Annotated in this window: 419 protein-coding genes, 7 tRNA genes, 3 rRNA genes and 6 pseudogenes (2 of these 435 cut by a window edge); 151 read left to right on the top strand and 284 right to left on the bottom strand. The window is 63.3% G+C overall.

Annotation, left to right across the window (positions count from 1 at the left end; all coding sequences use genetic code 11):
- Both rpsI and rplM read right to left on the bottom strand, forming a co-directional pair.
- A protein-coding gene (gene rpsI, locus HCR84_RS04110; RefSeq protein WP_166984138.1) for a 30S ribosomal protein S9 crosses the window boundary here: on the bottom strand, positions 1-453 show its 5' portion. It extends 33 nt beyond the left edge of the window; only the first 453 of its 486 coding nucleotides appear in the window; the start codon lies at positions 451-453; its stop codon lies beyond the left edge, outside the window.
- A 29-nt stretch (positions 454-482) separates the two neighbouring features.
- Positions 483-929 (bottom strand): 50S ribosomal protein L13, encoded by a 447-nt coding sequence (gene rplM, locus HCR84_RS04105; protein ID WP_166984139.1) that lies wholly within the window; start codon positions 927-929, stop codon positions 483-485.
- 227 nt (positions 930-1,156) lie between these two features.
- Between rplM and HCR84_RS04100 the strand changes: the two genes are divergently transcribed.
- On the top strand, positions 1,157-1,867 hold the full coding sequence (locus HCR84_RS04100) for a GH25 family lysozyme (protein WP_166984140.1): 711 nt from the start codon (positions 1,157-1,159) through the stop codon (positions 1,865-1,867).
- Between the two features lie 157 nt (positions 1,868-2,024).
- Positions 2,025-3,518, top strand: a complete 1,494-nt coding sequence (locus HCR84_RS04095; protein ID WP_166984141.1) for an HNH endonuclease signature motif containing protein — start codon at positions 2,025-2,027, stop codon at positions 3,516-3,518.
- A gap of 90 nt (positions 3,519-3,608) precedes the next feature.
- Here HCR84_RS04095 and truA read toward each other — a convergent pair whose 3' ends face one another.
- The 3 genes from truA to HCR84_RS04080 form a co-directional block, all read right to left on the bottom strand.
- A complete protein-coding gene (gene truA / locus HCR84_RS04090; RefSeq protein ID WP_166984142.1) occupies positions 3,609-4,490 on the bottom strand; it encodes a tRNA pseudouridine(38-40) synthase TruA in 882 nt (293 codons plus the stop codon).
- A 5-nt stretch (positions 4,491-4,495) separates the two neighbouring features.
- On the bottom strand, positions 4,496-7,048 hold the full coding sequence (locus tag HCR84_RS04085; protein WP_166984143.1) for a phosphoenolpyruvate synthase: 2,553 nt from the start codon (positions 7,046-7,048) through the stop codon (positions 4,496-4,498).
- A 136-nt stretch (positions 7,049-7,184) separates the two neighbouring features.
- The gene (locus HCR84_RS04080; protein WP_208322113.1) at positions 7,185-8,036 is read right to left on the bottom strand and encodes a phosphotransferase family protein; all 852 of its coding nucleotides are present in this window, start codon (positions 8,034-8,036) and stop codon (positions 7,185-7,187) included.
- A 74-nt stretch (positions 8,037-8,110) separates the two neighbouring features.
- Here HCR84_RS04080 and HCR84_RS04075 point away from each other — a divergent pair, with 74 nt between their 5' ends.
- Positions 8,111-9,979 carry an acyltransferase family protein gene (locus HCR84_RS04075; RefSeq protein ID WP_166984144.1) on the top strand — a complete coding sequence of 623 codons (1,869 nt, stop codon included), beginning with the start codon at positions 8,111-8,113 and terminating at the stop codon, positions 9,977-9,979.
- Positions 9,980-9,994: 15 nt separating this feature from the next.
- Here HCR84_RS04075 and HCR84_RS04070 read toward each other — a convergent pair whose 3' ends face one another.
- From HCR84_RS04070 to HCR84_RS04000, 15 genes are all read right to left on the bottom strand, one after another.
- Complete coding sequence (locus HCR84_RS04070; RefSeq protein WP_166984145.1) at positions 9,995-11,035, bottom strand: GNAT family N-acetyltransferase; 1,041 nt, start codon at positions 11,033-11,035, stop codon at positions 9,995-9,997.
- A gap of 22 nt (positions 11,036-11,057) precedes the next feature.
- The gene (locus HCR84_RS04065) at positions 11,058-13,091 is read right to left on the bottom strand and encodes an alpha/beta hydrolase family protein (RefSeq protein ID WP_166984146.1); all 2,034 of its coding nucleotides are present in this window, start codon (positions 13,089-13,091) and stop codon (positions 11,058-11,060) included.
- Positions 13,092-13,154: 63 nt separating this feature from the next.
- Positions 13,155-14,660 carry an HNH endonuclease signature motif containing protein gene (locus tag HCR84_RS04060; protein WP_195706687.1) on the bottom strand — a complete coding sequence of 502 codons (1,506 nt, stop codon included), beginning with the start codon at positions 14,658-14,660 and terminating at the stop codon, positions 13,155-13,157.
- Positions 14,661-14,840: 180 nt separating this feature from the next.
- A complete protein-coding gene (rplQ, locus tag HCR84_RS04055; protein WP_166984508.1) occupies positions 14,841-15,422 on the bottom strand; it encodes a 50S ribosomal protein L17 in 582 nt (193 codons plus the stop codon).
- Positions 15,423-15,468: 46 nt separating this feature from the next.
- Complete coding sequence (locus tag HCR84_RS04050) at positions 15,469-16,458, bottom strand: DNA-directed RNA polymerase subunit alpha (RefSeq protein WP_166984507.1); 990 nt, start codon at positions 16,456-16,458, stop codon at positions 15,469-15,471.
- A gap of 119 nt (positions 16,459-16,577) precedes the next feature.
- The gene (rpsK, locus tag HCR84_RS04045) at positions 16,578-16,976 is read right to left on the bottom strand and encodes a 30S ribosomal protein S11 (RefSeq protein ID WP_166984506.1); all 399 of its coding nucleotides are present in this window, start codon (positions 16,974-16,976) and stop codon (positions 16,578-16,580) included.
- Between the two features lie 35 nt (positions 16,977-17,011).
- Positions 17,012-17,386, bottom strand: a complete 375-nt coding sequence (gene rpsM, locus HCR84_RS04040; protein ID WP_166984505.1) for a 30S ribosomal protein S13 — start codon at positions 17,384-17,386, stop codon at positions 17,012-17,014.
- A 153-nt stretch (positions 17,387-17,539) separates the two neighbouring features.
- Positions 17,540-17,656, bottom strand: a complete 117-nt coding sequence (gene rpmJ / locus HCR84_RS04035; RefSeq protein WP_098409041.1) for a 50S ribosomal protein L36 — start codon at positions 17,654-17,656, stop codon at positions 17,540-17,542.
- An 84-nt stretch (positions 17,657-17,740) separates the two neighbouring features.
- Positions 17,741-17,962, bottom strand: coding sequence for a translation initiation factor IF-1 (infA, locus tag HCR84_RS04030; RefSeq protein WP_166984504.1), 222 nt, complete (start codon positions 17,960-17,962; stop codon positions 17,741-17,743).
- Between the two features lie 136 nt (positions 17,963-18,098).
- Positions 18,099-19,244 carry a mannitol-1-phosphate 5-dehydrogenase gene (locus HCR84_RS04025; protein WP_166984503.1) on the bottom strand — a complete coding sequence of 382 codons (1,146 nt, stop codon included), beginning with the start codon at positions 19,242-19,244 and terminating at the stop codon, positions 18,099-18,101.
- Positions 19,241-19,681, bottom strand: a complete 441-nt coding sequence (locus HCR84_RS04020; RefSeq protein ID WP_166984502.1) for a PTS mannitol transporter subunit IIA — start codon at positions 19,679-19,681, stop codon at positions 19,241-19,243. Before HCR84_RS04020 ends, HCR84_RS04025 begins: the two co-directional genes overlap by 4 nt.
- Complete coding sequence (locus tag HCR84_RS04015; RefSeq protein ID WP_166984501.1) at positions 19,678-21,228, bottom strand: PTS mannitol transporter subunit IIBC; 1,551 nt, start codon at positions 21,226-21,228, stop codon at positions 19,678-19,680. Before HCR84_RS04015 ends, HCR84_RS04020 begins: the two co-directional genes overlap by 4 nt.
- 5 nt (positions 21,229-21,233) lie before the next feature.
- Positions 21,234-22,901: a phosphoenolpyruvate--protein phosphotransferase gene (ptsP, locus tag HCR84_RS04010; protein WP_166984500.1), complete on the bottom strand. Its 1,668-nt coding sequence runs from the start codon at positions 22,899-22,901 to the stop codon at positions 21,234-21,236.
- 42 nt (positions 22,902-22,943) lie between these two features.
- Positions 22,944-23,210: an HPr family phosphocarrier protein gene (locus HCR84_RS04005; RefSeq protein ID WP_166984499.1), complete on the bottom strand. Its 267-nt coding sequence runs from the start codon at positions 23,208-23,210 to the stop codon at positions 22,944-22,946.
- A gap of 76 nt (positions 23,211-23,286) precedes the next feature.
- Entirely contained in the window at positions 23,287-23,598 is a 312-nt protein-coding gene (locus HCR84_RS04000; RefSeq protein ID WP_166984498.1) for a PTS sugar transporter subunit IIB, read from the bottom strand.
- A gap of 141 nt (positions 23,599-23,739) precedes the next feature.
- Between HCR84_RS04000 and HCR84_RS03995 the strand changes: the two genes are divergently transcribed.
- Positions 23,740-25,653, top strand: a complete 1,914-nt coding sequence (locus tag HCR84_RS03995; protein ID WP_166984497.1) for a BglG family transcription antiterminator — start codon at positions 23,740-23,742, stop codon at positions 25,651-25,653.
- Between the two features lie 24 nt (positions 25,654-25,677).
- Here HCR84_RS03995 and HCR84_RS03990 read toward each other — a convergent pair whose 3' ends face one another.
- The 31 genes and pseudogenes from HCR84_RS03990 to HCR84_RS03840 form a co-directional block, all read right to left on the bottom strand.
- Positions 25,678-26,553, bottom strand: coding sequence for an aminodeoxychorismate lyase (locus HCR84_RS03990; RefSeq protein WP_166984496.1), 876 nt, complete (start codon positions 26,551-26,553; stop codon positions 25,678-25,680).
- Positions 26,554-26,577: 24 nt separating this feature from the next.
- Positions 26,578-27,429 (bottom strand): type I methionyl aminopeptidase, encoded by an 852-nt coding sequence (gene map / locus HCR84_RS03985; RefSeq protein WP_434063551.1) that lies wholly within the window; start codon positions 27,427-27,429, stop codon positions 26,578-26,580.
- Positions 27,426-28,037 carry an adenylate kinase gene (locus HCR84_RS03980; protein ID WP_195706686.1) on the bottom strand — a complete coding sequence of 204 codons (612 nt, stop codon included), beginning with the start codon at positions 28,035-28,037 and terminating at the stop codon, positions 27,426-27,428. Before HCR84_RS03980 ends, map begins: the two co-directional genes overlap by 4 nt.
- Positions 28,034-29,356 (bottom strand): preprotein translocase subunit SecY, encoded by a 1,323-nt coding sequence (gene secY / locus HCR84_RS03975; RefSeq protein ID WP_166984510.1) that lies wholly within the window; start codon positions 29,354-29,356, stop codon positions 28,034-28,036. Before secY ends, HCR84_RS03980 begins: the two co-directional genes overlap by 4 nt.
- A 162-nt stretch (positions 29,357-29,518) precedes the next feature.
- Complete coding sequence (gene rplO, locus HCR84_RS03970) at positions 29,519-30,106, bottom strand: 50S ribosomal protein L15 (protein WP_166984495.1); 588 nt, start codon at positions 30,104-30,106, stop codon at positions 29,519-29,521.
- Positions 30,106-30,291, bottom strand: coding sequence for a 50S ribosomal protein L30 (rpmD, locus tag HCR84_RS03965; RefSeq protein WP_166984494.1), 186 nt, complete (start codon positions 30,289-30,291; stop codon positions 30,106-30,108). Before rpmD ends, rplO begins: the two co-directional genes overlap by 1 nt.
- Positions 30,291-31,061 (bottom strand): 30S ribosomal protein S5, encoded by a 771-nt coding sequence (gene rpsE / locus HCR84_RS03960; RefSeq protein WP_166984493.1) that lies wholly within the window; start codon positions 31,059-31,061, stop codon positions 30,291-30,293. Before rpsE ends, rpmD begins: the two co-directional genes overlap by 1 nt.
- Positions 31,058-31,417 (bottom strand): 50S ribosomal protein L18, encoded by a 360-nt coding sequence (gene rplR, locus HCR84_RS03955; RefSeq protein WP_166984492.1) that lies wholly within the window; start codon positions 31,415-31,417, stop codon positions 31,058-31,060. Before rplR ends, rpsE begins: the two co-directional genes overlap by 4 nt.
- A 2-nt stretch (positions 31,418-31,419) precedes the next feature.
- Complete coding sequence (rplF, locus tag HCR84_RS03950) at positions 31,420-31,956, bottom strand: 50S ribosomal protein L6 (protein ID WP_166984491.1); 537 nt, start codon at positions 31,954-31,956, stop codon at positions 31,420-31,422.
- 6 nt (positions 31,957-31,962) lie between these two features.
- Positions 31,963-32,361: a 30S ribosomal protein S8 gene (gene rpsH, locus HCR84_RS03945; RefSeq protein WP_166984490.1), complete on the bottom strand. Its 399-nt coding sequence runs from the start codon at positions 32,359-32,361 to the stop codon at positions 31,963-31,965.
- A gap of 101 nt (positions 32,362-32,462) precedes the next feature.
- Entirely contained in the window at positions 32,463-33,053 is a 591-nt protein-coding gene (rplE, locus tag HCR84_RS03940) for a 50S ribosomal protein L5 (protein ID WP_166984489.1), read from the bottom strand.
- Positions 33,053-33,418 (bottom strand): 50S ribosomal protein L24, encoded by a 366-nt coding sequence (rplX, locus tag HCR84_RS03935; protein WP_166984488.1) that lies wholly within the window; start codon positions 33,416-33,418, stop codon positions 33,053-33,055. The genes rplE and rplX overlap by 1 nt, the downstream gene beginning before the upstream one ends.
- A gap of 2 nt (positions 33,419-33,420) precedes the next feature.
- On the bottom strand, positions 33,421-33,789 hold the full coding sequence (rplN, locus tag HCR84_RS03930; protein WP_166984487.1) for a 50S ribosomal protein L14: 369 nt from the start codon (positions 33,787-33,789) through the stop codon (positions 33,421-33,423).
- Between the two features lie 32 nt (positions 33,790-33,821).
- Positions 33,822-34,121 carry a 30S ribosomal protein S17 gene (gene rpsQ / locus HCR84_RS03925; protein WP_166984486.1) on the bottom strand — a complete coding sequence of 100 codons (300 nt, stop codon included), beginning with the start codon at positions 34,119-34,121 and terminating at the stop codon, positions 33,822-33,824.
- A gap of 2 nt (positions 34,122-34,123) precedes the next feature.
- A complete protein-coding gene (gene rpmC, locus HCR84_RS03920) occupies positions 34,124-34,444 on the bottom strand; it encodes a 50S ribosomal protein L29 (RefSeq protein WP_166984485.1) in 321 nt (106 codons plus the stop codon).
- Positions 34,444-34,863, bottom strand: a complete 420-nt coding sequence (gene rplP / locus HCR84_RS03915) for a 50S ribosomal protein L16 (protein WP_098409060.1) — start codon at positions 34,861-34,863, stop codon at positions 34,444-34,446. The genes rpmC and rplP overlap by 1 nt, the downstream gene beginning before the upstream one ends.
- Before the next feature lie 2 nt (positions 34,864-34,865).
- On the bottom strand, positions 34,866-35,618 hold the full coding sequence (gene rpsC, locus HCR84_RS03910; RefSeq protein ID WP_166984484.1) for a 30S ribosomal protein S3: 753 nt from the start codon (positions 35,616-35,618) through the stop codon (positions 34,866-34,868).
- On the bottom strand, positions 35,618-36,010 hold the full coding sequence (gene rplV / locus HCR84_RS03905; protein ID WP_166984483.1) for a 50S ribosomal protein L22: 393 nt from the start codon (positions 36,008-36,010) through the stop codon (positions 35,618-35,620). The genes rpsC and rplV overlap by 1 nt, the downstream gene beginning before the upstream one ends.
- 26 nt (positions 36,011-36,036) lie before the next feature.
- Complete coding sequence (gene rpsS / locus HCR84_RS03900; RefSeq protein ID WP_166984482.1) at positions 36,037-36,318, bottom strand: 30S ribosomal protein S19; 282 nt, start codon at positions 36,316-36,318, stop codon at positions 36,037-36,039.
- 12 nt (positions 36,319-36,330) lie between these two features.
- Positions 36,331-37,170 carry a 50S ribosomal protein L2 gene (gene rplB / locus HCR84_RS03895; protein ID WP_166984481.1) on the bottom strand — a complete coding sequence of 280 codons (840 nt, stop codon included), beginning with the start codon at positions 37,168-37,170 and terminating at the stop codon, positions 36,331-36,333.
- Between the two features lie 17 nt (positions 37,171-37,187).
- Positions 37,188-37,487 carry a 50S ribosomal protein L23 gene (rplW, locus tag HCR84_RS03890; protein ID WP_166984480.1) on the bottom strand — a complete coding sequence of 100 codons (300 nt, stop codon included), beginning with the start codon at positions 37,485-37,487 and terminating at the stop codon, positions 37,188-37,190.
- A complete protein-coding gene (gene rplD / locus HCR84_RS03885) occupies positions 37,484-38,173 on the bottom strand; it encodes a 50S ribosomal protein L4 (protein ID WP_166984479.1) in 690 nt (229 codons plus the stop codon). The genes rplW and rplD overlap by 4 nt, the downstream gene beginning before the upstream one ends.
- Positions 38,174-38,177: 4 nt before the next feature.
- On the bottom strand, positions 38,178-38,834 hold the full coding sequence (gene rplC, locus HCR84_RS03880; protein WP_166984478.1) for a 50S ribosomal protein L3: 657 nt from the start codon (positions 38,832-38,834) through the stop codon (positions 38,178-38,180).
- Positions 38,835-38,842: 8 nt separating this feature from the next.
- Positions 38,843-39,151 (bottom strand): 30S ribosomal protein S10, encoded by a 309-nt coding sequence (gene rpsJ, locus HCR84_RS03875; RefSeq protein WP_098409068.1) that lies wholly within the window; start codon positions 39,149-39,151, stop codon positions 38,843-38,845.
- A gap of 459 nt (positions 39,152-39,610) precedes the next feature.
- A complete protein-coding gene (locus HCR84_RS03870; protein ID WP_166984477.1) occupies positions 39,611-39,817 on the bottom strand; it encodes an antitoxin in 207 nt (68 codons plus the stop codon).
- A gap of 136 nt (positions 39,818-39,953) precedes the next feature.
- A complete protein-coding gene (tuf, locus tag HCR84_RS03865; RefSeq protein WP_166984476.1) occupies positions 39,954-41,147 on the bottom strand; it encodes an elongation factor Tu in 1,194 nt (397 codons plus the stop codon).
- Positions 41,148-41,288: 141 nt separating this feature from the next.
- Entirely contained in the window at positions 41,289-43,403 is a 2,115-nt protein-coding gene (fusA, locus tag HCR84_RS03860) for an elongation factor G (RefSeq protein WP_166984475.1), read from the bottom strand.
- An 84-nt stretch (positions 43,404-43,487) separates the two neighbouring features.
- Positions 43,488-43,958: a 30S ribosomal protein S7 gene (gene rpsG, locus HCR84_RS03855; protein ID WP_166984474.1), complete on the bottom strand. Its 471-nt coding sequence runs from the start codon at positions 43,956-43,958 to the stop codon at positions 43,488-43,490.
- A complete protein-coding gene (rpsL, locus tag HCR84_RS03850; protein ID WP_166984473.1) occupies positions 43,958-44,332 on the bottom strand; it encodes a 30S ribosomal protein S12 in 375 nt (124 codons plus the stop codon). The genes rpsG and rpsL overlap by 1 nt, the downstream gene beginning before the upstream one ends.
- Positions 44,333-44,875: 543 nt before the next feature.
- Positions 44,876-45,887: pseudogene (locus tag HCR84_RS03845) on the bottom strand (transposase family protein); the annotation flags it as partial.
- A 172-nt stretch (positions 45,888-46,059) separates the two neighbouring features.
- Complete coding sequence (locus HCR84_RS03840; protein WP_166984472.1) at positions 46,060-46,911, bottom strand: AraC-like ligand-binding domain-containing protein; 852 nt, start codon at positions 46,909-46,911, stop codon at positions 46,060-46,062.
- 459 nt (positions 46,912-47,370) lie between these two features.
- Here HCR84_RS03840 and HCR84_RS03835 point away from each other — a divergent pair, with 459 nt between their 5' ends.
- Complete coding sequence (locus HCR84_RS03835; RefSeq protein WP_195706685.1) at positions 47,371-50,388, top strand: DUF7927 domain-containing protein; 3,018 nt, start codon at positions 47,371-47,373, stop codon at positions 50,386-50,388.
- 119 nt (positions 50,389-50,507) lie between these two features.
- Here the strand turns inward: HCR84_RS03835 and HCR84_RS17600 are convergent.
- From HCR84_RS17600 to HCR84_RS03755, 16 genes and pseudogenes are all read right to left on the bottom strand, one after another.
- Positions 50,508-51,129, bottom strand: a pseudogene (locus HCR84_RS17600) (IS1380 family transposase); the annotation flags it as partial.
- A 123-nt stretch (positions 51,130-51,252) separates the two neighbouring features.
- On the bottom strand, positions 51,253-52,641 hold the full coding sequence (locus HCR84_RS03825) for a zinc ribbon domain-containing protein (RefSeq protein WP_195706683.1): 1,389 nt from the start codon (positions 52,639-52,641) through the stop codon (positions 51,253-51,255).
- A gap of 82 nt (positions 52,642-52,723) precedes the next feature.
- Positions 52,724-53,362 carry a spermidine/putrescine ABC transporter substrate-binding protein gene (locus tag HCR84_RS03820; protein ID WP_166984470.1) on the bottom strand — a complete coding sequence of 213 codons (639 nt, stop codon included), beginning with the start codon at positions 53,360-53,362 and terminating at the stop codon, positions 52,724-52,726.
- 28 nt (positions 53,363-53,390) lie between these two features.
- Positions 53,391-53,903 (bottom strand): DUF6121 family protein, encoded by a 513-nt coding sequence (locus HCR84_RS03815; protein ID WP_166984469.1) that lies wholly within the window; start codon positions 53,901-53,903, stop codon positions 53,391-53,393.
- A complete protein-coding gene (locus HCR84_RS03810; RefSeq protein WP_166984468.1) occupies positions 53,890-54,465 on the bottom strand; it encodes an FHA domain-containing protein in 576 nt (191 codons plus the stop codon). Before HCR84_RS03810 ends, HCR84_RS03815 begins: the two co-directional genes overlap by 14 nt.
- Positions 54,455-56,896: a transglutaminase TgpA family protein gene (locus HCR84_RS03805; protein WP_166984467.1), complete on the bottom strand. Its 2,442-nt coding sequence runs from the start codon at positions 56,894-56,896 to the stop codon at positions 54,455-54,457. Before HCR84_RS03805 ends, HCR84_RS03810 begins: the two co-directional genes overlap by 11 nt.
- Positions 56,893-58,179 carry a DUF58 domain-containing protein gene (locus tag HCR84_RS03800; protein WP_166984466.1) on the bottom strand — a complete coding sequence of 429 codons (1,287 nt, stop codon included), beginning with the start codon at positions 58,177-58,179 and terminating at the stop codon, positions 56,893-56,895. The genes HCR84_RS03805 and HCR84_RS03800 overlap by 4 nt, the downstream gene beginning before the upstream one ends.
- On the bottom strand, positions 58,176-59,144 hold the full coding sequence (locus tag HCR84_RS03795) for an AAA family ATPase (RefSeq protein WP_195706682.1): 969 nt from the start codon (positions 59,142-59,144) through the stop codon (positions 58,176-58,178). The genes HCR84_RS03800 and HCR84_RS03795 overlap by 4 nt, the downstream gene beginning before the upstream one ends.
- A gap of 37 nt (positions 59,145-59,181) precedes the next feature.
- On the bottom strand, positions 59,182-64,455 hold the full coding sequence (locus HCR84_RS03790) for an Ig-like domain-containing protein (RefSeq protein WP_166984465.1): 5,274 nt from the start codon (positions 64,453-64,455) through the stop codon (positions 59,182-59,184).
- A gap of 104 nt (positions 64,456-64,559) precedes the next feature.
- Complete coding sequence (locus HCR84_RS03785; protein ID WP_235940779.1) at positions 64,560-65,288, bottom strand: hypothetical protein; 729 nt, start codon at positions 65,286-65,288, stop codon at positions 64,560-64,562.
- A complete protein-coding gene (locus tag HCR84_RS03780; RefSeq protein ID WP_166984463.1) occupies positions 65,276-66,886 on the bottom strand; it encodes a serine/threonine-protein kinase in 1,611 nt (536 codons plus the stop codon). The genes HCR84_RS03785 and HCR84_RS03780 overlap by 13 nt, the downstream gene beginning before the upstream one ends.
- Position 66,887: 1 nt before the next feature.
- A complete protein-coding gene (locus HCR84_RS03775; RefSeq protein ID WP_166984462.1) occupies positions 66,888-68,174 on the bottom strand; it encodes an FHA domain-containing protein in 1,287 nt (428 codons plus the stop codon).
- Positions 68,175-68,181: 7 nt separating this feature from the next.
- Positions 68,182-69,015, bottom strand: coding sequence for a PP2C family protein-serine/threonine phosphatase (locus tag HCR84_RS03770; RefSeq protein WP_166984461.1), 834 nt, complete (start codon positions 69,013-69,015; stop codon positions 68,182-68,184).
- Positions 69,016-69,186: 171 nt separating this feature from the next.
- A 5S ribosomal RNA gene (gene rrf, locus HCR84_RS03765) occupies positions 69,187-69,303 on the bottom strand.
- A gap of 96 nt (positions 69,304-69,399) precedes the next feature.
- Positions 69,400-72,541: ribosomal RNA gene (locus HCR84_RS03760) — 23S ribosomal RNA — on the bottom strand.
- 439 nt (positions 72,542-72,980) lie between these two features.
- Positions 72,981-74,512, bottom strand: a 16S ribosomal RNA gene (locus tag HCR84_RS03755).
- The 16S, 23S and 5S rRNA genes sit together here, the layout of an rRNA operon.
- A 600-nt stretch (positions 74,513-75,112) precedes the next feature.
- Here HCR84_RS03755 and HCR84_RS03750 point away from each other — a divergent pair.
- Positions 75,113-75,997, top strand: coding sequence for an EamA family transporter (locus HCR84_RS03750; RefSeq protein ID WP_166984445.1), 885 nt, complete (start codon positions 75,113-75,115; stop codon positions 75,995-75,997).
- Here the strand turns inward: HCR84_RS03750 and HCR84_RS03745 are convergent, their stop codons facing one another.
- The 8 genes from HCR84_RS03745 to HCR84_RS03710 form a co-directional block, all read right to left on the bottom strand.
- Positions 75,998-77,053, bottom strand: a complete 1,056-nt coding sequence (locus tag HCR84_RS03745; RefSeq protein WP_166984444.1) for a hypothetical protein — start codon at positions 77,051-77,053, stop codon at positions 75,998-76,000.
- A gap of 101 nt (positions 77,054-77,154) precedes the next feature.
- Positions 77,155-77,814, bottom strand: a complete 660-nt coding sequence (locus HCR84_RS03740) for a hypothetical protein (RefSeq protein ID WP_166984443.1) — start codon at positions 77,812-77,814, stop codon at positions 77,155-77,157.
- A 156-nt stretch (positions 77,815-77,970) separates the two neighbouring features.
- A complete protein-coding gene (locus tag HCR84_RS03735; RefSeq protein ID WP_166984442.1) occupies positions 77,971-81,852 on the bottom strand; it encodes a DNA-directed RNA polymerase subunit beta' in 3,882 nt (1,293 codons plus the stop codon).
- A gap of 44 nt (positions 81,853-81,896) precedes the next feature.
- On the bottom strand, positions 81,897-85,388 hold the full coding sequence (gene rpoB / locus HCR84_RS03730) for a DNA-directed RNA polymerase subunit beta (RefSeq protein WP_166984441.1): 3,492 nt from the start codon (positions 85,386-85,388) through the stop codon (positions 81,897-81,899).
- 230 nt (positions 85,389-85,618) lie between these two features.
- On the bottom strand, positions 85,619-86,599 hold the full coding sequence (locus tag HCR84_RS03725) for a hypothetical protein (RefSeq protein ID WP_166984440.1): 981 nt from the start codon (positions 86,597-86,599) through the stop codon (positions 85,619-85,621).
- Between the two features lie 216 nt (positions 86,600-86,815).
- Positions 86,816-87,676, bottom strand: a complete 861-nt coding sequence (locus HCR84_RS03720) for a 5-oxoprolinase subunit C family protein (protein ID WP_166984439.1) — start codon at positions 87,674-87,676, stop codon at positions 86,816-86,818.
- Complete coding sequence (locus HCR84_RS03715) at positions 87,673-88,299, bottom strand: 5-oxoprolinase subunit B family protein (protein ID WP_218043613.1); 627 nt, start codon at positions 88,297-88,299, stop codon at positions 87,673-87,675. The genes HCR84_RS03720 and HCR84_RS03715 overlap by 4 nt, the downstream gene beginning before the upstream one ends.
- The gene (locus HCR84_RS03710; RefSeq protein WP_166984459.1) at positions 88,296-89,042 is read right to left on the bottom strand and encodes a 5-oxoprolinase subunit PxpA; all 747 of its coding nucleotides are present in this window, start codon (positions 89,040-89,042) and stop codon (positions 88,296-88,298) included. Before HCR84_RS03710 ends, HCR84_RS03715 begins: the two co-directional genes overlap by 4 nt.
- Before the next feature lie 63 nt (positions 89,043-89,105).
- Between HCR84_RS03710 and HCR84_RS03705 the strand changes: the two genes are divergently transcribed.
- The 4 genes from HCR84_RS03705 to HCR84_RS03690 all read left to right on the top strand — a co-directional run bounded on the left by HCR84_RS03705 (position 89,106) and on the right by HCR84_RS03690 (position 92,206).
- Complete coding sequence (locus HCR84_RS03705) at positions 89,106-89,957, top strand: spermidine synthase (protein ID WP_166984438.1); 852 nt, start codon at positions 89,106-89,108, stop codon at positions 89,955-89,957.
- Between the two features lie 2 nt (positions 89,958-89,959).
- Entirely contained in the window at positions 89,960-91,087 is a 1,128-nt protein-coding gene (locus tag HCR84_RS03700; RefSeq protein ID WP_166984437.1) for a PQQ-dependent sugar dehydrogenase, read from the top strand.
- A gap of 75 nt (positions 91,088-91,162) precedes the next feature.
- Positions 91,163-91,663 carry a tetratricopeptide repeat protein gene (locus HCR84_RS03695; RefSeq protein WP_244972561.1) on the top strand — a complete coding sequence of 167 codons (501 nt, stop codon included), beginning with the start codon at positions 91,163-91,165 and terminating at the stop codon, positions 91,661-91,663.
- Between the two features lie 51 nt (positions 91,664-91,714).
- Positions 91,715-92,206: a SprT-like domain-containing protein gene (locus tag HCR84_RS03690; RefSeq protein WP_166984436.1), complete on the top strand. Its 492-nt coding sequence runs from the start codon at positions 91,715-91,717 to the stop codon at positions 92,204-92,206.
- Here the strand turns inward: HCR84_RS03690 and HCR84_RS03685 are convergent, their stop codons facing one another.
- From HCR84_RS03685 to HCR84_RS03670, 4 genes are all read right to left on the bottom strand, one after another.
- Complete coding sequence (locus HCR84_RS03685; RefSeq protein ID WP_166984435.1) at positions 92,207-93,427, bottom strand: ROK family protein; 1,221 nt, start codon at positions 93,425-93,427, stop codon at positions 92,207-92,209. It lies immediately after the preceding gene.
- 47 nt (positions 93,428-93,474) lie between these two features.
- The gene (gene mmsB / locus HCR84_RS03680; protein WP_166984434.1) at positions 93,475-94,695 is read right to left on the bottom strand and encodes a multiple monosaccharide ABC transporter permease; all 1,221 of its coding nucleotides are present in this window, start codon (positions 94,693-94,695) and stop codon (positions 93,475-93,477) included.
- Positions 94,696-94,699: 4 nt separating this feature from the next.
- Positions 94,700-96,232 carry a multiple monosaccharide ABC transporter ATP-binding protein gene (mmsA, locus tag HCR84_RS03675; RefSeq protein ID WP_166984433.1) on the bottom strand — a complete coding sequence of 511 codons (1,533 nt, stop codon included), beginning with the start codon at positions 96,230-96,232 and terminating at the stop codon, positions 94,700-94,702.
- A gap of 69 nt (positions 96,233-96,301) precedes the next feature.
- Positions 96,302-97,411: a substrate-binding domain-containing protein gene (locus tag HCR84_RS03670; protein WP_166984432.1), complete on the bottom strand. Its 1,110-nt coding sequence runs from the start codon at positions 97,409-97,411 to the stop codon at positions 96,302-96,304.
- A gap of 270 nt (positions 97,412-97,681) precedes the next feature.
- On the opposite strand from HCR84_RS03670, the gene HCR84_RS03665 reads away from it, so the two are divergent.
- From HCR84_RS03665 to HCR84_RS03635, 7 genes are all read left to right on the top strand, one after another.
- On the top strand, positions 97,682-98,212 hold the full coding sequence (locus HCR84_RS03665) for a DUF1697 domain-containing protein (protein ID WP_166984431.1): 531 nt from the start codon (positions 97,682-97,684) through the stop codon (positions 98,210-98,212).
- A 93-nt stretch (positions 98,213-98,305) separates the two neighbouring features.
- Positions 98,306-99,499, top strand: a complete 1,194-nt coding sequence (xylA, locus tag HCR84_RS03660) for a xylose isomerase (RefSeq protein ID WP_166984430.1) — start codon at positions 98,306-98,308, stop codon at positions 99,497-99,499.
- 87 nt (positions 99,500-99,586) lie between these two features.
- Positions 99,587-100,981, top strand: coding sequence for a xylulokinase (gene xylB / locus HCR84_RS03655; protein WP_166984429.1), 1,395 nt, complete (start codon positions 99,587-99,589; stop codon positions 100,979-100,981).
- A gap of 59 nt (positions 100,982-101,040) precedes the next feature.
- Positions 101,041-102,078, top strand: a complete 1,038-nt coding sequence (locus HCR84_RS03650) for a LacI family DNA-binding transcriptional regulator (RefSeq protein WP_166984428.1) — start codon at positions 101,041-101,043, stop codon at positions 102,076-102,078.
- Between the two features lie 136 nt (positions 102,079-102,214).
- Positions 102,215-103,492 carry an ABC transporter substrate-binding protein gene (locus HCR84_RS03645; RefSeq protein ID WP_166984427.1) on the top strand — a complete coding sequence of 426 codons (1,278 nt, stop codon included), beginning with the start codon at positions 102,215-102,217 and terminating at the stop codon, positions 103,490-103,492.
- 72 nt (positions 103,493-103,564) lie between these two features.
- A complete protein-coding gene (locus HCR84_RS03640) occupies positions 103,565-104,455 on the top strand; it encodes a carbohydrate ABC transporter permease (RefSeq protein WP_166984426.1) in 891 nt (296 codons plus the stop codon).
- Positions 104,452-105,384: a carbohydrate ABC transporter permease gene (locus HCR84_RS03635; protein ID WP_166984425.1), complete on the top strand. Its 933-nt coding sequence runs from the start codon at positions 104,452-104,454 to the stop codon at positions 105,382-105,384. The genes HCR84_RS03640 and HCR84_RS03635 overlap by 4 nt, the downstream gene beginning before the upstream one ends.
- Before the next feature lie 71 nt (positions 105,385-105,455).
- Here HCR84_RS03635 and HCR84_RS03630 read toward each other — a convergent pair whose 3' ends face one another.
- The 5 genes from HCR84_RS03630 to HCR84_RS03610 all read right to left on the bottom strand — a co-directional run bounded on the left by HCR84_RS03630 (position 105,456) and on the right by HCR84_RS03610 (position 110,573).
- Entirely contained in the window at positions 105,456-106,247 is a 792-nt protein-coding gene (locus tag HCR84_RS03630; protein WP_235940940.1) for a carbohydrate ABC transporter permease, read from the bottom strand.
- Between the two features lie 113 nt (positions 106,248-106,360).
- Positions 106,361-107,332 (bottom strand): carbohydrate ABC transporter permease, encoded by a 972-nt coding sequence (locus HCR84_RS03625; protein ID WP_166984457.1) that lies wholly within the window; start codon positions 107,330-107,332, stop codon positions 106,361-106,363.
- Between the two features lie 41 nt (positions 107,333-107,373).
- Positions 107,374-108,789, bottom strand: coding sequence for an N-acetylglucosamine/diacetylchitobiose ABC transporter substrate-binding protein (gene ngcE, locus HCR84_RS03620; protein WP_166984423.1), 1,416 nt, complete (start codon positions 108,787-108,789; stop codon positions 107,374-107,376).
- Between the two features lie 81 nt (positions 108,790-108,870).
- Positions 108,871-109,626: a sugar isomerase domain-containing protein gene (locus tag HCR84_RS03615; RefSeq protein WP_166984422.1), complete on the bottom strand. Its 756-nt coding sequence runs from the start codon at positions 109,624-109,626 to the stop codon at positions 108,871-108,873.
- A complete protein-coding gene (locus tag HCR84_RS03610; protein WP_166984421.1) occupies positions 109,623-110,573 on the bottom strand; it encodes a MurR/RpiR family transcriptional regulator in 951 nt (316 codons plus the stop codon). The genes HCR84_RS03615 and HCR84_RS03610 overlap by 4 nt, the downstream gene beginning before the upstream one ends.
- Before the next feature lie 101 nt (positions 110,574-110,674).
- On the opposite strand from HCR84_RS03610, the gene HCR84_RS03605 reads away from it, so the two are divergent.
- Both HCR84_RS03605 and HCR84_RS03600 read left to right on the top strand, forming a co-directional pair.
- Positions 110,675-111,649, top strand: a complete 975-nt coding sequence (locus HCR84_RS03605) for an N-acetylglucosamine kinase (RefSeq protein WP_166984420.1) — start codon at positions 110,675-110,677, stop codon at positions 111,647-111,649.
- 231 nt (positions 111,650-111,880) lie between these two features.
- On the top strand, positions 111,881-112,912 hold the full coding sequence (locus HCR84_RS03600) for a LacI family DNA-binding transcriptional regulator (protein ID WP_166984419.1): 1,032 nt from the start codon (positions 111,881-111,883) through the stop codon (positions 112,910-112,912).
- A 1-nt stretch (position 112,913) separates the two neighbouring features.
- On the opposite strand, the gene HCR84_RS03595 is transcribed toward HCR84_RS03600, so the two are convergent.
- Entirely contained in the window at positions 112,914-113,720 is an 807-nt protein-coding gene (locus HCR84_RS03595; RefSeq protein WP_166984418.1) for a hypothetical protein, read from the bottom strand.
- 140 nt (positions 113,721-113,860) lie between these two features.
- Between HCR84_RS03595 and HCR84_RS03590 the strand changes: the two genes are divergently transcribed.
- The 4 genes from HCR84_RS03590 (at position 113,861) to HCR84_RS03575 (ending at position 117,963) form a co-directional block, all read left to right on the top strand.
- Positions 113,861-115,009 (top strand): Gfo/Idh/MocA family protein, encoded by a 1,149-nt coding sequence (locus tag HCR84_RS03590; protein WP_166984417.1) that lies wholly within the window; start codon positions 113,861-113,863, stop codon positions 115,007-115,009.
- A gap of 7 nt (positions 115,010-115,016) precedes the next feature.
- Entirely contained in the window at positions 115,017-116,177 is a 1,161-nt protein-coding gene (locus tag HCR84_RS03585) for a dihydrodipicolinate synthase family protein (protein ID WP_166984416.1), read from the top strand.
- Positions 116,174-117,031, top strand: a complete 858-nt coding sequence (locus HCR84_RS03580; protein WP_166984415.1) for a sugar phosphate isomerase/epimerase family protein — start codon at positions 116,174-116,176, stop codon at positions 117,029-117,031. The genes HCR84_RS03585 and HCR84_RS03580 overlap by 4 nt, the downstream gene beginning before the upstream one ends.
- A gap of 146 nt (positions 117,032-117,177) precedes the next feature.
- Entirely contained in the window at positions 117,178-117,963 is a 786-nt protein-coding gene (locus HCR84_RS03575) for a sugar phosphate isomerase/epimerase family protein (protein WP_166984414.1), read from the top strand.
- A gap of 14 nt (positions 117,964-117,977) precedes the next feature.
- On the opposite strand, the gene metE is transcribed toward HCR84_RS03575, so the two are convergent.
- Complete coding sequence (gene metE, locus HCR84_RS03570; protein WP_166984413.1) at positions 117,978-120,335, bottom strand: 5-methyltetrahydropteroyltriglutamate--homocysteine S-methyltransferase; 2,358 nt, start codon at positions 120,333-120,335, stop codon at positions 117,978-117,980.
- Positions 120,336-120,606: 271 nt separating this feature from the next.
- Between metE and HCR84_RS03565 the strand changes: the two genes are divergently transcribed.
- The gene (locus HCR84_RS03565; RefSeq protein WP_166984412.1) at positions 120,607-122,022 is read left to right on the top strand and encodes a L,D-transpeptidase family protein; all 1,416 of its coding nucleotides are present in this window, start codon (positions 120,607-120,609) and stop codon (positions 122,020-122,022) included.
- A 12-nt stretch (positions 122,023-122,034) separates the two neighbouring features.
- On the opposite strand, the gene HCR84_RS03560 is transcribed toward HCR84_RS03565, so the two are convergent.
- The 10 genes from HCR84_RS03560 to HCR84_RS03515 all read right to left on the bottom strand — a co-directional run bounded on the left by HCR84_RS03560 (position 122,035) and on the right by HCR84_RS03515 (position 133,213).
- Positions 122,035-123,054, bottom strand: coding sequence for a LacI family DNA-binding transcriptional regulator (locus HCR84_RS03560; RefSeq protein WP_166984411.1), 1,020 nt, complete (start codon positions 123,052-123,054; stop codon positions 122,035-122,037).
- A gap of 144 nt (positions 123,055-123,198) precedes the next feature.
- The gene (gene yjfF, locus HCR84_RS03555) at positions 123,199-124,230 is read right to left on the bottom strand and encodes a galactofuranose ABC transporter, permease protein YjfF (RefSeq protein WP_235940926.1); all 1,032 of its coding nucleotides are present in this window, start codon (positions 124,228-124,230) and stop codon (positions 123,199-123,201) included.
- Complete coding sequence (locus HCR84_RS03550) at positions 124,227-125,255, bottom strand: ABC transporter permease (protein WP_166984455.1); 1,029 nt, start codon at positions 125,253-125,255, stop codon at positions 124,227-124,229. The genes yjfF and HCR84_RS03550 overlap by 4 nt, the downstream gene beginning before the upstream one ends.
- 5 nt (positions 125,256-125,260) lie before the next feature.
- Entirely contained in the window at positions 125,261-126,802 is a 1,542-nt protein-coding gene (locus HCR84_RS03545; RefSeq protein WP_208322175.1) for a sugar ABC transporter ATP-binding protein, read from the bottom strand.
- A 64-nt stretch (positions 126,803-126,866) separates the two neighbouring features.
- Complete coding sequence (locus tag HCR84_RS03540) at positions 126,867-127,853, bottom strand: ABC transporter substrate-binding protein (RefSeq protein ID WP_166984410.1); 987 nt, start codon at positions 127,851-127,853, stop codon at positions 126,867-126,869.
- 210 nt (positions 127,854-128,063) lie between these two features.
- Positions 128,064-129,353 (bottom strand): sugar ABC transporter ATP-binding protein, encoded by a 1,290-nt coding sequence (locus HCR84_RS03535; RefSeq protein WP_166984409.1) that lies wholly within the window; start codon positions 129,351-129,353, stop codon positions 128,064-128,066.
- Complete coding sequence (locus HCR84_RS03530; RefSeq protein WP_166984408.1) at positions 129,350-130,363, bottom strand: LacI family DNA-binding transcriptional regulator; 1,014 nt, start codon at positions 130,361-130,363, stop codon at positions 129,350-129,352. Before HCR84_RS03530 ends, HCR84_RS03535 begins: the two co-directional genes overlap by 4 nt.
- A gap of 110 nt (positions 130,364-130,473) precedes the next feature.
- Positions 130,474-131,295, bottom strand: a complete 822-nt coding sequence (locus HCR84_RS03525) for an ABC transporter ATP-binding protein (protein WP_235940925.1) — start codon at positions 131,293-131,295, stop codon at positions 130,474-130,476.
- Between the two features lie 2 nt (positions 131,296-131,297).
- Entirely contained in the window at positions 131,298-132,326 is a 1,029-nt protein-coding gene (locus tag HCR84_RS03520; RefSeq protein WP_166984407.1) for an ABC transporter substrate-binding protein, read from the bottom strand.
- Between the two features lie 29 nt (positions 132,327-132,355).
- A complete protein-coding gene (locus tag HCR84_RS03515) occupies positions 132,356-133,213 on the bottom strand; it encodes an ABC transporter permease (protein WP_166984406.1) in 858 nt (285 codons plus the stop codon).
- Between the two features lie 141 nt (positions 133,214-133,354).
- Between HCR84_RS03515 and HCR84_RS03510 the strand changes: the two genes are divergently transcribed.
- Together HCR84_RS03510 and HCR84_RS03505 are read left to right on the top strand one after the other, a co-directional pair.
- Complete coding sequence (locus tag HCR84_RS03510) at positions 133,355-133,810, top strand: MarR family winged helix-turn-helix transcriptional regulator (protein ID WP_166984405.1); 456 nt, start codon at positions 133,355-133,357, stop codon at positions 133,808-133,810.
- The gene (locus tag HCR84_RS03505; protein WP_166984404.1) at positions 133,807-134,439 is read left to right on the top strand and encodes a hypothetical protein; all 633 of its coding nucleotides are present in this window, start codon (positions 133,807-133,809) and stop codon (positions 134,437-134,439) included. Before HCR84_RS03510 ends, HCR84_RS03505 begins: the two co-directional genes overlap by 4 nt.
- On the opposite strand, the gene HCR84_RS03500 is transcribed toward HCR84_RS03505, so the two are convergent.
- The gene (locus HCR84_RS03500) at positions 134,415-135,818 is read right to left on the bottom strand and encodes an MFS transporter (RefSeq protein WP_166984403.1); all 1,404 of its coding nucleotides are present in this window, start codon (positions 135,816-135,818) and stop codon (positions 134,415-134,417) included. The genes HCR84_RS03505 and HCR84_RS03500 overlap by 25 nt on opposite strands.
- A gap of 55 nt (positions 135,819-135,873) precedes the next feature.
- Here HCR84_RS03500 and soxR point away from each other — a divergent pair, with 55 nt between their 5' ends.
- Positions 135,874-136,347: a redox-sensitive transcriptional activator SoxR gene (gene soxR / locus HCR84_RS03495; protein ID WP_166984402.1), complete on the top strand. Its 474-nt coding sequence runs from the start codon at positions 135,874-135,876 to the stop codon at positions 136,345-136,347.
- Between the two features lie 99 nt (positions 136,348-136,446).
- Here the strand turns inward: soxR and HCR84_RS03490 are convergent, their stop codons facing one another.
- The 6 genes from HCR84_RS03490 to HCR84_RS03465 all read right to left on the bottom strand — a co-directional run bounded on the left by HCR84_RS03490 (position 136,447) and on the right by HCR84_RS03465 (position 144,427).
- Complete coding sequence (locus HCR84_RS03490; protein WP_166984401.1) at positions 136,447-137,610, bottom strand: cystathionine gamma-synthase; 1,164 nt, start codon at positions 137,608-137,610, stop codon at positions 136,447-136,449.
- Positions 137,611-137,658: 48 nt separating this feature from the next.
- A complete protein-coding gene (locus HCR84_RS03485) occupies positions 137,659-139,029 on the bottom strand; it encodes a cystathionine beta-synthase (protein WP_166984400.1) in 1,371 nt (456 codons plus the stop codon).
- A 75-nt stretch (positions 139,030-139,104) separates the two neighbouring features.
- Positions 139,105-140,979, bottom strand: a complete 1,875-nt coding sequence (locus HCR84_RS03480; RefSeq protein ID WP_218043629.1) for an ABC transporter ATP-binding protein — start codon at positions 140,977-140,979, stop codon at positions 139,105-139,107.
- Between the two features lie 74 nt (positions 140,980-141,053).
- Positions 141,054-142,034, bottom strand: coding sequence for a carbohydrate ABC transporter permease (locus HCR84_RS03475; protein ID WP_166984398.1), 981 nt, complete (start codon positions 142,032-142,034; stop codon positions 141,054-141,056).
- The gene (locus tag HCR84_RS03470; protein WP_166984397.1) at positions 142,031-143,002 is read right to left on the bottom strand and encodes a carbohydrate ABC transporter permease; all 972 of its coding nucleotides are present in this window, start codon (positions 143,000-143,002) and stop codon (positions 142,031-142,033) included. The genes HCR84_RS03475 and HCR84_RS03470 overlap by 4 nt, the downstream gene beginning before the upstream one ends.
- A gap of 75 nt (positions 143,003-143,077) precedes the next feature.
- Entirely contained in the window at positions 143,078-144,427 is a 1,350-nt protein-coding gene (locus HCR84_RS03465) for an ABC transporter substrate-binding protein (protein WP_166984396.1), read from the bottom strand.
- Between the two features lie 298 nt (positions 144,428-144,725).
- On the opposite strand from HCR84_RS03465, the gene HCR84_RS03460 reads away from it, so the two are divergent.
- Positions 144,726-145,736, top strand: coding sequence for a LacI family DNA-binding transcriptional regulator (locus HCR84_RS03460; RefSeq protein WP_166984395.1), 1,011 nt, complete (start codon positions 144,726-144,728; stop codon positions 145,734-145,736).
- Positions 145,737-145,740: 4 nt separating this feature from the next.
- On the opposite strand, the gene HCR84_RS03455 is transcribed toward HCR84_RS03460, so the two are convergent.
- The 4 genes from HCR84_RS03455 to rplJ all read right to left on the bottom strand — a co-directional run bounded on the left by HCR84_RS03455 (position 145,741) and on the right by rplJ (position 148,549).
- Positions 145,741-146,985, bottom strand: coding sequence for an MFS transporter (locus tag HCR84_RS03455; protein ID WP_434063550.1), 1,245 nt, complete (start codon positions 146,983-146,985; stop codon positions 145,741-145,743).
- 15 nt (positions 146,986-147,000) lie between these two features.
- On the bottom strand, positions 147,001-147,468 hold the full coding sequence (locus HCR84_RS03450; protein ID WP_166984394.1) for a MarR family winged helix-turn-helix transcriptional regulator: 468 nt from the start codon (positions 147,466-147,468) through the stop codon (positions 147,001-147,003).
- Positions 147,469-147,596: 128 nt separating this feature from the next.
- Positions 147,597-147,986, bottom strand: a complete 390-nt coding sequence (gene rplL / locus HCR84_RS03445; protein WP_166984393.1) for a 50S ribosomal protein L7/L12 — start codon at positions 147,984-147,986, stop codon at positions 147,597-147,599.
- 47 nt (positions 147,987-148,033) lie between these two features.
- Positions 148,034-148,549 (bottom strand): 50S ribosomal protein L10, encoded by a 516-nt coding sequence (rplJ, locus tag HCR84_RS03440; RefSeq protein ID WP_166984392.1) that lies wholly within the window; start codon positions 148,547-148,549, stop codon positions 148,034-148,036.
- A 462-nt stretch (positions 148,550-149,011) separates the two neighbouring features.
- Here rplJ and HCR84_RS03435 point away from each other — a divergent pair, with 462 nt between their 5' ends.
- The 3 genes from HCR84_RS03435 to xdhC are packed head-to-tail and all read left to right on the top strand — an operon-like array spanning position 149,012 to position 153,611.
- The gene (locus HCR84_RS03435) at positions 149,012-150,445 is read left to right on the top strand and encodes a xanthine dehydrogenase small subunit (protein ID WP_166984391.1); all 1,434 of its coding nucleotides are present in this window, start codon (positions 149,012-149,014) and stop codon (positions 150,443-150,445) included.
- The gene (xdhB, locus tag HCR84_RS03430) at positions 150,442-152,823 is read left to right on the top strand and encodes a xanthine dehydrogenase molybdopterin binding subunit (protein ID WP_166984390.1); all 2,382 of its coding nucleotides are present in this window, start codon (positions 150,442-150,444) and stop codon (positions 152,821-152,823) included. The genes HCR84_RS03435 and xdhB overlap by 4 nt, the downstream gene beginning before the upstream one ends.
- Positions 152,823-153,611, top strand: coding sequence for a xanthine dehydrogenase accessory protein XdhC (gene xdhC / locus HCR84_RS03425; protein ID WP_166984389.1), 789 nt, complete (start codon positions 152,823-152,825; stop codon positions 153,609-153,611). The genes xdhB and xdhC overlap by 1 nt, the downstream gene beginning before the upstream one ends.
- Before the next feature lie 88 nt (positions 153,612-153,699).
- On the opposite strand, the gene HCR84_RS03420 is transcribed toward xdhC, so the two are convergent.
- The 5 genes from HCR84_RS03420 to HCR84_RS03400 are packed head-to-tail and all read right to left on the bottom strand — an operon-like array spanning position 153,700 to position 158,549.
- Entirely contained in the window at positions 153,700-155,187 is a 1,488-nt protein-coding gene (locus tag HCR84_RS03420; protein ID WP_166984388.1) for an amidohydrolase family protein, read from the bottom strand.
- Between the two features lie 41 nt (positions 155,188-155,228).
- Entirely contained in the window at positions 155,229-155,603 is a 375-nt protein-coding gene (locus HCR84_RS03415) for a hypothetical protein (protein WP_166984387.1), read from the bottom strand.
- Positions 155,600-156,463: a DODA-type extradiol aromatic ring-opening family dioxygenase gene (locus HCR84_RS03410; protein WP_166984386.1), complete on the bottom strand. Its 864-nt coding sequence runs from the start codon at positions 156,461-156,463 to the stop codon at positions 155,600-155,602. The genes HCR84_RS03415 and HCR84_RS03410 overlap by 4 nt, the downstream gene beginning before the upstream one ends.
- Positions 156,464-156,499: 36 nt before the next feature.
- On the bottom strand, positions 156,500-157,303 hold the full coding sequence (locus HCR84_RS03405) for a citryl-CoA lyase (protein ID WP_166984385.1): 804 nt from the start codon (positions 157,301-157,303) through the stop codon (positions 156,500-156,502).
- Positions 157,296-158,549, bottom strand: coding sequence for a CaiB/BaiF CoA transferase family protein (locus HCR84_RS03400; RefSeq protein ID WP_244972560.1), 1,254 nt, complete (start codon positions 158,547-158,549; stop codon positions 157,296-157,298). The genes HCR84_RS03405 and HCR84_RS03400 overlap by 8 nt, the downstream gene beginning before the upstream one ends.
- A gap of 134 nt (positions 158,550-158,683) precedes the next feature.
- Between HCR84_RS03400 and HCR84_RS03395 the strand changes: the two genes are divergently transcribed.
- Positions 158,684-159,481, top strand: coding sequence for an IclR family transcriptional regulator domain-containing protein (locus HCR84_RS03395; RefSeq protein ID WP_166984384.1), 798 nt, complete (start codon positions 158,684-158,686; stop codon positions 159,479-159,481).
- A complete protein-coding gene (locus HCR84_RS03390) occupies positions 159,481-160,029 on the top strand; it encodes an NADPH-dependent FMN reductase (RefSeq protein ID WP_166984383.1) in 549 nt (182 codons plus the stop codon). The genes HCR84_RS03395 and HCR84_RS03390 overlap by 1 nt, the downstream gene beginning before the upstream one ends.
- Before the next feature lie 347 nt (positions 160,030-160,376).
- Here HCR84_RS03390 and HCR84_RS03385 read toward each other — a convergent pair whose 3' ends face one another.
- The gene (locus HCR84_RS03385; RefSeq protein ID WP_166984382.1) at positions 160,377-161,855 is read right to left on the bottom strand and encodes an NCS2 family permease; all 1,479 of its coding nucleotides are present in this window, start codon (positions 161,853-161,855) and stop codon (positions 160,377-160,379) included.
- Between the two features lie 11 nt (positions 161,856-161,866).
- Complete coding sequence (locus tag HCR84_RS03380; protein ID WP_166984381.1) at positions 161,867-162,364, bottom strand: nucleoside deaminase; 498 nt, start codon at positions 162,362-162,364, stop codon at positions 161,867-161,869.
- 250 nt (positions 162,365-162,614) lie between these two features.
- Here HCR84_RS03380 and moaA point away from each other — a divergent pair, with 250 nt between their 5' ends.
- Positions 162,615-163,736, top strand: a complete 1,122-nt coding sequence (gene moaA, locus HCR84_RS03375; RefSeq protein ID WP_276511801.1) for a GTP 3',8-cyclase MoaA — start codon at positions 162,615-162,617, stop codon at positions 163,734-163,736.
- A 30-nt stretch (positions 163,737-163,766) separates the two neighbouring features.
- Here the strand turns inward: moaA and HCR84_RS03370 are convergent, their stop codons facing one another.
- The 3 genes from HCR84_RS03370 to HCR84_RS03360 all read right to left on the bottom strand — a co-directional run bounded on the left by HCR84_RS03370 (position 163,767) and on the right by HCR84_RS03360 (position 167,601).
- A complete protein-coding gene (locus HCR84_RS03370; RefSeq protein WP_166984380.1) occupies positions 163,767-165,266 on the bottom strand; it encodes a nucleobase:cation symporter-2 family protein in 1,500 nt (499 codons plus the stop codon).
- 132 nt (positions 165,267-165,398) lie between these two features.
- Complete coding sequence (locus HCR84_RS03365; protein WP_166984379.1) at positions 165,399-166,856, bottom strand: sensor histidine kinase; 1,458 nt, start codon at positions 166,854-166,856, stop codon at positions 165,399-165,401.
- 1 nt (position 166,857) lies between these two features.
- Entirely contained in the window at positions 166,858-167,601 is a 744-nt protein-coding gene (locus HCR84_RS03360; protein ID WP_166984378.1) for a response regulator transcription factor, read from the bottom strand.
- A gap of 247 nt (positions 167,602-167,848) precedes the next feature.
- Between HCR84_RS03360 and HCR84_RS03355 the strand changes: the two genes are divergently transcribed.
- The gene (locus HCR84_RS03355; RefSeq protein ID WP_166984377.1) at positions 167,849-169,510 is read left to right on the top strand and encodes an MDR family MFS transporter; all 1,662 of its coding nucleotides are present in this window, start codon (positions 167,849-167,851) and stop codon (positions 169,508-169,510) included.
- A gap of 10 nt (positions 169,511-169,520) precedes the next feature.
- Positions 169,521-170,012, top strand: coding sequence for a MarR family winged helix-turn-helix transcriptional regulator (locus tag HCR84_RS03350; protein ID WP_166984376.1), 492 nt, complete (start codon positions 169,521-169,523; stop codon positions 170,010-170,012).
- Here HCR84_RS03350 and HCR84_RS03345 read toward each other — a convergent pair.
- The 5 genes from HCR84_RS03345 to HCR84_RS03325 all read right to left on the bottom strand — a co-directional run bounded on the left by HCR84_RS03345 (position 169,963) and on the right by HCR84_RS03325 (position 175,043).
- Positions 169,963-170,901, bottom strand: coding sequence for a Pr6Pr family membrane protein (locus HCR84_RS03345; protein WP_166984375.1), 939 nt, complete (start codon positions 170,899-170,901; stop codon positions 169,963-169,965). The two genes, HCR84_RS03350 and HCR84_RS03345, sit on opposite strands and share 50 nt — an antisense overlap.
- A 72-nt stretch (positions 170,902-170,973) precedes the next feature.
- Complete coding sequence (locus HCR84_RS03340) at positions 170,974-171,990, bottom strand: sugar phosphate isomerase/epimerase family protein (protein ID WP_166984374.1); 1,017 nt, start codon at positions 171,988-171,990, stop codon at positions 170,974-170,976.
- Positions 171,991-172,120: 130 nt separating this feature from the next.
- Positions 172,121-173,200 (bottom strand): Gfo/Idh/MocA family protein, encoded by a 1,080-nt coding sequence (locus tag HCR84_RS03335; RefSeq protein WP_166984373.1) that lies wholly within the window; start codon positions 173,198-173,200, stop codon positions 172,121-172,123.
- Entirely contained in the window at positions 173,197-174,294 is a 1,098-nt protein-coding gene (locus HCR84_RS03330; protein WP_166984372.1) for a Gfo/Idh/MocA family protein, read from the bottom strand. Before HCR84_RS03330 ends, HCR84_RS03335 begins: the two co-directional genes overlap by 4 nt.
- A complete protein-coding gene (locus HCR84_RS03325; RefSeq protein WP_235940923.1) occupies positions 174,291-175,043 on the bottom strand; it encodes a sugar phosphate isomerase/epimerase family protein in 753 nt (250 codons plus the stop codon). The genes HCR84_RS03330 and HCR84_RS03325 overlap by 4 nt, the downstream gene beginning before the upstream one ends.
- A gap of 121 nt (positions 175,044-175,164) precedes the next feature.
- Here HCR84_RS03325 and HCR84_RS03320 point away from each other — a divergent pair, with 121 nt between their 5' ends.
- The 6 genes from HCR84_RS03320 (at position 175,165) to HCR84_RS03295 (ending at position 180,972) form a co-directional block, all read left to right on the top strand.
- A complete protein-coding gene (locus HCR84_RS03320) occupies positions 175,165-176,349 on the top strand; it encodes an ROK family transcriptional regulator (protein ID WP_166984371.1) in 1,185 nt (394 codons plus the stop codon).
- Positions 176,346-177,473 carry a Gfo/Idh/MocA family protein gene (locus HCR84_RS03315; RefSeq protein WP_166984370.1) on the top strand — a complete coding sequence of 376 codons (1,128 nt, stop codon included), beginning with the start codon at positions 176,346-176,348 and terminating at the stop codon, positions 177,471-177,473. Before HCR84_RS03320 ends, HCR84_RS03315 begins: the two co-directional genes overlap by 4 nt.
- Positions 177,474-178,232 (top strand): ThuA domain-containing protein, encoded by a 759-nt coding sequence (locus HCR84_RS03310; RefSeq protein ID WP_166984369.1) that lies wholly within the window; start codon positions 177,474-177,476, stop codon positions 178,230-178,232.
- Between the two features lie 53 nt (positions 178,233-178,285).
- Positions 178,286-179,308, top strand: coding sequence for a diaminopimelate dehydrogenase (locus HCR84_RS03305; protein ID WP_195706681.1), 1,023 nt, complete (start codon positions 178,286-178,288; stop codon positions 179,306-179,308).
- Between the two features lie 67 nt (positions 179,309-179,375).
- Positions 179,376-179,966: a YqaJ viral recombinase family protein gene (locus HCR84_RS03300; protein WP_166984368.1), complete on the top strand. Its 591-nt coding sequence runs from the start codon at positions 179,376-179,378 to the stop codon at positions 179,964-179,966.
- Between the two features lie 28 nt (positions 179,967-179,994).
- Positions 179,995-180,972, top strand: coding sequence for an NADP-dependent oxidoreductase (locus tag HCR84_RS03295; RefSeq protein WP_244972559.1), 978 nt, complete (start codon positions 179,995-179,997; stop codon positions 180,970-180,972).
- Positions 180,973-180,977: 5 nt separating this feature from the next.
- Here HCR84_RS03295 and HCR84_RS03290 read toward each other — a convergent pair whose 3' ends face one another.
- The 9 genes from HCR84_RS03290 to hisD form a co-directional block, all read right to left on the bottom strand.
- A complete protein-coding gene (locus HCR84_RS03290) occupies positions 180,978-181,511 on the bottom strand; it encodes a GNAT family N-acetyltransferase (protein ID WP_235940921.1) in 534 nt (177 codons plus the stop codon).
- Positions 181,512-181,614: 103 nt separating this feature from the next.
- On the bottom strand, positions 181,615-182,304 hold the full coding sequence (gene rplA / locus HCR84_RS03285) for a 50S ribosomal protein L1 (protein ID WP_166984367.1): 690 nt from the start codon (positions 182,302-182,304) through the stop codon (positions 181,615-181,617).
- Between the two features lie 70 nt (positions 182,305-182,374).
- A complete protein-coding gene (gene rplK / locus HCR84_RS03280; RefSeq protein WP_166984366.1) occupies positions 182,375-182,803 on the bottom strand; it encodes a 50S ribosomal protein L11 in 429 nt (142 codons plus the stop codon).
- A gap of 111 nt (positions 182,804-182,914) precedes the next feature.
- A complete protein-coding gene (gene nusG / locus HCR84_RS03275) occupies positions 182,915-183,799 on the bottom strand; it encodes a transcription termination/antitermination protein NusG (protein WP_166984365.1) in 885 nt (294 codons plus the stop codon).
- 73 nt (positions 183,800-183,872) lie between these two features.
- Positions 183,873-184,148, bottom strand: a complete 276-nt coding sequence (gene secE / locus HCR84_RS03270; RefSeq protein ID WP_166984364.1) for a preprotein translocase subunit SecE — start codon at positions 184,146-184,148, stop codon at positions 183,873-183,875.
- 42 nt (positions 184,149-184,190) lie between these two features.
- Positions 184,191-184,263 (bottom strand) — tRNA-Trp (locus tag HCR84_RS03265).
- Between the two features lie 248 nt (positions 184,264-184,511).
- Complete coding sequence (locus HCR84_RS03260) at positions 184,512-185,222, bottom strand: SDR family NAD(P)-dependent oxidoreductase (RefSeq protein WP_218043612.1); 711 nt, start codon at positions 185,220-185,222, stop codon at positions 184,512-184,514.
- A gap of 56 nt (positions 185,223-185,278) precedes the next feature.
- Positions 185,279-186,247 carry a cyclase family protein gene (locus HCR84_RS03255; protein WP_166984362.1) on the bottom strand — a complete coding sequence of 323 codons (969 nt, stop codon included), beginning with the start codon at positions 186,245-186,247 and terminating at the stop codon, positions 185,279-185,281.
- Positions 186,248-186,279: 32 nt separating this feature from the next.
- Positions 186,280-187,614: a histidinol dehydrogenase gene (gene hisD, locus HCR84_RS03250; RefSeq protein ID WP_244972558.1), complete on the bottom strand. Its 1,335-nt coding sequence runs from the start codon at positions 187,612-187,614 to the stop codon at positions 186,280-186,282.
- 128 nt (positions 187,615-187,742) lie between these two features.
- On the opposite strand from hisD, the gene HCR84_RS03245 reads away from it, so the two are divergent.
- Positions 187,743-188,723, top strand: a complete 981-nt coding sequence (locus HCR84_RS03245) for a LacI family DNA-binding transcriptional regulator (protein WP_166984360.1) — start codon at positions 187,743-187,745, stop codon at positions 188,721-188,723.
- Between the two features lie 173 nt (positions 188,724-188,896).
- Here the strand turns inward: HCR84_RS03245 and HCR84_RS03240 are convergent.
- Positions 188,897-189,643 (bottom strand): annotated as a pseudogene (locus HCR84_RS03240) (ATP-binding protein).
- A 330-nt stretch (positions 189,644-189,973) separates the two neighbouring features.
- Here HCR84_RS03240 and HCR84_RS03235 point away from each other — a divergent pair.
- Positions 189,974-190,516, top strand: a pseudogene (locus HCR84_RS03235) (transposase); the annotation flags it as partial.
- Between the two features lie 9 nt (positions 190,517-190,525).
- On the opposite strand, the gene HCR84_RS03230 reads toward HCR84_RS03235, so the two are convergent.
- Positions 190,526-191,551 (bottom strand): IS30 family transposase, encoded by a 1,026-nt coding sequence (locus HCR84_RS03230; RefSeq protein ID WP_218043567.1) that lies wholly within the window; start codon positions 191,549-191,551, stop codon positions 190,526-190,528.
- 199 nt (positions 191,552-191,750) lie between these two features.
- On the opposite strand from HCR84_RS03230, the pseudogene HCR84_RS03225 reads away from it, so the two are divergent.
- Together HCR84_RS03225 and HCR84_RS17595 are read left to right on the top strand one after the other, a co-directional pair.
- Positions 191,751-192,499: pseudogene (locus HCR84_RS03225) on the top strand (IS256 family transposase); the annotation flags it as partial.
- An 81-nt stretch (positions 192,500-192,580) separates the two neighbouring features.
- Positions 192,581-192,808, top strand: a pseudogene (locus tag HCR84_RS17595) (IS982 family transposase); the annotation flags it as partial.
- A 251-nt stretch (positions 192,809-193,059) separates the two neighbouring features.
- On the opposite strand, the gene HCR84_RS03220 reads toward HCR84_RS17595, so the two are convergent.
- From HCR84_RS03220 to HCR84_RS17725, 5 genes are all read right to left on the bottom strand, one after another.
- Positions 193,060-193,770 (bottom strand): nuclear transport factor 2-like protein, encoded by a 711-nt coding sequence (locus HCR84_RS03220; protein ID WP_244972557.1) that lies wholly within the window; start codon positions 193,768-193,770, stop codon positions 193,060-193,062.
- 366 nt (positions 193,771-194,136) lie between these two features.
- A complete protein-coding gene (locus HCR84_RS03215; protein ID WP_244972632.1) occupies positions 194,137-194,877 on the bottom strand; it encodes an ABC transporter permease in 741 nt (246 codons plus the stop codon).
- A 185-nt stretch (positions 194,878-195,062) separates the two neighbouring features.
- Entirely contained in the window at positions 195,063-195,887 is an 825-nt protein-coding gene (locus HCR84_RS03210; RefSeq protein ID WP_166982165.1) for an ABC transporter ATP-binding protein, read from the bottom strand.
- A 71-nt stretch (positions 195,888-195,958) separates the two neighbouring features.
- A complete protein-coding gene (locus HCR84_RS03205) occupies positions 195,959-196,873 on the bottom strand; it encodes an ABC transporter substrate-binding protein (RefSeq protein WP_166982167.1) in 915 nt (304 codons plus the stop codon).
- A 420-nt stretch (positions 196,874-197,293) separates the two neighbouring features.
- Positions 197,294-197,419 carry a hypothetical protein gene (locus HCR84_RS17725; RefSeq protein ID WP_276511798.1) on the bottom strand — a complete coding sequence of 42 codons (126 nt, stop codon included), beginning with the start codon at positions 197,417-197,419 and terminating at the stop codon, positions 197,294-197,296.
- A gap of 220 nt (positions 197,420-197,639) precedes the next feature.
- Here HCR84_RS17725 and HCR84_RS03200 point away from each other — a divergent pair, with 220 nt between their 5' ends.
- The 3 genes from HCR84_RS03200 (at position 197,640) to HCR84_RS03190 (ending at position 201,661) form a co-directional block, all read left to right on the top strand.
- Complete coding sequence (locus HCR84_RS03200) at positions 197,640-198,809, top strand: IS30 family transposase (protein ID WP_244972631.1); 1,170 nt, start codon at positions 197,640-197,642, stop codon at positions 198,807-198,809.
- A gap of 547 nt (positions 198,810-199,356) precedes the next feature.
- Entirely contained in the window at positions 199,357-200,319 is a 963-nt protein-coding gene (locus HCR84_RS03195) for an NAD-dependent epimerase/dehydratase family protein (RefSeq protein ID WP_166982171.1), read from the top strand.
- Between the two features lie 358 nt (positions 200,320-200,677).
- Complete coding sequence (locus HCR84_RS03190) at positions 200,678-201,661, top strand: CPBP family intramembrane glutamic endopeptidase (protein ID WP_166982173.1); 984 nt, start codon at positions 200,678-200,680, stop codon at positions 201,659-201,661.
- Positions 201,662-201,665: 4 nt separating this feature from the next.
- On the opposite strand, the gene HCR84_RS03185 is transcribed toward HCR84_RS03190, so the two are convergent.
- Both HCR84_RS03185 and HCR84_RS03180 read right to left on the bottom strand, forming a co-directional pair.
- Complete coding sequence (locus HCR84_RS03185; protein ID WP_218043610.1) at positions 201,666-202,490, bottom strand: ABC transporter ATP-binding protein; 825 nt, start codon at positions 202,488-202,490, stop codon at positions 201,666-201,668.
- A 671-nt stretch (positions 202,491-203,161) separates the two neighbouring features.
- Positions 203,162-203,404: a hypothetical protein gene (locus HCR84_RS03180; protein WP_166982175.1), complete on the bottom strand. Its 243-nt coding sequence runs from the start codon at positions 203,402-203,404 to the stop codon at positions 203,162-203,164.
- 125 nt (positions 203,405-203,529) lie between these two features.
- On the opposite strand from HCR84_RS03180, the gene HCR84_RS03175 reads away from it, so the two are divergent.
- On the top strand, positions 203,530-204,729 hold the full coding sequence (locus tag HCR84_RS03175; protein ID WP_166982177.1) for a pyridoxal phosphate-dependent aminotransferase: 1,200 nt from the start codon (positions 203,530-203,532) through the stop codon (positions 204,727-204,729).
- Here HCR84_RS03175 and HCR84_RS03170 read toward each other — a convergent pair.
- From HCR84_RS03170 to HCR84_RS03130, 9 genes are all read right to left on the bottom strand, one after another.
- Positions 204,726-205,184: a hypothetical protein gene (locus tag HCR84_RS03170; RefSeq protein WP_166982179.1), complete on the bottom strand. Its 459-nt coding sequence runs from the start codon at positions 205,182-205,184 to the stop codon at positions 204,726-204,728. The two genes, HCR84_RS03175 and HCR84_RS03170, sit on opposite strands and share 4 nt — an antisense overlap.
- Before the next feature lie 163 nt (positions 205,185-205,347).
- A complete protein-coding gene (locus HCR84_RS03165; RefSeq protein ID WP_166982180.1) occupies positions 205,348-205,611 on the bottom strand; it encodes a hypothetical protein in 264 nt (87 codons plus the stop codon).
- Between the two features lie 89 nt (positions 205,612-205,700).
- Complete coding sequence (locus tag HCR84_RS03160; RefSeq protein ID WP_166982182.1) at positions 205,701-206,513, bottom strand: hypothetical protein; 813 nt, start codon at positions 206,511-206,513, stop codon at positions 205,701-205,703.
- A gap of 4 nt (positions 206,514-206,517) precedes the next feature.
- Positions 206,518-207,663 (bottom strand): UDP-N-acetylmuramate dehydrogenase, encoded by a 1,146-nt coding sequence (locus HCR84_RS03155; protein WP_166982184.1) that lies wholly within the window; start codon positions 207,661-207,663, stop codon positions 206,518-206,520.
- Positions 207,660-208,091 carry a MaoC/PaaZ C-terminal domain-containing protein gene (locus tag HCR84_RS03150; protein ID WP_166982187.1) on the bottom strand — a complete coding sequence of 144 codons (432 nt, stop codon included), beginning with the start codon at positions 208,089-208,091 and terminating at the stop codon, positions 207,660-207,662. Before HCR84_RS03150 ends, HCR84_RS03155 begins: the two co-directional genes overlap by 4 nt.
- Complete coding sequence (locus HCR84_RS03145; protein ID WP_166982189.1) at positions 208,088-208,534, bottom strand: FAS1-like dehydratase domain-containing protein; 447 nt, start codon at positions 208,532-208,534, stop codon at positions 208,088-208,090. Before HCR84_RS03145 ends, HCR84_RS03150 begins: the two co-directional genes overlap by 4 nt.
- Positions 208,535-208,608: 74 nt before the next feature.
- Positions 208,609-209,556 carry a DNA-3-methyladenine glycosylase family protein gene (locus HCR84_RS03140; RefSeq protein WP_166982191.1) on the bottom strand — a complete coding sequence of 316 codons (948 nt, stop codon included), beginning with the start codon at positions 209,554-209,556 and terminating at the stop codon, positions 208,609-208,611.
- A gap of 19 nt (positions 209,557-209,575) precedes the next feature.
- Positions 209,576-210,127 carry a methylated-DNA--[protein]-cysteine S-methyltransferase gene (locus tag HCR84_RS03135; RefSeq protein WP_166982193.1) on the bottom strand — a complete coding sequence of 184 codons (552 nt, stop codon included), beginning with the start codon at positions 210,125-210,127 and terminating at the stop codon, positions 209,576-209,578.
- A gap of 98 nt (positions 210,128-210,225) precedes the next feature.
- On the bottom strand, positions 210,226-210,993 hold the full coding sequence (locus HCR84_RS03130; protein WP_166982195.1) for a sulfite exporter TauE/SafE family protein: 768 nt from the start codon (positions 210,991-210,993) through the stop codon (positions 210,226-210,228).
- 80 nt (positions 210,994-211,073) lie between these two features.
- Here HCR84_RS03130 and HCR84_RS03125 point away from each other — a divergent pair, with 80 nt between their 5' ends.
- Complete coding sequence (locus tag HCR84_RS03125) at positions 211,074-211,850, top strand: alpha/beta fold hydrolase (RefSeq protein WP_166982197.1); 777 nt, start codon at positions 211,074-211,076, stop codon at positions 211,848-211,850.
- Entirely contained in the window at positions 211,847-212,596 is a 750-nt protein-coding gene (locus tag HCR84_RS03120) for an SGNH/GDSL hydrolase family protein (protein WP_166982199.1), read from the top strand. Before HCR84_RS03125 ends, HCR84_RS03120 begins: the two co-directional genes overlap by 4 nt.
- Here the strand turns inward: HCR84_RS03120 and HCR84_RS03115 are convergent.
- The 4 genes from HCR84_RS03115 to HCR84_RS03100 all read right to left on the bottom strand — a co-directional run bounded on the left by HCR84_RS03115 (position 212,589) and on the right by HCR84_RS03100 (position 217,994).
- Positions 212,589-215,219, bottom strand: coding sequence for a multicopper oxidase domain-containing protein (locus HCR84_RS03115; protein WP_166982201.1), 2,631 nt, complete (start codon positions 215,217-215,219; stop codon positions 212,589-212,591). The genes HCR84_RS03120 and HCR84_RS03115 overlap by 8 nt on opposite strands.
- Positions 215,206-216,354: a DUF8744 domain-containing protein gene (locus tag HCR84_RS03110; RefSeq protein ID WP_195706680.1), complete on the bottom strand. Its 1,149-nt coding sequence runs from the start codon at positions 216,352-216,354 to the stop codon at positions 215,206-215,208. Before HCR84_RS03110 ends, HCR84_RS03115 begins: the two co-directional genes overlap by 14 nt.
- Before the next feature lie 189 nt (positions 216,355-216,543).
- Positions 216,544-217,098 (bottom strand): YceI family protein, encoded by a 555-nt coding sequence (locus HCR84_RS03105; protein ID WP_166982203.1) that lies wholly within the window; start codon positions 217,096-217,098, stop codon positions 216,544-216,546.
- Positions 217,099-217,250: 152 nt separating this feature from the next.
- Positions 217,251-217,994 (bottom strand): aminoglycoside 3'-phosphotransferase, encoded by a 744-nt coding sequence (locus HCR84_RS03100; protein WP_166982205.1) that lies wholly within the window; start codon positions 217,992-217,994, stop codon positions 217,251-217,253.
- Between the two features lie 96 nt (positions 217,995-218,090).
- On the opposite strand from HCR84_RS03100, the gene HCR84_RS03095 reads away from it, so the two are divergent.
- Positions 218,091-218,666, top strand: a complete 576-nt coding sequence (locus HCR84_RS03095) for an alpha/beta fold hydrolase (RefSeq protein WP_166982207.1) — start codon at positions 218,091-218,093, stop codon at positions 218,664-218,666.
- A 103-nt stretch (positions 218,667-218,769) separates the two neighbouring features.
- On the opposite strand, the gene HCR84_RS03090 is transcribed toward HCR84_RS03095, so the two are convergent.
- Positions 218,770-219,798 carry a YeiH family protein gene (locus HCR84_RS03090; protein ID WP_166982209.1) on the bottom strand — a complete coding sequence of 343 codons (1,029 nt, stop codon included), beginning with the start codon at positions 219,796-219,798 and terminating at the stop codon, positions 218,770-218,772.
- Positions 219,799-219,868: 70 nt separating this feature from the next.
- On the opposite strand from HCR84_RS03090, the gene HCR84_RS03085 reads away from it, so the two are divergent.
- Positions 219,869-220,765 carry a LysR family transcriptional regulator gene (locus HCR84_RS03085; RefSeq protein ID WP_218043609.1) on the top strand — a complete coding sequence of 299 codons (897 nt, stop codon included), beginning with the start codon at positions 219,869-219,871 and terminating at the stop codon, positions 220,763-220,765.
- 366 nt (positions 220,766-221,131) lie between these two features.
- Here HCR84_RS03085 and HCR84_RS03080 read toward each other — a convergent pair whose 3' ends face one another.
- From HCR84_RS03080 to HCR84_RS03040, 9 genes are all read right to left on the bottom strand, one after another.
- Positions 221,132-221,494, bottom strand: coding sequence for a DUF5615 family PIN-like protein (locus HCR84_RS03080; RefSeq protein WP_166982213.1), 363 nt, complete (start codon positions 221,492-221,494; stop codon positions 221,132-221,134).
- Between the two features lie 29 nt (positions 221,495-221,523).
- Positions 221,524-221,763: a DUF433 domain-containing protein gene (locus HCR84_RS03075; protein ID WP_166982215.1), complete on the bottom strand. Its 240-nt coding sequence runs from the start codon at positions 221,761-221,763 to the stop codon at positions 221,524-221,526.
- Positions 221,764-222,017: 254 nt separating this feature from the next.
- Positions 222,018-222,091: transfer RNA gene (locus HCR84_RS03070), tRNA-Met, on the bottom strand.
- A gap of 24 nt (positions 222,092-222,115) precedes the next feature.
- A tRNA-Thr gene (locus HCR84_RS03065) sits at positions 222,116-222,187 on the bottom strand.
- 98 nt (positions 222,188-222,285) lie between these two features.
- Entirely contained in the window at positions 222,286-223,080 is a 795-nt protein-coding gene (locus tag HCR84_RS03060) for a hypothetical protein (protein WP_166982217.1), read from the bottom strand.
- Positions 223,081-223,082: 2 nt separating this feature from the next.
- The gene (locus HCR84_RS03055; protein ID WP_244972556.1) at positions 223,083-224,924 is read right to left on the bottom strand and encodes a glycoside hydrolase family 13 protein; all 1,842 of its coding nucleotides are present in this window, start codon (positions 224,922-224,924) and stop codon (positions 223,083-223,085) included.
- A gap of 24 nt (positions 224,925-224,948) precedes the next feature.
- Positions 224,949-225,884, bottom strand: coding sequence for a sugar ABC transporter permease (locus tag HCR84_RS03050; protein ID WP_166982219.1), 936 nt, complete (start codon positions 225,882-225,884; stop codon positions 224,949-224,951).
- Position 225,885: 1 nt separating this feature from the next.
- Positions 225,886-227,502 (bottom strand): ABC transporter permease subunit, encoded by a 1,617-nt coding sequence (locus HCR84_RS03045; RefSeq protein WP_166982221.1) that lies wholly within the window; start codon positions 227,500-227,502, stop codon positions 225,886-225,888.
- 65 nt (positions 227,503-227,567) lie between these two features.
- A complete protein-coding gene (locus HCR84_RS03040; RefSeq protein ID WP_166982223.1) occupies positions 227,568-228,800 on the bottom strand; it encodes a sugar ABC transporter substrate-binding protein in 1,233 nt (410 codons plus the stop codon).
- A gap of 222 nt (positions 228,801-229,022) precedes the next feature.
- Between HCR84_RS03040 and HCR84_RS03035 the strand changes: the two genes are divergently transcribed.
- On the top strand, positions 229,023-230,744 hold the full coding sequence (locus HCR84_RS03035) for a glycoside hydrolase family 13 protein (protein WP_166982225.1): 1,722 nt from the start codon (positions 229,023-229,025) through the stop codon (positions 230,742-230,744).
- Positions 230,745-230,876: 132 nt separating this feature from the next.
- Here HCR84_RS03035 and HCR84_RS03030 read toward each other — a convergent pair whose 3' ends face one another.
- Both HCR84_RS03030 and HCR84_RS03025 read right to left on the bottom strand, forming a co-directional pair.
- Positions 230,877-232,283, bottom strand: a complete 1,407-nt coding sequence (locus HCR84_RS03030) for a M23 family metallopeptidase (protein WP_166982227.1) — start codon at positions 232,281-232,283, stop codon at positions 230,877-230,879.
- A gap of 199 nt (positions 232,284-232,482) precedes the next feature.
- Positions 232,483-233,298: an inositol monophosphatase family protein gene (locus tag HCR84_RS03025; RefSeq protein ID WP_166982229.1), complete on the bottom strand. Its 816-nt coding sequence runs from the start codon at positions 233,296-233,298 to the stop codon at positions 232,483-232,485.
- A 180-nt stretch (positions 233,299-233,478) separates the two neighbouring features.
- On the opposite strand from HCR84_RS03025, the gene HCR84_RS03020 reads away from it, so the two are divergent.
- Entirely contained in the window at positions 233,479-233,979 is a 501-nt protein-coding gene (locus HCR84_RS03020; protein WP_166982230.1) for a hypothetical protein, read from the top strand.
- Positions 233,980-234,004: 25 nt separating this feature from the next.
- The gene (locus HCR84_RS03015; protein ID WP_166982232.1) at positions 234,005-234,550 is read left to right on the top strand and encodes a type 1 glutamine amidotransferase domain-containing protein; all 546 of its coding nucleotides are present in this window, start codon (positions 234,005-234,007) and stop codon (positions 234,548-234,550) included.
- 125 nt (positions 234,551-234,675) lie between these two features.
- Here HCR84_RS03015 and HCR84_RS03010 read toward each other — a convergent pair.
- Both HCR84_RS03010 and HCR84_RS03005 read right to left on the bottom strand, forming a co-directional pair.
- A tRNA-Tyr gene (locus HCR84_RS03010) sits at positions 234,676-234,757 on the bottom strand.
- Between the two features lie 99 nt (positions 234,758-234,856).
- Positions 234,857-235,744: a carbohydrate kinase family protein gene (locus tag HCR84_RS03005; protein WP_166982234.1), complete on the bottom strand. Its 888-nt coding sequence runs from the start codon at positions 235,742-235,744 to the stop codon at positions 234,857-234,859.
- 56 nt (positions 235,745-235,800) lie between these two features.
- Here HCR84_RS03005 and HCR84_RS03000 point away from each other — a divergent pair, with 56 nt between their 5' ends.
- Positions 235,801-236,811 (top strand): LacI family DNA-binding transcriptional regulator, encoded by a 1,011-nt coding sequence (locus tag HCR84_RS03000; protein ID WP_166982236.1) that lies wholly within the window; start codon positions 235,801-235,803, stop codon positions 236,809-236,811.
- Positions 236,812-236,882: 71 nt separating this feature from the next.
- Here the strand turns inward: HCR84_RS03000 and HCR84_RS02995 are convergent, their stop codons facing one another.
- Genes HCR84_RS02995 through tadA form a run of 3 tightly spaced genes read right to left on the bottom strand, consistent with a single transcriptional unit; the run spans position 236,883 to position 239,963 of the window.
- A complete protein-coding gene (locus HCR84_RS02995; RefSeq protein ID WP_166982238.1) occupies positions 236,883-238,526 on the bottom strand; it encodes a beta-N-acetylhexosaminidase in 1,644 nt (547 codons plus the stop codon).
- A 10-nt stretch (positions 238,527-238,536) separates the two neighbouring features.
- Entirely contained in the window at positions 238,537-239,481 is a 945-nt protein-coding gene (gene murQ / locus HCR84_RS02990) for an N-acetylmuramic acid 6-phosphate etherase (RefSeq protein ID WP_166982240.1), read from the bottom strand.
- Positions 239,478-239,963 (bottom strand): tRNA adenosine(34) deaminase TadA, encoded by a 486-nt coding sequence (gene tadA, locus HCR84_RS02985; protein WP_166983224.1) that lies wholly within the window; start codon positions 239,961-239,963, stop codon positions 239,478-239,480. Before tadA ends, murQ begins: the two co-directional genes overlap by 4 nt.
- Positions 239,964-240,070: 107 nt before the next feature.
- Here tadA and upp point away from each other — a divergent pair, with 107 nt between their 5' ends.
- Positions 240,071-240,703 (top strand): uracil phosphoribosyltransferase, encoded by a 633-nt coding sequence (upp, locus tag HCR84_RS02980; RefSeq protein ID WP_166982242.1) that lies wholly within the window; start codon positions 240,071-240,073, stop codon positions 240,701-240,703.
- Positions 240,704-241,282: 579 nt separating this feature from the next.
- Positions 241,283-241,966: a winged helix-turn-helix domain-containing protein gene (locus HCR84_RS02975; RefSeq protein ID WP_166982244.1), complete on the top strand. Its 684-nt coding sequence runs from the start codon at positions 241,283-241,285 to the stop codon at positions 241,964-241,966.
- 9 nt (positions 241,967-241,975) lie between these two features.
- On the opposite strand, the gene HCR84_RS02970 is transcribed toward HCR84_RS02975, so the two are convergent.
- Together HCR84_RS02970 and HCR84_RS02965 are read right to left on the bottom strand one after the other, a co-directional pair.
- Positions 241,976-242,653 (bottom strand): response regulator, encoded by a 678-nt coding sequence (locus HCR84_RS02970; RefSeq protein ID WP_166982246.1) that lies wholly within the window; start codon positions 242,651-242,653, stop codon positions 241,976-241,978.
- Positions 242,641-243,897 carry a sensor histidine kinase gene (locus HCR84_RS02965; protein ID WP_166982248.1) on the bottom strand — a complete coding sequence of 419 codons (1,257 nt, stop codon included), beginning with the start codon at positions 243,895-243,897 and terminating at the stop codon, positions 242,641-242,643. The genes HCR84_RS02970 and HCR84_RS02965 overlap by 13 nt, the downstream gene beginning before the upstream one ends.
- A gap of 101 nt (positions 243,898-243,998) precedes the next feature.
- Between HCR84_RS02965 and HCR84_RS02960 the strand changes: the two genes are divergently transcribed.
- Entirely contained in the window at positions 243,999-244,973 is a 975-nt protein-coding gene (locus HCR84_RS02960; RefSeq protein ID WP_166982250.1) for a CPBP family intramembrane glutamic endopeptidase, read from the top strand.
- Here the strand turns inward: HCR84_RS02960 and HCR84_RS02955 are convergent.
- A complete protein-coding gene (locus HCR84_RS02955) occupies positions 244,952-245,944 on the bottom strand; it encodes a GNAT family N-acetyltransferase (protein ID WP_166982252.1) in 993 nt (330 codons plus the stop codon). The genes HCR84_RS02960 and HCR84_RS02955 overlap by 22 nt on opposite strands.
- Before the next feature lie 639 nt (positions 245,945-246,583).
- Between HCR84_RS02955 and HCR84_RS02950 the strand changes: the two genes are divergently transcribed.
- Entirely contained in the window at positions 246,584-247,027 is a 444-nt protein-coding gene (locus tag HCR84_RS02950) for a MarR family winged helix-turn-helix transcriptional regulator (RefSeq protein WP_166982254.1), read from the top strand.
- On the opposite strand, the gene HCR84_RS02945 is transcribed toward HCR84_RS02950, so the two are convergent.
- Genes HCR84_RS02945 through HCR84_RS02935 form a run of 3 tightly spaced genes read right to left on the bottom strand, consistent with a single transcriptional unit; the run spans position 247,024 to position 248,877 of the window.
- Positions 247,024-248,034, bottom strand: a complete 1,011-nt coding sequence (locus tag HCR84_RS02945) for a YihY/virulence factor BrkB family protein (protein WP_244972630.1) — start codon at positions 248,032-248,034, stop codon at positions 247,024-247,026. The two genes, HCR84_RS02950 and HCR84_RS02945, sit on opposite strands and share 4 nt — an antisense overlap.
- Positions 248,024-248,260, bottom strand: a complete 237-nt coding sequence (locus tag HCR84_RS02940; RefSeq protein ID WP_166982258.1) for a hypothetical protein — start codon at positions 248,258-248,260, stop codon at positions 248,024-248,026. Before HCR84_RS02940 ends, HCR84_RS02945 begins: the two co-directional genes overlap by 11 nt.
- 56 nt (positions 248,261-248,316) lie before the next feature.
- A complete protein-coding gene (locus tag HCR84_RS02935; protein ID WP_166982260.1) occupies positions 248,317-248,877 on the bottom strand; it encodes an HAD domain-containing protein in 561 nt (186 codons plus the stop codon).
- Between the two features lie 127 nt (positions 248,878-249,004).
- On the opposite strand from HCR84_RS02935, the gene HCR84_RS02930 reads away from it, so the two are divergent.
- Positions 249,005-249,922 carry an aldose 1-epimerase family protein gene (locus HCR84_RS02930; protein WP_166982262.1) on the top strand — a complete coding sequence of 306 codons (918 nt, stop codon included), beginning with the start codon at positions 249,005-249,007 and terminating at the stop codon, positions 249,920-249,922.
- 104 nt (positions 249,923-250,026) lie between these two features.
- Here HCR84_RS02930 and arfA read toward each other — a convergent pair whose 3' ends face one another.
- The 5 genes from arfA to HCR84_RS02905 all read right to left on the bottom strand — a co-directional run bounded on the left by arfA (position 250,027) and on the right by HCR84_RS02905 (position 256,056).
- Complete coding sequence (gene arfA, locus HCR84_RS02925; protein WP_166982264.1) at positions 250,027-251,559, bottom strand: arabinosylfuranosidase ArfA; 1,533 nt, start codon at positions 251,557-251,559, stop codon at positions 250,027-250,029.
- Between the two features lie 51 nt (positions 251,560-251,610).
- Positions 251,611-252,507 (bottom strand): carbohydrate ABC transporter permease, encoded by an 897-nt coding sequence (locus HCR84_RS02920; RefSeq protein WP_166982266.1) that lies wholly within the window; start codon positions 252,505-252,507, stop codon positions 251,611-251,613.
- 1 nt (position 252,508) lies between these two features.
- A complete protein-coding gene (locus HCR84_RS02915; RefSeq protein ID WP_244972629.1) occupies positions 252,509-253,393 on the bottom strand; it encodes a carbohydrate ABC transporter permease in 885 nt (294 codons plus the stop codon).
- A gap of 100 nt (positions 253,394-253,493) precedes the next feature.
- Positions 253,494-254,837, bottom strand: a complete 1,344-nt coding sequence (locus tag HCR84_RS02910) for an extracellular solute-binding protein (RefSeq protein WP_166982268.1) — start codon at positions 254,835-254,837, stop codon at positions 253,494-253,496.
- A 211-nt stretch (positions 254,838-255,048) separates the two neighbouring features.
- On the bottom strand, positions 255,049-256,056 hold the full coding sequence (locus tag HCR84_RS02905; protein WP_166982270.1) for a LacI family DNA-binding transcriptional regulator: 1,008 nt from the start codon (positions 256,054-256,056) through the stop codon (positions 255,049-255,051).
- Between the two features lie 79 nt (positions 256,057-256,135).
- Between HCR84_RS02905 and HCR84_RS02900 the strand changes: the two genes are divergently transcribed.
- Positions 256,136-257,131 carry an SDR family oxidoreductase gene (locus HCR84_RS02900; protein ID WP_166982272.1) on the top strand — a complete coding sequence of 332 codons (996 nt, stop codon included), beginning with the start codon at positions 256,136-256,138 and terminating at the stop codon, positions 257,129-257,131.
- Here the strand turns inward: HCR84_RS02900 and HCR84_RS02895 are convergent.
- Entirely contained in the window at positions 257,110-257,679 is a 570-nt protein-coding gene (locus tag HCR84_RS02895) for a hypothetical protein (RefSeq protein WP_166982274.1), read from the bottom strand. The genes HCR84_RS02900 and HCR84_RS02895 overlap by 22 nt on opposite strands.
- Before the next feature lie 264 nt (positions 257,680-257,943).
- Between HCR84_RS02895 and HCR84_RS02890 the strand changes: the two genes are divergently transcribed.
- Positions 257,944-259,665 (top strand): hypothetical protein, encoded by a 1,722-nt coding sequence (locus HCR84_RS02890; RefSeq protein WP_166982276.1) that lies wholly within the window; start codon positions 257,944-257,946, stop codon positions 259,663-259,665.
- A 63-nt stretch (positions 259,666-259,728) separates the two neighbouring features.
- On the opposite strand, the gene HCR84_RS02885 is transcribed toward HCR84_RS02890, so the two are convergent.
- Positions 259,729-259,801, bottom strand: a tRNA-Arg gene (locus HCR84_RS02885).
- Between the two features lie 152 nt (positions 259,802-259,953).
- Here HCR84_RS02885 and mgrA point away from each other — a divergent pair.
- Positions 259,954-261,012, top strand: a complete 1,059-nt coding sequence (gene mgrA / locus HCR84_RS02880) for an L-glyceraldehyde 3-phosphate reductase (RefSeq protein WP_166982278.1) — start codon at positions 259,954-259,956, stop codon at positions 261,010-261,012.
- Between the two features lie 238 nt (positions 261,013-261,250).
- On the opposite strand, the gene HCR84_RS02875 is transcribed toward mgrA, so the two are convergent.
- Positions 261,251-261,721 (bottom strand): hypothetical protein, encoded by a 471-nt coding sequence (locus tag HCR84_RS02875; protein WP_166982280.1) that lies wholly within the window; start codon positions 261,719-261,721, stop codon positions 261,251-261,253.
- Positions 261,722-262,011: 290 nt separating this feature from the next.
- Between HCR84_RS02875 and HCR84_RS02870 the strand changes: the two genes are divergently transcribed.
- Positions 262,012-263,121, top strand: a complete 1,110-nt coding sequence (locus HCR84_RS02870) for a VIT1/CCC1 transporter family protein (protein WP_166982282.1) — start codon at positions 262,012-262,014, stop codon at positions 263,119-263,121.
- Between the two features lie 27 nt (positions 263,122-263,148).
- Here the strand turns inward: HCR84_RS02870 and HCR84_RS02865 are convergent, their stop codons facing one another.
- Positions 263,149-263,940: a LysR substrate-binding domain-containing protein gene (locus HCR84_RS02865; RefSeq protein WP_166982284.1), complete on the bottom strand. Its 792-nt coding sequence runs from the start codon at positions 263,938-263,940 to the stop codon at positions 263,149-263,151.
- A 62-nt stretch (positions 263,941-264,002) separates the two neighbouring features.
- On the opposite strand from HCR84_RS02865, the gene HCR84_RS02860 reads away from it, so the two are divergent.
- On the top strand, positions 264,003-264,389 hold the full coding sequence (locus HCR84_RS02860) for a DUF5997 family protein (RefSeq protein ID WP_244972555.1): 387 nt from the start codon (positions 264,003-264,005) through the stop codon (positions 264,387-264,389).
- 81 nt (positions 264,390-264,470) lie between these two features.
- Here the strand turns inward: HCR84_RS02860 and ehuA are convergent, their stop codons facing one another.
- The 4 genes from ehuA to HCR84_RS02840 are packed head-to-tail and all read right to left on the bottom strand — an operon-like array spanning position 264,471 to position 267,546.
- Positions 264,471-265,262 carry an ectoine/hydroxyectoine ABC transporter ATP-binding protein EhuA gene (ehuA, locus tag HCR84_RS02855; RefSeq protein ID WP_166982286.1) on the bottom strand — a complete coding sequence of 264 codons (792 nt, stop codon included), beginning with the start codon at positions 265,260-265,262 and terminating at the stop codon, positions 264,471-264,473.
- A complete protein-coding gene (gene ehuD / locus HCR84_RS02850) occupies positions 265,246-265,902 on the bottom strand; it encodes an ectoine/hydroxyectoine ABC transporter permease subunit EhuD (protein WP_166982288.1) in 657 nt (218 codons plus the stop codon). The genes ehuA and ehuD overlap by 17 nt, the downstream gene beginning before the upstream one ends.
- Positions 265,899-266,627 (bottom strand): ectoine/hydroxyectoine ABC transporter permease subunit EhuC, encoded by a 729-nt coding sequence (ehuC, locus tag HCR84_RS02845; RefSeq protein ID WP_166982290.1) that lies wholly within the window; start codon positions 266,625-266,627, stop codon positions 265,899-265,901. The genes ehuD and ehuC overlap by 4 nt, the downstream gene beginning before the upstream one ends.
- 1 nt (position 266,628) lies before the next feature.
- A complete protein-coding gene (locus HCR84_RS02840; protein ID WP_166982292.1) occupies positions 266,629-267,546 on the bottom strand; it encodes a transporter substrate-binding domain-containing protein in 918 nt (305 codons plus the stop codon).
- A gap of 280 nt (positions 267,547-267,826) precedes the next feature.
- On the opposite strand from HCR84_RS02840, the gene HCR84_RS02835 reads away from it, so the two are divergent.
- Genes HCR84_RS02835 through crcB form a run of 3 tightly spaced genes read left to right on the top strand, consistent with a single transcriptional unit; the run spans position 267,827 to position 269,418 of the window.
- Positions 267,827-268,588, top strand: coding sequence for a GntR family transcriptional regulator (locus HCR84_RS02835; RefSeq protein WP_166982294.1), 762 nt, complete (start codon positions 267,827-267,829; stop codon positions 268,586-268,588).
- A gap of 15 nt (positions 268,589-268,603) precedes the next feature.
- Positions 268,604-269,044 (top strand): fluoride efflux transporter FluC, encoded by a 441-nt coding sequence (locus HCR84_RS02830; protein WP_166982296.1) that lies wholly within the window; start codon positions 268,604-268,606, stop codon positions 269,042-269,044.
- Positions 269,041-269,418, top strand: coding sequence for a fluoride efflux transporter CrcB (gene crcB, locus HCR84_RS02825; protein WP_166982298.1), 378 nt, complete (start codon positions 269,041-269,043; stop codon positions 269,416-269,418). Before HCR84_RS02830 ends, crcB begins: the two co-directional genes overlap by 4 nt.
- A gap of 15 nt (positions 269,419-269,433) precedes the next feature.
- Here the strand turns inward: crcB and HCR84_RS02820 are convergent, their stop codons facing one another.
- Positions 269,434-270,171 (bottom strand): IclR family transcriptional regulator, encoded by a 738-nt coding sequence (locus tag HCR84_RS02820; protein ID WP_244972554.1) that lies wholly within the window; start codon positions 270,169-270,171, stop codon positions 269,434-269,436.
- Positions 270,172-270,346: 175 nt separating this feature from the next.
- On the opposite strand from HCR84_RS02820, the gene HCR84_RS02815 reads away from it, so the two are divergent.
- On the top strand, positions 270,347-272,251 hold the full coding sequence (locus HCR84_RS02815) for an FAD-binding monooxygenase (protein WP_166982302.1): 1,905 nt from the start codon (positions 270,347-270,349) through the stop codon (positions 272,249-272,251).
- A gap of 257 nt (positions 272,252-272,508) precedes the next feature.
- Here the strand turns inward: HCR84_RS02815 and HCR84_RS02810 are convergent, their stop codons facing one another.
- Positions 272,509-273,765 (bottom strand): cytochrome P450, encoded by a 1,257-nt coding sequence (locus HCR84_RS02810; RefSeq protein ID WP_166982304.1) that lies wholly within the window; start codon positions 273,763-273,765, stop codon positions 272,509-272,511.
- A 33-nt stretch (positions 273,766-273,798) separates the two neighbouring features.
- The gene (locus HCR84_RS02805; RefSeq protein ID WP_166982306.1) at positions 273,799-274,065 is read right to left on the bottom strand and encodes a DUF7218 family protein; all 267 of its coding nucleotides are present in this window, start codon (positions 274,063-274,065) and stop codon (positions 273,799-273,801) included.
- Between the two features lie 208 nt (positions 274,066-274,273).
- Here HCR84_RS02805 and HCR84_RS02800 point away from each other — a divergent pair, with 208 nt between their 5' ends.
- On the top strand, positions 274,274-275,101 hold the full coding sequence (locus HCR84_RS02800; RefSeq protein ID WP_166982308.1) for a DUF1206 domain-containing protein: 828 nt from the start codon (positions 274,274-274,276) through the stop codon (positions 275,099-275,101).
- 100 nt (positions 275,102-275,201) lie between these two features.
- On the opposite strand, the gene HCR84_RS02795 is transcribed toward HCR84_RS02800, so the two are convergent.
- The 8 genes from HCR84_RS02795 to serS all read right to left on the bottom strand — a co-directional run bounded on the left by HCR84_RS02795 (position 275,202) and on the right by serS (position 280,797).
- A complete protein-coding gene (locus HCR84_RS02795) occupies positions 275,202-275,408 on the bottom strand; it encodes a CsbD family protein (protein ID WP_166982310.1) in 207 nt (68 codons plus the stop codon).
- Between the two features lie 71 nt (positions 275,409-275,479).
- A complete protein-coding gene (locus HCR84_RS02790; RefSeq protein ID WP_166982312.1) occupies positions 275,480-275,836 on the bottom strand; it encodes a DoxX family protein in 357 nt (118 codons plus the stop codon).
- 60 nt (positions 275,837-275,896) lie between these two features.
- A complete protein-coding gene (gene sigJ, locus HCR84_RS02785) occupies positions 275,897-276,844 on the bottom strand; it encodes an RNA polymerase sigma factor SigJ (protein ID WP_166982314.1) in 948 nt (315 codons plus the stop codon).
- A 153-nt stretch (positions 276,845-276,997) separates the two neighbouring features.
- A tRNA-Ser gene (locus HCR84_RS02780) sits at positions 276,998-277,087 on the bottom strand.
- Positions 277,088-277,176: 89 nt separating this feature from the next.
- The gene (locus HCR84_RS02775; protein ID WP_166982316.1) at positions 277,177-278,415 is read right to left on the bottom strand and encodes an LCP family protein; all 1,239 of its coding nucleotides are present in this window, start codon (positions 278,413-278,415) and stop codon (positions 277,177-277,179) included.
- Between the two features lie 176 nt (positions 278,416-278,591).
- Positions 278,592-278,679 (bottom strand) — tRNA-Ser (locus HCR84_RS02770).
- Between the two features lie 64 nt (positions 278,680-278,743).
- Entirely contained in the window at positions 278,744-279,535 is a 792-nt protein-coding gene (locus tag HCR84_RS02765) for an HAD family hydrolase (RefSeq protein WP_166982318.1), read from the bottom strand.
- Entirely contained in the window at positions 279,532-280,797 is a 1,266-nt protein-coding gene (gene serS, locus HCR84_RS02760; protein WP_166982320.1) for a serine--tRNA ligase, read from the bottom strand. The genes HCR84_RS02765 and serS overlap by 4 nt, the downstream gene beginning before the upstream one ends.
- A gap of 36 nt (positions 280,798-280,833) precedes the next feature.
- Between serS and HCR84_RS02755 the strand changes: the two genes are divergently transcribed.
- A complete protein-coding gene (locus HCR84_RS02755) occupies positions 280,834-281,877 on the top strand; it encodes a diacylglycerol/lipid kinase family protein (RefSeq protein WP_166982322.1) in 1,044 nt (347 codons plus the stop codon).
- A 99-nt stretch (positions 281,878-281,976) separates the two neighbouring features.
- On the opposite strand, the gene gdhA is transcribed toward HCR84_RS02755, so the two are convergent.
- From gdhA to pheA, 4 genes are all read right to left on the bottom strand, one after another.
- Positions 281,977-283,302, bottom strand: a complete 1,326-nt coding sequence (gdhA, locus tag HCR84_RS02750) for an NADP-specific glutamate dehydrogenase (protein WP_434063566.1) — start codon at positions 283,300-283,302, stop codon at positions 281,977-281,979.
- A gap of 172 nt (positions 283,303-283,474) precedes the next feature.
- Positions 283,475-283,996: a hypothetical protein gene (locus HCR84_RS02745; protein ID WP_166982326.1), complete on the bottom strand. Its 522-nt coding sequence runs from the start codon at positions 283,994-283,996 to the stop codon at positions 283,475-283,477.
- A complete protein-coding gene (locus HCR84_RS02740; protein WP_166982328.1) occupies positions 283,993-284,517 on the bottom strand; it encodes a hypothetical protein in 525 nt (174 codons plus the stop codon). Before HCR84_RS02740 ends, HCR84_RS02745 begins: the two co-directional genes overlap by 4 nt.
- A 39-nt stretch (positions 284,518-284,556) precedes the next feature.
- The gene (pheA, locus tag HCR84_RS02735; protein WP_166982330.1) at positions 284,557-285,516 is read right to left on the bottom strand and encodes a prephenate dehydratase; all 960 of its coding nucleotides are present in this window, start codon (positions 285,514-285,516) and stop codon (positions 284,557-284,559) included.
- A gap of 64 nt (positions 285,517-285,580) precedes the next feature.
- Between pheA and pgm the strand changes: the two genes are divergently transcribed.
- Complete coding sequence (gene pgm / locus HCR84_RS02730; protein ID WP_166982332.1) at positions 285,581-287,203, top strand: phosphoglucomutase (alpha-D-glucose-1,6-bisphosphate-dependent); 1,623 nt, start codon at positions 285,581-285,583, stop codon at positions 287,201-287,203.
- A 207-nt stretch (positions 287,204-287,410) separates the two neighbouring features.
- Here pgm and HCR84_RS02725 read toward each other — a convergent pair whose 3' ends face one another.
- Positions 287,411-288,304, bottom strand: coding sequence for an amidase domain-containing protein (locus HCR84_RS02725; protein WP_166982334.1), 894 nt, complete (start codon positions 288,302-288,304; stop codon positions 287,411-287,413).
- A 227-nt stretch (positions 288,305-288,531) separates the two neighbouring features.
- Between HCR84_RS02725 and HCR84_RS02720 the strand changes: the two genes are divergently transcribed.
- The 8 genes from HCR84_RS02720 to HCR84_RS02685 all read left to right on the top strand — a co-directional run bounded on the left by HCR84_RS02720 (position 288,532) and on the right by HCR84_RS02685 (position 297,468).
- Positions 288,532-289,857 (top strand): ABC transporter substrate-binding protein, encoded by a 1,326-nt coding sequence (locus tag HCR84_RS02720; RefSeq protein WP_434063549.1) that lies wholly within the window; start codon positions 288,532-288,534, stop codon positions 289,855-289,857.
- A gap of 50 nt (positions 289,858-289,907) precedes the next feature.
- A complete protein-coding gene (locus HCR84_RS02715) occupies positions 289,908-290,948 on the top strand; it encodes a carbohydrate ABC transporter permease (protein ID WP_166982336.1) in 1,041 nt (346 codons plus the stop codon).
- Positions 290,945-291,829, top strand: a complete 885-nt coding sequence (locus HCR84_RS02710) for a carbohydrate ABC transporter permease (protein ID WP_166982338.1) — start codon at positions 290,945-290,947, stop codon at positions 291,827-291,829. Before HCR84_RS02715 ends, HCR84_RS02710 begins: the two co-directional genes overlap by 4 nt.
- A complete protein-coding gene (locus HCR84_RS02705; RefSeq protein ID WP_166982340.1) occupies positions 291,829-293,250 on the top strand; it encodes a GH1 family beta-glucosidase in 1,422 nt (473 codons plus the stop codon). The genes HCR84_RS02710 and HCR84_RS02705 overlap by 1 nt, the downstream gene beginning before the upstream one ends.
- 45 nt (positions 293,251-293,295) lie before the next feature.
- The gene (locus HCR84_RS02700) at positions 293,296-294,333 is read left to right on the top strand and encodes a LacI family DNA-binding transcriptional regulator (protein ID WP_166982342.1); all 1,038 of its coding nucleotides are present in this window, start codon (positions 293,296-293,298) and stop codon (positions 294,331-294,333) included.
- A gap of 78 nt (positions 294,334-294,411) precedes the next feature.
- Positions 294,412-295,704 (top strand): SufS family cysteine desulfurase, encoded by a 1,293-nt coding sequence (locus tag HCR84_RS02695; RefSeq protein ID WP_166982344.1) that lies wholly within the window; start codon positions 294,412-294,414, stop codon positions 295,702-295,704.
- On the top strand, positions 295,701-296,141 hold the full coding sequence (sufU, locus tag HCR84_RS02690; protein WP_166982346.1) for a Fe-S cluster assembly sulfur transfer protein SufU: 441 nt from the start codon (positions 295,701-295,703) through the stop codon (positions 296,139-296,141). The genes HCR84_RS02695 and sufU overlap by 4 nt, the downstream gene beginning before the upstream one ends.
- Positions 296,142-296,244: 103 nt before the next feature.
- Positions 296,245-297,468, top strand: a complete 1,224-nt coding sequence (locus tag HCR84_RS02685; RefSeq protein WP_276511795.1) for an NAD(P)/FAD-dependent oxidoreductase — start codon at positions 296,245-296,247, stop codon at positions 297,466-297,468.
- Between the two features lie 106 nt (positions 297,469-297,574).
- On the opposite strand, the gene HCR84_RS02680 is transcribed toward HCR84_RS02685, so the two are convergent.
- Together HCR84_RS02680 and lplAB are read right to left on the bottom strand one after the other, a co-directional pair.
- On the bottom strand, positions 297,575-298,498 hold the full coding sequence (locus HCR84_RS02680; protein ID WP_166982350.1) for a DNA-methyltransferase: 924 nt from the start codon (positions 298,496-298,498) through the stop codon (positions 297,575-297,577).
- Positions 298,477-299,526: a lipoate-protein ligase LplAB gene (gene lplAB, locus HCR84_RS02675; protein ID WP_166982352.1), complete on the bottom strand. Its 1,050-nt coding sequence runs from the start codon at positions 299,524-299,526 to the stop codon at positions 298,477-298,479. Before lplAB ends, HCR84_RS02680 begins: the two co-directional genes overlap by 22 nt.
- A 52-nt stretch (positions 299,527-299,578) precedes the next feature.
- Here lplAB and HCR84_RS02670 point away from each other — a divergent pair, with 52 nt between their 5' ends.
- Positions 299,579-300,196 (top strand): histidine phosphatase family protein, encoded by a 618-nt coding sequence (locus HCR84_RS02670; protein ID WP_166982354.1) that lies wholly within the window; start codon positions 299,579-299,581, stop codon positions 300,194-300,196.
- Positions 300,197-300,410: 214 nt separating this feature from the next.
- On the opposite strand, the gene HCR84_RS02665 is transcribed toward HCR84_RS02670, so the two are convergent.
- Positions 300,411-301,400 carry a LacI family DNA-binding transcriptional regulator gene (locus tag HCR84_RS02665; protein ID WP_166982356.1) on the bottom strand — a complete coding sequence of 330 codons (990 nt, stop codon included), beginning with the start codon at positions 301,398-301,400 and terminating at the stop codon, positions 300,411-300,413.
- A 78-nt stretch (positions 301,401-301,478) separates the two neighbouring features.
- Between HCR84_RS02665 and HCR84_RS02660 the strand changes: the two genes are divergently transcribed.
- Positions 301,479-303,515 (top strand): aldo/keto reductase, encoded by a 2,037-nt coding sequence (locus HCR84_RS02660; protein WP_338040122.1) that lies wholly within the window; start codon positions 301,479-301,481, stop codon positions 303,513-303,515.
- Between the two features lie 46 nt (positions 303,516-303,561).
- On the opposite strand, the gene HCR84_RS02655 is transcribed toward HCR84_RS02660, so the two are convergent.
- The 3 genes from HCR84_RS02655 to HCR84_RS02645 all read right to left on the bottom strand — a co-directional run bounded on the left by HCR84_RS02655 (position 303,562) and on the right by HCR84_RS02645 (position 306,078).
- Positions 303,562-304,302: an NRDE family protein gene (locus HCR84_RS02655; RefSeq protein ID WP_166982358.1), complete on the bottom strand. Its 741-nt coding sequence runs from the start codon at positions 304,300-304,302 to the stop codon at positions 303,562-303,564.
- Between the two features lie 5 nt (positions 304,303-304,307).
- Positions 304,308-305,186 carry an alpha/beta fold hydrolase gene (locus HCR84_RS02650; protein WP_166982360.1) on the bottom strand — a complete coding sequence of 293 codons (879 nt, stop codon included), beginning with the start codon at positions 305,184-305,186 and terminating at the stop codon, positions 304,308-304,310.
- A gap of 196 nt (positions 305,187-305,382) precedes the next feature.
- Positions 305,383-306,078: an alpha/beta fold hydrolase gene (locus tag HCR84_RS02645; protein WP_166982362.1), complete on the bottom strand. Its 696-nt coding sequence runs from the start codon at positions 306,076-306,078 to the stop codon at positions 305,383-305,385.
- A gap of 133 nt (positions 306,079-306,211) precedes the next feature.
- Between HCR84_RS02645 and HCR84_RS02640 the strand changes: the two genes are divergently transcribed.
- The 5 genes from HCR84_RS02640 to HCR84_RS02620 all read left to right on the top strand — a co-directional run bounded on the left by HCR84_RS02640 (position 306,212) and on the right by HCR84_RS02620 (position 311,141).
- Positions 306,212-306,637, top strand: coding sequence for a MarR family winged helix-turn-helix transcriptional regulator (locus HCR84_RS02640; RefSeq protein ID WP_166982364.1), 426 nt, complete (start codon positions 306,212-306,214; stop codon positions 306,635-306,637).
- 5 nt (positions 306,638-306,642) lie between these two features.
- Positions 306,643-308,232 (top strand): MFS transporter, encoded by a 1,590-nt coding sequence (locus HCR84_RS02635; RefSeq protein ID WP_166983229.1) that lies wholly within the window; start codon positions 306,643-306,645, stop codon positions 308,230-308,232.
- Between the two features lie 74 nt (positions 308,233-308,306).
- Positions 308,307-309,383 carry a type III polyketide synthase gene (locus tag HCR84_RS02630; RefSeq protein ID WP_166982366.1) on the top strand — a complete coding sequence of 359 codons (1,077 nt, stop codon included), beginning with the start codon at positions 308,307-308,309 and terminating at the stop codon, positions 309,381-309,383.
- Positions 309,380-310,090, top strand: a complete 711-nt coding sequence (locus tag HCR84_RS02625; RefSeq protein ID WP_166982368.1) for a methyltransferase domain-containing protein — start codon at positions 309,380-309,382, stop codon at positions 310,088-310,090. The genes HCR84_RS02630 and HCR84_RS02625 overlap by 4 nt, the downstream gene beginning before the upstream one ends.
- The gene (locus HCR84_RS02620) at positions 310,083-311,141 is read left to right on the top strand and encodes an FAD-dependent oxidoreductase (protein WP_166982370.1); all 1,059 of its coding nucleotides are present in this window, start codon (positions 310,083-310,085) and stop codon (positions 311,139-311,141) included. Before HCR84_RS02625 ends, HCR84_RS02620 begins: the two co-directional genes overlap by 8 nt.
- A gap of 43 nt (positions 311,142-311,184) precedes the next feature.
- Here HCR84_RS02620 and HCR84_RS02615 read toward each other — a convergent pair whose 3' ends face one another.
- Both HCR84_RS02615 and HCR84_RS02610 read right to left on the bottom strand, forming a co-directional pair.
- Entirely contained in the window at positions 311,185-311,784 is a 600-nt protein-coding gene (locus HCR84_RS02615; protein ID WP_166982372.1) for a TetR/AcrR family transcriptional regulator, read from the bottom strand.
- On the bottom strand, positions 311,777-313,057 hold the full coding sequence (locus tag HCR84_RS02610) for a pectin acetylesterase-family hydrolase (RefSeq protein ID WP_166982373.1): 1,281 nt from the start codon (positions 313,055-313,057) through the stop codon (positions 311,777-311,779). The genes HCR84_RS02615 and HCR84_RS02610 overlap by 8 nt, the downstream gene beginning before the upstream one ends.
- 315 nt (positions 313,058-313,372) lie before the next feature.
- Here HCR84_RS02610 and HCR84_RS02605 point away from each other — a divergent pair, with 315 nt between their 5' ends.
- Both HCR84_RS02605 and HCR84_RS02600 read left to right on the top strand, forming a co-directional pair.
- Positions 313,373-314,317: an alpha/beta hydrolase gene (locus tag HCR84_RS02605; protein WP_166982375.1), complete on the top strand. Its 945-nt coding sequence runs from the start codon at positions 313,373-313,375 to the stop codon at positions 314,315-314,317.
- Positions 314,318-314,500: 183 nt separating this feature from the next.
- Positions 314,501-317,500 carry an MGH1-like glycoside hydrolase domain-containing protein gene (locus HCR84_RS02600; protein ID WP_166982377.1) on the top strand — a complete coding sequence of 1,000 codons (3,000 nt, stop codon included), beginning with the start codon at positions 314,501-314,503 and terminating at the stop codon, positions 317,498-317,500.
- A gap of 61 nt (positions 317,501-317,561) precedes the next feature.
- Here the strand turns inward: HCR84_RS02600 and HCR84_RS02595 are convergent, their stop codons facing one another.
- Genes HCR84_RS02595 through HCR84_RS02580 form a run of 4 tightly spaced genes read right to left on the bottom strand, consistent with a single transcriptional unit; the run spans position 317,562 to position 323,369 of the window.
- Positions 317,562-320,177 (bottom strand): family 78 glycoside hydrolase catalytic domain, encoded by a 2,616-nt coding sequence (locus HCR84_RS02595; RefSeq protein ID WP_166982378.1) that lies wholly within the window; start codon positions 320,175-320,177, stop codon positions 317,562-317,564.
- Complete coding sequence (locus HCR84_RS02590) at positions 320,177-321,004, bottom strand: carbohydrate ABC transporter permease (protein WP_166982380.1); 828 nt, start codon at positions 321,002-321,004, stop codon at positions 320,177-320,179. Before HCR84_RS02590 ends, HCR84_RS02595 begins: the two co-directional genes overlap by 1 nt.
- On the bottom strand, positions 321,004-321,963 hold the full coding sequence (locus HCR84_RS02585; protein ID WP_166982381.1) for a carbohydrate ABC transporter permease: 960 nt from the start codon (positions 321,961-321,963) through the stop codon (positions 321,004-321,006). Before HCR84_RS02585 ends, HCR84_RS02590 begins: the two co-directional genes overlap by 1 nt.
- Before the next feature lie 59 nt (positions 321,964-322,022).
- Positions 322,023-323,369, bottom strand: a complete 1,347-nt coding sequence (locus tag HCR84_RS02580) for an ABC transporter substrate-binding protein (protein ID WP_166982382.1) — start codon at positions 323,367-323,369, stop codon at positions 322,023-322,025.
- Positions 323,370-323,538: 169 nt separating this feature from the next.
- Between HCR84_RS02580 and HCR84_RS02575 the strand changes: the two genes are divergently transcribed.
- The gene (locus tag HCR84_RS02575; protein ID WP_166998951.1) at positions 323,539-326,805 is read left to right on the top strand and encodes a family 78 glycoside hydrolase catalytic domain; all 3,267 of its coding nucleotides are present in this window, start codon (positions 323,539-323,541) and stop codon (positions 326,803-326,805) included.
- A 28-nt stretch (positions 326,806-326,833) separates the two neighbouring features.
- Here HCR84_RS02575 and HCR84_RS02570 read toward each other — a convergent pair whose 3' ends face one another.
- Positions 326,834-327,838 (bottom strand): LacI family DNA-binding transcriptional regulator, encoded by a 1,005-nt coding sequence (locus HCR84_RS02570; protein ID WP_166982386.1) that lies wholly within the window; start codon positions 327,836-327,838, stop codon positions 326,834-326,836.
- Positions 327,839-328,098: 260 nt separating this feature from the next.
- Between HCR84_RS02570 and HCR84_RS02565 the strand changes: the two genes are divergently transcribed.
- Together HCR84_RS02565 and HCR84_RS02560 are read left to right on the top strand one after the other, a co-directional pair.
- A complete protein-coding gene (locus HCR84_RS02565) occupies positions 328,099-328,575 on the top strand; it encodes an XRE family transcriptional regulator (RefSeq protein ID WP_166982388.1) in 477 nt (158 codons plus the stop codon).
- Positions 328,572-328,988, top strand: coding sequence for a ribonuclease HepT family protein (locus tag HCR84_RS02560; protein WP_166982390.1), 417 nt, complete (start codon positions 328,572-328,574; stop codon positions 328,986-328,988). The genes HCR84_RS02565 and HCR84_RS02560 overlap by 4 nt, the downstream gene beginning before the upstream one ends.
- Here HCR84_RS02560 and HCR84_RS02555 read toward each other — a convergent pair.
- Positions 328,985-329,992 carry a LacI family DNA-binding transcriptional regulator gene (locus HCR84_RS02555; RefSeq protein ID WP_166982392.1) on the bottom strand — a complete coding sequence of 336 codons (1,008 nt, stop codon included), beginning with the start codon at positions 329,990-329,992 and terminating at the stop codon, positions 328,985-328,987. The genes HCR84_RS02560 and HCR84_RS02555 overlap by 4 nt on opposite strands.
- A 158-nt stretch (positions 329,993-330,150) precedes the next feature.
- Here HCR84_RS02555 and HCR84_RS02550 point away from each other — a divergent pair, with 158 nt between their 5' ends.
- The 10 genes from HCR84_RS02550 (at position 330,151) to HCR84_RS02505 (ending at position 341,970) form a co-directional block, all read left to right on the top strand.
- Positions 330,151-331,665, top strand: coding sequence for a sugar ABC transporter ATP-binding protein (locus tag HCR84_RS02550; protein WP_166982394.1), 1,515 nt, complete (start codon positions 330,151-330,153; stop codon positions 331,663-331,665).
- Positions 331,662-332,678 (top strand): ABC transporter permease, encoded by a 1,017-nt coding sequence (locus HCR84_RS02545; RefSeq protein WP_166982396.1) that lies wholly within the window; start codon positions 331,662-331,664, stop codon positions 332,676-332,678. Before HCR84_RS02550 ends, HCR84_RS02545 begins: the two co-directional genes overlap by 4 nt.
- Entirely contained in the window at positions 332,675-333,718 is a 1,044-nt protein-coding gene (locus HCR84_RS02540) for an ABC transporter permease (protein ID WP_166982398.1), read from the top strand. Before HCR84_RS02545 ends, HCR84_RS02540 begins: the two co-directional genes overlap by 4 nt.
- 44 nt (positions 333,719-333,762) lie before the next feature.
- Complete coding sequence (gene rhaS / locus HCR84_RS02535) at positions 333,763-334,818, top strand: rhamnose ABC transporter substrate-binding protein (RefSeq protein WP_166982400.1); 1,056 nt, start codon at positions 333,763-333,765, stop codon at positions 334,816-334,818.
- A gap of 86 nt (positions 334,819-334,904) precedes the next feature.
- Positions 334,905-336,071, top strand: coding sequence for an L-rhamnose isomerase (gene rhaI, locus HCR84_RS02530; protein WP_166982402.1), 1,167 nt, complete (start codon positions 334,905-334,907; stop codon positions 336,069-336,071).
- Between the two features lie 62 nt (positions 336,072-336,133).
- Positions 336,134-338,170: a bifunctional aldolase/short-chain dehydrogenase gene (locus tag HCR84_RS02525; RefSeq protein WP_166982404.1), complete on the top strand. Its 2,037-nt coding sequence runs from the start codon at positions 336,134-336,136 to the stop codon at positions 338,168-338,170.
- Positions 338,171-338,264: 94 nt separating this feature from the next.
- On the top strand, positions 338,265-339,692 hold the full coding sequence (locus tag HCR84_RS02520; RefSeq protein WP_166982406.1) for a rhamnulokinase: 1,428 nt from the start codon (positions 338,265-338,267) through the stop codon (positions 339,690-339,692).
- A gap of 39 nt (positions 339,693-339,731) precedes the next feature.
- Positions 339,732-340,352: a PepSY domain-containing protein gene (locus HCR84_RS02515; protein WP_166982408.1), complete on the top strand. Its 621-nt coding sequence runs from the start codon at positions 339,732-339,734 to the stop codon at positions 340,350-340,352.
- Between the two features lie 204 nt (positions 340,353-340,556).
- Positions 340,557-341,006, top strand: coding sequence for a DUF1801 domain-containing protein (locus HCR84_RS02510; RefSeq protein WP_166982409.1), 450 nt, complete (start codon positions 340,557-340,559; stop codon positions 341,004-341,006).
- A 31-nt stretch (positions 341,007-341,037) separates the two neighbouring features.
- Positions 341,038-341,970, top strand: coding sequence for a 2-hydroxyacid dehydrogenase (locus HCR84_RS02505; RefSeq protein ID WP_166982411.1), 933 nt, complete (start codon positions 341,038-341,040; stop codon positions 341,968-341,970).
- On the opposite strand, the gene HCR84_RS02500 is transcribed toward HCR84_RS02505, so the two are convergent.
- On the bottom strand, positions 341,967-344,129 hold the full coding sequence (locus HCR84_RS02500) for a GMC oxidoreductase (RefSeq protein ID WP_166982414.1): 2,163 nt from the start codon (positions 344,127-344,129) through the stop codon (positions 341,967-341,969). The genes HCR84_RS02505 and HCR84_RS02500 overlap by 4 nt on opposite strands.
- A gap of 494 nt (positions 344,130-344,623) precedes the next feature.
- On the opposite strand from HCR84_RS02500, the gene HCR84_RS02495 reads away from it, so the two are divergent.
- From HCR84_RS02495 to HCR84_RS02480, 4 genes are all read left to right on the top strand, one after another.
- On the top strand, positions 344,624-344,899 hold the full coding sequence (locus HCR84_RS02495; protein ID WP_166982416.1) for a hypothetical protein: 276 nt from the start codon (positions 344,624-344,626) through the stop codon (positions 344,897-344,899).
- 130 nt (positions 344,900-345,029) lie between these two features.
- Positions 345,030-345,593 (top strand): TetR/AcrR family transcriptional regulator, encoded by a 564-nt coding sequence (locus tag HCR84_RS02490; RefSeq protein WP_166982418.1) that lies wholly within the window; start codon positions 345,030-345,032, stop codon positions 345,591-345,593.
- A gap of 199 nt (positions 345,594-345,792) precedes the next feature.
- Positions 345,793-345,930, top strand: coding sequence for a hypothetical protein (locus HCR84_RS02485; RefSeq protein ID WP_166982420.1), 138 nt, complete (start codon positions 345,793-345,795; stop codon positions 345,928-345,930).
- Between the two features lie 93 nt (positions 345,931-346,023).
- Positions 346,024-347,451 carry an MFS transporter gene (locus HCR84_RS02480; protein ID WP_166982422.1) on the top strand — a complete coding sequence of 476 codons (1,428 nt, stop codon included), beginning with the start codon at positions 346,024-346,026 and terminating at the stop codon, positions 347,449-347,451.
- On the opposite strand, the gene HCR84_RS02475 is transcribed toward HCR84_RS02480, so the two are convergent.
- From HCR84_RS02475 to HCR84_RS02460, 4 genes are all read right to left on the bottom strand, one after another.
- The gene (locus HCR84_RS02475; RefSeq protein WP_208322169.1) at positions 347,429-348,424 is read right to left on the bottom strand and encodes a zinc-dependent alcohol dehydrogenase; all 996 of its coding nucleotides are present in this window, start codon (positions 348,422-348,424) and stop codon (positions 347,429-347,431) included. The genes HCR84_RS02480 and HCR84_RS02475 overlap by 23 nt on opposite strands.
- Before the next feature lie 28 nt (positions 348,425-348,452).
- Positions 348,453-349,316: a carbohydrate ABC transporter permease gene (locus HCR84_RS02470; protein WP_166982426.1), complete on the bottom strand. Its 864-nt coding sequence runs from the start codon at positions 349,314-349,316 to the stop codon at positions 348,453-348,455.
- An 8-nt stretch (positions 349,317-349,324) separates the two neighbouring features.
- On the bottom strand, positions 349,325-350,248 hold the full coding sequence (locus HCR84_RS02465; RefSeq protein ID WP_166982428.1) for a carbohydrate ABC transporter permease: 924 nt from the start codon (positions 350,246-350,248) through the stop codon (positions 349,325-349,327).
- A gap of 87 nt (positions 350,249-350,335) precedes the next feature.
- Positions 350,336-351,634: an ABC transporter substrate-binding protein gene (locus HCR84_RS02460; RefSeq protein WP_166982430.1), complete on the bottom strand. Its 1,299-nt coding sequence runs from the start codon at positions 351,632-351,634 to the stop codon at positions 350,336-350,338.
- 138 nt (positions 351,635-351,772) lie between these two features.
- On the opposite strand from HCR84_RS02460, the gene HCR84_RS02455 reads away from it, so the two are divergent.
- The 3 genes from HCR84_RS02455 (at position 351,773) to HCR84_RS02445 (ending at position 355,050) form a co-directional block, all read left to right on the top strand.
- Complete coding sequence (locus HCR84_RS02455) at positions 351,773-352,558, top strand: SDR family NAD(P)-dependent oxidoreductase (protein ID WP_166982432.1); 786 nt, start codon at positions 351,773-351,775, stop codon at positions 352,556-352,558.
- Positions 352,559-352,590: 32 nt separating this feature from the next.
- Positions 352,591-353,412 (top strand): FadR/GntR family transcriptional regulator, encoded by an 822-nt coding sequence (locus HCR84_RS02450; protein WP_166982434.1) that lies wholly within the window; start codon positions 352,591-352,593, stop codon positions 353,410-353,412.
- Positions 353,413-353,586: 174 nt separating this feature from the next.
- Positions 353,587-355,050, top strand: coding sequence for an HNH endonuclease signature motif containing protein (locus HCR84_RS02445; protein WP_166982436.1), 1,464 nt, complete (start codon positions 353,587-353,589; stop codon positions 355,048-355,050).
- 147 nt (positions 355,051-355,197) lie between these two features.
- Here HCR84_RS02445 and HCR84_RS02440 read toward each other — a convergent pair whose 3' ends face one another.
- Complete coding sequence (locus tag HCR84_RS02440) at positions 355,198-355,938, bottom strand: SDR family oxidoreductase (protein ID WP_235940909.1); 741 nt, start codon at positions 355,936-355,938, stop codon at positions 355,198-355,200.
- Positions 355,939-356,031: 93 nt separating this feature from the next.
- On the opposite strand from HCR84_RS02440, the gene HCR84_RS02435 reads away from it, so the two are divergent.
- The gene (locus HCR84_RS02435) at positions 356,032-356,538 is read left to right on the top strand and encodes a hypothetical protein (protein WP_166982438.1); all 507 of its coding nucleotides are present in this window, start codon (positions 356,032-356,034) and stop codon (positions 356,536-356,538) included.
- Here the strand turns inward: HCR84_RS02435 and HCR84_RS02430 are convergent.
- Entirely contained in the window at positions 356,528-357,445 is a 918-nt protein-coding gene (locus HCR84_RS02430) for a pseudouridine synthase (RefSeq protein WP_166982440.1), read from the bottom strand. The genes HCR84_RS02435 and HCR84_RS02430 overlap by 11 nt on opposite strands.
- A 60-nt stretch (positions 357,446-357,505) precedes the next feature.
- On the opposite strand from HCR84_RS02430, the gene HCR84_RS02425 reads away from it, so the two are divergent.
- From HCR84_RS02425 to HCR84_RS02380, 10 genes are all read left to right on the top strand, one after another.
- Positions 357,506-359,362, top strand: coding sequence for a DUF2207 domain-containing protein (locus HCR84_RS02425; RefSeq protein ID WP_166982441.1), 1,857 nt, complete (start codon positions 357,506-357,508; stop codon positions 359,360-359,362).
- A gap of 167 nt (positions 359,363-359,529) precedes the next feature.
- On the top strand, positions 359,530-360,276 hold the full coding sequence (locus tag HCR84_RS02420) for a FadR/GntR family transcriptional regulator (protein ID WP_166982442.1): 747 nt from the start codon (positions 359,530-359,532) through the stop codon (positions 360,274-360,276).
- On the top strand, positions 360,245-361,510 hold the full coding sequence (locus HCR84_RS02415) for an alpha-hydroxy acid oxidase (RefSeq protein WP_166982443.1): 1,266 nt from the start codon (positions 360,245-360,247) through the stop codon (positions 361,508-361,510). Before HCR84_RS02420 ends, HCR84_RS02415 begins: the two co-directional genes overlap by 32 nt.
- Positions 361,511-361,530: 20 nt before the next feature.
- Positions 361,531-362,064, top strand: coding sequence for a GNAT family N-acetyltransferase (locus tag HCR84_RS02410; RefSeq protein WP_166982445.1), 534 nt, complete (start codon positions 361,531-361,533; stop codon positions 362,062-362,064).
- A gap of 81 nt (positions 362,065-362,145) precedes the next feature.
- The gene (locus tag HCR84_RS02405) at positions 362,146-362,436 is read left to right on the top strand and encodes a small hydrophilic protein (protein ID WP_166982447.1); all 291 of its coding nucleotides are present in this window, start codon (positions 362,146-362,148) and stop codon (positions 362,434-362,436) included.
- Positions 362,390-363,844, top strand: coding sequence for a sensor histidine kinase (locus HCR84_RS02400; protein WP_218043608.1), 1,455 nt, complete (start codon positions 362,390-362,392; stop codon positions 363,842-363,844). The genes HCR84_RS02405 and HCR84_RS02400 overlap by 47 nt, the downstream gene beginning before the upstream one ends.
- The gene (locus HCR84_RS02395; protein ID WP_166982448.1) at positions 363,841-364,503 is read left to right on the top strand and encodes a response regulator transcription factor; all 663 of its coding nucleotides are present in this window, start codon (positions 363,841-363,843) and stop codon (positions 364,501-364,503) included. Before HCR84_RS02400 ends, HCR84_RS02395 begins: the two co-directional genes overlap by 4 nt.
- Positions 364,504-364,609: 106 nt before the next feature.
- A complete protein-coding gene (locus tag HCR84_RS02390) occupies positions 364,610-365,389 on the top strand; it encodes a DUF4956 domain-containing protein (protein ID WP_166982450.1) in 780 nt (259 codons plus the stop codon).
- Positions 365,386-366,168 (top strand): polyphosphate polymerase domain-containing protein, encoded by a 783-nt coding sequence (locus HCR84_RS02385; protein ID WP_166982452.1) that lies wholly within the window; start codon positions 365,386-365,388, stop codon positions 366,166-366,168. Before HCR84_RS02390 ends, HCR84_RS02385 begins: the two co-directional genes overlap by 4 nt.
- A gap of 107 nt (positions 366,169-366,275) precedes the next feature.
- Entirely contained in the window at positions 366,276-366,593 is a 318-nt protein-coding gene (locus tag HCR84_RS02380; protein ID WP_166982454.1) for an NAD(P)-dependent oxidoreductase, read from the top strand.
- On the opposite strand, the gene HCR84_RS02375 is transcribed toward HCR84_RS02380, so the two are convergent.
- On the bottom strand, positions 366,538-367,272 hold the full coding sequence (locus HCR84_RS02375; protein WP_166982456.1) for a polyprenol monophosphomannose synthase: 735 nt from the start codon (positions 367,270-367,272) through the stop codon (positions 366,538-366,540). The genes HCR84_RS02380 and HCR84_RS02375 overlap by 56 nt on opposite strands.
- Positions 367,273-367,320: 48 nt before the next feature.
- Positions 367,321-368,562, bottom strand: a complete 1,242-nt coding sequence (locus HCR84_RS02370) for an FAD-dependent monooxygenase (protein ID WP_166982458.1) — start codon at positions 368,560-368,562, stop codon at positions 367,321-367,323.
- A gap of 106 nt (positions 368,563-368,668) precedes the next feature.
- Here HCR84_RS02370 and HCR84_RS02365 point away from each other — a divergent pair, with 106 nt between their 5' ends.
- Positions 368,669-369,253 (top strand): TetR family transcriptional regulator, encoded by a 585-nt coding sequence (locus HCR84_RS02365; RefSeq protein ID WP_166982460.1) that lies wholly within the window; start codon positions 368,669-368,671, stop codon positions 369,251-369,253.
- Positions 369,254-369,345: 92 nt separating this feature from the next.
- On the opposite strand, the gene ddaH is transcribed toward HCR84_RS02365, so the two are convergent.
- Complete coding sequence (gene ddaH / locus HCR84_RS02360; RefSeq protein ID WP_166982462.1) at positions 369,346-370,203, bottom strand: dimethylargininase; 858 nt, start codon at positions 370,201-370,203, stop codon at positions 369,346-369,348.
- 182 nt (positions 370,204-370,385) lie between these two features.
- Here ddaH and HCR84_RS02355 point away from each other — a divergent pair, with 182 nt between their 5' ends.
- Together HCR84_RS02355 and HCR84_RS02350 are read left to right on the top strand one after the other, a co-directional pair.
- Entirely contained in the window at positions 370,386-370,823 is a 438-nt protein-coding gene (locus HCR84_RS02355; RefSeq protein ID WP_166982464.1) for an Lrp/AsnC family transcriptional regulator, read from the top strand.
- Positions 370,824-370,840: 17 nt separating this feature from the next.
- On the top strand, positions 370,841-372,289 hold the full coding sequence (locus HCR84_RS02350; protein ID WP_166982466.1) for a threonine/serine exporter family protein: 1,449 nt from the start codon (positions 370,841-370,843) through the stop codon (positions 372,287-372,289).
- A 235-nt stretch (positions 372,290-372,524) separates the two neighbouring features.
- Here the strand turns inward: HCR84_RS02350 and HCR84_RS02345 are convergent, their stop codons facing one another.
- The 4 genes from HCR84_RS02345 to HCR84_RS02330 all read right to left on the bottom strand — a co-directional run bounded on the left by HCR84_RS02345 (position 372,525) and on the right by HCR84_RS02330 (position 378,897).
- Positions 372,525-374,057 carry a lipase maturation factor family protein gene (locus HCR84_RS02345; RefSeq protein WP_166982468.1) on the bottom strand — a complete coding sequence of 511 codons (1,533 nt, stop codon included), beginning with the start codon at positions 374,055-374,057 and terminating at the stop codon, positions 372,525-372,527.
- Between the two features lie 221 nt (positions 374,058-374,278).
- On the bottom strand, positions 374,279-376,282 hold the full coding sequence (locus tag HCR84_RS02340; protein WP_195706679.1) for a choice-of-anchor I family protein: 2,004 nt from the start codon (positions 376,280-376,282) through the stop codon (positions 374,279-374,281).
- A gap of 179 nt (positions 376,283-376,461) precedes the next feature.
- Positions 376,462-377,361 (bottom strand): NADP-dependent oxidoreductase, encoded by a 900-nt coding sequence (locus HCR84_RS02335; RefSeq protein WP_166982470.1) that lies wholly within the window; start codon positions 377,359-377,361, stop codon positions 376,462-376,464.
- Positions 377,362-377,385: 24 nt separating this feature from the next.
- A complete protein-coding gene (locus HCR84_RS02330) occupies positions 377,386-378,897 on the bottom strand; it encodes an FAD-dependent monooxygenase (protein ID WP_166982471.1) in 1,512 nt (503 codons plus the stop codon).
- Between the two features lie 106 nt (positions 378,898-379,003).
- Here HCR84_RS02330 and HCR84_RS02325 point away from each other — a divergent pair, with 106 nt between their 5' ends.
- Positions 379,004-379,375, top strand: coding sequence for a GntR family transcriptional regulator (locus HCR84_RS02325; protein ID WP_235940907.1), 372 nt, complete (start codon positions 379,004-379,006; stop codon positions 379,373-379,375).
- A gap of 51 nt (positions 379,376-379,426) precedes the next feature.
- Here HCR84_RS02325 and HCR84_RS02320 read toward each other — a convergent pair whose 3' ends face one another.
- The 4 genes from HCR84_RS02320 to HCR84_RS02305 form a co-directional block, all read right to left on the bottom strand.
- Entirely contained in the window at positions 379,427-381,022 is a 1,596-nt protein-coding gene (locus tag HCR84_RS02320) for an AMP-binding protein (RefSeq protein ID WP_166982475.1), read from the bottom strand.
- Between the two features lie 154 nt (positions 381,023-381,176).
- Positions 381,177-382,112, bottom strand: a complete 936-nt coding sequence (locus tag HCR84_RS02315; RefSeq protein WP_166982477.1) for an MIP/aquaporin family protein — start codon at positions 382,110-382,112, stop codon at positions 381,177-381,179.
- A gap of 168 nt (positions 382,113-382,280) precedes the next feature.
- The gene (locus tag HCR84_RS02310) at positions 382,281-382,973 is read right to left on the bottom strand and encodes a response regulator transcription factor (protein WP_218043607.1); all 693 of its coding nucleotides are present in this window, start codon (positions 382,971-382,973) and stop codon (positions 382,281-382,283) included.
- Entirely contained in the window at positions 382,970-384,568 is a 1,599-nt protein-coding gene (locus tag HCR84_RS02305) for an ATP-binding protein (protein ID WP_166982479.1), read from the bottom strand. The genes HCR84_RS02310 and HCR84_RS02305 overlap by 4 nt, the downstream gene beginning before the upstream one ends.
- Before the next feature lie 172 nt (positions 384,569-384,740).
- Here HCR84_RS02305 and HCR84_RS02300 point away from each other — a divergent pair, with 172 nt between their 5' ends.
- The 3 genes from HCR84_RS02300 to HCR84_RS02290 are packed head-to-tail and all read left to right on the top strand — an operon-like array spanning position 384,741 to position 387,916.
- Positions 384,741-385,760, top strand: a complete 1,020-nt coding sequence (locus HCR84_RS02300) for a Bug family tripartite tricarboxylate transporter substrate binding protein (protein ID WP_166982481.1) — start codon at positions 384,741-384,743, stop codon at positions 385,758-385,760.
- A gap of 4 nt (positions 385,761-385,764) precedes the next feature.
- Complete coding sequence (locus HCR84_RS02295) at positions 385,765-386,325, top strand: tripartite tricarboxylate transporter TctB family protein (RefSeq protein ID WP_166982483.1); 561 nt, start codon at positions 385,765-385,767, stop codon at positions 386,323-386,325.
- The gene (locus tag HCR84_RS02290; RefSeq protein ID WP_166982485.1) at positions 386,318-387,916 is read left to right on the top strand and encodes a tripartite tricarboxylate transporter permease; all 1,599 of its coding nucleotides are present in this window, start codon (positions 386,318-386,320) and stop codon (positions 387,914-387,916) included. Before HCR84_RS02295 ends, HCR84_RS02290 begins: the two co-directional genes overlap by 8 nt.
- Before the next feature lie 74 nt (positions 387,917-387,990).
- Here the strand turns inward: HCR84_RS02290 and HCR84_RS02285 are convergent, their stop codons facing one another.
- The 8 genes from HCR84_RS02285 to HCR84_RS02250 all read right to left on the bottom strand — a co-directional run bounded on the left by HCR84_RS02285 (position 387,991) and on the right by HCR84_RS02250 (position 397,362).
- Positions 387,991-388,524, bottom strand: a complete 534-nt coding sequence (locus tag HCR84_RS02285; protein ID WP_166982487.1) for a dihydrofolate reductase family protein — start codon at positions 388,522-388,524, stop codon at positions 387,991-387,993.
- 40 nt (positions 388,525-388,564) lie between these two features.
- Complete coding sequence (locus tag HCR84_RS02280; RefSeq protein WP_268921457.1) at positions 388,565-388,930, bottom strand: nuclear transport factor 2 family protein; 366 nt, start codon at positions 388,928-388,930, stop codon at positions 388,565-388,567.
- Positions 388,930-389,289, bottom strand: coding sequence for a HepT-like ribonuclease domain-containing protein (locus HCR84_RS02275; protein WP_166982491.1), 360 nt, complete (start codon positions 389,287-389,289; stop codon positions 388,930-388,932). The genes HCR84_RS02280 and HCR84_RS02275 overlap by 1 nt, the downstream gene beginning before the upstream one ends.
- Positions 389,286-389,759 carry a nucleotidyltransferase domain-containing protein gene (locus HCR84_RS02270; protein ID WP_166982493.1) on the bottom strand — a complete coding sequence of 158 codons (474 nt, stop codon included), beginning with the start codon at positions 389,757-389,759 and terminating at the stop codon, positions 389,286-389,288. The genes HCR84_RS02275 and HCR84_RS02270 overlap by 4 nt, the downstream gene beginning before the upstream one ends.
- A gap of 116 nt (positions 389,760-389,875) precedes the next feature.
- Entirely contained in the window at positions 389,876-391,147 is a 1,272-nt protein-coding gene (locus HCR84_RS02265) for an LCP family protein (protein WP_166982495.1), read from the bottom strand.
- A gap of 40 nt (positions 391,148-391,187) precedes the next feature.
- Positions 391,188-392,588, bottom strand: coding sequence for a DHA2 family efflux MFS transporter permease subunit (locus tag HCR84_RS02260; RefSeq protein WP_166982497.1), 1,401 nt, complete (start codon positions 392,586-392,588; stop codon positions 391,188-391,190).
- A gap of 72 nt (positions 392,589-392,660) precedes the next feature.
- On the bottom strand, positions 392,661-393,209 hold the full coding sequence (locus HCR84_RS02255; RefSeq protein WP_166982499.1) for a GNAT family N-acetyltransferase: 549 nt from the start codon (positions 393,207-393,209) through the stop codon (positions 392,661-392,663).
- A gap of 418 nt (positions 393,210-393,627) precedes the next feature.
- Positions 393,628-397,362: a bifunctional proline dehydrogenase/L-glutamate gamma-semialdehyde dehydrogenase gene (locus HCR84_RS02250; RefSeq protein ID WP_166982501.1), complete on the bottom strand. Its 3,735-nt coding sequence runs from the start codon at positions 397,360-397,362 to the stop codon at positions 393,628-393,630.
- Between the two features lie 234 nt (positions 397,363-397,596).
- On the opposite strand from HCR84_RS02250, the gene HCR84_RS02245 reads away from it, so the two are divergent.
- Together HCR84_RS02245 and HCR84_RS02240 are read left to right on the top strand one after the other, a co-directional pair.
- On the top strand, positions 397,597-398,514 hold the full coding sequence (locus tag HCR84_RS02245; RefSeq protein WP_166982503.1) for a LysR family transcriptional regulator: 918 nt from the start codon (positions 397,597-397,599) through the stop codon (positions 398,512-398,514).
- Positions 398,515-398,725: 211 nt separating this feature from the next.
- Positions 398,726-399,826, top strand: a complete 1,101-nt coding sequence (locus HCR84_RS02240; RefSeq protein WP_166982505.1) for a glycoside hydrolase family 172 protein — start codon at positions 398,726-398,728, stop codon at positions 399,824-399,826.
- 100 nt (positions 399,827-399,926) lie between these two features.
- On the opposite strand, the gene HCR84_RS02235 is transcribed toward HCR84_RS02240, so the two are convergent.
- The 6 genes from HCR84_RS02235 to HCR84_RS02210 all read right to left on the bottom strand — a co-directional run bounded on the left by HCR84_RS02235 (position 399,927) and on the right by HCR84_RS02210 (position 407,480).
- Positions 399,927-401,099, bottom strand: coding sequence for a glycoside hydrolase family 1 protein (locus tag HCR84_RS02235; protein ID WP_166982507.1), 1,173 nt, complete (start codon positions 401,097-401,099; stop codon positions 399,927-399,929).
- Positions 401,100-401,113: 14 nt separating this feature from the next.
- The gene (locus tag HCR84_RS02230; RefSeq protein ID WP_166982509.1) at positions 401,114-402,028 is read right to left on the bottom strand and encodes an alpha/beta fold hydrolase; all 915 of its coding nucleotides are present in this window, start codon (positions 402,026-402,028) and stop codon (positions 401,114-401,116) included.
- A gap of 85 nt (positions 402,029-402,113) precedes the next feature.
- A complete protein-coding gene (locus HCR84_RS02225) occupies positions 402,114-403,841 on the bottom strand; it encodes an ABC transporter ATP-binding protein (RefSeq protein WP_166982511.1) in 1,728 nt (575 codons plus the stop codon).
- Positions 403,838-404,767: an ABC transporter permease gene (locus HCR84_RS02220; protein ID WP_166982513.1), complete on the bottom strand. Its 930-nt coding sequence runs from the start codon at positions 404,765-404,767 to the stop codon at positions 403,838-403,840. Before HCR84_RS02220 ends, HCR84_RS02225 begins: the two co-directional genes overlap by 4 nt.
- A gap of 5 nt (positions 404,768-404,772) precedes the next feature.
- Positions 404,773-405,726, bottom strand: coding sequence for an ABC transporter permease (locus HCR84_RS02215; RefSeq protein ID WP_338040120.1), 954 nt, complete (start codon positions 405,724-405,726; stop codon positions 404,773-404,775).
- Positions 405,727-405,749: 23 nt separating this feature from the next.
- Positions 405,750-407,480 (bottom strand): ABC transporter substrate-binding protein, encoded by a 1,731-nt coding sequence (locus HCR84_RS02210; protein ID WP_166982517.1) that lies wholly within the window; start codon positions 407,478-407,480, stop codon positions 405,750-405,752.
- Positions 407,481-407,756: 276 nt separating this feature from the next.
- Between HCR84_RS02210 and HCR84_RS02205 the strand changes: the two genes are divergently transcribed.
- Complete coding sequence (locus HCR84_RS02205) at positions 407,757-409,169, top strand: sulfatase family protein (protein WP_235940906.1); 1,413 nt, start codon at positions 407,757-407,759, stop codon at positions 409,167-409,169.
- A 12-nt stretch (positions 409,170-409,181) separates the two neighbouring features.
- Here HCR84_RS02205 and HCR84_RS02200 read toward each other — a convergent pair whose 3' ends face one another.
- Complete coding sequence (locus tag HCR84_RS02200) at positions 409,182-410,264, bottom strand: LacI family DNA-binding transcriptional regulator (RefSeq protein ID WP_268921451.1); 1,083 nt, start codon at positions 410,262-410,264, stop codon at positions 409,182-409,184.
- Positions 410,265-410,503: 239 nt separating this feature from the next.
- Between HCR84_RS02200 and HCR84_RS02195 the strand changes: the two genes are divergently transcribed.
- On the top strand, positions 410,504-410,989 hold the full coding sequence (locus HCR84_RS02195; RefSeq protein ID WP_166982523.1) for a DapH/DapD/GlmU-related protein: 486 nt from the start codon (positions 410,504-410,506) through the stop codon (positions 410,987-410,989).
- 14 nt (positions 410,990-411,003) lie between these two features.
- Here HCR84_RS02195 and HCR84_RS02190 read toward each other — a convergent pair whose 3' ends face one another.
- The 3 genes from HCR84_RS02190 to HCR84_RS02180 are packed head-to-tail and all read right to left on the bottom strand — an operon-like array spanning position 411,004 to position 412,785.
- Positions 411,004-411,804 (bottom strand): universal stress protein, encoded by an 801-nt coding sequence (locus HCR84_RS02190; protein WP_166982524.1) that lies wholly within the window; start codon positions 411,802-411,804, stop codon positions 411,004-411,006.
- 13 nt (positions 411,805-411,817) lie between these two features.
- The gene (locus HCR84_RS02185; protein WP_166982526.1) at positions 411,818-412,327 is read right to left on the bottom strand and encodes a universal stress protein; all 510 of its coding nucleotides are present in this window, start codon (positions 412,325-412,327) and stop codon (positions 411,818-411,820) included.
- 26 nt (positions 412,328-412,353) lie between these two features.
- The gene (locus HCR84_RS02180; protein WP_166982528.1) at positions 412,354-412,785 is read right to left on the bottom strand and encodes a pyridoxamine 5'-phosphate oxidase family protein; all 432 of its coding nucleotides are present in this window, start codon (positions 412,783-412,785) and stop codon (positions 412,354-412,356) included.
- Between the two features lie 147 nt (positions 412,786-412,932).
- On the opposite strand from HCR84_RS02180, the gene HCR84_RS02175 reads away from it, so the two are divergent.
- Together HCR84_RS02175 and HCR84_RS02170 are read left to right on the top strand one after the other, a co-directional pair.
- On the top strand, positions 412,933-413,421 hold the full coding sequence (locus tag HCR84_RS02175) for a YajQ family cyclic di-GMP-binding protein (RefSeq protein ID WP_166982530.1): 489 nt from the start codon (positions 412,933-412,935) through the stop codon (positions 413,419-413,421).
- A 114-nt stretch (positions 413,422-413,535) separates the two neighbouring features.
- Positions 413,536-414,087 (top strand): DJ-1/PfpI family protein, encoded by a 552-nt coding sequence (locus HCR84_RS02170; RefSeq protein ID WP_166982532.1) that lies wholly within the window; start codon positions 413,536-413,538, stop codon positions 414,085-414,087.
- A gap of 54 nt (positions 414,088-414,141) precedes the next feature.
- On the opposite strand, the gene HCR84_RS02165 is transcribed toward HCR84_RS02170, so the two are convergent.
- The 3 genes from HCR84_RS02165 to gabT form a co-directional block, all read right to left on the bottom strand.
- On the bottom strand, positions 414,142-415,581 hold the full coding sequence (locus tag HCR84_RS02165) for an aminobutyraldehyde dehydrogenase (RefSeq protein ID WP_166982534.1): 1,440 nt from the start codon (positions 415,579-415,581) through the stop codon (positions 414,142-414,144).
- A gap of 67 nt (positions 415,582-415,648) precedes the next feature.
- Positions 415,649-417,100, bottom strand: a complete 1,452-nt coding sequence (locus tag HCR84_RS02160; protein WP_166982536.1) for an NAD-dependent succinate-semialdehyde dehydrogenase — start codon at positions 417,098-417,100, stop codon at positions 415,649-415,651.
- 63 nt (positions 417,101-417,163) lie between these two features.
- Positions 417,164-418,537, bottom strand: coding sequence for a 4-aminobutyrate--2-oxoglutarate transaminase (gene gabT / locus HCR84_RS02155; RefSeq protein WP_166983233.1), 1,374 nt, complete (start codon positions 418,535-418,537; stop codon positions 417,164-417,166).
- Positions 418,538-418,650: 113 nt separating this feature from the next.
- Between gabT and HCR84_RS02150 the strand changes: the two genes are divergently transcribed.
- The 3 genes from HCR84_RS02150 (at position 418,651) to HCR84_RS02140 (ending at position 422,303) form a co-directional block, all read left to right on the top strand.
- A complete protein-coding gene (locus HCR84_RS02150) occupies positions 418,651-420,141 on the top strand; it encodes a PucR family transcriptional regulator (protein ID WP_166982538.1) in 1,491 nt (496 codons plus the stop codon).
- 133 nt (positions 420,142-420,274) lie between these two features.
- Positions 420,275-421,711 (top strand): DHA2 family efflux MFS transporter permease subunit, encoded by a 1,437-nt coding sequence (locus HCR84_RS02145; RefSeq protein WP_244972551.1) that lies wholly within the window; start codon positions 420,275-420,277, stop codon positions 421,709-421,711.
- 4 nt (positions 421,712-421,715) lie between these two features.
- A complete protein-coding gene (locus HCR84_RS02140) occupies positions 421,716-422,303 on the top strand; it encodes a TetR/AcrR family transcriptional regulator (protein ID WP_166982540.1) in 588 nt (195 codons plus the stop codon).
- Between the two features lie 109 nt (positions 422,304-422,412).
- Here the strand turns inward: HCR84_RS02140 and HCR84_RS02135 are convergent, their stop codons facing one another.
- Together HCR84_RS02135 and HCR84_RS02130 are read right to left on the bottom strand one after the other, a co-directional pair.
- A complete protein-coding gene (locus tag HCR84_RS02135) occupies positions 422,413-423,405 on the bottom strand; it encodes an alpha/beta hydrolase (RefSeq protein WP_166982542.1) in 993 nt (330 codons plus the stop codon).
- A gap of 174 nt (positions 423,406-423,579) precedes the next feature.
- Positions 423,580-424,167 carry a TetR/AcrR family transcriptional regulator gene (locus HCR84_RS02130; RefSeq protein ID WP_166982544.1) on the bottom strand — a complete coding sequence of 196 codons (588 nt, stop codon included), beginning with the start codon at positions 424,165-424,167 and terminating at the stop codon, positions 423,580-423,582.
- A gap of 91 nt (positions 424,168-424,258) precedes the next feature.
- Here HCR84_RS02130 and HCR84_RS02125 point away from each other — a divergent pair, with 91 nt between their 5' ends.
- Positions 424,259-425,308 carry an NAD(P)-dependent alcohol dehydrogenase gene (locus HCR84_RS02125; RefSeq protein WP_166982546.1) on the top strand — a complete coding sequence of 350 codons (1,050 nt, stop codon included), beginning with the start codon at positions 424,259-424,261 and terminating at the stop codon, positions 425,306-425,308.
- 29 nt (positions 425,309-425,337) lie between these two features.
- Here HCR84_RS02125 and HCR84_RS02120 read toward each other — a convergent pair whose 3' ends face one another.
- The 3 genes from HCR84_RS02120 to HCR84_RS02110 form a co-directional block, all read right to left on the bottom strand.
- Entirely contained in the window at positions 425,338-426,696 is a 1,359-nt protein-coding gene (locus tag HCR84_RS02120) for an FAD-dependent oxidoreductase (RefSeq protein ID WP_166982548.1), read from the bottom strand.
- Between the two features lie 41 nt (positions 426,697-426,737).
- Complete coding sequence (locus tag HCR84_RS02115) at positions 426,738-427,739, bottom strand: polyprenyl synthetase family protein (protein ID WP_166983235.1); 1,002 nt, start codon at positions 427,737-427,739, stop codon at positions 426,738-426,740.
- A 113-nt stretch (positions 427,740-427,852) separates the two neighbouring features.
- Complete coding sequence (locus HCR84_RS02110) at positions 427,853-428,563, bottom strand: demethylmenaquinone methyltransferase (RefSeq protein ID WP_166982550.1); 711 nt, start codon at positions 428,561-428,563, stop codon at positions 427,853-427,855.
- Positions 428,564-428,626: 63 nt separating this feature from the next.
- On the opposite strand from HCR84_RS02110, the gene HCR84_RS02105 reads away from it, so the two are divergent.
- Positions 428,627-429,901: an isochorismate synthase gene (locus tag HCR84_RS02105; protein WP_166982552.1), complete on the top strand. Its 1,275-nt coding sequence runs from the start codon at positions 428,627-428,629 to the stop codon at positions 429,899-429,901.
- Positions 429,902-429,919: 18 nt separating this feature from the next.
- On the opposite strand, the gene menD is transcribed toward HCR84_RS02105, so the two are convergent.
- Both menD and HCR84_RS02095 read right to left on the bottom strand, forming a co-directional pair.
- Positions 429,920-431,797, bottom strand: coding sequence for a 2-succinyl-5-enolpyruvyl-6-hydroxy-3-cyclohexene-1-carboxylic-acid synthase (gene menD / locus HCR84_RS02100; protein ID WP_244972550.1), 1,878 nt, complete (start codon positions 431,795-431,797; stop codon positions 429,920-429,922).
- Positions 431,739-432,212: a PLD nuclease N-terminal domain-containing protein gene (locus HCR84_RS02095; RefSeq protein WP_166982554.1), complete on the bottom strand. Its 474-nt coding sequence runs from the start codon at positions 432,210-432,212 to the stop codon at positions 431,739-431,741. Before HCR84_RS02095 ends, menD begins: the two co-directional genes overlap by 59 nt.
- An 87-nt stretch (positions 432,213-432,299) precedes the next feature.
- Between HCR84_RS02095 and HCR84_RS02090 the strand changes: the two genes are divergently transcribed.
- A complete protein-coding gene (locus tag HCR84_RS02090; RefSeq protein ID WP_166982556.1) occupies positions 432,300-432,653 on the top strand; it encodes a DUF4229 domain-containing protein in 354 nt (117 codons plus the stop codon).
- A 32-nt stretch (positions 432,654-432,685) separates the two neighbouring features.
- Entirely contained in the window at positions 432,686-433,096 is a 411-nt protein-coding gene (locus HCR84_RS02085; RefSeq protein WP_166982558.1) for a GNAT family acetyltransferase, read from the top strand.
- Positions 433,097-433,132: 36 nt separating this feature from the next.
- On the opposite strand, the gene HCR84_RS02080 is transcribed toward HCR84_RS02085, so the two are convergent.
- From HCR84_RS02080 to HCR84_RS02070, 3 genes are all read right to left on the bottom strand, one after another.
- Positions 433,133-434,128, bottom strand: coding sequence for a 1,4-dihydroxy-2-naphthoate polyprenyltransferase (locus HCR84_RS02080; protein ID WP_235940903.1), 996 nt, complete (start codon positions 434,126-434,128; stop codon positions 433,133-433,135).
- 39 nt (positions 434,129-434,167) lie between these two features.
- Positions 434,168-435,340, bottom strand: a complete 1,173-nt coding sequence (locus HCR84_RS02075; RefSeq protein WP_166982560.1) for an AMP-binding protein — start codon at positions 435,338-435,340, stop codon at positions 434,168-434,170.
- A gap of 161 nt (positions 435,341-435,501) precedes the next feature.
- Complete coding sequence (locus tag HCR84_RS02070) at positions 435,502-436,404, bottom strand: 1,4-dihydroxy-2-naphthoyl-CoA synthase (RefSeq protein ID WP_166982562.1); 903 nt, start codon at positions 436,402-436,404, stop codon at positions 435,502-435,504.
- A gap of 161 nt (positions 436,405-436,565) precedes the next feature.
- On the opposite strand from HCR84_RS02070, the gene HCR84_RS02065 reads away from it, so the two are divergent.
- Positions 436,566-437,546 (top strand): o-succinylbenzoate synthase, encoded by a 981-nt coding sequence (locus HCR84_RS02065; protein ID WP_166982564.1) that lies wholly within the window; start codon positions 436,566-436,568, stop codon positions 437,544-437,546.
- Positions 437,547-437,842: 296 nt separating this feature from the next.
- The gene (locus HCR84_RS02060; protein ID WP_166982566.1) at positions 437,843-442,048 is read left to right on the top strand and encodes a fibronectin type III domain-containing protein; all 4,206 of its coding nucleotides are present in this window, start codon (positions 437,843-437,845) and stop codon (positions 442,046-442,048) included.
- Between the two features lie 180 nt (positions 442,049-442,228).
- Here the strand turns inward: HCR84_RS02060 and ccsB are convergent, their stop codons facing one another.
- From ccsB to HCR84_RS02030, 6 genes are read right to left on the bottom strand one after another with little or no spacing between them, the layout of a single operon-like run.
- The gene (ccsB, locus tag HCR84_RS02055; RefSeq protein WP_166982568.1) at positions 442,229-443,236 is read right to left on the bottom strand and encodes a c-type cytochrome biogenesis protein CcsB; all 1,008 of its coding nucleotides are present in this window, start codon (positions 443,234-443,236) and stop codon (positions 442,229-442,231) included.
- A gap of 9 nt (positions 443,237-443,245) precedes the next feature.
- Positions 443,246-443,623 (bottom strand): DUF3054 domain-containing protein, encoded by a 378-nt coding sequence (locus HCR84_RS02050; protein ID WP_166982570.1) that lies wholly within the window; start codon positions 443,621-443,623, stop codon positions 443,246-443,248.
- Positions 443,620-445,302, bottom strand: a complete 1,683-nt coding sequence (gene resB, locus HCR84_RS02045) for a cytochrome c biogenesis protein ResB (protein ID WP_166982572.1) — start codon at positions 445,300-445,302, stop codon at positions 443,620-443,622. Before resB ends, HCR84_RS02050 begins: the two co-directional genes overlap by 4 nt.
- A complete protein-coding gene (locus tag HCR84_RS02040; RefSeq protein ID WP_166982574.1) occupies positions 445,286-446,038 on the bottom strand; it encodes a cytochrome c biogenesis CcdA family protein in 753 nt (250 codons plus the stop codon). Before HCR84_RS02040 ends, resB begins: the two co-directional genes overlap by 17 nt.
- Position 446,039: 1 nt before the next feature.
- Positions 446,040-446,648, bottom strand: a complete 609-nt coding sequence (locus tag HCR84_RS02035) for a TlpA family protein disulfide reductase (protein WP_166982576.1) — start codon at positions 446,646-446,648, stop codon at positions 446,040-446,042.
- The gene (locus tag HCR84_RS02030; RefSeq protein ID WP_166982578.1) at positions 446,645-447,280 is read right to left on the bottom strand and encodes a histidine phosphatase family protein; all 636 of its coding nucleotides are present in this window, start codon (positions 447,278-447,280) and stop codon (positions 446,645-446,647) included. Before HCR84_RS02030 ends, HCR84_RS02035 begins: the two co-directional genes overlap by 4 nt.
- A 162-nt stretch (positions 447,281-447,442) precedes the next feature.
- Between HCR84_RS02030 and aspS the strand changes: the two genes are divergently transcribed.
- Entirely contained in the window at positions 447,443-449,227 is a 1,785-nt protein-coding gene (gene aspS / locus HCR84_RS02025) for an aspartate--tRNA ligase (RefSeq protein WP_166982580.1), read from the top strand.
- Positions 449,228-449,242: 15 nt separating this feature from the next.
- Here the strand turns inward: aspS and HCR84_RS02020 are convergent, their stop codons facing one another.
- Entirely contained in the window at positions 449,243-450,169 is a 927-nt protein-coding gene (locus tag HCR84_RS02020; RefSeq protein ID WP_166982582.1) for a helix-turn-helix transcriptional regulator, read from the bottom strand.
- 101 nt (positions 450,170-450,270) lie between these two features.
- Between HCR84_RS02020 and HCR84_RS02015 the strand changes: the two genes are divergently transcribed.
- Positions 450,271-451,266, top strand: a complete 996-nt coding sequence (locus HCR84_RS02015; RefSeq protein WP_166982584.1) for an SMP-30/gluconolactonase/LRE family protein — start codon at positions 450,271-450,273, stop codon at positions 451,264-451,266.
- A 49-nt stretch (positions 451,267-451,315) separates the two neighbouring features.
- Here HCR84_RS02015 and HCR84_RS02010 read toward each other — a convergent pair whose 3' ends face one another.
- From HCR84_RS02010 to HCR84_RS01975, 8 genes are all read right to left on the bottom strand, one after another.
- Positions 451,316-451,618, bottom strand: a complete 303-nt coding sequence (locus HCR84_RS02010; protein ID WP_166982586.1) for a Dabb family protein — start codon at positions 451,616-451,618, stop codon at positions 451,316-451,318.
- Between the two features lie 9 nt (positions 451,619-451,627).
- Positions 451,628-451,888, bottom strand: a complete 261-nt coding sequence (locus HCR84_RS02005) for a glutaredoxin family protein (protein WP_166982588.1) — start codon at positions 451,886-451,888, stop codon at positions 451,628-451,630.
- A 103-nt stretch (positions 451,889-451,991) separates the two neighbouring features.
- Positions 451,992-452,090: a 30S ribosomal protein bS22 gene (locus HCR84_RS02000; protein WP_003792170.1), complete on the bottom strand. Its 99-nt coding sequence runs from the start codon at positions 452,088-452,090 to the stop codon at positions 451,992-451,994.
- A gap of 95 nt (positions 452,091-452,185) precedes the next feature.
- Complete coding sequence (locus tag HCR84_RS01995) at positions 452,186-452,380, bottom strand: helix-turn-helix domain-containing protein (RefSeq protein WP_166982590.1); 195 nt, start codon at positions 452,378-452,380, stop codon at positions 452,186-452,188.
- 122 nt (positions 452,381-452,502) lie between these two features.
- The gene (locus HCR84_RS01990; protein WP_166982593.1) at positions 452,503-452,724 is read right to left on the bottom strand and encodes a helix-turn-helix transcriptional regulator; all 222 of its coding nucleotides are present in this window, start codon (positions 452,722-452,724) and stop codon (positions 452,503-452,505) included.
- Positions 452,725-452,730: 6 nt separating this feature from the next.
- Positions 452,731-453,615 (bottom strand): ABC transporter permease, encoded by an 885-nt coding sequence (locus tag HCR84_RS01985; RefSeq protein WP_208322164.1) that lies wholly within the window; start codon positions 453,613-453,615, stop codon positions 452,731-452,733.
- Complete coding sequence (locus HCR84_RS01980) at positions 453,612-454,532, bottom strand: ABC transporter ATP-binding protein (RefSeq protein ID WP_235940902.1); 921 nt, start codon at positions 454,530-454,532, stop codon at positions 453,612-453,614. Before HCR84_RS01980 ends, HCR84_RS01985 begins: the two co-directional genes overlap by 4 nt.
- 147 nt (positions 454,533-454,679) lie before the next feature.
- Positions 454,680-455,126: an ArsR/SmtB family transcription factor gene (locus tag HCR84_RS01975; protein ID WP_166982595.1), complete on the bottom strand. Its 447-nt coding sequence runs from the start codon at positions 455,124-455,126 to the stop codon at positions 454,680-454,682.
- 72 nt (positions 455,127-455,198) lie between these two features.
- Between HCR84_RS01975 and HCR84_RS01970 the strand changes: the two genes are divergently transcribed.
- From HCR84_RS01970 to HCR84_RS01955, 4 genes are all read left to right on the top strand, one after another.
- Complete coding sequence (locus HCR84_RS01970; protein ID WP_166982597.1) at positions 455,199-456,638, top strand: TrkH family potassium uptake protein; 1,440 nt, start codon at positions 455,199-455,201, stop codon at positions 456,636-456,638.
- Positions 456,631-457,299: a potassium channel family protein gene (locus tag HCR84_RS01965; protein ID WP_166982599.1), complete on the top strand. Its 669-nt coding sequence runs from the start codon at positions 456,631-456,633 to the stop codon at positions 457,297-457,299. The genes HCR84_RS01970 and HCR84_RS01965 overlap by 8 nt, the downstream gene beginning before the upstream one ends.
- A gap of 82 nt (positions 457,300-457,381) precedes the next feature.
- Positions 457,382-459,370: a DUF6807 family protein gene (locus HCR84_RS01960; RefSeq protein ID WP_166982601.1), complete on the top strand. Its 1,989-nt coding sequence runs from the start codon at positions 457,382-457,384 to the stop codon at positions 459,368-459,370.
- A complete protein-coding gene (locus HCR84_RS01955) occupies positions 459,367-460,416 on the top strand; it encodes a M24 family metallopeptidase (protein WP_235940901.1) in 1,050 nt (349 codons plus the stop codon). Before HCR84_RS01960 ends, HCR84_RS01955 begins: the two co-directional genes overlap by 4 nt.
- A gap of 21 nt (positions 460,417-460,437) precedes the next feature.
- On the opposite strand, the gene HCR84_RS01950 is transcribed toward HCR84_RS01955, so the two are convergent.
- Positions 460,438-461,373, bottom strand: partial view of a mandelate racemase/muconate lactonizing enzyme family protein gene (locus tag HCR84_RS01950; protein ID WP_166982603.1) — the 3' portion only. The gene runs 153 nt beyond the window's last position; 936 of the gene's 1,089 nt are visible here — the last part of the coding sequence; its start codon lies beyond the right edge, outside the window — the gene reads right to left on this strand; the stop codon is at positions 460,438-460,440.

The following is a 461,373-nucleotide window of genomic DNA, read 5'->3' as shown; positions in this document are numbered from 1 at the left end:
CTTCTTGAGTCCGGCCTTCTTGCGCTCCTTGACGCGTGCGTCACGCGAGAGGAATCCGGACTTCTTCAGGGTTGCGCGGTTGTTCTCAACGTCGATCTGGTTGAGCGCACGAGCGATGCCGAGACGCAGTGCGCCGGCCTGGCCCGAGGGGCCACCACCCGAGATGCGGGCGATCACGTCGTAGCTGCCCGAGAGCTCGAGCACCGTGAACGGGTCGTTGATGAGCTGCTGGTGGAGCTTGTTTGGGAAGTAGTCGGCAAGTTCACGGCCGTTTACCGTGATGCTGCCGGTACCGGGAACGAGGCGCACACGAGCGATTGCCTGCTTGCGACGTCCTACTGCTGCGCCGGGAACGGTGAGCGCGGGACGCGGGGCTGCAGCAGTCTCTGGTGCCTGCTCGCTCTCGGTACTGTAGTTCTCTGGGGTTTCGATGGAGTCTTCGATCTTCGCCACTGTCATAAATCCTTAGCTTTGCGGGGCGCTTACTGCGCGACCTGGTCGAATGAGTACGGCTTCGGCTGCTGAGCGGCGTGCGGGTGCTCGCTGCCTGCGTACACCTTGAGCTTGCCCAGCTGGTCGCGGCCGAGGGAGTTCTTCGGGAGCATCCCGCGAATCGCCTTCTCGACGGCGCGAACGGGGTTCTTCTCAAGGAGCTCGCCGTAGCTCATGGATGAAAGGCCGCCCGGGTAACCCGAGTGACGGTAGGCGCGCTTCTTCTGCGCCTTGTCGCCGCTGAGTGAAACCTTTGCGGCGTTGACGATGATGACGTAGTCACCGGTGTCGAGGTGGTTGACGAAGGTCGGCTTGTGCTTGCCGCGAAGAAGAACGGCTGCGTGGCTTGCCAGGCGGCCGAGAACGACGTCTTCAGCGTCGATGACGATCCAGTCGCGCTGGATCTCACTGGCCTTGGGGGAATAAGTGCGCGTCACAGTTGTGCTGCTTTCGTAATCGTTAGTTGGACGTTCGTGAATCCCGCTCCGTTGGGTGTTCACTTGACGTGAACTCCGCAGGTGGAGGGCTCAACTACGGGTGCGAGCCAGAAAACGGGCACAGCACCAACGAGCTATATTACGTGACCCGCGACACGCGGTCAATTCGAATCAGAGTGTGCGCACGCAGTCGCAACGGCTCCACGACCGTCCTCTATTGTGACAGCATGCCCTCGAGACGCGATCACCCGTCACGGCGAGGTCTTCTCGGTGGAGTTGCGATCGCTGGCACTCTGATTCTCTTAGCGAGCGCCTGGTGGTGGTTGTGGGTGCCGCACCACCGTCCGTCACTGGCGGCAGACGAGGTGCATGCCGTTGACGTATCGAGTTACCAGGGCGACATTGACTGGGATGCTGTCGCAGACGACGGCATTGGCGCGGCGATGATCAAGGCGACCGAAGGCAAGGGCTTCGTCGATTCTCAGTTCGCGCAGAATTGGCAGGAATCCGCCGACGCAGGAATCCGACGCGGCGCCTACCATTTTTTCACTCTGTGCGCCTCTGGTGCCGATCAGGCAGAGAACTTTCTTGCGGCTGCACCGCCAGACGAATCCGCGCTTGCTCCTGCCATCGATCTCGAACTCATCGGACCCTGCGCGGACCGCCCGCCACAGAGCGAGGTCGATTCCGAACTTGAGACATTCAGGCAGACTGTCGAGGCGGCGTGGGGACGCCCTCTGCTCGTCTATGCCCGCGCCTCATTCACCTCGGAATACTCGATCGGCGCGCTGGCGGACAACCCCTCGTGGGTGACGCATTTCTTTCTGCGTCCGACCAACGACGAGTGGACGATGTGGCAGGTGCACTATGTCGCGCGCATCGATGGAATCGAGGGCGATGTCGATCTCGACGTGCTGCGTCTGACGCCGCGCTCATGATCACGAGCCCCGAACGACCATGCACTCGCACGTCAGCGTCGAGATCGTAGACCGCTTCTTCGTCCACAGGCAACGAGTTTTGCAAGTTATCCACAATGGTCGTGTGACCGGGTATTTAGGTCGAAGCAATGTCAGTGGCTCCTGAAATACTACGGACATGCAGAAACCCATCGAGCACAGCATCGAAGCTGTAGCGGGCATCGCGTCCGCGGCGGCTACGCGGGTGCTCGAAACTCTGCCCCGATCGGCTGCCGCCGCGAGCGACGATGCGCTGCTCGAGGCCGCCGCCGCGCTCGGTGAGCTGGGGCGCGCCCAGCAGACCGCACTCGCCGTCGTCGCTTCAGAGATTGCGACAAGGTCGGTGAAGCTTGATGGTGCGCAGACGATCGCGTCACGCAACGGGCAGCGTGACGCAATCGGACTTCTGCAATCGACCGCCCGCATCTCACACAGTGCGGCCCGCCGCGCTCGTGCTTACGGCGACGCCATCACCATCGACTCGAGCATCTCCGGGGCGCCGCTGCCACCCCGCTGGAGCCATATTGCCGAAGCCGCGTTCGCCGGAACCGTCGACGCTGAGGCCGTTGCTCCTCTCATCCGGAGTCTCGAAGAAGTGCGCCTTTCGGCCGATCCGCAGATGCTTGATGCTGCCGAAGACGGCATGATGCGCATCGCCTCCCGGTCCACCCCGGAGTACGCCAAGCAGCAGATGCGGGTCTGGAAAGAGGCGCTTGATCCTGACGGAGCGAGGCCGCGAGAGGAAGCACAGCGCCAGGCGCGGTTCTTCCACATTGGCAAAGTTGATGCGCATGGGATGACTCCAATCAAGGGGCGCCTCACGCCAGACGCAGCGGCACGGCTGAACGCTGCGATCTCCACGCACACGAACCCGCGAGCCCGCGTCGCCTTCAGGCCCGTCGATGAAAGTGAAGACGCAACTGCCCCTCACGACAGCAACGACAACGTTGCCCCCAGCGTCGGCACCCACGATCTCGACCCGCGAACGCACGGTCAGAAGCTGCACGACATCATCGACGGATTGATCAGCTCTGGACACCGCGCCTCCGTTTCCGACGCCGGCAGCCGCCGGGCGCAGACCGAGGTGATTGTGACCACCACCCTCGAGGATCTCCGGAGCGGAGATGGGGTGGGCTGGGCCAACGGTGCCCAAGAGCCACTCGGCCCGATCACGACCGAACGCATCATCTGCGACGAGGGCTACCGGCGGATGATTCTTGGCGACAATGGCGAAGCTCTCTGGCTTGGCCACAAACAGCGTGCCTTTTCTCCGCAGCAGAAGCTCGCGATCGCCGCCCGCGATGAAACCTGTGGCTGGCCGGAATGCGACATGCCTGCCGATTGGTGTGACGTGCATCACGTGACGTACTGGAGCCAAGACGGGCCCACAGACGTCGACAATGGGCTTCTTCTCTGCAGTGCCCACCATCACATGCTGCACGCCCAAAACTGGATCATCAGCATGCAGAACGGCATCCCATTCCTCACCCCGCCGGCATTCATGCGCCACGCGGGCGAGCCGATCCGGCTCGGCCAGAACCGACCGCGCCAGGTCGGCCGCACACGCCGCACCAGAAGGCGCCGCCGGGGCAACTCGCGGGCCGGTGGCTCCGACCCGCCAGATAGCAGTTGATGCGCGGCCTGCAGAGCCGCAGATACCGCGCCGCGGCACGGAAAGTCACGCCGATCGTACGATCGGGCTGCACGAACGCTCGTGATCAGCTCAGTTCAGCGTGCGTTTGGCCCGCGTAAGTTCGGCGCGCGCGGCGAGCAGGTCGTCTTCCGGGTAGCCGACCTGCACGAGAACGAGCCCGTGTGCCGGCATCACAGCAAACGCACTCGTGCGCGCGCCAGCATCCCTGAGCCGCACAAGGTCAGCGGCAGCGAGCCGACCTTCTCCCACAGAGACGCAGGCCCCCGTCAGCGAGCGAACCATACTGTGACAGAAGGCATCAGCCTTCACCTCGGCGACGACATAGCCGGCACCATCCCGGCTCCAGCGAAAATCCTGCAGCGTGCGAATCGTCGTGGCGCCCTCGCGCGGCTTGCAGTACGCGCCGAAATCGTGCAGCCCGACAAGCTCGCGGGCGGCAGCATCCATTGCCTCGACGTCAAGCGCGCCCGGGTGCCAGACGACGGTGTTGCGCTCGAGCGGGTTCCGTCCGGTGACATCGTCTGCGATTCGATACGCGTATCGCCGCCACGATGCCGAGAAACGCGCGTCGAAGCCATCGGGAGCCTCGCTGGCACTCGTGACCACAACGTCGGAGCGTCGACCGAGCACACCGTTCATGCGGCGCGCGAATACCTCGCCGGGGCTCTGAATCACAGTATCCCGACGATTCTGCCTCGTCAGTGCCTCGGCGTGCCGCGCATGCAGGTCCACATGCGCTACCTGTCCGGTCGCGTGAACTCCTGCATCCGTGCGCCCGGCGACGGTTAGTCCGGGTTCATCGCCCCGGCGACCAAAAAGTCGGGCGATGGCGTCCTCCAGCACTCCCTGCACGGTGCGCAGGCCAGGTTGCCGCGCCCACCCAGAGAAGTCGGTGCCGTCGTACGCGATATCGAGCCGGAATCGTGTGGCGGGCGGATGCTGATCGGTCACGGCGCTCAGTCTATCGACGCGGTGTCCTCGAGCAGCTCGACGAACCCATCGGTGCCGTGCACCCGAATTCGCTGCCTATCACGGATGAGCCTCGTGGCATTTTCCACAGCGACGACAGCCGGCAGCCCGTATTCACGAGCGATCACCGCGCCGTGTGTCATCACGCCGCCCACCTCCGTGACTAACCCGGCTATCCCGAGAAACACGGGCGTCCAGCTCGGGTCCGTGAACGCTGTGACAAGGATGTCATCCGGCTCAAGATCAGCGTCGCCAATATCGCTGACGACGCGAGCTCGCCCCTCGACAGTCCCTGCCGAGACCGCGAGACCGGGAAGCGCGCCGGCTGGCACGTCATCGCGATGATAGGCACCGCTGATCGTCTCGCCCTCAGAGGTGATGAGCCGCGGCGGCGTCAGGTTCTCGTCGCGAGCGAACTCGTCTCGTCGTGCCTGTATGAGAGCGTGGTCAACCTGCCGTGTGCGCACCGCCTGCTGCAGTTCGTCAAAGCGCAGAAAGAAGATGTCGTCTGCCTGGTGCAGCAGACCAGAGCGCACCTGGCGTTCGGCCTCGCCAAGAAGCGCTTCGCGATATTCGGAGTATCTGTTGATCATGACGTACTTCGGGTACTCGCGATACCCGGTGTACGCCCGAAGTCGCCTGATCGCATCCTCCGTCTCGGCCGCCTTGCGTTCGCCATCGGGAAGCTCCCGCAGCCGCGCCAGCACGTCGTCGCGCTTCGCCATTGCCTGCTGCCGACCGCGCTCGAATCGCCGCGCACTTTCGCCCGGCTTGAGACTCGCAATGTTGGCCACAATCGCGGGAACGAGAAGCTCCGGGCGTTCATCCCACCGTTCACGCGTCACGTCGATCTCGCCGACGCAGCGCATGCCGTAGTCGTTGAGAAACACGCTCAGTGCAGTAGCAGCATCCGGTCCCCCGGCACGAGCTCTCAGGTCATCGAGCAGTTGCCCGTCAGGCACGGATCCCGCGGCCACATTCTTCAGGTGCGCGACGACATCCGCGTGCGGGCGCATGGCATCGGCGACGTCCAGAAGCGCGAGGCCCATCTCAGCAGTCACATTATGCGGCACAGACTGCGCAAGCACATCGGCGGCGTTCGTCTCTCCCAGCCACTCGCTCAGCGTCTCGTTGAGTGTGCGCGACGCTTCGATTCCCGCCATGAGCACCTGCATGCTCTGCGGATCGCTCACCAGACGACGAAGCTCGTCGACGTCTGCCAGGATCGCGTCGAACAGGGCTGGCCCTGATTCTTGCCGGATGCTGCGTCGAAACGCCGCGATCGACTGCTCTGCCGTGGCGATCTGTTGTTCGACGGCCCCGGGTTGCGGCTCAGCCGTCGCCTCCCCGACGCCTGGAGGCATGGGTCCCGGGTCGGAACCAGGTTTCAGCGGCACGATGTCGCGATTGATCACGGTCTGCAGCGCGTCGGCGATCAGCGGCTCCGATGCCCCGAGCCCACGGGTGAGACCCGTGCGTCCCTCGGGAGTGGTGAGCATCGCCGTAATGTCGACGAACAGCCGACTGCCGGCCTCCGCCATCGTGCGCAGCGCCGTCAGCTGCCAGACCGAGAGCCCGAGCGGCTTCATCGCATCGGTCATCATCTGCTGATGACCAACCGACGCATACACGTGGATGCCGTCGTCAGGAGCTGGCGGAATCGGGTAGAGAGTTGTAATGGGACGGCTCTGAACGATGAAGAACGTGCCATCTGCACAGCACCATTCGATGTCTTGCGGCTCGCCCATGTGCTTCTCGATGCGGCGCCCCAGGTCGACAAGCCGAACGACCTGGTCGTCTGCCAGCACGGGCCGCGCCGCTGTTATGGATGCCGAGACGATCTCGTCGTCACGCACGGCGTAGAAATCTCCCCGCACCTGACCAGAGATGAAGCTGTCCCCGAGACCGCGGACGGCCTCCACCGTGGCGATCGTGCGATTCGACGTCACTGGGTCGGCGGTGAACAGAACTCCTGCAGCATCCGCTGGCACCATGCGCTGCACGATGACGGCCATGTCGACGGTGCCGTGGTCGATCGTGTTCGCCACCCGGTATGAGACGGCGCGTTCCGTGAAAAGGGAGGCCCAGCAGCGCCTGATGTCATCGAGAATGCGCTCGAACCCGATCACGTTCAGGTACGAGTCCTGCTGGCCGGCAAAGGATGCTGACGGCAGATCCTCCGCCGTCGCACTGGATCGCACGGCATACGCTCCGACCTCGCCCAGCGCCCCGTGCGCAGCGGCGAGAGACGTCACGAGGTCGCTCGGAAGTTCGATGCTCTCGATCGCGTGCCGCAGCGACGCGCTGACCTCGGCTAGCGCGTCGCGGTCGTCGGCGGCCACGCGAGACAGTACGGCGAGTGACGCGCCAACGTCCGGGGACGCCGCGATGACGCGCTGGTATGCCTCGGTCGTCACGCAGAATCCATCGGGCACGTGTACGTCGCCGATTCTCATAAGTTCGCCGAGGTGCGCGCCCTTGCCGCCGACAGTTTCGACCATTGTGCGTTCGACATCCGTCAGCTTCAGTATCTCGGCCATCGTGCTCCCCCTCGCGATCCGCCACAACACAGATCATCGATTATGAACCAAAAATCCGCGCCTCATGAGGCGTGCCGATCTGCGATAAAATGAAGGCAACGAAGCGCTCTCTGCGTAGCGCCGTACGGTCAGATTGTCAGAATCGCGCGATCGCCTCATCGACGAGCCGGAGACCGTGCTTCTCGAAATCCGCATCGCCGACCTGGAACGCCCAGCAGGCGGTTCCGATCGCCTCACGCAGCAGATCCATCGGCCAGACGAGCTCGTCGCGCGGGTCTCGACCGAAGCCCGCCACAAAAGCGTCCTCCAATGCCGGATTCTCACGCCACTGTTTCTCCGCGATGCGACACAGATCCGTCGCGGGCGGGCGGAACGCGAAGCGCCCGAAATCGATGACGCGGAGCCAGCCGTTGTCGATCAGCCAATTGCGCGGCTGCCAGTCACCATGCGTGGGCACAACCGTGATCGGCATCGGACGATACGACGAGAGGATGCTGCGAGCCTCCGCCTCGACATCGGGAGCGATGCGGTGCTCACCATCAAGCCAGCGCACGGCGCGATCGGTGACACGAATCTCGTAATCGTCATCAACACGCGACTCCTGCCCGTGCAGCTCGCGGAGCACCGCCCCCGCCTGCGCATAGACATCAGGGTCAAGCTCGGAGTCCGTCCCGTCGATCAGGTTCCCGTGCTGATACGCGAGAATGAGTGTGTTCGCCGCGCGGTCAGCAGCGATGAGCATCCCCGTACGGTTGCTGTCGACCAGCGGGGCCGTGTAAGACTCATTCGCAGTGATTTCCCGCCCAATATGATGATTGCCCGGACCAGCCGTCTTAACGATCACATCGCGATCGCCGTCACGGACCCAGAGGACGGCCGTATCAACGAGTCCCCACGACAGATCATCGACAAACTCGGGCTCGCCCAGGTGCTGCTCGACAAAGCGAGACGAGACGTTGTCGAGAAGTCCGCGATGCCAGGTGCTCATCGCATCAGGCTAGAGCATCGGGGCGGCTGCTCTCATGCACCATTCACTCTGACGCGTTATCCTCGATCGGTTCCATGGTGACAACAGCTTCTACCCTCCCGCAGCCCGCCACCCGCATTCGCTATGCGGGCCTGGACGGGCTGCGCGCGCTTGCCGTGGCGGGGGTGCTCGTCTACCACCTGTTTCCCGGGGCGCTTCCCGGCGGCTTCATCGGGGTTGACGTGTTCTTCGTCATCTCGGGTTTTCTCATCACGAGCCTGCTCATGCGGGAGCGCCACACGCAGGGCCGCATCAATCTTCGCGACTTCTGGACACGGCGCGCCCGCCGCATCCTCCCCGCTCTGATCCTCGTTGTCACTGCCTCGACGACCGCCGCGCTCGTCATCGGCGGCGATGTGCTGGTGCGCATCGGTCGACAAATTCTCGGCGCCTCGACGTTCAGCTACAACTGGGTGGAGATTGCGACCGGGGGTTCATACTTTGACGCGCTCTCCCCCGAGATGTTCCGCACACTGTGGTCCCTCGCGGTCGAGGAGCAGTTCTACATCGTCTGGCCCCTGCTTCTGTTGGCGCTGCTGCTTCTACCATCACGGTGGCTGCGCGCGGGCGTTCTTGTGGCGGCATCCATCGCCTCTGCGCTCTGGATGGCCCGCCTTTTCGCCCCGGGAGCAGATGCGACGCGCGTCTACTACGGCACAGACACTCACGCATTCGGCCTGCTGATCGGTGCCGCACTCGCCGTACTGCTCGAGGGACGTCTCGGGGCTGGACTGCCCAAGCGCAACGGCCCGGTGATCCGCACGCTTTTCGACGTCGTCGGCGCGATCGCGCTGATCGGGGTGATGGTGCTGGCGTTCGCGCTCGGGGACGGCGATGACGCCACCTATCGCGGAGGTCTCGCGCTCGCGTCGCTGCTGACGGTGATCGTGATTACCGCGGCGATCAGGCCCGGCTCTGTGCTCGGCTCTCGGCTTGATGCCGGTGCCCTGCGCTGGCTGGGGCGCCGCTCGTACGGCGTGTATCTCTGGCACTGGCCCATTTTCACTCTGACGCTCGCGATGAGCGGCTCGACAGCGACGCAGGCACCACCCGTCACCGCATCGCTCATCGCCATCGTCATCACTCTTGCGGCCTCCGAACTGTCATTCCGCTTTGTCGAGACGCCCATGCGCACCCGCGGCTTTCGCAACTGCGCACGCACGCTCGGCCGAGCTTTTCGCACAAGCGTGCCCCGGGCAGCAATCTCAATCGGAATCATCGCCGTCGCCCTCGTGCTCGTCGGTTCGACGGGCACCGCCATGGCCGTTGCCCCGCAATCGTCTTCTGTGGAGCAGCTGATCGCCAACGCGCAGAAGTCGTCGCAGACGAAAGCGAAGGATCCGAAACCAACGAAGCCGGCGCAGTCGGCAGTCACGGGCGAGAACATCACAGCGGTCGGAGACTCCGTGATGTTAGCCGCGGCACCAGCGCTCGAAGATTCACTGCCCGGTATCGACATTGATGCGTCGGTTTCGCGATCGATGTATACGGCGCCCGGCATTCTGGAAGATCTGGAGCAGCAGGGACGGCTGCGCAGCACCGTGATCATCGGCCTTGGCACGAACGGCCCTGTCAACGAATCGACTCTCGACGAGATCGTTGACGTCATCGGGGCGGACCGGCACCTGATACTCGTCAACGCCTACGCGCCGCGCGACTGGATTGCCGGCGTCAACACCGAGCTCGACTCATTCGCCGCGGCCCGCCGCACGTCGGTGATCGCCGACTGGCGCGACGCCATCGACCCCCGTGCAGACGAACTGCTCGCGGCAGACCACATCCACCCCGGCTACGAGGGCGGAACCGTCTATGCCGAGGCGATCATGCGCTCTCTGCAGGTGCTCGCCGATCTGCCGCCCGCCGTGACGGAGCAGTACGGCTATAACCTGCCGGTCGTGCGCTGAGCGGCATCCGCCTGGCTACACCTCGAGCACGTACGAATACCCACGGTCGCCTGCGACGAAGCCCATGCGCTCGTAGAGCGTGTTGGCCCCCGTCGGGCTCTCGGAATCGACGTCGAGGGTTGCGCGCTCGATGCCCGCGTCGCGCAGGCTCTGCAGCGCGGCAGTGATGATCGCCGGGGCGAGCTTCTCACCGCGATGGTCGCGCACGACGCCGATGTACTCGATGTATGCCTTTGAATACCCCGCGGCCTCCCAATCGCGCTTGTTCACCGAGACGAGGGCAAACGCGACGACACGGGGCTCACCGGCATCCGTCTTCTCGATCGCGACTCGGCTGAGGTCTTTGCGAAACTCCGGAGACGACGTCAGGTGCTCCCAGCGCTCCTGCGTCGTGGGCTGACTGCCCCAGTGATCGCGAAATGCGTCATTGCGAGCGAGACGCGACGACTCGACGAGCTCGTCGTCGAGCGGCACAATGCGCACGTCGGCAAGCGGCTCGACGATCTCGACGGGGTCGGACAGCCTCCGCTCCATCTCGGTGAAGTAGCGTGTGAGTGTGAAACCCGCGCGCTCGCTGAGGTGCTGGCCCGCGATGTTGCCGTGCTCCTGATCGACCATGATCCAGCCGGGAAGAGCGTGCGGCGACCGCGCCAGCAGCTGCAGCGCCCTGTCGCGCTGCCAGGCAAGCAGCTCGCGCCCGATGCCTCGTCCGCGCCATGCCGGGTGCACTGTGCCCTCGAGATACACCTGAACCCGCGTCGACTTCGCCTGTGCCTCGGCGACAACCCCCGCGGCGATCAGCACGCCCGCGGCGCTCTCGCCGACGAGCGTGTCAGTGGCCATGATCAGCTCAGACGACTTCAGCGCATTCTCCACCTGGGCGCGCGTCGTTGTCGATGCCGGGTGATCGAGGTGATCCGCGGCATCCATCAGCACCATCATCGCGTCGAGGTCGTCGAGCGTCGCCGGCCTCCAGCGGGCGATATCAGGATGCTGCGGGAGCGCGAGCTCCGGCGCTGCGACGCGATCACGGAGGGCAGTGCGTGTGACGGTCATGCGTCTAGTTTAACGGTTCGCGTCAGCCCAACGTCGCCTGACGTTCGCTCTGCTCCGAGCGCACGTGCGTGTCGAGAAATGCCAGAAACGTCTCGTACCAGACCTGCGCGTTGCCCCGGCCGAGAATCCAGTGCCCCTCGTCGGGGAAATACAGGTAACGGTGCTGGGTCTGCCCGTTGGAGTCGAGCGGCGTCGCCGACTTCGTCAGCAGGTCGTACCAGAGTTTCTGCCCCTGGGCGATCGGCACACGGTAGTCCTTGTCTCCATGGATCACGAGCATGGGCACGCGAATGTCGGCAACGTGGGCGTGCGGCGAGTACAGCTCGTGCTGCGCGCGCATCGGCTCGTCCCACCCCGAGTTGTCCGTCGTCGAGCCCATCGCCTCCGTGTCCCACAGCGACGCATGCGTCACGATGCACCGAAAGCGCTCCCCCGTCTGCCCCGCCACCCAGTTCGCCATGTAGCCGCCGTAGCTCCCGCCGGCGAGCGCCGTGCGGCTGGCATTGATGTCGTCGCGTGCAATCGCAGCGTCCGTGAGCGCCATGATGTCTGAAAACGGTGCACCGCCCAGCTGGTGCTGCCCACGGTCGATCATGTGCTGGCCGTACCCCGTCGAGATCGCCGGGTCAGGCAAGAGCACTGCATAGCCGGCGGCGACGAAGGGGTTCGGGTTCCACCGATACGTCCACGCGTTCCACGAGCCCCACGGGCCGCCGTGCGCGAAGACGACAAGAGGATGCGGCCCGTCACCGCTCGGCAGGCGCAGCCAGGCGCGCACCGTTGCGCCGTCTTCAGCGGTCGCCGTCACCTCGCGGAGTGTGCCTGGTGCCTCGAGCACGGTTGCCGGGTTCGGCAGAGCCGTGACGACTCCGGATGCCGGGTCGATGGCGACCGGATGCGGTGCCACGTCAATGCCCGATGCGGAGGCAACGAGCCTGCTCCCCTGCACGGCGAGGCTGCTGAACACGAGGTTCTGCTCTAGTCCGCCGGCAAGCCGCTTTGGCTTGGCGTCGTCAAGGCTGCCGATCCACACGGAACCTCGCCCGGCATCATCGCTCGCCGCGGCGATCGTCGCGTCGTCGAGCCACACCGGGTCTGCCCAGAAGTCGAACTCGGGCCATAGCTCCGTCACTGTCTTTGTCTCAAGATTGAGCACCTGCAGGCGAGCGCCCATGCTCTGCGTTGAACGCCAGTTTGTCATCCGTCCGATCACGGCGCGCGTGCCGTCGGGCGAGATGATCCCACCCTCGACGCTTTCGAGATCGGCGGGATCTGCATCGATCAGCAGAGTCGGCTCACCGCCCCGCAGGTCAACGCGCCACAGCTTTTCAGACTCGAGAATATTCGGAACGCTTGTCTGCATCACGACGAGAGCAAACGCGCCATCGTCGGAGAGGTCCCAATCGAGCAGGCGCCCCTCGGGCATCTCCGCATAGTCGAACGTGAGAACCTGCCGCGCCGACTCGCCTTCCGTCTCTGAGGTGGGGGCCGGACGCACGGTTGCTTCGTCAAGGTCGCCGGGTAGCTGAGCCTTCGCGAGCACCGAGCGCGCGGGTCCGAGGTCACTGTCCCAGTAGCGAGTAGGAAAACCGGAGTGCAGCGTTGCCGAGACTTTTGCATCGATGCGCTTCTTCGTCAGTTCTGCGTGCTCTTTCTCCGATGTCGCCTGCGAGTGCACGTCAAGCTGGGCGACGACGACGCCGCCCGCCGTGCGCAGCGGGCCGAAGCCCCCGGGTCGGGACGCAAGTTGGCGTGCTTCGCCGCGCGGCGGCAGGCTCCACAGCGAGCCATCCTTCGCCTCGGAACCGTCCTCGCCAATGCGCTTCGAGACAAAGAGAACGTGCCCGTCGTCGGTGATCGCGGGCGAGGATGCTGACGTTTCACCACGTGTCAGCGGCATCGCTCCGGTGTCGCCAAGTTCAACGAGACTCGACACGTAGGAATTGCCCTCGGCGCCCAGAGCTGTGGCCGATGCAATGAGCCGGCCAGCGCGGGTGGCGGTGAGCCCGTTCATTCGTGTGGCGTCCAGAAGTTCGGCAATCGATGAAGCGCTCATCGTCCGAGTCTAAGCAGATCTAGCCCATTCAGGGGCGAGAGCGTTCGACATGCACAGCTTTGACTATTCTCGTTGCACTGAGTGTTGGGCACCGGTTGGTGATGTCCAGAGCAGGCTGCCGTCTGGTTGTGCTTCTGATCGCCAGCGTGTCGAGTGTTTCAGTGTGTGGTGTCGGCGACAGAGGCTCATGAGGTTTTCGGGCGTGCTTCGTCCGCCGTCTGCCCACGCGACGACATGGTCGATGTCGCAGCGTTGGGCGGGAACATCGCAGCCGGGGAACCCGCAGGTTCCGTCTCTCGTGCGAATCAGCCGCTTCACCTGCTCACTCAACCGGTACTTGGTCGGATCGATCGCAACCGTTGACCCATCAACCGGGCTGGTCAGCACCCGGTGAAAACGTGACGCCTGGCAGATGATGTCTCTCGCCAAGTCGAGATCGATGGGGCCGTATCCGCCCAGCGATGCAGGTTCGTCACCGTTACCGAAGAGTGTCTCGGCGGGAACCGTGATCACCACACCGGGACGCATCGCCGCCAACTGTGCCGCCGTCAAACCCGACAGCGCTGTCGCCTCATCTGACGGTGCACCCTCGGGCTCCGCCGCTTCAGGCTCGGCACGCTCGGTCTCATCACCCTCAGGCTCAGCGTCAGCGTCAGTTTCGGGCTCAACCGTTTCGTGTTCGACCCCGTCGTTGAAGGTGCCGATGCGCAGCGTTTCTGCGCCGAGCTGGGAGAGGAGTGCCTCGGCCGTGATGTCGGCACGCAACTGCGTCAACGTGCGCTGCTCGCCCGGGGTTTCCCCCATGCGTCGCTTCGCCAACGCACGGGCACTGGCATCGATGGAGAGGACCACATCGGCGGAATGCGTCAGGGTGATGCTCGCCATCCCGTCATTCTCTTCACACACATCAACGCGACGTTCTGCGAACGCCTGCTTCGTGCGCTCCTGGATCGTCTCAGGATGCAGCCTCTCACGAAGCTTCCGGGCCGTCTGCTGAAACCGTGTCGACGTCTGCGTGCGCGCCTTCGGCGTGATCGCGGAATCGAAGGCGAGCCGGGCCTCTTTCGGAACATCCCACGCCTGATGAGCGGCAGCACGAACGTGCTGCTGCGACACCCAACCCACACGCCACGCATCCGCCAACTCGGGAAGATCATTGATCACAGTCTTCGCCTCTTCAACCATGTTCGACGCCGTGCGATCCGTCACATGCAAACGCGTCGCCACCTCCGCACTGAACGCCCGACGCAAAGCCTCATCATCCTCCAGCGCCGTGGAGGACCCGTGCACGAGAATCGCGTCCCGTTGATTGCGGAACGCCACCCGGGCCGCCTCAAGCTTCTCGGCCACCACCGCCTGCTGACCCAGCAACCTCTCCTGTTCCCGCTCCAACTCCTCCAACGCCAACGCCGCCGTGTCACTCGTCTCCACAATCGGAGCATGCATCTCATCATCGAGATACACGTAGTCATGAACCATGAAAAACGGACGCAAAGCTACCTCACCGCGGGCCTCATCACCCATCGGAATCGGACCAACCCGACCCCCACACGCCTTCGGTTCAAACATGACACAATCATACCAATCATCGAAGCTATGTTCTAGTCTTTCTCGAAGAAAATTACCATCTTTCACCGTGATCTTCCGCGTCATTGCGCGGGAATTGGTGAGCGTGCCCGGGGACTGCGCAAAATACACGATGCCCCCACAACCAACAGGCTGTGAGGGCATCGTGAAAGCGAGTGCTGCTTACTTGGCGTCGTCCTCGGACTCTGCCTTGTCGTCAGCTGCGTCTTCGGCGGGAGCCTCGTCGGCTGCAGCCTCGGTCGACTCCTCAGCGGCCTCGTCGGCCGGTGCCTCGGCGGTCTCCTCTGCAGGAGCCTCCTCGACCTCTGCCTCGTCTGCCGCCTCGTCGACGGGCTCTTCAGCCTTCGCAGCGGCAGCCTTCTTGGCAGGCTTCGCCTTCGGCGTGACGGGCTCGAGTACGAGCTCAATCACGGCCATCGGAGCGTTGTCGCCCTTGCGGTTGCCGATCTTCGTGATGCGGGTGTAGCCGCCTTCGCGCTCGGCGACGAGCGGCGCGATCTGCGTGAACAGCTCGTGCACAACGCTCTTGTCACCGATCGTCGACAGCACGCGACGACGCGAGTGCAGGTCACCGCGCTTGGCGAACGTGACGAGACGCTCGGCGAACGGACGAAGACGCTTGGCCTTGGTCTCCGTCGTCGTGATGCTCTTGTGGGTGAACAGGGCCGCCGAAAGGTTGGCGAGCATCAGGCGCTGGTGCGCTGCGCTGCCTCCGAGGCGGGGTCCCTTGGTGGGCTTAGGCATTGTCGTGTTTCTCCAGATTGATCTCGGACTGTCTTACGACGGACCGTCAGTTGTTCTCGTCTTCGTAGCCCGAGTAGAAGTGTGCGCCGTCGAACCCGGGAACCGAGTCCTTGAGCGACAGCCCCATCTCGACGAGCTTGTCACGAACCTCGTCCACCGACTTCTGACCGAAGTTGCGGATGTTCATGAGCTGCGTCTCGCTGAGGGCGACAAGCTCGGAAACCGTGTTGATTCCCTCGCGCTTGAGGCAGTTGTACGAACGGACCGAGAGGTCGAGGTCTTCGATCGGAACCGACAGCTCGCTCGAGAGCACCGTCTCGGCGGGCGCTGCCCCGAGCTCGATTCCCTCTGCCTGGTTGTTGAGCTCCTTCGCGAGGCCGAACAGCTCAACGAGCGTGCTTCCGGCGGAAGCGATCGCGTCGCGCGGCGTGATTGCCTGCTTGGTCTCGACGTCAACGACGAGACGGTCGAAGTCAGTGCGCTCACCAGCACGCGTCGCCTCGACGCGGTAAGTGACCTTGAGAACGGGCGAGTAGATCGAGTCGACCGGAATCTGGCCGGCCTCGGAGAACTCGTTGCGGTTCTGCGTTGCCGAGACGTAGCCGCGACCGCGCTCGATGGTGAGCTCGAGCTCGAACTTCGCCTCTTCGTTCAGCGTGGCGATGACGAGCTCGGGGTTGTGCACCTCGACACCGGCCGGCGCCGAGATGTCAGCGGCAGTGACCTGACCGGAGCCGGTCTTGCGCAAGTATGCGGTGATCGGCTCGTCGTGCTCGCTCGAGACCACGAGACCCTTGACGTTGAGGATGATCTCGGTGACGTCTTCCTTCACACCAGGAATGGTGCTGAACTCGTGAAGCACGCCATCGATGCGGACGCTGGTGACAGCGGCTCCGGGAATCGACGACAGAAGCGTGCGACGAAGCGAGTTGCCGAGGGTGTAACCGAAGCCGGGCTCAAGCGGCTCGATGACGAAACGGCTGCGGAACTCCGAGATGTTCTCCTCGGTGAGCGATGGACGCTGTGCAATAAGCACTATGTATTCCTTTCGGCTAAGTGTCCGCTATATGACACTTGCGTTGACGGGATATTGAGTTGTGTTAACCGGCGAGAATCGAGCCGGGGTGAACCGGCCCGATCTCGGGTGTGAAGTGCTTAGACGCGGCGACGCTTGGGCGGACGGCATCCGTTGTGCGCCTGCGGCGTGACGTCGTTGATCGAGCCGACCTCAAGGCCAGCGGCCTGAAGTGAACGGATCGCCGTCTCGCGACCGGAGCCCGGTCCCTTGACGAAGACGTCAACCTTCTTCATGCCGTGCTCCTGCGCCTGACGAGCGGCAGCCTCGGCTGCCATCTGAGCGGCGAACGGCGTCGACTTGCGCGAGCCCTTGAAGCCCACGCCACCGGACGAAGCCCAGCTGATGACGGCGCCAGAAGCGTCGGTGACGGAAACGATCGTGTTGTTGAACGTCGACTTGATGTGGGCCTGGCCCTGAACGACGTTCTTCTTTTCTTTCTTACGCGGCTTGCGGACGGCCGACTTGGGTGCTGCCATTGGTAATCTCCTGAATCCTTAAGGCGAAGCTCGACCTAGCGAGCCTTCTTCTTGCCGGCGACGGTGCGCTTCGGGCCCTTGCGGGTGCGTGCGTTGGTCTTCGTGCGCTGTCCGTGCACGGGGAGACCGCGACGGTGGCGGATGCCCTGGTACGAGCCGATCTCGACCTTGCGGCGGATGTCAGCGGACACCTCGCGGCGAAGGTCACCCTCGACCTGAAAATTGCTCTCGACGTAGTCGCGAAGAGTAATCAGCTGATCGTCAGTGAGATCCTTGACGCGAATGTTTCCGTCGATGTCAGTGTCGGCGAGGGCTTTGAGCGCCCGAGTGCGGCCGACACCATAGATGTACGTCAGTGCGACTTCCACGCGCTTGTCGCGGGGAATGTCTACGCCGGCGAGACGTGCCATGGTGGCTTCTCCTAGGAGTATGTGGAGGTGTGGAGCAGTTTCGGTGCCAGAGCCTCCGACCCTGGGTGTCCCTCGCTCAGCGTTTCCGCTGTTCCGAGTTCTCGAAACTGCCTGTTCTGTTGTGTTGTCGTGGCGCGGCCGGAGCCGCGTCTGCTAGCCCTGGCGCTGCTTGTGGCGCGGGTTGCTCTTGCAGATCACCATGACGCGTCCGTGACGACGGATCACCTTGCAGTGATCGCAGACCTTCTTGACGCTGGGGTGGACCTTCATGTTCTTCCTTCGATTCGCTGTCCTCGTGAAGAGCCATCCACACTGCAGGGCGTGGCAGAGCTCAACCGTTACTTACAGCGCGACTTACTTGTAGCGGTAGACGATCCGGCCGCGGGTCAGGTCGTAAGGGGTCAGCTCAACGATCACGCGGTCCTCCGGGAGGATGCGGATGTAGTGCTGGCGCATCTTGCCCGAAATATGGGCAAGCACCTTGTGACCATTGCTCAGCTCAACGCGGAACATCGCGTTGGGCAGCGCTTCGATCACGGCTCCTTCGATCTCGATGACACCGTCTTTTTTGGCCATAGCCTCACTGTCGCTCAGGTTCGTCGCACTGGTCGTGCGTTGGATTTCGATGCGGACGGAACACGCCTGTAGCGTGCACAATGCACCAACGAATTATCTTATGTGATAAAGCTCTGCTTCGCCAGTCGAGATTTGATCACGTGCGTGTGACGGCGGCAACCTCGGCGCGAATGCGTTCGAAGAGCGGATGCCCCGGCTCAAGCCCTGTGACCTGCGCGGTGAACTCGGCCGGCTCGAGCGTCTCGAGCAGCTCGGCCATCTCCTGGCTCTGCGCGTCGTCTGGGACGTGAAACTGCAGCGCAGCGCCGATCGCGTCGACGAGCGCATCGGGCGCGTTTCCGCGCTCGGCGATCGCGGCCGCCGGCCCGATGAAGCGCTCGTGGCGGCTGAGCTTGCGCAGCGGCTCGCGCCCGACGCGCTGGACGGTGTCGGGAAGATGGTCGTTTGTGAAGCGCGACAGAATCTTCTCGCGGTACACCGTCTGCTCGTGAACGTCGAGACCGTGCACGGTGACGAGGTAGTCAGATGTCTCTTCGAGCGCTCGGCGAACTTTCTCCTGCACGAGCGGGTCGGCGGCAGCATCCGCGATTTTCTCGTGCCCGGCGAGAAAGCCGAAGTAGGCAGTCGTCGCGTGGCCCGTGTTCACGGTGAAGAGCTTGCGCTCAATGTACGGCGCGAGCTCGTCGACGAAATGCGCGCCGGGCAGCGGGGGCTCGGCGCCGGTGAACGGCGCGCGCTCAATGACCCACTCGTAGAATGCCTCGACAGTCACGTCGATTCCGGCGTCGGCGGACTGCGTGGGCACGATGCGGTCGACCGCCGTGTTCGCAAAGACCGCTCTCTGCGCGATCTCGCCCCACTCCGCACCCGCGTTCTCATGCACGTGCGCGCGCAACGTGTCTGTCGCGCCAATGGCGTTCTCGCAGGCCATGACCGCTGCGGGAGCGAGATCGTCGCTGCGAGCCGCGAGCCCCTTGGCTATCGCGGGGGCGATGAACCGCAGCACGTTCGGCCCGACGGCCGTTGTAATGATGTCGGCCGTCGCCAGCTCGGCAACGAGCCGCTCTTCATCTTCCGCCGAGTTGACGGCGCTGAAGCCGGTGACGACACGCTCGGTGCCGCCGTCACCGACTTCATGCACCGTATAGCTGTCCGCGTGCGCAAGCGCATCGATCAGCTCGGGGTTCACGTCGGAGAAGACAACGTCATACCCGGCATCGTGCAGCAGTAGTCCGATGAAGCCGCGGCCGATGTTTCCTGCCCCGAAGTGAACTGCCTTCATTGGTCGTTTACCTCCTCGAGCAGCGTGTAGAGCGCGCCGGCGTCTGGCGCGTCAATCAGCTGCTGAACCGATTCCTCTTCGGAGAACACGATGGCGATCTTCGACAGAATCTCGAGGTGCTCGTTCTCGACACCGGCGATGCCGACGACGAAGCGCACCTCCTCGCCGTCCCAGTCGATGGGGTTCATATAGCGGATGAGAGAGAGCGCTGAGGCCTTGATCTCGTTCTTCGCCTCGTTGGTTCCGTGCGGAATGGCCAGGTAGTTGCCCATGTATGTCGAGACTGTCTCTTCGCGCTCGCGCATGGCGTCGACGTAGGCATCGGTTACCGCGCCCGCGGCCACGAGCACGCGGCCTGCCTCGGCGATCGCGTCGTCGCGGGTCGTGGCACTTCCCGCTGCCACCACATTGCCCACCGTCAGAATCTCGCTGCTCATTGCTGCTCCCCCTCTGAGGTCTCCGTGCTTTCGGTTCCCTTGCTCTCGGCAACCCGCTGCACGACTTCTTCGTACCTCGGGCTGTTCATGAAGTTGTCGACGGACACGTGAATGGAGTTCGGCGACTTCTGCTTCGCGCGGTCCGTGAGTTCATTTTGCGTCACGATGAGGTCTGCGTCACCGGTCAGGTTGGCGATTGCCTGGTTCGTCACCTTCACATCGGTGACACCGGCCTTCTTCAGCTTGTTGCGCAGAACGGATGCTCCCATGGCGCTTGAGCCCATTCCGGCATCGCACGCGAACACGATGTTGCTGATCGGGCGGGTGTCCGTCGTTGTTGCGTTGTCGGCCTGCGCCGCAGCATCCGTCTCGCCTCCCATGGTGCCGAGAACGCTTGACTTCTTGCCCTTGTTCGCCTCGGTCTTTGCAATGGCGTCGCTGAGGTCACCGGCGTTCTCACTCGCGAGATCGCGCTTGCGCGATGCCCGAAGAATGATCGCCGAAATGGTGAACGACACCGCTGCGGCACCGATGACCGAGAGAATCACACCGACGTAGCTGTCTGGCGCCGTCTGAATGAGCACGGCGATGATGCTGCCCGGAGAGGCCGGTGCGCGAAGCCCCGTCTGGAACGCCGCGTTGATCGCGACCCCCGTCATGCCTCCGGCGATGGCCGCGATGATGATCATCGGCTTCATGAGCACGTACGGAAAGTAGATCTCGTGGATGCCGCCGAAGAACTGAATGATCGCTGCGCCCGGCGCGCTTGCCTTCGACATGCCCACGCCGAAGAACATGAATGCAAGCAGGATGCCGACGCCGGGGCCGGGGTTCGCCTCGATGAGAAACAGAATCGACTTGCCCTGCTCTGTCACCTGCTCGACACCGAGCGGCGTGAAGACGCCGTGGTTGATGGCGTTGTTGAGAAACAGCACTTTGCCCGGCTCAACGAGAATGCTCGCAAGGGGAAGCAGGTGCAGGTTGACGAGCCAGCCGACGCCGGCCTCGAGCGCGTGGCTCAGGCCGGTGACCAGCGGCGCGATGCCGAAGAAACCACCGAGGGCGAGAAGGCCACCGAGGATGCCGGAGGAGAAGTTGTTGACGAGCATCTCGAAGCCGGCCTTGATCTTGTCTTCCCAGATCGAGTCGACCTTCTTCATGAGCCACGCGGCGAGCGGGCCCATGATCATGGCGCCGATGAACATCGGCACGTCGCTGCCGATGATGACACCCATCGTGGCGATGACGCCGATAACGCCTCCGCGCACGTCGTAGACCATCTTGCCGCCCGTGTAGGCGAGCAGCAGCGGGAGCATGTAGGTGATCATCGGGCCGACGAGGCCGACGTGCTCGGTGCCGTCTGCACTCGGGAAGCCGCCGAGCTGCGGCACGGGCGTCCACCCGGTCTCGATGAAGAATGCCGTAATGAGACCCCAGGCGATGAAGGCCCCGATGTTGGGCATGACCATGCCCGAGAGGAAGGTGCCGAATCGCTGGACGCGAACGCGCACTCCGCCCTTCTTTGCTGTGTCGGACGTCGTCGTCATTGTGATCACTCTTTCTGTAGAGAGGATGCCGCGTCGGTGACGGCGGTTCGGGCCGAGGCCGCATCCGCCGCGCCGAGCGCGAGCTGTGCCAGTCGTCGCGCAGCGTTGCTGTCGAATTGCGCGAGCGAGAGTCGAACGTCGGCGAGCGCCGACGGCGACATGGAGAGGGTTGTTGCGCCGAGCCCCACGAGCACGACGGCGAGCAGTGGGTCCGCCGCAGCCTCGCCGCAGATTCCCACTGGTTTTCCCGCGGCGGCACCGGCCTGACCGACGTCGCCGATCAGTCGGAGCACTGCTGGGTGCCACGGGTCCTGAAAACTCGCCACCGTGCCGAGAAGGCGGTCGGCCGCGAGCGTGTACTGGGTGAGGTCGTTCGTGCCGATCGAGGCGAAGTCGCTCACCGCGAGAGCCTGCCCGGCCAGCAGCGCGATGGAGGGAACCTCCACCATGATTCCCGCGGTCGTGATTCCGAACTCGCGTGCGAGCCGCACAAAGTACTCGGTCTCTTCGACGGTGGACACCATGGGCGCCATCACCCAGAGGTCTGCCTCGGTCTGGGCGTCGGCCGCGGCAAGCGCCGCGAGCTGGTCGCGCAGAATGTCTTCCCGCGCACGCAGCGCCCGCAGGCCGCGAAGCCCGAGCGCCGGGTTCTGCTCGTGCGCATCATTGAGAAAAGGAAGCGGCTTATCGGCGCCCGCATCGAGGACCCGCACTGTTACTTTTTTGCCGGGGAACGCCGAGAGCACCCGCACATAGTGCTCGGTCTGCTCCTCAACGCTCGGGGCCGTGTCGCCCGCGTCAAGAAACAGAAACTCGGTGCGAAAGAGACCGACGCCCTCAGCGCCGAGTTCGACGGCGTGCTCGGCACCATCCCCTGAGCCGAGGTTGGCAAGCAGCGGAATGGCTGTGCCGTCGGCGAGCGCGCCTGGAGTGATCGGGGCGGATGCGGTCTGCTCGCGTGCAGCGATGCGCGCACGTGCGTCGGCGACAGCATCCGCTGAGGGGTCTGTTGTCACCGTTCCCGCTGCCGCATCGACGACAACCGTCGTTCCGTCGTCGATCGTGAGGGCGTCTGCCGTTCCGACGATGGCAACAATGGACTTCTCGCGGGCGAGGATTGCGGTGTGCGAGGTGGGTCCGCCGTCGCTTGTCACGAGGGCGAGCACCTTGTCGAGATCGAGAAGCGCTGTGTCGGCCGGTGCGAGATCGCGGGCGAGCAGCACAAACGGCTCGTCCGGCTGCGGCACGCCGGGCGCGGACACGCCGCCGAGGTGTGCGATCACCCGCTGTGAGACGTCGTCGAGGTCGGCTGCTCTCTCGCCGAGATAGCCCCCCATGGCCGCCAGCTGGTCGCGGAACGACGCGAAAGCCTCGTACACCGCGCGTTCCGCCGTCTTTCCAGCATCCGTCGCCTGGGTGACGAGTTCCATGAGCGACGGGTCTTCAGCCATCATCGCCTGCGCCTCGAGCACGTCGCTCGCTGTTCCGCCGGCTTTCTCGCCGCGCTGCTCGAGATCACGCGCCACGGCAGACATCGATGCGCCTGCACGTTCCGCTTCCTCTGCGGGCGTGCGCGTGCTGGCCTCAGCGGCCGGCTCAGGCAAAGGGTCGGGCATGCGCACCGTCGTTCCGACGGCGACTCCTTGACCGATCCCTGTTCCCGTGAACTCCATCAGCGACCTCCTCGTATTCGCGAGGCCGCACGCATTGTGCGGTCAGGCCTCGTCGTGATCGGTGACGAGCTGCTCCTCGAGCTCGCCCAAAATGCGCTCAGCATCATCTCCCTCGACCGAGAGCGTGACCTCGTCACCGTGGTCGACGCCGAGCGAGATGACTCCCAGAATGCTCGCGGCATTGACCGACTTGTCACCTTTTCGAAGAGTGACGCTCGCGCCGCTCGACGCCGCAGCCTGGGTGAAGAGCTTGGCCGGTCGAGCATGCAGCCCATGCGACGATCCGATTCTGATGTTCCGTTCCACCATGTGGTCCTCCTCCGTCGCCGCGGGCTGTGATTGTCACCATAGTCTGAGTGTGTGCGCGGGCACAACGATTGTGCCGTCATGAGCCCGCTCCTGCCGCGGAGAGCGCAAGGTCGAGCGCCTCGTCGCCCGTCGGCGCGGTGAACACCGACTCGGGCATCACGGCGAGCGCAGCCCCCGCGCTCTTCGCCGCGCGCTCAAGGCCCGTCGCGCTCTCGGTGAGATGAGCTCCGACCAGCAGAACATCGGCGTCGGTGAGCGCATCGTCGACGTTGTCGAGGGCGACTGCCTTCGCCGTGACGTCAAGCCCGCGGGATACCGCGGACCGCCGCACACGCAGGGCGACAAACGTCGACGACGCCCCCGCTCCGCATACAACGATGATCCGCATGCCATCGAGTCTGCCCAACCGCACGGGCGGCGGCCAGCAGAGGCGCTTCCGCCCGGGCGGAAGTCTGTCGATTGTTAAAATTGCTTCGCGAGCGCGGGGAAGACTGGTTGACTCGTAGACGAGCCCCGCCAAAGGAGAACCGTGAGCACCGATCGACACAGCCAGCTGCTTGAGCAGCTCGTGCGCTCGAACGGCTCACAGACCGCGGGAGACCTGGCCGACGCGCTCGGCGTGAGTGATCGCAGCATCCGCACCTATATCGCCGCGCTCAAGGCGAAGGCGCACCCGCTGCCCATCATCGAATCGAGCCCGGAGGGGTATCGGCTCGGTCGCGATGCGTACGCCGCCTACCTCAGCGCAGTGGGCACGTCGGCAGACGACGGCACACCGAGGGAACGGCTTCACCGCGTTGTGCGGCTGCTCGTTGATGAGGCAGACGGATTTGACGTCTACGAGACGGCGAGCGCCTTGTTCATCAGCGACTCGACGCTTGAAACCGATCTGTCGCGCGTTCGCGCTCTGATCGCCGACACGGGTCTGACGCTGGCGCGCTCAGGCGGCCGGGTCGCCCTGCGCGGGTCTGAGCTGGCCAGACGGCGCCTGCTCTCTCGGCTGTTCCGCGACGAGACGACGCACGGCATGGCGCAGCTCGATGCGATTCAGCGCGAGTTCGAGTCTGAGAGCCTCGGCTCGTTCAAGACCGATCTCATCGAGGCGCTGCAGACCCGCGGGTACTACATCAACGACTACGGCATGGACAACGTGCTTCTGCACATCGCGATCGCCGCAGACCGTGCGGGAAAGAGCGCTCCCGTCGAGAGTCAGGGGCGTGACACGGGAACGGATGCTGAGCTGCGCGACGTCGTGCGCGACTTGTCGCTCACGCATTTTTCCGATCCGCTCGGTGAGGCCGACATTGGCTATATCGCCTACCTGCTCTCCACCCGCGCCGTCGCGCCGCGACCAGATGCCGCTGCCACGATCGCATCGGAGTACTTTACTCCAGACGAATACGCAACGGTGCGCTCCATTGCCGAACGTGCAAGCGAGGAGTACCTCGTCGACCTTTCGGACGTCGATTTTCTCACCCGGCTCACCGTACACGTGAGCAACCTGCTCGAACGCGCTGAGGATCAGGCGTACTCGCGCAATCCGCTGACGACGTCTCTGAAGACCGCGTACCCGATGATCTACGAGCTCGCCGTGTTCATCGCGAGCGGGCTTCACGATGCGCGCGGAATCGTGGTGAACGACGACGAGATCGCCTACATCGCCATGCACATCGGCGCTCACCTCCAGCAGCAGACACGTCGAGATGACCTGGCGACATGCGTTCTCGTCTGCCCCAACTACTACGACCTGCAGGCGACGCTCGCCGACCGCATCGTCCAGACGCTTGGCGATGCTCTCACCGTCACACGCGTCATCACACGCACCGATGTGCCGTGGGATCACCTCGACGCCGACCTCGTGCTCACGACGCTCGAGCCGCCCGTTCCCGCCGAGAACATCGTGCGCATTCAGCCGTTTTTGAGCCCGGGCGACGTCGATCGGGTGCGCTCGGCGCTCAGTCGCGTGCGACGCCTTGCCCGGCGCGCCTCAATGCGCGACCAGCTGCTGCGATACCTTGATGAGCGGCTCTTTCTGCGTGACGTCGAGGCAGAGAGCGAAGAGGCGCTGATCCGCCTGCTCGGCGAGCGGATGCAGCGGCTCGGCGTCATCGACGAGGCATACATCGACGCCGCGATCGAACGCGAGCGCATGTCATCGACGGCGTTCACCGACATGCTCGCCGTTCCGCACGCGATGGAGATGACGGCGAGCCGTACGTCGATCGCAATCGCCGTCAACGAGCGAAGCATGCCCTGGGGCGATGGCCGCGTGAACGTGGTCGCGCTCATCGCGTTCAGCGCAGACGGCCGTGCGCAGTTTCAGGAGGTGTTCGACCAGTTCGTCGAGGTATTCTCCGAGCGCGACGACGTGGCGAGCATCGTGCGCGGCGGCCGCACGTTCAGCGCGTTCATCGACGCGCTCGTTCGCACGATGGACAGCTGACCTCACCCGCGGCCGTGAGCCCGGTCATCCCAGGGCGAGCAGATGCTCGTTCATGCGCGCCGAAAGGTCGGCGTCGCGCTGCATGATGTGCCCATCGACAGCGGTGATCGGCACGACGAGGCGCACGCTCGACACCAGCCAGGCCGCATCCGCCGTGCGCACTTCTTCGGCGCGCACGCGGCGCGACTGCGTTCTGAAGCCGTTGTGCTCTGCCCAATCGAAGAGCTCCTGCTGCGTTGTGCCCGGCAGGTTGCCGTCGCCGGACGTCGGGGTGACGAGCTGCACTCCGGTTCGGATGATGAGCGACGACGTGGGCCCCTCGAGCGCGTAACCCTCGAGGGAGGTGAACACGACGTCATCGGCGCCGCGCCGCCTGGCCTCACGCAGCGCTGCCATGTTTGGTGCGTACGAGAGCGTCTTCGCACCAGCCAGCATCCACGGTGCCCTCTCGGCGATGTCGATGGGCCAGCCGCGGTCGAGCAGCACGACGCTCACGCCGTGGTCACGCTCGCGCACGTCGGCCGGGGTCTCCTGCCCTGTGATCCAGCAGGTGGGCGACGATTGCGGAGTTCCGCGCGTGATCACGAGCCGGATCACTCCCCCGCGCTCCGGATCCATCATGCTGACAACCCGTTCGATCGCGTGCATCCACTGCTCGGTGTGCGGTTCGGGAAGGTCCATGATGCGGGCGGATGCTGCCAGCCTGGCGAGGTGCGGGCCCGGCTTTCTCGCGCTGCCGGCGTTCACGCCGATGGTTTCGAACACACCGTCGCCTCGCGCAGCACCGGCATCGAAGACGCTCAGCGCCGCAGCATCCGGATGCACCGGGGTGAGCAGAGTGTCGAAGTCACCACCCGTGTCCGCACGATCCTGCGGGGTGATCAGAAACACGACGGTCATGACCCGACGATACCGTGTCGAGGTTCAGGCGACGGGCGTCGGCGTGACGCCAAATGATGCAAGACCGGCCGCTCCTCCGTCTTCGGCCGTGAGCACCCAGATGCCGCCCGCATGCACGGCAATGCTGTGTTCCCAGTGTGCCGCGGCTCCGCCATCGACGGTCGCAACAGTCCATTCGTCGTCGCGAACCTCGGTGTCGGGCGATCCCTCGACCATCATCGGTTCGATCGCAACGACAAGCCCTGACTTCACAGCCGGGCCCTGCATCTGCACGCGGTAGTTGAACACGGGCGGGTCTTCGTGCATCGAGCGGCCGATGCCGTGCCCGATGTAGTCCTCGATGATTCCATACTCGCGCCCGTGCGCATCGGTGTTCGCTTCGATGTAGCTCTGCACGCCGTCGCCGACCTCGTTCAGGTGCGTTGCCGAGGCGAGCCGAGCGATGCCCGCCCACATCGACCCCTGTGTCGCCGCAGAAAGCCGCTCACGTGCGTCGACGATGTCGGGGCGCTCCGCATCGGGCACGACGACGGTTGCGGCGGAGTCGCCGTGCCAGCCGCCGACCTCGGCCCCGCAGTCGATTGACACGATGTCGCCAGCCTCGATCACCCGGTCACCGGGGATGCCGTGCACGACCTCGTCGTTCACCGATACGCACAGCGTGTGGTGGTAGCCGCGCTCCATCTTGAAATTCGGCGTGCCTCCGCCCGCGATAATCACGTTCTCGGCGATGCTGTCGATCTCTGCCGTCGTCACGCCCGGCCGCACAGCAGCGCAGGCCGCCGCGAGAGCACGAGCCGTCAGCAGACCCGGCTCGATCATCAGACGCAGTTGGGCTGGCGATTTGTAGATCGAGCGGCGAAGCGGCCGTATCAAGCGGATGCTGCCAGACCGCGCTGTGCGAGTGCGCTCAGCACCCGGTCGCTGACCTCGTCAATGCCACCCAGTCCGTCGATGCTCACGACGACGCCACGCTCCTGGTAGGCGGCGATGACGGGCTCCGTCTGCTCGTGGTAGACGTCTTGCCTGTGGCGAATGATGTCTTCGGTGTCATCAGAGCGACCCTGCTGCTCCGCGCGCAGCAGCAGGCGCTTCACGACCTCGTCGAGGTCCGCCGTGAGCTGCACGACGGCGTCGAGCGTGTGTCCCGATGCCGCGAGAATGCGGTCAAGCTCTGCCACCTGCTCCGCCGTGCGGGGGTACCCGTCGAGCAGAAAGCCGTCGCGCACGTCGTCCTGCTGAAGCCGGTCGGCAACGATCTCGTTCGTCAGCGTGTCGGGAACGTAGCCGCCGCTTGAGACGATGGCGTCAACCTTCTTGCCGAGCTCTGTGCCGTCGGCGATGTTCTGCCGAAAGATGTCGCCCGTCGAGATCGCCGGAATGCCGTATGCCTTCGCAATGACCTCGGCCTGGGTTCCTTTGCCCGCCCCGGGAGGGCCGACGATCAGCAGTCGAACGCCGTCGCTTACATTTTCCGTCGTCATCGAAGCAGCCCTTCGTAGTGACGCTGTTGGAGTTGCGAGTCGATCTGCTTGACCGTTTCAAGACCAACACCGACGATGATCAGGATGGATGCTCCGCCGAACGGGAAGTTCTGGTTCGCGCCGACTGTCGCGAGAGCGACAAGCGGAATCAGAGCGATCAATCCGAGGTACAGCGATCCGGGCAGCGTCACGCGCGTGAGTACGTAGTCCAGGTACTCGGCCGTCGGACGTCCGGCGCGGATGCCGGGAATGAATCCGCCGTACTTCTTCATGTTGTCGGCGACTTCCTCCGGGTTGAAGGTGATCGCGACGTAGAAGTAGGTGAATCCGATGATGAGCAGGAAGTACAGCGCCATGTACAGCGGGTGGTCGCCGTTCGTGAGGTAGGTGGTGATCCACGTCACCCATGCGGCGGGCTGCTCTCCGGCCGCTGGCTGATTGAACTGCGCAATCAGGGCGGGAAGGTACAGCAGCGATGACGCGAAGATGATCGGGATAACACCGGCCATGTTCACCTTGATCGGAATGTACGTGCTGTTGCCGCCGTACGTGCGTCGTCCGACCATGCGCTTCGCGTACTGCACGGGAACGCGACGTTGCGACTGCTCGACGAAGACGACAGCGATGACGACGACGCAGCCAATCGCGAGCACGAGAAGGAACATCTCGAATCCGTGCGACTCGGCGATGGCCCACAGCGAGCTTGGGAAGGTAGCGGCGATCGACGTGAAGATCAGCAGCGACATTCCGTTGCCGATGCCGCGCTCGGTGATGAGCTCGCCCATCCACATGATGAGCCCGGTGCCCGCCGTCATTGTGAGCACCATGAGCAACACTGCGTACCACGTGTCGTCAGTGATGAGCGAGCTGCACTCGGGGCCGGAGTTCGTGCCGAACAGCGCGCCGCTTCGTGCGACTGTGATCAGCGTCGTCGACTGCAGGATGCCGAGGAAGATGGTGAGGTAACGCGTGTACTGCGTGAGCTTGCTCTGGCCGGCCTGGCCTTCCTTGTGCAAGGTCTCAAAGTGCGGAATGACCACGCGAAGCAGCTGAGTGATGATCGACGCCGTGATGTACGGCATGATGCCGAGCGCGAAGATCGACAGCTGAAGGAGAGCGCCACCCGAGAACAGGTTGACGAGCTCGTACAGGCCGCTTGTGCCCTGGTTCTGTGCCAGACACGCTTGGACGTTGCCAAAATCGACGAAGGGCGTCGGAATGAACGAGCCGAGCCGATACAAGGCGATGATGCCGAGTGTGAAGCCGATCTTCCGGCGCAGGTCCGGGGTGCGGAAGATCCGCGCAATAGCGCTAAACAACAAGGGCCTCCTGGGTTGAGCCGGCCAATCCGGCTCGCCATGCCTACAGTGGGCCTTCCGAAATCGAAGGGCCCAGCAATCGAATCTAGCCGATTACTGGGCCCGACGAATAATCGAGAGGCGCGATTCACTCAGCGGGCGAGTCGCACGACCGGTCGTAACTTACTTGATCGAGCCGCCGGCAGCGACGATCTTCTGCTCTGCCGAGCCGGAGACTTTGTCGACCTCGAGGTTCAGTTTCACCGAGATATCGCCGTTTCCGAGAACCTTGACCTTCTCGTTCTTGCGAACGGCGCCCTTGGCCACGAGGTCGTCGACGGTAACGTCGCCGCCCTTGGGGTAGAGCTCGGCAAGGCGCTCAAGGTTCACAACCTGGTACTCAACGCGGAACGGGTTCTTGAACCCGCGCAGCTTCGGCGTACGCATGTGCGCCGGGAGCTGTCCACCCTCGAAACCAGGACGCACCTGGTAGCGAGCCTTGGTTCCCTTGGTTCCGCGGCCAGCCGTCTTGCCCTTCGATCCCTCACCGCGGCCGACGCGTGTGCGCTCGGTCTTGGCCCCGGGAGCCGGGCGAAGGTGATGAACCTTCAACACGGGCGTGCTGGGAACGTCGGCCTTGGCCTCTGACTTCTTGGCCGGTGCCTTCTTTGCGGGCGCCTTCTTCGCAGGAGCCTTGGTTGCGGGCGCCTTCGTTGCCTTGGTGGCGGGAGCGGCCGTCTCTTCGGTGACGTCCTTCTTCTCGTCAGCCATTAGTCGATCTCCTCAACCTTTACGAGGTGGGAAACAGTGTTGACGTAGCCACGGTTCTGGCGTGTGTCCTCGCGGACGACGACATCACCGATGTGCTTGAGTCCCAGGCTGCGAAGCGTGTCGCGCTGGTTCTGCTTCTCACTAATTTTGGACTTGATCTGCGTGACCTTCAGCTGTGCGGCCATTATGCACCTGCCTTTGCTGCGGCAGCGGCCTCGGCGAAGCGCGCCTCGATCTGCAGCAACTTGGCCGGAGCGACCTCGTCGTATTCCTTGCCACGGCGAGCTGCGACGGCACGAGGCTCTTCGAGATGCTTGAGCGCGGTGACCGTTGCACGCACGATGTTGATGGTGTTCGACGAGCCGAGCGACTTGCTCAGCACGTCATGGATCCCTGCGCATTCGAGAACGGCGCGAACCGGACCACCGGCGATAACACCGGTACCCGCGGCTGCCGGACGCAGAAGCACGACGCCTGCTGCGTCCTCGCCCTGAACGGGGTGCGGAATCGACTGGCCGACGCGGGGAACACGGAAGAAGTTCTTCTTCGCTTCCTCGACGCCCTTCGAGATCGCGAGGGGAACCTCGCGAGCCTTGCCATATCCGACTCCGACAACGCCGTTTCCATCGCCGACGACGACGAGAGCGGTGAAGCTGAAGCGACGACCACCCTTGACGACCTTCGACACGCGGTTGATGGTGACAACGCGCTCAAGGAACTGGTTCTTGTCGTCGCGCCCGCCGCGGTCGCGTCCACCACGGTCGCCACGACCCTGGTTGCGCTCACCACGTCCGCCGCCACGACGGTTGTTGCGGGGATCGTCGGTGCGCGGTTCAGAACCGGCAGCGGTCTCCACAGGCTTCTCAACAACCGGTTCTGCAGTCTGATCCGCAGTCGTCTTGTCTGTAGCAGTCTGGTCTGTCGCCACGTCCTGCTCCTTCTTTGCTTCGCTCACAGGTTCAGCCCACCTTCTCGAGCACCTTCGGCGATCGCCGCGACGCGTCCTGCGTAACGGTTACCACCACGGTCAAATACAACGGACTCGATACCGGCGTCCTTGGCGCGGGAAGCGACAAGCTCGCCGACCTTCTTTGCCTTCTCCGACTTGTCGGCCGAGAGCGAGCGAAGATCGGTTTCGAGAGTGGATGCCGACACGAGAGTGTGGCCCTTTGAGTCGTCCACGACCTGAACGAACACGTGGCGCGCCGAGCGTGTGACAACGAGGCGCGGACGCGCAGTCGTCCCCACGACCTTCTTGCGAAGGCGTGCGTGACGACGGTCGCGGGCTGACGACTTGGTCTTGACAGCCATGCTTACTTACCAGCCTTTCCGGCCTTGCGGCGAATAACCTCGCCTGCGTAGCGCACGCCCTTGCCCTTGTACGGCTCAGGCTTACGAATCTTGCGAATGTTGGCAGCGGTCTCGCCGACAGCCTGCTTGTCGATACCCGACACCGTCACCTTGTTGTTGCCTTCGACGGTCAGCGTGATTCCGTTGGGGGGCTCGACAAGCACCGGGTGCGAGAAGCCGAGGGCGAACTCGATGTTCGATCCCTTCTGCTGCACGCGGTAACCGGTTCCGACGACCTCAAGGCCCTTGCTGTAGCCGGTGGTGACGCCGATGATGTTGTTGTTGATCAGCGTGCGGGTCAGACCGTGCAGCGAACGCGACTCGCGCTCTTCGTCCGGGCGGCTGACGACGACCCGACCGTCGTCCAGCTTCGCCGCAATGGGCTCGGCGACGGTGAGGCTCAGCTCACCCTTCGGTCCCTTGACGACGACGGACTGGCCGTTGATGGAGACATCAACCCCTGCGGGGATGTCAATGGGAAGCTTTCCAATACGTGACATTGCGCGTTACCACACGTAAGCGAGGACTTCCCCGCCAACGCCCTTCTTCTCGGCCTCACGGTCTGTCAGAAGACCGGAGGAGGTGGACAGGATGGCGACACCGAGACCGCCGAGCACGCTGGGGAGCTCAGTTGACTTGGCGTACACGCGAAGGCCCGGCTTCGAGACGCGCTTGATGCCGACGATCGACGGCTCACGGTCGGGGCCGAACTTGAGGTTCAGCGTCAGCGTCTGTCCGACGCGGGCGTCCTCGACGTCCCATCCGGTGATGAAGCCCTCGTTCACGAGCATCTCCGCGATACGGCCCTTGAGCTTCGAGTGCGGCATCGACACGGACTCGTGGTGCGCCGTGTTGGCGTTGCGCAGTCTGGTCAGCATGTCTGCGACCGGATCTGTCATTGTCATGTGTTATTTCCTTTGTTCACCAGGTTTCGCACACCCGTTACACGAATGTGGACCTGTGGTGTGAACGGGGCCGGCAGCTGCCGGCCCCGCAGCGCCGCTGGTTACGCGGCGTCCTTCTGAGCGAACGGGAAGCCGAGCGCCTTGAGCAGCGCGCGACCTTCGTCGTCATTCTTCGCCGTGGTCACGAATGTGATGTCGAAACCACGAACCCGATCGATCCGGTCCTGGTCAATCTCGTGGAACACGGACTGCTCGGTGAGACCGAATGTGTAGTTTCCGTTGCCGTCGAACTGGCGGTCGTTGAGTCCGCGGAAGTCGCGGATTCGCGGAAGTGCAAGAGAGAGAAGCCTGTCGAGGAATTCCCAGGCACGGTCACCACGAAGCGTGGTGTGCGCGCCGATTGCCTGGCCTTCGCGCAGCTTGAACTGCGCGATGGACTTGCGGGCCTTCGTGACCTGCGGCTTCTGACCGGTGATCTTGGTCAGGTCGGTGATAGCACCGTCGATGACCTTGCTGTCACGCGCAGCGTCGCCGACGCCGGTGTTCACAACGATCTTCACGAGGCCAGGGACCTGGTGAACGTTTGAGAACCCGAACTGCTCTTTGAGCTGCGGGACGATCTCCGTCTTGTACTTCTGCTTCAGGCGCGGCTGGATTTTGCCAGCGGGCGCAGCAGTTGCGGTGTCAGTCATTACTTCAGGTCCTTACCAGACTTCTTGTCGTAGCGAACGCGCACCGTCTTGGCGACGCCGTCCTTGACGACTTCTTCGTTGCGGAAGCCGACCTTTGCCGGGCTCTTGCTGTCGGGCTCGACGAGCGCAACATTTGAGATGTGGATCGGCGCCTCGTGGGTTTCAAGACCACCGGTCTTGGTCCCGCGCTGCGTCTGACCCTGGCGCACGTGCTTCGTGACGTAGTTCACGCCTTCGACGATCACGCGCTCCTTCTCAACGAGCACCTCGATGACACGACCCTGCTTGCCGCGGTATCCACCGCGCTCCTCGGTCGGTCCGCTGATGACCTGAACCAGGTCACCCTTCTTGATCTTTGCTCCCATGACTAGATAACCTCCGGTGCCAGCGAGACGATCTTCATGAACCGCTTGTCGCGAAGCTCGCGACCGACGGGCCCGAAGATGCGGGTACCGCGAGGCTCACCGTCGGTCTTCAAGATCACTGCGGCGTTCTCGTCGAACTTGATGTACGAACCGTCCTGACGACGGGTCTGCTTCTTCGTGCGCACGATGACCGCCTTGACGATATCGCCGCGCTTCACGTTTCCGCCGGGGATGGCATCCTTCACTGTGGCGACGATGGTGTCACCGAGGCCAGCGTAGTGACGGCCTGATCCGCCGAGCACGCGAATCGTGAGGAGCTCTTTGGCACCGCTGTTATCGGCGACCTTGAGCCGTGATTCCTGCTGAATCATTCCTTACTCCTTCTCACAGCAAGCCAGAGGGCTTACTTGGCCTTTTCGACGATCTCGACCAGGCGCCAACGCTTGGTGGCGCTCAACGGACGAGTCTCGTCGATGACGACGAGGTCGCCGATGCCGGCCTGACCCTGCTCGTCGTGCGCCTTCACCTTGGAGCTGCGGCGAATAACCTTGCCGTACAGCGGGTGCTTCACGCGGTCTTCGACGTCAACGACGATGGTCTTCTCCATCTTGTCGCTGACGACGTAGCCGCGAAGCGTCTTGCGGTAACCGCGAGCAGGAGCGCCTGACGCGGCCTCGGATGCTGCCTTTGCAGTCTTTGCCATGTCTAGGCCTCCTTCGTCTCGTCAGCCTCGGTTGCCTCTTCGGCAGCCTTGGCCTTCTTGCTCTTGCGGGTCTCCTTTGCGGGAGTCTCGACAGCGACCGGTGTGGCGCGGATGCCGAGCTCACGCTCGCGGATAACCGTGTAGATGCGAGCGATGTCACGCTTGACAGCGCGCAGTCGCCCGTGCGTCTCGAGCTGACCAGTAGCTGCCTGGAATCGAAGGTTGAAAAGTTCTTCCTTCGACTTGCGCAGCTCGTCAGTAAGACGCTCGTCTTCAAATGTGTCGAGCTCAGCGGGGGTGAGCTCCTTGGATCCGATCGCCATTACGCGTCGCCCTCCTCGCGCTTGATGATGCGTGCCTTGAGGGGCAGCTTGTGAATTGCACGGGTGAGTGCCTCGCGGGCAAGCGTCTCGTCGACACCTGCAACCTCGAACAGCACGCGACCGGGCTTGACGTTTGCAACCCACCACTCGGGTGAGCCCTTACCGGAACCCATGCGGGTCTCAGCCGGCTTCTTGGTGAGCGGACGGTCGGGGTAGATGTTGATCCACACCTTTCCACCACGCTTGATGTGACGGGTCATCGCGATACGAGCTGCCTCGATCTGGCGGTTGGTCACATATGCGGGGGTGAGCGCCTGAATGCCGAACTCACCGAAGCTGACCTTGGTGCCGCCTGTAGCCTGACCGGTGCGAACCGGCCTGTGCTGCTTGCGGAACTTAACTCTGCGGGGAATCAACATGATTAAGCACTGGCTCCTTCTGCGACCGGCGCCTGAGCCTCACGCTGCTGGCGACGCGGACGCTCGTTGCGCTCGCGGCTTGGCTTTGAGTTCGCCTGCTCACGAGCGAGTTCCTTGTTTGTGACGTCGCCCTTGTAGATCCAGACCTTCACGCCGATACGGCCGAACGTCGTGCGTGCCTCGTAGAAGCCGTAGTCGATGTTCGCGCGGAGCGTGTGCAGCGGCACGCGTCCTTCGCGGTAGAACTCCGACCGGCTCATCTCGGCACCGCCAAGACGGCCAGAGACCTGAATGCGAACGCCCTTTGCGCCTGCGCGCTGAGCACCCTGCAGGCCCTTGCGCATTGCGCGGCGGAATGCCACGCGTGCGGCGAGCTGCTCTGCGATGCCCTGTGCAACGAGCTGAGCGTCGGCCTCGGGGTTCTTCACCTCGAGGATGTTGAGCTGAATCTGCTTCTTCGTGAGCTTCTCGAGCTCACCACGGATGCGCTCGGCCTCCGCGCCGCGACGACCGATGACGATTCCCGGGCGGGCCGTGTGGATGTCCACACGCACGCGGTCACGGGTGCGCTCGATCTCGATGCGCGAAACGCCTGCGCGGTCCAGCGACGTGGTCAGCAGCTTGCGAATCTTGACGTCTTCTGCGACATAGTCGCTGTAACGCTGTCCTGGCTTGGTGCTGTCAGCGAACCAGCGCGAAACGTGGTCGGTTGTGACACCAAGACGGAAGCCGTACGGGTTTACCTTCTGGCCCATTAGTTGCTCGCCTTCTTTGTTTCCGTGGCTGCGCTTACCTCATCAGGCGTCGAGAGGACGATCGTGATGTGGCTTGTGCGCTTGTTGATGCGGTATGCGCGGCCCTGGGCACGCGGCTGGAACCGCTTGAGGGTCGCACCCTCGTCAACAAATGCCTTGGTGATGTACAGGTCCTGCTCGTCGAGGAAGCTGTTCTCGGCATCTGCCTTCACGCGGGCGTTGGCAATGGCCGAAGCAACCAGCTTGTAGACGGGCTCCGAAGCACCCTGCGGGGCGAACTTCAGGATGGCCAGTGCCTCCTGCGCCTGCTTGCCGCGGACAAGGTTGACAACGCGGCGGGCCTTCATGGGGGTGACGCGGATGTGTCGCACGCGTGCGATCGACTCCACCATTTCTATTCCTCCTTCACGTCCCCGCGTTAGCGGCGACGGCCCTTCTTGTCGTCCTTCACGTGACCACGGAAGGTGCGGGTCGGGGCAAACTCGCCGAGTTTGTGACCGACCATGCTCTCGGTGACGAACACCGGGATGTGCTTGCGACCGTCGTGCACCGCGATGGTGTGACCGAGCATTGCCGGCACGATCATCGAGCGGCGCGACCAGGTCTTGATGACGTTCTTGTTCTTAGCCTCGTTCGCGACTACCACCTTGCGGAGCAGGTGTTCGTCAACGAAGGGGCCCTTCTTGAGACTGCGTGGCATCTTCTACAACTCCTACTTGCGCTTCTTCGAGGTGGGCCGACGACGAACGATGAGCTTGTCGCTTTCCTTGTTGGGGTGACGCGTGCGGCCTTCCTTCTGGCCCCACGGGCTGACCGGGTGGCGTCCACCAGAGGTCTTGCCCTCGCCACCACCGTGCGGGTGGTCGACCGGGTTCATGACGACACCGCGCACCGTCGGGCGAACGCCCTTCCAGCGGCTGCGTCCGGCCTTGCCCCAGTTGATGTTCGACTGCTCGGCATTGCCGACCTCGCCGACCGTTGCCCGGCAGCGAGCGTCGACGTTGCGGATCTCACCCGACGGCAGACGAAGCTGCGCGTAGGGGCCGTCCTTTGCGACGAGTCGAACCGATGCGCCGGCCGAACGAGCGAGCTTCGCTCCTCCGCCGGGCTTCAGCTCAATGGCGTGCACGACGGTACCGGTCGGGATGTTGCGCAGCGGGAGGTTGTTTCCCGGCTTGATGTCAGCGCCCGCACCGGACTCGACGACGTCGCCCTGCTTGAGCTTCTGCGGCGCGAGGATGTAGCGCTTCGTGCCGTCGACGAAGTGGAGCAGCGCAATGTGTGCTGTGCGGTTGGGGTCGTACTCGATGTGAGCGACCTTGGCGTTCACGCCGTCTTTGTCATGGCGACGGAAGTCGATGACGCGATACTGGCGCTTGTGGCCACCACCGATGTGACGGGTCGTGATGCGTCCCTGGTTGTTGCGGCCACCGGTCTTCGACAGCGGGCGCAGGAGCGACTTCTCGGGCGTCGTGCGCGTGATCTCGGCGAAGTCGGAAACGCTCGAGCCGCGGCGACCCGGGGTCGTGGGCTTGTACTTACGAATAGCCATTGTTTATTCCTGTACTCCTAGCCGACAGCCGTAAAGATGTCGATGGAACCGGACTTCAGCGACACAATGGCGCGCTTGGTGTCCTTGCGCTTGCCGATGCCGAAGCGAGTGCGACGAGTCTTGCCCTGACGGTTCAGGGTGTTGACCGACGCAACCTTGACGCTGAAGATCTTCTCGATCGCGAACTTGATCTCTGTCTTGTTCGCGCGGTCGTCGACGATGAACGTGTACTTGCCCTCGTCGATCAGGCCGTAGCTCTTCTCGGAAACGACCGGCGCGATGATGATCTCGCGGGGGTCCTTGACTGTCTGGCTCATGCCGAGACCTCCTCAGTTGCTTCAGCCGAGCTCGCTGTCGCCGTGACCGACTTGCCCGCAGCTGGACCGGCGATGAAGCCGTCGAGTGCTGCAGACGTGAAGACGATGTCGTCTGAGACGAGAACGTCGTACGCGTTGAGCTGGTCGTAGGTGAGAACGTGCACAGTCGGGATGTTTCGCACAGCGAGGCGGCTTGCCTCGTCGCTGCGCTCGATGACCGCGAGGATGTGCTTCGACTCGGCGACCGTGGCGAGGAACTCGACAGCGTTCTTTGTCGGACGCTCGTCAGAGACCGCGAAGGTCTCGACAACGTGAATGCGTCCGCCACGAGCGCGGTCGGAAAGCGACCCGCGCAGTGCTGCCTGGATCATCTTCTTGGGGGTGCGCTGGCCATAGTCGCGAGGCACGGGTCCGTGGACGATGCCACCGCCGGTGTGCTGAGGCATGCGGACCGAACCCTGACGAGCGCGGCCTGTGCCCTTCTGCTTGAACGGCTTTGCACCGGAGCCTGAGACCTCACCGCGACCCTTGGTCTTGTGAGTTCCCTGACGGGCTGCAGCCTGCTGAGCCACGACAACCTGGTGGATCAGCGGAATGTTGGCCTGAACGTCGAACACCTCAGCGGGAAGCTCGACCGAACCGGTCTTCTTGCCCTTGGCGTCGATAACGTCGAGCGAGGTAGCCATTGAACTACGCTCCCTTCACTGCGTTGCGAACGAAAACGATGCGGCCACGGGGACCGGGAACCGCGCCCTTGACGAGCATGTAACCTTTGTCCGCGTCGATTGCGTGAACCGTGAGGTTCAGCACAGTTACGCGGTCGCCGCCCATGCGGCCGGCCATGCGGTGTCCCTTGAAGACGCGACCGGGGGTAGCCGATGCGCCGATGGATCCGGGCTTGCGGTGGTTGCGGTGAGCACCGTGCGATGCGGAGACGCCCTGGAAGTTGTGGCGCTTCATGACACCGGCGAAACCCTTGCCCTTAGACGTGCCGACGACGTCGATCTTCTGGCCGGCTTCGAACACGCCGTCAAGTGTGAGCTCCTGACCGAGTGAGTAGTCAGAAGCGTCGTCCGTGCGCACCTCGGTGAGGTGGCGGCGGGGGGTGACGCCTGCGTTCTTGTAGTGTCCGGCCGAGGGCTGGTTCACCTTGCGCGGGTCGATCTCGCCTGCGGCGATCTGCACGGCGTTGTAGCCGTCGACCTCGGGGGTGCGCACCTGCGTAACAACGTTCGGAGCGATCTCGATAACGGTGACGGGAACGACCTTGCCTTCGTCGTCCCACACCTGAGTCATGCCCAGCTTCTTGCCGAGCAGACCCTTGCTGGTCTTGTTCTGCGTAGCCATGACTTCCCTTAGAGCTTGATCTCGATGTTGACGTCTGCCGGCAGGTCGAGACGCATAAGCGAGTCAACGGCCTTCGGAGTCGGGTCGACGATGTCGATCAACCGCTTGTGGGTACGCATCTCGAAGTGCTCGCGGCTGTCCTTGTACTTGTGGGGTGAGCGAATGACACACACCACGTTCTTCTCGGTCGGAAGCGGCACGGGGCCGACGACCTGGGCACCCGCGCGGGTGACTGTGTCGACGATCTTGCGCGCCGAGGTGTCGATGACCTCGTGGTCATACGACTTAAGTCGAATGCGGATCTTCTGTCCCGCCATCTGTGACTCACTCTCTGTCGTGCGTCTTACGATTTGCTCGCATTGGACGCTCTTTACTGTGCGCCGTCGGGAATTCCCTTCGGCGCTGGCACTGCTCTGCGTACCACTGTTCTACTGTCAAGCTTCACCACCATTCACCCGATTCGGCCCCGTTTCCGGGCACGCAAATACGCGGCGAAATTGCATCAGTGATTAAGTCGGTGTTCTGCTGCCTGCGGCCTAGACATCGTTGCGGTCTATGCACTGCCTGGCAGTGATCCGGAAGGCACGCCACACGACGCGTCCGAAATACTGAACTAGTTGAGTTTGCCAGATATCCGGGCATTGTGCAACCCGGGCGTGTCGCGATGAGGGGCCGGGGGCGCGATTCCCAGGATTGTCTCGGAAAAGCCGTGACAGACAACCGGAGGAGGGCCCGATTTCGGTCCCTCCTCCGGGTGGTGCTTCGTGCAGCGTCAGCTACTCATCGCCGATCTTCTCGTCGAGAGAATCGCGGGCGCCGTCGATCTGGTCAGCAAACCTGCCGCCCGAGAGCGAGTCCGCGGCATCCGATGCCTTGTCGAGACCCTGATCGCTGATGTTCTCGGCTTTTTCCGAGTGCATTGCGTCGTCGATCTTGTCTTTGTTCTGCTCGTACAGATCCTTGCCTTTGTCGAAGAGTCCCATGATGCCTCCTGAATAGCGACGGACTGGTTCGCCTTCCATTGTGCCCACCCTCAGCAGGAGGACAGGGGTTTTGTGACAAAGCAAACGGGGCCGGGCCCGAAGGCCCGACCCCGAAAGAGATCGATAGTCGCGAAGACTACTTGCTGATCTTGGTGACGGTGCCAGCACCAACGGTGCGTCCACCCTCACGAATTGCGAAGCCGAGGCCCTCTTCCATAGCGATCGGCTGAATCAGCTCGACCGACATGTCCGTTGTGTCGCCGGGCATGACCATCTCGGTGCCCTCGGGCAGTGAGATGACGCCGGTGACGTCAGTGGTGCGGAAGTAGAACTGCGGGCGGTAGTTCGTGTAGAACGGGTTGTGGCGTCCACCCTCGTCCTTCGAGAGGATGTAAGCGGTTCCCTCGAAGTTGGTGTGCGGCGTAACCGAACCCGGCTTCACGACGACCTGACCGCGCTCAACGTCCTCGCGCTTGGTGCCGCGGAGGAGGAGACCACAGTTCTCGCCGGCCCATGCCTCGTCGAGCTGCTTGTGGAACATCTCGATACCCGTGACCGTGGTCTTCTGCGTCGGGCGGATGCCGACGATCTCGACCTCGGAGTTGATCTTGAGAGTACCGCGCTCGGCACGGCCGGTGACGACGGTTCCACGACCGGTGATCGTGAAGACGTCCTCGATCGGCATCAGGAACGGCTTGTCCTTGTCGCGCTCGGGGTCGGGAACATTGTCATCGACGGCCTGCATGAGGTCGACAATTGCCTGCTCCCACTTCTCGTCGCCCTCAAGAGCCTTGAGAGCCGAGACCTGGATGACCGGCGCATTGTCGCCGTCGAAGCTCTGGCTCGAGAGAAGCTCGCGAACCTCAAGCTCGACGAGTTCCATGATCTCTTCGTCGTCAACCATGTCGGACTTGTTCAGAGCCACAACGAGGTAGGGAACGCCGACCTGCTTGGCGAGCAGGACGTGCTCGCGAGTCTGGGCCATCGGACCGTCAGTGGCAGCAACCACGAGGATCGCGCCGTCCATCTGAGCAGCACCGGTGATCATGTTCTTCACATAGTCAGCGTGGCCCGGGGCGTCAACGTGTGCATAGTGACGCTTCGGGGTCTCATACTCGATGTGCGAGATGTTGATCGTGATGCCGCGCTGACGCTCTTCAGGAGCCGAGTCAATGCTGGCGAAGTCCTGCTGAACGTTGACGTCAGACGGGTACTTGATTGCGAGAACGTGCGAGATCGCCGCGGTAAGAGTGGTCTTACCGTGGTCGACGTGACCGATCGTTCCGATGTTTACGTGCGGCTTGGTCCGCTCGAACTTGGCCTTAGCCACTGTGGTCCTCCTCAGGACTCTCGTGTAGATACAGCGGGCACTGGATTGCGACCGATATCTCTACGGGGATTTGTGTATTTATGTTACTAGGTGACGACCGGGCGCCGCACCGTGTACACAGCCGGCGCCCAGCGGCAAGGGTTATTCGCCCTTAGCCTTTTGGATGATCTCGTCGGCAACAGCCTTCGGGACCTCGGCGTACGTCTCGAACTGCATCGAGTACACGGCACGGCCTGAGGTCTTCGACCGCAGGTCACCGACGTATCCGAACATCTCCGAGAGGGGGACGTTGGCGCGAATCACCTTGACACCCGACGCATCCTCCATCGACTGGATCATGCCACGGCGAGAGTTGAGATCGCCGATGACATCACCCATGTACTCCTCGGGAGTACGCACCTCAACAGCCATGAGCGGCTCGAGAAGAGCCGGGCTGGCCTTGGGGAGGGCTTCTTTCATACCCATGGATCCGGCGATCTTGAACGCCATCTCCGATGAGTCGACATCGTGCGCAGCACCGTCGAGCAGCGTCGCCTTGACGCCGACCATCGGGTACCCCGCGAGAATTCCCACCTGAATCGCGTCCTGGAAGCCGGCATCGACCGAAGGGATGTACTCGCGCGGAACGCGACCACCGGTCACCTTGTTTTCGAACTCGTAGATCTTGTCGCCCTCGACCTCAAGCGGCTCGAGTGCAAACTGAATCTTCGCGAACTGGCCGGATCCACCGGTCTGCTTCTTGTGGGTGTAGTCGTGACGAGGCACCGCCTTGCGGATGGTCTCGCGGAAGGCGACCTGGGGCTTGCCCACGTTTGCCTCGACGCGGAACTCGCGCTTCATGCGGTCGACCAGAATGTCGAGGTGCAGCTCGCCCATGCCCTTGATGACCGTCTGACCGGTCTCGACGTTGAGCTCAACGCGGAACGTCGGGTCTTCTTCGGCAAGCTTCTGAATAGCCGTCGACAGCTTCTCCTGGTCGGCCTTGGTCTTCGGCTCGATGGCGACCTCGATAACTGGCTCGGGGAACGTCATCGACTCGAGGACAACCTGATCCTTCGGGTCGCAGAGCGTGTCACCCGTCGTCGTGTCCTTCAGACCGATCACCGCGTAGATGTGGCCGGCCGTCACGGAATCGACGGGGTTCTCCTTGTTGGCGTGCATCTGGAAGATCTTCCCGATGCGCTCCTTCTTCTGCTTCGTGGAGTTCGCGATCTGCGCCCCGCTGTCCAGGTGTCCTGAGTACACGCGAATGTACGTGAGGCGCCCGAAGAACGGGTGAACGGCAACCTTGAAGGCAAGAGCCGAGAAGGGCTCGGTGCTGTCGGCGTGCCGAAGAATGACCTTCTCTTCATCGCGCGGGTCGTGCGCCTCGATGGCGGGCACGTCGAGCGGCGACGGAAGAAAGTCGACGACCGCGTCGAGCATCGGCTGCACACCGCGGTTCTTGAAGGCCGAACCGCACAGCACGGGGTAGATCTCGCTGTTGACGGTGAGCTTGCGAACGGCAGCCTTGATCTCGTCGACGGTGAGCTCTTCGCCGGAGAAGTACTTCTCCATGAGGGAGTCATCTGTCTCTGCGACGGTCTCAAGCAGAAGTGTGCGGTACTCGTCGAACGTGTCCTGCATCTCGGCGGGAATGTCCTGCACCTCGAACTTGGCGCCCATTGTGACGTCACCCTTCGAGTCGCCGGGCCACACGAGTGCCCGCTTCTCGATCAGGTCGACGACTCCGACGAAGTCGCTCTCGGCGCCGATCGGAAGCTGAAGCACGAGAGGCTTCGCACCGAGGCGGCTCTTGATGGTGTCGACCGTGTAGTAGAAGTCAGCACCGAGCTTGTCCATCTTGTTGACGAAGCAGATGCGGGGAACGTCGTACTTGTCGGCCTGACGCCACACCGTCTCGGACTGCGGCTCAACGCCCTCCTTGCCGTCGAAGACGGCAACGGCACCGTCGAGCACGCGAAGCGAGCGCTCAACCTCGACCGTGAAGTCGACGTGACCGGGGGTGTCGATGATGTTGATCTGGTTGTTGTTCCAGAAACTCGTCACAGCAGCAGAGGTGATCGTGATGCCACGCTCCTGCTCCTGCTCCATCCAGTCGGTGGTCGCCCCACCATCGTGGGTCTCACCGAGCTTGTGGTTGACGCCCGTGTAGAACAGGATGCGCTCAGTGGTAGTGGTCTTACCGGCATCGATGTGGGCCATGATGCCGATGTTGCGAACCTTCTTCAGGTCAGTGAGCACGTCTTGTGCCACGGGGTTCCTCCGGAAAGTGAAAGTGAAGTGGTGTGTGGTGGCGTCCTCCACAGCACTGCTGCTGTGGAGGACGTCTCCTGCCTGCTACCAGCGGTAGTGGGCGAATGCGCGGTTGGATTCCGCCATCTTGTGAGTGTCTTCACGACGCTTCACAGCGGCACCGAGGCCGTTTGATGCGTCGAGGATCTCGTTTGTGAGGCGTTCCGTCATCGTCTTCTCGCGACGACCCTTTGCGTAGCTCACGAGCCAACGCAGTGCGAGGGTGTTGGCGCGGTGAGGCTTGACCTCGACCGGAACCTGGTACGTCGAGCCACCGACACGGCGGCTCTTCACCTCGATGGACGGACGAACGTTGTCGAGCGCCTTCTTGAGGGTGACGACAGCATCCTGGCTGTTCTTTGCAACGACTCCTTCGAGCGCGTCATAGACGATGCGCTCGGCAAGAGCCTTCTTGCCGTCAACAAGAATCTTGTTGACGAGCTGGCTGACGATCGGTGCGCCGTAGACGGGGTCAGCAATGACCGGGCGCTTGGGTGCTGGTCCCTTACGTGGCATTACTTCTTCTCCATCTTCGCGCCGTAGTGGCTGCGACCCTGCTTGCGGTTCTTCACGGCCTGGGTGTCGAGCGCACCGCGAACGATGCGGTAGCGAACACCAGGAAGGTCCTTTACACGTCCACCACGGACGAGCACCATCGAGTGCTCCTGAAGGTTGTGGCCTTCACCCGGAATGTACGCGGTGACCTCTGTGCCGTTCGAAAGCTTCACACGAGCAACCTTGCGCATCGCCGAGTTCGGCTTCTTCGGGGTTGTCGTGTAGACGCGTGTGCACACGCCTCGCTGCTGGGGGTTGGCCTTCAGGGCGGGAGCCTTGGTCTTTGACGACTTCGACTTGCGTCCCTTGCGGACCAACTGCTGAATAGTTGGCACTGCTTCTCCTCTATGTGCTGCACGGTGACAGCGAATATGTGATGGTGAGGCGCTCGATTGCTCGAGCGCCGCCACGATCCGCCCATCCGACAGAATGTGAAGGATGCATGTGGCGAATATGCCGTGGGGGCCGTTCCATGCTGAACCGACCCAGGATGTGAATGCCTCGGCGTGGCTTTACCGCGCGAAGGCACGATTCAGCGCACGCAAATGCGCACACCCATCAAATATTACCCGCACGCCGATTTCCGGTCAAATGGAAGCCGAGATGGTCAGCAGCGTCACAGAGTCGCTCTGCGCCCGCCGCGCTGCGCATGGTGAAGCAACAGCCTACCCGCACGAAAGGCCCAGTTGAGAAACCGGGCCTTTCGCGTGACACGTCTTCCCTTATCCTTGATCCACCGACGCGCTTTGGGTGAGGATTTGATTTTGACTTGAAGGGCTCGGCCGCTGTGAGGGCAGGGTGGCCCGCCAGACCTCGGTTGTCTGGTTGTTCCACTGGGCGTTCCTGATTGCGCCGTTCTCGGCTGAATGGTCAGATGGCGGCGGCGCGGCGGCGATCGCGAATAGCTTCGCCCATTCGGTTGCCCAGGGCCAGTTCTCGGGCAGGTGCAGGCGGATGCGGCGGGCGGAGTTCGCGATTCTCGCGGGGACGAGCCAGGCGGCATTCGCGGTGAACACGCCGGAGGGCAGGTGCGCCAGCGCGGAGTTGTTCAGATCGGCGTGGACTTGCTCGATCACCGCGTGCTGCCGGTGGGTCTTGTCCGCTTCGACTGTGTCCAGGGTGCTGGTGGTGAAGAACGCGTGGAACCGGTGCGTGTCGAACAGCGTCGGATGCTCGAGGTTCTTCTTGTTCAACTCCGGGATGCGCCGCACGACAAGCCGGCCGGTGACGCGTTCGCTCTTCTTCCTGGACGCGAAGGCGGTGAAGGGCACCTCGGCGACCTCGGCTTTCGAGATCCACCGTTCGGTGTCCTCGTCGTAAATGGCATCGGGGTACTTGATCGTCTCCCAGCCATCGTCCGGGATCGTGGCGATCGCGCGTTTCACGGCCGGATCCATCCGCGCTGTGATCGACACGTCGGCGCCGGTGGTGAGTGCGGCGTTCACCGCGGCGAACCCGTAGTAAGCGGAGTCCGCGCGAACCAGCACGCGCGCACCGGCCATGTCGGGGACGCGTTTCAAAGTGGCGAGTGCGTCACCGATCAGCCGGGCGGCGCCGCGTGGTGAACCGCAAGAGACCTTCCGAAGCCGTTGGCCGACCACGACCGGCGCGCTGGCCGTCGTCTTCACCGCCGCCAGGAGCGCGTTGATGCCACGCACTCCGGAATAGCCGTAACCGGATCCCTGCTTCTGATATCCATGCGACCAGCGAGGCGACCTTCAACCCAGCGTTCGCGCCCTTGTCCGACGGCACCGTCAAGAAGCGATCCACGAACTGATGCAGCCCTGCTTTAACCGCGAGACGCATGGCCGGGACCAGCCCCGCAGCCGACACGAGATTCGGGTCATCGAATGAAGCTGACACAGCCGCCGAACCATGCTTGAATTGCATCCACGAGGTGCCTCTCGGATTGGTGAAATTGGACTCTTAGACAAGCTCAATTTTCCCTGATCTGAGCGGCATTCTCCATTTAACGCGCCGGCACGAACCAGAACCCGATCGGTGGATCACGGCTAAGGCAGGAATACGGATGCTGTTTGGACGCGCACAGTCCGATCGGCCCTCACCGTTGGGCGTCGAGTCTTTCTAGCGCTGCTCGTGCATGCGTGGCCGAGGAGAACCCGGAAGCTTCGGCGTATCTCTTGAACAGTTTGCTCGTTATCAAAGTCGGCGTCTGAAGATACAGGCCGAGCTCTTGAACCCTGCGTTTCTCTATTTCTTTCCTCACTGTTGTTCCCATCAAAGCAAAGGAACGACGAAGCGTTCGCTCGGAAACGAGCATCTGTTTTGCTAAATCAGCGACTCTAAAGGAGGGGTTTTGGAACCTCTCTTCAATGATGGAAAGTGCGTGTGAAAATACTTGGTCTGTCCCGGGCGCGGAGCTGGAATGGGATCGAGTCGCATTCTCGAACAAGGCGCTGAGTAGATGTTCGCTTGCCTTCGCCGCGTGGAAGGAGCCGCCAACTTTAGTGTCAGCGGAGAGAAGCGAATTGGTCAAAGCTGCCGCTGTGCCCCAATCCCCCGAGGAGAGCGGAAGTGGCTGACCCATACGTTGTTCGACGAGCGGGTTTCGCAGCACTGTAGCGTCGAATCGCCAAATATAACGAGCCGTCGGCTGGCGCAATGAGATCCGAATCGGCGTATCGCCGTCGAGGAAGATGAACTCACTTGCGCTGACCGGGACTGGCTCTCCGCCATACTCAATCCACGCGCCGCCTTCAACAGCGAGCAGAACGAAAATACCACCGGGTTGCGCAATCGATGCGTATTCACCTTTAGGCGACCATGCTCTACCAACTTGGAAACCCAGTCTGCCGACTCCTTCGATGAGGAGCGAGCTTGTAGAGGACGTTGGAGTCCACCCAAATCGTTTGAGAGCGAGTTCGGCACTCTCCTGATTCTGATTAGCGAACACCCGTTGATTCTATGCCTCGCAGGTTCTCTCGCGACGTGACGTGAAGATTTAGCGCATTTCCGGCCATTCGGGCGTAAAACTGGCCATCGTGCAGCATCACGCTGGACTCTTTCACTTCGAGATTGGACGCTTGCTTCGGAAGAAGCTCGCGCGCGGTGCAGGACGCGTCAGATCTTGGTTCCCTTTGCAAGTCGGTTGGAACACGGTACTCAACGCGAATTGCGAGGGAACAGTGATTACCACGAGTTCTGTTGCCGCTTGGGGAGCGTTTCCGGCGCATGTTCTGCGCCGTGGGTTGAGGGGAAAGTGAACTGAAAATTGATATTAGGACGCGCTGATCGCCGGATAAGGCCGAGTAGAGCTTCACGAAGATTAGGGAACGGGCCACTTCGGCCGACGTGGTTAAGGAAAGTTGGAGCACTTGCCGCATCGGCGGCTGTTGTCGCGTCTGGCTTGACGGTGACGACGGCAACGCTGACGGCGCCCCCAGCGGCCGCCGAGCAGAACACGCCCGGCGCGCCCTTGTATAACCCGAACAACCTTTTCGCCTATGTGGGTGACGGGGAGACTCTGGACGTTACTTTCAGCAAGGCTGCGGATGCGACTAGAGGATCAGGCTCGAACTCTTTCATCGTTACAGACCCAGCTGGGACAGAGGTGTGGTCGTGTACGGTCCCGGTCAATGCGCCGGTCGGGGAGACCTGTGAAGTCCTCGACCTCGCGGGACCCGCTGGCGTGTGGACTATCGAAACCGAAATTGGTGCCGAAGATGGCAACACTTCATACGACTGGGATATCACGGTTAGCAGCGCTGCGGCTGCCGAGACAGGCCGCGTGTGGACGAACCGCTATCAGATCTTGCAAGATACGGGCGATTTCCGTGATCTCAGCTATGTTCTGGTAAATGACACCGGGTACCAGTACGACGTCAATCTGCGGGATTATCATGGCTTCGGATCGGTCATTATTGCCGACAGCCTCGGCAATGGGGATGCGGAGTGTAACCCGACGTATCAGTCCAAGAGTGGCGGGTTCACGAACTGCGGCACACCGTTCCGTATCTTCTTTGACCAGCCGGATCCCGATCTCCCGGCCTCTGCCCCTTCTGCCGCGGGAACCAGGAACGTCCTGCCCCCGCTGTTGACGGACGAGGATCTCGCCGTCACAGATTTGGCGTTCACGCCTGATTCGGTCAGCGCGGCCTCCGGCACATTCGCCTATACGCTCAATGAGCGCTTCGAGGGTGCATACGAGCTGCAGATTGATACTGATGGGAACGGCAGCTATGCCGATGCAGTAGACCGTGTGGTGACGTTGGGCGCTGACGGTGCCGAGAGCTACTCGTATACTTTCGACGGTCTCGATGGTGAGGGCACCGCCATCGAGGATTGCACGCAGATGAACGCGCGCATCTTCTTCAACAAGGTGGGCGAGGTCCACGTCACCCAAGGCGATGTCGAAGGCCGAACGAGCGGGATCGAGATCACCCGCACCAACGGCGCGGGCGCCCCCGATAGTACGATTCATTGGGATGACACCAACCTCGCAAACGACCGTGTGAACACTACCCCCGTCCTCGACGGGACTGCCGGTGTCGACAGTGCCGGTGGCGTACATGGCTGGGACTTCGCCGGTGACAGCTGGGGCAACTCGCGTGTGATCGATGACTGGGCATATAGCCCCATCGACTACGGCACGGGAGAGATCGCGATCGGCGGTCGCTGCATGGACGTCGAGAAGACCTCGGATGCTGATGAGGAAACGCGTGTGGGTGACACGGTGACGTACACGGTGTCGGCGACGAACACAGGTGACACGGAATACACCGCTGAACAGCCTGCAACTTTCACTGATGATCTTTCCGGCGTCCTTGACGACGCCACCTACAACGAGGACGCCGAGACGGACCTTCCTGGAGACATTGCTTTCGCCGATCCGAAGTTGTCGTGGACAGGTGCACTGGCCGCGGGCGAGACAGTCACGCTGACCTACACAGCGACAGTCATCGCCGGTGGCGATGGCGTTGGCCGTAACATCGCGTACGGGGCACCACCAGAGACAGAGACTCCAGTATGTGATCCGCCGAATGAGGACGGCACTGACCCGGAGACCGGTATTGCCTGTGCAGAGGATGTCTTCGAACTGCCTCGCCTGACGGTTGAGAAGGCCGCCAGCGAGACGGAACTGCCGGAAGCCGGCACTGACGTCACCTACACAGTGACTGTCACCAACGAGGGACCAGGTAACTTCACGGTCGATGCGCCCGCTGCGGTAACTGACGACCTCACCGACGTCATCGATGATGCCACGTACAACGACGATGCCATCTCGACCGTGGACGGCACGCTCACCTACGAGGAGCCGGAACTGACCTGGACGGGCGCTCTCGCCGCCGGTGAGTCGGTCACGATCGAGTACACAGCGACCTATACCGGCGACGGCGATCAGCTGCTGAACAATACAGCCTGTGTCCCCGAGGATGACGCACTTCCGGGCGCTGACCCGTGCGCAAACGTGTCCATTCCCGGTGCTGCACTGAACCAGTGGAAGAGCGTTGAAGCATCGGGCTCACCGTTGGTCGCGGGTGACACACTCACCTACACACTCCACTTCGAGAGCGCGGGAAACATCCCCGTTGTCGTTGAGGCGGTGGACAACCTGACCGACGTGCTGGACGACGCGGATGTCACGGTTGAACCGGTTTCGGAGGGCGGCGTCACAGCTGTCCGCGACGGCGAGAACATCACCATCACCGGTGAAGTCGCAGCCGGAACGACAGCAACAGTCACCTACACAGTGACGCTCCGCTCCGACAAAGAACGCGGCAACAACGTCGCAGCGAACTACCTGCTCGCGCCCGGTGAGACGCCGCCGCCCGACTGCGTGCCCACGGACGCAGAGCACCCCGACTGCACAGTGAACACGATCCCGGAGACCGTCGTATCGAAGTCGGTGAACCCGGAATCTGGTACCACAGTGGAGCCTGGTCAGGAACTGACTTACACGCTCACGTTCAAAAACATCGGTGAGGGTGCAGCAGCGATTAACTATGTCGACTACATGGAAGGCGTTCTCGACGATGCGGAACTCGTCGCCTCACCGGAGACCAGTGACGGTCTATCAGCGGCGGGTCCGGAAGATGGGGAACTAACCGTCACCGGTACTGTCGAACCGGGCCAGTCAGGAACGGTCACGTACACGGTGAGAGTGTTCGCGTACGACGATCAAGGCGACCACCAGCTCGGCAACTTCCTCACCCCTTCAGGTGAGACACCGCCGACTGAGTGCGTCGACACGAACCCGCTTTGCACGCAGAACCCCGCTGACCCGACCCCGGCCAGCGCCGAGCTTCCCTTTACAGGTGGCACGGTTTCCTGGACGGCAGTAGGCGGTGGACTGCTCGCGCTGCTTCTCGGCGGTGGGCTCCTCCTCGCAGCTCGACGCCGTCAGGCCGCGGAGATCGGCGGGAACGAATAGGGACGCCTAGCACGTAAGCAAGATCGAGGCTCCGCTCCCTCCCCTCCGGGAGCGGAGCCTCACCCCTTAATCCGGAGCTAACATCGCACGTGATGGACGCCCACTTATCCTTGATCCAGCACCTCGGCGACCTCGGCTTTCGAGATCCACCGTTCGGTGTCCTCGTCGTAAATGGCATCGGGGTACTTGATCGTCTCCCAGCCATCGTCCGGGATCGTGGCGATCGCGCGTTTCACGGCCGGATCCATCCGCGCTGTGATCGACACGTCGGCGCCGGTGGTGAGTGCGGCGTTCACCGCGGCGAACCCGTAGTAAGCGGAGTCCGCGCGAACCAGCACGCGCGCACCGGCCATGTCGGGGACGCGTTTCAAAGTGGCGAGTGCGTCACCGATCAGCCGGGCGGCGCCGCGTGGTGAACCGCAAGAGACCTTCCGAAGCCGTTGGCCGACCACGACCGGCGCGCTGGCCGTCGTCTTCACCGCCGCCAGGAGCGCGTTGATGCCACGCACTCCGGAATAGCCGTAACCGGATCCCTGCTTCTGATATCCATGCGACCAGCGAGGCGACCTTCAACCCAGCGTTCGCGCCCTTGTCCGACGGCACCGTCAAGAAGCGATCCACGAACTGATGCAGCCCTGCTTTAACCGCGAGACGCATGGCCGGGACCAGCCCCGCAGCCGACACGAGATTCGGGTCATCGAATGAAGCTGACACAGCCGCCGAACCATGCTTGAATTGCATCCACGAGGTGCCTCTCGGATTGGTGAAATTGGACTCTTAGACAAGCTCAATTTTCCCTGATCTGAGCGGCATTCTCCATTTAACGCGCCGGCACGAACCAGAACCCGATCGGTGGATCACGGCTTAGAGTCCGTCCCACTCGAAGGTTGCCTTGCCCTCCTTGCCGAAGGTGACGGTACCGTCGACGTAGATATCAACGGGCTGCTGCAGGTTGACACCCTTCTCGACGCTGTCATCGGGCCATGTGACCGTGGCGGAGATGTCTGCTTCACCTGGCGAGCCGGTGGTCACTGCCCAGCCCGAACCGTCATAGTCCCCGACGCTGAAGTCGGGCTTCGGGTCGATCGTCCACACGACGTCCTCGACCTTCTTGGTACCACGATCGCTTGCCGTGTTTGGGCAGCCATCCGGTGCCATCTCGGTCTTTGCCTCGCACTCGTCGAGGAAGGTGGTCACCGCACCTTCGGCTGCCTTGACGCCTTCGTCTGACAGCGTGACGGCCAGCTCCGGAGTCTCTTCGCTGTCGTTGCCGAAGCCGAGAATCGTCGTCGAGACGCCTTCAGCCTGGAAGACCTTCTGGTCGTCAGCCATCGCGATCTTGTACGTGCCGGGGAGGGCGCGAAGCGCGTCCCCGCCTTCGGCGACGGTCACCCCGTTCACGGCAACCTGAGCGCTCTCCGGACCGGTGAGCTCGTACGAGATCTCACCGAGGTCCGGCGGGTCGAGCTTCCAGTTGTCGAAGATCACCAAGTCCTTGCCAGCCTTGCTGAGTGAGAACGTCTGGTCGTACGTCTCACCGCCCTGAGAGACTGAGGCCGTCACTGTTGCGCTGTCGCCGCTCACCTCGGTCGACGAAATGGAGTACTTGGAGATGCGGTCGTCCGCAGCTTTGTACGCCTCGTCGGTGAGAAGCACATCGCCCTTCTCGACCTTGACGCCCGAGTCTTTGAGCGCCTGCTCGGCCTTGCCTGCCTTCAGCAGGTCGAGGTATGCCGTCACCTGGTTCTGCGGGGCATGCGCTGAATTGCCGATCGAGACGCCGACGACGCCGGCGATGATGACGAGCAGAAGCACCGAACCGCCGGCGATCCAGCCAGCTTTCGACTTCTTCTTGCGTGGCGGTTCACCACCCCCGTAACCGCCTCCCGCCGGGTAAGCTCCGGTGTTCTGCGGCGGATACACCTGAGTCTGCTGAGAGTTGTACTCCTGCTGCTGAGTGTAGGGCTGCTGCGGGCCAGTCGGCTGCTGCTCCCCCGGAGTCTGCGGGTACGGGTTCGGGGCCGCGGCAGGCTGCTGCTGCGGCTGGCCATACGGCGGCTGCTGAGGCTGCTGCTGCGGCTGGCCATAGGGCTGCTGCTGTGGTTGCTGCGGCTGCTGGTAGGGCTGGCCATTGGGAGCCTGCTCGGGCTGTTGCGGCTGCTGAGGCGGCTGGCCGTACGGCTGCTGCGGGTCATTGTTCTGCGCGTTTCCGTGCTGCCACGGCTGCTGTGGGTCGTTGGGTGGGTACGACATCTCTCCCCCTCGTGCGTTGGTGGTACTAGTTTGTCGTCAACCGCGACGGTCGTCCAGGGGTACTTCTCTCCACCGAGCCGCGTCACCAGCGGGTTGGTGGCGCATCGAGACTCTCTGAAAGCGCGTCGAGCAGAGCGTTCACCTGCGGCTCGATCATCACCGCGATCGCTTCTCGTGCACGCACTCGATGCTGCTGCAGGTGCTGGCAGATCAGCCGTCCCGCGTGATCGGCGCATTCATCTGCCAACCGAATCTCTGTGCGCAGCGCCTGCTTCTCTTCGTCGCTCAGCTCGACCGGCCGCACAGATTCTGGCACACCGCCTTCGGCAAGCTCGCCGAGCGTGAAGAGAAAAGGCTCTCCCGGCACCGGGTCGGGGTCGAGCTGCAGTCCGTCGAACTCTGGATCAAGGCCCACGTCAGGCTGGTATGTGCGTGCCTTGCGGCTCTCTGACTCACGAAGCTCCCGTGACAGAAGCGGCAGGTTCTTCTCTGTGTACTCATCGACCACGTCGTCGATCAGTGACTTCATGCGCGTGGTGAGCCCGTGCTGAACGCCGTGCGGAACATCAGAGTCAAGCCCGATCGCCTTCAGAAACGGCGAGCCGAGGCACCGCCTGCACACGCGCGTGCGCACGCGATGGGTCGCTGGCTTCCATCGAGGGAGCCAGGCGATCCACGTGTCGACGGCGCTGCCGACCTTGGCCTCGAGGGTCCGCTCCATACCTCAACCGTACTCTGCAATGGAGCGGTCAGTCTTTCTCCCACGGCCAGAGGGGCCGTTTCGGCTCGTCGCCGCCGAGCGCGATCGACACGACGAAGGCAATGTGAACAATCATGGCCAGCGCACCAAGGGCCAGACTGTACGGCCGCAACAGCTCGTGCAGCGCGAAGCCGACAAGCACCTCGGGGTCGCGAAGGCCGACGGCCTGCAGCATCCCGCCGATCACCACATAGCCGAGAAGCGCGAGAACCCCCGTGAGCAGGCCGCCGACGATCGGAACACGCAGCGCGAGATCACCGTGTTCTCGCTCGTGCACGAGTCGCACGGCGGCACCGATGATGCGCAGGGCGACGATCACGACGGACGTCCCGATCATCGCCGGTCCGAGCAGCAGGCTCGCGTCGATGTCAACGACGTCAGTGTCGGTCAGAAGACTCAGGATGCCGAAGCAGGCGATCACGAGCGCGAGATACAGCGCGACAGCGAACGCGGTCTGCGCAAGAGCGATCAGGCGAGGATCTCGTGCCTCATTCGGATCCATCGCCGCTCCTCGCCCGAAGCGAAGCGAGAGCGCGCCCGAAGAGGATCCCCCCATCGCGGGGCGCGGGGGTCGGCGCGTCGGGCACGCACACGGTTTCACGCCCCGCTGCATCAACGATGCGGGTTCCGTTTGTCGAGTGAAGATCGGTCACCCACACCGAGCCGCGTGACCACTGCACGGCAGCGTGCGTCTTCGAGACGCTGCGACTGACGTCAGAGACAGCCCGCAACTCGGCGTCGGGAAACGCGGTCTGCGCGCTCGGGTCTCGGCCGATCAGCACGATTCCGTCGATGGGAATGCGGGTGCCATCGGCAAACTCGATGTCGATGTCTGACGCATTGCCGTCTGGCGTCGACGGCGTGCCGACCGGGGCAGGCGCCACACGATCGGCGGATGCCGGAACGGTGTCGATGTCTGCCTGCATGCCGGGCGGCAGCCCGATGAAGCCGGGGCGCGTGACGGAGTCGGGGGCCCTCGGAGGATCCTCCTGCTGGTCAGGGAGCGGAGGCAACGGCGGGCGAGGCGGAAGAGGCACGCCGTTCCACGTGTCGTCAGCGCTCATCTTTCCTCCTCGACACCGTCGGCCGCTTTGGAGCTCGTCGCGCACGACTGACCCGGAATCGGCTCACCTGACGTCGCCACCAGCTTACCGCCCGTGCCGAGAGCCGAGCCTGCTCGTCTGTCTGCGTCCACAGCCGGTCGATCGTCTCGTCTGCGGCCTCTCCATCGGCGAAGACGGCGGCGTCGGCGTCGAACGCCATGCGGTCGAGCGTGGCCGTCGCCGCGGCATCCGTGCCTCTCTGCACCGAAAGCGCATCGATGACGCCCGCGCGGGTTCGAACCGGCACCTCGTACCCGAGTTCGGAATGCCTGTCGAGAAACTCATCCCAGGCGCCAGACGCTCGGGCGTGCGGCTGGCCGGCCCGGCGGCGGCGCTTGACGCGGCGGCGCTTGATCAGGGCGATGATCACAAACGGCACGAGGTACAGCAGAAGAAGGCCGCCCACCGTTGCGATGATCGCGATGGCCCAGCCGGGAAGAGCGAAGGCGTTCTCGTCTTCTTTGTCTTTCTTGTCGTCGATCTCGCTGTCGGTCAGCAGGTCGTCTGGGCGCTTCTCTGAGCGCGGTGGCTGCCGCACCTGCGGCTGAGGCTCGCTCTGCGGCTTGGGGTTCTGCTCCTGTGGAATCTCGGTCTCGTCTGGCGTGGGGAAGAACGGAATCCAGCCGACGCCCTCGAACGGCACCTCGACCCAGGCCGTCACGTCGTCGCCCGTCACCGTCGTCGGGGAGCCCTCGATGATCGTCTTCGGGGCGAAGCCCATGACGACGCGGGCGGGGTAGCCGAAGCTCCGGGCCATGAGCGCCATCGCCGATGCATACTGCTCTTCGTCGCCGATCAGCTGCGTTCGTGTGAACAGCTCTTCCATGCGGTCGGCTCCGTGACCGGCGCGCGATGACGCGGCATCCGTCTCTCGACCGTGGCTGAGGTAGCCGTTGGTCACGAGTGCCGACTCAATGGCGCGCAGCTGTTCGATGGGCGATTCGGCGGCACCCGCGTACTCTTTCGCCGTCGCGACAACGATGTCAGGGACTTTCTCGACGGGCGGCATTCCGACGGACGCCACGGGGGTGTCGATGAGCGACTCGTCGCCGGGAACCGCCTGAATGCCGCTGCGCATCGAATACTCGACGTGCGTCGTGACACCATCGATCAGCACTGCCGTGCCCGTCGCCGCGTTGAAGCGGAAGCCAGACGACCGCTCGCGGTCGAGCCCGGCGAGGTCGATGACCTCCGGAACGCCCATGGTGGGCAGCCACGGGCCCGCATAGCCCACGACGTCGACGTCGATGGTGCGCTGGTCGACGATGTCGGCGAGCGGTGCGGTCGGCAGAGTCGAGCCGCTGAGCTCGTAGAGTCCCGAGCCGTCTGTCGAGAGCTCGGGGCCGGCGACGTTCCACAGGTGCCCGTCGTAGGTGTCCATCACGGCAAGGCGAATGCGATCGCCCGGAATGAGCCCTGTCACCGACAGCAGGTCGGTCTCGTTGAGGGTCTTCGTGTAGATGCGGTAGCCCGAGAGCGGGCTGGCGAACTGCTCGGGGTCGAACGGAGGCTGCACCTCGTCGCGCACGACGAGTCGGCTTTCCGCCGGGGGAAGAAGAATGGATGCCGCGAGCCCGCCGATGATGACGGACGCGAGGGCAACAGCAGCGGTGCCGAGCACACGGGCGCGCCGCAGGCCGGCCTTCTCAGAGAGGCTGATGTTCTTTCCCTCGGGGCGACGCCAGCCCAGCCAGATGAGCGCGACCACCGCGAAGATCAGGCCGCGGACGGCGGGGAAGTACGGCTCCCGCGTGCCGAGCACGACGGGCAGAACAAAAGCGACAAGCGGCAGCAGCAGCAAGGCGGCACAGCGCCACAGCGTGCGATAGCGGGTGGGAAGCCACCGCATCAGCAGGATGCCGCTGAGCGCGCCGAGCACGCACGACAGCACGTAGGGAAGAACCACGAGGTGGGGCGGCGCGCCAACCGGAGCAGCGAGCGTCACCACGTCGGTCCAGCCGAAAACCGCCCCGACGGCGAGGTCGCGCACCGTGTCGAGGGTCGGCAGCACAAACCAGAGGGCGTCGCCCGAAAGCGCGAAGGCGCTGCCGAAGAGAAAGTAGGCGATGAACAGCATGAGCAGCGTCGTCACCGCGTTGAGACGCAGCCGATGACTGCACCACGCGACGCCGAGCCCGACGGCGAGCCCTCCGACCGTGGCGAGCAGGTGCGCGCGCCCGTCGAACACCGGCATCCAGCCGAGCGCGCCGACAAGAATCAGTCCCGCGACGACGGCGATGTCAATCCAGGTCTGCGCACTGACCGTGCCTGGCATCGACGGTGATGCGGTTCGCGTGGCGCGCGGCGTCCGCGAAAAGACGCCGCTGAGCGCCCGTCTCCACGCGGGCCCCTCCTGCCGCTTCGATTTTCGCGCCGCGCGCCGCTCGCTCACTGCGCCTTCTCCATGATGCGCGGAAGGTCGCGCAGCGTGCCGATCGTGTACACCTGCAGTCCCGCAACGTCTTGAACGCGCGGCTGCCCGCCCTCGGTGATGCGCAGGGCGATCACGTTAACCTCGCCCGAAAAGAGCCTCTGGATGCTGCGGTAGTCTGACGGCTCCATCATCGACCCCGCCACGATCACGACGACGCTCGGGTCCGGAAGCCGTTTCGTCGCTTCGCGGGCGAAGGTGCGCGCCGACTCGTCCGAATCGAACCCGTGCATGCGGCAGGTGTCGTCGAGCATCGCCTGCATCGTGTGGGTGCGCAGTCTCATCCCCTCGGTGACGACGCTGATCTCCGTACCATCCCTGATCACCTGGGTCGCGATAGACGCGGTGACAGACACAGCGGTCTCAAACTCTTCTTCACTGGCGTAATAGCGCTTGTTCGTGCTGTGCACGATGGTGAGCTGCGAGCGACGCGACTCTTCAAACTGCCGCACCATCAGCTGGCCCGTGCGAGCGGAGCTGCGCCAGTGCACATACCTCACGTCGTCGCCGCGCACGTAGTCACGCAGTGCATGAAACGCGAGGTCGTTGTTTGTGATCTTCTTGGTGATCTGGCCCTCGAGATCGCGCACGAGCCCGGCGGCGGTCGGGTGCAGTCGCACGACGCGCGGGTGAACAAAGAGCTCGATGGGGTCTGTCCAGTCGACGCTGCGGCGAAACAGCCCAAGGCGATCGCCACGCACCGAGCGGGCGGGCCCGGCGATGATCACCGCGCGATGTGCCGTCGGTACGGCAAACAGCTCTTCCGATCCGTCGTCTGGAGCGAGCCCCGGAATGTCGAAAACGGCAAGACCGTCTCCGACCGGCAACTCGAACGTTGTCGCCAGTGAGTTGCGTTGCGCCGTATTTGTGACGATCATCTCGCCGACCGCGCGCTCCCCGACCGTGACGCGACGCGGGTTCAGCCGCACAGAGACGGCGAACCGCGAACGGCCAATGGTGAACAGCGCTGCGATGACGAACGCGGCGACGAGCGTCGCCCCGACAAACACCACCTCGGCCCATCCGAGCACAAGGCCGACGGCAAGCAGCACGATCCCCACAATGGCAACGAGCCATCCCGTCGAACTGACGGTGGCGAAGAACGGGTGCACGGCCTCTGTCACCGGCACGACGAGTGTCGCGAGCCCCTGCCTGACTCTCTGAGTCGTCGTCGCAGCACGGTTCCGCAGCGGCGACATCCTGGTCGTCGACTGCGGGCTTTCGTGCTCGACGGTCGTTGTCATGCTGCGCGGTACGCCGGCGGAGTGACTGAGAGAAGGATGCGGTCGATGACCTGCTCTGCGGTGGTGCCGGCAAACTCCGACTCCGGGTCCATCAGCAGTCGGTGCGCGAGCACGGGAACGGCGAGAGTATTCACATCGTCCGGCGTGGCATAGGTGCGGCCCTGGCTGAGCGCCCACACCTTGACGATGCGCGCAAGTGACAGCGCACCGCGCATGCTCACCCCGAGCGCGGCATCCTTGTCTGCGCGCGTCGCCTGAATGATGTCGGTGATGTACTCCATGATCGAGCGCTCCACGTGCACCTGCCCGGCGAGGTCGATCATGGCGTTCACCGACTCGGCGTTGATGATCGCCTCAACGCTCGACGCCCGCGACCGGTTTGCCGCGTCCATGAGCAGGTTGACGCTCGTGTCGCGGTCGGGGTAGCCCAACGAGGTCTTCACGAGAAAGCGGTCGAGCTGAGCCTCAGGGAGCTTGTACGTTCCCGACTGCTCAACCGGGTTCTGCGTCGCGATCACCATGAATGGGCTTCCGACAGGATGCGTCTCGCCGTCGACGGTGACGAGACCTTCCTCCATCACCTCGAGCAGGGCGCTCTGCGTTTTGGGCGATGCGCGGTTGATTTCGTCGGCCAGCACGATCTGCGCGAAGATCGGCCCCTTGTGAAACTCGAAGACGTGCGTCTGCTGGTTGTAGATGGTGACGCCGGTGACGTCGCTCGGCAGCAGGTCGGGAGTGAACTGGATGCGGGAGCTTGCGCCCTCGAGCGTGTTCGCAAGGGATTTCGCCAGCACGGTCTTACCCGTTCCGGGGTAGTCCTCGAGCAGCACGTGGCCGCCGGTCAGCAACGACGCAATGACGAGCCTGATGACCTCCTGCTTGCCGACGATCGCCTTATCGACGTTGTCGACGAGGCTCGTGAAGGCGCCCTTGAACCAGTCCGCCTGCTCCTGTGTAATCTCCACCTGTCTCCTCAACTCGTTACCGTGCAGTTCGTCGCCATCAGGGGAACGAAAAACCTGGGCTCGTGTAAACCAGCGACCCGTTCTGGCGAATTTTCACTCGAATACCGCATCGAGAGAGGTCGGGCTGAATCCAGGCCGAGATCTTGCTCTCTTCCTTGCCGTCCTTGTCCATTTTGACGTTGTACCAGCTGTCAGCGACAGCCGACCAATCGCCGTCTCGGCAATACTCGGCATGAACCTGATACGTGCCACTCGTGAAGTGCTTCCAGGCGATCGCGATGCGGTATGTACCGGTCGAGCAGTTGCCTTGCCAGCAGCGCGTTTTGGGCCCATCGACGCCATAGACGTGGGTAACAACCGGGTCCGGCGGCGGTGGTGGTGGTTCGTTCTTGATGACGACGTTCCCCGACCCAGTCCATGAGCCACAGCCTGCGGGCGAACACGCACGCACCCTGAAGTTGTAGGTACCCGCTGGCATGCTCTTGCTCTTCGCAGATGTGCTCGTTGTCGACCCGCTGTCGCTGCCGCTTCCACGAACCTGCCACTCGTATGTGGTGATCTTCCCGCCGGTGTCGTTCGGCGTGGCCCAGCGCATCGTCACCGGGGTGCTCGCCCAGTCCCCCTGCTTGTCGATGTCGGTTGAGCGGGGTGCGCCGGGCACACCATAGGGCGTCACGCTCTTCGACGCAGGGGACCATGAACTGTCTCCTACGCCATTCGTCGCCATGACGCGGAACGAGTACGACGTGCCGTTCTTCGCCGACATCGAACATGCAACACCGGCTTGACAGGTTCTGGTGTCCCCATCGCTGCGCTTCACCGTGTAGCTCTTGATCGCCGAGCCGTTGTCTGCGGGCGACCCCGTGACGACGACCCTCGTGTTGCTATCGCTCGCCGAGACGCTCGGTGCTGGCGGCGCATCGGGCACGTCCTTCACAACGACGGTGATGCGCGCCGTCGAACGCCTGTGCTTGTCCCCGGTAGCATCCTGAATCGTATAGAGAACGCTGATCTCCTGGCTCTTCGCCGGGCCGGTCTTCACCGTCACCGTCGTGCCGTCTGTGCTCACTTGTGCATCGCCGGAGTCCAGCTCGGCATTCACGATCGTGAGGTCTTCCCCGGGGAACGGATTGAACGCTCCCGCGAGCGCATCGATCGTGTAGCTCTTGCCCTTGCGGGCGTCATTGTTCACATGGTCGACGGCGACAGGCATCGGCCGCGTCGACGACACAACCGTCACGGTGATCTGCCCGTCAACGTCGAAATCTTTGAACGACATTGTGACGCCCAGGGTCACAGACGTTCCGGGCGTCGTTCCGAACGGCGCCTGCACCGAGAGCTCTGACCCACTGAGGTTCCCTTGGATGCCATTGCCTTGACCGCGCAGATCGCTGAACGTGATCTGGTCGGTGACGTCGGGGTTCGGGTGCGACGCCGCACTGCGCAGATCGAACGAGACGGGGTCCTCCCCGGCCTCGATCGTGATCGACGGCGGCGTGAACGTTGGCGGGATGTCTTCGAAGTTGGGGTCGCCGACAGTGATCGGCAGCACAAGCATCGTCGTGCCCGTCGACGTGCCGTCCGTCACCTCAAAGCTGATCGACGCCGGCCCTCGGTAATCCTTGATCGGAGTGAATCTCAGCGTCTTTTCGTCGACGAACGATGGTTTGCCGTCGCCGCGCGACGCACTCACCCCGTCGGCCCCGGTGATCTCAATGTCTTTGCCCGACGGCGAATACGCGATGTCGTCGAGCTTCCACTCCTTCGTGTCGTTCATATCGACGATCTGCTCGGGCAGATCCTCTCGCAGCCGCGGCGGCTGCCCGTCGGAGTACGGAGGCACAACGATGAACGCGGCAGAGCTCAGCTTGTCCGTGTCATTGGTGAGTCGGAACGTGATTGCCATGCGCGTGTCACCGAGAGTGACCCGCACCTTGCCGTTCTCGAGAATCTGCGCCTGGTCTGCGTTCGGGCCCTCGAGCGATGCGGTGAGGTCAGAGACTCGACCACCGGGGTTCGTCGCGCCATCGTAGATGTCGATGTCGACGGTTTCCTTGCCGATCACCTCGTCTTGCTCCACGGTCTGGTCTGCCACGCCCGGCGGCTGAATCGTCGCCTTCTCGCTGACGCGCACCATCACATAGGCAGAGTCGAACCCGCCCTTCTCGTTGCGAATCGTATAGCGCAGCGCAAACGTCATCTCGACGTCGGGGGCCTCGATCACAATGCTTTCGCCGTCGACCGTTGCCTCGACGTCTTCGGGCACGTCTTCGAGCTTCTTGTCGAGCGCGAACGAGTACTGGTTCGGGTCAGAGTCGTTCTTCAGCACGGGCACCGATGCGACCCGGCCGGGCTTCACCTCGATGGCGTCGTCAACCGCCACGGGGCTCATCGCCTGCTCCGGCCGGGGGATCACCGCGATCTTGATCGTGCCGACGGCAGTGGCGCCCAGCACGTCCTTGATCTTGTAGGTGAATGTGTCGGTGCCAAGTTCCATCGATCCGGCGACATACGAGAAGCTCGTGCTCTTCTCATTGCGCACCGCGCCCAAGATCGGCGCACTCGCCAGACCGTCGTACACGACCGAATCGCCGTCGGGGTCGAGTCCCTCAAGCGGAATCTCAATGTCGACGGAGCTGCCTGCAAAGACACGTGTGGTGAGCGTCTTGGCAGTCGGCGCCTGGTTTGTGTCTTCGTCCATGCCCACAACGGTGAACGTGACGGATGCTGTCGCCTTCTGCCCGAAGTCGTCAATGACCGTGTACACGGCCGTGTAGACGCCTGCCTCAGCGGGCGCTTGGTACCTCACCTTGTCGTCCGTGACGAAGGCGAGCCCCTTGTCTGCACCCTGCACGAGCTCCTGCTCGACGGCCATTCCCGCGTTGTCCGGGTGTGTGTCGTTGTCGAGAACCGGCACGCTCGCGATGTCTCCAGCACGCACGCGCACGTGGTCGTCAGCCGCGATCGGCGCCTGATGCTTCGACAGCGGCGGAACCATCACGATGGTTGCTGTCGTCGTCGATTCTTTGTGCCCGTCAGACACCGTGTAGCGAAACTGAACCTGCCCGGTCACGGCGGCGGTCGCGGTGACACGAATGATGCTCTGCGACAGCAGCTCGATCGACAGCTGCGCTGCGTCGCCCGTCGCTTCAATCGACTTGACGGCAAGCACATCACCTGTCGGTGACACGTCGTTCACGAGCACCGGAATCAAGGCGGGCTCGCCCGGGCGCACGTAGCCGGTGTCGCGAACCGCAACCGGTGCGAGATCGGCCTCGGCCTTCTCTGTCACGTCGATTCGCAGCAGCCCAATGCTCGTGCGCTCCCCCGCGCCGAGCGAATATTTCACGTAGTACGCCCCGGCCTTGCCCGCGGATGCCGTGATGGTTCCGCGGTCGGTGTCGACGGCCACCGAGATCGCGCCTTTGAGCGCTTCGGCGCCGAGCAGCTCAAGCTGCCCACCCGAGGGCGACAGGTCGTTGTCGAGCGGATGAACGTCAACAGCCTCGCCCACAAACGTCTGCGCGAAGTCCGGTGTGCCCACGGGGTTCGATGACCCGGCTGACTTGACGTCGAGGGTGAACGTGCCCGTCACGGATTCTTGGCCATCAGACACCGTGAACACGATGTCGCGGGGCCCGAGCTGACCCGAGGTGTGCGTGACGGTGACACGACCGTCCGGGTTGAACCTCACGCGGTCGCCGGCATCCGATGCCGCCGATTCCAGGTAGATGTCGTCGCCGTCTGGGTCAGACCAGTCGGCGAGCGCGTCGTACGTGATCGTCTGCCCCGCGTCGACGACGGTGGCCCCCACGCGCGCAGACTCAGGCGGTTCGTTCACCTCCGGCGGGCGAACCGTCACGTTGACGGCGCCCTCGGCAATGCCGCCCGGGCGACCATCGCTCACGGTGTAGCGGAACGAGAAGGTCCCCGCTTCGATCCCTTCCTTCGGAGAGAACTGAAGGGCGCGTCCGCCGTCGATGTGCTGCAGCGTTCCCCACTTGTCAGAGAAGCCCTTGATATCGGTGATGGTGAGCACGTCGCCGTCAGGGTCGGTGTCGTTGCTCAGCAGCGGCAAGACAGTCGTGCGCTCGGGCCGAACCCCGAGTTCGTCATCATTGGCGATCGGCGGGCGGTTCTGATCTGTGCGTTCGGCAAGGGTGTCTTCGAAAGATTTAACAGACGACTTCTCGTCGCCCTCTTCGCCGTCGTCTTCTTCGGGCGGTGTGACATCTTCCCAGTTGTGCACGAGGCGCATGTTCTCGGTGACAAGCCACGAGTCACCGGTCTGCAGGTTGTTGAGGGCAATGACGTCCCTGTTGACGCGGAACACCAGCTCGGCGCCCGCTGTCGACGGCTCGATCTCTTCGTGTGTGGCACCGGCACCGTCGCACTTCGCCAGGTACCGGCTTCCCGACGCCCACGCGGCGTGCCAGCATCCCTCAAGATTCACGGGCGCTGCCACCGCATCGGCATTCTGGGCGGGCGAGGTGATCTCTGCGTCGAGTTCGATCACCTCGTCGCCGTTCAGCGGAACGGCCATGAGGGAATCGCCGCCCGCGACGAGAACCTCGCCTGGATCGGCAGAGGACTGCTGAAGCTTGACGCCCGTTGACGGCAGCTCGATGGGGTCCGAGCCGGGAAAGATCACCCGGTTCGCATCGCCGTCGAACAGCGCGGGGGTCTCGCCCGCCGCCGTCAGCTGATAGCTCTCGCTCGACGGAATCTGCTGCTCGCTTGGCTTGCCTCCGGTTGGCGGGTACGAATAGAGCACACCATCAGTCGGGGATGCGGCGAAGACCTCGCCCTCCTTCGACACGGCAATCGCGGCATCCGGCCCGAGTTTCAGGAGCGGGTCGTTGTTCACCGTCGTGAAGTCGAGGCCGCCGGCGACGGTTGTGATCCAGAGGCTCCCGCTGTCTGGTTCGAGAACGGCAAGGCGCCCTCCCCCATACGCGAGCTCGGCGCCTGGGGGCAGGTCGGCACTGTTGCCGAGTGTCGTATACGCCGCATCGATCGTCTGCACCGTCGACGAGACGCGATCGTGAAGAAGCGCCAGATCGCCGTCTTGAAAGATGTTGATGTCGTTGGCGAGCGTCGCCACCGACGCATCCAGCTCTTCAATCTGCTTGTTGAGACGCCCGGCGAGCAGCTCTTTGCCGTTCGTCACCCACACGTCTCGCGCCTCGAGATCGACGTCTGAGGCGGGGTAACCGGGGTGCAGCACGGCGAATGTCACGGGGACAGCGACAATGAGGGATGCGACGACAACGGATGCCGTGACCTTTCGGCCACGAAGCCACCCCTTCATTCTCCCCACAAAAACGTTCCGTCTCGTTGTTTTGCCGCCTTGCACCGCCCAAGGCAGACTGAGCCGGAGCTTAACCTAACATGGTATTCCACACGAGAAAAGTTCTAGCCATCTGCGGCGGAAACGCCCGCAGCCGACGTGTCCTGATCGAGAAGCACCAGATCGCTCGGATCGACCATTCGCGTCGACACCGCATACTCCACGAGTCGCGAGCGACGGTTTGTCGCAAGCTTGCCGCGCCCACCCCGCAAGCCTGGCACCCCAAAGCGGTCGAGCTTGTCGCACACGTTGTCGAGTTTGCGGTTGAATGCCGTCTGCGTCCACCCCAGCCGCTCCGCAGCCTGAGCGGATGCCGGAATCTCGCCGCGCCCCGGAGAATTCTGACGAAGCACGTCTTCGGCGAGCGCAAGAATCAGCAGCCTCTGGTTGCTGGTCAGGTGAATCGGACCCACCGTCGTCTCGCCTCCCGACACCGACGTCAGCGGTGATGTTCCGAAGAACTCCGAGTCCATATGAACGGTGAAGTCATACGTCGTCGACCCGGCGCTGAACAGAACCTGCAGTTCGCGAAACACAACGGGCAGCCGGGCGCCCGGTGCAAGCCACGCCTGCACTTGGCCCGTGCTGTCAGTCACCGTCGCCGCAAGCGCGTTGCCCACGTTGATGAGCCAGTACATGCCGTTCTCGAGCCCAATGGCGAGAAACTGGCGGTGCAGAAACGGATTGTCATCGATGACGAGGTCGCCCTCGCGCCCGATGTAGAAGAATTCGTCGGGGCTCACGTCGTACCATTCCCCGCAGAACTCGATACGTGGTGCCGTCACGTGCTGCACATCTCCAATGGATCGGTTGACGTCTTGCCGTTGGCCCTGCTGATCACGACCGTGACACACACCTTATCGCCATCTGCCACGCCGGCAACGGTGACCGTCGGCTCGGCGACCACATGCTTGTCTCCGGGCTCCGCTCCGTCTGATCGAAACCAGACGAAAACATCACCATCTTCTGGCTCCGGGTTTGCCCACTCGAACGTCACGCTCGAACCGTCCTCCGACACCGTGATGCCGCGCTCTTCCGGCGTCGGCACTCCCGTGATGATGAGAGGTTTGCCGGTCGGAGCCTGTGTCTCTTCTGTGCCCTGCTGCCCGCCGAGAAGAAGGGATGCCGTCACCCCGCCGCCCACAACGATGAGGGCAACCACTCCGATCACGATGGGAAGAATGCGCCGACGGGGCTTCGTGCTCGCCTCACTCTGCGGCGCAGCATCCGCATTCTCCTCTGTGGGGTGCACGGGCACGGGGCCGCGTCGCGCCGTCGAACCGGTGTCGGCAGGAATGGGAACCTGTGGGGTGACAGGGCGCGGCCGGGCGGGAGAGTTGTCGCCACGCGGCGGCTGCGCCGTCACGGGCTTCACTGGTCGGGCCACCGTCGCATCGTCGTCAGTCGGCGCCTGCGGCGGGGGCGTCTGCTGGCTCGGGGTCACCGTGGTCATCGGGCGAATTCGCGTCGCATCTTCGCCCGTGTCGTCATTCTGGGGTTTGGCCGACGCGAGGTTCGGCACGTCGAGCGGCGTGGCCGAGTACGAGAGCTCGAGTTCGACCCGCTGCAGCGAACGCCCGAAGTCGATGGCGCTGGGAAACCGGTCTTCTCGGCGCGAGGCCATGCCGCGCCGCAACACGGCGAGCAGCGATGGCGGAACATCCGTGCGCTCCATGGGCGTCACCGTGCCGCGCTCGATGCGCCCGATCAGGTCGATTGCACCATTTGGCTGGCCCGGCACTTCAAAGGGCGACCGCCCTGCCAGCAGCGTGCAGACCGTCGCGGCGAGCGAGAACACGTCGCTTCTGACGTCGGCCACCGGGTGGTCGGCGAACATCTCGGGCGGAGACCACGGAATCGACATTCCGAGCGATTGCGCCTCGCCCGCAGGACTGTGGTCGGCGTCAACGGCAGACGAAATGCCGAAGTCGGCGAGAGCAGGCCAGCCGTATGCATTCGTGAGCACGTTCGCGGGCTTGATGTCTCGGTGCAGAATGCCCGCGGAATGCGCTGTCGCGACAGCACTGGTCAGGCGGATGCCGGTGCGAAGCACGTCGGCAATCGTGAACTGCCGGTACCGGTACTGCTGCGACAAGCTCGGGCCAGGGCAGTACTCCATGACGAAGTAGGGGCGGCCGTCCTCGGCGACAGCGGCGTTGTAGATAGTGACGATGTACGGGTGTGCAGACAGCTGCGCCATGAGGTTGGCCTCGGCAACGAACGCGGCACGGGAGCTCTCGGTCACCTCGTCGAGCGAGAGCACCTTGACGGCGACCTGACGACGGGGAAGGTCCTGTCGATACAGAAAGACATCGCTGAAGCCTCCCGATCCGAGGAGCCGCTCGGCTTCGAGGCCGCGGATGTGCGGCGGCTGAGCTGCCTGCCGTGCCACCCTATGCCTCGAGTACTCGCAGCTTCACGCCCGATCCGAGATCGATCACCGTTCCGCTGATCACGGGCACGGGCTCGCCGCCGCGCAGTTGCTGCGGCGAACGGCCCGGAACCTCAATGACCGTGCCGTTGCTCGAGTGCAGATCGGTCACGACGACGGCATCGCCCTCGACGGCTACGCGCACGTGGGTGCGAGAGATGTCGTCTCCAGCCAGCGTCACGAGGTGCGGCAGCACGGAGGCCGGAACGTTCGACACGCTCGGGGCCCTGCCGAGAACGACGGGAGCGTCCAGCTGTTGCCTGCCCCCGCCCGGAAGCTCAAGAGCATACGCATACTCACGAATATCGTGGAGGGCTGAGCCGACGGCGCCCTCCGGCAGATGTGCGGCATCGCGGGCGGCACGCACGTCTTCAGCGAGCACGGTCATGCCGTCGTGGTCACCAAGGGGCTCGGTGCGCGGTGGCGCCATCGGCTCCCCTGGCGTGCGCATGATCGTCTGCTCGTCTGGCTCGGGCAGCGGAGCTGGTGCGGCAACGTCGCTCGGCAAAAGCGTCATCTCTGGCACCTCGGTGTCTTCGCCGACCGACTCAGCTGGCGCGTCATCGGACCAGACCGGCTGCTCAGCGGTGTCGGGCTTCGGCTCGGCGCCAACGTTCTCAAGCGCCACGTTCGGTACCGGCGGTGCCTCACGCAGCGGCTCATCGATCGCCACGGTGTTCGGCTTGGGCTCACTCGACGGCTCACGTGCAATCGACGGAGCGTCGTCAGCAGAACCGTGATCAGCCTCCGCGTCGGCGACGCTGCCCGCATTGGTCGAACGCGCAGCGTCAACGCCGTCGTCGGTGCCGAGCGAAAGCCCCGAAATCCATGCTGCACCCCGGCTCAGAGGCAGCGCGTCTGCCGTATCTGCGCCGCCGTGCACCTCGATGCCCGTCGCGTTCTCGACAAGCTGTTCGCCCCAGCCGCTGATCCCGACCGCGCGAACCGTCACGGTGTCGGCATCCGAGATCACGCTGATCTCGGTGTCGCCGTACACGATCACACCGACCCCGTCAGTGCTCAGCGTTCCGGCAACCCAAAAGCACAGTCCGAAAGCCGGCGTGTGCGCCAGTCCGCCCTCGGTGAGCGCATCGAGTGTCTCGTGAACGGTCAGTGAACCAATGTCCAGCTGCTTGACGCGCATCAGCAGGTCGGCGTCATCGTCAATGCGCACGATCAGAAGTCGACCGGATGCCGCGATGGCGACCCATTCGCGCTGTAGCGCCGCGGTATAGGTGAACTGCGTCATATGTTCCTCACTTCGGGCGCGGCAGAGTCTCTTCGAGCGCGCCCAAACCTCTCGTGTCATGATAGCCCGGGCTTGGCGGCGTCATATCAACGGAGAGTGCATCCACAACGACGGCGGAAACGTTGTCGCGAGCGCCGGCCTCCACAGCACGGTCAACAAGCGCCTTCGCGGGATCCCGTGGCGCCTCGAGCAGGATGCTCCGAATCTCCTCATCGGAGATCTCGCGGCTCAGCCCATCGGAACAGATGATGAACATCTGGTGTCCTTCTACCGGCAGGAGCCACACGTCGGGATCGGCGTCGGTCTCGACGCCGACCGCGCGGGTGACGACGTTTCGCTGCGGGTGCGTTGCCGCTTCAGACGGTGTGATGCTGCCTTGGTCGATGAGCTCTTGGACGGCCGAATGATCAACCGTGACCTGACGAAGCTGCTCACCATCGAGCACATAGACACGGGAATCGCCGATGTTGAAGACCATCCAGTGGCTGTCGGCCTGAGCAGAAAGCGACACAAGCGCAACGCCGGCGACGGTGCTGCCGGCAAGGCCGCCCTCGTCCGCCCACGAGAGAATGCGGGCGTTCGCCGCTGTGATGCCGGTGAACACCACTTCAGGGCTCGACGGTTCCCCAGGGCGCACACTCAGCTGCAGCTGTTCGACGACGACGCGGCTCGCCTCATCCCCGCGCTGATGCCCGCCCATGCCATCGGCGACCGCGAAGATCGGCGACGCCATGATGATCGAGTCTTCATTGATGCGTCGGCGCTTGCCCACGTCTGTCACACCGGTGACAGTGATATCGACCCGCGAGCGGGGTAGAGAGTACGTCGTACGGGTCGCCATAAGGCACTAGCCTAACGAGCTTGTGGGGTGCTGCCGATGGGGAGTGCTACCCATGCAGATGCATAGAGCACCGATTCACAACGGAACGTCGATTCGACAAAACCACTGGTGGGTTAACTGGTGAAGGCCACCCTGGTTGGGGTGGCCTTCACACTGTGTTGCTGAAGTTAAGTCCGGCGGTGTCCTACTCTCCCACAGGGTCCCCCCTGCAGTACCATCGGCGCTGAGAGCCTTAGCTTCCGGGTTCGGAATGTGACCGGGCGTTTCCCTCTCGCTATGACCGCCGTAACAGTCTGTGACGCTATGAACACACGTGTGTGTGTTGTTTGGTTCTGACCGTGCGTCAGGAACCACAAAGTGGACGCGAACATGCAGCATGTTGGTGTTATCAAGTTATCGGCTTATTAGTACCAGTCAGCTCCACACCTTGCGGTGCTTCCACATCTGGCCTATCAACCCAGTCGTCTACTGGGAGCCTCTCCCCCATAAATGGGGATGGAAATCTCATCTCGAGGCCGGCTTCCCGCTTAGATGCTTTCAGCGGTTATCCATCCCGAACGTAGCTAATCAGCGATGCCACTGGCGTGACAACTGACATACCAGAGGTTCGTCCAACCCGGTCCTCTCGTACTAGGGTCAGATCCTCTCAAATTTCCTGCGCGCGCAGCGGATAGGGACCGAACTGTCTCACGACGTTCTAAACCCAGCTCGCGTACCGCTTTAATGGGCGAACAGCCCAACCCTTGGGACCTACTCCAGCCCCAGGATGCGACGAGCCGACATCGAGGTGCCAAACCATGCCGTCGATATGGACTCTTGGGCAAGATCAGCCTGTTATCCCCGAGGTACCTTTTATCCGTTGAGCGACAGCGCTTCCACAAGCCACTGCCGGATCACTAGTCCCGACTTTCGTCCCTGCTCGACCTGTCAGTCTCACAGTCAAGCTCCCTTGTGCACTTACACTCGCCACCTGATTGCCAACCAGGTTGAGGGAACCTTTGGGCGCCTCCGTTACTTTTTAGGAGGCAACCGCCCCAGTTAAACTACCCACCAGGCACTGTCCCTGAACCGGATCACGGTTCGAAGTTAGATATCCAGAGTGACCAGAGTGGTATTTCAACAACGACTCCACGAACACTAGCGTGCCCGCATCATAGTCTCCCACCTATCCTACACAAGCCACACCGAACACCAATACCAAGCTGTAGTAAAGGTCACGGGGTCTTTCCGTCCTGCTGCGCGTAACGAGCATCTTTACTCGTAATGCAATTTCGCCGAGTTCGTGGTTGAGACAGCTGGGAAGTCGTTACGCCATTCGTGCAGGTCGGAACTTACCCGACAAGGAATTTCGCTACCTTAGGATGGTTATAGTTACCACCGCCGTTTACTGGGGCTTAAATTCACAGCTTCACCCACAAGGGGTTGACCGTTCCTCTTAACCTTCCAGCACCGGGCAGGCGTCAGTCCGTATACATCGTCTTGCGACTTGGCACGGACCTGTGTTTTTAGTAAACAGTCGCTTCCCACTGGTCTCTGCGGCCACCACACCCTTTCCCGCGCAAGGCGGTATAAGCGGATGGCCCCCCTTCTCCCGAAGTTACGGGGGCATTTTGCCGAGTTCCTTAACCACGATTCTCTCGATCTCCTTAGTATTCTCTACCTGACCACCTGTGTCGGTTTGGGGTACGGGCAGCTAGAACCTCGCGTCGATGCTTTTCTTGGCAGCATAGGATCATCGGATCATACCCTTTACGGGTTCCCCTTCAACTCTCAGCCTTCACGGGAAACGGATTTACCTATCTCCCGGCCTACAGCCTTGGCCTGGGACTACCATCGCCCAGGACCGACTACCTTCCTGCGTCACACCTGTTAATACGCTAACCGCACCAGCATGGGGTCGAGCGTTCACCACAACCATCCACCCCCTTCGAAAAGGAAGCTTCCGTGTCATGGCTAGGACTCTTAGCACCACTGGATTAGCTTGGGCGGTTCTTCGCCGGTACGGGAATATCAACCCGTTGTCCATCGACTACGCCTGTCGGCCTCGCCTTAGGTCCCGACTTACCCAGGGCGATTAACCTGGCCCTGGAACCCTTGGTCTTCCGGAGGACGGGTTTCTCACCCGTCTTTCGCTACTCATGCCTGCATTCTCACTCGTGTAGCCTCCACGGCTGGTTTACACCGCCGCTTCACCGGCCACACGACGCTCTCCTACCCATCAACACACACTGAACCAACACGAAAAACGTGCGGCTTGGTTACTAATGTCAATGCCACAACTTCGGTGGCGTGCTTGAGCCCCGTTACATTGTCGGCGCGGAATCACTTGACCAGTGAGCTATTACGCACTCTTTCAAGGGTGGCTGCTTCTAAGCCAACCTCCTGGTTGTCTCTGCAACTCCACATCCTTTCCCACTTAGCACGCGCTTAGGGACCTTAGATGGTGGTCTGGGCTGTTGCCCTCTCGACGATGAAGCTTATCCCCCACCGTCTCACTGCTGCGCTCTCACTTTCCGGCATTCGGAGTTTGGCTGACGTCAGTAACCTGTTGAGGCCCATTAGCCATCCAGTAGCTCTACCTCCGGAAAGAAACACGCAACGCTGCACCTAAATGCATTTCGGAGAGAACCAGCTATCACGAAGTTTGATTGGCCTTTCACCCCTATCCACAGCTCATCCCCTCCATTTTCAACTGAAGTGGGTTCGGCCCTCCACGTGCTCTTACACACGCTTCAGCCTGGCCATGGATAGATCACTTCGCTTCGGGTCTAGGACATGCGACTGAATCGCCCTATTCAGACTCGCTTTCGCTACGGCTACCCCACACGGGTTAACCTCGCCACATATCGCTAACTCGCAGGCTCATTCTTCAAAAGGCACGCTGTCACAGCAACAAGGCTGCTCCAACGGATTGTAAGCAAACGGTTTCAGGTACTATTTCACTCCCCTCCCGGGGTACTTTTCACCTTTCCCTCACGGTACTTGTCCGCTATCGGTCATCTGGGAGTATTTAGGCTTATCAGGTGGTCCTGACAGATTCACACGGGATTTCTCGGGCCCCGTGCTACTTGGGATACTCTTCACGCGATCATGGCATTTCAGCTACGGGGTTCGCACCCTCTCTGACCGGTCATTCAAAACCGTTCGCCTATACCACTCACAACGCCCACCACATGTCAGCATGATGAGAAAAGTCCCACAACCCCGACCATGCAACCCCTGACAGGTATCACACATGACCGGTTTAGCCGGATCCGGGTTCGCTCGCCACTACTACCGGAATCACTATTGTTTTCTCTTCCTGTGGGTACTGAGATGTTTCACTTCCCCACGTTCCCTCACCCCGCCCTATACATTCAGACGGGAGTGACCAGGCACCCATAACAGGCCCCAGCCGGGTTTCCCCATTCGGAAATCCTCGGATCAAAGCTCGTTTATCAGCTCCCCGAGGCTTATCGCAGATTACGACGTCCTTCTTCGGCTCCAGATGCCAAGGCATCCACCGTTTGCTCTTAGAAACTTGATACAACATGAGTATGAATCGAAATCAATCTTATAAATAAGACAAATCTTGACCAATGGTCCGAACAAAAAATTGTTCGAACATATTGTTTTCATTCAAGAAACACAAAAAGTGTTTCTAAGATGCTCGCGTCCACTGTGTAGTTCTCAACGTACGGTCGGTACCGAAAGCAGCCCCCAAAAAGGAACCCACCCACGGTCCGAGAAACCCGCGGCCCCACCCCAAAAACAAGGGCAAAACCAACCTGGTCCCTCAGGACCCAATAACGTGCACGCCAACCCAACAACCAGACCACTGTTTCCCACCCCAAAGAGGCGTACTCCAACAACCCAGCCACCCGGCCGGCCACATCAAATGTTCCACCCATGAGCTAGCCGCCAGAACACGAACGGTCCTGATACAGCCTGCTGGACACCCATAACGAGTGCCAGATGCTCCTTAGAAAGGAGGTGATCCAGCCGCACCTTCCGGTACGGCTACCTTGTTACGACTTAGTCCTAATTACCGGTCCCACCTTCGACAGCTCCCTCCACAAGGGTTAGGCCACCGGCTTCGGGTGTTACCGACTTTCATGACTTGACGGGCGGTGTGTACAAGGCCCGGGAACGTATTCACCGCAGCGTTGCTGATCTGCGATTACTAGCGACTCCGACTTCACGTAGTCGAGTTGCAGACTACGATCCGAACTGGGACCAGCTTTTTGGGATTCGCTCCACCTCACGGTATCGCCGCCCATTGTACTGGCCATTGTAGCATGCGTGAAGCCCAAGACATAAGGGGCATGATGATTTGACGTCATCCCCACCTTCCTCCGAGTTGACCCCGGCAGTATCCCATGAGTTCCCACCATTACGTGCTGGCAACATAGAACGAGGGTTGCGCTCGTTGCGGGACTTAACCCAACATCTCACGACACGAGCTGACGACAACCATGCACCACCTGTATACGAGTGTCCAAAGAGTTGACCATTTCTGGCCCGTTCTCGTATATGTCAAGCCTTGGTAAGGTTCTTCGCGTTGCATCGAATTAATCCGCATGCTCCGCCGCTTGTGCGGGCCCCCGTCAATTCCTTTGAGTTTTAGCCTTGCGGCCGTACTCCCCAGGCGGGGAACTTAATGCGTTAGCTGCGACACGGAGACCGTGGAAAGGCCCCCACATCTAGTTCCCAACGTTTACGGGGTGGACTACCAGGGTATCTAAGCCTGTTTGCTCCCCACCCTTTCGCTCCTCAGCGTCAGTAGCGGCCCAGAGATCTGCCTTCGCCATCGGTGTTCCTCCTGATATCTGCGCATTCCACCGCTACACCAGGAATTCCAATCTCCCCTACCGCACTCTAGTCTGCCCGTACCCACTGCAGGCTGGAGGTTGAGCCTCCAGATTTCACAGCAGACGTGACAAACCGCCTACGAGCTCTTTACGCCCAATAATTCCGGACAACGCTCGCACCCTACGTATTACCGCGGCTGCTGGCACGTAGTTAGCCGGTGCTTTTTCTCCAGGTACCGTCACTTACAAGAAGCTTCTTCCCTGACAAAAGAGGTTTACAACCCGAAGGCCGTCATCCCCCACGCGGCGTTGCTGCATCAGGCTTTCGCCCATTGTGCAATATTCCCCACTGCTGCCTCCCGTAGGAGTCTGGGCCGTGTCTCAGTCCCAGTGTGGCCGGTCACCCTCTCAGGCCGGCTACCCGTCGTCGCCTTGGTGAGCCATTACCTCACCAACAAGCTGATAGGCCGCGAGTCCATCCCCAACCAGTAAAACCCTTTCCACCCACAGACCATGCGGTCATGAGTCATATCCAGTATTAGACACCGTTTCCAGCGCTTATCCCAGAGTCAGGGGCAGGTTACTCACGTGTTACTCACCCGTTCGCCACTAATCCACACCAGCAAGCTGGTGCATCATCGTTCGACTTGCATGTGTTAAGCACGCCGCCAGCGTTCGTCCTGAGCCAGGATCAAACTCTCCGTAAATGCATAAAAACTGACCAAAAAACAGCCAGCAAACATCAACGCGAAACACCCCAAAAGAGGCGAATCACAAGTTCAATCATGACAAAACAAACATCATTGCTGACATTCGCTATCAATCAATCAATTTCAAAGGAATCCCAACCCCACAAAACGCGAGGCCGAGGTTCAAATAATTGGCATTTGACATGTGCACGCTATTGAGTTCTCAAGGACCAGACGCACCCAAAATCAACACCCCCAAAACAGGAGCACATCACTCTGGAGCAACCTTACAATCTTACCACACCCGAGCAGCTGTTCAAGCCACACGCCGGAAGCTACAAGAAGTCTTGACAGACTCGTTGTCGATCCGATCCCTGCGCGGCCATTGCGTCTCAGGTGGGTTCTCCATCTTAGGCCGTGAATCACGGCTCAACAAGTTCTGAATCAGAACTTCGGAGGATTTCGCCGATTGAGGCCTGGAGCTCTTCGGCTCTTCAGCACCTTTGTGGCGACAGGTGAATACTTTACGCACAGCGAGCCCCCGCCACAAATCACGGAGACAGCCCGGGCGTGTCGCCCGGAATCTCGCGCGTGAAGCCCCCGACGTATGCTGGATCGATGACGGATGGCAGGCGGGTAGCCGCGGGCGCCGCGACCCAACTCGGCACTCAGGTGAGCATCAACCTGGGGTCATCATTCGCCGGGCTCGCGATCCCCTCTGTGGGCACCGTCATTGTCGTTGCCGCTCGTCAGCTCGTGATGCTCATGATGGTGTTGCCCGTCAGCCGGCCGCGCTTTCGCTCCCTCACATGGAGAAGCTTGTGGCCAGCGCTCGCTCTGGGGTTGGTGCTCGTCTCGATGAACACCGCCTACTACCAGTCCGTGCACCTTCTCGGTCTCGGCGTCGCGGCAACCATCGAATTTCTCGGTCCGTTCGCCGTCGCGCTGTTCAGCTCACGTCGACTCGTCGATGTTGCCTGCGCCATCGTCGTCGGGGTCGGCGTTGTCATGCTCACCGGCTTTGACGGCAGCGTCAACGTCGGGGGAATCTCGCTCGCACTTCTCGCTGCGGGATCGTGGGCAGCATACATTCTGCTCGCCCGCCGAGTCGCCCTGTCTCTCCCCGGCCTTCAGGGGCTCAGCATCGCGGGCATCACCAGTCTTGTTGTGCTGCTGCCGTGGGCCCTCATCACCCTGCCGAACGCGAACTTCTCGTGGAAGATTGTTCTGCTGCTGGCGCTCATCGGCGTTCTCTCGTCAGCGCTTCCCTACAGTCTTGACTCGTTCATACTTCGAAGAATATCTGCCCGCCTGTATGCCATCATCACGGCGTTCGGACCCGTGATCGCCGCGCTGTTCGGCTGGCTCGTCCTCGGGGAAGCGTTCACCGCTCTGCAGATCATCGCCATCATTCTGGTGTCTGCTGCCGCGTGCGTTGCGATAACCACGCAGCGGCCTTCACGGAAGTCGAGGCTTCAAGAGACAGCCGAGATCTTTCCGTGATCAGCGATATGCCGCGTCGCCCTCGTCGAGCTGACGCTCATAGTCGTCTCGCGCTGCGCGGTTGCGCGCAGCCACCTTGCGGCCTCGAGCAGAGGACCATGCGCCGAACCAGATCGGCACTTCGCGACCAAGAATGAATGCGGCGATGGACGGCCAGGTCAGCAGGTTGCCCCAGACGAACTCGAGCACGCGATTCGACGGTACGGTCATCGCCTCTTGCACGAGGAGGCCGCCGATCCAACCGACGTAGGCGAATGCCGCGATGAACAGACCTCCGAGAATCCAGGCCCACCACCCCGCACGATTGACGATGAGCGCCACGATGATCAGCGCGAGGAAGAACATTCCCGTCGAGATGAGCAGCGCGGGCGAAAGCAGGGTGCCCAGAATGTCGAGTTGCTCGCCCGCGAGAATGTCGAGAAGGATCAGCACGCCGAAAAGCGCTGCGGCAAAAATCAGCGCCTGAACGATTCCGATTGCGATGCTCGCCCAACGGTTGCCCTTGCGTTTCGGCGCTTCGGCAACTTCGACATGCTGAGGGGACCCAGCCCACGGATCGTTCACGGGAGCAGCGGCTCCGTTCTGCTCGTACGTGCGAGTGGGCTCTGGCCCCGTCAACACGTGTTCCGTCGGTGTGGAGTCAGAATAGGCATCGGTCACGGCGTGGTCTGACGGGTGCTGCTCCGGGTTCTGTCCGCGTTCGTATGGATACGCGCCCGTCTGCGCATTCCCGAAGGCGGTGGGCTCGGGCGCTGCATGTTCAGGCGCCGCAGATTCGGGCGCTGCATTCCCTGATGCCGCAGAGGCGGGAGCCGCGTGCTCTGGCGCCGTAGTCTCAGTCGCCGCGTGCTCGGGCCCGTCAGAATGACGTTCAGAAGGCGCAGAGGGCTCGGTCACGGGAATGGCCGGCGGCTGCTCTGATGCCTCCGGCGGCGTCTGCGGTGCGCCGTGAGTGGCCGTACTCGGCTCCACCGACGAGGGCTCAGGCATCGTCGGCTCAGTCTCCGTCTGGTGCTCCGGCTTCGGATCGCTCGAAGTCGAGTCGGGGTCGCTCATAGCAGCCTCCTCGGCGGTCGCGTCCACTTGCGGTCACTCTACTGCGGGTGAGAATCACCCGGGCGGCTCGCGGGGCGTGTCGGATGTTTCGGCGCGGATGCTCAGGCAGCGTCTGCGGTGTCAGGCCATAGTGTGTGCACGATGTCGGGAGTGTAGTCATCGGGGGCGAAGTTCACCCAGGCCGTTCCGAGCCAGAGCCCGTCGCGCAAGAAGTGCGACTCACCGTAGCGATTGCCAGCTTCCGTTGCCGCAGTGAGGCACCGAGTTCCGCCGTCTTCGTCTTCGCAGTTGTAGCCGAGCTCCGTCATACGGTCGCGCACCGCCTGCATCGTGTCAGCATCCAGTCGGGTGACGCTCGTCGTGAGACCGTAGTCACCGGCGAAGCCCCAACTGCAATCCAGGTGTTCTGCGCCGGTGATCACGGCAGCCAGATCATCGTCGCGGCTTCCCACATTGTCGTCGACAGATGCGTCGTTCAACGGCATCCCCGTATCGGTGAGGTAGCCGTACATCTCGTCAGAATAGATCTGCTCACACGACGTGGGGTTCGGCCCCGCAAGCACGGCAGACGGCTGATTTTGGGGAAGCGGCCTGTCGGGTGCCGCGGGCTGCGGTTTCGGCGGCGGAGCAGCTTCGTCAGCACTGCCGGACACCAGCGTGGCGACGAATGCGCCGCTTGCCACGACAAGCACAGCGATGACGATGGTGGAGATGATGAACCATCGAGGCGTGGCTTTGCGTCCGTCACCTTCGTCCGTCATGCCTGGTCTCCTCGTCGCCGCGCTCATCCCGATCTTATCTCGCCACGCGACCGCTGTTACCTCGGGTGACGAGCGACAGTCAGCGTCGCGCAGTGACACCAGACAACGAAGCGGAGGGCCTCCGTAAGGAGACCCTCCGCTGTCGTTCGGTACGACTTAGCTGTACGTACCCGGGTTGAAGTCGTCGCTCGAGAAGCTGTCGAAGTCAACGAACGACAGGTCGGACTCGCTGAACGCACCGTCATCCGCGAAGATGCGGTTGGGGTAGCGCTCGGCCTTCGCCTCTTCTGTCGCCTCGACAGAGACATTGCGGTACTTCGCAAGCCCCGTGCCGGCCGGGATGAGCTTACCGATGATGACGTTCTCCTTGAGACCGATCAGCGGATCGCGCTTGCCCTCCATTGCCGCCTGCGTCAGAACGCGAGTCGTCTCCTGGAAGGATGCCGCGGACAGCCACGACTCCGTTGCAAGCGAAGCCTTGGTGATACCCATGACTTCCTGACGAGCGCTTGCGGTGCGCTTACCCTCTGCCAGCGCCGCACGGTTGAACTCGTTGTACCGCGAACGGTCGACGAGCTCACCAGGCAGAAGATCCGTGTCGCCGTGGTCGACCACGGTTACCTTGCGGAGCATCTGGCGAACGATGACCTCGATGTGCTTGTCGTGAATCGGCACACCCTGCGAACGGTAGACGCCCTGCACACCGCCGACGAGGTGACGCTGAACCTCGCGGACACCCTGCACGCGCAGAACCTCCTTGGGGTCGGTTGCACCAACGTGGAGCGGCTGCCCGAGCTCGACGTGCTCGCCATCCTCGACGAGAAGCGTCACACGCTTCAGCACCGGGTAGATGACCGGCTCGTCGCCGTTGTCGGGAGTCAGGATGACCTTTCGGCTCTTGTCCGTCTCTTCGATCGTCACGCGGCCAGCGGCCTCGGCGATCGGAGTGGCGCCCTTGGGGGTACGCGCTTCGAACAGCTCCTGCACACGAGGCAGACCCTGCGTGATGTCGTCAGCCGATGCCGAACCACCCGTGTGGAACGTGCGCATCGTGAGCTGGGTTCCCGGCTCACCAATGGACTGTGCTGCGATCGTTCCGATTGCCTCACCGATGTCGACGAGCTTGCCCGTTGCCAGCGAACGGCCGTAGCACGCGGCGCAGACGCCGATGCTCGACTCACAGCTGAGCACGGAGCGAACCTTGATCGTCTCAATGCCCGCCTCGACGAGACGCTCAATGAGAACGTCACCCACGTCATCGCCAGCGGATGCGACGACTCCGCCCTCGCTGTCGACGACGTCGGCTGCGAGCGAACGAGCGAACACGGAGTTCTCGACGTTCGGGTCACGCACGAGCGTGCCCTGCGAGTCGAACGCCGCGATCGGAAGCTCGAGGCCCTTCGACGTGCCACAGTCCTTCTCGCGAACGATGACATCCTGCGAAACGTCGACGAGTCGACGCGTCAGGTAACCGGAGTCCGCGGTGCGGAGAGCGGTGTCGGCAAGACCCTTTCGGGCACCGTGCGTTGCGATGAAGTACTCGGCAACCGAGAGGCCCTCGCGGTAGCTCGAGATGATCGGGCGCGGAATGATGCCACCCTTGGGGTCGTTCACGAGACCACGCATACCGGCGATGTTGCGAATCTGCAGCCAGTTACCACGGGCACCAGACGAGACCATGCGGTTGATGGTGTTGTCTGCGGGGAACGCGTCGCGCATCGCCTGAGCAACTTCGTCCGTCGCCTCGGTCCAGATCTTAATGAGCTCCTGTCGACGCTCGGCGTCTGTCGTGAGTCCCTTATCGAACTGGCTCTGAACCTTCGCCGCCTGCTTCTCGTACTTGGCGACGATGTCCTTCTTGCTCGCCGGAGTGAGAATGTCGCTCAGTGCAACAGTCACGCCCGAGCGAGTCGCCCAGTAGAAGCCGGCATCCTTGATGTTGTCAAGGGTCGTGGCGGTGTCGGTCTTCGAGTAACGCTCGGCGAGGTCGTTGACGATCGACGAGAGCTTGCCCTTGTCGGCAACCTCGTTGACGAACGGGTAGTCCTCGGGCATTGCTTCATTGAAGATCGCGCGGCCCAGCGTCGTGTCGAAGATGAACGGCTCACCCTGCACGAAGCCCTCGGGCTCCTCGCCGGCACGGAAGTGCAGACCATTCAGGCGAATGCGGATCTTCGCGTTGAGGTGCAGCGAGTGCTGGTCATGCGCGAGGATCGCCTCGGCGATGCTCGAGAATGCGCGACCTTCTCCCACAGCGCCCTCGGTGAGTGTCGTCAGGTGGTGCAGACCGATGATCATGTCCTGGCTGGGCAGGGTCACCGGGCGTCCGTCTGACGGCTTCAGGATGTTGTTGGACGCGAGCATGAGCACGCGGGCCTCAGCCTGAGCCTCAACCGACAGCGGAAGGTGCACGGCCATCTGGTCACCATCGAAGTCAGCGTTGAACGCTGCACAGACGAGCGGGTGGAGCTGGATTGCCTTGCCCTCAACGAGCTGCGGCTCGAACGCCTGGATGCCCAGACGGTGCAGAGTCGGAGCACGGTTCAGCAGAACCGGACGCTCGCGAATGATCTCTTCGAGCACGTCCCAGACCTCGGGACGTGCGCGCTCGACCATGCGCTTCGCTGCCTTGATGTTCTGTGCATGGCTCAGGTCGATCAGACGCTTGATGACGAACGGCTTGAACAGCTCGAGCGCCATCTGCTTCGGCAGACCACACTGGTGCAGCTTGAGCTGCGGGCCGACGACGATGACCGAACGGCCGGAGTAGTCAACGCGCTTACCCAGAAGGTTCTGGCGGAAACGTCCCTGCTTGCCCTTGAGCATGTCGCTCAGCGACTTGAGCGCGCGGTTGCCGGTTCCCGTAACCGGGCGGCCGCGACGACCGTTGTCGAAGAGCGCGTCGACGGCTTCCTGCAGCATCCGCTTCTCGTTGTTGACGATGATCTCGGGGGCACCGAGGTCAAGCAGTCGACGGAGGCGGTTGTTGCGGTTGATCACGCGACGGTAGAGGTCGTTCAAGTCACTCGTTGCGAAGCGACCACCGTCGAGCTGAACCATCGGGCGCAGCTCCGGGGGGATCACCGGCACAACGTCGAGAACCATCGCAGCAGGCGAAACGCTCGTCTGCAGGAATGCGTTCACGACCTTGAGACGCTTGATTGCACGGATCTTCTTCTGACCCTTGCCCTCAGCGATCTGAAGGTGAAGCGACTCGGCCTCGGCCGCAAGGTCGAAGCTTGCAAGACGCTTCTGCACGCCCTCGGCGCCCATGTGCGCCTCGAAGTACAGACCGTAGCGGTCCTGCAGCTCGTGGAACACGGCGTCTTCCGCCTTGAGCTCGCCCACCTTGAGGTTGCGGAAGTCTTCCCACACACGCTCAAGCTGGTTGATCTGCTCGTCGTACGACTTGCGGAGCTGAGTCATCTCTTTCTCAGCGGCGTCCTTCGTGCGACGCTTCTGGTCGGCCTTCGCGCCCTCTTCTTCCAGAGCCGCGAGGGCGTCTTCGAGCTTCTTCAGACGGTCGGCGATCTGCGCGTCGCGCTGATCAGAGAGCGTCTTGAGCTCGAGCCGGAGCTCGTTCTCGAGGCCAGGCATGTCAGCGTGGCGAGCTTCCTCGTCAACGTTGATCACCATGTAGGCGGCGAAGTAGATGACCTTCTCGAGGTCCTTCGGCGCCATGTCAAGCAGGTATCCGAGTCGTGAAGGAACACCCTTGAAGTACCAGATGTGGGTGACGGGCGCGGCGAGTTCAATGTGACCCATCCGCTCGCGGCGGACGGAGGACTTGGTGACCTCTACTCCACAGCGCTCACACACGATGCCCTTGAAGCGCACGCGCTTGTACTTTCCACACGAGCACTCCCAGTCGCGGCTGGGTCCGAAGATCTGCTCACCGAACAGGCCGTCCTTCTCAGGCTTCAGTGTGCGGTAGTTGATGGTCTCGGGCTTCTTCACCTCGCCGTACGACCAACGACGGATGTCGTCGCCGGTAGCCAGGCCAATGCGAAGCTCGTCAAATGTTGTTACGTCGAGCAATTTCTCTCCTGAAATTCTCTGAAGTTTCTACAGTGGCCAGGCGCTTAGATCTCGTCAATAGACGAGGACTCGAACCTGGAGGAAATGTTGATGCCCAACTCCTCGGCGGCGCGGAACGCGTCGTCGTCGGTGTCGCGCAGACTCACCGCGGTGCCGTCGGCCGAGAGTACCTCGACGTTCAAGCACAGCGACTGCATTTCCTTCATGAGCACCTTGAAGCTCTCGGGAATGCCTGGCTCCTGGATGTTCTCGCCCTTGACGATCGACTCGTACACCTTGACGCGGCCGAGAATGTCGTCTGACTTGATCGTCAGGAGCTCCTGGAGTGCGTAAGCCGCACCGTATGCCTCGAGCGCCCAGACCTCCATCTCACCGAAGCGCTGTCCACCGAACTGCGCCTTTCCGCCGAGAGGCTGCTGAGTGATCATTGAGTACGGTCCCGTCGAACGTGCGTGGATCTTGTCGTCGACGAGGTGGTGCAGCTTCAGGATGTACATGAAGCCGACCGATACCGGCTCGGGGAAAGGCTCGCCAGACCGACCGTCGAAGAGACGCGTCTTTCCGGTCGAGGTGATCATGCGCTCACCGTCGCGGTTCGGGAGAGTCGCGTCAAGCAGGCCTGCGATCTCGTGCTCTTCAGCACCGTCGAAGACCGGCGTAGCGACCTTGGTTCCCGGCGTACCCTCGCGGGTTTCTGCCGGAAGCCCCTTCGCCCACTCCGGGTTGCCTTCAACCTTCCAGCCCTGGTTGGCAATCCAGCCGAGGTGCGTCTCGAGCACCTGCCCGAAGTTCATGCGTCCAGGAATGCCGAGCGGGTTGAGGATGATGTCGACAGGAGTTCCATCGGAGAGGAACGGCATGTCCTCCACCGGCAGGATCTTCGAGATGACGCCCTTGTTTCCGTGGCGTCCCGCGAGCTTGTCGCCCTCGGTAATCTTGCGCTTCTGGGCGATGTAGACAACGACGCGGCGGTTGACGCCCGAGCCGAGCTCGTCGTCACCCTCTTCTGCGTCGAACTCCTTGACAGCGATGACCGTTCCGCTCTCACCGTGAGGAACCTTGAGGCTGGTGTCGCGCACCTCGCGGCTCTTCTCGTTGAAGATCGCGCGAAGCAGTCGCTCTTCAGCGCTGAGCTCGGTCTCACCCTTCGGTGTGACCTTGCCGACGAGGATGTCGCCGGGGTGAACCTCGGCTCCAATGCGGATGACACCGCGCTCGTCGAGGTCCTTGAGCAGGTCAGGGCTCACGTTGGGCAGATCACGGGTGATCTCTTCCTTGCCGAGCTTGGTGTCGCGAGCGTCAACCTCGTACTCCTCGATGTGAATCGAGCTGAGGGTGTCGTCCTTCACCACGTTCTGGCTGAGGATGATGGCGTCCTCGAAGTTGAGGCCCTCCCACGGCATGAACGCAACGAGCAGGTTCTTGCCGAGCGCGAGCTCGCCGTTCTCTGTCGACGGACCGTCAGCGACGACCTCGCCAGCCTCAACGCGGTCTCCCTCGTTGACGATGACGCGGTGGTTGTAGCTGTTTCCCTGGTTCGAGCGGAGGAACTTGTCGAGGTAGTACGTCTTGGTGCCGCCCTCGTCGAGCTGGAGCGTCACGCTGTCTGCGGATACCCGCGAGACGACGCCGGCCTTCTCGGCCGAGATGACCTCGCCGGCGTCGATTGCCGCGAAGCCTTCCATACCCGTTCCGACGTACGGCGACTCGCTGCGCAGCAGCGGCACAGCCTGACGCTGCATGTTGGCGCCCATGAGCGCACGGTTTGCGTCGTCGTGCTCGAGGAACGGAATCAGCGACGTGCCGACCGAAACCATCTGGCGCGGGGAGACATCCATGTAAGCGATCTCGTCAACAGGAACGAGGTCGACCTCGCCGTCTTCCTTGCGCGCAAGGACGCGGTCGTCACGGAAGGTGCTGTCGTCGTTCAGAACCGCATTGGCCTGAGCGACGATGTAGTCTTCTTCTTCCATCGCGGTGAGGTAGTCGACCTTCTCGGTGACCTTTCCCTTCACGATGCGACGGTACGGCGTCTCGATGAAGCCGAACGCGTTGATGCGGGCAAACGTGGCGAGCGAGCCGATCAGACCGATGTTCGGGCCTTCAGGGGTCTCGATCGGGCACATGCGACCGTAGTGCGACGGGTGAACGTCACGAACCTCGACGCCAGCGCGCTCACGGGACAGACCTCCGGGCCCGAGTGCCGAGAGACGACGCTTGTGCGTCAGACCGGCGAGCGGGTTGTTCTGGTCCATGAACTGCGACAGCTGGCTTGTTCCGAAGAACTCCTTGATCGCGGCGACGACGGGGCGCACGTTGATCAGAGTCTGCGGCGTGATCGCCTCGATGTCCTGCGTCGTCATGCGCTCACGCACAACGCGCTCCATGCGCGACAGACCGGTGCGAACCTGGTTCTGGATGAGCTCGCCGACGGCGCGGATGCGACGGTTGCCGAAGTTGTCGATGTCGTCGATGTCGAGACGGATGTCGGCGCTCTTGCCGTTGCGGAGACCCTCGAACGTCGTCTCGCCCGCGTGCAGGCGAACAAGGTACTTGATCGTTGCGACGACGTCTTCAACAGTGAGCACCGAGTCGCTGAGCGGCGCTTCAAGACCAAGCTTCTTGTTGATCTTGTAGCGGCCGACCTTGGCGAGGTCGTAACGCTTCGGGTTGAAGTAGAAGTTGTCGAGAAGCGCGCGAGCGGCTTCAGCAGCAACCTGCTCGCCCGGACGCAGCTTGCGGTAGATGTCGCGAAGAGCATCTTCCTTCGTGAGGATCGGGTCTTTCTCGAGCGTCGACGCGATCGACTCGTAGCCAGCGAACTCGGCGAGGATCTCTTCGCTTGTCATGCCGAGAGCCTTGAGGAACGTCGTCACCGACTGCTTGCGCTTACGGTCGACGCGCACGCCCACCTGATCGCGCTTGTCGATCTCGAACTCAAGCCATGCACCGCGGCTCGGGATGATGCGCGCAGAGAAGACATCCTTGTCACTTGTCTTCTCTGGTGTGCGGTCGAAGTACACGCCGGGGCTTCGGACGAGCTGGGACACGACGACACGCTCGGTGCCGTTGATGATGAACGTGCCCTTCTCGGTCATGAGGGGGAAGTCCCCCATGAACACCGTCTGAGTCTTGATCTCACCCGTGAGGTGGTTCATGAACTCGGCCTCGACGTACAGCGGAGCGGCGTATGTCTTGCCGCGCTCGGTGCACTCCTCGATCGAGTACTTCTCCGGCTCGAGGTACGGGTTGGCGAACGACAGCTGCATCGTCTCGCCGAGGTCCTCGATCGGAGAGATCTCCTCGAAGATCTCCTCGAGACCCGAATCGTTCGGCAGGTCCTTGCGGTCAGAGTCCGCCGCGTTCTCGACGCGGTCCTTCCAGTTGTCGTTTCCGACAAGCCAGTCGAAGCTCTCCGTCTGCAGTGCCAGAAGATCTGGGACGGTCAGCGTGTCACTGATCTTGGCGAATGAAGGCCGAGATGCGTTACGGCCGTTCTTGGATGTGGTGGTGGTTGCGTTGCGCGCAGCAGCCAAGGGTAATAACCTCCGTGGGCCCCGTCGGGCCAAGTTACTGTTAGTAATGGAGTACTCGCCTCACGCCATGTGAAGTCGTGCGTCATGCGAAACACGAAGCACTGGGCCGACCGCAATATGAAGGCATGGTAGAACGTCAGGGAGCGCAAAGATCAAGTGTATGTCGTTTGACGCGCCGTGTCCACTGCGGTTCTTGACGATCGGCAACCTCTCAGGTATAACCAGGCTGCTCACCACTTAATTGTGAGGTGCGGATCGTGCGCGGCGCCACTCTCGGGGGCCGCGGCGCACGCTCGAATCCGCGCGATCAGCGCCGAGGGATCGCGATCGTCGGCCGCCGTTGCGCGGATCGTTCGCAGACCGATGTCGGCAAAATCGTTGACGCGGTCAATGTCTTTTCGCCACTGTCGAACGTCGGTGAGATGCTGTTCCCCCTCGTACTCGATGATGAGGCCCCACGCCAGATACAGCATGTCAACGCGTCCGAGGAAGACGCCTCGGTAGAGGATGCTGGGGTTTATCGCCGGCTCCGGAAGTCCCGCCGTGACCAGATGGACGCGAAGCCGCGACTCGCGTGGAGACTCGGCGCGGTCGTTGAGGAGGCTCAGAGCCTCGGCACGGCGAGCCCGCCACCGGGTCGTCTGGTAGCTGTGCGCTGCATCAGCGAGCGCCCTCGTCGTCGTGCGCGGTTTGCGGTGGTGAATGAGCGCATCGCCCGCGGCCACAAGGTCGGGCACATCGAGCATCGCGGCGAGGTCGCACCAGGTGCGCTCGATGGTCGTCGCGGGAATTCCGTCGACGTTCGTCATATCATCACGCGTGCCCGAGATGCAGTGACCGACAATCCCACGATGCCGTGGGGCACGGGCGCCGTACGGAACACTGACGTCGAGCCTGTCGTCGTTCAGAAAGCGCAAAGGCAGCGGGATGCTGTGGAGGTACGCCGCGGTCATCCCCGAGCACACGCCGTTCTTCGGCATCCGCGTGAGATATGCCCGCGCGAAGGCGACAACGCGGCGTCGCTTGGCCGCGATCTTCTCGGCGACCGTTGACGCTGCGCCGTGCGCCAGCCACTTCGACGGAACGCGCACGTGCGGAAAGGGCATTGCGAGGTCGGAGGCGCGGAGCCGTCGCGGACTGAGCCCCGCTTCGGCCGCCTCGGAAACAGTGAAGGCGCGGTTGACGAAGCGATCGGGAAGCGGAGTGAGCATACGTCGACTGTGCCGAACAGCGCCTCGACGCATTCAGAACGGCGCACGATCGGTGCACAACGTGCGATGGGGCGGCCTTGTGGACGACGAGTCGGCGGCGATGAAAGTGACACGCCGTAAAACGTCGCTCGGGTGGTGGCCTGGAGCGACAGTTTACGGCGTGTCACTTTTGGGCACGTTGGCAGGTGGGAGGGCAGGGGCAGGGGGCAGGGCTGGTCAGGCGCGGCGGAACGCGAGCTCCTGCCCCGGCCGCAACTGCGCGAACACATCAAGGGCTTCGCTCGCGACCACGGCGATCACCGGGTAGCCGCCCGTCACCGGATGGTCGGCGAGCAGCACCGTCGGCAGACCGGATGGCGGAACCTGAATCGCACCAGCCACCATGCCCTCGCTCGGCAGCTCCGCATCGATGCGTCGCGCCACGGGGTCGCCGACAAGCCGAGCGCCCACCCGATCCGATGCGGCATCGAGCACCCACACCGTGTCGAAGAACGCGGCGACAGCGGCATCCTCGAACCATTCCCGTCGCGGCCCGAGCACGACGGGCATTTCGACGCGCTCCAGCGTCGGCGGGCTCCACGGCGCGATCTCGAGCGCAGGAATCGGCGAATCGGGCACCGCGCCGACGGCGAGCTCGTCACCCGCCGCGAGAGGCTCAGGCCCGAGCCCCGACAGCGTGTCACGGGAGCGCGACCCCAGAACGGGCGTCGACTCGATGCCGCCACGCACGCCGAGATACGCCCGAAGGCCGCCCGCCGCGGCATCCACCCGCAGCGTCTGCCCTGCCCGCACGCGCACCGGAGTATTGGGATCGACCTGCTCGCCCTCGACGGTGATGGGGCACCACGCGCCCGTGACCGCCACCCAGACGTCGGCGGTCGCGCGGGCCTCGAAGCCGCCGACCGTGATCTCGAGCGCGGCGTCGGCCTCACTGTTGCCGACGAGGCGATTGGCCAGTCGCAGCGCGCCGCGATCGAGCGCCCCAGAAGACGGCACGCCGATGTGTGCAAACCCCGGGCGCCCGAGATCCTGCACCGTAGTGAGCGGGCCGGATTCAACGATGGCGAGCTGTGTCATGACGCCTCCCGAAAGACGACGACCGCTCCCGGCTCGAGAAGGGCAGGATGCTGTCGCTCGACGTTCCACAGATCGGCGTCGGTGCGGCCGATGAGCTGCCATCCGCCGGGCGACGAGCGCGGGTAGACGCCGGCGAAGGCCCCGGCGAGCGCGACGGAGCCAGCAGGCACCTCCGTTCGCGGTGACGCGCGGCGCGGCACGGCAAGACGCTCGTGGTCGGTCACGAGGTAGGCGAAGCCCGGCGCGAAGCCGCCGAACGCCACCCGCCAGGTCGACCGCGTATGGCACGCGATCACCTCGCGCTCGCTGAGCCCCGTGTGCCGTGCGACGTCGGCCAGATCGGCGCCGTCGTAGTGAACGTCGATGTGCACCGGCTCCGAGTCGGCAGTCGGCGCGGCCGGGACGAGCGCTGCATCGGCAAGCCACCGGCGAACAGACTCGACGTCGTGGTGCCGCGCGACAGTCACAAGGATTGTGCGCGCAGCCGGAACAACGTCGATCACGCAGCCAGGCCTGTCAGCGAGCCCCCGGTGCAGCGCCATCACCTCGCTGAGCGACTCGCACTCGACGAGAAGCGCCAGGTCACCGACGGCGCGGATGGTGCGTGCAGGGTGCTCACTCACGAGGTAACCGCCGCAATCGTGATGGCGGATGCCTCGAGCGCGGCCCTGACCTCGGCGGCCATGCGCACGGCGCCCGGAGTGTCTCCGTGCACACACAGCGAATCGACGTCAAGCCGAATGCGCTCCCCCGTCTCGGCAACGACGATTCGCTCGACGCTCATGGCGACGGCGCGTTCTGCCACGGCATCCGCCGGCAGAAGCGCCCCCGGCTCACCGCGCGGAACGAGCGCACCCTGAGCGGTATACCCGCGGTCGACGAACGCCTCCCGAATGAAGGTAAGGCCATGGCCGGATGCCGCCTCGGCGATGCGCGATTCGGGCAGCCCCATGATCGGCAGCAGACCGCACGAGGCGACGGCTTCTGCGACGGCATCCGCCCTTTCGGCGTCCCACGCTATGCGGTTGTAGAGCGCACCGTGCGGCTTCACGTAGCGCACGGTGGTGCCGGCGGCAGCCGCGATCTCTGCGAGCGTGCCGATCTGCTCGACGATGTGCCCGACGAGGGCCGCTCTGTCGATGTCGACGTCTGCGCGTCCGAAGTGCGCTGGGTCGAGATACGAGACGTGGGCTCCAATCGCGACCCCGTGCTGCACAGCCATGTCGCACGACGCCGCCATGCTGTCGGCGTCACCGGCGTGAAAACCGCACGCGACGTTCGCACTGGAGATGTACGAAAACATCGCGGCGTCGTCTGCCGTCGGCTGCCCGTCGACGGTCTCACCAAGATCGCAGTTGAGATCGATGCGCACACGTCAAGGCTAGCGCGAGTGCCTGTCGCGCGGCAGGGTCGGCCGTAGACTCGGCACGTGAGCGAGATTCCGTCGATCGTGCTGTCGGGCAGCGGCCTGGCCGCGCGCATCGAGCCCGATACCTTTCAAGACGGCGCCTTTCAACTCGTTGTCGACGGCACTCCGCAGTCGCACGTGAACATGGGCGATCCGCGCGAGCTGTTCTTCGAGTACGTGCGCCGCATCGGCCACGTCGTCGACCTTGTGCGTCCCACAGGCACGCCGATCACCGCCGTGCACCTCGGAGCGGGTGCGCTCACGCTTCCGCGCTACGTCGATGCCACTCGCCCGGGCTCACGCCAGCAGGTGATCGAGTTGGAGCGCGACCTCGTCGACTTCGTGCGAGAGCACCTTCCCTGGTCGAAGAAGGCCCAGATTCGCGTGCGGTACGGTGACGCCCGCGACATGCTCGGCCGACTTCCTGCCGGCCTGAACGGCACAGTCGACCTGGTGATCAGCGACATCTTCAGCGGCTCCCAGACGCCGGCACATGTGACGAGCACGGAGTTCTACGAGCGGGTAGCGACTCTCCTCTCACCAGACGGGATGCTCGCGGTCAACGTCGCCGACGGACCCGGACTCGCCTTCACACGCAGCCAAGCGGCAACGCTGAGCGAGGTGTTCGGGGAGGTCGCCGCTCTTGCGGACACGCAGATTCTCAAGGGACGCCGCTTCGGCAACGTCGTGCTCGTCGCCTCCCGCTCGATGCTGCCGCTCGACATGGTTCCCCGCTTGCTCGCCGGAGGTCCGTACCCGGCGAAGCTCGTCGCGGGCAGGGAGCTGAGGGACTTCATCGCCGGCGCCCGCCCCGTTGTCGACAGCGAGGCTCAGCCGTCTCCGCTGCCGTCGCGAAACGTGTTTGACGTGTAGTCATGCCCGCAAACGCATATGCCAGACGGATGCTGCGGCTCGCTGCCGTCGCAGCGGCATCCGCTCTTCTGCTCTGCGCCTGCTCCCCGGCTCAGCCTCGCGCCCAGAACTCCGCTCCCGCAAACACGACGGCACCGGCAATGCCCAATGGGGAATACGACGTGCTCGCGACGCAGCTCGACGCGCCATGGTCGATCGTGCCCCTCGAATCCGGCGTTCTCCTCTCTCTGCGCGACAGCGCCCAGATCGTGCATCTCACCGACGAGGGCGATCGACAGGTGATCGGCACCGTCGACGCGGCCGCTCCCGCGGGCGAGGGCGGGCTTCTCGGCCTTGCCCTGCACAGCGAAGACACAGACGACGCGTGGCTCTACGCGTATGTGACGACGGCGACAGATAACCGCATCGTGCGCTACTCCGTCACGGGGCTGCCTCACGACCCACAGCTGGGCTCGGCAGTCGAGGTTCTCACCGGCATCCCCAAAGCCACAATTCACAACGGCGGCCGCCTTGCATTCGGACCAGACGGGATGCTGTACGCGACGACAGGCGATGCGACAGGCGACGATATCGCGCACGACGTGGATTCTCTCGCGGGTAAGATTCTGCGCATGACGCCTGACGGCGGCGTCCCGGTCGACAATCCGTTTGACGGATCTCTCGTGTATTCCCTCGGCCACCGCAATCCGCAGGGACTCGCGTGGACGGAAGACGGACGAATGTGGGCAAGCGAGTTCGGCCAGAACACGTGGGACGAGCTGAACCTCATCGAACCCGGCGCCGACTACGGGTGGCCAACGGTCGAGGGCATTGCCCACGACGAGAGCTTCACCGATCCGGTGCTGCAGTGGTCGACAGACGAGGCGAGCCCGAGCGGCCTCACCGCGCTCGGTGACACGCTGTACATGGCCGGACTCGGAGGTGAGCGGCTGTGGGTGATCACCACCACGGCAGACGACGCGCACGCCGCCGCGTTCTTCGAAGACGAGCTCGGCCGCATTCGCGACGTCGTGGCAACGGCATCCGGATCGCTCCTGCTCGTCACGAACAACACAGACGGACGGGGAAACCCCGGCCCGGATGACGACAGGCTGATCACGGTGCACGTCAACGAGAGCGGCGCGGGTTAGCCTCGATGTCAGAAGCTGCGATGCGCACAACACGCGGCCTGGAAAACGAGGAGGGAGAGAGCCCTGGGAATCATCTTGGGTTATGATGCCGCCACCCTTCGCGAGAAGGTGGATCTCAAGGCCGTCGGCGAGCGCCTCGACGAGCTCGGCAGCATGCGAAGCCTCGAGGCGATGTGCGAGAAGGCATGGCTGCTGAAGGTTGCCGGCCAGCTCGACGACGCCCTCGACTCCGCAAATGCCGCCATCAGGGTCGCCCGGTTCACCGGCAATCGTCGCGATCTCATGAGGCCTCGGATGCTGCGCGCACAGGTGCTGCAATTCCGCGCCGAATTCGAGCCGGCCCTTCACGAGCTGAACTCCCTCATCGAAGAGGCACACACCCACGAATGGCAGCTGTACGAGGCATTCGCGCTGCAGCATCGCGGCAAGGTGTACTTCGACCAGGAGGAATACGAGCTGGCGCTCGCTGACTTCCGGGCGGCGATTCACATTCGCCGAGACGCTGGTGCATCAGAGAGCCAGATCGAGTCGTCGCTGGTCGCGATTGCCGTTGCCGAGGCACGCATTTCGGCGTAGCCGCCGCGAGTGCGCTCGCCGAACGTCAGTGACCTGTCCTACATTTAAGACATGGCAGATCTGGCTCGAGTGAGAGTGTGGGCGCACGCGCTCATCTCCCTCCACCTCGACGCGTCGTGGACGTTCGCGTTCGACAACGCGAAAAAGCGTGCCGGGCTGTGCAATTACTCGACGAAGCGCATTTCGGTGTCACGGTATCTGGCGTCGCGCTACGACGACGACGAGATTCACCAAGTGCTGCTGCACGAGGTCGCCCATGCCATGGCCGGCCCGAAGGCTGGGCACAGCCCCGCATGGGTGCGCGTCGCGCGCGAGATCGGCTATGAAGGGCAGCGCCTTCACCACGGCAAGATCGCCGATGAGCTCGCACCATGGATCGGAGCCTGCCCGCGGGGCCATCGTCTCTATCGCTACCGTGCGCCGACGAGGCGCGTCTCGTGCGGCGAATGCTCGAGACGCTTCGACCCGAATTTTGAGATCGTGTGGACGAAGCGCACGATCACGCCCGCGGAGCGGGCAAAGGCGGCTCTCAACGCGTCGTGATCAGTCGCGTCTGAATGCCAGCGGATCGGCGAGCAGCGGCGCAAACGCCAACTCAGCTGCGCCGATCATCACCCGCCTGGAGCGCAGCCGCGCTCGAGCAAGAACGACCGAGCGCGAGTGCCCCGACATCGAGCGCAGCTTGAGCTCTCCGCCGAGGCGTTCATCTGACACCGTGAGCAGCGCGCCAAGAAAACCGCCGAGCACCACGACCTCGGGATCGAAGATGTTGACGAGGTTGGTGAGCGCGATCGACAGAAACTCCAGCTGGCGGCGCACCTCGTCGAGCACCGCGTGATCGCGCGTCACACCGAGTTCGATGTCGAGCTCGTGCTCATCGGCGCGGGTGAGTCCGATCAGCCGCAACAGCCGCTCCAGATTCACCTCGGTCTCGAGGCACCCGATGCGTCCGCAGTGGCAGCGCGTTCCTGTGCTGTTCACCATGATGTGACCGAGTTCGCCTGCGAAGCCGGATGTTCCGCGCAGCGGCTGACCGTCGATGATGACGCCGCCGCCGATGCCGGAGCCGCTTCCGTCGACGAAGACGAGGTCTTTCGCGCCCTTTGCCGCACCAAAGAGGTTCTCGGCAATCGCGCCGACCGTCGCGTCGTTGGCGATGAAGACCGGAAGCTGAAACGCCTGCGCCATGGGCGTAGCCAGGTCGACATCTTTCCAATGCAGCTGCGGCGCGTTCACAATGCGACCCGTCGCCGCACTCACGAGGCCGGGAACCGCGACTCCCACCCCGACGAGGTCGTACGACTGCTCGATTTCTCCGCGCATCCCCTCGACAATCGAATGCGCGACGCGAACAGCTTCTGCCGGGCTGGGAACGCGAGAGCTGTCGAAGCGAACGCTTCGGATGATCTCTCCCCCGAGCCCGATCAGTCCGATCGCAACGCTGTTGTGCTCGGGGTTGACAGTGATCGCCGACAGCCGCGGCTCGGGATGAACGCGAAGGCTTGGGCGGCCGATCTGCCCGACAACCGTCTCGGGTTCTCCCTCGTAGGCGAGCCCCGCCTCGACGAGCTCCGCGACGAGCACAGCGATCGTCGAGCGGTTCAGCCCCGTCTTGCGTGTCAGCTCTGCACGACTGCAGCCGCCGTTGCGGTGCAGAATCTGCATGAGCATCGAGAGGTTGAAGCGTCTGAGCTGGTCATTGCTCGTGCGGGAGCCGGGTGAGGGAGCGACGCGTTCCGACACGACATCATCGCGACGGGTCATCGCGTCACTCCCCTCTGTTCACTGTTCTGCATACATCCCGTGTGGGACTATCCGGCGCTGCCGCGCTTCTTATTGAAGATATCGAACGCAACGGCAAGAAGCAGAACAAGACCCTTGATGGCCATCTGCCATGCGGCATCCACCGAGAGAATCGACAGCCCCATGTTGAGCACGCCCATCACGAGCGCACCGATGACGGCGCCGACGACCGTTCCGACGCCACCGGTCACAGCCGCGCCGCCGATGAACACAGCGGCAATGGCATCCAACTCGTAGTTGGTTCCGGCCGAGGCGACTGCGCCGCCGGCACGCGCCGTTGACACGACACCGGCAAGACCGGCGAGAAGACCCATGTTGGTGAGGATGAAGAAGTCGATCCACTTGGTCTTCACACCGCTCATCATGGCCGCGAAGCGATTGCCGCCGATGGCGTACACGTGACGGCCGAACACCGTGTTCCGCAGAACGAACGTGTAGGCAAGAATCAGCACGGCGAGAATGATGAGGATGTACGGCGTGCCCGCATAGTCGCTGAGGAGCCACGCGAGAGCGAGAATGGCCACCGATGCGATGCCGAGCTTGATCCAGAACGACACGAGCGGCTCGCGCACGAGATCCAGACGCCGCTGCACGGAGCGCGCCCGCGACTGCTGAAAGACCAGCAGAACGACAGCGACGATTCCGAAGACGATGGTGAGCACGTCTCGTCCGCCGAGTTCGCCCAGCCAACCGGGGAACCAGCCAGCGCCGATCGCGACGAAGCTCTCGGAGAGCCCGCTGATCGTTCCGCCCGTGAGCAGCACGAGAGTGAGGCCGCGGAAGAGCAGCATGCCCGCGAGCGTGACGATGAAGGCCGGGATGCCGACGAAGGCGACCCAGAATCCCTGCCACGCGCCGACGAGAGCGCCGACGAGAAGGGCAACGATGACGGCCGCCCACCAGGGAAGCCCCCAGTGCTGCATCGCGATGGCAGATATCGCTCCGACCATGGCGACGACCGAGCCGACAGACAGGTCAATGTGCCCGCCGATGATCACGATCACCATTCCGACGGCCAGAATCAGCACGTAGGCGTTCTGCTGGATCAGGTTATTGATGTTTCCCGGCAAGAGCAGACGACCATCGGTCATCACCTCGAATAGCACGATGATGATGGCGAGGGCCGCCAGAATTCCGTACTGTCTCAGGTTCACCGAGATGGTCGGCCGCTTGCGCGGCTTCTTCTGCGGTGCCGGTGTTGTGGGGGCTGTGGTTGTCGATGTGCTCACGACGTCAGTCCTTTCCCGCTGTCATGTACTCCATGAGCACTTCCTGCGTTGCGTCGGCTCGAGCGACTTCGCCCGTCAGCCGTCCTTCAGATATTGCATAGATACGATCCGAGAGCCCCAGCAGCTCGGGCAGCTCGGACGAGATGACGACGACGGCCTTGCCCTGCGCCGCCAGCTCGTTGATGATTCCGTAGATTTCGTACTTCGCGCCCACGTCGATTCCACGGGTCGGCTCGTCGAGAAACAGCACGTCCGGTCCGGTGAAGATCCATTTCGAGAGCACGACCTTCTGCTGGTTTCCACCAGAGAGCTTGCCCGTGATCGCCGAGACAGACGGTGCCTTGATGTTCATCTTCTCGCGGTACGAGTCCGCAACTTTGTGCTCTCGATAGCGATCGACGACACCGCCGCGTGCGAGCTTCGACAGCGCCGCAGACGAGATGTTCTCGGCGATGTCCTTGATCAGATTGAGCCCGTAGCGCTTGCGGTCCTCCGTAGCGTAGGCGAGCCCGTGGGAGATCGCCTCCCCCACAGAGCGCGCCTGAATCTCTGTTCCGTTCTTATAGATGCGACCGGAGATCTTGGTGCCGTAGGAATGCCCGAAGACACTCATGGCCAGCTCGGTGCGCCCGGCTCCCATAAGGCCGGCAAACCCGACGATCTCACCCGAACGCACGGTGAACGATGCCCCGTCGACGACCTTTCGCGCGGTATCGACCGGGTGGTACACGGTCCAGTCCTCGACCCGCAGAACTTCTTCGCCGATATCGGGATCCCTCGGAGGGAACAGGTTGTTCAGGTCACGGCCGACCATCGAACGGATGATCCGATTCTCTGTGGCCGTCGGCTCAGACATCGAGAACGACTCGATCGTCTTGCCGTCGCGGATGATCGTGACGCTGTCTGCGATGCGCTTAATCTCTTTGAGCTTGTGAGAGATGATGATGCTCGTGATTCCCTGCTCGCGCAACTGCTCGATCAGTCCGAGCAGGTGCGCCGAGTCCTCATCGTTGAGCGCCGCCGTCGGCTCGTCGAGGATGAGTAGCTTCACGTTCTTCGACAGCGCCTTCGCGATCTCGACGAGCTGCTGTTTCCCCACCCCGAGTTCGAGGACGGGAGTTGAGGGGTTCTCGCGGAGGCCGACGCGCTTCAGCAGCCGGGCGGCTTCGGCGTTCGTCGAGTTCCAGTCGATGACGCCGCGGGTCTGCTGTTCGTTTCCGAGAAAGATGTTCTCAGAAATCGAGAGGAACGGGCTGAGTGCGAGCTCCTGATGGATGATGACGATTCCATCGCGCTCGCTGTCGTTGATCGACCTATAGCCGACGTCGTGGCCGTCGAACTCGATGCTGCCGGTGTATGTTCCTGCCGGGTAGACGCCGCTCAGCACCTTCATGAGTGTGGACTTGCCTGCGCCGTTCTCACCGCAGATGCCGTGGATCTCACCGCGGTGCACTTCGAGGGAGACGCCGTCGAGGGCCTTCACCGGCCCGAAATTGATGGCGATGTCAGACATCGTCAGGATGCTTGGTGACTGCATAGGGAATTCTTTCAGTGTCGTCGATGACATGCCGGGTGCGGCCGGCGCTCCCGCGCCGGCCGCACGAGGTCACAGGCCGAGTTCAGACCCGTCGATGAAGCCGCTGTCGACAATCTCTTTCTGAACGTTGTCTTTCGTGACGACAACGGGGTCAAGCTGAGCCGTCGGCACGTCGAACTCACCGTTGTTGTAGGTGACGTTGGTATCGACGTCTTCACCGGCGACGATCTGCTTGATCATCTCGAACACGGTGTCGCCGAGCTTGCGCGTGTCCTTGAGCACCGTCATCGCCTGCGCGCCGTTGAGGATCGCCTTGACGTTTGCCTTGTCGGCATCCTGACCGGTGATGAGCGGGTAGTCCTCGCCCGGTGTGTAGCCAGCCGACTTGAGCGACGCTTCGATTCCGATGGCGAGGCTGTCGTTCGGGGAGAGAACGACGTCGACCTTTTCGTCGCCCGAGTAGAACGAGGTCAGTCGGTTGTCCATCTCGGCCTGCGCCTTGTCTGAGGCCCAGCCCTGAATGCCGATCGATGCCCACTCATCGTTGGACTTCGGTGCCTTGCCGCTCGGAACGACGAGCTGGCCGTTCTCGACGTAGGGAAGCAGAACGTCCCAGGCACCAGAGAAGAAGAACTTCGCGTTGTTGTCGTCGGGGCTGCCAGCGAACGGCTCGAGGTTGAAGGGGCCCTCGCCGTCGGCGAGGCCGAGCTTGTCAACAATAAACTCGCCCTGCATCTTGCCAACCTTCGCGTTGTCGAAGGTGGCGTAATAGTCGATGTCTTCCGTGCCGTTGATGAGGCGATCGTACGAGATGACGACAGCATCCTGTGTCTTCTTCGCCTCGCTGAGAACAGGAGAGAGAACCTCACCGTCGATCGGAGCGACGACGAGAATCTTCGCACCGGCCGCGATCTGGTTTTGAATCTGGCTGATCTGCTTGTTTGTCTTGTTGTCTGCGTACTGCAGGTCGACGGTGCACCCGTGGTCTTTGAGCTGCGCCTCAAGCTGCTCGCCGTCGTTGATCCAGCGCTCGAGCGAGCGTGTGGGCATCGAGATGCCGACGTTGCACTCGACGTCGCTGCCCTCGGTCGAGCCCTCTGCCTCGGATGAACACGCCGCGAGTCCCGCGGCCATGAGCCCGACGGCTCCAAGAGCCAGGACCTTCTTGGTGATGGACATGTGCTGATTTCCTCTCTGAAATGCGATCACGTCGCCAGCCGTGCCAAGGCGATTCACGAAAGTTCTCTTCGCTCTCGCCCCGTCGCGTCGGTGTTTGCTGCGGCGCGGCTTTGTTGACGGAGAAAACATAACGGAAAAATCGCGCTTTGTCTACGCCGCAAACAAAGACATACACCAATGAGTTTCGCGAGTTATATGCTAACGACACGGCACGTGCCGCGAGTTTCTGCGAAATCGAGATTCGTTGCCCGACACACCAAAGGAGCTGAAATGCCATCGTCAGCGGGGCCCCTTCACTGGGTTGCTCTCTTGCGCGGCGTCAACGTCGGCGGCATCACCGTGCGCTCGGCCGAGCTTGGCGCGTTGTTTCATCGCCTCGGCTTCGACGCCGTACGCACGGTGCTGGCGACGGGAAACGTCGTCTTCACGGCATCCGGTGATCAGGCGCAGCTGAAACGGCGCATCGAAAGCGCCCTCGAAGACGAGTTCGGATACGACGCGTGGATCGTGCTGCTGCCCTTCGAGAGACTTGACGGCATCATCGACGCCTTCCCCTACGAGGAACGCGACGACAGGCAGCCGTACGTCGTGTTCTGCTCGAGCGACGAAACGCTCGACGAACTCAGCGACGAGGCCGCGGACTCGGCTGGTGAGCACGTCACTCGCGGTGGCGGCGTTCTCTACTGGGAGGTTCCGGTGGGATCGTCGACATCCACGCCGTTCGCGACGCTGCTTGCGAAGAGCAGGTACAAGCCGTTCACGACGACACGCAATCTGCGCACGTTGCGAAAACTTCTCTGATTCGCCTGCCGGGCTTTCGCGATCAGCATCCGTGATCTAATATGTTGTATAGATCGACAAATCATCGATGGTGCTGACACAGACGGAGTTTTCATGAGCCTCACACCCACACGCGACGACAAGTTCTCGTTCGGACTCTGGACGATCGGGTACAACGGAACCGACCCCTTCGGCGGCCCGACCCGCGCTCCCCTCGACGTCGTTCACGGCGTGGAGAAGCTGAGCGAACTCGGCGCATACGGCCTCACATTCCACGACGACGACCTGTTTGCCTTCGGCTCGACGGATGCCGAGCGCCAGACTCAGATTGACCGCCTGAAGCAGGTGCTCGCCGACACCGGAATCATCGTTCCCATGGTGACGACGAACCTGTTTTCCGCCCCCGTCTTCAAGGACGGTGGCTTTACGTCAAATGACCGCGCGGTTCGCCGCTTTGCCCTGCGCAAGGTGCTGCGCAACCTCGACCTCGCAGCAGAGCTCGGCGCAAAGACATTCGTCATGTGGGGCGGCCGCGAGGGCGCTGAGTACGACTCGGCGAAAGACGTTCAGGCGGCCCTCGAGCGCTACCGCGAGGCAGTGAACCTGCTCGGCCAGTACGTGACAGACAAGGGCTACGACATTCGCTTCGCCATTGAGCCGAAGCCGAACGAGCCGCGCGGCGACATTCTGCTGCCGACGCTCGGCCACGCGCTCGCCTTCATCGAGACGCTCGAGCGCCCGGAACTCGTCGGCATCAACCCCGAGGTCGGGCACGAGCAGATGGCTGGACTCAACATGACGGCCGGCATCGCGCAGGCGCTCTACCAGGGCAAGCTCTTTCACATCGACCTCAACGGCCAGCGCGGAATCAAGTACGACCAAGACCTCGTGTTCGGTCACGGCGACCTGCAGAACGCGTTCTCGCTCGTCGACCTGCTCGAAAACGGCGGCCCCAACGGCGGCCCGTCCTACGACGGCCCTCGGCACTTCGACTACAAGCCGAGCCGCACAGAAGACGAGTCGGGCGTCTGGGACTCCGCTGCGGCGAACATGCGCACATACCTGCTGCTCAAGGAGCGGGCTGCCGCATTCCGCGCCGACCCCGAGGTGCAGGAGGCACTCGCCGCTGCCCGCGTCGATGAGCTGTCGACGCCGACGCTCGGCGACGGCGAGAGCTATGACTCTCTGCTCGCCGACCGTGCGTCGTACGAGGACTTCAACTCTGACGCCTACTTCAACGGCAAGGGATTCGGATTCGTCCGACTGCAGCAGCTGATGGTCGAGCACCTCATGGGAGCTCGGAGCTAACAGCATCCACGTGTCGCGCATGACCGCTTCCGGGCGAGCGACCAAGGCGGTCATGCGCGGCATCCAGTTCGGCACGAGAGGCATCAGATGACGCTGGTTGCGGGCATCGACTCATCAACGCAGAGTTGCAAGATCGTCATTCGGGATGCCGCGACGGGCGCCGTCGCGCGCCGCGGGCGAGCGTCGCACCCCGAGGGCACTGAAGTCGCTCCGGCAGCGTGGTGGAGCGCCCTGCAGACGGCAATTGCCTCAGCCGGCGGCATCGACGACGTCTCGGCGATCTCCGTTGCCGGCCAGCAGCACGGAATGGTGGCACTCGACGCCGACGGTGAGGTCATCCGTGACGCGCTGCTGTGGAACGACACGCGCAGCGCCGATGCGGCCCGCGATCTCATTTCCGAGGTCGGCGCTGAGGAATACGCGCGCCGCGTCGGCATCGTTCCCGTCGCCTCGTTCACCGCATCGAAGCTGCGCTGGCTGCGTGACGCCGAACCAGAGAATGCGAAACGTGTGGCGGCCGTCGCGCTGCCCCACGACTGGCTGACGTGGCGGCTGCGCGGATACGGGCCCGCTGACGACTCACCGCTCGGCCCCGACCTTCGCCAGCTCACGACAGACCGCTCCGATGCCTCGGGAACGGCGTACTGGTCTGCCGAACGCAACACCTATGATGACGAGCTCTTCACGCTCGCGCTCGGACACAGCGCGATCCTTCCCCGCGTGCTCGATCCTGGCGACCGGGCGGGAACGACCCCGACCGGCGTCATCGTCGGCGTGGGCGCGGGCGACAATGCGGGGGCCGCTCTCGGCCTCGGCGCTGCCGCAGGCGACGTCGTCGTCTCGATCGGAACGTCGGGAACGGTCTTCGCCGTCACGGACACCCCCACCCACGATGCCTCGGGAACCGTTGCCGGGTTCGCATCGGCAGATGGCGCGTATCTTCCCCTCATCGCGACGCTCAACGCCGCGCGCATTCTCGACGCGATCGCCCGCCTGCTCGACGTCGACCACGACACGCTCGGAACGTTGGCCCTTCAGTCGAAGGCGGGCGCGAACGGGCTCGTGCTGCAGCCGTACTTCGAGGGAGAGCGAACCCCGAACCTCCCGGATGCAACGGCTACCTTGTTTGGCATGACATTGGGCGCTGCAACGCGCCCCAATCTTGCCCGTGCCGCCGTCGAGGGGCTGCTCTGCGGCCTCGCTGACGGGCTCGACGCCGTGCGCCGTCACGGCGTGGGCTCTGACCGCATCCTCATGGTGGGCGGCGCGGCCCAGAACACCGCTGTTCAGCACATTGCCGCGCAGGTCTTCGATGCACCCGTCATCGTGCCGGAACCGGGCGAATACGTTGCCGACGGTGCCGCGGTGCAGGCGGCCTGGGCACTGAACGGCAAACGCCCGTCATGGCCTCTGTCGATCAGCGCAACCCCGACTCCCGACTACCGCGAGATCATCAGAGAGCAATACAGCGCACGGGCCTGATTGCGTGCCGGGAACCCTTGCTTGGTAACGTTTCCTCAAGCATTGTCCCAAGGAGAGCGATGGCGCCCGACGAAGAACGCGGCCGAACCGGCCGAACACAGCCGACGATGAATCACGTTGCAGCACGTGCCGGCGTCGGCCTTTCGACGGTGTCTCGCGTCGTCAACGGCGATCCGCACGTGAGCGCGGCGAAGAGCGCAGCTGTGCAGCAGGCGATTGAAGAACTCGGCTACCGGCGCAACGAATCGGCTCGGCAGTTTCGCACCGGCGCGACCGAGACGGTCGGCCTGGTGATTGAGGACGTCACGGACCCGTTCTTCTCCCAGCTGTCCCAGTCTGTCGAAGACGTCGCTCGCGACCGCGGGTCCATGCTGCTCGTCGCCTCCTACCGGCGCGAGAACGATCGCGCTCGCCAGATCATCCACTCGCTGAGTGCCCGACGCCTTGAAGGCATCGTCGTCACGCCGTCGGAACGCGGCGACGTGAGCTACTACGCCTCAGAGCTCAACTCAGGGCTGCAGATGGTGTTTGTCGATCGTCCGGCGCCGGGGCACATCGCGGATGCCGTCATCACAGACAACCGGGCAAGCTGCCGCGACGGCGTCGCCCACCTCATCGCTCAGGGCCACCGACGCATCGCCTGTCTGAGTGACCGAGCACACCTCTATACGACCCTCGAACGGCTCGCCGGGTATCGCGACGCCATTGAGGCCGCCGGCCAGACGTACGACCCGGCCCTCGTGCATTCCTCGGTTCCCGACGACGGCCAGCACAAAGTGGCGCTCGCCCGCATGCTCGACGCGGCCGACCCACCCACCGCGATCTTCACCTGTAACAACCGCGCGACGATCAGCGTCTTGAAGGGCCTCAGCCTTCGAGACGAGAAACCGGCGCTGCTCGGCTTTGACGATCTCGAACTCGCGGGTTCGCTCACCCCGGGCCTTTCGGTCATCGCGCAAGACCCCTTTGCCATGGGACGCATCGCCACAGAGCAGCTTTTCCAGCGCATCGACGGCTATCGCGGGCCGGCCCGCACGACGAGGCTTCCGGCGACGCTCATCTCTCGCGGCTCGGCAGAGCGGGGCCGTCCGCGTTGATCTCATGGCGGCTGCGCCCGTCTGACATCACGATTCGATATGGACCACACAACTCGACTTGCATTTGGTAACGTTTTCAGACTTGAATATGAAAGCCGAGAGTTCGGCACTGCACAGTTCCAATGGAGGAAGCACCATGCGCAAGAGGATGTCCATTCTGGCCGGCGCGCTCGCCGTCGGCCTCGCACTCACGGGGTGCTCGTCGGGAGGCGGCGGCGAATCCGACCCCGAGAACCCAGACCAGGTCGAGGTGTTCACGTGGTGGGCCTCGGGCTCTGAGAAGGCCGGTCTTGACTCGCTAGTCAAGGAATTCAACTCTCAGTATCCCGACATCGAGTTCATCAACGCCGCCGTCGCAGGCGGCGCAGGCTCGAACGCCAAGGCAGCACTGGCGTCCCGCCTCGAGTCGGACAACCCGCCCGACACGTTCCAGGCTCACGCCGGCGCCGAGCTTTCTGACTACATCGCCGCCGAGCAGATCCAGGATCTCAGCGGACTGTACGAGGAACTGGGGCTGACGGATGTCTTCCCCGCAGACCTCATCGACCGACTGACCGTTGACGGCAAGATCTACTCGGTGCCGAGCAACATCCACCGCGCGAACGTCACGTGGGTGAACACGCAGGTGCTCAAGGATGCCGGGCTCGACCCGACGAAGGCTCCCGAAGACATCGATGCGTGGATCTCCGACCTGCAGAAGGTCAAGGACTCCGGTGTTGATGCCCCGCTGGCCATCGGCACCGAGTGGACGCAGATGCAGCTGCTCGAGAACGTGCTGATCGCCGACCTTGGAGCAGACGGCTATGCCGGTCTCTGGGATGGCTCGGCGGCATGGGACAGCGACGGCGTGAAAACCGCCGTTGACCACTACGCTCAGCTGATGGAATTCGTCAACCAGGACTACGCGGGCCTTGATTGGGATGCCGCGTCGCAGATCGTCATCGATGGCAATGCTGCTTACAACGTCATGGGCGACTGGGCCGAGGCCGCTTTCACGCAGGCCGGACAGACCTGGGGCACGGAGTACACCACCTGGCCGACGCCGGGAACCGACGGCATCTTCGACTTCCTCGCCGACTCGTTCACGCTCCCCGTCGGGGCCCCGCACGAGCAGGCGGCGAAGGACTGGCTGACGACGATCAGCTCGGCCGAAGGGCAGAAGGCCTTCAACACGGTGAAGGGCTCGATTCCCGCCCGCACGGATGCGGACCCGGCTGACTACGGCGAGTACCAGCAGAGCGCGATGACGTCGTTCGCTGACGACACGATCGTCAGCTCACTCGCCCACGGCGCGGCCGCTCCGATCGCCTGGTCGAGTGACATCTCGTCTGCCGTCGGAAAGTTCGGCAGCGATCGCGACCAGGAAGCTCTGATCACCGCGCTCGTCGCCGCGGCGGAATCAGCGCTGTCCTAACCCAACCTGTCCCTCGGGGCCCGGCTGCGTCACAGCATCCGGGCCCCGAGGGCCGCAAGGAGAACTACTACCGTGCGCAAAGGCATACGCAACTGGGGTCCGCCGGTACTGCTGCTGACTCCAAGCCTCATTCTTGTCGCGATCTTCGTCTACGGACTGATCATCGCAAACATCCAGACGTCGATGACCGACAGGCACTCCCTCGCCTCTGAGGGCGCTTTTGTCGGTTTTGAGAATTACATCACGCTGCTCACCGAGAGCCGGTTTCTGCACTCGCTGCTGAACCTTGCCGTGTTCACCGTCGTCTTCATCGTCGGCACCATGGTCTTCGGCTTCATCTGGGCCTGGCTGCTCGACAAGGGTGTCAAAGCCGAGGGAATCTTCCGCTCGGTCTACCTCTTCCCCATGGCCGTCTCCTTTGTGGCATCCGGTGTCGTGTGGCGCTGGCTCTTGAACAGCGCCGAGGGAGACAGGGCGTCAGGCCTCAATCGGATGCTGCAGACATTCGGGCTCGATTTTCTGCAGAACTCGTGGTGGAACGAGCCGATCTGGGGCATGGCCGCGATCGCGATGCCGGCAATCTGGCAGCTTTCCGGTTACATCATGGCGCTGTTCCTCGCCGGCTTCCGCGGCATCCCCGATGAACTGCGCGAGGCGGCACGCATGGACGGCGCGAGCGAGTGGAAGCTCTACCGCCACGTCATCTTCCCCCAGCTGAGCCCCATCGCGCTGTCGGCGCTCATCATCGTCAGTCACATGTCGCTCAAGGTCTTCGACCTCATCATGGCGGTCACGAAGGCGATCTACCAGACGGAAGTGCCCGCCACGTACATGTGGATCGCACTGACGGAGAACGATTATGCAAAGGCATCGGCGATCGCCACGGTGCTGCTCATTCTCGCGTCGCTGTTCATCATTCCGTACCTGATTCATACGATGCGTGAAGAAAAGAGGTCGTCATGAGCCAGGCAACGCAGTCCGACCTCTCCAATGGCATCGCTCACAAAACCCGGGCCGGCGGTACGCCGCAGGCGAAGGGCACGACGTTCGTGCTCGGCCGCACGGCGAAGTACGCGCTCCTGCTGTTCTTCGTCATCATCGTGCTCATGCCGGTGTACGTGCTGCTCGTTACGAGCTTCAAGCCACCGGCCGACGTCAACCCCGAAACGTCGTGGGGGTTCCCCGTGCGGTGGCCGTGGGAGTCGATCAACGGCGGGCCAACGGGCTTCGACAACTGGGTGACCGCGTGGGACGCCCTCGCTCCCGCGCTCGGACGCACATTCCTGCTGGCCATTCCGGCGGCGCTCATTGCCGCGATGCTCGGCTCGATGAACGGCTTTGTTCTCTCACGCTGGCGGTTCCCGCACGCGAGCCTCGTGTTCACGCTGATCCTCTTCGGCATGTTCATTCCATATCAGGCTGTTCTGACGCCGCTTGTGCAGATGAAGACCGAACTCGGCCTTCCGAGCAACATCTCGACGCTTCTGATCGTTCACGTCATCTATGGCCTGCCGATTTGCACGCTCATCTTCCGCAACTACTACGAAGGTGTTCCGATCGAGCTTCTTGAGGCGTCGAGAATGGACGGCGCGGGGATGCTGCGCAGCTATGCGTCCATCATCCTGCCGCTGTCGATGCCCGGCTTCGTCGTGACGATCATCTGGCAGTTCACGAGTGCGTGGAATGACTACCTGTTCGCGCTCTTCCTCACCGACGTTCAGGGCGGCCCTGTATCGCTCGCGTTGAACAACCTTGCGCAGGGTGCCCAGCTCGCCAACTACGGTGCGGCGATGGCCGGAGCGCTCATTGCCTCCTTCCCGACGCTTCTCGTGTACATCATTCTCGGGAAGTACTTCATCGGCGGTCTCATGAGCGGGTCGGTCAAGAGCTAGCCGCCTCTCTCCGCACACAGCTTCGCCCCGGCCATCTGGCCGGGGCGAAGCTGCGCTAGGGGCTATTTGCGCTACTTCATCGTGCCCTGCGACACGGAACCCTGCAGCTGACGCTGGAAGATCACGTACACGATGAGCACCGGCGTGATCGTGATGATCACTGCAGCGAAAAGCGCTCCGAAGTTCACCGCATAACCCGCGGATGACGCGAACGAGGCCATTCCCTGCGAGAGCACGTACTTGTCCTTGTCAGTGTTCAACGCGATCGGCAGAAGGAACTGGTTCCACAACCCAAGGAAGTTGAAGATCGCAACCGACGCCATTCCCGGCCGTGCCATGGGCAGCATGACCTGGAAGAACGTGCGCCACTCGCTTGCCCCGTCAACGTAGGCCGCCTCTTGGATCTCGTCGGGAAGCCCCTTGAAGAACGCGAAAAGGAAGAAGACGGTGAAGGGAAGCGCGAAGGCAACGTATGTCAGCGTCAGACCGGGAAGCGTGTTCAAGAGCCCCATGTTCTTCAAGATGAAGAACAACGGCACGATCGCAAGGAACACCGGAAAGGTGAGGCCTGCGAGCATCAGATAGTAGATCGCTCGGCTGCCGGGGAACGTAAATCGTGCAAGCACGTATGCGCACATCGCCCCGAGCACCATCACGATCACCAGCGCGGATCCGACGACGAGAACGGTGTTCAGGAACATCCCGCCAATGTCGTATTCCGTCCACGCCGACACGTAGTTGTTGAAGTTCCACTCAGCAGGGAGCGCAAACGGCGACGCAAAGATCTCGCGCGTCGTCTTGAACGACGTCATGAGAGTCCAGAGCATCGGCACAACGACGATGATCGACCAGATGATCAGCATCGCGTGAGATACGGTTCCGACCGACCGGTCACCGCGGCTGAGCTGCGTCTTACGCAGCGACCGGGAGAGATCTTCTGGCTTCACCGTCTGTTTTCGAGTCTCAGTGATGTGAGTCATCGCTTGCCCCCGTCTTCCTTACCTCCGGCCAGGTGGTTCACTGTGAACACGATGGCGGCGAACAAGAGCGTGATGATGGCGAGAATGACACCCATGGCGCTGGCGTAGCCGAACTTGCCGTGTGAGAATGCCGCCTCGAACAGGTACTGGCTCATCACGAGCGTTGAGTTGGCGGGGCCACCGTTCGGGTTGAGCGCCGCCATGTACACGAAGGCATCCAGCGCCATGATGCCGACGTAAATGTATGCCGTCTGGATGTTGTCGCGAATCAGCGGGATCGTGATCGAGACAGCCGTGCGGAACCGCCCGGCACCGTCGAGTCGAACTGCTTCAAACGTCTCGGCGGGGATTCCCTTGATCGACGCGATGAAGAGCACCATGTAGAAACCGACGAATCCCCAAATGATCACGAAGATGGAAACCCCCATCGCCGTGCGCTCGTCTCCAAGCCAGGGGAATGACTCAAACATGTTGAGCCCGAACATTTGCAGAAACCCATTCACGAGCCCGTCTGGACCGAAGATCTGCGCCCACATCAATCCGATGATGATTCCGGGAATGACATACGGGAAGAACGAGACAACGCGGTAGAAGCTCGAGCCTTTGAGCCCACGCGTCTGACCATGGCTTGGCCCTCCGACGGTGATCATCGTCGCGAAGAGCAGGGCGAGGGAAAGCGTGATGAGGGGGACGAGGATCGCGAGGAAAATGTTGTTCCCCATCGCTTTCAAGAACTGATCGTCCTGAAAAAGGTTGATGTAGTTCTGCACACCGATGAAGTTCATCGTCTGCGAGAAACCGGACCAGTCGGTCAGGGAGTAATACGCGGCCTGGACGAACGGCGAGATGACGAAGATGATGAAGATCGCCAAAGGTAGTCCGAGAAACACCGCCATGAAGCTCACATAATCGAACGTGAGCTTACGCCGGCGCCGGCGGGGAGTCTTTTGACCCCCCGCCTTACCCATGGTCGCGGCTATTGCCCGCCCTGGGTCGGCACCGGCGGCTGTCACTTGACTTCCACCTTGTCGATGGAGTCGTCGTTGCGAACCTTGTCTGTGATCTTCTGCAGACCCGCTGTCAGGTCGGCGACGCTCATCTTTCCGGCGAGGAACTGGTTCCACAGCGTCAGCTGGTCACCGTTCATGCCGTAGAGGTCGACGAACTTCCAGTTGTAGATGTTGGAACCCGCGGCATCCAGCATCTTGGTCTGCGACACGAGCGCCGTTGAACCGAAGCCGTCGTCGGGAACAAGGCCCTTCACGACCGTCGGCGCCAGCTTCTTCTTCGCGAAGTTCGTTGCGGCATCCTTCGAGAGCATCACCCGCAGGAGTTCCTTGCCGCCCGCGGGGTTATTTGCCTGCGACGGCACGATGAACGGCTCACCGGCCGTTGCACGCACAGATTCAGTCGGCATCGACGAATTTGAGTCGAGAGCCGGAGTGGGGAACCCCGTCATCTCGAAGCCGTCCTTCGTCTGATCCTTCATCTCGTTCTCAATCCACGAGCCCGAGGGGTAAAGGATCGCCGCCTGGTCCTGGCTCCACTGTGCTTGCGCGGCAGTGAACTGCGTTCCAGCACCGCCCGGCTTCACGTACCCGGCATCGATGATCTCCTTGAAGGCGGAGAAGACATCCTGAATCGCCTGCTTCGACCAGCAGTCCTCCTCAAGGTTCTCCAGGGCAAGACGCACTTCGTCGCCGCCCTGCTTGATCGCGGCACCGATCGACATTGTCTGGTAGTAGGTGGCGGCTTCCTTGCCCCAGCAGAACAGGTACTTGCCGTCTTCCTTTGCCTTGGCACCGAGATCTTTGAGATCCGCCCACGTTGTGGGGACGTCCCAGCCCTTCTCTTTGAAGAGGCTTGCGGAGTACCACACGCCGTAAATCGTCATGACGTAGTTCACCGCAGCGAACTTGTCTCCAAAGGTGCCCGGGTCGAGCGCACCAGCGTAGAGCGTGTCGCGAATCGTGTCGCCCTCGAGGTTCTTGGCGTCTATCACATCGGTGAGGTCTTCGATCTGATCCATGATTGTGCTGAACCCGATGCTGTCAGCGCCGGAGTTGTCGATCAGGTCGGGTGGGTTTCCACCGACGAACCGCGGCTGAAGCTCCTGCGTGATCTTCGTCGATGCCGAGATCTTCGTCGTGGCGCCGTCGTGGTTCTTGTCGAGAATCTTCGCTGCATACTCAACGTAGTCAACGCCGTAGCCGCCGTCGAAGATGACGGCGTCGACCTTCGAATCGGCCGCCATGCCGAACGGGTTGTCGGCGGTGACGTCGCCCTTTGCGCCGCCGCCGCCTCCGCCTCCACCGCCGCCGGTGGCACATGAAGCGAGTGTTGTGGAGAACGGAATCAGCACCGCTGCTGCAACCGCTCCACGCAGGATGTTCCTGCGATTAACAGAGACATTTTCGATGTTCATCGTCGTGTCTACCTTCCAATTTATCGGGTGGTTCGGAATGCGATGTGCCGAATACTGATGCTGTGACTCGGCGTTGCGCGCTCAGGCGCTGCGGCGGATCCGATCGCGATACAGATCCTCCAGTGCATGGTTGTGCTCGTCACCTCCAGGGATGTTCGCCGAGATGTACATCGGGGGAACATCCCCCGACTCAGAGAGCCTCTGGGCGACGCCGAGCGTCAGCAGCTGGGCGATGAACGCCGCAGTGATCGACGAAATCGCGCCCGCGCTCACGCCTCCGCTCAGTTCGAGGGTCGCATCGCCGTATGGCGCGAGGTTGTCGATGACAACATCGGCGATCTCGCTGAGACGCTTGCCGCTTGAGTGCTTCGGCTCGACAGCGGCCGTATGCTGCAGGCTCGTCACCGCGATCACCGGGTGTCCCAGTTCTCTCGCCTTGAGCGCGACACCGACGATGGAGCCGTTGACGCCAGAGTTTGAGGCAATGATGAAAACATCTTTCGGGCCCATGAGCGACACATCGAAAAGCTCGTCGACGACGGATGTCTCGCGTTCGAGCGCCGAGCCGGCAAGTTCGTGCGGACTGCGGCTGCCGTAGAGCGCGACATCGCGCAATGCGATCTTGTTCGTCGGAATGAGGCCTCCGGCCCGGCCGGCGATCTCCATGGCGAACGCTTCGGAGTGTCCGGTTCCGAATGCCTGCACGACACCGCCCGCGTTGATGGCGTCGACCATCAGCGCGATCGCGTCGTCGAGGCCTCCCGCCTCGGCGTCCGCCGCCAGTTGCGTGAGTCGCGTTGTCGCCTCGGCGAGAAAGTCGGTCGGTGTCACGGTCATTCGGTTGGCTCCTTGACGCGAAGTGTCGGTCTGTCGTTCTTGCGGGATGGTCGTTGCGGTCGGCGGTGCCCAGACACGGCCATAGCGGATGCCGCGAGTCGCGTTGCGGTGTCGGCGAAGGTCTCTTGCGCAACGAGCAGATACAGCAGGTCGAGCACCATGAGCTGGGAGTGCTTTGCCGAAAGATCGTCGGGCTGCAGGTAAGGGTCGGGGGCGGCTGTGCCGATCGTCACATCGGCAACAGTGGCAAGCGGCGACGTCGATTCGTGCGTGATCGCGATGGTGAAGGCACCAGCGGATGCCGCCTGAGACAGCATCTGGATGGTTTCATCCGTGCGCCCCGAGTTGGAGATTCCAATCGCAACGGAGTTCTTCGACTGCAGGGCTGCGCTCGTGAGTCCACCATGCACCTCTTGCCAGTAGTGCGCGCTCACGCCGATGCGATACAGACGGGCCTGCAGCTCTTCGGCCATCACTCCGCTGCCGCCGATGCCGTAGATGTCGAGGTGCCTGCATGTGGCGATCGCGCGCGCGACGCTCTGCACGTCGTCGAGGTCGACGAGCCTCGCCGTTGTCTCGAGCGCGCGCACGTGCTCGTTGAGAAGCGTGCGCACCACCTCGCGCGGGGTGTCTTCGGGGTGAAATTCGCGGCCGATGTCGGCCCGCCACGATTCGTGCGCGTCGCCGCGGCCGATGTCAGAGGCGACGCCGACGCGAAACTGCGTGTACCCGGAGTAGCCGATCACTCGACAGAAGCGCGTCACCGTCGCGGCCGACGTTCCCGCCTTTTCAGCGAGCTCGGTTATCGACAGCTCAATTGGCGCTGACGGCGTCTCGAGCAGAACCTCGGCGATCTTCACCATGGCCGCGGGCATGTCTGGCAGGCTTGCCTGCACACGGCTCGACACGGTCATACCGTCTTCGCCGTGTGGAACCTGTGACACCATTGCTCTCATGAAAATCCGCTCGCCGTTGGGAGATTTGTATGAAAACTATTCTTATTCCACGCGAAGGTCAACTCGCCACCCATCACGAATAGGTAACGAACATGCTTCATATCGGCATTGACGCTGGCGGAACGTCGACGAGAGCGACGGTTGTGACGACAGACGGCGAGTGCGTTGGCTATGCCGAGGGCTCGGGCGGAAACCCGATCTCATCAGGAAAGCAACAGGCATCTGACGCGGTTGTCTCCGCAACGGAGGCCGCACTTGATCGCGCAGGAGCGACACTCGCCGACGTTGGCGAGATCGTCGCTGCAATGGCTGGAAACAGCGCAGCAGAATCCACGGAATGGCTCACCGACCCCCTCTTCTCTCGCGGGTTCGGCGGAACGCTCTCGTGGGAATCTGATCTTCTTGCAACATATTTTTCCGGGGCATTTTCATCGTTCGGCTACGCCGTCGTCTCGGGAACCGGCGCCGCGGTGATCCGAGTTGAGAACGGCAGCATCGCCAGCACGACGGACGGGCTGGGATGGCTGCTCGGCGACCTCGGCAGCGGCTTCTGGATCGGGCACCAGGTTGCCCTCGCCGTCATGGCCGAGTTCGACGGCCGCGGGCCTGCGACGGCGCTGACGCCTCGGCTGCTCGACATGATGAGTGTGCGCACAGACGGACCAAACACGCAGGGCAGACCGGCTGTGCTCCCCCGGCTGATCACCGAGCTGTACCGCCTGCGTCCCGTGGAGCTTGCCCAGTTTGCGCCGCTGGCGTTTGCCGAACCCCTCGACGACGTTGCACGAGGCATCCTCCATGAGGCAGGGGCGCTTCTCGCGCACTCGGTGGCGACCGCGCACACGTCGCCTGGCCCGCTTGTCATCGGCGGAAGCGTGCTGGCGCAGTCGGGCCACCTCGCCGAGAGTTTTTCATCACACCTCGCCAGGCAGGGCATCACTCCCGACATCGTCCGCGTTGCCGATGGCGCTGTCGGCTCGGCCGTGCTCGCGCTGAGAAAGCTCGGCGTCGAGATCACAGACGGTGTCTTCCGCACGGTGACCGCAAGTGTCGCCGCGCGACGCTGACCACCGCAGCCCGGGCAACTCTGCCACAATGGTGGTACACGATCGAAAGGGTGTGGCGATGTCGATTGAACTCGTGCTGTGGTCAATTCTCGGGCTGATCGGACTTGTCGGTGGCGTGCTCGGCATCGCGGCGAGCATCGCAATGGCTCGCGACGGATACCGGGACTGAGCCGTACACTCATCTCCACCACCGCGCGCCGCCGTGTGCGCGCCGACGCGTGAGGAGCCGTCGTGGAGTCATCATCGCCCGTCACGCTCAATGATGTGGCCGACGAAGCCGGAGTGTCGCTTGCAACGGCGTCTCGCGTGCTCAATGGAAGCGTTCGCAAGGTTGCCGAGTCTTATCGCGAACGGGTGATGGCCGCCGCTGAACGCCTCGGGTATGCCCCGAACCTCTCGGCCCAGGCCATGGCGAAGGGGCGGGCGAACATTGTCGGCCTGCTCGTCGGAGACATTGCAGACCCCTACTTCTCTGCCATCACGTCCGGTGCGATGGCAGCGGCAGACGAGGCAGGACTCGTCGTCACTGTCGCCGTCACCGGTCGCGACGCAGACCGCGAACTCACAACCGTGCGTGCTCTGCGCGGACAGCGCCCCCGCGCGATCATTCTCGCCGGCTCACGTTTTTCGGATGCCACGCTCGAGGCGGAGTTGACGGCCGAGCTTGAGGTGTTTCGCCAGGGAGGCGGCCGCGTCGTCTTCATCAGCCAGAGCGGCCTCGGCTTCGACACCGTGCGCATCGACAATGCGGGCGCTGCGCGGGGGCTCGGCGAGCGGATGGCCTCCCTCGGGTATCGCAGCGCCGCCGTCGTCGCCGGACCCGAGGCACTGATCACGTCGACAGAGCGCGCCGTTGGGTTCACCGCGGGCTTCCGCGCAGGCGGCGGCGACGTCGTGCGCACAGCGCGCGGCGATTTCACGCGCGACGGCGGCTTCGCCGCGGGCGAGCATCTCGCGGCATCCGGGGTCTCTGACGTCGACATCATCTTCGCGACGAGCGACATCATGGCTGTCGGTGCGATGTCTGCGCTGCGCCGCGCCGGCATCACGCCCGGCGCAGACGTCGGCATCGCCGGGTTCGACGACATCTCGACCGCTCGCGACGTCACTCCTCCCCTCACGACCGTTGAGATTCCGCTGGAGTCGATCGGCCGCAGCGCTGTTGAGCTCGCACTCGGCGAGGGTGACGGCGGTGTTCCTGACCCTGTGAGCGGGCCCGTGCTGGTGCGTGAGAGCACGCCGGGTGTCGGCGCACGAGCCTGACTCAGCCCAGCGGCAGCCCGCGCGAGAGCACACTGAGGTTGAGCGCGATGATGACGACGGTGATGACGATTCCTGTCAGGGGAACTCGCGGAAGCGACAGTGGAACGCTGCCGACGATCTCGGGAGCACGGCGTCGAGCCGCCGTTGTGAACGGCATCGCCATGGGCGAGAACACCCCAAGGGCAAACGCCGCCATGAGCACGCCGAAGACGTCGCCCGTTGCGAAAGTCTCGTTCGCGAGCAGGAGGTTCGCGCTCGTCAGCGCGAGCGCGATGATCGTTCCGAATATCCACGGGTAGAACGTGAAGCAGCGCAGCGACTCCAGCTCTCCGTCCGTGTGCCGAAGCGCGACGCTGGCGAAGTGGCGAGCGAGCCACACGACGCCGAGCACACCCGCGGCAAAGCACACCCACGACACAGCAGGAGGCAGCTCGAGAGCCACAGCCGCGGCCCCGGTATCGCCAATGCCAAACGGAGTGAGAACAAGGTAGCCAATACCCTCCATCACCGAGAGAAACGCGAACCATAGCCAGATCAATCGCGCGAAACCGCCGCGAAACGGAGTGAGAGCGAGCGCGGCGAAGCCCGTGACGAGGCTGAAAGCCGGCCCGGCAAGCCCGGCGATCACCGCGTGAGCCCCCGTCGGCTCCGGATGGTGGGTCACTCCGAAGGGGAAGAGCACATTGTGATAGCCCAGCACGAGCCCTGCCTCGACGTGTGCGAGCTCGTGCAGGAGCACAATGATCAGATGGGCCGCGACAAAAGCCACGGTGACGTTGAATACGACGGTGCGACGTGCTGTAGTCATGACCCTACTGTGACGTGAGCGGAGACGCGCGACAAGGGGAGAACTGCCCAGCGGCACGGTCGCAATTGCCGTCGCGAGGAATGTGCCCTAGACTTTGGTAAACGCTTTCCCGCACCTGCTTCCGACAGAAAGAGCGACACATGTCAGAGACGATCGGCATCATCATGAACGGCGCCTCCGGGCGCATGGGCTACCGCCAGCACCTGCTGCGCTCGATTCTCGCGATTCGCGACGCGGGAGGAGTGCTGCTCTCTGACGGCTCTCGCGTTCAGGTGAAGCCCATTCTCGTGGGCCGCAGCGAGGCGAAGCTCGCCGAACTCGCCACGCGTCACGACATTGCCGACTACACAACAGACCTCGACGCCGCCCTCGCCGACGACCGGTGGCAGATCTACGCAGACTTTCTCGTCACAAAGGCACGCGTGCCCGCCCTGAAGAAGGCAATCGCAGCGGGCAAGGCGATTTACACCGAGAAGCCGACGGCAGAGTCGTTTGCCGACGCGCTCGAGCTCGCCCGACTGGCGGAGGCGGCCGGCGTCAAGAACGGCGTCGTGCACGACAAGCTGTACCTTCCGGGGCTGCGCAAGCTCAAACGCCTCATCGACTCGGGCTTTTTCGGGACGATCCTCTCGGTGCGAGGCGAGTTCGGCTACTGGGTCTTCGAAGGTGACTGGCAGCCAGCGCAGCGACCGAGCTGGAACTACCGCTCGGAAGACGGCGGCGGCATCATCATCGATATGTTCCCCCACTGGAACTACGTGCTCGAGAACCTGTTCGGCGCGGTGAAGACCGTCTACGCACACGCCACGACAGAGATCGCCGAGCGTGTCAATGAGAACGGCGACCGCTACACGGCCACCGCAGACGACGCCGCCTACGCGGTGTTCGAGCTCGAGGGCGGCGTGACGGCACAGCTCAACTCCAGCTGGACTACACGCGTCAATCGCGACGAGCTTGTCGAGTTTCAGATCGACGGAACACACGGCAGCGCCGTCGTCGGCTTGTTCGGATGCAAGATCCAGCCGCGAAACGCCACGCCGAAGCCCGTCTGGAACCCAGACGTCCCCGACGCCCACGACTACGACGACGACTGGATCGAGGTGCCGTCAAACGACGAATTCGAGAACGGCTTCAAAGTGCAGTGGGAAGAGTTTCTGCGCCACGTGCTCGAAGATGCGCCCAACGAGTTCGACTTTCTCTCGGGCGCTCGCGGCGTCCTCCTCGCCGAAGAGGGCCTGAAGAGCTCTGCCGAGGGTCGCCGCATCGCGCTTCCGGCCGTGAGTCTCTGAGGCGACGATGACGGACTTCACGCTTCTTGACACCACCGGCGCGATCACGTCGACGCCCGTCAACGACGCGCCCGACTACCGCAAACCGACCCGTGCGCTCACCTCTCGCACGGCGTTTGCCGCCTCGCACGTGATTCCTCACGCGTGGGCAGACAATACGCCGGGGCAGCCAGCCGAGATCGACTGGGATGCCACGCTCGCCTTTCGCCACCACGTGTGGTCGTGGGGCCTCGGCGTCGCCGACGCCATGGACACCGCGCAGCGGAATATGGGACTGGATGCTGTCGCCACACGCGAGCTGATTACGCGCAGCGCCGCGGAGGCGCAGTCCGTCGGCGGCTCGCTCGTCGTCGGCGTCAACACCGACCACATCGACGAGCCCTCCATCTCGCTGCAGCAGATCATCGACGCCTACACTGAGCAGCTGCACCATGCTGAGGACGCGGGCGCCGGAGTCGTACTGATGTGCAGCCGCCACCTTGCGCGCACCGCAACGTCGGCAGCCGACTACGAGCGCGTCTACGGCGCTGTGCTCACCGCCGCATCCACACCCGTCGTGCTGCATTGGCTGGGCGAGGCGTTCGACCCCGAACTGACGGGCTATTTCGGCTCAACAGACTGGCGAACAGCATCCGACACCGTCGTTCGCATCATCGAGGCGAGCGGTGGGCGCGTCAGCGGCATCAAGATGAGCCTGCTCAATGCGCAGTCGGAGATCTCGGTACGCCGTCGGCTTCCGGCCGAGACCACCATGTTCACCGGTGACGACTTCAACTACGTCGACCTCATTGCCGGCGACGATCAGGGGCATTCCGACGCACTGTTGGGCGCCTTCGCGGCCGTCGCCCCGTCAGCATCCGCCGCCATTCAGGCATTGGATGCTGGAGACACTGCGCTGTATCGCAGCATCCTGACCCCAACGGAGGAGCTGTCGCGGCAGGTATTCGCCGCCCCCACGTTCTATTACAAGGCAGGCGTCGCGTTTCTGTCGTGGCTCAACGGGCACCAGAATGCGTTCTCGATGGTCGGCGGCCTGCACTCGGCCCGTAGCCTGCCGCACCTGTCAGAGATCGTACGGCTCGCGAACGCATCGGGCGCGCTCGAACGACCCGAGCTCGCCGCCGCCCGCTGGAACGGCCTTCTCGCCGTGAACGGAGTCACCGCATGACGCACCCTCGGCTGTCGCTCAACCAGGCGACCATCAAATACGCCGACCTTTCGACGGCGCTTCGTGTCACAAGCGATGCCGGTTACCGGTCAATCGGGCTGTGGCGCGAGCCGGTGCAGGAGGTCGGCCTGGATGCTGCTGCCGCGATGATCCGCGATTCGGGCCTGCGCGTGTCGAGCATGTGCCGCGGCGGCTTCTTCACACCGCTCGAGGGACCCGAGCGGCGCCGCGCAATCGACGACAACAAGGCGGCGATCGACGAGACGGCGGCGGCGGCGGATGCTGGAGCAGAGGGATCGCGCGCGGTGCTCGTTCTCGTGGCTGGGGGTCTCCCCGACGGCTCGCGTGACCTGATCAGCGCGCGCGAGCGCGTGGGCGACGCCGTTGCCGAGCTCGTCGATCACGCGACGGCGTCGGGCGTTCAGCTGGCAATCGAGCCGCTGCATCCGATGTACGCGTCAGATCGCGCCGTCGTGTCGACGCTGGGGCAGGCTCTCGACATCGCCGAGCAGTTTCCCGCTGAGGCGGTCGGCGTCGTCGTCGACACGTTCCACATCTGGTGGGACCCCGATGTGTTGACGCAGATCGCGCGCGCGGGGGCTGGCGGGCGCATCGCCAGTTACCAGGTCTGCGATTGGGCGACGCCGCTGCCCGCAGACGTGCTGCTCTCGCGCCATTACCCGGGAGACGGCGTCATCGACTTCGCGCCGATGACGCGCGCCGTGCTCGACGCGCGGTACACGGGCGACATCGAGGTCGAGATCTTCAACCAGCAGATCTGGGACACGGATGCCGCGACGGCGGCTGCGCGCACGGCTGCCGCCTTCGACACGGCGGTGGCGCCGCACCTTTAGCCTGCCGCACCACGACGAGCCCGCCGCGCCGCTCCGATTCGGGGACCAACTTTAGCTACGCTGGCGCGTGAAACCGATGACAAAAGTTGGTCCCCAATTTTCGGCAAAACGTTCCGGGCCGAGCCGACAGCAACGACAGGAGCCTCATGAGTGCACACATTCGCGCGGGGCTGTGCTCCGTGACGTTCCGGCAGCTCAGTGCAGACGCCGTCGTCGACGCCGCCGTCGCAGCGGGCCTTGAGTCGATCGAGTGGGGCTCGGGTGAAGGCGAGCACGTTTCGCTGGGCGACGATGCCGCGGCTACTCGCATCGGCGAGCGCACCCGCTCGGCCGGGCTCGTCGTCGCATCTCTCGGCGGGTACTACCGCTGCGGTGACAACGAGACAATCGAACCGCTGCTCGATGCCGCGAGGGCTATCGGCGCCCCCCGCGTGCGCGTCTGGGCGGGCAGAGTTGGCTCGGCGGATGCTGACGAGGCGGAACGCGCCCGCACCACGGCCCGGCTGCGGAACGCCGTCGATCTGGCCACCGCTCGGGGCATCGAGGTCGCCCTCGAGTACCACGGGCACACGCTCACCGACACGCCCGACTCGGCGCGCGAGCTGCTCGCCGCCGTCGATCGTCCCCAGCTCTCGTCGTACTGGCAGCCGACGCAGGGCGCCGACGACCAGGCGGCGATCGCCGAGCTCGACGCCGTGGCTCCGTGGGTGTCGACGCTGCATGTGTTTTCGTGGTGGCCCACCGCCGAGCGGCTGCGTCTGAGCGGGCGGTCTGAGCTCTGGCGGCGCGTGTTCGCGCGAGCAGCATCCCTCCCCCGCATCACCGACGCACTCATCGAATTCGTCCCGAACGATGACCCGGCGCTTCTTTCTGCCGAGTCAGAGACGCTGCGACGCTGGCTTCGCGAGAGCGCTGGGGCACAGCCGCAGTGACCTCGCGCTGTCGGTCACCGCGCCGAGGGTGACGCTGCCTGCTGCTCGGCGACGCGCTGACGAACCCGATTGGCAGCCTCGAGCACGTTGCGAAGCGACGCGGTCGCCTCCTCATATCCACGAGTCTTGAGCCCGCAGTCCGGGTTGACCCAGAGCCGTTCGACGTCGATGGCTTCGGCGGCGCGGGCCAGCAGCTCCGTCACCTCGTCGACGCTCGGCACGCGTGTCGAATGGATGTCGTAGACGCCAGGACCGATATCGTGCTCGAATCCGGATGCCGCGATGTCGTCGATGATCCGCATGCGACTGTGTGCCGACTCGATGCTCGTCACATCGGCATCGAGCTTCTTGATCGCGTCGAGCACGACACCGAAGTGCGACGAGCAGAGGTGCGTGTGAATCTGGGTTTCGGGCTTCGCCCCCGCTGTCGCCAACCGAAATGCCGCGACCGACCAGGCAAGGTAGTGCTCGTGATCGACACTGCGCAGCGGCAGCAGCTCGCGCAGTGCGGGCTCATCGATCTGAATGATGCCGATTCCGGCGGCCTCAAGATCGGCGATCTCATCGCGCAGCGCAAGCGCAAGCTGCGCGGCGGTATCGCCAAGCGGCTGATCGTCGCGCACAAACGACCACGCGAGAATCGTGACGGGGCCCGTCAGCATCCCCTTCACCGGTTTGCTCGTGAGGCTCTGCGCGTAGCGCGACCAGCCGACAGTGATCGGCCCGAGTCGCGAAACGTCTCCCCAGAGAATCGGCGGACGTGTGCACAGACTGCCGAATGACTGCACCCACCCGTGCAGTGTCACGTCGAAGCCCTCAAGGTTCTCGGCGAAATACTGCACCATGTCGTTGCGCTCGGGCTCTCCGTGAACAAGCACATCGAGGCCCAGCTCCTCTTGCAGGGCAATCACCTCGGCAATCTCGTTCTTAATGACCGTGACATAGGTCTCGGCACTGTCGAAGCCGCCGAGGTAGCGTGCGCGAGCCTGCCGAATGCGGTCGGTCTGGGGAAACGACCCGATCGTCGTCGTCGGCAGCGGCGGAAGACCGAACGTGCGCTTTTGTGCTTCGCGCCGCTGTTCCCACGGAACTCGGCTGCGATCACCCTCGCCGAGAAAAGAGATGCGTGCCCGCACTGACCGATCGTGCACGCCGGGTGCACCGAGGCGGTCCGAAAGAGCGATGGATGCTGCCTCGAGGTCGCTGCGCACGCTCGCTGAGCCCCTCGCGAGGCCGCGCGCGACAATGCCGACTTGCTCCACCTTCTGATCGGCAAACGAGAGCCAGCTGACGAGACGTGGCTCGAGGTGCGTCTCGAGAGTGACATCGTGCGGAACGTGGATGAGGCTCGTCGACGACGATACCGAGACGGTGCTCGTCAGACGGCGCACGTCCGCCGCCGCCGTGAGGGCGGCCTCGAGGTCTCCTCGCCACACCGAACGTCCATCGATGACGCCGGCGACGAGAGTCTTGTCCGCAAGGCGAGCTCGCGTGCCGCTGTCGATTCGGCTCGGGATCGTGCCGCGCACAAGGTCGAGTCCGATCGCGTCAACGGGGGTTGCCGCCAGCGTCGCGAGGGCGTCGCCGACGTCACCATACGCTGTCGACACGAAGAGCTGCGGACGCTCCGGGGTGGATCCCAGTTCGCGATAGGTAGACTCGACCGCCGCGAGCACGCGAGATGCATTGACCGACACAACGTCGCTCGCGAGTGCCGGTTCGTCAAGCTGCACCCACTCGGCACCAGCGTCACGAAGCTCCGTCAGCAGCCGTGCATACACGGGGACGAGATCGGCAAGGCGAGAGAACGGCTGAAAGCCATCTGTCGCGTTGCTCTCGGCCGTGCTGAGCAGAAGCAGAGTCACCGGGCCGACGATCGTCGGGCGTGTGACAAACCCTGCCGCGCGAGCCTCGGCGACATCGCGCACCAGGCGATTGCTCGACAGGCGAAAGTGCGTGTGGGGCCCGATTTCGGGAACGAGGTAGTGGTAGTTGGTGTCAAACCATTTCGTCATGGCGAGCGGGGCGAGGTCGCCACGACCGCGAGCGAGGGCAAACGACGCATCGACCTCGTCCGCCTGCGCATCAATCTCCCCGTCGAAGCGAGAGGGGATTGCGCCGACCGTCACCGCGGCGTCGAGCACGTGATCGTAGAGTGAGAACGATTCGGGGATCGACGAGTCGTCGCGCCCGAGGCCGATGTCGACGAGCCGCTCTCGGATCGCCGCCCGAATCTCCGCCGTCGTCGCGGCAAATTCGCCCGCGGTGAGCCGCCCTGCCCAGTGAGCCTCGAGCGCCTTCGTGAGCTCTCGCTTTCGGCCGAGGCGCGGATAGCCGAGGATGGTTCCCCTCGGGAAGCTGCGTGCGGTCATTTCTCTCCCCTCCGATTGCTTGAATTTACGTCAGCATTCGGAGTCGCGATGGTATGTGTCGCAATGTTTCTGCGAGATGCCGCCATGTTTCCGCAGTATCTTAAGAGCGAGCGAACTGATGCGCGCTGGCACGGGCGTGGGGTCGAAAGAACCCTCGACGAATTCACTGATTGTTTTCACTTCGTAATCGAGAAATGCCATATTCCCAGGTAAGCCCGCCTATCATAGGAGTTCGGCAGCGCGTACGTTCGGCGCGCCACTGGGGGAGAACATGACCACATCGGGGGGCAAGGGCACAACAGCCCTGTCGATCGACGACGCAAAGAAGACGCGGCGTCGGCGCCGCGGGCTGCGCCTGGGACTCGGCATCGGCATTCCCGGCGGAGTTATCGTTGCGGCCGCCGCTGTGAGTTCGGTTCTGCTGATCGCACCCGGCGTGAGCGCCGCTGGAGCGACAGTCGGCTGGCACACCGCCGATCTCGCCGCCCAGACCGTCTCTGACCAGCTCGCCACGAGCGAGATCACCATCACGGGCGACTCCGACAGCGTGACGCTCACGGGCGCCGAACTCGGACTCTCGGTCGATGCCACGTCGATCGCCAGCGCCGCGCACGACTCGCGCCCGCTCTGGAACGTCTCCACGTGGAATTCAGGCCCGGTTCCCGTCACCATCAACATCGACGCTGACAAGGCTCTTGACGCCTTGCGCGCCGCCGCTCCCGACGTCTTCACGATCCCGGAGAACGCGTCGATCAGCTACGACGCCAAGGCAGTTGCCTACTCGGCCGTCGACGCCGTCGTCGGCACCGGGCTCGATTTCACCGCGTTTGCCTCCGAGCTCTCTGACGTGCTCAGTGAGGGCACGGGCGATGACGACATCACCGTCGCCGCAACCTTCGACGAGGTGCAGCCGCCCATTACGACAGTGATCGCCCAGACCGAGGCCGACGCACTCAACACCATGCTCACGACGGCCGGCTTCTACGTTGACGACGAGAAGGTCGTCGGCGTCAAGCCCGCCACCGTCGCGTCGTGGCTCACCGTCGAGAACGTCGATGACGCTATTCACATCTACGCAGACGAAGCAGCGATCGACACTGTCGTTGAGAGTCTCCCCGAGAAGGTGAACCGCCCTGCCGTTGACAAAGAGGTAGTGACGAACTCAGCCGGAACCCACCTCCGCACCATTCAGGAGGGTGTTGACGGCTGGACCCTGGAGAGCACGGACGGCATCGCGGCGGCGTTCGCCGAGCAGCTCGCCTCGGGAAACGGCAGCTACAAGCTTGACGTGACGACGGATGCGTCCGAGACGATCGAGCTGTTCCGCAGCATCGAGGTGGACAAGAGCGCCGGCACGGTGACCATGTACGAGAACAAGAAGGTGGTCGCCACCTACGCCGTCGCCATCGGAAAGCCGTCGACGCCGACGGATGAAGGCCACTTCACGGTGTACGGCCAGCTCACGAAGCAGGACATGGGCTGCGTTCCCGGGTACGACTACTGCACGAAGAACGTGCCGTGGGTGACGTACTTCAACGGCGACCAGGGCTTCCACGGAACCTACTGGCACAACAACTTCGGTGCCGGCGCCATGATGAGCCACGGCTGCGTGAACATGACGATCGCCGCGGCGAAAGACATGTACTACTTTGCTCAGACGGGCACCGAGGTCTGGGTTCACGCGTAATCACGCGCGACGCTACGGCAGACGAGCTTTCGTCGCCGAGTCACGCACGATGAGCTGAGGAACGATCGCGCTCTGCGGCGCTGCGGCATCATCTGACAGCTGAGCGAGCACCGTCGCCATGACGTCGCCGCCGAGCCGGACGAAGTCCTGCCGCATCGTTGTGAGCGGGGGCGAGAGATGCGCGGCCTCGGGTACGTCGTCGTATCCGACGACCGAGAAGTCGCGGGGAACGATGAGGCCCATATCGCGAAGCCCGTGAAAGACGCCGAGCGACATCTGATCGTTCGCCACGAATGCGGCCGTTGCCGTGGATGCTCCCAGCTCTCGACCATGCTCGTATCCGCTGTCCGGCGACCAATCGCCCACCAAGACCGGTGTGGCGACGAGGCCGCGCGCCGAGAGCTCGTCGCGCCAGCCGCGCACCCGCTCGCGCGCATCAAGCGACTCTGCCGGGCCGGAGACATGCCTGATCACTGTATGGCCGAGCTCGGCAAGGTGCGCGACAGCAGCACGAGCTCCCGCGTAGTGGTCGATGGCAACAGCTGCCGCGTTCCCCTCTTCGTGCGGAGCCACGACGACGAGCGGAACACCCAGCTCTTCGTGCGCAAGCGACGCGATGTCTTTCACCGTTGCCGCGATCAGGACGATCGCCTCGACGTTCTGGCGCAGCAGCAGCTCCGCTGCGGAGCGCAGCGCGGCGGCATCCGCCTCGAGCATGCTGGCGATGCTCACGGCGTAGCGTGCTTCGCGTGCCGCCTCGTTGAAATGCAGGAGGGTCGTGGCCGGGCCGTAGTCGGGGCCGCCCGTCTGTATGAGCCCGATGGTGCGCGATCGCCGGGTGACGAGAGCGCGCGCCGCCTGCGAGGGTGTGTAGCGCAGCTGGGCGATTGCCTTTTCGACGCGTTCCCGTGTGGAGGCGCGGACGTTGGGCAGGTCGTTGAGCACGCGCGACACTGTCTGATGTGACACTCCGGCGAGCCGGGCAACGTCGAAGATGGTCGCTGCCCTGGTCTTGCCATCGTCTGCGATCACCACCGGTCAGTCGTCCCCTCGTCGATCAAACTGCTGCGTGCGCCCGACCGTGTCAGGAGTGAGCGAGCACTCTCAGAATATCGTCCCGCCTGTGCACGCCCGCCGCACGGGGAAACGCACAGGCACAGACCACTGATTGCCGAGTCAGGCACGACGCAGCGTGAGAATCTTCTGCAGCACGATGAAGATGAGCAGCAATGCGCCGATGAAGATCTTCGTCCACCACGATGTCAGGCTTCCATCGAACGTGATGAGGGTCTGGATGGTGCCCAGCACGAGCACGCCGAGCACAGAGCCGAGCACAGAGCCGTACCCTCCCGTCAGCAGGGTTCCGCCGATGACGACCGCCGCGATGGCATCGAGCTCTGTTCCGACGGCGGTGAGCGCGTACCCGGACAGCGTGTAGAAGGTGTAGAGCACCCCGGCCAGACCCGAGCAGAACCCCGAGATCGCATACACGAGCACCTTGGTTCGCGCGACGGGCAGGCCCATCAGCTGAGCCGACTGCTCCGAGCCGCCGATCGCGTACACGGTGCGCCCGAATCGCGTGTAGCGCAGCACGATCACGGCGATGATCACGACGACGACGGCGACGATCACACTCGGCGTCACGCTGAGTCCGAGAAACGTCAGTCGCGTCTGCCCCAGCACGGTGAAGAACGGCGCATCGATCGAGATCGACTTGGCGCTGATCACGTAACACAGCCCGCGTGCGAGGAACATCGCCGCGAGCGTCGCGATGAACGGCTGAATGTCGAAGTAGTGCACCATGATCCCGACAAGAAATCCCAGCCCCGTCGTCGCGATGAGGATGATCGGAATGATCACCCCCGCGGGCAGCCCGGATTGCGCAAGCGACGCCGTCATCATCGTCGCGAGAGCGAGCACGGCGCCCACCGAGAGATCGATGCCCGCCGTCAGAATCACAAACGTCATGCCGACAGCGAGCACAACGAGGTGCGCGTTGTCGATGAGAAGGTTGACGACGATCTGCGGGTCGTTGAAACCGCGGTACTGCGACATTCCATAGATGAACATGCCGATGAGAAGCAGCCCCGTCACGATCACCGGCCCGTACTTGGGGTTCGTGAAGGCATCTCGGATGCTGTGAAGCCCCCACCGCGACCGCTCGACGTTCGTCGGCATCGGTGTCTTGCCTTTGCGAGTGAGAGTCATGATGAGGCGACCTCCGCGCTCAGTGCCCGACGTCGGCGCCATGCCGACATGTATTCAGCAGTCTTCGGCGATTGCAGCAGGCACACCGCCGTCACGACGGCTGCCTTGAAGACCATTGTCACGATGGGCGGAATGCCCACCGTGTAGACGGTGGTGACAAGCGTCTGAATGACGAGTGCGCCGACCACGGTTCCCCAGAGCGAGTAGCGGCCGCCCATGAGCGATGTGCCGCCGATCACCACGGCGAGAATCGCGTCGAGCTCAATGAAGAGCCCTGTGTTGTTCGCGTCTGCCGCCGTCTGGCTGCTCGTGAGAATAAGACCCGCAACCGCCGAGCACAGCGCACAGAACACGTAGACCAGAATGAGCAGACCCCGAGCTCGGATGCCGGCCATGCGACTGGCGCGCGGGTTGATTCCCGTTGACTCGATGAACAGCCCGAGGGCGGTGCGTCGCGTGAGCGCCCCGGCAATCGCGACGGTGATGATGGCAGCCACGACGGCGAAGGGGACCCCGAAGATGACGCCGGAGCCGAGATATCGGAACGAGTCGCTCGACACCGTGATGATCTGACCCTTGGTGATCAGCATCGCAATTCCGCGGCCCGCCGTCATCAAGATGAGCGTCGCCACGATCGGCTGAATTCCCAGCACAGCGATGAGCACGCCGTTCCAGACGCCGAGCACGAGCGAGACGGCGACGGCCGTCGCGATAGCGATCACCGTCGTGGCGACGCTGTCGGGGTTGGGCGAGCCGAGGATGATCGCGGCGGCCACCGCTCCCGCGATGGCGCACACGGAGCCGACCGAGAGATCGATTCCCTTCGTGGCGATGACGAGCGTCATGCCGATGGCGATCATCAGAGTCGGAGCGCCGTTGCGCAGAATATCGATGACGCTTCCGTACAGGGCGCCCTCGCGAACCTGGATCGTGAAGAATCCGGGAAAGACGATGACGTCGATGATCGCGAGTGCGACAAGCATCGCCACAGGCCAGAACAGCCGTGACGACGTGATGCGTGCCATGGTCTTCACGAAGCCTCCTCCAGGTTGCCGCCGTCGGCGATCACGGCGAGCACATCGTCCGTCGTCAGGCTGTCATTGTCGAGCACAGCGACAAGTCGCCTGTCGCGCATGATCGCCACCCGATGGCTCAGTCGCAGAACCTCGTCGAGCTCTGCGGAGATGTAGACGACGCCCATTCCGTTCTCGGCGAGGTTGACGACGAGCTTCTGAATCTCGGCCTTCGCCCCCACGTCGATTCCGCGCGTCGGCTCGTCGAGCACGAGCAAGCGGGGTGCGATGGCGAGCCACCGGGCGAGCAGGACCTTCTGCTGGTTTCCGCCCGAGAGAGTTCGCACGAGCGCATCCGGATGTGCCGGGCGAATGCCGAGCGTTGTGATGTAGCTCTCAACGAGCTCGGTGCTCCGTTTGGCCGAAAGCGGTCGAAACCACCCACGATCGGCTTGCAGGGCAAGAATGATGTTGTCGCGAATGCTCAAGTCACCGAGGATGCCTTCAGCACGACGGTCTTCGCTCGCATACACAACACGATCGGCGAGCGCACGGCGCGGAGTGCGGAACTTCACGGGCTTGCCCGCGAAGCGGATTGTTCCGGAATCCGAGCGGTCGATCCCCGTGAGAATTCGTGCGAGCTCGCTGCGGCCCGAGCCGAGAAGACCAGCGAAGCCGACGACCTCGCCTTCAAGAACGCTGATGTCTGCGGGCTGGACCGCGCCGCGCCGCCCGAGCCCCTGTGCCTCGATGATCGCGGGAATGTCGGCGTTCTGGGTGTCGTCTGCGTCGTCAGCCGATCTCTGATCGAGAGCATCGAGAACCGTGATCTCTTTGCCGATCATCTTCTGCACGAGATCGATGCGCAGCAGCTCCTCTGTGCGGTACTCCCCCTCGAAGCGCCCGTTGCGCAGCACCGTGAGCCGGTCAGAGATCTCATAGACCTGGTCGAGAAAGTGCGACACGAACAGAATCGCGACGCCGTCGTCTTTGAGGGAGCGGATGATACGGAAGAGCTCTTTCACCTCGTCGGCATCGAGGCTCGATGTCGGTTCGTCGAGAATGAGCACACGGGCGTTGATGCTCGTCGCTCGTGCGATGGCAACGAGCTGCTGCACCGCGAGCGAGTGCGAGCCGAGGAGCGTGCCGGGGTCGATGCTGATGCCCACGCGGCCGAGCACGTCCCGCGCGCGTGTGCGAACGGCCGACCAGTCGATTCGGCCCGCTGTGCGCGGCTCGCGGCCCAGCACGATGTTCTCGGCGACAGTGAGGTTCGGAAGCAGGTTCACTTCTTGGTAGACTGTCGAGATTCCAGCATCCTGAGCTGCCGCCGTCGAGACGAACGAAACGGGACGGCCCTCGAGGAGCGTCGTTCCCGAGTCTGGGCGATACACGCCCGTGAGCGCCTTGATGAGCGTGGATTTTCCCGCTCCGTTCTCGCCCATGAGCGAGTGCACTTCACCGGGGAACATTCGAAAGCTCACTGAGTCGAGGGCCTTGACTCCGGGGAATGTGATCGAGATGTCGGTCATCTCGACGATGGGGGACGTCATTGTCATCGGGTGTTCTCTCTGTGAGACTGCACGGGCCGGGCCCCGCTGAGCGAGGCCCGGCACTGCGTAATCAGTACTTGCGGTCGGGAAGGGCTTCCTTCGCCTCTTCCTGGGTAAACGTCGTCTCTTCTGTGACGACGCGCTTCTCGACGTCTTCACCCGCGACGACCTTCTTCACGAGGTCGACGAGCTGGTCGCCCAGCAGCGGGTTGCACTCGACGATGAAGTTGATCTTGCCGTCTGCGAGCGCCTGCATACCGTCTTTCACCGCGTCGACGGTGATGATCTTGATGTCTTCACCTGGCACGAGTCCGGCTTCTTCGATCGCCTCGATGGCGCCAAGACCCATGTCGTCATTGTGTGAGTAGATCACATCGACGTCGGGGTTCGACTTGAGAAGTGCCTCTGTCACCTGCTTGCCGCCAGCTCGTGTGAAGTCACCGGTCTGCGACGCGACGACCTCAAACTTCGACTCGTCCTTGATGATCTCGGCGAACCCTTCGGCGCGATCGATCGCTGGAGCCGCACCTGTCGTCCCCTCGAGCTGGATGATCTTCACCGGATCATCGGAGTCCGCGTACTCCTCGACGAGCCATTCGCCCGCCTTGTTTCCCTCTTCGACGAAGTCGCTGCCGAGGAACGTCTCATAGAGAGATTCGTCTTCGGAGTCGACGGCGCGGTCAGTCAGGATGACGGGGATGCCAGCATCCTTCGCCTCCTGAAGAACGGCGTCCCAGCCCGATTCAACAACGGGCGAGAATGCGATCACGTCGACCCCTTGCTGAATGTACGAGCGAATCGCCTTGATCTGGTTCTCCTGCTTCTGCTGAGCGTCAGAGAATTTCAACTCGATGCCCGCGTCTTCGAACGCCCGCTTGACATCTTTGGTGTTCGCCGTTCTCCATCCGCTCTCGGCACCGACCTGAGCGAAGCCGACGATGATGTCCTCCGGCGCTTTGTCCCCGCCCCCGTCGCCGCCCGACGCTCCTGCGGAGCACCCGGTGAGCGCAAGCAGCAGGGCGCCGGTCGCCGCGAGTCCGGTCACTAATTTCTTCACACTAAACCTCCTTGTTCAGCCGCGACCAGCTGGCCGCTCCGGCACCATTGCTGTGGGAATCTGAGTGCCTCTTCCAGATGTTAGCGCTCACAATTGGGAGTTTTCAAGACGCAAAGATCACGAACATGTAACGGCATGGCGCTGAGATGTCGCGCTTTTCAGCGACGGGCGCGCAATTGTGAGCGTTCTAATTCCCGTGTCACCTGGTCGTCAGAGAATGATGCCGCGCCACAGGGCTGCGGAGGTGAGGGTTCCGCGCGTGATCGTCTCTCGAACGCGACCGTGCACGACAATCAGCGCCTCGTCAGCGAGCATCGCGAGGTCGTCTGGGCTCGCCGAGACGACAACGGCTTTGCCCGCTGCCGCAAGGCGGTCGATCATCGCAACCCGTTGAGCCCTGCCGTCGCCCTCGAGTCCGAGCAGAGGCTCAGCAAGCAAGACGACGGTGGCTGAGCCCGCGACGAGAGCCGAGAGCATCCCCTCGAAATCATCGCGCGAAGGAGGTCGGCCGACTCCGACGGTCTGAAGGAGGGATGCCGAAGTCACCGGGCGATATTCGCGCGCCGCATCGATCATTCCGGTGCGCGCGAGGGTTCGCAGCCGCTCCGCCGACACTCGGCTGGGAATGCCGCCGACGAAGCCCACCTCATAGCTCAGGGGGTGCTCTGTCGCAAACACGACACCGCGTTCGATTGCCTTCTCGCGCGACAGACGGCCGACATCGGCTCCTGCCACCGTCACCGAGCCCGACACGATCTCACCGAATCCGCGACCGCTCAGACTCGCCAGCAGCTCGTTCGCCTGAGCGCCGGCGAGTCCTGTGACGCAGCCGGCGCGCGCCTCGAAGGAGATGCCGTCGAACACGACGCGGCCGGGCATGACGGGATGCATCACACGGATGTCGTCGACGGCAAGAAGAATCTCGCCCTGCGGGCGTGGCGGCACCACGCGACACGGGCGGTCGATGCCGAGCGCTGCGCTGATCGCGCCAGCATCCGATGGGTCAAACGGCCCCGATACACGAGCGTCGTGATTGACGAGCACGCCCTCGATGCGTGGTCCGCACGCGTCTAGCGTCGTCACGGCGACTACGAGGGGAATGCTCTCTGCGGCACGCGCCAGGGCCTCGTTCCAGCGAACGCTGTCGTCGAGAGAAAGCTCGTCACCGGAGTCGTCGACGAGCACGGCTGGTGCTCCCTGCGCCTTCGCCTCGGCGACCGCGCGCGCCAGGTGCACACGGCGGCGGTCGACGACGTCACGCTCCCCGAGCGGTGAGCGAATGCTGCCCGTCCACCCCACCGCGTTGAGGAGCTCGGCGGCGCGTGCCTCGAGTTCACGGCGGCGGATGAACCCGAAGCGCGTTGGCTCACGGCCGAGCATCACGTTCTCGGCAGCGCTCTGGTGCGGGCTGGATGCTCCGTCCGGCGTGATGCGGTGACCCTCGAGCGACTCGGGCATTCCGCCGAGCACCGCCTGAAGTCTCGGCCGGTATGCGGTCACGGATGCGCCAGCGGGGCCGTCGACGCGCGAACGACGAGTCGCGGTTCAATCGGCTCGGTGATCGCCTCGCCGACGTTGTCGAGAAGCCGCGAGACGGCGCGGCGCCCCAACTCGGTGAAGTCCTGCCGCACCGTTGTGAGTGGCGGCCAAAAGTGCCGCGCCTCGGGAATGTCGTCGAATCCGACGATGGAGATGTCGCCAGGCACATCGAGCCGTCGCTCGCGGAGCGCGTGAATCAGCCCGAGGGCCATCTGGTCGTTGCCCGAGACGACGGCGGTCGCTGACCCATCGGAGAGAAGCTCGCGCGCTGCCTGATACCCGAAATCCGACGACCAGTCGCCGACGATCGGTTGCGCGGCGACGAGCCCGTGCTCTGCCATCTCGTCGAGGTACCCTCGCGTACGCGCCTGCGCCTCGACCCACTCTTGCGGGCCGGCAAGGTGGGCAATGCGACGATGCCCCAGCTCAATGAGGTGCCGGGTCGCGAGGCGTGCTCCAGCCACCTGGTCGACGGCGATGACGTGGCGGTCAGCGCCGTCGCGCTGATGCACCGAGACGAAGGGCACGTCCAGCTGAAGAAAGCTCATGGCGTCGAGCACGTGAACCTGGGGTGCGACGATCACGATGCCATCGACTGCCTGGTTCATGAGGTGGTCGAGTCCCGCGCGAATGGCTGCGTCGTCTGAGTTCGCGAGATTGACGGTGCTGGCGAAGTAGCCGCGGTCTTTCGCCGCATCCTCGACGCCCTCAATCATGGTTGCCGGTCCGTACTCGGAGCGATGGGAAGCCAGCACGCCGATGGTGTGCGACTTGCTCGTCACGAGCGCGCGCGCCGCGCGGTTGGGGCGATAGTTGAGCTCGGTCATCACCTCGAGCACACGCCGCTTGGTCTCGTCGCGCAAGCTCGGGTGGTCGTTGATCACGCGCGACACCGTCTGATGGCTCACCCCTGCCGCCTTTGCGACGTCGCGCATGTTCGGCAGCCTGCGCCGTTCGTCGCTCGTGGCCATGCTCCCCCTCGGCTGTCGATCTGCGACTCAAATCTAGACGAGGGATGCCGCATGTGACAACGTCACATGCGGCATCCCTCTGTTCTACAACGCCTCGCAGCGATTCTTCGTCAGTCGGCCTTCGCCGTCGATCCCAGCAGCTCACGCACACGGCTGGACACCCGGTGGAACTCGGGGGTCTCAAGCACGCTCGCATAGTCGCGTTCCGGCTCGAGGTCGACCGTGTGCTCTTCGACGATGCGGCCGGGCCGCGGGCTCATCACAACAACACGCGTTGCGAGGTAGACGGCCTCGGCAACGGAGTGCGTCACGAGAAGCACAGTCGTGCCCGTCTCTCGCCAGATGCGGTTCATCTCGACGTTCATCTTCTCGCGGGTCAATGCGTCGAGCGCGCCAAACGGCTCGTCCATGAGCAGCACGTCAGGCTTGTGCAGGAGAGCGCGGCACAGCGAGACGCGCTGTTGCATTCCGCCTGACAGCTCATGCGGGAGTGCCTTCTCGAACCCGGTGAGACCCGTCATCTCGATCAGCTCGTCAGTGCGCTTGTTTGCACTGCGCATGTCCATGCCGCGCATCTCAGCCTGAATCAAGATGTTGCCGCGCACACTTCGCCACTCAAGCAGAGCCGCGCGTTGAAAGACGTACCCGATGTCTTGCCGCGGCTGCTCGACAACGCTTCCCTTGAGCTGAATCGAACCGTGGCTCGGCTTCGTCAGCCCGGCAACCGCCTTGAGCAGCGTTGACTTGCCGCATCCTGACGGGCCGGCGATCGCGATGAATTCGCCCCTCTCAACATGGAGGTCGATACCTTCGAGCGCATTCACCCTCCCCCGCTTCGACGCGAACGTCACCGAAAGATCGTCTATCGCGACGGTCTGCGTTTTCTCTTCGGTTTGCGACATCGGCTTCCTCTCACCCGTCAGAATTGTCATCGTTACTTCTCTGGGGCAAATGACGAGTCGTAATACGTGTCGACATCGCCACCGGACTCAATGAGCCCGGCCTCAGACAGCACCGTGATCGTTGATTCCCAGTCCTCCTCGGTGTTGGCACCTGGCGACTTACCTTCCGTGGCGTCGGTGTGCAGAAGCTTCACCGTCTCGTTCCACTGGTTGAGGAGCACGTCCTGGCTCGGCAGCTGCGGGTCTTTCCCCTCCATGGCGGCAACCGCAGCCTCTGGGTCCGCGGCGGCCGCGTCGAACGCCTCTGATGTTGCAGCGACCATCGCCGAGACGAGATCGGGGTTGTCAGCGATCGTGTCGCCGGGAGCGATGAGCCCGTTGCTGAAGAAGTTCAGGCCGGCATCCGAATACCGGAGATACTTCACCTCTTTGCCGCTCTCTTCTGCAATAGTCGGCCCCTGGTCGTGTGCAAAGCCAATGAGCCCGTCGACTTTGCCCGAGAGCATCGCTGCCATCTTGCCTGCGGCATCGAGGTTCTGCTGCTTGACGTCGCCCTCCGAGAGGCCGACGGCTTCGAGATACGCGGGGAACGTGGTTGTGGGAGCGTCTCCGGCCGAGACCGCGATGGTCTTGCCCTTCAAATCTTTAGGCGAGTCGATTCCAGAATCCGCAAAGACTTGAACAGCCGAGGGAGTCGTCTGAAGGAAGACGCCGACGCTCTTGATCGACACGCCCTTGTCGATGTTCGCAAGAACGGCCGGAGTGTCGGCCCAACCGAAGTCGACCTGCTTCTGGCCAACGGCCTGCGCGGTCTTCGTCGAACCCTGGCCAGCCTTGATCGTGAGATCGATACCGTGCTCTTCGAAGATTCCCTCGTCAACGCCATAGTAGAAAGGCGCGTGCTCACCGTACGGGTACCAGTTGAGCATGAGGGTCACGGAGGTCATTCCCTCGCCGTCTCCCGATGACTGATCCGAGCCGGAAGCACTGCACCCGGTGAGAGCAAGCGCTGATGCGGCGACCGCCGCGAGGGCAGTGAGTACTGTTGATGGCTTCTTCATCGAAACCCCTTCTTCTTGTGGTTGATCTGTCAGAGTCGAACGGTGGATGCGCCGATGTCGCGTTTCGACGAATGCCATGGAATCAAAAAGCGCTCGGCAATCTGGATGATCCCGAAGAGCAGCACACCCATGAGCGACATGATGATGAGCGCGGCGAAGAGCATTGCCGTATCGAGGTTTCCGTTTGCCTGAAGGATCACGTAGCCAAGCCCCTCGTTCGCCCCAACGAATTCGCCGACGACGGCGCCCGTGACCGCGAGAGTCGCAGCGACCTTGAATCCTGACAGAAGCTCTGGCAGCGCGGCGGGAAGCCGCACTTTGACGAAGGTCTTGAACCGCCCTGCGCCCATTGTGGAGGTCAGCTGGAGGACATCAGGATCAACGGAGCGCAAGCCGGAGAGTCCCGAGATCACGACGGGGAAAAACGCCATCAGCACTGCGACAAGGATCTTCGGGCTTGCGCCGAATCCCAGCCACACGACGAAGAGCGGTGCGATCGCGATCTTCGGAACCACCTGGGCGAAGAGGATCACCGGGTAGAGGGTCTTTTCGAGTCCGCCGGAATACACCATGACGACGGCGACCGCGAGACCGACAATCACAGCGATGACGAATCCAACGATCGTCTCGTACGCCGTCACCCATGTGTGCTGGGCCAGGTACGCGGCGTTATCGGCCATCGCTATCCACGTGTCACCAGGAGACGGAATGATGTACGGCTTGACCCAGCCCGCTGCGGTGACGACCCACCACACAATGACGAGTGCAATGACGAACACGATGGGATGCCAGCTTTTCGCCCACCAGATCGCAAGCTTTCCCTGCGATTTCTCCTGCTGCGAGACTGCCATCATCTCCGTTGCCGGGGTCACAGTTTGTGACGACATTGCAGGTACCTCGTTCTCTCCGTCGAGCTGGGGAGGGAAAGCGCATTCCCACCGTCGTGTCGATAGTACGTTGAGCCATTTGCACTGTCAATTCGGCGCCTTATTTAGTGAAGTAGGTTCACTATGTTGTATGCTCACGATATGGCAAGCATCCCGAATACGGTGATCCTCGATCAGGTTCTCGCGCTCACGACGCTCTTCAGCTCCGACATGGCGCGCAGCGACAGCGAGCTCGGGCTGACGCCGTCACGTACGCATTTGCTGTGGATGCTTCAGACCGGCGGACCTCAGACACAGCGCTCCCTCGCAGAGGCGATGGACGTGTCACCGCGCAACGTCACTGGGCTCGTCGATGCCCTTGCCGAGACGGGCTTCGTCACACGCGAAACGCACCCAACGGACCGTCGGGCCGTGCTCGTGACGCTCACGGCTTCCGGCGCACAGACAATGGCCCGCATGCACGCCGATCACGAGCAACTGGCAGACGATCTGCTGCGAGACCTCTCCCCCGAACGTCGCGAACGCTTTGCAGCCGACGTCGCCACCGTCACCGCGACGCTTGCCGAGCTCATTGCCGCGTACGAGGCAGAACGATGACTCGCTTTCTGTACATGGCCTGGCGAGGCATCCGGTTCGCTGTCGTCTATGAACTGCGCATCTACCAGAGTCTGTACTTCTGGACCGCACGCCGCCAGCCGACACGCTCTCCCGGCAGCATCCCCTTCTCGTACGTCAGGTCCGTCGCACCGGCTCTGATCGGGTTCATTGTCGCATCGGCGATCGAGGTTCCTGTTGCCCATCTTCTGCTCGCGCCGTGGCCGCCCGTGCAGATCGGCTTTCTCATTGTCGGCATCTGGGGCCTCGTCTGGATGTTCGGCCTCGGTGCAGCCATGACCGTGTACCCGCACACTCTCGATGACACCGGCATCCACATCAGAAACGGCTTCAGCGCCCGCGTTGACATTCCCTGGAACGCCATTGAGACGGTGGTTCTGGAGCAGCGATCATATGAGAAGGGAAAGCACCTGCAGATTGACGAGGCGGAGGGCGTGAGAGCGCTGTGTCTCACTCACGGAAGCGAGACGACGGCGACGGTGGTGCTGCAAGAGCCGACCGAGATCACCATCGCGAAGCGCACTGAGCTGGTCAGCCAGGTGCGACTGCGACCAGACACCCCTCGGAGCCTCGTGGTCGCCGCTCGTCAGTGGACGTCGCGCGTGAGCTGACCGCGATCAGCACCGGATGCCGTGACACGCGGCGCCGTCGCGGACGCTCCAACGGCGAGAACGACAGCGAGAGCAAATACCGCGGCGAACGCCCACACACCAGAGCCAGCGGCCGCGAACACGATCCCTGTGATTGCGAGCGACAGCGCCCCGCCAAGGGAATCTGCGATAGACATTGCCGAACTGTTGAAGCCCTGGTCACTCGTTGTCGAGTATTCGAGCACCATCACCGACGTGCGCGGGTACACGAGACCCATGCCGGCTCCTGCAAGTGCCCAGCCGACGATGACCACGACGGGCGAGAGATGCAGGGCCGCCGTCAGCCCGACCGTCGCGGTTGAGACCAGAATGAATGCGGCGCCGATGCGCAGGAAGGCCTCACTTGACACACGGTCGCCGAGCCGCCCCTGCACCATCGATGCACCAGACCAGCTGAGGGCCGCGAGCGTCAGCGCGAGGCCGGCGATGCTGGGGGTGAATTCGTACTCGCGTGTCAGCAGGTATGGCACGTAGACCTCTGCGCCGAGGAAGGCCGCGGCCGTGAGCCCCCGAACGGCGAGCACCGAAGGCAAACCGCGCTCAGAGCGCATCACTCCACGCGGCATCAGGCGACACGCGGCGACGAGCGCACCTGCACCGAAGACGACGGCGAGCGGCCACCCGATACCAGGCAGACGACCGAACAGGCCGAGGCCAAGCGCCCCACCGGCGGCGAGCACAGCGAGCACGAGACGCTGAACAGGGAACGGCGCGGCGTCATTCCTCGTGCGTTCGATTGATCGAAGCGACGGAACGACCATCGCAAGCGCGATGGTCACAAGCGCGACGACGCCGAGAAATACCCAGTGCCAGCTGAGCGCCTCAGCAACAACTCCCGCGATGAACGGGCCGATCAGAGAAGGAACGACCCACGCCGCAGCGAACGCGGCAAAAACTTTGGGATGGAGATCTGCCGGAAACACCCGGGCGACCACGACGTACAGGGCAACGGTGACCCCACCTCCGCCAAGACCCTGCAGGAGTCGCCCGGCGACGAAAACCTCCATGGAGGAGGAGACTCCGGCAACCAGGAGTCCGCTGACGAATGCGGCGACAGCAACGTAGAGCGGCGCGACGGGCCCGCGCCTGTCTGCCCAGGTTCCCGCCGCGACCATGCCGATGATGCCCGTCGCGAGCGTGCCGGCGAAGGCGAGCGCGTACAGCGCTTCGCCGTCGAGGTCGACGCTCACGACGGGCATAACTGTCGTGACGGCGAGAGCTTCGAACGCCGAGAAGAACACGAGCGCGACCGTTCCCGTCGTCACCCAGCGATATCTTCTATTCAGGATCCCGGACGCTTCGCGGTTCCCACCGATCGCTCTCTCATTCGCCACATGCATAACCGTAGAACCTCAACTATGGTTGAGGTCAAGCGCGAGAGAAAGGCAACGCTCCATGCCGCAGATTCCCGGAGGTAAGCACCACGATCTGACGATCGGTGAGCTGTCAACACGCAGCGGCGTCACAGCATCCGCCCTGCACTTCTACGAACGCAATGGGCTTATCGGCGCAGAACGAACGGGCGGCAATCAACGCCGCTATCGCCGTGACACCTTGCGACGCGTCGCGTTCATTCGAACGTCGCAGCGGGTCGGCATGTCGCTCGCCGACATCCGGGCCGCCCTCGACTCGCTTCCCGACGGTCGCACACCGACGAAGCGTGATTGGGCGCGACTGTCTGCGGGGTGGCGCGAGCAGCTCGACGAACGCATCGCCGCGCTGCAGCACCTGCGCAACGACCTCGACGGTTGCATCGGCTGCGGATGCCTGAGCCTCAAGAACTGTTCACTGCAGAACCCAGATGACTCTCTCGGCAATGCGGGAACGGGCCCCCGCCGCTGGCTCGACGACGAGCGCCGCGCCCCGTGATCGCGTGCCACGTTTTGCCGCTAAAGCGCAATGAATTTCAGCGCAAAGTGGCACCTGAGTGGCGGGCAAAGGCGGGTGGCGAGGAGCGTCGGCGGCGGGTCAGCGCTTCTTCGCCGCGCGCGACAGAGCGGCGTCGACGTCGGCGAGCAGATCGTCGACGTTCTCAATGCCGACCGAGAGGCGCACCACGTTCTCGGGAACGGCGAGCGCCGTTCCCTTGACCGATGCGTGGGTCATCTCGCTCGGGTAGTTGACGAGCGACTCGACGCCGCCGAGCGACTCCGCGAGGGTGAAGACCGTCAGGCGCTCGGCGAACCGGCGCGCCGCCCTCTCACCGCCGGCGACGCCGATCGACAGCATCCCGCCGAATCGAGACATCTGTTGGGCGGCCAGCGCGTGCCCAGGGTGCGACTCGAGGCCGGGGTAGTACACGCGCTCCACGCCGTCGTGACCCTCGAGAAACTCGGCGATCTTCTGCGCGTTTGCGGAATGCCGCTCCATGCGCACGTCGAGCGTCTTGATGCCGCGCGACGTCAGGTAGGCGTCGAACGGGCTCGAGACGGCGCCGGCCGCGAACTGCATGAACCGCACCTTCGCGTGCAGCTCGCCGTCGCTCAGCACGACGGCTCCCCCGACAACGTCTGAATGGCCGCCGAGGTATTTCGTCGTCGAGTGCACGACGACGTCGGCGCCCAGGGCGAGCGGTTGCTGCAGCGCAGGCGTGGCGAACGTGTTGTCGACGACGACCACGAGACCGGCCGAGTGGCCCAGTTCGGAAAGCTCGGCGATGTCGGTGATCTTCATGAGGGGGTTGGACGGCGTCTCGACCCACAGCACCTTCGACTCGGCCCGAATCGCCGCCTGCACGTCACGCAGGTTGCCGAGGTCGACGACCGTGTGCTCGACGCCCCATGCCTCGAAGATCTTCGCGAGCAGACGGTACGTTCCGCCGTACACATCGTTGCCGATCACCACGTGATCACCCGGCCGAAGGATGCCGCGAAGCAACGCATCTTCGGCAGCGAGCCCAGACGAGAACGAGATGGCGAACGCCGCACCCTCGATTGCCGCCAGCTGCTGTTCGAGAGCCGACCGTGTCGGGTTCGCCGCGCGACCGTACTCGTAGCCGCCTCGCAGATTTCCGACACCGTCTTGAACGTGCGTCGACGTGACGTGGATCGGCGGAATCACGGCACCCGTCGTCGGATCAGCTGACTGACCCGCGTGAATGGCGCGTGTGGAGAATCCCTCTGGCTTCGGCATGGCTTCCTTCCGTGAGACTGCGGCGCCGCCGCAGCATCCGTCGATCGATCAGTTGCTGAAAAACGTGAGCAGGTCGTGTCTCGTGAGCACAGCCGTCGGCTTGCCGTCGTGCGTGACGAGCAGAGCATCGGATGCCGCGAGTCGCTCGCGTGCGACGGCAACGGACTCCCCTCGCCCCACGAGGGGCAGCGAGTCGTCGAGCACGCCCGAGACGGCGTCTTCCGGCGCCGTGTCTCCCGCAGCGAGAGCCGCGACGAGGGCGCTGACGCTCACGGAGCCCGCGACCTCGCCGAGCACGACGGGCGGCTCGGCGCTCAGCACGGGAACCTGTTCGATGCCGCTCGTGCGCAGCGCGGCAATCGCCTCAGCCACGGTTGCCGTCGCGGGCACATGCGGCAGAGCCGGGCGCGCCCCACCCACCGCGTCAAGCACGTCAGCAACAGTGGCGGCGTCGCGCTCGACGTCGTCGAGGAAGCCGTGCGCGGCCATCCAGTCATCGTTGAAGATCTTGCCGAGGTAGCCTCGGCCCCCATCCGGAAGCAGCACGACGACGACGTCATCTGTCGACAGCTCGGCCGCTGCCTTGAGGGCGCTGACAACGGCCATGCCGCTCGATCCACCGACCAGCAGCCCCTCCTCGCGGGCGAGACGACGCGTCATCGCGAACGACTCGGCGTCGCTCACCTCGATCACCTCGTGAACGACGCTCGGGTCATAGGCACCGGGCCAGAAGTCCTCGCCGACGCCCTCGACGAGGTAGGGCTGGCCGGAGCCGCCCGAATACACGGAACCCTGCGGGTCAGACCCGATGATGCGAACGGCGCCGTGCGAGACCTCGCGCAGGTAGCGCCCCGTTCCCGTGATGGTGCCGCCAGTACCGACGCCCGCAACGAAGTGCGTGATCAAGCCCTCCGTGTCGCGCCAGATCTCGGGCCCCGTCGTCTCGTAGTGACTGCGCGGGCCGTTCTGGTTGAAGTACTGGTTCGGTTTGAACGCACCGGGAATCTCGCGTGCGAGACGGTCGGAGACTGAGTAATACGATTCGGGATCGTCCGGCGCAACCGATGTGGGGGTGACGACGATCTCCGCACCGTATGCGGTCAGAACGTTGCGCTTGTCAACGCCGACCTTATCGGGAAGAACGAAGACGCACCGGTAACCGCGCTGCTGGGCGATGAGCGCGAGGCCGACGCCGGTGTTGCCTGACGTCGGCTCGACGATCGTTCCGCCCGGTCTGAGGTCGCCCGCTTCCTCAGCCGCATCGATGATGCGCTCGGCGATGCGGTCTTTGGACGAGCCGCCCGGGTTGAGGTACTCGAGCTTCACGAGAACCGTTGCCGCGATGCCCGCGGTGACGCTGTTGAGCTTGACGAGCGGGGTGTCGCCGATGAGATCGGTGATGGAGGAGGCGTACTTCACAGAGATGTCCGTTTCGTTGTCTGCCGTATCGGGCGTCGGATCGAGCCTAATACGGGTGCGGTGTGCGACGGCGGACTATGACGGATGCTCCGCCGCACTGCGGCCGCCCATCTGCTCGCGGTACATGCGGGCATACACGCCGTCTGCGGCAAGCAGCTGGTCGTGCGTGCCCTGCTCGGCGATCTTTCCCGCCTCGATGACAACGATGCGGTCGGCTCCCACGATCGTCGACAGTCGGTGCGCAATGGCGATCGTTGTACGTCCCTTCGATGCCTCGTCAAGAGCGTGCTGCACCACCCTCTCCGACAGGGAGTCGAGGGCGCTCGTCGCCTCGTCGAGCAGCATCACCGCCGGGTCTTTCAGCAGCACCCTGGCAATCGCGAGTCGCTGCTTCTCACCGCCCGAAAGCCGATAGCCGCGCTCCCCTGCCATCGTCTGATAGCCCTCGGGGAACGCCGAGATCGTGTCGTGAATGTTTGCTGCCCGCGCCGCAGCTTCGAGCTCGGCATCCGTCGCCTCCGGCTTTGCATACCGAAGGTTCTCGGCAATCGTCGCGTGAAACAGGTAGGTCTCCTGACTCACGATGCCGATTCTGTCGATCACCGAACCCTGCGTCAGCTCGCGCACGTCGGCGCCCGCAAAATGAACCGCACCGCTCGAGACGTCGTAGAGCCGCGCTGCAAGATACGAGATCGTCGTCTTGCCTGCTCCCGAGGGGCCAACGAACGCGGCGAACTCGCCCGGCTCGATGGTGAACGACACGTCGTCGAGTGTCGGGCGTGACTGCTCGGGGGCATCCGGATAGCGAAAGCTGACATTTTCGAAGCGCACGCTTCCGACCGGCCCGGGCGCATCGGCGACGTCAATGGCATCGGAACGCTCAACGATTGCCGGTGTGAGGTCGAGGTACTCGAAAATGCGCGCGAACAGCGCGCCGGAGGTCTGCAGGTCAAGCGCCACGCGCATGAGACTCGTCAGAGGGAACAGCAGCCGCGACTGAACAGTCGTGAACGCGACGATCGCTCCCGCCGTGATGTCCCCCGTTCCACCGGTGATCAGCAGGCCAGCGCAGAGGTACACGATGGCGGGAATCGACGACATGAAGATGTTGACGAGGGCGAAGAACCCCTGTCCGCTCATCGCCTGCCGAGCCTGAAGGCCGATCTGCGTGCGATTGGCTTCGCGGTAGCGGTCGATCTCTGACTGCTGTCTGTTGAAGCTCTTCGACAGCAGCACGCCCGAGACGCTCAACGTCTCTTGCGTGATGGCCGTCATGTCAGACAGCGATTCCTGCGCCTGCCCGGCGATGCGCGCACGCACCTGCCCGACGCGGCGCTGCACAAGCACGAGCAGCGGCATCAGCACGATCGCCACAACGGTGAGCTGCCAGCTGATCAGCACCATCGCCACAAACGCCGCAATCACGTTCACCGTGTTGCCGAGCACGCTCGACACCGTGTTGGTCAACGCGTTCGCCACCCCGCCGACATCGTTCTGCAGTCGAGACTGGATGACGCCGGTCTTCGTGTGGGTGAAGAAGCTCAACTCCATCGACTGCAGCCGCCGAAAAAGCATCACCCGCAACTCGCCCATCACGCTGTTGCCCACCGTTGCCGTGAGGTATGCCTGCCACACGCCGAGCGCCGCCGACAGAATGTACAGGCCGATCATGACGGCGACAATCACGCTGAGCACGGGCAGATCGGGCCCGCCATGTGCGGGAAACAGGCCGACGTCGAACGCGCTCTCAACGAGCAGAGGCGGAATCACCGAGATGGCCGCCGTCACCAGCACGACGCCGATGGTGAGCGAGATCGCCAGCCTGTGCGGCCGGAAGAGCTCAAGAATGCGGCGCAGCAGGTGTGGTATCTGCGGCGCGCTGGCGTTCTGTTCTTTCTGCGCCTCGCGATCGGCACGTGCGGCTCCGCCCACAGGCCGCCCGCCGCGCATACTCATGTCCTCACCTTACGCAGGTGAGGACATGAGCGGAGGCCCGCTGTCGACGCTCTCGGCGAACGGTATTCTCAGCCCTTCGTCGACCCGGCAAGCAGGCCACGCACGAAGTATCTCTGCAGGCTGAAGAACACAATGAGCGGCACGATCAGAGAGACGAAGGCGGATGCCGTCAGTCGCTGCCAGTCCTGGCCTCTGGTTCCGGTGAGCTCCGCCAACCTCTGTGTCAGCGGCGCCACATCTTGCGTTCCGCCCGAGAAGATCAGGGCGACGAGCAGATCGTTCCACACCCACAGGAACTGGAAGATCGCGACGGACGCGAGTGCGGGCATCGCCAGCGGAATGACGATCCGGAAGAAGACCTGCGCATGGCTTGCGCCGTCGACGCGGGCCGCTTCGATCACGTCTTTCGGAATCTCAGAGATGAAATTGTGCAGCAGAAAGATCACGAGGGGAAGCCCGAAGATCGTGTGTGCCACCCAGATGGAAAGGTAACTCTGCTCGGGAATCATGGGGACGATGTCGTGGATCACGGCCTGAACCGGCTTGAGCAGCTTCACCGTCAACGTCAGCAGAGGCAGCAGCGCCATCTGCAGCGGCACGATCTGCAGGGCGAATACGAAGATGAACAGCCAGTTCGAGCCTCTGAACCTCACCCACGCGAACACGTACGCGGCCATGGCGCCCAGCACAATCGGGAAGATCGTGCCGGGAATCGCGATGGCAAGCGAGTTGACGAAGTAGGCGCCAAGCTGCGGCGACGAGGCGGATGCTGAGAGCAGCACCTCCTGGTAGTTATCGAGCGTGAAGCCTGGGTTCTGAAAGATCGTCCACCATCCGGTGGACTGCAGGAGCTCCGGCGGACGGAATGACGAGATGAACAGCCCAAATGTCGGGATCGTCCAGATGACAGCGATGAGAAGCGCAATCGCCGAAGCAGGGCGCGAGGTGAGGCGTCTCTTGACTCGTCGGCTCGAACCCTGGTCAAAGCCGGCCTTCTGCCCGCCGTCCTTTGTCGTCACCGCTGCGGTATGTGTCGGTGCCTGGCTCATCGGATCTCCCTCTGCTGCTTCAGCACGCGCACGTTGTAGATCACGATGGGCAGCACCATGATGAACAGCACGAGAGCCAGCGCCGAGCCGCGGCCTGGTTCATTTGCACGGAATGCCTGGGTGTACATCTCGTTTGCAATGACGCTCGACCCGAAGTTGCCCGCCGTCATCGTGCGCACGATGTCGAACACCTTGAGCGTCGCAATGGTGATCGTCGTCACGACAACGACGAGAGAGCCCCGGATGCCGGGGAGCGTGACGTTGCGAAACCGCTGCCACGCGTTCGTGCCATCGAGTTCCGCTGCCTCAAGCTGATCGGTGGGAATTGCTTTGATGGCTGCCGAGAGCACAACCATCGCGAAGCCGGTCTGAATCCAGATCATCACGACGATGAGAAGAAATGTGTTGATCGGGCTGGATTGCAGCCACTGCACGGGTTCTCCGCCGAACCACACGACGATCTGGTTGAGGAGGCCGATCTGTTCCCGCCCGCCCGCCCGGTAGTCGTAGATGAACTTCCAGATGATTCCGGCCCCGACGAACGAGATCGCCATGGGCATGAAGACGAGTGCCTTATAGATCTTTTCGCCGCGCGACTTGTCGATAAAGACGGCGTAGGCGAGCCCCACCGCGGTCGATACCGTCGGTACGAGGATCACCCAGATGATGGTGTTGAGCAGGGTCTGCAGAATCTTGGGCTGCGTGAACATCCACACAATGTTCTCGAGCCCGTTCCAGTCGCCGTTGCGATCGGTGAACGACAGCAGCGTCGTTCGAATTGCCGGATAAATAAGCCCAACGGTGAGCAGGATCATTGCCGGTGCCAGAAAGCCGAGAATCTGCCAGAGGTTGCGCCCGCGTTTGGGCGTCTTGTCGAGCAGGAAAAGAAGTATTCCAATCACTGCAGCGAAGATCGCAAGGCCACCAACAAGCTGGAGGATCTTGCCGATGAGGTCAGCAGTCGTCATCGTGTGACGCCTTTCATCGAGGGGAAGAAGAGCATGGTGGGGCCGCCTGAGCGGCCCCACCTGCAACAGATGAGATCAGCTGCTTGGCCAGCTGGACTCGATAGTGTCGGCAACGTCCTGCGAGCTCTTGCCGTTGAGCCACTCAATGATGCCCGTCCAGAAGGAGGATGCTCCAACCGCACTCGGCATCAGGTCTGAGCCATCGAAGCGGAAGACGGTGTCAGGGTTCTGCAGAATCTTGACGCTGTCCTTCAGAATGTCGCTTCCCGCGTTCTCCGGGTCGAGCCCCGAGTTCGCGCTGATGACGCCACCAAGCGAGACACGCTTGTTCGCCCAGGTGTCACTCGAGAGGTACGCGCGAACGGCTTCAACGGCGTCGCTTTCGGTGAAGGCAACGACGAGCTCGCCACCGCCGGTCACGGCTTGTCCGGCATCGGCAGATGTCGGAGGCATCAGGAACGCGTAGACGTCTCCGTCAGCCGCGACTTTGGTTCCCTCTGGCCAGAATCCCTCGTAGAAGGATGCCTGGTGGTGCAGCGAGCACTCGCCATCGAGAATCGGCAAGCCGGCGTCACCGAATGCCGTTGAGATCACCGTTGACACGTCACCGAGGCCGCCATTGACCATCTCCGGGTCCTTGAGATACTCGGCAGCCGAGTCAAACGCCGTCACGATCGCGGGATCGTTGAAGGGGATTTCGTGAGCGACCCACTGGTCGTACACGTCAGGCCCAGCCTGGCGAAGAACGAAGTCCTCGATCCAGTCGGTGCCCGGCCAGCCGCTTGCCTCGCCCGATTCCATTCCGGCGCACCAGGGCTTGTGGTCGCCCTCAGCGGCGATGGTGTCGCTCAGCTCCTTCAGCTCGTCGAGGGTCGTCGGAATCTCGTAACCCTTGTCCGTGAACTCACTTGGCGAGTACCAGATGTATCCCTTGACGCTCGCCATCAGTGGCGCCGCAAGGAACTCGTCGTTGTAGGTTCCATACGTCTTCCAGTCCGCAGACCAGAATTCGTCGACGTGATCTTCGACGGCCTGCGAAGCGGGCTTGAGGTAGCCACCCTCGGCGAGCGAGTTGAACAGACCCGGCTGAGGAACGATACCGATGTCAGGGGCGTTGCCCGCCTTGGCCTGAACGGTGATCTGCGTCTCGAATTCCTGGGTGCCCTGATAGTTGACCTCGATGCCGGTGCAGGCTGCGAAGTCCTGCCAGGTCTGCGTCATGAGGTCGGCTTCACTGTCGACGATGGTGCCGCTGATGTCGACGGATTCATTCTCGAACGTGCCGTATTCCTCATACGGCGAGCAGTCGATGTCTTCCTTGTCTTGGGCCGCAATGTCTCCCGTACACCCCGTCAGCGCGAGACCGGCGACACCGGCAAACGCTAGCGGGATGAGAATGCGCCTGCTGCGCTGTGTGAACCTCATCGTTGTCCTCCTCATTGAGTGGTGCAGGGGCGGGTGGTGGCACCCGTGGAACGGTCAGGAACCGGTTCCATAAGCCAAGCTACTTGGCTCCCAGCAAACCCACAAGACGTCAAGATCACAAATGGATATCCCCTTGAGAACCGTTCCGTACGCATTGGAAGCGCTCTCACGGCACTCCGCAATTCAGGAATCGGTTCCACAATGGACGAATCTGCGGTACTCTCGCCTCGAGCGAGGGCCACCAACGATCGTCCGCTCACCCACGCGAGTCTTTCTACTGCCGCTTACGGAGGCCATCATGAGTGCTCTCGCCGACGTGGCGAAGCTCGCCGGGGTCTCAAAATCAACGGCGAGCAGAGCGCTCTCCGGCGGCGGCTACGTCTCGGAGCAAACGCGGCGCACGGTCAGTTCGGCTGCCGCAAAGCTCGGGTACGTCGCCTCACCAAACGCCGCGAGCCTCGTCACGGGCCGCACAAAGACGATTGGCGTGATGATCCCGTTCATCTCACGGTGGTTCTTCGGCGAGGTGCTCGAGGGCATCGAGTCCGAGCTGCGCTCACACGGCTACGACATGACGCTCTATAACGTTCACCCCAACGAACGCAGCGATGATGTCTTCGACTACTTCCTCGCGCGAAAGCGCTTTGACGGCATCATCGCTGTCGCCGTCGAGCCTGACGACGCCGACATCACGCACCTGCACGCCCTCGGCCGTCCCGTGGTCGGAATCGGCGGACACGTCCCGGGCATCGCGTCCATCGCGATTGACGATGTCGGCATCGCCCGCCTGGCGACAGAGCATCTGATCAGCCTCGGCCACACGAACATCGTGCACCTCGGCGGAGATGCGGGGCCGCGCACCGACTTCTCGGTTCCACGCACGCGGCGTCTCGGTTATGAACAGGCGATGGCCGCCGCTGCGCTCTCCACCGCCGGGCGCATCAGCGATGCGGAGATGAGCATCCCCGATGGCTACGAAGCCGCCGTCGATGTGCTGACCGATGCTCGGAATCGGCCAACCGCAATCTTCGCGGCGTGCGACGAGCTCGCGATCGGCGCCATTATCGCGGCGAGGCGGCTCGGAATCGATGTTCCCGGGCAGCTGAGCGTGATCGGCATCGACGGGCACGAATGCGCGGCGATGTTCTCACTCACGACGTTCGAGCAGTCCCCGCGCGAGCAGGGAACCCTCGTCGTCGACACGCTTCTTCGATCGATCGAAGCGAACGAGAACCCGCCAGAAGGCGTCACCTTTCACCCGACACGGCTCAAGGTGCGCAATTCAACGAGCGCAGCGCCCGGCCGCTGAGCGATCAGGATGCGTCTCCTGCGGCGATCGCGGTCGCTTCGTCGAGCTCGCTTCCGATCGACGTATTCACCCTGCGCAGCACTCTGTGTCCGATCAGGATGACGAGGAATGAGATGAACGCAGCACCCGCCGCAACGAAGTACGGTATCGATGCACCAAAGGAATCGGCAAGCATCGTCGCGGCCGTCGGAGCGATTGCACCGCCGACGAAGCGCACTCCGGAGTAGGCGGACGATGCCACCGAGCGGGGAAGATCTGTGGATTCCATGACCGACTCGGTGAGCACGGTGTTCAGCACACCGAGCACGAGTCCGCCGAAGACGATGCACGCGATGAGTCCCGGCACGCTGTCAATGACGATGCCGGCGGCAACGAGCGTCAGTGCCAACAGTGCGAGGGCGATGCGCAGCACCGTCGTTCTCCGCAGTCGCGCGGTCAGGAACGGCGCGAGGAAGACGCTTGTCAGAGCGAGACCGACGCCCCAGCCGAAGAACGTCAATCCGAGGCCCATTGCCGGAAGCCCGAGCGGAAACGGTGAGTAGGCCAGCAGAACGAAGAACGCCATGTTGTAGAACAGCGCCGCAACGGCGAGAATACCAAGTGCCGGTCGCGCGAGCGCTGTGAACGGCGCCGAAACGGGAATCGGTTCGACACGCGCATTCGCGCCGGAATCCGCCTTCAGCAGAGTGACGATCGCGATAAATCCGATAGCCATCAGCACTGCTGTGCCGAAGAACGGCCCGCGCCAGCTGATGTGGCCGAGAAGACCGCCAAGCAGCGGGCCGACGGCGATGCCGAGCCCCAAAGCAGCCTCGTACAGAATGATCGCCGCACTGGAGCCGCCCGCGGCTGATCCGACAATCGTCGCCAGTGCCGTCGAGATGAAGAGCGCATTGCCGAGGCCCCAGCCCGCCCGGAAGCCGATGACCGCCTCGACGTTGTTCGAGAGCGCGGCGAACAAGGCGAACGCCACAATCAGCACGAGTCCGAACATCAGTGTTCGCTTCGCACCGAGTCGACTTGAGAGCCAGCTCGTGAAGAACATCGCGAGCCCCGTCACCGCAAGATAGCTGGTGAAGAGCATTTCCGTCTCTGTCGGCGTTGCCTGAAGGTCCGCGGCGATGCTGGGAAGAATCGGATCGACGAGGCCAATGCCCATGAACGCGATGACCGCGGCGAATGCCACGGCCCAGACGGATTTGGGCTGCTTGAGAATGTCGCGCATTCCGCCGTCAGAGGCTGATTTCACGGGAAGTGATCTCCTTTATCTTGGGGCTGTGCCGCGATCGACCGATGTGCGTTCGTTGACGATCTCGAGCGTGCGCTCGATCACTCTGGCGTCTTCGCTGCTGAGATCGGCGAAGTAGGGAGCAAGGGAGCGCGCGAGCGCCGTGCGCCACTCTCCAAGTGCACTGATACCGCTCTCCGTCACATCAAGCACCTGGGCTCGGGCATCGTCGGGGTCGGCAACGCGAGTGACCCAGTCCAGCTCGACGAGGTGCTGAACGATCTTGGTCATTGTCGGCTGCGTCACACGCGACTGCCGAGCAAGCTCGCCGAGCCGCGTCGGGCCGAGAGAACGAAGAGCGGAAACCGTACGCCACACTGCCGGGTTCTGCGGATCAACCAAAGCCTGCGCGGCGAGTCGCGTCAGCCGATGCGCCGACGAGACGAGTTCACCGATCAGTACTTCTGTCTCGCGCTCATCTGCTGCGCGCGAGTGTCCGGTCATATCTGCCATTATATATATAGCCTATCTATGTAGCAAAGCGAGAGACGGGTGGGTTAACAGCAGAAGGCCCCGCCCCCGCAGGTGGGGCAGAGCCTTCTGGAATCACACGTGTCCCGAAAGGGACGTGATTACTTGAGCGTGACGCTGGCGCCGGCCTCTTCGAGAGCGGCCTTTGCCTTGTCAGCGTTCTCCTTGTTTGCACCCTCGAGCACAGCCTTCGGAGCGCCGTCGACGAGGCCCTTGGCGTCGCCGAGGCCCAGCGAGGTGAGCTCGCGCACAACCTTGATGACCTGGATCTTCTTGTCGCCGGCACCCTCGAGGATGACGTCGAACTCGGTCTGCTCTTCGGCCTCTTCTTCAGCGGCACCACCGGCAGCCGGAGCTGCACCAGCAACGGCGACGGGAGCGGCAGCGGTGACCTCGAAGGTCTCCTCGAAGACCTTGACGAACTCGTTGAGCTCGATGAGCGAGAGCTCCTTGAAAGCCTCGATGAGCTCGTCAGTTGACAGCTTTGCCATTGTTTTCTCCTTGTTGATTCGTTTACTCACCGCGGGCAGGCAAATGCCTACGCAGCGGACTCCTGCTTTTCACGCAGCGCGTCGACCGTGCGAACGGCCTTCGACAGCGGTGCGTTGAACAGATATGCGGCTCCGAACAGCGAGGCCTTGAAGGCACCGGCGAGCTTCGCCAGCATGACTTCGCGGGACTCGAGGTCGGCGAGCTTGCCTACCTCTTCGGCGGTCAGCGGGTTACCGTCAAAGTAACCGCCCTTGATCACCAGGAGAGGGTTTGCCTTGGCAAAGTTGCGCAGACCCTTGGCAACCGCGACGGGGTCACCGTGCACGAATGCGATTGCGGACGGGCCGGTCAGATCGTCGTTGAGTGACGACATCTCGGCGTTGTTCGCAGCGATCTTGGTCAGCGTGTTCTTCACCACGGCGTAGGTTGCGTCCGCACTGATGGACGTGCGCAGCTCCTTGAGCTGGCCCACAGTGAGGCCGCGGTACTCGGTCAGCAGAACGGCAGTCGAGTTCTGGAACTTGTCCGTGAGCTCGGCAACCGTGGCTTCCTTGTTCGCCATGGCCACTCCTTATGTATGTGTTCGCGCGTCGCGGAGGCGACGCGCCCCTCACACCGTGGCGGCCCGCTCATGAAAAAAGCTCCGGCACAGGAGGCGCGGAGCTGATGCAGAGATTCTGCGTGAACTTCGATTCCACCTGCGCGGGCCGTTCTCGAGAAGAGAACCTTCGTGTGTGCGCAATACTGCGCACCACAGACCAACGGTCTTTGGTGCTCCCAACAATACGTGGGGTCGCCGGCGATGGCAAATTCACGCACTTCCGAGACAAACCACGCGACCCAGTATCCATGATGCGAAAAAGCAATTCCGAATTGAGTGGCGCCACTGATCAAAGCGGGGTAGAATTTGCAAACGCTGTCGTTGACAGCGCAGGGCGGCGTCGGTTGGCGCGTATTCCCACCGTATGACGAAGTGCGGCGGTTCGAGGTGAACGCCACTTCGAATCGACAAGGAGCGTGACACATGGATGTGACCGTCAATGGGCAGAATCGCCCGCTTTCCGGCATCCGCGCACACGAAAATGCCCTGGACTGGCTGCGTGCGAACAGACTGACCGGAAGCAAAGAAGGCTGTGCTGAAGGCGAATGCGGTGCGTGCGCTGTGATGGTCGCCAATCCGGACGGCAACGGAGGCAGCACCTGGACCTCCGTGAACTCGTGCCTGATACCGGCTGCTGCCTTGGACGGTCAAGAGGTCGTCACGTCGGAGGGTCTCGCCTCGGCAGAGGGGCTGCACCCCGTTCAGGCGAAGCTCGCTGAAGCCGGCGGCTCGCAGTGCGGCTACTGCACACCGGGATTTGCCTGCAGCATGGCCGCCGAGTATTACCGCGGAGATCGCACCCCCTGCGAGCATCCTGCCGACGCCGAGCACGGCGAAAATGGGTTCGACCTGCATGCGCTGAGCGGAAATCTCTGCCGGTGCACGGGGTACCGCCCCATTCGGGATGCCGCATATGAGCTCGGTGTTCCTGATGCCGACGATGCGCTTGCCGCACGTCGCGACGATGCGGCACCCGAGCCCGTTGCCACCGACTATTCGGCAGACGACGGTCGCTTTGTTCGCCCGACAACCCTCGCGGATGCCCTCGCGTTGCTGACGCAGGAGCCCGAGGCCGTCATCGTCGCGGGATCAACCGACTGGGGCGTCGATGTCAACATCAAGGGAACGCGCGTTCCGCTCATGGTGGCAATCGATCGGCTGCCCGAACTTCGTACGCTGACGATGGACAATTCAGCCGTTGAGATCGGTGCCTCCGTGACGCTTTCGGAAGTGGAGCGCTATCTCGCAGGCCGCGTGCCGCTTCTCGGCCAGGTCTTCCCTCAATTCGCGTCGCGGCTGATTCGCAACCGAGCCACGATCGGCGGCAACGTCGGCACAGGGTCGCCCATCGGCGACGCTCCCCCGGCTCTTCTCGCCCTCGACGCCAGCGTCATTCTCGCGTCGGTACGCGGCGAGCGCGACGTCGCTCTTGCCGAGTACTTCACCGGCTACCGCAAGACGGTGCGCGCTGACGACGAGCTCATCCGTGCCATTCGCATTCCGCTTCCCCTCGCAACGGAGACGGCGTTCCACAAGATCGCCAAGCGTCGCTTTGACGACATCTCAAGCGTCGCCATCGCCTTCGCCTTTGACATTGAAGACGGAATCATCAGCAGAGCGCGCATCGGGCTCGGCGGCGTTGCCGCCACCCCGATCCGTGGGCTCGAGACGGAAGCGCTGCTCGTTGGAAAGCCGTGGACCGCCGAAACGGCGCGGGATGCCGCAGCATCCCTTGCCCGGGAGGGAACGCCAATGAGCGACCACCGTGCAAGCAGCGAATACCGAAGCATCATGCTCTCGCAGGCGGTGCTGAAGTTCTTTGCCCAAACTGCAGAACGCGAGGAGGTGGGAGCATGAGCGCACTGTCTGAACGCCCAGATAACCCGGTCGTCGGAGTTCCCGAACCACACGAAAGCGCCGTTGGACACGTCACGGGCGCCGCCCTCTACACCGACGACATTGCGGCCCGCGGCGATGCCCTCACCGCCTGGCCTGTGCAGGCGCCGCACGCTCACGCCCTCGTCACCGGAATGCGCTTCGAGAAGGCACTCCAGGTTCACGGAGTCGTTCGCGTGCTGACCGCGGACGACGTGCCCGGCATCAACGATGCGGGCGTGAAGAACGACGAGCCCCTCTTTCCTACCGAGGTGATGTACTACGGCCACCCCGTGTGCTGGGTGCTCGGCGAGAGTCAGGAGGCGGCGCGACTGGGTGCCGCCGCCGTCGAAGTCGACTACGAGCCACTCCCCTCGCTCGTCACCGTTCGCGACGCCATCGAGGCCGAGTCCTTCCAAGGCCCGCAGAGGCTCACCCGCCGCGGAGACGCCGACGCCGCTCTCGCGAGCGCGCCGCACGTCTTCGAGGGAGTCACCGAGTTCAGCGGTCAGGAGCACTTCTACCTCGAGACGATGGCCTCGCTCGCGTACTACGACGAGGGTGGCACTTTGTATGTTCAGGCCGGAACGCAGCACCCGTCCGAGACTCAGGAGATCGTTGCGCACGTGCTCGGGCTCTCGAACAACGAGGTAGCGGTGCAGTGCATTCGCATGGGAGGCGGATTCGGCGGAAAAGAGATGCAGCCGCACGGCCTCGCAGCGATCGCAGCCATCGGCACCTCTCTCACAGGGCGCCCCGTCAGGCTGCGGCTGAATCGCACGCAAGACATGACGATCACGGGCAAGCGCCACGGCTTTCACGTCAGCTGGTCCGTCGGATTCTCCGATGACGGAAAGATCCTCGGCCTCAAAGCGACGCTCACTGCTGATGGCGGCTGGAGTCTCGATCTCTCGGAGGCCGTGCTCGGCCGCGCGCTGTGCCACCTCGACAACGCGTATTGGATTCCTGACATCGAGGCGCTGGGGCGCATCTCGAAGACGAATAAGACGTCTCAGACTGCTTTCCGAGGGTTTGGCGGCCCCCAGGGAGTCTTCGTTATTGAGGACATCATGGGCCGGTGTGCCCCCGAGCTGGGCATCGACCCGGCAGACCTGCGCAGGCGCAACTTCTATGTCGCCGGTCAAGACACGCCATATGGGCAGCCGGTGCGCCATGCCGAGCGCATGCACGAGATCTGGGATCAGGTCCTTGACAACGCGAACTTCACAGAGCGCAGCACGGAGATCGCCGCTTTCAACGCCGCGCACCCCCATACGAAGCGCGCGCTTGCCGTCACTCCCATCAAATTCGGAATCTCGTTTAACGTTGCGGCGTTCAACCAGGCTGGCGCCCTCGTTCTCGTGTACAAAGACGGCTCCGTTCTCATCAACCACGGTGGGACCGAGATGGGCCAAGGCCTGCACACGAAGATGATCCAGGTAGCCGCGACGGCACTGGGCGTTCCGCGGTCGGCTGTGCGACTCGCGCCGACCCGCACAGATAAGGTTCCCAACACCTCGGCGACAGCAGCGAGCACCGGTGCGGACCTCAACGGCGGCGCCGTGAAGAACGCGTGCGAGCAGATCCGCGAGCGCATGGCGGGGGTGGCCGCCACAATGCTGCGGACCAGCCCCAGCGACGTGCGCTTTTCGCAGGGCTCGGTCACCGCTCTGGGCCAACACGACTCGGTCACGTTCGACGACGTGGCGAAAGAGGCGTACCTGCAGCGCGTTCAGCTCTCGGCATCCGGGTATTACCGCACCGAAGGGCTGCACTGGGATTCCGAGGCCTGGTTCGGCTCGCCATTCAAGTACTTCGCGTACGGTGCCGCCGCCACGGAGGTCGAAGTCGACGGCTTCACGGGGGCCTACCGCATCCGCCGTGTCGACATCGTGCATGACGTCGGCGACTCTCTCTCGCCGATCATCGACATCGGCCAGGTTGAGGGCGGCTTCGTTCAAGGCATGGGTTGGCTCACCCTCGAGGATCTGCGCTGGGACTCATCGGATGGCCCGGGCCGCGGCCGACTGCTGACGCAGGCGGCGAGCACATACAAGCTGCCGAGCTTTTCGGAGATGCCCGAGGAGTTCAATGTGACGCTCTACGATCGCGCTCATGAAGACGGCGTCGTCTACGGTTCGAAGGCCGTTGGAGAACCGCCGCTCATGCTCGCGTTCAGCGCGCGTGAGGCCCTGCGTCAGGCTGCTGCCTCGTTTGGCCCCGCCGGAGCGATGCGCGAGCTTGCCTCCCCTGCAACGCCCGAGAACGTGTTCTGGGCGCTGCAGCAGGCTGCGGCGCTTAACGACGACGCGCAGAACGACGCTGTGCCAGCTCCCGAGCCGAGTCTCGCGGGGTCCTGATGGACTGGCTCAGGGCTGTTCAGGCCCTGCGCGAACGCCGCGAGGGTCACATCATCGTGACCCTCGCGCGCGTGCGCGGGCATTCACCGCGCGACGGCGGCGCAAAGATGGTCGTGTCGCGCGATGACACCTGGGGAACCGTCGGCGGGGGCAACCTCGAGGCCGTGGCCATCGATCGCGCCCGTGAGATGCTGGAGTCAGACGAGTCCACACCGGAGCTCATCACTCTCAATCTGAGCGACAAGGCGCCAGCCGAGTACGGCGTTCAGTGCTGTGGAGGCGAGGTCACCATGCTTCTCGAACCCGTGCGCACAGCCCCCTCCGTCGCCATTTTCGGCATGGGACATGTCGGCCATGAACTTGCCCGCATTCTCTCGCGGCATGATCTCACGCTCACACTCATCGATTCACGAGAGGATGCTGTCGCCGACGATGGTCTCGCCATTGTGCGCGACGGCCCGGCGACGATTGACGTGCATCACGCTCCCGTGCCTGAGTCTGTTCTGCCCCTGCTGCCCGAAGGCACGCACGTGTTCATCATGACGCACGATCATGCGGAGGACCTCGCACTGTGCGACCTTGCGCTGCGCACGCCGAGCATCGGCTCGATCGGGCTGATCGGTTCGAGCGCCAAGTGGACGCGCTTTCGCAAGAAGCTCATCGAGGCGGGCAATGCGGCAGAGCGCGTCGACAGCATCCAGACGCCCATCGGCCTCCCCAGCATCCGCGCAAAAGAACCGGCTGCGATCGCCGTGAGCGTCGCAGCCGGTCTTCTGAGCAGCTTCTAGCTTCAGCCGCCGAGCATCGCCGTGATGCTCGGAACGTAGCCGCTCACCGGGTGATACACAGCGGTTAGCTCGTTCGATTCACCGGTGCTCAACTCACCGCCGATTCAGCATCACGAGGCGCGTCTCCCCCATGCGTCGCTGAACTCCGGTACTCCGTGTACATGTATGGGTTGTCGAGCACCTTCGTCTCGGGAATCTCAGGGTTCATGTTCGATTCCCAGACGTCCTCCCCGAGTGTGCTCCGCAGGTAGCCGACAGTGTCTTCGACATCCGCTTTCGCCCGAGAGATCTCCGTGCCGAGCAGCTGGTTCTGAAACTTCGCGATTACGCCGTTGACAAGCACTGTGTGCACGTCGCCTCGCCCGGCCTGCAGAGCAATATGGCCGTAAGGGTTCGTGATCGGGAACATCGTCGGAGACTTGTCGTTCTTGACGAGCACGATATCTGCCCGCTTTCCCGGCTCAAGGCTTCCGACGAGGGTGTCGAGTCCTAGTGCTTTCGCGCCTCCCAGCGTCGACCACTCAACGACATGCTCCGCGCGCAGATGCGAGTGAGTGACGGTGTCACCCTTCTCATGGGCCTTGATGTGCTCCCACGCTCGGTCAGCGCCGAGCGTGGCTCGCATCGCCGTGAACAAGTCGCTCGAGAACCAGACGCTTGTGTCAACAGACAGCGACATCGGAACGGCGTGACTGCGCAGCACCCACGAGGGAGGATAGCCCTGTCCGCAGCTCTGCTCGCTCTCCGTGGATAGGGAGACCGAACCACCTGTCGCGGCAATGCGCTGATAGGAATCATCGTTCAACGTCGCGGCATGAACGTAGACGGTATCGGTGTTCATGAAGCCGTTCTCGTACATCAGACGGATGCCATCGTCATTCGTGGCTCCCCATACGCCCGCGTGCGTGGTAACGGGCAGTCCGAGGTCGCGCGCAACTTCGAACGCGCCTTTCTCCGGAAACGAGGGATCACCGGTGACATCAAATGCGAGCTGGAATCGCAGCATCTCTGAGCCTGTGTCATTGTCTCGGATGAACTTCGTGAAATCTGGGTCAGACGCCCATTCCCAGGGTGCTCCGAAGATGTTTCCCGGCGCGAACACGAACCGTCCCGTAGAACTGCGAAGCGCGTCAAGTGCCGCTTCGGCGTGCTCGATTGTTCGCAGACCATGCGACCAGTCGACTGTCGTCGTCACCCCCGCATCGATAGCGTCAATTGCCGAGAGCGCATTGCCCGCAGCAACGTCTTGCGGGCGGAAGTGCTTGCCGTGCTCAAGGTAGTACCAGACGAAGTACTGCGTGAGGGTCCAGTCAGCACCGTAGCCTCGCATGGCGGTCTGCCACATGTGGCGGTGAGTGTCGACCATCCCTGGTATCACGATGCCGTCCGTGGCATCGATCTCGAATGTCCCCTCCGGGACGTCGAGCGCGGTGCCAACGGCTTGGATCGTGTCTCCCGAGACCAGTACATCGCCCCTGTGCAGAACGTCACGAGTGCCGTTCATTGTGAGAACTGTGCCGTTCCGGAAGACGATCGGCTGGCCGTCGCGGGGGAGATCGGGGGTTTCCTGTGTCATTGTTCGGCTCCTTTGCCTGAGGGTTGAGGGTGGCGGGGTGCTCAGAGCGCCACTGAGGGGTAGTCCGTGCCAAGCCAGTGGGAAAGCTTCGACGCATATTCGCGCTGGAACGACAAGGGGCCGTGCTCAGCCGCGTAGTCCTCGTCATATATGGCGATGAAGATCGTGAGGGTGAGGAAGAAGTGGGCACCGATCTCGAACAGCTTTACATAATCGTGGTCGATGAGCGCCTGACGCTCGTCGGGCTCGAGCGAAAGCCAGCTTGTGCGCTCAACCGTCGATCCATTGCCGAGGCGTCGGCCATAATCGGCGTCCCAGTCATCGACCATGGCCTGCGGGTCTGCCTTGTAGCGTGCGAGAAGTTCGGGATCACGATCGATCTGGTAGAGAAACTTGTTCACGTAGTACGTACTCATCGCGGGTCTCCATTCGGATACCAGGTCAGGTAGGCCTCCATCGTGTGGAAGAGGTCGAGGTTGTCGACGTACGCTGCAGACTCCGGGCCGGCTATCCCCATCATCAGAATGAGATCCATGAAGCCGTGCGTAGCATTTCCGGCACCGGCCATGCTCTCGTGCGTCACGTTGTCGAGAATTGCGTCGATGTTACCCGTGCTCAACCACTCGATTGCCTGTTTGTCGAACAGCGGGTCGGGGCCGGTCTCACCGAACTGGCGAGGTCCACCCAACTCAAGTGAGAGGTGTCCGCTGCCGATAGCTGCGATCTTCTTGTCCGATGGATACTCGTCGATGATCGAGCGGATAGCCCTGCCGAGGTCCCAGAACCGCCTCGGGGAGGGCAAGGGCGGGGCAAAGATGTTCGTGTAGATCGGCACGATCGGAAGATCGGCCGTGGGTCGCGTGGTAATGATCGGGCAGATTATTGAGTGGTCAATCTTGAGCTCGTGGCTGACGGAGAAATCGAAACCGCGGTCGAGAAGGCCCTGGAGCATGAAACCCGAAAGCTCTTCATGGCCGTCGAGGACGTACTTCGGGATGCTGAACTCACGTTCTTCGTTATAGAACGTACCGTCGTACCGCGGCTGCTTTCCGATGAGGAATGTTGGGTAATTGTCGGAGAAGAACTGGTGAAAGTGGTCTGCGCCGACCATCACGAGGATGTCAGGGTCGGCCGCGGTGAGGGTCTCGCGGTAGGCCTCGACTTTTCGCTTCCATTCGGACGCCTGGGGAATGCGCTCTTCCGGCGGAGTCAATTCCGTCGCCTTCAGATAGAACGGGTGGTGCGTCGTCGCGAGCACCGCGCTGAGTGTCGCCATGGTCTCTCCTTCGAGTGTGCGATTGGGCTGATTGGGTCAGTCGTTCGTTCCGGTTTCCGCTTCAGGCGGCATATAGACGGCATTCCGGTCGACGTGCGTGTACAGGGTGGGGCCGATCGGGTGTTCGCGCTCTTCCGCAATGTGGCCGATCAGTCCTGCAGTTCGAGCCAAAAGCGCGAATCCGCGCAGGAGGTCGACGGGGAGCCCTGCATCTGCGAGCGCAGCCCCGGCGACACCGGCACCGTTGAGCGGGAGGGTGTTTCCGAGGATCTCCGGATGCACGCGCCCGATCGCCTCAAAAAGTTTGAGGTGTACGCCTTTGACTCCCGAGTCCTCAGCGATGTGCATAATAACGGGCGTGCGCGGGTCCCCGTTCTTGTGCACGGGGTGGCCGAGACCGGGTATCTTCCCGCCAGCGGATCGCGTGGCGGTGATCGCCTCTCTGGCTGCGTCGTCCCACTGTTCGGCAGTCCAGCCCTCCGTGCTGCCCAAACCTTTTGCTATTGCATTCAAGTACTTGCCGGTGTCTTCCGTGACCCCGAGAAACCGGGAACCGCCGCCGAGGAGCCCGGCGGCGATCGCACCTTGCAACGATTCTGGGGCGCTGTAGTACGTCATACGTGCAGCAATGGCGGTTGGAGTGAATCCGTGGTCGGCTAGCGAGACGAGCACAGCTTCGAATACGCGCAATTGCCCGGCCGTCGGCTGGCGCTTCGTGGCAAGCCGGTACGCGAGTTCTCCGAAGCTGACCTGTCCGATCAGATCACCGGCAAGGTCCTGCCCGAGCAGTGAGATCGAATCGAGCGTGCTTGTCCCGATTCCCGTTGCGTACTCAGCCATTCGCGGTTCCTCCCTCAGAGGTGTTTCGTGGGGCACTCAGCCAGGCACGGATGCTGTCATTGTGCTGTCCGAGCGTGGGCGGCGGCGAGTCGTACCGTGGCTGTGTGCGGGAGAAGATGATGGGATTGCGAATCATGGGCACGGCATGCTCGCCCTTACCGACCTCGACGATCGGCTCAAGACCGAGGCGTTCGGCGAGCGCAACGCCCCCGTCAATCGTGTTGATCGGTCCGCACGCGATTCCCGCGTCTGTGAGGATCTCGAACCATTCGGCTGTCGTGTGCTCGGCAAGTGCTTCGATCAGCAAAGGCCGCAACTGTTCTCGATTGCGGTTTCGCGCCTCGGTGGTCTTGAAACGCGTCTCTTCCGCAAGGTGAGGCCGGCCGATCGCTTCAGCGAGTTTCACGAACTGCCCGTCATTGGCGGCGACGATGATGATCTCGCCGTCACGCGCTGGGAGCGGTTCATACGGGAACAGGCTGGGGTGCGCGTTTCCCATGCGAAACGGCACGGTTCCACCCGCCACATACGTCGAACTGTGATTCGCCATCGCCGAGAGTGCCGTGGAGAGAAGGTTTACCTCGATGTGCTGACCGTTGCCGCTCTCGGTGCGATGGTTGAGGGCGGCGAGAATGCCGATCGTCGCCTGCATTCCCGTCATGATGTCGAACACCGAGACACCGCTGCGGTATGCGGGGCCATCTGGCGATCCGGTCAGGCTCATCAGCCCGGATGCTGCTTGCACGATCAAGTCGTAGCCGGGCAGCGCCGCGCCTTCCCTCGATCCGAAACCGCTGATCGACGCGTAGATCACGGCGGAGTTGGTCGCGGCGACAGAGTCGTAGTCGAGCCCGAACTTCGCGAGACCTCCCGGTCTGAAGTTTTCAATCACGATGTCGGCTCGTCCCGCGAGTTCCTGTGCAAGGGCACGGTCCTCGTCATCACGGAAGTCGAGAACGACGTCGTGCTTGTTGCGGTTGATGCCGAGATAGTAGGTGGAAACTCCATCCCGCTCCGGCGGTGACCAGGAGCGAGTCTCGTCGCCGCCAGGGCTCTCGACCTTCACGATCGTTGCTCCGAGATCGGCCATCAGCTGCGTCGCGTAGGGACCGGCAAGCACGCGGGAGAAGTCCGCAATGAGCAAACCGGCCAGCGGGCCACCTGCGCTCACCGCCGGGCCACACTCTGGGGTCTCCTCGGTGGCGTCGCTTGCCGGCGCTGTCGGCATCATTGTTGCTCCTGACATTTCGGACGATTGTCCGTATCGCGGTACTCCATTCAATCGCCGCGTTCGCCATACGTCAAGAGGCAGTCCTGGAGATGTTATTCTTCCCATCTTCTGTGTAGAGTCGAAAATCGGACAGTTGACCGAGGAGGATCATGCGCGACAGCACAAGTCCTGAGTTCATCGAGGCGATTGCGCGAGGACTCGACGTTATCCGCGTGTTTGGCACGCGAGGGCAGCCGCTAAGTCTTAGCGACATCGCCAGCGAAGCAGAGCTCGCGCGTCCGACGGTGCGGCGCATCCTGTTGACGCTTGCCGAACTTGGTTACGTACGAAACCAAGACGGTCTCTTCTCGCTCACACCTCATGTGCTGGATCTCGGCATGGCGTACGTCTCAGCGAGCAGCATCTGGGAGTTGACTCGCCCGCACCTCACCAGCCTGAGCTCGTCCCTCGGGCAGTCGTGCTCGATCGCTCAACTTGAGGGCTCGGACATCATCTATGTATCGCGCGTAGCGGTACCGAAGCTGGTGACGCTATCTGTCTCGATCGGCACTCGCTTTCCCGCACTTTGCACGTCACTCGGAAAGGTGCTGCTGGCCGCTCTGCCCACCGACGAGCTCCACCGAACGCTGGCGATTCCCTCCCGCTCTGGCGTGACGCCTTCGTGGCAGCCAGAACCTGACGAGATTGATGCAGTTCTGCGAGAGGTCCGGGCAACAGGGTGGGCGGTCACTGACCAGCAGCTTGCACCGGCTATCCGCTCTGTCGCCGCCCCCATTCGCAATGGTTCCGGCACTGTGGTTGCCGCTGCCAATGTCAACGCGCATGCTCTCGAGACGAGCGTTGACACGCTCGTCGATGACTATTTGCCACAGCTTCTCGCCGCTGCAGGAGCGATAAGCGCAGACTGGGCGCGCCTGGAAAGCCGCCCGCTGGCCGAGGTCGGCTGATGAGACGCCTTCTCGTCGTCATCGCGAGCACGCGTCCTGGGCGAGTCGGCCCCGCCGTCGGGGACTGGGTTGTGACGCGCGTACACGAACACGGAGGGTTCGAACTCGACATCGCCGACCTTGCGCAGCTGCAGCTTCCGTTCCTCGATGAACCAGCACACCCTCGCCTTCGCACATACAGCAACCAGCACACCCGGCTCTGGAGCGAGCAGGTCGAGCGAGCGGACGCTGTCATCTTCGTGATGCCCGAGTACAACCACAGCTTCACGGCACCACTCAAGAACGCCCTCGACTTCCTCTTCCACGAGTGGAACGACAAGCGTGTCGGCTTGGTCAGCTACGGCGGTCTCGCAGGAGGGACGCGCGCCGTCGTCGCCGTGCAGCCCGTGCTCGCGAATCTGGGAATGCGCGGCGTCCACAGCAACGTCGAGATTGCCTGGGTAGCAGAGCATGTCACAGACGGCGTGTTCACCGCGACCGAGCGTCACGAGCGTGCCCTCGCGGCGCAGCTCGACGAGCTCGCAGTTGGCCAGGGGCAGCACGGGTAACTCGGTCCAAATACGACGGAGCGGTGGCGCGGCGCACCAGCGCTCCATCGGACGTCTCGATGCAGATCTCGACATGAGCATCGACCTTGCCCCACCGAACAATCTGAGCAAAATCACTCATTGATGGCACGCTCTCGGCAGGTGTGTTCACTGGGGATCGGTCAATGGAAAAAGTACGACACCATCACGATCTACGCCGTTACCAGCGTCAGTCGTGTCGCATAGGCAAATCGTTGATGATCTCACTCTGCGGTTTGGCTACGCTGATCGCCCCCCAGCATCCACGCAAAAGAACCGGCTGCGATCGCCGTGAGCGTCGCAGCCGGTCTTCTGAGCAGCTTCTAGCTTCAGCCGCCGAGCATCGCCGTGATCGGCCCGCGGACGAAGTACAGCACGAAGCCGGCAGCGACGAGCCACAGCAGCCAATGCACCTTGCGGGCGCGACCCGACGCCGCGTTGACGATCGCCCAGCTGATGAAGCCGACGCCGATTCCATTCGAGATCGAGTATGTCAGAGGCATGGTGACGATCGTCAGAAATGCAGGAAGAGCGACAGAGAACTTCGTGAAGCTGATCGACTTGATCTGAGCCATCATCATCGCACCGACAACGACGAGGGCAGCCGCACCAACTTCCATCGGCACAACAGCCGTGAGCGGTGTGAGGAACATCGATGCAAGGAACAACAGTCCTGTGATGACGCTGGCGAAGCCCGTGCGCGCGCCTTCACCAACACCCGCAGCCGAGTCGACGAACACGGTGTTCGACGAGCCAGACGTGGCGCCACCAGCGATTGCGCCGGCACCTTCGACAATGAAGGCCGCACGCAGGCGAGGGAACGTTCCGTCTTTGTGGGCGAGACCTGCCTGCTTCGCGAGCCCAGTCATTGACCCCATCGCGTCGAAGAAGTTCGTGAACACGAGTGTGAACACAAGCATTGTTGCGGCAAGCACGCCGATTCGTTCAAACGAACCAATGAGATCAAACTCACCCACGAGCGAGAAGTCCGGAATCGAGACGATCTGCGACGGAAGCGCGGGCACGTTCAGGTGCCATCCACCCTCTGCCCCCGGCTGGAGCTTGAAGATCGCCTGCGCAACGATCGCCAGAATCGTTGAAGCGATCATTCCGATCAGGATGCCACCCGGCACCTTGCGTGCAACGAGAATGCCGATGAGCAAGAGGGCGATGACGAAGATCGCGGTGGGCAGGGTGGTGAGGCTGCCACCGCTCCCGAGCTGCACGGGAACACCGGAGCCTGCCGTGACGAATCCCGAGTCGATGAACCCGATAAACGCGATGAACAGTCCGATGCCGACGGTGATGGCGGCCTTGAGTTCCTTCGGCACTGCACGGAAGATCGCTGTGCGCGCCCCGGTTGCCCCGAGCAGAACGATGATCACACCGTTGATGATGACCAACCCCATCGCCTCGGGCCACGTCACATCATGGATGACCGAGACGGCGAGAAACGAATTGATGCCAAGCCCTGCGGCAAGGCCGAACGGAAGATTCGCCACAACACCGAAGAGCAGCGTGATCACGCCGGCGGTGAGTCCGGTGACCGCGCCGACCTGCTCGGCCGGGAGCCACCCACCGGCAACGTCGGTCGCAGCGGCATCTGCGGAGAAGCCTCCGAGAATCAGGGGGTTCAAGATGACGATGTAGGCCATCGTGACGAAGGTGACGATTCCGCCGCGGAACTCGCGAGCGAGGGTCGAGCCACGCTTCGTAATCTCGAAGAATCTGTCAAGTGCTGACCGAGGAACGGCGTTCTGGTCGTCATCGTCACCGTGGGACTGAGTATGTGTTCGAGTCTGAGTCATTGTCGTCTCCCTCAGTACTCGATGCGTGAGGCAGTGTTGCCCCACTCGATGAACGGAGCAGTTCTTGTCGGGTCATCGAGGGGAATGAACGAGACGGGAAGCATGCTCTCGCGCACATCGGGCTCGTCGAAGAAGCGGTAGAACGCCGCGTCGTCGAACCCTGCGTCGGCGGCATCGACCCGGTTCGCCGCAAAGACAACGCGGTCGAGACGAGCCCAGAGTGACGAGGCAAGGCACATGGGGCATGGCTCGCAGCTCGTGTAGAGAACGGCGCCGCTGAGATCGAACGTTTCCGTTCCCGTGCATGCGGCTCTGATTGCCGAGACCTCGGCGTGAGCGGTGGGATCGAGGCTCGCCGTTACACGGTTGACGCCCTCGAATTCCTGACCATCTGCCGTGACAATCAGAGCGCCGAACGGGCCGCCCTGCTTTCTCACATTCTGTGTAGCAATGTCGATTGCGCGCGAGAGGTATGCCTCATCGCGTTGTGTACTGGTTTGAACGGTCATCGTCGTCCGTCACCTTCCTATAGGGAAACCGGACGACGCAGGGTGTGAAAATGGCTCAACATCGACCGGAACAGTGAATTTCGTTGAATCGCATTTGTCACGGTAATCATCATCGACGAGCGTGTTGCGGGCGGGTATGAATCTAACAGCAACATGTTCCCATGTCGAGTCTTTTTGAAATCTTTATTTTGAATAGTGGAAACTTAGTCTTCTCACGGTGTTACTGTGGGGAGCCGTACCGGAGGTGGATGTGACCGATATTTCTCAGACCGAGAGCAGCTCAGGTGCCCGGTCCACCCCGCTGTCGCTGCCGATGCCGACACTCCGCCGCCCGGACGAGCCCGGCGCCCCATTCGACGTTGACCGTCGTGGTCGACGCCTGCGCGATCTGCGCATTTCGGTAACGGACCGGTGCAACTTTCGGTGCGTGTATTGCATGCCGAAGGAGATCTTCGGTCGCGACTACGCATTTCTCGAACGCGACGAGCTGCTGTCGTTCGAAGAGATCACCCGAATCGCTCGGGCGGCCGCCCGCGGAGGCGTGCAGAAGATTCGCCTCACGGGCGGAGAGCCTCTGCTGCGTCGCGGCCTTGAGCGCCTCGTCGAGATGCTCGCGGAGATTCGCACGCCCGAGGGCGAGCCGCTCGATATCGCACTCACCACGAATGGCTCAGCGCTCGCGGTCAAAGCCGATGCGCTGAAAGCGGCGGGCCTTGACCGCGTCACCGTCTCGATCGACTCTCTCGACGAGCAGACCTTCCAGAGCATGAACGACGTTAAGTTTCCTCTCGCGCGCGTGCTCGACGGCCTGGAGGCGGCGCATACGGCGGGACTCGGCCCGATCAAGGTGAACATGGTCGTGAAGAAGGGCGTGAACGATCACGACATCGTTCCCATGGCCCGATATTTCAAAGACACGCCCTACGTGCTTCGATTCATCGAATACATGGATGTCGGATCGACAAATGGCTGGCGGCTCGACGACGTCATTACAGCAGACGCGATCGTCTCACGAATCTCCTCCGAGATGCCGCTTGAGCCACTCGACCCGACCACGCCCGGGGAGACAGCCACCCGCTGGCGCTACGCAGACGGCACGAACGAGATCGGTGTGATCGCGTCGGTGACGCAGGCCTTCTGTTCGACCTGCACGCGCGCTCGCATCTCAACCGAGGGCCAGCTCTTCACCTGCCTGTTCGCCGACGCCGGATACGACCTCAGGGGACTTCTGCGTGCTGACTGCACAGACGAAGAGCTCGACGGTGCGCTGCGCGGCATCTGGGCAAGCCGAACAGACAATTATTCCGAGCGGCGAACGAGCCTCACCCCAGGGTCGCGCCGCAAGATCGAGATGTCGTACATCGGCGGCTGAACGCTCACGACGTGGCGTGAGCGTTCAGCCTCACGAGCGTTCGTCGTCATCCGCTCGAGCGCGCACCGTCTGCACTTCAATGCCCTGAGTATTGAGCAGGCGGCCGCCCACGACATGGTCGCCCTCTTCGAGCAGCTCAAGCACGTCTTCCGACACGTATCGGGCCGGGGTCGACGCAACGACGCTTCCTTCGCTCGTCGAACGTCGACCAATGTGGTTGAAGACCACGTTCAGCAGAACGGCCATGACTGTCGCCGAACTGATTCCGGACTGGAAGATCACCTGGAACCAGCTCGGGAAGTTTGCGTAGATGTCGGGCTGAACAAGCGGGAGCATTCCGAACGAGAGCGAGATGGCGATGATGATCAAGTTCAGGTTGTTGCGGTAGTCCACTTTGGACAGCGTGTTGATTCCACTCGCCGCAACCGTTCCGAACAACGCGATCCCCACCCCACCGAGAACCGGCGTCGGCACGGCAGCCACCACACGGCCTAGCACGGGAAGCACACCCAGCACGACAAGGACGACTCCTCCGGCAGCGACGACGAAGCGACTCGACACCTTGGTTATCGCGACAAGGCCTACGTTCTGCGCGAAGGCACTCTGAGTGAAGGAGTTGAAGATGGGCGAGACGGCACTCGAGAGCATGTCGGCCCTCAGCCCGGCGGCGATTCGCTTGGAATCCACCTTCGTGCGCACAATCTCACCGACAGCGAGAATGTCGGCCGTCGTCTCGGTGAACGTGACAAGAATGACGATCAGCATCGAGATGATTGCCGCGACGTCGAACGTCGGCATGCCGAAGGCGAATGGTGTCGGAATGGCGAAGATCGGCCCGGTAAACACATCAGAGAAATCGGCCATTCCAATCAAGGAGGCGATGATCGTTGACAGCACGAGCGACAGCAGAATCGACAGGCGCGAGAGGGCAGGGGTGCCGAACTTTGACAGAACGATGATGAGCCCGAGCGACAGCGCGGCGAGACCGATGTTTGCCGCAGAGCCGTAGTCCGGAGCATCCGGGCTGGCACCCATCGCCCACCCGGCGGCAACGGGAAGAAGCGACATGCCGATGGCGGTGATGACGACGCCGGTCACGACGGGAGGGAAGAACTTGACGATCATGGCGAAGAATGGCGCGATGATCAGCCCGATCACCGACGACGCGATCACGGCGCCAAAGACACGAGGAAGGCCTCCCCCGCCGTCAAGGATCGCCATCATCGTGGCGACGCCCGAGAATGAAACGCCCTGAACCAGAGGGAGCTGCGAGCCGAAGAACGGCACACCGAGCGTCTGAAGGATCGTCGCAAGGCCTCCGATGAAGAGGCAGCACGCGATCAAGACCCCGATCTCTGCCGTTGAGAGCCCTGCAGCCTGCCCGACCACGAGCGGCGGCGCGATGATGCCGCCATACATCGTGAGCACGTGCTGAATGCCGTACATGATCGTCGGCCAGGCCTTCAGCCGTTCGTCCTCTGGACGCACGGGGGCGTCTGCCGTGACATTTCGTGAACGCGACCGACTCATTGCGCTGACTCCTTTGTCCGCAACTCTTTCCAGATTCCACAAGGCGAGAATCCGTTTTCAATGGATTGTGTTGAGTGAACCAGTGACAGGGCAGGCTGTCAAGAGCCTTCTCGCTATCGCACGAGGGGAAGATTACGGCACAATCGGAAGGCTGATGCGAAATATCGTGCTTCCCGGCTCGCTTGCAACGCTCGACTGCCCACCATGCGCGGCAACGACCCCCTGAACGATCGCGAGACCGAGTCCTGTGCTCCCCGTTGTTCGCGCTCGAGAGGAGTCTCCACGCACAAAGCGCTCGAAGACGGTGTCGATGACCCCAGCATCAATGCCTGGCCCGTCGTCGGCGACGGAGATGACGGCGCGATTGTCGCCTGTGATCGACAAGTCTGTTGTGACGAGCGTGCCTGCCGGAGTGTGTACACGGGCGTTCGCGAGCAGATTGGTCACCACCTGAAAGAGACGGCCATGATCGCCCCGCACAATCACCGGATGCTCCGGAATGGAGACCTGCCAGTCGTGGTCGCCCGCAGCGGCACGGGCATCGGACACAGCATCCTGAACGAGCTCCGCCAGATCAACATCGGCATCGTCAAGCTGACGCCCCTCATCGAGTCGCGCGAGAAGCAGAAGGTCTTCGACGATGTCTGTCATTCGGTGAGACTCAGACTCGATCCTCCCAAGCGCATACGCGGTGTCGTCTGGAATCGTCTCACCGCTCATGCGCGTCAATTCTGCATAGCCGCGGATCGAGGCGAGAGGGGTACGCAGCTCATGGCTGGCATCAGAGACGAAGCGGCGCACCTTGTCTTCGCTGCGCTGCCTCGCCTGAAGAGCATTCGACACGTGTTCAAGCATGCGATTGATCGCCGTTCCGACGCGCCCGACCTCAGTGTGAGTGTCTGTGTCTTCCTCGGGCACCCTCACGGCGAGCGCGACATCGCCCCGGTCGAGCGTCATCGTCGACACCGTCGTCGCCGCCGACGTGACGCGCTCGAGCGGGCGAAGCGTCAGGCGCACAAGACCATAGGCGCCAGCTCCCGAGAGCACAAGGGCACCCAGCGCGACGATTGCGACGACAAGAACGAGTTCGGAGATCGTGGATTCGATGTCGTAGAGAGGCAGCCCGACAACGATCGACACACGGGAAGAGAGAGGTACGGCGACCACACGGTAATTGCCCAACGCGGCACCGAGGTAGATGCTCTCGGGCCGCGGGCCCACGTTTTCGGATTGGAGTGCATCGAGCTGCGATGAGTCAAGAAGCGGGCTGTTGAGATTCTGGTCGAGGTACGCCCCAGCCACAATCGAATCGTCGACCCGCACGGCGCCAAGGGTTCCAACCGACTGCCCGAGCGAGCTGATGAAGTCGGGACTCGAATCAGATCCCGGTTCATCATGGCCAAGGGATGCCGCCGATCGCGATGCCGCTTCGACGAGCTGCTTGTCAATGCGGTTCAGCAGAATGGACTGCAGGCTGAAGACGCTCACCAATCCGATCACGAGGGCAGAAAGCGTGATGAATGCCACCGTTGCGAGCACGAGCGTGCGACGCAGCGGGCGCGGCTGGTGGCGCGGTTGGTGACGCTCCATATCAGACCGCCTTCAGCATGTAGCCGGCCCCTCGAACAGTGTGGATCATCGGCTCGCGTCCCGCGTCGATCTTCTTGCGCAGGTACGAGATATACAGCTCGACAACGCTCGCTTTGCCGCCGAACTCGTAGCTCCACACGCGGTCGAGAATCTGCGGCTTGCTCAGCACCCGGCGCGGATTGCGCATCAGATAGCGCAGCAGCTCGAACTCTGTCGCCGTCAGCTCAATGGGCTCGTCGCCGCGCGTCACCTCGTAGCTGTCTTCGTCGATCTCCAGGTCGCCAACGGTGATGATCGAGTCCGAGGCGAGTGCCGACTGCGCGGCTCGCCTGATCAGACTGCGCAGTCGAGCGACAACCTCCTCGAGACTGAAGGGCTTGGTCACGTAATCGTCGCCCCCAGCCGTCAAGCCGGCGATGCGGTCATCGAGTGCATCCTTTGCCGTCAGAAAGAGCACGGGAACGTCATCGCCGTCAGCACGCAGCCTGTGCAGAACGGACATACCGTCGAGATCGGGAAGCATGATGTCGAGAACAATCACATCGGGGCGAAACTCACGGGACTTCGCGAGAGCCTCATGCCCTGTCGCCGCCGTCTGCACATCCCAACCCTCGTAGCGCAGAGCCATCTTGATCAGATCGGTCAGACTCGCCTCGTCGTCAACGGCGAGTACCCGGATCGGCGTGCCATCGGCACGGGTCAGCTTCGTCGTCACGGGTTCGGATGCTGCGGGATACATGCTCATATCTCCAGTATCCGCGGTTGCCTATGCGTTTCCTATGAACGAGCATCATGCGCGCCGGGCATGCCTCACGTTCCCTTCGGAGCAGCCTCCTGGGAGCTCGCCGTGAGTATGGGCTCCGGGAGGAAAATTAGTTGCTCATGGTCAACTATAAATCTATTGTTGACGAATACAACGATCTTATTCTCTGGAGCTCCCCCGCGTGACAACTTCTTCCACCGCCGTATCCCCAGCCGCCCCGCCGGCAAATATGACACACCGTGACAAGCTGCAGGCTCTCTCCGGCCTGCTCACCGGCATGTTCGTGGCGATTCTCTCCGGAACCGTCGTGAGCAGCTCACTCCCGGTGATCATCGCCGACCTGGGCGGCACCCAGGCTTCCTTCACCTGGGTCGTGACAGCGACCCTGCTCGCGACAACCGTGTCGACGCCCATCTGGGGCAAGCTCTCCGACATCACAAACCGCAAGCTGCTCATTCAGATCGCTCTGGTCATCTTCGTGTCGGCATCGGCGGCCGCTGGTTTCTCGCAGGACCCGGCGACACTGATCACCTGCCGTGTCTTCCAGGGTCTCGGCGCTGGGGGGCTCACCTCACTCAGCCAGATCATCATGGCCGACATACTCAGCCCCCGCGAACGCGGAAAGTACATGGGGCTGTTCGGCGCGGTGATGGGAGTCGGCACGATCGGTGGCCCGCTCGTCGGCGGTTTCCTGACCGACGGCATCGATTGGCGCTGGAACTTCTTCGTCGGCGTTCCCTTCGCAATCATCGCGATCATTCTGCTTCAGAAGACCCTCCACCTCCCTCACCGTCCCAAGGCGCGCGTCAGCATCGACTATCTGGGCACCGTGCTGCTGGCCGGTGGCGTCTCGCTTCTGCTCATCTGGGTGAGCCTCGCGGGCAGCGAGTTCGACTGGTGGAGCACACAGACCGTGATCATGGTTGGCGGGTCGCTTGCGATCATCGCGGCATTCTTGGTCGTCGAGTTCAGGGCAGCCAATCCGATCATCCCTCTCAAACTCTTCAAGAACCGCACGTTCACGCTTGCCGTGGTCGGAAGCATCTCCGTCGGCGTCGCCATGTTCGGCACATCGGTATTCCTCAGCCAGTACATGCAGCTTGCCCGCGGCGCGACAGCGACAGAGTCCGGCCTCATGACGATCCCGATGATCGGCGGGATGCTGATTTCGTCCACGGTCGTCGGCATGATCATTACACGCACGGGCAGGTGGAAGCGGTACATGGTCGCAGGCTCCATCTCCCTCACCATCGGCATGGTTCTGATGAGCACGATTCGGTATGACACAAACTTTGTGCTCGTGTCTTTCTATATGGTGCTGCTCGGCGCTGGCGTCGGCATGATCATGCAGAACTTGGTTCTTGTCGTGCAGAACGCCGTCGATCCGTCAGAACTCGGCGTCGCCAGTTCTGGCATAGCCTTCTTCCGCAGCCTCGGCGGCACTGTCGGCATCTCGGCCCTTGGCGCTGTGCTCGGTTCGCAGGCAACGAGCCTTCTCGCTGACCGAAAAGACGATTTGATGGCTGCCATCATGGCGCTCGGCGAGAAGGGTGCCGCCGTCGCCGACCAACTAGCGGGCGGTCAGCTTCCCGCGATGAAGGAGCTTCCCGAGAACGTTCGCGTGATCATCGAATCCGTCTACGGGCACGCTGTGGCCGATATCTTCCTCGTCGCCGCTCCCCTGGCGATCATTACGATCTTGGCTGTCGCATTCCTGCCCAACCTGCCACTCAACGACAAGACGAACCACGAGCGTCTGGCCGAGACTCCGACAGACGAAGCAGGCGAAGAGATCGCTCAGCTTGCCGAGGCCGCTGTCGCCGCCGAGCCGCGCACCGGGCAGCTTGAGATCGTGAACCCTGAGGATGGAGACCGAAAGGACCATCGCTAGGATGTTGGCCATGGCGGACAAGCACGAGAGCACGGAATCCGACCACGACGCCGCGATCGGCGACGTCGAGCAGGCGTTCGGCACGATGTACACGCAGATACGTCGTGTGATGATTCGGCGCGCAGAGACGGTGCATCCTGAGCTGACGGTCTTCGGCTTCAAGATTCTCCGTGAGTTGAACCGTGACGAAACCCTGCAGCAGGGGGTGCTCGCCGAGAGGCTCCTTTCGGACAAGGGTGCCGTCAGCCGCGTTGTGCGACAGCTCGAAGATCTCGAGCTCATCACCCGCGTCCCCGATCCCGCAGACAGACGAGCTCAACTCGTGCGTCTCACGGAGAAAGCACACGTCGCGCTCGACTCCGTTGCGGAAGACAATCGGTCGGTGTTGCGAGCGCGCCTGTCTCTCTGGGAGATCGACGAGATCCGGCGTCTGCGCGATCTTTTGGGAAAGCTCAACGAGACAATGGCCGAACGGGAACACGAGCACCGCGGCGAACGTTGAGGCCAGCATGGAGATCGTGCTGTATACCTCTGCGTTTTGTGCGCCCTGCGCGGCGGCTCGGCGGGCCGTGGCCGATGTTCAGAGCCTCGTTCCGTGGGTGACCGCGACCGAGAGGGATGTCGTTGCGAACGAAGCGCAAGCTGAGGCCGACGGCATCGACGCGACGCCGACGCTGCTGATTCACTCGCCCAGCGGTCGCGAGGTGTTCCGCGCTCAAGGCGCACCGCGTACCGATCAGCTTCTCACCGCCCTTGCGATGCACAGTGACGCTGCGTGAGGCACGCATGCGTGAGGCGGCGATTGCCGACAGGGCGAACGCGATGATCAGAGCGGTCGCCACGCTCACACAGCCGGCCACAGAGACCAGCCCTCCACTCTGAGCAGGGTCGAGAAAGTCGTACGGATACCACCCGACTGCCTCGCCGCGCAGCATCGTGTAGCCGAGCCAGGCGACAGGAACGCCCATGATATTCCGGATGCTGCGCCAGGGCACCACGCGTCGGTGCTGCCCCACGACCCACGCGAGAGCGATGCTCAACGGTCCGACAACGTGGAGAACCTCGTTTGCCCAGCTGTCTGGAGCTGTCGAGACCGCGCGCAGCGAGATGTTGTAAACGGTGCAGGTGGTCATTGTGTACGCGACTGCCGCGATCACAAGCTGCCCGTACCATTCAGGATCGCTGTCGGAGCGCACAGCAATGACGCTTCCGATGCCGAACGTCACCGCGGCCAGGCTGTTCGACATTGTCGTGAAGTAGCTTGTGTAGTCGACGAGGTGATCGAGGGGACTCACACCCAGCAGATGTGCCGTGCGCACGAACTCGAAGCCGAGCGCAGCCATAAGGGTGAGTGCTATCGCCGCGCGGACGGCTCCTTCGCGCGCACGCATGCGCCAAGGCTATGGTGGCGGCTGCACGCGCGGTAGACCCCGAACGGGGCCTACCGTCACGCGCGAGAGAGGCTACTGGTTGCTGAACGCCGCGTCGAACGACGTCTCGGGCTGCTTCCACAGCAGAGAACGAATGTACCCAACGGCTTCCTTCGCGCCGTGCAGCCGGTCCATACCGGCATCCTCCCACTCGATCGAGATGGGGCCGTCGTAGCCGATCGCTGTCAGTGCACGGAAGGCATCTTCCCACGGCACATCGCCGTGTCCCGTCGACACGAAGTCCCAGCCGCGACGCGGATCGCCCCACGGCAGGTGTGACCCGAGCACACCCGCGCGGCCCTGCACCGGGCGCATGCGCGTGTCTTTGCAGTCCACGTGGTAGATGCGGTCGCGAAACTCCCAGATGAATCCAACGGGGTCGATCTGCTGCCACATCATGTGGCTCGGGTCCCAGTTGAAGCCGAACGCCTCGCGGTGATCAATCGCCTCGAGGGTGCGCACGCTCGTCCAGTAGTCGTACGCAATCTCTGACGGGTGCACCTCATGGGCGAATTTCACACCCTCGGCGTCGAACACGTCGAGAATCGGGTTCCACCGCGCAGCGAAATCTTCGTACCCCTCGTCGATGACGCTTGCGGGAACGGGAGGAAACTGCGCAACGTACGGCCAGATCTTCGATCCGGTGAATCCGACGACCACGTTCACGCCGAGCTTTCGGGCGACGCGGGCCGACCGCTTCATGTCTTCGGCTGCGCGTTGCCGCACGCCCTCGGGGTCGCCATCTCCCCACGTTGACGGCCGCACAATCGCCTTGTGGCGAAAGTCGATCGGGTCGTCGCACACGGCCTGCCCCGTGAGATGGTTCGAGATCGCGTGAACGGTGAGCCCGTGGCGATCGAGAATCTCGAGGCGGCTCTTGAGGTACGCGTCGTCCTGATCGGCGCGCTCGAGGTCAAGGTGGTCACCGGATGCCGCGATCTCAAGCCCGTCGTAGCCCCACTCGGCTGCGTGCCACGCCACCTCCTCGAACGGCATGTCTGCCCATTGCCCGGTGAACAGCGTGACCGGGTGCGTCGATTCGTTGGTCATTGTGTGTCTCCTCTGTGCGTATGGCCCGCAGCTGCACCGTGCGGGAGTCGAAACATGCAGGTGCGGACATTGTGCATCGGCAGAACACTGCACCATGTCCGCAGCCGCGCACAATGTGTCGGTGCGTTCATCATGTGACCGCCGGCACGTCGACCCAGCGGGCCGTCTCGGATGCCGTCATGACGGCGTCCGTCAGGCGCACGGCGCGCAGCCCGTCGTCGAACCGCGGCAGCCCCTCGGGCGACGCGCCGCCGACAGCGGCGTAGACATCGCCCACAAAGGCGTTGAAGGCGTCTTGGTAGCCCTGCGGGTGGCCGGCGGGCACCGTGCAGAGCCGCGCGGCATCCGGGCTCAACTGGTCGGCATCACGCGGAACGATGAGGCTTCCCGAGCGCTTGCCGACCCACAGGGTTTCGGGATGCTCCTGCTCGAAGCCGAGGCTCTCGGCGCTGCCCGCGATCTCGAGCGTGAGGGCGTTCTTGCGCCCCGGGGCAGTCTGCGAGACCAGCAGCGTGCCGATCGCTCCGCCCGCGGTCTCGAGAACGACGGCGGCGGCGTCTTCCGTTGTGATCGCCTGGTGCTGCGCACGGTCGTCGAAGAAGGTGCGTGCCGTCGACGCTATGCGCGTCACGCGGTCTCCTGTGACGAACTCGATCAGATCGATGAGGTGCGAGCCGATGTCGGCGAATGCCCGAGAGCGGCCGCCCGCCGCGGCATCCACGCGCCAATTGTCGTCTGAGCTCTCGAGCATCCAGTCCTGCAGGTATGACCCGCGAATGCTCAGCACCCGGCCCGCCGCGCCCGAGGCGATGCGGGAGCGCGCGTGGCGCACGAGCGGATGGAAGCGGTAGACGAAGGGAACGGCGGCGGTCAGCCCGGATGCCGCCTGCACGAGCTGCTCGGCATCGGCAACCGTCGTCGCAAGAGGCTTCTCGCACACCACGGGAAGGCCGGCTTCGAGCACCGCGAGAGCCTGAGGCGCGTGCAGCGCGTTCGGCGTGCAGACGTGCACGACATCGACGTTGTCGACGAGCTCCTCGAGTGACTCGAAGCCGCGCTCGATGCCCAGCTCGCCTGCCACCTGCTGCGAACGCTCGGGCGACGATGCGACGACACCGGCGAGCGTCGCTCCAGCGCTTCGCGCCGCGCGGGAGTGCACGGCGGCCATGAAGCCGCCGCCCACGATCCCCACGCGCAGGGCGGCGCTCATCGGGAGATCACTGCCTGGCGCGGGTCCCATCCTTCCGGAAGGGCGGGCTGCAGCTCGACAGTGCTCTGGATCTCGATGGCCGTGTGCGACTGCGCCGACTCGATCGTCGAAACCATCACGTCGAGCACGTGGAACGCCTGCTCTCCCGACGCGCGTTCAGGCCGGTCTTCGCGAATCGCCTGAGCGAGCTCCGCGACGCCCGTGCCGCGCGAGGTCGTCGTTCCCGTCGACGCGATCGTCTCGATGTCGTCGCCTCCGCGGTGAACGATCAGGTCGCCCTCGAACGTATTGGGGTCGGGCACGACGAGAGTCCCGTCGACGCCGGCCACCTCAAACTGGGTGCGGCCGAGCTTCGAGTCGAAGCTGAAGATGCTCTGGGCCGTCTGCCCGCTCGCAAACTCGTACATGGCGGCGACGTGGGTGGGCACGGTCACCTCGAAGCTCTCGCCCGCGCGCGGGCCCGAGCCGATCACGCGCGTTTCGCGCGCCTTCGACGCCGTCGCCGTGACGCGCGAAATCGGGCCGAACAGCTGCACGAGGGTTGTGATGTAATACGGACCGATGTCGAAGAGCGGCCCTGCCCCCTCCTGAAAGAGAAAGTCCGGGTTCGGGTGCCACGACTCGGGCCCGGGGCTCTGCATGAGCGTGAGTGCCGTGAGTGGGGTTCCGATTGCACCCGAATCGAGAAGCCGCCGAGACGATTGGATGCCCGATCCGAGAATCGTGTCGGGCGCCGTGGCTACCCGCTTGCCTGCGGCATGTGCCGCCTCGAGCAGTCTCTTTCCCGACTCCCGGTCGAGGGCAAACGGCTTCTCGCTCCACACGTGCTTGCCCGCGGCGAGCGCCTGCAGCGCCACCTCGACGTGCACGACGGGGATCGTGAGGTTCACGACGATCTCGATCTGGTCGTCTGCGAGCAGCTCGTCCACGGTTCCGGATGCCGCAATGCCGAAGGTCTGCGCTTGCGATGCGGCACGGTCGGTGTCGATGTCGGCGACGAACCGCACATCGAGATCGGGGAACGTCGTGAGATTCTCGAGGTACTGGGTGCTGATTGTTCCGGCGCCGATGACGCCGACTCCGACGCGGCTCACGCGCTGGCTCCGCTCTCGAGCGAGGTCAGATACGCGAGGCTGTCGACGACAGCCTCGAAGCGGTCCCCGCGCGAGTCGTCAAGCTCGATCACGCGCATCGCGTTCGGAGCCGCTGCGAGAATTGCGGGAATGTCGAGCGAGCCGCTGCCCACCGCCACCTGGTCCTTCGTCTCGGCAGTTCCGGGTCCGTCTTTCACGTGAATCGCGACAACGCGATCACCGAGGCGACCGAGCAGTTCAACGGGGTCTGCACCGCCGACGGCAACCCAGTACGTGTCGACCTCGAGCACAACGGCGGGGTCGAGAAGCCCGGCAAAGTACTCAAGCGCTGTGACGGCCTCGATGGTGCTCTCGATCTCGTGCGCATGGTTGTGGTAGCCGACAGTGATGCCGTGCTCCGCGGCGACCTGAGCCGCCTCGTTGAGACGACGCGCGGTCTCGGCAACGCCTTCCGCGCTTGTCCAGTTATCGGGGCCGACGAACGGATCGATCACCGTTGACATGCCGATGGATGCCGCGGCGCGGGCCACCTCGGCAATGCTGCCGTCCGCGATGAACCCCTGATGGGTCGTCGGCGCGGCGAGCTTCGTCGACGCGAGGGCATCGGCGAGGTCGGGAAATTTCGTGAAGGCGAACGGCTCGACCGTGTCGAAGCCGGCGTCAGCAAGGCGGCGGAGCGTGCCGGGCAGATCCTCGGTGATCGCTTCTCGCACGGTGTAGAGCTGCACTGATATTGCGGACGTAGTCACGGTTCTCCTCGCTGAGCGGTGGCGGTTGTGCCTGTGGCCTCTATTTAATGACTACTTTTGATTACTGTCAAGCAGAAGTTGAATATTCGTCGCCAGTAGAGACGTATGGTTTACTCAAAACATGGTGAACGTCTCAGGACACACGGCGCCGAGAGCCACGTCGACAGGTGACCTGCTGCAGATACTGCGCGATCGCGTTCCGCGCACGAAGGCCGAGATCGCCGCCCTCACCGGACTGTCGCGCTCAACCGTCTCCGCTCGCGTCGACGCGCTGCTCGCGCGAGGACTCGTCGAGCCGGCGGGCGAAGCGACGTCGTCTGGCGGGCGGCCTCCCTCTCGCATCGCCTTCGCACCGGCATCCCGCCTCGTGATCGGAATCGACATTGGCGCGACCCACGGCATCGTCGCCGTGGCCGATCTCGCCGGCAGCATCCTCGCCGAGAGCTCCTCCCGGCTTCACGTCACCGACGGGCCAGAACCCGTGCTTGAGTGGGCCACGACAGAGGCACTCACGCTGCTGCGCTCGATCGATCGCGACGTCGCCGATCTGCTCGGTGTCGGCGTCGGCCTTCCCGGCCCCGTCGAGCACTCAACTGGGCTGCCCGTGAACCCTCCGATCATGCCGGGCTGGGACCGCTTCGACGTGCCCGGCTTCGTGCGAAGCCGAATTCCCGTCGCTGTGCTCGTCGACAACGACGTCAACATTCTCGCGCTGGGCGAGCACGCCATGTCGTGGCCCGATTCCGACGAACTCATCTTCGTTAAGGTGGCAACGGGAATCGGCGCCGGAATCATCATGGGCGGAAAGCTGCAGCGCGGCGCCCGCGGTTCAGCCGGCGATCTCGGCCACCTCCGCCTCCCCCACGCGGAGGCTCAGGGCTCCCCCGACCTTGAAGACGTCGCGGGCGGCCCGGCCATCGCGGCGAAGCTCGGCGGCACGACAAGCTCCGATGTGATCGATGCTGTGCGAGCACGCGACGGTCAGGCGTTCGAGGCAGTGCGGCAGGCCGGGCGCGATGTCGGCGAGGTGCTCGCGGGCGTCGTCAACCTGCTCAACCCCTCGGTGATCGTTGTCGGTGGCAGCATCGCGCGGGCGGGCGAGCACCTGATCGCGGGAGTTCGCGAAGTCGTCTACCGTCGCTCGATCCCCCTCGCCACCCAAGATCTTGCGATCGTCACCTCACGCGGCGGCGAATCCGCCGGCGTTCTCGGCGCGGCGATTATGGTGATCAACAGCGTTCTCGCGCCAGAGAATTTCGACGCTGCCCTCCAGCTACCAACACCATCAGAAAGAAGTGAACGATGAGCCACGTTTCTGCCGCCCCGATGCGGGTCGGAGTTGTCGGCCTCGGCTGGGCCGGCCAACAGCACATGAATGCCTATCACGACAGTGACGACGTGCAGCTCGTTGCCATCGCCGGGCAGGAAGACGACGCACTCGCCGAGCTCGGCGAACGGTTCGGTGTGACGCGGCGGTATCACGATTGGCAAGACCTCATCGGGAGCGGCGATCTCGATGCCGTCAGCGTCGCGGTCCCCACCTTCCTGCACGCACCCATCACGGTCGCCGCTCTCGATGCGGGCATTCACGTGCTCTGCGAGAAGCCGATCGCACGCGACGCGACCGAAGCCCAGACGATGGTCGAGGCAGCGCAGCGGGCAGGGCGCGTGCTCGAGATCGCTTTCAACCACCGTCGCCGCGGCGACATCGAGGCGTTGAAGGATGCTGTCGACGACGGCCTCATCGGGCGGCCCTACCACGGTCGCGCCACGTGGATGCGGCGATCGGGAATTCCCTCGCTCGGCAGCTGGTTCACGAACCGCAACATGGCCGGAGGCGGCCCGCTTGTCGACCTCGGCGTGCACGTACTCGATTACTCGCTCCACCTCTTCGGAGAGCCGCGCGTCCTCGCCGTCTCTGCCGTGACGCATGCCGAACTCGGGCCGCGCGGTCGCGGCGGCGCCCCGGACTCCAAGCAGAACACCGGATCGGCATTCGAGGTCGAAGACCTCGCATCGGCGCTGCTCCGCCTCGAGGGCGGCGGCTCGCTGATTCTGGAGACCAGCTGGGCGGCCTATCGTGAAGCAGGCGATGAGTTCGGCATCACGCTCTATGGAACCGAGGGGGGTGCCGACCTTCGCGTGATCGACTACAGCCCCTCCGGTCAGCTGACCATCTATCGCGACAATGACGACGGAGTCGACGATCGGGTCGTCACCGCCGACCCCGGCCGCGCTCACGTCGCCGTCGTCGAGCGATTCCTCGAGCATGTGCGAGACCCGGAGAGCTGGGCTGAACACGACGGGCGCATCGGGCGGGAACGCGCCCGCGTGATCGACGCCTGTTATGAATCCGCAGCGACGAGCGCAGAAGTCGTCATTCGACGTTCCGACGACCCCCCGCACAGCCAACACGAAAGGAGCAGATGAATGAGCACGATCAAAGTACTCGTGTGGAACGAGGGCGTGCACGAACGCACCCAGTCCGAGATCGCAGAGATCTACCCTGACGGCATTCACGGCGCCATCGCCTCCGGGCTCGCCGAGCTGCTCGGGTCGGCGGTCACCGTGCAGACTGCCGTCTTGTCTGACCCAGAGCACGGCCTCAGCGCCGACGTGCTCGAGCAGACGGATGTGCTGCTGTGGTGGGGACACATCGCTCACGACGAGGTGTCTGACGAGGTCGTTGAGCGCGTGAGACAGCGAGTGCTCGGCGGCATGGGGCTTCTGGTGCTGCATTCCGGTCACTTCTCGAAGATCTTCACCCGCCTGCTCGGCACGACCTGCTCGCTCGCCTGGCGCAACGACGGCGAACGAGAACTCGTGTGGACCGCCGCGGGTCGCCACCCAATCGCCGAGGGCGTCGATCACCCCATCATCATCGACAAACAAGAGATGTACGGTGAGCCTTTCGACATCCCGACGCCAGATGACGTGGTCTTCATCAGTTCATTCAGCGGAGGCGAGGTGTTCCGCTCGGGCGTCACCTTCACGAGAGGCCGCGGTCGCATCTTCTACTTCAGCCCTGGCGACCAGGAGTACCCCGTGTACTTCCACCCGCAGGTGCGGCGCGTTCTCGCCAACGGCGTGCGCTGGGCGGCAGAGCCGGCTCTCGCAGCGCCCAACGCGATGCCGACGGTCTCAAACCCTGAACGAGGCTGGTTCGAAAAGCAGCCGCACCGAAGCTGACGTAGCCTGAAGAGACTCGAAGCCCTGTGAACCTCAGCCGATGACGGAGAAACGTGAACGACACAGCACCGACCGCGCAACCCACCCCAGCGTCAAAGCCCATACGCATCGGAATCGCCGGCTACGGCAATCTCGGTCGCGGCGTCGAGGCGGCGATCGCGAAGAACGACGACATGAGCCTCGTCGGAATCTTCACGAGACGGCCGCCGGCCAGCATCGCGCCCGTCGATCAGGCGACGTCGGTCTTCGCCATCGACGCGCTGTCCGATCACGAGAGCGCCATCGACGTGCTCATTCTCTGCGGAGGGTCCAAATCCGATCTGCCCGCGCAGGGCCCGGAGCTCGCTGGGCGGTTCAACACGGTCGACAGCTTCGACACACACGCGCGCATTCCGGAGTACTTCGCGTCGGTGGATGCGGCAGCAACGCACGCGCAGAAGACCGCGCTGATCTCCACGGGTTGGGACCCAGGCGTGTTCTCACTCAACCGGCTCTTCGGTGAAGCGCTGTTGCCAGACGGAGACACGTACACGTTCTGGGGTCGCGGGCTCAGCCAGGGGCATTCCGATGCGGTGCGCCGCGTGCCGGGGGTGGCCGATGCCGTGCAGTACACGCTGCCGTCGCGCGACGCCGTCGACGCGGTGCGCAGCGGGGTGCGTCCCACGCTGACGACGCGTCAGAAACACACACGCGAGTGCTTTGTTGTCTTGGAAGACGGCGCAAGTGCGGAGACTGTGCGGCAAGAGATCGTCACAATGCCGCACTATTTCGCCGAGTATGAAACCACTGTCACGTTCATCACAGCCGACGAGCTGGCTCGCGATCACTCGACGATGCCGCACGGCGGCTTCGTCCTGCGCAGTGGAAGCACGGGCGAGGGGCACTCCCAGGTCATCGAGTACAGTCTCGCCCTCGAGAGCAATCCCGAGTTCACAGCGAGCGTGCTCGTCGCCTATTCCCGGGCCGTTCACCGCATGAGTCAACGGAAGCAGTTCGGCGCCATCACCGTTCTCGATGTTCCCCCTGGACTGCTCTCACCCAAGGCGCCGTCGCAGCTGCGGGCAGAGCTGCTGTAACGGCAGCGAAAACACGACGCGCGGCAGGGTGTCAGCAGCATCCACCTGTCGGGGAGAGAATGGGTGAGTGCATTCTCGTCTCGCCAGCCGCATCATCGCCGATTCAAGCGACCGCGTCGGCTGGCTTCGTGCACGCTCACGCGGCATCACCGCAACCGATGTCGCCAAGCTTTCGACGCCGCACTCGATCCAGGTGGCTGCCGATGCGAAACTGCACGGCACCGGGTTCACGGGCAACGTCTACACCGATCACGGCCGACGCCGCGAACCCGAGATTGCCGCGTGGGTCGCAGCGACCCACGGCATCGAGCCGTCGTCTGCGCTGTTCCGCGCCGAGATCGAGCACCGTCATCTCGCCACTCCAGACGGCGTCGTCTCGACCCCTGACCAACGCGTCATACTCGCCGAGATCAAGACAACGACGAAAGCCTGGCGGTCGATTCCCCGCAATTACCTCCGCCAGGTGTGGTGGCAGCAGTACGTGCTCGGCGCAGAGCGCACGCTCGTCGTCTGGGAGCAGCACGACAATTTCGTGCCCATCGGCGAGGAGCCGCTCTGTCAGTGGGTTGACCGTGACGAGACGCAGATCTCGCGCCTCATCACGCTCGCGGACCAGCTCATCGACGAACTGCATCGCCGCACGTCGCGACCGGCCTGACACCGCGCGTCTGTGGCAGACTTCGGGTATGACCGAGAACGCATCTGTCCCCGATTCCATGACCGCGATCGTCGCCGATCAACCGGGCGCGGTCAACGTTCTTCGCACCGCGACGGTTCCTGTCCCGCCCACCTACATCGGCGAGATTCTCGTGAAGGTCGCCGCGGCCAGCGTCAATCCCATCGACACGAAGATTCGGTCGGGAGCGAGCCCGACGGCCGCTGCTCTCAGCTACCCCGCCACCCTCGGCCACGACTTCAGCGGCACCGTCGCGCGTTCGCCGTACGAGGCACACCCCCTCAGTGCGGGGACCGAGGTGTACGGCATGACGAGGCTCCCCCGGTACTCCGGCAGCCATGCCGAGTACGTCTCGGCGCCGACGCTCTGCGTCGCGCCGAAACCTCACACGCTCTCCCACGTCGAGGCTGCGTCCGTTCCTCTCGCTGCGCTGACGGCGTGGGGCGCCATCGTCGATGTCGCCCGCGCGCATTATGGGCAGCGCATTCTCATTCACGCCGGTGCGGGGGGCGTCGGCCAGTTCGCCGTGCAGTTCGCCCGCTTCTTCGGCGCCGAGGTCATCTCCACGGCATCCACACGCAATGTCGAGTTCGTGAGGTCGCTCGGGGCTTCGACGGTGATCGACTATACGGCCGCACGCTTCGAGAATGAGGTGTCGGAGGTCGATGTCGTGATCGATCTCATCGGCAACGCCGCGGACGCCACTGGATCACGGTCCCTGCACGTCCTCTCGCAGGGAGGGCTCTTCGTGAGCGTTCCGACCGGCTCCTTCCCCACCATGCAGGACGAAGCGGACGCTGCAGGAGTCACCGCAACGCGGTTCACCCTCACGCCGAGCGGCGACGTGCTCACGAAGATCACGCGTCTCATCGATCAGGGTGAGGTGCGCGTGCACATCGACAAGACGTTCGATCTCGCGGATGCCGCAGAAGCTCACGCTGCCGTCGAGACGGGCCACACGCGCGGCAAGGTCGTGCTCTCCGTCTGACCGGGTCAGTCGCGCAGCACGCACTGCATGACGAAATCGTCGCACCATCGTTCGCCGACCTTGAAGCGGCGGTTACCGACCACGGTGAAGCCTGACTTCTCGTAGAAGCGCACGGCCCGTGCGTTGAGTTGGTTGACGCCGAGCCAGACGCCCCGAGCACCATGCGCGAGAGCCATTTCGGCCGTGCTGCGCATCAGCGTGCCCGCTGCACCCGTGCCGTGTGCGCTCGCGCGAACGTACACCTTGTTGAGTTCCACGGCAGGGCGCGCGGTGACGGCTTCGTCGACGTGCGGGTCGCTCGGCGGGCGGTCAATGAGCAGCGTGTACCCCGCAAGAAGCTCGTCTGTCTCAGCAACCAGCACGATGTGCGTCGGATCCGTCAGATATGCCGTGAATCGTTCCGGCGACAAGTTCTCGTTCGCGAAGCTCTCGATATCGGCTCGCGGCATGTCGGGCGGGCACGCAAGTCCGAAGGTCTCGACAGCCAGTGCCGAAACCGCATTCGCGTCATTCGCGGTCGCCTGCCGAACTGCGGTCACGCTCCGTAGCTTACCGGCGATCGGCGTTGGCGACCATGGTGGGCCCCAACAGAAAGTGCCCCTGCCGTTTCTCACAGCAGGGGCACTCTCTCGTCAGACGGGATCAGAACACGTTGACGTCAAGCGGGATTCCGGGGCCGAACGTTGTCGAAACGGCACCCTTCTGAATGTAGCGGCCCTTTGAGCTCGTCGGCCTGAGCCGCACGACCTCTTCGAGAGCGGTGTTGATGTTCTCTGAAAGCTGCTCAGCCGAGAAGCTGGCCTTTCCGACGACAAAGTGAATGTTGGCGTGCTTGTCGACACGGAAGGCGATCTTTCCGCCCTTGATGTCATTGACCGCCTGCGCAACGTTCGGGGTTACGGTGCCGGTCTTCGGGTTCGGCATGAGGCCACGAGGACCAAGCACCTTTCCGAGACGGCCGACCTTGCCCATGAGCTCCGGCGTCGACACAGCGGTGTCGAAATCGGTGTAGCCCTCGGCTACCTTCTCGATGAGCTCGTCGCCACCGACCTCGTCAGCGCCCGCCTCGATGGCAGCCTCAGCTGCTGCACCGGTCGCGAACACGATGACGCGAGCAGTCTTACCCGTACCGTGAGGAAGAATGACGGTACCGCGAACCATCTGGTCGGCCTTGCGGGGGTCGACGCTGAGCTTCAGGGCCACCTCGACCGTCGAGTTGAACTTCGACGAGCCGGTCTCCTTGGCGAGCGCAACTGCCTCATCTGGTGTGTAGTGCTTTCCAGCCTCAATCTTGTCGGCTGCGGCCCTGTAGGCCTTTGACTTCTGTGCCATTTTTTCTCCTGTTGAGAACGTGGTCATCTGCGCCTGGCCGGCGCTGCCACTGATGTCTGGGGAACGAGTGTTACTCGACGGTGATGCCCATGGAACGAGCTGTGCCGGCGATGATCTTCTTCGCGGCATCGACGTCGTTCGCATTGAGGTCGGCCATCTTCTGCTCGGCGATCTCTTTCACCTGGTCCTGGGTCAGCTTTCCGACCTTGGTGGTGTGGGGAACTCCGGAGCCCTTCTTGACTCCCGCTGCCTTCTTGATGAGCTCAGCTGCCGGCGGGGTCTTGAGGATGAACGTGAACGAGCGGTCCTCGTAGACGGTGATCTCGACCGGAACGACGTTTCCGCGCTGCGACTCAGTCGCTGCGTTGTACGCCTTGCAGAACTCCATGATGTTGACGCCGTGCTGACCAAGCGCCGGGCCGATAGGCGGGGCGGGGTTGGCGGCGCCGGCGTTGATCTGAAGCTTGATCAGACCAGTAACCTTCTTCTTCGGTGCCATGTTTCTTCCTTCTTCTGGTAATCGAACTCCGCCGGATATGGCGGATGCTCTCCCGACGACCCTGGCCGGGCCGCGGTAATCCGGTCGACGCCTTGCGGCTCGACCGAGGTACTAAAGCTTTGTCACCTGATCGAAGCTGAGCTCGACCGGGGTCTCGCGCTCGAAGAGCGAGACGAGCACGGTGAGCTTGCCACTCTCAGGCTTGATCTCGCTGATCGTGCCTGGCAGGCCCGCGAACGAGCCTTCCTTGATCGTGATGGTCTCGCCGACCTCGAAGTCGATCTCTGCGGGAATCGAGCGCGAGGGCGCCTTTCCACCGCCAGAGCCGCCGCCGGACTTGGCCGGAGCAGTCTCTTTGATCTCGACGAGGCTCTTGAGCATGTTGAACGACTCTTCGAACCGCAGCGGAACCGGGTTGTGTGCGTTACCAACGAATCCTGTGACGCCAGGCGTGTGGCGAACGACGGACCAGCTGTCTTCGTTGAGCTCCATGCGAACGAGCACATAGCCGGGAACACGAACGCGGGTGACCATCTTGCGCTGGCCGTTCTTGATCTCCACCACGTCTTCCATGGGAACCTCAACCTGGTAGATGTAGTCCTCTACCTCGAGCGTTCCCTTGCGCTGCTCGATGTTCGCCTTCACTCGACGCTCGAAGCCGGCGTAGGAGTGAATGACGTACCACTTGCCGGGCATCATACGCAGCTCGGTGCGGAACTCCTGATACGGGTCGACCTCTTTCTCGGCCTCGTCGTCGGCCGACTCGGCCTCAGGCGTCGCTTCATCGCTGGATTCCGGCGTCTGTCCGAGAGCATCGAGCGCAGCGTCGAGCGAACCCTCGACGTCTCCTTCTTCGACGTGCAGCGCACGGTTCTCGGCAGGCTCAACGGCGTGCTCGTTACCGGCGAGGACGTTGCCCTCCTGGGCCTCGTCGACCTCAGACGACTGCTCAGCCGCGGTTGCCCAGTCGACGTCGTCTCGGTTTCTCTCTGACACTGAATTCATTCCATTTCTTATCGTCCGGCGCCGCCCCGCTATTCGGAAACAGGCGCCGTGTGAGGTGACCCGATCAGACCCCGGGGCTTCCGAAGGTCAGGATGACGAGCCAGCTGAAGAGCTGGTCGAGCCCGAACACAAGCGCCATCATGAAGATCACGAAGACCAGCACGACGCCTGTGTAACTCCACAGCTCTTTCTTCGTCGGGGTGACGACCTTTTTGAGTTCGTTGATGACCTGTTTCAGGAACAAAATGATCCCGGCGAAGGGTCCACGCTTTGCAGCGCGGTCTTTCTTCGCTGCAGCGACGACATCCTCGCTTGGGGTGTCGATTACTTTACGGGCCAACGTGTTACACCTTTCGTGTGTCGGTACTCACGCACCGACGCGCAGGGCGGACAGGACTCGAACCTGCAACCTGCGGTTTTGGAGACCGCTGCTCTACCAATTGAGCCACCGCCCTATGAGTGGGGTTGCACCTACTCTAGGGGTGAAATCTGCACAGCACCACTGAACCAAATGCACCCAGCCGGATGCTGAATTAGGCACAGAAAAGCTTGGCAGACTCCAACTACCTTGCATAAGTGTACGCGACGACGCAGGCATCTCCAAGCCGAGCATCCCCCATCTCGTCGCTGCCCGCGTCGATGCTCGGATCTCGAGCGATCCGCGCACACGGATGCTGCATGCGACGTCGTTACCGAGCGCGCTCTATTGCGCCGTCCACCCGCCGTCGACTCGAATTGATGTCCCCGTGATCATCCGAGAGGCGTCCTCGGCGAGGAATCTCACGGCTCCGGCGACGTCGTCCGGCCGCGCCATCATTCCCATCGGGATGCTGCCTAAGACAAAGTCTTTGAACTCGGGGTCTTCGAGGTACGCGCGGGTCATCTCGGTCTCAACGAAGGTGGGGGCGACAGTGTTCACGCGGATTCCCTCGGGCGCCAGCTCAAGAGCAAGGGCGCGGGTCATTCCTTCAATGGCCCATTTTGTTCCGCAGTAAAGTGCCCGCTTCGGGCCGCCCACATGCCCCATCTGCGATGAGATCATGATCACTGACCCCGACCGATGCTCGCGGCGCATGGCGCGGACAGCCTGCTGGGTGACAAAGAATGATGCTTTGACGTTCACATCGAACAGCGCATCGAAGTCTGCAGGGCGCACATCATCGAGCAGCTGCGGGATATTGGTCCCCGCTGAGTTGACGAGCACGTCAACAGAGGCTGCCCCGAAAGTCTCTTCAACGGCAGCGGCATCCGTGACATCAAGCTGAAGAGTTGAAGCGCGACCACCGAACGCGTCGATTTCTGAGGCAGCATCCATAAGTCGCTCGGCTGTACGGCCAATGAGGTGCACGTGGGCCCCGGCGCGGGCCAGCGCAATGGCGCTGGCCCGGCCGATATCCCCTCCCCCGCCAGTCACATATGCTTCTTTGCCCGCCAGGGAGGCCGGGGGAAGAGGAGGGTGCTCGGGCGAGATCATTTGATCGCCTGCGGATTCAGTGGCGACCCAACGGCGCCCGGTACGTGCAACGGGGGACCAACGAACATGAACTCGTATATTCCGTCTGCGGCACAGTCGTCCGCCAGGTCATCAAGCTGCCAGATCTCACCAACGAGCAGACCCATCGACACCAGCATGATCAGATGAAGCGGTTGGAAGGTATCGGGCAGTTCGTTGGGCCGCACCTCGGCGCCCCACGTGTCTGTCGCAAGAGCGGCAATGTTCTTGTCGTGTATCCACTGAGCGCACGAGAGCGAAAGGCCAGGCGAGTCTCCGGCCGAGTACCCACCCCATTCGGGAAGATCTTTGCGCGCCTTCATATCGCCCGTACGAATCAAGACGACGTCTCCGCGCTTCACGCTCACACCGAGCTTCTCGCATGCCTCGTCGAGATCCTCCGGGTAAATCGCCTCCCCTGGCTCGAGATGGTCACGGCCTTTCACCCGCGGGATATCGAGCAGGACGCCTCGAGACACGACGGTGGGGAAGTTCTCGACACCGCCCTTTTTGGCTCCCGTGGCCGTGACTTCCTCAGCGCCGAACCCGTTGTACATCACACCGTCACGGAAAATGTGGCCAAGCGCATCCCACTGGGTACCCCCCTGAAGGAACAGGAACAGACTGTCATCGGCAAACCCCCACCCCAGCGGGTCGCTGCTGTACGTCTGGGTGTGAGCGAGGTGGTCTGTTCCTGTGGCAACCATCTGGTGCACGGGGTTGACCCGACCGAATGCACCGGTTTGGGGCCCGTTGCCGTCCAGCGGGAGCTGGAGAGATATTGCCTTACCGCTGCGTACGAGCGTCGCTGCATTCTGAATCACGTCGGGAGTGATGTGATTCAGCGTTCCCCGCTGATCGTCCTCGCCCCACCGCCCCCAATTGGAACACGACTTATACAGCTCATGGAACAACTCGAAGGTGATCTCACGATGTTCCGTTGTCATAGTTCAGCTCTCCTTTTAGCCAAGACCGATCGTCACAGAGTACCGGCGGACGCCGTCAGCGCGCCTTCCGGAATCCAGTCAATCGGAGCGCCGGTGTACTTCGCGACGCGAACGTCTCCAGATCGGGCATGCCCCTCGAACGATTCAGCGCGCGCGGCACGTCCGAGAAGCGCTCCCAGGTTCGCGCTCGCCTCGGTCGATGTCACTTCCTGATAGGTAACGGTCTTCAGGAACTTGCCCACCCAGAGACCTCCGGTGTAGCGCGCCGCCCCCTTCGTGGGAAGCGTGTGGTTCGTGCCGATGACCTTATCTCCGTACGAAACACCGGTTCCTTCGCCGAGGAACAGCGCACCGAAGTTGTGCATCGCCTCGAGAGCCGCACGCGGTTTACTGGTCAGGATCTGCACGTGTTCGCTGGCGAACGAGTCTGCCACTTCATACGCCTCGTCAATTGTGTCCGTAACGAGGATCTGGCCGTAATCACGCCATGCAACCTCTGCGAAGTCGCGAGTGGGCATCCCCGGCAACAACTCGTCGATGTGCTGCGATACCGCGTTCCCAAGCTCCTCAGAGTTGGTGACGAGAACAGCGGGTGAGTCGGGGCCGTGCTCTGCTTGAGACAACAGATCAACAGCGACGACGAACGGATCGGCCTGCTCGTCAGCAACGATGAGCGTCTCGGTTGGGCCAGCGAGCAGATCGATCCCGATGCTGCCAAACAGTTGCCGTTTGGCCTCGGCGACGAACGCGTTGCCGGGCCCGGCGATCAGGTCGACCTTTCCGATCGTTTCGGTACCGAGCCCAAGAGCTGCGATTGCCTGCACCCCGCCGAGCAGATAGATCTCGTCTGCGCCCGCCAGGCTCATTGCCGCAACCGTTGCCGCGGGAATTTCGCCGCGGATCGGCGGAGTTGCAGCTGCCACACGCGGGACGCCAGCGACCTTGGCCGTGAGGATGGTCATGTGAGCGGACGCGAGCAGGGGATACCGGCCCCCGGGAATATACGTTCCAACAGCAGAGACAGGGATGTTCTTTTGACCAAGGAACACACCCGGCTGTGTCTCGACTTCAAAATCGTGCAGTGACTCAAGCTGGTGCTGTGCGAAGTTGCGCACATTCTGCTGCACCTCGCGGATGTCGTCGAGAACCTGCTGAGGAACCGTCGCGATGATCTCAGCGATCTTCTCGTCGCTCAGTCGGAACGACTCAGGTGTCCACGAGTCAAACTTCTCCGAGTACTCGCGGACTGCCTCGTCACCACGCTCTTTGATATCGGCGATGACGCCCTCGACCGTTGAACGGACAGTTGCGGCACGCTGCGTGTTGTCGTCTGTCGTCGATGTCGGCGACTTGATGTACTTGACCACTGTTCCTCCTTGATACGTGATAATTAAAGAATCAGGCATACGTATGCGAAAGTCAAGGGTCGCTGATATCGTGGAGCGCGAATCATGCATCTGTGCCTCAGGATCCAACCCACAGAGACGAGACTTCAATGAACGTTACGAGCCACGATGTCGCCCAGCTCGCGGGCGTCAATCAGTCGACCGTATCGCGGGCACTTCGCGGCGCGCCTGGAATCTCTGCCGATACGCGGCGGCGAGTTCTCGAGGCGGCAGAATCGCTGTCCTACGTGCCTAGCGACGCTGGGCGTGCTCTTTCCACCCGCCGTACGGGATCCATAGGGATTCTCAGCGGAGAACTCACCAACCCGTTTTACCCAGAGCTCGTTGAGCCGATCAGGGAATCGCTTCTCGCCGCAGGATACCGCCCCGTCCTTATCCCCGACTCGCCCGACGAACCATTCGACCCCGATCGCTGGGCGCGAGGTGTGTTCGACGGGATGATCCTCGCGACGGCGCGTGAAGGGTCTCACGTGGCGGCAGGCTTGCGCCGCCACCGGATACCCTTCGTCTTCGTGAATCGCGCGATCTCCGGGGTCGAAGCCGACCGCTGCGTGAGCGACAACCTCGCCGGCGCCGAGTCTGCTGCACGGCTCCTCGCCGAGCTCGGACATACCCAGATAGCGGCGATCATGGGCCCGAACGACACAAGCACAGGCGAGGAGCGCGACACGGGCTTCCGAGAAGGATTGCGTCGTGCTGGAATTGGGATGCCCGACGATCACGTGGAACGAGGCGAGTTCACGTTCGATGTCGGCTACTCCGCCGCGACTCGTCTCGTGTCACGGGTTTCTCCCACGGCAATCTTCTGCGCGAACGATGTGCTTGCTTTCGGCGCGACGGACGCGCTCCTTGAATCCGGAGCATCGCATAAGACGATGCTCGTCGGGTATGACGACATTTCAAGCGCGAAATGGCGCGTCTACAATCTCACAACCGTGCACAGTGATATTTCGCGCATGGCAAGAACTGCCGTCGAGCTGCTCCTGAGCCGTCTCGCCGAACCCCACCTGCCGTACCGCACAGTGACATTGGACACATCCATCGTGCGACGGCGGCTGCTCAGGCCCTGATGCCCCGCCCAGTAAGCACGTTGGGGATTGCAGAGGTTTTGCTTGATTGAGTATTCGAACCTCTGGGCACCATCGAGTATAGAGTTTCAGCAACATCGGATATTGAGTGTGAGCACCAGCCGATATTGCGGGTGAGCACCACCCCCTCCAGGAGCGGTGCTCACCGGCTGGGCTCAGCTCGTCGTGGCGGTGTGTTCGCGCATGTTGACGTCGCCGGTTTCGATCCAGAGGGTGTTGTGGACGACACGGTCCATGATCGCATCGGCGTGAGCTCCGGAGCCGAGGCACTGGTGCCAGTCCTTCTTCGCGTATTGAGTGCAGAACACGGTGGAGATGGCGTAATAGCGGCGCTATACGAGCTCGAGCAGCATGGATCTGACGTCGTTGGTGGGCGGGTCGAGCAGCCATTCATCGATCACGAGGAGCGTGAACCTGGAGTACTTCCGCAATCACTTTTCCTTGCCCGTAGGCGTGTCCTTCGCCGCGGTCCCGGTCTCTTCGAGGTCGGGCATGCGGATGTAGTGTGCCCGGTAGCGGTGCAAACACGCTTGCTTGGCCAGCGCCGATCCGAGATGGGACTTTCCGGAACCGGTGAAGCCTTGGAACACGACGTTCATGTGCCGGGTGATGAACTGGCAGGTCCCGAGCTGCGCGATCACGCCCCTGTCCAGGCCTCGTTGCTCGATCATGTCGACCCGGTGGAGGTCCGCGTTCAGGTAACGCAGCCCAGCCCGTCGGATCAGGCCATCGACCTTCCACTGGGTGAACGCGGCGTGGGCGTTGTCGACGGCGAGCTGGAGTCGCTGCTCGAACACCATCCCGAGCGTGAGGGTGTCGTCCTGGATCTCAAGCGCGTCGACGAGCGAGGAGACGCCTCTCTCCCGCAGCTTCCGCTTCGTCTCCATATCGAGCCCGCTCATCGGGTCCCTCCTGCGTCGTGGTTGCCGGGGTCGTCCTGCTTCGTTTCGAGGATGGGTCGTAGGTGCGCGCAGCGCGGCGACCGAACACGGTCAAAAGCAACACCCGACGCGGCTTCGACCCGTGCTGTCGACTAGCGGCGCGTCATGCGGAGCCCGGCGGGGCAGGGCCGAGGCCCTGCTCGTCGACAGGGACGGACTCGAAGATCCGGTTCACGACGGTCGTGGTGTTCTCCCCGGCCCTCGCGGCCCAGTCTCTGGGTGGGGACTGTGGAAATAACGGTGTATCCGGCCCAACATGCCGGGCGACGAGCTTGGCGGGTAGGAGCTGGTATGACGGCAACACTGGATGCTGTGAAAAGCACCGAAGCCATTGAGAAGAAGAGCTATAAGTCCGAGTCCGAGGCTGCCCGCGAGTTAGTCAGAATGGCCAAGGAGCAGGGCCTGTCACTGACTGGTCCTGATGAGCTGCTCAAGCAGTTGACGAATACCGTGGTTGAGGTTGCCCTCGATGAAGAAATGACTGAGCACCTCGGCCACGAGAAGCACGACACCGCGGCGAAACAGGCCGGCAACACGCGGAACGGTAGCCGGTGTAAGACCGTGTTGACGGAGACCACCGGACCGATGGAAATCACTGTTCCGCGGGACAGAGAAGGCGCTTTCGAGCCGAAGATCGTCAAGAAGAGTCAGTGCCGGTTGACCGGGGTCGATGAGATGGTCCTCTCGCTCTACGCGACGGGATTAACGACCGGGGAAATCAGCTCGCACTTCACCGAGATCTATGGAGCGTCCGTTTCGAGGGAGACCATTAGTCGGATCACCGACAAGGTTATCGAGGAGATGAACGCCTGGCAGAACCGGCCCCTCGACGAGAGACGGTTTCTAGCCATCGTTGCGAATTGGTTGTTTTATCCAGCGTCTCATGAGCTGTGCTGGGGTGCGGTCTTTGAGGGTGAGCCGGGGTCTGGCGTTGAGCTCTGCGGCGACGTCGTTTAGCCGCTGCTCGGTGTACTGGTGAAGGTCTGTTCCCTTGGGGAAATACTGCCGTAGGAGCCCGTTCGTGTTCTCGTTCGTGCCGCGTTGCCAGGGAGAGTGCGGATCGGCGAAGTAGATCTGGACTCCAGTGTCTGTTTCCACGCGCTCGTGCTGGAACATTTCGTTGCCTTGATCCCAGGTGAGGGTGCGCCGAATCTTCCGCGGAAGCCCGGCGAATACTCGTGTCAGGGCCTCGGCGACTCTTGTGGCCGTGTGTCCTGATGCCAACGGGACGAGGATGGTGTGTCGGGTCTTTCGCTCGACGAGCGTGGCGATGGCGGATTGCTGTCCTTTTCCGACGATCAGGTCGCCTTCCCAATGCCCCACTTGGCGACGCTTCTCGACTGTTTTCGGCCGGTCATGTATCGACTTCATATTCGTGCATTGCTTGAGCGCACCATCACGGGTTCGTCCCCGGCCCCGCTTATGACGATAAACACGCCCCGTGCGCAGGGCGCTTTCGTCCCTCGCGACGATCAGGCCCCGGTAGATGCCCTCGTAGATCGTTTCAGCGCATACATGCCAGGTTTCGCGCTTCGGCCATCGGCGCCGCAGCCATCGGCTGATCTGCTGCGGCGACCACTTCTCCTTCAGCTTCTCGGCCACGATCTCGCGCAGATCTTCGTCCTCGTCGAATCGACGAGGACGATCCCGCCGCCTCGCTTCCCAGGCTTGGCCATGCGCATGCCACGGCTGATACCGGCCGTTTGGTCGACGATGGCGAGCGATCTCTCGATACACGCTCTGATAGCTCTTACCGATACGGGCAGCGATCTGTTTTATCGGCTCCTTCGCCGCCAAACCATCGGCGATCTCGATTCGGTCGTCCTGATTCAGATAACGGCTACTGATCGGCGTGTCGATGAATGTCACGCTTCCAGCGTCAACGAACCACTTCGACCCGCAGCTCAACGACACTCCGACAGCCACTGCCGCGGCTGACCCGCTGGAACCCTGCCTAATCATTTCAAAGTATCGGCGTTTCACGTCACCAGACGACTTATTCCATGCCCAACGCACCATCAGAATCTCCCTTCAGAAGAGATTCGCAACGATGGTTAGAAACCGTCAGATCTACGCCGCGATCTTCATCAATGCGATCGTGGTCAAGATCCGCGACGGGCAAGTCACCAACCGACCGATCTACGCCGCTATTGGCGTCACTCTGGCCGGGGAGAAAGATATCCTCGGGCTCTGGGCCGGCACCGGTGGTGAGGGCGCGAAGTTCTGGATGAACGTGCTGACCGATATTAAGAACCGCGGCGTCAAGGACACCTTTTCCTCGTCTGCAACGGATCCAAAGGCCTGCCCGAGGTAGTCTCCAATGTTTGGCCGCTGACGACGGTTCAAACCTGTATTACCCACTTGATCCGTAACACGTTCCGTCTGGCCTCGAAGAAGGACTGGGACGCGCTCAAACGGGACGTGAAGCCCATCTATACCGCCGTGAACGCCACCGCTCCCCGCGTGGCGGTTGAGGAGCTCGCGGAACGGTGGGGCTAGAAAAACGGCGCCATCATCAGGCTTTGGCAGAACGCGTGGGAAGAGTTCATCCCGTTCCTGGACTACGACGTGGAGATCCGCCAGTTCATCTGCTCGACCAACGCCATCGAATCGCTCAACGCCAGGTACCGGCGCGCGGTTAAAGCCCGTGGGCTTTTCCCCACCGAGCAGGCCGCGCTAAAGTGCTTGTAACTGGTCACCCGATCGCTCGATCCGACCGGTGCCGGCAGGACCCGATGGACGATGCGCTGGAAGCCTGCTTTCAACCCATTCGCCATCACCTTCAGCGACCGATTTCCAGCCGCTGAAAACTGCTAAAAGAAAACGCCGGATACACCGTTTATGGGATAGTCCCCTTGGGTGCTGTTAAACGTTGGCGGAGAGTGTTAAGTCTTTGGTGTGAACAACAAACTAAACACTCTCCTGACCACACTTTACGTCTTTCTCGATGATGTCGTGCTGCCCCGGCTCGGCTTGTCGGAGCAATCCGGGCCGGGGCGACGTCGCGCGTTGAGCGATGCGGAACTGCTGTGCCTGGTCGTGGCCCAGCATCTGTTGCATTTCGATTCCGAGACACGGTGGATCCGATACGCGAGAACGCATCTGCTGGGCATGTTCCCGAACCTGAACCGTTCTAGGTTCTGTGCCGCTCCCCGTATAGAAACGGCACAGAACCTAGAACGGTTTACCATATAACGTGGGACAAACAGCGACCAGGCAGCCGAGGGTTGGAGAAGAGTCCTATCTGCTCAGCGACTGAGCCCCTCAAAATCTGCCCCTCATTTGGAGTTCATCATCGGATCGAGGCTAAACTAGTCGGCTCAAGTGGTGTCCCGTCTCAAGACGGGAGACTGGGTAAGTTAGGGCCGCCTCGGCTACTAATCCAGCGTTGGACCCCATCGCTCTATGAGTGCAGTATCAAAATACTCGCGCAAGATCTTCACCTTTCCGCGCTCGACCCTCAACACGAGAACAAATGACTGAGGATAGAGCTCTCCTCTGAACGTAGCTGCGTTATCCATGCGACTCGTCGCGAAGAACACACATGGATCCAAAGTTGGATACAGCTCCACATCCCGATGAATGCACTTCCCGAAGACCGCGCTCCCATTGCGTGTTTCGCCAAGCAATTCTTCACCGCTGAAGCTAGAAGTAACTGGCCAAGAAGGCGGCGTCCAAGCTAGTTCCTTTATTGCGTCAGGTGCCCAATGCGGCAACCGCGTATCCGGATGATATGGATCCCCGTCCAAGAATTGGCGTACAACGGACAGGTTTTCCTCTCTCGATTCTTCGGAACCCACTGAAGCCGTTTCAACTTCAGGCCGCAATTCGCGCAGGTTTCCGAACTCTACGGGTTTCTCTCCGGTCCTTAAACTTCTCAGTGCCAGTGCATCAAAATACTCATCCCACCGGGCAATCAACCCCTCCTCAAATGTGAAATGATGAACGAAGCGCTGATAGTATGGCTTCCCGTTCGACGAAATAGAATCTTCTCGAGTCCGCGCAAGAACCCAAAAATTAGCACCGTCCGAACATTCGTGAATGTCTAAATCGTGATACGTGATCGAGCGAAACTCGTGCTGGATCATACGTTCCAGTAACCCAACCTCATGCTTCCCGTACCATACTGAGCGAGATGACACGCGGCCGCCGAACGGATGTCGGATCAACACGTTATCGGAGAACAAGTCCCAACGATCGTTAACATGCTTCCGACGAAAGAAGTCCCTAACTTTGTCGAGGTTCTCGCGCGTCCCAACTACAGAGTGTTGCATAGTTTTCCTTCCATGTCCTTGACTTCGATAAAACTTGATTGTGATGGTCGAATACCGCCGCTCACCATCCAGAGATCACCAATTCCCACTCTCCGCCGCTTCTTAGGCGCGAATAACGCATCGTCCTTCGCCGGGGTCCAGTAAGGTCCGTCAGGTCGCTCACCGTCGAGGGTCAACCGTTCAATGGTTCGAGATTGTCCTTCTCCACGGCATTATCCGGTTACCCACGAACGTGACGGAGCCCTGTAGAACGACGCCCAGCAGCGACACGAAGACTATTCCTACATACATGAGGCTGGTCAGGTACAACTCCCAAGCGTTCCAGATCATAAATCCGAGACCATCCGAGCTCTGGATTATCTCAATGCCGATGGTCAGAAGTACCGCCTGACCCATCGCAAGCCTAAAAGCGATAAATAGTTCAGGAAGAGCCGCAGGGATCACGACGTGGCACAACCTCTGCATGAAGGACGCATTGAACGTTCTCACAGGCTCGAGGTAACTACTTGAGACGCCAGTAACTGCGGCTACGCAACTAATCACAACTATGAAGAATACGCCCGCGCTAATCAAAACCAGTTTGGGTGCTTCACCCAGGCCGAATAGCAGTAACAGCAACGGAATTATGGCGATCTTGGGCACGGTGTACAAAGCGCCAATAATCGGATAAAAAGCTACCCGTAGTGTTCGAACCGTCCCCAGCAACAAGCCGATTACGACACCGAGCGCGGTACCGCAAGCAAAGCCCGTGAGTATTCGCCTAAGAGAGATCGCTGCTTCGGAAATTAGTACCCCGGACTCTATATTCTCGACGAATGCTACTCCGATGTCGGTTGGAGCTGGCCAAAAACGTCTATCAACCAAACCGCTAACCGACGCCGCTTGCCATAAGCATAAAAGGAGAATGGGCGTCGCTATCATCAATATGCGATCGGTAACACGCCTTCGACGTGCGTGTTCGGCCGGTCGCCGTTGCGCAAAGCCAGGCTTTCTCGTTACGACATGCTGGCTCACAACTGATGATGCATGGCTGCTCATTTCCATCCCGCTTTCTCCAGCGTGCCCATAACCGTGGCCATTTGCAGTGCTCGATTTCCGACCCACGGCTAGCCTCCAGTTTTAACTTGCAGTCCGGTGCCGACCTCGTCTCTCAAGCACGCCCATATCTCTCCCTCAAGTGCAGAGAAAGCGGGGTCGTTACGCAAGTCAGAATTCCTTGGCCGTTCGAACGGAACCTTGAACTCCGCGATCACTCGCCCTGGCGCCGCGCCCATCACGACAACACGATCACCGAGTAAGATTGCTTCATCGAGATTATGCGTCACGAATAACACAGTGCGCTTGTCTTCTTGCCAGATGTTAAGGAGTTCATCCTGCATCAGCTTTCGCAACTGCGCGTCCAATGCCGCGAATGGTTCATCCATGAGAATGTTCTCCGGCGACAACACCAATGCACGCGCAATTGACACTCGCTGCCGCATGCCGCCAGAAAGGGTACCCGGATAGGAATCCGCGAATCTCGTTAAGTGCAGTTTGTCCAACCAGTAGGACACTCGGTTGTCAGCCTCGACAGCAGACACACCAGATATTTTTAGACCCAGACGGACGTTGTTCTTAACAGTTTTCCAGGGGTAAATACTGTAATCCTGGAACACCACTGACAGCAACGGGTGCTCTACATGTTCATGGGCTAACCTAACTTCGCCATCCGAAGGATTCAGCAATCCAGCAATTATCCGAAGTAGCGTAGATTTACCACAACCAGACGGCCCAACGAGGCATACAAACTCCCCTTGCGCCACTTGCAGGTTAAGAGGGCCGAGAGCTTGGACTACCGTCTTGCCCGCAATAAACTCCCGACGCACATTCCTGCAATCAATTTTCGTGTTCACGGTTGCTTCTGTGTTCGTGCCGTTCAAAGTTTTAGGCATTGTGACCCTCCGATCTTGAGCCGAAGTGACACACCAGTACCCTTTTGGCTAATCGATTTGCAGCGCACTTTCTACTCGCCTCCAGGGTTTAGGCGATCGACGAAGGATCTATCGAAGATGACTTCATCGCTCAAGGGATCTGAATAGCGCAGCATACCAATCGACATAAAATGTTCTTGCGAAACGTCTAGATACCCGGTGCGAAGAGTGAGCTTGGGATCAAACGTATATCCAAGGTTCTCGACGACTTCTGTTGGCATGCTAAGTTCAGAAACTAGTATGTCTACTATTTCTGTATCTTCGGTATAGCCATCTTGCAGATGCTCCGCATTAGTGCGCGCCATCGCGCGCACTACAGCTTGTCCGACGTCCGGACGCTCGGTACGGAGATTTGGCCCGAATCCATAGAAGGCGGTCCCCATACCCTCCGGGATTGCATCTTCCAATTGGACACAGCACCCGCTTTTTGTTACCTCTTGACTGAACGGAGGCGATAGATATGCTGCATCGACTGAGCCATTCTGCATTCCTACCATCGAATTAGCTTGCGGTAGTTGTTTGTACTCCGGATCTGTTGCCTGGAATTCCGGATCACCATGCGTTTGTACCCATTCTGTAAAGTACCCGACAACCCCAGTTTTGTCGCCGACGTAAGTTGCAACTGACAAACCCGAAGTTCCACTACTCTCGATATTGCCATCAGCGTCAAGAAGAGACTTATTTATATACCAACCACTTCTGGGATCATCAATAGCAGTAGGCATAGTTATTCGGATTCCCATGTCCTCGTTAAGCATGTTGAGCACATTAGGCGTGACGCTAATCACTCCTACATCCAGTTCTCCTTTTTCCAGCATGAGTGGGATAGAGTCAGGGGGAACCGTTTCAATCTCGACGTTCAGGTTCTCTTTCTTGAACTCCCCCATTGAGTCCGCAACGAACAGAGTGGCGAGCGATGCGAGCATTTGCGGAACCCCAAACGTCACGGTTGTCTCCTCTTCGAGAGGGAACGGTGCCAAGGGGTCTTCGGCGTCTGAGAGTTGGCCCACTGAGTCGGGGGACTGATCCGTGCCCGGGCCAGCGCATGCGCTGAGGGCGAGCACCATTCCAGCAGCCAGAAGCCGTACAGGTGTACCAAGCAGTTTGTGAACCTTCTGCTGAGGATTGCAGTTCGGTTGCCCAAGTCGCTTGTATCGTCTAGAGCTACGGTAGTTTGACATGATTTCCCTAATGTGATCTACAGATTGTCGAGGTTTCGTTTGGGCAACTACAGCGTCATGCGACACGGTGAGTTGGGAGTGGCACGCACCGTTCTAACGCGAATCGCGTGCCGAATAGAAGCCCACTAGGAACTGCTGATTTAGCCGATAGGTACGCTAGAGGCAGCAGAGACCTGTGCCGTACGATTAGTGGAACGCTTCGCCACGCTCCTTGATTTCGGTATCGTCAACCTCGACCGACAAACGAACGGTCGCCGCGCATCGCGCATTCTCGCCCATCGTCGATGCCGACGGCTTGATGTATTCGACCACTTTTCCTCCTTGAATCGTGATGATTTAAGAATCGCGCATACGTATGTGAAAGTCAAGGGCCGATGTTACCTCGCCAAGAATTTCCTTGTAGGTTCATCCGTTGCTTCAAATACTTTCCTCCGGCAATGGGGCAGGGCTAAAGCGCCGCAGGTGACCCCGTGGCGTCGGGCGAGTTCTAGCTCTTGTCGCATCGCTTCTACTAGAGACTGGGGATGTGTTGATGGCAAGACGAGGGTGTAAGCGACGGTTGAGATTGGAAGACGAGTTTTGGGAGCTGATTCGGGGTGGCATCGCTCCAGTCGCGGCTGCTACTCGAGTTGGCGTTGGTCGTAAGACCGGATATCGGTGGCGGACGGAGAACGGTGGTCTACCGCCGAGGAGATTGGACCAGGAGGCGCACTCCGGCCGCTACCTCTCACTGCTAAAACGACAGCGCATCGCAGTCTTGAAAGCCCAGGGCGTATCGGTGCGAGAGGTGGCGTCCCGGTTGGGAAGAGCGCCGTCCACGGTCAGCCGGGAACTGCGGCGAAACGTGTCTAGGCATGATCGCGGAGGCTATGACGCAGCCGTCGCTCATGCCCGAGCGGGACAGCGTTCCAGACGGCCTGAGAGCGGCCGGCTGATGAAGGATCCTGCCCTGGCAACGGTGGTGCAGGAGAAGCTGAATCTGGAGTGGAGTCCGGAGCAGATTGCCGCGCATCTGCGAGCTGCGTTCCCCGATACGCCGTCATGGCATATTTGTCATGAGACGATGTATCAGGGTCTCTACCATCCGGGTCGAAGCGGGCTAAGCCGCGTACTGACGCGGAAACTGCGCACCGGCAGGCCGATGCGCAAACGCCGCCGTCGAGCACACGCACGCACGCCACGGTTCATCGCCCCGGCCCTGCTGATCGGTCAGCGTCCGCCTGCCGTGGAGGACCGTGTCCGGCTCGGAGACTGGGAAGGAGACTTGAGCACGGGGCGGCTGAACAAGTCCGCGATCGGCACGCTCGTGTGCCGCACGAGCCGTTTCGTGCAGCTCATCCACCTGCCTGACAGACACGATGCCGAAGCCCTCACACGCGCGATGCAGACTCAACTGATCCGCCTGCCTCGGGAGAAGCGACTAACGCTGACGTGGGACCAAGGATCGGAGATGGCGTCCCATGATCGGCTCGCCCATCTCTTCTCCGACGGCGTCTACTTCGCTGAAGCAGCAAGCCCCTGGCAACGCGGCTCGAATGAGAACACAAACGGCCTCCTGCGGCAATACTTCCCCAAGGGCAGCGACCTCGGCGTCCATAGCCCAACGGAGCTTCAACGTGTCGCCGACCGACTCAATAGCCGTCCTCGAAAAACGCTCAACTGGTCAACCCCGGCGGAGCTCTTTCACGATTCCATGCCATGATGAAACCAGACCGCTGTTGCGACGACAACTGGAATCCACCCTAGAACTCGCCCGACGATAAAGGGTCAAAATTCAGCCGACGTTGACAACTCTCGGGGGCAGGGCCCGGCCTACAAATAGTTGATCACACACAGACAACGAGCGCATCCCGTAACGCCGCCCTGGCGTAGCCGCGTGCCAGCCGGTCAGGTCCACCAGCTCATCCAGGATCCAGGTCTTTCCAGCCCGGTCCGCGCCCCAGTAGGCCAGGGCCTTCTTCTTCGTCACTGCCTTGCGTTACCTCATCGACAGCTCCACCCGCTATGGTGCTCACGCGAAGGCCCTATCCTGAGGCAACGACACACCGAACCGGAAATCCCCACTTGAGACAATGACCTCGCACAAGCGGAGGTGCTAGACGGGTCAATTCGGGCTCTTGACATTCACATACGTATGCGTGATTCTTTACCCATCCCGATTCAAAGAGAAGAAGCGGACAAGGGTGACATCTACACCCCGCGTCGCTCCGCGAATCACAAAGATGAAATTGCTACCTATTGGAGGACAGATGAAACTGTTTGTTATCGGCGGAAGCGGATATGTTGGCACTGAGGTTTGTACACGCCTATTAGCGGACGGGCACGAGCTGACTGGTCTTGCAAGGACCGAGAGATCGGTACAACACTTTCGTTCTATGGGTATTACACCTGTGCGCGGCTCCATGGACGACGCAGGCGTAATTGCGGAACAATCTGAGCTAGCTGACGGCGTAGTGCAAATGTGGCTCGGAGGGGCGCTGACGAATGCGTTAACGACCGGCGAATCGACCGTTCGAACATCGCAGGTTATCCTTGACACCCTCCGCGGATCAAACAAGCTGTATCTGTGGACTTCTGGCGTCGGGGTATGGCTGGATACGGGATTACTGGATCCCGATCGAGAAGTTACTGAGAAGGATCCAATTTCCCCGCCCTACTTCTACGAGCATCTTGGCCGAATTATGAAGATGATGCTGGGGGAGCAAGAGGTTCGCACTGCGATCATCGCCCCTGGTCAGGTGTACGGCCATCGGGGCGGCTGCGCTGGCCCCACGGTCAGACTATTCGACTCATTTCGAGAACACGGTGCAATTTACGGCATTGAAGGCACAGGGAATGCCATTTCCCACGTGCACGTCGAAGATCTAGCAGACCTTTACTCGCTAGTAGTATCTGAGCCCAAAGCACGTGGGGTATACTTCGGCGTCTCAGATACTGTTCCGCATATGGACCTCGCTGTGGGAATAAGCAATGCAGTCGGTCTCGATGGAAATGTCGAGATCGTAAATCCAGGGAGCATTCGCGAGCTTAATGGTCGTTTTGCCGAGTTGGACTGGATCTGGAATCTGCGAGCGTCCAGCGAACGCGCACGCAAGGAACTAGGCTGGCGTCCTTCCCGGCCCGGTATACTTGAGGAGATGGCTAATTTGCCACAACCACTTGACCTAACCAAGGTTTACCCATCTCGCCGTAGAGCGCCGCTAATCGTATAGCGCAGTTCGCAACTTGCCCAATATAATTTGAGCGCGAAGCTTGCCAATAGACAGCAAGTTTCCGATGAGCACCGGAAGGCACGTCACTAACAAGCTCCGTACCGCTTACAAGTAAGAGCCGAAACTGTAGCCTGGCGGCCTGCTTCTTACTTTTCCGACGTGAGCGCGGTCGCCGTATGCTTCTTTGAAGTTGCCGTCTAAAGAACCTTCGAATGAAGTCATCACGGCGACCGCTTCTCCGATTCGCGGCTTCGCAGTCCTGTCGCCGTTTGGCTTTGTGAGACAGCTTGTTAAGAGCAGAGGCGGGGTGGGGGAGAATGCCGTGTGGACACAACCGCCGCCACCCAACCCCACTTCGATGAGACGAAATACGTTGTCCGTTCGCCGTAGTCAACGACCTCGCGAGTCACGCGGTTCGCGGCGGAGTTCGACTGCCCTCGGCGTCTACCTCACTCTTGCTTTCGGGCTCTCGTGGCTCATCGCGCTGCCACTCTGGCTGAGCGGCGACGGACTCCAGCAACCTGCATTCGGCACCATCTCGCTTGGAATGATGCTGACCCCAGCTATCGCCGCTCTCGTGACGGTGTATGCCGTCGAGAGACCCGACCGCCCCGCCGAAGCACTCGGGCTTGTTCCGCTGCGACCTGCCGGGCGACTTCTCGGCTATCTCGGCCTCGGATTCGCCGTGCCGCTCACCCTCGTATTCGCCGCGCTCATCGTGGGAAGCATGCTGGGCGTCTACCCGGCAGACTTCATAGATTTCTCGGCATTCCGCGACATCGTTGCTGCTCAGACGGGCGGGCAGTTGCCAATGCCGATCGGTGTGCTCGTGGCATTGCAGTTCATCAACATCGCTGTCGGCAGCATCCTGAACCTCCTCCCCGCCCTTGGCGAAGAGCTGGGCTGGCGCGGCTGGTTGCTGCCGCACTTGATGCGCTTCGGAACCGTTCCGGCGCTGCTTCTCAGCGGCGCAATCTGGGGGCTCTGGCACGCACCGCTCATTTTGCTGGGCTACAACTACCCGAGCGCACCAGGCTGGTTCGGGATGCTGATGATGCTGGGGTTCTGCATCGTGGTTGGCTCCGTTCTCGCGTGGTTGCGCATCCGGTCTCGCTCAGTCTGGCCCGCTGCGCTGGCCCACGGAACACTCAATGCGTCCGTCGGTCTTGCCGCCGTCTTCGCGCAATCAGGCGCCACCATCGATTCGGTTCACGCGACGATCCTCGGGTGGTCGGGATGGATCATCCCCCTTGTGCTGGTGGCGACGCTCATCATCACGCGGCAGTTCCGCTGGCCCACACGGCCCTCTGTTCGTCGCCGCGGGTTCTTCTCGGCCCGCTGAACAGTCACTCCGTGCTGATGTCACTCGGAGTATCGGGGGCGGCATCGAGCGGAACCACCATGGGCTTGCCCGTCACCGGGTCGTCGACGCACACCGCTCGCAGCCCAAACACGTCACGGACCAGTTCTGCCGTCACGATGTCGGCCGGTGCACCCTGAGCAATGATTCTGCCATCGCGCATTGCAATGACGTTGTCGGCATACCGGAACGCCATGTTGAGGTCATGCAGAACAGCGACCAGCGTGTAGGTGCCCTGCTCATGCAGACTGCGACACAGATTGAGAACGTCGATCTGATGCGCAATGTCGAGAAACGTCGTCGGCTCGTCGAGCAGAAGCAGTGACGTTTGCTGCGCAAGAACAAGAGCCAGCCATACACGCTGCCGTTGACCGCCAGAAAGCTCATCGACGCTTCTGTCGGCCAGATGCGTAATATTCGTCGCATCCATGGCCTCGCGCACCGCACCCTCATCGGCCTCTGACCACTGTCGGAAGAGGCTTTGATGGGGAAAGCGCCCGCGCGACACCAGTTCGAATACCGAGATCCCATCAGGCGCAATCGATGATTGCGGCAGAAGCCCGAGCCGCCGCGCCACCTCTTTGGAGCCATACTCGGTAATCGCACGCCCGTCGAGGATCACCTGCCCCTCTGCCGGAGACAGCAGCCGCGACAGCGCACGCAGAAGCGTTGACTTGCCACAGGCGTTCGGCCCGATGATCGCGGTGAACGACCCGGGCGGAATCGACACGTCGAGTTCGCTCGAGATCACTCGACCGTCGTATCCCAACGTCAGGCCCTTCCCAACGAGCGTCTGCTGCGCGATCGTCACGACGGCCTCCGATCGTCGGGTTTCCGAGCACTGGCGTGCGTCCGCCCGCAAACTTAGCACAGCCTAACTTCGAAGATGATGGATGCTGCCTCCCACCCCGCCTGCTACAGACGCACCACCTGAAGCGTCAGCTATCGGCCCGATGAGCAGAACTGTGCACGCATTTCTTACACATCCACCGGAACGTCGCAGCATAATCCCTGATCGAGTCAAAGTGGCCCAAAAAAACACGCATCTTTCTTGTCTGAGCAATCTCGCGTGAATTTTCTTGTACCAATCTCGCCCGGACGGCCCCATCACGGCGCACAGTAGTAACTACACCGCAACACAACCGCGAAGGAGGACATCATGACAAGCACTCGTATTGTGCGCGACACCGAACAGAGCCCCGCGGCTGTGGAACTTGCGGCGGCATGGAACGAAGACCCGTTCTGCCACCTCACTGTTCCGATGGACTAGTCCTCACGGACGACGCCAGAACAGTCGCACGGCACACCAGCCACCGCGATGATCGCGTAGAACGCAATCGAAAGTTCAGGATGCTGCGGCCCACAATGGGCCGCAGCATCCTTCTTTCTCGCCGTCATCGAGGCACTGCGGCAGAGAAGGCGTACCAGTGCCGCGGGGCGCGCCCGCCCTCTGACCGAACGACGCGGATCTGCGGGTAACCCTCACAGCGCGGCGAGACGCTGAGAGAACGTGGCGAGCGCATCGGCAATCACGCGCACGTCGTCTACATCACCGTCGGTCGACAGCCGCTCAACGATCCACGAGCGTGCGAGCGTCGAGGCCGGAACACCGTCGCGCTCTGCCACTGCCTCCAGAGCAGCGACTTCTGCCTCGGTCAGGCGAATGGAATACACCCTTGCGCGAGTGCCTCCGGGCCTCGTCGCGATGCTTGAGCGCCGCGTCATGGGACTCGGATGTGGAAAGTCCCCTGTCTCAGCACACCTGTGGACGACGATTCAACGACACCCCAAGAAGGGAAATCATTCAGCCGGGCCTGGGACACGACGACCGTACGCGCTACCCTCGTTGTGTGGCTACGACACCGAGACTCTCACAGAAGATCACCGCAATCGCCGAGTCGGCAACGCTGAAGGTCGACTCCAAAGCCAAAGCGCTGAAGGCGCAGGGTGCCCCGGTCATCAGCTATGCCGCGGGTGAACCCGACTTCGCGACGCCCGAGCACATCGTCGAGGCGGCGATCAGCGCGGCAAGCGACCCGGCAAACCACCGGTACACGCCGGGCAAAGGGCTCCCCGACCTGCGCGAGGCCGTTGCCGAGAAGGCGCGGCGCGACTCGAAGATTGACGTGAGCGCCGACCAGGTCATCATCACCAACGGCGGCAAGCAGTCTGTCTATGAGTCATTCCAGGTGCTTCTCAACCCGGGCGATGAGGTGATCGTTCCCACGCCGTACTGGACGACGTATCCCGAGGTCATCGGGCTGGCGGACGGCGTCGCGGTGGATGTGTTCGCCGGTGCCGACCAGGGGTACAAGGTCACCGTCGACCAGCTGGAGGCCGCACGAACGGAACGCACCAAGGTGCTGCTCTTCGTCTCTCCGTCGAACCCGACGGGCGCCGTCTATTCGCCAGACGAAACGCGCGCGATCGGCGAATGGGCGCTCGAACACGGCATCTGGGTCATCACGGACGAGATCTACCAGAACCTCACGTACGACGGTGTCGAGGCGACCTCGATCGTCGGAGCCGTTCCGGAGCTCGCCAACCAGGCACTGCTGGTGAATGGCGTCGCGAAGAGTTATGCCATGACCGGCTGGCGCGTGGGCTGGACAATTGGCCCCAAGGATGCCGTCACGGCGATGACCAATCAGCAATCTCATCTGTCGGGCAATGTGAACAACATCGCGCAGCGTGCAGCGATCGCTGCGCTCACCGGTTCGCAGGAGCCCGTGGAACAGATGCGTCACGCGTTCGACCGCCGCCGGCACACGATCGTCGAACAGCTGAACCTCGTGAACGGATTCTCGGTGCCGACGCCGCAGGGCGCGTTCTACGTCTATGCCGACGTCTCGGGAGTGATCGGGCGCGAGATCGACGGCGTCACGCCGAGCAGCTCACTCGAGGTCGCCGATCTGATGCTCGACAAGGCGCAGGTCGCCGCGGTCCCGGGCGAGGCGTTCGGCCCGAGCGGGTACTTGCGCTTCAGTTACGCGCTTGGCGACGATGCGCTGCGCGAGGGCGCCGAACGACTGCAGAAGCTGTTCGCCTAAGACCTGAGCGGTCGCCACACCCGGTTGAGGTAGATCCATGCGAACCCCGCGATGATCACCGTGCCATTAAGCGCGTGCAGGAAGCCGAACCACTTGCTCACACCAAAGCCCAGCCCGACGAGCATGCCCTGCACGCCGTAGAGCAAGACGAACAGCACGAGCGGTACGACCCAGACCTTCCAGTTCGCCCGCGAGAGCAGGCCGAGAATGAACAGCACGGCGGCAACGGCGTAGAGCACCATGCCGTTGATCGTGTGCGGTTCAAACGCCGCCATTCCCCAGGCCTGATCCCCCGGCTTCTCTTCTGCGCCCCAGAACCCGAGAGCGGCGAAAGCCACCTGAAGCAGGGCGAGCACCAGCCCGAGCAGCGCTACCCACTGGTAGACGCGATCGATAGCGATGCGCCACGGTGCTATCTGCCGCTCTGCGGTCTTCGGTGAGTGTGCGACGTTCATGACGACCTCCGTCTCGCCGGCTCGCGATTGGGTGGGTCGACACTAGGCTCGAATGAGAAACCCTCATCTTCTCGTGGATACTATGAAGAATACTCCGCTCCGTGCCTCACAGTGAAGAGGCGGGCGAAAATTGGACAGACTCGAGCAGACCTGAGCGGAAGCGTCAGAGTACGAGCGCAAGAACGATTCCGGCGACGATGATCGCAAGAACCGCGATGACCGCGGCAACGATCCACGGTGAAAGGCCGCGCCGCACCGGTGACCGCTGAGGTTCGGGAGAGGTGCCGTACGGATGCGCGGAGTCCGGCGGGTTGCGAATGACGGGACCCTGCCCCGTCCACGGCTCGCTGCGCGGAAGCGGTGCTCCGTGACGACCGCCCTGTCCCACAGCATCCGGTGTCTGCTGGTCTGCGCTGTCGTTGCTCATGGGCTGCCTTTCGGGTGAGTCCGGTTTCAGCCTAACCCAGGAACGGTGCGGGAACCGAGGGGAACGGCGAACGCTCAGCCGCCCGGCACCTACGACAGCGCCATGGTGAACTGATCGACGATCTGCTGAGCAAAGCCCTCGTGATCGAACGACTCGGATCCGAGGCACGAGAGAGTGATGCCGTACGACGAGTCTTGCCACATCATGCCGCGGGTCAGCTGCAGGAAGAAGCCGCCAGCGTAGTCGAGACGACGGCCGGCGAACTCGATGACATTGCCGTCTGAGACCGGCATCTCAACGACGAAGTCATCACCGTGGTCCTCGAGATCCGGGAACTGCGCTCGCAGGTTCGCCTCGCTGAGATCCAGGTCGCGCGATGTGTAGTAGCCGTCATTCTTGTCTGGCTCGGGATCCCCGAACAGAGAGATCCATTTGGTATCGGCTGTCAGGTTGCAGACGGGGTCGTCGCTCAGCCAGTACTCGCCGAACTTGTCTGTCTGGCTGTACCAATTGTCTGCGAGCTGCATGTCGAAGCTGACCTCGTTCTCGAAGTACGCGTAGCTCGAGAGGGGGTAGACACCGTCGACCGGTGTCGAATAAGGCGGAGGGTCGTAGCTGGGCGGTTCGCCGAGGCCCGTCTCGGTGGGCTGCGGCGTGGGCGTCGCACCCCACGGGGCGCTGGGCCCCGCTGTCGGAATGGCAGCGGCATCCGGCGGCGACTGCGGCAGGGTGCTCGCGACGAGGCTCGACACTGCGACGATCGCGATGGCTGTGAATGCTGTGACTCCGAGCCCCGTGATGACCCAGCCCCAGACACGCCGACGCCGCGACGGCGGCACAGGACGGTTCTCGTCTTCTGGCCCATTGACGTCGTTCGGAACCGGCGGCGGCGTGAAGCTCACGTGATCAGAGCTCGATATCGATCAGCACGGGTTCGGGCTGCAGCGTGATGCCGAACTCGGCCTGCACGCGGGCCTGGACGAAGCGCGCGAGAGCCGCGATATCGCTGGAGCGAGCGTTTCCCCTGTTGGTCAGCGCGAGCGTATGCTTCGACGAGATCGCCGCGCGCGAACCCGGCAGGTGGAAACCGCGCTCGATTCTCGCGTGCTCGATCAGCCACGCAGCACTCAATTTGACGTGGGGTCGAACGGCACCGGTAATCGGCGGCGGAGCGATGATGTCGCTCGAGCCGTCGAGCGGGATCACCGTTGCAGAGTCGTCCGGCTCGCCCAGCGGCCAGCGCGGGGCGTCCGAGGGCAGCGCCCGCGCGGCAGCCTCGGGAACGATGGGGTTCGTGAAGAACGAACCGGCGCTGCAGGTGTCGCGATCATCGGGGTCGAGAATCATGCCCTTGGAGCGGCGAAGCGCAAGGACCGCCTCGCGTACGCGCATCAGCTCGACGCGTTCCCCGAGCTCGACGCCGAGCGCCGACGCAAGTTGCGCATACGCGATGGGGCGGCCCACACCGTCATCCGCCTCGGTGAGCAGCAGATCGACAGAGAGCACGACGGCGTCGCGGTCAGCATCCGCTCCCCCGTGGCGTTTCAGCACCGAGGTGCGATAGCCGAGCCCCAGGGCGGATGCTGACACATGGCTGCGTTCACCGGTGTCGACGTCGAGAAGTTCGACGCCCAAAAGCACGCTCGAGAGTTCTTGCCCATACGCACCGATGTTCTGGATGGGCGCAGCCCCGACCGAGCCAGGGATGCCGGAGAGCGCCTCGATTCCCGCAAGATTGTGCTGGACGGCGTACTCGACGAGATCGTCCCACGTCTCGCCCGCCTGAACGCGCAGCACCACACCGGCGTCTGTCGCGATGCGTTCGATGCCGCGCGTGCGGATCAGCACGACCGTTCCGGGGATCTCATCGTCGGTAGCGACGGTATTCGACCCGCCACCCAGCACCATCCAGGGCGCATCTGTCTGCCACAGCTCGATCAGCTGGTCGACGAGGTCGTCCGTTTCGGTGGCAACGAGCATCCGCTCGGGGGCCCCGCCGACGCCGAGCGTCGTGAGCTCGGAGAGCGGCGTCGGATCGGCAAGCTCACTCACGCGAGCGTCACCACCACCTGGGCCTTCCCGAGCACTGTCGCGTCGTCGAATGAGACGGTCAGATCGACGCGGGCGGTCTGCGCATCGGCGTCGAGAGCGCCGATCGTCGCGATGATCGTGACGTCGGCGCCCGACTGCGGGTCGACGACGACCGGTCGCGTGAACTTCACCTGGTAGTCGGAGATGCGAGCGGGATCGCCGACCCAGTCAACGACAGGCTGCACTGCCGCGCCCATCGTCAGCATCCCGTGTGCGATCACGCCGGGAAGATCGACGGATGCTGCGACGTCGTCGCGGTAATGGATGGGATTGAAGTCTCCCGATGCCCCGGCATAGTGCACGAGGGTGTCGCGTGTGAACGTCACGTGGCGCTCGGCGACGATGCCGCCGACGGTCAGTTCTGCGGGCTGAGGGGTCGCTGTGCTCATTCGTCTCCTCGTACGACGAGTGTGGAGATCGCTGTCACGACGTGCTCGCCGTCGGCGTCGGTGACGACGGTGTCTGCCGTGAGCATGGCGTGCGGCCCGAGGCTCTTCACGCTTGAGACGGTCAGCTGCGCGGTGAGTTCGTCGCCCGCGACGACGGCGCGGGAATAGCTGAAGCGCTGATTGCCGTGCACGACGCGGCTGAAGTCGATTCCCGCGTCTGGCTCGGCGAGGAGCTGCGCGAGCGCCTTCTCTTGGACGACGACGGGAAACGTCGTCGGCGCGACCAGGTCGGCGTGGCCCGCAGCCTGCGCGGCGGCAACATCGAGGTGGATGGCATTGGTGGCGAGCACGGCGCTGGCGAATTCGCGCACCTTCTCGCGGCCCACGAGGTACGGTTCTGTCGGGGGCAGCGTGCGCCCCTGAAGCTCAGGATTCACTGACACGCGTGCAAGCTTACCGGGCGGCTCCTTGACGCGTGCCGAGAAGGGCGGGCGGATGCTCGGCCTGGGCGGCAGGCTCAGGGCTGCGCTGTCTGAGCGCAGTACGCGAACTCCGTCCAGAGGTGGAACGTCGCGTAGGCGCGCAGCGGACGCCATGCCTCGCCGCGTGCGATCGCCGCGCGCGCGTCGGCTGCGCCCATCGCTCGGCGCAGCACGAGGTCGCCGGAGGGAAACGCGTCGCGGTCGCCCACGGCGCGCACGGCGAGGTAGTCGGCAGTCCAGGGCCCGATTCCCCGGAGCCGCAGCAGACGCTCGCGGATCTCTGCCGTGTCGCCCGTCAGCGTGAGACCGGACGCGAGCTCGGCGATGACGGCGTGCAGCGTCGCCGCGCGAGCCCGCGTGAGGCCGACGGCGTCGCGGATCTCTGCCGTCTCGAGGGCGGCGAGCTCGGCGGCATCCGGAAAATGCCGATACCCCGTCGTCTCGTCTTGCGGGGCGAACGCCGCGACGAAGCGCCGCTGAAATGTGCGCGCCGAGGCCAGGGAAACCTGCTGCCCGAGCACGGCGAAGCTCGCCGCCTCGATGTCGTCGATATGGCCGAGGATCCGCAGCCCGGGGCGCTTGCCGACAAGCGGCGCCATGACGGGATCGCCGCCGAGCCGCGCTGCCGTCTCGGCGGGATCGGCGTCGAGATCGAGCCAGCGGCGCACACGATGTTCGAGGGCAGCGTCGATCGGCTGAGAGCTGCGCAGTTCGACGCTGTCGTCGGCGAACCTGACGCTCAGGGTTCCGTTAATGCCGTTGTGTCGGATGCCGCGGCTGATGTCAGCATCCTGGTGGCTCTGGTCTGTGGGTGCGGCGAGCCGACGCTCCGACAGCTCTGGCGCGTCGATGCCGGCGACGGCGTGCGTACGCTGCGCAGCACACAGCGCTTCGACGTCATAGGGCGGAATGAAGGGGATGTCGCGCCGATGCGGCAGCGACGCCGCGCGGGGCGGCTCGGGTGCGGGTGGCGGCTCAGTCATTCGGCATGCAGGCTACAGGTCAGAAGAGCTGGTCTGCGGTCGGAGTCGTGTCCCGCTCGAGAGCGAGCAGAAACCGCTTGCGCTCGAGCCCGCCCGCGTAGCCGGTGAGCGAGCCGTCTGCACCGATGACACGGTGGCAGGGCACGATGATCGAGAGCGGGTTGCGCCCGTTGGCCGTGCCGACAGCGCGCGAGAGGTTCGGGTCGCCGAGGTCTGCGGCGAGATCGCCGTAACTGCGCGTCGTGCCGTACGGAATGTCACGCAGCAGCAGCCAGACCTGCTTCTCGAACGCTGTGCCTGCCGGGTCCAGCGCGACATCGAATCTCGTGCGCGTCCCCGCGAAGTACTCGTCGAACTGCTGCGCGACGCCCGCGAATGTCGCGTCGTCTCGCTCACCGAGCTCATCGGCCGGCTGCTGGTGCCGCTCGACGGTCATCCACACAGCGGTCAGCACGACGGGCGCCTTCGCGATCTGCGCTCGCGCGTCTGCCTGCGCGCCTGTGGCCGCACGGTGCCCGACGACGGTCAGATCGCCGATCGGAGTGTCGATCACACTGTGCGCTGTAGTCATGATTCCTCCAGTCTGCCCTCCGCCACCGACAGGATTCCCCTCTCGTGCGGCATCCGGCGTCACACTCTGCAGACGTCCCCGGGCACACGCACGTGAGATTACCGCGACCGGATCGCCTTCACCGAGAGCTGGATCGCGATGATCAGGAGGAAGACGGCGAACAGGATGTTGCCGAGCATCGGGTCGATCGCGACGGCGACGAGCGCACCGAGCGAGGTCGTCAGACACGCGCAGAGGCCGATCGTGAGCGCAGCGGGAATGTCGACGTTGCGTCGCCGAGAGTTGCCGATCGTTCCGGAGATCGCCGTCGGAATCATCACGGCGAGCGACGTCCCCTTTGCGACGAGGTCGCTGGCGCCGAAGAGGAGAATCAGCATCGGAACGATCACCGCTCCACCGCCGATGCCCAGAATCCCCGAGAGGATGCCCACGGCGAGGCCGAGCACGAGCAGACCGATAATCGACAGCGCCCCGAGATGGATGTCCGCTTCGCGCGACGGCACGACGAAGAACAGCGACACCACGATGATCAGAACGAAGACGATGAATGCCCACTGCACCACGTTCTTCGGCAGCCGGTGCAGCAGAAGACTGCCGATCTGCGCGCCGATGATCGAGCCGACGGCGAGCACGGCCGCGGCGATGAGCGCGAGGTCGCCGTGAATCGCGTACGTGATCACTCCGGCGAGAGACGTCGGTACGATCGCGGCAAGCGATGTTCCCGCAGCCCGCTTCTGCCCGAATCCGGCAAGCGTGATGAGCAGCGGCACGATCAGAATGCCGCCCCCGACGCCGAAAAGCCCAGACATGAAGCCCGCAATCAGACCGATGACGACGAACCAAAGCCAATCGACGCGTCGTCTCATGCAGCAGTGCCTCTCGTGTTGTGAACGTCACCCAGACTATCGCGGTCGCAGACGACGCCGCGTCGTGGTCGAATAGAGGCATGCTTCCGTCAGCGCCAGATGCCCGCATCATTCGATCAGGCGATCTTGAGATCGCCACGTATCAGATCGGGGATCCGGATGCCCCTCCCGTCGTGCTCGTGCACGGCTTCGCATCGAGCGCCGAGGCGAACTGGGTGCTCACCGGCTGGTCGCGCGAGCTGACGCGTGCCGGCCACCGGGTGATCGCACTGGATCATCGCGCACACGGGGAGAGCGATAAGCCGCACGACAGATCCGCGTACAGCATGGCGCTCATGCGCGACGACGTCTTTCGCGCCATGGATGCATACGGCATCGGAACGGCGCCGTGGATCGGCTACTCGATGGGCGCCCGCGTCAGCTGGTTCGCGGCGCTCACCGAACCAGAGCGCGTCACGAGGGCAGTGCTGGGCGGCATCCCGAAAGCAGACCCGTTCGCGCGACTCGACGTCGTGCAGGCTCGGCGGTACACAGAGATGGGGTTGCCCATCACGGATGCTGTCACGCGCACGTACCTGGAGATGGCGAGCGAGCAGCGTGACAACGACCTCGTCGCACTCGTCGCACTCGTCGAGGGTCTGCGTGGCGACTCGGATGCTGAGATCGACGAGGCGCCGACGCAGCCGCTGCTGATCGCCGCCGGAAGCGAGGACGCGATCGCGGCCGAAGCCCGCGACCTCGCCGAGGGCACGACGAACGCGCGATTTCTCGAACTGCCGGGGCGCAGTCACTTCAACGCACCGACCTCGGGACTCTTTCGGCGCACGGCTCTCGAGTTTCTGCGGGAGGACGCATGATCCGCAGCTACGTCGCCGTCGGCGACAGCTTCACCGAGGGCGTCGGCGATGACCGCCCGGGCGGAACCGTGCGCGGCTGGGCTGATTTCGTGGCGATCGGGCTGCAGGCAGCATCCGCCGACTCTGTCGGCTACGCCAATCTCGCGATCCGAGGGCGCAAGCTGGGTCCGATCATCGACGAGCAGCTGGAGCCCGCCCTCGCGCTCGGCGCCGATCTGCTGACCTTCAATGGCGGCGGCAACGACATCATGCGCCCGCGCGTCAAGATCGACTGGGTAGTCGAACGCACGATGGATCTCGTCGACCGCACGCTCGCGACAGAGACGCGACCGGTCATTCTGGCGGGGGCCAACCCCTCGCTGCAGCTTCCGTTGGGCCGGGTGATCCGGGGGCGCGGGGATGCCCTCGCGGACGCCGTCGCCGATGCGCTCGGGGGAACGGGTGTGCTGTTCGTCGACAACTGGCACGACGAGCAGCTCGAGGCGGCCCGCTACTGGTCGGCCGACAAGCTGCATCTGAACGCACTCGGTCATGCCCGGGTCGCGGCGAACGTGCTTGAGGCGCTCGAGATCCCCGTGCCGCACGAATGGGGAGTCGACGAGGTAGCGGATGCTGCTGAAGGCGAACGTCGCACATTCACGTACTACCGCACGTACGTTCTGCCGTGGATCGGACGTCGGCTCACCGGGCGCTCGTCGGGCGACGGCCGCGTGGCGAAGCGGCCGACGCTTCAGCCGGTCAGCTGACGTGGACCGCTCCGGTTGCGCCCTTCTCAGCATCCGACATGATGTGCGACACGAACGGGTAGGTGCCCGCCTCGGGGAAGGTGAGCTCGACGAACCCGCCCTGCGCCGGCGCAAGCCCCAGCGCTTGGGCACCGCCGACTCCCGTCGACCCGCCGTCTTTCAGCGTGTAGTCACCCTCTTTCCAGACTGTGTGGAACTGGCCGCCGATCACGTGGAATGACGAGGCGACGTTCGGGCCGGCGTCAAGCACCCAGAAGCGCACGGTGTCCCCCGCCTGCACCTCGAGCGGCACGTCGCGATACTGGTTGGCGTAGCCGTTGAACGCGACGATGTCGGGCTGCTGTGTCGCGACAGCATCCGGATCGACGGGCCCGCCCTGGCTGCCGAGGTAGAACTCGGACTGCACCATCACGAACTCGTGGTCGACGGGGGCGAGGTCGGGCGGATCGATGATCACGGCGCCGAACATTCCGTTGGCGATGTGGCTTGACATCGGCATCGTCGCGCAGTGGTACATCCAGATGCCGGCGCGCGTCGCGGTGAACGTGTACTCGAGGCTCTCGCCCGGCATGATCGTGCGCATCGGCTCGTCGGGGGCGAGCACGCCGGCGTGGAAGTCGATGGAGTGCCCCATGGAGCCGTTATTCACGAGGGTGACGTTGAAGACATCGCCGACCGAGCCGCGCAGCACCGGGCCGGGCGCTGTGCCGTCGAACATCCAGAGGGTCTGCGTCACGCCGGGAGCCACGTCGGTCTCTTCCTCGGTCACCGGGAGTGTGATCTCGTGCACGGCTCCGGCGGGTGCGGGGTCGAGCTCGGCGTCGTAGGGAACGAAGCCGGCGTCGGGCGACAGGTGGAAGTCCAGATCGGCGGCGGCGCTGTCGTCAGCATCCGATGTCGTGCCGTGGTTGTGGTGGGGATCGGCCGCGTCATCACCGGCTCCGACGGCGACGACGCTCAGCTCCATGCCCATCGCGCGGTGGCCCGTGACGGAGCACCAGCCCTCCATGTCGTCAGAGATCACGCCGACGTCGATCGTCTCGCTGTCTCCCGGCGCAAGGCGCTCCGTGCTCACCCCGTTGGCGAATGTGAGGTCGTGAATGTCTGTTCCGGTGTTCGTAAACTCAACGACCAAACGGTTCCCCGCGGGCACCTCGAGCACGTCGGGCACGAAGCGCATGCCGTCGACCGTGACCTCGAGCGTTGTCGTTTCGCCGGTCGCCTGTGCTTCTGAGCCGCCAAGCGTGTTGATTCCGGCAGCGGCGGGGTCGACGGCGATGCCCCCGGCGACAGCGAGAAGAATGACGGATGCCGCTGTGACGAGCTGGCCGCTCACAGCACGCCGAGGCTTCGTCTGCTGTGGCTTCGCACCGATGCGCAACTGCTCCCCCGGAGTGTGCGTGGTTGGCGCGGGCTCCGTCTTGCGCTCACGCAGCCCCACAACGATGCCGCGCACGGCGAGCACCAGAAATGCGATGAACACGCTGAAGACCACGAGGCTCAGCAGCACCTTCACAACGCTCGGAACCGGCAGCAGGTAGGCGACGATGCCGATGTTGACCGTCGCTGCGCGGAACACCGCTCCGCGGTCGAGTTCGGTCTCTGTGGCTTTACGGGCGTTGGGGCGCCCCATGATCACAGGCAGCAAATAACTGAGGGCGCCGAGAACGATCTGCACGGCGAAGCCCGCGATGAACGGCTGCACGATCCAGGCGAGCCGCTCCACGGCGGCGGGCCACGTCTGTGCTGTTCCCGCGCCGACGGCGAGGAACACGACTGCGACGGCGAGCCAGCACAGCGCCGCGCCGATGGAGAGGCCGGCGTAGCTGAGTCGCGCAGCATCCTTCGCCTGCCTGATTCCCTCGAACAGCACCAGGCCCAGGGCGGCGAGCCACACCGCGGCGCCCACGGCGACAAGCGGGAGCACGCCCGCCGCGGCACCCGCCAGCACGAGAACGATGCCGAAGATCGACGTGGTGAGAACGAGCGGCGACTGACGACCGTCCGTCGGTCGCATGCGCGCGTGCAGCACCGTCGGCCAGAACAGGATCACCGTGCCGAGAACGGTCGTTCCCACCCAGCCGAGCAGGTTCACGGCAACGTGGGCAACGAAGAGGCGGCTGCGCAGCGGGTCGTCGGCGGGCAGCTGTGACATCCAGAACCCCAGCCCGACGCCGACAACGAGCCACAGCGCCGAGATCGCATAGAACCGCACGAGCGGGCCGAAGCGCGAGGTGAGCGCGCCGCGCAACTGCAGTGTCATCACCGTGGCGTGTGTGAGCGCCGCCGCGGCCACAAGCACCGCACCGGCAAGAATCACGGGCATCACGCTCAGGAGAATGCCCGCGACGACGCCGACTGCCCCAACAGTGTGCAGGCCAAGCCGGATGCCGAGGCTCACCCGGCCGCCCGGGGCCTGTCTGCGGGTCAGCGTGTCGGCGAAGTGTTGACTCCATATGAGAATCGCCGTGCTGACCGCGCCGAGCATGGTCACGTGCACCATGAGCCAGGTGCTGTACGGCAGGAACCGGTGGGCGATGACGGCGGCGATCGCAGCGAGCATCCACAGCCCGAGAACCGAGTTCGTGATGATGTACCAGGTGCGACGCTCAAGGTTCTGCATCGGGGGCTCCCTTCGGGGTACTCGGGCGGCTCGCCAGAACCGCCGACGCTACGGCACACAGTAGAAACAGCAGGACAGCGGCAACGTTGCCGATTCCGCCGACTCGCACGGCAACGTCGACGCCGCGCACGTCGCCGAGAACCCGCACGATGAGCGAGAGCTGCAGCAGGGCGACGGGAACGTAGAACCAGCGCCGGTACGGCAGCGCCGTGCGCAGCACCGCAGGCAGAATGACCGAGGCGTGTGCCATGATCATCGACATCACGAAGCCGAGCAGCACGGCGTGCGTCACGACGTCGTAGGCGGCGGCATCCGGTTCCCCACCCGCCAGTAGAAGCGCGCCCGCCACGGCAAGCCAGGCGTATCCGCTCAGCAGACACACCGCCATGTACCGCGCCGCCCCCGTCGAGGTGATCGTGACGCGGGCGACGTCGACGATGAGCAGCCAGGCAACGAGCACGAGCAGCACCGCGCCCAGAACCGAATGCGCGACCCCAGGCCACAGAATTGTGCCCACGGATGCCGCGGCGACACCGAGCGCCAGGCCGAGCCCGACGTTCTCGCCCCGAGCGGTGAGTCCGCCGACGCGCCCCAGCTCGATGCGTTCGCCCACGATCGTGAGCACGAGAAAGACCGCGGCGACGATGCTCACGTGCTGGAACGGCACGCCCACGGCCCAGAGCCCCGCCGCCAAAAGGCCGGATGCCGCGGCCAGCGCCTGCACGCTCGTTGCCACTGCCGGTTGCCGCAGCCAGATCACGCGGTAGATGACGAGCATGAGCGCGAGCCCGGCAACGATCGCCGTGCGACCGACTGCGCCGGGAAGCGGAGTGACGAGCGAGAGGGCGCCGAGGCTCAGAAGCAGCGGTGCTGCGAAGGCCCACGCACGGCGAATGGCGACGGCGCGCTCGAGCACGACGAGGGAACCGACGAAGCCGAACAGCATGGCCGGTGCGTGTACAGCACGCAGGGTCTCGGCATCCGTGGGCCAGGCACCCATGCGCGCGAGCCCCGCTGCCATGCCGATCATGAGAGCGACGCCCGCGGGCGCGACGAAGGCGAGTCGCGCGATGCGCACGCCATCGCGGAGCGTCTGGCGCGGCGCGGCCGAAGGGGTGGACCGGGGCTGTGGCACGTTCCCAGCTTACCGCCGAACTTCTACGTCACGTAGAAGTATCGCAAAGGTCACGCACGGCATCGACGCTGCACACAGAGCTTCTCGTACGACGAGCACGGCGCCTACGCAGCATCTGATGGAGCCGATCCGCTTAACGCGCGGCGGGGCCGCGGCTGCGTGCCGCGACCCCGCATCGAGTGAGTGAACCTACTGCTGCAGAGCGAACTGCAGGTCGAGCGTGATGGAAACCTTGTCACCGAGGGTCATGCCGCCTGCCTCGATGGCTGCGTTCCAGTTGACGCCGAAGTCAAGGCGGTTGATCGTGGTGGTCGCCGTGAGGCCCGCCTTCGTCGCTCCCTGGGCATCGATGACGCCGCCGAACTCGCCGGTCAGCGTGACGGGCTTAGTGACGCCACGCAGCGTGAGTTCGCCCTCGACAGTGAAGTCGTCGCCGTCGTTCGAGACTTTCGTGGAGCGGAAGGTCATGGTCGGGAACTCGTCGACCTTGAAGAAGTCGTTCGTGCGCAGGTGGTTGTCGCGGTCGGCCTGTCCGGTGTTGACGCTCGAGACGTCGATCGTCGCCTCGACCGAGCTGTCTGCGGGGTTCTCGGCGGTGACGACTGTGGCGTCGACGACGTCGAAGGTTCCGCGAACCTTGCTGATCATGAGGTGCTTGACCGAGAACTCGACCTTCGAGTGCATCGGGTCGAGGGTCCAGGTGCCGACGGTGTACTGGGGGTGAACAAGTGTGTTTTCAGTCATGTATCTATGCAACTGCATGAAGTTCTGCATTATTCCTTGCCGCGACAACTTTTTTCCGGTTCTTTCGCGAGCCGGTTCGTTCGCGCGGCCCAAAATGGTCACCTCGCCGCCACAAGATCAACCATTTGGGCCGCACGAACAGTGCAGTCGGCTCAGGTAGCGTTCCACAGGTCGCGGTAGTACGCGAGGCGCTCCCTGTCTGGCGTCAGACCGTACGCCTCGATGAGGGCACCCTCCCACCCGGGCCCGTAATTCCACTCGGTGCTCATCGAGGCGACCGCAATATCGGCCCAGCGATCGGCGATGCCCAGCGCGCCGAGGTCAACATGACCGCTCCACTCCCCTGCGTCATCGATGAGCGTATTGGGGCAGCAGGCATCGCCGTGACACACGACGAGCGTGTCAGCATCCGGTGCTTCGTGCAGAGATTTAGGTAGATGGATGCCGCGGCGAGCCGCGTTCGCGATGCGCGACTCCACGCTCCAGTCGAACGGGCACGCGTCGACGGGAAGCGCTTCATGCAGCGCGCGCAGCCCTCGCCCGACAGCGGCGACGGCGCGCGCGGGCTCGGCGAGCCAGCGCGGTGCGACGGCGCTCTCGCCTGCAAGCGCCTCGGTAACCAGCCACTCGTGCGTTGCGTCGGCGCCGCACTCACGCACGCGCGGCACGGTGATGTACTGCTCGGCCCACGCCAGGCGCGCGGCCTCGGCCGCCATCGACGTCTCACTCTGGAGCGGACCCCATTTGATATAGCGCGGAGCACGTCGCCTCGTTCTGGCCTCGGCGCGAAACGTCAGCCCGCCGAGCGCATTGCGCCACACCGGCACGAGACGATCCCCGCGCCCGAGCGACGCGACGGCCTCGGGAATCGCGACCGGCGCTGTCGGTATCGTCACGGCCCCTCCCGGGTTCGTAGACGATCATACGACCCGTGGCACGACGCATTCACGGCGGAGTCGGCAGCTGGACACGACCACAGATAGTCTGACGCCATGACGCTACCCGTACTCTTTCTGAGCGGTGCCGGCCTTCCCGAGTGGATCTGGGATGACGTGCGCAACGGCCTCGATGGTGATTCTGCCGTCGCAGCTACGCCGCGGCACTCCTCGGCAACACTCGCCGACGTTGCCGCAGCGGCACTCGCGAGCGCCCCCTGGCCGCGCTTCACCGTCGTCGCCCACTCCATTGGCGGCGCTGTTGCCACACGGTTGCTGCCGCTCGCTGGGGATCGGGTCGACGCACTGCTCGGCGTCGCAGCGCTGTTCCCGAAGCCGGGCACGTCATACTCCGCGAACCTCCCCTTCCCCGCACGCTGGATCATGCCGCTCGCTCTGCGCATGACGGGCACACGCCCACCGGATTCGGTGATCCGCTCGAGCCTCGGGGCGGGCCTCGACGACGACACGGCGGACCGCCTCGTTGCGCAGTTCGAGCCGGAACCCGTTGGGCTGTACCTGGACAAGACAGTCGAAACCGCATTTCCTGCTCGTAGCGGCTACATCTCGACGTCGCGCGACACCGTCTGCGTCTGCGGCGCGCATCGGCGCCTCGTGGACGGCATCGCTTGAGACACGGCACCTGCCGATGCTCGAGGATGCGCCGGCTCTCGCCGACAGCATCCGGCACTTTCTCGAGAACTGACCGGCACGTCCCGCTCGGCGTTGCACACTCTCAGGCGACGAGCGTGACGCCTGCGAGAGCGATGCCCGCGACGACGAGTGTGCTGCACGCGGCGAGCGCGAAGGGTTTCGGACCGACCTTGATGAGGTTGCGGATCTTCACGCCGGCGCCGAGGGCGAACATCGCCGCGGCGAGGAGCGCGTTCTGCACGACGGATGCGGCGTCGACGACGCCCTCGGGAACGACGCCGGTCGAGCGCAGGGCGACCATCGCGATGAACCCCGCGACGAACAGCGGGAGGAGCGGGGGACGCTTTCCGCCCGTCCCCGCACTCTGACGCCGGCGCACGGCGCTGATCACCGCCATCACCGGAGCAAGCATCAGCACGCGCGCGAGCTTGACGATCACCGCCACACCGAGGGCACCACCACCGATGATTCCCCCGGCCGCGACGACCTGCGCAACTTCGTGAATCGAGCCGCCAGCCCAGAGCCCGGCATCGTGGGCACCAAGGCCAAGCGCGCCCGCCGCGAGAGGGATGATCGGAATCATCAGAGTGCCGAAGAGCACGACAAGCGCAATTGCCGTCACTACCTCTTCGTCATCCTCGGGCTCGACGACCCCGTCGACGGCCGCGACGGCCGCGGCACCGCAAATCGAGAACCCACAGGCGATCAGCAGTCGCTGCTTCAGGCCAATCCCCATGACCTTGCCGATCAGAAGCGTGGCAGCGATACCGCCGAGCACGATCGCAACGACCACGACGATCACTCCACCTCCGAGACCGAGGATGTCACCGATCACGAGCTGCAGCCCGAGCAGCACGACCCCGAGTCGCAGAAGCTTCTTTGCCGAGAAGGCCAGCCCCGCCTCGAACACGGCCGGCAGCGGCGTGAGGTTGCGCAGCAGCACGCCCAGCACGATGGCGATGAGAAGTGCGCTGACGGTGGGCAGAAAATGGTTGACCGTGAGCGAGACCGCGACGCCGGCCGCGCAGAGCCCGAGACCGGGGAGCAGGGGCACGAGCGTGCGCTGCCTGCGCGTTGCGGTTTTCTCTGCGGTTTCAATGGAGTTCGACATGGTACTCAGACTGCCCGCCATTTGCGGCCGTCAGAATGCTTCATTCGTGTGCGGGGTATATCATCGTGATATGGCTAAGCTCCCCGATCTGACGGCCCTCGCTCTGCTGTGCGCCGTCGCAGAGCACGGCAGCCTGAGCCAGGCGGCAGAGAGTCTCGACATCGCCCAGCCCAATGCGTCGCGCACGCTGCGACGCCTTGAGTCCGATCTGGGGTTCCGCCTTCTCGATCGCGGCCCGCGCGGCTCGACGCTGACCGACAATGGCGCGATGGTCGCCGACTGGGCCGCAGACGTCGTCGCGGCGGCGCGGAGCTTTTACTCGGCCGCCGAGGCCCTGCGAGACGCAGAGCAATCGCACCTGACGGTGTCGGCGAGCAAGACTGTCGCCGAAGCCTTTCTGCCGCGCTGGCTCGCGGTGCTGAGGGTCGAGCGCCCCGAGCTGCAGCTGCATCTCGCCGCTCAGAACTCCGAGGAGGTTCAGGATGCTGTCGCCGCGGGCCGCGCAGACGTGGGATTCGTCGAGTCTCCAGAAGTGCACCCTGGTCTGCGCGCCGCCGTCGTCGCGCGCGATCGGCTCGTCGTCGTTGTCGCGCCTGAGCATCCGTGGGCCACACGTCGGCGCCGCGTGACTGACGCCGAACTTGCGCGCACGCCGCTGGTGGTTCGCGAATCGGGTTCGGGCACACGCACGACACTCGAGACGGAGCTCGCAGACCTTGACCCGGTAGCACCGACGCTCGAGCTCGACAGCAATGCTGCAGTGCGCATCAGCGTCGCATCTGGGGCGGGGCCCGCTGTGCTGAGCGAACTCGCCGTCGTCGATGCTGTGCGCTCCGGCAGCCTCGTCACTGTGCCGACGGTGAGCGAGTTCTCGCGCCGCATGCGCGCGGTGTGGCTGCCGGGCAGCATGCACGAGCCGGCGGCGGCGCTCGTCGGAATCGCCCGTCGCGCGCGCGGAACCGCGTGAGAGACAGCGATGCGGCACGAACACGACGAAACCCCCGGCCGTCTGACCGGGGGTTCGGTGTGCGTAGCAGGAGCGGGACTTGAACCCGCGACCTCACGATGATGAGTCGTGCGCTCTCACCAACTGAGCTATCGGGGCACTGCCCTGCATATCGTTCACAGGGCAACCGCTAAAGAATAAAGTCCATATCCACAGCCGCGGCCACGAACTAGACGGCCGCCAGTTCCACGTCGGCGTAGATGCCTTCGACTACGCGCCGCTCCCGATATCGCTAGTCGATGGCTGGTTCAACGGCCTCGATTGGAGCAGCCAGACCGCGCTATGTGAATGTCCATAAACAAACTCCGTAAGCGAAGTACTGGGGTGTCAATGAGGGTCATGAATGAAGACTCCATCGCGGTCGAGCTCGACGAAGGAGTACTTCTCAACCGCTGCCGTCAGGTCAGAGTAGTTCTGGTCAACCAATGCAAGCAGGTCGCGCGTTGCGATATTCCCACAGGTGACGATGAGTATTCGGGCGGGCTGCTGTCGCGTGAGGTGCAACACCCTGAAGTCGTCGTCTTTGGTCAAGACTGTTCGGCCTTCGTGATCGGCAAGGGCGGCAATCTCTGCGTCGCGCATCGTCGTACCGCCCGGGTATTGCTTTACGTGCCGCGCGTCGTGGCCAAACCTGCTCAGATACTCCGCAAGCTTTGCGGGCAATTGTTGGTCAACGAGGAAGGCCGTCATGTGCGATGCTGCGCGCCAGGCGTCAGGTTTCAGGCGACGAACCGCTGGAGGCGCGCGGCGGAGCCGAGCGCCGCGAACTCCAGCACCGCGAGGATGTCGTCGCGCTCAAGCTCATCGTAGTCGGCGAGGATGTCCTCGTACGTCATTCCGGATGCAAGCAGCTCAAGGACATCTTGAACGCGGATGCGCATGCCGCGAATCGTCGGCCTTCCATGGCAAACTTCCGGATTCACGGTGATCCGGTCAAGGCGGCTTGGCGTTGCGAGCATGAGCCCATTGTCCCATTAGCGGACTTCATCCGCACCTGTTGTATGCAAATGCGTTGAGTGCCACCGCAATTTTCTGTGAGATGAGCCAGAGCGGCGGCGTCCGAGCAGCGCTCCGCCTCAGCGGCGAGCGAACTCTTCCGGGGATGCCACCAATGGCTTCCCAACTGCGTCATCCGAGATGCCCATGGCCTCTCCGGAATCAGAAACTATCCCTACATTGACCGATCCCGGCCCGTGACCGGGCTTTCACAGTGTAGCAGGAGCGGGACTTGAACCCGCGACCTCACGATTATGAGTCGTGCGCTCTCACCAACTGAGCTACCCTGCCGCACGACGCTCCGAAGAACGCGCGAGCCCCGAGTCAGGATTGAACTGACGACCCCTTCCTTACCATGGAAGTGCTCTACCACTGAGCTATCGGGGCGTTTCCTCTCGCACTTTCGCAAAAGGCAACCGCTAAAGAATATCAAACCTTTGAGCGGTTCGTGAACACGGCGCCTCCACATCAGCACCGTCGTCGTCTCACCAACCAAGACGTGCGGCGACAGCGTCCGCTGCGTCACTCGGGAAGCCATCCCAGCCGGGCTCGAGCACATCCCGTGCCACGTCGAAGAGGCCATGCGCAGCAGACTCGACATCCTGCGCGAGGGCGGTATCTATCCGCTCAGCGAGCTCGGGGTAACCGCGTTCAAATCGACGAAGCGGATCGATCTTGTCGCGGGAGCTCGGGAGCTGCGAGGGAATTCGGGCGCGCACCACTCGGGCCAGCAGCTCGACAGCCCAGCCCCGCACGAAGTTCGAACCATTGAGAACCTCCCCGCGACGTGCGCGACCAACTCCAATCAGAAGCTTCACCAGAACGAGCCGCATGTCGTTCGCCGCGCGTTCCTCAGAAGGTGCAGCGAGCCCGTCGCTGGCGTTTGCGCGATCCCGAGCAACCGCGATGATCCGTGCAACGATGCCTTCACTGTCATAAACGATCAGAGCGTCGTCGGCCAACGCGCCAGTGAGTTCGTCGGCTGTTGCCGCCGCGAACTCAAGAATATGACCGTCTGAATACACGACAACGAACCCGATATCGCCTTCACGCCCGAGCAGCACGCTTTTCTCGAATCGCGGCAGCCAGCTCATATCGCGGCGCACGTCGCGCTCGCGGCCCGGTTCAAGGAGCACGAAGAAGTCGTGATCAGACCATTCGTCGCGACGAGTCGCATCTGCCGCTGAGCCGAGCAGCACCAATCCGATTACACCGTCTGTCTCACGGCACGCCTGCTCCAGCTCGTCGCTCAGGCGAGAGAATTCCTCAACGTTCCGCACGCTCAGGCTCCTGCCGTCTGCCACACCGAGAAGTCAGGACCAGTGCCCGACATGCGGATGCTGTCGCCCTCTGTGCTCAGCACCAACCCGCCGAACAGCTGCTCGACAGCATCCGGCGTCGGAATGACCTCGGCAGGCAGATCGACGCTGACGTCAGCGCGCGCTGCCACGATCAGCAGGCTCTCGTCGCCGTCTTCGCGCACGTACGCGAGCGCGTCATCGCTCACGTGCACCCAGCGCATTCCTCCGCCATTGAGAGCTGAATGCTTGCGGCGCAGGGCAATCAGCTCCGAGTACAGGTCGATGGTTCCGGATGCTGCATCCGCAGCGTGCCACGGTATCGGCGTGCGCGAATGCTCGCCGTCGACCCCCGTGAGCCCGAACTCGTCGCCGGCCCACACCACGGGAATGCCCGGCAGCGTTACCGACATTCCCACAGCAACGGGGAGCACCCCAGGCAATGCCCGTGTGAGAAATCGTGGAGTGTCGTGCGTGTCGAGCGCATTCATGTTGCCCAGACGTACGCTCCACGGGAAGCCGGCGCTGAACTGCCGGTGTGCGGCGTAGAACTGCCAGCCGTCATACCGCGGAATGGTCTGCATCGCCATGCCGAGGCCTCCCCCAGCATCAGTTAGCGGCTCAGACAGCCACCCCCACAGGGGGCGCGTGAAGTTGGCATACGTCATAGCGCCGTGCCATGCGTCGCCTTGGAAGTCGCTCGATGCGTCGTTCGTCGACTCGGCGAGCAGGATCGTGTCGGGGTTGACGTCGGTCATCGTGCGGCGAATCGTCTGCCGCACATCCGCGTTGAGATCGTCATTTCTGAGCCGCCCCGTCATGTTCGCGACGTCGATGCGCCAGCCATCAAGCGAGTACGGCGGCTTCAGCCACCGCGCCACCACAGAATCGTCACCCTCGATGAACCGACGGCGCAGTTCACGCGAGTTCCAGTTGAACTTGGGAAGGCTCGGCACCCCGAGCCACGACTCGTACTGCTCATGCTCCGCATCGCGCCAATAGTAGAAATCGCCCTCGGGCGCCGCGGGGTTGCCGTATGCGGCACGAAACCATTCGTGAGCATCGCCCGAATGGTTGCTCGTGAGATCGCCGATCACCGTCAAGCCACGCGCGTGCGCAGCCTCGACCAGACGAATCAGCGCGTCATCTCCTCCGAGCTGCGGGTCGACCATGTCGAAGCTCGTCGCATCGTATCGGTGGTTCGATTGCGCGGGGAACACCGGTGTGAGGTAGATCATTGTCACGCCGAGACGCTCGAGATGATCGAGCCGCTCCACGACGCCATCGAGGTCTCCGCCGTACAGCTGCGTCGACCGAACCGACGGTTCAAGCCGCACCTCGTCCGACCAGTCGGCCGGAACAGCCCAGACCGGTGCGGGGCGCGAGGCTGCAGCATCCGATTTCTCGAATCTGTCGGGAAAGATCTGGTACATGACGCTCGATGCCGCCCAGTCCGGAGCGTCCGCGCCGGTTGCGAGACGAAAGTCCTCTGAGTCAAGCGTCTCGGTGGTGAAGACGCCGCGCGCGTTCACCCACATGTCGGTTCCGTCAGCGAGCCGCAGCAGCCATCGGTAGCCGTGCACGCGGTTCGCGACGGCAACCTCTGCCTGCCACCAGTCCCATCCGCCAGCCGATGACGTCAGTTGCGCGACGGCGAAGACAGGCTCCCTGTCGGGGTTCGAGCGCACGCGCACGCCCTGAAGCGTGCCGAGTGCGCGGGGAACGCGCAGGCGCAGCACGACGGCATCACCCAGATGAGGATGCTGGTTCGAGACGTAGAGCGGCGAACCGTCGTGGTGCGGCTCGAGAGCGGTGTCCATGGCCATCCATTGGCTCCTTTTCGACGGCGACTATTTCACGGAGCCGGCGACGAGCCCACCGACGATGTACTTCTGCAGGTACAGAAACAGCGCCATGACGGGGATCGATGCGAGCACGGCACCGGCGGCGAAGACGCTCCAGTTGCTGGTGAACTCCTGCGAGACAAACTGGTAGAGCCCGACGGCGAGCGTCTGCTTCTCTGGTGTCACGAGAACGACGCTCGCGATGACGAAGTCATTCGTTGTGGCGATGAACGATAGCAGCCCGACAACAGCGAGGATCGGTGAGACGAGGGGCAGGATGATCGTGAAGAACACGCGCGCATGCCCTGCTCCGTCGATCTTCGCCGCCTCGTCGAGTGCTCTCGGCACTGTATTGAAGAATCCGTACATGAGATACGTATTCACACCGAGTGCGCCGCCGAGGTAGACGACGATGAGGGCGATCTGGTTGTCGATGCCGAGGATCGGAAAGATGTCGCCGATCGTGTTCAGCAGCAGGAAGATGGCGACGACGGCGAGCAGCTGAGGGAAGATCTGCACGACAAGCAGGGAGATCAGCCCGAACCGTCGCCCGACGAAGCGCATGCGGCTGAAGCAGTACGCCGCGAGGGCACCGAGAAAGACAGTGCACACGGATGCTGTCAGTCCGATGAAGAGCGTGTTCCCGAACCACGAGGCGTACGGCTGCTGAGGAGAGTTGAAGAGCGTCACGTAGCTATCGAGTCCGATCTTCGCGAACAGACCGTTGGAACTCAGCAGCGTTCCGTTCGGATTCAGCGATGCCGACAGAACGTACAGCAGCGGGAACACCGCATAGATCAGCACGATGACGCCGACAAGGTGACGCCACCCTGTCGCTCGAAACCATCGCCCGAAGCTGACATGGCGCTTTCTGTGGATCTGTGGCGTCACGATGGGAATAGCGCGCTGTGTCTCTGGAGACGCCTGTGTTGTCTGTCTCATGTCAGTTCAGATCCTCCAGCGTCTTCGTCTGCTTGAAGCTGATGACCGCGATGATGGCGACCAGCACGAAGATGATTATCGAGAATGCGCTAGCGAGCCCGTAATCGCGGCTTGCTCCGACAAACGCCACTTTATAGACCATCGAGATGAGGATGTCTGTGGCACCGACGTTGATTCCTGCCGCCGCATCGCGCGGTCCTCCCTCGGTGAGCATGTAGATGAGGTTGAAGTTGTTGAAGTTGAACGCGAACGCAGAGATCAGCAGGGGAGCGATCGAGACGAGCAGCAGCGGAAGTTTGATGAGACGGAAGACCGCGAATGGCTTAGCGCCGTCGACGGTTGCCGCTTCGGTGAGCTCATGCGGGATCGATTGCAATGCCCCCGTGCAGACGAGAAACATGTAGGGAAAGCCCAACCAGAGGTTGACCCAGATAACACTGAATTTCGCCAGCCATTCGTTGGTGAGCCACGGTATCTCTGCTCCCTGGAAGAGCACGAGATTCACGAACCCGAAATCCCGGTTGAGCAAGCCTGCCCAGACCAGCGCGCCGAGAAAACCGGGGAACGCGTAGGGCAGAATCATAAGCACTCGGTAGAACTTGCGCCCCTTCATGCGCATGTCGTTGAACACGATCGCCAGAAACAGTCCGAGTGCGAAGGTCGTCAGAACGCTCAAAAGAGCGAAGGCGAACGTCCAGATCGTCACCGAAATCAACGGTCCGCGGATGCTCTGATCCGTGAACGCCTTCGTGAAGTTGTCGACGCCGATGGGTATGCTCCACCCCGGCATGAGCTGTTCGCCGTCTTCGGCTGTGAACGCACCGACTCCCGTGTCTGTGTAGACGGTATTCGTCGTCGTGTCTGTCATTGTTCCCGCGGCCTCGTCATAGACCAGCGTTGAAACATAGAGGTACGCGCTTGAGCCATCTGGAGTGCGCAGCGCGCCGTCGTTTGGGTCGTCCGAAATCTGCACGGCGAGATCTGAGATCTCATCCTGGTGCTGAAGAATTCCCTCGAAGTCGAGCGCCGTGTAGCCCGAGAGGCCAACTGCCTTGCCGCCCGACATCTCGGCGCCGTCGACCGCGTGCAGCGGAGTCGTGTCGTTTCCGATGCTCACCGTGCCGTCGGGTGCTGTGACGAGAAAGCTGTAGGTGCCGAGCTGGTCGAGCACCGTAAGATCATACGTCGGAGAGTCGGGCACGCGATCCTGCGCCGATTGCACAAGGGCGATGACGGCATCCTGCTTTGTGCTGTTGTGCCCTGTTCCGTAGTTGGTGAACGCGATGTAGCCGGTGTAGCCGATCACGAAAATTTGAAAGATGAGCAGAAAGATGAGGCCGGGCGCGAGGTACTTGGCAGGCAGCCACCCGCGTTTGAAGTAGATGATGTTGATGGCTGCCGCGATGACGAGGATCACAGCGAAGACGATCCACTGCTGCTGCGCCAGCGAGACGAAAAGGGCGTAGAGAGACAGGGCGTCGATGACGGCAATCAGCGTGATCTTGACGATCAACGAGGTGATGCCGCCTGACGCCTGCTCGGCAATGCGAACGGCGCGGCGTCTGCGCTTCTGGACGACGCGCGTCTCGCGCGCGTCTTCGGTCTGGGTGCTGCTCATGTCTCCCCGCGATGCTGTGACGTCGACTGGATGCTGGCCGGGCTCACGCCCGACCAGCACTCACGTCAACCTTCGATGGCACTCTGGATGTCGGATGTCATCGACGCCCACAGCTCGGCCGGGTCGCCTTCGCCGTTGATGATGTCGGCCTCGGTCACGCCCCAGAACTGCCATACGGCACCCATCTCGGGAATATTCGGCATCGGCACGCCCTCTGCGCCGACCTTGCCGAAACTGGCAGTGATCGGGTCGGAGCTGACCTCCTCAAATGCGGCGGTCAGCGCCGGTGGCCGCTTGCCCACGTTGTACAGCTCAACCTGCACGTCCTTCGTGCCGATGTAGTTGGTGAGGAACTCGTTCGCTGCCAGAGCGTTCTTGCTCTTGGCCGAGACGAAGAAGCCCTGAACACCGACGAACGGCTGCGCCGCTTCGCCACCAGCGCTTGGAATCGCGTCGACGGCGACGTCGATGCCGGCATCCTGCGCAGGAGCGACGTTCCACGGTCCGGTAATGAGGAAGGGCGAGTCGCCGCTCACGAACTTCTCTTTGGCAATGTCACCGTCAACTGTTGTCTTGAGGAGCCCTGCCTCGCCCTGCTCAGCGAGCCAGTTCGCAAAGTCGATTCCGCCGTCGCCGCCGAGCAGCAGCTGCTCGGAGTCGTAGCTTCCGTCGTCTTTTGTTCCGAAGACCGGGGCGCCGAACGACGTTTGGAAGGGGTAGAGGTGGTACGGGTCGCTCTCTTCACCCACCTGCACGAGGAACGGGAACTCCGACCCGGCATCCTTCCCCATCTGCACCATCTCGTCGTATGTCGACGGGGCTTCGGGAGCCAGCTCAGTGTTGCGCAGAAGCGCGATGTTCTCGGTGGAGTACGGCAGACCGTAGGTCTTGCCCTCGTAACTCATCGCCGTCACGGCGACGTCTTGAAAGTCGCTGGCGATGTCGCCAAGCTCGATGGGCTGCACAACGCCGTTCGTCACGAAATTGCCGAGCCAGTCGTGAGCGCCGATGGTGATGTCGGGGCCCTTGCCCGTCGGCACCTGCTGAACGAACTCTTCTTGAATCTTTCCGAAGTCCTTCTGCACAAGCTTCACTGAGATGCCGGACTCCTCTTCGAACGCCGAGGCGACGTCTTTCAGAACGGGAGCGCGATCGGCGTCAACCCACACGGTGAGCGTCGTGGAGCCGTCTTTCTTGTCTCCCTCATCTCCGCCTCCAGCAGAGCAGCCCGTGAGCACGAGCGCGGCAGCCGCGGTCATCGCTCCGATGGCGAGAATCGGTTTGGTCTTCACCGTCATTGGTGTGCCTTTCGTTTGCTGTGTGCCGATGTGGCCGTCGAAACTTGCGTCTGCGCCTCGAGAGTCCTCGCACGCTTTTCTGCAAGCGCTTCCACTTTTACATGAACAACACGTTGAACACAACTCCACACCCAGGAAAACACGCGCCATTGTGATCATCTCGTGATAAACGTTCACGTAAGCGTTTCCAGAATGGTCGGCACCTGCCGTACAGTATTGGGCATGACTCAAGCCAGTTCCGCTGCCCGCGACGCGCCGCCGCCCACAACAGACGCCACCGTGGGCGCCGAATGGTGGCGCTCCGCGGTGATCTACCAGATCTACCCTCGCTCGTTCGCCGATGCGAACGGCGACGGCATGGGCGATCTCGCGGGAATCACCTCTCGTCTCGACGCGCTCAAGCAGCTCGGCATCGACGCCATCTGGCTGTCCCCCTTCTTCCCTTCGCCTCAGAAAGACGCCGGCTACGACGTCGCCGACTACTGCGATGTCGACCCGCTTTTCGGAACGCTCACCGACGTCGACGAGATGACGGATGCTGCGCATTCACGCGGCATCCGAGTGATCATCGATCTGGTTCCCAACCACTCGTCAGACCGGCATCCGTGGTTTCAGCAGGCGCTTGCCGCCGCGCACGGCTCTTCCGAACGCGATCGCTACATGTTCCGCGATGGCCGCGGTCCAGACGGCGCCGAAGCGCCAAACAACTGGGAGTCCGTGTTCGGCGGGCCCGCCTGGACCCGCACTGTTGACGCACAGGGCGCCCCCGGCCAGTGGTATCTGCACCTGTTCGACTCGAGCCAGCCCGACTTCGACTGGAGCAACCCCGATGTACGGTCGATGTTCCGCGACGTGCTGAGGTTCTGGCTTGACCGCGGGGTTGACGGCTTTCGCGTCGACGTCGCGCACGGCCTCGTCAAGGCCGACGGGCTGCCCGACTTCACACCTCCGGGCAGCGCAGGCAGCATGGGAGGCCAGGGCACAACGGATTCAACCGCCGTTCTCGCTCCGTACTGGGGGCAAGACGGCGTGCATGACATCTATCGCGAATGGAACCAGGTGCTCGCGGAGTACGACGGCCAGCGTGTGCTGTGCGCCGAAGCCTGGGTCGACCCGCTGCAAAAGATGGCGCTGTGGGTGCGCCCGGATGAGATGCAGCAGGCCTTCAACTTTCCCTACCTCGAGACCCCGTGGAGCGGCGCGGAGCTGCGCCGCATCATCGACGAATCCATCGCCGCGTTCTCGGCCGTTGGAGCGCCCAGCACCTGGGTGCTCTCTAACCACGACGTCGTACGCCACGCATCACGGCTCGCGTTGACGCAAGAGAACCCACAGGGCCACGGCATCGGGCCCGAGACCGCCGACCGTCCGAACATCGACATCGGCCTGGCTCGCGCGCGTGCAGCGTCCGCCCTCATGCTTGCGCTTCCCGGAGGCGCCTATCTCTACCAGGGCGAAGAGCTCGGCCTTCCCGAGGCCATCGACCTTCCCGATGAGGCGCGCCAAGACCCCACCTGGTTTCGCACGAATCACGAGCGCTACGGCCGCGACGGCTGTCGCGTGCCGATTCCCTGGGATGCCGATGCGCCAGCCTACGGTTTCAGCGCGACGGGCGCGTCGTGGCTCCCGCAGCCCGACGATTGGGCACCCTATGCGCGCTCGAGCCAGCTCGGCGTCGCTGGGTCGACGCTTGAGCTCTACAGCCGCGCGCTCTGGCTTCGCAAGACGCACCAGCTGGGACTCGGTGCGATCGAGTGGCACGACGCCGGCGACGACAGTGTTTTGTGGTTCAGCAACGGACCAATCACCGTCGTCGCGAATACGAGCGATCAGGATGCCGTCGTGCCGACGTCGCTGAGCGAAGCGACGCGCGCTCTCGAAAGTGCTCCCGCTCCTGACGGCGGCATTCCGGCCGATTCAACTGTCTGGTTCCTCACCCCGTAGACGATCCAGTTCGCCTCGAAACGGCACCGCGTCGCACGTGTCGACGCGGTGCCGTTCTCATCTGCGCACAGCCACGAACCCGTGACAGCAAAAATCCCGGCATCTGTGCCGGGAAGAAGAGCTGTGCGAGTCTTAGTTGGTGTTCGCGTAAAGCCACGCGAGCGGGTCGACGTGCTTGGTTCCGTTGAGGAGAATCTCGAAGTGCATGTGGGCTCCGGTGGAGATACCGGTGTTTCCCGTTTTGCCGATGATCTGGCCCACGGAGACGTGGTCTCCGACCTGAACGGTGCGCGAGCCTGGCACCATGTGTCCATACAGGCTGTGGATCATCTGCCCGTCGATGACGTGCTCGATGACGATCTTGACGCCGAAGCCTCCGCCCGAGTCGGTCGACTCGACGACGACACCGTCGGCGATGGACTGAATCGGAGCACCGTAGCCCGGGTTGAAGTCCTGACCGAGGTGGTTTGTCGAGCAGCCAAGCGAGCAACCGGGGCGCGCGCCATAACCGCTGCCAATGTGAACGCCAACGGAGAACGGCCACTGAACCGTTCCGTTCGGGTCATTCGTGAAGGTGTTCTCGGGATTGATCCCGAGTTCCGTCGCAGCCTGCGTAACCGACAGAGCACCGTACGTGTCGCGCTGCAGAGCAAGGTCGGCCGAGGCGGTATTGACGAGCGACTGCGGCTGCCCTGGAGCATATGTCTCGTGCTGAATCGACTGACGCTTCTGCGCCTGCACCTCGTCGGCGCTGAGCAGCGCGTTTGCGGGCACTGACGTCGCAACGGTCATGAGCCCGACAGCGAGAAGAGCGCTGATGCTCATCGTCTTCGCAGCAAGGCGTCGAATCGACCGCGGCGGGCGCGGATTGTCGACGGGCGCTGATTCTGAGGCCCCATGGCGACCACGAGGCGGTGTCGGAGTGTCTTCTGCCGCGGCGGCCGGTACGGGTTCGGCCTTGACGGGAATGTCGACCGTGTCGTCGTCATGAGCGTCGTCAGGAGTTGACGCCTCATCAACCGGAAAGGCACCCGCGATGATCTCTTCAAAGGATTCTGTCGTCGTCGGCACGTCGTCTGGTGTGATCTCGGCGACGGGCTCGACAGCCGCTTCCACTGCCGAAGCGGACTCGATGACCTCGGCTTCGACGACGACGTCGGGCTCTGCGCCGGGAGCGGTCTCTGTGGCGATCGGCTGCGGATCCGGCGATGCTGCGCGACGACGGGCGCGACGGGAAAGCTGCACCTCAGCGGGCGTGGCTGATGCGCTTGGCATCATGCCGGAGTGATCGTCTGTCGCCTTCTGCTCGGCACGGCGGCGATCGCGCCGAGAAAGAAACTCCGTGTTCGCCGGAGCCGCGGCAGTTGTCGCCTCATCGAGCTCCGCGACACCGGCGGAGCGCTCACTCTCACGAGCCTCTCGAGCTTCACGGTCACGGCGTGCACGACGCGATTCGAATGCTGCTCCTGTGTGAGGGGTCGCTGCGGTGCCTGAGGGGTCGAGAACAGACTTGTTCTCTTCAGAGGCACGACTCGACACAGGCAGACGGACTTTCTTCGCTCGGGGGCACAGCTGTTGTTACCAGTAAGCATTGGGGGCGCCGTTTGGTAACGGATTGATAAACAGTAGCAAAGTCAGGCTGAATATTTCCAGAGCAACATGCCGTTTTTTCGTCCCCCAAATGGGGAACGGAGAGTCGTTGCTTCGCGTCGCCTGCAATGGCGGGCGAGGCGGCGGTTCAGTCGAGAATTCGATCCGCGCCCAAACCTTCAAGCTTTGCTTCAAGGAATGCGAATAATCTGGGTTCGGCAAGAAGGGTCATGGATGCTGTTGCCGGCGCCCCTCTGAGTCCACCGACTCGCGCTCCAGCCTCGCTGGCCACGAGAGCCCCCGCAGCCATATCCCACGGGTTCAGCCCCACTCCGAAAAAACCATCGAGGCATCCGTCTCCAACTCGGCACAGATCAATTGCGGCCGATCCCATTCGCCGAATGTCTCGAACCTCGGCGATCAGCTCTGTCACGATGGCAGCCTGCCGTACGCGACGCTCGGGATCGTAGCCGAAGCCCGTTCCCACGAGCGCCACTCGAGGGTTCACCGCGGTGTTGACGTGAATCTGCTTCGTTCCGCGAAAAGCGCCGCCGCCCTGCGACGCCGTGTACATCAGATCACGCGCTGGTGCGTACACGGCTGCCGCAAGAGGCGACCACGTCGCCGGATCGGGGTCGCCCTCCACAACGCCAATGCTTACGGCGTAGTCGGGCAACCCGTAAAGATAGTTGACGGTGCCATCGATCGGATCAACCACCCACGTGATGCCGCTGGACCCTGCTGTGCCGCCGCCTTCTTCGCCGAGAATTCCATCATGAGGCCTCGCTCGCACGATGAGGTCTCGGATGAGCTGCTCCGACTCGCGATCCGCCGCGGTGACAATGTCTTCGGGCGACGACTTCGTCGCTGCGACGCTGACTCCCTCGCGCCGTCGGTCACGGACCAGCTCACCGGCGCGAGCGGCAATGTCTCGGGCGATGTCCTGCAGATCGTGTGCACTCATGGTCTCGACGCTACAGCCGTTCGAGATTCTTCGGCATCGAACAGGTCTCGCCCTGCGCATGTCAATCGACAGCGCGGCTCACTCGGCGTCTCGCCGAATCACTCGCTGATGTGAGCGGGAGCACCTAGTGTGAGGAGACACGCACGTATTCTGCTCTGAGAAGTTCGTTGAAAGGGGCGCATGATGACACCGAACACCGCGGGACCAATTGACGGCACCGCAACGACAACCCACTCTGACCGCGGCGCCGGTAATCCACGGCTCCTCGTGTCACGCGACTCGATTCAATCCGTCTTTGACATCACAACCGAGCTCGTAAGCATTGGCTCGGCCGAGTCGAGCGAGTTGCGGCTCGAGGGGGCAGAGCTGCTGCACGCGACAATTCATCATGACGAAGATGACGAGTACATCCTGACGCTCATCGAAGAAGGCCTCATGACGGCAAATCCCAAGACGACAGCGTCTGACGGAGAGCGCACGCAGATTCTGAGGCAGGGTGCGCGCTTCACGGCCGGGCCGTGGACTCTTGTGTTCGCCCGTGAGGAATTCGCAGATCACGGCCGCCCGTTCGGCGGCCGCGAAGGCGGCGAGTTCTCAGACCAGGCGGCCCAGCCGAGGCGCCCCGACTACACGAATGAGCGAGACGACGACGAGCCGCCGTACGAGGTGCAGAACAGCTGACGTTGACAATCTGAAGGGAGCACCAATGAGCATCACTGGAAAGAAGGTGGCGGTTCTCGCCACGAACGGCTTTGAAGACAGCGAGCTGACGAGTCCGTGGGAGGCACTCGAGAAAGCCGGAGCCGTGCCCACAATGGTCTCACCGACTCCGGATGTGATCACGGGGAAGAACGGTCACGGTCAGAATGTCGACATGCTGGTTCGCGAGGCGAAGGCACTGGATTTCGACGCGCTGATGCTTCCTGGCGGCGTCGTCAACGCAGATGACCTTCGCCTGGATCACGACGCCGTCGCGTTTGTTCGCGGATTCTTCGTCGAGCAGAAACCCGTGGGCGTCATCTGCCACGGCGCATGGATTCTTGCCGACGCAGATGTTCTCTCGGGCCGCACTCTGACGAGCTACCCGAGCCTGAGAACGGACCTCACAAACGCGGGTGCGACATGGGTTGACCAGGAGGTTGTCGTCGACAGCGGCCTCGTCTCGAGCCGAACTCCGGATGATCTTCCCGCGTTCAACGACAAGCTCGTCGAGGAGATCGGAGAAGGCCAGCACACCGGCCAAACCCTTTGACCGTGTTCGGTGCGCTCGCGGGTGTACTCGCACGGAGCACCCCGAATGTGCACACTGCACACACAGGTCTGGCAAAAGCAAGGGCTCCTGCCGATATGGCAGGAGCCCTACTGCTTGCCCGAAAGTGGCGAGTGAGGGATTCGAACCCCCGAAGTCGATGACAGCTGATTTACAGTCAGATCCCTTTGGCCGCTTGGGTAACTCGCCAGGGGCGCGCTCGACCAAACTTGTACAGCCAACCGAAGGCGCCACAGAGATATTAGCCTTTCACACGGCCGGGACGAAATCGAGCCCCACACGACGGATTCACGGCTCGCGAAGCAACGCGCCGTCGTGTCTGCATGTGGCCCCAGCCACCAGCATGGCGCGGTCGAGAACAGCGCCCCAGGCGTCGTTCGAGTCGGGAACGCCGTTCGCGATCAGACTCTCAACAACAGACGCAAGAACGGCATCTCCGGCACCCATTGTGTCGATCACCTCGCCGGGCAGATCGGCGATCGGGCGCGTCACCGTTTCGTCGCCGCTTCGCACGAAAGCACCGTCGCGCCCCGCCGTGCCGACGATGTGAGGCACGCCCGTGTCGGCAAGCCGAGACACGAGCTGGTCGAGATCGGTGCCGTACAGCATCCGCGCATCATCATCGCCGACCTTGACAAGTTCGCAGAGTTCGGCGACGGCTTCGAAGCCGCGCACGAACCTCTCACGCGAGTGCAGCATGCCCGCTCGCGGATTGGGATCGACGATCATGCGTCGCCGGCCTGGCGGAACGGATGCTGTCAGCAGACCGACCTGCGCGAGATCGTCGAACGGAAAGCAGCTCACAAGCGTGAACGGCGCATCGTGAATGGCCTGTAGCGTCTCGGGACCGAACTCGATCGCGCGCTTCTGCGCCGCTTCGTTGAAGATGTAGCGCGGCTCCCCCGCGCGGCGGTCGCTGATCGCCCGCGACGTGCCGTTCGGCCCAATCGTGCGCACGAAGCCCACGCCATGCTGGTTCAGAAACTCCGCGATGCGAGCGCCGTCTGCGTCGTCGCCGATCATGGCGATGAGCGTGGTCGGCACGCCGAGACGAGCGAGGCCGACAGCGACATTGAGTGCCGCTCCTCCCACAAAATCGCGGGTGCCGGAGCTGTCGCGAAGTTCATCGATGAGAGCGTCGCCGATGACGACGACGGGGGCAGTCACGCTGTGCATATCGGTCAATGTACACGGCTGCGTATGCTGGTGCTCATCCACTGATGAGGAGTTCGATGGCCGGAATCGAAGAGGTCGCCCAGAAGGCCGGTGTCTCGACGGCGACCGTATCGCGGGCGCTGTCGGGCCGCGGCTACGTTTCCGAGCGTACGCGAAGCAAGGTCGAAGAGGCGGCGAGCGACCTCGGGTACGTCGTCTCCTCGACAGCATCCGGGCTTGCCTCGGGCCGCACGCGCAACATCGGAGTCGTCGTCCCGCTGCTCAGCCACTGGTACTTCGCCAGCGTCGTCGAGGGTGCGGAGACAGCGCTGCTTCGCCGTGGCTACGACACAACGCTCTATAACCTCGCCGGAGGCGAGGCCGAACGCCGCAGCGTTTTCACCCACTTTCTGCTGCGCAAGCGGGTGGACGCCGTCATCGCGATCAACCTCGAACTCACGGCAGACGAGGTGAGCGCGCTGCACGACCTGCACAAGCCACTCGTCGGCATCGGCGGACCGATTCCCGACGTTCCCACGCTCGAGCTCGACGACTTTCAGCTCGCGAAGCTCGCAACGTCTCACCTGACAGGGCTCGGGCACCGCCGCATCGCGCACATCGGCGGCGGTCGGGAGTTCGACGTTGACTTTCACCTTCCCACGACGAGGCGGCGCGGCTACGAGGCGGCGCTGACCGATGCGGGCATCACTGTCGATGACGCCCTCGTGCGGCCAGCGGACTTCACATTGCAGGGTGGGTACGTCGCGGCCAAACAGCTGCTCGGCTCGCCCTCCAACCGCCCGACGGGCATCTTCGCGGCTTCAGACGACATGGCGATCGGCGCCATTCTTGCGGCACGGGATCTGGGGCTCTCTGTCCCGAGCGACGTGTCGATCGTCGGAGTCGACGACAACCAGCAGGCACCGTTCTTCGATTTGACGACGATCGCCCAGTTTCCCAAGCGCCAGGGCGAGACAGCCGTTGACCTGCTGCTTGCCGAGTTGGGCGAGAGCACGACAAAGCCTGCAGATCTCAATCTGCCTTTCGAGCTCGTCGTGCGCGGGTCGACGGCACGCCCGCAGGAGTGACGGCGCGTTCAACGCGCGCAGTGCGACGGTCAGCGACCGGGCCCTCGGGAGGCGCTCCGCGGGGTGTGCGCCTACGTCAGGTCAGGCAGGATGTTCTCCACGAGAGCGCGCTGAATCGCCAAGCGTTCTTCGCGGGTGATCGGTCTGCCCGGGGCGTCGGGCCGGCTCTGCCAGGGTGCGGGGCCATCGGGATGCCGGTACTCGACGCCGAGCGCGTCGAGCCGGTACCGGTGCTGATCGAGCCGCGCGTGAAAATCGGTGAGGTTTTTCTCGGCGGACCACACGGCCTCGGCGAGCGCGCACAGTCTCGGAAACAGCATGTAGTCGAGTGAGCGCGATGAGCCGATGTGCTCGCTCCACATGTTCGCCTGGCCTCCCAGCACGTGATCTGCTTGCGGGGGCGTGAGCTCGGCCGGCAACGGGTCGAACGCGTAGACGTCGTCGACGCCGAGCGGAAATCCGACGGGAATGGGCTCGGCCAGGTCATCGGACTGCCGGTAATCGAAGTACACCTCCGTGTCGGGGCACACGACCACGTCGTGGCCGGCACGGGCGGCCGCGATCGCGCCGTAGCTGCCGCGCCACGAGGCGACGGTGGCGCCCGGGGCCAGGCCTCCCTCGAGGATCTCGTCCCAGCCGTACGCTCGCCGCCCGCGACGGCTCAGGTGTGCGTCGATCTGGCCGATGAACCAGCTCTGCGCTGCCTCGCCGTCGCGCAGACCGCGTTCGCGCATGAGCTCCTGCGTGCGCGCATCGCTCTGCCACTCGTCTTTCTTCGCCTCGTCACCGCCGATGCCGATGAACGTCGAGGGGAAGATTTCAATCACCTCGTCGAGAATGCGGCAGAAGGCCGCAACCGTGGCCTCTTCAAGATTCAGCACACGGGTACTGATTCCCCAGTGCGGCCACGGCTCCGCGGGTGCCGCGCCGATGCCCCACTCCGGGTACGCAGCGAGTGCAGCCTGTACGTGCCCGGGCATCTCGATCTCGGGAACGACGGTGATGCCCCGCTCGGCAGCGTAGGCGATGATCTCGCGGGCGTCGTCTTTCGTATACCAGCCGCCGTGCGGCCGCCCCGTCGTAGTCGCATTCGGGCCGTGACCGCGCTGGCTGTCGCTGCGCCACCCGCCGCGCTCGGTCAGTCGCGGAAACGCGTCGATCTGCAGCCGCCAGCCCTGATCGTCAGTGAGGTGCAGATGCAGGGTGTTGAGCTTGTGCAGCGCCATCTGGTCGATCACCCGCATCACGTCACGCGCAGGCCGGAAGTTGCGAGCGACGTCGAGCATCAGCCCACGCCAACCGAAGCGCGGTGCGTCCGCAATCACGACGTGCGGCAGCATCCAGTCGGCATCGTCGACGATGGCACGGCGATGGATCTTAGCCGGCAGCAGTTGAAGCAGGCTCTGCGCACCCCACAGGATGCCGCGCGGCGATCCCGCGCGCACAGATACGCCGCTCTCATCAACGGTCAGCTCGTACTGCTCGTCGCTGAGCGAGCTGTCCAGGCTGAGCTCGATCACGCCCTGGCCCGGAGCGACACTGTCGAGAGCGAATCCCGTTGCCGGCTGCAGAAGCCGGCGCAGCTGAGCCGCCTGCCGGGCAAGCTCCGCGGGTGCCGCGATGGTCGCCGACGACGTCAGCTCATACGTGCCCGGCTGTGTCCGCATTTCTCGGGGTGCCGGAATGATCGCGAGGTGAAGAGCTGAGCTCACCATCGGCTGCTCCTCACTGCGCGCCGCCCTGGCCAAGCGCCTCTCTGATGAACCCGTCGGCGGCCTCGAGCGCGTCAGCGGCCGCACCCGCGGAAACACCCGTGAGAACGGCGACGATCGCCGCCTTCACCGACCCGTCCGCCGCGTCAAGCTGCTCGGCCGCGCGCAACTGGTCACACCCGGTTGCGCGCATGATCGTGCGCTCTGCTCGCGCGCGGAGCTTCTCGTTCGTGATCTGCACGTCGACCATCAGGGTTCCGTACGTTTTGCCGAGCTTCACCATCGTGAGCGTGCTCAGCATGTTGAGCACCATCTTCTGTGCCGTACCTGCTTTCAATCGGGTCGACCCCGAAATGATCTCCGGCCCCACAACCACCTCGATCGCAACATCCGCTGCGGCGCCAAGCGGCGAGGCCTCGTTGCAGGCAACGCCGATCGTGAATGCCCCGCGCTCGCGTGCCTCGGCCAGGGCTCCCAGAACGTACGGGGTGCGACCGGATGCTGAAATGCCGACGACCGTGTCGTGCTCCGCCACGTCTCGTGACGCGATATCCGCAGCACCCTTGCCGGCGTCGTCCTCCGCCCCTTCGACGGCCGTCCGGATCGCCCCGTCGCCCCCAGCGATGATGCCGACGACGCGATCCGGGCCGAGCCCGAAGGTGGGTGGAATCTCGCTCGCGTCGAGAACGCCGAGACGCCCGGGAGTACCAGCGCCGATGTACAGCATCCTGCCGCCCCGGCGCATGCGCTCCGCGATCGCCTCCACCGCCCCAGCGATCGCCGGCTCCACACGCGCAACGGCATCGGCAACCGACGCGTCTTCGCGGTTCATCGCCTGCACGAGCTCGGCCGTGCTGAACGTGTCGAGCGTCGCATACGCATCGTTCACGCGTTCGGTCGCGAGCCCCTCGATCTCACGATGGATCGTGCCCGATCCGTTCCTCTGCTGCTGTGTCATGTGCTGTGTCTTTCGTCCGGTACGCTCGGCGCCACACCCGGCGGCATCTGCACCGATGTCTCGCGGAAGAACCGGGTCAGCAGCTCGCCGCATTCTCGTGCCCGCACCCCGGGCACGACCTCAACCCTGTGGGTGAGCCTTCGGTCGCGAAGCAGATCATGGATGCTGCCCGCGGCACCGGCCTTCTCGTCCCATGCGCCGAAGACCACCGTGGGGATGCGTGCCGCCAGAATGGCGCCCGCGCACATCACGCACGGTTCGAGAGTGACGACGAGCGTTGCATCGTCGAGACGCCATTCCCCGCGCGTTGCCGTTGCCCGCCTGATCGCGACAATTTCGGCGTGCGCCGTCGGATCGGCTCGCGCCTCACGGGCATTGCGCCCGCTGCCAATCAGCTGCCCCGTCGCGTCGACGAGGACGGCACCGACGGGAACGTCGCCCGTCTGCAGCGCTGCCCTCGCCTCATCGAGAGCAAGCGTCATGAGCTCGTCATGTCGCGGGTCCGCGCCAAGCGGCATCTGCGATTCTCCCTCTGCGTCATCGATGTGCCCGTCTGAGCTTTTGGTCATTGGGCTGTAGGTTTAACAGTATGCGAGTGCACGTTGCCGATCATCCGCTCATCACCCACAAACTCACGGTGCTGCGCAACAAGAAAACCTCTTCTCCCACCTTCAGGGCGCTGACCGAAGAGCTTGTCACGTTGCTTGCCTACGAGGCGACACGCGGCGTGCGCACACAGCCCGTCGAAATCGAGACTCCGGTGACGACGACGACGGGGCTCGAGATCAGCTCGCCTCGGCCGCTCGTTGTGCCGATTCTGCGCGCTGGCCTCGGAATGCTCGACGGCATGGTGAAGCTTCTCCCCACCGCGGAGGTGGGCTTTCTCGGCATGGTGCGCGATGAAGAGACCCTGCAGCCGATGACCTATGCGGAGCGCCTTCCCGACGATCTGTCGAACAGGCAGTGCTTCGTTCTCGACCCGATGCTCGCCACGGGCGGCTCGCTCGGTGCTGCCATTCAGTTCCTCATCAAACGCGGTGCCGTCGACGTGACTGCCGTCTGCATTCTCGGTGCGCCCGAGGGCCTCGAACGGCTCGAGCGTGAGACCGAAGGGCTCGACGTCACAATCGTTCTCGGCGCACTCGACGAGCGGCTCGACGAGAACGGCTACATCGTGCCGGGGCTGGGTGACGCGGGAGACCGCCTGTACGGGCTCGTCTGATCCACCAGCCACACCGGCGTTCGTGGTCGCGGCGTGTCTCTACCTGTGGCCCGCCTTCGCGTTGATCTACGTGGTCTGGACGCACTCCAGCTACCAGCGCCGTGGATCGCGCGCACTCGCGGCCGCCGCTCGCCGTTCTCGTCTCGACGATGGCGTCGGGATCGTGCAAGCTTCTGTGAGCCACGGCATCCAAGCTTGAGCCGTGAAGAATAATATGCAGACTGGTGCCTTTTCAATCGCAGATTCTCTATTGTTACGCACGCATTCGTCATTTACTGCAATGATTTGACACACCGATTCGCGTGCGACTTAGATTGATGTCATGACACACAGCACGCGCCCCCTGAGCTCCGTCGAGTTCCCTGGGGATGCCGGGTCGATGATGGCCGGAATCGCTGCTGTCATGTGTTGTCGAATGTGCCGTTAACACCCTGACCTCATACCGCACAGAGCTCATACCGCACAGAGCGTGGATGCTGTCAGCATCCGCCATTTCGACACCACACACTTCTCGCCCCGCCCCGACACGCGTCGGTGTGGCCAGGGGTGGATCACACTCGTCATCGCAAAGGAACTATCATGTCACTCGCAACCGCTTTTCCGCAGGTCGTCCCCACTGAGAACCGCACTCGCGCACTTCGTGCCGTGCCGGCAGCGCCCGAGCCCCGGGGCTTCGCGCTGTACGTCGGACTCGACGAAGAGGCCGCTCGCGCCGCCGGCACCACGCTCGGCGCCATCGTCGAAGCCGTCAAGAAGACAATCGGCGAGCTCGCTCCCGCCGCGCAGTCCTACGCCGCAGTTGCTCTCGCCCCTTCGGGAGTCGGCGGCCGCGATGTCGACGTCGTGCGCCTCGCGCTGCAAGAGCCAACGGCTGTCGCCCGCAACAGCGCAGAGCCTGTCGAAGAAGAAGACGAGCTCGACCGCGCACACTCGGGCGTCGTCATCGACATCTCTCGCAAGCGCGTCGTGCTCGACAACGCGTCGGCAACGCTCACCTACAAGGAGTTCGAGCTTCTGCAGTACCTCGTGCTGCGCGAAGGCCGCACCATCGAGCGCACCGAGCTCATCACCGCGCTGTGGTCAGCGCACGACGGTGAGATCCCGAACGAGCGGACAATCGATGTGCACGTGCGTCGGCTGCGCTCGAAGCTGGGGCGTTACGAAGACATCGTGCGCACTGTGCGCGGCGCCGGCTATCGCTTCGATCGTCACGCCGACGTCTCGATCCGTCACGCCTCGACGCCGTCGCCCGACCTGTTCTGATGCGCTTCGCTAGTCCGTTGGGCGCTCGAGCGACCCGTTGACGGCATTGGCGATCTGCACGCGATTGTCGGCACCGAGCTTGTCCAGAATGCGACCCACATGGGTCTTCACCGTCGTGACGCTCACAAAAAGCTCTGCGGCGATCTCGGCGTTTGACAGACCCTTGGCCACACCGATGGCGATGTCACGCTCGCGCCCTGTGAGTGAACCGAGCTGCGGGTGCATCCGCCCCACCACGCCCCGCGCGTTCGGCCCTGTCGCCTGACCGATGAGCCACGAGAGGGCAGACTGCGACAGCATCCTCTCCCCCGCCGCAGCTCGCCGCACGGCGTCGACAAGTTCGCGTGGCGGCATGTCTTTGAGGAGAAACCCGCGGGCTCCGTGCCGAAGCGCCTCGTACATGAACTCGTCAGTATCGAATGTCGTCAGAATGATGATCGTCTGCTCGGGGTTCGCAGCGAGCAGCCGCTCGGTCGCCGTGATTCCGTTCATCTGCGGCATGCGAATGTCCATGAGCACGACATCGGGATCGGTGCGCGCCACAAGCTCAAGAGCCTCGGCGCCATCGGCTGCCTCTCCGACGACGGTCAGGTTCGGATCGCCCTCGAGGACGAGGCGAAGCCCAACGCGCACAAGCTGCTCGTCGTCGACGAGTGCCACCGTATACGAGCGCGTCACGTCTTCCATGGAAACAATACTGTCAAAGCGAAGGAGCCATTCGCTGGTGAACTGACCTCGAGTGTGCCGCCGACGAGTCGCACACGTTCGGCCAGGCCGACGAGACCGAGTCCGGATGCTGGTGCCGAAAGCAGTGTCGCCTCACCGCTCTCGACCCCGGCAGCGTTCTCGATGTCGCCAGCGCGGGCCGCCCGAATCGGGTTGCTGATCGTGAGGATGAGGTGCTCGCCGGGCTGACCGTGCACGCGGATGCTCACACGGGAGTGCGGGGCGTGTTTTCGTGCGTTGGTGACCGCCTCTTGAATAACCCGAAAGACAGTGCGGCTGAGTGTCTCTGACGGCTCGTCCCACAGTGGAGCGACCTGCGACTCGACGGTCAGGTCGACGGGGTTTCCTGCGCGCTCGCTCTCGGCACGCAGCTCCTCCAGATTGCGGAGCGACGGCTGCAGCATCCGGCTTGAATCAGCGGGCCCGCCCGCAGGATCGCGCAGGATGCCCAGAATTTCCCGGAGCTCTTCGCCGGCCAGACGAGCGTTTTCCCTCACCGTTCCGGCGGTCTGCGTGATCTGTTCGCGGCTCAGATCAGTGCGCACCTCAAGCGCTCCGGCGTGCAATGACACGAGTGAGAGTCGATGCGCCAGTGTGTCGTGCATCTCGCGGGCGATCCGTGTGCGCTCGCTCGCCCGCGCCTGCTCGACATGCGCGGTACGCTCCCGCCTCTCGCTGTCTACTTGCTCTCGCAACGCGATGTGCAGTTGACGCCGCCCGCCGATGTACAGCCCGGTCAAGACAAGCGCTGCCGTCACGAGAGCCGACATCAGCGCAGAAAGCCACAGCGGAGACGCTTCGTTCTGAGGCAGAGTCATTTCGACGACGACGTTCGACATTGTTGACAGCACCGCGACCGGAATGATCTCGCGCACACGACGACGCGTCGACAGCGAGACGAGCGCGAACAGCGCCGCCCCCGTGGCCAGCATCGACACGGCCGTCGATGCGACGATGAGAATCGAGAGCAGCAGCGGCGCACGGTGCCGAAACGGGTACAGAGCGATCGCGATCACGCCTAACGCGAGATCGGCAAGAATCCGTAAGCCCAACTCGGCATCGTGCGGCCCGTCGGGCAGCGCATCCATGACGATCATTCCGTACGTCAGAGCGAACGCCGCCAGACCGATGAACAGCACAAGAATGAGGCGCCATGTTCCGCTCCACAGGCGCGCCAGTCGAGGAAAGACGGTATCGGCGTTCACGCTCATCATGCTATCCGCGGTCTCATCCGCGAGGCATCCTGCCGACGGCTCGTCATCAGGTCATCCTTAAGGATGGCTGTTTCTGCGCACCCGAAGGATGCATGCTCACAACATTCAGCGCCACCATGGATGACGTGACACTGACGCGCTTCTCCCCGGCAGCATTCGTACCCGGTGCCCTGCCGTACCACCGTCTTGCGCGGTCGACGGACGCCTACCGCTGGTGGCGACCACTCGTCGTCGGGATCGTCGGCGTGGTCTTCTACGGAATCTTCATTGTCGGATGTGTGATCGCGATGCTGATCGCGAGGGTCATCAGTCCTGACATTGGCACCGCTCTTGACGCGTTCACTCGTGGACAGGCCGCCCTCGATCTGAGTAATCCCGCTGTCTTCGCGTTCACTCTGCTGTCGCTCATCTACTTGCTCCCTTCCCTTTTCATCGCACAGCTGCTTGCAGGCACGAAGCCTGTCGGCTTGCTCTCGTCTGTCGCTGGACGCGTGCGGTGGGGTTTGCTGCTGCGCTGCCTCGGCATTGCGGCTATGGTGTTCGCGCTCAGCCAGGGGGTGTCGTCAACAATTGCCGCGTTCTCGGGCGATGGCATCCCTGCGCCCCTCGGCATCTCAGAAGCAGCACTCCCCCTCGCGCTCACTCTGCTGCTCGTGCCGTTTCAGGCAGCGGCCGAAGAGTATGTGTTTCGCGGGTACCTGATGCAGACGATCGGCGGGTGGCTTCGGCATCCGCTCTTCGCGATTCTGTTGCCCGTTCCCCTCTTCGTGATCGCCCACGGCTACGATCCTTTGGGCCAGACCAGCGTCGCCGTCTTCGCGATCATCGCCGGCTGGCTCACCTGGAGAACTGGCGGTCTCGAAGCCGCGATCGGGCTGCACATCGTCAATAACGTGTCTGTCTTTGGGCTTGGCGCATTCGGCCTCGTTGACGCCAACGCGAGTTCGCTCGGCATCATCGATCTGATCATCACGATCGCGACGACGCTTGTATACGCAACGGTCGTTGTGTGGCTGTTCCGACGCGGCAGGCGCGCTGCGACGCGTCAGCCGGGCATGCCAGGGTAGCCCTCGGGCGTAAGCCACAGTTGCGCCCCGACGATCTCGCGCCCGGCGGCGAGCGCATTGCGCAATGAGGCCTGATTGTCTGGGTGAATATGCCCCCAGAGCACGTCGTTCGCGGTTGGGAGTCGTCCCGCCAGCTGCCGGAGTACGACGGGGCCGAGCCCACGGCCGCGATGCTCGCTGTCGAGGCAGATCTCGTGCACGCACCAGCCGCGGAGGCCGAAGGAGTCGTCGCGGGCGAGGGCGGCAACTCCGGCGGGCACGCCGTCGACCCGCACCTCGAAGAGCAGCCCCTCCTCGGCGCACTCTGACAGCGACTCCGCGTCTTCGGGGATTGCCCACTCCGCGATGTCGGGGCGGGAATTCGCGATCTCGGCGTAGATCTCGGCGGCCCGCGCGGCCGCGGCATCCGGTGATATCTTCTCAAGCGCCACACGAGCCTCGCCCGCAGCAGGCTCTCGCGCCGAAAGATCGCGTATTCGACCGGCGACGATCCAGAGGTCAACGGCGGCGTGCCCGGCAGCAGGGCCAGCACGGTCGATCGCAGAGATGAGGCCGACCGGGTCGGGGGCGTTAGCCCGAAGGCACAGCGGCGCAAAGTCAGCGTAATGCGGCAGAATCTCGGCCAGCAGCCCAAGCCCCTCGGCGCTCGGCGGCAGCGACGTTGCGATGACGTCGACAAAGGGCTTGGCGAGGTCGCCACCACGAAATCGGATGCCGGTGATCGCCCACTCTCCATCGGCGAGTTTGATGCGTCGGTTTGCCCAATCGAGCGGCTCCCCGACACCGAGGCCCGTCATTTGGCGACCGATGGCTCCCCACTCCGCATCGCCGACGAGATCGAGGTTCGGCTGAAGCCAGGCGGCGAGGTTCTCGCGGAGGGTCACCGACCACGAGCGAATGCGATCCGAGGTCCACCGTTCAGCGGCGTCGACGATAGGTGCTGACGTACTGGCATCGAGAATGTCATCCACTGCGTCAGCCTAACGTCGATGAGGCAACGACGCCCTACCGGTTCTTCCTCCGATAGAACACGCCGGCGACGACAGACGTCATGGCGAGAATAGCGACAAGCCAGCCAATGGAAATACAGATATCGCCACCGACGCGTGAGTACACCGATTTCCCACACTGGGGTGCCATCGACCGCCGCGCGCTCCCAGAGGTCGGCCAGGTCGGTGAACATCGTCATAAGCGTGTAGCCGTCGGAGACGTCACCGGAGTGCATGAGTACCGGTGCATCGCGTTGGCTGCCGTCGCCCGTTGGTGTTGAGCGAATACACCTTCCGCGGAGGCCCCTTTTCAGACGGAACCTTCTCGACCTCGACGAGCAGGCACCCCCAGCTTCCGCAGGCTGGGCAATTGGATAGCCGCTGTTCAGAACATTGGCAGAAAAATAACGCTTTGGTAACTAGACGATGTTATCTTTCCGTTATATATTCGAAGTGCGTCAGTTGCTTTGCTGTGGCGGCTGGCGCGGAATGTGATTGCAGGACACTCTTGGTGCAAGGGAGAGGGCCGGTCGTAAGCCTCTACGACCGGCCCTCAATCTGTGTCATAGCGGCCCCCGCCCCCCGTTGCACTACTATCCTGATGCAACAGGAGGGATTCCAATGGCTCAGAGATCCACGGCTGTGCACGCGTGGGAATCGCTGTTTCGCGCCCAGGTGCAGGTGATGCGCGTACTCAACGATGACTTCCCAACTCATTCGATCTCGATCAATGAGTACGACATTCTTTTCAATCTCTCACGCGAGCCCGAGAGAGCAGCGCGCCTTCGGCTGCTGAATTCCCGCGTGCTGCTGAGCCAGCCGAGCGTCTCACGCATGGTCGATCGTCTCGTCGCTCGCGGCTATGTCGAGAAGACTCAGGACGAGAAAGATGGCCGCGGCACAATTGTGCGCATGACCAAAGCCGGCTATCGCGAGTTTCGCTCCATCGCCGTCAAGCACATGGAATCGATCACCGATGTCATGCTTGCAGCTCTGTCGGACGAGGAACTCACCCAGCTCACCGCGCTGACGACGAAAGTGCGCACGGCAACAGCGGGCTGCTAGTCATCGAAAGAGCGGCGCAGTTTGCGTGCCGCGATCACTGCTTTGGCCTGGGCTTCGATCTTCTTGTCAATCGCTGTCGCGTCGCGCAGCGGAAGCTGCAGAGAATACTCAGCGTGAATCCCCTGCTGCAGTTGCCGCGATCGTTCGAGCTCGGCCTCAACGCCGATTCCGAAGACGAGTGCCAAATTGCTCAAATACAGCCAGATGAGAAAGACGATGATGCCGCCGAGTGACCCGTACGTCGCGTTATAGCCTCCGGAGTTCGAGACGTAGACAACGAAGCCGACAGTCGTCACCGCCCAGACAAACAGTGCCGTGATCGCCCCGAGGCCGATAAATCGAAACTTCGACGGCTTCACGTTCGGCGAAAAATAATAGAGCAGTGCGATGAGCGCGATGGCGGCGAGAACCAGCACGGGCCACTTGGCAATATTCCAGGTGGCAACGCTCGCGTCACCGAGACCGATCGCCGACCCGATCAGGCGGGCAACAGGTGAGCTGACGATGAGCAGAACCGCCATGATTGTGATCGCCACAAGGCTCGAAGCGGTGAGCAGAAGCACCGTCGCGCGCAGCTTGAGCGCAGGCCGCCCCTCGGTGACGCCGAACGCGCGATTTGCCGCGCGAGTGAATCCATCGACGTACTTCGACGCCGACCAAATCGCTCCGAGAATACCCAACACGAGTCCGAGCCCGGCGCCCGGTGCCGACATGATTGTGGTAATCGGCCCTTCGAGCGCCTTCGCCGTCTCTTTCGGCGCCATGTCGTTCAGCATCTGAATCAGCCCCGTGCTCACCGATCCATCGGCGTTGACGATCGACAGAATCGAGACGATCGCGATGAGACCTGGGAAGAGCGCCAACACCAGGAAGTACGTGAGCGTCGCCGCCACATCGGCCGCCTTGTTGACGGTGAACATCTGAATGGCGCGAACGTAGGCAGCCCGGATGCTGCGAAAGCGCAGCCGTGTGGGTCGAGAGAGTTCCTCAGTCAGATCACTCATCATCGTCACCGCTGAAGGCTGTCGCGATGACGTAGATGGCAGCGCCGACCGCAGCGACGCCCACCCCGATGGCAACGGGAACGATCTTCACCCGAATCGCTGCAATCGTGTCGTCGAGGTCTTCTCGCAGCTCATCAATGTTCAGCTGCCGGACCCACGGCCCGATATCCCCTGTGCGCTTCTCCCGATCCGTCGGAAGAACCATCGCCCGCCCCGCGTGTTCTGCCATACCGTCACGCTATGAGCATCTGAGCGCTGTGGCAAGCATCGGCCCAGCGCGTTCGATCAGCGCAGCACCGCCTGGCGCTGCGCCTGCTCGGCGAGAAACGAGCGCATCTGCGCTAAGTGCAATCGCTCGATGCCGTGTTCGTACACGGTTGTGAGCTTGAGAGAGGGCGTGCCGACGGTTGCATCGTCGACCATTCCGCCGTGTGCCATCACAGCTTCGTCATCAACCCAGATAAACGGGGCCGAGGCCAGCTCTTGGTCGGCGATGATGCTCTGTGCCTTCCACCAGCCTCGCCCACGGTCGACGCTGACAGCGTCGACGTCCATGATGGCACGCCCCCCGAAGAGCCCTCCCAATGCCGGGGCAAGACTCGTCATCGACGCGTGCATCTCGTTCCACGTCGACAGCCACACGAGCTCAAGGCTGAACTCGTCGCGCAGAGCGTCGAGCTCGGCCACCACCTCGGGTGCCCAGGTGAGCGGCATGCGGCTCATCATGCCGCCCCCGTACTCGATCTGCACGCGCGTTGACTTCACCTCGGAAAATGGCGGTTCGTCAGCGTTGATTGCTCCATCGACGTCAAGGTACAGACGCGTCTGGATGTCAGAGGTGGGCATGGTGCTCCTCGCCGTTCTCGGGTGGAAGATCAGTTAATCACTCGGCACTGACACCAGCCTAGAAGCAGCTATGAATTCGCCATGCAGAGGTTCGTTACGAGAGAACAGATGCGGCAGGATGGAAGCCATGACGAGAGCACTTTCCGGACGGAACATCACCCTGCAGCACGGCGACTACGCGGCATCCATCGCCTCAATCGGCGCAACCCTGCGCGAACTCACGTTCGCCGGGCGCAACCTTGTCGTGCCATTCGCTGAGAGCGAGATGCGGCCCGCGTATCGTGGAGCAACCCTCGTGCCGTGGCCGAATCGCGTCGTTGATGGGCGATACGTCTGGGAGGGAACAGAGCAACAGCTGCCACTGACCGAGCCGGGGCGGGGACACGCGCTGCACGGGCTCGGTGCATGGCTCGAGTACGGCATCCTTGAGCAGAGCGAGGCCGCCGTCACGCTGGGCACCGCGATGGTCGCGCAAGACGGTTACCCCTTCACACTCGATATCGCCGTCACGTTTCGGCTTGACGACGAGGGCCTGCACAGTTCGGTCACGGCGACGAACCGCGGCACCTCGGCAGCGCCGTTCGGCACGGGGCCGCACCCCTATCTCGTTGCGGGCGCGGGCCGCGTCGACGAGTGGAAAGCGACGGTTCCCGCCGCGTCTGTTCTGACCGTGACCGACGACCGGCTGATCCCCACGGGGCTGGAGCCGGTTGAAGGCACACAGTTCGACTTTCGCGAGCAGCGGGTGATCGGCGACACATTCATCGATCACGCGTTCACCGGGCTTGCACGCGACGCCGACGGAATCGCCGAGGTGACGGTACGCACGAATGACGGCACGGGCGTCGTGATGAGCTGGGATGCCGCATGCCCCTGGGTTCAGGTGCACACCGCCGACCGCGACGACGCGCCCGAGATCAGCCGCATCGGCCTCGCCGTGGAACCCATGACCTGCCCGCCCGACGCCTTCAACTCGGGCACAGATCTGATCACGCTCGATCCCGATGCCCAGGCGACGGCGAGCTGGAGCATCCGCGCTCTCTGACGCAGCGCACCGTGCAACCATTCGGAAAAGCCACCCGCCTCGCGGCGCGCCGCGCACCGACACGCCGCGACGGGCGGCGAAGTTCCGAATGGTTGAACTGACTCCTACGCTCTCGTCACCTCGACGACGACGACCGCCCACGAGAGCGCCGGCAGCTTCAGCGTGAGCGCGGAACCGTCGACAGTGACGCCCTCGAGCGGCGTGAGGCCGACGGGCTGCGCGTTCTGCGTATTCGACGTGAAGCGGTCGCCACCCTCGGGCACCGTGAGCACCTCAGCGCGGGAAACCCCGGATGCCGTGAACCCGCCGAGCTTCACTGACACATCTGCCGCCTCGTCGAGCCCACGATTGGCGAGGAAGAACGCAACTGTGCCGTGCTCTTCATCCCACGTTGCGCTCACGTCGACGACATCGGCATCACCGTACTTGTCTGTGTCTACCTTGTCGCTCGAGACGGCCGTGCGCAGAATGCTTCCGTGAGCAAGCTGCGACATGCGGGCGAATGGCCAGAAGATGCTCTGACGCCATGCCGGGCCGCCCTCTTCGCTGCGGATCGGCGCGATCACGTTGACGAGCTGAGCCTGGTTGGCGATGGTCACGCGGTCGCCGTGCCGCAGCAGCGAGTTGAGGAACGTGCCGACGACGACAGCATCCGTGACGTTGTACTCGTCTTCGATCAGACGCGGGTGCGTCTGCCAGCTCTTCTCGACGTTGTGCGGCTGGTCGTCGGTGTCGAGCCCGCGCTGGTACCAGACGTTCCACTCGTCGAACGAGAGGTTGATGCGCTTTGTCGTCTTGCGCTGTGCCCCCACGGCATCCGCCGTCGAGATGACCGACTCGATGAAGTAGTCCATGTCGACGGCCGTGGCGAGAAAGCTCTTCGCGTCGCCATCGTGCTCTTGGTAGTAGGCGTGTAGCGAGATGTAGTCCACCTCGTCGTACGCGTGATTCAGCACCGCGTGCTCCCAGGCGCCGAACGTGGGCATTCCGGTGTTCGAGCTGCCAACCGCAACGAGCTCGATCGACGGGTCGACGAGCTTCATTGCCTTACCGGCCTCTTGCGCGAGTCGTCCGTACTCGTCCGCGGTCTTGTGGCCGATCTGCCACGGACCGTCAAGTTCATTGCCCAGGCACCAGAGTGTGATGTCGAAGGGGTCCTCCGCTCCGTTCGTGCGTCGCATGTCGCTCCACGCTGTGCCCCCGGGGTGGTTTGCGTACTCCACGAGTGCGCGAGCGGCATCCACTCCCCGGGTTCCGAGGTTGATGGCCTCCATCACCTCGACGTCGGCCTCGCGCGCCCAGTCGACGAACTCGTGCAGGCCGAACGCATTCGTCTCGATCGTGTGCCAGGCACCATCGATGCGCGTTGGGCGCTTGTCGACAGGGCCGACCCCGTCTTCCCAGTTGTACCCCGAGACGAAGTTGCCTCCCGGGTAACGCACGACTGTCGGCCCCATCTCCTTGACGAGATCGAGAACGTCGCGGCGGAACCCGCGCTCATCGGCCTGAGGATGCCCCGGCTCGTAGATGCCGGAATAGACGCAGCGTCCCATGTGCTCGACGAACGAGCCGAAGATGCGCCGAGGCACATCGCCGACTCTGAAGTCGCGGTCGATGGTGATGCGAGCGGTGGTCATGTGTCTCCTTGTGTGTGGTGCGGTCGGTCTCGAGGGCTGCTGCACGGTGAATTACTGTCCACCGAAGCCGGTGGTGGAGATGCCCTTGATGATCTGGCGTTGGAAGAAGAGAAAGACGATGATGAGGGGCAGTGCGGCGAGAATCGCCATCGCCATGTTCTGCGCGTACTGGATGCCGTAGGCGCTCTTCACCGTCTGCAGGCCGACGGGCAGCGTCATCAGCTGCGGGTCGTTGATGATGATGAAGGGCCACAGAAAGTTGTTCCACGCCCACACGAACACGAAGATCGACACCGCCGCGAGAATTGGCCGGGACAACGGCATCACGATCGACGTGAAGACGCGCAGTCTGCTTGCGCCGTCGACACGCGCCGCGTCTTCAAGCTCAATCGGAATCTGGTCGAAGAACTGCTTGAGAATCAGCACGATGATCGGCTGCACCACCTGCGGCAGAATGAGGCCCCAGTACGTGTCAACGAGGTCCATCGCGAGCATCTCGTAGAAGAGAGGAACGATGAGCACCTGAGGCGGAACGGCGATCGCCGCGATCACCACGATGTACGCCCACTTCTGCCCGCGAAAGCGCATGCGTGAGAACGCGTAGGCGGCAAGTGCCGAGGTGAGCACCGTAATGAGCGTGATCAACGCCGCCGTGAACAGGCTGTTCCACGCCCAGATCGGCACGTTGCCCTCGGCGAGCACCTTGGCGTATGCGTCGAACGTGAAGCCCTGTGCCGGCCAGAGCGCTGCCGAGGCGGCATCCGTCTCGCTTTTGAGCGACGTGACGATTGCCCAGAAGAATGGGAGCAGCCACGCCACCGCAAGCACGATGAGCACGACAAGTGCTGCGATTCCGGCCGGACCGAGCTTCTTCTTTCGGGCGGGGGCGATGGATGCTGCCGAGCGGCCGCCCGCGGGAACTGTGTGTTGTTCGGTAAGTGTCGACATGTCATGCGCTCCTTCGCGCCGTGATGCGGAACTGGATCACCGAGACGATGATGATGAGTACGAAGAAGATGTACGAGATCGCCGACGAGTACCCGAAGCGGAAGCCGGTGAACCCCGTCTCGAAGATGTATTGAATGGCCGATCGCGTGGTGCCCGCCGGGCCGCCCCCGGTCATCTGGTAGATCTGGTCGAATACCTTGAGAGACGCCAGCAGCTGCAGCACCACAACCATGATCGTTGTCGGGCCCAGTTGCGGAATCGTGATTGAGGCCAGGGTGCGCCAGCGGCCAGCCCCGTCGATCGATGCTGCCTCGTACTGAGTCTCTGGAATGTTCTGCAGTGCAGCGAGATAGAGAAGAAAGTTGAACCCGATTGTCCACCACACTGTCGTGACGACGACCGAGAGCATCGCAAGATCAGGATCCTGCAGCCACGTGACCGGATCGATGCCGAACCAGCCGAGAATGGCGTTGAAGAGCCCGAGCTGCGGGTTGTACAGCCACACCCAGATGAGCGAAACCACGGTGGAGGCGAGCAGGTAGGGCATGAAGAACGAGAGCCGCCACAGCCACTGCCCAGGCAGCCCGGTGTTGACGAGGAGCGCGAGCGCAAGCGCCACCACGACGAGAGGGATGGTACTGAGCACCGTGAACCACACGGTGTTGAGCATCGACCTCCACATGTCAGGGTCGGCGAGCGCCTCGGCGTAGTTATCAAAACCGATCAGATCGCCGCCCGCCCCGGTGAGGCTCTGGTTCGTGAAACTCAGGTAAATGCCCCAGAGGATCGGCACGAGCATGAACAGAATGAACAGGATGCCGAGTGGGGCGATGAATGCCCACCCCGTGAGGTTTTCCCGTGGTTTATTCGACCGCAACGCCTTCACTGTGGCGCCGGTGTCAGAAAGCACGTTTCGAGCGGTTGCCGTGGTCACAGCGAGACTCCTTTGTCGTCGCGCAGCGTCGTGCGCTGCCAGGTCGGGGCGCTCATACCGTCACCGGATTCGGCTTCGAGAGCAGTGTGTTTATCCGCCCGATGAATGACGCAAAACCCGCTTCGGGAGTCGTGCCGCCGAGCATGACGCCTTGGATCGCGTCGAGGAAGTAGTTTTGGAAGTTAGAGCCTGAACCCGTGAACCATGCGGGCGGATCGTAGTTGATCAGATCTGCGGCGTCAGCATAGTGGGCCTGAGGGACGAGGTCACCATACGCTGGATCGTCGATGACGGGCAGGTATGCAGGAATATGTCCGGCACCCGCCCATTCGATCGAGTCTTTCAGCAGCGTCGACATGAACTCATATGCAGCGCGGCGCTTCGTCTCGTCTGGGTTCGACTGATGCGGCAGCACGAACGTGTGGGAGTCCGCATACACGGCCGGGGTGCCGTACAGCGTCGGAATCGTCGTCGCGTCGAACGCGATTCCCGCATCCTGCAGGGTGCGGAGTTCCCATACCCCCGAGAAGAGCATTCCGCTCTTGCCGCCGGCGAACTCGGCGATGCCGTTGTTGATGTCGCTATTGGTCGCTGCAACGGTGCCGTCGACAAGCTTCGTCATGAACTCGAGCGATTCGATCGCGGCATCCTCGTCGAACTCCGCTGGCTTGCCCGTCTCGAGCACCATGTCTGCGCCGTGCTGCTTGTACAGCGTGTAGAAGAGCCGCCAGAGCTGAGCTCCGTCGTTGAGATACCCCCACGAAAGCCCGTGCTGCCCCGTGACCGCCTGCATCTCGAGCGCCATCTCGATGAACGCGTCTGGCGTCGACGTCTCAATGAGGGTGCCATCGGAATTCAGCACGCCCGCTTCGTCGGCAACGTCTGTATTGAAGAAGGTGATGAACGGATGCGAATCGAGGGCAACCGAGTACAGCTTGTCGTCTGTGAAGCCCTTCTCCCAGATGCGCGGCTTGAAGGTGTCTTCGCTGACACCGAATTCGGCGAGGAGATCGAGATCCCAGGGGTCAAGCAGGCCACCGGGCGCCCAGCCCGTGACACGGCTGGCGTGCATAATCGCGATGTCGGGTGCGCGGCCTCCTGCTGCCGCCATAGCGAGCTTTGTGTAGTACGGCGCACCCCAGGCGAGCACCGTCTGGTCGACGGTGACATCACCGAGCGCCTTCTCGACGTCGGCGACGAGCTTTGCCATGGTGATGCCGTCGCCGCCGCTGAGCAGATGCCAGTAGCTGAGGTTGGTGACTCCGGATGCTGCTGCCTGCGTACAGCCGCTGAGGGCAGGGGCGGCAAAGGCGCCCCCGAGCAGCACTGCCGCGCCTGTCAGCATGCGGCGCCTCGAAAGACCCGGGCCGTCACCCGCCTGTCGAGATCGTGTCATGAACATCACTCCCTTGTGGTGGACACCATCGTGGATGCCCCATCATTACATCGATGTAATAGTCGACGCAAGAGGTGTCTCGCACGAGAAGGTGCGATCACGGGATCGGACGATCACCGTTCACGCATTCGGAAAAAACGAAGCTGTGCGGCGTGTCGCGGGCTGCGGCACGGCGTGTCGCCCGAAAGTTCCGAATCGCTGAACAGCGGCGCTAGGGGCGGGTGCTCTCGCGCGTGACGATCTCGTACGGCACCCGAATGCGCGCCGGCTCGAGCGTCACGTCGGCGATGCGCTGTTCAAGGCGTTCGATCGCGAAACGAGCGAGCTCACGGCGGTCGAAGGCCACGGTGGTCAGCGGCGGCGTCATATACGGACTGTCGATCGTGTTGTCGAAGCCCGCAACCCGCACGTCGCCAGGCACCCGATGCCCGCGGGCCCACAGCTCGTTGAGCACGCCGAGAGCCATGGTGTCTGTAAAGCAGAACACCGCGTCGGGTACCTCGCCGCCGCCGTCGAGATACGCAGAGAAGGCGGATGCTGCCGCCGCAGACGTCCAGTCTGGGCAGCCGATCTCGAGCGCAGCATCCGTCGGCAGACCAGCCTCGCGCAGTGCGTCGCGGTAGCCCTCGGCGCGCTGTCTCGCTGTCGCCGTCTGAAAATGGCCGACGGGAGAGCCGACGACGGCGATGCGTTGGTTTCCCCTGTCGATGAGGTGCCGCGTCATATCGCGTGCCGAATCACGGCTGTCGACGCCGACCAGGTCGACGAGACTCTGCTCGACCTCGCCGATCAGCACGAGCGGCGGAAGGCCGCGCACCTCGGCGATCACGCTGTCCTCAAGCGTGATCGGGTTGAGGATGAGCCCATCGACGAGGTGCGCTCGGGCACGCGAGAGCAGCTCGAACTCGCGCTGCGGCTCCGCTCCGGTCTCTTCGATCTGAATCGCCCAGCCTCGAGCATGCGCCACCTCGACGAATGCGCTGATCGTCTCAGCCGAGTACTGCGTATTGAGGTTCGGCAGCGCAAGGGCCAGCACCCCCGAGCGCCCGTTGCGCAGGCTTCGAGCGCTGAAATTCGGAACGTAGTCGAGCTCTGCCATCGCCTGCTCGACGCGTTCGCGAGTGGCTGGGCGCACAAAGACGACGCCGTTGATGACGTTCGATACCGTTTTGGGCGACACCCCCGCCCGCGACGCCACGTCGCGCATTGTCGCTCGCATGCACACAGCCTAATCGGCACCGCGGGAGACGACGCACCAGCCATGGCGCCGTGCCTCGGCATCCGGCATGATGAGACCCATGACACGAGTGCTCTACATCGGCGGTTCTGGCATGATCAGCTCGGCGTGCGTTCGCGCGTCACTGCAGAGAGGCCACGAGGTGACGGTGCTCAATCGCGGACGAACCACTGAACGGCCGCTGCCAGACGGCGTCGAGCAGCTGACGGCGGACGCGAGCTCACCGACATCCGTTCAGGACGCCATCGGCACTCGCGAGTTCGATGCCGTTGCGCAGTTCGTCGCCTTCTCGCCCGAGCAGGTGCAGCGCGACATCGAGTTCTTCAGCGGGCGCACGGGGCAATACGTCTTCATCAGCTCTGCGTCTGCGTACCAGACGCCGCCGTCGCTCCTGCCCGTCACCGAGTCAACGCCGCTGCGCAACCCGTTCTGGCAGTATTCCCGCGACAAGATCGCGGGCGAAGACCTGCTTGTTGCGGCGTATCGCGACAGCGGTTTTCCCATGACCATCGTGCGACCCTCGCACACCTACGATCACACGGGGCTGCCGACGCTCGGCGGCTGGACCGACATCGCCCGCATGCGCGCGGGCAAACCGGTCGTCGTGCACGGCGACGGAACGAGCCTCTGGACGGTGACGCACAACTCTGACTTCGCCGTCGGGTTCACCGGCCTGCTCGGCAATCCGCTCGCGCTCGGAGAGGCGTTCACGATCACCGGCGATCACGCACCGACGTGGAATCAGATCTACGAGTGGCTCGCGGATGCCGCAGGGGCACCCTGCAACATCATTCACGTCACGAGCGATCGCATCGCCTCGGCGGTTCCGCAACTCGGCCCCGGCCTGCTCGGCGACAAGTCGCACTCGATGGTCTTCGACACGAGCAAGCTGCGCGCTCTCGTGCCGGAGTTCGGCACGACTGTGCCCTACTGGCAGGGCGCTCGCGAGCAGATCGCGTGGTTTGACGCACACCAAGCGAAGCAGGTGACGGATGCCGCTCTCGACGCGGTCTTCGACGCGTTGGTCGCCGAGGCTCACCCGAGAGGCGCGCACTGACTGGCTGCCGTGCCCGACACCCTGTTGCCTGAGCCCTCCACTTTTCCATTGCCCGTGCAGTTGAGGTCGCCGTCAACCGTGTTGTCATCAATGGTTCCGTGTTTGCCGCCGTCGACGGTGAGGGTTGCCCCCACGGAGTTGTGCGCGACGACAGCATCCACGTTTCCGGCCATCTCGAGGTCGCCGTCCACGGCGCTGTCTGTGACGACTACGTTGTCAGCGCCCGTGATGGATGCTGAGCCGGTCACCGTCGCGCCGATGAGCTTCACGACCCGCTGTGTGGCGAAGACGATGGTGCCATCGATCTGGGTGTCTTCGAGCACGCACACGTCATCTGACCCAGAGGAGCTCTCGGCTGCACAGAGCTCTTCGGCGTTCTGCTCGCCGACCGCGACGTCGGTTGCCGATGGCGCGAGGCTCTGCGGAACGGACGGCGTCTTCGTCGGGCCGCCTTCGGCGTCGGCCGGCGCGCAGCCGACGAGTCCGACGAGCGCGAGTGCGGCAAGAGCTGTGGCGAAAGCGTGATGTCGAATAGCGAAGCTCCTCATTGGTTGCGCTCAGAATGACGATCGTTCGTGAGCCGCTGCGGCAGCAGCATCCGGTACACCCTAGCCGTGCTCCCCTCGTGAAAGCGGACCAACATCGGAGACGTATTTCATGTGCACGAGACGCTCAGGGTCGACCACCCGGCCAGCACGGAAAGAGCAGCGCTCGCTCACCGTGACTGCGCAAAACGAGCATCTGCGGTGACTGCTTCCATCCGCGTGCGAAAATCTCCGAGAGAATCGCCTGAGAATCTCATGGAGGCGAATGTGACGAAGATCATCACCCAGCAGACCGGCAGACATCGACGGGTCCGCAGCACCATCGCCCTCGGGCTCGCTCTGTCCGTCGCCGGTGTTACCGCGTGCGCGCAGAGCCCGGCGGCATCCGAGCGGGTCAGTGCGGCAGACGACGGGCCGGCATTCCCCTTTCTGGATGCCGGTGACGGAGTGATGATCCGCGTCGGTGACGACTGGAGCCTTCCGGCGGATGCCGGTGTGGCGGCGAACTCGGGGTTCTTCTCTGAGGAAGCGTCGCCCGCCGATCAGGTGTACACCCGCTCCGTCGACGTGTCGTGGGGGCAGATCCAGTCCGAGCCCGGTGCGCTCGACAGGGACTCGAGCGGCACGGCCCAAGACATGAGCTTCGCACCGCTCGACGAGCAGCTCGAGGGCCAAGGCAGCTTCTGGATGCGCGTGTTCGCGAGCGGCGAGAAATGGGCGCCCCAGTGGGTCGTTGACGATTGCGAGGTGTCGACATACGGGCCCGACTACGACGGCCAGCGACATCTGCCGATCTGGAATGAGTGCGTCTGGGGCCACCTCATGGACACCTACCAGTCGCTGTTCATCGACAGCGGGCTCGCCGCCGATGAGCGTCTCGCCTTCGTCTATGTTCCCGGGGCCTTCACGTGGGCGGAGTTCGACTACGAGATGATCACTGCCGCCGTCGACGCGGGAGACCTCGATCTCGAGACGTATCTGTCGTGGTACGACCATGCCTGGACCGACCTCGCCGACATGTTCGGCGACAATGCGAACAAGCTCGTCTTCACAGGCGAGGACTACCCGTGGGGGCCCTTCGGCGCCGACGACGATCTGCTGGCGAAGCAGGCTGTCGACGCCGGGCTCGGCATTCGAACCGGCATCACCGAGCTGTCGAACTTTCACCTGAGCGAAGCGCCAGCCTACGGGTCGCACATTCTGCCGAACGGGCACATGACGCTCGACGATACCCTGCCTGTGCACGACGGAAGCCGCATCGTCGCCACCGAGAACGAGTGCTTCAACGCGTGCGGATACGAGACAGACGAGCCGTACTATGCGGTGCGGCAATCGAATCTGAAGGCTTTGCAGCTGCACACGAACTGGATCTACGTTGTGCCCGAGCCGTCGTATTTCGCCGAATACCCCAAGCTCTGGGACTGGGTGCGCCTGTCGATGGGCCACACGGCGCAGAATTCTCCGGATGCATGGGCGGCGCTGCGCGATGCTGAAGACATGTACTGGGCTGGCGACGAAGCGGGGCCGTTCACCGGCGAGTGGCAGACGCGACCGTGGGTGCGCAACCTTGAGCGGTGGCTCGTGCAGGTCGACGAGCCCGGATCGGTTGCCCACCGCTCCAATGCCGACGTGCATTCGGAGGTCTTCGAGCCAGACAACGGCACGGCACACGAAGGGTTGGTGACGGATGCCGCGAACGGCGACACCGGCTTCGTCTTCGAGCTCGACGCGCGGTTCGCCGCGGCATCCGCCGAGGCTCACCCCGTTGTGAAAGTGACGTACCTTGACGACGGCGCTGGAGCGTTCACCGTCGATGTCGGTGATTGGTCTTCGCCAGACATCGAGCGCACGGGTGATGGTCAGTGGAAGACGGCGACGGTCGCGCTTCCCGACGACGCGTTCAGCGAAGGCGACACGTCGTTCCGGGTGTCGCTCGGCGACGGTGCAGACGATCTGACTGTGCGGTTCGTGCGCGTTGTGAAGGCATGAGACAGTGGAGAAACGAAAACGGCCCGCGTCAGCGGGCCGTTTTCGAACTGTCTCAACGCAGTGTGCGCCACGAGGGATTCGAACCCCCAACCTTCTGATCCGTAGTCAGATGCTCTATCCGTTGAGCTAGTGGCGCATGGCCGAGAACTGCTAAGCGGGCCGTAGTAGAGAATACATCACTGAACCGTTCACGCGCCAATCGATTGCGGGAGCATTCTCACGGACCCCGCAAAATCGATACGCTCGACAGAGTTGCCTCACAGCATCCACCAGCAAAAGGAGTATACGGTGAACGAAGAGCGCTTCGACCAGCCAGTCCCCGAGACACACCAGCCCTATGTCGCCGCGGCAGATCGGTACACCAACTTCGGGTATCGGCGCGTCGGCGAAAGCGGCCTGCTGCTGCCGCCCATCTCGCTCGGGCTCTGGTACAACTTCGGCGACAATAAGCCGTTCGACGGGCAGCGCGAGGTGTTGCGGCACGCGTTCGACAAGGGAATCACCCACTTCGACCTCGCCAACAACTACGGGCCGCCCTACGGCAGCGCCGAGGAGAACTTCGGCCGCATGATGCGCGGCGACTTCAAGCCCTACCGCAACGAGCTCATTCTCTCGAGCAAGGCCGGCTGGGACATGTGGCCGGGGCCGTACGGGTTTCTCGGCACCCGCAAGTATCTGCTGTCGAGTCTCGAAGAGTCGCTGCAGCGCATGTCTGTCGACTACGTCGACATCTTCTATTCGCACCGATACGACCCGAACACGCCTGTCGCCGAGACGATCGGGGCGCTCGACACCGCCGTGCGTCAGGGCAAGGCACTGTATGCCGGAATCTCGTCGTATTCGCCCGAGCGCACCCTCGAAGCCGTCGAGGTGGCACGGTCGCTCGGCACACCGCTCGTGATCCACCAGCCGTCGTATTCGATGCTCAATCGCTGGATCGAAGACGGCCTCACCGAGACGCTCGCCGATGCCGGCATGGGTTCGATCGGCTTCACCCCGCTCGCTCAGGGCCTCCTGACCGACAAGTTCCTCGGGGGCAAGAACGAGGGGCACGCCACGAATCGCCGCTCGTTCAGCGACGACATGCTCAGCGACGACAACCTGCGTCGCCTCGAAGGCCTCAACAGCATTGCTCAGGAACGCGGTCAGACACTTGCACAGATGGCGCTCGCGTGGGCGCTGCGCACCGTGACCTCTGCCCTCATTGGGGCATCGCGCATCGAGCAGCTCGACGAGAATATCGCAGCACTCGACAACCGCGAGTTCAGCGAAGACGAGCTGCGCCGCATCGACGAATTCGCGGGCGACGCCGGGGTGAACATCTGGGCGAAGTCGAGCGAGCTCTAACCCTCGACAGAGATTGGCGGATGCCCTCGCGCACTGTGCGCGAGGGCACCGAGACGCTGGCGAGAAAAAATGGGCAGCGCGTGCGGCCTCGCTGTTGCACCCACCGACAGCGCAGAAGACGGTGCGTACGCAGAGAACACGTCGGCCCTGTCGCTGCCGAGCGAATCATCTGCGATGCCGGGCCCCACCCTGAGCAGCATCAACGCACGGCCCCTCAGGCTGCCCGAATAACCCTGCGTCAGACAGACGCGCGCCCCCGTGAGGACTGCCTCTCAGAAGCATGCTCGATTCGTGAATCTGCATGCCGAACGCCTGCCCATGCTCCCCACGCGCCGAGAGCAGCACACACCGCGACGAGCGCGAGGCTTGACACCTGCACCAGACTCGGTGCACCCTCGATGAGCCACAGCCCGACAGCGAGGGCGAGCACTCCGATCGCCGCACCACACGACGCGGCCTTTTGTCGCTTCTTCGGTGAGGCATCAAGCTCACGGTCTCGGATCACAAGAGCGACAAGCACCCCGAACACGACGACGACACCGACGAACGCTCCGGCGAGTGCAGACACGATAAGCCCGATGGGAAGCAGCTGCACAGCAATCGGGCTTCCGGCGACGAGCGAGGGGACCGCGGTTCCGATATACAGAATGGCACCAAGAAGTGCTCCGGCGACGACGCCGACGAACGCTTCTCTGCCATACCGCAGCATGCCTCAATCTTAACCGCCCGCGCGACGGTTGGTAGCCCACGTTCGGGCGACACGCCGTGACATTCCACACTGCGGCACCCCTGCGCTGGCCTTCGCCTTGGCCTCCAGGTAGACTACCGAGCTTGAAGGGGAGTAGTTCCCACGGCCCGGACCATCGGGCAAAGCGGAATGTCGACATACTGGTGTCGCAGTAGGCGCCCGGCATTCCACCCGCACGCGGGCGAACGAGACCTTCGGCCGATCAGGCCGGAGTCTTGTCGTTTTCTCCGGCCACCGACCAGGAGAAGACCGTGACCGACGCTCAGTCAGCCGCACCCCGAAACCCGACGCCCGCCGACATCAGGCGCTGGCGTCAATACCTCGCAGACGAACGCGCAGAGGCCGCCGTCTACGAAGAACTCGCCAGCAAACGCTCTGGCGAAGAGCGCGCCATTCTTCTCGGGCTCGTCGATGCCGAGAGGCGTCACGAAGCACACTGGGTCGACCTCCTCGGAGAGAACGTGGGGCTCCCCACTCGAACGAAGATGCGCACGCGGATGCTGGCATTTCTCGCCCGTCGCTTCGGCTCCATCTTCGTGCTCGCCCTCATGCAGCAAGCCGAATCCCGGTCGCCGTACGGCACAGACAATGACGCTACCGATGCCATGGCCGCAGACGAGCAGATTCATGAAGAGGTCGTTCGCGGTCTCGCGGCACGCGGCCGCACACGCCTGTCCGGTACGTTCCGCGCCGCCGTCTTCGGCGCCAACGACGGTCTCGTCTCCAACCTCGCCCTCGTGATCGGCATGGCTGCGACGGGAGTCTCAAGCTCGATCGTTCTCGCCTCGGGCATCGCCGGCCTCCTCGCCGGCGCCCTCTCGATGGGCGCGGGCGAATTCGTGTCGGTGCGGTCGCAGCGAGAGCTTCTCAGCTCCACTCTCCCCAACCCCGACACCACGAAGATTCTGCCGAACCTGGATGCCGAGGCAAACGAACTCGCGCTGGTCTACCGTGCCCGCGGCATGTCCGCAGAAGACGCCGAATCGCACGCGCGCGAACGCCTCTATGGGCTCGAGTGCGTGCACGGCAGGGACGACGCCGTGCAGCACAGTGCAGCACCCGAAAGCGACAGCCACTCGGCCATCGGCTCGGCGTGGGGAGCCGCGGCATCCAGCTTCTGCTTCTTCTCATCCGGGGCGATCATTCCCGTGATTCCACTGCTGTTCGGTGCCTCTGGTCTGACGGCGATCATCATCGCTGCCGTGCTCGTTGGCGTCGCGCTTCTGATCACCGGAGCGATCGTCGGCGTGCTCTCGGGGGCATCTCCTGTGAAACGCGCGCTGCGGCAGCTCGCCATCGGGTACGGGGCGGCACTCGTCACCTATCTGCTCGGCCTGCTGTTCGGCACAACCGTGAGCTAGCGAAGTCGCGTGCGACGCCGCCGTCGATCAGCGTCGACCGCGCTTTCGCCCGCCCGCCTTGCGCCGTGCTGCACGGTCGGCGTGCTTGCGCTCTCGAGCCTGTTCGGTTGATCGCCGGGCGGCGGCCTTCTTCTTCGCCGCACGCTGTTTGGCCGCCTCTTGCTCAGCTTCAACGGATCCAAGGGAGCGCGTGCTTCTCGCCGAGCGCCCGCGCACGACGCCGATGAACTGCTCAACCAGCTCGCCATCCGCATCGACAGGCCAGCAGAGTGCGACTCGAGTTTCTGCGACGCCGGTGACGGGTCGACGAACCACGTCTTTGCGGTCGAACTGCCGGGCGACCGACAACGGAACAATCACGATGCCGGCCCCGCTGCCAACCAGTTCGATCGCGTCGCGCGGCGTCATCGACGGCACGTCGATGCGCGTTCCGTCAGCAACTTCGAGAGCGATGTCTCGCCACTCGGCGACGGCATCCGGATGCTGCAACAGGTGCTCACCCGCAAGGTCGGCGATGTCCACGGCATCCGCTGCCGTTATCTCATGCCCCTTGGGGGCAACGACGACGGGATTCTCGACATAGAGCGGAATCACGTGGAGCCCGTCATCGGCAATCGGCAAGCGCACGAGCGACATGTCTGCGCGGCTGTCCGTCAGAACCAGCCGCTGTTCACGCTCATCCTCAAGCGGCACCGCAACAATATCCACGTCCGGCATGCGCTCCCGCCAGGTGCGAAACCATTTGTCGGGGGTGACGCCCGGCACAAATGCCACACGCAGGTGTCGCCCGTCGACAGCATCCGTCGTGTTCTCGCCCATGTTTCGCTCCCGTCGTGCTTGTGCAAGCGTATTACGTCGCGACTCACGTACGCTTAAGCATTATGAGCGCACCCACATCTCAGTCGATGAAAGCCGCAACGGCCGCAAAGAAACTCGGCATACTGCTTTCTGCGACACCACCCGAGTTTCGCGACGGGCCCGTGACCCGAGAAGAGCTGAACGAGCTGCAGGTGAATCCCCCCGAATGGCTGGCGGAGCTGCGCCGCGATGGCCCGCACCCGCGCCACGAAGTTGCGCGCAAGCTCGGCGTCTCGACATCGGGTCTCGCCCGCGCAGAGATCACCGATCCGCTCACAACTGCTCAGATCAAGGAGCTTCTCGTGAAGAAGCCCGAGTGGCTGGTGACCGAACGAGCACGCCAGGCGAAGGTGCACGAAGAGAACGCGCGGGTGAAGACTCAGGCTGCCACCAAACGCTCGCGCGACTGACGGCGAGAGTCACGAGCCGAAACGTGAGAAAGGGCTGAATTTCGTGACGAAATCCAGCCCTTCCTGATGAGATTGCCGAGATCAGTTGTTGCCGAGCACCGCCGAGAGGAAGTCGCGCGTACGCTGCTCCTTCGGCGACGTGAACATCGTCTCTGGGTCTGACTCCTCGACGATCTTTCCGCCGTCGAACATCAGCACGCGGTTCGAGACGTCACGCGCAAACTGCATCTCGTGAGTCACGATCAGCATCGTGATGTCTGTTTCTTTCGCCACGTCACGAAGAATGTTCAGCACTTCGCCCACGATCTCGGGGTCGAGCGCCGACGTCACTTCGTCGAGCAGCAGAATCTCGGGGTCCATCGCCAGCGCGCGCGCAACGGCAACGCGCTGCTGCTGCCCACCGGAGAGCTCGAGAGGGTGAGCATCTGCCTTGTCAGACAACCCCACCTTCTCAAGAAGACCCTTTGCCTTCTCGCGGGCGTCGGCCTTCGACATCTTCAGAACGTGCACGGGCGCCTCAATGAGGTTGTCCATGACCGTCATGTTGGGAAACAGGTTGAACTGCTGAAACACCATTCCGATGCGCTTCCGCACCTCGTTCTTGTGCTTCTCCTTCAGTTCAACGCGCTTTCCGCCACGCTCTTCGTGCGTGAGCGGCTCGCCGTCGACGTAGATGTACCCGGCGTTCGCCTCTTCGAGCGTCATGACAAGACGAAGAATCGTCGTCTTTCCTGAACCACTGGGCCCGATGAGTGTGACGCGGTCACCCTTGGCGACGCTGAAGTCCAAGTCGTGCAGAACGACGTTGTCGCCGAATCGCTTTTCAACGTTGTCGAACCGGATTGCCGGCTCTGTGTCAGTTTGAGAAGGCAAGTCGCTTTTCCAATCGGCCGATGAGCAATGACGTGGGGTAGCTGGCGACCAAGAAGATGACGCCAGCCAATGTGATCGCTTCGATGTATGTGAAATGGTTCCCGCCGAAGACGAGGGCAGCTCTGACCATCTCGGTCACGGTGATCGCGATGAGGAACGGTGTGTCCTTGAACATCGAGATGACGTAGTTTCCCAGGGCGGGAATTGTCGACCTCAAGGCCTGCGGAATCACAACGGCTGTCCACGTGCGAGTGGGCGACATCGACAGCGCAGTCGTGGCTTCCCACTGGCCGTTAGGCACCGCTTCGATGCCAGCGCGGTAGACCTCAGCCATGTACGTGGCGTAGTGGATGCCGAAGATGATCACGCCGATCGTCACGGGATCCAGCTCGAGGAACAGGTAGTACGCGAACAGCAGTTGAACCACGATGGGCGTCATTCGGATGAAGTTCACGACAAACGTGAGCACAGCGGCAATCGGCCTCGGCGCAGATCGCCGTGCGACGGCGATGACGAGCCCGAGAACGGCAGCGATAATACTTCCGAGAACGGTGACAAGCAGGGTGACCTGCACGAATTTGAGGAGCAGCTCTGGGAGCGCCTCCCAGACCATGGTCCAGTCCCATTGAAGGCCGGTCATGACACACCCGCCTTACCGTCGACGCTTCGCGGAGAACGGAAGCTGAGGGCCTGACGCAACGACTCACCGCGACCGAGCTTGTGCTTGGCCTGCACCTCGAGGGCGTTCATGACGAGCGTCAGTACGTATGCAATGAGGAAGTAGATAATAAGGCTCACGCCGTATGCGAAGAATGTGTCTGACGAGTTGCGCAGCTTGTCTGTCGCGTAGGTGAGATCGGTCAATGTGATGAAGCTGACGATTGCCGTTCCCTTGAGAAGCTGAATGAGCAGGTTCGTCAGGGAGGGGATCATGAGCGCCCACGCCTGCGGGAAGATAATGCGCCACATGCGCTGGGTTGGGCTCAGACTGAGGGCTGTCGTCGCCTCCCACTGTCCGGAAGGCACCGAGTTGATCGAGCCCCGAACAACCTCGGCGCCATACGCTCCATAGTTGAGCCCGAGCGCGAGAATGCCGACGAACATTGCGGGCAGCTCGACTCCGAGCTGCGGCATCACGTAGAAGAACCAGAAGAGCTGCACCACGAGAGACGTGCCGCGGAAGAACTCGATGATGGCTCGCGCAGTGCCTCGAAGAACGATGTTCTGGAAACGAGCGAGAAGCCCGAGTCCTATTGAGATGACGAGCGCCAGCAGAGCGCCGCCGATGGTGAGCTGAATGGTGACCAATACACCTTCGCCCACCAACGGCAGCGCTCCGATGAGCGCCGCGAAGTTATCGCCCAAGTTAGCTCAGGTCCCCTTCGCAGAGCTGCTCAGTCGTGAGGTCCTCGGGAGGCAGGTTCTCTTCGGTGAACCCATACTCACCCACGAGCGACATGTACTTCTCGGGGTCGCCCGTGATGTTCGCGAGCTCCTTGTTGTACGCGTCGAGCAATTCTGTGTCGTCCTGGCGGAAGACCGTCGATCCTGCACCGATCTGCTCGACTCCGTCGATCACCTGAACGAAGGCGTCAGTCGTCTCGACTCCCGCATCCGGGTTGTTCTCGGCCATCCAGTTGAGCGAGATGGCAGTCATTGCGAACACGTCGGCGCGACCGTTGGAGACGAGGTCCATGCCGTCCTGAGCGTTGTCGACCTCGACGGTGTTCGTGATTCCGAGCGACTCGGCGTATCCGGCTTCGATGCCGCCGGCGAGAATGGCGAGCTTGACGCCACCGTCTGTCGCCTTCACGGAGTCGAGGTCAGTCAGTCCTTCGGGGTTGCCCTCGGGAACCATCAGGGTTGTCGTGTACATGATCTCTGGGTCGCTGAATGCGGCCTTCGCACAGCGGTCGGGAAGAATCGACATTCCCGCGCTGATCACATCGAAGCGACCGGCATTCAGTCCGGGGATCAGCGAGTTCCAGTCGGACTCGACGACCTTGATGTCGTCGATGCCGAGAGCCTTGAAGATCTCTTTGTGCATGGCAACTGTTGCCCCCTGGGGCTCACCGTTGTCATCGACCCACGAGTAGGGGCGCTCGTCGGCAACCGCGATGGTGATCGACCCGGCATCAATGGCCTTCTGGAGAGTGCTGCCTGAGTCGTCTGATCCGCCGCCTCCGCCGGATCCAGAGTCAGAGCTGCACCCGGCCATGAGGCCGAGTGCCAAGATCCCGACCGCGGCAATGCCAGTACGGGCGAGCATTCGACGCTTTGTCATCGTGTTCCTCTTTCGGTAGTGACGGGGCGAACCCTCACCCTTCATTGTGAGCGGGGACCCGGCCCGAAATTGGGGATGGCTTTGGCTACCCTATGCCCATTCTCAGACACGCGCACATTCCGACAGGCTTATTGTCTGTTTGTATACAAAGTTGTTATGGTTGGCTCGCTGACAGCGGATTATGCTCGTTCCAGAGCGAGGTCGCCTGGGCCACCCGGTTGACGCGCCGACGGCCCGACGATCGTGCGCCGCCCGTTTGCACAGACACAAGGGAACTCTCATGCCACAGAGCACACGTCGTTCGGGAGCGCCGGTATCGGTGTTCCGAGTTCCACGGACATCGACGGTTGATCTCATCGCTGTCGAGCTGCGCAATGCGATCTTCTCGGGGGCTCTCCCGGTCGGTGGGCAGATCGGCGAGGTCGAGATCTCGTCCCAACTTGGAGTGAGCCGCAGTCCGCTTCGAGAGGCCATGCAGCGGTTGGTTCAAGAGGGCCTGCTGACGGCGACTCCAGGTCGAGGACTTCGCGTCAGCAAGATCGGGCCCGAGCACGTCGCCGATCTCTATGCCGCGCGCAAGGCAGTCGAGTCAGAATCGCTCAGACTCATCATGAAACGCGGCGACGCAGACGCGCTTTCCCGCCTCGACGCGGCGTTCTCGACGCTCATCGAGGTGAGCGAAGGAACAGACGCGCGCGCGATCGGCAACGCGGACATCGTGTTTCACCAAACTCTCGTGGATGCCGCTGGCAGCCGTCGCCTCTCGCATTACATGAGCACTCTCACCATTGAGACGCGCATCGCCAGCTTCAGTTCTCCCAACGGCTACGCTGTGCGGCGCAGCGTCTCCCCCACGTACGAGACCCTTCTCGGGGCGATGCGCGATGGCGACGTTGATGCGGCGCTCGCAGCGCTCTCGATGCAGTTCGACGACGCGGTCTCGCGACTGATCGGCAAGGATGCCGACGTCGAGACCGTCGAAACTCCTCCAGACGCCATACCCCCGAGCTTCGAGCCCATCATCGACTCGCCCCGTGCCTAGCGCGCACGTCCGCCCGTGAACACACCAGAGCGTCCCCCACACACTCAGTGGCGGTTTCTCGCACTCGTCGCGATCGGTGGCGCCGTCGGCAGCGCGCTGCGCGCCGCGATCGCGCTCGGCATGAACAGCGATTCCTTTCCCTTGGCCACGCTCACCGTGAACCTGCTCGGCGCACTCGGGCTCGGCATGCTGCTTGAGGCGCTCAGCCGCTTCGGCGATGACACGGGGCGCCGACGCGCGCTTCGTCTCGGCATCGGCACGGGCTTCTTCGGCGGCTTCACCACCTACAGCACGTTTGCCGTCGACACGGTGGGGCTGATCGGCGACGGCACGACGACGCTCGCGATCGGCTATGTGCTTCTCACTCTTCTCGTCGGTGCCGTCGCAACGGTGCTCGGCATTATGCTCGGCGCAGGTCTGCACCGGCGCCGCACTCGAGGCGGAGGTGCATTGTGACGCCCCTCGTGTTCCTCGCGCTTGCTCTCGCCGGTGGCGTCGGAGCCGCCGTTCGATTCTGGCTCGACGGCGTCATCAGCGCCCGCCTGCAGAAGCCGTTCCCCTTCGGTACCGCAATCATCAACGTCAGCGGTTCCCTGGTTCTCGGGGCACTGACCGGCGCGGCGGCCGCGTTTCTCATTCCCGAGAGCGTCGCGCTCATCGTCGGCACGGGCTTTCTCGGCGGCTATACGACGTTCAGCACGGCGAGCGTCGAGACCGTCAGGCTTGTTCAGCAGGGCCGCTGGTTCGCCGGTCTGGCAGGCGGAGTCGGGATGCTCGTGCTCGCTGTCGCCGCGGCTGCGCTCGGCTGGGCGCTGACGTCGCTGCTGTGACACCGCGGGCGCGAGTCATCCACCCAGCGCGTCGCTGATCGCGACAATCGAACGTCCGAGGCGCTCGACGATCCGCTCGACGTCGAGCGTCGGCGCGACGTGCACGACCGCGATCGCGGCCGGCTGCCGCCCGCGCAGCGCAAGCGGAAGGGCAACCGACTGCACGCTCGGGATCACCTCGTTGTGGCTCGTGGCGAAGCCGGTCACTGCGACCGCGTCGACCTCGGCCCTCAGCTCGTCCGAAACGTCGGCGGGCCACTCGCTTCGGGCGAGCTGCGCGAGAATCGCCTTCCCCGGCGCTCCGACGGTGACCGGGTGGCTGGCACCCGGACGTTGGGCGACAGAGGCAACCGCGTGCCGCGGCTCGACGCTCGCAAGCGTCGTGCACATGTCGTGGTCGCGAATCGTGAGAAAGCAGGTCATTCCCAGTTCGTTCGCCACCGTCGTGAGTTCGGGCAGCGCCTCGGCCTGCAGATCGTGAGCGACACCCGCAGCAAGCGATGCCATGCGTGCACCGAGGGCGATGCGCCCAGCCGAGTCGCGGCCGACGAGCCCGTGCTCCTCGAGCGTGCGCAGCAGCCGGTACGCATTGGAGCGATGCACTCCCAGCTCGTTCGAGACCTCGTCGATCGTCAGCGGCGTCGATGCGTCGGCGAGAATCTCGAGAATTCTGATGCCGCGGCTCAGCGTCTGCGACGATGCAGCTCCCCTGCCGCCCGACACCCGCGTGCCCTGCACAACGTCGTTGCTCACGTCTCCCCTTTCACCAGCGTCGCTGGAGGGCATGACTTGCACGGCCGTTCACCCACGCTTAGCATTATCTAATAGTAGAACACGATGTTCAATAATAGAACAACTTGGATTCTCCGCAAACGCCTCGACAAAGCAGTCAGCTCGACAAAGCAGTCGGAGGGAAGGATTGGCAACGATGCAGTTTCATCATCACGGGTACGTCTCTGGTGACCCCCGCGTGCAACCCGCTGCGGGCACAGGGCTCGATCGGCCGGAGGAGCTTCCCGACGAGACCGACGTTCTGATCGTGGGCTCCGGCCCGGCGGGCATGCTCCTCGCCGCTCAGCTCTCGCAGTACCCCGGCGTGACAACGCGGCTCGTTGAGCGACGGCCCGGGCGCCTCGAAATCGGTCAGGCCGACGGCATCCAGGCTCGCAGCGTCGAGACGTTTCAGGCGTTCGGGTTCGCCGATTCGATCATCGCCGAGGCATACCAGATCACGTCGATGAACTTTTGGTCGCCCGACCCGCGAAACCCGCAGAACATCGTGCGCTCGGCACGCGAGCGGGACGACCCGCACGGCATCAGCGAATTTCCGCACCTCATCGTCAACCAAGCCCGAGTTCTCGACTACTTTTCGTTCTGTGCCGAGAACGGTCCGGGGCGCATTCGTCCCGATTATGGCTACGAGTTCGTCGATCTCACGGTCAATTCAGAGGGTGAGTACCCTGTGAGCGTCAGGCTGCGCAGCACCGCTGGCGCCCAGCAGGGTGAGATTCGCACTGTCTCGGCAAAGTACGTCGTCGGCTGCGACGGCGCCCGCAGCGCCGTGCGCGAGTCGATCGGCCGCACGCTCGACGGCGACCAGGCATTTCATGCGTGGGGCGTCATGGACGTTCTCACCGATACCGATTTTCCCGATGTGCGCACCAAGTGCGCCATTCAGTCAGAGTCCGGCAGCATTCTGCTCATTCCCCGCGAGGGCGGCTACCTTGCCCGCTGGTACGTCGATCTCGGCGTCGTCGGCGCAGGCGACAACCACGAAGTGCGCAACACGCCCATCGAAGCGATCATCGCCAAGGCAAACGACATCATTCACCCTTACTCGCTCGAGGTGCGCAACGTCGCCTGGTGGAGCGTGTATGAGGTGGGGCACCGCGTGACAGACAAGTTCGACGACGTTCCCGCGGCAGACACCGACACGGTGAATCCGCGGGTGTTCATTGCGGGCGACGCCTGCCACACGCACAGCGCCAAGGCCGGGCAGGGAATGAACGTGTCAATGCAAGACGGCTTCAACATCGGCTGGAAGCTGGGCCAGGTGCTCTCTGGCGTCAGCCCGGAAGAACTGTTGTGCACCTACTCAGGCGAGCGGCAGGAGATCGCACAGAACCTCATCGATTTCGACAAGGAGTGGTCGACGATGATGGCGAAGAAGCCAGAGGAGTTCGCGAATCCGAAAGAGCTGAGCGACTTCTACACAGCAACAGCTGAGTTCCCCGCCGGCTTCATGACGCAGTACAGGCCCTCGATGATCACGGGAGAGCCGGCGCATCAGCAGCTCGCGAGCGGCTTTGCCCTCGGCAAGCGCTTCACATCGGCACGAGTCATGCGCGTGGCCGACACCAACCCGGTTCACCTCGGCCACCATGCGCGCGCCGATGGGCGCTGGCGCGTGTATGCCTTCGCGGATGCCGCTGCGCCAGGCGAGCAGTCTGCACTCACCTCCTGGGCAGAGTGGATGCGAGTGAGCCCCGAGTCGCCTGTCGCGCGATTCACGCCGACGGGCGCAGACATCGACAGTCTGTTCGACGTCAAGGTGATCTATCAGCAGGGGCTTGACGACGTCGATATCAGCAGCGTCCCGACGATATTCCTGCCGAAGACCGGGCCGTTTCAGCTTGTCGACTACGAGAAGGTGTACGCGACGCTCGAAGACGACGACATCTTTGAGCAGCGCGGCGTCAGTCGCGACGGCGCCGTCGTCGTTGTGCGACCAGACCAGTACGTTGCGAACGTGCTGCCGCTTCGCGCGACGGACGAGCTGACAGCGTTCTTCGCGCAGAGCCTGCTCGAGCAGCATCCGTCCCCTTCGGCGTAGATTGGAGCCATGTCCGCACCGCGGGCGGCCACGGCATCGCGCGGCATGACGTGGACGGTTCGCGCAACCGCGATCGCAGCCGTCAGCGTCGTGGTGTGGGTGTGCGCTGGGACGGGCGGCTCTCGTGCTCGCCGCCCTCGTAGGCATCGCCATCGTCGGGTGGCTGCGTCCGCACACGGTTCTTGCCACTTCGCTCGCGGCGATGACGTAACTGCGAGCGCAGGCCGTCGCCTCGGCGCTCGCCTTCGTCGCAGAGGTCAGCTAGTGACGTTCTCGATCAGAAATCCGGATGCCGGCCGAGCAGGCAGCGTCCCGAGGTCCACCCGAAGATTTTGCTCGGGGACGTCGTAGCGCATCGAACGGGTCAGAAGCAGAACGGCCTCCTCAAGCAACTCGATCGTCGCGGGTTCGCCAGGGCAGCGATGCCCATCGGCATAATCGCCGGCTCCCTGCGCGATCAATGCGTCCTTCGGGGATGGGCCTGCGTCGTGTCGCTCGGGGCGAAACATCAGAGGATCATCCCAAACCCGGGCATCCCTGTTCGTCGCGAACAGATCGAGCATCACCCACGCCCCCTCGGCGACCTCTTCGCCCATCCAGGTGAGTTGGCGATCGGCGGTACCGCCGACGAGCGGGAAGAACGGTGCGGTTCGCCTCACCTCCTGCACGAAGCTCCGCAGCTGATCGTCGGATTCCCTGACGTGCTCGGCCCACCGCGGGTGCCGCTCCAGCGCAAGCGCGGCAAAGGTGATGAAATGAGCAACGGCGACGGTCGGACGCACGAGGTTGAGCAGCTCGACTGCCGCCGTCTCATCGTCGAGCCCACCGCCATCCGCATCGCGATAGCGAACAAGTCGCGTCACCACGGAGTCGTCATCGCTCTCTCGTGCCTGCTGAACAACGGTGCGCGCCCACTTTTCCGTACGAAGGCGCAGTGCTCGTCCGCGCCAGTTCTTCGGGCCAAATGACCCCGCGCCGTTGATCATCGCGACAAACTCGATCGAACGGCGACGGGCATCCGCTGCGTCAATCGAGATCCCCGCCCACGCGCACGCTGCGCGCGTCAAGACATCGGCGGCCTCGTCGTAGAGCCGCACGCGGCGCGAGCCCCATCTGCCGATCGCGGCATCCCACTCGTCGCGAAAACAGCGTCGAAGCTGGCCCTGCTCGCGCTCGTCAAGGAGGTTCAGAAACAGAGCCTTCCGCTCGTGATGTGCCTCGCCCACGAGCGCCTGCACGCTGCCCTCGTCTTGCAGCGAGTGCTGCACAGAACGCGGCATGGCACCAGAGCGGGTGAACCGCTGGCCCTCATAGAAGAACCGGGCGGCCTCGGTGCCGCGCAGAAAAAGAACGGGCCGCCCCATGAGATGGGTGCGGAATGCGTCCGCGCCATACTCGTCGAAGCGACGCTGACCAAATCGGTATCCCTCAGCGAGAAACGCCATCGACTGGTCACCGGCGATTCGGGGAATTGCCCGTTCCTCAGCGAGATCATGCGGCTGCGACAGTGTCATGCGTCGTCACGCTCCTCGCTCGGTATCGATGAATCAGTGATTGCGGAGCATTGTGATGATCTCTGACTTGCGTTTGTCGGAGTAGCCGCTGATCCCAAGCTCTTTGGCCCGCGACTTCAGCTCATCAACGGTCCAGTCTTCGTAATCCCCCGCTTTGCCACCCTTGCGTCCGACGGACGATTTTCCCCGATTGGACGCGGCGTTCGAGATGCGCGCCGCCTTTTCCTTCGATGCGCCCTCATCACGAAGCTCTTCGTACATCTCTGGCTTCTTGAGGCTGGAGTTCTTGCGTCCGGGCATTGTACTCACCTTTCTCTCGCGAACGGTGCTGCTTCTCGCGACGATACGGTGTCTGACGTCAATGAGGGCGGATGCTGAGGGAACTCTCATTCGCCAATGATCAGCCACACCATACATTGGAGTTGTCAGAGAGACCGAGGTCATCAAGATGCTTCGAAATCATTAAACTCGGTCAGTATGATCACTGCTAGCCGCAAAGCGCCGTAGCGTGTCGGATTCGAGTGGAGCAGAAGCGGCGGACGCCGCGACGAACTCAACGACCTTCGAAGTCATCGCTCGCGCGGGATTTGCCATGAACGGCCTCCTGCACGTGCTGATCGGCGTGAATGCGATTCATATGGTGATCGCTCATGGCGGTAGACCGAGCGAAGCCGGTGTCATGAGCGAAATTTCCGGCCTACCTGGTGGTTTCATCGCTCTCTGGGTGGCGTTTATTGCCTTACTGGCCCTCGGTGTATGGCAGACCTTGGAGGTGCTGTTTGGTCGTCGTTACACAAGCAAACGCCAACGGGTTCTCAAGAAATCAAGCGCCAGTGGACTCGCCATCATCTACATCTTTCTTGCCGTGGCTACGGCGTCGTTCGCCCTCGACGATGCCCGGCGACGTGAGAGCTTGTCAGAGAAGTCGCAGCTGAGCCTTGAGTTGATGCAGACGACGCCGGGCCGACTTCTTCTGGTCGTGCTCGGTGCGACAATATTCGGTTTCGGCACGTTCTTCATCGTCAAAGGGCTGCGGCGCACACATCGGAAAGACCTGATTTCCGCAACGGGAGTCGTTGGCGCTGCGGCCGTCGTACTCGGCACCATTGGTTATATCGCCAAGGGCGCCGTCATCTGCGGAGCGGGCACGCTCGTGGCGTACTCCGCGTTCGCTTACAACCCCGATAAGGCCGAAGGCATCAGCGCCGTTTTTCAAACCGTGCGGCGGCAGCCATATGGGCCGACACTTCTCACGGCGGCAGGAGTCGGCCTTGTCTGCTATGGGCTCTACCTCGGTTATCGGGCGAAGAACGGCAAGATGGCAAACGACTACTGAGTCATGACATCGTTCATACCTGTGCCGCAGCACTCGCCCTCGCACATGGCGGTGCCCCGCGAAATCTCGCGGGGCACCGACCGTTCAGAGCGCAGATGCGCTACTTGTTGAAAAGATCCTTTACGCCTTGCGAGGCGTTGTCAGCGGCATCCTTGACGTTTTCGCCGGCTTTCTTAGCGGAGGCGCTTGCCTGGTCAGCGCGGCCCTCATTCGCGAGGTCCTCGTTGTCCGTGGCATCGCCAACCGTCTCCTTGGCCTTGCCCTTTGCGTCTTCGGCAGCGTTGCTGGCCTTATCTCCGAAACCCATATAGAACCCCCTTCGTCGTGACCTCACACTACGACGCGAAGCCACGCGCGACAAGGTGCTCACAGGAACCCTCAGGCGAGTTCGAGCCGCACGACACCGAGAGCGAGGATGGTCACCGCGATCACCAGGAAGACGATTCCGCCAAGGATGTCACGGGATCCTACTCGCAGATGCGCGAGGATTGCGCCCATGAAGTACAGCACAAGACCCGCTGAGGCAACAACCCCGATCGGTGGCACGACGAGTCCAGCCAGCAACCCTATTGCGCCGACCGCCAGCAGGGTGCCCAGCACGGGAACGTACCTTCGGGGTACGCCTTTCATATCCGCCTGGCTCTTGGGGTACTCGTGGCCAATCAGGTAGATGACGGCGGCACCGCCGTTGAACACCACACCGACAATGCTGGCGATGACGTAGGCAACCTGCACGTTCTCTCCGTTTCGTTCGCCACATCGGTCTTGTGATCTGCAACAGGATTCACCTCGGTCTCACCACTCGTCCTGATGATTCTCCGTCCACTGTCGGAGTTTTTCGGGATTCCGGATCACCCAGATCCGTGTGATTCGATCGCCCTCAATCTGGAACGCCGCAACGGTGACGGTGACTCCTTCTCTTTGCAGCACGAGACCGGGCAGACCGTTGACCGTGCGCTCCAGAACTGTCGTGTCGTCAGGCTCACCCATGACCCCGAGCGCATAGCGAGCAATTCGCTCAGCGCCACGGATCGGGTGAAGCGCAGTCTTGGCCAGACCCCCACCGTCGGCAGCCATTGTTGCTTCCGGATCCAGCAGGCCGACGAGCATGCCCATGTCCCCAACGTCGCACGCGTGCTTGACGCCCTTGATGACCCGGGCTTGTTGACCCGTTGGAGTCATTGTCAGTGCGTCGGAAGCACGAATTCGGCGTCGGGCCGAAGAAGCCAGTTGGCGGCACGCGACTGCGCTGCGCCCGACGATCTCAGACACTTCTGCGAACGGGTAACGGAAGATGTCGTGCAAGATGAACGTGACGCGTTCTGCCGGGGTCATTGAGTCCAGCACTACGAGGTAAGCCATTGAGACCGACTCGTCGAGGGTCACTCGGTCGGCCGGATCGATGGCGGTGGAACCCGACCGGCCGCTTACCCACTCCGTCGGTTCCGGCAGCGGCTCGGGCATCCACTCGCCCACGAAGCGTTCCCGACGAGCGCGCGCCGAACTCAGCGCGTTGAGGCACAGTCGGCTCATCACCCGGCTCATCCAAGCGCCTGGGGAATCGATGGCATCCCTTTCCTGCTGGGAGAGCGCGTACCAGCGCGCGTAAGTCTCCTGGACCATATCCTCGGAATCGGCCAATGTGCCGAGGAGCCGATACGCTACGTTGATGAGCTGGCGTCGTTCGCCCATGATCACGCTCAGGTTCCGCGACCTGCCTCCACGCTCGGTCGGGTCAGACATCGTCTCCTCGCTCCCCGGCACGCCTTCTGCCTTCAATTGTCCGACAAGACAGGGCGAGGAAATGTGATGTGGCGTCGCACCCCGCGACGTTCCAGACGAGATGAGGCAGCCCGCAAGGTACCCCGACGAAGATGGGAAGAGCCTGCAAAAGTGCGGAGACGGAGGGATTTGAACCCTCGGTCCCCTTAGAGGGGACTCCACCTTAGCAGGGTGGTGCACTCGGCCGGACTATGCGACGTCTCCATGCGCCCCGCGAGGAGCGCGGGTTCAATCATAACGGGTGCGAGCCTCAGCGGCGAATCATGCGGATGCTGCCGCTCGCAGCATCCGAATCAATACCCGTTTCCGTCTGCACAGGTCACCTGCGAGGCGTTCTGGCCGTGAATCGAATCGGGCAACTCCACAGTTCCATCATCGGGCGCCTCCGTGGAATCGGGGGTTTCCGTCGCATTGGGATCGGTCGTCGCCGGAGGCTCTGTGGTCTCGCCGTCTTCGGGAATCGAGCCACCCGTGCCACCCGTGACCGAGAGGTTCTTATCTGCCTTGATGGCGTCCATGAGCGTCTCGGCGTCGCTGGTCAGCGGAGCGACACCGTCGCCCTGGTAGAAATTCGGGTACTGCACGAACGTGATCTTGTCTGTCGGAATCTCAGACAGCGACTTGGCAAGCCCCACCATCGTGTTGATGTTGTTGAGACTCGTCGAGAACGTCATGTTCGTCGCCGCGACCTTGGCTATGCTGTAGAGCTTCACCGGGTCGGTGAGGGTCTCGGCCGACTTGAGATCGCGCACGAGCGCAGAGAGAAACAGCTGCTGGTTGCTGATGCGTCCCAGGTCAGAGCCGTCGCTGACGCCGTGCCGCGTTCTCAGAAACTGCAGCGCGTCTTTGCCCTTCAGTGAGACATTGCCCGCGGGCAGGTCAAGATCGGTCTTCGAGTCCTTGATCGACTCGGCAAGACACACCTCGACGCCGCCGATCGCGTTCGAGAGCGCGATCACTCCGTTGAACTGCACCATTGCCGCGTACTGAATGTCGAGCCCCGTCAGCGCTTCGACGGTGAGCACGGTGCACGCCATTCCGCCATAGGAAAGAGACGTATTGATCTTCTGCGAACTCATCGCATAGTGGTCTTCGCCTGTCGGCTTGCCGTTCTCGTCAACCTTCGGGCACGAGGGAATCGGTACATACATGTCGCGCGGAAAACTGACGACTGTGGCATTGCTGTGATCTTCGGCGATGTGCAGAAGCATCGTCACATCATTGAGCTTTGCCGTCTCGTGCGAGCCGTAGCCATCTCCCTGGCCCTCGCGGCTGTCGCTGCCGATCACGAGCACGTTGGCGCCGCCCTCGATCGAGTTGATGTCGGGGATCACCTGTCCGGGTGTCTCCCCCGCGAGCGTCACTCCCTCGGGCGCCGTCTGCACAACGTCATTGATGGCCCACGCGACAACGGCAGACGTGCTCACGAGCACGACTGCGAGGCTTGCTGCGACGAACTTGCCGACACTCGTCCACGGACTGCGCCTCGGCAGCTTGCCATGACGGGCAACGGCTACGGCTCGTCGCGCCACTGAAGTTTCCTCTCACAGGGGACAGATGTGCAAGATACCGCTCTTCGACCCGTGATTCGGGGAGCAAACGGCCCTTAGTGCATAGATTTTACGCACACGCTGCTGAAAATCCGATTGAAGGATGCTCAGGAGTCGCCGAAGCTTTGCTGAAGCAGCATTCTTTTCGTGCGAAAAACTGGCGGAGGGCGTGGGATTCGAACCCACGAGACATTTCTGCCCACTGGTTTTCAAGACCAGCTCCATCGGCCGCTCGGACAGCCCTCCTCACCGTCGAAAGACGGCGCGAACGATTCTACCTGACCGAGGGAGTGTGAACGATTCGGTGCGGTCAGACCGACGCGAGAACGGAAACGAGGCCGTCACTTGCCACATCAGACGTGACGAAAGTCGCGGCATCCTTCACCTCATCTGGCGCCTGGCCCATGGCGACACCGCGGCCAGACTGTCCAGCCCAGCGAAGCATCTCGATGTCGTTGCGCCCGTCTCCGACCGCGATGACGAGGTTGCGGTCGATGCCGAGCCACGATCGCACGTGCTCGAGGGCCGTCGATTTGTTGACCCCGAACGGCGCAATGTCGAGCCATGCCGTCCAGCCGATCGCATACGTGACCTTGTGCAGCCCCATGTCTTCGACGACCTTCAGAAAATCCTGTTCGTCGTGATCGGGCGACACCACGACGACGCGCGACACCGGTTTCTCAAGCAGCTGCTCGAACCCGACTTTCTCAGCGCCATCGAGGTTCCAGTCGGTCATGCCCTCGGTGTAGCGGCGGTTGCCGTCTGGGTACTCGATGAGGTAGCGACCGTCGTCGAGGTGGTTGTGAATGAGGCGCAGAACCTCGGTCGGGTCAAACGTCTCGACGTGGTGTCGCACGTAGTCATCGCCGACGCGCTTCATGATCACGGCGCCATTCGCGCACACCGCGTAGTCACTCACGAGGTTCAGCTGTTCGAGCACCGGCCGTGTCGACTCCCAGCTTCTCCCCGTCGCGAGCATCACCTCATGGCCGTTTGCGGATGCTGTCGCAACAGCGTCGCGCACGGCAGCGGACACCTCGCCGTCTTCGTGAAGAACGGTTCCGTCGACGTCGAGCGCGATGAGCTTTGGCGTGGCTGTCACGCCACGGGCTCCGCAACCTCGAGCCCGCCAAGGTACGGGCGCAGCACCTCGGGGATCACGACAGAGCCGTCGGCACGCTGATGCGTCTCGAGCAGTGCGACGAGCCAGCGCGTCGTCGCGAGCGTTCCGTTGAGAGTCGCAACCGGAGCCGTCTTGCCCGAATCAGTGCGGTGGCGCGTGTCGAGTCGGCGCGCCTGAAACGTTGTGCAGTTCGACGTCGAGGTGAGCTCGCGGTAGGCGTCTTGCGTGGGAACCCACGCCTCCACGTCAAACTTGCGGGCTGCACTCGAACCAAGGTCGCCTGCGGCCGTGTCGATCACCCGGTAGCTGAGCCCGAGGCTCTGCAGCATTCCCTCTTGCCAGGCGAGCAGCCTCTCGTGCTCGGCCTCGGCATCTGCGGGATCGGTGTAGACGAACATCTCGAGCTTGTTGAACTGGTGAACGCGAATGATGCCGCGCGTGTCTTTTCCGTGCGAACCGGCCTCGCGGCGGTAGCACGTCGACCAGCCGGCGTAGCGAAGAGGGCCGTTCGACAGGTCGACGATCTCGTTGGCGTGGTACCCGGCGAGCGCGACCTCGCTCGTTCCCGTGAGGTACAGATCGTCTGCCTCGAGTTTGTACACCTCATCGGAGTGCTCTCCGAGAAATCCCGTTCCGGCCATGATCTCCGGCTTCACCAGCGTCGGCGTGATGAGCGGGATGAAGCCCGCCTCGAGCGCACGGTCGAGACCCAGCGTCATGAGAGCGAGCTCCAGGCGCGCGCCGATGCCCTTCAGGTAGTAGAAGCGCGCACCCGACACCTTCGTGCCGCGCGCCATGTCAATCGCGTCAAGCGTCTCGCCGAGCTCAAGGTGATCGCGCGGCGCAAAGTCGAACGTGGGCCGTTCTCCCTCAGTGCGCAGAAGCCTGAAGTTGTCTTCGCCGCCCGAGGGAATGCCCTCGATGATGACGTTCTCGATCGCGCGGACCACCGTCGTGAAGGCGTCTTCAGCCTCGCTCGACGCGCGCTGTGCGTCTTTCACACGCGCGGCGAGCTGCTGCACCTCCGCGATGAGCACCTTCTTCTCATCTTTCGGCGCCCTCGCGACCTTCTTGCTGAAGGCATTCTGCTCTGCACGCAGCTCTTCGAAGACTCCGATTGCGCGTCGCCGCGCGGCATCCGCCTCGATCGCCTCGTCGACAAGTTCGACTCGGGAGCCGCGTGCTACTTGCGAGCGTCGGATGAGATCGGGGTTTTCGCGCAGAATTACGGGATCAATCACAGGCCAAGTCTATGCGGAACCGGGTAAGTTTCTTCTATGAGCGTCGAAGGCGAGAAATTCGCGGCAGTCGTGTTCAACCCGGTCAAGACGGATGCCGAGAAGTTGAAGCGGATCATCACCGAGGGCGCCGTCGAGCACGGGTGGGGCGAACCCCTCTTCATCGCGACAACTATCGACGACCCCGGTGTGTCCATGGCCAAACAGGCTGTCAAGAAGGGCGCATCGGTCGTCGTCGCTGCGGGCGGCGACGGAACCGTGCGCTGCGTCGCGGAAGGATTGCGCTCGAGCGGCGTGCCGCTGGCCATTGTTCCGGCAGGCACGGGAAACCTGCTTGCGCGCAACCTCGATCTTCCGCTCGGCAACGTCAAGCAGGCGGTGTCCATCGCCTATGCGGGCAACGATCGCGCTATCGATGTCGGCATCGCCGAGGTTCGCGCAGAGAACGGGCCAGCGCAGCAGTATGTGTTTCTCGTGATGGCGGGCATGGGAATCGACGCCCAGATGATCGCGAACACCAACGACGATTTGAAGAAGTCGGTTGGCTGGCTTGCCTACGCGGATGCTGTCGTGCGCTCGCTTGCCGACCTCAAGCCGTTTCGCATTCGCTACCAGCTCGCCGAGTCGGCGCCCCACAGCGCCCACGTCAGCACGATCCTCGTCGCCAACTGCGGCACGCTTCCCGCCGGCATCGAGTTGCTCCCCGACGCCAAGATCGACGACGGAAAGCTCGACTTGGCTGTGCTTCAGCCCAAGGGCGCTCTCGGGTGGCTGCAAGTGTGGCGCAAGGTGCGCTGGGAGAACGGCGTGCTGCGCCGCTCCAGCATCGGGCGACGCATCCTCACCGCGACGGAGGGTCGCGACCGCACGGTGACGTACCTGCGCTCGCCCATGGTGACGGTGAAGCCAGACGACCCGCAGCAGCTCGAGCTCGATGGCGACGAGATCGGAACGACGACGGCAACGCGCTTCACGGTTGACCCACTCGCGCTCACCGTGAAGGTGCCGGTCCCGCGCTCCCGCGCAGCCGCCAAGCAGCGCGCTGCCGCTGCGGCAGAAACCGCCGCCGCAGACAGGGCCTGATCTACCGCTGCCCGCACAAAAACGTGTGCCACTTTGTGCGGCCTCAGCTCAGGGCAAGCCGCGCTAAGTGGCACACGTTGGTGCTGAGTACTGACTCGGCTAGACGACGCCCTGCGACTGCATCGCGCTGGCAACCTGCACGAACGCCGACGTGTTCGCGCCAACGACGTAGTCGCCGGGGTGACCGTAGCGCTCGGCAGCCTCATACGCCGAACGGTGCACGTTGCGCATGATGTCGTGAAGGCGGCGCTCGCTGTCGTCGAACGACCAGCGCTCGCGCGAGGCGTTCTGCGTCATCTCGAGAGCTGACGTTGCAACACCGCCCGCGTTCGCAGCCTTGCCCGGCCCGAACAGCACGCCTGCCTTCTGGAATGCATGAACGGCATCGGGCTGCGTCGGCATGTTCGCACCTTCAGACACGGCGACGACACCGTTCTTGATCAGCGTTTCTGCAGCCTCAAGGCTGAGCTCGTTCTGTGTGGCGCTCGGAAGGGCGATGTCGCCGGTCACATCCCACACAGAGCCGCCCTCGATGAAGCGCGCAGACGACTTGCGTGCGGCGTACTCCGAGATGCGCAGACGCTCAACCTCTTTGATCTGCTTCAGCAGGTCGACGTCGACACCCTCTTCGTCGACGATGTAGCCAGACGAGTCGGATGCTGTGATGGCCTTGCCGCCGAGCTGCTGCACCTTCTCGATCGCGTAGGTGGCGACGTTTCCGGAGCCCGAGACGATCGCTGTGCGTCCGTCGATGCCCTCGCCCCGCACGGCGAGCATTTCTTCGGCGAAGAAGACGGCGCCGTAGCCCGTTGCCTCTGTGCGCACCTGGGCGCCGCCCCAGCCGAGGCCCTTGCCCGTGAGCACGCCTGACTCGTGGCGGTTTGTCAGCTTGCGGAACCGACCGAACATGTAGCCGATCTCACGCCCGCCGACGCCGATGTCGCCCGCAGGCACATCCGTGTACTCGCCGATGTGGTGGTAAAGCTCGTCCATGAACGACTGGCAGAACCGCATGATCTCTGAGTCTGACTTGCCGTGCGGGTCGAAGTCGCTGCCACCCTTGCCGCCACCGATTCCCTGCCCTGTGAGCGCGTTCTTGAAGATCTGCTCGAAACCAAGGAACTTGATGATTGAGAGGTTGACCGTCGGGTGGAAGCGCAGTCCGCCCTTGTACGGCCCGAGTGCCGAGTTGAACTGCACGCGAAAGCCGCGGTTCACGTGGACCCTGTTGCCGTCATCTGTCCACGGAACGCGGAACATCACCTGACGCTCCGGCTCGACAAGCCTTTCGAGAATGCCTGCCTCGATGAACTCCGGGTGCTCGATCAGCGCGGGGGCGATCGACTCGAGCACTTCGTACAAAGCCTGGTGAAACTCGGGCTCGTTCGCATTGCGCCGCGCGGCAGTTTCGTAGACGGAGCTGATGTAGTCACTGACGGAGGAATTCGTCACATGCGGTCTTTCTGTGAGTTACGTCGAAGCATCAGGCTGCTTTGGCTGAAGCTCGTCTTGGCGGGCACGCGCATATGGGATTGCGGCACGCTAAGCACCGAGACAGGGGGTATGACCTTTCGTGGGGCCAGACACAGTTTCGCTGTTACAGCGGGGTTTCGTCAATCTCACGGTGTCGAACGGATGCTGTCAGGTGCCACCGTGCGGCCATCCAAAAGAGCCCGGCAAACGTGATCAGGCCTCCGACGAACGGCGCAATCATGTACCCGTGGGGCGCCCACGGCTGAAAGTAGATGCCGTAGCGATACGGCCGATCCCGAGGCGGTTCCCCTGACACAGCAACGAGACTCGCCTCCTCGACGTAGACGTCCAGGTGGGGGACATTGAACGATCCTGACGCTTCTGCGTCAGAGAGCAGCAGCGCCCTGATGCTCTCGAGCATCGACGAGAGGTTGTCGTCGAGAGCACCGCTGCCGTCACCTTCGAACGAGTAGTACGTGTACTCATTGAGATCGGACGGTGGCTTCTGCTCGTGGACGCTGATCGCTGAATGCGCGGACTCGTACCTCTGCGCCAGCCCACCCCAGACTGTGAGCAAACCGCCGATGAGCAGAACGATGCCAACGACCGTCGTGATGAGAGCCCGCCACGAGATGCGCGATGTCATCGTTGTGCCGCGCGCTCACGCCACCACGTCACCGCGGCGAAGAAGACGACGCCGACGAGGGCGAGGATGCCGACAACGAGTGTGAACGGAGCGATGCCGATCGCGAACTGCGCAGACGCGTATTCGGTCATGGTCTCGTCGCTGCGTCCGATCGCTCCAGAGAAAATGCTCGCCGTCGTCTCGATCGCCGATGAGTAGGCGGTCAGGGACCAGGCGACGAGGCCGACTCCGAGAACGACGATGGTCCACACGAAGGGGTTGCGCAGCATCAACACGACACCGCTGCGCGGTGGTGCGGCCGCGGCATCCATTGCCTCGTGCTCGTCGCCATCGAGGGCTCCCCCGTGTGCAAGATCGTCAGCATCCACGACGGGTACCTCGTCGTTGGAATCGGCCACGGTCGGCGCTTCTGTCGGTGAATCACGCGGCCCACGCGACTGTTCGCTGTGCACCTCAGGGTCGAAGCCCGGCTGAAATCGCGGGTCGAAACGGGGGTCGAATTCTGATGTCGAGTCGGGCACGTTCAGCTCCTTCGGTGAAACGCGGCGTGCGGTGTTCTTCTACGCCTCGGGGGTGGGCTCCCCCGAGATGAGGCCGCGCAGCCAGTCGCGGGCCTCGATGTAGACGTCGTCGTCATACCGGGCATCGAACCGCACGGGCGCCTTGTCTGCCCTCGGGTAGGAGCCGAGGAAGGTGACGCGGGGGCTGAACCGGTGAATGCCCATGAGCGCATCGGCGACGCGCTCATCGCGAATATGCCCGTCGACGTCGATCACAAACCGGTACCGGCCCAATTCGTCTCCGATGGGCCGCGATTGGATCATGGTCATATTGACGCCGCGCGTCGAGAGCTGCTCGAGCATGTCGAGCAAGGCGCCCGGCTGGTCGATGGGCAGCTCGGCGACGAAGCTCGTCTTGTCTGCGCCTGTCGGCTCGGGGATGCTGCGCGACGTCGTCACGAGTGCGAAACGCGTGACGGCGTTGATGTTGTCGCCGATGTGCTCGGCAAGCACCTCGAGGTCGTAGTGCTCCGTGATGTTCGGTGGAGCGATGGCGGCGTCGGCGACATCGCTCTCGAGCAGGTTCGCCGCGGCGGCGACGTTGCTTGTTGACGGGATGTGCGTGTGCCCGGGGAGATGCTTCTCAATCCAGCGCCGGCACTGCGCGTAGGCAACCGGGTGCCCGTTGAGGTGGGACACCTGCTCGAGCGTCATTCCGCGCCGCGCGACGATCGTGAAGTCGACGGGCACGAGGTACTCCCCCATGATGCGCAGACCCGCCGTTGTGGCCAGGGCATCCTGCGCGGCGGAAACGCCGCCGTCTATCGAGTTCTCGAGAGCGACGACGGCCCCATCAGAGACGCCGCTCGCGACGTCGGAGAACGCCTCCCCGACGTTGTTGACGCTGCGCCAGATCTGACCCTCGGCTTCTGCCACCTGCGCAAGAGCTGCCTCGGTAAACGTTCCGCGCGGCCCGAGATAGCTGTACGTGCGGAGGACGGAGGCGTCGTTCTGAGGCATAGCATCGAGCCTAGTCGCCCGAGACAATGTGCACTGGCGGAACCGGCACTGAGAGAATGGGCGCATGACCGAGCGTGCTGGAACATTCGCCACCGACGACGACCTCGTCGACATCGACTCACTGATCGCCGCGTACTACGAACTCAAACCCGATCCCGAGATCGCCTCTCAGCGCGTGGCATTCGGAACAAGCGGGCACAGAGGCTCCTCGCTGAACACGGCGTTCAACGACGACCACATTGCCGCGACGACGCAGGCGATCGTGGAGTATCGAGCATCGATCGGGGTCGAGGGGCCGCTCTTTCTCGGCGCGGACACCCACGCGCTGAGCGCTCCGGCGCGCACCACAGCGCTCGAAGTGCTCGTGGGCAACAAAGTGCACGTGCTCGTCGACGAATTCGACGATTTCGTGCCGACGCCAGCGCTGAGCCACGCGATTCTGCTGTACAACAACGACCCGGCGCATCATAATCGCGCCGACGGAATCATCATCACGCCGAGCCACAACCCTCCGAGCGACGGCGGCTTCAAGTACAACCCACCGCACGGCGGGCCGGCCGACAGCGACGCAACATCGCGGATCGCCGATCGCGCCAACGCGCTGATCGAAGGCGGCCTCGCCGAGGTGAAGCGCGCCGAACCGAGCGCCGTCGACACGTACGATTTTCGCGGTCGCTACGTCGATGACCTCGAGAACATCATCGACATGGAGGCGATCAGAAAGTCGGATATTCGCATCGGCGCCGACCCGCTCGGCGGCGCAAGCGTGCATTATTGGCAGGCGATCGCCGACCGCTATGACATCGACCTCACCGTCGTGAACCCGCTCGTTGACCCCACGTGGCGGTTCATGACCCTCGATTGGGACGGCAAGATCCGCATGGATCCGTCAAGCCCCTCCGCGATGGCGTCGGTTCTGAACCATCGGGGCGACTACGACATTCTCACCGGCAACGACGCGGATGCCGACAGGCACGGCATCGTCACGCCAGACGCGGGGCTGATGAACCCCAATCACTTCCTCGCCGTGGCCGTCGACTATCTCTACCAGCACCGTACGGGGTGGAATCCGGATGCCGCGATCGGCAAGACCCTCGTCTCAAGCTCGATGATCGACCGTGTCGCAGCATCCCTCGATCGCACGCTGTGGGAAGTTCCGGTCGGCTTCAAGTGGTTTGTGCCTGGGCTCGTGGATGGCTCGGTGGGCTTCGGCGGTGAAGAGAGCGCGGGCGCGAGCTTTCTGCGCACAAACGGCACAGTCTGGACGACGGACAAAGACGGCATCGTGCTCTGCCTTCTCGCCGCCGAGATTCGTGCCGTCACCGGAAAGTCCCCGTCGCAGCTGTACGCGCAGCTCACGGAGCGCTTCGGCGATCCGGCCTACCGCCGCGTCGACGCCGCCGCGACCGACGAGCAGAAGGCAATTCTGAAGAAGCTCGACGGCGACAGCATCCATGCCACCGAACTTGCGGGCGAGCAGATCACCGCGAAGCTGTCGCACGCGCCAGGCAACGACGCGGCAATCGGCGGTGTGAAGGTCGTCACCGAGAACGCGTGGTTCGCTGCGCGCCCGAGCGGCACAGAAGACGTCTACAAGATCTACGCCGAGTCGTTTCGCGGCACAGATCATCTCGAGCAGGTGCTCACCGAGGCGAAGACCATTGTCGATGCGGCACTCAAAGGCTGATACACCTCTCGTCGATCTGTGACGCTGAGTCGCGCGCTCGACCGTTTACTCATTCGGAGGCCCGACCCCGATACCGGCGTGTCGTCGCCCAAATCGCGGCGTGTCTCACGGGAGATCCGAATGATTGAACATCCTCATGCCAACCAGGGGGCGCTGGGGCGCGCACCTCCAGGGGCCCGGTCCGATAACGCGGTTGCCAGCTCCCCGCTACGGAATCGAGTAGAACCAGACGTCGCCGCCGGGGTGCTCCTCGGTGAGGGTCTCATCGAGGTCACGGAAGTCGTCGTCGACGTTGTGCCCCACGAGCTTGACGTCGATGCTGCCATCGTCGTTCGTGATCACGTCGGAGACGATCATCACATGGTCGCGATAGCCGGTTCCGCTCCAGCTGAACACCGCGACGTCACCGACGGCCACCTGATCGCGTTGGTCGCTGCTCAGCCGGGTGACGCCGGGAACTGTCTGCAGCCAGCTGTCGAGGGCGGGAACGAACGACCAGGCAGACGTCGCGCTGCCCGAGTTGTTGCGCCACGTCGGCGTCTGCTCCCAGCCGCGCGTGGCGAGGGTCTGCGACACGAAGTTGGCGCAATCACCGCCGAGCGGGTTGTAATCGCCCCACTCCTCGTCGTTGTAGTCCTTCCAGTAGGTCAGCGCGTACTGCATCTGCCTGTCGACGTCGGTCTCTGCGGAGTACTCGTACCTGAGCTCGTCGTATGCCGGAGCAGCCTGCTCACCGATCATCGCTGTGACGTCGACGGCACCAGCCTGGTACGTTGCCTGGTTCGGGGCGACGACGGTGATTGTCTTCTCGTCGACGACGGCGAGGTCGCTCGCTGTCTGGTCGCCGAATTTCACTGACGTCACCTGCGACAGCGATTCTCCCGTGAGAGTGACGGTCTCGCCGCCCGAGAGAGATCCGGATGCCGGTGAGACCTCGGTGACCGTCGGAATCGCAACCGGGGTTGCTGTGGCCGACGGCACGGGGCGATCGGGCTCCTGCCGTGACACGGCATCCGCTGGGGCAACTGCGCACCCCGCGAGAAGCATCGCGGCAGCGGCGAACAGCGCTGTTGCGACAGCGGTTCGGGACGTGCGACGCATAGATGCCTTTTGAAAACAGGGAAACCGGATCTTCCCAATCTTAGGCGATCCCCGTGTGACGCAACCTGAAGGTCTGTGGCGACGCTCTCGCGAGTGCCCGTTGACAAAGTGACTCTGTGCGGCCTAGAGTCTTGTCCAGATTGCGTGAGAGCGCTCTCACGCCCCCAAATGAGAGCGCTCTCACGTATCGGCACTACCGTCCCACCACATCAACCATCCACAAAGGAGTGACCGTGAAACTCTCACGACGCACCAAGGCAGCAGGAACCGTTGCCGGTGTTGCAGCCTTCGCGATGCTGGCCACTGGCTGTTCAGCAGACGGCGGCTCAGCAGCATCCGGTGATGAAGACATCACCCTCACCATCACGACGTTCGGCACCTTCGGCTACGACGACCTGTACAAGGAATACGAGAAGCTGAACCCGAACATCACAATCAAGCCGACGAACATCGACACGGGTGGAAACGCCCGCACCGATGCATTCACCAAGATCGCCGCGGGCTCTGGGCTGAGCGACATCGTCGCGGTCGAAGAAGGCTGGCTCGGCGCCATCATGGAGGTCTCCGACCGCTTCGTCGACCTCAACGACTACGGCGCACAAGACATCAAGGACCGCTGGCTCGACTGGAAGTTCGACCAGGGAACCGACCCCGACGGCCGCGTCATCGGCTACGGCACAGACATCGGCCCGACCGGCCTCTGCTTCAACGGCCCGCTCTTCGAGCAGGCCGGACTGCCGACCGATCGCGACGATGTCGCCGACCTCTTCGGCGGCGACGACGCCAGCTGGGACACCTACTTCGAACTGGGCGCCGAGTACACAGAGAAGACCGGCAAGGCCTGGTACGACCACTCGGGCTTCGTCTGGAATTCCATGGTCAACCAGATGGACGAGGGGTACTACACCTCAGACGGCGACCTGAACATCGAGGGCAATTCTGAGATGCACGATCGCTTCAACCAGCTCGCCGAGGCGACGCTGAACGGACAGTCCGCCGCACAGACCGCGTGGGACTGGGGTGGAGGCAAGGCATTCGTTGACGGCTCCTTCGCCACGTTCGTCTGCCCAGGCTGGATGCTCGGAACGATCAAGGGCTCGCTTGAATCCGGCGGCGGCGATGCCAGCACAGGTTGGGACTTCGCCGACGTCTACCCCGGCGGTCCGGTGAACTGGGGCGGCTCGTTCCTCTCGGTTCCCACCTCATCGGAGCACATCGAGGCGGCAGCCGAGCTCTCCGCGTGGCTGACCGACCCTGAGCAGCAGGTCAAGCAGTCAAAGGCTGCGGGCAACTTCCCCAGCACGATCAAGGCAGAAGAGACTCTCGCCGAGGAAGCAACCCCGAACGAGCTCTTCAACAACGCGCCGACCGGAGCGATTCTCGCCGAGCGCGCCAAGGGCGTTCAGGCGCAGTTCAAGGGCCCGGACGACTCCGTGATTCAGGAGAACGTCTTCGGACCAGCGCTCAACCTGCTCGACCAGCAGGAAGCGACAGCAGATGAAGCCTGGCAGAAGGCACTCGACCTTCTGCAGGAACTCGTCATCGACAACTGATGCCACGGGGCTCCCTGGGAGACCAGGGAGCCCCACACGATTGGGCTCTCATGACTGCGACACTCACCCCGGGCAAGACAACGCCTTCCCACTCCTCCTCCCCACGCACGCCAGACCGCGCCGAGCGTCGGCGCCACTGGCTCAGCCGCCTCGACGTCAAGGCGTCCCCCTACGCCTACGTCGCCCCGTTCTTCATCGTCTTCGGGCTCGTCGGCCTCTTTCCGCTCATCTATACGTTCGTCGTCTCTCTCTATGACTGGGACCTTCTCAAAGGCCAGGGCGATTTCGTCGGCATCGACAACTTCGTCAGCGTGCTGCAGGACGAGTTCTTCTGGAACTCGCTGTTCAACACGTTCAGCATCTTCGTGCTCTCGTCGATTCCGCAGCTCATCGCTGCGACGTTCATCGCTGCGATCCTCGACCAGAACATTCGCTCGAAGACGTTCTGGCGCATGAGCATCCTGCTTCCCTACGTCGTCACCCCTGCCGCCGTCGCACTGATCTTCTCGAACATGTTCAGTGAGGACTACGGCCTCATCAACAACATGCTGCAGAACTTCGGTCTCGACGCCATCGGCTGGAAAACCGACACGCTGCCGAGCCACATTGCCATCGCCACGATGGTGAACTGGCGCTGGACGGGCTACAACGCTCTCATCCTGCTTGCCGCCATGCAGTCAGTCCCCCGCGACGTGCACGAATCCGCGGCGCTCGATGGCGCCGGAATGCTGCGCCGATTCTTCAGCATCACTCTCCCCAGCATCCGACCAACCATGGTCTTCGTCATCATCACGGCGACCATCGGGGGTCTGCAGATCTTCGTCGAACCCCGCATGTTCGATGCGGCGACGGCTGGCGGCTCTCAGCGGCAGTTCCAGACGACAGTGCTCTACCTCTGGGAGATGGCGTTCTTCCGACAAAACTTCGGCGAAGCGTCAGCCATCGCGTGGCTGCTGTTTCTCATCATCGTCGGCATCGGGCTGATCAACTTCCTATTGTCAAGGTCGATCGCAACGGCAGAGACAAAGGTATCGACGACCAGACGCCAGCGACGATTGGCCGCGTACCGCAACAAGGAGGTCTCGCGATGAGCATCGCAGTCACGCAGAAGAAGACAGCACCGGATGCTCCGAGGCGCCGCCGCTTCTTCGGCATCGATCGCCGCCCAGGCTTTCTCACGTACGGGCTTCTCACGGTGTTTCTCGTGTGCTCCGCGTACCCGCTCTGGTGGTCGTTCGTCATGTCGACCCGTCAGAACTCGGATTTCGGCCTCTCGTGGCCGCCGCTGCTTCCCGGCGGACGATTCTGGATCAACGCGCAGGTGGTGTTCGAATCGATTCCGTTCTGGAAGGCACTCGGCAACAGCCTCATCATCTCGTGCGTCGTCACCCTGTCTGTCGTGACGTTCTCGACACTCGCTGGCTACGCGTTTGCCAAGCTGCGCTTTCGCGGCCGCAATGGCCTGATGGTGTTCGTCATCGCCACGCTCGCCGTCCCAACCCAGCTCGGCATCATTCCGCTCTTCATGCTGATGCGCACGTGGGGCTGGACGGGAAGCATCGGCGCGGTCATCATTCCGCTGCTGGTCACAGCCTTCGGGGTGTTCTTCATGCGGCAGTACCTCGTCGACGTCATTCCAGACGAACTTCTCGAGGCGGCCCGCGTCGACGGCGCGAATATGATTCGCACCTTCTTCCACGTCGCGGTTCCCGCCGCGCGCCCCGCCATGGCGATCCTCGCCCTGTTCACGTTCATGACCGCTTGGACCGACTTTCTCTGGCCGCTGCTCGTGCTCGATTCAACGAACCCGACGCTGCAGACAGCTCTCAGTCAGCTGCAGTCGGCACACTATGTCGACTACTCGATCGTGCTGGCCGGCGCGATACTCTCAACCGTCCCGCTGCTTGTACTCTTCGTAGTGGCAGGCAAGCAACTCATTTCTGGAATTATGCAAGGAGCCGTGAAGGGCTGATGACACTCAATTTCCCGCCGACATTCATGTGGGGATCCGCCACCGCTGCCGCTCAGGTTGAGGGCGCAGGCCACGAGGAGGGCAAGCGTGACTCCGTGTGGGACGCCTTCGCCCGCGTGCCGGGCGCGGTCGCCCGAGGCGAGAATCTCGAGACCGCCGTCGATCATTACCACCGCTATCGCGAAGACGTTGCGATCATGCGCGAAATCGGTCTCGACACCTACCGCTTCTCGACGAGCTGGTCGCGTGTGCTGCCTGACGACGGCGACGTCAATCAGCAGGGCGTCGACTTCTACAGTCGACTCGTCGACGAGCTGCTCGAGGCCGGAATCCTGCCCTGGATGACCTTGTACCACTGGGATCTTCCGCAGGCTCTCGAGGAGCGCGGGGGCTGGGCGAACCGAGAGACGGCCGAGCGCTTTGTGCGCTACGCCGAGGTGATGTACGACGCTCTCGGTGACCGCGTGAAGCACTGGACGACGTTCAACGAGCCCTTCTGCTCGTCGCTGCTCGGGTACGCGGCCGGCGTTCACGCGCCGGGCAGGCAAGAACCGGATGCCGCGGTTGCGGCCATCCACCATCAGCACCTCGCGCACGGGCTCGCCGTTAACCGGCTTCGCGAGCTCGGCGCCGAGAGCCTCGGCATCACCCTCAACCTGTCAAACGCGATACCGCTCGACGAGAACGACCCCGTGGACGTGGAGGCGGCTCGCCGTTTCGACGTGCTGCAGAACCGCGTGTTTCTCGAGCCGATCGTCACGGCCGCATACGCAGACGACACTCTCGCCGACCTTGAGCAGTTCGGTTTGCGCGAGCTGATCAAGCCGGGCGACCTGCAGATCATCGGCACTCCGATCGATTTTCTCGGCGTGAACCACTACCACGACGACCAGGTCTCGGGGCACCCCGCGGAGGGCTCTGACGGTCATTCCGGAGCGACGGACCGCAGCATCCGCTCCCCCTGGATCGGCAGCGAGCACCTCGCGTTCCCCTCACGCGGGCTGCCCCGCACGGCAATGGGCTGGGAGGTCAACCCCTCGGGGCTGCGCGTGCTGCTCACGCGTCTTGGCCGTGAGTACCCGAACCTCCCTCCGCTGTATGTCACAGAGAACGGCGCCGCATACGACGACGTGGTCTCGGATGACGGTCGTGTGCATGACCCTGAGCGCACTGCATACATTCGCGACCACGTGCAGGCGATCTCTGACGCGATCGCAGACGGCGCCGACGTGCGCGGCTACTTCGTGTGGTCGCTGCTCGACAACTTCGAGTGGTCGTGGGGCTACGACAAGCGCTTCGGCATCGTGCGGGTCGACTACGACACGCTCGAACGCACGGTGAAAGACTCGGGCCGCGCATACTCCGAGCTGATCGCGCAGGTTCGCTCCGATGTTCGCAGCGAGACGGCATCCGCGCATTAAGCTGGTGACACGCAGTTTTTCGACTGCCGAAGGGGGTCGGGCGCGATGACGGATCGCACAATCGTGACCTCGAGCGCGCCCACCCTCGAGGCCGTCGCCGCACGCGCCGGCGTCTCTCGGGCGACGGTGTCGCGCGTCGTCAACAACTCACCGAAGGTGACTGACGAGGTCGTGGCGCTCGTCACCGCCGCAATCGACGAGCTCGGCTATGTGCCCAATCGCGTCGCCCGGTCCCTCGCGAGCAAGAAGACGCAGGCCATCGCGGTGATCGTTCCCGAGACCGCGTCGAAGGTGTTCGATGACCCCTTCTTCTCGTCGATTGTGCAAGGCGTCGCCTTGCACCTCGCCGACACCGAATACACGCTCAGCCTGCTGATGGAGACAGAGACCTCCTCGGCGAAGACACGGCGCTACCTGCGCGGTGGAAACGTCGACGGCGCTCTCATCGTGTCGCACCACGTGAGCGACCATTCGTACACGCAGCTGGGTGCGACGGTTCCCATGGTCTTCGCGGGGCGGCCGCTCATCCCCGAGGCGATCGAGGGGTTCTACGTCGACGTCGACAACGTCGATGGAGCGCGCATGGCGACCCAGCATCTGATCGACCTGGGGCACACCCGCATCGCAACGATCGCTGGGCGCACCGATATGCCCGGTGGCCATGACCGGCTCGACGGCTGGCGGGCAGCGATCGCGAACGCAGGGCTCGACGACTCACTCGTCACCTATGGCGACTTCTCACCGGCCGACGGCGCCACAGCCATGCGCTCGCTGCTGCACAACTCCGAGCGCATCGACGCGGTCTTCGCCGCAAACGACCAGATGGCTGTCGGCGCGTACTCGGCACTGCGCAGCGCCGGGCTGCGCGTGCCAGACGACATCTCGGTCGTCGGCTTCGACAACGACAGGTATGCGGCGACAGCATCCCCGCCGCTGACCACCGTCGACCAGTCACCGGAGCAGATGGGCGACGCCATGGCCGGCATCCTGCTGCGGCTGATCGACGGAGACGAGACGGTGCCAAACGCCACGATGATGCCGCTCGAGCTCGTCGTGCGCGAGTCAACGGCGCCGCGCGCCTGAACCGCCGCACATTGAGCCATCGGATGCTGAGACGGTAACACCGCCCACGAGGCACGTGTCGCGCGAGACAATGGAGCTGTGACTGTTCAGACTCTGCCTCTTGACGACGCAGCCGTTAACCGCATCCGATCAGACTTCCCCGAACTCAGCACGCAGGTGAATGGCAAACCCCTCGTCTACCTCGACTCGGGAGCAACGAGCCTCAAACCGACGAATGTTCTCGACGCCGAACGCTCGTTCGTCGAGAACTACACGGCAGCCGTGCACCGCGGCGCCCACACTCTCGCCGCCGAGGCGACGGAGCTCTTCGAGCAGGCACGCGAACGCGTGGCGGCCTTCGTGGGGGCGGATGCAGACGAGATCGTGTGGACGTCGAACGCGACGGAGGCCGTGAACCTCATAGCCTACGCAATCGGCAATGCGACGGCAGGGCGCGGCGGCGCGGCATCCGCGGGGTTCCGTCTCGAACCGGGAGACGAGATCGTCGTCACCGAAGCGGAGCACCATGCAAACCTCATTCCGTGGCAGGAGCTGGCGGCGCGCACAGGCGCCGTCGTGCGCGCCATTCCGGTCGATGAGCAGGGGGTGCTGCGGCTCGACGCCGCGGCCGAGATCATCGGCGAGCGCACGCGCATCGTTGCGTTCGCGCACGTGTCGAACGTGACAGCCGCCGTCGCACCGGTCGCCGAGCTGACGGCACTCGCGCACGATGCAGACGCTCTCGTCGTGCTAGACGCGTGCCAGTCCGTTCCGCACATGTCCGTCGATTTTCGCGCGCTCGACGTTGATTTCGCCGTGTTCTCCGGCCACAAGATGCTCGCGCCAACGGGAATCGGCGTACTCTACGGTCGCCGCGAACTGCTGAACGCGCTTCCCCCGTTTCTGACGGGCGGGTCGATGATCACGACGGTGACACTCGAATCGGCAGAGTACCTGCCTGCTCCGCAGCGCTTCGAAGCCGGAACGCAGCGCATCTCGCAGGCGATCGCCCTTGCCGCGGCATGCGATTATCTCGGCATCGTGGGTCTCGATCGCATTGCCGCGCACGAGCGCGAGCTGGGGGCGCGCTTGGTCGATGGCCTTCAGCGCATCGACGGCGTGCGGCTTCTGGGGCCGACGGATGTCGCCGCCCGCGCAGGCCTCGCTGCCTTCGACCTCGACGGCGTGCACGCCCACGACGCCGGGCAGTTTCTCGACGACCGCGGCATCGCCGTGCGCGTGGGCCACCATTGCGCGCAACCGCTGCACCGCCGGTTCGGCATGACAGCATCCACGCGCGCCAGCACCTACCTGTACAACACGACGGCAGACGTCGACGCGTTCCTCGATGCGCTCACCGGGGTTCGCTCGTTCTTCGGAGCCACAGCATGAGCGATCTCGAAAGCCTCTACCAGCAGGTCATTCTCGACCACTCGCGCGAGAAGCACGGCTTCGGGCTGCGCGATGCGGCCGCAGCATCCTCGCACCAGCTCAATCCGACGTGCGGCGATGAGCTCACGCTGCAGGTGCACCTCAGCGACGATGGCACGATGATCGACGCCGTCACGTGGGAAGGCGCGGGCTGCTCCATCTCGATGGCATCGGCGTCGTTGCTCAGCGATCTGGCGAGCGGGATGCCGCTTGCCGACGCACCCGCGCGCATTGCGCTGTTTCGCGAGCTGATGCGGTCGCGAGGCTCTGGCGTCGACAACGATGAGCCGCTGGGCGACGCCGCCGTGCTCGAGGGCGTCTCGCGCTATATCGCCCGGGTCAAGTGCGCCATGCTCGCCTGGGTCGCGCTGGAAGATTCGCTCGCGCAGTTGCCGTAGCCGCCTGGTTGGCGAACGCGAGCAGGGGCGACAGACAGCACCTTGCAATAGCGCCGCAGGTTTCCGATACTGGCCACGACGACGTGAGAAAGAAGGGGTCTCCGTGACGCGATCGATTGTCATTGGCGCAGGAATGGTGGGGCTCGCAACCGCCTGGCACCTGCAGGAGCACGGGGTCGACGTGACGGTCGTCGATCGTGACGGCGTCGCCGCGGGCTCGTCGTGGGGCAACGCCGGGTGGCTCGCTCCGGCAAAGACGATTCCGTTGGCCGATCCGAGCGTCTGGACCTACGGTCCGCAGGCCCTTGTCGACCCGGATGCCGCGTTGCACGTGCCCATTCGCGTCGATCTGAATCTCTGGTCGTTTCTCGCGCGCTTTGCCGCACATGGAACCCCGCGCGCGTGGGATCGCGCGATGGCCGCGCTGACCCCGATCGACAAGCGTGCGCTCGAGAGCTTCGATGAGCTGACCGACGGCGGCGTCGAATCGTGGACCCGTGAGGGGCCCTTCGTCGTCGGGTTCGGCGACGACACGCAGGCGCGCGGCTTCATGCGTGACGTCGCTGGCGTGATTCGCCACGGGCAGAGCGTTCACGTCGAACGCCTCGACGACCCGCGCGAACTGGCGCCGCAGCTCTCGACGCAGATCGGCGCCGCCTACCGCATGGACGGCCAGCGCTTCATCGAGCCCAGCCACTTCGTGCACGCCCTCGCCGTAGCCGTGGAGGCACGCGGCGCGCAGATGCGCCTGCACGACCCGGTGGCCGACGTGGGAAGCGTCTCGATGCCCACCGTGACGTTCGCGACGGGCGAGACGCTCACGGCAGACTCCGTTGTCATTGCCACCGGCGCGTGGATGCCGCAGCTGGCTCAGCCGCTCGGCGTCAACGTGCGCGTGCAGGCGGGCAGAGGCTACTCGTTCACCGTTGACACAGACGAGCCTGCCGAGCATCCGATCTACCTGCCCCTTCAGCGCGTTGCTTGCACGCCCTTGGAGGGGCGGCTGCGCATCGCGGGCACGATGGAGTTCGTCGGCCCAGATGAGCCGTTCCAGTCGCGCCGCGTTCAAGCGATCGTCAACCAGGTGCGACCGTTTATGACGGGCGTCGATCTCGACAATCGGCACGACGAGTGGGTCGGCTCACGCCCGGTCACGCCAGACGGGCTTCCGCTTGTCGGGCAGACGCGAGCGCCGAACGTGTACGTCGCCGGCGGCCACGGCATGTGGGGCATCGTACTCGGCCCGGCGACGGGCAAGCTGCTCGCCGAGCGCATTGTCACGGGCAGAACCGACCCCGCGATCGCGCCGTTCGATCCCCTGCGCTGACAACGCGTCCACCAGTCACCTGATTTTCATGTGACGAAGTTGGCGCCTTTCGTGCCAGATAACCGACATCTTCGACAGATGAATCGTGATGCCGCTCAGGCGCCGCTCACTGGTGGCGGAGCCTGTCGTGCATAATCGCGACAGCCTCGGGGTTCTCGTCGATCAGCACGTAGTTTCGCCCAAGCGACCGAGCAACGGCGCCCGTCGTGCCGCTGCCCGCGAAGAAGTCGAGCACCCAATCGCCCTCGCGGCTCGACGCCTGCACAATGCGCCGCAGCACTCCCATAGGTTTCTGCGTCGGATACCCGGTCTTCTCCTTGCCATTCGGCGACACGATCGTGTGCCACCACACATCGGTGGGCAGCTTTCCGAGAGCCGCCTTTTCGGGTGTCACAAGGCCCGGAGCCATGTACGGTTCCCGGTCGATGGCGGCCGAATCGAACAGGTAGCGCCGCGGGTTCTTCACGTACACGAGGATCGTGTCGTGCTTCGTCGGCCAGCGCGTCTTCGATTTGGCCCCGTAGTCGTACGCCCAGATGATCTCGTTGAGAAAGCACTCGCGCCCGAAGATCGCGTCGCACAGCACCTTCGCGTAGTGAGCTTCGCGATAGTCGAGGTGCAGGTACAACGTGCCGTCGTCGGCGAGCAGCCGCCACGCCTCGAGCAGTCGTGGCTCGAGAAACGCCCAGTAGTCGTCGAACGCGTCGTCGTAACGATGAAGCTGGCCGCGAATGCGCTCGTATGTCTGCCCTTTGAAGCCCGTGACGGTGCCGGCGGTCCCCTCGGCGGCGCGCACATGTGTGGTCTGCGTGTGGCGCTGCTCACGGCCGGTGTTGAACGGCGGGTCGATGTAGATCAGCGTGAACGCGGCATCCGGAAATTGGGGCAGAATCTGCAGGTTGTCACCCTCGAGAATGACGCTCGAGGAGGGCAGACGCCGCTCGTCGGGCGGAACAGAATCACCGGATGCTGTCGCCGCAGCGCCCGCGTCGGCAGCGTCGTGCGCCACTACGGCACCCGATTCAGCCATGCCTCGGTCGAAAACTTCGTCTCGACGAGCTTTTCGGCTTCGGCGTACTCCTCTGACGTGACCTCTCCCGCGGTCGCCCCCGTCTGCGCAATGAACGTCTCTTTCATGCGCTCGATGATCTCTGCACGGCTGAGCCCTGTTTGGCTGCGCAGCGGGTCGACGCGCTTGGCCGCAGAGGTCGTGCCCTTGTCGCTCATCTTCTCGCGGCCGATGCGCAGCACCGTCGTCATCATCTCGCCGTCCATGTCGTAGCTCATGGTGACGTGATGCAGCACTCCCCCGTTGCCAAGGCGCTTCTGCGCTGCCCCGCCGATTTTGCCTCCGGGGCTCGTGATGTCGTTGAGCGGCTTGTACTCGGCGGCGATGCCGATCGAGCGCAGCGCTTCGATCACCCATTCATCGAGGTAGGCGTACGAGTCGGCAAACGACATGCCCTGCACCAGCTCGGCTGGAACATAGAGCGAGTACGTCACAACCTCGCCCTTTTTCATGAGCATTGCACCGCCGCCAGATACGCGGCGTACGACGTCGAAGCCGTTCTTGGCCGCAGCATCCATGTCGACTTCGTTCTTCACCGATTGGAAGCTGCCAATGACCACGGCAGACTCGTTCCATTCCCAAATGCGCAGCGTCGGCCCGCGCCGGCCGGCGCCGACCTCGCTCGTGAGCACTTCGTCGAGGGCGAGATGCAGACGCGGGGGCACCGCTTCGGAGTGGATGATCTGCCATTCGAAGTCTCGCCAGTTTGCCGCCTGCGACAGCGCGCGCCGCGTGGCAACCCCCACCGACTCCGGAGTGAAGCCCAGAAGCGAGGCGTCGTCGGGCAGCGCACCGCGCACCGCCGCGGCGAATGCTGCCGTGTCGCTTGCGGCGGGCATGCCGATCACCGCCTGGTCGATGGCGCCGAGGGCGTCGTCTGGTTCGAGAAAGAAGTCCCCGGCGAGAGCGAATTCCGTGATGATGCCGTCGTCAACCTCAAGGTCGACGACAACGAGCTTTCCGCCTGGAACCTTGTATTCACCGTGCATGGTGTCAGCCTATCGCCGTTGCGCCGATGCTCAGGGGCGGCACAATAGGAACATGGGCACGACATTGATTATGGTCAGACACGGCGAGACCGTCTGGCACGGCGACCACCGGTACGCCGGCTCGAGCGACATCGCACTGACCGAACGGGGGGTGCAGCAGGCCGAAGAGCTTGCCGGGTGGGCGTCCCGCAACCGACCTGACGTGCTCGTCTCGTCTGCGTTGTCCCGCGCGTGGCTCACGGCAGACGCCGTCGCTCAGGCAACGGGTCTCGCGCACTGGACGGAGCCCGATCTCGCCGAGGTCGACTTCGGCAAGGGTGAAGGCCTCACGATCGACGAGCTCTCCGAGAAATATCCGGATGCTGCTGCCGCATTCATTGCGGCACCGGCACGGTCCCCCATGCCCTCTGGCGAGCCTGGTGCCATCGCTGTTGCGCGCGCCCTCAAGGTGCTGGCGCGCGTCATTCGCGATGCAGACGGCGGAACGGCGCTCGTCGTGGGCCACGGCACTCTGATGCGCCTCATCCTGTGCACCCTCATCTCCATTGACCCGAACCTCTATCGCGACGTGTTCCCCGAGGTCGGCAACTGTGCACTCACGACTCTGTCGTTCGAGAGCGACAAGGCGTCGCTGCTGAGCTTCAATGTTCCTGTCGCCAACGCGTCGTAGCGCCACATCGTTCGCGCCGACTCTCGTCCATCTGGGACGTCACACAGGAGCGCTGGGACGTCCGCTAGGTTGTCGTGTCACTGCACGGAGCTGAACGATATTTGGCCATTATTCGGGCTCGAGATCTCGACGTCCCGGCTGCTTCTGCGGCCGATTCGTGATGCCGATCTTCCCGGCCTTGCGCACGCTTCACTCGACGGTGTGCACTCTGAGGTCACGCCGACTCTCGGACCGTGAGGGTGTGCGTCACGATGCGATGCAGTCGCTCGTCTGGGGGTGCGACCCCGTCGAGGAGCGCAGCGACAAGTTCGATTGCCGTGTCAGCGAGTTTCGCCGTGTCGATGGCGATGCTCGTGAGCTCAGGCGTCACGAGGGTTCCGATATCGAGGCCATCGATGCCGACGACGGCAATGTCGCCAGGGACGCTGACATGTGCACGCGCGAAACCCTTCAGCATCCCGACGGCCAATACGTCGTTAAAGGCAAGTACCGCATCGGCCTCGGGGTCCTGCTCCCGCAGGCGGGCGGCAGCACGCACTCCCCCGTCGTTCGTGTCGGGCGCGACGAGCTCGGAATCGGGCGACCAGTGAAGGCCATACTCACGGAGTAGGCGACGATAGATCTGCCGCCGAATCGATGGGGTACGGCCTGCATCCACCATGGCGATGTGTGAGTGTCCAGTCGCTCTCAGATGATCGACGGCCGCACGAATGCCCGGTTCGTAATCGATTGCGATCACCGCATGCTTTTCGGAGTCGAGGGGGCCATCGAGGACGACCGTCGGAGTGTTGGCGAGCGCTCCCCGCCACTCCCCTGCCGCCAACAAGTGCCCCACCATGGCGTCAACGCGTCCCGCCACCGCATCGAGGCGCCGACGGGCGACGTCGACATCACTGCCGAGATCGCACAGCACGACGCTCCACCCCCGCAGGCCCGCCTTGCGCGTGAGCTCGGACGCAAGTTCGGGGTAATACGGATTTCGCAGATCGCTGACGACGAGCCCGACGGTTGTCTCTCGGCCTCGAACAAGGCCCTGTGCCGCGCGATTCGGGCGGTAATTGAGTGCACCGGCGGCAGCGACGACGCGCTCTCGAGTGGCGGCGCTCACCTCGGGCATGTTGTTGAGCGCACGCGTGACGGTCTGTCTGGAGACTCCCGCGGCACGCGCAACGTCATTGATCGTCACCGCTTTCGTCGCGCTCACTGTGATCTCGTTTCTCGCCGAAAGGCGCTCGCCTCTGACTGCATGGTACTCACTTCTCGACCCTGCTACACTCGCTCCGTGAACGTTCACGGCAATCTGGGAGACAAGAAGATGGATCACGTACGCTGGGGAATCATCGGGCCGGGAAACATCGCCCACCGCTTCGCCGAACAGCTGACGAACAGTTGCACAGGCACGCTCACCGCTGTCGCCAGTCGAACGATCGGCCGTGCAGAAGAGTTCGCTGCCGAGTTCGAGACTGGCGAGGCCCCGATTCGAGCCTACGGGTCGTATGCCGAGCTCTACGCCGACCCCACTGTTGATGCCGTCTACATCGCAACGGTGCACACCGAGCACGTTCGCCTCGCGATTCAGGCCGTCGAAGCGGGCAAGCACGTCATCTGCGAGAAGCCGCTCGCTGTGAACCATGCAGGAGTGATGACGCTCGTTGAGGCGGCACGCCGCGCAGGGGTCTACCTTGCCGAAGGCTTCATGTATCGCTTCCACCCGCAGGTCGATCGCCTTGTTCAACTGATTGCCGACGGCGCGGTTGGAGACGTGCAGCACGTCGATTCCGCGTTCTCGTTCGCGGCAGATCTGCCAGATGACAGTCGGCTCAAGAACCCGAACCTCGCCGGTGGCGGCATCCTCGACGTCGGCGGTTACCCCCTCTCTGCCGCCCGGCTCGTTGCTGGAGCCGCAACGGGGGCGCCGTTTGCCGACCCAACTGAGCTCACCGCGAAGGGAACGATCGGACACACGGGAGTCGACGAGTGGGCAAGCGCCTCGCTCGAATTCGCCTCGGGCATCACCGCGCATGTCACGTGCGGCATCGGTCTGCATGAGCCAAGCAGTCTCGTCGTCTATGGTTCGGCAGGGCGCATCACTGTGCGCTCCCCCTGGCTTCCGAGCGTCGACGCTCCGTCTTCCATCGACGTCGAGCGCGTAGGCGAATCTCCGCAGCGCATCGATTTCGAGCCCGCGTTCTCCTATGCGCGTCAGGCGGACGCGCTCGCGGAATTCGCCGACGCTGGGCAGAGCCCACGCATGAGCTGGGCGGACAGCCTCGGAAACGCGCGCGCTCTCGATCGCTGGCGTGCGGCGATTGGGCTTGAATACCCATTCGAGGCGGCCACCGCGAACGTTCCCACGGCACGTTATCGGCCACTCACCCGCCGCGACGACTCGTCGATGCCCTACGGCACAATTGCAGGAATCGAGAAGCCCGTCTCGCGACTGGTGCTCGGCTGTGACAACCAGCAGACTCTCGCGCATGCCTCGGCGATGTTTGACGACTTCGTCGAACGCGGAGGAAATGCCTTCGACACGGCGTACATCTATGGCGGCGGTCTGATGGAGCGCCTGCTCGGTCAGTGGGTGGCGAATCGCGGCATCCGCGACGACGTTGTCGTCATTGGAAAAGGCGCACACACCCCGCACTGCGATCCCGAGTCGATCGTGCGCCAGCTCGGAGAGACCCTCGATCGGCTGCAAACCGACCACCTCGACCTGTATCTCATGCACCGCGACAACACAGCGATTCCGGTTGGCGAGTTCGTTGACGTTCTCGACGAGGAAGCGCGTGCCGGCCGCATCCGGGCCTTTGGCGGTTCGAACTGGAGCATTGCCCGGTTCGAAGAGGCGCAGGCGTATGCGAAGGCGAATGGCAAGCGCGCATTCTCCGCGTTGAGCGACCACTTCGGCCTTGCCCACGCACTCGATGTTCCCTGGGCGGGCTGCGAGCACGTGACAGAACCGGAGGATCGCGAGTGGCTTGAACGCACAGAAATCGCACTGCTTCCGTGGTCATCGCAGGCTCGCGGCTTCTTCGCTCGTGCAGACCGCGACGACACATCGGATGCTGAGCTGGTGCGCTGCTACTACGACGACGCCAACTTCGAGCGACTCGCCCGTGCGCGCTCGCTCAGCGCCGAGTTGGGTGTTGCGCCAACCGCCGTGGCGCTCGCCTACGTGCTCGCGCAGTCATTCCCGACGTTTCCGCTCTTCGGGCCGCGGTCCATCGAAGAGACGCGAACGTCGATGGCCGGGCTCGACATCTCCCTCACAGAGCAGCAGGTTCGCTGGCTCGATCTGCGCGCCGACAGCGTGAGCTGAGTTGCGGTGGTGCATGGCGCATCGAGGTGCGCCATGCTCACTGGCGCTACTCGGGCTGCACCGGCGGAACGAAGTCGAGTGCGTTCCACTCCCCCGGTGTCTGAAGCGGCGCGAAGCGCACGTCGGCCGCGTCGGTCGAGACGCTCGCGACGCAAGCGAGAAGCGAGAGCGTCGGGTAGCCGTGGGCTCGATTATCGCGGATGATCGCGGCGTCGTCGCCAGGCGACAGCACCCCGCTGCGCTCAAGAATGACGGCCCAGTCTGCCCACCATGCGTCGTGCACAGCTCCACCGCGCGGCGCGGCATCCTGAAACTCGGGCAGCCACCGCGTGATGCGCGCTGAGCCCGGATCGTCAACATCGTGGTGCTCGATCATGTGTGTGCCGGGCACGAGCTCCTCGATGCCGATGCTGTCGCCGTCCCACGTCGTCACGGTCACGGTCGCACCGTGCACCTCGACGAGGTTGAATCCAGCGGTGCGCGGCTGCCGTGGAGACCGACCGGCAACGCTCTCGAGCACGAGACCGCCGCGCGACTCCAACGTGCGGGGGTCAACGTCGAGCGAGTCGGGACGATTGAGCATAACCGCGAGTCGCCCGCGCACAGGGTCGGCGCCGAGCCACGCGCCGCCCGCCCGCACGTCGAGAACACCGACGGCATCCGGATAGTCGTGCGGCCACCAGGCGCCAAGCGGCCGCCACGGCCGCCCCGGGTCTTCATCGCGCACGGCAAGCAGGCGAACGATCCCATCGGACGACGCGGGTACCTGAATGATGACCGTGCACATGCGCGTTACCTCGCTTCGCCGATCTGGGCGCGTGACGCGTGCTCATCGAGCCAGCGAGTGAGCCGGGCGACGACCTCGTCGCGGTTCGTCTCGTTGTACACCTCGTGCCGTGCGTCGGGGAAGATCTGCAGGTCGACATCGCTCAGACCTGCCCGCGCACTGTACGACTCAGCGAGCATCGTGGCGCCTCTCTCGCCGCCGACCGTGTCGTCGGAGCCGACCATGATGAGCACGGGGATGTCCCGGGGCATCCGCGGCGACGGCCTGCCCAAAAACGACAGCGCCTGGGTGAGATTCCACACCGGCTTCTCGGCAATGTCGAAACACAGCACGTCGGCGTCGAAGGCGGCGCCCACGTTCGCATCGCGACTGAGCCACTCGAGCCCCGTCGATCCGGCGCCGCGCCACGGCTTGTTGAGGTCCCCGGCATTCAGCACACCGGGGACGGCAAGCGCGGTTCCGCTCAGAACCACGCCGTCATACACCCCTGATCGAGCGATCACCTTTTGCATCAACAGGGCACCCCAGCTGTGCCCGATTCCAAAAAGCGGCAGATCCGGATGCTGCTCGCGCACCGTTTCGGCCACACGCAGAAGCGAGGTGATTGCGCCCTTCATGCCCCGTGGGCCCAGGTGCGAGAGCCCGAGATAATCACGGCCCGTCTGCCCGTGTCCGCGATGATCGTCAGCAAAGACCGTGTACCCCGCGGCAACGAGGTCCGCGGCAAGCGGAGCGTACCGACGGGCATGCTCCCCCGCTCCGTGCGCGATATGCACGATTCCACGCGGCTTCGCCGCCGTCCACTCGTAGTACGTGATGCGAACGTTCTCGTCATCGACGAGCGTTCGCGTGACGTCCGGTTCCGCAGTATGTGCTGGCCGCATAGCCCCAGCGTACCCAGGTCACGCGGGAGGACGCGCTCAATGCCAGGCAGGATTTCGTCCGGCGAGACCGAGCAGGGTGTCAAGCGACGACGTTCCGGTCAGTGGCGCGAGCAAGGTCCCAGCCGTGCAGCACACGTTCGTCGAGGACAACCGCCGCGATGTCCGCTGACTGCATCCGAACCCCACCGGCCCCGTGTCACCTTGCCATGCCACCGGTTTCGACATATCGGATGAGCCGTTCGGCCACGTCGATGGGTCTGCTCTTCGCTGCGAGGTGACCGCCGGGCATCACGTCAGCGGCGATTCCGAGCCGTTCACGGGCAACCCGCACTTGAAAATCAGCAGGGAAGAGCCGGTCATCTGCACCGACCAACACGTGCACAGGCACGTTGGGCCACTCGGCGAACGCGCACGGCTGTTCGAACGGAGTCGCGGCGGGTTCGCGGCCGGATTCTGCCATCGCAGCTTTCACACTGTCAGGGACATCGTGAAGAAATACCTCGTCCGTGTCGAGGTCGTCGGACCGACCCGCACGGGCGTTGGCAGCATGACGCGCCGATTCCCAACCTGTGGCACCCCACCACTGGCCAGGAGTTTCGCCCGGGAGAGGAATCATCGCGTTGAGCAGGACGATCCGCGAAAGAGCATCACGCTTGGTGATCATGGGAGCGGTGAACCCGCCAAGCGATTGCGCCACGACGACGACATCGCTGTGCGCACCGATCGCCTCGTCTGTGATCGCCGCGTACTCGGGAAGACCCAGCGCGGGGTCGTCCCCCGCGATCTCAACCGGGATTGCGGTGTGACCGCGCGCGATCAGCTCCGCCGCGACCTCTCGCCAGTAGACCTCCCCCGCCCCACCAGCGCCGGGAATCAGAACGAATGTCGCCATGAGCACTCCTCACTCCGTTGCATCGTCGCTCATGTTCACACCGTACACATGGCGGTCACGCATCACAATGCCTCGTCACGAAAACATACGGATTGATTTACTTAGCGAGGCTAATAAGCTAAGCTAATTAGCCGTGGCAAGGACTATTGGCGAACAGAGCACAGAGCTGCGCATCGCGACGTTTCGACTGGCTCGCAGACTGCGAGCTGAAAAGGCAGACGGCGAGCTCAGCGATGCCCACTTCTCGGTGCTGGCCGGGCTTCATAAACACGGCAAGGAGACCCTGACCGCCCTTGCCGAACGGGAGGGCGTCTCTGCGCCCTCGATGAATCGTACGGTCAACTCTCTGCAGGAGTGGGGCTATATCGAGCGCGTCGCTGACGAGCACGATAAGCGCAAGGTGATCGTCACTCTGACGGATTCCGGCCACGAAACCGTCATGAAGACAGTGAAGAAACGGGATCGCTGGCTGCATCAGCAATTGCGCACACTCAGCCCCGACGATCGCGCCACACTCGCGGCCGCAAGCGACCTGATGAGGAGCCTCGCCACCCAGTGAAGAACATGTTCCGCTCGTTGTCGGGCTTCAACTACCGCATCTGGTTCATCGGTGCCCTCGTGTCGAATATCGGCGCGTGGATGCAGGCGACGACGCAGGATTGGGTCGTGCTCGTCGATCTGACAGACAACAATGCCCTCGCGGTGGGAACGACGATGGCGCTGCAGTTCGGGCCGCAGCTGCTGATGGTTCCCATTTCGGGATATATCGCCGACCACTTCGACCGACGCAAGATCTTGATGTGCACGCAGTCAGGGCTCATGCTGCTCGCGGCGGGACTCGGCATCCTGCTGCTCACCGGCGTTGCCGAGCTCTGGCACGTGTTCATCTTCGCGTTCACCCTCGGCGTTGTGAATGCCATCGACACCCCGGCGAGACAGGTGTTCGTCTCCGATCTCGTCGGTCAAGACAACATGGCGAATGCTGTCTCTCTCAACTCGGCGTCGTTCAACACGGCTCGGCTCATTGGCCCGGCGGTCGCGGGCATTCTGATCGCCCTCGTCGGCTCGGGCTGGGTGTTCATGATCAATGCAGTGTCATTTCTCGCCGTACTCACCGTGCTCATCAGCCTGCGGGTGAAGGACCTGTACCCAAGCCCGCGCGCAACGGGAAGCCCGATCAAGAACATCGTCGAGGGCTTTCTCTATGTGAAGGCGCGGCCCGACCTCACGGTGATCTTCGTGATCGTCTTCATCATGGGCGCGTTCGGCATGAACTTCCCCATCGTCGCCTCGACGATGGCCGTCGAGTTCGGCAGGGGCGCAAGCGAGTATGGAGCGCTGTCGTCGATTCTGGCGATCGGCTCCCTCACCGGTGCGCTGCTCGCGGCACGGCGCGCCAGACCACAGATGCGCATCGTGATCACGGCCGCGGGACTGTTCGGCGCGGCATCCACGGTCTCGGGCGTCATGCCCACCTACGTATCGTTCGCGATCTCGATGATTCTCGTCGGTTTCTCGACGGTGACGCTGCTGACAACGGCGAACAGCTACGTTCAAACAACGTCCGCCCCGATCATCCGGGGGCGCGTGATGGCGCTGTATGCGGCGATTCTCATGGGATCAACGCCGGTCGGGGCGCCCATCGTCGGCTGGATCGCCAACGCGTTCGGCGCGCGATGGACCCTCGGGGTCGGTGCGCTTGCCGGTTTCGCCGCGTGCGCCGTTGGACTGGGCTGGCTGATCGTCTCGCGCGAGCTGCGGCTGCACCGCGACCCGGCGTCCCGCTGGAGGCTCGTCGTCACCCACTTTGGAAAGCCGATGCCCGGCGCCGCCACAACGAACCTCGGGCGCATGGGCCTGACCACGCCCATTCAGGTTGTGCACGGCGACGGCGGCGCAGCCGAGTACCTCGACGTTCACGGGAAGCCTTTCGGGGCCAGCGCGAAAGACACGACTCCGGATGCTGTCGGCGAGCGCGCCGACACCACGGAGATCCCCGCCGCCTCTGCCGAAGAGACGTTCCTCGAGACGGCGTCCATCGCGCTACCGGCGTCGGCCCCGCAAGCGGTGCCGCTCATCGAGCCCGAGACACTCACAGGGCAGATTCGCGTGAAGTACCTCGATGACGACGATGAACAGGCCGATCGCCCCTGAGCGCACGCTGTGATCTGGCTCTCGCCGAGACCTCAGCGCTAGCCAGGGCGGATCGCCGCTGCGTACCATCGACTATGTCCATCTCGATCGCGTCACTGGCCACCGTCACCCCCGACACCGTGTTGCATCAGAACGAGGTTCGCGACGTCTTCGCCTCGCAGCCGGAGCTCAGCAGGCTCGCCCAGCGACTCATCTCGACGAGCTTCGACCAGTCAGGCATTGAGACACGGCGCTCGGCAATCGTCGAGTTCGACCGAAGCGTCGACGTCGAGCATCCGGAATTTTACGACAGTCGATCTGGCTTGCTGCTCTCACCCGGCACCAAAGCGCGCAACGATCTGTTCACAGAAGCGGCGGGGAAGCTGTACGTCGACGCCGCCCGAAAGGCGACGGCAGATATCGACACAGACACGGTCACCCACATCATCACCGTCTCGTGCACGGGGTTCTTCGCGCCGGGCCCCGACTTTCTGATCGCACGGGAGCTCGGGCTGCGCCCCAACGTGCAGCGCTACAACCTCGGATTCATGGGATGCTACGCGTCAATGCCCGCGCTTCGCCTCGCCCAGCAGCTGTGCGCCGCCGATCCTGATGCTGTCGTGCTCGTCGTGAGCGTCGAGCTGTGCACACTGCACGTGCGATCGTCGAGCGACCCCGACCAGATCATCGCGTCATCGCTCTTCGCCGACGGGGCCGGCGCCGCCGTCGTACACACGGGCGCCGGCTTGGCGAGCCTCGACTCGTTCGACACTCGTGTGACGCCGACGGGGGAAGAGGCGATGGCCTGGACGATCGGCGACGAGGGCTTTCTCATGGTGCTCTCGAGCTACGTTCCGCACATTATCGGCGAGCACATCACGGGCGCACTCGACGGCCTCATCGGCGACACGACACCGCGCGACATCACGCACTGGGCACTGCACCCGGGCGGGCGCAGCATCGTCGACCGCGTCGAGACAGCGCTCGACCTTGCGCCTGAGCAGCTCGCAGCATCGCGGTCTGTTCTGCGCGAGTTCGGCAACATGTCGAGCGCAACAGTTCTGTTCGTACTCGAACGCATCCTCGCCGATGCGCAGACAGGCGACAGCGTCTGCGCGCTCGCCTTCGGGCCGGGGCTCACCGTCGAATCTGCACTGCTGACGGTGGAATGATGGCAGGCCTGCGCCAACGCGACGACTCTCTGACGGAGCGAATGGACGACCCCGACTGCGATCCGGCGCTTCTGCGCCGCACCTATCAGCGCTTCGAGGTCGTGAACAGACTCGTCGCCGGGTGGCGCCGCACATATGTCGCGCACGTGCGCCCTCGACTTCGGGCGGCACGGGCTCGGGGGCACGTGCCTCGAGTGCTCGACGTTGGGTGCGGCGCGGGCGACGTCACCCGAGCGCTCGAGCGCTGGGCGGCACGCGATGGACTGCGCATCGAGGTGACGGGGGTCGATCCGGATGCTATCGCCATCGATGAGGCCACGGCCGCCGCAACACGCAGCGGCTCTCACGCTCGGTTTCTGCGCGTGCGGGCCGGCGAGCTCGGCGAGAAGTTCGACGTTGTCGTCTCGAACCATGTGCTGCACCACATCGACGACCTGCCGACATTTCTTGACGAGACAGCCGGATGCTGCGCGCACGGCGGTCTTGTCGTGCACAGCGACATCGAGCGCTCCCTCTTCGCGTATGCGGCGTTCAGCGTGCTCGCTCTGCCGTTCACCGCGGGCAATTTGATTCGCGAAGACGGTCTGCTGTCGATTCGTCGCAGCTACACGGCGTCGGAGCTGCGGGTCGTCGTTCCCGTGCCCTGGCACGTGACGACGCAATCGCCGAGCCGCGTCCTTCTGCGCAGCGAGGTTCTCGGTGCCTGACGTTGCCGTCGTGGGCGCTGGCCCGATCGGAACGCTTGTCGCCGCCCTCCTGCAGCGCCGCGGCCTGGAGACGGCCGTGTACGAGCGACGCGACGCGATCTCACAGCGTCCCCGCGCCGTCGGAATCCACCCGCCCGCCGTCGCCGTTCTGCGTCAGCTCGGTCTCGAACTTCCCGGGGCACGGCCGATAGCGCGAGGCGAAGCACGGGATCATGATCGTGTGCTCGGCGCAATGCGTTTCGCTCCTCCCGTGCTCATGCAGCCGCAGCATCTCCTGCAAACGGAGCTCGACGCGCACGTTCGACATCTCCGCCGCGCAACTCCGGTCACCGGCGTGGAGAACGGCGCGCGCTCTGCCCGCGTGCACGTTCCCGGCGGTGCCGTCGGTGCGCGCATCGTGATCGCCGCAGATGGCGTCGACAGCAGCATCCGGGGTGAATCGGATGCCGCCTGGCGGCGCCACGCTGGCAGAGGCCGCTACCTCATGGCCGATGTCGGCGATGACTCAGAGCTCGGCGACGCGGCTGTGCTGTGGTTTGCGCAACGCGGCGTCGTCGAGTCGTTTCCGCTTCCCTCGTCACGACGTCGGTGGGTCGCGCGAGCGGCGATCGGCACCGATCTGGCACAACTGGTCGGCGAGCGCACGGGCGTCAGGCTCCCGCCCTCTACTGCTGAGCAAACGAGCTCATTCATCGCCGCGCAGCACCTCGCCGATCGATGGGTGCAGGGGCGCATCGTGCTTCTCGGCGATGCCGCCCACGAAATCAGCCCCATCGGAGGCCAGGGAATGAACTTGGGAATCCTGGATGCTGCCGCTCTCGTCCCGTGCCTGATCAGTGCTCTCGACGGCGACACCGCCGCGCTCGATTCCTGGGAGCGCGAGCGGAAGGGAACCGCGAGAAAGGCGATGGCGCAGGCCGCGTTCAACATGAGCGTCGGAACGCCGATTCCCGCGTTCGCCCAGCCGTTCAGGCGCGCCGGGGTTCGCGTGCTCACGTGGGGGCCACTCGCCCGGCGGCTCGAGGCAGCGTTCACGATGGCGCAGCTGTGAGTGCACGCAGAACACCGTCCCGTTGGTGCTCACGCAGGTGAGGTCACAGAAGCGAGTCGATCGTGCTGCAGTAGCGTCGCCATCCTTCGTCGAGGAGGCCAAATCCCGCGTCGATCGTCGCTCCCGGGTCCGGGGAGCGGCGTGCGAGGAGCTGGATCTGGAGCGCGAAGCGGACGTAGAGGCGGATCGCGTCTGTCGCGACATCCAGTCTAAATTGGCGGGTGATCTCCGCGATGAGGGCGTCCTCGTGACGGACCCACATTCGCTCGGCGTACTCGACAACGGTCGGGGCCTGCTCCATGACGGCGAGAAGGCGCCGGCCCGGCCCTGTGTTCATCTCAGCGATCTCTTTCAGGTAGTGAGCCCGCAGCGCGGCCGAGATCGGCGTTGTCTGCTCACGGTTGCGCACTGCTGCGACAAGGCGTGCATGCTGCTGAGCCTCGTCGCCGAAGAGGAGGGCCTCCTTCTGCGCGAAATGCGCGAACACGGTTTTCGACGTGACGTCCGCAGCATTGGCGATCTCGCTGACGGTGACGGCGTCGAAGCCGCGCTCGAGAAACAGAGCCGTCGCCGCGTCCAGGATTTTCGTTCGAGTCGCGTTCTTCTTCCGCTCGCGTCGGCCCTGTGGAGATGCTTCAGTCATGACGGTTCGTCAGGCCTCCCAGGAGTGCGGACTCCGCGTTCTCTGAGCGAGAGCATGGTTCCGCAAGGTGTTCCTCGCCCACCGAGACGGCTTCGTCGTCGATGACATTCCGCGCGAGCCATCGGGAATAGGTCATTCCACCGGCCCGGCATTTGTGGAACAAGTCGTTGGTGGTCACCGTGTGAGCGGTTGTGTGGCGTCTCGTGTTGTGGCTCCAGTCGCTCAGGAAGTATCGGTAGTCGTACGCGGATTCGCTCAGCTGCCTCATCGATTCCCTGGTCTGATGGGCCCAGCCGTCGATGAACTGGTCGGTATCGGTGGGTGTGCCATTGAGGGCAGCGGAGAACCGAGTGAGCGTGTCGTCGTAGAGCGTGTTGCTGTGCAGGTACACGAGGTTCTCTGGTGTGGGGTCGACGCGGCGAGAGATGGCGTCGCTGTAGACGTCTGTGCCGACGCGGAACCCGATAACCTCGGGACCGCCGGCATTCCAGACGCGCTCGAACAACTCCGGCCAACGGCGGGAGACGATCCCCGCCCCGTCGGAGAGACAGAAGACCGGCTTGTCGGGGTAGTGGTCGGCGACGACCGGGGCGTAGAAGACCGATGCCCAGGCCCCGGAGCTCTCGCCCGAGACCATGACCTTGGTCGGACGGGGAACGTTGGCGAACACCCACTCCAGTGCCGCCGAGACGTTGGCCCTTCCGTTGTGGTGGACCGTATAGGTGCGACCGTCGCGGGTGTAGTCATTGACGGTGTCGCCGACGTGCAGATCTCCCGTGCTGTAGGGAACGAAGACGAACGTCCAGTCGCGGAACGCGTTCTTCTTGTCACGGCGGTTCGCCAGCCCAGTGAGACCGGCGGGGAAGAGCCGGGTGAGAGAGGCGAAGTAGAACGCTCTCAGATCTCGGGTGTAGCCGCGCAGGACGCGCAGCGGGGTGATGGGACGCGACGCCGTCTCACCGTCCCAGCAGGCCCCGCCGCCCGAGAAGTGGATGATCAGGTTCGGCGATTCACCCCGCCTCACGTAGATCGCGTACGGGGATCCGTCTCCGCTGACCGTGCCATCCCCCAAGTGGACGTTGTGCCACTTGCGGTCGGCGATCTCGCTCAGTGCGGTCGCCGACGAGGGGCGTCTGAAGACGTACAGCACGAACGCGACGCCAAGGAGCGCGAGCACGCCAAGGAGCGCGAGGACCACGAGTGGAGCGCTCACCGCGCTCCACACCACGAATGCGCAGACGAGTCCTGCGCCCACCCACGTGACAACCTTCATAACCGAACTGCTCCTCCCGTCGCCCCGTCGACTCGACCCTGGCGATCGGGGCGAACGGAAACCTCACATTACTACACTCACTTACTCATTACACTGACTGTAGCATTAATTTATCGGTCGCGACCATCGGCGCGCAAACGAGTCCGCGCCAAACGCTCTCGCGCGATTCCGTCGCGTTAGCGCTTGTCGGTGAGCGCGATGGACCTGTATTGGCCGCATGCACTGACCCGCCAATCACCACCCGCTGTCGTTGACGACTGCAAAGGTGCACCGTAGGCTCGAGAAATACGATCCTGAAACGATTCAAGGAGTGGCATGGACGACGTCGACGCCGCCAATTCGTTCGCCGAAACTATCCGCAAATTGGAAAGTGGCACGTCCGACCCTGATCCACGTACCGATGTCGACATCGCCTCGCTCGTTGAACAGTATCCGGATCTCAAGCATGTGACGGTAACGTCCCAGCTCATTCCCGCGCACAGCGGCGATCTTCCCGCCCGCCTTTATACACCGGCGGGCACCCCGCGCGGTGCTCTCGTATGGGCGCACGGCGGAAGTTTTGTCGGAGGAAACCTCAATATGCCCGAGAGCAACTGGGTTGCCCTCGCCCTCGCAGCACGCGGGTTCACTGTGCTGTCTGTCGAGTACACCAAGGCGTTGTTCGGCGTGCATTTTCCCGTGCCGTCGATCGATCTCCTTGACGCGTGGGTCTGGGCAGTCGATGAACTCGGAATCGACTTGGGTGCCATGCACATCGGCGGCGCGAGTGCGGGCGCGAACCTGGCGGCAGGGGTTGCCGTCAGACTTCGAGACGGCCAAGGGCCTCGTCCCGCGTCGGCCGTACTTGTCTACCCGCTCGTGCACGAAGTTCTTCCGGAGGGGTCCGCCGAGTTGCAGAAGGTCCTCACCCTGGTTCCCTCCGAGGCGCGTTTTCCGCAGAGCTTGGTCACTCAGATCGTTGCCAACTACCTCGGACCCGATCAGCCGCGTGGTGACCCGTATGCCTTTGCGGGTAATGCACGCCTCAACGACATGGCGCCGATCTTCATCCTCAATTCTGAGTACGACGAGCATCGTCTGTCGGGCGAAGAATTCGCCAGACAGGCGATGGATGCTGGCGTGTCTGTGCATCTCACTTTTGAGCCGGAGACCCTGCACGGCCATCTTGATCAGCCGCACAGCCCACAGGCCCAAAGAAGCATCACACGAATCGCCGAGTGGTTAGCGAACTACTCACCTGCCGAGCCGTCAAGAGTGTGAGGCTGTCACTGACAAGAAAGACAGCGAAACCACGGAGGATGCTTGACAGTCTGTCTGCCTTCTGTCAAAGTTCTCTGAAACCTTTCAATACTAATTCGCAGGCGTCCACGGATGCCTCTGAACCGGTGAATAGTGGAGCTCCGGGACGGTGCTCCACACAACGACTCGAACAACGGAGTTCACATGGGTAACGGCATTATGCGCTTCCGAACAAATCGGAGGACGTTTCTCCAGGGAGCTGGCGGCGGCATTCTCCTCGCCGCGAGCGGGCTCGCCCGCCCGCAGCAACCCGCCGCTGCATCTGAAACGTATCAGTTGACGAACGGATACGTCAGCCTCTCCGGTGCCCACGGCAAGCTCACCCAGTTCGCGTGTGACCCGAGCGATGCAGGCAAGTTTGAGCGCTCAACGTTTAAGTCGGTGTTTGTCGGAGCCACGGACTTCTTCGATTCCAGGTTCAACGCCGATGTGAGCTACACCGCGACGGACACGAAACTCAGCATCACCGGCATCCAACTGCCATCTGCGTCGACGGTCAAGCAAGATCAAGTGGGCTCTCCCGTGCCTCTCAGCACTGGGCACACACTCGGACAGTCATTCACGGCATCGATGTACCGTTTCTCAAAGGTCGGGGCACAGCTTCCCACCTGGAGCAGCCAGAACTCGACGGTCACGATGACGCTCTACTCTGGAACGCCAGACACCGCACTCACAGAAATCACCCGCCGCGAGATCAATCCGGTTCAAGACAATGGATGGGCATACCTCGACGTTCCCGCCCAACCTGCCGGCACCTACTATATGGAGCTTTCTGACAGCACGGGTACTCCAGGTTGGTGGAGCAAACTCGGAGAGACGACAGTCGACCTCGGCGGCGCAGCATACGACGATCGGCAGGTGCAGGCAGATCGCACCATGACGCTCGATGTCGTCGGCTTCAACGTTGACGGAATCGCAACGTGGGACCTGGAACTCGATGGAAGCGCCGTGACGTCGACGTACGATATCGAGTGGCAGACGGATGCCCGACCGGATCCAGGGCTGACCCTCAACACATCATGGGTCAAAGATGGCTACTCAATCGCCGATGCAGACGGCATCCGGTTCAGCCGCTTCTACGGGGACGCGGGTGATTACATGCCGTCAGAGCAGCTGAAGCGTCGCGATGCGTGGACGACACCGGTTTCGGGAGAAGGTTCTGTGACTGCCACGGGCAGCGGCCCGTATGATCTGCGGTTCACCGGAGATTCGCCTGTGATCGACGGAACTATGACCGCGAAGGCGATGGCGCTTGCACTCAATTCGGGCAGTGCTGAGCCTGGGCAGGCTATCTCCCGCACCATCGCTGTCGACATCAAGGCACATTCAGACGCCCTGCCCGAGATCTTCCCTGTGTTCACGGCGTCGGACAGCACGAGAGCCGCGCAACTGTCGACGTTCTACTGGGAACGTGCACTCAGCTATCGATTCGACGGGCACGCGATGGCCTGGGCCGATTGGGAAGGACGCATTCTCGACTGGACGGGCACGGCGGGTGCTGGTGCTCAAGCCGATTCGCTGCTGGGTACATCGCTCGACGAAGACGGGTACGTCTGGTCATGGCCTGACTCGCAGGGATGGCCATTCCCTGATCCGGAACTCTTCGATGCGCGACACTTCACATCGAATGCGCTGTACGTGCTCGGTGCGTGGCGCTACTACTCATGGACGGGAGACTCCGACTTTCTGTCGACGATGATGCCGCGGGTCAGGCGTGCAATTGATTTCTACATCGACTCACTCGACGGCAAGAAGGGAGTGGTCACGATCACGTCGCCAGATCATGACGGCAGAGACGGAGCACTGCCCTCGAACTATTGGGATGTCACGTCGTTCGGATACAAGGATGCTTACCTCAATGCCTATTTCTACGGCGCCCTCGAAGCTGTTGCCCAATTAGAGGAGCACGCCGGTCGCAGAGGACGAGCTGCTCGACTTCGCGGCCTGCGAAAGCTCGTCAAGAAGAAGTACAACACCACGTTCTGGAATGACGCCGACGGTCGATATGTGCAGACCATCGACGTGGACGGTGTTGTGCACGATTACGGCTCGACGTATGTCAATCTCGAAGCAGCATCCTTCGGGCTGCCGACGAACGACATGGCCACTCGCATCTTCGACTGGCTCGACAACGGCCATACCGAGCTTCAGGAGCCCGTCGTGCTCATCGAGAGCGGCGGACTCGCTCCCATGATCGACCCTGGTCATTCCCTTGGTCAGAGTTTCACCGCTGACGCTGCCTTCACGAGCGTCGCTGCCCGATTCCCCACATTCGGCAATCGTGGTGCGACGTTCACAATGACGCTCCACAAGGGCCTGCCAGGGGAATCTGCGACCAAAGTCGCCGATCAGCAGTTCAGCGACTGGTCCGATGGACGCGTCGCGCATATCGACGTTGATTCACAGGAACCGGGCGTCTATTACCTTGAGGTCTCCGACGTGACGGGTTCGCTTGCCTGGTGGTCGTCTGCAACGCCCGTGGATGGCGCCATTGCCTACGCGGATGGGGCACCCGATGCCAACGCCTCGACCCGATTCATCGTGGCGCTCGATGATCACGTCGAGGGCCCAGCAGACATCTATTCGAAGTGGGTGTTCGCTCCGAGATCAACAACCAGGCGAAACAGCTACTGGTTCTTCCTCACCCACCTCACCACGCCCTGGGGAGATGAAGTGCAAGATGGCGGAGCGATTCTGTACACGTCGGGGTTCGATGTGATGGCACGCGCCAGGTATCAGTCGGCCGATGACGCGTGGGCGCGTATGACCGCGATTCTCGATCGCTGGAGCGAACCCGATCATCTGTGCGGCGGTGCTCCCCTGTTCCGCGGTGAGTCGACTGTTGACGGTGCCACAGCAGGGTCGTCTGTAGGAACAGACGTGCCCTTCCCCGAGAGCGGGCTTGTACCGGCAAGCTTCCTCTATGCGTTCGTCGGTGTCGAGGCAGAGCCAGATTCACTCGTGATCACACCGAACCTGCCGTCGGGCCTGACGGATGCCGGAGTGAAGCAGCTCCGCTGGCGTGGAAAGCAGCTGAACATCGTCGCAACTCACAACACGGTGACGGTAACTGGTAATGGCGTGTCATTCGAGGAAACGTACACCACGGGCAAATCAGTGCGGTTGGCGGCCAGTTCTCTCTAGCTCACGTGAGTTGCAGAGTTGTGTGGCGGGACTCGTTCGAGTCCCGCCACACATTCGACTGCTACTCGGGCGCGTACTGCAGCGGCTGCAGCTCAGACCTGAATCGGTGGCTGCCGTTGCGCACTGTCTCAGCGACAGAAGCGCCCGGCATCCATACATCGGCGGTCACACCGTAGGGAATGGTCAACGTGAGGTCCACCTGGCCATTTTCGAGCCGCCACTCCACCGCGATCTCCCCATACGGTGAGAGATGACGAGCCGACGCGCTCGACAGATCACCGGTGACAAGCGGCCGAACGTCCACAGTCCTATAACCAGGCGAACTCGGCGACAGGCCGGCGACACATCGATGCAGCCAGTCGGCAACGGCCCCATACGCATAGTGGTTGAACGAGGTCATCGAGCCGGGATTGATCGATCCATCGGACAGCATCGAGTCCCAACGCTCCCAAATCGTCGTTGCCCCCATTGAAACGGCGTACAGCCACGACGGACAGGACTCCTCGAGCAGCATCCGATATGCCAACTCTGGGTATCCCGCAGTAGAAAGCGCGTCAAGAATGACAGGGGTTCCCACGAAACCCGTGCTGACACGAAAACCCGCTGCGGTCACGAGCTCGGCGAGGCGATCGCCCGCGCCGGCGCGCTGCCGTTCGCTGGCGAAGAGATCACCGACGATGCTGAGCGCGTAGACAGTCTGGCAATCGCTGTGGACGCGCCCGTCTTCGCTGACGTACGCCGAAATAAATGCGGCGCGCACCTGTTTCTCGAGCTGCGCGTAATCCGCAGCTTCCACGCGAAGGCCGAGTGTTTCAGCGGTGCGCGCGAGAATCCCCACAGACCGCGCGAAATAGGCCGTAGCGACGACAGCCGGGTCTGCTTGAGCGCGTGAAGCGTCGTCTGGCGGCGCCGTCGGATCAAGCCAATCGCCGAACTGGGCACCCGTGCGCCACAGCAGAGCGGGACCCACAATGCTGCGGACCTTCTCAACCCACGCCTTCATGGATGGGTACTGCTGCCGAAGCACACCCACGTCGCCATATGCATGGTGCACGGCCTCGGGAACGATCGTTGCCGCGTCACTCCAGGCAGCGGCCGCAGGATTGGGCTCGCGGAGAACATCGGGGATCACGTACGGAACCCCGCCGTCCGGCTTCTGCTCCGCCGCGAGGTCGCCAAGCCAACCCGAGAGGAAGCCCGCTGTGTCGAATAAGAACGTCGCTGTCGGGGCGAAGACCTGAAGGTCCCCCGTCCATCCGAGTCGCTCGTCGCGCTGAGGGCAGTCGGTTGGCACATCGAGAAAGTTGCCGCGTGTGCTCCACACGACGTTCTCGTGGAGACGATTGACCCGCGGGTCAGACGACTCGAACCACCCAGTGCGCTGAAGATCTGTCCCGAGCACGAGTGCTTCAACGTCAGTGAGCGCCAGCTCGGGGACGCCCGAAATCTCTGCGTATCGAAATCCATTGAAGGTAAATGTCGGTTGCAGAATCTCTTCTGGCTGGCCAGAGAGCGTGTAGGTGCAGGTCGCAAGGGCACTGCGGAGTGGGCGAACACCGAGCTCTCCGTGCTCGAGAACCTCTGCGTGGCGAATCGTCACTTCAGCACCCGCCTCGCCATGCACACGAAGGCGCACCCACCCCACGAGGTTCTGCCCAAAATCAACGATTGTCTTGCCGGACGGCGTCGTCAGAAGCTGCACAGCCGCAAGCGTCTCCGTAATGCGCACGGGCGGCCCGGACGGCGCAATGAGGCGGGCGAAATCCCCGTCAAGCACATCGACAGAATCCACGCGCTTACCTTCGGGAGAATCTGTGATCCTCAGGTCGCGACGTTGCCCGTCATAGAAATCATCGAACAGGATGCTGCTGGGCACGGCACCCCATGAAGCATCCGTTCCGAAGATTTCTCGCGAACCATCCGCATAGTTCACCTCGAGCTGTGCGAGGGCGCCAAGGCGATCTCCGTAACTCGATCGATTGCCAGGCCATACGAGTTGGCCGCGATACCAGCCATTTCCGATGAGAGCACGCAGCTCGTTGGTTCCTCTGCGCACAAGCGGCGTGACGTCGTAGCTCCGATAGCGCAGACGCTTCTCATAGGCTGTCCATCCAGGGGCGAACACATCGTCGCCGACTCGATTGCCGTTGATCGTGAACTCGACAATGCCGTGTGCCGTGAGGTAGAGCCGAGCCGAAATCGGCTCTGCGTCGAGATCGGCGCTCCCGAACAGCAGCGGAGCACCGTCGTCAAGTCTCCCGATCGTCGACGGACTGATGAGCTGTTTCACCCAATCGTCTTGTTCGAGCAGTCCAGCCTCGATCTCGAGGGGCTCACTCTCATCGGTCCACGTGTTTCCGCTTCCCACTCGAACCCTCACACGAACCCGCTCGCGCGACGCCAACGGGGCGAACGGCCAGGGAACGTAGAGTTGCTCGTCAGAGTCGACGACCACAGTCTCCGTCGCACCATCGTCCCTTTCGAGACCCAGCCAGTATCGATCAGATCGCCACCCGGCAGACGCCGATTCAATGCGCCATGACAGCCGGGGCGATGCCGTGCCGATACCGAATGCGTCATCAAGGTACTCAGCACGCGGACGTGTGACGTGCGCGCGAGGGGAACCCGACGGTCGAGGACTCGCTTCTGTAAGAGGCGACTCGCCGGACGGAGGCATCACTCAAGCCCCGTTCCGGCGACGCCCTTCAGGTACCACTTCTGGAACACGATGAACACGATGAGGACGGGAAGCATGGCGATGACCGCACCGGCGAGCCCGATAGCCGGTGATATGACAGAGTTCTCGCCGCCGGCGAGCGGCGCAAGGGCCACGTTGATCACTTTGTTCGCGGGGTTTGGTGCAATGACCTGGGGCCAGATGTACATATTCCAGGCGGTGAGGAAGCTGATCGAACAGAACGTTGCGAGAGCGGGCTTAGCCAGCGGCAGCGCAATGGATGTCAGCACTCTCCACCAACTGGCGCCGTCGATGCGCGCCGCTTCAATGAGCCCAGACGGCAACGTCGCGAAGAACTGTCTGAAGAGAAGTATCGAGAACGCGCATTGGGCAGCCATCGGGATGATGAGCCCGGCAAATGTATTGAGCCACCCCAACTCAAACGTCACGATGAAGAGAGGGATGAGCGTGAGGTTGCCCGGAATGAGCATGGGCACGACAAGCGTCGCAAGTATCGCGGCAGACCATTTGAACGGAATCTTTGCGAGGGCGAAAGCAGCCGGCAACGACAGCAGCAGTTGCAGGCCAACGACGCCAAGGCTGAATATGAAGGTGTTTCCTATCACCTGCGGCGTCAAGAAATTCCACGCGTCAACGAAGTTCTGCCAGATTGGCGTCTCTGGCACCAGCACCGGCGGGAAGGCATTGACTTCGGCTGCAGACTTGAGCGAGCCCGAAACCATGAAGAGCAATGGCGTCGCCATGACAAGTCCGCCGAGAAGTACCGCAACGTAGCGGACGATCTTGCTTGTGCGTGAGGTACGCATCAGACACGCTCCTTCCGAAAGCGCACGATTGAGCGCACAAGAATCACGATGGCGATCATGATGACGAGTTGGAAAAGCGACAGCGCGCTGGCATAGCCGATGTCCCGTTCGAAGAAGGCAACCTTGTAGGAATAGAGCGCGATTGATTGCGTTGTGCCAAGCGGGCCGCCATCCGTCATGATGAGTGCGATCTCGAATGATCCGCTCACGAAACCCACAGTCTGAAGCACTGCGATGAGCAGGGTGGTTCCCCATACATTCGGCCATGTCATCGACCAGAGCTGCCGCCATTTGCCGGCCCCGTCAAGTGAAGCAGCGGCGTAGATGTCGTCAGACACCCGTTGCAGGCCAGCAAGGTAGAGGATGATGACGATAGGCAGAGCACTCCAGATCATCATGATGACGAGTGCCGGACGCGCCCACGTCAGGTCAGAGAGCCAATTCGGCCCTTGAATTCCAACCCAGCTGAGTGCCTGGTTCACCAGCCCCCGAGAGCTGTACAGGTTTGCCCAGATGAGCGAGGCGACGGCTGCCGACGCAATCATCGGCGCGAAATAGAAGACTCGGATGGCCCCGATGCCAGGCAGCTTCGTATTGATGAGCACCGCGAGGACAAATCCGATCATGATCGTCGGTATGACGCCGAGCACCACGAACAGGATGGTTACCCACAGTGCTTGCCACATCTGCGGATCGCCGAACAGCCGGACGAGATTGTCGAGTCCAACCCATGTCGGCACTCCGAACAGGTCCCATTGAAAGAAGCTCAGAACGAGTCCGCCGAGTGCAGGCACGATCACGAAGACAGCGAATGCAAGCATCCCTGGCGCAAGAAATGCCGCTGCCGTGAGCGCGTCAACACGTTTGTCACGACGGCGACGATTCGGCTTGTCCGGTACGCGGCGTTTGCTGCTCGTGCGGGCTTGTATCGCCTGTGTGTCAAGAACTGTAGTTGCCAATACGATCTCCGATGATCAGGAGTCCGGGTGGAACGAGCATCGTCCCACCCGGTTGCCCGCTACTTGCTTTCCTTCTCAATTGCCTCGTTGACGGTCTTCTCTGCCGCACCGAATGCCTCTTCTATCGACATACCGTTCAGCACCACTTCTTGGGTTGCCTTCTTCGTCGCTTCCTTAAGTGTGGTCGAAGAGGAGCCAGGCATCTGATCGATGAGCACGGCTTCACGGGCAGAGTCACCGAAGATCTCGATGTGCTCGGGCGGCGCAGCGCCGTCCTTCCAGGTGCCGTTGTCGATGCCGTTGTCGGTGGGAGGGATGACTCCACCGACGTCCTGCGCGACCTTCATTCCGGTATCGGTGTCGTAGAACCAACTCAAGAATGCCCATGCGGCATCCTGGTTCTCGCTGGTCTGCGCAATCGAGAGCCCGTACGAACCGCCGCCCGCTGTCGATTTGCCGTTGATCGTCGGCATCGTCTGAACGTCCCAGTCATCGTCGACGAGCGTCGTCTGGAGTCCGGGCACTGCTCCGCGCGATGCGATCGCCATTGCCACGTTTCCCGATTCAAACTTGAGCGAGGGATCGTCTGTCGTTGTGGTGTACGGCCCGGACGCCGTTCCGTATGCGTCAAGGAGCAGCTCCCACGCCTTGAGAGCTTCTGGCTGACCGATTCCAGACTTCCCGGTCTCCGGGTCGAAGACCGTGCCACCAAAGGCTTTGATGACCGGGCCGAACACGATGAGATCAGATCCGTCGCCGAGCGGTGCGCCAAGCCCCGTCACGGTGTCGCCGCTCTTGTCCTGGATCTCCTCCGCGACGCGATACATGTCGTCCCACGTCCAGTCGGCTTGCGGATACTCAGATACTCCGAGTTCATCAAAAAGGGACTTGTTGTAAAACAACCCGACCGAGTCAGCGCTCACGGGAAGTCCAGTGATCGTGTCCGGATCGGCGAGGGGGCGATACTGTCCGACGAATTGCGGAAGGAACGAGTCAGCGTCGAGGTCACCGAGCTTTCCCTCCTTCAAGCCTTGCGCTAAGTCGAGAGTGACCTTGTTTTCGGCGAGCGTGTCTGCGAGAAAGTCCACGTTGAAGAAGACATCGGGCAGTTCACCACTTAATCGCGCGGTTGCGAGCTGTTGCGCGTACTCGGCAGCGTCGTCCGTGGTGCTGCGAACCTCTACCTTGCGGTCGGGGAATGCCTCCATGTACGCGTCTGCGTACTTCTGAAACTGCGGCTCGAGTCCGGTGATTGTCGTGAGGACGATGGAACTTCCCTTGACTTCGCCGGCCCCTCCGCTCCCGGACGCGGAGCTTCCTCCGCACGCGGCAAGCGCTGGGATCATGATCGCTGCGGCAAGAGCAGCAATCGCACGGCGCGAATTTCTCGCTGTGTGTGACGTCATTGTCAGCTTTCCTAACGTGATTGTTCAAAGCAGGACTGTTTCGGTGCGAGCGCATGTTCCGACAGCATCATCGGTGCAAATACTCAAAATTGAAACCTTTCAGCTATGATGTGCGAGTTGCAGAAACTTGTCAAGTTGAAGTTGAGGTTCGTTCGGTTACCGTGATGAAATGTTCATTCGCGGCGGCGAGAATTCTCAGAAAGTCACGTTCGTGACGAGCGGCGAAGGGGCCAATGTGACCAGTCCGATACCAACATCGCTGAGAGTAGACGGACGTCGCACTGACGATGCGCGAGCTTCCTGCGAGACATCGTCTCGCAGATCGGAAGATCGGTTCGTTGCGCTCGCGTCCGAGCGCAGACCGCGGCTTTCGTGGGTGATTCCCCTTGAGCACAATGGTCAACTGCAGACCGCGTTCAGGGTGCGCGCAAGCGTGGGACCGATCGATCCGCGACCCGACGATTCCGCTCACATCTTCGACAGCGGTGCCGTCGAGTCCAATGACCCTTTTATCGAACTCGACACCGAGCTCGACGCCGGCGGCCTGTACGCATGGACAGTCCAAGTGCGAAACGAGGCTGGCACGTGGTCGGGCTGGGCAGAACCATCGCGATTCGAAACGGGCCCGTGGAGCCTCGATGACTGGAGTGCGAGCTGGGTGTCTCATCCCGCGCTCACTGTGCTGCGACGAACCTTGCGCCTCGATGGAGTGACCGAGCGCGCGCGACTCCACCTCACCGCCCAGGGACTCGTTCGGGCTTCCATCAACGGAACTGCCGTGAATGCAGACGCCGCTGACCCTTCTCGCACCGATCTGAGTCGAGCGCTGTACCGAAGCTATGACGTGACCGACCTCGTTGTCGCCGGAGAGAACTCAATCGACTTCGCACTCGGGTTAGGCGAATGGGCACGCTCTGGTGAAGATCCACGATTACTGGCGGAGCTTGTCGTGCACGCAGCCGATGGAACCATCGTCCGCGCTGGCACCGGCCCTGGGATGACTGCTGCCGCCAGCGAGATCACACATGATGAGCCGTTCTACCTCGAGCGGCATGAATGGAGTGAAGGTGCGACCGATTTCGACTATTCGGATGCTCTGAACGTCCTTGAAGCGAGCACAGCACGGGCATCATTCGCCACTCCACCGGCCATCGTCGCCCCTGACCCGTCCCCGGCCGTGCATCGTGTCTCGCCACACGCCGTGACAGAACTCACCCGCACAGCCACGAGTCGCGTCTACGACGTCGGAACGAATATCGCCGGTCGCACGCGCCTCACTCTCTTGTCTCCGCTGCCCGTCGGCACCGTGGTGAGAGTGGTTCACGGCGAACACGTCGACGCGAGCGGCCGACTCGATACGACGAACCTCACGATGCCGTTCGACAACGGACGCCCGCGGCAGGTTATCGAGTACGTCACCGGACCGACGTCGCACGCTGTCTGTGAGCCGTGGTTCGCCTATCACGGCTTCCGCTACGTCGAGATTTTTGGCATTCCCTCCGACGCCCGCCTCAGCGTTGAAGCATGGAGTCTGCACTCTGATCTGCAGAGCGTCAGCGAGCTCACGACAGATGACTCACACGTCGCCGCGCTTTCGCACGTTGCACAGCGAACCCTGCTCAATAACCTCCATGGAATTCCTGAAGACTGCCCGACTCGCGAGCAATCGGGCTGGACTGGCGATACGGCTTCTGCTGCCGAGTTCGCATTCTCGGCGTTCGACATGCAGGCATTCTTCGCAAAGTGGCTCGCAGATCTGCGCACGAGCCAGCAAGCCGACGGCAGCATACCGGCAATCTCTCCCGACATCCGACGGCCGCGGATCAGCCCAGATCCCGTCTGGGGTGGCGCGCTCCAGCGAGTACTCCTGGGCCATTGGCTGCATTACGGCGATGAGCGGGTGGTGCGCGAGACTCTTCCGGCTCTGCGGGACTGGGCAGATTATCTGTGGATGCTGCGGGGCGACGAGGGCACCATTGACGGCGCACCGATCAGCTACGGTTCAGACTGGCTCGCGCTCACTCAAACGCCACCGCCAATTCACCACACTGGCGCCGTGATCGATTGCCTCGAGTCACTCGCCATGCTCGAAGAGGAGACTGGAGATTTGGATGCCGCAGCAACCAGGCGGGAACAGGCAGATGAGCTGCGTCGATCGGCATACGCCGCGTTTTACGATGCTGGGCGTGATGTCTTCGGAAACGGCACGCAGGCAGCGAACGCGGTAGCAGTCGAGTCCGCCACGCTTTCGGGACCCGCCGCGCACCGCGCAGCCGATCGTATCGCCGAGGACGTCTACGCACGAGGACATCGCCTCAGCTCAGGCTTTGCCGCGACGCGAACGACGGTGCGCGCTCTCGCTCGGGCTGGCCATTCACAGTCGATTTTCGATGCACTTCACCAACCGGCCGAGCCAGGCATCGGAGCAATGATCGATCACGGGCCGGGCACATTCTGGGAGTGCTGGTGGATCGACCCAGCCAATACCGGAACCGGGTCCCTCGATCATGTCGGTCTCGGAGGACCGGTCGCGGGTTGGGCGTGGCAATGGCTTGCGGGTGTGCGCCCGACCAGAGCTGCATGGTCGCGCTTCACCGTCGAGCCTCAATTCGTGACGGGCATCGACACGTTGTCGCTCACGACTCACACTGTGCGCGGGACGATTGACGTGCACTACTGGCTCGATGGAAGCGCCGGGGTTATCGAGCTCACCGTTCCGGTCTCTTCTGAAGCCGTGCTGCGACTCGCTGGAAACCGCGAAGAAATTCTCAAGGCGGGTACGTACACTCGGCGATTCACAGTGGAGAGGAAATCGCAGCACACGTCGCTGCCGGACGATCCGTCGTGGCAGGCTCCGTACAGACCGGCTCCGTCGCCGGACGTTATCGGCGAGCGCGACTGGCTGTCGAATGCTCTCGCTGTCGATTCTGTTACCGCGGTTGATGCGCTGCCCATCGTCATCCTGCCCTCCGGGCTGCAGTGCATGCCCGTCCCGCACGAGCAGCCAGAAGGTCCTGTCGTGCTCGTGCAAGGCACTCACCGCACACCAGCTGCCGTCCTCGGAGCAGGCACACAGCTGTCTGCCCGATTCCCTGTCTCCGGTCTCGGCACAGATCGACGAGACGCGAGGTTTGTGTATGCGATGCTCGACCTCTGTCTCGATAATCCCACACGTGCCCTGGAGTCGTTCATCATCGTCACCGGCGCCGACGGAAGCATCGCTCGGGGAGTCGGCACCATCTGGCCGGCCGGGTGGAACCGCGTGAGCGTCGACGTAACCCGCCTTGCCGCGTTCACCTCGATCACATCGGTGGAGGTTGGTGTGCGAGTGCGGGAGCAGCCAGAAACCGCATACTCGTCTGCCGCCGAAGACGATGTTCCGCTCGCTTTCCAGCTCGGAGAGACGGGCTTCAGCGCGGTTCGTTCAACCTGGTGACTCGGCAGCTGGCCCGTGCGAATGATCCCTAGACTGTACTCGCTCTGACTACGAGCTCAGGTGGCAGCAGAGAGTGCTCGTGAACGTGCGACGTGCCAGCTGCCGCATGGTCGAGCACCAGCCGAACCGCCTCGTGTGCCAGTGACTCTTTCGGCTGGCGCACCGTCGTCAAGGGAACAATTGCCGATGCCGCATAGTCGATATCGTCGTAGCCCACGATGGCAATATCGCGCGGCACCTTGAGCCCGTCTGCAATGACGAGTGATTGCATGAGACCGAGCGCGAGCAGGTCGTTTGCGCCGAACACCGCGTCCGGTCGAGACTCAGGAGCCATTGCCGCCAGCTGATCACCGATCGCCCTCCCGTCAGCGATCGTCTGGTCGACGGTGTCGATGTGGGTGAGAACTGCTCCATCTACCTCGTCGACCGCCCTGAGCGCACCAGTCCAGCGATCCTCCACCTGATGAAGTGGACCACCGAGGAACGCGATTTTTCGACGTCCTGACTCGAGGAGGTGACGGGTGGCCAGGTACCCGCCCTCTGCACCGTCCATCGCCACAGAACAGAAGTCGCCTTCGCCCGCGTGAATATCGAAGAGAACGACAGGCATGCCGCGGCGAATAAGCCGTTCAATCCGCTCGGTCGGCCCATCGAGGGGGGCAATGATCATGCCGCGGACGCGCTGTTCCTCGAACAGTTCGATATAGCGGTCCTCGCGGCCAACGAGCTGGTCGCTGCTTCCGAAGATCACCGTGTGGCCGTGGGCCTCTGCAGCGCTCTCGCACGCGTGGGCCAGGTCACCGAAGAACGGGTTCGCCACGTTAAGAACGATCATCCCGAGAGTCGTTCCGCCACCCATCTTGAGTTGCCGAGCCAGATCATTTCGCACGAAGCCGAGTTCGTCCATCGTGGCAAGCACACGCTCGAGCGTCTTAGCAGAGACAAGATCGGGCTTGTTGAGAACGTTAGAGACTGTCCCGATGGACACCTTGGCTCGTTCAGCCACTTCTCGAATTCCGACCGGACTGGCCACGGTGCCCTCTCCTTCTCGCGCAGCGCGCTCAAACCATCATAGATATGAGCGCGGTATGAACCGGCACCATCCCGGCCAACCGGCCAGATCCCCGTGCATCAACCACCACTCGGTCCGCGCTAGTCAGTCCTCACGACATTCCGGATGCTGCCATTCGCGCCCGTACTCTGGGGATACAAAATCACCAGCAGGTATCAGTCCTTCTGAGAGGAATCCGTCATATCGTTGCCCTGGTATCCCATTGATGAGATAATTTATGTATGACACGGTTCGATCCTGTGCGTGCAGCTCAACTCATAAAAGCCGCACGTCTCGATGCGAATCTGAGCCAGAAGGAACTGGCTCTGCGTGCGACGATCAGCCAGCCGAACCTTGCAGAAATGGAATCGGGCAAACGGCGTCCATCACCCATGATGCTCGAGCGCATCCTCTCCGCAGCAGATTTTCGCCCCTCTGTCGCCGTCGCCTTGAACGCAGACGCGCTCCGAACGGCCGCAAGCAACCGGGGGTTCACGTCGGTGAGTCTCTTCGGCTCCCTCGTGAGGGGTGAAGACCATTTCGACAGCGATATCGACATACTTGTCGATGCCGAACACCCTCTGTCGCTCTTCAGCCTTGGCGCCTATGCTGCCGACGTCGAAGAACTCACGGGATTCCCGGCCGATGTGCACGAAAAGGCATCAGCGAGTCGAAGCTCACACGGTAAATCGGCCGCCGATCAGTCGGTTCCGCTGTGACTGACGAGCCGTTCAAACCGCGTCCCCGCATCACCTCCCAGGGCCGGCGAGAAACAGATCGAGCCAACCTCCGTGCCGAGCTCAAACGAATCGATATGCGTCTGCACTCGCAGGTGATCGGAACTCGCCGCACCGACTTCATCGATGGATCGCCGTCATACGACGCGGCTTCGATGGCCATCGTTCGTTTGACCACTGTCCTGGAGCGCCAGGAGAACAGTTTTCTCCACGGGGTATTGACGAAGACAGAGCAGCGATCGCTCGTTGCTGTACGCAATATTGTCGCTCATGGTGGGTATTCACAGATGGACGATGAGTCCTTCTGGATCAGCGCCACACGAGATCTCCCAGATCTCATCCGTCGACTGCAGCAGGCACTTCCCGATACCGATGCCGAGCCGACATTCGACTAATTGCCGGTCGATTCCCGCACGACGAGCTCGGGCTGAAACACGATCTGCTCGTGCGTGAACGACGGGCCTTCCGCGTTCTCCCTCAGCAGCAGATCAACCGCCGTGTGCCCGATCTCGTGACTGGGCTGACGAACAGATGACAACGGCACAACCGACGCCCTGGTGAAGTCGATGTCGTCGTACCCGATCAGCGCGACGTCATCAGGAACCCGGATGCTTCCCAGCATCGCGAACGCCTGAAGCAGACCCATCGCCAGCAGATCATTCGCTGCGAACACAGCATCCGGTCGATTCGATGCCGGTCGCGCACTCAGTCTCTCGCCCGCTGCCCGCCCCTGCAGCACCGACAGAGACTCCTGCAGAACCACGTCGAGCGTGGCATCGCCCACCTCGGCGACCGCCTTCTGCGCACCCTCGAGCCTGTCGGCAACCTGCCGAATCCGAGCAGGACCTCCGACGAACACGATGCGTCGGCGGCCGATGTCGAGCAGATGCTTCACTGCCATGTACCCGCCTGCGACGTCGTCAACTGCGACAGATGAGAAGTCGGAACTGTCGGTCTGCCTGTCGACGAGCACCGTTGGGGTTCCCTGCCGACGCAGTGACTCGAGCCTCTCGGGTCGCGCGCCGACGGGTGTGAGCAGGATGCCGAAGACGCGCTGCTCTGCGAACAGGTCGAGGTGCTCCGATTCGCGGCCCGAATCCTCGTCGCTGTTGGCGAGCAGTACAGAGAGCCCCGCTTCGCGAGCCCGATCTTCGGCGCCCCGAGCAATGTCCGTGAAGAAGGGGTTGCCGATGTCAAGCACGGACAAAGCGATGCTTCGGCTGCGACCGGCTCGCAGCTGGCGAGCTGCATCGTTGCGCACAAAACCAAGATCGGCGATCGCCGCTGTGACGCGCTCGACGGTGGTCGGCGAAACACGCTCTGGCCGATTGAGCACATTCGATACCGTGCCGACCGACACCTGGGCGCGATCGGCGACGTCACGAACGCTGACTGACATTTTCCCTCCCGTGGGCGACTGCACGTCAGCATACACTGCGAAATGAATCGTCTCAGTTCGATAACGCGCGCTGCCTTCTGTTGACAGATTTGCAGGGATGACCCTAGTCTGAGTTTACCCGTGAAACGATTCATCCCCGACCCCTCGGAGCCCGATCAATGCCGATCCCTGATGTCCCGCCGATACTCGAGTTGCGCGACGTGCGAAAGACCTTCGGGTCGGTCGTTGCCCTCGACTCAGGCAGCCTGACGCTTTACCCCGGGTCAATCCACGCGGTCGTCGGCGAGAACGGTGCGGGCAAGTCGACGCTCGTCAAGGTGGTCGCCGGTGTGCACCGCCGTGACTCAGGTGCCGTCACGCTCGCCGGAGAAGACGTCGACTTCGGGTCGACAGCCGAAGCGAAGAACGCCGGGGTTGCCGTCATCTACCAGGAGCCGACGCTCTTCCCCGACCTCACCGTCGCGGAGAACGTCTTCATGGGCCGCCATCCGGTGGCGGCAGTGGGAAAGATCGACAGACGCACAATGAACAGCGAGACTGCGAAGCTGTTTGACCGTCTCGGCGTCTCAATCGACCCGACTCGCATCGCGCTAGGTCTCTCGATCGCCGACCAGCAGGTTCTCGAGATTGCCAAGGCCATCTCTCTTGATGCGCGCGTGCTCGTGATGGACGAGCCCACCGCTGCACTGAGCGGGGTCGAGGTCACGCGCCTCTTCACGATCGCCCGCGCCCTTCGCGACGAAGGCCGCGGGCTCGTCTTCATCTCGCACCGGTTCGATGAGATCTTCGACCTCTGCGACACCGTGACCGTGATGCGCGACGGGGCATACGTGTCTACGCACAGCATCGACGCGGTCAGTCCGGCAGAGATCGTCACCCTCATGGTCGGCAGAGACGTCGACACGCTGTTTCCCAAAACGGAGGGAACAGGGCCAGGAGACATCGTGCTCTCGGTCGAGGGGTTGACCTCGCCCGGAGTCTTCTCAGACGTGAACTTCACGGTTCGCGAACGCGAGATCGTCGGTCTCGCGGGACTCGTCGGCGCGGGCCGAAGCGAGATTGCCCGTGCGATCTTTGGAATCGACAGCTACACCGAAGGCGTCATCCGCGTGGACGGCAGCGTGCTCGCGCGCGGAAATCCGCGCAAGGCGATCAAAGCGGGAATCGGCCTCGTACCCGAGGACCGCCGCCAGCAAGGGCTGATCGTCGACATGTCCGTCGCGCGCAACATGACACTTGTGATCCGACGCGCACTCGCGCGGTGGGGCCTCATGTCGAGCGGCCGGGAGTACGCGAAGGCAGAAGAAGGCGCGGCCAAGCTCCGCGTCAAGGCCGGAGACCTCGACAGCGAAGCCCGCACGATGTCCGGCGGAAACCAGCAGAAGGTGGTTCTCGCCAAGTGGCTCGAAACGAATCCGAGACTGCTCATCGTCGATGAACCGACGCGCGGAATCGACATCGGCACGAAGGCAGAGGTGCACCGTCTGCTCGATGAGCTTGCCCAGCAGGGCATGGCGATTCTCATGATCTCGTCAGAGCTTCCCGAGGTGCTCGGCATGAGCGACCGCGTTCTCGTTGTGCGCGAGGGGCGCCTCACTGCCGAACTCAGCCGGGCTGATGCCACGTCTGAAACCGTCATGACCGCAGCGACGCGAACGGAGGACGCCGCATGAACAGCCTGACTGCCCTCGTCAAGCGGCGCGAAACCAGCGTCGCTCTCGCGGTGATCGTCGTGATCGTGATCGCCACGCTCTTCAACTCCAACTTCGCATTCGGCTCAGACGGCTTTCGCAACCTGTTGCTCACGCCGTCGATTCTCGTTCTGCTCGCCATCGCTCAGGCCGTCGTCGTCATCACCAGGAACATCGACCTCTCGGTCAGCGCGGTCCTTGGTCTCTCGGCATATGCCACTGGGCGCATGTTCACTGATTGGCCGGACGCGCCGACGATCCTGGTGATTCTGCTCGGTGTGCTTCTCGGCACGGGACTTGGCGTCATCAATGGTCTGCTCGTCAGCGTCGCCAAGGTTCCGGCTCTCGTGATCACACTGGGAACGCTCTACATCTATCGCGGCATCGACATTGCCTGGGCGGGGTCAACGCGCATCAACGCGTCAGACCTGCCGTCGGACTTCACAGCCATCGGCACGGGGTCGCTCTTCGGCATCCCATGGCTCACTGTCATCGCCCTCATTGCCTTCGCCGTGCTCGCCTACTACCTCGGCTATATGCGTTCCGGGCGCGATCTCTACGCGATCGGGTCGAATCCGGATGCCGCGGAGCTCTACGGTCTTCCCGTCGCACGCCGTATCTTCGGAACATTCGTGATCTCGGGAACGCTCTCCGGCATCGCCGGCGTGATGTACGCCGCACGGTATGCGACTGTGAGCGCGACGGCGGGCTCCGGAATGGAGCTCGACTCTGTTGCCGCTGCAGTCATCGGCGGTGTCGCGATCTTCGGCGGGAGCGGAACCGTGCTCGGCGCCGCACTCGGAGCCGTGCTGCTGTCGACGATCAATCGCGCACTGCCCACCGTCGGCATTCAGGACTTCTGGCAGCAGGCCGTCGTGGGCGCGCTCATCATCGGCGCCATCGTGCTCGACCGCGTTCTCTCGCTGCGCACGCAGCGCGCGGTCTTTCGAGAGCGACAATCCGCCGGTGCCGAACGTGAAGGAGTCAGCTCATGACGCGCACGCTCGAGAAGACAACGTCGCTGCCCACGGCTCCGCCTACTGCAGCGCGACTTCGCACATTGCTGTTCGGCCGGTCAGCGGCGATCATCGCTCTGCTCGTGATCGTGTGGATCGTCGCCTCAGTGAGCGTTGACAACTTCACGACTCCGAACACGCTGTACTTTCTGATCCTCGACGTCTTCCCCGTTCTGCTCATCGCACTTCCCATGACCTTCGTGATCATCACAGGCGAGATCGACCTGTCGGTCGCGAGCATGGTCGGACTGTCGAGCGTGACGATCGGCGCCCTCTTCCAGGCCGGGGTTCCGGTTCCGGCAGCGATCGTCGTGGCTCTAATCGTCGGCGTGATCGGCGGCGCGCTGAATGGCTTCCTCGTGACGACTGTTGGACTTCCCTCACTTGCGGTCACGATCGGCTCGCTCGCGCTCTATCGCGGCATCGCCGTGGGAATTCTCGGAACCACAGCCGTCACTGGTTTTCCCGACGTATTCGGCGACCTCGTCAAGGAACGGCTCTTCGGACAGGGAACGGCGATCCCCGGCATTCTCATCATCTTCATTGTTCTCGCGATCATCGCTGTCGTGATCCTGCACGCTACAGGGATCGGGCGAAGCACCTATGCCATCGGGCTCAACAAGGAGGCGTCGGCGTTCTCTGGAATCGACGCCGGTCGCCTGAAGTTCTGGTTCTTCGTCGCGAGCGGCACGGTCTCCGCCCTCGCTGGAGCGTTCTGGACGCTGCGCTACGACTCGGCGCGTGGCGACAACGCCATGGGGCTCGAACTCGTGGTCGTTGCCGCGGTGCTGGTCGGAGGCGTCTCGATCTTCGGCGGCCGCGGCTCGCTCATCGGAGTCATTGCCGGGGTGCTCGTCATCGGGGCCCTGCGCAGCGCGCTGCGCCTCGCCGACGTCTCGTCAGACGTCATCAACGTCGCGACAGGGCTCTTGCTCGTCGTGTCGGTGATCGTGCCCTCGATCATCTCGGCCGTCTCCCGGTTCGCCGAGCGAAGACGCGTTGCCGCGGCAGCATCCTGACCCTGAACCATTCCCTGCACCCCACCAAGAAAGAAGGACGAACAATGACGTTGTTCAGCAAACGCTCCCGATCGGGCATGGCGCTGATCGCGCTTGCCCTCGGAGTGACACTTACCGCAACAGCCTGCTCCGCCAGCGATGGAGGATCCGAGGGCGGTGGTGACGGCGGAGGCGACTCCTACGACATCGCGTTTCTGCCCAAGAGCCTCGGCAACCCCTACTTTGAAGCATCGGATGCCGCGGGTCAGTCTGCCGTCGAGGGCTTCGGCGGTACCTACAAGGAGGTCGGCCCGACGGAGGCGACGGCCGACGGCCAGGTGACGTACATCAACACGCTCACGCAGCAGAGCGTCGACGCGATCGTGCTCTCGGCAAACGACCCAAACGCACTCTGCGACGCTCTCGGCGAGGCACGGGATGCTGGCGTCGCCGTCGTCACGTTCGACTCCGACGTCGACCCCGAGTGCCGTGATCTCTACGTCTCGGCATCAAACGCCGAACTGATCGCGAAGAAGCAGGTCGACCTGATCGCCGAGCAGATCGACGGCGAGGGCCAGATCGCGATTCTGTCTGCCGCCGCCAACGCGACAAACCAGAATGCCTGGATCGAGGAGATGAAGACGTACCTCGACTCCGAGTACCCTGACATCGAACTCGTCGACACTGTGTACGGCAACGACGACGACCAGACATCGTTCGACAAGACGGAGGCGCTGCTGTCGACGTACCCCGACCTGAAGGGCATCATCTCGCCGACGACTGTCGGCATCGCGGCAGCCGCGCGCTACCTGTCGACGTCGGACTTCAAGGGTGAAGTGGCTTTGACCGGTCTCGGCACTCCGAATGACATGCGTGAGTACGTCGAAAACGGCACAGTCACCTCGTTCGCCCTGTGGAACCCCGAAGACCTCGGCATCCTCGCCGCCTTCGCGGCAAAGGCGATGATCGACGGCGACATCACCGGTGAAGAAGGCGACACCTTCGAAGTGGAGGGCCTCAGCACCGATCAGACGTCGTACGAAGTCGGTGCCGATGGCATCGTCACGCTCGGCGATCCGTTTGTGTTCACCGCAGACAACATCGACGACTTCGACTTCTAGTCGTCACCGATGCGCCGGCGGCCCGCACAACAGGTCACGGCCGCCGGCGCATCCCCCATACTTACGTCACACAAGGAGCAGAACCAATGTCAGATCGTTTCGATGCGATTGCCCCGGAGCTCGCCAAGCAGGCCATCGAACTACCGTCGTGGGCGTTCGGCAACTCCGGCACCCGGTTCAAGGTGTTCGGCACGCCGGGCACGCCCCGCACCGTTGAAGAGAAGATTGCGGATGCTGCGACAGTGCACCGCTTCACCGGTCTTGCTCCCGCCGTTGCCCTGCACATCCCGTGGGATCAGGTTGACGATTTCGCTGCGCTTCGCCGCTACGCCGCCGAGCACGGTGTCGAGCTCGGCACGGTGAATTCAAACACCTTCCAAGACGACATCTACAAGTTCGGTTCGCTCACGCACTCTGACCCCGCCGTGCGGCAGAAGGCGATCGACCACCACTTCCGGTGCATCGACGTCATGGATGCGACCGGCTCGCGCGACCTCAAGATCTGGCTCGCCGACGGCACAAACTACCCGGGGCAGGCTGACATCCGTTCGCGACAGGACTGGCTGCACGAGTCCCTTCAGACGATCTACGGGCGTCTCGGCGACGACCAGCGCATGGTTCTGGAGTACAAGTTCTTCGAGCCGGCGTTCTACCACACAGATGTTCCCGACTGGGGAACCTCCTATGCCCAGGTGAGCGCGCTCGGCGACAAAGCCAAAGTGTGCCTCGACACCGGCCACCACGCTCCCGGAACCAACATCGAGTTCATCGTCGCGCAGCTGCTTCGCCTCGGAAAGCTCGGTTCATTCGACTTCAACTCACGCTTCTACGCCGACGACGACCTCATCGTCGGGGCGGCCGATCCGTTCCAGCTGTTCCGCATTCTCATGGAGGTCGTGCGCGGGGGCGGCTATGCCAACCCCGACGTGGCGTTCATGCTCGACCAGTGCCACAACGTCGAAGACAAGATTCCCGGCCAGATTCGCTCGGTGCTCAATGTGCAGGAGATGACGGCGCGGGCGCTCATGCTCGACCGGGATGCTCTTGACATCGCGCAGAGCGAGCACGACGTGCTCGGGGCGAACGGCATCGTCATGGACGCGTTCTACACGGATGTGCGCGGCGATCTCGCTGACTGGCGCGAGTCACGAGGACTCCCTGCCGACCCCATGGCCGCCTATGCGGCATCCGGCTATCAGGAGAAAATCGCGACAGACCGCGTCGGCGGAACCCAATCCGGCTGGGGTGCCTGAACGGCCGGCGAGCCTGACCGCCCAACTGCGCCTTCGACATCATCGACTTCTCTGGAGAGAAAATGACTAACGCCACAGCCGCCGAGCTCATCGCACGCAGCAATCGGCTCGGCGCCGACCCGAAGAACACCAACTTCGCCGGGGGCAACACCTCGGCGAAGGGACTCGAGACCGACCCCGTCACGGGCGACGATATCGAGCTCATGTGGGTGAAGGGCTCCGGAGGCGACCTCGGCACACTTGTCGAGAAGGGCCTCGCTGTGCTGCGGGTTGACCGGTTGCGTGCCCTGCAGAACGTGTACTCAGGGCTTGACCGCGAAGACGAGATGGTTGCCGCGTTCGACCACACACTGTTCGGCAAGGGCGGAGCCGCGCCGTCGATCGACACCGCAATGCACGGCCTCGTCGATGCAGCGCACGTCGACCACCTGCATCCGGATGCCGGCATCGCGATAGCGACGGCTGCTGACGGCGAGCGCCTGACCGCGGAGATCTTCGGCAACACGGTTGTGTGGGTTCCATGGCGCCGCCCCGGCTTTCAGCTTGGCCTCGACATCGCCACGATCAAAGAGCAGAATCCGGATGCTGTCGGGTGCATCCTCGGCGGACACGGCATCACCGCCTGGGGTGCGACGTCAGAAGAATCAGAGAAGAATTCGCTCTGGATCATCGATACCGCGTCGCAGTACATCGCAGAGCACTCGAAGGCAGAGCCATTTGGAACCGCTCTTGCCGGTTACGAGGCTCTGCCCGAGGCCGAGCGGCGTGCCAAAGCGGCGGCGCTCGCACCGGCGCTGCGTGCCGTGGCATCCGCCGACCGCCCCGTTGTCGGCCACTTCACCGATTCCGACGTTGTTCTCGATTTTCTGAGTGCGGCCGAGCACCCGCGACTCGCCGAGCTCGGCACCAGCTGCCCCGATCACTTTCTGCGAACGAAGGTGAAGCCGCTCGTGATCGACCTGCCTGCCACGGCAAGCGTCGAGCAGATTCTCGAGCGCCTTCCTGAACTGCACGAGCAGTACCGTGCCGACTACGCCGCCTACTACGACCGCCACGCGACGGAAGACTCCCCCGCGATGCGCGGCGCCGACCCGCTGATTGTTCTCGTGCCTGGGGTCGGCATGTTCAGCTACGGCAAAGACAAGCAGACCGCGCGTGTTGCCGGCGAGTTCTACGTGAACGCGATAAACGTGATGCGCGGGGCCGAGGGCCTCTCGAGCTACGCGCCGATCGATGAGCGCGAGAAGTTCCGCATTGAGTACTGGGCACTCGAGGAGGCGAAGCTGCAGCGGATGCCGAAACCCAAGCCGCTCGCGACGCGCATCGCACTCGTCACCGGCGCAGCATCCGGAATCGGCAAGGCGATCGCCACGCGACTCGCTGCTGAAGGTGCCTGCGTCGCCATCGCCGATCTCGACATCGAGAAGGCGCGCGCGGCGGCAGCCGAGCTGGGGAACACAGACGTCGCGATCGGCATCGCCGCCGACGTCTCGAACGAGCAGGCAGTGAAAGCGGCTATCGACGAGACGGTGCTCGCGTTCGGCGGCCTCGACCTCGTTGTGAACAACGCGGGGCTGTCGCTGTCGAAGTCGCTGTTCGAGACGACGGAGAAAGATTGGGACCTTCAGCACAACGTCATGGCAAAGGGGTCGTTCCTTGTGTCGAAGCACGCCGCACGCGTGCTCATCGACCAGCAGCTTGGTGGCGACATCGTGTACATCTCGAGCAAGAATTCCGTGTTCGCCGGGCCGAACAACATCGCGTACTCGGCGACGAAGGCCGACCAGGCCCACCAGGTGCGCCTGTTGGCGGCGGAGCTCGGGGAGTACGGCATCAAGGTGAACGGCATCAACCCAGACGGCGTCGTGCGCGGCTCGGGCATCTTCGCATCGGGATGGGGCGCCAACCGCGCCAAGACGTACGGAATCCCTGAGGAAGACCTCGGCAAATTCTATGCACAGCGCACCATTCTCAAGCGCGAGGTCGTGCCCGAGAACGTCGCCAACGCCGTGTTCGTGCTGTGCACGAGCGACCTCGACCACACGACAGGGCTGCACATTCCCGTTGACGCGGGAGTCGCGGCGGCGTTCTTGCGATGAGCGCGCGAACCATGGTGCGCCGCTGCGGACATTGTGCCGGGGTATGCCCGTGCACAACGTCCGTAGCCATGCACGATTCGGGCGGCAGGGTCGCATGAGCACAGCAACTGTCGCCGCTGTCGATCTCGGGGCATCGAGCGGACGCGTCATGCTCGGTCACCTCGGGCCCGATGAGCTGCGGCTCGACGCCGTCGCGCGCTTCGCCACCGGATCGGTCGCGCTGCGCGATGGGCTGCACGTCAACGTCGTCGAGCTGTACCGGGCGGCGTCCGAGGGGCTGCGCACCGCAGCATCCGTCGCCGATGACATTGCCTCGATCGGCATCGATGCGTGGGCTGTTGACTACGGTCTGATGCGCGACGGCCGGCTGCTCGGGCTGCCGTTTCACTACAGGGACGGCAGAACGGATGCTGCCGTCGCCGACGTGCACGCGTCGACGCCGTTTGCCGAACTCTATGCCGCGAACGGGCTGCAGTTTCTGCCGTTCACCACCCTGTACCAGCTTGCCGCCGATCGCGCGGCCGGGTACCTTCACCTCGCCGACCGCGCGCTGCTGCTCCCCGATCTGCTGGCGTATTGGCTCACGGGCACCGTCGCGGCCGAGGTGACGAACGCATCGACGACGGGCCTGTTGCGTGTCGACGGAAGCGGGTGGAACGACGAACTCATCGAGCGGCTGCAGTTGCCTCGAAGCATCCTTCCTCCCCTCGTGCGCCCGGGCGAGACCATCGGCCACGTCACCGGAACGGGAGCTAACGCAACGGGTCTCGACGGCGTTCCTCTCACCGCCGTTGGCTCGCACGACACGGCCTCCGCCGTTGTGGCTGTGCCGATGGCCGACGCCGACGCGGCATACATCAGCTGCGGAACGTGGGGGCTGGTCGGCGTTGAGCTCGAGCATCCTGTGCTCTCCGACGCCGCACGCGAGGCGAACTTCACAAACGAGGGCGGCGTCGACGGGCGCGTGCGCTTTCTGCACAACGTCATGGGGTTGTGGCTGCTCTCGGAATCGGTGCGCGCGTGGGAGGCAGAGTCAGCGCAGGCGATCGACCTTGCCGCGCTGCTTGGAGCCGCGGCCGCCGTCACCGATGTGCAACCTGTCTTCGACGCGAACGATCCTCGGTTTCTGCCTCCGGGAGATATGCCATCGCGCATCGCCGGATGGCTGGCAGAACGCGGGCTCGCTGTTCCGCAATCCCGTGCGGCAATGGTGCGGTGCATCGTCGAGAGCCTCGCTGATGCTTTTGCCGACGCGGTGCTCACGGCTTCCGAGCTGTCGGGGAAGGCTGTGACCGCGATCCACATTGTGGGCGGCGGCTCGCAGAACGAGCTGCTCTGCCAGCTGACGGCGACGCGTGCCGGCCTGCCCGTGCGTGCTGGCCCTGTTGAAGCCACGGCGATCGGCAATGTGCTGGTGCAGGGCCGCGCGATCGGCGCCGTAAACGGCAGTCTCGACGCGTTGCGCGACCTGGTTGCGCGCACGACCTCGCCTCGCCGCTTCGACCCGCAGCGCACGTTCTGACCCCTGACAGCGAGCGCAGGCACGCGTATCGTTGCCAGCATGAGAGCACAACGAACACCGACCATGGTCGCAGCTGCCGCCGCGGTGGCGCTGGGCCTGACACTTGCCGGGTGCACAGGGCCGACGGGCTCGGCACCGAACGACGACGGAACATCAGCCGCGACCGAGTCGGCAGGGTCTGCCGACGGCGGAAACGGCGTTCAGAAGGGCGCGGATCTCGCGACAGCCGAGTTTGCCGTGAGCTGGCGCGACGCTGTCGACATTGCGAAGGACGGGTTCCCCGGGGAGCTGACCGAGATCGAGCTGAACTGGCATGGCGATAGCTATGCATACACGGTCGAGCTTCTGTCGGAGAGCCATGAGCATACGGCGGTCGTGGATGCCGCAACGGGCGACGTCGTCGAGAACAGCGGCGAGGCCGTTGAGTCCAGCGACATGCCCGAGAAGCGCTCAGAGGTGATCGAGTACGAGGGTCTTGTCCCCTGGGACGAGGCGCTCTCTACCGCGCTCGACGCCCAGAACGGCGCGGTCAACGAGTGGAAGCTCGAGGGAACGCCCCGCGGTCCCCTGTGGCAGTTCGACATCGGCACGGGGTCCGGCGAAGATGCCGAGGTGACCATCAACGCCGAGACCGGTGAGCTGATCGAACACGACAGCTGAACAGCGCAGCTCCGTGTGCCCCAACCGCTGACATGTCACGCACAGCCCGCAGACGGCGGCGCCTCCACCCCGAGCGATGACACCGCCTCGACGACTGACAATAATGCTGCACTCGGAACCGGTCAGAAATCGAGAAGTCACGAGCCCTCCGCACAGCTAGCGTGAAGAACACACAATCCGACACGGCGACAGGGAGCAAAAGCGATGAGCGAGTCGAAGAGAGGTGCAGGCGGCTTCTCCGACGAGGAGCGGGCAGCGATGAAGGCACGGGCTGCAGAACTCAAAAATGAAGCGAACGCCAGCAAGAAAAATAAGAAGGCTGCCGAAGAGCTCGATGTGCTCGACAAGATTCAGTCGATGGCAGACACCGATCGTGCGGTGGCAGAGCGCATCCACTCGATTGTCACTGAGACGGCACCGGAGCTCTCGCCCAAGCTTTGGTATGGGCAACCCGCCTACGCGAGAAACGGCAAAGTTGTTTGCTTCTTCCGCAGTGGAAACACTGACAAACAACGCTACTCAACGTTCGGGTTCGCTCCTGAAGCGAACCTTGACGACCCCAGCGGCCTCTGGTCGACCTCGTACGCGGTCACTGAGCTCACCGTCGGGGCCGAGAGAGCCATCGCCGAGCTCGTCAGGAAGGCAATGTCCTGAGGCGCGGGCACTGCAACGGTAGGCTCGACCCATGACTCAGCGCCTCGTCGTCAGCACGCCCGGTAATGCTCTGCGAAAGATGGTCGGCGAGGTGCCGGCAGGCGTCGAGATGATCCGCTGGGACATGGAGGGGCCCGCGCCGGTCGAGCACATCGACATCGCCGTCGGCCCGTACATGGGCGGCCCTCAGCCACTCGCACACCTCGAGTCGGTGACGACGCAGCTGGTGCAGAGCCAGTCCATCGGGTACGACGGCGTGCGCAGCTATCTGCCCGCCGACCGCACATTCGCCAACGCGGCATCCGTTCATGAGGCGTCGACGGCCGAGCTCGCGATGGCGCTGGTCCTCGCGTCTCAGCGCGGCATCCCCGACTTCGTCCGTGCGTCGACGAAGGGCGTCTGGGCTCCCGCCCGCTACGCCAGCCTCGCAGACCGACGCGTGCTGATTGTTGGGTACGGCGGAATCGGCGCTGCCCTTGAGCGGCGCCTCGACGGCTTCGAGGCCTCGGTCACCCGTGTCGCGCGCACCGCTCGCGACGGTGACACTGGCCGCATCCATGGTTTCGACGAGTTGCCGCAGCTGCTTGCTGACACCGAGATCGTCATTCTCTCGGTTCCGCTCAACGACGAGACAACGCACATGGTGGATGCCGTGTTCCTCGCGGCCCTGCCCGACGGCGCGCTCGTCGTCAACGTTTCCCGCGGTGCCGTCGTCGACACCGAGGCGATGCTCGCCGAGGCACGCACGGGGCGCCTCCGCTTCGGCCTTGACGTGACCGAGCCGGAACCGCTGCCCGACGGCCACGAGCTGTTCTCTCTCGACAGCGTGCTCATCTCGCCGCACGTCGGCGGCGCCTCAACGGCGATGCTCCCCCGTATGGCGAAGCTGCTGCGCAGGCAGATCGATCACGCGCTGGCAGACGAAGCGTTCGAGAACGTGGTCATTGCGCCCGAGCCCCGCTAATCGCGCACGCGCACCGGAGGCCGAGTGATCGCGGAGCGCGCAAAGAACAGGGCGAACCGAGCGACAGTACGCAGCCGGCGTGCACGCGTGAAACCATGGCCCCTCATCGACGCCAGAAGGCCGACAAGATCTCGAGTTCCCATGAACAGCTCGGCGTCGCGCACGTCGTTCGTATCTCCCGCTGTCGCTGACCCAATGTTTGTGCGCAACCTCGTCAGCCCGCCCAGCAGCCCGAGCGGCGTGCGCGACGACACAGACTTCGTCCCGATCAGCGTTCGCGCATCGCCGCTAGCGTCGGTGAACTCAAGCTCGTAGATCATGGCTTCGTCCCGACCGTCGGGAAACAGCGACAGAGTGCCCCACACGGAGACGTCCGTCGCGATATTTTCGGCGTCGACGGTGCCCGTCACCCGGAGCGTGTGCGTCGGGTCTGCCAGAAAGCCGTCGATGCTCGGTGCCTCGACGTTCAGCTTCAGGGTGACGCGAGGGCGCGACGACCGCGTCGTCAGCATCCTCTCGGCGAAGTGAACGCCTCCTCCGCGCGTCGATGTGCGAAGGTCTGCGGCAAAAAGTGCAGCGTGATCCTCTGGAACCGCAGCGGGCGTGACCTCGCCCCACTCAGGAGCGCTCCACTCGGGCTTCCCCGAACTCCGAATGAGGGTCTCTACCGATCGCTCGGCCACAGCGAGAATCGTCGCCGACGGGTTCACTCCCGTCGACGTCGGCAGCACCGATCCGTCCATGACATAGAGGCCAGGGTAGCCGTGAACCTCCCCCGCCTCGTCGACGACATCAGTATCGGGATGCTCCCCCGCCCTGATACCGCCGAGCGGATGCACCGTCGTGGTCCGCCGAAGGACAGACCACGTGAATGGGTTGTACAGCCGTGCCCGCAGCACGCGCTCGAGGAACGGACCGACCCGGCGCTGGGAGCGGTAGAGGCGAGACTGCCACCGGTTGCGCCAATCGAGCGTCACGCTTCCCCAGCGATTGAGACGCAGAGTGCCGTTCGCGGAGTCGTGTCCCATGGCCAGAACTGTGAAGATGCGCCCCCGGTCGGGCGCCGCCCTCCGTCGCCTCCACCACTCGCGCGCCCTCGCGGCCGGCATCACGGCATCGAGAAGATCGTGAACAGCACGCGGAAACGCGCCGTCCTGCACCTGAAACCAGACGGTGCCTCTGCCTTCGGGCACATCGATGATCGTGCTCGTCGTGATCGTCGGCCCGGTCGTCATATCTCCGTCGGGCGCCTTCAGCTCGGCCAGTGTCAGAAAGTCCCCGTTCCCCGAGAACCCAGCGCCCAGGTGGGACGACAATCGAGGAAGCGTGCCGTGCACGTCGCGTGACCGCAGAAGCAGCTCAGTCGTCGCGACGGCTCCGGCTGCGAGAACGACGCGGGGGGCTCGCCATTCGCGGGGAGGGGATGTTTTGTTGGTCGGCGTGCTCGTCGTCACCACGTACTCGCCGTCGCGCGGCTCGATGCGCGTCACTTCGGCATCTGTGACGGCCGTTGCCCCCTCGCTCTCCGCGACAGCAAGGTAGGTGAGATCGAGACTGTTCTTGGCACCGTGGTTGCAGCCGATCACGCATTCGCCAACGAACGTGCACCCGCGTTGCATCACCCCGTGCTTGTTGGGCCGCCATGCTTGCGGATCGCCGAACGTCACGGCGAGGTTCGGCCGTATTGTCGCGTCACCACGGTTGCCGTCGCGCATGTGACGTTCGATCAGCTCAGCTCGCGGCGGCACGCGCCCGGTCGTCGGGTCTGTCCCGACGGGCGAGACTCCCAGCATGTGGGCCGCGAGATCGTAGTAGGGGTCAAGCTGTCGGCGCCGCAGTCGCGCTGGCCAACGCTCGTCGAAGGCGCGATCGAACGGACGTGCAAACACGTTGGCGTACGCGAGCGACCCACCGCCCCACCCGGCAGCCTGCACCGTCAGCATGCGCCCGAGCCAACGGATGCTGTAGAGACCGCGATCCACGCCCCACAGCCAGCCGTCGTCGATGCGGGGGCGACGCGGGAAGCTGCCCGGCTTCCACCGGCGACCGCGTTCGAGTACCACGACGGAGAATCCTGCCTGAGCAAGGCGCGCTGCCGCGACCGCACCGCCGAATCCGCTCCCGATGACGATGACGTCGGCGCTCTGCTGCTCTGTCACGTTTGCCACCTAACACTCACGATCCGCTGTCGTCAACTCCCGACGACTCCGAGCGAAGCCGCTCTGATACTTTCTCAACTTTTTTCTCAAAAACTCTTGCGCTTGGAGAGAACATACCCATATTCTGTAAAGCTGTCGTTCATCTGACGTAACGACAAGCAGAGAGGAGGCGACAATGATTATCGCAATTGCCCAGAGTGAACAGGGTGCAGCAGGCTATGTCCTCGGCGATCTCATGCGCCATGCCTCTTGCAGGAACGCATAATCGCTAGGGGCCTCCCCCTTCTCTGAACGTCCTGTTCTGAGCGCCGCTTAAGGCGCCGTCTATCCTGTCTGCCCACGCGGGCACAGGTCACGTTCACGCCGGTCGGGCACCTCTTCGTGCGGGCCTTCTGACCGGCTCACCCCTCGCGACGTTCGTCGCGCCCTGACGCCCATGCGCCGGGGATCTTCAGCGCGCCCGCACGAGTTCGAACACCACCGAAAGAATCACAGTGAATACATCAGCACAGTCCACCGTTCAGACGGAAGAAACCGTCACACCGGTCGAATCCTCGCATCCGCCGAGCACTCGACCCCCGACCCATGATCATCCGCCGCAACGCACGCGACGGCAACGTCGCACGTCGTGGCTCAGCCGACTCGTCGCGCGGCTGCGTCGCCCGCGGTTCGAAACCGACCTGCACACGGCGCGCCAGAACGAGCTCGATCGCGTGCAGCGCGAAGCAGCGCATGCTCGCGCGCTCGTGTACTTCGGCGGATTCCGATGACCGGATGCTGCGAGGCAGCGCCCCGTGCACTGCCTCGCACCCCGCATCCAGCCGCGTCACGGGCAAACGGCGGCAGGTCCTTCCGGCGCAGAGTTGCGCTTACCTGAAGAGTGAGTGTACAGTCACTCATATGTCCACACGCAGCTCGACTCTCTCGACGGCCGAAAGCCGACGCCCCCTCGTCGCGGAAGCCGCACTCACGGAATTCTCCCGTGGCGGATTCCACGGCACGACGGTCGCACGCGTCGCTCGCACCGCGAAGATTTCGCCCGCCTACGTCTTCAAGCTCTTCCCGAGCAAGGAGAGCCTCTTCGTCGCCGCCCTCGAGGCCTGCTTCACTGAAATTCTCGGTGCCCTTGAGCACGGGGCGGACGGCGCCCCCGAGCAGAAGCCCCAGCCGATCTTGGACGCTATGGGTGGGGCCTACGCCGAACTCATTGCCGACCGTCGCCTTCTCATGCTGCAGGCACACGCGCAGTCGGTCGCCGACATCCCCGAGGTCGGCGACGCTCTCCGCGCTGGACTCAAGAGCATCACCACATTCGCCAAGAGCCGTTCTCGCGGCAGCGATGACGCGGTGCAGAACTTCGTGGCGTACGGCCAGCTGTGCCACCTGCTCGTCGCGGCTCGCATCGACGAGCAGAAGGCGCCCTGGGCAGAAATCCTCTCCCACGGAATCCGCCACCCGAACTGACCCGCACGCCGTCACCGTCGACGTCGTCGCATTTTGTTGCCCACAAGAGTGAGTGACTGAACACTCTATTTGAAAAGGAGGAGACATGACCAACGAGATCACCATGCGCTGGATCGCCCTGATCCCACTCGCGCTCATCGCTGTCGCGATGTTCACGCAATGGCAGTAATACCCGTCGCCCATCAAAAAGGAGAACGCAATGACATCCAACACCGAATCCACCAGCGCGGCTGCTCACAACGCTCGGTTCCGCTGGACCGGCGAGAAGACCGCCTGGTGGATCGTCTTCGGCGCCACGACTCTCGGCATCATCCTGATGCTCGGTCTCTGGAACTAGATCCCGTGCGTCGTCGGGGTGCGTCCAACCCCGGCGACGCACATCACCGATATTTGTGAGCACCGCTCACCTCGATCCGAAAGGACACCAACCATGTCTGCAACCGAGGTCGTCGAACCGACGACCGTTCGAAGCTCCCGGCGCTGGGTCGCGCTGGGATTCCTCGCGTTGGCGCAGTTTCTCGTCGTGCTCGACGCCTCGATCGTCAACATCGCCCTCCCCGTCATCGGCGACACCATGCACATGGATACCGCGGCGCTGGCGTGGGTCATCACCGCGTATGTGCTGCCTTTCGGCGGACTCCTGCTGCTCGGCGGGCGCCTCGCCGACCGTTATGGGCACCGCCGCATCTTCGTTCTCGGAATCGTCGGGTTCGTGCTTGCCTCGGCGTTCGCCGGTCTGTCGCTCTCGGGCGGAATGCTGATCGCGGCACGCGTACTGCAAGGTGCATCGGCGGCGATGCTGGCTCCCGCCGCTCTCGCCCTGCTCACACACTTGTTTACACAGCCCGGTGAACGCGGCCGCGCGCTCGGCGTGTGGGGCGGAGTCGCCGGCATCGGCTCGGCTGCAGGCGTATTGCTCGGCGGCGTACTCACCGCGGCACTCGGCTGGCAGGCCGTGTTCTTCGTGAACGTGCCGTTCGGCCTCGCCATCATCGTGGCAGTCCCGATGCTGATCACCCCCGACGAGGCCGCGCAGACGAAGCGCCTCGACGTGCCCGGCGCAGCCGCCGTCACTGGAGCGCTCGTCGCCGCCGTCGGCGCATTGAGCGCCGCTGAGCAGGTCGGATTCGTGCATCCTCTACCCCTCACACTTGCCGCGGCAGCCATCATTCTCGCCATCGCGCTCGTGATGATCGAGCGACGCACGACCCAGCCGCTGATTCCACTCTCGGTCTTCCGCAATCGGAGTCTGACGGTCGGCAACATCGTGATGCTGTTTGTCGGCGCCGCGATGATCGCGCTGTTCTTCGCCCTCTCGATTTACATGCAGCAGGTGCTCGGCTATAGCGCACTCACCGCTGGGCTGACACAGCTCCCACTGGCCGCTGCGCTTGTCGTGTTCGCGGGAGTCACTCCCGTCGTCATCGCGCGCGTCGGCGAGAAGTCGGCACTCATCGGCTTCCTCGTCGTGCTTGCCGCAGGACTCATCTGGCTCGCGTTCGCGCCAGTGGATGCTGCGTTCCTGACGCAGATTCTCGGCCCGACCATTCTGATCGGCATCGGCATCGGCGGCGCCTTCGTCACGACAACACAACTCGCTGTGGAAGGCGTACAGGGAGGTGAAGCCGGCCTCGCGGGCGGGCTCGTCAACACGAGCCAGCAGATCGGCGGGGCGCTCGGACTCGCCGTTCTCTCGACGCTCGCTGCAACGCGGACGTCGGCGCTCACGGATGCTGGCGTCGCCACACCAGAGGCACTCACTTCGGGCTTCTCCTGGCTGTTCATCGGGGCCGCGGTGTTTGCGCTTGCCGGCGCGATTGCCGCAGGCTTCGCTGTCAGTCGCCGTGCGGAACGATGACCGTCTTGATGCCGCGCCCGGTGCGAATGTTCTCAAACGCACGCTCCCACTCGGCGATGGGCACGCTTTCGGTCACAAGCGGGTCGAGCGTCACAAGCTCCTGCTCCATGAGCGCCATCGCGCGGCGCCATGACGTGGGCGTCGACGCGAAACCGCTTGTCACCGTCAGCTCCTTGTACAGCACGGAATCGAGGGGCACCGTCACGTCGCGACCGAAGATTCCAACCTGAACGTAACGCCCGGCACGCTTCGCCGCGCTGAGCGCAAGGGCTGCGCCCGGAGCACTTCCGGATGCCTCGAGCACAACGTCGAAGCTCTCGGCATCCGGAGTCTCCGTTGTCGTGCTGAAGCCAAGATTGCGGGCGACCCGCAGCCGATCCGCGTCTTTCGGCAACCCCGCAAGAGTCACGCTGCCGCCTTGCGCACGGGCGACCTGAGCGCTCAGCTGCCCCATCGCGCCCGGTCCGATCACGAGCACCTCGTCACCCGGGTTCACAACCGGCGGATCGCAAAGGCACTGCGCGACGCAGGCGAGCGGCTCAGAGAGAACGGCGCCGATTCCGGCATCCGGACCCTGGTCGCTCGGCAGGGCATGAAGATTGCCGATCGGCACGACAACGTACGGTGCGAAGCCGCCGTTCTCGAACGAACCGATCGATCGACGGCTCGGGCACAGATTGACGGCACCGTCACGGCACCAATCGCAGCGCCCGCAGGTACTGTAGTACGTCTCCGTCGCAACGCGTCGCGACACCCAGTGCGCATCGGCGTCGTCTCCGACGGCATCCACATCGCCGAGAATCTCATGGCCCATGATCACGGGCGCCTCGGAGCCGTACTCATCGCGCGCAATATGGATGTCGGTGCCGCAGACTCCCGTCGCGACAACCCGCAGTCGTGCGAACCCCGGCTCGGGCGCCGGAACGTCGACCTCGCCGAGGCTGACGCCGGCTTCGCCTGGCGACTGCTTCATGACGGCGCGCATTCGCGACAGCATCCGGTTACCCCTTTGTCGCGCCGGCCGTGAGGCCAGACACGATGTACTTCTGGGCAAACAGCGCGATCACGATGATCGGCAGCGTCATGATGCACGCCGCCGCCATGATCGCGCCCCAGTCGATGCTCGCGTACGACACGAAGTCGAACACGGCGACGGGCAGCGTCTTCGTGTTGGCCCCTGAGAGCACGAGCGCGAACATGAAGTTGTTCCACGAGAAGATGAACGACAGGATGCCGGCTGTCGCGATGCCCGGAACGGACAACGGCAGCAGAATGCGCAAGAACGCGCCGATCGGCGTCAGCCCATCGACGAGCGATGCCTCCTCGAGTTCGATCGGCATTGAGTCGAAGAACGACATCATGATGTACACGCTGATCGGAATGAGAATGAACATGTGCGAGACGATCAGCACGCCGTAACCGCCGACCCAGCCGAGGTTGGCGAACACGTAATACCACGGCACCAGCAGGCTGACGCCCGGAATGATGCGCGCAAGCAGCACGAGCAGCGCCGACTTCTGCATGTTGAAGCGGCTCATCGAGTATGCCGCTGGCACCCCGATCAGCAACGAAATGCCCGTTGAGCAGAACGCCACCCAAAAGCTGTTCCAGACGAACCCGAGGTAATTGTCGTTTCCGAGAACGTGCGAATAGTTATCGAGAATCGGCGTGAAGATAAACGACTTCGAGGTGTCGTGAATGTCGACGTTCGTCTTGAACGACGCCATCACCATCCAGGCAAGCGGAACCAGAAATGCAAGAACGACGAGCACGATCATCGTGCCGCGGAAGGCGCTGTAGGCTCTCCGCCGCGCGGGTCGCTTGTGCCTCACGGGAACCGCCTGCCCAGAATTCTTCTGTGTCATCGTTGTGCTCACAGCTTTGCCCCCTTACGCCGGAACGTCAGTAACCACATCACGAACAGAATCATCAAGAAGAAGATGATCAGAACGGCGGATGCTGTTCCGAAGTCGTTGTATTTGAAGCTCAGTCCATACACGTAGATGTTGAGCGTCTCGGCCTCGTGGAATGACCCACCGCCCTGACCCTTCACGACATAGAGCAGGTCGAATGTCTTGAGCGCGTCGATCGAGCGCAGCAAAACGGCAACGAGCACAACCGGCCGAAGCAGCGGAAGTGTCACGAACCAAAAGCGCTGCCAGGCGTTTGCTCCGTCGATGCGCGCCGCTTCGTCTGGCTCGTCAGACAGCGACGTCAGCCCGGCGAGCAGAATGATCGCGATCATCGGGGTGAACTCCCAGATGTCGACGAACATCAGCGTCGGCAGCGTCGTCGCCGGTTCAGAGAACCACGGTTGCGGGGGTATGCCCACCCAGCCCAGAAGCCTGTTTGCAAAGCCGATGTTCGGGTCGAAGATCAGTCGCCACATCATCGCGATGGCGACGGGAGTTGCGACAAAGGGCAAAAGAATCGCTACGCGAACCCACTTCTGCGCCTTGAACGGGCGCCACAGCAGAAGCGCAATGCACATTCCCGCGATGAGCTCTACCGCGAGTGCACCGAACGTGAAGACGCCCGTGCGCAATGCGGCGGGCCAGAAGCGATCGACGTCTGTCAGCACGTCGAGGTAATTCTCGAACCCGATGAAATCGGCGGGAGAACGCACGGATCCCTTGGCATCCGTGACGCTCAAGTACAGAGTCCACCCGATCGGAAAACCGATCAGGATGGCGGTGAAGATCATGGCGGGGGCGGCGAAGATCCATTTGCGACGGGCGTTCACCCACCGTGAGAACCGTTCTTTGCCCGAAAGCTGGTTCAGCGACGTCGTTGTCATTCGTCTCACTCGTTCATATCGGCGAGGGGAGAGCGGATGCTGGCACTCGGAGTGAGCACCAGCATCCGCCGCCTACTTCAGTGTCAACTACTTCTCGGAATCCAGGAGTTCCTGGAACTTCTTGTTCGCAGCGTCGGCCGCGGCATCCGAGTCGCCACCGGTGATCGCCTCGACGATCGGGGCGCCGACGATCTCGCGTGCCTCGGCAACGCCGACAACGAGCGGCCTGTCGTTTCCGACGCCGTTCTTACCGTTGACGTTGATGGCCTTCGCAAGCTCCTCGGGGAAGCTGGAGGTGCCTTCCGGGTTCTCCCACACCGAGGTGCGGGCGCTCGGAACGCCTTCCTGCTGAATCGCCAGCGTCATCTCGGGGCTCGTCGCCCACTTGATGAACTTCCACGCGTTGTCCTGATTCTGCGATGCCGCGTTGATGCCGAGGGCCCACGCCGCCACGTTGTACGGCTTTGACCCTGCAGGCCCCTCAGGGAACGGTGTGAACCCAACCTGGTCACCGATCTTCGACTTGTCGGGGCTCACCACGTTCTCGTAGAGACTCGATGCGTCGATCCAGAACCCGGCGTTGCCCTGCGCGAAGATCGCCGCAGCCTCAGGCCAGCTCATGTCTGTGCTGATCTGGTCGGGGCCATAGTCGTGCAGCAGCTTGCCGTAGTACGCGTAGGCTTCCTTCGCCTCATCGCTGCCGATTGTCGAGTTGCCGTCGTCGTCTTCCCACGTACCGCCGAAGCTGTAGAGGAATCCAGAGAACTGCGTGACAGCGGCCGAGGCCTGACTGCGCATGACGATTCCCGCGACACCATCGTTGTCTTCCTTGATGGTCTTTGCCGCATTCATCAGCTCGTCCATCGTCGTCGGAACCTCAAGGCCCGACTTCTCCAGAAGATCCTTGCGGTAGTAGACCATCTCGTTCTCGGTGATCATCGGAACTCCGACGACCTTGTCCTCGTACGTGGTCAAGCCAACGGGCCCGGACTGGAAGTCATCCCAGTTCCAGTCCCCCGCGTCATTCACCTTGTCGGTGATGTCGGCGAAGTAGCCGCTCTGACCGAAGAGCTTTCCTACCTGCAGCGGTCGGTACATCATGACGTCGACGTCACTTGACCCTGCGTTGAGCTTCACCTTGTAGTTGTCGACGAGCTGATCTTCACTCAGCTGATTGACGACAACTTTGAGGCCCGATTCCTTCTCGAACTCCGAGATCTTCTTCGTGATCACGTCAGTCCAGACGTGATTGGCGAGGGTGACGTTGAGGGTCTTCGATCCTCCGTCGTCTCCACCACCGCCACTGCTGCAGGCGGTGAGTACGCCTGCGCTGAGCAGCGCTGCCGCGGCTAGGGCCACGACTCGCTTTGCCGATCCAAACTTCATTGCTTGACCTCCTGTGCTTCCTTGCACTGTGGCAGACACTGATGCGTCGTCAGTCTCTAGGGTATATACAATAAGTATTACGTATCAATGACGTGATCAAAACGTGACCGCAGGGCGTCACGGGGCAATGGAGCCGACATGCACATAGATCTGGGCGACAAGGTCGCCGTCATCACCGGGGCTGGCCGCGGAATAGGCCGGGATATCGCACTTTCCCTCGCTCGCGAAGGCGTGCACGTTGTCGCCTGCGACGTCAACAGCGATGACATCGCAAACGTCACCAACGAGCTCGCAGCCATCGATCCGCTTTCACTCGGATACACGTGCGACGTGCGCGACGCCGGCCGCATTGCCGAGCTGCTTGCCGACGCACACACGGCGCTCGGTCGCATCGACATTCTTGTCAACAACGCGGGCGTTGTCGGCGATGCGCCCATCGATGAGCTCGACGAGAGCACCTGGGACGTCATTCAGGATGTGAATGTGAAAGGCACGTTCCTCATGTGCAAGGCCGTGGCACCGTACATGAAGAAGCAACGCGCAGGCCGCATCATCAATGCGGCATCATTTGCCGCGATCTCGCCGCGCGTTCGCAGCGTCGCCTACGCCACGTCGAAGGCGGCGGTCGCCCACTTCACTCGAGGTCTCGCGGGTGAGCTGGGGCCGTGGAATATCACCGTGAACGCATATGCGCCAGGAATGATCCCCACACAGATGAATCACTTCGCCGAGCTCCCCGACGACAAGCAGAGCGAACTTCTCGACACCCTGACGCTGCGACGCTGGGGCAGTACGGACGACATCGCGAACCTGATTTGCTTTCTCGCCTCTGACCAGGCGTCATACATTACCGGGTCGCTCATCGATGTGAGCGGCGGCAAACTCGCTACGCAGATTCCATCAGAGGCATACCACACAGACTGAGACGTGAAGACAGCGGAGGAGGGAGACGGCGCATGACCACAGATGACGAACGCGGCGCCATCAGGTGGCGATCAGATGTGCCACCGTTGCCCCCGCCTCGCACGCGCTTCAACGCACGACGCGGCCACGGGCTCTACGACCGCGTCGTCGACGTCATCGGGCAGCAGATCGTCACGGGTGAGCTCCCGATCGGGTCGATCATCTACGCAGAGCAGGTGTGCGAACAGCTCGACATCTCGCGCTCCGTCGTGCGCGAGGGCATCCGCACACTCAGCTCCATGGGGCTCGTCGAATCTCGACCTCAGCGCGGAACACGCGTGCAGCCGCGCGACCAGTGGGACCTGCTGAACCCCCACGTCGTGCAGTGGCGCGGCGAAGGTCCCGAGTACCTGCAGCAGATGTACGAGCTGCTTGAGCTGCGACTCGGCATCGAGCATGCCGCAGCGCATTTCGCCGCGCTGCGCATGAGCGATGAGGCCCGCGCAGCCGTTGTCGAGGCTGGCTATGCGATGCAACGCGCGTACAAAGACCGCGATCCGCACACATTCTTCGCCGCCGATGCAACCCTCCACCGGCTCATGCTTGAGGGCACAGGCAATGCGGTGATCGGCCAGTTTGCCGACACCGTCTCGACGGCGCTGCACATTCGCGGCAGCAATGCCTCGCGTTCGTACTCCACGGCGCAGAGCCTCGATTCAGCGTCGGCTGGGCGCCACGTCGAACTGGCCGAGGCGCTGGCGAGCAAGAATCCGGATGCTGCGCAGAAGGCCGTGAACGACATCATGTTCGCGACCCTCGCAGAGGTAGAGCACCTTCTTGAGAGCCGCTCTCCTCGCGACTCGTTGCGAGACTAACAACGCTCGCAACTCCTTCGCGCGCTGGCCAGCCCTTTGGCTCTGGCCCCTGTCGAAGACCTGTCTGCTCGCTTCTTCGTCCACAGGCAGAAACTTTGTCGAGTTATCCACAATGGGTGTGTGACCGGGTGTTCTGTCGGTGGGCGTGTCGGTGGGTCCTGCGATACTTTGGTCATGCACGAAGCAGTCGCGGCACCTGGTTTCGAACCCAATGAGGGTCCGGATGCTGTTGCTGTGCGTGCCGCGGAGAAGACTCTGGCCGGTGCTGCAGAGCTGGCCTCGATCGACCCAGCAGCGCTCACTGCCGATACCCTGTTGACCTATACGGGGCTTCTCAGCAACATCACCCGCATTATCGAAGGCCAGCAAGTCGGCAACGTCGGAGATATTGCCCGCCGTTCTGACACGGATGCCGGTTTTGATGGTCTCGCTGCCCGTCACGGGGCGAAGAGCCCCACAGCATTGTTTGAGGTGATCACGGGGGCGAAGAACTCCACCGCGTATCGGTTCGCGACTGTCGCGAAACACACAACACCGCGAGTCTCAGACATCGGGCTACCTCTCGAGCCCGTGTTTGCTCAGACGGCGCAGGCGTTGTCGGAGGGCACGATTGGTCTGGATGTTGCCGAGTCGATCACGTCGACGTTGGCACCTGTCCTGCCCCGGGTGGCGCCGGAGCAGATCGACTGGGCCGAGAAGACTCTGATCGGTAATGCGACGGGTGCGTTCGGTGAAGTGCCGTTCACGGCGGATGCTGTGCGGCAGCAGGCCCGCGTGTTCCGTGTCGCTCTGGACCCTGACGGTGTCGAACCCACAGCAGAAGAACTCCACGAGGCACGAAAACTGGTCTTCAAACACCAAGACGACGGGTCAATGAAGATCACCGGTGTGCTCTCACCGGAACAGGCAGCGCAGGTGACACCCGTGTTTGACGCGTGCATGTCGAAGAGAACCTCACCAACGTTCATGCACACCGAGGAACTCTCCGCGCACGGCCAGGAATCGGAACCCCGGTCGAAGCCGCAGGAACGCGCAGACGCGTTCACCGCGATGATCGCCGGTGTGGGGAAGATGACGTCCACACCGAAACTCCACGGCCGCGGTCCCACGGTGATGGTCACCGTGAAGAACGAGGACCTCGACGCCGGTACCGGTGCTGCCTGGTCACCGGGAACACCAGCACCGTTGCCGATGTCGTTTGTGACACAGATGCAGTGCGATGGCGACACCCGCCAGGTGCACATTGACGAACACGGCGACGTGTTGAACTTCGGGCACGCGCAACGGTTGTTCACCGCGAAGCAACGTTTGGCGTTGATTGCTCGTGATGGGAACACCTGCGCGGCTGCCGACTGTGACATTCCGGCGTGGCTGTGTGAAGCGCATCACGTGCAAAGATGGGAAAACGGCGGCCGAACAGATGTTGCAAATGGCCTGATCGTCTGCTGGTATCACCACAGATTGCTGGAACGCGGCGAATGGTCCCTCTCCCGCGACAAAAACGGCCACCCCAGACTGACCCCACCAGGCTGGTATGTGAACCGACGGTATCTAGGACGGCGACGCCGCATCACAGACAACGAAGACGACAACAGTGACCCTCCAGACGATCATCGAGATACCGGGCCGCGCACCTGACGTACGCGGCGGCCCCGACACACCCAACGCACGAGTCACACAGCTCGAAGCGCTACGACGTGTGCTCTCTCAAGCCATCCGCATGCAGAAACCATGAGTCACGCCACAGTTGAACCGACAGTTCCGGTAAGCCGTCAAAATTGCCTGCTATTTTCCATAGGAATGACTGCGAACGGGCGAAATCACCAGCTCATTGACACAGACCTCGGCGGGCGAGTCGAGCACGAACGCAACAGTACGTGCCACGTCGTCTGGGCTGAGCATGCGGCTGCGTGCCTCAGCATCCGGAACCGTGGGCCTCTTGTCAACGAACTCCGTGTCGATATCACCAGGACAGATGACTGTCGCGCTGATGCCATTGGCACTCTCTTGGTCATTGAGCGATTCGGTCAGCAATGCAAGGCCGGTCTTGCTCGCCGAATACGCAACGCCCGCACCACGTCCGAACGACCAGCCAGCCCACGACGAGATGACGACAACTCGTCCGCCACCGTTCGTCCGCATGCCAGGCAGCACCGCAGCAATGCCGCGCGCGACGGAAGTGAGATTCGTCTCCACGACAGCCTGAAACTCAGAGATCTCGAGCAGATCCCAATTGCGCTTCGGCACATTGAGCCCCGCGCAGAACACCACCTCGCTCACCGTACCGGCGTCCGCGGCGATACGGTCGAGTGCGTCGCGCGTCGATGCGTCGTCTGCAGCATCCATGGGAACGACAAGCGCCGAGCCGCCCTGCTGCTCTACCCGCGACCGCACCTCGTCGAGAGCATCGACGCGACGCCCGCTGAGCGCGAGCGTGCGACCGGATGCTGCGAGTGTGACAGCGCTCGAGGCACCCACGCCCGAGCTGGCACCGATGATCCACGTCACGTTGTTTGAGTCGCTCACACACACCTCCGAAAATCCGTGGCGATTAACGCAACAATACTGCCTGAGTTTCACGCGTGAGCTGTGCCACGATCGGCTGGTAGAGTCCCCCGCATGGGACGCTCGGGCAGATCACGGATGCTGGCATGCGCGCTGTCGCTCGGGCTCGTGCTCACCATCGCCGGCTGCTCGTCAGGTGATTCTGATTCACAGGGCGATGCTGAAACCACCGCCCCGCGCCCGACGCCGTCTGTCGTCGCCGAACCCACACAGGTTCCTGCCCCTGCCGACGATGATGAGGGCGATTCAGACGAGGATGCCGCCACCGAATTCGACCCTGCCGAGATTCAGGACTTGGGTGCGCGCACGGGGGCATCGGGCGAAGCACAGCAAGACGACGCAGGATATTGGTATTACGAAGTCGTCTCTGGTGACGTCGCCAGCGTCATCTGCGACCGCTTCGACCGCCGCTGGTGGCAAATCGAGACACTCGATGTGCAGCCCGGATTCGACTGCCGCAGCACGATCTATCCCGGGCAGATTCTTGTTCCGACCGCATACGCCGAAGACCACGACAACGACACCCCGTGGGTGCCGAACGCCAGCCCCTTCACCGAGTGACGGCTGCCCACTCCTCGAGAGTTCGCCTGCTCTGAAACTCACGCGGTGTGCCATCGACGGGGTCGATGAAGCGCAGCGTCTTCGCCAACAGCTGCAGCGGAGATGAGAAGTCGTCGATGGAGACATCGACAATCTCGGGATAGAACGGATCGTTCACGATCGGCAGCCCCAGGTCGTTCATGTGCAGACGAATCTGGTGCGTCTTACCCGTGTGGGGAATCGCCCGGTATCGGCCAAGACCGTCGCGCTGCTCGACAAGTTCGATGCGTGTTTCGGCGTTCGGCTCGCGGTCGGGCAGCTCGTATGCCCGCATCTCACCGTGAATCTTGACGATGTGGCTCCGCACCGTTGCTGGCAGCTCACGGCCGCCCGGAGCATCCCCTATCGCCTCGTACTCCTTCTCGACCTCACGGCGGTCGAACATCGTCTGGTAGGCACCGCGCCATTCGCGGGATGCGGTGAGCAGCAGCACTCCAGCGGTGACGCGATCGAGCCGGTGCGCCGGAACAAGCTGTGGCATCCCCAGCATCCGCCTCGCCTTGACGACGACGCTCTGCGTCACGTGACGCCCCCGCGGAATCGTGGAGAGAAAGTGCGGTTTGTCGATCACGACGATGCGCTCATCGCAGTGCAGCACGTCGATCTCGAACGGCACCTCAACCTCGTCGCGCAGGTCGCGGTGAAACCACACAAAAGTGTGCGGCGCATAGGGGGCATCCGGGGGAAACGGCTTGCCGTCATCGTTAGCGAACTCCCCGTTCGCGAGCATCTCGTCGATGCGGTCGGGCTCCAGCTTCGGCAGCCGCTCAACGAGGAACCATCTCAGGCTCTTCCAGCGCCGTTCGCGCGGGGTGCGCACCCACGCGGCATCAAGACCATGGCGCTGAGGGAGAGGAGAGATCGGCACCCATCGAGGGTACCCCTCCCCATTGCCGGTGGGGCTGCCCCCGTCGATAGACTCCGGGGCATGGGGAGAATCGCACGCACTGTGCTCGTCTCTGGGGCGGCGATCGTCGCGGGGGCGGCGATCGCCACAACGATGCTGACCGGGCCGGCCGCCTTCGCAGCAGACGTCAGCACGACGCCCGCCGCCTCGGCACTCGGCCCGTTCGCGGGCGACGTCAACGACTTCGAGTTCGCCGAGCTCTCCGTCGACTACACGCTGGGGCGCGATGACGACGGCGGCAGCACGCTTAAGGTGGTCGAGGAGTTCACGGCGATCTTCCCCGACATCGACCAGAACCACGGAATGCGTCGCAGCATCCCAACCACCTATAACGGCCAGCCGCTTGACCCCGAACTTGTCTCGATCACCGATGGCGAGGGCATCGAGCGGCCGACCGAGACCGATTCCGAAGACGGCACATTTCAGATGACGTCGCGCTCCGACGATTACCTGCACGGCTCGCAGACCTTCGTTTTCACCTACACGCTTCACCACGTCACATGGTCGTTCGAAGAGTCCGACACCGAAGAGTTCTACTGGGACGTCAACGGTGTCGACTGGGTTCAACCGTTCGGCTCAGTGACGGCGACCCTGCATGTTCCGGCCGAGCTCGCCGACGCACTCACCGGTGAACAGTCCTGCTACCAGGGCGCTCAGGGAGCGACGGACGAGTGCACGATTTCAGCGATGACGGATGCCGAGGGGGCGGCCACCGTCACGGCATCCGCGTATGATCTGAACCCCCACGAGACAATGACCTTCGCGGTCGGCTTCGAGCAAGGAACGTTCGTGCCGTACGACACATCGTTCTTCGCGCGCCCGTGGGGCTGGCTGCAGCTTCTGGCGACGATCGCCGCGCTGGGCATGATCATTCCCGCGATCATCACCCGCGTGCGCACGCTCAAGGACTCACCTGGGCGACCGACGATCATCGCCGAGTACGAACCGCCCCGCGGCATCGACGCCCTGCAGGCCGCGGTATTTCTGGGCAAGAAGCCCAAGGCGATTCCCGCCGAGGTGCTCGAGCAGGCAGTGAGCGGCAGCATCCGCATTCTCGAGGGCAAGCGCAAGCTGTTTGGCGGCGCACGACTGCAGGCTCAGCTTCTCGATCCGTCAAAGGCCGATGTCGACGGCCGGATGCTGCTGTACGGACTTTTCGGAGGTGCCCCCGCCGGCGCCGTCTTCGAGTTCGGCAGCACCGACCGTCGCTTCTCCAAGGTGGCCCAAGACACACTCACCTGGGCGAAGACCAGTTTGAAGGGTCTCGGGCTGTGGCGCACCAACAACTCCAGGGCGGGCGTGATCGGCGTGCTGATCAGTTTTCTCGTCATGCTGGCTTCGGTCGGGTTCGGAATTGTCTCGCTTGCCGTGCACGTTGACCCGGCTCTGCCCATTCTTCTGCTACTGGCCTCCGTCGCGGCATTCGGCACCTCGCTCGTGCTCGTGATCCACAGACCGCTCTCGCCGGCGGGCGCGGACGTGCGCGATCATCTCAAGGGCCTTGAGGAGTTCATCAGGTGGGCGGAAGCAGACCGAATCAGGATGCTGCAGTCGCCGTCTGGTGCAGAGCGCAGAACATTCGACCCCACCGATCCGCGCCAGGTGCTGCACCTGTACGAGAAGCTGCTGCCGTTTGCCGTGGTCTTCGGGCAGGAAAAGCAGTGGGCCGACCAACTCGCGGTGCTGTACCAGTACACCGGAAACACGACGCCCGGGTGGTACTACGGCGCCGGTGGATTCAGCGCGGCGGCATTCTCGAGCGGCATCTCAACGCTGTCGACCAGCGCCGTCAGCTCGTCATCGAGCACGGGCGGCTCGGGTGGAGGCGGCTCTGCCGGTGGCGGCGGCGGAGGAGGGGGCGGCGGAGGCGGCGTCTGACCGCGGAACTCATGCGGCCCATGTGACGAGCACGAACTGCCCCCAGCAACATTTGGGACGCACGAACGCGCGCGGACCGGCACGCAGTTGTTGGCGGTGGTACGCTGTGGTCTGACCACACAAGGCTGACCACACAGGTCTGACCACACAACGCAACCGGAGGTGCCGTGGCTGACGAGCAGCGCGCATGGGAGACCGTGCTCTCCCGCGTGGAGGCCGATCTTCTCGACGGCACGCTCATTCCCGGTGATCGCCTCCCCGGGGAGCGCGCTCTCGCGGCCGAACTCGGTGTCGGGCGCTCAAGCGTGCGCGAAGCACTGCGCGTTCTCGAGGTTCTCGGCCTCATCCGCACGGCCGCCGGCTCGGGCCCGAGCGCTGGAGCGATCATCGTCGCCACCCCACGAGGCGGCATGTCGGCACTGCTGCGACTTCAGGTCGCCGCGCAGGGATTCGCACTGCGCGACATCGTCGATACTCGCCTCGTTCTCGAGGCTGCGGTCGCCGAAGAGCTTGCAAACCAGCATCCGGATCTCAGCGCCGCAGAGGTCCTGCTCACCGCCATGGATGCCGACGACCTCACCTCAGACGAGTTTCTGGTGCTCGACGCCCGCTTTCACCTCGCTCTCGCGGAGGCCTCGGGCAACGACGTCATCGCGGCGACGATGGCCGGCCTTCGCGACGCCATCGAATCGTACGCCCGCGAAGGCAGCGCACGCATCGAAGACTGGCCCGCGACGGCAGCACGACTGCGCACCGAGCACGCCGGAGTTCTCGCGGCCATCACCGAGCACGACCCGGATGCCGCTCGAGCACGTGTTCACGCCCACATCACGGGCTACTACGCCCAGATCACCGAACCACCACACCGAGAGGAATCGCAGAATGGTCACTCGCCAGCTCCCGAAGCCCGCTGAGATCTTCGAGCTCATGTCGTTCAAGAAGCCGGAGTTCAACGGCAAGAAGCGTCGTCTTGGCTCTGCACTCACCATCGATGATCTGCGCACGATCGCCAAGAAGCGCACTCCCGCAGCCGCCTTCGACTACACAGACGGCGCCGCCGAAGGCGAGCTCTCGCTCGACCGCGCCCGCCAAGCGTTCAAAGACATCGAGTTTCACCCCGACGTGCTGCGTCCCGCTGCACACGTCGACACATCGACGACGATCCTCGGCGACCACAGCGCCCTGCCGTTCGGCATCGCGCCCACCGGGTTCACGCGACTCATGCAGACGGAGGGCGAGATCGCGGGCGCGAGCGCAGCACGCGATGCCGGCATCCCCTTCACGCTCTCCACACTCGGCACCACGTCAATCGAAGATGTGAAAGCGGCGAACCCGCACGGTCGCAACTGGTTTCAGCTGTACGTCATGCGCGACCGCGAAGTGTCCTACGAGCTGACGCGTCGCGCAGCGGCATCCGGATTCGACACCCTCTTCTTTACCGTCGATACGCCCGTCGCCGGCGCACGACTGCGCGACACGCGCAATGGCTTCTCCATTCCGCCGCAGCTGACGCCGGGGACGATCATCAACGCGATACCGCGCCCATGGTGGTGGATCGACTTTCTCACCACGCCCAAGCTGGAGTTCGCGTCGCTGTCGTCGACTGGCGGCACCGTCGGCGAACTGCTCGACGCCGCGATGGACCCAACGATCAGCTTTGACGACCTCGACGTCATTCGCGGAATGTGGCCGGGCAAGATCGTCATCAAGGGCGTGCAGAATGTTCAGGATGCCGCCAAGCTCGTCGATCGGGGCGTTGACGGAATCGTGCTGTCAAACCACGGTGGCCGTCAGCTCGACCGCGCTCCGATTCCCTTCCACCTGCTGCCGAAAGTTCGCCAGGAGGTCGGCGCAGATGCCACCGTCATGATCGACACCGGCATCATGAACGGTGCAGACGTCGTCGCCTCTCTTGCTCTCGGCGCCGACTTCACGCTCATCGGCCGCGCCTACCTCTACGGACTCATGGCGGGCGGGCGTGAAGGAGTCGACCGCACAATCGCAATTCTGCGCGACGAAATCGTGCGCACCATGAAGTTGCTTGGTGTCTCGTCGATCACCGAATTAGAGCCGCGTCATGTGACCCAGCTGGCGCGTCTCGTGCCGGTTTCGACGGATGCGCTCGAGGTGGCGAGCACAACAGACTGACCGCCCTGTAGGGTCGCATCATGATCACGCTGCGGCCCTGGAGTCTCTCCGATGCCTCCGCGCTTCGAGAGTGCATCGTCACGTCGCCCGATCTCACTCGCCAGGTGGGCACCGCCGACGTGTCGACGATAGAGGCGTGCCGCGCGTTCATTCGGGATGCCCTGCCCAACGAAGCATCCGCCGTGAATCTCGCCGCATGCATCGACGACATTCCCGTTGGCAATGTCGGCATCAGCAACATCGAATACCGCCACAGCACGGGATGGACCTACTACTGGCTCGCCGCCAGCGCTCGCGGACAGGGCATCGCAACCCGCGCGCTCGCGACGATCAGCGCGTGGGCTTTCACGGAACAGAGCCTTCACCGCCTTTCGCTCGGGCATCGCGTTGACAACCCCGCGTCCTGCCGCGTCGCGACGCGCGCCGGGTTTCGCGCCGAGGGAATCGAACGTGAGAGGCTCCGCTACGGAACCGAGCGGTTCGACGTCGAGACGCATGCGCGGCTGGCGACGGACGCTGCCCCTGATTTCGAGGCACTGCCGCTCGCGGCCTGACCTCGTGCAGTGCGGGCGATGATGAGAGCTCTCTCATCGAGATCTCACCAACGCCGCATGGTTCTCAGTCACACTTGAGCCATGGCACGTTTGAGCTGGTTGGCGATTCCTGCTGCGCTCATCATCGCAGCAGGAATCTGGTGGAGCGCAGAAGTTCTGCTGCAACCCGATGAGCCGACGCTCGGGCCGGCCGTCGTCATCACTCCGACGGGAACACCGCCACCCGACTCCGGAACGACGGCCCCGACTGACCCGCCGTCATCGACACCGCCCCGCGACGGCGCCTCGACAGTTCCGCCTGCTCCCCCACCCGATGCAGGCGACGATGATGATGACGACGGTGATGACGACGACAGCGACGACGATGACTGAACACCGTCGCGGAGTGACGGCACGCACACGCATTCTCGCATGGATTCTCCTGCTCGTGACGATCGCCATCGTCGCGATTGTCGCCGTGACAGGGCGGTCGCTCTTTTCTCGTGCAGACGCCCAAGTAGCGGCGGAGCTGAGCCACGAGGCAGATAAGTTTCGCGCATTTGCCAGCAAACCCGACCCCAGAACAGGTACGGAGTTTTTCGCGGTGAGGGAGGTTCTCACAAGCCATCTGCAGCACAACCTCGCCGAAGACTCTGAGATGTTCTTCAGCATCATCGATGGGGTTGCTGATCGCCGAAGCGGGGGCGATCCTACGGTACGTCTCGACCAGGACTCGGCCTTCGTTCGAACGGCCGCGGCCGTCACGACCCCGACAACCGGAACCCTCACAACGGATGCTGGCCCCGTGAAGTACGCCGTCATTCCTGTCTCGGTTGAGGGTGACCCAGCGACAGGACAGCTTGTTATCGCTGAGTTTCTCGCGCCCGAATACGACGAAGCCTGGTCGACAATCTGGATCATGTCGATCGTTGCCATCGTCTCGCTTCTCCTCGCCGGCGTCACCGGTTGGTTCATCGCCGGCCGCGTTCTCGCGCCGATACGTGACGTGCGAACGACTGCTGCGCGCATCACCGAAACCGATCTTGGGCGTCGCATCGACGTGGTCGGAAACGACGATGTTGCGCAACTCGCTGTCACGTTCAACGGCATGCTCGATCGACTCGAGACGGCCTTCACCGGTCAGAGGCGTTTCCTCGACGATGCCGGCCACGAACTGCGCACGCCCATCACGGTGATCCGCGGACACCTCGATGTCATGAGTGATGACCCCGACGACCGCGAACAGACGATGCACCTTGTGAACGACGAGCTCGAACGCATGTCACGTCTTGTCGATGACCTCATTATGCTTGCGCGAAGTGAGCGTCCCGATTTTCTGATGGTCGCGCGGACAGACCTCACCGACCTCGTCATCGAGACGTTTGCGAAGGCAACGGCCCTTGCCGATCGCCGCTGGAGCATCGCTGAGACACCGGAGGCCTTCGCCATCGTCGACGAGCAGCGTCTCACTCAGGCGCTGCTCCAGCTGGCAACCAATGCCGTTGCCCACACCGACGATGGTGACGCCATCGCCCTCGGCGGCCGCGTTGCCGATGACCGACTGCAGCTCTGGGTCAGCGACACGGGCGACGGCATCGCCGAAGGCGACCACGAACGCATCTTCCAGCGTTTCGCGCGCGGCAGCGCCGAGACCCGTCGCCACGGAACAGGGCTCGGGCTCGCGATCGTTGCGCGCATTGCCGAGGCACATAGCGGCCACGTAAGAATCGACTCAACCCCCGGCGACGGAGCCACATTCACGCTTGATCTGCCGCTGACGAGCCCCAAGGAGCAACAGTGAAGCGAATTCTCATCGCCGAAGACGAAGAGCGCATCTCATCGTTCATTCAGAAAGGCCTGCGTGCAAACGGCTTACGTTCGGAAATAGTCACCGATGGTCACTCGGCCGTCGAGTTCGCCCGCTCCGGCGACTTCGACCTGATGGTGCTCGACATCGGGCTGCCAGGGCTCGACGGCTTCAGCGTTCTGCGCCGAGTTCGAGGTGACCGCATCGAGATGCCGATCATCATTCTCACCGCACGCGATGCGATCGAAGACACCGTCGCCGGCCTCTCCGGCGGCGCCGACGACTACATGCGAAAGCCGTTCTCCTTCGACGAGTTGCTCGCACGAGTTCGACTGCGACTGCGCACCGAATCCACAAGCGAGGCGACGATCCTCAAATCGGGTGATGTCTCCCTCGATCTCCGCACCCGTCGCGCGCTTGTTGGCGAACGGACCGTCGAACTCACCACGCGTGAGTATGCCCTGCTCGAGGTGTTCATGCGGCACCCCGATGAGGTGCTCAGCAGGCAGCAACTGCTCAGCCAAGTATGGGGCTTCGACTTCGATCCCGGTTCCAATGTCGTCGATGTCTACGTTCGCTATCTGCGCGCCAAGCTCGGCGTCGACCGTTTCGAAACTGTTCGTGGTGCCGGGTATCGACTCATCGCACAGTGACGGCAGCGCGTCCCTGCGCACGATGTGAGTTCTCTCATCTCTGATTCACAGCTCGCTTAACTCGGCGATGGAGGCTTGGAGACAACAGATCATCAGGGAGAAAAACATGTCATTCGTTATCGCGATCTTGACCGACCTCGTCGCCATCACCCTCCTGGCGTACGTTCTGTACTTCCGGAGGCACCGTCGGCGCGACCTACTGCTGTCGTACATCGCGCTCAACGTCGGCGTCTTCGCCGTGACCGTGGCGCTGAGTTCGGTCGAGGTGGGCATTGGCCTCGGGATCGGCCTCTTCGGCATCCTCTCGATCATTCGCCTGCGCAGCGACCAGATCACTCAGCAGGAGATCGCCTACTATTTCGTGTCACTGGCGCTCGGTCTTCTGGCCGGACTGCAGCCGACGCCGTTGTGGGTAACTCCGGCGCTCTCCGCGCTGATGCTCCTCGTGATGGCCATCATCGACAGCCCACACGTCGCGCCGAGAAGCCGACGTCATACCATCACGCTCGACCGGGCCTTCACGAACGAGGCCGCTCTGAACGCGCACCTCGAGCAGACCCTCGATGCTCACGTCACCCGCGTGGAAGTTCTCGATGTCGACATCGTGCGCGACACCACGGTCGTCGACGTGCGCTACAGCGCCCACGGTGCCGACAGGGATGCCCCTGACGAGGACATTGTGCTGAAACATGCACGGAACTCCCGATTTCGTCCTCTTCTGAGCACTATGTCCTTCTTCCGGCACGGCACACCCTCAACGGAAGGGCACGAGGAGCACGCACCCGCGCCCCAGCGCTTTCAGGTTCCGGCGGGCACCGCACCAGAGTCCGAGTGGCCAGACACGCACGCCGATGCCGCGAAGCAGCACGCAACGGTGACACGATGACCAGCACGTCCGCAGAGCCGTCTGCGACCCCGCTACTCAATCACCTCGATACGCTCGAACCGATCTCACTCGACCAGCTCAACGAACAGGCACGGCTGATGACCCGTGTCGATCGCAAGTACTTCGTGCCCCGCGCGATTCTCGCCGAGCTCCTCGACCAGATGCCCGGGGAGTTCCGGGTGCTCGAGATCGAGCGCACCCGGCTCTTTCGCTACCGCACGATCTACTTCGATTCGCCCGACTTCCGGTTCTTCCGCCAGCATGCGCAGGGTCGACGACACCGCTACAAGGTGCGCACTCGCACGTACTGCGAGTCGGGCGACTGCATGCTCGAGGTGAAGTCGAAGGGGTACCGCGGGCAGACCGTCAAAGAACGCATCGACCACGATCCGGAGGCTCCGCACACGCTCAGCGCAACGGACCATTCGTTCATCGACGAAATCATCGGAGAGGATGCTGCGCGGCTCCGACCCATGCTCGAGACCATCTATCATCGCGCGACGCTCTGCCACGACGACCAGCGCGTCACACTCGATCTCGACCTGGAGTGCCTTGCCGGAGGCGCGTCGTACGCCGGGCCGAGCGATGTACTCGTCGAGACGAAGTCACCGGGCGGGAGGGGCCCGCTCGACCGGACGCTGCTCACGGCTGGGGTACGACCGCACTCGGTGAGCAAATACTGCGTTGCCGCGTCGCTGTTGTATCCGCACCTGCCCAGCAACGCCTGGCACCGCACACTCCGCCACTACTTCGACGCTCCCAAAGCCGGCGCCGCCTGACCGAGCTCCCTGCCGTGCATCAATTTCGGAGATCCTGCGACTCTATGCACAAAAAACACCCGGTCACGAGTCACGCATCTTCGCAACGCCACAGGATCTCCGAGTCTGTGCGCACATCCCCCGGCGCATGCTCGGCCGCCGATTGGGTGTATCTGAGTCCGCCCGCCCGCATTGAGCCGGGCGAGCGCACCGGCCACTACGTTCTCGGCACTGACACACTGCTCGTCGACGACACGGGTGCCTCGCGAATCTCCGCCGAGGACTTCGCCGCGATGATCGTCGATCAGCTCGAGACGCCGACGCCCGGCATCCGGCACCTGATGGCGATCGCCGTACGAACCAAATCAGACACGATTGAGCCGTCGTTTATCACCGACGTCGTGCGCCGAATCGCGTGGCCAACGACGCAAGCCCCCACAGCGTGACGCGCCACATCGCCTCAATCACGATGCCGCCCGACATCTTCGACCGGCCCTTCGTTCGTTCGACGAACGTGATCGGCACCTCGACGATTCGCAGTCCAGCCTTGTGCGCGTGCCACAGCATGTCGACCTGAAAGCCATAGCCCTGACTGTGCACGTCGTCGCGGTGCATGTTCTCGAGCGCCTCACGCGTGAAGACCCGATAACCGCCCGTCACATCGCGGTACGGCATGCCGAGCAACGTTCGCGCATACGCGCTGCCTCCGCGCGACAGCATCCGCCTGTGCCACGGCCAGTTCTCGATACCGCCGCCATCGACCCAGCGTGACCCCAGAACGACGTCGGCACCAGCGGCCGAGGCGTCAAGCAACGCAGGCAGCTGCTCGGGCAGATGCGACCCATCGGCATCCATTTCGACGAGCCGCTCGTAACCGCGCTCGAGCGCCCATCGGAAGGCATCCCCGTATGCTGCGCCAAGCCCCTGCTTGCCCGCACGGTGAAGCACGAAGAGCTGCGAGTCGGATGCCGCCAGCTCGTCGGCGAGCGCGCCGGTTCCGTCCGGTGAGGCATCGTCGACGACGAGCACGTCGAGCCTCGGCGTCGTCGCGCGCACCCTGGAGATCAGGGCCGGCAGGTTCTCGCGCTCGTTGTAGGTGGGGACGATGACGAGTGTTTCGACCACGGCGACTCCCCTTCCTGCCTGTGCGCGAACGGCACGCGATCACCAAGCCTAATAGCGCTCGGCTGGCTGCTTGTCTGGCAGCGACAGCTCGTCGGTCTGACCACCGCTGATCATGCGCTTCATCACTGGCCGCATTGCACGAGAAACCAGCACGCGCATGACCCACTGCGACATGACGCTTCCGACCGTGCCTCTCGGCACCATGAAGCGGATGCCGCCACCGGGAAGCGTCTGCCCCGCTTTCGCAAATGGTGCGATGGCCGTCGCGAAGCGCGCCGTCGCTTCGGCCAGGTCATCTGGCGACGCCGCGATCTCAGCGGAGAGCAGGTGAGCTCCGATGAGCGCCGTAGCCGTTCCCATTCCCGATAACGGCGATCCAGACGAACGGGCGTCTCCAATCAGTGCAATACGGCCGTGCGAGACATCAGGAACGTCGATGCGCACGAGCTCGTCGAAATAGAAGTCCTGCGATCGCTCCAGCGCAGCAAGCATCGCCGGGGCATGCCAGTCCGCAGCGCAGATCATCCGGCGCACCAACGCCAGCTGTGCGTTGTGGTCGCGTCGCAGCTCAGGATTGCGATCCATTCGGATCGTCAACAGCACCATCGACGTTGCGGGGTCCGGCCCCGGCCTCACGCCGACCGCGACTCCCGCCACGGCGCGCATCGTGAACCAGCCGGGCTCGATTCCGGCGGGCGTCGGCATGCTGAAGAACGCCGTGTAGCCACCGAGATATGTCGAGAACGATTCCTCCGGCCCGACGGCCATCCGCCGTGTCGCCGAGTGCACGCCGTCGCTGCCGACGACAAGGTCGAACCGCTCGGCGGCTCCCGATGCGAAGGTCGCGTCAACACCCTCGTCGTGCTGAGAAAGACTGTCGATCTGCTCGCCGTAGCGAAGACTCAGGAGACCCGGCGCTGCACTGCTGGCCGCATCAAGTCGCTTGAGAATCACGCGATGCAGGTCACCGCGCGCGATCTCGATCTCGGCAACCGCACCTTTACCGTCGTAGTCCTCCATGGACATGCGGGCGTAAACGGTGCCGCGGGATCCGACATAGGCAATGCCCTTCTCGTGGAGTTGATACTCGCGGATGCCGGGCATGAGTCCCATCTGTTCGGCCGCTTCGCGACTTGCGCCCCGAAGGTCGACGACCTGCCCTCCCTCGCGGGGCGAATCTGCCCTCTCGACGACGGTTGTGCGAATGCCCCGCTCTACGAGGCGCAGGGCGAGAGCCGTTCCGGCGATGCCGCCGCCTGAGATCAGAACATGGGGAGTGCGTGTGGTCATTGCAATCTCTTTCCTAAGAATTAGACGTTTGTCTAAGACATTTGTACAGCATGGCAAAGATGTTTGTCTAATACAAATGTCTGAGACGTTTGAGTAGAATCCCAGTATGGGAAACAGGGAAGACCTGCTGGCTGGAGCGCGCAAGGTCATCGTCGAGCGGGGAATCGCGAAAACGACAGCCAGAGACATCGCCGCTGCAGCGGGCGTGAGCCTCGCCGCGATCGGCTACCACTTCGGCTCGAAGGACCGATTGGTGACCGAGGCACTTGTAGAGACACTCGGCACCGGAATCGGTGACGACCTTGAGAACCTCGTACTCGAGGGCACGGGCGCATCACTGCTCGACGGCTTCGCGACCCTCGTGAACGACGTTCCGTCGGTGTTCGCAGCGAACAGGGAGGCTCTCCTGGCGAGCCTCGAGAACGTTGTGCACGTTCTGAGAGATTCGAGCGAGAGCCGCAAACTGCACGAGGCTGTCGCAGAGGGCTATCGGGGAATGGCGAAGAATCTTGTCCTCGCGCATCCGGAGCTTGACGAACGGCAGGCGAACTCTATCGCTCGTCTGTACTACGTGCTCACGCAGAGCCTCGGCATCCTCTGGCTGCTGGACTCTGAGGCTCTCCCGAGCGGAGACGAACTCGCAGAGGCGGTGGCGACGATCGGCGGGTCCCACACAGTGCCGAACTCATAACACGGCATGCACATGCCGGTGGTGGCGATCCACTGATGAATCGCCACCACCCTTGCCCCGGCGCATGGTGTCAGGCCACGCGCGAGGTTCTGTCAGCGGCGCAGCTCCAACGTGCAGCACTTGACCCCGCCGCCGCCGAGAAGCAGTTCAGAGAGATCGACGCCGATGGGGTTGTAGCCGCGCTCACGCAGCTGCGCCTCGAATCCCGTCGCGCGCTGGGCGATCACGACGTTGTAGCCGTCTGAGATCGAGTTGAGCCCGAGAATACGGGAGTCATCTTCACTCACGTGGATGGCGTTCGGGTACCGCTTCTCGAGAATTGCGCGCGACGCGTCATCGAATGCGCTCGGCAGGTATGCGATGTTCGCGTCGTCGTCGCCCGTGAGCGGGTCGAGCACCGAAATCGCGGTGTCGAGATGGTAGAAGCTTGGGTTGACGAGGTTCAGCGAAACCACCTCGCGGTCGAACGTCGCGGCGACTTCGCGGTGGCTCTCGGTGCTGGTGCGAAACCCGGTGCCCGCGAGGACGGTGTCTCCGACGAGAAGCAGGTCACCCTCACCCTCGTTGACGTTCTTCGGCTCGACGACCCGATAGTCGTTGGCGGCGAACCACTCCATGAATGCGGGACCCTCGGGCTGACGCTCGGGATAGGTGAACTGCGCGCCATAGGCGATGCCGTCGATGACGAAGCCACCGTTCGCCGTGTAGACCATGTCGGGCAGGCCCTCGAGCGGGTCGATCAGCTCGATTGTGTGCCCAAGCGACACATAGGTGTCGTACAAGGTCTGCCACTGCGCCACGGCGCGAGCCGTGTCCGTGGGATTCTCGGGCTCCATCCATGGGTTGATGCGGTACGAAACGGTAAAGTGCTCTGGTCGGCACATGAGGTACGTACGAGGGTTGGGCGTGCGCTCGCGCGCGGGTGCGGTGACGGAATCGGTGCTGGTCATAGCGTCTCCAGTGAATATCTCAGATGCGGCGGACGCTGTCCTCTTGGCCCGGCCGCGATTCGCTCGGGCACGCCTCCGTGCTTAATTCTTGCATCGTCGACGCGCGAAAGCTTCTGATGGCGTGCAGGATTCATGCGTTCTATCACGGGCAAACGCAAGTTTTCGTGTTTAGAATGACGTACATGGACAATATTGACCGCGGGATCATCGATCTGCTTCGGCAGAATGCGCGCGCAGGGTACGGCGACATCGGCCAGGTCGTTGGACTCTCGGCATCAGCGGTGAAACGCCGCGTCGACCGCCTTGTCGCTGACGGCGTGATTCGCGGATTCACCGTGCAGGTCGACCCAGCCATCGACGGCAGGCGTACGGAAGCCTATGTCGAACTCTTCTGCCGCGGCACCGTCGCTCCCGACGAACTTCGCCGCATGATGAGCCACGTTCCCGAGGTGGTGGAAGCGTGCACGGTGTCAGGAAGCGCCGATGCCATGGTGCACATTCGCGCACGCAGCATCCCCGCTCTCGAAGACGCCCTCGAGCGTGTTCGTGTGGCTCCCAACGTCGACCACACGCGGTCGTCGATCGTGCTCTCGCGGTTGATCGACCGCCCTATTGACTGAGGTTTTACGCTAGGAACATGAGCGATCAGGGCAGCAAGAGGCAGCGCCAGCTTCGGGCGCGACTGGGTGTCTCTTTAAAGGGGCTCGCCGGCGGCATGGTGCGCGGCATGGGCGTGCCGACACAGCGCATCGCACTGCCAGGCAGCGACGATGCCGTATCTCAGCGACACGCACGATCCGTGATCGAGCTGTGCCTGCGCGTCGGCGAGACGATGATCGCAACGGGGGCCTCAGCGGCCGACACCGTTGCCCAGGTGCTTCGGCTCAGCTCCAGCTTCGGCATCACCGGCATGCACGTCGACATTCACTTCAGCTCCATCACGGTGTCGGTCCACCGCGGGCTCGACGAGGACCCCATCTCTGTCATGCGCGTCGTCAAGGTGCGCACCACCGACTACACGCGGCTGCGCGACGTCTACCGACTCATGGACGAGATCACCTCAGCGACCGATCCGGTCGACCCCGACCTCGCACGCCAGCACCTCAGCGAGATTCTGCAGCAGCCGCACCCGTATCGTCGCTGGGTCGTGTCGGCGGGAAAGGCCATTCTTGCCGCGGGCGTCGTCGTCATGTACGACGCCAGCTTCGTCGTTATCGTCGCGGCCGCGATCTCGGCGGTCATCGCCGACATCGTCACGCGACGCCTCGAGAAGTGGGGAATCTCGGCATTCTTTGTGCAGATGGCCGCCGCATTCGTCATCACGGGAATCGCCGGACTGTTGTACTGGACGCGAACGTTTGGGTTCGCACTCACGAGCGAAGTGCAGCCGACGGTGATCGTCATCTCGGGAATCATGCTGCTGCTGTCGGGGATCGGGCTGACCGCAGCCGCTCGAGATGCCATCGACGGGTATTACATCACCGCATCATCTCGCGGCCTCGAGGTGATCATGATGACCCTCGGCCTCGCCGTGGGCATCTCGCTCACCATCGGCCTCGCCCTTCGCATCGGAATTCCCATCGACGTCGGCACAAGTCTCGGCCGCACCGACAATATCTGGGCGGGAATGGTCGGAGCAGGGCTGATCGGAATCGGCTTTACGCTGACGTCCTACGTGCGCATGATCATCGCGCCAATCATGGCAATACTGGCCGCAATTGTGTTCGCCGTGTTTTTCATCGTGAACCCTCTGATGCCCGACCCGGGCCTCGCTCCAGGCGTCGCCGGCATCGTCGCCGGCGTGCTCAGCTATCTGGTGTACCGCTGGATCATGGTGCCGGAGGCGGCACTCACCATGGCCGGAATCATCGGCCTCATTCCTGGCCTCACTGTGTATCGCGGCCTCTACACGCTCATGGATGGTCCCCAGGGAATCGTTGCCGCGCTCGGTGAACTGTTCGTCGCGCTCGCCGTCGGCATCGGTCTGGCCGCAGGCACGACGATCGGCGGCCATCTCGCGCGGCGCAGCTTCGGCCTCGACCGCGCCGCCGAGATCTCGCTTCGACGCGCGAGACGAACACGGTAGCCCTCGACGCAGAACGGGATCGCACGAGCGATCTCGCGCACGAGAAAGGAGGCAGGATGCCCCCATCCTGCCTCCATGCGATCCGCGGCAATCCACCCGATAACGGGAGGGTCCCCAACCACTGCACGCGGACTGCATTTCCCTCAAACGACAATCGCGGCTGAGCCGGCGACGTCGCCGTGTACAGAGTATCGGATTCCGCCCCCTAAACGAGGGTCATCATGGCACTCATTCCTCATTCCGGAACTCGGCGTGTCGGCTGCACCAGAACGGCGAGCTCTCGCCGCATCCAGATGTCGCCGGTCGTGCGCTTCTCGTCGCGCGTGGTGAACCGATAAGAGAACACGCGTGCGCGCACCGCTCGCGGGGCGACTCCGCGGAACGGATCGACGCGAAGCAGCCGCAGCGTTGCCGGGTCGGCGGCGAGAAGCTTCTCGATGAGCCGCTCAAACCACGTGGCATTCCAGCCGCCGAGGGCGAGAAACCACATCTGCCAGTCGAGACGCAGATGGTAAGGCGCGAACTGCCGAGGAAGACGCGCCACCGCTCCCGGCTTTACCTTGAAGTCGTATTCCCGCCAGTCATCGTCACCCGGGTGCTCAGCGAGCGTTCCCTCAATCACCACCTCGCGCCGCACCTGCGTCACGCTGCCGAACGCGCCGTACGCATTGCCGATGCCCAGGCGGTTGAAACTCGCGTTCATGAGCTGGCCGCGCGAGAACAAATTGGCCACCGCGGGAATGCTGAGCCACGCGAAGGTGAGAAACACCGCTGTGGTGAGAGCGATCCACCAGATCGACGACATGGATGCCGCTCCCGCCACAGCATCCGTGTGATTCTGCGCTCCAAGCGGCACTCCAAACCAGCTCCAAACCGACAAGCTCGCGCCTGAGCTGCCTCGCCCGGTGATCCACAGCAGAAACGAGTCGCTCACTCCGGAGAAAGCGACGATGATCGTCATCCAGTTGAGCCAAGCGAAGTTGCCGCTGACAACGAGCCACAGCTGCGTGACGATGATCAACGTCGCCGCGCAGCCCGCGATCGGCTGGGGCGCGAACAGCAGCAGCGGCATGCCCAGCTGCACGAGGTGATTGCCAAGCGTTTCTGCGCGGTGCACCGCTCGCGGCAGCAGGTGCGCGCGGCGACTGAGCGGCCCGGGCATCGGCTGCGTTTCGTGGTGATACGTCATTGCCGTGAGGTCGCGCCAGCTGCTGTCGCCGCGCATCTTGATCAGCCCGGCTCCCAGCTCAATGCGCACGACGAGCCACCAGAAGAACACGATGATCAGCAGCGGAGGCGCCGTCTCACGCGAACCGAGAAACGCGGCAACGGCACCGGCCTCGAGCAGCAGCGACTCCCACCCGAAGCCGTAGAACACCTGCCCGATATTCACGATCGACAGGTACAGCACCCATATCACGGCGAAGGCAAGCATCGGAACCCAGGGCGGACCGAGCTGGGGCAGACCGAGAATGACGGATGCCGCGACGGCGGCGCCGAGCGCGGCGGCGGCCCGCAGCATCCTGTCGCTGTAGCGAAAAGCGCGCAGGCGGAAGATGCTCGGCAGCCGCCGCCCCGTTGTACGGGCGATGAGCGTTGGGGCGGGAAGAAGGCCGCGTTCGCCGAGCAGCGCGGGAAACTGCGCCATCGCCGCTACAAAGGCGACGACGAAGACGGCAGCGATGCCGCGCTGCAGCACCTCGCGCGCGATCGTGTAATCGTCGGCGTTGAGAAAGCCGAGCACGTCGGCAAACCCTGATGATTCCATCACGCACCCCTGAGCCCAGCACACCACCGCGTCGCGGCATTCGCAACCGCAAAGCTCATGTCGCGAGGCGTGCGCGTGAGATGCCGCGGCTGCCGCGTGGGGCGACGGCGGGGCACCTCCTTGTCGTTTCTCATGCGGCCCATATGCTCGGCGTCCCGGTCGTGGGTGCGCATTTGGGCCGCCTGAACGCGGGCGCCAAGGGTGGTCGCTCCCGGAACCGCTCAGCGACGTATGCCGCGACGGCGCGTCACGATCAGCACTGTGGTGCCGATCGCGATCACGGCGGCGGCAAGCGCAGAAAGCACGACGACCAGCCCGGCATCGGCTCCCGTGTACGGCAGCTCATCCGACGCCTCGTCGACAGCGTCATCGCCTGAAGCAGCACCATCGCTCGCCTCGCTGGCTTCGCCGTCAGCACCGTCACCCGCGCCCGCGCCCGCGCCCGGCTCACCATCGTTCGCGCCGTCACCCGGTTGCTCCGAACCGTCGCCTGAACCGTCGTCTGGGCCATCTGTTCCCTCGCCCGGGATCTCGCCCTCGGCGGCCATCAGCGCGATGCCGTAGTAGCTCGTCGTCCCTGATACCTCATTGCCAACGGCGAGCATCGCCTCGCCCGTCGGCGATGCGGCGGCCGACACGAACGCGATTCCCTCGGGGCCCAAGTCTCCCGCGGCCGACAGCACGGCAACGGGGGCATCAGCATCCTCAACCGACACGGAAAAGTCGCGGTTGTTCAGGTACGTGACGAACGACGATTGAGCAGGGTCGGCAACGTCGTACACGGCGATTCCGCCCACACGCTCAAAGCCGACGAACGCATACGTTCGACCGTCGATCTCCCCGAGCGTCACGCTCTCGGGCTCGGGGCCCTTGTCGTCGCTGCGGCCCTCGCGATTCGACTCGCTGTGGTTTGAGTTGAAGAACTCGGGGATCGCCTCGGCCGTGATCCGCTCAAATGCGTCTCCGGAGTCGAAGACAAGCTCACCTGATGTCGTCCAGATCGAGAACGATCTGCCACCAAACGCATACAGGTTCTCATAGCAGCTCCCGTCGTCAGACAACCCCAGGTCGGAGATCACGGTGAGACGCCCCAGATCGGCGTCGCCCGTCGCGCCCGAGAGCGGACTCGTCGCACACACAGGCGCGAGGCCGTCATCACCCAGGTCTTTCACCCGTGCGGCATCCACGAAGTCGCCCCACTCGCGCGAGTCGCCCTCGTTTGCCGTGACAAGGTACGTCTCGCCACCCACCGTGTATGCGCTGATGCCGTCGGGCATGTAGGCGCCGTACAGTCCATCGTATGTGGAGATGTTCGCGGTAGGGCCGTCTTCGGGGTCGCGGTCAGACGCATCGAGTCCGTTGGCAATCGCGCCGTGGTCTTTGTACCCGAGTGGCCAGATCTCGGTGACGGATGCCGTCGCCAGATCGATCACGGCGACAGCGTTCGCCTCTTGCAGCGCGGCATACGCTGTGCCGTTCGAGACGGCGATGTACTCCGGCTCGAGGTTGCGCGAGATCGGAAGGTCAGACTCGGGCGTCGGCCCGAAGATGCGCACCGCAGGGTCGAGGGTCTTCGAGCCGCCCGCCTCGAAGTCGTGAAAGTCCGCCGTGCGCACGGCATCCTGTGCCGGTGCCGCGACGGTCGCGGGCAATGTCACGACACTGATCGATCCTTCGGGATCGACGTCGAAGTCTTCCGACGGCTCGCCCTCGTTGGCGATGACGGCGTAGCTGCCGTCGTCGCTGATCGTCACCATGTCGGGCAGCGCACCCACCTCGACCGAACCGAGGATGCGGGCAGACTCCGCGTTCGCGTCAAAGAGCAGGAGCCTGCCGGCATCCGTCTTGGTTTCGGCCTCAAGGGCGACGACACCGAGGCCGTCGTCCCGAATCGCCACCGAGTTTGCGACGCCGGTTGCGCCGATGGAGTACAGCAACGATGGCGTGCTCGGATCACTCACATCGACGACGTCGACGACGGCCTTCTGCGCGTTGACGGTGTAGCTGCGGCCGTCATAGTAGGCGACGATCTCAGCGGCGGACTCGTCGAAGACTTCGGTCTCGTAGCTTCCGAGCACCGAGAGTGCGAGCGCGGCGCCGGGTGCTGAGTGTGTGATCGCGGGCGTTGCCGGGGCGGCAGCTGCGGGCACAGAGAGAGCAAGTGAGGCGACAATGATGGCGGATGCGGCGAGCGCGCAACGTGCCGCAGGGCGTGACTGTGACATGGGACCTTCCGGTGAGAGGGGGCCCTGTCTTTGTAGAGGTACGGGATGTCAGGCCGGTGAACAACCGGTTGCGCGTCAGAACTCTGTTCACAGATTCGGAAATCTCGACGCCCGTGCGGCGGGTCCGACGGCAACACGCCGTCGCCGCCACGAAAGTTCCGAATCGTTGACCGCTCGCGCTACGAAAGCGAGACGTCGAGCACGACCTTGCCCTGCGGCCTGCCCTTCTCGACGCGGTCGAAAGCGGCCGCGGCATCCACGAGTGGAAACACCGAGTCAACGCGAACTCCGTACTCGTGCGTTGCGATGAGCCGCGGCACCTCGGTAAGGATGTCCCACGCGCCATCTGCTCCACCGCCCGTCGCCCGCGCTCCCAGCTCCGGAGCACTGAAGTCCGCCACCGACACCACCTGTGCGGCGTCGTCGACGAGGGAGATCAGCTCGGGCAGCGACCCGGAGCCGGCGGTGTCGAGCACGGCGTCCACGTGATCCGCGAGTCCACGCACGCGTTCGCTGATGCCGCGACCGTACCTGACGGGTTCAGCGCCGCGCGATGCGAGGTATTCATGGTTGCGCTCAGATGCCGTGCCGATCACGCGAGCACCGCGGGCACGGGCGAGCTGCACAGCGGCCGCACCGACTCCGCCGGACGCACCCTCGATGACGAGCGTCTGGCCTTCCCGCACGTTCAGCAGGCGAAGGCTGCGCTCGGCGGTCTCCGTGACCATAGGCAGCGCGGCGGCATTCGTCCACCCGAGCATCGGCGGCTTCTGCACGACGTGCTTCAGCACGGCGAACTCGGCGTGGGTGCGAAAACCCCAGCCGAAAACCTCGTCTCCGACGGCAACATGCTCAATGCCGTCCCCGACCTCGTCGACGATGCCCGAGGCTTCGAACCCCGGGGTGGCGGGAAACGTCGCCTCGCCCATCTGGCCGTTGCGCTTCTTGATGTCTGCCCTATTCACGCCCGCTGCCTGAACGCGGATGCGCACGCGGCCCTCACGCGCGTGCGGCTCGTCACGCGGCCCCACACGCATCACCGAACTGTCACCGAACTCGTCATAGCTGACCGCCAGCATGAAGCGCCTCCCGAACGTCTGTGCCTACCCTTCGAGGGTACGACGACCGGGCAGTGCAGCGGCAAACGACCCAGCGGCCTCTGAGGCGCGTGCCCGAGCGGCAACGTATCCGTCGGGCCGAACGAGATAGAACTCGCCCGCCACAAGCGGCGTTTTGGGGGCAGCGGCAAAGACGTGCACCTCGCAGCCCAGTTCGCGCTCCAGCGCGCTCACAACACCAGGATTCACGCTTCCGTACTCGTGAACCTGCCATTTCAGTGAGCGCAGCGTCTCGAAGTTGCCGCCCGTCCACGGCAACCGCCGACCGACGATGTCATCTCTGCGGCCGCCGGCATGCACGCTCCCCGGCATGCGGTATCTCACACGCAGCTGGCCGAGATAGCCGAAGCCGCGGTTTCCCACCCACGTGCGCGGCACAACCCTCGTGATAATCGGCCCGAGCAGCCGCGGGCCGATGCGCCTCAGCGTTCGCGGCACGATGTCACGCGAGGTGACGAACGAGAACGCCCGGTCTGTCGTCTCGATCAGGTGGTGGGCCACCGGCATCCGCTCGATCTCATACCTGTCGAGGATGCTGTCGTCAGCGCCGTTCTTCAGCACGTCGGCGAATGCGAACGCGAGATTGTGGGCGTCTTGCAGCCCGGTGTTCATTCCCTGGGCTCCAACGGGCGAGTGAAGATGGGCGGCGTCTCCCGCCAGAAACACCGCTCCGTCGCGAAACCGCTCGGCAACGCGATGGTGCACGCGATAGGTGGCAAACCAGGAGAGCGACTGCCACGTCACGCCGAAGACCGTGCCGATTCTGTCGCGAACGGCGTCCGTTGCGGCATCCGGGTCGTCGGAGTCTTCTGTCACGAGCGTGAGCACGCGGGCGTGGCGTTCGCCCTCCATAGGGAACGTCAGCAGCAGGTCGCTCTCTGAGGCACGAATGTTGACGAGGTCTGGATCAAGGCCCGTGACACCGATCGCGTCGATGACGCAGAAACTCTGGGCACTCGTTGTTCCCTCGAAGGCGATTCCCCGAGCCTCGCGCACGGCAGACGATGCCCCGTCGGCGCCAACGAGATAGCGGGCGGTGATCGTGCGTTCCGTCCCCGCGTCGTCGACGAGGCGAACGGCGACGCCGCCGTCGATCGTCTCGGCTCCGGCAAACGTCGTTCCCCATTCCACATCGTGCCCGTGATCGCGCAGCGCGTCACTGAGAATGCTCTCGTTGCGGCTCTGCTCGAGAATGTACAGCCGGGGGTACGCTGTCTGTCCTGCACCGATCGCACCGAACTCGACGGCGTTGAATGTCTGCCGCTCGTACCCGGGGCGCGCGCCCTCTGCCACACGCACCTCGCCCATCACCCGCTTGGCGAGCCCCAGCTGCTCATAGATCTCGAGCGAGCGTGCCTGAAGGGTGAGCGCTCGCGACTCCCGCGTCGGTTCGTGCTTGCCGTCGACGATGACGGCGTCGATGTTCAACTCTGCCAGCCAGGCGGCGAGCATGAGACCGGTCGGGCCGGCTCCGACCACGATGATGTCGGCGTCCATCACTCCACCGTACGCCCGCGCGACCCTCACGTGCAGCTTGCGGCATCCGCATGCCCTTGCCACACTTGTCTCACCTCGCATGTGCCGAATCGACGACGGGAGTCAAGTGGCCGAGCCATTCTCAGCGATTGATCCGGAGCTGTACGAGCCGCCGTTCGAGCAGCTGCGCGCTCAGCTGATCGATGCCGTCAGAAGCGGGCGCGCCGCCGCAGGCGAGAAGCTGCCGACCGTGCGCGGGCTCGCCACAGAGCTCCATCTCGCGGCCAACACCGTTGCCAAGGCGTACCGCGCTCTCGAAGAAGACGGTCTCATCGAGACACGCGGCCGCAGCGGATCGTTCGTCGCGGCGCAGGGCGACGCCACACAGCAGCGCCTGCAGCGCGCCGCGCACGACTACGCCCAGCTTGCGCACGAGCTGAAGGTGGATGCCGCGAGCGCCCTCGACTACGCGCGGGCGGCCCTCGGCATCCGTCCCTGACTCTGCCATTGAGAAAACTCTGCCATCGAAAGGCGCTGCCGTCGAAAAGCGTTACGACGTCGCAGCGCCCTCCCGAGTACGAAGGTCTTTGCGCAGAATCTTTCCCGAACTCGACTTTGGTATCGACTCGATGAACTCGACGCGCCGAATCTTCTTGTATGGAGCAACCCGCTCGGCGACGTAGGCCATCACATCGTCAGCCGTGACGTTCCCGTCGGCAGCGGGCACGACGAACGCCTTCGGAATCTCCTGGCCGTCATCGTCCTTCACTCCGATGACGGCAACGTCGGCAATTCCCGGGTGCCCGAGCAGCAGCGCCTCGAGCTCTGCGGGAGGCACCTGGTAACCGTGGTATTTGATGAGCTCCTTCACGCGGTCGACGATGGAGAACCATCCGCCCTCGCTCGCGGTGGCGACGTCGCCGGTGTGGAAGAAGTCGTCGTCGTCAATGGCGTGCGCCGTCTCGTCTGGCTTATTGAGGTACCCCATCATCACTTGCGGCCCCTTGATCCAGAGCTCACCAGGCGCCGTCTCGCCGTCGGCACCGAATTCGGTGATTTCACCGCCGCTGTCTGTGTCGACAAGCTTGCACACCGTGTTTGGAAGCAGTACGCCCATTGAGCTCAGCGGAATATCGTCACGCGCCACCGGCACTGCGTGTGTGACGGGGCTCGTCTCGGTAAGTCCGTAGCCCTGCATGACGCGGGCGTGAATGCGGTGCCCCGCGAGTTCTGCCGTTTCACCGTCAAGCGGCGCCGCCCCCGAGAAAACCGAGTGCACCGTCGAAATATCGTAGTTGTCGACGATCGGATGCTTCGCGAGAGCCACCGCGATCGGCGGCGCAATGAAGAGATACGTACACCCGTGCTCCTGAATGTTCGACAGAAACTCCTCAAGGTCGAACCGCGGCATTGTGACGAGGCTTGCGCGTTGCCGAAGCGCGAGGTTGAGCAGCACAGTCATGCCGTAGATGTGGAAGAACGGCAGAACGGCGAGCACCCGGTCGGTGTCGCGCAGATCGATGATCACCCGCGACTGCTCGACATTGGCGACGAGGTTGCGGTGACTGAGCTCCACTCCCTTCGGGGTTCCCGTCGTTCCCGACGAGTACGGCAGTACGGCGAGGTGTGTAGCTGGGTCGAGGGTGACCACAGGCGGGGTGCGCTGCTCGCTGAGCAGCTCACGCAGGTTCGGGTGACCGTCAGCGCCGTCGAGCACGATCACGTGATCGGCGGGGATGCCGCGGGCCTCAGCTGCCTCGGCTGCGGCGGCCAGCAGCGGGCTGACAGTGATGATCCACGTGGCCGCGGCATCCTGAATCTGACTCTCGATCTCGGTTGCCGTGTACAGCGAATTGAACGATGTCACCGCGGCGCCGAGACGAAGCACACCATGAAATGCCGTGGCAAACACCGGCACGTTCGGGCACAGAAGCCCGACAACAGTGTCGCTGTCGACTCCGCGCGCAGCGAGAGCGCCGGCGAACGCATCAATCTGGGCTTTCAGCGCCCCGTACGTCGTCTCGGCTCCGGTGGCCGGATCAATGAGGGCAACGCGGGCGGCATCCTCATTTGTCAGGTCACCGAAGAGATAGTCATAGACGCTGAGATCGGGAATCTCCACGTCGGGGAACGGGCTGTAGAACACGATGCTTCTCCTTTGAATCGTCGTGCGTGCTCCGGAGTGCCGGAAGGGGTTGCCGTCTATCTTCCCACTGGAGCGCGCTGCGCAATCGGATCTGCGCCACAGAAAAATCAGCGGCGCAGATCCGGAAGTGTCGCACAGGGGGAACTGTTGGCGTTCAGTTGCGCGTTCGCCCTGCTGGCTCGGCCTTGTTCACGAGGTCGCGCGAGTGGAGGATGTCACCGATAAAGAGGTCGTAGAGAAGCACACCGACAACACCGCCGATGAGCGGCCCGACGATCGGCACCCAGAAGTAGGCGCTGAATGAGCCATCGACGGTACCGGGTAGGGCGACGTCACCCCAGCCTGCCATCCATGCGAACAGCCGCGGCCCGAAGTCACGGGCTGGGTTGATGGCATACCCGGCGTTTGCACCGAACGACATACCGATCGCCGCTACGGCGAGGCCGATCAGAAGCGGGCCAAGCCCCGCTTTCACAGCAGCATTGCGCATGTCGATGATTGCCGCAACGAACATCACGAGGAATGCTGTGCCCACGATCTGGTCGGCAAGCGGAATCCACATGTTGCCGTCGAAATAGGGCGCAGGGAATGTCGCGAAGATTGAGAACGTGATGTTCCCGTCTGGATCCGTTCGGGCGACGCCCATGGCCTCGTTGAACGCATTGATCGCATCGAAGTACAACAGGTACACCAGCGCCGCACCGACGAACGCCCCGACAACCTGGGCAACGATGTACGGCACGACCTTCTTCCACGGAAACTTGCGTCGCACAGCAAACGCCAGCGTCACCGCGGGGTTGATGTGGGCGCCGCTCACTCCCCCGGCGACGTAGACGCCGAACGCCACAGCGAACGCCCATCCCCAGCCGATCAGCAGCCAGTCACCCGCACCGAGAAAAAACGATGTTGGGTCTTCGGTGCGCCCAGAACCCGGCAAACCGGCGACAGCCATGGCGACGACTCCGTCCCCGAAAGCGATCAGAACAAATGTTCCGAGAAATTCCGCGAGCACCTCCCCCCACGTGCCGTTCAGGCGCTTCAGGCCGCTGCCGTGTCGCAGCGCACCGCGCAGAGGTGTGATGTCACTCATGATGAGCCTCCTGGGTATCGACATCGATGTCTCTACTTCCGAGGGTCTCGTGTACAACGGGGCTCTCATTTTGCACAGTACGCCCGCGTTGCGGGGCGCACAAGAGCACAGCAACGCACGGCACGCGCTGCACGGGCAGGCGTGCGCGCCCGATGGGCTGAGTGGTCGTCAGCGCACTGCCGAGTAGCGCAGCTCCGGCCGACCGGCCTGGCCGTAACGGGGAGTCACTGTCGCACGCCCAATCTCCGTGAGAAACTCAAGGTAGCGTCGCGCACTCACTCGCGAGAGACCCGTTGTTTCAGCGATTTCAGCGGCGGATGCCGAGTCCGGCTCATTGGCAAGGGCGGAAGCCACCTTCTCGAGCGTCGACTTGCCGATCCCTTTTGGCAGCGTCGCCTGCGGCAGATTCACGCGCCCACCGTGCATGAACACGTCGATTGACGACTGATCGATCGTCGCACGCGGTTGCGTATCGAGCTGGCGCCTTGTGCGCGCGAACTCAGCCAGCGCGTCCCGCAGCATCCCCGCGCTGAAGGGCTTCACTAGGTAGCGGAAAGCACCGCCCAGCTTGGCTCTTCGCACACTGTCAAGATCGCGGGCTGCGGTGACGGCGATCACGTCGATGTCTCGTGTCGTGTCGTCCGCACGCAATTCGGCGAGAACGTCGAGCCCTCCGATATCGGGTAGGTACAGATCGAGCACAATGAGGTTGGGCCTCAGCGATCGCGCCTGGCGAAGCGCCTGTGATCCCGAGTGCGCTGCTGCGACGACGGTGAACTCGGCGAGCGACTCGATAAAGCGTTTGTGAATTTCTGCAACAGCGAAGTCATCGTCCACGACAAGCACAGTGAACGGAGTCACGAGACGCTCCCCTGTAGTGCCGCCAGCGTGTTCACGTTGGCGAGCACGGCAGTGAATGTCGAGCCCCCGCCCGGCTCAGCGGCCACGGTGACGTCTCCACCGCGTCGGCGGGAAATTCGGCGAACGAGCGCAAGCCCGATGCCTCGACGACCGTTCGCCGAGGTCTTTGTCGACACTCCGGTATCGAAGATGCGCTGTGCCAACTCATCGGGAACACCTTCGCCGTCATCGCTCACGACAACGACACAGCCCGAATCGTCTCGGATGCTGACGTTCACAGTTCCGCCCAGGTCGCAGGCGTCAAATGCGTTCTCAATGAGGTTACCGACCACCGTCAACACGTCGATGCGGGCATCCATGCTTTCCGAGAGGTCGCGCAGCGAGCTCTGCGGATCGATGTCGAGTACGATCGCCCGTTCGCGCGCCCGGGCATCGAGCGAGATGAGCAGCGCGCCCACTTCAAGATCGACAATCCCCGGGTGAGCGCTGTCGCCGTTCAACGTGCCGCCGCCGTTTGTGCGCTCGATGATTGCGACGGCCTCGTCTGTGTGACCCAGCTCGATGAGCCCTGAGATCACGTGCAGCTGGTTTGAGAACTCGTGTGCCTGTGCCCGCAGCCCCTCGGCCAGACTCTGCACGCCCTCAAGCTCTCGCAGCATCTCGTGCAGGTGCGTATGGTCGCGCAGAATGAGCACGCTTGCCGTCGGCCCGCTGGGCACGCTGACCCGGTCGCTGTGCGCGATCAGCACACGGTGCCCGGCCAAGATGAGTCGCTCGTCGACGTCACCCTCATCGACAAGTTCGAGCACCGCGGTTTCCAGCACATCGACGGCTGCCCTGCCAACGTAGTGTTCGTCGTCGAGATCGAGCAGGCGCCTCGCTTCATCGTTGATGAGGGCGATGCGCTGCCGATCATCAACGGCGACGATCCCTTCGCGGATGCCGTGAAGCATCGCGTCCCTGGTTTCGAGCAGCGCCGCGATCTCTTCCGGCTCGAGCGAGTAGATACGTCGTCTGATCACCCGCGTCGCCCACGCCGAACCGAGCACACCGAGCCCGGCCGCGATCGAGAGCACGATCACGAGCTGCAGGGTATCGGCGACGAGAGCCTCGTCGAGCATCGACTCAAGCATGCCGACAGAGACGGTTCCGATCACCTCGTCGCGGTGAAACACCGGCACCTTCACCCGCCACGACTCCCCCAGCGTTCCCGTCTGCGTTCCGACATACATCCCACCAGACAGGGGAACGGACGGGTCTGTCGATACCCGCTTGCCGATTCGGCTTTCGTTGGGGTGCGAGTATCGGATGCCGTCAGCATCCGTCACGACGACGTAGGTGACGTTCGATGCCTGACGAATCACCTCGGCGATCGGCTGAATCGTCTCGGCCGGGTCTTCGTCGTCGAAGGCATTGAGAATCGCAGGCATCGACGCGATGGACTCGGCAACGGAGATCATGCGGTTCTTATAAGCCTCGCGCAGTTCTCGCTCTTGAAACCACGACGATGCCACGCCGGCCGTCACCACGGTGACGAGCACGATCGACACCTGCAGCACAAGCAGCTGCACTCGTAGCGACATTGGCCGAGTCATTGCAACATTGTCGCATCGGCCGGGCACGCGAACCCACCGGCATCCGTGACCACAATGACCACAATGCACTCAATGACCGGATGCTTTCGCCATGCCCCGTTTCGCCCCTAGTGTCACTGCCAGCCCTCTGCACCGAGGGCACGCATCACTCAATGAGGAGGATCACGTTCCCATGGCACACAGCCGAAATCGACGTCGATGGGGTATCGGCGTCACAGCGATCACAGCAGTTGCGTCACTCGCACTCACGGGGTGCTCCGCGCAGGCGGGTGGGGGCGGAGGCGACTCAGCCGACGGCCCATCGAGTGTCGACATCATTGTTCCCGCTGACCCGGGTGGCGGCTGGGACCAGACCGGCCGCACCATGCAGCAGGTGCTGACCCAGGAGAAGATCGTCGACGACGCCCCGGTCACCAACATCGGAGGGGCGGGCGGAACTGTCGGGCTCGCCTCGCTTGCTACCGAGAAGAACCCCTACACGCTGTTCGTGACGGGGCTGGTCATGGTCGGCGCGGTTGAAACGAACGAATCGGCGACGCGCATCGAAGACACGACGCCCATCGCGAAGCTCACCGAAGAGGCACTCGTCGTCGTCGTTCCCGCTGACTCGAAGTACAAGACACTCGAAGATCTCGTCGAAGACGTCGTGAAGAACAAGAAGGATGTCACGATTACCGGCGGATCGGCCGGCGGTGCCGATCATATTCTGGCCGGCCAGCTGCTCGCCGCCGCGGGTGTCGCTCCGGAAGACACCAACTCAACGCTCAACTACATCGCCAACTCCGGTGGCGGAGAGGCTGTGACGATGCTTCTCGGCAACAACGTCTCGGCCGGAATCTCTGGCGTTGCCGAGTTCTCTGAGCACATCGAGTCAGGCAGTCTGCGTGCACTCGCCGTTTCGTCCCCCGAGCGTTCAGAGTTGCTTCCCGACACCCCGACGATCGTCGAGGCCGGCTACGACGTCGAGCTGACAAACTGGCGCGGAGTCCTCGCTCCAGGAGACATTTCCGACGACGAACGCGACGCCCTTGTCGACATCGTGACGCAGATGTACGAAACGGGCGTCTGGAAAGACGAGCTCGAGAAGAAGGGCTGGGCCGACGCGTTCATGGCTGGCGACGAGTTCGATGATTTCATCACAGCTGACATCGAGTCTGTCACCAAGACGCTCAAGAACATTGGGCTGATCTAGCATCATGTCTGTGCAGCACGATGGGGCTCCCGCTACAGAGCGGGAGCCCCGCACAGTCGCAGCACGGCCGGCCAACACGATCGGCGAGATCGTCTTCGCCGTGTCGTGCGTGGCGATCGGCATCGTCGCCCTCGTCGTCGCGAGTCAGATTCACGTGCCCCCGACAGCAAACACGGTCGGCCCGCAGGTGTTTCCGTACATCGTCGGAGGTGCTCTGACGCTTGTGGGAGTCGCGACGCTCATCGCCGTTTTCTTCGGCGCGCGGGGCGAAGCAGAAGACAGCGAGGATGCTGATGCGGCGAAGGGAACGGACTGGCTCACCGTTGCGAAGCTCGTCGTCTTCTTTCTCGCCCACGCATTTCTCATCGATTACATCGGCTGGCCGTTCGCCGCTGCGCTGCTCTTCTTCGGCGCGGCGTGGGCACTTGGGGCGAAGTCGCTCTGGCGTGCAGCCGTCGCCGGGGTGGTGCTCGGCATCCTGATCGAACTCGCCTTCGGCGTCGGTCTTGGGCTCTCGCTTCCGGCCGGGCCGCTTCTGAATTGGATACCGATCTTCAATGGATAGCATCGACCTTCTGCTGAACGGGTTCGCGACAGCCCTTCAGCCTCAGTACCTACTGTTCGCGCTGCTCGGAGTGCTCGTGGGAACCGCCGTCGGCGTGTTGCCCGGCATTGGCCCGGCCATGACGGTTGCGCTGCTGCTTCCCCTCACGTACACGCTCGACCCGACGGCGGCGATGATCGCGTTCGCGGGCATCTATTACGGCGGCATGTACGGAGGCTCGACGACGTCAATTCTGCTGAATACCCCGGGCGAATCAGCATCGATTGTGACGGCGCTCGAGGGTCATAAGATGGCAAAGCTCGGGCGAGGGGCCGCCGCTCTCGCGACGGCGGCAATCGGATCGTTCATCGCGGGAACCCTCGCGACGATCGCCCTCACGTTTGTTGCACCTTTTCTCGCTGATTGGGCCGTCTCGTTGAGGCCAAACGACTACTTCGCACTCATGATCGTCGCCTTTGTCACGGTTGGTGCGCTTCTCGGGTCGTCGCCGATGCGCGGCATCATCTCGCTCATGGGCGGACTGCTGCTCGGGCTCGTCGGCACCGACGTGACGAGCGGCCAGCAGCGGTTCACTTTCGGCGCTCCCGTGCTCGCAGACGGGGTGTCTGTCGTGATCGTTGCCGTCGCGCTCTTCGCCGTGGGCGAGACGCTGTACGTCGCATCGCGGCTGCGTCGCGGCCCCGTCTCTGTGGTTCCGATCACGAGCGGCTGGCGCACCTGGATGTCACGTGACGACTGGAAGCGGTCGTGGAAGCCGTGGCTTCGCGGATCGGCTATCGGGTTTCCGATCGGCACTGTTCCAGCGGGTGGCGCCGACGTCGCGACGTTCCTGTCGTATGCGGCGGAGCGCAAGCTCTCGAAGCGCAAGGATCAGTTCGGTAAGGGTGCGATCGAGGGCGTCGCCGGGCCGGAGGCGGCGAACAATGCAGCTGCTGCCGGCGTGCTCGTGCCTCTTCTGACGCTCGGGCTGCCAACGACAGCCACGGCCGCAATCATGATCTCGGCACTGCAGACCTACGGCATCCGCCCTGGCCCCCTGCTGTTCGACAGCCAGCCTGCGCTGGTGTGGGCGCTCATCGCGAGCCTGTACATCGGCAACCTCGTGCTCGTCGTGCTCAACCTGCCGCTCGTGGGAATGTGGGTGAAGCTGCTGCAGATTCCGCGGCACTACCTCTATGCGGGCATCCTGGTGTTCGCCGGGTTTGGTGCCTACGCGAACAAATTTAACTACCGCGAAGTCATCATTCTGCTCGTGCTCGGCGTTGCCGGCTTCTTCATGCGCCGCTACGGCTACCCCGTCGCGCCGCTGGTGATCGGCATGATCCTCGGTCCGATGGCAGAGGAGCAACTGCGCAAGTCACTCATGATCAGTCAGGGCGACCCGATCTACCTTGTCACGAGTCCGTTCGCGATCGGCGCGTACGCGTTCCTGCTTCTCGTGATGATCGCCGGCCTGTGGCTGCGTCATCGCCAGTCAAAGCTCGAGGCTCGTCTCGCAGCAGAAGATCTGGCCACCAGGGAACGCGAGGCGATCTCGGTTGACGCGCAGGTCACCGAGGGGTCACACCGTTCCGGCCCCCAGGAGGAGTGACCACGCCCGGGTGAGTCAGGGCACAGTGGGCGGATGCTGCGTCAGCGGCATCCGCCCTTTTTCTCCATCCGCGATTAGAGAGCCCCGCGCACGCGATACCGACCGCAGGTGAATGCACGATTGCGCACGACATCGATGATCTCGAGGTCGAGGGCTCGAGGCAGAAGCGGAGCGCCCGCGCCAAGTGTGACAGGCGCATACTGCACCCAGACTTCGTCCAGAAGACCCGCATCGGCGAACTGCCCAGCGAGTTCGCCTCCGCCCATGACCCAGAGGTCTTTGCCCGGCACGGCAGCCGTCATCTCGGCGTGCACGGGACGAACATCGCCCTGAACAATGCGCACATCGGCACCCTCTGTCACCGGAAGAGCCCGATGCGTGAAGACCCACGTCGGCCGCGTGTAGGGCCATCCGTCGTCGTCTTCTTCAGCGTGAATCGACTCGTACGTCGTCGCGCCCATGGCGATGGCGCCCATGCTGTCGATGAACGCGGGGTACGCCATCGGGCCCTCGAGATCGATATCTTGTTTCAGCAGCCAGTCAAGTGAGTTCTCGGGAGTCGCGATAAACCCGTCAAGGCTCGATGCCGTGTAGTAGTGGGTAGTCATGTGGCTGATGCTACGTCCAGCAGCCAACGCCTGGGCAGTGTCAGTGTTCGGCTACCCGGGTTCCCTGGTGGAATCGCAGACGCGGCTCGCTTGAGCTGAGATCCCAGATTGACGAGTGCCGGCTGAAGACGTCGCCTTCCCGCACAATGGCGTATGTCACGAGCACGTTGTGTGGCGCAAGCTCTGTGAACTGCCATTCAGCGGTCTGCGGCGATTCACCGCGCGTTTCGTCAGCGAGCATGGCGAGAATCTCGTCGCGCGTCCACAGCCGACCCGAGCGCCCGATCTCGGCAAAGTCATCGTGCAGCAGGGCGTCTACCCGGGCAGCGTCGCCGCGCACTTCCGGCGATTGCAGTGCTATCTCGGCATGCTGTATTTGCCTCAACCATTCGCGAGATGCCCGCATCATGAAAGCCCAAGTGCAATCTGTGCGTCCTCAATCAGCGGTCGCAATGATGAGTGCCATCGAGGCAGATCTTGCGAGAGCGTGAGCCACGTCTGTTCTCGGTCTACTTCATCATATTGATGAATAATGAAGTTGCGATTGGCAATGGCAAGCGACCAATCCACCCCATCGGGCGCGAGCAGTTCGAGGCGAGAGAGCCTCTTTGCGGCTTCGCCCAACTTCATCATCAGCGAATCGCCTGCCTCCTGCAAGAGCTCGTCTCGCATATAGGCCTCTCGACCGTGCCGCACAATTTCGGCGACCCGCTGCAGCCATGCATGTATGTGAAGTACTTCCTTCGACACGGCACGATTGATCACAGGAGCACTGCTTCTTCGCGAATATCGTTATCCAAATGCGGCTTCAGACCCCCGTACGACACGAGGTCCACCTTGCGCCCCAGGATCTGCTCAATCAGCTGCTTGAACTGAACGAAAGCGAACGACGACGTTCCCGTCGGTGCTTGAACGAGGAGGTCGATATCCGACCCACTCTCGGCTTCGCCGCGGGCGGTCGACCCAAACACCGCAAGACTGCTGTATCCGCGCTCTTCGGCCACGGTCTTGAGAATCTCCGCAGCAGACTCAAGAAGCATCTCCGGGTGCACAGAGCCGAGATCCGGTGCGAACTTCAGCTGCTGACTCACTGCAGGTTGAGTGATTCCCAGCACATCGGCGATACGCCGCTGCGTCATTCCGGTCGCGATCATCGCTCGCAATGCAATCACGCGGCGAAGGCGTGAAATCCCTTCACTCCGCTGTGCGTTGAAGTACTCGTCGACCAGTTGCATAAGGACATCTTATCAACAAGGTGGGTGCCGTACCCACGAAACTCTGCCGCACTTACGAGACACAGGCTGCCTTGCACCTCGGCACCCCGAGTCTCTCAGCTCGGCGCAATCTCAGGTCAGCCGTTTCCGTTCGAGCAGGTCTCGTCCGCCGCCGTCTGACCCTTCACGCTGTCGGGCAGCTCGACGGGGCCGTCTGTGGAGGGCGGAGCGGTCGCATCATCCTCGGGGGGCGTTGTCTCGCCATCGTCCGCAGGAGGTTCGGTGGAGTCCCCGTCCTTCGGCACAGCGCCGTATTCACCGGTACCACCCGTGATGGACAGGCTGCGGTCTGCCTTCACCGCGTCGAGCAAGGCTGCGGCATCCGCCTCAACCGGAATCTCGCCCTCCTGACCATTGAGCATTCCCGAGCCGGTGGGATACTTCACGAACGTGATGTTCTCGGTAGGCATGCCCTTGAGCGCCAACGCAATCGACACCATGGTGTTGGGATTGCTGAGCTCGTTCGACAGCGTCATGTTGTCGGCAGCGACATTTGCCAGGTTGTAGAGCTTGACCGGGTTGGAGAGCGTCTCCCCAGACAGAATCTTGCGCATGAGCGCCGACATGTATACCTGTTGGTTGCTGATGCGGCCGAGATCAGAGCCGTCGCCGACGCCGTAGCGCGTACGCAGAAACTGCAGCGCCGTCTCGCCCTTCAGCGTGACGTCGCCCGCCGGCAGATCAAGATTGGTCTTCGGATCGACGATGGGCTCACTCAAGCACACCTCGACGCCGCCGATCGCATTGGCCATGGCCGTGACGCCATTGAACTGAATGGCGCCGGCGTAGTGCACGGTCAGCCCGGTAAGTTCTTGCACTGTCGCTGCCGTACAGCCGAGACCGCCGTGCTTCAGTGTGGTGTTCACCTTCTGGATGCCGGCTGGAGGCTGCTCGCCCTCGGGAACAGTGCCGTCTTCGTCTTGTGGGTACGGGCACGCCGGAACGTCAACGAAGGTATCGCGTGGAATCGAAATGGCCGTCGCATTCGAGTGGTCTTCTGAGATGTGCACGAGGATCGTGACGTCATTGAGCTGCCCCGTGAGCTGCTTCGGATCGCCGAAGCCGTCGCCTTGCCCCTCGCGGCTGTCGCTGCCGACAAGCAGAAGGTTGAAGCCGCCCTCGATCGCGTTGACGTCGGGGACCGGCTGCCCGGAATTTCCCGGAAGCGACACTCCCCCGCGATCGAGCCGGCCGAAGATGTCGGCGACGCCCCACGCGGCAACGCCGACAACGGTCAACGCCAGCACCGCCACCGACGCGATGGCCACCTTCAGCGTCGTCCGCAGGCCGCTGCGACGCGGCTGACGGCCATGGCGCACCGGCGCTTCATTCGCGTCGCGCCGACTCATGGCAGCATCCTTCGGCTGATTTTGAGCATGGTGGGGAACACTACCCGCCTGAGTCTGGGAGATTCACAGCGTCCGCTGGGAGCCGCCTGTTCACGATGCCGAGGCCCGAGATGATTCCGCCCGCCACGAGCATGATCGCCGTCGCCGCCATCGCTCGCCGGTAACCGTCGATATCGAGGGTGCCGCCGATGATCAGGGCGGCACACGCGACGCTCACGAGTCCCGCAACGCGCGAGACAGCATTGTTCACTGCCGAGGCTATTCCCGCTCGAGCCGGTTCGATGGCCCCGAGAATGGCACTCGTCAGCGGGGCGACGGTGATCGAGAGACCGAGGCCGAAGATCAGAAGTCCGGGGAGTAGCTGCAGCCAATAGTTGATGTCGGGCGCGACCATGAGCATCAACGCAAACCCGAGCCCTGCGACAATCGGGCCGACACTCATGAAGAAGCGCGGACCGAACCGGCTGGCCAGATCTCCCATGCGACCGGAAAGCGCAAGCATCACGAGCGTCGGCGGCATGAGCGCGACACCGGCGAGGGTTGCGGCGAATCCGGCGACCTGCTGCAGGTAGATGACGATCACGAACGTGCCGAAGCTCAGCGCGCCGTAGACGAACACCGTCGCCACGTTGCCGACCCAGAAGTTGCGTGCGCGAAAGAGGCTCAGCGGAAGCATCGGCGCCCTCGACTTCGCCTGCCAGATGATGAAGGCGATGGATGCCGCGATGCCGACCACGAGCGGAATGAAGACGATCGGGCTCACCCAGCCGAACCGCTGCTGCTCGATGAGCGCGAACACGAGACCGCCGAGCCCCGCAGCTCCGAGCACGGCGCCGAGAATGTCGACGCGCGTTGCAGCCTCGGGGCGCGGCTGTCGCGGCATCCGCACCATGAGCACAAGAGTCACGACGATGGGAAGAACGTTGATGCCGAAGATCAGACGCCAACTGACGAGGTCGACGAGCCCGCCGCCGAGCAGCGGGCCGATGATCATGGCTGTTCCGGTCCACGCCGTCCATGTGCCGATCGCTCGGCCGCGTTCGTTGTCGTCGAATGTCGACGTGATGATCGCAAGTGAGCTCGGAACGAGCAGCGCGGCGGCGATGCCCTGCAGAGCGCGAGCGACGATCAACAGGGATGCTGTCGGCGCGACCGCGCACAGCAGCGACGTGATGCCGAACCAGATGAGTCCCGCGGTGAGCACGCGACCGCGGCCGAACGAGTCAGACAACGAACCGGCGAGCAGAATGAACGCGCCGAGCGTGAGCATGTACGAATCGACGACCCATTGCTGCACGGCGAGGCCGCCGCCGAACTCGTTCTCAATTGCCGGCAGCGCAACGTTGACGATCGAGCCGTCGAGAAACGACACGAACGAAGCGAGGATCGCCACGACGAGTACGAGCTTCTTTGCGCGCGGGCCTGGCGCGACAGCATCCATGATTTCGATTATGCCCCGGCGACCAGACGGAGTCGAGAGAAGAGCCGCGTCAGCACTGCGCTGACCGCGAACTCACCCGATCAGTTCGTTCCAGGGAACGGGCGTTGTCTCGCCCGATGTCCAGTCTCGTCGCAATCGCGAATACGCGACGGAGGCCACAGGATCGGCCCCGTGTACGGGCCATGCTTCACGGTAGTAGGCCTCGAGCACCCAGCCTGCTCGAGCGAAGACGCGGCGCATCGCCGCGTTGTCTTCGCGCGTCTGCCCCTCGAACCGCGTTACGCCGGGCATGCTTGTGAACACCAGCTCAGTCATGGCGCGCAGCACCGGCACTCCGAACCCACGCTCACGAAACTCGCTGCTCAGGCGCAGGTCGAACAGCGGCGCAAACTCCGAAAGATCTTCGAGCCGGGCGAACCCGATCCGCCCTGCGTCGGAGTGGTCGATCCAGTACGAGTCGTTGTCCTCGTCACGGTACGCACCGTCGTCGATGCCGCGCATGACGCTTTCTCGCGTGGGCTGCGTGTTCATGTGGAAAGGGAAATCGTTCCCCGTCATGAAATCGATCAGTGCGTCGCGATCGTTGCCGGTCGGATCCAGTCTCGTCAGTGAGATACCCATACGATCACCGTAACGGGCGTGTCTGGAACAGCATCCGGGAATTCAGCCGGCGAGAGAGTCCACGCGTTCAGGCCCGGGATGCCGTCGAACGCCGCATCGGACGAGGCAATCGTCTCGATGCGTACGCCAGCGCCGTGGCGGCGTGCACGGCATCGCATGCCTGCACACATCTGGCCGTGCCTGCACACACATCTGGCCGTGCCTGCACACACATCTGGCCGTGCCTGCACACACCTGGCGGTCAGCATCCACGCCTCCCAAAAGTCCCATTGACCGCGGGCCACTTTCTGCTGGAAAAACTCGAGCTGAAGTAGCAGAAAATGGCCCGCGATGGCCGGGAGCAGACTGGGCGCGACGGTGGGCACCTGGCAGTGCGTCAGATGGGGCAGCCAGAGCGTCAGATGGGGCAGCCAGAGCGTTAGATGACGTCGTTGCTCCACGGGTCGAGGGTGCCGAAGCGATGCATCGTAATCGAGATCGACTGCTCACGCAGGAACGGCAGCATCTCCACACGGCCGGACTGCGTCACGGGGCCGGCATAGATGGCGAGGTCGGGGTCGCCCTCCACGGCGTCGGCAAGCTCGCGGTGAAGAGCAGCGCGCCGCTCGGCATCCGACCCCACAAGGCGCACACGTGGAACACGCGACCCATCCGCCTCACCGGCACGAACCGGCGGATGCGCCGTGCGCTGCACCCACTCGGCATCGGACTCCACGGTGACCGGGACGCCCAGCCCATCGAGAACCCGCAGCACCGCTGTCGGCAGCGCAGCTGCGGTGCTCACCGTCACCCGCGACCTGGCGCGAACCCCTGCGACGACGACACGCAGCACCTCGCTGAGCGCAGCGTCGACTGTTGCGCGGATCGCGACGGGCATCGCGCGGTAGCGCAGGAGGTTGCGCTCCACATCGAGCCCCGTTGCCTCCGTCACTTCGCCGTACTCGTTCGCCCAGGCCACGGCGTCCGAGAGCGCACTGCGACGCAGCACATCGAACTGCTCGTACTCCATCGACGGCTGCGCCGACTCAATCAGGCGCGTGATGCGCGAGTCGAGACCGCGCAGGTGAAGTGTCGAGCTGGAGCTTCCGCGCGCCGGACGCCACGACCCCAAGCCATACAGGTAACTCGGGCCGCCCGCCTTCGTACCCGCTCCGACCGATGAGCGCTTCCACCCGCCAAACGGCTGACGCTGCACGATGGCGCCGGTGATGCCTCGGTTGACGTACAGGTTGCCGGCCTCAACACCGGCGAGCCATTCAGCAAGATCGTTCGGATCCTGGGTATGCAACCCCGAGGTGAGGCCGTACTCGATCGCATTGACGTAGCGAATCGCATCGTCGAGGGTTCGGGCGTGCATGACACCGAGCACGGGCCCGAAGAACTCGGTGAGGTGAAAGTACGACCCCGCCTTCACACCGGTGCGGATGCCGGGAGACCACAGCTGCCCCGACCGGTCGAGGCGCTTCGGCTCGACGAGCCACTCTTCACCGACGCCGAGTTCGGTGAGGGCGTGAAGCAGCTTGCCCTCTGCGGGTTCGATGATCGGCCCCATCTGTGCGCTCGGGTCTGAGGGGTACCCGACGCGCAGCGACATGGCGGCATCCACGAGCTGGCGGTGGAACCGCTCTGACTTGGCAGCCGAACCGACGAGAATCACCAGACTGGATGCCGAGCATTTCTGCCCCGCGTGACCGAAAGCGCTCTTTACGAGATCGGCCGCCGCGAGGTCCATGTCTGCGCTCGGCATCACCACGAGTGCGTTCTTGCCGCTCGTCTCGGCCAGCAGCGGCAGCGTCGGTTTCCACGAGCGGAACAGTTTGGCGGTGTCCCACGCACCGGTCAGAATCACACGATCGACCGCGTCGTGCGAGATGAGCTGTTTGCCGAGCTCGCCCTCCTCGATGGAAACATAGGCGAGCAACTCGCGGGGAACACCGGCCTCCCACAGCGCTTCCACCATGACCGCGGCGGTCCGCTCGGCCTGCGGTGCGGGCTTGATGATCACGCCGGCGCCCGACGCGAGCCCGGCGAGCACCCCTCCGGTCGGAATGGCGAGGGGGAAGTTCCACGGCGGCGTCACGACGATGAGCTTCGACGGCTCGAAGACGGCGCCCTGCACGCGGTCGAGCTGGCGTGCCTGCGCGCCGTAGTAGTGGGCGAAGTCGACTGCCTCGCTCACCTCGGGGTCTCCCTCGGCGATGGTCTTGCCCGTCTCAGAGCCCATCACTTCGAGAAGACTGTCGCGGTGCGCGGACAGCGCATCGCCGGCACGCTCGATGACGGCACCGCGCTCGGCACCCGATTTCGCGCCCCACTCGGCACCTGCGGTTCGCACCGTCTCGATGATGCGCTCCAGCTCAGAAGCATCCGTCACCGTGTTTGCCTGAACATTGTCGATGCCGAGACGCGATGCCTCCATGCGGGCAATGATCTCCCGGCCCCACTCGCGGTTCGCCGGGAGTGCCGGGTCGGTATCTGGGGTGTTGTGAAATCCGGGCATTCCGGCGTCGCTGCGCGTGACGGCGTCGAATCGTCCGGTGAAGACGCGTGTTGTGTCGAAGGGCCCCGGCTTGTCGCCGGCTGGTCGGCCCAGATGAAGCACCTGCTGCGTGAGCCCGTCGTCTGCCTGCTCAGTCGTGACTCCAGCGGCGAGGTCAGCAGAGAGATCAGCGGTTGTGGATGCCGCGGGCTCGACGCCCTCGGCTGAGGCGTCTGCCGACACTTCGCCCGCGAGCGTCCATTCTGTCTGCCTGTTCTGCGTTCGGTTAGGCTCGGGAGGCGCGCCGCCGTCACGCCCCAGCTCCTCGATCGACGCGAGAAAGCGCTTCGTCTCCCGCTCGAGCAGCGTGTTGTTCTCGTGCAGCTCGTAGACGACAGACATGAAGTTCTCTGTCGACGCGTTCTCTTCCAACCGGCGGATGAGGTACGAAATGGCGACGTCGAACTCATGCGGGTTGACGACGGGCGTGTAGAGAAGCAGGTTGCCTACCACCCTTCGCACGGCTTTCGCCTGCCCGGTGGCCATGCCGAGAAGCATCTCGAAGTCAACGGCATCCGACACGCCGCGCTGCTTCGCAAGAAGCCACGCGTACGCGACATCGAAGAGGTTGTGCCCGGCGACGCCGACCCTGACGGCATCTGTGTTCTCTGGGGTCATCGACCACTCGAGCACGCGCTTGTAGTTCGCGTCGGTGTCTTGCTTCGACGAGTACGGCGCCGCGGGCCAGCCGTGAACCTGCGCGTCGACGTTCTCCATCGGAATGTTCGCGCCCTTCACGAGGCGCACCTTGATGGGGGCTCCGCCACCGCTGCGGCGCACGCGAGCCCAGGCTGTGAGCTGCTGCATGGCAGAGAGAGCGTCGGGCAGATAGGCCTGCAGCACGATGCCTGCCTCAAGGTACTTCAGATCATCGTGCTCGAGCACGTGCGTGAAGACCGCGATCGTGAGGTCGAGATCGCGATACTCCTCCATATCGAGGTTGATGAATTTGCGATGGCCGCGCTTCTCAGCTTCGGCCGCCACCTGATAGAGCGGAATGAGCTTCTCGACGACGTGCTCGACGGCCTCGTCGAACGCCCACATCGACAGCTGCGACACAATCGACGACACCTTGATCGACACATAGTCGACATCGTCACGCTCGAGCAGCCGCAGCGTTCCGTCGAAGCGACGCTGCGCCTCCTTCTCGCCAAGCACAGCCTCTCCCAGCAGGTTGAGGTTGAGCCGAGAACCGTCTGCGCGCAGCTGGGCAATAGCCGGACCGAGCCTCTCTGGGGTGGCGTCGACAACGAGGTGACCAACCATCTCACGCAGCACTCGGCGAGAGATCGGAATGACGATGCCGGGAATCACCGGGCCAAGAACTCCCCCGCACGCGATCGCCGCGCGCATGTACCAGGGCAGAAACTGTGGTGTCAGTTTCGCCACCTTCTGCAGCCCGTACCCCGCGACAAAGAGGTCCTCGGGCCGCATCACACCATCAACGAAGCCAACCGTGAAGGGCAACCCGTTGGGGTCTTTCAACACACCGGCCAGCCGTTCAGCAGCGGGGTCCGTCGGGTAGTCCGCGCTTTCGCGGACCCACGTGTGCGCCAACTGCACCGCTTCGCGAGCGAGGTCCTGTCGCAGAGTCTGCGTTGATGCCTGTGCCATGCCCCGAGACTATTACGCCATCGCGCGAGTTGCGCTGAGCAGTGGCGCGGTTCGCGCGCCGCAGCGTCCACCACCTCGGAGAATGTGCACAGGTACGGACAACGTGCAACCGCACACCCCTGCACGTTGTCCGTGACCATGCACAATGCGTGACGGCATCCGGGATTCATCACCAAACCCATGGAGTCTGCGACAATATTCACCAGATTTGCTTCATGAAACTGGAGGCCGCGGATGCTGGATATGCGACGGTTGCGCGTGCTTCACGAGCTGAAGCAGCGTGGCACCCTCTCGGCCGTGGCAGACGCCCTCGCCTACAGTCCTTCTGCCGTGTCGCAGCAGCTTGCGCAGCTGGAGCGCGAGGCCGGCGTTCCCCTCGTGACGAAGGCGGGACGCCGTGTTGCATTGACGCCACAGGGCGAGGTGCTCGCCGCGCACGCTGCCACTCTGCTCGACGGACTCGAGGCCGCAGAGTCGGCTGTGTCTCAGACGCTCGCGTCCGTGTCGGGCACCGTGAGGCTCGCCGTCTTTCAGTCGGCGGCGCACGCGATCATTCCGCGCGCGATCAGCCTCGTCGCCGAGCAGCATCCGCAATTGCGCGTGATCACCGTCGAACGGGAGCCAGACGAAGCGCTGTTCGAAGTGGCCGCCCGCGACTTCGATCTCGTCATCGCCGAGCAATACCCGGGGCACACGCGGGCGCTCCGCACCGATCTCGACCGCGTGCGGCTCGGGCACGACGCGATTCGGCTGGCGATGCCGCCAATACCGGATGCCGTCGACACATCGATCGCCACGGTCGACGACTTCGCGGCATCCGTTCGCACGCTCCCCTGGGTGATGGAGCCGCAGGGCACGGCGTCGCGGAGCTGGGCGCTGCAGCTGTGCCGCCACGCGGGATTCGAGCCGGATGTGCGGTTCGAAACCGCCGACCTTATGGCGCACATTCGCCTGATCCGCAGCGGCAACGCCGTGGGGCTGCTCCCCGATCTGGTGTGGGCAGGCGAGGCTCCGTCCGTGAATCTGCACGAGTTGCCGGGCAATCCGCAGCGGGAGGTCTTCACCTCGGCCCGGCCCGCCAACGCGTCGCGCCCAGGGGTGCTCGCCGTGCGCGCTGCCCTGGCCGAAGCCGTCGCCGAGATCGCGCCCTGAGCACCGTCACGGCGCAGTTCGCAAGCGTTCTCCCTGAGTCCTCTGCGCTCCCGATTTTGCAGGGTGCTCCACGCTCGACAATCGTTGCCTGCCCGCCGCGCATCACGTGCAGCCACGAACTGACGAAGGCCGAAAATGTCTTGCCTGCACAATTCGTAAGCGCTTACAGTAGACGAGGAATACGTACCGACGACAAGGAGGTCGGCGCATCGTGCAGGGCACCGAAAGTCAAGATCATCAGGCCCAACATCCAGGTGGTGTCGAGGGCCTCGCCAGCATCCGCAACACCGTGACACGCTCAATCAGTCCGGAGAACCGCGACGGGGCTCCAAGTGGCGGCGGGAGCGCTATCGAGGGGACTGGAGCCAACTTCGCTCGAGAGCTCGGCCCGGGTTGGAAAGTATCCCCGAACATCGTTGTAGAGCCGGGAACAACTGCCGAGATCGCCGATGTCAACGGCGCTGGCACAATTCGCCACATCTGGATGACGACCGGCCACGAGGCGTGGCGCGAGATGGTGCTCCGGATGTACTGGGACAGTGACCAGCAACCTGCTGTGGAGACACCGCTTGGAGACTTCTTTGGGCAAGGGTGGGCACAATATGCCCACCTCAGTTCAATCCCCGTGACGGTCGCGCCGAATGGCGGTCTCAATTCGTATTGGCCGATGCCGTTTCATTCACGGGCGCGGGTCACTGTGGAAAACCTCAGCGACACCCCGCAGAACCTGTATTACGAGATCACCTACGACGAGGGCAGACCACCCGGCTCGAACGGGTGGTTTCACGCGCATTGGCACCGAAGCAATCCACTCACCAGCGGAGCTGAACACGTATTGCTCGACGACGTTGAGGGTCGTGGGCACTATGTCGGAACCTACCTGGCATGGGGAGTCACCAGTCGCGGCTGGTGGGGCGAAGGCGAGATGAAGTTCTTCATGGACAGCGACACCGCTTACCCGACGATCAACGGCACGGGGACCGAGGACTACTTCGGTGGAGCATGGGACTTTAACGTCCCGGGTGAGGGATACGCTCTGTACTCGACTCCGTACCTCGGGCTCCATCAAGTGATCCGTCCTGACGGACTCTACGAGAGCCAACAGCGATTCGGCATGTACCGATGGCACGTTCTCGACCCGATTAGGTTCGCGGAGCGACTGCGGGTTCAGGTGCAGGCACTGGGCTGGCGGTCGCGCCGCCGGTACCTCCAGCGGCACGATGACATTGCGTCTACAGCGTTCTTCTACCTTGATCGGACATCGACGTCGCGGCCTCAACTTCCGAACGTCGACGAACTCGAGCCTCTCTGATCGGCGAGAATATCCAGCACGCGCGTGACCTATGTCGACGTCGGATCGCTGCGACATGCTCACCTCAACCCGATCTTCACCGGACGACGCCCCGCGGAGATTAGTTCAGAGATCCCCGGCGAGCAATTTCGCCCAGCCACGCAAGGCTCGGCTTGGGGGTGCGCTCGAACGTTTCACGGTCTACGCTGATCAGCCCAAACGTCGGAGCAAAACCGCTCGCCCACTCGAAGTTGTCGAGCGCGCTCCAATGCTGATAACCGAGCACCTCGACGCCGTCGGCCATCGCTGATTGGAGGCCACGCAGCGCCGCGTCTGTATAGTCGACCCGTCGGCTGTCGTCCGCTGTCGCTATACCATTCTCCGTCACCATGATCGGCACGTTCCCGCTCAGCTCCCAGGCGCTTCGCACGCCGAGTTCCAGCGCAGCGGGAAAGTACTCCCAGCCAGTCAATGTCTTTTCGGCATCGGAAGCGCGGGGCCGTGGACCTTCGGGACCGATAAACGTCCGAGTGTACGCTTGCACGCCGACGAAGTCGTTGCCAGCCGACTGCTCGAGGTACCAGTCGTCGCGCGGATAGCCGTACTCATAAAGTTTCTCGTCGGCACCCGGCTCCCCCGTCGAGTGGAATGCCTGTGTGGCGACGGTCCAGCCACTCTTCAGCCCATTCACGCTCGAGAGCACCTCGCGCGACCTTCGGTGCGACTCAAGAAGGGCGTCAGCGACACCGAGGTCCGGGTTCGGCAGCCCATATGCCACAAGATTCGCCGCGTCCTCGCCGCCCGCGAGCATCGCCGCGATGTTCGGCTCGTTGATGGTGCACACGTAGCGAACGCCGTCGAGAATCGGCAGGACCATCTCGGTGTATCGCGCGAAAAGATCGGGCGCATCTGCCGCACGCCAGAACCCGGAGTCCTGCATCCATCGAGGAACGGTGAAGTGCATGAGCGTCACAACTGGTTCGAGACCGAACTCTCGTGCGGTGTCGATCATGCGCTTGTAATGGTCGAGCTCGGCCCGCGAGACAAACCCACGCTCGGGCTCGATTCGCGCCCACTCGACGCTGAAACGGTACGAGTTCAGACCAGCATCCGCGAGCAGTTTCATGTCCTCCCGATACCGGTGGTAGCTGTCCATGGCGTCGCCGCTCGGCTCGACGACGTGAGTTTGCGCAGCATGCTCCTTCACCCACCAATTGCTGTTGACGTTGTTGCCTTCGACCTGATGGGCCGCAGTTGACGCGCCCCAGAGAAAGTCACGTGGAAAGCTCGGCACAATGCTCCTTTCGGTTAATGATCGTTAGATGATGGATGCGGTCTGGGCAGACGCGCCCAGAAGCCATCAAGGGCTGCAGTTGTCGCGTCCGCCGCTTCGAGCTGCGGGGAATGTGCCCCGCCAGCGATGACGCTGTAACTGGCCCCCAACCGCTCCGCCATGCCGTGCTGATCGTTGATCGGCCATTTGTCGTCGAACTCGCCGTGCGCGACGTGCAGGGGAATCCCAGTCCGCCGGAGTTGATCAGTGACGTCGACCTGATCGCGCAGAATCTGCGCGCCTGCGAGCAGATTGTCGCGTGACGTTGCTCGAGCGCGGGCCCGGAGGAACGCTGACTCTGCGCCGAGTTCGGCATCGCTGAGCGCCAGCCTTCCCGGGTGATCACGCTCCCAGAGCCCGATGCTTCCGCGGTCAGCGACGATCCTCATGGTGTCAGCATGGCGCCCCGGCCACCCGTACGGCCCAGAGCAGAGGAGCGTGACGCTGCGAAAAAGAGCAGGTTCCGCCAGTGCAGCATGTTGCGCAACGATTCCGCCAAAGCTGTGACCGACAAGATGCACAGGCCGTCCACCGCCGACACGCGTCGCCACAATGACGGCGTCAGCGACGAAGTCATCGAGACGGTAGTTGTGCACGCCCAGCGGGGCAGCCGAGTCCGCCTGACCGCGCTGGCTGTAAACCACAACGGGCCAACGTCGCTCCGCCAGCAGCGGAACAAGTGTGCGGAAGTCTTCTTTGGAACCGGTGAATCCGGGAATGATGACCACTGGTTTACGCGCTTCGGCGCTGTGAGTGATTCCCCGCGCGTTGTACGCGGTGAGGATTCCCGCTGCAGCAGGAACGCCGACGACCTCGATCCCCATCGGTACGGTGTCGCCACCGAACGGCGCGACGGGATCGAACTGGACGGGTGCTGAACCTGCACTCACGCGGCATCCTGAACGTCGACACGCCGCGGCATCGTGCACGGAATTCGCGTACCAGGCAGGCCGCTCGGGAATCGCGCGCACTCCGTCATTGCTGCGTACTTGCGTAGGGGTTCGGAATAGCCGCGATCAGTGACCGCGTGTACTCATCGTTCGGATGCCGCAGAACCTGCTCGGTCGATCCGGACTCAACGATCTGCCCTTTATTGAGCACAAGAGTTCTGTCAGTCACGGCCTGTGCACTATGAAGATCATGCGTGATGTACAGCATGCTCATTCCCAGGTCCGTCCTGAGATCCTCAAGCAGACTCAAGATCTCGGCACGAAGCGATACGTCGAGCATCGACACCGGTTCATCGGCGATGATGACCTCCGGCTCGGACGCCAGCGCCCGTGCAATCACGACGCGCTGCCGTTCGCCACCCGAGAGTTCATGAGGCATTTTCGCCCCGAAAGCGCTCACGGGGGTCAAACCGACGCGCTCCAGCAGTTCCCCCGCTCTGGTGAGCAATTCGTCGCCGGAGAGGCGGGCGTGATTGATGAGTGGCCGCGAGAGAATGTACGCCACATTCTGTAGTGGGTTCAATGACGAGTAGGGGTCCTGAAACACCATCTGCACATGTCGTCGATACTCGACGAGTTGCCGTGACCGGTACTTGTCGACCCGTCCATCACCAAAGCTCACCGTCCCGGAGGTGGGCTTCTCCATTCCCGACACAAGCCGTGCGAGAGTCGATTTTCCGCTGCCGCTCGCGCCGACCAGCGCAACAGCCTCTCCCGGATTCAGCTCGAAGGAGACACCGTCAACAGCAGTCACCGCAGGGTCTCGCCGACGCCCCGGATAGATCTTGAGCGCATCCTCGACGACCAGCGACCGGCTTGCCCAGCCGGCGGATGTGCTGCTGGTCGTAGCCGGGGCCGTTTCTTGATTCGGATCTCTCGCGGAGTCGTTCTCGGCGTTGTCAGCCGGTGCGTGGTCCGCACGCCGAAGCAGTTTCTCTCGGAGCTGATCACGCCCGCCACTCGGATCAACATAGGACTCCAGAAGCATCTGAGTGTACTGGTGTTGTGGACGTTCGAGGATGTCTGACGCGGTTCCGCGTTCAACGATCTCCCCCTGCCTCATCACCATGACTCGGTCTGTGGTCTCAAGGACCAGGCCTAAGTCGTGACTGATGAGAATCGCGGTGAACCCCATGTTCTCCTGGAGCACTTTGATGGTTTCAACAACGCGACGCTGAACGAGAACGTCGAGCGCCGTCGTTGGTTCGTCGAAAACCATCAGTTTCGGCTCCAAGGCGAGAGCGATGGCGATCGCTGTCCTCTGGCGCATACCGCCCGAAAGTTCGTGAGGATAGCGTGAGAGCACGTCGGGAGAAAGATGAACCTTTTCCAGCAGCGGAATTGACCGACGAAGGACTTCCTTCTTCGACAACTTCTCGTGCGCCCTCATCACATCGACAAAGTGATTCTGGATCGTCCTGACGGGATTGAGCGCGTTCATGCCGCTCTGCAGCACCATGGCAATTCCGCGGTGCCGCATCTGCCGCAACTCCTCCCCGCCGATCTCGGAGATGTCTCGCCCTTCGAATTCAATCGTGCCACCCGTGATTCGCGCAGGGCTGGTCAGAAGACGGGTCAGTGCGAAGCCGAGCGTCGTCTTTCCTGAGCCTGATTCGCCGACGAGGCCGACGAATTCACCACGATTGACGGCGAAGGTCACCCCGTCGACCGCGACCACACTTCCTTTGCCCTGTCCATACTCGACGCTCAGGCGATCAACGCCTAGTATTCGATCGTCATTACGCTCCGTCATGAGGTGCTCTCCCGTAGCCGCGGATTGCTGACCGCATCGATGCCGAAATTGATGAGTGCCAATGAGGTGGCCAAGAGCGCAACGCACAGACCGGGTGCCACCAGAAGTGCCCACTGTCCGGTCAACAGCGCGTTATTGTTCTGCGCCCAATAGAGCATCGTGCCCCAGCTGATCGTGCTCAAATCTCCCAGACCGAGAAATGACAGTCCGGCTTCGGCTCCAATCGCCGCCGTCGCCGCGCCGAAAAAGCTCGCAGCGATCAACGAGGTCATATTCGGCATGATCTCCCGGAAGAGAATGCGCAATCGCCCCTCGCCGCTGAAGATCGCGGCATCAATGAAGTCGCGAGAGCGAAGCGTCTGGGTCTGCGACCGCAAAACACGCGATCCCGCTGCCCACCCTGTAAACGCAATGACGGCGATTATCACGAGTATGCCTTGTCCAGGAACATAGGTGGTGATCACGATCATCAGGGGAAGCGAGGGAATGACGAGGAACAGATTGATGAAGAAGTTGATGACGTCGGTGCGCCATCCCTTGAGATACCCGGCCGTCAGCCCGACGATGACGGCGATCACGCTGACTCCTCCTCCGGCGACGAGTCCCACAAGTAGCGAGATTTGCGTTCCGTACATGATCTGGGAGAGCACGTCTTCGCCTGCGCCTGTGGTCCCCAGCCAATGCGCGGCTGAAACGCCTTGGTTCCTGGCGAACGTTGCATTGTCTGGAGCATAGGGGGAGAGCCATGGTGCCAGTACCCCCATGCCAACGAAGAACGCCAAAATGATGATTCCCACGCGTGCGCGCTTGTTCATCCAGATCACTCCGAGTGTGCGTTTTCCCACTTCGAAGCCGGACGGCAATGAGCGCAGCCCTTCACTGACCTCGTTCGTCGTCGTACTGCCTAATTGGCCTGTGTTGCTCATGCGTGTCACCTTCGAGTTCTGGGGTCAAGGAATCCATAGAGCAGATCCACAACAAAGTTGGCGGTCAGCACGCTCAACGTGATCACGAGGAACAACGCCTGCATCAGTGGAAAGTCCTGGTTCGTCAGTGCGTTGAACAAGAGGTACCCGATTCCCGGATACGCGAAGACCATTTCCGTCAGTAGTGAGCCGCCTACCACTGCCCCGAGGGTCATGCCGAACGAGGTCAGCTGTGGAAGCATCGCATTGCGTGCCGCATATTTGATGGCTACCGTTCGCGACCGCAGGCCGTTCGCTTGTGCGAACCTGACGTAGTCATCGCCGAGCGAGTTGACCATGTTGTTGCGCATGCCGATTACCCACCCGGCCAGGCCGGATATCAAGATCGAGAGGGCAGGCAAGACAGCGTGGTACAACGCGTCCATGATGAACTCAAGGCTGAACTCTGGAACCGCCGTCGGCCCGTAGGCCCCGCTCGTGGGAAATAGCCCCGACATGTACCCCAGGCCGAACAGCAGTATCAATGCAAGCCAAAAGTACGGCACGGTCCCGATAAAAGTGCTCCCGACAGTCGCGAACGTATCGAAGCGGCCGTTCCGCCTCCATGCTGCAAAAATGCCGAGAATGGTGCCGATGAAGAAGGCAATAATCGATGTCGTGCCGATCAGGAACAGGGTCCATGGCAGGGCGTCCGCCACGAGAACTGAGACTTCCTGCGGAAAAAATGTGTAGGAGAGTCCGAAGTCAAGCCGGAAGAGCGCCCCGATATAGTTCACGTACTGTTCCCAGATCGTGCCGTCAGGAACTCCCAGCATTGCCTCGATGGATGCACGTGCGCCCGGGCTGACCGGTCCGTTGTACGCCAGTTTGGCCAAGATAGCGTCGGCGGGAGAACCAGGCATCAGCCGCGGGAGTATGAAGTTCAGTGTGATAGCTGCCCACACCGTGAGCAGGAACACAGGGATCCTCTTCAGAGCAAACATCAACCAGCGCGCTCCAGGTTGGTCACGACGAGCAGGGCAGTGGTGTTATAGGGCGTCCCGGGAGCGTACGGATTCTCCGCGCTCGGCCATCCCGTAACCTTCTTGGTGCTGTACAGCCCCCAGGTTCCTCCGTGGTAAATCGGAATCACCGGAACCTCGTTCATCATCACCTGCTCGAGCTGGTGGATCAGTTCGGTACGCGTGTCCTCGTCAACGGCAGCCTTCAGCGAGTCCAGAAGGGCGTCGGTCTCGGGGTCCTGGTACCGGATCGTATTGCCGCTCGCGGCCTCTCCAATCGGAGCTGTGAGTCGCGAGTCGAGGACTCCCCGATAGACGTCGTACATCGTCGTGCCACCGAGCCAGTTGAACGTCATCTCAAAGTCGCCGTTTGTGAGGCTCTGTTGCACTGCCGCTGCCTGCGGTGTTTCGACACGAAGCGAGATGCCAACCTGAGCCAGTTGTTTCTTGATCACCTTGGCTGCTTGCACCTGATTCGCGTAGTTGTTAGGAACCATCATGGAGATCTCGACCTGCGCGCCGTCCTCCCCAACAAGCTTTCCATCGCTCATGTCGAATCCTGCACGCTCGAACGCCTCGAGTGCTTTGTCCGAATTCTGTGAAATGAGGCCTTTGTCGGGAATCGCCGGATCGAGAAGGTCCTTCTGACTTGGCAGAATAAGGCCGCTTTGGCTGGCCACGCTTCCCCAACCCTGATTCGCCTTTTCCGAGATGTCCTCTCGATCGAGAGACAACGACAGTCCTTTTCGGAAGTCGACATTGTCAAAAGGCGGCTTCGCGTTGTTGAGGAACAGCGCTGTCGGTGCCCCCGGCGGCCACCAGAATCGATTGGTCTCGGGTGCCTTGCCGACCCAGGTCGACTTCGGATCTGGCAAGAAGCTGTATGCCCAGTCGTATCCTTTGTTGACAATGTCCAGTTCAGAGACGGTGCTGGGAAAGACCAGTTCGTCTGCGACGACAGAATCTGCCTGCCAATAGTCTTCGTTTTTGACCAACGAGTATTGGTTGGGACTGAAGGCGCCCAACTCATACGGCCCGGTACTCACCGGTTCTTCATTGATGAAAGTCACCGGATCATCGACTTCGCTCCAGACATGTTCGGGAACGATTAAGGTCTCGCCGACGCGCGAGACCGCTGGCGCGTTGGGCCCGGTGAATTCGACCGTGACCGTTTTGTCCTCTCCGGTCACGGACTCGATGCTGCTCCAGAGACTGCCTCGATCAAGCGCAGGGTACTCCTTGAGCATGTTGAAGGTGAAGACGACATCCTCCGCGTCGAAATCTTCACCGTCAGTCCATGTGACGCCGTCCCGCAACGTAAAAGTCACCGATTTTGCGTCGTCTGCGACTTCGAAGCTCTCGGCGAGAAACGGCGTCTTCTCGCTGTTGATGGTGTTCACCACAAAGAGCGGCTCATACATGTAGAACGTGCCATGTCGATTATCTGTGCCGAATGGGTTGAAGTTCTTCACCATCGTCGGTGGCCCATCATCACCAATGCCGATCGACAGGGTGATTTTTGAGCTAGCATCGTCCTCCGGCGGGCTGCAACCAGCAACGAGCAATAGTGATGCAGCCAAGGCCGTTACGGCCACCCTTCGCACTGCAGATTTGAGTTTCATCCTTGATCTCCTCATCACGCACGCATTTCGCGAACTCCGCTCACTGACGGGCCAACGACAACGTCGGCTGTTCCGCTGTGAGCAGCTCAAATTTCGCTGTCGGCGAGGGCCTCAGAGAGCGTTGACCTCGCGCCCATGGTCTTTGACTTGTCTTCTCAGGGGTTGCGATCGGTGTAATGTTACCGCTTACAATTGGTGGCGAGACTAGCACAGGAAGCACCAGGTGCAACACCGGTCTCCAACTGATTTCGCATCAGTGCGTTCAGTTGGCGTTGTGTTGCCGTGCGGAACCAGCGCGAGTGCTCCGAAGGCCATTTCGCCGACGAAAGGCAACGACACATGAATTCAAAACGTCCAAATCTCGTCATGATCATGTCCGATGATCATGCCGCGCAGGCCGTCAGCGCCTACACCAGTGCCATCAATGAGACGCCGAATATCGACCGTATCGCCGACGCGGGGATGCGCTTTGACTCCTGTTTTTGCACCAACGCTCTGTGCACTCCATCGCGAGCGTCGATCCTCACCGGAACGTACAGCAATGTCAATCACGTTACGACGCTGAGCACACATTTTGACTCGGCTCAGCCGACGTTCATCTCGCAGCTCCACGAGGCCGGATATCAAACAGCGATCGTCGGGAAGTGGCATCTGGGGCACGGCGAATCGCACAATCCTCGCGCGTTCGACTATTGGGAGATCTTGCCTGACCAAGGTGCATACCATGATCCCGTCTTTCTCACCTCCGATGGCGAGCACACTCGCTCGGGATACGTCACCGACCTGATCACAGACATGTCGATGGAGTGGCTGGACAGCATCGACCCCGATCGCCCGTTTTGCCTCCTGATGTTTCATAAGGCGCCCCATCGCAGTTGGGAGCCGGATCAGCGCCATGCCGATATGTACCTCAAGGAGGACATTCCGGTACCAGATACGTTCGACGACAGCTATGAGAACCGGTCGAAGGCACCCGCCGCCGCGAAGATGCGAGTTGGCGAGCACCTGTACAAGCGAGATCTCAAACAAGATCCGCCCGAAGGCCTCTCAGATGACGAGTACGCCGCGTGGGCATACCAGCTGTACATCAAAGATTATCTCCGCTGCGTGGCCTCGATCGATGACAATGTCGGGCGCTTTCTCGACTATCTCGAGAGGCGCGGCATCGAGGACGAGACGCTGGTCTCGTATACGTCGGACCAGGGGTTCTTCCTCGGGGAGCATGGGTGGTACGACAAACGATTCATGTACGAAGAGTCATTGCGCATGCCCCTGGTCATGAGCTATCCGCCTGAAATCGCACCGGGAACTCACTCAGACGCGATCGTCGCCAATGTTGATTTTGCCCAGACGTTCCTTGACATCGCCGACGTTCCGAATCTGAGCCGCATGCAGGGTAGAAGCATGCGGCGGCTCTTTTCCGACCCGAAGCCCGAGGATTGGCGCACATCGCTCTATTACCGATATTGGGAGCACGATGACGGCATCCACCATGTCTGGGCCCACTACGGAATCCGCACCGAGAAGTACAAGTTGATCTATTACTACAACGACGGGCTCGGGTTACGAGGAGCAGCCAAGACAACCTACGAGCCTGAATGGGAGATGTTCGACCTCGAAAACGACCCTCATGAGATGGTAAGCATCTACGATCACCCGGACTACGCTGATGTTCAACGCGACCTGCATGCTGAACTTGTACGCGCCCAGCGGGACGTCGGTGACGCCCCGCACCACACGGACACCAGAGCCCGCGCAAGCGACAAACGCGGTGATTGAGGTGCGGCCGCCTCACTCCGTGCTCTGACGAAGCAGAATCCGCACGGGCAACTGTTCGGTCTGGGGCTCCCGTGACGGGTCGTCTAATCGCGCAATTAGCATGCGCATCGCAGCCCGACCGAGTGCTGCCATCGGCTGCTGAACACTGGTCAATCGTGGGATGCATTGGAGTGTCGCCTCAATGCCGTCGAAGCCCGAGACAAGAACGTCACGAGGAACGCTCACGCCCCGCGATGCGCACGCATCCAGCACTCCTAGCGCCAACTGATCGTTCCCGCACACCAGGACATCGCTGAGTTCTCCCTCATCGATGAGCCTGCTTCCCAGGTCGAATCCACGCTCTTGGGTGAAGTCACCATGTTCTGTGACTGTCGATCTCAGTTCTCGTACGGAGTCTGCGACCGCGGATTGAAACCCACGAAGGCGCTCGTGATTATCTGGAGAGTCCTCAGGTCCAGAAACGTAGGTCAGACTCGCGATCTCCCGTGTCTGAATCAAATGTGCCACCAGAGCATGCATGCCACGCTCATTGTCGACAACCACATGGTCGAACGCGCCGTCGTCCGGGACCCCGGACACCACAACGACGGGAATGCGTCGAGCCACGCGCTCCAGCACGTCATTCTCTACGGTGCGAGCGATCACAGCCAGACCATCGACGTGCCCGGCAATATTGTTCAGTATCATCTCCTGGCTAGGGCCGCGGCCAGCAGCAACCATGAGGGCGAACCCGCTGTGCCACGCCTCCAGTTCTGCCCCGAATAGCACCTCATCAAAATACGTGTTGGGGCGCGGAACGGTATAACCAGATTCCGTGTCATCGACAATCGTTATCTCAGAATCCGTCGGTGTGACGGGTCCAGGCTGTTCGATTCCGTCGAAGCCGGGAAAAAAGAGTCCGAAGATCCCATTTCGGCGAGTGGCTAGTGTCCGGGCGCTTCCGCTGGGCAGGTATGCAAGTTCTTGGATGATGTCCATCACTCGATCACGAGTTTTGTCACGAACAGCGGTGGGATTGTGCAGTACACGAGAAACCGTTGCTACGGACACGCCGGCTTTTGCCGCGACGTCATAGACAGTTGGCGCTTTGCCCAATTCGAACCGGCTTTCTGAATATCATTGTGCTTCGCAGACTCCACGCGCACGCTGCATCAACGCAACCTGGCCCGCGCATTGTCCCCGCTCAACTTTGGGGTTAATGGTACCGCTTACACCTCGAAATGCGGGCTCATGACATCCCGTCGCTAAAAAGTAGACCAACTCCCAGAGCGCCGAAGTTGCCCCCTGCGAAAACTCTCGGTGCCTCTCGCGGCGTAACATCATAACCTGGGCTTATGGAACTCGATGATCTTCTTGAGGCACTCAACTCGGGTCGCACCATCACAGGCGACTCTCCCCTGCACGGGGTGATGCACAAGACCAGCCAAGAAGCCCTGCGCATCACGGGCGAGCTCAACGGCTGTTACAACGACCCTGCACGTGTTCGGGAGCTGCTCTCGCGGCTGATCGGCGCACCCGTCGACGATTCCGTGACCGTGTTTCCACCCTTCACATCAGATTTCGGCAAGAACATCCGGCTCGGAAAACGCGTCTTCATCATTTCCGGGTGCCGGTTTCAAGACCAGGGCGGCATCGCGATCGGCAGCAACCTCTGGCTCGGCGCCAACGTCACTGTGCTCCCCGGCGTCACCATCGGCGAGGATGCCGTCGTCGGCGCCGGTTCGATCGTGACAAAGGATGTGCCGGCGCGAACAATCGTCGTCGGATCACCGGCGCGCGTGATCCATTCCGTCGACGGTGAGCGACCGTCAGACTCCTGAGCTTGCCCGTATGCTCATGGCACGACGATGACGGGAACCTCGAGGCTGTACAGCAGATCCCTCGTGACCGAGCCGAGAAACAGCCGCCCGAATGCCGTCTTGTTTCGACGGCCCACAATGACGACGGCTGGCGTTGCTGCGAGAAGCACGTCGACCGGAACGCCCTTCTGCGCACTGTTCGTCAGGGTGATCTCCGGGTGGCGATCGTGCAATGCCGACGCGAAGTCCGCAACGAGCTGCTCGTGCGGTGAGGCAAGCGCGCTCGTGTCCTGCCCTCCGCGCCAGACATGCGGAGGGCGCCAGGCGTGCACGAGCTGCACCTGCGCCTGAGATGGGAGAGCCTCTTCCACCGCGAGTTCGGCCGCTCTCAGCGCCGACTCAGAGTCGTCGACCCCGACGAGAATCCCCTGCCGGTCGTCCTCGACCTCCGTCGGAATCACGGCGACGGGGCCGTGCGACCGCGCCGCCAGAAGCACGGCGAGCGTCCATTCGAACGGCACCGTCATCGCACCTCTGGTGTTGACGCCCACCACCGTGAGCGTCGTCGGATCGGAGACCTCCATGAATCGAGCGATGATTTCGCCCGCCACGACCCGAGCACTCACGGTGAGTGACGGATTCTCGCGACGCACGCGATTCACTCGTTCGTCAAGCTCTGCAGCCGCGTCTCTCCCGGGATGCTCGACCGAATCATCGACAACGCGCAGGAGGGCGATCGGCTGCGGGTGCAACCGCGCCCGTTCGAGCGCCCATTCAAGTGCGGCTTCGCCCGCAGCGTCGGCATTCCAGCCGACGACGACTTTCGAGATTGTCATCTGTTCTCCTGGTTCATTGCGTCTCATCACGGCGGTCCGTTGTGGGCTCGGTCTCTCGGCGTCGTCCGCGCACGATGAGAACGGGGCACTCGGCGTACCGCGAGCACTCAGCGCTGACGGAGCCGAGCAGGAGCCCGCTGAATCCGCCGAGCCCGCGGCTTCCGACGACGAGCATTGAGGCATCCGCGCTCTGCTCGATGAGAGTTCGGGCGGCAGACCCCTCGGTGACGATACTCGAGAACCACTCAGGTGGGTCCCCGTCGAAGACATCCTCACTGGCTGCAGCGGCGGCCCGTGTTGCGTTTTCGAGGGCGAGCCGCCCGGTGTCTTCGTGCATCGACCAGTACTCCGGAACCTCCCAGACGGTGATCGCGACAAGACTCGACTGAAGCGATCTGGCAAGCGTCACCGCCCGGCGGAGCGCTGAGCGCGATGAGCCAGACCCATCAACGCCGACGATGATGCGGCTGCTGTCCCCACCCTGCGCGCCCAGATTCCCCACAGCCTCTGCCTCCTCATTCATGTCTCGACTCCCCCGTGCCCCTCGAGTCAGTCATCGCCCGTGACACGCTCGCCATCGCGCGTGCGCAAAAACTCAATGCCCGTGAGCGTGGAGGGCGTGATCCGCACATACCGGTATGTCGGCGTCGGTATCCAGGTGGTCAACGGGAGCGCGTCGGCCGCGTCGATCTCGCTGCGCAGCTGCAGCTCCCGTGCGTGGCCCTTGACCACAACGCTCCATGCGGAGTCGGAATCGAATCCGTCAACCTCAAATGCGACGGCATCGCGGATGGTGAGCTCGAGCAGCTTCGTTCCCGGCACCGTGCGAATGAGGATGCTCTCGCCGTCGCTGTAGAAGTTGATGGGGAAGATATCGACTTCCCCGCCCGCTGCAAGGGCCAGCCGACCGAGCTCTTCGCTGTCAAGGCGGTTCCAGCATTCCGATTCATCCAGCTGGCGAACGAGTCCATTCGTGTTCATCTTCTGCACTCCTCACGGTTCGCGAGAGCCACCCACTATGAACCTCTAGTCTGGCCTCGCGGGCGGGGAAATGGAATAGCCAGAGCTCTCTGGTGCGCGCACCTCATGAGTTCCACGCTCGGCCGCGCATGCGGCTACCATGTGGGCATGGCAGATTCATCGTTTGACATCGTCAGCAAGGTCGACAAGATGGAGGCGGAGAACGCCGTCAACCAGGCGCGCAAGGAAGTGACGCAGCGCTACGACTTCAAGGGAACCGACCCGTCGGTCGAGTGGGCAGGCGAATCCATCCTTCTCAAGGCAAACACGGAAGAGCGCGTGAAGGCGATTCTCGACGTCGTGCAGACCAAGTTCATCAAGCGCGGCATCTCTCTCAAGAGCCTCGAAGATGGTGAGCCTTACCCGAGCGGCAAGGAGTATCGCATCGAGGTCGGCTTGAAAGACGGCATCGCGAGTGATCAGGCGAAGAAGATCTCGAAGATCATCCGCGACGAGGCTCCCAAGGGCGTGAAGAGCCAGATTCAAGGTGACGAACTGCGCGTGCAGTCAAAGAGCCGCGACGACCTGCAGTCGACGATCGCGTTGCTCAAGGGCAGTGACCTCGACATCGACCTGCAGTTCATCAATATGCGCTAAGCAGCGCTTGCGGAACGGCTGCTCTGAGGCACAGCACGTGCTGAGCCTTGTTTCGGCATCGAAGATCGCCGAATATAGGGGTGAGCACTTTCGCTCACGTACAAGGAGGTACTCGTGTCGAAGATCGTGATTCTCACCGGGGATGCTGCCGAGACCCTTGAGGTCTTCTACCCCTATCACCGCTTGCAGGAGGCCGGTTTCGAGGTGCATATCGCCGCCCCCGAGAAGAAGAAGCTTCAGTTTGTCGTTCACAACTTCATCGACGGATTCGACACCTACACCGAGGGGCCCGGGCATCACTGGCCTGCAGACATTGCCTTCGCCGACGTCAACCCGGACGACTACGTCGCGGCCGTCGTTCCCGGTGGTCGTGCACCGGAGTACGTGCGCAACAACCCCGACGCCAAGCGCATCGTGAGGCACTTCATGGAGAAGGATGCACCGGTTGCGGTCACCTGCCACGGTCCGCTGATTCTCGCGGCAGCGGGAGTGCTGAAGGGCCGCACGACATCGGCGTACCCGGAGCTGGCCGTCGATGTCGAGACGGCTGGCGGCGTCTTCGAAGATGGCGGCGCTGTTGTCGACGGCAACCTCGTGAGTGCCCGGGCCTGGCCCGACAACGGCACATGGATGAAGGCATTCCTTAAGGTGTTGCCCCAGCCGTGATCGCAGGCGGCCGACTGCTCGATCTCGCGGCGACGGGCGCGCACACCACGCGCGTCAGTCGAGCGCGTGCATCACGTGCTTCACCCGGGTGTAGTCCTCGAGCCCGTACATCGATAGGTCTTTGCCGTAGCCCGACATCTTGAAGCCGCCGTGCGGCATCTCGGCGGTGAGCAGAATGTGCGTATTCACCCACACGCACCCGAAGTCGAGGTCGCGCGTCAGCCGCATGGCCCGCGCATGATCCGTCGTCCACACGCTCGCCGCCAGGCCGTAGTCGACATCGTTTGCGAGCGCGACGGCCTCTGCCTCATCGCTGAACTGCTGCACGGTGATCACCGGGCCGAATGTCTCTTGCTGCACACACGCATCGTCTTGCCGCACCCCGGTCACAACCGTCGGCGCGAAGAAGAAGCCACGCTCCCCCACCCGGCGCCCGCCCGTGGCGATAGTCGCGTGCGCGGGAAGATCGTCAAGCACGGCCTGCACCTTCGCGAGGTGGTTCACGTTGTTGAGCGGTCCGTAGAGCGCGTCAGCATCCGTTCCTGTCTTTGTCGCCTCCGCGGCGCGCACCAGCTCGTCGACCATCGCATCGTGCACAGACTCGTGCACGAGCACGCGGGTGACGGCCGTGCAATCCTGGCCTCCGTTGAAGTAGCCCGATTCGGCGAGCGTATCGGCCGTCGACGCGAGATCGACGTCGTCAAACACGACGGCCGGGGCTTTTCCGCCCAGCTCGAGGTGCGACCGGTGCAAGCGCTTTGCCGCTGATGCCGCAACCTCATGACCGGCACGCACGGATCCCGTGATCGACACAAGGCCCGGTACCGGATGCTCCGCCATGAGGCTCCCCGTCGAGGCGTCGCCCAGCAGAACGTTCAGCACGCCGTCTGGCAGCACCCCCCTGCTCGCCTCGGCGAGAACGAGCGTCGACTCCGGAGTGGTGTCGCTCGGCTTGAGCACCGTCGTGTTTCCCGCCGCGATCGCCGGCGCAATCTTCCAGACGGCCATCATGAACGGGTAGTTCCACGGCGTCACCTGCGCGACGACACCGATCGGCTCGCGCCTCACATACGAGGTGTGGCCCTCGAAGTACTCGCCTGCGGCTGCGCCCTCAAGCACGCGTGCTGCCCCGGCAAAGTAGCGAATCTGGTCGCAGCCGGTGATCACCTCTTCGATCTTCACCGTCTCTTTCGGCTGGCCCGTATTGCGGTGCTGTGCCTCGACGATGTCGTCGGCTCGAGCCTCCAGCGCATCGGCGAAGGCCAGCAATGCCGCCTGTCGTTCACCGGGTGTCGTGCGCCCCCAGGTGGCTGCCGCCCGCCGCGCCGCCTCGAACGCGGCGTCGACGTCTACCTCATTCGACACGGGAGAGACCGCAACGCGCTCTTCGGTGACGGGGCTCACCAGGTCGATCGTCGCGGTTCCCGCCGCATCGACGAAACGACCGTCGACGAAATTCTGTAGTGGTGCCTCGTTCGGCAGCACGTTCGGCATGTTTTCGCTCCTTTGCGCTGGTGATGAGCCAAGGGGAGCGAAGCGTGTGGCCGCGCTCCCCACGCCGTCAGGCCGGCATCATCGTGTACTTGGTGTTGAGGTATTCGTGGATGCCCTCGAGCCCGCCTTCTCGGCCGAGGCCCGACTGCTTGACGCCGCCGAACGGCGCTGCCGCGTTGGAGATGACGCCAGCATTGAGCCCGACCATGCCCGACTCGAGGCGGTCGATCAAGCGGTGCCCTCGAGCGAGATCCTGCGTGAACGCGTAGGCGATCAGCCCGTACTCAACGCCGTTTGCCATGGCGACCGCTTCGTCTTCGGTCGAGAACGGCGCGATCGCGAGAACCGGACCGAAGATCTCCTCCGCCAAGATCTCCGCGCCGCTCGGCACTCCCGAGATCACCGTCGGCTCGTAGAAGCTTCCCTCACCCTCGACGCGCGAGCCGCCGTGCAGCAGCGAGGCGCCGTGCCCGACGGCATCCTGAACGAGCCTGTCTGCCTTATCGACGGCTCCGTCATTGATGAGCGGGCCGATCGTGATGCCCTCTTCTGTGCCGCGACCGATCTGCATCGCCTTCACCCTCTCGGTGACGCGACGAGCAAATTCGTCTGCAACAGACTCGTGCACGATGAAGCGGTTCGCCGCAGTGCAGGCCTGGCCGATGTTGCGGAACTTCGCGGCAATCGCACCGTCAACCGCCTTATCGAGGTCGGCGTCGTCGAAGACGATGAATGGGGCATTGCCGCCGAGCTCCATCGACGTGCGCAGAACGTTCGTCGCCGACTTGGCGATGAGATCCTGTCCCACGGGAGTCGAGCCGGTGAAGCTGAGCTTGCGCAGGCGGTGGTCGGCGATGATCGCGTCTGAGACGTCGCCCGTGCGCTTTGTCGTGACGACATTGACCACCCCCTTCGGCAGCCCGGCATCCTCAAGCAGCTTGGCGAAGTACAGCGTCGTCAGCGGCGTGAGTGATGCCGGCTTGACGACGACAGTGCATCCCGCGGCGAGCGCAGGCGCGATCTTGCGGGTCGCCATGGCGAGCGGAAAGTTCCAGGGGGTGATGAGAAAGCAGGGGCCAACCGGATGCTGCGACACGATCGTGCGCCCCGTGCCCTCGGGGTTGAGGCCGTAACGCCCCGTGATGCGCACCGCCTCTTCGCTGAACCAGCGCAGAAACTCTCCGCCATAGGTGACTTCGCCGTTCGACTCGGCGAGCGGCTTGCCCATTTCGAGAGTCATCAGCAGCGCAAACTCGTCTCGGCGCTCCTGCATCAGGTCGAACGCATCTCGCAGAATGTTCGAGCGCGTACGTGCTGACGTGGCGGCCCAGTCGTCTTGGGCAGCGACGGCGGCATCAAGAGCCGCCGTGCCCTCGGCCACTGTCGCGTTCGCGATCTCGACGAGCGCTGTGCCTGTTGACGGGTCGTTGACGGCGAACGTCGAGTCGGATTCTCGCCATTCACCTCCGATGAACAGTCCGGTCGGAACCTTTGCGAGCAGATCTTCTTCTGAAATCATGAGACATCTCCTTACAGTGCGATTGTCGCGCGCGAGCCTGTGTCGGCGCGCAGAGTCTGGGGGTCAGCTGCCGGCCTCGGAAGCCGCATCGCGCAATGCCGTGGCGACAATGTCGATGCCCTCGACGAGCAGCTCGAGCGGGATCGTCAGCGGAGGCAGAAAACGGATCACGTTTCCAAAGGTTCCGCAGGTCAGCACGATCACACCCTGGGTATGGGCGGATCCTGCGACACGGGCCGCCAGCGCGGCATCCGGTTCGCCCGTTGACGGCTTCACGAGCTCAATGGCGATCATGGCGCCCCGCCCGCGCACGTCGCCGATTCTGGGATCCGACTCGGCGATCTCGCCGAACCGGCGCGTGATGGTCTCGCCGATGCGCTCGGCAGCCTCGCAGAGTCCGTCGTTCTCGAATGCATCGATTGCGGCGAGCGCGGCCGCGCACGCGACGGGGTTGCCGCCGTACGTTCCGCCGAGTCCGCCTCCCTGAACAGCATCCATGATCTCCGCGCGGCCGGTGACCGCTGAGAGCGGCATGCCGCCGGCAATCCCCTTGGCCGTCGTCACGAGATCGGGGACGATTCCCTCATGCTCGCTCGCGAACATGCGGCCGGTGCGGGCGAAACCTGTCTGCACCTCGTCCGCAATGAACACAACGCCGTTCTCGCGCGCCCACCCGGCAAGCGTGGTGAGAAATCCCTCGGCTGGCACGATGAAGCCGCCCTCACCGAGCACGGGTTCGATGATGATCGCGGCGACCTGATCGGCCCCGACCTGCGCTTCGATCCGGCTGATGGCTGCGCGGGCAGCATCCACTCCGCTCAGGCCCCCGTCACGCAGAGGGTATGACACGGGCGCACGATACACCTCGGACGCAAATGGGCCGAAGCCTTTCTTGTAAGGCATGGACTTGGCCGTCAGAGCCATCGTGAGGTTCGTTCGCCCGTGATACGCATGGTCGAAGGCGACGACGGCCTGCCGTCCCGTGTGAACGCGAGCGATCTTGATGGCGTTCTCCACGGCCTCTGCGCCTGAATTGAACAGTGCGCTGCGCTTCGCGTGTTCGCCAGGGGTCAACCGGTTCAGCGCCTCGGAGACGGCAACATAACCCTCATACGGGGTCACCATGAAGCAGGTGTGGGTGGCGCTTGCCGCCTGATCGGCGATGGCCTTCGCGACCCCGGGGTGCGCGTTGCCCACTCCGGTGACGGCGATGCCCGACCCGAGGTCGATGAGCGAGTTTCCGTCGACGTCGACGACGACTCCGCCACCCGCGGCGGCGGCGAACACCGGCATCGTCGTTCCCACACCCGTGGCGACTGCCTGCTGCTTGCGCTGCATGAGCCCGGCAGAGCGGGGCCCGGGGATGCCGGTGACGAGCCTGCGCTCCTGCGGCAGCGTCGGCCCGCCCGGTGTGAACGTGGGCTCTGCAAGGGTCATGGCGTGCTCCGCATCGAGGTCGAGGGTCTCTCTCATGCTACGAACTCTGAGCATCGTGCGAGTGTGCCGTTGTGGAGCGTGAGAGCCGATAAACAATACATAATGGCAAGATCATGACAATCACCGTTCGCCGACTGCTGTCGCGCACCGACCTCGGTCTCCACCTGATTTCCCGCCTGCCCGATCTCACGGGCTCAGAGACGCATCCGCTCGACAGAGCCATCACGTGGGTCGCGGGAACCGATCTCGACGATCCAACGCCGTTTCTCGCCGAGGGAAACGTCGTGCTCACAACCGGTCGACAGTTTGGCGAAGCGGCTGCCGACACCTACGACGCCTATGTCACGCGGCTCGCCACTTTCGGCATCCGCGCCATCGGGTTTGCCACGGGGGTGATCCGCGATGTTCCGACTGAGCTTCTCGCCGCGTGCGAGCGCGAGGGACTGCCGCTGTTCGATGTGCCGTACCGCACGCCGTTCATCGCCATCACCCGGTACGTCGCCGATCTCGTCACCGCCGAAGCGCACGGGCGAAGCGTGTGGGCAGCAGATGCCCAGCGCACGATCTCTGGCGCGGCGCTGCGCGACGACGGGCTGCGCTCGAGCATCGTCGAACTCTCTCGTCAGCTCAACCGTGCAGTCACACTGTTTGACGCTCGAGGAGACGCGCTTCACACGGCTGCCGACCCGCTCGACGTGCACGCCGAGGTGCGCACGCTCCTCACGCGCAGTATTCCTGCCGCCATGTCTACAGACGACGGCGTCGTGCTGCAGACCATCGGGCGCGGCGGCGAGCTGCGCGGCGTTCTGGCCGTCGAAGGACCTCTCGATCACCCGGCACAGAGCGTTGTCTCGGGTGTCGTCGCGCTCGCGATGATGGCTCTCGAGCGGCGCCGCACCCTCGCCGAGGCGTCCCTGTCACTGCGCACCGGCGCGTTGGAGTGCCTGCGCGCCGGCAACGTCGACCTGGCGAGGCGACTCGCGGGTGACAGCGTCCCCCGGGGAACAATCTCGATTGGAGTTCTCGCTCAGCCTCGGGGCACCCAGGCACGTCTGGATGCCCCGCGCGACGCTGTGCTCTCTGACCCGGCGCTTGACGGTGTATTCACAGCCATGGATGGTTCACGCATCGTGGTGCTCGCCCCAGAGAAAACATGGGCTGTCGCGCTCAGCGATCGCCACGGCCTCGCCATCGGGCTGTCGGCACCCGCGACCGTCGACGAGGCGCAGGGGGCCCTGACGCAGGCCGACCTTGCGCTCTCCCGCGCATCGCGCGCCGGCGGCGTCGTCCATTTCAACGAGGTGACGGATGCCGGATTCGCCGCTGTTCTCAACACGGACGCGGCGCGGGCGCTCGCCCAGGCGATGCTGCGCCCCATCGTGGAACACGATGATGCTCACCACACAACTCTCATCGACGCGCTGAGGGCGTGGCTCGAGCTCAATGGTTCCTGGGATCCCGCGGCGGCACGCCTCGGCATTCACCGCCACACGCTGCGCAAGCATATTCAGAAAGTGGGCGAGCTCACCGGGCGTGATCTCACGTCCGCACAGACGCGAGCCGACCTCACGCTTGCCCTGAACGCAGTGCCGTCCGTTCGCTGACCGAGCCTTTCACCGATCACGTGCCGCCCTTCCTCGTGCACCGGCACGTGATGTTATAAGACACTCATTGGTATCGTAAACACGAAATGCGCGTTATATTAGATACCAGCTAGTTTCTAATAGAAGGAGCGTCATGACCACCACACCCATGCCCACCGGCACCGCACAACATCTCCCCCGCGCGGCTGTCCGCACACTCGCAGCCCTCATCGTTGGTGGTGCCGCCGCCATTCTCGACACGACGATCGTCACGATCGCACTCGACAAGCTGAGCACAGACCTGCATTCGACGCCGACAACGATCCAGTGGGTCGTGACCGCGTACCTTCTCGCACTCGTCGCAGCCATACCCCTCAGCGGCTGGGCTCAGAGCACGTTCGGCGGCAAGCGCGCGTGGATGGCGACGCTCACGATCTTCGTGATCTTCTCGGCTGCCAGCGCGTTCGCCTGGAGCGACACCAGCCTCATTGTCTTTCGTGCGCTGCAGGGCTTCGGCGCAGGCTTGATCTTCCCGCTCATGCAGACTCTCGCTGTGCAGGCAATCGGCAAGGCGAGCACAAAAGTGATGGCGACGACAATCGCCGCCATCAGTGTGCCTCTCGCGCTCGGCCCCATTGTCGGCCCGGTACTGGGCGGCATTCTGTTGAGCTCGGCAGGCTGGCGTTCGCTCTTTCTCATCAACGTGCCTCTCGTCGCCGTCGGGCTCGTGATGGCATGGCGGCTGATCGCGCCCGACGCACCGCGCGCCGCGCACCGCACACGAGTGGATCTCACGGGGCTCGCCCTTCTGATTCCTTCCCTCGTCGGCATCGTGCTCGGACTCTCGAACGTCGCGTCTGACGGCGGGTTCTGGCACACAGACGTCCTTGTGCCGCTGATACTCGGGGTCGCCCTCATTATGGCGTTCGTCGTCTGGGCGCTCCGTCGCGGCAGCCGTGCCGCCGTCGACATCTCCCTCTTGAGGCTGCGATCGCTTGCCACCTCATCGGGCACCCTGTTTACCGCGGGTGCCACGATGTTCTCCGGCATGTTTCTGCTCCCGCTTTACTGGCAGCAGGTGCGCGGCGACAGCGTCCTGACCGCTGCGCTCGTGCTCGTTCCCCAAGGCGTCGGTGCGCTGCTCGCGCGCCTCGTGGCGAGCAAGCTTGCCGCCCAGTTCGGAGCACGAGCGCTCACGATCGGCGCCTTTCTGGTCACAGCACTGGCCACGGTTCCCTTCGCTGTCGCCGACGCCGACACGGACGGATGGTGGCTGGGCGGCGCCCTGTTTGTCCGCGGCCTCGGAGTCGGTGCGGTGATCATGGCACCCATGATGGTCGCGTACGCCGATGTGGAACACAACGAGATGCCGCACGCGACAATGCTCACCCGCATCACGCAGCAGATCGGAGCATCCTTCGGCGTCGCCGTCGTTGCCGTTGTGCTGCAGAACTCTGTCGCCACAGACGTGACGGCGGGGTTCCAGACGGCGTTCTGGTGGCTGATCGGCATCACCGTGCTCGCCCTCGTTCCCGCGATCGCCTTTCGCCGTGAGAGCCTTGACAAAGACGATTCGGTGACGAGGGGCTAGGCGAATGGACGCTGCCAAGACGCGCAGACGCGGGGCAAAACTCAAAGATGCCCTGCTGACAGCGGCATGGGAGCAGCTCGTCGCCGATGGCTACGGGCGGTTCACCTTCGACACCGTCGCCGAGCGCGCCCGCACGAGCAAGCCCGTGCTCTACCGGCGGTGGGGAAACCGCGAGGAGCTGCTGCGTGCGACGGTCAGGCACCGCGGCGCGTCGTTGCCTCCCGCGGTTCCCGACACCGGAAACGTTCGCGATGACCTCGTTGAAGCCCTGCGCTCCGCGGCCGGACCCGAGAATTCCGTTGCCGCCATGCTCACCGCACTCGCGTCGAGCCACTTCGACGACGTCGGGCTGACGCCGGGTGAGCTGCGCGCCGAGATGCTCGGCTCGCGCACCTCATCGGTCAGCGCGATCCTCGAGCGCGCGGTCGCGAGGGGCGAGGTGGATGCCTGCGCGCTGACGCCGCGCATCGTCGATCTGCCGTTCACGCTCTTCCGCCATGAGTATGTGATGACGTTCGCCCCGCCGACAGACGCCGCGATCGTTGAGTTCATCGACGAAATCGTGATGCCGCTCATCACACAGCGGAGCTGACGCCCCGCGGGGCTCCGGTGAGCACGTGCTGCCCGCGCAGCACGAGCAACGCCAGGAGGGCGAGGAGAACACCCTTCAGCACGGCTGCCCCAGCATCCATGAGTAGGTGTCACCGTAAGCGCCCGTACCCGGTGAGCCAACGCCGAAGTTCGGAGCGCACGCGTTCCCGCACGGGAGCCGCCGACAGGGTGACGTCATGCATCGCTCCTTCGATGCGAACCAGCGTGACGTTTCGCCCCAGTCGCGGCACGCGCTGCGCGACTTCGTCGACATTGAGCACGATGTCCGATGATCGCATCTCCTCCGACCAGGTTCGCGAGATCGTCGATCTGTCAGACAGCATCACCAGCACGGGGATGTCGATGTCGAGGCCCGTCGCCACTTTGCGCTGCGCTGTGAAGACGGCGGCGAGCCATGCGGTGTGGGTGGCGAATCCTCTCTCGGGCCGCCATCGCGGATCGATCTGCCATTCCCCCTCGAACTGGTCTGAGATCGTCCGCGTGTAGAAACCAAAGTCTACGTGCGGAAGGGAGCGAAGCGGAGTGATTCGCGCTCCGATCTCGAGAAGCGGCGTCAACGCCTCGCGGCCGATTCCGCCGATCTGAAATTCGAGCCACGGACTGTTGAGCACGAGCGCGTGCGCTCGACCGGGATGGCGGTGCACCCACAGGCTCATCGTGAGCCCGCCCGTTGAGTGCGCCATGATGAACAGTCGTCGTTTCGAGCGCTGCCCCACGCCGTGGCCCATCGCGGTGAGCGCGGCCTCGATGTCTTCGTCGTATGTGTCGAGGTCGCTGATGTACCCCGGCGTCTCGTGCTCGCGAAGACTCCGCCCATATTTTCTCAGGTCGACGGCGTGAAACCGCGCTCCCGTTTCCTCCCAGGCCTCGGCAACGTGACGTTGAAAGAAGTAGTCGACCCAGCCGTGAACGTAAAGCACATCAACGTCAGAGAGCGGTTTGACGGATGCCGCGAGGCGCTGCAGTGCCGAGCGACGCGTGCGCACCAGCGTTGCGACAACCTCGCCCTGCGGGTCGGGCGTGAGCGGCAGGGTGGCGCACTCGAAGCGCTCTCCGAGGATGTCCGGCTCCCACGTCACCATGGTCACAGCGTATCGAAACCGGTGCACTCGATCGCATCAGGCCGACGCTGTCGTGACGCGCCCCTCATGGGGGGGCACCTATTTTTCTTAAAGGTGAGTATTATTCATGTTCTAGGGGTCATGGTCGTGGTTCGCTTTCCCCTCATGTGTGCGGCCACGACCATGGCTTCTTGATCACCGCATGATCGCACGGCCAACTGACGCTCGCAGAAACTCACGTCGAGCGGCGTGCACATGCTCCGACTCAGCCGGCGTTGCCGCATAGACGTTGCTCACGGGCGACCATGCCATCGACATCGCAATGACCAGAGCCATCACGTCGAATACGTCGACGTCGTCGACGATCACCCCCGATGCTTGGGCAGCTGCGATCGCGGCAAGCTTCTCGTCGTCGACGCGTCGGGAGTCAGCAGCGAGGTGACCCTCGGGCCGTCGTTCGAGACGCGCCCAGGTCGCCAGGCGAATGAGCTCTGGACGTTCGAGGTACTCGTCGTACAGCCGCACCGCCCAGTCTGCGAGGTCATCTGCGGCGATGGGCACCACGTCGAGCATGTGCTGCATCGACGCGTCGAAGACCACGTCGAACAGCGCGTCCTTGCTGCCGAAGTAGGCATACAGCTGCGCCTTGTTCGTGCGCGCGGATGCCGCGATGCGATCCACACGCGCGCCGGCGATGCCGCGAGCGGCGAACTCCGCGGTCGCGGCATCCAGAATTCGCTGTCGCGTCGCGAGCCCTCGTGCCGTCAGCGTCGCCTCTACCATGCCCCAATGGTACCAACCAGTCAGTTTGCACTCTCTGGATCCGACGCTTACGTTAACAACTAACCAGTTTGTTTATGAAGAAGGATGCGTGATGCGAACAACCACAGCGTACGGAACCCGCGGCTCGATGACTCTGGTCGCCGGGCCGATCGAGAGGCGAGAGCTGCGCCCCCGTGACGTGGCCGTCGACGTCAGCCACTGCGGCGTGTGCCACAGTGATCTGCACGCCGTGCACGCGCACGCGAGCTCTCGAGCCGATGACCTCCTGGTACCGGGCCACGAGTTCGTCGGAACGGTGACGCAGATCGGGGCGCTCGTCGCCGAGTTCCGCGTCGGCGATGCCGTCGCCGTCGGCAACATCGTCGATTCGTGCGGATCCTGCGACATGTGCCGAGCCGGGCAGGAGAATTTCTGCCGCGAGTTTCCCACCACGACGTATGGTGGCCGCGATCGCGTCGATGGAACGACGACACTCGGCGGCTTCGCGCGAGAATACGTCGTCGATGAGAACTTCGTGTACCGGAGGCCCACGAACCTCGACCCTGCGGCCGTCGCTCCGCTCATGTGCGCGGGCGTCACGGTGTGGGAGCCGCTGCGGAGCCACGGCGTCGGCCCGGGATCGGTGGTCGGCGTCGCAGGGCTCGGCGGGCTGGGCCACCTCGCCGTCAAGCTGGCTCGAGCGCTCGGAGCATCCGTCACCGTCTTCACGACATCGCAGCAGAAGGCAGACGACGCGCGAGCACTCGGTGCCACCGACGTCATCATCTCAACGGATCGTCATGCCATGGCGGCGGCACGAGGCCGCTTCGATCTGATCATCGACACGATCTCTGCGCCGCACGCCGTTGAGCCGTACCTCGACACGATCGGTCTCGACGGAACGCTGAGCGTTGTTGGGTACCTCGGCGAGATCTCCGTCACCGCGCTTGCTCTGCTCATCGGGCGAAAAAGCCTCAGCTCAGCAGGCAGCGGAGGCCGCATCTCCACCCAGGAGCTGTTGGATTTCTGCGGCGAGCACGACATTTCGGCCGACGTCGAGGTGCTGCCGTCTGGTCAGATCAACACTGCTCTCGAACGGCTCGCCCGAAATGACGTGCGCTATCGCTTCGTCGTCGATCTCTCAGATTTGAAGAACGCGTGATCGCGACGAAAGCGCACTCGAACTGTGCGCTATTCGCCGCGTGAGACTCGGAGCATCTCGTCGCGGGGAACAACCTTGATGCGGGCGCGCTCGTGCGGCTCGCCCAACGCGATCTCATGGGAATCCAGATTGTGCCAGCCGTCGAGATCCGTGAATTCAACGCCGCGCTCGGTGAGCAGATCGACGATCGCCTGCTCCTCCGGCTGCTCAGGAGTCCACCAGCTGCCCTGATCGTTGATGATGTGAGACACGGTCTCCATCGCATCCGACTTGGTGTGGCCGATCAGACCGACGGGGCCACGCTTGATCCAGCCCGTCGCGTAGACGCCGTGCACCTGCTCGTTTGTCTTGCGATCCATGACGCGGCCCTCGTGATTGGGAACGATGCCGAGCTTCTTATCGAAGGGGATGCCGTCAAGTGGAGAGCCGAAGTAGCCGATCGCCCGGTACAGCTGGCCGATCTTCACTTCGCGAATCTCACCCGTTCCTTCAACTCCGCCCTCGCCATCGGGGCGCGTGCGCTCGTACCGGAATGAGGCAACATTCCCCTGACCGTCGTCGAGCACCTCGAGCGGCTTCGCGTAGAAGTGCAAGTGAAGGCGACGCGATGCCGTGCCGGTCTCGCGCTCACGCCACTTCGTCATGATGCGGTCGATCACCATCACCTGCTTGTTGCTGGAGATCGCCTTCTTCGAGCCTTCGTCGTAATCGAAGTCTTCGTCGTACAGCACCATGTCGACGTCGTTCAGCTCGCCCAGCTCACGCAGCTCAAGCGGGGTGAACTTCACCTGCGCGGGGCCGCGGCGCCCGAAGACGTGCACGTCGGTGACCCGAGAGGACGTGAGCCCCTCGTACACGTTGTCGGGAATCTCGGTCGGCAGCATGTCGTCTGCGTGCTTCGCGAGAACGCGCGCCACATCGAGGGCGACGTTGCCGTTGCCGACGACAGCGACGGACGTCTGGTCGAGAGGCCACTCGCGTGGCACGTCGGGATGCCCGTCGTACCAGTTCACGAAGTCCGCTGCCCCGTAGGAGCCCTCAAGCTCGACTCCCGGAACCTCGAGGCTGTGGTCGCGAATCGCTCCCGTTGCGAAGATGACAGCGTTGTAGTGCTTCTTGAGGTCGTCGAGCGTGACGTCTTCTCCGTAGCGCACGTTGCCGAAAATGCGAATGTCGCCGCGATCGAGCACGTCGCGCAGAGCGTTGATGATTCCCTTGATGCGCGGGTGGTCTGGCGCGACGCCGTAGCGCACGAGCCCGTAGGGCGCGGGGAGCTGCTCGAAAAGATCGATCGATACCTCGAATTTGCGTTCGGCCTTCAAGAGAATGTCCGACGCGTAGATGCCTGCCGGGCCGGCGCCGACAACGGCGAGTCTCAGCTTTGTCACATGATTCCTTCGGTTGGGCACGCTGCGGGTGACGCGGGTGCTTATTTGTCTCTGTCGGCCAACTTGCGGCCAAATCTGTTGAGGGCGTCTCGCACGGGCCCCTCGGGCAGACCGTCGAGAGCGGCGATCGCCTCGGCTGCCCACTTCTTTGCTTCGCCGCGGGTGCGCTCCGTCACCGGGTGTGCGTACAGCTCCGCCACGGCTTTGGTGAACGACTCGGATGCCGCGGTGTCGAGGTCGCCCGACTCCGCATCGATCCGTCGCACGAGGTCCGCATCTGCCGAATCCGTCTGCGCGCTCTGGCGCAGGTAGATCATGGGCAGGGTTGCGACGCCCTGGCGCAGGTCTGTTCCGGGCACCTTACCCGTCTGCTCCGGCTGCGGAGAAAGGTCGATCACGTCATCGACGAGTTGAAAGGCCACGCCGATCTTCTCTCCGTATTCACGCAGCGGGCCCTGCAGCTCGTCAGGGGCATTGGCGAAAATCGCACCGGCGCGCGCCGCTGTCGAGATGAGAGATCCGGTCTTGTCAGCAAGCACCTGGATGTAGTGCTTCTCTTCGTCTTCGCCGTTCTCGGGGCCGACCGTCTCGTGCAGCTGCCCGAGAACGAGGCGCTCAAAGGTGTCGGCCTGCAGGCGGATTGCCTTCTCGCCGAGATTCGCCATCAGCTGGCTCGCACGAGCGAACAGCAGGTCTCCCGTGAGAATCGCCACCGAGTTTCCCCACACCGTGTGGGCGCTCGGCACACCGCGGCGACGGTCTGCGTGGTCCATGACGTCGTCGTGGTACAGCGACGCGAGGTGAGTGATCTCAATCGCCTTCGCGGCATCATAGACATTCTGCGTGTTGCCGTCGCCGAGCTGCGCCGCCAGCAGAATGAGCATGGGGCGCACCCGTTTGCCGCCGGCCTCGAGAAGGTAGCGGCCGGACGCATCCGCGACTGAATCGGTGAATTCGAGGTCGCCGATCAGCTGACGCTCGATCTCGATGAGTCCGTCGTCGATCTCGCCGATGACACGGCGCATCGCCGGGCTCATCATCATGCGCTCGGTTAGGCCCAGCTGCTGCGACAGTCGCGTGTCGCGAGGGGTCGTGCTCACATCCACCCCACTACCCTATCCGTCCTCGGGCGCCGCGGTCGCGATACCGGATGCCGCTACCCACCGGGCTTGAACGCGCGGTGCATCGCCGCGATTCCCGCGGTGAGGTTGCGATGCTCGACATGTGCCCACCCGGCCTCGCGCAGCCATCGCGCCAGCCCCTTCTGGTCTGGCCACGCGCGGATCGACTCATTGAGGTAGGTGTATGCCTCGGAGTTGGAACTGACGACGCGCACGATGAGGGGCATGATCCTGGCGATGTAGAGGTTGTAGGCGCTGCGCACGAGCGCCGTGGGAGGCGTGGAGAATTCGCACACGACAAGGCGTCCGCCCGGCTTCGTCACCCGCAGCATTTCAGCGAGCGCCTTCTTCGGGTCGACGACGTTGCGCAGGCCGAACGAGATGGTGACTGCGTCGAATTCGTCGTCGGCGAAAGGAAGATTCGTCGCGTCTGCCTCGACGAAGTCGACGTTGGGCAGGTGGCCGAAGCGGCGTTTGCCCTCGGCGATCATTCCCGCGGAGAAATCGGCGGCGACGACGGTGGCCCCGGTCGCTGCGAGAGCGGCGCTCGATGTTCCTGTGCCTGCCGCGAGATCGAGCACGCGGTCCCCCGGAAGCGGATCGACGGCACGGCGCAGTGCGACCCGCCAGAGCCTGTCGTTTCCCGCCGAGAGCACGTCATTCGTGAGGTCGTAGCGTTCAGCGACCTCATCGAACATCGCCGACACCTGCTCGGGCTGCTTTTCGAGATCTGCGCTCTTGCTCATTTCTCCAGTTTAGGTGGGCATTGCTGAACGATTCCCACAGCAAGCGCGGCGTAGGCTTGGTTCGTGACCAACCCCGACACGCCGCGGCTTGTCGTCGACACCACCCCCGTCGGCGATGTGTCCCTCCTCATCCCCCACACGTCCGAATCCGATCCCCTCGTCTGGCTCCGCAAGGGCACGGGCATCGTCGGAATCGGCGAAGCCCTCCGCCTCGAATTCACGGGCGAGACCCGCATGACCGATGCTGCCGCCGCGTGGCGGCGCCTCGCGGCATCCGCCCGGGTCTCAGACCGCGTTGGCGTTCCGGGGACCGGCCTCGTCGCCTTCGGAGCATTCGCTTTCTCGTCGCTGTCCACGACGACAAGCGTGCTCATCGTTCCGCAGACGATCATCGGCCGTCGAAGCGGGCGCCACTGGGTCACTCACATTCGCCGCGAGGGTGACGAGCTCGACACCGGGCGGGGTGGAATGACGGATGCTTCCGAAGCAGCAGCTGCCGAGGCGACACCCATCGGCGAGCCCTTCGCCGTCGACTTTCTCGAGGGCCAGGAGTCTTCTGAGTCTTACAAGCTGCATGTTGCCGAGGGCGTGCGCCGCATTCGCGAGGGCGAGCTCGAGAAGGTTGTTCTCGCTCGCGATCTCGTGGGTTCGGTTCCCGCGGGCAGCGACGTGCGGCGCTTCGCCACCGACTTGGCGCAGGGCTACCCGGACTGCTGGACGTACGTCGTTGACGGGCTGATCGGGTCGAGCCCTGAGACGCTCGTGAGTGTGACGCAGGGCGGCGTGACCGCGCGGGTGCTCGCGGGCACGACAGCGCGCGGCGATGGTCCCGAAGCCGATGAGCAGGCAAGCGTTGCTCTCGCGACATCGCAGAAAGACAACGACGAGCACGAATTCGCGGTGCAGAGCGTCGTTCGCTCCCTCGAGACGCACACCTCGCATCTCGCCGCGACCGAGGTTCCCTTCACCCTCAAGCTGCCGAACCTGTGGCACCTCGCCACCGACATCGAGGGCGTGCTGAGCGACGGCGCATCGTCGCTCGACCTGATTGCGGCGCTGCATCCGACAGCGGCCGTCGCCGGAGCCCCAACGCCCGATGCGGTCGCAATGATCGACGACCTCGAACCATTCGACCGCGGGCGCTACGCGGGGCCGGTTGGGTGGGTCGGCGCCGACGGCGACGGCGAGTGGGCGATCGCGCTGCGGTGTGCGCAGCTCGACGGCGACACCATCACCGCGTACGCGGGCTGCGGCGTTGTGGGCGAATCGGTGCCAGAGAACGAGCTCATGGAGACGCGCATCAAATTCCGTCCGGTGATTGACGCCCTCGAGGGCTGACGATTCGGCGCTGGCGCATCAGCGTTCGAGCGGAACCTCGATGATCACCGGGGACTCACGGGCAGTCGTGAGCGCCTTGTCGAGGTCGGAGCGATGTGTCGCACGCACGTGCTCCCAGCCGTAGGCCTTCGCCAGTGCGGCCACGTCGACGCCGTGCGGTGTGTACTGCACTCGATCGAAGACGTCGCGCTGCGCGGCATGCGCAACCTCGAGCCCGTCGAAGATCGTTCCGCCGCCGTCGTTGCCCACAATCACCTGCATGCGTGGCCACGCCTCGCCGTGCCCGCCCAGCAGCGAGCCGATATCGTGCAGCAGAGCGAGGTCTCCAACGAGCACCCGTGTGATCCCGGGCATCCCGTCTCGCTGCTGTGCGCTCGCGATGCCGTGGGCCGTGGCGACTGTGCCGTCGATGCCCGCGAGCCCGCGGTTTGCGTGCACCGGAATCTTCTTGCCCGAGACAAACGCATCGGCGACGCGAATGAGGCGGGATGCCGCCAGCACGAGGCGGTCGTGCGGCCACGTCGCACGCCAGAGCTCCTCCACCAGCATCCGCCGGTCGACGGGAGCGCGCACAGCGGCGAACTCTGCCCGAGCGAAGCGAGCGCGCGCGGCCGGGTCGTGCGAGTGGCCGTCGTCGAGCGAGGGCGCCGAGTCGCGGTCGGCCGCGGCGACGAGCTGGCGCGACGCGACGACCCACGAGCCGAGCCAGTCGCGATCGGCATCGCCGTCGGCAACGGATGCTGTCGCGACGACGCGTGCTCGGCGGCCAGGGTTGTACGTCTCGATGCCGGTGGGCGCGACGACGATCACATCGACGTCATCGCGGAGCAGAAGCGCCGGAACCTCGCGACTGAGGGTCGGATGCCCGAACACGACGGCGCGCTCCACGCGACCGCCGAGCTGCGGATCGTTCAGCAACTCGCGGTAGGGAGCAGCAAGGTTGCGGCCGAAACGTGCGCCGCTCGTGACCTCGGCGATGAGCGGCCACGACCCCGCATGAGCGAGCTCTTCGGCATCCGCCCCTGCCGCGTGCCCCGCGATCACGACGGTGCGCGGGCCGCGCTCGAGCACGGCGCTCGGGCGCTTCAGCCGGGCAACGACGTGCGGCCGGGCTGTGCTGCCCGCTCGTGTGCCACTTTCTGCTGCTTCGACGCTCACAGAGTCGCCAAAAGTGGCACGCGTTTGGGCGGCGTCTGACAGCTCGGCGGCGGTCAGCGCCGATGACAGAGGCTCGCGGAAGGCGATGTTCAGATGCACGGGGCCCGGCCCGGCGATGCCGCGGCCGTTCGCCGACCGCATCGCTTCGCCCGCAAGCGTCTCGGCGCTCGCTGCCTCACCCGCAGCACCCGTCGGCGCTGCGACATCACGCTCGAACCGGACGGCGCCCCCGAAGATGCCCGGCTGCACTGTCGTCTGATTGCTGCGAATGCCTCGCAGCTCCGCGGGCCGGTCGGCGCTGAGCACAAGCAGCGGCACGCCCGAGTGATGTGCCTCGAGCACGGCGGGGTGCAGGTGGGCGACGGCGGACCCGCTCGTCGTTACGACGGCTGCTGCACGCCCCGTCTCGACACCGAGCCCGAGAGCGAAGAACGCGGCAGAGCGCTCGTCGATGCGCACGTGAACACGCAGCATCCCCGCGTCGTCGAGCGCCGCAGCCGCGAGCGCGAGCGCCTGCGACCGCGAGCCGGGGCAGATGACGATATCGGTGAGGCCGCGAGCTGCGAGGCCGAGCAGCAGCGCCGTCGCATACGCGGTAGCCGGCGCGGCGTCGGCGAAATGGATGCCGTCGGCGTCAGCGTCGAGTCTGCGCGACGACCCGGCGGTCGACGATGACTCGTCAGGCATCCGTGTTGTTCGACCCAGTTCCGTGGCCGTGGTCTGTGGGGTGACCGTCATCGTTTGGCAGATCCTTGTCTACCGCGTCTTTGTCGCGCTTGCGCTTCTCTGCCTCAGCAGCATCCTGCCGCTTCTTCTTTTCGTCGCGCGGACGAATGATCTCTTCTTCGGCGTCGAGAGCGGCGAGCTCTTCTTCAAGCTGACGAATGCGGTCGTCTTGCACGCTGTCTGTATGCAGCTCACCGATGAACGAGGGGTCGTCATCAGGCGCCACATCGCGCGCCAGTTCGGCGCCGCCGCGACCGATGAAGTACCACAGCAGCAGGCCGATCACCGGAAGCACAAGGATCACGACGATCCACACCGGCTTCGACAGTCCCCTGACGCGCCGATTGTCGATGATGGCGCAATCAACGACCGAGTAGATCGTGATCGCCACGATCACCGGAATCAAGATGAAGAGCAGGCGTGCCATGCACCAATGGTATCTGCCCAGACGGTTAATGCACTGGGCATGACGGCATCCAGCGCTCAGACAGCCGACACAACCTAGAATTCTCTTGTGAAACGCATTCCCCCTGCCGTCATCTACACGATTCTTCGCCTTCTGACGTTCTTCGTCCCTTTGGCGATTCTGCTGCTGCTCGGCTTCAACGAGTGGTTCTCTGCGATCGTTGCGGCACTCATCGGTTTTGCGATCTCACTGATCTTCCTTCGACGCCCGCGCGAGCAGGTTGCCGTGGCGATTCACAACAAGCGCACGGGCGCGGATGCCGGGCCGCACGAGACGCCGACGGACGAAGAGGCCGAAGATGAGGTCATCGAGCACAGCGAGCACCCGCAGCATCCCGAGCCCGATGCGGCGCAGAACGCGGAACACAGCGATCACGTTGACGGCGACGCCACATCGCGCTGACTCCAGCATCCGCACCTCGCTAGCATTGAGCGATGAACGTCGCGCCTCTCACTGACCAGCAGATTCCGGATGCCGTTGCACTCTGGACCGAGGCCGGTCTGACCCGCCCGTGGAACGACGCCCACGCCGACTGCCGGCGCGCACTGCGTGGGCCCGACTCGACGGTGCTTGCCATCGCCGACGACGCCGGGGTCGTCGCGACGGCCATGGTCGGGCACGACGGCCACCGCGGATGGGTGTATTCGCTCGCCGTTACCGAACGGTGTCGCGGACGCGGGCTCGGCGCACGGCTCATGTCCGCGTGCGAGGAGTGGGTTCGCGACCACGGCATTCCCAAAATCCAGCTCATGGTGCGCAGTGAGAACAGCGACGTTCGCTCGTTCTATGACCGTCTCGGCTACGAACGCTCAGACGTCGTTGTGCTCGGCAAACGCCTCGACTGACCCGGAGGGCGCGCACATCGCGACCCCCCGGTGCGTCTAGAACGAGTAGCCGAGAAAGAACGCGATGCCGTAGAGAAGCTGCGTGATTCCCACGAGCTTGAGAGCGAGCACCAGCTCCTTCGGCGTGCGTGCCGTGATGACGATGAGGCATGCGGGGAGTGCGGCGAGCAGCGCGGCTCCGGCGTACCACAGCCCCGGGTAGAACAACGCAACGAGGGCAGCAATCGCAAACGGCGCGAGCATCAGCACGACGAAGAGAATGCGAGACGCGAGTCCGCCGATCAGCACCGAGAGCGTGTGCTTACGGGCAAGTTTGTCTGACTCGCGGTCGCGCAGGTTGTTGACGAGAATCGCCGACATCGAGATGAGGCCGACGCCCACGGCGCCGTACCAGGCCTCTTGGTTGAGCTGCCCCACCTGCACCCACATGGTGCCGAGCGTTGCGACGAGCCCGAAGAAGATGAAGACGACGATCTCGCCGAGCGCGTAGTACCCGTAAGGGCGCTTGCCTCCCGTGTAGAACCACGCCGCCAGAATGCACGCTGCGCCGACGGCGATCAGCCACCACTGCCCCGTGGCGACGGTGATGAGCACACCAGCCACGGCAGCGATCCCGAAGAACACGAGGGCGGCCGTGAGAACGCTCTTGGGGCGTGCCTTGCCCGAGCCCACGAGACGGCCGGGGCCGACGCGACGCCGATCGGTCCCCCGGATGCCGTCGGAGTAGTCGTTCGCGAAGTTGACGCCGATCTGCAGGGCGACCGCGACGGCGAGGCAGAGCAGCGCCCGCACCCAGTGGAACTCGTCGGGGGCACCTGCGATGCGCGCAGCGCCCGTTCCCACAAGCACCGGCGCGATCGACATCGGCAGCGTTGGAATGCGGGCGGCGCGAATCCAATCACCCGCCGTCGCCGGCTTGATGTGCTGCAGCGGCCGTGCCGCCGGGTTGCCGCTCTTGCCCCCGCCTTTTCGGGCGACGGGGATCGTCGTACCCTGACGTGTCTTCGACGTGCTCTTGCGCTGTGCTGCCACGAATGACCTCCTGCTCCGCGGCAACTTTACTAAAGATCGCTATGGCAGCGTGCGCTCCGCGATCGCGCGGGCCACAGCCTGGCGGTCGGGCTTGCCCGAAGCGAGCCGGGGAACGGCGGCGACAGTGACGATGCGATCGGGTCGTGCTGGCTTGCCGAGCTGCCGCGAGACAGCATCCTGAACCGCATCGAGGCGGGCACCCGAGACATCGGTGATCACAACGGGAACGTGCCCCCAGCGATCGTCCGCGGCACCGACGACAACGGCGTCTTCAAGCCCGGCGAGCGTGTGGACGATGCGCTCGACGCGATCGAGATTGACGTTGACGCCGCCCGAGACGATCACGTTGTCGGCCCGGCCGAGCACCGTGAGCACGTCGTCGTCGATCGTGGCGAGGTCACCGGTGCGATACCACTGGCGCCCCTCGCGGTCGACAAAGACGCCCTCCATGCGGGTGTGATCGATTGTGCCGTCGTCAGCGAGGTAGCCATCGCTCAGCGTCGGGCCGGTCAGCTCCACCTGCCCGTCGACGATGTTCATCTCGATGCCGGGCAGCGGTCGCCCGTTATACACGCAGCCCCCCGAGGTCTCGCTCGAACCATAGGTGCGATACACCGGCAGGCCGAGCAGCTGCGCGCGATCGCGAATCGGTTCGGGAAGGGCCTGCCCCCCGATCAGGATGCCGTCGAAACGGCGCAGGGCCATCACCCCGGCGCGCGACTCGAGCAGCCGCATGAGCTGCGCGGGAACGAGCGAGGTGAAGTGCCGCTCGCCCGTGAGCTGCTTGCTCGCCTCGATGAACGCGGCGGTGTCGAAGTGGCCAGGCGACAGCACGATGGGCGTGGTCTCTGCGGCGATCGAACGCACGAGCACCTGCAGTCCTGCAACGTAGTGCGCGGGAAGCGCAAGCAGCCACTGTCCGGGGCCGCCCATGACCGACTCCGACGCGGATGCCGACGAAAGCAGCGCATCGGCGCTGAGCACGACGTTCTTGGGCAGGCCCGTCGACCCCGAGGTGCGAATGACGGCGGCCGTCGCCTGCGGCGCTTCGTGCAGCTCTGCGCCGAGGTGGGCGGCGAGCGGGGCGTCCTCGTGCGTGGACTCGGCCGCAAGCGGCAGCAGCGCGGGGCCCGAGCGATCAAGGGCGCCACGCAGTGCGCTCATGACTTCGAGCGGATCGGATGCTGAAACAGCGACGAGACTGCGCGTCATGACCCGAGTCTACGTCTCGCACTCCGCACTTTCACGTGTCGCGACCCCTGCCCTGTCGTGTGCCACTTCTTGCCACCTCTACTCGGTCTTAATGGCCAGAAGCGGCACGCGTTGCTGACGCCGACTGGGTGCTGCACGGCACGCCCGCTGCGGGGCGGCCGTCAGTACTGCCAGGGGTACGGCGACCAGTCGGGATCACGCTTCTCAAGGAAGGCGTCGCGCCCCTCCACAGCCTCGTCTGTGCCGTAGGCGAGACGCGTCGCCTCCCCCGCGAAGACCTGTTGCCCGACAAGACCGTCGTCGACTGCATTGAACGCGAATTTCAGCATCCGAATCGCCGTCGGCGATTTTGTGAGGATGCGGCGAGCCCACCGCAGCGCCTCGGCTTCGAGTTCGGCGTGCGGAACGACAGCGTTGACAGCGCCCATCTCGTAGGCGCGCTGGGCCGTGTATGTTCCGGCGAGAAAGAACACCTCGCGCGCGAACTTCTGCCCGATCTGGCGCGCGAAGTAGGCGGACCCGTAGCCAGCGTCGAAGGAGCCGACATCGGCATCCGTCTGTTTGAACTTCGCCCGCTCGCTCGCGATCGTGAGGTCGCATATGACGTGCAGCGAGTGCCCGCCGCCGGCCGCCCAGCCGGGAACGACGGCGATCACAACCTTGGGCATGAAGCGAATGAGTCGCTGCACCTCGAGAATGTGCAGCCGCCCCGAGCGCGCCGGGTCGATGCCCTCGGAGGTGTCGGCATCGGAGTACTTGTAGCCGTCGCGGCCGCGGATGCGCTGGTCGCCACCCGAGCAGAACGCCCAGCCGCCGTCTTTCGAGCTTGGCCCGTTGCCCGTGAGCAGCACCACGCCGATCGTCGACGTCGTGCGCGCGTGCTCGAGTGCCCGGTAGAGCTCGTCGACCGTGTGCGGCCGAAAAGCGTTGCGCACCTCGGGGCGGTCGAAGGCCACGCGCGCCACGCGCCCATCGTGCGTGTGGTGATAGGTAATGTCGGTGAGCTGCTCGAAGCCCTCAACCGTCTGCCACTCGGACTCGTCAAAGATCTCAGACACCGTCATGCCTCAATCGTAGTTGGGACGCGGATGCCGACGAGAGTTGCGCACACATGGTTCAGGCATTCGGAACTTTCGGCCCGACCACGGCGTGTTGATGCACGACACACCGCCCGACACGTCAGAAGTCCGAATACCTGCACGCTCACGCGGTGCACAATGGGCACATGGATGCACTGCCGCCGCTCGACGAGCTTCTCGCCTCAGCCCGCGTTGTCTCTCTGCCGCTGACAACGCAGTTTCGGGGAATCACCCAGCGCGAGGCCGTGATCTTCAGCGGGCCGCGGGGCGCCACCGAGTTCTCTCCGTTCACCGAGTACGAGGATGCCGAGGCGGCGACGTGGTTGCGCGCGGGCATCGAGTTCGGCTGGGGTGAGCTGCCGGCGCTGCGCCGCGACAGCATCCGGGTCAATGCAACGATGCCGGCGGTCGACGCCACCCAGGTCGAGAGCGTGCTGGCACGCTACGACGGATGCCGCACCGTGAAGGTAAAAGTCGCCGAGCGCGGGCAGACTCTCGATGACGACGTCGCGCGGGTCGCGGAGGTGCGCCGCTTGATGGGGCCAGAGGGCCGCGTGCGCCTCGACGCGAACGGGGGCTGGAACGTCGACGAGGCCGAGCACGCCATCCGCTCGCTTTCCGAGTGCGACATCGAGTATGTCGAGCAGCCGTGCGGCACGGTCGATGAGCTCGCCGACGTGCGCAAACGCGTGAAGTACATGGGCATTCCGATCGCCGCAGACGAGTCAGTGCGCAAGGCAGACGACCCGCTCGCCGTCTCCAGGGCGGGCGCCGCCGACCTGCTGATCGTCAAGGCGCAGCCACTTGGCGGCATCACCAGAGCGCTCGATATCGTGCGCGAGGCGGGGCTGCCTGTCACCGTCTCGAGTGCTCTCGACACCTCGGTCGGCCTCGCGCTCGGCGCGCACTTGGCCGCCGCGGTGCCGGAGCTGCCGTACGACTGCGGCCTCGGCACAGCGTCACTGCTTGCCGCCGACGTCACCGAGCAGCCACTGCGAGCGCACGACGGCGCCATCGACGTGCGTCGCATCGAGGTATCAGAGCGGATGCTGCGCGAGTACGCCGCGTCGCCGGAACGAGACGCATGGTGGCGTGACCGCATCCGCCGCTGCTACGCCCTGCTGTAACCGGCTTGCACACATAAGGGCAGAGCAAATCGGAGAATCTGGCAATCGCCTCGGGCTCCGCGGCAGAATCGGCATACGGAGAATTTCTGAAAACGCTTCCATGAGGGTGTTTGCGGCGATCGTTGCCAGAACTGGATGTTTCGGACGCAACAGTTCGCTGTTTTTGTAGCATTTCCATCTTTATGTAAACGCTTGCATTAAATCGTTGTGCGCTCTACCGTGAGTGCCATCACCGCACGCCCGCACGTCACGCTGACATTGCGTGCGGTGTCCGCACAATGCAAAGGAGCACCGCAATGAGTACAGTGCCGCCCCACGTACACACCCGAGTAGGAGGGCGTCGCAGGCGAATACCCTGGGTCGCCCTCACGGTCGGGCTTCTGATCGCTGGACTTCTCGTCGCGATCGTTCCACCGCAAAAGGCCCACGCTTCCGCTCCCGGTCCGAAGGACGTGACGGCCGTCATGTTCTCGTGGACGTGGAATGCCATTGCACGCGAATGCACGAATACGCTCGGCCCTGCCGGCTACGGCTACGTGCAGACGTCTCCCCCGCAGGAGCACGTCGTCGGGAGTCAATGGTGGACGTACTATCAGCCGGTGAGCTACAAGCTCGAGTCACGGCTGGGCACCGCAGAAGAGTTCAAGGACATGATCGCCACGTGCAATGCCGCGGGTGTCGAAGTGATCGTGGATGCCGTGATCAACCACATGAGCGGCGACTCAGACGGCGGAACAGGCTGGGCAGGAAGCTCGTACGGGCACTACAACTATTCCGGTCTGTACAGCGACAATGACTTCCATGACTGCCGCCGGGATATCTCGAACTATCAAGATCGTGACGAAGTGCAGAATTGCAACCTCGTGAACCTCGCTGACCTCGACACGGGTTCGGCCTACGTTCAGCAGACCATTGCTGACTATCTCAACCACCTCGTCGACCTTGGTGCAGCCGGATTCCGCATCGACGCCGTCAAGCACATTGCTGCCGATGACCTGCGCGGCATCATGTCGAAGGTCAAGAACAAAGACGATTTGTACATCGTGCAGGAGGTCATTCGTGCCAACGAGCCGATTCAGCCGGAAGAGTACCTCGGCATGGGAGACATCCACGAGTTCGCGTACGCTCGCAAACTCAACGAAGCGTTCGGCGGTGGAACGATTGACTGGCTGATCGAGGGGAAAGGCATTGGCGAAACCTGGGACGGATTTCTCAGCAGCGCCGACGCCGGAGTCTTCGTCGACAACCACGACACCGAGCGCAACGGCCAGACGCTGAGCTATAAGGACGGCGATGTCTACGACCTCGCGCAGATCTTCACGCTCGCGTGGAACTACGGCTCGCCGTCCATTCAGTCGGGCTTCGAGTTCAGCAACTTCGATGCCGGTCCTCCCCAGACAGCATCCGGAGAGGTCATCGACCCCACCTGCGGCTCAGGCTCCGTGTGGACATGCGAGCACGCAGAGAACGAGATCACCAACATGGTCGGATTCCGCACCGAGACGTACGGCACCGACATCACCAAGAAGTGGACGAACGGCAGCAGCGCCATCGCGTTCAGCCGCGGTGACAAGGGCACCGTGGCGATCAACCGGGGCGGTAGCGAGCTGACTCGCACGTTCGAGACCGGGCTTCCCGATGGCACGTATTACAACGTGATTCAGGCGACGCGCGACGGTGACAGCTGGTCCGGCGACACCATCACGGTCTCGGGCGGAGCGTTCACGGCGACCGTACCGTCGAACGGCGCCGTCGCGATCCACGCGGGCGCGAAAGCCGGCCAAGAGTGCGCAGACACTGCGGCGCCGACCACCCCGACGAACGTCGAGGCGAGCGCTGACGGCACGAACGTGACGGTGAGCTGGACAGCATCCACCGACGACTGCGCTGTCACGGGCTACACGATCACCCGCTCTGGCGCAGACGGCGAAACGACGCTCACCGCACCCGGATCGTCGACATCCATCACCGATAGCGGGCTCGATCCGGACACCGAATATCAGTACACCGTCACCGCGACCGACGGCGCCAACACGTCGAAGCCAAGCAGCGCGGCATCCGTCACCACGGGTGAGACGTCACCGGATGCCTCCACAGAGGTCTTCTACCACGACAACGGCACCTGGAGTGATTTCTACATTCACTACCAGGTGGGCGATGGCGAATGGACAACGGCTCCAGGAGAAAAGATGCAGGAGCGCTGCAATGGCTGGTACGGAGCAACGATCAACCTCGGCACGGCAGACGGCTTGACGGCTGCGTTCACCAACGGTTCTGGCAGCTGGGACAACAACGGAGACAAGAACTTCGCTCTGACGTCTGGGGTGCAAGCGATCGCTGACGGTGCCATTACCAGTGCTGACCCGTGCTCCGATGAGCCGCCCGTCGGCGAAGACATGACGGTCTTCTACAAGGCCGACAAGGACTGGGATGCTTACTACGCTCACTACCGCGTCGGTGAAGGAGACTGGACAACCGTTCCGGGCATCCCGATGGAGCAGGCCTGCGACGGCTGGTACACCCTCACCATCGACTCTGGTGCCACGGGAACCACGTTCGCGTTCAATAACGGCGCGGGCCAGTGGGACAGCAACGGCTCAAAGAACTACGTGGTGAGCGGAAACGTGGTCGCCGTGGCATCCGGATCTGTATCCGGAACCGCACCGTGCGACCTGCCGGCGACAACGCCGACAACACCCGCGAACGTGTCCGTCACCGCCGACAACGGCGCCGTGACCGTGAGCTGGGACGCATCGACGGCCGATTCCGGAATCGCGAAGTACACAGTGGCACGCACCGGTGGCGTTGACGGAACCGTCTCTGCCGACGTCGCTGACACGTCGTACGTTGACACGTCGGTGAGCGAGAGCACGACGTACACGTACAGCGTTACCGCGACGGCAGAAGATGGCGGCGTATCGCTGGCCTCAGACGCGGTCGAGATCACGACACCGGGCACGACGGGAGGAGACGACTCAGAGAAGCCGTCCGCCCCGACGGGGCTGACCGTCACAGCATCCGGTGACACTGTTCAGCTCACGTGGAACGCCGCGACAGACAATGTCGGCGTTGCCGGGTATCGCGTGATCAAGGCGGGTGGTGGCGAGGCGACGCTCGGCATCATCACCGAGGCGACGGAGATCGGCTTCTTCAACCTCACGCCGGGGGAGGAATACATCTTCAAAGTGCAGGCAATGGATGCTGCAGGGAACCTGTCCGGCTGGAGTGATGTGGTCTCGACGACAACGCGCGGCGACGATGACACCACGGCCCCGACTGCCCCCGCCGGGCTCGCAGCCACCGTCGACGGCACGTCTGTCACCCTGACATGGACACCATCGACGGACGACACCGCCGTGGCGTCGTACACGGTGCGCTCGAATGACGGCGACGCCACTAAGAAGACGGACGCCACGAAGCCATCGCTCACACTCGACAACCTGACAGCGGGCGCGACGTACACATTCACGGTTCAAGCAATCGACAGTTCCGGAAATACGTCGGACTGGAGTGAGTCTGTGTCTGCCACCATCGAGGGCGAGAGCGACCCGGGAATCCCCGGTGAGCCGACCGGCACCGACTACTCCGAGGGTTATTACCAGCAGAATCCAGAGGGGAATGTCGGAGCAGCCGCCGAGATCACTGTCGACGGTGACGCCTCGGAGTGGACGCCAGCCATGGTGATCGCGCAGGGCGTCGCAAATGACGACCCGCGCATCTTTCGCGGCAGCCACGAAGGGCCGGTCTATGACCTGTATTCCCTCTCAAGCGCGTGGGACGACGACGCTCTGTATCTGATGTGGCAGTTCACCAACGTCACGGATGTCGTCGACCCTGGGCAGGGCTATCCGATCAGCGACAACGGAAAGCCGTACAACGGTGACATCCCGCAGGCGCTCGCGTTCGACGTGACGGCCGAGGGCGGAGACGGACTAATCGATGGCACGGAAGAGGGTGTGTGGGGCATCCGCTCAACGTTCTCGAACGATGAGGTCGACCATCTCGCGATGTTCTCGAGCAAGCCGGGAGTAGGCGAGCCGGCGATGTTCTCGCTCAACGCATCCGGTGCTTTCGACTACGAGCCCGCGAACGCTGTCGGGTTCGACGAAGCGGCGATCTCGTATGCCTATGGTGACGGGTTCTACGGCGCCTCGCTCATGGGTGTCGACGCCAACGGATACGAGGGATACACGCCGGATGACCTCGCGGACACGAGTGCATTCATCGACTTTCTCGACACAGCACACGACACGATGCAAGACACCGTCTACGAGATGAAGATCCCGTTTGCGGCGCTGGGCACGACACGGGATGCTGTCGAAGCGAACGGCATCGGCGTAATGCTGCTCAGCACGTTCGGGCAGTCGGCGATCGGATCTCTCCCGCAGGATCCGGCAATGCTCGATGTCGCGACGGAACCCTATTCAGCCGACAAGTCAACGTCTGCAGAGAAGGAGGATTGGGACCCGATCACTGCGCAGTTCGCACGCATCGGGGCGTAAACCACAGTCGAGCACAGTGGGCGGGACTCTCAGAGTCCCGCCCACTGTTTCGTCGACGTGGGGCATCCGCCGCTGCTACGCCCGCTGACAATGATTCAGATGTCAAAGATGGCTCCCAGCGGGCGCGCTGCAAGCCATCTTTGACAGATGAAGGCGTGGTGATTCACACCGTGGGCCGACCTACAGCCCCGAGTAGCTGTGCAGCCCGTTGAAGAAGATGTTCACCACGGTGAAGTTGAAGATCACCGTTGCAAAGCCGATGATCGCCAGCCACGCGGCACGGCCGCCGCGCCAGCCCTTGGTCGCCCGCGCGTGCACGAACCCGGCGTAGATCACCCAGACGATGAAGGTCCAGACTTCTTTGGTGTCCCAGCCCCAATAGCGACCCCACGCGGCCTCGGCCCAGATCGAGCCGGCGATGAGCGTGAACGTCCACAGCACGAAGCCGACGATGATCGTGCGGTACGCGAGGTTCTCAAGCCGCTGCGCCGACGGGAACGTCGCCATGAACTTCAGCTTCAGGTCGCCGAGCGATGCCTTGCGCCCCTCCGTGCGCGCCTGGATGAGCTGCAGAATGCTCAGCGCGCAGCCAAGCGCCAAGAAGCCCATAGCCGTCGTCGCGAGGAACACGTGAATCACGAGCCACGCTGACTGCAGCGCGGGAGGCAGCGGGGCGACCTCGACGTAGAAGTTGATCGTGCCCATGCACAGCAGCGATACGACGAGCAGCGAGATGAACGTGCCGAGATAGCGCAGGTCGACCTTGATGTTCACAACGAGGAACACGGCGACGACGAGCATCGTGCCCGTCATGACGAACTCGTAGAGGTTCGCCCACGGCACGCGTTCGGCGGCAATACCGCGCGTCACGTCGGCAGCCACGTGCAGAAGGAAACCCAGCACCATGAGCGCCATGGCGGATCGCAACGAAGGCGAGCGCTTCGCGGTGACCGCGGGCGCGACGTTGCCCTTCTTCGCGGCGGGGCGCGTCTTCACGGCGACGCCGCCTCCTGCCTGCGCAGTCGCCTCGGACTGTGCCGACGCCGCAGCCGCCGAGTCGACGGCATCCGCTGCCTCTCTCACCTCGGCGCTTCGGCGGCCGAGGTCGAGGGCGAACGCGATGAGCGCAAGCGCATACAGCGCCGTCGCCGACCACAGGGCCAGCAGGGAGAACGAGTTGAGATCCACGGTGTAAGGCTACTCCTTCGATTCTCGCGCGCTGCGGGCGCGAACGGTGCGCACCAGCAGCGCGATGAGGCGCCACCCGACCAACGCAAGGCCGAGCACGATGGTGGCGACGATGATGAATGGCAGTGCTGTGCCTTGACCGGATGCCGCACGCAGCAGCATTCCGCCGGCAACGGTGATGATCCAGAGAGGGATGCCGGTGCGTACGACGCTCAGCGGTCGGCGCCACGCAAGCGTGACGATCCAGCCCACGGCGAGCGCGACGAGGAACGGCCACCACGTGCCCCAGATTCCCACCAGGTCGAGCGCCTCTGCATGGCTTGAGCGCCCGGAGATGGCGAACACAAGGGTCAGAACGACGTCGAGGGCGAGAGCAAGAATGATCATTCGCGTTCCACCCCCAGCGCAGTGCCGTGCCTGTAGGCGACGGCCTCGACGGCATCCGAGAGCCCTGGATCTTCACCGCGTGCCAGCCCCGCGTACTCAATGCGCACGGATCCGTCTTCGTTGTCCGTTGCCTTCACCCAGACGCGGCGGCGGGGAACGAAGAGCGACGTGAGCAGGCCGAGCAGCACAAGTCCCGCGCCGATCGCGACGCCCAGCTGCGTCTTGTCATCGTGAATGTCGAACGACGCGAAGCGATGAACAGAGCCCTCGAAGGCCTTCGCCTTGGGGTTCTCATTGACAAACTCGATCGTTCCCAAGCCATTCGGCAGGTCTGCACTCTGGCCTGGCATGAGCTCGATGGAATCAACGCCGGTGTCTCCGCCCGTCAGCGGTGTCATGCCGTCGACCTCGAGCGCATACACCGATTTCGGAATGCCGCCGTCAAGGCCCAGATCGCCCGAGTACACGTTGAGCGTGAGCAGCGGGTACTCGAGTCCCGGATACGTCGAGGTATAGGCCCCGGTTTCAAGCGGGTAGGCCGTGGGGTAGAAGAAGCCCACCATGCCGAGCTGCTTCTTGAGACCGTCGGGAACCTTCACGACGCCAACCGAGGTAAGCGTTGATGAGTCTTGCGGCAGAAAGGGAATCGAGTCGGTGAAGACGACGTTGCCTTCTGGATCTTTCACCGTGACGGTCGGAGCGTAGCCGTTACCCAGAAGGTAGACGTCAGACCCTTCGAAACGCAGCGGGTCGTTCACCTTGATCGCCGTGTCTTTGCCGTCCCCTGACGGAGTGCGCGCCGTGACGTTCGCCTCGAAGTCGATCGCCTGCCCGTATGCATTGATGTTCTCGGTCTCGTAGTCGACGTTGAAGGTGTCGAGCGTGAGCGAATAGGGGGCAAGCTCCGCTGGGTCGAAGAACCGGCCGGGGCTGAACGAATCGTAGTCGCCGAGCACATTGACGAACGTCTGGCCCTCGACGACGACGCGCTGCCCTGAGTAGCTGAAGCCGCCGCCGATGCCGACGACGAGCAGAATCAGCAGCAGTGCCGAGTGGAAGATGAGGTTGCCGGTCTCGCGCAGGTAGCCACGCTCGGCCGACACCGAAATGCTGGCTGGAGCCGTGCGCGTTGCCGGCGTCTCGTAGAGCGCAACGCGGTACCCGGATTTCTTCAGCAGGTCGCGTGCCGATGACACCGCGCCCGCGGCATCCGCCTCGACGCCGTCATCTGCGCTGTACGTGGCCTCGCTGAAGTCGCCAAGGCGGCTCAGGCGAGCCGGCGTGCGCGGCGGCTTGGCGCGCAGAGCGCCGAGGTGGTGCTTGACGCGCGGAATGACGCAGCCGATGAGCGAGGTGAACAGCAGAATGTAAATGGCCGAGAACCAGGCAGACGTGAAGACGTCGAACATCTGAATCTTGTCGAGCGCCGGTGCCAGGTCAGGATGCTCGGTGAAGTACTGCGTAACGCCGTTGGGATCGCTCGATCGCTGCGGAACGAGGGAACCGGGAATCGCCGCGATTGCGAGCAGAAGCAGAAGCAGAAGCGCCGTGCGCATGCTCGTGAGCTGGCGCCAGATCCAGCGCAGCCAGCCCACAATGCCGAGCTTGGGCTGCGAGAGAGGCTGCTCGACGGCTGGACCGTCGTCGTGCCCGTCAGTGTAATCAGATGGCCGGGACAAAGTTCGGCATCACCCCCGCGAGCATGCTGATCAGGGACGTCCAGATTCCGGTGACCATGAGCAGACCGATGACAATGAGCAGAACGCCGCCCACAATGTTGATTGCGCGAATGTGGCGGCGAAGGAACGTGACGCTCTTCGTTGCCCAGGTGGCGCCGAGAGCCATGATGATGAACGGGATGCCGAGGCCGAGGCAGTACACGAAGCTGAGAAGTGCTCCACGCCACGGCGACGCCGAGCCGAAGCTGAGCGACTGAATCGCCACGAGCGTCGGGCCAACGCACGGTGCCCAGCCGATGCCGAACACAATGCCGAGAAGCGGCGCTCCCCAGAGCCCCGTCTTGGGCTGCCACGACGGGCGAAACGTTCGCTGCATGAACGTGACTTGGCCAATGAAGATGAGCCCCATGACAATGACGACGGCGCCGAGAATCTGCGTGATAAGCGGCCCATAGGCGACGAGCCAGCGACCGAGGCCGCCGAATGCGAAGCCGTATGCGGTGAAGATGGCAGAGAACCCCGCGATGAAGAGAACGACGCCGATCATCAGTCGTGCGCGGTCACGGGCCGGGGCGGAAGCACCCTGCTGCGCCGTTGTCGCGCCGCCCACATAGGCGAGGTACCCCGGAACCAGGGGCAGAACGCACGGCGAGGCGAACGAGACGAGTCCGGCGAGCGCTGCGATGGGGATGGCGAGCAGCAGCTGGCCGCTGATGACGATGTCTCCGGGGTTCACGTCAGTTCTCCGCGACGGCGTCTTCGACGAGCGTCGACAGAATCGATGTGTCGGGCACGGCTCCGAGAATGCGGGCAGAGACCCGCCCCTGCTTGTCAAGGACGATCGTTGTCGGCACGCTGTTGGGCGGCACGGTGTCGGCGAACGCGAGCTTCACGGTTCCCGTGTCGACGTCGATGATCGACGAATAGCCAACGTCATAGGTCTCGTTGAACGATGCCGCGGTGCCCGGCTGGTCGCGCAGGTTCACGCCGACGAACGCGACGCCGTCATCGCTGTGCTCGTCGTACACCTCGTCGAGAATGGGCGCTTCGGCACGGCACGGAGCGCACGAGGCGTACCAGAAGTTGACGACGACGACGTCTCCGACGAGGTCACTCGACGAGATCGTGTCACCGGATTCGGTGGTTCCCGAGAACTCGACAGGCTTGCCGCGGTCGGACTCGGCGATCTCCATCACAGAGCCGTCGCCCGCGATGTAGCCCTTGCTGCTGCCCTCTTTGTACTGCTCGGCGAGGGGGTCTTCGGAGCAGCCGGCGACAAGAAGCACGGTGGCAAGCGCGGCGGCGGCAGCCGACAGCATCCGCCCGGCCTGTCGTGATCGCGTCATACCGCACCAACGTCGACGGCACCGGCGGTCAGCAGCAGAGCTGGCTCAGAGTAGCCAACCTCGACAAAGCGCTTCCCCGTGTATTCGAGAGTCGTGATGCTCGACAGCGAGCAGCGGCGCTTGCGCGGGTCATGATGAAGGGGAATGCCCAGGATGCTGGAATGGGCCATCCAGATCGGAAGCTGATGACTCACCAGCACGATGTCGCCCGACTCGGTGGACTCCCATGCCTCGGCGATTGTCTCGCGCATGCGGGAGGCAATGTCGGCAAATGGCTCGCCCCAGCTCGGCTTGCGGGGGTTGCGCACCGCGTACCAATTGCGCGGATTGCGCAGCGCACTGCTCATGCGCATTCCCTCGAAGTAGTTGCTCGGCTCGATGAGCCGCGAATCGTTCTCGATCGGCAGGTCGAATGCCGCGGCAATGGGCGCCGCCGACTCCTGCGTGCGCTGCAGCGGTGACGCGATCACGCGAGAAACGGGGCGTTCGTGCTCTGCGAGCTCGTCTGCGGCCGCCTTCGCCATGCTGCGACCGCGGTCAGAGAGCCCGAATCCGGGAATGCGCCCGTACAGAACGTGCGAGGGATTGTGCACCTCGCCGTGACGGACGAGGTGGATCTGGGAGGCAGCCACGACCCTTAGTCTACGTTCTGTAGAGCTAGGAATCTGCCGAGAAACCGAACGCCGCTCTGGCATCGGCGGCGCGAGCGTGCACGTAGACTTGTCGAATGCCTCGGGAGGGGCGGCGATTCTGCACGGCATCCTCCCACCTCATCGGGCGGAAAGGACCTTTCTGTGCTTCGCACTCACAACGCCGGAACCCTCGGGCTCGAGCAGCTGGACGAGACCGTCACTCTCGCCGGTTGGGTCGATCGTCGCCGCGATCACGGAGGAGTTGCCTTCATCGATTTGCGCGATGCGTCGGGCATCGCCCAGGTGGTCATCCGCGACGAGGAGGTAGCCCACCCCCTGCGGTCGGAGTACGTGCTGCAGGTGACGGGCACCGTGAACACGCGGCCAGAGGGCAACGCCAACGAGAACCTCTCGACGGGTCAGATCGAAGTGATCGCCGATTCAGTCACCGTGTTGGGCGAGTCGGCGGCGCTGCCGTTCCAGGTGTCGACAGCGCTCGACGGCACCGAGACGATCGGGGAGGAAGCGCGGCTGAAGCACCGCTACCTCGATCTGCGTCGTCCCGAGCCGGCGCGCGCGCTTCGGCTGCGCTCGAAGGCGAATAAAGCGGCGCGAGACGTGCTCGACGAGCTGGATTTCGTGGAGATCGAAACGCCGACGCTCACGCGCTCCACGCCAGAGGGCGCCCGAGACTTCGTTGTTCCTGCGCGCCTGAACCCCGGGTCGTGGTACGCACTCCCCCAGTCACCGCAGCTCTTCAAGCAGCTGCTCATGGTGGCGGGAATGGAGCGCTACTACCAGATCGCCCGTTGTTACCGCGACGAAGACTTCCGCGCTGACCGCCAGCCGGAGTTCACCCAGCTCGACGTCGAGATGAGCTTCGTCGACCAAGAAGACGTCATCGCCATCGGCGAGAAGATCGTCTCTGCGGTCTGGTCGCTCATCGGGCACACGATCCCGACGCCGATTCCGCGCATGACCTATGCCGAGGCCATGGAGAAATACGGCAGCGATAAGCCCGACCTGCGCTTCGGCCTCGAGATCACCGAGCTCACCGAGTACTTCGCCGGCACAGACTTCCGCGTGTTCCAGAACCCCTATGTCGGCGCAATCGTCTTCCCTGGCGGCGCTTCGACACCTCGCCGCGGGTTCGACGCTTGGCAGGAGTGGGCGCGCGGTCGTGGGGCAAAGGGCCTTGCCTATGTCACGATCGGCGACGACGGCACGCTCGGCGGACCCGTCGCCAAGAACCTCAGCGATGCTGAGCGGGACGGGCTCGCGGATGCTGTCGGTGCGAAGGCCGGAGATGCGATCTTCTTCGCCGCGGGTTCCGTCCGCGATTCGCGCGCGCTGCTCGGCGCCGCCCGCCTTGAGGTCGGTCAGGCCGCCGGGCTCATCGATGAAAGCGAATGGGCGTTCGTCTGGATCGTCGACGCTCCCATGTTCGAGCCGGCCGAAGACGCCGTCGCATCGGGAGACGTGGCGGTGGGAAGCGGACGCTGGACGGCCGTTCACCACGCATTCACATCGCCGAAGCCTGAGTTTCTCGACACCTTCGACACCGACCCCGAGAGCGCACTGTCGTACGCGTACGACATCGTCTGCAATGGCAACGAGCTGGGCGGCGGTTCCATCCGCATCCACCAGCGCGATGTTCAGGAGCGGGTGTTCGCTCTCATGGGGCTCGACGAGGAGCAGGCGCGGACCAAGTTCGGCTTCCTCCTCGATGCCTTCGCCTTCGGCGCCCCGCCCCACGGCGGCATTGCTCTCGGCTGGGACCGCATCGTCGCTCTTCTGACCGGCTCCGACTCGATTCGCGAGGTCATCGCCTTTCCGAAGACCGGCAACGGCTTCGACCCGCTCACGCAGGCTCCGGCGCCCATTACTGCGCAGCAGCGCAAGGACGCCGGCGTCGACGCGAAGCCGAAGGAGCGCGACGCAGAGTAGCGCTCCAGGTCGTCATCAGCGGGATGCAGCGTGCCCGTCGCGCGGCATCCGCTGACGATCGGCGGCATCGGTGCGCCTGCGGTCGCCCACAATCTGCGCGAGCAGCGCAAGAGCCTCACTCGACGACGAGCCCACCGGAGATGTGTGCGTGATGAGCGTCTGATCCGGCGTGTCAATTGAACGCAGAGTCTGCTGCGTGACGTCGAGAGCGCCGACCAGGGGGTGGTGAAGCGCGTACACGGCCGTCGCACACGCCTGCACTCGCTGGTCGCCCCAGAGCGAGCCGAAGGTGTCGCTTGCCATGCTCAGGCTGCCGATCAGCGAGGCGAGCAGCGCATCGTCTGCGTGACGCCCGGCCGTGAGACGAAGGTTGCCGACAACCGCCCTGGCCTTTGCCCGCCAATCCGCGTAGAGCGCCCGGGTATCCGCGTCCGTGAACACCAGCGCGGCCATATTCGGACGCGTGCTCGGCGAATCTGGGGCGTCTTCGGGCAGGTGGCCCGCAAGAAGCGCATGACCGAGCGGGTTCCAGGCGAGCACGTCAGTTCGACGGCCGAGAACAAGGGCGGGGACATCGCCGAGCGACTGCAGCAGCTCCAGCATCCGCGGGTCGGGACGCTCCGCTTTCGGTCGTTTCGCCGCGACGGGTCGCCCGCTGCGCTCCGCCAGCCGGTGAAGATGCTCGCGTTCAGCACCATTGAGACGAAGCGCCGATGCGATCGCATCGAGCACCTGCGGTGACGCATTGAGCGATTGACCTTGCTCGAGCCGCGTGTAGTACGACGAGCTGACGCCGGCGAGCATCGCGAGCTCTTCCCGTCGCAGACCGCTCACGCGCCGCCGAGCGCCATACAGAGTGAGACCGGCCTCCTCTGGCGTAATCCGAGCTCGGCTCGCCTGAAGAAACGTGCCAAGCGAATCGACTGTGTCGTGTGGGGTCATATGTCGATTCTCGACCCATTCGCCCGCGAATTCCTCCCCCTGTCGGGGATAGCCAAAATGCGGGCTGTATCGGCACGCGCATTCGGTCGGATGCTTGCCACATGACCACTTCCATACACTCACGTCTGCTTATCACCGCACTCTCCCTCAGCACAATCCTCGGGCTCGCCGCATGCGCCCCGGCGGACACCGCAGCGGCCCCACCGGCCGAGCCAACGAGCAACCCCGTCTCCGTTGTCTCAGACGAGAGCACCGTCGTTCATTTCGATCTCGCTTCGGGGCAGCTGCCCGAGAACATCACCGACGGCGCCGACGGCGGAGTGCTCTTGTCGTTTGCGGCGAGTCGGCAGATCGCTCGCGTCTCTCCGGAAGGCGAGACGACGATCATCGCCACCTTGCCGACGTCGAAGGATGCTTCTGCCTCGACTCCGGTGCTCGGATTCCCGCTGAGCACCGGGCTCGTCCGTGACGGCGAGGTCATCTATGCGTTGCTCGCAACCGGCGCACCCGACACCACAGGCGTCTGGAAGATCGACGGCGATGCCGCTCCCGAGATGATCGCGAAGCTGCCCAGCACGGGTCTTCCCAACGGCCTCGCTCTCGATGCGCAGTCGCAGACGCTCTACATCGCAGATTCCGTCGGCGGAGTCATCTTCACCGTTCCGACGTCCGGTGGCGAGGCAACCGTCTGGTCCGATGGCGACGAACTGAACAGCACCGGCTTCCTTGGAGTGAACGGCGTGAAGCTGAAAGACGGCGCCCTCTACGCGTCGAATCTCGATCAGGGCACGGTGCTGCGCATTCCCGTCCGCGACGACGGCTCGGCCGGCGATTCACACGTTGTCGCCCGTGACGTCGTCGGGATCGATGATTTTGACTTCACAGGAAACGGCGACGAGATCGTGGCCACGATCAACCCCGAGAGCGAGGTCGTTCTCATCCAAGCCGATGGAACCCACGCTGTCGTGCTGAGCGATGACCAGGGGCTCTCCAACCCGACGTCAGCTCTCGTCATGGACGGCACGCTCTACGTGCCGAGTGCGGCCTACGTCACGCAGGAAGACCCCAACCTCATCATCACGAGCATCAACTTCTAGTTCGGCCACACGGCGAGGGCGTCGGCGCGCGAGGGCGCCGACGTCGTCGCTACGCCTCGAGATCGATGGATGCGCGTTGAGCGACGACCGTGCGAATGTACGACGCGACCTCGGCGTGCTCGGGGTGCACCTGGTACGCCTTGAGTGCCGCGACATCGTCGTGCACCGAGACGAGCGCAAGATCGTAGTTGACGTCATCGAACGCCGCGTTGCGCGAGACAGTGAGCGACTGGATGCCGGGAATGCGATCGACGAGCACCTCGAGACGCGTGGCGATCTCGCGCGCGGCTTCGTCTTTCGCCGCCGCATCATCTCCGGCGAGCGTCCACATCACAATGTGCTTGATTGCCATGGTTTCCTTTCAGACGTCGTCTGCGGTGAGCGCCGCGGTCAGGCGCTTCTCGTCAACACGCCAATAGGTGTGCTGTTCCCCGTCGATCAGCACAACGGGAATCTGCTCCCAGTACTGCTGATAGAGCACGTCATCGTCGAGAATCGACTTTTCGTCAAAAGTGACGGATGCTGTCGCCTGCAGCTGTGCGAGCACGCGCTGGATCACGCCGCGTGCGTCGTCGCAGAGGTGACATTCCGGCTTGCCGATCAACGTGACTGAATGGGTCATGCCCCCAGACTACGTCGAGGCGGGACAAGAGTTTGTGACAGCATCCGCGCACGCCAAAAAACGCCAGGGCCGTGACCCTGGCGTTTTTGCGCAGCCCGAAAGGCTACTTCTTGTTGCGACGCTGGTGGCGCGTCTTACGAAGTAGTTTGCGGTGCTTCTTCTTCGCCATGCGCTTGCGACGCTTCTTGATAACTGAACCCACGAAAACCTCACAAAAGTATTGGGTCTGGCCGCGCGTGCCGCGGCCGGCATAAAAAGGCCTCGGACTAGTTTACCCGAATTTACGACACGCGGGTGTCACGCCGTATCTGCGACGTTCTGAGTGATCGCATTGGCGATGGCTGATTCGGGCACACGGAAGGACCGCCCGAATCGAATCGCCGGCAGCTCTCCAGCGTGAACCATGCGGTAAACGGTCATTTTGGAGACCCGCATCATGTCGGCGACTTCGGCAACCGTGAGGAACCGTACGTCCTCAAATTCATTAGCCACGCGGACCTCCTTTCGTCACGTCAGTCACAGGCTTCTCACCAACATTACTGTGAAACATGAGCGGTTGTCGAGATGGAGTATTCACCAGCCCCGCCGTCGATGCTTTAACCGTTCACATGGGCTCACCCAATGCGGCGAAACTCCTCAAGGGCGAAGAGCACTTCCACCGAGACCTCGAAGTACGCGGCAATCTTCAGCGCGAGATACAGGCTGGGGCTGTATTCACCGCGTTCAAGGTAACCGATCGTCTGGTAATGCACTCCGAGCGCGTCCGCGAGTTCCCGTCGGGAGACTCGGCGTTCGGCGCGAAGCATCGCGATGCGATTGTGAACCGTCTCGCCCACTCGTGATTACACTCCCCACTGCTGCTGTACATCCCGGCGTCGTGCGGCGAGCGTCGATCCTGATTCACGCCGTGCCATGCGGCCAAGGAGTTTCGGCGCAACGGTGAGGCACACGATCGCCCAGGCAGCAAGAACGATGAATACCCATTCGAGCCTCCACGAGCCGTCGATCTCGACTGACGCCATAGCATCAGGCAAGAGTGACGCACGCAGACCGAGACCATACCAGTACAGCGGGAACGCCTGCGCGATGCCTTGCAACCACCCGGGAAGTGCAACGATCGGGTAGAAGATTCCCGAGATGCCAACGAGCACAACAACGGGCATCATCACAAACCCCATGAACTTCGGGTTGGAGACAAGCGCACCGAGAACCGCGCCGATCGACAACGTCGAGACCATCCCGAGCACAAGCACAGCAGCGAACAACAGCCAGCGCGCTGGCGATGCGAACTCGAGGCCGTCGAAAAGCACCAGCCCCACAATGAGCATGAGCAGCGCTGATATCGCCGTCGAGATCAGATTGGCTGTGATCTCTCCGATGAGATATCCCGTCGTCCCACCAGGCACCGACTTTGAGCGCAGGAGGGTGCCATTCGTGCGATCCATCGAGAGAACTCCGACGATGCCCATGACCCCACCGAACAGAACACCCATCGCGATGACGCCCGGCAGGCCCATCGCGCCGAGGTTCACTGTTGCTTCGTCGAACGTCCCCTGCGAGAGAAAGATCAGCGAGACGACAAGCAGCACCATCATCACGACGGTTCCGACGATCTCGCTCGGTGTGGTCAGTTGGATGCGCGCTGAGATCAGCCCACGACGCAAACCAGCTCGATACGTGTTCATCGTCGGGTTAATGCGCGGCGTTCGCCGCATCACCATCGTCATCGTCCGACCTCCTCGAAATGTGTCGCCTCGATCTCGCCGCCAGCTTCAAACTCTTCAACGAGCGACAGGTAGGCATCTTCAAGCGTCGCTCGCCGAATCTGCAGATCGGTCACGCTGTCATCATGTGCCAAGAGCTCACGCACAAACTGCGTCGAGTCTTCAGCAACGTGAAGCTGCTGTTGCCCATTGCCGCGCCAGCTGATCTCGGCATTGCGAGAGACAGCGCTCGTCAGCTCGAACGGAGTGCCATCAGCGATGATGCGCCCGCCTGCAAGAATCACGATGCGACTGGCCAGTGCTTCTGCCTCAGCCAGGTCGTGTGTCGTCAACATGATCGTGATCTCCTCCAAATCGCTCAGCCGGTGAATCAGATCGTGAAAATCTCGCCTCGCACGCGGATCGAACCCGGTCGTCGGTTCGTCGAGAAACAGCAGAGACGGCTTCCCGATGATCGCGAGCGCAACATCGAGACGACGACGTTGCCCTCCCGAGAGCGTCTGCAGCTTCTGATTCGCCTGTTCCTGAAGGCCGACCATGTCAAGCAACTCGTCTGGCGCCCATGGATCGACATACGGTCGATAAAAATCTGCCAGATGCGTGAGCAGCTGGCGCGGGCGCCACTTTCCGTGATCCGTCGACGCCTGAAGCACCATGCCGATCTGCGACCGCCACCCATCGCCGCCGCGCGCAGGATCGCTTCCGAGCACGGAGACGTTTCCCGATGACGGCGTGCGAAATCCTTCAAGAATCTCGATTGTCGTGCTCTTGCCCGCACCATTTGGCCCCAGCATCGCCACGATCTCATCCTCGTGAATGTCGAGCTGAAGACCGTCGAGCACGACCTTGTCTCCATAGTTCATTCGCAGATCGGATACAGAAATAATCGGCGTGCCCGATGACGCTTGCGTTGACTTCACATCTCACCTCGTCCAAACTGGCATACAAAATATAGCAGTTATGCTACATCGTGACCCAACGCCGTGTACAGGCGCCCACACGTCGCGCGGGCACGCTGAACTCACGCAAGGTCAGTTCCCCCGACCCGCAGGAAATACGACGATCAGTTACTCGCCAGAGCGCCCAAAGCGTTTGCCCATCGCGGTGACGGCACTGGACACCCGCTTGCGGGTGCCCGCAGCCACATGCCCGATCGCGTCGGCGACCTGACGCGCCTGCTCCGGCAGATGGGCCTCGATCTCCCGTTTGAGGTCCTGCTCGGTGAAGTCGACATTGAGAAAGGGAATGAGCCAGTCCTCGATTGCCTCGAGTGGTTCGCTGTCAAGCGAGTAGTAGCGATGCTGCCCCTCTTCGCGCACCTCGACAAGACCCGCTTCGCGCAGCACCTTCAGGTGCTTCGAGACCGTCGGCTGGCTGAGGCCAAGCTGGGCGACAATCTCAGAGACGCTCGTGCCCTGCGTATTGCCGCTGTCGTCGGGGGAATGACGGTCGAGAAGTACGCGCAATATGTCGCGTCTCGTGCCGTCTGCGATAACGTCAAAGATGTCGGCCATGCATCAAGGTTAGTGAGTCCCGCGGCGGAGTACCATTGCGAGGCGTATAGACCCGAGTCCAAGTGAGGTTTCATGGCACGCAGGCGCCGCGCTTCTGCGTCACCGCTTTCCCGCACCGCGCTCGGTCGCATGCGGGAGGCGCTGAACGACTTCACAACGCGATCCCCCTCCCGATTCGCCATTCTGGTGTTCGGTTCTCTCATCGTGCTGTTCACGTTTCTCTTCAGCCTGCCCGCCGCCTCGGCGAGCCGCACGTGGACTCCCCTCGCCGACGCGTTCTTCACCGCGATGTCGACGATTTGCGTGACCGGTCTGTCGACAGTGAACATGGCGACCCACTGGTCGTTCTTCGGAGACATCCTCGTCGTTCTCGGCGTGCAGATCGGCGCCGTCGGAGTCCTGACCCTCGCCTCAATTCTCGGAATGGTGATCTCTAGGCGACTCGGCCTGCGCGCAAAGCTTGTTGCCGCATCAGACAGCAATCCCATGCGCGTTCACCACGGCCCCGTGGCCGAGGGCCAAGCCGTGCGGCTCGGTGATATCGGCAGCCTTCTCCTCACCGTCGTCGTCAGCCTTCTCGTCATCGAAGCGGGCCTCGCCATACTGCTCTTTATACGAATGATCCTCGATGGCTTCGCCGCAGGCGAGGCAGCATTGAACAGCGTTTACTACTCGGCGATGGCGTTCACAAACACGGGCTTCACACCCAATGAGCTTGGGCTTGATCGCTTCAGCAACGACCTGTGGTTTCTCGGGATCCTCCTCATCGGAGTGTTTCTCGGCTCAATCGGCTTTCCCGTTATCTTCGCCCTGAAACGCCACATCACCCGCCCGAGACAGTGGTCTCTGCACGTCAAGCTCACACTCGCCACCACCATCATTCTCCTCATTGTCGGCGCCGCCGGAATCGTCGCTCTCGAGTTCAACAATCCCAAGACCTTCGGCACGATGAATGCGGGCGACACTGTCTTTCAGTCGATCTTTCTCTCGATGATGGCTCGATCAGGCGGTTTCTCCACCATCGACATCTCGCAGCTCAATGGGTCGAGCCACCTCGTGCTCGACATGCTCATGTTCGTCGGTGGCGGCTCCGCCTCGACGGCCGGCGGCATCAAGGTGACGACACTAGCGGTGCTCGTTCTCGCCGCCTTTGCCGAGGCGCGCGGTCGCCAGGAGATCTCAGCTTTCGGCCGCCGCATACCCAGCGACGTGATCCGCGTCGCCATCTCGGTGTTCTTCTGGGCTGCAACGATCGTCGCCCTGTCAAGCATCCTGCTCATGCAGATCACCAAAGAGCCCTTCGATCGGGTTTTGTTTGATGTGATTTCTGGGTTTGGCACCGTCGGACTCTCGACGGGTCTGACCGGAGAGCTTCCGGATGCAGGAAAATACGTGCTCGCCCTGACGATGTTCATGGGGCGCGTTGGTACAGTGACCTTGGCTGCGGCCGTCGCCTCAACAAGCAACGGCCGCCTGTACCGTCACCCAGAAGAGAGGCCAATCGTTGGTTGACCGCATCAAACACGACGCGCCAGTCCTCATCATCGGGCTCGGTCGCTTCGGTGCCGCCTGCGCTGGCGAACTCGACAGGCTCGATCGCGAGGTGCTTGCGCTCGATGGTGACGAGGGACTCGTGCAGAAATGGTCTGACCGCATCACCCACACCGTTCAGGCTGATGCCCGCAATATCGAGGCGCTCAAGCAGATCGGTGCCGGAGACTTCTCCGTTGCGGTGGTCGCTGTCGGATCGTCGATCGAGGCATCCGTGCTGATCACCGCGAACCTCGTCGACCTCAAAATTCCGCAGATCTGGGCCAAAGCCGTTTCGCAGTCCCACGGAAAGATCCTCACCCGCGTCGGCGCAAACCATGTGATCTACCCCGAGGCGGAGGCCGGTGAACGCGTTGCTCACCTTGTGAACGGACGGATGCTTGACTTTATCCAGTTCGACGACGACTTTGCGCTCGTGAAGATGTACCCGCCCAAGCCGATTCGCGGCAAGAACCTCACGGAGTCCGGCGTGCGCACCAAGCATCACGTCACCGTCGTCGGCGTGAAGTCACCAGGGAAGCCGTTCACCTATGCGACGGCCGACACGGTCGTCACCGACCACGATCTGATCATCGTGTCTGGATCGTCTGGCGACATCGAACGCTTCTCGTCGCTCGGCTGAGAGCACCAGTGAGAATCGCGTGAGAAAGCGCTTTCTGGCATAGTGGAGTGACGACAGAGTCACGACACGCGAGGAGGCGTCGATGAGGCGCGATTCAGACATCCCCACAGTTGTGCTCGTCGGAGGCCGAGGGTTCGGCGCCCACCATCTCGTTCGCCTTCGCAAACGCGCGTCAGCAGGCAGCATCCACCTCAGCGCCATCGCCGACCCTGCCCTCGCCGCCGAATCCGATGTGCTCGACGGCACGCCGGTGACCACCGATCTCGAGCAGGCGCTCGCCCTGCAGTCCGCCGATATCGTCGTCATCGCCACCCCGATCGGCACACACGCAGACCTGTGCGAGACGGCTCTGCGCAGCGGTGCGGACGTGCTTCTCGAGAAGCCTCCCACCGCAACGTTTGCCGATTTCGAGCGGCTGATTGCTGTGCAGCGCGAAACCGGACGAGCGGTTCAAGTGGGGTTTCAGAGCCTTGGGTCGCACGCGCTCCCCGCTCTCGCGGACCCGAGCGTCGGAATCGGCACGATCTCGCGGGTATCCGCAACGGGCCTCTGGTCGCGGCCCCTGTCGTACTGGCAGCGGTCCCCATGGGCAGGCAAGCGCGTGCTCGGCGGTCTGCCCGTTGTCGACGGCGTCGCAACGAATCCGCTCGCTCACGCTGTAGCGACGGCGCTCCACGTCGCCGGGCTGCGCACCGCAGACGACGTCGCGTCGATCGAGGTGGATCTCTATCGGGTCAACGCCATTGCGGGCGACGACACGTCCGTGGTTCGCATCACGGGCCGCACAGGTTCCCCCGTGACGTGCGCGCTCACGCTGTGCGCACCGCCGCAGAGCAGCGCGGATCGCGGAGCCGCTGTCGTGATCGAAGGCGAGCTCGCCACCGCGTCCCTCTCGTACACGACAGACGTGCTCACGATCGGCGACCGTACCGTCAAGTTCGCGCGAACCGATCTGTTCGACAACCTGCTCGCGCATCGCGCCCACGACGCGGAGCTGTGTGCGCCGCTCGAGCACACAGGTGCCTTCATTCGCGTGCTCGAAGCGATCCGCACGGCTCCGGAGCCCACGAAGGTCTCACCGGAGTTCGTCACCTGGCACGGCGAAGCGGACGCCGCGTATCCCGTCATCGAGGGGATCGAGGATGCTGTCCGCCAGGCAGCGAGCGAGGGCGCCACGTTCGCCGAGCTCGGTGTGCCGTGGGCGCACGCGCGTCGCGACAGCATCCTCTCCACGCTCTGCATCGGCGACAGGACAGTCGCCGCATACCGCGACGGTGGCGCCACCATTCCGTTCTCGTCACCGCGCCCGTATCTGCACCCGATTCGCACACGTGCAGGAGTCATCGTCAGCGCACAGCACCCGGCAGACCACGACTGGCACGTGGGACTCAGTTTCGCTGTGCAAGATGCCAACGGCGTCAATTTCTGGGGCGGACGCACGTATATACCGGGTGAAGGATACGTGCATCTTGACGACCACGGTCGCATCGTCAATGCCGCCCTCACACAGGTGGAGAACGGGTTTGAGCAGCAGCTCACGTGGGTCGGCCCCGACGAAAGCGTCGTGCTCCGCGAGGATCGCACCGCCGCCTGGCGCGAGATCGGCGATCAGGCGTGGTTTCTCGACGTCGACATCACGCTGACTCCTCCCGCCGATGCTGACGTCGTGCTCGGCAGCCCTGGAAGCAAGGGGCGCTCCGGTGCAGGTTACGGCGGACTGTTCTGGCGGCTGCCCGACTGCCGCAACGCCACAGTCTTCACACATGACCGTGACGGCGAGGATGCTGTGAACGGCACACGCTCTGCCTGGATCGCCTGGTCAGCCGAGTTTCTCGCTCAGCCAGGCGGCACGGGTGAGGCGACCCTCGTGCTCATCGCCCTCGATGAAAACCGTGACCCTTGGTTCGTGAGACTCGCCGGCTATCCGGGCTTCGGGTCCGCCGTCGCCTGGGATTCGCCGACGACGGTTCCTGCGCATGTCGGCCTGCACCGCAGCTACAGCGCCATCGTCGCCGACGGGGCGCTCAGTCGCACCGATATCGACATGCTGATCCAGGAGGCTTCTGAATGAGTGAGGCACCACCAGACCGCACGCGGAAGCAGAACGCCGTTCGCGAGCTCCTCGAAAGTCATCGCGCCGAGTCTGTGCTGCTCACCAGCGCGGCCGCAGTCAACTGGTACCTCGACGGCGCGCGCACGCACGTGAGCCTCGCCGCCGACCCGATCGTCGCTGTGGCCGTCGATCGTGAGCACGACACTGTGCTCATCACCTCGAACGAGCACGAACGCCTTGTTCTCGAGGAACTGCCCACTGACGTAAACGTGGTCGATCGCACCTGGTTCGAGCCTCTGGTCTACCGTACTGACCTCGCCGAGAGCACGGTAGATGCTGAACTGCGTGCCCTGCGCGCCGTTCTCGAGCCTCACGAGGTCGAACGCTTCTCTCAACTCGGAGCGGATGCTGCTGGCGTGCTTACCCACGCGCTCACGGAGTGCGAACCGACGTGGACAGAACGCGAGCTTGCTGCTCACGTCGCCTCGGGGCTCATCGAAACGGGCAGCGATCCACTCGTCGTGCTCGTGGCGGGCACCGAGCGAGCGCATCCCCATCCCTTGCCCACTGACGCGCACCTCGACAGATGCGCCATGGTCGTCGTATGCGCACGCAGGCATGGACTGATCGCCAACGCCACGCGCAGTGTCAGCTTCGGCCCGCTGACAGCGGAGGAACGCGATGTCCAATCTCGGATTCTCGACGTTGAGGCGCACACTTTCGACGCATTGGTCCCCGGTCGCCCGTTGAGCGCCGTTCTCGCCGCGATCGCCGATGCATACCCTGCATGCGGATTCGACGCACAGCAATGGCGCGCTCATCATCAGGGTGGCGCTGCAGGCTATGCCGGTCGTGACCCGCGGGCCACGCCGGCCACCGCCGACGTCGTGCAGCTGGGGCAAGCGTTCGCATGGAACCCCTGGGCGGGAGGCGCCAAGGTCGAAGACACCATCCTGCTCACCGGTGCTGCCGATTCCCCCGTGATCGAGCCACTCACACTCGATCCCGCGTGGCCGACCACCGAAGTGGCTGGACGATTGCGCCCCATCACGCTCGAGCGGTAGGCAGCGCGCTCGGTTCGCCGATCAGTCCGCAAGCACGAAGCGCTCAGAGAAGTGAACGCCGAGACCGGGCAACCCCGCACTCGTCAGCGACGCGCGATCGAATGCCACAGGACCGTCATCCGTGAGCAGACCGAGCTCAGCCAAGCCTGCGCCTTCGACACGCTCGACCTCAGTCGCCGTCGGCAGAGCGAGTGCGAGCTGCCCCGAGAGCTCGGGGAGCAGGTGTGGCCGCAGCGTGACGCCGTGCTCATCGGCGAGCGCGGCGATATCGAGAAACGGCGTGATGCCGCCAACGCGCACGACGTTGGGCTGAACGATGTCGCACGCTCCCGCCTCGATCGCCTCGCGGAAGCGGTAGATGGTGTGCAGGTTCTCGCCAAGGGCGATGGGGGTTCGGATGCTGCTGCGAAGACGCGCGTGGGAGGCAAGATCGTCTGCGCGCAGAGGCTCTTCGATCCAGGCAGGATTGAACTGCTCGAGTTCGGCCATCGCGTCGACGGCCTGATCGAGCGTCCACCGCTGGTTCGCGTCGAGCATGAGCGCCACATCGTCGCCGACGATCTCTCGCACGGCGGCGACACGCGCGGCATCCTCTCCCCTGCCCGGACGCCCCACCTTCATCTTGACGGCTGCGTACCCGGAGGCGACCCAGCGCCCGGCCTGCGCGCGCAGCTCGTCAAGGGAGTAATGCAGATTCACGCCGCTGCCATACACGGTGACCCGCGACCGTTCCGCGCCGAGATACTCAGAGAGCGACGCGCCATGCTCGCGAGAGTCGAGATCCCACAGGGCGAGGTCGAGCCCGGCCATCGCGATTGTGGTGATTCCGCCCGAGCCGGCTTCGTGCAGGTGCGCCCACAGAAGGGGCCACAGCGTGCGCGCGTCGGCGGGACGGCCGATCACCCACTCCCGAATGTCGTTCTCGAGAAGTGCGGCGACGGCGGCCGAACCGATGCT

The sequence above is a fragment of the Paramicrobacterium fandaimingii genome, assembly GCF_011751745.2.
GTDB classification, from domain to species: domain Bacteria; phylum Actinomycetota; class Actinomycetes; order Actinomycetales; family Microbacteriaceae; genus Paramicrobacterium; species Paramicrobacterium fandaimingii.
This window is presented reverse-complemented; position numbering and strand designations above follow the sequence as displayed.

Coding starts and splice junctions, on each gene's coding strand:
- HCR84_RS04100 (WP_166984140.1), top strand. CDS start 1,157: ATGCCCTCGAGACGCGATCACCCGTCACGGCGAGGTCTTCTCGGTGGA.
- HCR84_RS04095 (WP_166984141.1), top strand. CDS start 2,025: ATGCAGAAACCCATCGAGCACAGCATCGAAGCTGTAGCGGGCATCGCG.
- HCR84_RS04085 (WP_166984143.1), bottom strand. CDS start 7,048: ATGGCCGAGATACTGAAGCTGACGGATGTCGAACGCACAATGGTCGAA.
- HCR84_RS04080 (WP_208322113.1), bottom strand. CDS start 8,036: ATGAGCACCTGGCATCGCGGACTTCTCGACAACGTCTCGTCTCGCTTT.
- HCR84_RS04075 (WP_166984144.1), top strand. CDS start 8,111: ATGGTGACAACAGCTTCTACCCTCCCGCAGCCCGCCACCCGCATTCGC.
- HCR84_RS04070 (WP_166984145.1), bottom strand. CDS start 11,035: ATGACCGTCACACGCACTGCCCTCCGTGATCGCGTCGCAGCGCCGGAG.
- HCR84_RS04065 (WP_166984146.1), bottom strand. CDS start 13,091: ATGAGCGCTTCATCGATTGCCGAACTTCTGGACGCCACACGAATGAAC.
- HCR84_RS04060 (WP_195706687.1), bottom strand. CDS start 14,660: ATGTTTGAACCGAAGGCGTGTGGGGGTCGGGTTGGTCCGATTCCGATG.
- rplQ (WP_166984508.1), bottom strand. CDS start 15,422: ATGCCTAAGCCCACCAAGGGACCCCGCCTCGGAGGCAGCGCAGCGCAC.
- rpsK (WP_166984506.1), bottom strand. CDS start 16,976: ATGGCAGCACCCAAGTCGGCCGTCCGCAAGCCGCGTAAGAAAGAAAAG.
- rpsM (WP_166984505.1), bottom strand. CDS start 17,386: ATGGCACGTCTCGCCGGCGTAGACATTCCCCGCGACAAGCGCGTGGAA.
- rpmJ (WP_098409041.1), bottom strand. CDS start 17,656: ATGAAGGTCCACCCCAGCGTCAAGAAGGTCTGCGATCACTGCAAGGTG.
- infA (WP_166984504.1), bottom strand. CDS start 17,962: ATGGCCAAAAAAGACGGTGTCATCGAGATCGAAGGAGCCGTGATCGAA.
- HCR84_RS04025 (WP_166984503.1), bottom strand. CDS start 19,244: ATGAAGGCAGTTCACTTCGGGGCAGGAAACATCGGCCGCGGCTTCATC.
- HCR84_RS04020 (WP_166984502.1), bottom strand. CDS start 19,681: ATGAGCAGCGAGATTCTGACGGTGGGCAATGTGGTGGCAGCGGGAAGT.
- HCR84_RS04015 (WP_166984501.1), bottom strand. CDS start 21,228: ATGACGACGACGTCCGACACAGCAAAGAAGGGCGGAGTGCGCGTTCGC.
- ptsP (WP_166984500.1), bottom strand. CDS start 22,901: ATGGAGTTCACGGGAACAGGGATCGGTCAAGGAGTCGCCGTCGGAACG.
- HCR84_RS04005 (WP_166984499.1), bottom strand. CDS start 23,210: ATGGTGGAACGGAACATCAGAATCGGATCGTCGCATGGGCTGCATGCT.
- HCR84_RS04000 (WP_166984498.1), bottom strand. CDS start 23,598: ATGCGGATCATCGTTGTATGCGGAGCGGGGGCGTCGTCGACGTTTGTC.
- HCR84_RS03990 (WP_166984496.1), bottom strand. CDS start 26,553: ATGACCGTCGTGTTTCTGATCACCCCGCAGGATCGTGCGGACACGGGT.
- HCR84_RS03980 (WP_195706686.1), bottom strand. CDS start 28,037: ATGACGACGGAAAATGTAAGCGACGGCGTTCGACTGCTGATCGTCGGC.
- rplO (WP_166984495.1), bottom strand. CDS start 30,106: ATGGCTGACGAGAAGAAGGACGTCACCGAAGAGACGGCCGCTCCCGCC.
- rpmD (WP_166984494.1), bottom strand. CDS start 30,291: ATGGCCGCACAGCTGAAGGTCACGCAGATCAAGTCCAAAATTAGTGAG.
- rplR (WP_166984492.1), bottom strand. CDS start 31,417: ATGGCTGTCAAGACCAAGTCGTCAGCCCGCGACCGTCGTCACGCACGC.
- rplF (WP_166984491.1), bottom strand. CDS start 31,956: ATGTCACGTATTGGAAAGCTTCCCATTGACATCCCCGCAGGGGTTGAT.
- rpsH (WP_166984490.1), bottom strand. CDS start 32,361: ATGACAATGACAGATCCGGTCGCAGACATGCTGACCAGACTGCGCAAC.
- rplE (WP_166984489.1), bottom strand. CDS start 33,053: ATGACTGACACCGCAACTGCTGCGCCCGCTGGCAAAATCCAGCCGCGC.
- rplX (WP_166984488.1), bottom strand. CDS start 33,418: ATGGGAGCAAAGATCAAGAAGGGTGACCTGGTTCAGGTCATCAGCGGA.
- rplN (WP_166984487.1), bottom strand. CDS start 33,789: ATGATTCAGCAGGAATCACGGCTCAAGGTCGCCGATAACAGCGGTGCC.
- rpsQ (WP_166984486.1), bottom strand. CDS start 34,121: ATGGCAAAGACTGCAAAGGCAGCATCCGAGGCCGCGTCAGGCGCTCCT.
- rpmC (WP_166984485.1), bottom strand. CDS start 34,444: ATGGCGATCGGATCCAAGGAGCTCACCCCCGCTGAGCTCGACACATTT.
- rplP (WP_098409060.1), bottom strand. CDS start 34,863: ATGTTGATTCCCCGCAGAGTTAAGTTCCGCAAGCAGCACAGGCCGGTT.
- rpsC (WP_166984484.1), bottom strand. CDS start 35,618: ATGGGCCAGAAGGTAAACCCGTACGGCTTCCGTCTTGGTGTCACAACC.
- rplV (WP_166984483.1), bottom strand. CDS start 36,010: ATGGTGGAGTCGATCGCACGCGTGCGACACATCCGCGTCACCCCCATG.
- rpsS (WP_166984482.1), bottom strand. CDS start 36,318: ATGCCACGCAGTCTCAAGAAGGGCCCCTTCGTTGACGAACACCTGCTC.
- rplB (WP_166984481.1), bottom strand. CDS start 37,170: ATGGCTATTCGTAAGTACAAGCCCACGACCCCGGGTCGCCGCGGCTCG.
- rplW (WP_166984480.1), bottom strand. CDS start 37,487: ATGAGCCAGACAGTCAAGGACCCCCGCGAGATCATCATCGCGCCGGTC.
- rplD (WP_166984479.1), bottom strand. CDS start 38,173: ATGGCTACCTCGCTCGACGTTATCGACGCCAAGGGCAAGAAGACCGGT.
- rplC (WP_166984478.1), bottom strand. CDS start 38,834: ATGGCTACGCAGAACAAGACCAGCAAGGGTCTGCTCGGCAAGAAGCTG.
- rpsJ (WP_098409068.1), bottom strand. CDS start 39,151: ATGGCGGGACAGAAGATCCGCATTCGACTTAAGTCGTATGACCACGAG.
- HCR84_RS03870 (WP_166984477.1), bottom strand. CDS start 39,817: ATGGGACTCTTCGACAAAGGCAAGGATCTGTACGAGCAGAACAAAGAC.
- rpsG (WP_166984474.1), bottom strand. CDS start 43,958: ATGCCACGTAAGGGACCAGCACCCAAGCGCCCGGTCATTGCTGACCCC.
- HCR84_RS03825 (WP_195706683.1), bottom strand. CDS start 52,641: ATGTCGTACCCACCCAACGACCCACAGCAGCCGTGGCAGCACGGAAAC.
- HCR84_RS03820 (WP_166984470.1), bottom strand. CDS start 53,362: ATGGAGCGGACCCTCGAGGCCAAGGTCGGCAGCGCCGTCGACACGTGG.
- HCR84_RS03815 (WP_166984469.1), bottom strand. CDS start 53,903: ATGGATCCGAATGAGGCACGAGATCCTCGCCTGATCGCTCTTGCGCAG.
- HCR84_RS03810 (WP_166984468.1), bottom strand. CDS start 54,465: ATGAGCGCTGACGACACGTGGAACGGCGTGCCTCTTCCGCCTCGCCCG.
- HCR84_RS03800 (WP_166984466.1), bottom strand. CDS start 58,179: ATGACAACGACCGTCGAGCACGAAAGCCCGCAGTCGACGACCAGGATG.
- HCR84_RS03790 (WP_166984465.1), bottom strand. CDS start 64,455: ATGAAGGGGTGGCTTCGTGGCCGAAAGGTCACGGCATCCGTTGTCGTC.
- HCR84_RS03775 (WP_166984462.1), bottom strand. CDS start 68,174: ATGACGCAGTTCACCTATACCGCGGCGCTACAGCGCGAATGGGTCGCC.
- HCR84_RS03770 (WP_166984461.1), bottom strand. CDS start 69,015: ATGGCGACCCGTACGACGTACTCTCTACCCCGCTCGCGGGTCGATATC.
- HCR84_RS03750 (WP_166984445.1), top strand. CDS start 75,113: ATGACGGATGGCAGGCGGGTAGCCGCGGGCGCCGCGACCCAACTCGGC.
- HCR84_RS03745 (WP_166984444.1), bottom strand. CDS start 77,053: ATGAGCGACCCCGACTCGACTTCGAGCGATCCGAAGCCGGAGCACCAG.
- HCR84_RS03740 (WP_166984443.1), bottom strand. CDS start 77,814: ATGACGGACGAAGGTGACGGACGCAAAGCCACGCCTCGATGGTTCATC.
- HCR84_RS03725 (WP_166984440.1), bottom strand. CDS start 86,599: ATGCTCACTCCGCTTCCCGATCGCTTCGTCAACCGCGCCTTCACTGTT.
- HCR84_RS03720 (WP_166984439.1), bottom strand. CDS start 87,676: ATGACACAGCTCGCCATCGTTGAATCCGGCCCGCTCACTACGGTGCAG.
- HCR84_RS03700 (WP_166984437.1), top strand. CDS start 89,960: ATGCCCGCAAACGCATATGCCAGACGGATGCTGCGGCTCGCTGCCGTC.
- HCR84_RS03690 (WP_166984436.1), top strand. CDS start 91,715: ATGGCAGATCTGGCTCGAGTGAGAGTGTGGGCGCACGCGCTCATCTCC.
- HCR84_RS03685 (WP_166984435.1), bottom strand. CDS start 93,427: ATGACCCGTCGCGATGATGTCGTGTCGGAACGCGTCGCTCCCTCACCC.
- mmsA (WP_166984433.1), bottom strand. CDS start 96,232: ATGCAGTCACCAAGCATCCTGACGATGTCTGACATCGCCATCAATTTC.
- HCR84_RS03670 (WP_166984432.1), bottom strand. CDS start 97,411: ATGTCCATCACCAAGAAGGTCCTGGCTCTTGGAGCCGTCGGGCTCATG.
- HCR84_RS03665 (WP_166984431.1), top strand. CDS start 97,682: ATGCCATCGTCAGCGGGGCCCCTTCACTGGGTTGCTCTCTTGCGCGGC.
- xylA (WP_166984430.1), top strand. CDS start 98,306: ATGAGCCTCACACCCACACGCGACGACAAGTTCTCGTTCGGACTCTGG.
- xylB (WP_166984429.1), top strand. CDS start 99,587: ATGACGCTGGTTGCGGGCATCGACTCATCAACGCAGAGTTGCAAGATC.
- HCR84_RS03650 (WP_166984428.1), top strand. CDS start 101,041: ATGGCGCCCGACGAAGAACGCGGCCGAACCGGCCGAACACAGCCGACG.
- HCR84_RS03645 (WP_166984427.1), top strand. CDS start 102,215: ATGCGCAAGAGGATGTCCATTCTGGCCGGCGCGCTCGCCGTCGGCCTC.
- HCR84_RS03635 (WP_166984425.1), top strand. CDS start 104,452: ATGAGCCAGGCAACGCAGTCCGACCTCTCCAATGGCATCGCTCACAAA.
- HCR84_RS03630 (WP_235940940.1), bottom strand. CDS start 106,247: ATGCTGATCATCTGGTCGATCATCGTCGTTGTGCCGATGCTCTGGACT.
- HCR84_RS03625 (WP_166984457.1), bottom strand. CDS start 107,332: ATGGGTAAGGCGGGGGGTCAAAAGACTCCCCGCCGGCGCCGGCGTAAG.
- ngcE (WP_166984423.1), bottom strand. CDS start 108,789: ATGAACATCGAAAATGTCTCTGTTAATCGCAGGAACATCCTGCGTGGA.
- HCR84_RS03615 (WP_166984422.1), bottom strand. CDS start 109,626: ATGACCGTGACACCGACCGACTTTCTCGCCGAGGCGACAACGCGACTC.
- HCR84_RS03610 (WP_166984421.1), bottom strand. CDS start 110,573: ATGGTGTCACAGGTTCCACACGGCGAAGACGGTATGACCGTGTCGAGC.
- HCR84_RS03605 (WP_166984420.1), top strand. CDS start 110,675: ATGCTTCATATCGGCATTGACGCTGGCGGAACGTCGACGAGAGCGACG.
- HCR84_RS03595 (WP_166984418.1), bottom strand. CDS start 113,720: ATGACTACAGCACGTCGCACCGTCGTATTCAACGTCACCGTGGCTTTT.
- HCR84_RS03590 (WP_166984417.1), top strand. CDS start 113,861: ATGTCAGAGACGATCGGCATCATCATGAACGGCGCCTCCGGGCGCATG.
- HCR84_RS03585 (WP_166984416.1), top strand. CDS start 115,017: ATGACGGACTTCACGCTTCTTGACACCACCGGCGCGATCACGTCGACG.
- HCR84_RS03580 (WP_166984415.1), top strand. CDS start 116,174: ATGACGCACCCTCGGCTGTCGCTCAACCAGGCGACCATCAAATACGCC.
- HCR84_RS03575 (WP_166984414.1), top strand. CDS start 117,178: ATGAGTGCACACATTCGCGCGGGGCTGTGCTCCGTGACGTTCCGGCAG.
- metE (WP_166984413.1), bottom strand. CDS start 120,335: ATGACCGCACGCAGCTTCCCGAGGGGAACCATCCTCGGCTATCCGCGC.
- HCR84_RS03565 (WP_166984412.1), top strand. CDS start 120,607: ATGACCACATCGGGGGGCAAGGGCACAACAGCCCTGTCGATCGACGAC.
- yjfF (WP_235940926.1), bottom strand. CDS start 124,230: ATGACTCTCACTCGCAAAGGCAAGACACCGATGCCGACGAACGTCGAG.
- HCR84_RS03550 (WP_166984455.1), bottom strand. CDS start 125,255: ATGGCACGCATCACGTCGTCACGGCTGTTCTGGCCTGTGGCGATGCTT.
- HCR84_RS03545 (WP_208322175.1), bottom strand. CDS start 126,802: ATGACAATGACGTCCCCCATCGTCGAGATGACCGACATCTCGATCACA.
- HCR84_RS03530 (WP_166984408.1), bottom strand. CDS start 130,363: ATGGCCACGAGCGACGAACGGCGCAGGCTGCCGAACATGCGCGACGTC.
- HCR84_RS03525 (WP_235940925.1), bottom strand. CDS start 131,295: ATGACAATTCTGACGGGTGAGAGGAAGCCGATGTCGCAAACCGAAGAG.
- HCR84_RS03520 (WP_166984407.1), bottom strand. CDS start 132,326: ATGAAGAAGCCATCAACAGTACTCACTGCCCTCGCGGCGGTCGCCGCA.
- HCR84_RS03515 (WP_166984406.1), bottom strand. CDS start 133,213: ATGTCGTCACAAACTGTGACCCCGGCAACGGAGATGATGGCAGTCTCG.
- HCR84_RS03510 (WP_166984405.1), top strand. CDS start 133,355: ATGGCAAGCATCCCGAATACGGTGATCCTCGATCAGGTTCTCGCGCTC.
- HCR84_RS03505 (WP_166984404.1), top strand. CDS start 133,807: ATGACTCGCTTTCTGTACATGGCCTGGCGAGGCATCCGGTTCGCTGTC.
- HCR84_RS03500 (WP_166984403.1), bottom strand. CDS start 135,818: ATGCATGTGGCGAATGAGAGAGCGATCGGTGGGAACCGCGAAGCGTCC.
- soxR (WP_166984402.1), top strand. CDS start 135,874: ATGCCGCAGATTCCCGGAGGTAAGCACCACGATCTGACGATCGGTGAG.
- HCR84_RS03490 (WP_166984401.1), bottom strand. CDS start 137,610: ATGCCGAAGCCAGAGGGATTCTCCACACGCGCCATTCACGCGGGTCAG.
- HCR84_RS03480 (WP_218043629.1), bottom strand. CDS start 140,979: ATGCGCGGCGGGCGGCCTGTGGGCGGAGCCGCACGTGCCGATCGCGAG.
- HCR84_RS03475 (WP_166984398.1), bottom strand. CDS start 142,034: ATGAGCCAGGCACCGACACATACCGCAGCGGTGACGACAAAGGACGGC.
- HCR84_RS03470 (WP_166984397.1), bottom strand. CDS start 143,002: ATGACGACTGCTGACCTCATCGGCAAGATCCTCCAGCTTGTTGGTGGC.
- HCR84_RS03465 (WP_166984396.1), bottom strand. CDS start 144,427: ATGAGGTTCACACAGCGCAGCAGGCGCATTCTCATCCCGCTAGCGTTT.
- HCR84_RS03460 (WP_166984395.1), top strand. CDS start 144,726: ATGAGTGCTCTCGCCGACGTGGCGAAGCTCGCCGGGGTCTCAAAATCA.
- HCR84_RS03450 (WP_166984394.1), bottom strand. CDS start 147,468: ATGACCGGACACTCGCGCGCAGCAGATGAGCGCGAGACAGAAGTACTG.
- rplL (WP_166984393.1), bottom strand. CDS start 147,986: ATGGCAAAGCTGTCAACTGACGAGCTCATCGAGGCTTTCAAGGAGCTC.
- rplJ (WP_166984392.1), bottom strand. CDS start 148,549: ATGGCGAACAAGGAAGCCACGGTTGCCGAGCTCACGGACAAGTTCCAG.
- HCR84_RS03435 (WP_166984391.1), top strand. CDS start 149,012: ATGGATGTGACCGTCAATGGGCAGAATCGCCCGCTTTCCGGCATCCGC.
- xdhB (WP_166984390.1), top strand. CDS start 150,442: ATGAGCGCACTGTCTGAACGCCCAGATAACCCGGTCGTCGGAGTTCCC.
- xdhC (WP_166984389.1), top strand. CDS start 152,823: ATGGACTGGCTCAGGGCTGTTCAGGCCCTGCGCGAACGCCGCGAGGGT.
- HCR84_RS03420 (WP_166984388.1), bottom strand. CDS start 155,187: ATGACACAGGAAACCCCCGATCTCCCCCGCGACGGCCAGCCGATCGTC.
- HCR84_RS03415 (WP_166984387.1), bottom strand. CDS start 155,603: ATGAGTACGTACTACGTGAACAAGTTTCTCTACCAGATCGATCGTGAT.
- HCR84_RS03410 (WP_166984386.1), bottom strand. CDS start 156,463: ATGGCGACACTCAGCGCGGTGCTCGCGACGACGCACCACCCGTTCTAT.
- HCR84_RS03405 (WP_166984385.1), bottom strand. CDS start 157,303: ATGGCTGAGTACGCAACGGGAATCGGGACAAGCACGCTCGATTCGATC.
- HCR84_RS03400 (WP_244972560.1), bottom strand. CDS start 158,549: ATGTCAGGAGCAACAATGATGCCGACAGCGCCGGCAAGCGACGCCACC.
- HCR84_RS03395 (WP_166984384.1), top strand. CDS start 158,684: ATGCGCGACAGCACAAGTCCTGAGTTCATCGAGGCGATTGCGCGAGGA.
- HCR84_RS03390 (WP_166984383.1), top strand. CDS start 159,481: ATGAGACGCCTTCTCGTCGTCATCGCGAGCACGCGTCCTGGGCGAGTC.
- HCR84_RS03385 (WP_166984382.1), bottom strand. CDS start 161,855: ATGACTCAGACTCGAACACATACTCAGTCCCACGGTGACGATGACGAC.
- HCR84_RS03380 (WP_166984381.1), bottom strand. CDS start 162,364: ATGACCGTTCAAACCAGTACACAACGCGATGAGGCATACCTCTCGCGC.
- HCR84_RS03370 (WP_166984380.1), bottom strand. CDS start 165,266: ATGAGTCGGTCGCGTTCACGAAATGTCACGGCAGACGCCCCCGTGCGT.
- HCR84_RS03365 (WP_166984379.1), bottom strand. CDS start 166,856: ATGGAGCGTCACCAACCGCGCCACCAGCCGCGCCCGCTGCGTCGCACG.
- HCR84_RS03360 (WP_166984378.1), bottom strand. CDS start 167,601: ATGAGCATGTATCCCGCAGCATCCGAACCCGTGACGACGAAGCTGACC.
- HCR84_RS03355 (WP_166984377.1), top strand. CDS start 167,849: ATGACACACCGTGACAAGCTGCAGGCTCTCTCCGGCCTGCTCACCGGC.
- HCR84_RS03350 (WP_166984376.1), top strand. CDS start 169,521: ATGGCGGACAAGCACGAGAGCACGGAATCCGACCACGACGCCGCGATC.
- HCR84_RS03345 (WP_166984375.1), bottom strand. CDS start 170,901: ATGCGTGCGCGCGAAGGAGCCGTCCGCGCGGCGATAGCACTCACCCTT.
- HCR84_RS03340 (WP_166984374.1), bottom strand. CDS start 171,990: ATGACCAACGAATCGACGCACCCGGTCACGCTGTTCACCGGGCAATGG.
- HCR84_RS03335 (WP_166984373.1), bottom strand. CDS start 173,200: ATGAGCGCCGCCCTGCGCGTGGGGATCGTGGGCGGCGGCTTCATGGCC.
- HCR84_RS03320 (WP_166984371.1), top strand. CDS start 175,165: ATGGTGAACGTCTCAGGACACACGGCGCCGAGAGCCACGTCGACAGGT.
- HCR84_RS03315 (WP_166984370.1), top strand. CDS start 176,346: ATGAGCCACGTTTCTGCCGCCCCGATGCGGGTCGGAGTTGTCGGCCTC.
- HCR84_RS03310 (WP_166984369.1), top strand. CDS start 177,474: ATGAGCACGATCAAAGTACTCGTGTGGAACGAGGGCGTGCACGAACGC.
- HCR84_RS03295 (WP_244972559.1), top strand. CDS start 179,995: ATGACCGAGAACGCATCTGTCCCCGATTCCATGACCGCGATCGTCGCC.
- rplA (WP_166984367.1), bottom strand. CDS start 182,304: ATGGCACAGAAGTCAAAGGCCTACAGGGCCGCAGCCGACAAGATTGAG.
- rplK (WP_166984366.1), bottom strand. CDS start 182,803: ATGGCACCGAAGAAGAAGGTTACTGGTCTGATCAAGCTTCAGATCAAC.
- HCR84_RS03255 (WP_166984362.1), bottom strand. CDS start 186,247: ATGACAACGGAACATCGTGAGATCACCTTCGAGTTGTTCCATGAGCTG.
- HCR84_RS03245 (WP_166984360.1), top strand. CDS start 187,743: ATGAACGTTACGAGCCACGATGTCGCCCAGCTCGCGGGCGTCAATCAG.
- HCR84_RS03220 (WP_244972557.1), bottom strand. CDS start 193,770: ATGATCCAGCACGAGTTTCGCTCGATCACGTATCACGATTTAGACATT.
- HCR84_RS03215 (WP_244972632.1), bottom strand. CDS start 194,877: ATGATAGCGACGCCCATTCTCCTTTTATGCTTATGGCAAGCGGCGTCG.
- HCR84_RS03210 (WP_166982165.1), bottom strand. CDS start 195,887: ATGCCTAAAACTTTGAACGGCACGAACACAGAAGCAACCGTGAACACG.
- HCR84_RS03200 (WP_244972631.1), top strand. CDS start 197,640: ATGGCAAGACGAGGGTGTAAGCGACGGTTGAGATTGGAAGACGAGTTT.
- HCR84_RS03195 (WP_166982171.1), top strand. CDS start 199,357: ATGAAACTGTTTGTTATCGGCGGAAGCGGATATGTTGGCACTGAGGTT.
- HCR84_RS03190 (WP_166982173.1), top strand. CDS start 200,678: ATGAGACGAAATACGTTGTCCGTTCGCCGTAGTCAACGACCTCGCGAG.
- HCR84_RS03180 (WP_166982175.1), bottom strand. CDS start 203,404: ATGACGCGGCGCTCAAGCATCGCGACGAGGCCCGGAGGCACTCGCGCA.
- HCR84_RS03170 (WP_166982179.1), bottom strand. CDS start 205,184: ATGAACGTCGCACACTCACCGAAGACCGCAGAGCGGCAGATAGCACCG.
- HCR84_RS03165 (WP_166982180.1), bottom strand. CDS start 205,611: ATGAGCAACGACAGCGCAGACCAGCAGACACCGGATGCTGTGGGACAG.
- HCR84_RS03150 (WP_166982187.1), bottom strand. CDS start 208,091: ATGAGCACAGCGACCCCTCAGCCCGCAGAACTGACCGTCGGCGGCATC.
- HCR84_RS03140 (WP_166982191.1), bottom strand. CDS start 209,556: ATGACTGAGCCGCCACCCGCACCCGAGCCGCCCCGCGCGGCGTCGCTG.
- HCR84_RS03135 (WP_166982193.1), bottom strand. CDS start 210,127: ATGACTACAGCGCACAGTGTGATCGACACTCCGATCGGCGATCTGACC.
- HCR84_RS03130 (WP_166982195.1), bottom strand. CDS start 210,993: ATGAGACGACGCGTCGATTGGCTTTGGTTCGTCGTCATCGGTCTGATT.
- HCR84_RS03125 (WP_166982197.1), top strand. CDS start 211,074: ATGCTTCCGTCAGCGCCAGATGCCCGCATCATTCGATCAGGCGATCTT.
- HCR84_RS03120 (WP_166982199.1), top strand. CDS start 211,847: ATGATCCGCAGCTACGTCGCCGTCGGCGACAGCTTCACCGAGGGCGTC.
- HCR84_RS03115 (WP_166982201.1), bottom strand. CDS start 215,219: ATGCAGAACCTTGAGCGTCGCACCTGGTACATCATCACGAACTCGGTT.
- HCR84_RS03105 (WP_166982203.1), bottom strand. CDS start 217,098: ATGACTGAAAACACACTTGTTCACCCCCAGTACACCGTCGGCACCTGG.
- HCR84_RS03095 (WP_166982207.1), top strand. CDS start 218,091: ATGACGCTACCCGTACTCTTTCTGAGCGGTGCCGGCCTTCCCGAGTGG.
- HCR84_RS03090 (WP_166982209.1), bottom strand. CDS start 219,798: ATGTCGAACTCCATTGAAACCGCAGAGAAAACCGCAACGCGCAGGCAG.
- HCR84_RS03085 (WP_218043609.1), top strand. CDS start 219,869: ATGGCTAAGCTCCCCGATCTGACGGCCCTCGCTCTGCTGTGCGCCGTC.
- HCR84_RS03080 (WP_166982213.1), bottom strand. CDS start 221,494: ATGACGGCCTTCCTCGTTGACCAACAATTGCCCGCAAAGCTTGCGGAG.
- HCR84_RS03075 (WP_166982215.1), bottom strand. CDS start 221,763: ATGCTCGCAACGCCAAGCCGCCTTGACCGGATCACCGTGAATCCGGAA.
- HCR84_RS03055 (WP_244972556.1), bottom strand. CDS start 224,924: ATGGCCATGGACACCGCTCTCGAGCCGCACCACGACGGTTCGCCGCTC.
- HCR84_RS03050 (WP_166982219.1), bottom strand. CDS start 225,884: ATGAGACAGACAACACAGGCGTCTCCAGAGACACAGCGCGCTATTCCC.
- HCR84_RS03045 (WP_166982221.1), bottom strand. CDS start 227,502: ATGAGCAGCACCCAGACCGAAGACGCGCGCGAGACGCGCGTCGTCCAG.
- HCR84_RS03040 (WP_166982223.1), bottom strand. CDS start 228,800: ATGACGGTGAAGACCAAACCGATTCTCGCCATCGGAGCGATGACCGCG.
- HCR84_RS03035 (WP_166982225.1), top strand. CDS start 229,023: ATGACTCAAGCCAGTTCCGCTGCCCGCGACGCGCCGCCGCCCACAACA.
- HCR84_RS03025 (WP_166982229.1), bottom strand. CDS start 233,298: ATGAGTGCACACGATCTGCAGGACATCGCCCGAGACATTGCCGCTCGC.
- HCR84_RS03020 (WP_166982230.1), top strand. CDS start 233,479: ATGATGACACCGAACACCGCGGGACCAATTGACGGCACCGCAACGACA.
- HCR84_RS03015 (WP_166982232.1), top strand. CDS start 234,005: ATGAGCATCACTGGAAAGAAGGTGGCGGTTCTCGCCACGAACGGCTTT.
- HCR84_RS03005 (WP_166982234.1), bottom strand. CDS start 235,744: ATGCACAGCGTGACTGCCCCCGTCGTCGTCATCGGCGACGCTCTCATC.
- HCR84_RS03000 (WP_166982236.1), top strand. CDS start 235,801: ATGGCCGGAATCGAAGAGGTCGCCCAGAAGGCCGGTGTCTCGACGGCG.
- HCR84_RS02995 (WP_166982238.1), bottom strand. CDS start 238,526: ATGGTGAGCTCAGCTCTTCACCTCGCGATCATTCCGGCACCCCGAGAA.
- murQ (WP_166982240.1), bottom strand. CDS start 239,481: ATGACACAGCAGCAGAGGAACGGATCGGGCACGATCCATCGTGAGATC.
- tadA (WP_166983224.1), bottom strand. CDS start 239,963: ATGACGCTTGCTCTCGATGAGGCGAGGGCAGCGCTGCAGACGGGCGAC.
- upp (WP_166982242.1), top strand. CDS start 240,071: ATGCGAGTGCACGTTGCCGATCATCCGCTCATCACCCACAAACTCACG.
- HCR84_RS02975 (WP_166982244.1), top strand. CDS start 241,283: ATGTCACTCGCAACCGCTTTTCCGCAGGTCGTCCCCACTGAGAACCGC.
- HCR84_RS02970 (WP_166982246.1), bottom strand. CDS start 242,653: ATGGAAGACGTGACGCGCTCGTATACGGTGGCACTCGTCGACGACGAG.
- HCR84_RS02960 (WP_166982250.1), top strand. CDS start 243,999: ATGCTCACAACATTCAGCGCCACCATGGATGACGTGACACTGACGCGC.
- HCR84_RS02950 (WP_166982254.1), top strand. CDS start 246,584: ATGGCTCAGAGATCCACGGCTGTGCACGCGTGGGAATCGCTGTTTCGC.
- HCR84_RS02945 (WP_244972630.1), bottom strand. CDS start 248,034: ATGATGAGTGATCTGACTGAGGAACTCTCTCGACCCACACGGCTGCGC.
- HCR84_RS02940 (WP_166982258.1), bottom strand. CDS start 248,260: ATGGCAGAACACGCGGGGCGGGCGATGGTTCTTCCGACGGATCGGGAG.
- HCR84_RS02935 (WP_166982260.1), bottom strand. CDS start 248,877: ATGCCCACCTCTGACATCCAGACGCGTCTGTACCTTGACGTCGATGGA.
- HCR84_RS02930 (WP_166982262.1), top strand. CDS start 249,005: ATGACGAGAGCACTTTCCGGACGGAACATCACCCTGCAGCACGGCGAC.
- arfA (WP_166982264.1), bottom strand. CDS start 251,559: ATGACCACCGCTCGCATCACCATCGACCGCGACTTCAGAGTCGGCGAT.
- HCR84_RS02920 (WP_166982266.1), bottom strand. CDS start 252,507: ATGTCGACACTTACCGAACAACACACAGTTCCCGCGGGCGGCCGCTCG.
- HCR84_RS02910 (WP_166982268.1), bottom strand. CDS start 254,837: ATGACACGATCTCGACAGGCGGGTGACGGCCCGGGTCTTTCGAGGCGC.
- HCR84_RS02905 (WP_166982270.1), bottom strand. CDS start 256,056: ATGCGAGCGACAATGCGCGACGTGGCGTCGCGGGCGGGGGTGTCGCCC.
- HCR84_RS02900 (WP_166982272.1), top strand. CDS start 256,136: ATGACACGAGTGCTCTACATCGGCGGTTCTGGCATGATCAGCTCGGCG.
- HCR84_RS02895 (WP_166982274.1), bottom strand. CDS start 257,679: ATGAGGAGCTTCGCTATTCGACATCACGCTTTCGCCACAGCTCTTGCC.
- HCR84_RS02875 (WP_166982280.1), bottom strand. CDS start 261,721: ATGCTGCGGTATGGCAGAGAAGCGTTCGTCGGCGTCGTCGCCGGAGCA.
- HCR84_RS02865 (WP_166982284.1), bottom strand. CDS start 263,940: ATGGGCGAGAACACGACGGATGCTGTCGACGGGCGACACCTGCGTGTG.
- HCR84_RS02860 (WP_244972555.1), top strand. CDS start 264,003: ATGAGCGCACCCACATCTCAGTCGATGAAAGCCGCAACGGCCGCAAAG.
- ehuD (WP_166982288.1), bottom strand. CDS start 265,902: ATGACCGGCCTTCAATGGGACTGGACCATGGTCTGGGAGGCGCTCCCA.
- HCR84_RS02840 (WP_166982292.1), bottom strand. CDS start 267,546: ATGACAAAGCGTCGAATGCTCGCCCGTACTGGCATTGCCGCGGTCGGG.
- HCR84_RS02835 (WP_166982294.1), top strand. CDS start 267,827: ATGCCACAGAGCACACGTCGTTCGGGAGCGCCGGTATCGGTGTTCCGA.
- HCR84_RS02815 (WP_166982302.1), top strand. CDS start 270,347: ATGCAGTTTCATCATCACGGGTACGTCTCTGGTGACCCCCGCGTGCAA.
- HCR84_RS02810 (WP_166982304.1), bottom strand. CDS start 273,765: ATGACACTGTCGCAGCCGCATGATCTCGCTGAGGAACGGGCAATTCCC.
- HCR84_RS02805 (WP_166982306.1), bottom strand. CDS start 274,065: ATGCCCGGACGCAAGAACTCCAGCCTCAAGAAGCCAGAGATGTACGAA.
- HCR84_RS02795 (WP_166982310.1), bottom strand. CDS start 275,408: ATGGGTTTCGGAGATAAGGCCAGCAACGCTGCCGAAGACGCAAAGGGC.
- sigJ (WP_166982314.1), bottom strand. CDS start 276,844: ATGTCTGACCCGACCGAGCGTGGAGGCAGGTCGCGGAACCTGAGCGTG.
- HCR84_RS02755 (WP_166982322.1), top strand. CDS start 280,834: ATGAGCGTCGAAGGCGAGAAATTCGCGGCAGTCGTGTTCAACCCGGTC.
- HCR84_RS02745 (WP_166982326.1), bottom strand. CDS start 283,996: ATGACATCGCGCATCTCGTGGCGGGCTCTCATCACGACGGTCGTTGGC.
- pheA (WP_166982330.1), bottom strand. CDS start 285,516: ATGCCTCAGAACGACGCCTCCGTCCTCCGCACGTACAGCTATCTCGGG.
- pgm (WP_166982332.1), top strand. CDS start 285,581: ATGACCGAGCGTGCTGGAACATTCGCCACCGACGACGACCTCGTCGAC.
- HCR84_RS02725 (WP_166982334.1), bottom strand. CDS start 288,304: ATGCGTCGCACGTCCCGAACCGCTGTCGCAACAGCGCTGTTCGCCGCT.
- HCR84_RS02715 (WP_166982336.1), top strand. CDS start 289,908: ATGACTGCGACACTCACCCCGGGCAAGACAACGCCTTCCCACTCCTCC.
- HCR84_RS02710 (WP_166982338.1), top strand. CDS start 290,945: ATGAGCATCGCAGTCACGCAGAAGAAGACAGCACCGGATGCTCCGAGG.
- HCR84_RS02705 (WP_166982340.1), top strand. CDS start 291,829: ATGACACTCAATTTCCCGCCGACATTCATGTGGGGATCCGCCACCGCT.
- HCR84_RS02700 (WP_166982342.1), top strand. CDS start 293,296: ATGACGGATCGCACAATCGTGACCTCGAGCGCGCCCACCCTCGAGGCC.
- sufU (WP_166982346.1), top strand. CDS start 295,701: ATGAGCGATCTCGAAAGCCTCTACCAGCAGGTCATTCTCGACCACTCG.
- HCR84_RS02680 (WP_166982350.1), bottom strand. CDS start 298,498: ATGGCTGAATCGGGTGCCGTAGTGGCGCACGACGCTGCCGACGCGGGC.
- lplAB (WP_166982352.1), bottom strand. CDS start 299,526: ATGCACGGTGAATACAAGGTTCCAGGCGGAAAGCTCGTTGTCGTCGAC.
- HCR84_RS02670 (WP_166982354.1), top strand. CDS start 299,579: ATGGGCACGACATTGATTATGGTCAGACACGGCGAGACCGTCTGGCAC.
- HCR84_RS02655 (WP_166982358.1), bottom strand. CDS start 304,302: ATGTGCACGGTCATCATTCAGGTACCCGCGTCGTCCGATGGGATCGTT.
- HCR84_RS02650 (WP_166982360.1), bottom strand. CDS start 305,186: ATGCGGCCAGCACATACTGCGGAACCGGACGTCACGCGAACGCTCGTC.
- HCR84_RS02645 (WP_166982362.1), bottom strand. CDS start 306,078: ATGGCGACATTCGTTCTGATTCCCGGCGCTGGTGGGGCGGGGGAGGTC.
- HCR84_RS02635 (WP_166983229.1), top strand. CDS start 306,643: ATGTTCCGCTCGTTGTCGGGCTTCAACTACCGCATCTGGTTCATCGGT.
- HCR84_RS02630 (WP_166982366.1), top strand. CDS start 308,307: ATGTCCATCTCGATCGCGTCACTGGCCACCGTCACCCCCGACACCGTG.
- HCR84_RS02625 (WP_166982368.1), top strand. CDS start 309,380: ATGATGGCAGGCCTGCGCCAACGCGACGACTCTCTGACGGAGCGAATG.
- HCR84_RS02615 (WP_166982372.1), bottom strand. CDS start 311,784: ATGACTGAAGCATCTCCACAGGGCCGACGCGAGCGGAAGAAGAACGCG.
- HCR84_RS02610 (WP_166982373.1), bottom strand. CDS start 313,057: ATGAAGGTTGTCACGTGGGTGGGCGCAGGACTCGTCTGCGCATTCGTG.
- HCR84_RS02605 (WP_166982375.1), top strand. CDS start 313,373: ATGGACGACGTCGACGCCGCCAATTCGTTCGCCGAAACTATCCGCAAA.
- HCR84_RS02600 (WP_166982377.1), top strand. CDS start 314,501: ATGGGTAACGGCATTATGCGCTTCCGAACAAATCGGAGGACGTTTCTC.
- HCR84_RS02595 (WP_166982378.1), bottom strand. CDS start 320,177: ATGCCTCCGTCCGGCGAGTCGCCTCTTACAGAAGCGAGTCCTCGACCG.
- HCR84_RS02590 (WP_166982380.1), bottom strand. CDS start 321,004: ATGCGTACCTCACGCACAAGCAAGATCGTCCGCTACGTTGCGGTACTT.
- HCR84_RS02580 (WP_166982382.1), bottom strand. CDS start 323,369: ATGACGTCACACACAGCGAGAAATTCGCGCCGTGCGATTGCTGCTCTT.
- HCR84_RS02575 (WP_166998951.1), top strand. CDS start 323,539: ATGTTCATTCGCGGCGGCGAGAATTCTCAGAAAGTCACGTTCGTGACG.
- HCR84_RS02565 (WP_166982388.1), top strand. CDS start 328,099: ATGACACGGTTCGATCCTGTGCGTGCAGCTCAACTCATAAAAGCCGCA.
- HCR84_RS02555 (WP_166982392.1), bottom strand. CDS start 329,992: ATGTCAGTCAGCGTTCGTGACGTCGCCGATCGCGCCCAGGTGTCGGTC.
- HCR84_RS02550 (WP_166982394.1), top strand. CDS start 330,151: ATGCCGATCCCTGATGTCCCGCCGATACTCGAGTTGCGCGACGTGCGA.
- HCR84_RS02545 (WP_166982396.1), top strand. CDS start 331,662: ATGAACAGCCTGACTGCCCTCGTCAAGCGGCGCGAAACCAGCGTCGCT.
- HCR84_RS02540 (WP_166982398.1), top strand. CDS start 332,675: ATGACGCGCACGCTCGAGAAGACAACGTCGCTGCCCACGGCTCCGCCT.
- rhaS (WP_166982400.1), top strand. CDS start 333,763: ATGACGTTGTTCAGCAAACGCTCCCGATCGGGCATGGCGCTGATCGCG.
- rhaI (WP_166982402.1), top strand. CDS start 334,905: ATGTCAGATCGTTTCGATGCGATTGCCCCGGAGCTCGCCAAGCAGGCC.
- HCR84_RS02525 (WP_166982404.1), top strand. CDS start 336,134: ATGACTAACGCCACAGCCGCCGAGCTCATCGCACGCAGCAATCGGCTC.
- HCR84_RS02520 (WP_166982406.1), top strand. CDS start 338,265: ATGAGCACAGCAACTGTCGCCGCTGTCGATCTCGGGGCATCGAGCGGA.
- HCR84_RS02515 (WP_166982408.1), top strand. CDS start 339,732: ATGAGAGCACAACGAACACCGACCATGGTCGCAGCTGCCGCCGCGGTG.
- HCR84_RS02510 (WP_166982409.1), top strand. CDS start 340,557: ATGAGCGAGTCGAAGAGAGGTGCAGGCGGCTTCTCCGACGAGGAGCGG.
- HCR84_RS02505 (WP_166982411.1), top strand. CDS start 341,038: ATGACTCAGCGCCTCGTCGTCAGCACGCCCGGTAATGCTCTGCGAAAG.
- HCR84_RS02490 (WP_166982418.1), top strand. CDS start 345,030: ATGTCCACACGCAGCTCGACTCTCTCGACGGCCGAAAGCCGACGCCCC.
- HCR84_RS02485 (WP_166982420.1), top strand. CDS start 345,793: ATGACATCCAACACCGAATCCACCAGCGCGGCTGCTCACAACGCTCGG.
- HCR84_RS02480 (WP_166982422.1), top strand. CDS start 346,024: ATGTCTGCAACCGAGGTCGTCGAACCGACGACCGTTCGAAGCTCCCGG.
- HCR84_RS02475 (WP_208322169.1), bottom strand. CDS start 348,424: ATGAAGCAGTCGCCAGGCGAAGCCGGCGTCAGCCTCGGCGAGGTCGAC.
- HCR84_RS02470 (WP_166982426.1), bottom strand. CDS start 349,316: ATGACACAGAAGAATTCTGGGCAGGCGGTTCCCGTGAGGCACAAGCGA.
- HCR84_RS02465 (WP_166982428.1), bottom strand. CDS start 350,248: ATGACAACGACGTCGCTGAACCAGCTTTCGGGCAAAGAACGGTTCTCA.
- HCR84_RS02460 (WP_166982430.1), bottom strand. CDS start 351,634: ATGAAGTTTGGATCGGCAAAGCGAGTCGTGGCCCTAGCCGCGGCAGCG.
- HCR84_RS02455 (WP_166982432.1), top strand. CDS start 351,773: ATGCACATAGATCTGGGCGACAAGGTCGCCGTCATCACCGGGGCTGGC.
- HCR84_RS02450 (WP_166982434.1), top strand. CDS start 352,591: ATGACCACAGATGACGAACGCGGCGCCATCAGGTGGCGATCAGATGTG.
- HCR84_RS02445 (WP_166982436.1), top strand. CDS start 353,587: ATGCACGAAGCAGTCGCGGCACCTGGTTTCGAACCCAATGAGGGTCCG.
- HCR84_RS02435 (WP_166982438.1), top strand. CDS start 356,032: ATGGGACGCTCGGGCAGATCACGGATGCTGGCATGCGCGCTGTCGCTC.
- HCR84_RS02425 (WP_166982441.1), top strand. CDS start 357,506: ATGGGGAGAATCGCACGCACTGTGCTCGTCTCTGGGGCGGCGATCGTC.
- HCR84_RS02415 (WP_166982443.1), top strand. CDS start 360,245: ATGGTCACTCGCCAGCTCCCGAAGCCCGCTGAGATCTTCGAGCTCATG.
- HCR84_RS02410 (WP_166982445.1), top strand. CDS start 361,531: ATGATCACGCTGCGGCCCTGGAGTCTCTCCGATGCCTCCGCGCTTCGA.
- HCR84_RS02405 (WP_166982447.1), top strand. CDS start 362,146: ATGGCACGTTTGAGCTGGTTGGCGATTCCTGCTGCGCTCATCATCGCA.
- HCR84_RS02400 (WP_218043608.1), top strand. CDS start 362,390: ATGATGATGACGACGGTGATGACGACGACAGCGACGACGATGACTGAA.
- HCR84_RS02390 (WP_166982450.1), top strand. CDS start 364,610: ATGTCATTCGTTATCGCGATCTTGACCGACCTCGTCGCCATCACCCTC.
- HCR84_RS02385 (WP_166982452.1), top strand. CDS start 365,386: ATGACCAGCACGTCCGCAGAGCCGTCTGCGACCCCGCTACTCAATCAC.
- HCR84_RS02370 (WP_166982458.1), bottom strand. CDS start 368,562: ATGACCACACGCACTCCCCATGTTCTGATCTCAGGCGGCGGCATCGCC.
- HCR84_RS02365 (WP_166982460.1), top strand. CDS start 368,669: ATGGGAAACAGGGAAGACCTGCTGGCTGGAGCGCGCAAGGTCATCGTC.
- ddaH (WP_166982462.1), bottom strand. CDS start 370,203: ATGACCAGCACCGATTCCGTCACCGCACCCGCGCGCGAGCGCACGCCC.
- HCR84_RS02355 (WP_166982464.1), top strand. CDS start 370,386: ATGGACAATATTGACCGCGGGATCATCGATCTGCTTCGGCAGAATGCG.
- HCR84_RS02350 (WP_166982466.1), top strand. CDS start 370,841: ATGAGCGATCAGGGCAGCAAGAGGCAGCGCCAGCTTCGGGCGCGACTG.
- HCR84_RS02345 (WP_166982468.1), bottom strand. CDS start 374,057: ATGGAATCATCAGGGTTTGCCGACGTGCTCGGCTTTCTCAACGCCGAC.
- HCR84_RS02340 (WP_195706679.1), bottom strand. CDS start 376,282: ATGTCACAGTCACGCCCTGCGGCACGTTGCGCGCTCGCCGCATCCGCC.
- HCR84_RS02335 (WP_166982470.1), bottom strand. CDS start 377,361: ATGCTGGCGGTCAGCTATGACGAGTTCGGTGACAGTTCGGTGATGCGT.
- HCR84_RS02330 (WP_166982471.1), bottom strand. CDS start 378,897: ATGGACGCCGACATCATCGTGGTCGGAGCCGGCCCGACCGGTCTCATG.
- HCR84_RS02315 (WP_166982477.1), bottom strand. CDS start 382,112: ATGAGTGACATCACACCTCTGCGCGGTGCGCTGCGACACGGCAGCGGC.
- HCR84_RS02305 (WP_166982479.1), bottom strand. CDS start 384,568: ATGACTCGGCCAATGTCGCTACGAGTGCAGCTGCTTGTGCTGCAGGTG.
- HCR84_RS02300 (WP_166982481.1), top strand. CDS start 384,741: ATGGCACACAGCCGAAATCGACGTCGATGGGGTATCGGCGTCACAGCG.
- HCR84_RS02295 (WP_166982483.1), top strand. CDS start 385,765: ATGTCTGTGCAGCACGATGGGGCTCCCGCTACAGAGCGGGAGCCCCGC.
- HCR84_RS02290 (WP_166982485.1), top strand. CDS start 386,318: ATGGATAGCATCGACCTTCTGCTGAACGGGTTCGCGACAGCCCTTCAG.
- HCR84_RS02285 (WP_166982487.1), bottom strand. CDS start 388,524: ATGACTACCCACTACTACACGGCATCGAGCCTTGACGGGTTTATCGCG.
- HCR84_RS02280 (WP_268921457.1), bottom strand. CDS start 388,930: ATGCGGGCATCTCGCGAATGGTTGAGGCAAATACAGCATGCCGAGATA.
- HCR84_RS02270 (WP_166982493.1), bottom strand. CDS start 389,759: ATGCAACTGGTCGACGAGTACTTCAACGCACAGCGGAGTGAAGGGATT.
- HCR84_RS02265 (WP_166982495.1), bottom strand. CDS start 391,147: ATGAGTCGGCGCGACGCGAATGAAGCGCCGGTGCGCCATGGCCGTCAG.
- HCR84_RS02260 (WP_166982497.1), bottom strand. CDS start 392,588: ATGGATGCTGTCGCGCCAGGCCCGCGCGCAAAGAAGCTCGTACTCGTC.
- HCR84_RS02255 (WP_166982499.1), bottom strand. CDS start 393,209: ATGGGTATCTCACTGACGAGACTGGATCCGACCGGCAACGATCGCGAC.
- HCR84_RS02250 (WP_166982501.1), bottom strand. CDS start 397,362: ATGGCACAGGCATCAACGCAGACTCTGCGACAGGACCTCGCTCGCGAA.
- HCR84_RS02245 (WP_166982503.1), top strand. CDS start 397,597: ATGCTGGATATGCGACGGTTGCGCGTGCTTCACGAGCTGAAGCAGCGT.
- HCR84_RS02225 (WP_166982511.1), bottom strand. CDS start 403,841: ATGACGGAGCGTAATGACGATCGAATACTAGGCGTTGATCGCCTGAGC.
- HCR84_RS02220 (WP_166982513.1), bottom strand. CDS start 404,767: ATGAGCAACACAGGCCAATTAGGCAGTACGACGACGAACGAGGTCAGT.
- HCR84_RS02205 (WP_235940906.1), top strand. CDS start 407,757: ATGATCATGTCCGATGATCATGCCGCGCAGGCCGTCAGCGCCTACACC.
- HCR84_RS02195 (WP_166982523.1), top strand. CDS start 410,504: ATGGAACTCGATGATCTTCTTGAGGCACTCAACTCGGGTCGCACCATC.
- HCR84_RS02190 (WP_166982524.1), bottom strand. CDS start 411,804: ATGACAATCTCGAAAGTCGTCGTCGGCTGGAATGCCGACGCTGCGGGC.
- HCR84_RS02185 (WP_166982526.1), bottom strand. CDS start 412,327: ATGAATGAGGAGGCAGAGGCTGTGGGGAATCTGGGCGCGCAGGGTGGG.
- HCR84_RS02180 (WP_166982528.1), bottom strand. CDS start 412,785: ATGAACACGAATGGACTCGTTCGCCAGCTGGATGAATCGGAATGCTGG.
- HCR84_RS02175 (WP_166982530.1), top strand. CDS start 412,933: ATGGCAGATTCATCGTTTGACATCGTCAGCAAGGTCGACAAGATGGAG.
- HCR84_RS02165 (WP_166982534.1), bottom strand. CDS start 415,581: ATGCCGAACGTGCTGCCGAACGAGGCACCACTACAGAATTTCGTCGAC.
- HCR84_RS02160 (WP_166982536.1), bottom strand. CDS start 417,100: ATGATTTCAGAAGAAGATCTGCTCGCAAAGGTTCCGACCGGACTGTTC.
- gabT (WP_166983233.1), bottom strand. CDS start 418,537: ATGACCCTTGCAGAGCCCACGTTCACACCGGGCGGGCCGACGCTGCCG.
- HCR84_RS02150 (WP_166982538.1), top strand. CDS start 418,651: ATGACAATCACCGTTCGCCGACTGCTGTCGCGCACCGACCTCGGTCTC.
- HCR84_RS02145 (WP_244972551.1), top strand. CDS start 420,275: ATGACCACCACACCCATGCCCACCGGCACCGCACAACATCTCCCCCGC.
- HCR84_RS02140 (WP_166982540.1), top strand. CDS start 421,716: ATGGACGCTGCCAAGACGCGCAGACGCGGGGCAAAACTCAAAGATGCC.
- HCR84_RS02135 (WP_166982542.1), bottom strand. CDS start 423,405: ATGGTGACGTGGGAGCCGGACATCCTCGGAGAGCGCTTCGAGTGCGCC.
- HCR84_RS02130 (WP_166982544.1), bottom strand. CDS start 424,167: ATGGTAGAGGCGACGCTGACGGCACGAGGGCTCGCGACGCGACAGCGA.
- HCR84_RS02125 (WP_166982546.1), top strand. CDS start 424,259: ATGCGAACAACCACAGCGTACGGAACCCGCGGCTCGATGACTCTGGTC.
- HCR84_RS02115 (WP_166983235.1), bottom strand. CDS start 427,739: ATGATGATGAGCCCGGCGATGCGCCGTGTCATCGGCGAGATCGACGAC.
- HCR84_RS02110 (WP_166982550.1), bottom strand. CDS start 428,563: ATGAGCAAGAGCGCAGATCTCGAAAAGCAGCCCGAGCAGGTGTCGGCG.
- menD (WP_244972550.1), bottom strand. CDS start 431,797: ATGACGGTCACCCCACAGACCACGGCCACGGAACTGGGTCGAACAACA.
- HCR84_RS02095 (WP_166982554.1), bottom strand. CDS start 432,212: ATGGCACGCCTGCTCTTCATCTTGATTCCGGTGATCGTGGCGATCACG.
- HCR84_RS02085 (WP_166982558.1), top strand. CDS start 432,686: ATGAACGTCGCGCCTCTCACTGACCAGCAGATTCCGGATGCCGTTGCA.
- HCR84_RS02075 (WP_166982560.1), bottom strand. CDS start 435,340: ATGACGCGCAGTCTCGTCGCTGTTTCAGCATCCGATCCGCTCGAAGTC.
- HCR84_RS02070 (WP_166982562.1), bottom strand. CDS start 436,404: ATGACGGTGTCTGAGATCTTTGACGAGTCCGAGTGGCAGACGGTTGAG.
- HCR84_RS02065 (WP_166982564.1), top strand. CDS start 436,566: ATGGATGCACTGCCGCCGCTCGACGAGCTTCTCGCCTCAGCCCGCGTT.
- HCR84_RS02060 (WP_166982566.1), top strand. CDS start 437,843: ATGAGTACAGTGCCGCCCCACGTACACACCCGAGTAGGAGGGCGTCGC.
- HCR84_RS02050 (WP_166982570.1), bottom strand. CDS start 443,623: ATGATCATTCTTGCTCTCGCCCTCGACGTCGTTCTGACCCTTGTGTTC.
- HCR84_RS02035 (WP_166982576.1), bottom strand. CDS start 446,648: ATGACGCGATCACGACAGGCCGGGCGGATGCTGTCGGCTGCCGCCGCC.
- HCR84_RS02020 (WP_166982582.1), bottom strand. CDS start 450,169: ATGACCCCACACGACACAGTCGATTCGCTTGGCACGTTTCTTCAGGCG.
- HCR84_RS02015 (WP_166982584.1), top strand. CDS start 450,271: ATGACCACTTCCATACACTCACGTCTGCTTATCACCGCACTCTCCCTC.
- HCR84_RS02010 (WP_166982586.1), bottom strand. CDS start 451,618: ATGGCAATCAAGCACATTGTGATGTGGACGCTCGCCGGAGATGATGCG.
- HCR84_RS02005 (WP_166982588.1), bottom strand. CDS start 451,888: ATGACCCATTCAGTCACGTTGATCGGCAAGCCGGAATGTCACCTCTGC.
- HCR84_RS01985 (WP_208322164.1), bottom strand. CDS start 453,615: ATGACGATGGTGATGCGGCGAACGCCGCGCATTAACCCGACGATGAAC.
- HCR84_RS01975 (WP_166982595.1), bottom strand. CDS start 455,126: ATGGCCGACATCTTTGACGTTATCGCAGACGGCACGAGACGCGACATA.
- HCR84_RS01970 (WP_166982597.1), top strand. CDS start 455,199: ATGGCACGCAGGCGCCGCGCTTCTGCGTCACCGCTTTCCCGCACCGCG.
- HCR84_RS01960 (WP_166982601.1), top strand. CDS start 457,382: ATGAGGCGCGATTCAGACATCCCCACAGTTGTGCTCGTCGGAGGCCGA.
- HCR84_RS01955 (WP_235940901.1), top strand. CDS start 459,367: ATGAGTGAGGCACCACCAGACCGCACGCGGAAGCAGAACGCCGTTCGC.